The following is a 339,705-nucleotide window of genomic DNA, read 5'->3' as shown; positions in this document are numbered from 1 at the left end:
ATGCTTGACACCGGCGTGTCAACGGTGGTGCCGCAGCCCACCCACCGAAGCTGCTCACGAGGAGGAGCACCAGAGCCGCAGCCGAGCTGGTTCGCGGTGCCGCCGGCGCCGGCGCGGTGGCGCAGCGCGCCGCGGCGCGGGAGCACCGCGTCCGGCTGCTCCTTGCTGCCCGGGTGGCCTGGCCCCCTTGCTGCCCGGGTGGCCTGGCCCCCCGCCGGCAGTCGGTTGAGGTAGCCTTTCCCCCGTGCCTTCGGGTTCTTCAGGTGACGCATCGAAGCACGGCGCCACGCGGAGCGTCGCCGCACGGCGCCGTCGTGGCCGGAGCCCGGCAGCGCGTCGCGGCCTGGTCGGGGTGGCCGCCGGGCTGCGCTTACCGCGGGTGCTTGCCAGGGACGTGACCGTCGAGCAGCGGACGGTGCGGGTGTCTGTCAGGACCGTAGCCGTCGCGCAGCGGGCGAGCACAGCGGGGGACGGATGGTCGTGCATCTAGAACGGGTGCTCGGCGGGAGGTACCAGCTCGTTCGGCTGATCGGCATGGGCGGGATGGGGCAGGTCTGGGAGGCCCTCGACCTCCTCCTCGACCGGCGCGTCGCCGTGAAGATGCTGGCCTCCGGCCCGACCGCGGACCCTGCCGCGACTGCCCGATTCAAGCGGGAGGGCAGGGCCCTGGCGGTGCTCCAGAGCCCCCACATCGTCGAGGTCTACGACGTCGGCGACGAGCAGGACCTGCTGTATCTGGTCATGGAGCTGCTCGAGGGCGAGGACCTCGGCGGCATCCTGAACCGGCGCCGACGGCTCTCGCTCGCCGAGGCGCGCGCGCTCTTCACGCCGGTGCTCACGGCGCTGAAGGAAGCCCACCAGCGTGGGATCATCCACCGCGACCTGAAACCGTCCAACATCGTCGTCGCGCGCAGCGGCGACGGCGCGGCGGTGAAGCTCCTCGATTTCGGCATCGCGAAGCTGGAGAAGCCGTCGGACTTCGACCTCGTGCGGACCGCGACGCACCAGATGATGGGCTCGCCCGTCTTCATGAGCCCGGAGCAGACGAGGGGTCTGCGCAGCCTCGACCACCGGAGCGATCTCTTCTCGCTCGGCGCGGTGATCTACCTCGCGCTCACCGGCGTGCTGCCGTTCGCGCCGGAGAGCCAGGCCCTCGGCGAGGTGGTGTATGCGATCCTGACGACGGAGCCGCCGTTGCCCTCGACCTTCCCGGGTCTGGGCGCCGGCGCCGACACCTTCTTCGCCAGGGCCCTCGCGAAGGACCCGGCGCAGCGCTTCGGGGACGCGGACGAGATGCTCGCGGCGCTCCTCGCGCTCACCGACGGCGCGCCCCCGGTCGACCTCCGCACGCTGCTCGCCGCGCTGGAAGCAGCCCCCCAGGCCGGTCTGCCGCCGCAACCCCTCGCGTTCGCCGCGGACGGCGCGGACGCGAAGCGGATCGTGGTGCTCGCCGCGGGCGACAACGACGCACGGGACTCCGAGCGTGGCGAGGTCCTCTCGCGGACGCTCAACCCGGCCCTCTCGCGGACGCTCGGCCCAGGCGCCCCGTTCCCCGACGTCGGCGCCACCCGTCACAAGACCCTCGAGGCACTCCCCCCTTCGCCCCATCCATGGCTCGCCCTCGGCGGCGTGCTCCCCGGCACCTTGCGCCCGCACGCCGACCTCATCACGCGCTTCCTGCGCGCCCTCTTCGGCCGCTGCGCGCGGGAGTCGGCCCACGTGGCGCAGCTCTTCGAGCCCTCGTTTCCAGCCCCGAGCCATTACCGGTTCTTCGCCGTCTTCCTCGTCGGAGAGGCGCAGCCCGGGCGGCTCGCCACCCAGACCTTCATCCTCCAGTCGCGGTCGCTGGAGGAGCACCTCGACAGGCTCGACAAGGGGTCGCGCAAGGTGGTCCTCGCCATCGGCGACTCCTTCGAGCTCGGCGCCGGCGTGCGACAGCGGATCTTCGCGCTGTACCGCGCCCACAACGCGATGGTGGTGCCCGTCCACGTCGCGCGGCTGCGGGCGGTGGCGGACGACCGCAATCATGCGCTCGACCTCTTCCAGGAGGGGCTCTCGGACTTCAATGCCCTCCCCGACCCGTTCGCGGTCAACGCGCGCGCCGTGGATCCGACGAGCCTGTTCGGGATGCGCGCCCTCCTCGGCGACCTCCTGCGCGCGCTCGAGCGGCCGGCGCTCGTGTCGGTCCACGGGCCGCCAGGGTGCGGCAAGACGTCGCTCGTCGAGATGGCGCGCGGCGAGCTGCTCGACACCCGGGTCGCGCGCGTGCGGTGCGTCGAGCTCGCGAGCCCGTCGATCGACGCGGTCGCGGCCGAGATCGCGCGGGCGCTCGGCGAGCCTGACGGCGACAGGCCGGCCGGCGAGGGCGCCGGCGAGCGGATCGCGCGGGCGTCGCGAGGCGCCAGGGACCGGGCCGCCGGGCAGCGGGCGCTGCTCGTGCTCGAGGACGCCGACGTGATCCTGAAGCCGCTCGAGGGCGCCGACGAGGGCGAGCGGACGGCCGCGCAGCGGCTCTGGACCGCGCTCGGGCGGGCGTGCGACGACGGGCTGATCTCGGTCGTCGTGACCAGCCTGTCGGGCTTCACCCTCGGTGAGGCGAAGATCGCCGGCTGGGTGAACCCGCTGGCGAACAAGGTGCATATGCTGCCCATCCCGCCGCTGGCGCTCGCGGACGTCCAGCGGATGCTCACGGAGCTGGGGATGCAGATCAACGTGCGCTTCGACGCGCAGGCCGTCGCCCATGCGCACGAGATCACCGCCGGCAACGTCTACGCCTTGCGGAGGCTGTGCGGGTACGTGGTGAGCCGGCGGCGGCGCTCGACGCCGCAAGGGCCGCTCGGCGAGATCCGCATCGAGAAGCGCCATCTGGTCGAGGGCGCGCGCGATCTCGCGGCCATGGGCGAGACGTTCAACACGAGCGTGCTGCCCTGGCTCGACGGCACGGAAAAGCTGGTGCTCGAGGCGGTGGCGACGCGGCGGCCGAGGAACGTGCGCGGCGTGCAGCAGGCGCTCTCGGGGCACGACCCGGGCGCGGTGGCCGCGGCGCTCGACCGGCTCCGGCGCATCGGGCTCGTGGAGCGGCAGGGCGAGCGCGAGCAGGTCGCGATACCGCTCCTCGCCGACTGGACGCGGAACAACCTCCAGCCCACGCCGGGCGAGGCGACAGAGCGGCGGGAGCGGCAGATTCGCACGCTGGCGATCGGGTGCTCGATCACGCTGCTCCTCTTCGGCGGCTTCGCGCTCTGGTCGCGGCCGCGCGAGGCGGCGTGGGACGCGGGCGGCTGCCGCTACGAGATCGACTATCCAGGCCGCGCGGCGCCCGGGGTCGAGGTCAGCCTCTACGCGTTCCGCACCTGCGCCGGCCCCCCGGGCGACGGCGAGGTGCGGCTCCGCGCGCGGGCGGGGACCCTGGCGCAGCTCGGCGCGCAGAAGGCCCCTTCGCTCGTCCTGCACGACAAGGGCCTTCCGGACTGGCAACAACAGGAGATCCCCGCCGTGCTCAACGGGCTCGGGCGCAGCCGGTTCGAGCTCGACGTGATCGTCGGGGGCGAGGCGGGCGAGACGTTGACGGTGGACTACGACTGGCTGGCCGGCGTCCCCGAGCTGGCGAAGAAGCTCATCGCCGTCGCCAGCGCGATCCCGGCGGCGATCGCGGCGCTGCTCGCCTACGGCGAGGAGATCACCGCCCTCGTGCGGCGCCTGTTCGGGCGGCAGTAGCGCCGACTCAGAATTTGGCCCCCAGCGCGACACGCACCGTCGCGAGCTTGCCCTGCTCCAGACCGAACCCGAGCGGCTCGTCCAGCGCCACGAGCAGCCCGGCCCGGAAGTACATGCCCGACGTGGGCGGCTCCACCCCGACGAAGGGCTCGGCCGCGAGCTGGAGCTTGTCGGTCTCCGTGAGCGGGAACGCGGCCTGGAGCCGCGCGCCGACCCCGAACCCGCCCAGGCTGCGCAGCTCCGCCTCGTTGCCCTGCTCGATGAAGAACTCCGTGTCGCCGCCGTCCGTGGGGATGGCGAATACCGCCACGAGATCGCTCCGCACATGGAACGCCTCGATCAGGCGCAGCTCGATGCCGCCGCGGGCCCGCAGCGGGACGTGCTCCAGGAGCGCCCGCTGCGAGTCGAAGTACCCGCGCACGGCCAGCGCCGCCGCCGCGGCCGCCTTCGTGCCGTCGGACGGATCCTGCGTGATGGGGAGAGAGGCCGCGAGCCCGCCGACGAGCATCAGCATGGGGAGGACGCTCGCGGAGTAGTGGAGCCCTATCGAGGGGTTGCCGAAGAAGAACCCCTCGAGCTCCGGCGCGACGGTCGCCGCGCCGTCCTCCGCCGGGCCGGGAGCGCTCGCACGGCTGCTCCCGTACGCAAAAGGCAGCTCGGCGTCGAGGTGAAGCCCCGCGACGAGCTTGATCTGGGCGACCACCGCGAAGGACGCCGCGAAGGAGCTCCCCTCGGCGCCGCCGCTCGTCCAGTCGCCGTTCACGATTTCTGGGCCAGGGAGGTTCGCCTCGATGGTGCGGGTGAGCACGTCCGCCTCGACGCCGAGGCGGAAGCCCTGGGACTTCGCCCACCCGTCTGCCGTGACGGTCTCCTCGGCGAGCGCCGGCGCGGCGAACGAGAGCAGGAGAGAGAGGGCGGCGAGGGACGATGCAAGCTGGCGCATGCCGACAGGGTATCGCGTAAGACCCTGTGGCAACAGTGCTCGAACTACAACGCCCCGCCGCCTGCGACGTCGGGCATCACCGTGTACAAGAACGACGGCTTCGACGGCGGGGCGGTCCTGCTCGGCCTGGAGGCCGCCTGGAAGGATCATTCGCCTTCCTCGATTTCGAGCAGCGGCGGGCGAGGCTCACACGTCAGGCCTGCGGTCGAGCTCTCGATGACGTCAGCGTGGCAGGACGGTGTGGTCTGCGGAAAGGCAGAGCTTCTCGGCCGGGGCGAGGAAGTCGTCGAGCTCGCCGGGCTCGAAGCGGGCTAGGCCGATGATGTGCCAGACCGACCCGGCGGGTTCGCGGGTGGGGTCAAAGGGCCCCTCGAGGGGGCCGCCTGGGTGGACCTCAGGGACCAAGGCGCCCCAGCTCTCCGGGGTGGTGAGGAGCACGGCGAGGCGGCAGCCAGAGTCGACGACCCAGAGGCGAATGGTGCCGTCGTCGGAGGCAGAGGCGAGCGAAACGCCGTCTGGGCTGAACGTCACCCTGCTCACGCCCTCGATCCCGCGAAGGAGCTGGCCTGTCGCCACGTCCCACATCCGCACCGTTTCATCAGCGGAGCTGGACGAGAGCGACCGGCCATCGGGGTTGAACACCACGCTGCTCACGCCGGCAGCATGGCCCGCCAGCGCGTGCAGGACCTGACCCGTCGCCGCGTCCCACAGCCACACCGTCGTGTCGTCGGAGCCGGAGGCGAGCACGCGACCATCGGAGCTGAACGCCACGCTGCTCACGCCGGCAGCATGGCCCTCGAGCGCGTGCAGGACCTGGCCCGTCGCCACGTCCCACAGCCGCACCGTCCTGTCGTCGGAGCCGGACGCGAGCGAACGACCGTCGGCGCTGAACGCCACGCTGCTCACGCCGGCAGCATGGCCCTCGAGCGCGTGCAGGACCTGGCCCGTCGCCACGTCCCACAGCCGCACCGTCCTGTCGTCGGAGCCGGACGCGAGCGAACGACCGTCGGCGCTGAACGCCACGCCATTCACGCGCTCGGTGTGGCCCTCGAGCGCGTGCAGGACCTGGCCCGTCGCCACGTCCCACAGCCGCACCGTCCTGTCGTCGGAGCCGGACGCGAGCGAACGACCGTCGGCGCTGAACGCCACGCTACTCACGCGCTCGGCGTGCCCCGCTAGTGCGCGCAGGACCTTGCCCGTCGCGACATCCCACAGCCGGACCATCCTGTCGTTGGAGCCCGAGACGAGCATCCGGCCATCAGGGCTGAACGCCACGTTACTCACACGCTCGGTACAGCTTCCGAGCGCGTGCAGGACCTGGCCGCGAAGAAACGGGCGTAGTCGCCCCTCGTGGGGTGTCTCGGCATGACCTCTCAGCGCGCGCAGGAACTGGCCCGTCGCCACGTCCCAGAGCCGCACCGCCTGATCCCTGGAGCCGGAGGCGAGCGAGCGGCCATCAGGGCTGAATGCCACGCTCCACACGCTCGCCGTATGGCCCCCCAGCACGCGCAGGGCCTGGCCAGTCGCCACGTCCCAGAGCCGCACCGTTTGATCCATGGAGCCGGAGGCGAGCGAGCGGCCCTCAGGGCTGAATGCCACGCTCCACACGCTCGCCGCATGGCCCTCCAGCGCGCGCAGGACCTGACCCGTCGCCGCGTCCCAGAGCCGCACCGTCTCGTCGTCGGAGCCGGAGGCGAGCGAGCGGCCATCAGGGCTGAACGCCACGCTCCACACGCTCGCCGCATGGCCCTCCAGTACGCGCAGGACCTGACCTGTCGCCGCGTCCCAGAGCCGCACCGTCTTGTCGTCGGCACAGGAGGCGAGCGAGCGGCCATCCGAGCTGAACGCCACGCTCAACACGCGCTCGGTATGGCCCTCGAGCGCGCGCAGAGCTCGACCCGTCGCCACGTCCCACAGCCGTATCATGCCGGCGAAACGACGTCTGCCTTTGCTCCCGCTCGGCCCCTGCGCCGTCGCAGCGTCCCAGAGCCGTAACGTCTCATCCCTGGCACCGGAAGCGAGCGACTTGCCATCGGGGCTGAACGCGACGCACCATACGCCTGCAGTATGGCCCTCGAGCACGCGCACGACCTGGCCCGTTGCTACGTCCCATAGCCGCACCGTCTCATCGTGGGAGCCCGAGGCGAGCGAGCGACCATCGGGGCTGAACGCCACGCTCAACACGCTCCCGGCATGGCCGTCGAGCACCCGCAGGACCTGGCCCATCGCCGCGTCCCACAGCCGCACCGTTCCGTCGTCATGGCCGGTGGCGAGAAGGTGCCCTCCGGGATGGTAAGCAACCACCCAGCACCTGGATGATGGGGGGGCTCTCTCCCACGTGGCGGTCGCCGAGACCGCCGCGCCCTCACGCGCCGCGGAGACGCGCACCTCCTCTGCCAGACCGCGAACGCCGAGAAGATCGGCGCCGAGCAGCCGTGCTCCCGCCAGCTTGGCCCCGCTCAGATTTGCCCTGGAGAGCCGCACGAAGGTGAGGTCCGCGCCCGAGAGATCCGCGCCGGCAAGCACAGCGCCGCGCAGATCGGCGCGGGCCAGCCGAGCGCCCGAGAGATCGGCTCCGCTGAGATCCCGCCCTCCGAGCGCGACGCCCTCCAGGTTCGCACCGCGCAGGTTTGCGCCGCGCAGCTCGATACCCTTGAGGCTCTGCCCGCGCAGATCGCGCTCCTCCAGGTCCACACCCAGCGAGAGCCGCAGCTCCGCCGCCACCTGGTACGCATTGCGTTCAGGCGTCGCCCCCGTCCTCGCCGCGAACACCCGACGGGCCCACCCCTCCGCGGCCTCCCTGCCGGCGAGGTTCACGAAGAACCGCGCCATGAGCGGGCTCATCGTATCCACGTCGAGCACGGGTGCACTCTCCGTCGCGGTGAGCTCCTCGGCCGCCTCGACCACAACGAGCCACTCCATCACGGAGCGGTGGACGAACGAGAACATCCCTTCCGCGCTGCGCTTGAGCAGCGAGCGCGACCCCAGCACGAGACGCGCCTCCTCCTCGGAGAGCGCCTGCTTCGGTCCCTCCAGCCGCGGCACCAGCGCCTTGGGCAGGCTAGCGAGATCCACCACGTTCCCCGGGGTCTCCCAGAGCTTGCGGGCGAACGCGCGCACGGCGCGCCAGAGGCTTTCTTTCTTCACCTGAGTCCGCGCGCATTCCCCTTCCAGCCAGCGATCGATCAAGACTTCGTACAGCTTGGCCGGCGTGATCTCTCCCGCCGTCTTCCTCGCCAGCTCGAGACGCTCCGGCTCCAGTTCGGCGATGAAGCTCAGCATCCGCGGGTTGTGCGAGAGCCCGAGCAAATCCTTCACGTCGTCGATGAGCTGGTACCGCGCTGCGGCTTCGGCCTCGGTCTTCAGGCGATTGCGCAGGAACTGGCGAATCTGCGTCTCCTCGAAGGGGCAAAGCTCCACGAGCCGATAGCCCTGGAGCCGCTCGGCGTTCCGCGCCAGCTCGAGCTTCACCTGCCCATCGTCGAGGAAGTGCTGCCGCCGGCTTGACACGATCACCTTGGCCTTGCCCTCGACCGCGCTCGTGATCACCGCGAAGTGCTGGAGCACCTGGTCGTACGTCACGCGAACGGCCAGCTCGTCGAACCCATCGAAAAGCAGCACCACGCGCCCCTCGTGCAGCATGTAGAGGAACGCGTCGATGTCGACGGCCCCGACGTCGGCCGCCCCGAAGTGCTGGGCGAGGAGCGCCCGGAGGGAGGGCTGCTTCTCGAGGTAGCGCATCTCCACGAGCACCGGGACGAGCGAATCCCCGTCCACGATCAGCCGCCGCGAGAGCTCGCGGAGGAGGAAGGATTTCCCCGCGCCGAAGTCGCCCAAGATCAGCGAGAACCGTCGCTCCGACGTGGCGAGCTGGTCGCGCAGCGTCGCGAGCGCGCTCGGGACACGCTGCGGTCTCTGGCCGGCGAGGCTCACGTCGGCGGGCTGCTCGACGTACAGCCACGGAGGGTACTCGTCGTCGGCCGCGAGGCGCGCCGAGAGCCACGCGGTGTAGCGGCTGAAGTCGATGAGGCCCTGGTAGGCCTCGAACGTGGTGAGCTCGACGTCGAGCCGGTGTGCGCGCAGCGCGAGCTCGGGCGCCGCCGTGGGGGCGCGGTGGATGAGCCTGCACGGGAGCGGGCCTTCCCGGCGCATGAACGGAAGGACGTCGCGGGCGAGGAGCGCGAGGGCCGCATCGGTGACCGGTTGATCGAGCGCGACGAGCAGCTCGCGGTGCGTGATCGGCGTCCGTGAGACGAGGAGCTCGAGGGCGCCGTCGAAGGGGCGCGGCAGCTCGTGATGCAGGAATCGGGCGCTCGGCGCGCGAAGGCGGCTCACCTGCTCGATGCGTCCGAGGAAGCCAGCGTGGTGACCCTCGACGCGAGGGCGCTCGAGCTCACGGGGATCACGCGACGTCAGGGCGGCACGGAGAGGATCGAGATCGAGGTACCTTTGCAAGAACGCGAGCAGGAATGTCGCCGACGCCTTGCAGGCAAACGCCCGAAAGCGATCGTCCTTGGTGTGATCCGCGTGGTCGGAGACGGCCTTGACCACGAGGGAGCGCCGCCCGAGCCGCTCGGCCAGCTCTGCGACGGCCATCCCTTCCATGTCGACCGCGAGCGTGCTGCGAACGGCGCGCTCGAGGCGCTCGAAGAGCGTGGGATCCGCGCGCACCGTCTTGCCCGTCGCCATGGCGCCGACGTGTATCTGGAGGGGCGCTTCGAGCGCACGCCCGTCAGGGTAGAGCCGGCGCTGACGGCGCATCTCCTTGTGCCCGAGCTCCGTCAGCGCGAGCTCGTCCGCGTCGAGATCCACGAGCTTATCCGCGTCGAGCCGCTCGAGGATCGCCGCGTAGTCGGGGCACACTCGCCTACGCTCCGCGCGCTCGGCCGGCGCTGGCGCGCCCTCCTTCTCGTGTGCGTAGAGCGCCTGGAGCAGCCACAGGCGCTGCGCCTCCGGCGAGGGTGGGCGCTGCTCCGCGAGATCGCCCAGCGACAGCGCGCGAGCCAGGAACGAGGCGTCCATCTTCCACGCCTTTTCCAGGCTGAAGGTCTCGAGATCGTGGAACAGCTCCGCCGTGCCGTCCTTTGTCGCGGCGACGAGCTTGCCATGGTCATAGCTGTAGAGCCGATCGGCGACGACGATGTCCCCGAGGGCGACCTTCTTCCGCCACCCGGCGCAGATCCCACACATCGCGAGGCAAGTGGGGTTCAGCTCCTGCACGAGCTGCTGTCCCCGGCTGGTCGCGGCGCGCTCTCCCATCTCGCCGATCCAGGCCGCGGCGACGGCGAGCTCGCTGCCATCGTCGTGCCGGAAGCGGCGCCTGAAGTAGCGAAAGCGCTGCTGATCCCGATGTTCCTCCCATCCAGGCCGCCCTCCGTCGCCGAGCGCGAGCAGCGCCTCGAGCTCATCGTGTAGCGCTGTGAGGATTACGACGTCCGTGCGTTCTGCCGCGGTGTTCGGCGCGTGCGCTGGCTCACGCATGGTCAGCCAACGTTCGATGGGACGCACGGGAGGGGCAGCGCCCGCGCAGGAGCTCGACGCGATGCGCCGTGAGCCCGGCCGCGATCGCGGCCGAGCTCACGGTGTGGATGTGCCGCTCGTCGAGAGGCTCGGAGGGCATGGGGGGTAGATACTCTACTTCTTCGCCTTCTCGTCGAGGAAGCCGGTCACCCACGCGAACGGAGCGTTCCAGTTGATCGTGATCTCGTTCACGCTCCAGGCCTCGATGTGGTCGACGAAGCACCGCTGCGCGACGCACCCCTTGAGGCCGGCGCTCTGGACATGGGGATCCTGGAGCGAGGAGTTCGGGCCGCCGGACACGGCGCCGGGCGGCGCGCTCGGGTACTTGCTGTTCGCCTGGTGGGACCAGAAGCGGTGGTGCGGGTTCTGGAGCGGCTTGTCGCCGTAGCCGGTCACGTACGACTGCCCGAGCGGGTTGCGCCCGAGGAGGTAGTCCATGCCGAGCACCACGCCGTCGAGGTACTTCTGCTGCTTCGTGAAGTCGTGGGCGAGCGCCACCACGACCATGTTGTTCAGCACGAAGGAGTTCGAGCCCCACTCGTACTTGCCCGCGGGCGTCCGCTGGACGAGCGTCCGGTAGCCCTCCTTCTCGGCGATGGCGAGGTACTGGTCGGCGGCCTTCACGATGCGGTTCCTGAGCTGCTGCTGCCACGCCGCGTCGACGTTGCCGGGCACGATCGCCAGCGAGATCTGACCCAGCGCGTCCGTGACCTTCCAGTTCATCGACGAGGCCACCCCGTCGACCTCCGTCGGGAACCGCGCGTTGAGCGGCGAGGCCTGGAGGTACTGCTTGTACTCCGGCTTCCCCGTCGTCACGAAGAGCTCCGCCGCGGCCCAGTAGAAGTCGTCCTTGACGTCCGTGTCGTCGTAGGGCCCGCCGCCCTTGTCGCCGCCGGGGGGCGCATAGAGGGCCGGGTTCTGCTTGGCCGCCGCCCAGGCGCGCTCGGCGGACTTCAGGCACCTCGCCGAGAACGCCGCGTCCACCGTCTTCCAGACGCGCGCGCACTGCGCGGCCGTGGCGGCGACGTTGAGCGTCGCCGCCGTGCTCGGCTTGTGGAGCGAGCGCGTCATCTTGTCCTCGTGCGGCGCGGTGCCGAGGCCAGTCCACGCGTCGTCGTGCATCTTGTGGTGGACCATGCCGGCGAGCGGCTTGCCTTCAGGCACCTGCATGCCCATCAGGAACTCGAGCTCCCAGCGCGCCTCGTCGAGGATGTCGGGCACGCCGTTCTTGCCCTCGGGGATATTGAGCTTGCCGTCCGCGAAGTCGGCGCTCGAGGCGCCGAGGTGCTTCGTGCGCTCGTACCAGTCGAGCAGCGTCCACACCGAGATGCCGCCGTTGACGACGTACTTGCCGTGGTCGCCGGCGTCGTACCAGCCGCGGGACGCGTCGAGCGCATAGTCGCAGCCGCTGCCCTGCAGGCAGCGCGTGCTCTTGTCCTGGGGGTGCCCGGCCGGGCGCGCCAGCTCGGGCTTGCCCGCATACGGCATCTTGATCTCGATGCCGCTCCGGTTGTGGTAGAAGTACGCGAGCGCGTCGTACTTGAGCTTGTGGTAGATGCCGGCGCCGATGTCGAAGGGGAAGCTCTTCTCGTCTCCCACCTTGAGCACGTAGCCCTCGCCCGGCGCGTTGAACGCGGTGAAGTCGATCAGGTGGACGTTGTCGCCGGACGCGCCGTCCTTGCCGAAGACCCTGGTCTGGCCGCGCGAGACCGACTTGCCGGAGCCGTCGAGCAGCTCCCAGGCGAGCGGCGCGGTCGCCGCGTTGCTCACGCTGGCGATCTTGACCGCGCCCGGCAGATACCCGACCTGATTCACGGCGATCTTCGGCGCCGCCGCCGCCGTCTCGGCCGCGGCGCTCTTGAACTCCGGATCATCCAGGCGGATGTCGTCGATGCAGACCTCGAAAGGCTCCTTGGCCGACGCCATCTCGCCGCCGATGTGGAAGGCGAGCTCCGCCGTGGGATCGTCGGCCTTCGCCATCGAGAACTTGCCCGTGTAGGTCTTGGGCGAGGTCCCGAGCACCACGGTGTCCGACCAGTATTCCTCGTACGGCGGGCCCGACATGCCGACCTTCGGGCGCGCCTTCGTGGGCGAGGAAGCCCAGGCCTTGTACTGGACCGTGTAGCTGTGGCCCTTCTGGATCACCATCTCCCGGTGGCGGAACTGGGCGTCCCAGTTGTTGGCTCCCTTGTTCGTCACCGTCACGCAATAGGCGCCGTTCTTCACCTCGGCGCTGCCAGCGCCCGGCGCCGTGAACGAGGTGGTCCAGGGCAGGCTCTTGTTGTCGTCGAAGTCGGAGGCCTTGAGGAGGTTGGTCCGCGCGGGCTCGGCGGCCGCGCTTCCGCCTGCGCTCGCGCCCGCGCCGGCGGTGGGGGCGGCCTCGGCCCCGGGGCCCTGCGACGTCGCGCATCCAGCGCTCAGCGCCAGCGCGCCGAGCACGAGCGCGGACGCCCGGCCCGTTCGGCTGAGGATCGACTGCTTGAGATGGGGATCGTTCATGAGTCCTCGGTTCACGACTGGGGGCAATCGACGCATAAAAGCGCGACTTCCGTTCAGGATGTCAAGCGCAATCCTCGCTGGCGCGCGAAATCCGCGTCTGTCGCGGCGCCGCGGGCGGTGCCGGGCCGCCCGCGGCGCGCGGGGCCCCGGCAGACGCAATGGCCGGCGCGGGCCGGGCGGGCGGCGGCCCGGGGCGGCCCAGGCCCCGGCCGCGCCGGCCGCGCCGGCCGCGCGAGGTCCCGGCGCGGCTCTGGGACGATTCGCCTCACGTGCCTTCCGGCGCACCGCCGGCCGTCATGATGTCTCCACAGAGGACCACGCGAGCGCGCCGCCGCCAGCGCGTCGATTCGCGCTGGTGCCGGTGACGGAGTCGCACTAGGCTCTGCTCGGCCTCGCGTCGCACCAGGATCGCGGCGGAGCACACCAGGAGACGACATGGCAAAGCACAGCTTCTCAGTCCCCTTCAGCGGTTCCTCTCAAGACATCGTCGCGAAGGCCAAGAAAGCTATCGAGGGCGCCGGCGGCCAGTTCAGCGGCGACGAGAGCACGGGCAACTTCTCGGTGTCCACGCCGGCGGGGACCGTGAAGGGGAACTATGCCATCGCCGCGCAGAGCTTCTCCGTGAACATCACGGACAAGCCGTTCATCGTCCCCGGGAGCGCGATCGAGTCCCAGGTGCGCAAGTTCCTCGAGAAGGCCTGAGCGCCCCCGCCGAGACACGCCGGCCCGCCCGCCTGTCTCGGCGCAGTCCCCCGAGAACCCCGCCATTATCGCCTGTCCGAGGGGCCTCTCGCCGCGAGAGACCCCTCCCCCCGACGCGCGTCGAGCGCCGCTGAGAGCCGCGCGCCGCGATAGACCCCTCCCACGACTCCCATCGATCACGGCCGAGAGCCGCTCGCCGCGCGAGCCCCGCCCAACGATACGCCGCGAGCGCCGCGCTCGGCAGGCTCAGCCATCGATTCCGGAGGGGGCATATCGGCTCGAGCGCGTCGCGTCAGGCGCTCGACGCGCGCTCAGCCGTTGGCGGGAGATGGGGATAGAAGCGCAGAATCGACCGCTGCTGCACCTTGCGGATCGGAGCGCCGCCAGTACATATCAGTCTGGAACGTGAGGAAAACGCGCTCTGCTCGCAGCAGCCCGCGAAGAGCGTGGGTGTCGGCCGATGTTGTGCGGGGGGACACCTCCCCTCGAGGACGGGGAGGTACGCGTTGCTGAAGCTCCAAGAGGGGAATGTGTGGCTTGGACGGGCCGCGGCGAACAAGGCGGAGGCGATACGGACCGTCGGCCGGGCCATGGTCGAGTCCGGCTTCATCGAGCCTGGCTACATCGACAGCATGCTCCAGCGCGAGCAGGTCGCGGCGACCTACCTCGGCAGCGGGATCGCGATCCCCCACGGGCTGCCGGCCGCGCGGCACCTCGTGCGCGCCACGGGCATCGTCGTCGTGCAGTTCCCTGACGGCGTCGCGTGGGCGGACGGCGAGCGGGCGCGGGTCGCCGTCGGCATCGCCGCCCGGTCCGACGAGCACCTCCAGGTGCTGGCCAACCTCACCGGCGTGCTCGGCGACGCGAGCGCCGCCGCCCGGCTGGCGCGGACCAGCGACCCCGGCGAGGTGATCGCGGCCCTCAACGGCGGGGCGAGCGCCCCGGCGGCGCCCCACGCCGTCGCTCCGGCCGGCGGCACCTCCATCGAGGTGAGCTCTCCGTCGCCCCACGGCCTGCACGCGCGCCCCGCGACCGCGCTCGTCGAGGTCGCCAAGCGCTTCCGCGCCGAGATCGCGGTCCGCCACGGCGAGAAGACGGCCAACGGCAAGAGCCTCGTCGCCCTGCTCGGCCTCGGCGCCGTCGCCGGGGCCCGCCTCACCGTCTCCGCCGCCGGCGACGACGCGGCCGCCGCCCTGGAGGCGCTCGGCGCTGCGTTCGCCGGCGGGCTCGGCGAGGACGCGGCGCCCCGGCCTGCCCAGGCGCCGCCCGCGCCCCGCGACCGCGGCGGAGACGGTGGCGGAAACGGTGGCGGAAACGGTGGCGGAAACGGTGAACCGCGCGCCTCCCACGGCCGCGCGCTGGCCGCGCCGCTCGGCTACGAGGGGCGCGTCGTCGTGGGCATCTCCGCCTCGCCAGGCCTCGTCGAGGGGCCCGCGTGGGCCATCCAGCGCGAGCGCGTCACCGTCGCCGAGACGGCGGCCGACCCGGCCGTGCAGCACCGCCGGCTCGACCAGGCGCTGGCGGGCGCCGCCGCGAACCTGCGGCAGCTCCACGACGAGCTCAGCAAGAAGGCCGGCGCGGCGAAGGCCGCCATCTTCAAGGCGCACCTCGAGCTCCTGGAGGACCCGGACCTCGTGGCCGCAGCGCACGACCAGGTCGACGCCGGCCACAGCGCCGGGTGGGCCTGGCGCAAGGTCTACGAGGAGCGCGCGGAGGGCCTCGCCCGGCTCGACGACCCGCTGCTCGCCGCCCGCGCCGCCGACCTGCGCGACGTCGGCCGGCGGGTGCTCCGGCTCCTGGCCGACGCGATCGAGAGCGCCGCGTCGCTGCCGAGCCACCCGGTCGTGCTGCTCGCGGACGACCTGTCGCCGTCCGACACCGCGAAGCTCGATCCGAAGCAGGTGCTCGGCCTGTGCACCGCGGTCGGCGGGGCGACGTCGCACACGGCGATCATCGCCCGCTCGCTCGACATCCCGGCCGTCGTCGCCGCCGGCCCCGCGGCGCTCGACGTCGAGGACGGGCAGGCGTGCATCCTCGACGGCGACATGGGCGTGCTGGTGGTGCGCCCGACCGCGCGCGACCGCGCCCGCGCCGAGGTGAGGCGCGGGCAGGTGCTCGAGCGGCGCGAGGCCGAGCGGCTCGACCGCTACAAGCCGGCGATCACGCGCGACGGCCGGCGCGTCGAGGTGGTCGCCAACATCGGCGCGCCCGGCGAGGCGCAGCAGGCGGTCGACGCCGGGGGCGAGGGCGTCGGGCTGATGCGCACCGAGTTCCTGTTCCTGAAGCGCGAGTCCCCGCCGAGCGAGGACGAGCAGGCCGAGGCCTACACGACGATGGTGCGCGCGCTGAACGGGCTGCCGATCATCCTGCGCACGCTCGACATCGGCGGCGACAAGCACGTGCCTTACCTGTCGATGCCGGCCGAGGGCAACCCGTTCCTCGGCGTGCGCGGCGTCCGGCTGTGCCTCGAGCGGCTGGACCTGTTCCGCACGCAGCTCCGCGCGATCTTTCGCGCCTCGCGCGAAGGGCCGGTGCGGCTCATGTACCCGATGATCTCCACGGTGGAGGAGCTCGCGAAGGCGATGGCGTTCACCGAGGAGGTGCGGCGCGAGATCGGCGCCGATCCGATCGAGATCGGCATCATGATCGAGGTGCCGTCGGCGGTGATGATCGCCGACCGGCTGGCCCGCGAGGTCTCGTTCTTCTCGATCGGCACGAACGATCTCACGCAGTACGTGCTGGCGATGGACCGCCAGCACCCGACGCTGGCGTCGCAGGCCGACGGGCTGCACCCGGCGGTCCTGCGCATGATCGAGCGCACCGCGGCGGCGGCGCGCGAGGCGGGCATCTGGGTGGGGGCGTGCGGCGGCGTCGCCGGCGACCCGGCGGGCACGGTGGTGCTGGCGGGGCTCGGCCTGGTCGAGCTCAGCGTCAGCATCCCCAGCATCGCGGCGACCAAGGCGCTGCTGCGCGGCATCACCATGGAGGGCGCCGAGGACGTCGCCCGCCGCGCGCTCGCCTGCGGCACCGCCGCCGAGGTGCGCGCGCTCGTGCAGGGAGCCCAGGGGGGCGCGGCGTGAGCGGCGCGGGGGCCGCGGCGGCGGGTCGCGACGGGCTGGTGACGGTGACGCTCAACGCGGCGCTGGACCAGACGCTGGAGTGCCCGGGCTTCGCGGCCGGCGCGGTGAACCGGGTCGCGGCCCAGGCGCTCACCGCGGGCGGCAAGGGCGTCAACGTGGCCGCGCTCCTCGCGGGGCGCGCCGCGGGCCCGGTGACGGCGGCGGGGTTCCTCGGCCGCGACAACGCGGCCCCTTTCGAGGCGCTGTTCCGCGAGCGCGGCATCCAGGACCGCTGCCTGCGGCTGCCCGGCGGGAGCCGGGTCAACATCAAGGTGGTCGACCGGCTCGGCCCGGGCGGCCCGAAGGTCACCGACATCAACCTGCCGGGCCTCACCGTCCCGCCGGAGGCGCTCTCGCGGCTCGTGGACGACCTCGACGCGCTGGCCCGGGAGAACCGCTGGTTCGTGCTGGCGGGCAGCGTCCCGGCGGGGGTGCCCGACGACTTCTACGCGACGATGGTGCGGCGGCTCAAGGCGCGGGGCTGCTCCGTCGCCGTCGACGCCAGCGGCGCGCCGCTGCGCCACGCGGTGGCGGCGCGGCCCGACATGATCAAGCCGAACCAGCACGAGCTGGGGGAGCTGCTCGGCGCGCCGCTATCGGGGGGGCGCGCGGAGGTCCTCCGGGCGGCGCGCGAGCTCCAGCGGTCCGGCGTCGGGCTGGTGGTCGTCTCGCTGGGGGCCGACGGCGCCCTCCTCGTCGACGCGGGGCGGGCGCTCCTGGCGGTGCCGCCGCCGATCGAGGTCGCGAGCACCGTCGGCGCCGGCGACGCCATGGTGGCGGGCGTGCTCGCGGCGCGGCTCGGCGAGGGCGGCGACCTCGAGGCGTGCGCGCGCCTCGGCACCGCGTTCGCGGCCGGCAAGCTGGCCCAGGTCGGGCCGGTGCTGCCGCCCGACGAGCGCATCCGGCAGCTCCGCGCCGCCACGCGCATCGAGCGTCTCGACCTTGCCTGACCCAGTCCGGAAAGAGAGCCTGTCCATGGAGAAGCTGGTTGCGATCACGGCCTGTCCCACGGGAATAGCCCACACGATCATGGCCGCGGAGGCGCTGCGGCGGGTGGCCGCCATGAAGGGCCACGACCTCCGGGTGGAGACGCAGGGCTCCGAGGGCGTGAAGACGCCGCTGTCGGACGACGACATCGCCGCCGCGAGCGCGGTGATCCTGGCGGCCGACATCCAGGTCGACGAGTCGCGCTTCGAGGGCAAGCCGGTCACGCGCGTGTCGACCGCGAGGGCCATCCGCGACACCGAGGCGGTGCTGGACGCAGCGGTCGCGGCCGCGAGCGGCTCGGCCCATCGCGCGAGCGAATCGGCCCACGCCGCGAACGGCTCGGCCCACGCCGCGAACGGCTCGGCCGGCGCCGCGAACGGCTCGGCCGGCGCCGCGAACGGCTCGGCCCACGCCGCGGCGCCGGTCGCGAGCGTCCCCGCCGCGGCGGCCGGCGCGGTCGCCGCCGAGCCGGCCGCGTCGCCCGCCCGAAAAGGCCTGCTCGTCGCGGTGACCGCGTGTCCGACCGGGATCGCGCACACGTTCATGGCGGCCGAGGCGCTGACCCGCGCGGCGCGGGCGGCCGGCTACGAGATCCGGGTCGAGACCCAGGGCTCCGTCGGGGCGAAGAACGCCCTGACCGCCGAGGAGATCCAGAAGGCCGACGCCGTGATCGTCGGCGCCGACACGCACGTGGCGCTCGATCGCTTCGCGGGCAAGCGGCTGCTGCAGACGTCGGTCGGCGAGGCGCTGAAGAAAGCGGATCAGGTGGTCGCGAGGGCGCTCTCGCTGCCGGAGCCAGAGGGCGCGCCCGATCTCGGCCAGCAGGTAGCGCAGGCCAAGGCGCAGCTGAAGGAGAAGCAGTCGGGCCCCTACAAGCACCTGCTCACCGGCGTGTCGTTCATGCTGCCGCTCGTCGTGGCCGGCGGCCTGATCATCGCGCTTTCCTTCGTCTTCGGCATCGAGGCCTTCAAGGAGCCGGGCACGCTGCCGGCGGCGCTGATGCAGATCGGCGGTCAGGGCGCGTTCACGCTGATGGTGCCGGTGCTGGCGGGCTACATCGCCTACTCGATCGCCGACCGGCCCGGCCTCACGCCGGGCCTCGTCGGCGGCCTCCTGGCCTCGCAGCTCAACGCCGGCTTCCTCGGCGGCATCGTCGCCGGCTTCCTCGGCGGCTATGTCGCGCGGTGGATCCGCGACACCGTGCGGCTGCCGGCCAACCTGGAGGGCCTGAAGCCGGTCCTGGTCATCCCGCTCCTGTCGACGCTCGTGGTCGGTCTCCTGATGATCTACGTCGTCGGCAAGCCGGTCAGCGCCATCATGACCGGATTGACCGACTTCCTGAGGGGGATGGGCGGCACCAACGCGGTGGCGCTCGGCGCGCTGCTCGGCGCCATGATGGCGATCGACATGGGCGGGCCGGTCAACAAGGCGGCCTACACCTTCTCGGTCGGCCTGCTCGCCTCGAGCACCTTCACGCCGATGGCCGCGACGATGGCCGCTGGCATGGTGCCGCCGCTCGGGCTGGCGCTGGCGACCGTCATCGCCAGGAACCGCTTCACCGCGCAGGAGCGGGAGGCGGGCAAGGCCGCGGCCGTGCTCGGCGCCGCCTTCATCACCGAGGGCGCCATCCCGTTCGCCGCCCAGGACCCGGTGCGGGTCATCCCCGCGGCGGTCCTCGGGTCGGCCGTCACCGGCGCGCTGTCCATGGGGCTCGGCTGCGGCCTCCGGGCGCCGCACGGCGGCGTCTTCGTGCTGGCGATCCCGAACGCCGTGTCGCCGCTCGGCGTCTACCTGCTGTCGATCGTGGCCGGGACGGTGGTGACCGCGCTGGCCCTCATGGTCCTGAAGCGGCCGCTCGCGCAGCCCGTCGCGCCCCCGCCCGCGCGGCCGTAGCCGCGCGCCCTGGTCCGGCCGCGGCGGCCCTTGCCGCGCGCCCTGGTCCGGCCGCGGCGGCCCTTGCCGCGCGCCCTGGTCCGGCCGCGGCGGCCCTTGGTCCTCGACGCGCGCCGCGCGGCGGTCACCGCTCGACCAGGAGCACCGGGCTGCCCGAGAGGGCGAGCGTCGCCTTGCCGCCGCTCGCATCCAGGGGTGTCACCACGCCGTCCCACGCGTGGACGTCGAACCCCGTCTCGGTAGCGAGCTCGGCGCTCGCGCTCGCCTCCTCCGCGTCGCCCGGCGTCACGGCCCAGAGGGCGATCCGCCGCTTGCCGTCCTTCTGGAAAACGGCGCCCCGCGCGCCCGCCGGCAGCGCGAGCTCCCTCGTCGCGCCGTCATCGTACGACGCACCGGAGAGCACTTCGCCGAGGGTGGTGTACGCGATGCCGAGCTCGGTCTTGGTCGCCTCCTCCACGCGGGTGAGGGCGCCAAGGTCGTGGTAGAGCCCCATGAGCTCGAACACGTCCTCGCTCCTCACGTCGCCGTTGGAGAGGATGAACCAGTCGACGCCGCCGATGCCGTGCGCCTGCGCCATGGTCATCACCTTGAGGAGGTAGTTGCGCGCGTACGTCGGGTTCCCCAGGTCCGGGTACTCCGGCGTCGAGGCGAGGGGCGCGCCGGTCTCCGAGACGTTCCACCCCTGCACCTCCACGCCGGCGTCGGCGAGCACCGCGGCAAAGGCTTCCTTCGTTGCAAGGAACTCGTCGACGGACGCGTCCGAGCTCTTCCGGCTGAAGATGGGATAATAGTGGAAGTCGACGACGTCGAGGTAGGCGCCGCCCTTCTCCGGGTAATCCGGCGTGACGGCGCCGCCGTCAGGGTTGTCGGTGTAACGCAGGATCGCGGAGAGGAACGACGGATAGCCGATGCCCCCCGTCGCGATCCGCGCCTCCGGGTCGGCCCGGCGCGCGGCCTCCTTCGTGACGCGCAGCATCCGTATGTAATCGAAGATCGACCCGTTGAACCGGGGGAGATCGGCGGCCCTGGGCGGCTCGGTCTCCCACGCCTGGGTGACGCTCCAGTCGGCCACCCAGTCGGGCTCGTTCCACACGTGCCACAGGTGGATCCAGGGTTTGTAGGTGTCGACGGTCCGGTACACGTACGACGCCCACGCGTTGGCCGGGTTCACCGTACCGTCGGGCAAGAAGATCGGCTCGTAAAGGCTCTTTGGTATGTAGTGCTCGTTTTCCCAGTCGGCCGCGCCGGGCGGCGCCACGGTCATGTCCACCGACTCGGAGCCGATGAGGAACCCGATGTGGTCGGCCATGCCCAGGGACGCGTACGTCTCGATATCGCCGAGCTCGATCTCGTATCCCCACGTCGCGAGGTGGGCCGCCGGGAGCTTGACGCGGATGCTGCGGGCGCCCGCCCGCGCCGCGAGGGTCGCCTCGTTGTCGTCGCCCCAGGCCGCGTTGCGGTGGCCGAGGTTCACGCCGTGGCGAAACGCGAGAGGGAGCCCCGCGCCGCCGGCGCCGCTCCCGCCGCCGCCAGCGCCGCTTCCCCCTACACCGGGACCGCTCCCCCCTACGCCGGGACCGCTCCCCCCGCCGCCGGGCCCGTCATCGACGCCCGGCGTGCCTTCCCCCGAACCACACGCGATGAGCGCGGAAGCGCACAGCAGAACGAACCCTCGGCGCATGAACGATCCTCCTCCCGGCGGGAGGCCGGGTGGCCAGTATAAAGGGTTCTGTCCTCAAGCGCCGTCCGCGGCGAGGTGGACCTTGAGGACGCTCTCCTCGGCGGGCACGCCGAGCCGGAGGGGGAAGCCGTAATGGCCGGTCCCGCGGTGTACGTAGAGCCGGTCCGGGCCGCGGGCCCACAGGCCGTGATCGGGCATCGTCACGAAGAGCCGCATCGCGGTCCAGGTGCCGCCGAGGCTGACGATGCCGACCTGCCCGCCGTGGGTGTGGCCCGACAGCACGAGGTCTCCCTCCCCTTCCCCGAGGTGGCGGAACGCGCCCGGGTCGTGGAGCAGGATGAGCCGGAGCGCGCCGGGGACGCGCGGGTGCCGGGCGCAGACCTCGCCCATGCGCTCCGCGCGGTCGCGGTAGTGGAAGTCCATCCCGAGGATCTGCACCGGCCCCGCGGCGGTCTCGACGAGCGCCGCGTCGTCCACGAGCAGGCGCGCGCCCGCCCGGGCGAGCGCCGTCGCGACGTGCCGGGGCGACTCGTGATCATGGTTGCCGTGGCAGGCGAACACGCGGCCCTCGAGGGCGCGGAGCGGGGACAGCGCCTCGGCGAGGTGCTCCGCTGTGTCCTGCGACTCCATGGTCAGGTAGTCGCCGGTGAGCACGACCAGATCGGGATCGCGCTCGACCGCGCGCTCGCAGATGCCGCGGAGCCGCGCGACGGACATGAAAGGACCGAGGTGAGGGTCGGTGATCTGGACGATGCGCAGGGGGCGGCGCGCGCCGGGCGCCTGCTCGCGCGGCAGCGGGTGGCGGCGCAGCCCCTCGACGCGAGCGCGGTCGACGACGAGCTCGACCTCCTCGCGGCGGGTGGTGAGCGACTGGAGGATGCCGAGCCCGGCGAGGGCGAAGGGCACCCAGAGGCCGTACGGCGTCGCGCCGAGCCCGCCCGCGATGGCCCACGGGAACGACAGGAAGATCGCCGCGACGAAGTACGACGCGGGGATGCTCACCAGCGCGCGGTAGGCGACCGGGCGTATCCGCGGGCGCGAGAGCAGGAGGAAGTGCAGGTACACGGCGGCCTGGAGGTACGCGAACACCGGCGCGAGCGGGCCGACGTGCCGGAAGAGCGCGCACGAGATCAGGGTGTGGAGGCCGACGAGGACGCCGACGAACCGCGCGTAGAACCGGCCTCGGCGGCGCCTCGCCGCCGCGACGACGACGGCCCAGGCGAGGACCGAGGCCACCCAGAACAGGACGATGGGGGACGGGACATTCAAGCGACAGCTCCAGGCGACTCAGGCGTACAGCGCCACCGCGGCCTGTCCCGCCTGGTCGGAGCCCGAGTCTCCCGCGTCCAGCGCGCTCGCGCCAGGCGGCGCCGGCCGCGCGTCGCGGCGACCGTCGCCGCGACGCGCGTGAGGCGCGGCGGCCGTCGCCCGGCGGCGTTGCGGCACAGGGACCTCGCTGGTAGGCAGGCGCGATGCTCGTCCTGGTGAGGCACGCGCTGCGCGCGGTCGATCTCGGCCACGAAGGCGGCGATCCTGGCAAGGCGTTCCGGTGCTCCGAGGGGCATCGCCACGAGGGTTGCTCCCGATGATCCCGTACACGAGGCGCGATTGGCTTCATCTGCTGGTCTCCCCGCGCGGCTCCTTCTCGCCGGGCGTGATGCGGCGCGTGCTGGCCTTCGGGGTCATCGCCGCTGTGCTCTGGCTCGCGGACAGGTACATCCCCCGCGTCGGCCTCTCGATCGGCTTTTACGAGATCGCGGGCGCGGTGATCGCGCTCATCCTCGCGTTCCGCACGAACACTTCCTATAACCGCTTCTGGGAGGGTCGCACCCTCTGGGGCTCGATCGTGAATGCGAGCCGCAACATCACGCGCATCGTCAGCGCGCACGCCGCGGTGGATCCGGCCGTAGCGCGCGAGTTCGCCGTCTGGGTGGTGGTGTTCGTCCACGCGACGCGGCGCTCGCTCCGCGGGCAATCCGAGCGCCCTGAGATCGACCGGCTCCTCCCCGCGGCGCAGCTCGAGGCCCTGAAGGCGCACGCCCACCCGCCGCTGTACGCCGCGCAGCAGCTCTCCGAGCGCCTCGCGGCCTTCGGGCGGGCCGGGAGCCTCGAGCGCAACATGACGGCGTGCGCCGAGGAGGAGCTGAACATCCTGGTCAACTGCCTCGGGGGCTGCGAGCGCATCCTGAAGACACCGACGCCGCTCGGCTACGTGCTGCTCCTGCGGCGCGGCGTGGCGCTCTACCTGGCCACGCTGCCCCTCGCCCTCATCGACGCGCTCGGCTTCATGACGCCGATCGTGACGATGATGGTCGCCTATCCCGTCCTGACGATCGAGGCGCTCGGCGAGGAGCTCGACGACCCCTTCGGCCATGAGCCGAACGATCTGCCGCTCACGCGCGTCTGCGACACGATCGAGCGCAACCTCCTGGGCTCATCGCCGCTCGAGCTGGTGATGGCCTCGAAGGCCCAGAACTACGAGGACTGAGCGCCGCGCGCTTCACGCCGCTCACGTCGGGCTCCTCTGGCCAGGCGGGGAGACTGGAAAGGAGCATTTACATACTCTCCCTCATCTCCCTCACGCCCCCTGCCGAAGGATTCTCCTACCTTCATCCTCTCGAAGGGAGCTTGAACGGAACGAGTCTGCTGCGATTGTGTTCCTGGACGCAAGGCGAGCTCGCCTGGTTTGCATTATGGCGAGACGCACCGTTGCCACGGCGCGGCGCGGGCACCAGCTTCCGCGCATGACGCAGCCCGCGGTGCTCGGCAGCGAACCCATCCACTACCGGCGTTTGAACCTCGACCCCGGCCGCATCCAGCCCTGGGAGGACGGCCTGCGCACCGACCCGGGCGCGCGCAGCTTCGAGTGGTGGTACCACGACTGCCGTCTTGACGACGGCACCCGCGTCACGATCGAGCTGCACACCAAGCCCCCGGTGGTCTCGCCCTCCGCGCCGCTCACGCCCTTTGTCTCGCTGGTGATGCTCCGCCCCGACGGCTCGCTGCTGGTGAAGAACGCCGTCGCCTCGCCGGACGCGTTCTCGGCGTCGCGCGACGGCTGCGACGTGCGCATCGGCGAGCACTGGTGCCGCGGCGATCTACGGCGCCAGGAGGTCCACGTGGAGCTGGAGGGCACGGTGATCGACCTGGAGATGATCTCCGAGCTCGCGCCCTGGCGCCCTGCCACCGGCCACATGCTCCTCGGAGAGGATGAGTCGCGCTACATCGCCTGGCTCCCGGTGATGCCCCGCGCGCGGGTGACCGCGGAGATCGCCGCCGGCGGCCGGCGCGAGCGCCTCGGCGGGGTCGGATACCACGATCACAACTGGGGCAACGTCGCTCCCGCGTCGGCCATCGATCACTGGTACTGGGGGCATGCTCACATCGGCGAGTACACCGTGGTCACGCTGCGCGCGGTCAGCCATGCCAAGTATGGCAAGGCGGTGCTCGTCGCGTACCTGCTGGCGCGCGGCGACGAAGTGCTCGCGCAGGGCACCGAGGGGCTGGGGTTCTCGGCCGTCGACGAGGCGCGCGACCCGGGCACCGGGGTCCCGGTCGCCCGCCGGCTCATCTACGAGATCCCGGCCGGCGACGCGCGCTACCGGCTCGAGTTCGCGCGGCGCCGGGATGTGCTGGCGCTCGGCTTCGGCGACGCCGGCGGCTACCTGCGCTTCGTGGGCGACGCGCGCCTCGAGCGCGTCGGAGGGGCCGGGGCGCCCGAGGAAGCCAGCGGAGACGGCCTGTGGGAGGTCCTGTCGTTCGGCCCGCGCCAGGCCGCCGGCGCGCTGGCGCGCTCCCCGGGCTGAAGGCCGATCTCCAGCGCCTCCCACGGGCGCCCGCGGCGCCGGGTTCCCCATCCCTCACCGCCGACGTTGCGTATGCCGGGATCCTCGTTTTCGCACGAGCTCGTCGGCTCGTGGATCCGGAAGCGCCTGAGCGCCTTCCAGCGGGCCAGCACCGACTCCTGATCATCGGGTCCACGAACGAGGTCGGCGCGGATCAGCGTCCGTGGCGCCGTGCTCACCTCGCGGCTGAGGAGCCGCCAACCACGCACAGGGACCTCGATCTCCGGGGATGGATCCTGGCCACATGGCTTTCCACAGCTGCTTGGCGTCGTTCCCGATACAGTTCTGAACATTCTTCCTTGGACGCCGCTTGACAGGCCGCTCCTTGCTGTGGTGCCGTGTCAATCAGGTCGCGCATGTGCTCGATATAACCTGCCGTGTCGCATCGCTCCGTTGGATGCGGCACGAACGAGCGACAGCGTACCAGGAGGGGTCTCATGACGATGATCGGGCGAAGCTGGGCAGCGGCCATCGGGCTCATGCTGATGACGGCGGCATGCGGGGCGAGCGATACGGAACCGGCGAGGACCGCCACGCCCATCAAGCGGACACCGCTCGCTCAGAACGAGTTCATTCCGGTGGAGATCGAGGCCACGATCGACAAGCTCGTCGCCGAGATCAACAAGAGCCCGATCCAGACGATGCAGATGGCGGTGTTGTTGAAGTCCCTCAACGACTTCTTTGCCCCGGTCGCCACGGGCGCGAACCGAGCCATGGGTGAGCTCGGGGTCTCCGGGAGGGTCACGGGGAACGTGCTCGGGTCCACCAACACTTCGGGGGATCAAGAGCAATTGATGGAGCTCCAGACTGAACAGATAGAAGAGACGGTGGCGGAAGGCGCCGAGGGGATCGCCGTCACGCCCTTCGGCGAAGGCAACGCGGCCGCGCTCGACAAGGCCATCGCGAAGGGGATCCCCGTGGTGACGCTCGACACCGACCTGGCGAAATCGAAGCGCTCGATCTACGTCGGAATACTCAGCACGTCTGCCGGGGCCACGGCAGGGGATACCCTGCTCGCGAAGCTCCCCGGAGGGCCGGGCACGGTGCTCATCCACGGCTGGGCCGACCCGAGCTGGATGGACGGTGTCAATCGAACTCAGGGCGCCGCGGGCGTGTTCAAGAAAGCCGGTTACGACGTTATCGTACACCAGTCCATCTATGATGACGAGGCCAGGGACGTCGAGACGATGAAGGGCGAGATCGAGGCCGCGGACCCGCCCGTCGTGGGCCTGATCGGGATGTTCAGCGACTCGTATCGCTGCGTGCTGGCGGCGGACGCCGCGGGCGCGCCGAACCTCCCCATCGTCACCTTCGACTTCGCGCCGCAGACCGCCGACTACATGCGCCAGAAACGCATCATCGCCACGCACGTCCAGCGTCAGTACTACGAGGGGTACCTCGGGCCCTACATCGTCTACGGCATCAAGAGCGTCGGCCTCGACGCGACCAAGAAGATCCTCGCCCCGCAGCTCGAAGACAATCAGTTCGACCTCGGCGTCGACGTGGTCCCGGGCGACAAGGTCGACGCCTACATCGACTTCCTCGACGATATCGGCGCCGAGCAGTAGCGGTGTCACCTCCGACGGCGAGCACGAGCTTCGTTCGAGGAGGGAGCTGCAAGGGTGTCAGTCAGGGAACCAGAGCAGCTTCTCGGAGGACGGTTTGTAACAGCTGTCCCTCGCTGCCTCCTCGTCGTCCGAGCAGCTGGACGACGAGAGGCAGTCCGCGATGGCGTGCAGCGCGCCGGCGTTGTACGTCGTCGTGAGCACCACCCGCTGGGCGGTCTCCAGCCTCTCGACGGCCGTCTTGCAGTCGGCCGCCGACACCTTCTCGCAGCGCTCTGCCCGCTGGCACCGCGCCGCGATCACCTCCTCGCTGCCCGGCCCTTCCGCGCCCATCTCTACCGTGACCTCGTCGTTGCACTCGGTGACGAGCTGGCTGTTGTCGGGGGCGTCTTCACCAGCCGCCTCGTGCCGCGCCGTGAAGCACCTGGCCATCCCGCGCAGGTAGGCCGCCGACGCCGTCGGGTATGCGCCTTTGCACGCGTCGAGGTCCTCCCATGCATCACCCGAGCCGTTCAGCTTGGCGAGAGCCTGGCACCACGTTGCCTGGGCGGTCGTGACATCGGAGCTGTCGGGGTAGCTGGCCCCGCCGCCACCGCAGGCGGCGACCAGCAGCGCAGCGATCCCGAGGGCGGGGATGGCGAGAAGGGTCGGAGGTCGGAAGGCGTTCATGCCCGGATGTTTGCCAGGAACGCACGCAGACCGTCAAGGTTTGTGATGCGCCGGGAGCTCCGCTATCGCTGGCCTGGCCAGAGGTCACAGACGCAATGAGATGGACGCAACGCACTGCGCGTCTCCTTCAGTGCTAAAGGGAGGGCGCGCCGCGGCGACGATCATGAGGTGAGTGGGGGCATTGGTCCTCGCTCGACAGTGTCGGGCGCGATCCAGTGAAGTGGATGTTCGCGCAGACCTGGAAACTTCCGCCCGATGCAGCAACCCGACGACGAGCGCTCCTTCAAGCGGTTCGCCTCGCTTGATCAAAGCGTGCAGACCCTGGCATGCTCGCGCCATGAACGTTCACATTTCGTCCCGCTGGTCGCTGGAGATCCTCGCCGCTTGCCTGGCTGCCGCGGCCTTCACGGGCTGTTCCGGCTCAGGGGAGGCCAAGGACGATAGCGGGAGCGGCGGATCGATCGCAGGGACCACCGGCGTTGGCGGAAGCGGTGGTCAACCGGGCGCCGGGGGCGCCGGCGCTGCCACCGCCACCGGAGGCGTCACGGGGAGTGTCGACGCGAGCAGCAGCAGTGGGCTCCCGGGTACGGGCGGAATGGCGGGTGAAGGTGGCTCCACCGGCGAAGGCGGCGCGTCCACGGGCGGCGGCGCGGACACCTGCCCGCCGGCGACCCCCCTGACCGGAGGCATGGAGTATTGCTCGAACAGCCGGGGCAATGCGGGCAACGGTTACGGTTATGAGCTCTGGGCGGAGGGAGGCGGGACGGGCTGCATGACCGTGCACGGCGTCGACGCCACGTTCAGCGCGGAATGGAACGACGTCGAGGATTACCTGGCGCGCGTCGGGCTCGACTTCAACCAGACCCGCAAGCACGCCCAGATCGGCATCTTCTCGGCGGAGTTCGCGCATACCAAGACCGAGGAGGGCGGTGGCTTGACGTACATCGGCATCTACGGCTGGACCGTCAACCCGCTGCGCGAGTTCTACATCCTTGACGACTGGGGGAGCGTGAAGCCGGCAGGTTTCTCTTCCGACGGGACGCCGCGGGACGAGGTGGGCACGCTCACCGCAGATGGCGAGACCTACGACGTGTGGAAGAAAACCCGCGTGAACAAGCCGGCCATCACGGGTCCCAGTGAGACGTTCGATCAGTATTTCAGCATCCGGCGGACGGCTCGCACGTGCGGCACCATCTCCGTCTCCGAGCACTTCAACCAGTGGGAAGCGCTCGGCCTTCCCCTCGGGAACCTGCACGAGGTCAAGCTGTTGGTCGAGGCCCAGTCCAACAGCGGGACAGTCAAGTTCACGACGGCGAAGGTCGTCGTGAAGTGAGCCCGGAAGCTCGGTCGGCACCAGGCCGTCCGGCCGAGCGCGTGAAGGCTGGGTGAGCAGCGACGCTGGCGGCTGTACGCCTGTGTTTGCGCGCGTTTACCGACACGCCCTAACAGGATAGAGATGTCTTGCGGCTCGAGCCCGCCCTTCGACGCTCGAGCTCGAGGTGTTCTTCACGAGCGTTGCGCCGATGCCAGCGCTCGATCGCCTTGACGAGGGCCGCGCGGATCCAGCCCAGCGCTGCCCCGAGGCCAGGCGAAGGCTCGTCGCACAGCGTCGGTGCGACCGGGAGTCGCAGCCGGTCCTGGAGGATCTCCTGAGCGCGGCGAATGGATCGTGGGTCCCGGCGGTCGAACCAGATGGCTTCGCCGAACGACTCGCTGGCCTCGGGGCCTTGGTCCTCCGCGGGCCCGAGGTACAGGGTCACGGTGTGTCGTCCCAGTGTCGCTGGTGGATCGATCAGCATGTTCCCGGGAACCCAGCGTGCTCCGCGCGCGTGACGGATCGATGGCGCAAGCGAAGACTCTCCGTTACAGCGCGACGCTCACCCTTACAGCTACAGCGCGGCGCTCACCCGCAGGCTGTGGAGTGAGCGCGGCCCTCCGGATGGGTCGAGGCAGCCCGTGCGGCGCCTGGACCCATGACGCCGACCGCACCGACCCGAGCCTCGTCTCGCCGCGCTCGCGCGTCGGGGCGTGCGCGTGGGAACGCGCGTCCGGGGCGCCCGTCGGCAGCCGCGAGGAGCCCCCTCGCCGCGCGGACGTTGACAGGCGAGCTGGATCGGCATATTGGAAACCTATCGGTTACCTGACATGCACCGAGCCCGCGCCGACGCCGACGTCTTCCGAGCCATCGCCGATCCGACCCGGCGCGCGATCCTGGATCGCCTGCGCGCCGGGCCCGCGCCGGTGAACGCGCTCGCCGCCGACTTCGCGCTGAGCCGACCCGCAGTTTCCAAGCATCTCCGCGTGCTCCGCGAGGCGCGCCTCGTCACCGAGCACCGCGCGGGGCGCGAGCGCCTGTACCAGCTCCATCCGGCTCCGCTCCAGCGCGTGGCCGGGTGGATCGAAGGCTATCGTTCGTTCTGGCAGAGAAACCTCGACAGCTTGAAGCGTTACCTGGAGGAAACATGACGACCGCCACGAAGAAGCGCGCCGCCCGCGCCATCGCCGACGTCACGCAGGGCACCATCCTGGCGACCGTGGACATCGCCGCGACGCCGGAGCGCGTGTTCCGCGCCCTCACCTCGCCGGAAGAGGTGACGCGCTGGTGGGGCTCGGAAGAGACGTACCGCACCACCGGCTGGACGATGGATCTTCGCGTCGGCGGCAAGTGGCGGGCGGACGGGCGCGGCTCGGACGGCAGCCCGTTCTCGGTCGAGGGCGAGTTCCTCGAGATCGACCCGCCTCACAAGCTGGTGCAGACGTGGAAGCCGGCGTGGGACGGCGGTCACGCGACCACGCTCACGTACCGTCTGGAGCCCATCGCCGAGGGGACGCGCGTCACCGTTCGTCACGAAGGCTTCGCCGGGCGTCCCGAGTCATGCCGCACGCACGCCGAGGGCTGGGAGAGCGTGCTGGGGTGGCTCGACGGGCATGCCGGGAGCGAAGGGGCCAGCGCTCCGTCTCGTTTCTTCGTCTGCCGGCTGCTGCCCCCGCGACCCACGTTCGTGATGGACATGAGCGCCGAGGAGAGGGCGGTGATGCAGGAGCACGTCGCCTACTGGACGGGCCATCTGCGCGCGGGGACGGCGATCGTGTTCGGACCGGTGGCCGATCCGAGCGGGCCGTGGGGGCTCGGCGTGGTGCGCGTCGCGGACGAGGCCGCGGTGCGGGCGCTGGAGGCGGGCGATCCGGCGATCCGGTCGGAGCGCGGGTTCCGCTACGAGGTGCTGCCGATGCTGCAGGCGGTGACGCGCGGTTGACACTCGTTCGTCCCGCGAGATCCCTCGCGAGGAGCCCCGCGCCGTGGTGTCCGGGCACAGGCGCGCGTGCTCAACCGCCGGGTGCCGCCTCGCAGCAGAGGACGTAGCGCCCCTCGAGTTGCGGCTCGGCAACCTGGTCACCACCGGCCACCTCGCACGCGCCCTCTCGGTGCGTCACGGCCGTCGCGCTGACGCCTCCCACGGTGCCCTCGGCCGGCATCTCCAGACAGGTCCTCCCGTACATCGCCCAGTGGCCGCCCTCGTCGGGTTCGAAGACAGTGTCGGTGCTGATGAGATCATTGCATTCCGGATCCCGGTACCGGGACAGGCTCACGGTGCATTCGGGCGGCGTGACCGTCGTGCACGCGCAGGGATCGCAGCCGCTGATGTACCTGAAGACCTGCGACCGTTCGGGGTAGGACGGCGGACACTGCGTGGGTTCGTCGTAAGGCTCCCCCTCTGTCGAGAGCGTCAGGCAGTACCGGAAGCCCTCCGGCGCCGTGGGCATGCAACGCTCGACGCTGTCATCACACTCTCGTTCCAGCGAGAAGCTCTTCCCGCAAACGCGCCAGACGGTGTCGACGAGGGCGTCGAGCCCCGCGGGAGACGTGAAGGGTTCGCAGAGGGCGGCAGACGCCGACGGGAGCACGAACGCGGTGGCCAGGGGTGCGGCGGGTACGGCGTCGTGCCTCAGGCAGGTGCCATCCCAGGCGCCCGCCGTCTCGAAGCCGTCGAACGCTCCGAAGTACAGGTCCGCCTCGCACCGCTCGCCGGGGCGGTTCCGGGGATCGTCGAGCTCGAGCACTGTATAGGCGAGGTACTCGGGCATCGCGCACTGCGGGGGCGTGCATGCGCAGCCGGGGCAGGCGCCACCCGGCTTGAGATCACTGTAGAAGTCCCCCACAGCGTAGTACGTGACGCTGTCGTCCCCCCAGTGACTCAGCGAAGGCCACAGGCCGACCGACGAGCACGAAGGCGCCTCGGAAGGCTTGCCTCTCCAGATCAGCTCGGGGCCGTCCCACTTGGTCGGCGACAAGACGCCGCGAGGGAAGTAACGCTCCCTGCACACCCCGGGGCAGGGCAAATCTGGGAAGTCCGGCCATCTGTGGGTCTCCGGCTCGCTGGGCCTGGTGCCGCACGCCGCCACCAGCATCCCGCCCCCCAGCCCCAGACCCAGCGACGCACCCAGCAGGCGCCGCAGCCGGCTCGTCCTCCCGCCCCGGATCGGAGAAGGCATCACGACTCCTCCGGCAAGCAACAGACCGTCATGAGCTCTCGCAATGGCGGCAAGCCCGTCAGCGCGCCGCCATCCGGCGCGCAGCTCCCCGGCGAGTTCACCAGCCACTCCGCGCTCAGGCTGCCGAGCGTCATCACCGAGGGCGGATCGACGCATGCGCCCTCCCCGTCGACGGTGGTCGTGGCGATCGGTTGCCGGCAGGCGGCGTCCTCGTAGGTCGAGACGCGTGCCTCGCAGCTGCTCGGCGTCACCGGCGCGCAGGTGCAGGGGCTACACGAGCGGTTGTCGAGCACGTCCCGGTGGAAGACGAACCGATCGGAGTACCGCGGCGCCCCTCCGGGCGGGGCAGGCGGGCGGCACGACTCGCTGGCGCCCGTGTCGATGGGCGCCGACTTGACGACGCAGTGCCGAAAGCCGGGCGGCGGATGCTGCTGGTACTGCATGCACAGCGGCTCTCGGTCGCACAGATCCTCCTCTACGAACCCTGCGCACGCGAACGCGACGAGGCCATCGAGAGCGCGCGGCTGGGGCTCCTCGGTGTGCGGCATATCGACGGACACGGGCGCGCAAGGGCGCTCGGTCGCGGGCGGGATCGTGTAGGAGCCGAACCGCTCCGCCGGCAACCTGCCGGGCGAGACGCAGGCGCCGTCCCAGCCGGGCGGCGCCTCGAACGCCGTCTCGACACCGCCGGGCCCTTCCTGGCACAGGGCAAGCGAGCTCGCCGTGACGCCCGCTGGCAGCTCGCACACGGGCGCGCTGCAGGTGCACGCGGGGCACTGCGGGGCGTCGGGCGAGTCGGCATGACCCGTCCAGGAATCGCTGAGATCGATGGGCGCTCCGGGCAGAACGCCGGCACACGCGAGCGGCCGGAGCTGCTCGGGCCCGATCCACACGAGCATCGGCTCCTCCGCGAAGCCGTACGGCGCCAGGGGAACGCACTTGCCATCACAGGCGCCGTTGCTCGTGCCGTCCTCGTTGATCGCGTCACACTCGAGATACTCGGCGCAGTCGTACGGCTCGAAGGCCCCGCAACCGCTCACCGCCACGACCGCGCTGCCCAGCCCAGCCAACGTCGCGAGGATGCTTCCCGTGTTCATCGAGCTCTTGCCTTTCCGGTGCGATCCGCTTGATCAGATCGCGTTCTGACGAGCACGCCACGGCTTGTGGCGGAGCGCCGGGCGCCACCTGCGGACCGGCGGAGGCGTCCGCCTCAGCGAGAACAAGGTACCTGTTGTCGTACGCATTTTAGCAGCGCTTGCAGCGACCCTATCAGGCGAGAGCAGCCAGCACAACGGGCTGCGTTACGCATTTTTTGTGAGAATCTTTCGCACAAGATCGCAATGCATCAGGAGGATAGCTCGATGCGGTGCCGAGCATCGGATGCGCAACTGCATGAGCGTGCCTTGGCGAGTGCGGCGCGCACTGGATCGAGGTGTTAGGCGAGGCGACTCTTGCTGGAGACGCCGGCCAGCGTGGTGATGCGACGTGCGCGCTCCCAGCGGCCGCGTCGCCGGTCGCCCTCACGATGGTCAGCAACGAGCCTGTGTAATCGAGCAGCAGACATCGTGAGCGTCAACACGCCTCCCCGATCTCGACCGCCCGCCACCATGACCCGGCCCGCTAGGTCGCGGCGAATGGGCCGCAGCTGTCGTAGGCAAGCTCCAGCGCGAGACCGGGGGCGACGGGCAGGGCGAGGGTCTCGGCCTCCTCCGCGAGAACAGCTTCCTTGGTGGCGTCGAGTTCGTCAGGGTCGGTCATGCCCGAGGTGTCGACGGGACAGGGGCACCGGTTGCGTGGCGTCGGAGGGGGGCAGGCCTCCGTCGCCGATCCGAGCGCTCCGACACCAAGGGGGCGAGCCCGACGTGTTCTCGGCGAGCGGCCCCTGGATGTTCCGTTGCGAGCGTGAGCGGCTCCCGGGGCTCGCTCCCGCCTGCCGCATAGGCACGCGAGATACGCCCGCCGCGAGACACGTCTATAAGTTGCGAAGTTGTTCAGCGAGCTCAGATGCGCTTGCAGGTCGGTCGTCTGGATCATCAGATAGGGAGGTGATAAGCGCGTCCCAAAGCTTGCCTTCGAGAGGACACAATTTTCTCGCCGGAACACCCGCCAAAATGCGCCCTGTTCCGAGATACCAAATCACCTTGGCTAGCTGGAATAGGTCCGACCGATGGTCCACCGGATGCTGCTTATTCCGTGCATAGGCGATGAGCTCTGGAGAGGCAAAGAACACGGGCCCAACGAACTCCATTTGTTGAGTAAACTGATCCAACGGCCGCGTTGAGACGTCCTCGCCCACGTACTTGGCGATGCCAAAGTCGATCATGCGTACGCTCTGGCTGCCGCCGTCTAACCAAACGAAGTTGTCGGGCTTGATGTCTCTGTGTATGATTCTTTGTTCGTGTAGGTAGCCCAAGGCTTCGCAGAGCTCGATGGATACTGAAATGAGCGTTTTCGGTGGAAGCGGGCCTCCTGACTCGATGTGCTCACGCAGGTTCCGGTCTCCGAGTTCCATTGCGACCCATGGGACCTCATGGCGGTCGTCGAGGTGGAATGATCCGCTATCGTATGCCGGCGCGATGCGCGGGTGAGAAAGATTGGAGACGATTCGTACCTCGTTCATGAAGCGATCGTAGCGTGCGTCGTCCAGCCGTCGTAGTACCTTGACAGCACAGACCGAGGCACCTGGAACTGACGTGCGTGTGGCCTTGAAGACCACCCCGTTGCCGCCTTTCTTTATCGCATAGCCGATCCGGAACCTCTCTGACTTGCGGCCGATTAGCTCGTTTGGTACATCGAAATTTCCTAAGCGCTTGTTTCCGTCTAGTAGGTCAATCCAGGCCATTTATACTATCTCCAGGGATGTGATGTTTGGCTGCTTGTTCATTGTGGCTGTCTTGGCTTGCCGACGTCCGGATGTATCTCCCCGGTTATGATCCCCTCTGTGGCTACCTCCATGGCCACCCCGCCCTGCGAGGCCAGCGGAGATGCCGTCCCGTGCCAAGAGGATGGGCTTTCGGCACGGAGCCGCGGCCAGGGTCGGGAGGGTCGGCAAGTAGAGATTCTCGGTGTCCGGCTTCGGATGGATGTCCCGATGCGAGCATTGAGAAGACAAATCACCGCCATGCAGCACCGAGGCCTTGATCCGTTGTAGAATCTTGATTGATTCTACGCAGTCTATCGAGCAGAGACTGCCGGTCGTGGTCTCACACTGCGCCGCAGTGAGGACGAGAATCGCCTCCGGCTCGAATCTGGAGCCGTGCGTTCTCCCCGTCGCGGACCGACGAAGCTCTCCCGTCGAGAGCACCATAATCGCGCGACTCGCCAAGTCAAGGGAAACGGGCGCGGGGGCTCCGCCTATATTATACGCGCGCCTGTGGAGGGATCAATAAATTAAAAAAAACTTCTTGTGAGTTATTCTGATTAACTAATTTTATTTCGCGACGCGGCCGCGCGCTGGCACGCGCCGTGCTGCAGGTGAGCGGATCGCGACGCGCCGCCTCGGCGGGCGCAGTGTAGTTGAGCTCGCCGGCCGTTCTCGGCCGCGGGCACGGCCGAGCCATCCCTGACCGCCGCTGCAGGATTCGTGGAGGACCCGTCGGCGCTCTCGCGGAGCGTACGACAGCTTCATCGGCAGGGCAGGCCGGCGGATCTCGTTCACGGGTAGGACCAGGATTGCCGCTGCGTCGCCTTCAGCACGCCGGTTCGGACCCAGGGTTGGTCCCGCCGGCCTGGTGCCCGCCGTGGAGCTCCGCGGAGCCCCGTACCCTGGCGTCACCCGCCGCGCCCGCTTCCGGTGGTCCTGCTCACCGGGAGCGCCCCGGATCCACCCCTGCCAAAATTTGGCAGGTCACACGCAGGGCACACAAAAGAAAAAAGACACGGTTCTCGCCGTGTCTTCTCAGTGGAGGCGCCGGGAATCGAACCCGGAGCTGAATCTGGCGCCGCATGCTCGTGGCCCAAGGCGCACGACGTGCTCACCGTGCTTGAGACCCGCGGGCTCGATGTTCCCGCGGACGTCCGGGAGCGCGTCCTCGAGAGCACCGACCTGACCGAGCTCGATCGCTGGATCCGCCGCGCCGTGGTGGTCAGCGATGCCAGGGCACTCCTCGCCACCGGTTCCTGATCAACGCCTCGGTCCTCCAGAGGCAGCTACCGACCGCCCATCCCGCCCCCCGGTAGCTCTCTTTTCTCAGCGCGCCCCCCGGGCATCAGGCCCACCCCGCCTATCCCCCTCTCGCCCTCCCCTCCCCCGCCTCACGCCTGCAGCACCCGGAGCGACCCCCTCACCACTCCATAGCTCCCCTCGGCCCGCAGCCCCCGCGCGACCTCCGCGGGCGCGACGTCCCCGGCGAGCAGCCGCCGGTACGCCTCCACCACCCGCCGCGCCCCCTCGGCGTCCTCGCGCACGAGCTCGATCCGGAACCGCCGCACCCCGCTCTTCGCGAGCTTCGGCACGACGTGCGCCGCGCTCTGCGGCGCCGCGTGAAACACGGTGTTCCGACACCCCACGTCCGCCTCGAGCGGGTGATCCATCCCCGCCCGATCCCGCAGCGAGAGCGCGTGCTCCTCGCACGGCCGGCCGCAGGTGCGGTGATCCTTGCCCTCCGAGAGCGTCGCCGCGATCACGCAGTGTTCCATGTGGAAGAGCGGCATCGGGTGGTGCACCACCACCTCGGCGAACGGCGCGAACGGCGAGTCGAGCAGCGCCACGAGCTGCGCGGCGTCGAGGTCGAACGACGGCGTGAACGCGGCGAGCCCCCGCGACAGGACCTCGCGCGCGGCCAGCTTGTTCGTCACGTTCAGCGAGAAATCGCCGATCCGGGGCACGCCCGGCGGCGCGTCGAGCAGCGCGCCGAGGCTGCGCACCAGGATCGCCGCCGGCCCGAGCGACAGCAGGTACCTGTCGATCTTCTCCTCGCCCGGCTTGCGGATCCGCGGCGGCGCGACCGCCACCGAGGCCCCGGCCGCGATGAGCTCGCGCGCCGCCGCGCCGAGGCCGACCATCTCCAGGAAATCGAGGTAGACGCCGCTCGCGCCGGCCTCGAGCGCCGCGCGCGCCTGGACCACGTTGCGGCACAGCACGAAGAGCCCGGGCGCCGGCGGCTCGACCGCCGGGGGAACGGCCCCGGCGATGAGCTCCTCGGCCGGCGCGGGCGCGCACGCGTGAGGCCGGTGCGACGCCTCCAGCAGCGCCGCCACCAGCGCCCGGCGGGCGCGGTTGAGCGCCGACGGCGGCACGACCGCCGGCCCGTCGAGCGACAGCCCGACGCCGCGCAGCGCGAACGGCGTGTCCCCGAGGCGATCGAGCTGCTTCCGCAGCGTGGCCTCGTCGAGCGGCGACCGGTCGGCGCGGCCGAGCGGCGCGTCCACCTCGACCGCCGCCGACCCGCCGCCCTCGGCCACCGCCGACAGCCGCGGGCGCTCGCCGAGGCGGCCCTCCAGGCGGACGTCGATCGCGACGCGGCGCTGGGCGCGGTCGAGCGCGTCGCGGACCTCGCGCGCAGCAGCCGGATCGCTCGTCCGGAAGACGCGGCGCCCGCGCAGCGACCGCGCCCCGCGCAGCACGTCGTCCGGGAGGCGCCGGTCGGGGCCGAGCCAGACCTCGACGTCGCCGCCCGCCGGCGCGCGCTCGACCTCGCGGCCGTCCGCCCACAGGCCCCAGATGCGGCCGCCGATCTCGCCCTCGCCGGCGAAGCCGCCCTCCACGAGGATCCCCTCGCCGCGCGCGAGCGGCCGGGCCGCGCGCACGACGACGACCTCGTGCCCGCGCCGTCGGCCGGCGCCGCGCGCCTCGCCCACCTCGATGCCGCGGTGGTCGCACGTGCGGCCGTCGACGAGGCGCTGGTGGTCGACGCCGCGCAGGAAGCCAGGTCCCGAGCCGCGCGAGAACGCCTGGAGCGCCGCCTCCCGCTCCGCTTGCCGGGGGCCCGCCCCCTCCCCGAGCGCGGCGTCGATCGCGGCGCGGTAGAGCCGCGCGGTGGCGCCGACGTACTCGGGGCCCTTGAGGCGCCCCTCGATCTTCACCGAGGCGACCCCGAGGGCGACGAGGTCGGGGATGACGTCCGTGGCGTCGAGGTCCTCCGGCGAGAGGAGGTAGGCCGCGTCGCCGAGCTCGCGGAGCGCGCCGTCGACGACGAGCCGGTACGGCAGGCGGCACGCCTGGGCGCACGCGCCGCGGTTGGCGCTGCGGCCGCCGATCGCCTCGCTCGTGAGGCACTGCCCCGAGTACGCGATGCAGAGCGCCCCGTGCACGAAGACCTCGAGCTCGACGTCGGTCGCCCGGCGGATGGCCGCGATGTCGTCGAGCGAGAGCTCCCGGGCGAGGATGACGCGCGCCGCGCCGAGCGACCGAGCGAGCTCGACGCCGGCCGCGTCGGTGCAGGTCATCTGCGTGGAGGCGTGGATCGGGAGCTCGGGCGCGAGCGCCCGCGCGAGGCGCATCACCCCGAGGTCCTGCACGATGATCGCGTCGGCCCCCGCCGCGGCGCAGGCCTCGACCGCGGCGCGCACCGCCGGGAGCTCGTCGTCGAACACGAGCGTGTTCAGGGTGACGTAGCCCTTCACGCCGTGGGCGTGGAGGAAGCGCATCGTCTCCGCGAGCTCCGCCGCGTCGAAGTTCGCGGCCCGGGCGCGGGCGTTGAACGGCGAGGGCGCCGCCGCGCCGCTGCCCGCGGCGCCGCCCCGCAGCCCGAAGTAGACGGCATCCGCCCCGCCGCGCACGGCGGCTTCGAGGGCGGCGCGGTCGCCGGCCGGGGCGAGGACTTCAGGGCGTGCGGGCCGCATCATGCGGGCGGTTCTAGCAAGGGGCGCAGCGGTTGTCCCCCCTGGCAAGCGCGGCGCCCTGATGAGCCGGCCGGACCGCGGCCGCGCGCGCCGCGCGCCGTGCGCCGTGCGCCGTGTGCCGCGCGCCGCGCGCCGTGCACCGTGCGCCGTGCGCTGCATTGCGCACACCGCGCCCTGCGTGCCGCGATCGCCGGCGATTCGAGCAGTACGAGCGCGCCTCGCTGCGCCTCGGCTCGGCGCGCCTACACCGCTGCGCATCCTTGCGGCGGAAACGAGCAAGAAAGCGTCTCGACGCACACGCCGCGGCGCGCCCATGCGCCTTGACCTGGCTTCCTGACGTGGGGCACGATCCCGCAGGAGCCCACCCGACCGAAACGCCATCGGGTCCTCGCCGGCCGGCGCGGCCTCGGTGGCCGGGTCGGATGAGCGGAGCGACGACTTTCCCACAACAACCAGCGCGGAATTCGGGAGTTGAACGTCGGAGAGGCGCTTGCATTTCCCGCCCGCCCATGCGTCGCGACGGCGCATGCCGCAAAGGGATGGCGATGAAGAGAGACGGATTTCGCTTCAGGTACGCGCCCTCACCGGCCGTCGCCTGGCTGCCCGCCGCGGTCCTCGCGGCGACGTCCGCGTGCGGCAGCGACGAGGCGCCGGCGCAGATCTGCGACGTCCCCTATTTCGACTGCGACGGCGTGTGCGTGGCGCTGGGGTCCGATCGCGACAACTGCGGCGCGTGCGGCGACGAATGTCCGGCCGGGGCGTCGTGCGTCAACGGCGCGTGCCAGGACCGGTCGCAGGGCAGCGGCGGTGCGGGCGGCGCCGGCGGCACGGACGACGCCGCCGTCGGCGGCGGCGGCGGTGGCGACGGCGTCCCGGAGGACTGCGGCGGCGAGCGCACCATGCAGCGCTGCGACGGCGTCTGCGTCGACACGCGCACCGACCCGGACCATTGCGGCAAGTGCGACAAGCAGTGCGACCCGGGCCGCGCGTGCGCCGGCTCGCTCTGCCAGCGGACCTGCCTGGAGGGCTTGACCGAGTGCGCCGGCAGCTGCGTCGACCTCAGCGTGGATCCGCTGCACTGCGGCGGCTGCGACCGCGCCTGCGATCCCGGGCGCCCGTGCGAGGAGGGCTCCTGCGGGTGCAGCGTGGAGCCTTCCGAGGACATCGGCGCCGTCGCGCCCCAGCGGGTGACCGGCACCACCCGCGACGCCGCCGACACCCGCGCGCTGAGCTGCTCGGGGTCGGACGCGCCCGACCAGACGTTCCTGTTCACCGCGCCCTCCGCGGGGACGTACATCTTCGACACCTTCGAGACCCCGTTCGACACGGTGATCGGGGCGCTCTCGGCGGACACCTGCGCCGAGCTCGCCTGCAACGACGACGCCGAGGACGACGCCGGGGGCGTCCAGTCGCAGATCTTCCTCGATCTCGCCGAGGGCGAGCGCATCCTCGTGGTGGTGAGCGGCGCGAGCGGCGCGGACGGCGACTTCACCCTTCGCCTCACCCAGCCGGGCCCGGTCATGTGCACGCCGACCGCCCTGGAGCCCGTCGTCCCGCAGACGGTCACGGGCACGACCGTCGGGCTCGAAGACGCGGTGTCCTCCGACTGCGACTACACGTCGAGCGGCGACGCCACCTACACCTTCACCGCCCCCGAGGCGGGCGCCTACGTCTTCGGCGCGCGCGCCTCGGGGGAGGTGATCCTCGACGTCCTCGAGGACGGCACCTGCACCGGCGAGTCGCTCGGCTGCGACACCGCCTTCGGCGAGTCGAGCGTCACGGCGCAGCTCGAGGCCGAGCAGACGGTGCTCGTCGCCGTGTCGAGCCCGGGCCGCTCGCTCCGCAGCTTCACGCTGGACGTCTTCAAGGCCCCCCCGTGCCCGGGCCAGGATCTCGGCTCGACGGTCCCGCAGACGGTGACCGGGACCAACGAGGGCCTCCTCGACGTGCTCTCGACCTGCTTCGTCTCCACGACCGGCGGCGAGGCGACCTACAGCTTCACGGCGCCGAACGACGGCGTGTACCTGTTCGACACGCAGGGATCGAGCTTCCCCGTCCTGATGGATCTGCGCAGCGGCTCCTGCGACGGCGAGTTCATCACGTGCGCCGAGAACGACGGCACCCCTGCGCGGACGGCCGTCCCCCTCTCGGCCGACGAGACGGTGGTCATCGTGCTGGACACCTACGGCGAGACGGGCACCTACCAGCTCGAGATCAGCGAGGTGCCGTGCCCCCTCATCGATCTCGGCTCGACGGCGCCTCAGACGGTCACGGGCACGACGGCCGAGTTCCTCGACCTGCTCGAGCCGTCCTGCGGCTACAGCGGCGGCCCCGAGGCGACCTATCGCTTCACCGCCCCGGCCGACGGAATCTACACCTTCGACACGGAGGGCTCGACGTTCGACACGATCCTCGACGTGCGGAGCGGCTCGTGCGCCGGCCCCTCGCTCCGGTGCAACGACGACGTGGACCCGTCCGCGGAGATCACCACCTCGAGGGTGAGCGTGCTCCTCTCCGCCGATCAGACCGTGGTCGTCTCGCTGGACAGCAACTCCACGAGCGGCGAGTACATGCTCAACATCTCCCAGCAGGATGCGCCGCCGTGCCCCCTCATCGATCTCGCCAGCACGGTCCCGCAGACGGTCACGGGCAACAACGAGGGCTATCCCGATCTCCTGACCCCGGGGTGCGGCTCGGGCTCCGGCGGCGAGGCGACCTATGGCTTCACCGCGCCCGCCGACGGGTATTACACCATCGACACGGCAGGCTCCTCCATCGCGACGATCCTGTCCGTGCGCGAGGGCGGGTGCGGCGAGGTCGAGACGGAGTGCGTCGAAGGCGGCGCGGCCTCGCGGCTGGTCGTGTGGCTCGACGCCGGCGCGAGCATCGTGATCAGCGTCGACACCGACGGCGCGGGGGGCGAGTACACGCTCAACGTGGGCCAGTTCGACGGCACCGGCACGTGCGGCACGCCCGTCGAGCTGGAGCCCGTCCTCCCGGTGACCGCCACGGGGACGACCATGGGGAGCCTCGCCGCGAAGGGCGCGAGCTGCGGCGGCGCGTCCGCGCCCGAGGTCATCCATTCGTTCACCGCGCCCGAGACGGGGACTTACGTCATCGACACGTACGGCTCGGAGTACGACACGGTCCTCTCCGTGTTCGACGGCGATTGCTCCGGCGATGAGCTCGATTGCAACGACGACTCGCCCTGGGACAGCGGGGTCACGTCGGAGATCTCGGTGCCGCTCGAGGCGGGGCAGACGATCACCATCGTGGTCGACGGCTACGACCGGGAGTCGGGCCGCTACGAGCTCCACGTCGATCTCGAGCTTTGATCGTCGACGAGCGCCGCGCCCCCTCCCCGGACAGAACCGGAGCGGACCGCGCGGCGCTCGCGTACACTCCGGGGCTCGGCATGGATCAGCCCGTCCCCGGGGACAGCACGGCGCGGCAGGCGGACGTCGCGGGCGCGCTCGCGGGTCAGGTCTTCGACGCGCTCGGCGCCCTGCTCCGCGGCTTCGAGGACGCGGCCCGGCGCGACGGGCCGGAAGCGCTCGAGGAAGCGTTCGCGCGCGGCCCGGAGCACCTGCACGGCGGGCTCCTCACCGCGCTCCTCCGGCTCGTGTTCCTGCTCCACGCGGAGGACCGCGGGCTCCTGCCGGTCGATGACCCGCACTACGCGGCGCACCTCGGCGTGCTCTCGCTCTTCCGGGAGCTCGCGGCGGAGCGCGCCGCCCGCCCGGTCGCCCTGCGGCGGCGCTTCGGGGCGTGGGCGCGGCTCCTCGCGCTGTTCCGCGCCGTCTTCCACGGCGTGCGCCGCCCCGAGCTCACCCTGCCGGCGCGGCGAGGGCAGCTCTTCGACCCGGAGCGCTACCCGTTCCTGGAGCGCGCGGGCGCCGGCGCGCCCGGCCACGCCGCGCCCCCTCCGCGCGCCACGCTCCGGGCGCGCCTGGCCGCGCCGTCGTCCACCGGCGGCGCCCGCGAGGCGCCGCTGGCGCCGTCGGTGGACGACGGCACGGTGCACGCGGTGCTCGAGAAGCTCCTCGTGCTCGACGGGCGGCCGCTGTCGTACCGGACGATCGAGATCGAGCAGCTCGGCGGGCTCTACGAGGCGCTCATGGGCTACCGGGTCGAGCGCGCCGCCGGGCCGACGGTGTGCCTCAGGCCGGACAGGGTGTGGGTGAGCGCGGCCGAGGCGCTCGCGCAGCCCGCGGCGCGGCGGGCGGCGTGGCTCGCCGCGCGGGCGGGGCTCTCGCGGCGCGAGGCGGGCCAGCTCGAGCAGGCGCTCGCCGCCGCGCGGACCGAGGCCGACCTCCTCGAGGCGCTCGGGCCGCTGCGCGCGAGGGACGCCGAGGTGCTCGGCGCGGGGCGGCTGTTCCTCCAGCCGGTCGCCGAGCGGCGGCGGACGAGCTCTCATTACACCCCGAGGAGCCTCTCGGCCCCGATCGTCGCGCGGACGCTCGAGCCGCTCCTCCGGCAGCTCGGCGACGAGCCGCCCTCGGAGGCGCTCCTCGGGCTCACCGTCTGCGATCCCGCGATGGGGTCCGGCGCCTTTCTCATGGAGGCGTGCCGGTACCTGGCCGACCAGGTGGTGGCCGCCTGGACCCGCGAGGCGGCGCGCGGGGACGCCGGGGCGGCCGGGCGGCTCGCCGGCGCGGGCGACGGCGCGGTGAGCCTGGCGCGGCGGCTCGTGGCGCGGCGCTGCCTCTACGGCGCCGACAAGAACCCGTTCGCGGTGAGCCTGGCGCGGCTGTCGCTCTGGCTCGTGACGCTCGCGCGCGACGAGCCGTTCACGTTCGTCGATCACGCCCTCCGCCACGGCGACTCCCTGGTGGGGCTCGATCTCGCCGAGCTGCGCGCCTTCCACTGGGAGCCCGCCGCGCCTGTGTCGCCGTTCCGCGAGGCGGTCGACGCCGCGGTCGAGGCGGCGCTCCGCCTCCGGCGGCAGCTCGCGCCGGCCGAGGGCGCGAGCGAGGGCGCGAGCGAGGGCGCGCGCCATGATAACGCATCGCGTCATGGCGCTTCGCTGGTGCAGGTGGCCGAGGCGGCGGAGGAGGCCGAGGCGGCGATCGGCCGGGCGCGGCTCCTCGGCGACCTCGTGGTGGGGGCGTTCTTCGCGCACGCGAAGGACAGGGATCGGCAGCGGGAGCGTGGTCGCCGGGCGGAGCTCGCGGCCGCGTGGCTCCGCAGCGGGCAGCCGCCGCCGGAGGAGCTCCTGGCCATGCAGCGGGCGCTCCGGGGGGGCGCGCCGGGCGGCTCGCCGCCGCTGCCGGCGTTCCACTGGGCGCTGGAGTTCCCCGAGGTGTTCCAGGAGGCGCGCGCGGCGGACAGCCTGTCCGAGGGCGCGCGGGAGCCCCGCGCGGCGCGCGCGGCCGACCCCCTGTCCGCGGGCGCGCCGGAGCCCCGCGCGGCGCGGCTCGACGCGTTCGTGGGCAACCCCCCGTTCCTCGGGGGCAAGCGGATCTCGACGGATCACGGGGACGTCTACGCGGCGTGGCTCGAGCGGCTGCACGGCGCGACGAAGAACACCGACCTGGCGGCCCACTTCTTCCGCCGCGCGGCCGCGCTGCTCGGGCGCCGCGGGACGGTGGGGCTCATCGCCACGAACACCATCGCGCAGGGCGACACCCGGAGATCGGGGCTCCAGCCGCTCGTCGAGGGCGGGCGGGCGGTCATCTACCATGCGGTCCGCAGCGCCCCGTGGCCTGGGGACGCCGCCGTCCACGTCGCCGTCGTCCACCTCGCGGTGGGCATGTCGCCGGGCGACGGCGCGCCGCCGGCGCTGCTCGACGGCCGCCCGGTGCGCCACATCAACTCCCACCTGCGCGCGATGCCCGAGCGCCCCGACCCGCGCCCGCTGCGGGCGAGCCGGGATCTCTGCTTCATCGGCTGCTTCCTCCGCGGCGGCGGCTTCGTCCTCACCGAGGGCGAGGGGCGCGCCCTGCGCGCGGGCGATCCGGCGGCGGGCGAGGTGCTCCGCCCGTTCCTCGGCGGCGAGGAGGTCAACTCCTCCCCTTCGCACAGCCCGCATCGCTACGTGATCGACTTCGGCGAGCGAGGCCTGGACGAGGCCGGCCGCTGGCCCGCGCTCCTCGCGATCGTCCGGAGCCGGGTGAAGCCGGAGCGGGATCGCCTGAGGAGCACGGGGGTCGACGCCGGCCACAGGGCGCGGTGGTGGCAGTTCGCGAACCCGCGCCCGGAGCTCCGGCGCCGGATCGCGCCGCTCCGGCGGTGCCTGGTCGCGGCGCGGGTGACGAAGCACCTCTGCTTCGCGTTCCAGCCGGTCGACCGGACGTTCTCGGACCAGCTGTGCGTCTTCGCGATCGAGGATTGCGCGCGCTTCGCGGTGCTCCAGTCGCGGGCGCACGAGGCGTGGGCGCGCCTGCTCTCCTCGACGATGGGCGAGGGCCTCCGTTACGCGCCGTCGGACTGCGTGGAGACGTTCCCCTTCCCTCGCCCGGAGCACCTCGACCCGGGCGGCCTCCTCGACGCCGCCGGCGAGCGCCTCTACGCGGCGCGCGCCCATCTGATGGCCGAGCTGGGAGAGGGCCTGACCGCGATGTACAACCTCCTCAAGGACCCTGCCTGCGCGCGCCCGGGCGTCGTCGAGCTCCGCCGGCTCCACGAGGAGTTGGACCGCGCCGTCCTCGACGCGTACGGGTTCGACGACATCGAGGTTCCGCCGTACACCGCGCCTTCCTCGCCCGGCGAGGGCCGGGCGGCGGGCGCGTTCGAGGACCGGGTGATCGACCGGCTGTTCGCGCTCAACGAGGCGCGCGCCGCCGAGGAAGCGCGGCGCGGAGAGGCTTAGTTCCTGGTCTCGCGCGCCGCAACGGGGCACGACCGAGCACATCAGGGGCGCCTCCGGCGTCGTTAGCGCGAGGCGTCGCGGACGTCACGCGGCGCGCGCGGCGCGACGGACACCAGGGCAGCTCATCCAAAGAGCGCTCGTGTCGGGCCTGCGTGACGCGCGTGAGGCGACGGCCACGGCGCAGCGGCGAGAGTGACGCCCATGGCCGCAGATCACGGACGCGCGGCGTCCGACGAGGTCGGACTCCACAGCGTCGCCCAGGGCGCAGCGGTGCTCATGAGCGGACAACGAAAACGGAGATCACACCGACACTCTGGAAGCAACCGACTCCCCGAACCCGACACATCGCTGAGAAATCGACAACAATCCTAAAATAATGGCGCAGCGCGAGACCGCATGTCACGACTGAGCTACTTCGGGGGAACCGACGCTCCGCGGGCTGCATGGCCATGACGCGCGACGAGACGATCGCGCCGAGCCGAGCCGGCAAGACGTCGCCCCATGAGAAAGAGGTGTTACGAGCATGAGCTCCATCCTTGAGAAACGACTCCTGCCTTCGAGCATCCCCGACGCCATCTCTCGGCATTTATCCGGAGCGGAGCAGGCTGACAGCCTGTCACCTGATACCCTGGCCAGCTACTGTGACGAGTCGCTCAGGGCGATCGTGCGGCGAGCCTACGACAGGTCCCCCTTCTATCGAGCAAAGATGGACCAGGCCGGGATCGTTCCTGACCGCATCCAGCGGCGATCCGACCTCGGAAAGCTCCCGTTCCTGACGAAGGACGAGCTCCGGGGACAGCCCTTCCGGCTCCTGGCCTGCGAGAGGAAGGACATCGCCATCATCCAGGTCTCCACCGGGACCACCGGCGGCGAGGAGATCTACATGGCGTACACGTGGAACGACTACCTGCTCCACGATCTCGCGCCCCGGTACTCCAGGCTGTTCCCCGTCGGCCCCGGCGACGTCTGTCTGAACGCGCTCCCGTACGAGATGAGCACCGCCGGGCTCGCCTTCCACAAGAGCTTCATGGACGGCTACGGCGCGGCGGTCATCCCCGCCGGCAAGGGAGGGGCCTACTCCACGCCAGGCAAGACGATCAAGGTGATGAGGGACCTGCGCCCGACCGTCGTCGTCACGAGCCCCTCCTGGGCCGTCATGCTGGCCGAGGAGGCGGAGCGGAGCTCGTTCGACCTGAGCAGCCTGCGCCTGAAGAAGATGTGGCTGACGGGCGAGGGGTGCTCCCCGACCTTCCGCCGGCGCGTCGAGCAGCTCTGGGGCACCACGGCCAACTTCTTCTATGGGTCTCTCGAGTGCGGGGCGCTCGGCATCGAGTGCGACCGCCACGACGGCTACCACGTGCCTCAGGCCCACGTCCTGATGGAGATCGTCGACCCCGGGACCGGCAAGGCCCTCGGGCCGGGCGAGACCGGCGAGATCGTCGTGACCGGGCTGCTCCGGTACGACTGCCCGGTCCTCCGCTTCCGCACGGGAGACCTCGGCAGCCTGGAGACGGCCCCGTGCGCGTGCGGCGTCACGATGCCCCGGTTCACCATGAGGGGCCGCGTGCACGACCAGATCCGGTTCCGGGGCCAGGTGCTCTCGCCCATCTACCTGGAGGAGCTCCTGCTGCGGGCGCCCGAGGTGGGCAACTGGTTCCAGTTCGTCATGCCGGCCTCGGACCAGGCGCGCATCAAGGTCCGCTGCGAGCCCTCGCGCGGCGTCGCGCCCGACGCGGCGCTGGCCGAGGCGCTCGCCACGAGGATGCAGGCCGCGAGCGGCCTGCCCTTCACCGTCGAGCTCGTTCATCCGTTCCCGCGCACGGGCCAGAAGGCCGCGCGGGTCGTCAGGCACTGACACAAACCCACAGAGTCGAGGCTACCCATGATCATCGATGCACACGCGCACGTGTCTCCGACGAGCTACGGATCCTTCGAGAACTACCTGGCGCAGCTCAAGCAAGGCGACATCCAGGGGGGCGTCGTCTGCCCCGGCGGCATGCTGGACGTGCGGAAGTTCAACGCGTACATCAGCGGCAAGAGCAAGCCGGACGCGATCCCCAAGAACGACTACGTGGCCGAGGCCTTGAAGGAGAGCCCCGCGCTGCACGGGCTCGTCTGCGTCGACCCCTGCGAGCCGGGCGCGGCGGAGGTCGCCGAGCGGTACCTCACGAAGGGGTTCCGGGGGCTGATGCTGACGCCGCTCGTCCACAAATTCTCGTTCTGCGACGACGTCATGGCCCCTCTGGCCCGCCTCGCCGGCGAGCGCGAGGCGCCCATCTACTCCCACGTGGCGTTCAGGCCGGGGGCGAACACGTCCGACTACGTGGAGCTGGCGAGGCGGTTCCCGAGGACGAACTTCATCCTGGAGCACATGGGGGCCGGGCACGTCGACAACGACGCTTCCGCGGCCGCGGCCTCGCTCGACAACTTCTTCCTGGAGACCTCCCTCAGCAGCTACCTGCAGATCCTCCTGTCGGTGCAGCACGCCGGCGCGAGCAAGGTGATCTTCGGCTCGGAGTACCCGCTGTCCCACCCCGCCGCCGAGCTGGCGAAGGTGCTCCTCCTGCCGATCTCCGAGGGCGAGCGCGACAAGATCCTCGGCGGGAACATCCGCGAGCTGCTCCACCTGGGCGCCTGAGCGAGGGAGCGCAGCATGAGAGTCCTGGGTCAACTGGCCGCCGTCAACCTGGCGCTGGAGCACGCGCGGCGCTCCGAGTTCTACCGGCAGCGCCTGCCGGACGCGCCCCTCCGGTCGTGGGAGGAGTGGAGCCGAGTCCCGTTCACGACCAAGAGCGATGTGCTCCGGCAGTCGCCGCACGGCATGACGTGCGCCCCGAACCGCGACCTGATCCAGTACCACGAGTCCTCCGCCACGACTGGCGCTCCGGTGTCGGTGTGGTACAGCACCCGAGACCTCGCCGAGATCCGGGAGCGGTTCTCCCAGTGGGGGGTCAGGTTCACGGCCGAGGACCGGGTGCTGATCCGGTTCCCCTACGCGCTCTCGACCATCGGGCCCTTCGTCCAGATGGCCGTGCAGCAGAAGGGCGCGTGCGCGATCGCGGCCGACAGCCGGACCACGATCACGCCGCTGCCGCGCGTCGTGGACCTGATGCGGCGGCTCGAGGCCACCGTCCTCGCCACGATCTCGCTCTCGGCGCTGATGATCGCCGAGACGGCGGAGATGGCGGGCCTCGATCCGCGCCGCGACTTCCCGCGCCTGCGCGCGATCTGCTGCGCCGGAGAGCCGCTCAGCCCCTCGCGGCGGAGGCTCGTGGAGGGGATCTGGGGAGTCCCCGTGTTCGACAACTTCGGCATGACCGAGACAGGACCTCAGGCGATGGATTGCCCCGAGCGCAGGCTGCACCCGTGGCAGGACTGCTTCTTCATGGAGCTGCTCGACGACGCGCTGGAGAGGAGCGTCTCGCCGGGAGAGATAGGGCAGCTCGTCGTCACGTCGCTCACCCGGAGGGCCACCCCGATGATCCGGTACGTGACGGGAGACAGGGTGAGGCGCGTGGAGGAGCGCTGCGCGTGCGGCCAGACGGCGGCGCTGGAGGTCCGCGGCCGGGCCGCCGACACCCTGCGCGCGCCGGGCAAGCCGTTCGACCTCTGGGACCTCGAGGCGATCGTCTCCAGGCTGCCGAGCCGGCGGTTCTGGAGGGTGTCGCCGGAGGAAGACGGGCTCCGCTTCGTCGTGGAGCGGGAGCGGGAGGAGGACCGGATCGCGCCGGGCCTCCTCGACGACCTGTCGCGGGAGCACGGCGCCCGCGTGCGGGTGGAGCTCGTCCCCAAGGGGACGCTCTATGACAGGAACGAGCCGGTGTCCTTCGGGATGCCAGGCAAGCCGGTTTACATCGACAGATCCGGCGCGCGCGCCTGAGCGCTCGCTCCACAAAGAGAGCAATGGAGGAGATCCGATCATGAGCATGAGCTCCGTACATGGCACCAGCAACGGCGGCGGCGCCGTCACGAGCGGGAACGGCGTGGGCAGCGCCGCGAGCGCCCTCGGCAACAAGGGCTCCGCCGTCAACATGGAGAAGCGCGAGCGCATCCGGCTCGAGCGCGCCGAGGGAGGTCGGAACCGCGTGACGGAGTCCGACGCCCTCGTCGTCTGGTTCGACACGGCGAAGATCGCGACCCCGAGCGACTGCGAGGGCATGCTGGAGCGGGTCATCAACCTGGCCTACACCGGGGTCGTCCTGTATCCGGACAACCTGGCCGCGCTCGCGCCCGCCATCCCGCCGCGCATCCTCAGGATCTTCCACGCGGAGCGGGCCGAGGACCTCGATCGGCTCGCGTCGCTGTCGCACGGCAAGGACGTGGTGATCGCGAGCACGGACGTGCAGCTCCTCGGCAAGGCCGCGGAGAGGGGCCACAAGACCTGCTTCCGGGCGTACGTGGACGACGGCGACAGCCTCCACCAGTCCATCGCGGAGGGCCAGCGCCACGCCTACCTGATGATCCGCTTCCGCGACCCGACCAACATCCCGCTCGAGCTCGTGATCGCCACGCTGCAGGCCACGAACACGGTCCTGATCAAGGAGATCAACTCTCCCATGGACGTCGACGATGCCATCGTCACGTTGGGCGTGATGGAGGTCGGCGCGGATGGAGTCATGTTCTCGCCGCGCACCCACGGCGCGCTGAGCGAGTTCGTCTCGCGGCTCGGCCGGCTGGAGCAGACGGCGGTGAAGCTCGAGACGGCCACGATCGTGAAGAGCGCGCCGATCGGCATGGGCATCCGGAGCTGCATCGACACGACCACGCTCTTCTCGCCGACCGAGGGCATCATCGTGGGCTCGACCTCGCAGGGCGGGATCCTGTGCTGCCCCGAGGTCTTCTTCCTGCCCTACATGGACCTCCGCCCCTTCCGGGTGAACGCGGGCGCCGTCCACAGCTACGTCTACAACTTCGGGAACCGCACGGACTACATGAGCGAGCTCCGGGCGGGCTCCCCCGTCATGATCGTCGATCGCACCGGCGCCGCGCGCCGGGCCAGCGTCGGGCGCATGAAGACCGAGGTGCGCCCGCTGCGCCTCATCGAGGCGGAGTTCCCGGGCGGCGAGCGCATCAACACGATCATGCAGGACGACTGGCACGTTCGCGTCTTCTCGGACGACGCGAAGCCGCTCAACATCACCGAGCTCCGGCAGGGCGACAAGGTGCTCGGCCACCCGGCGCAGCCGGGCCGCCACGTGGGCATCAAGGTCGACGAGCACATCATCGAGACCTGAGCGTTCAGGATCACCCGGGGGGGTTTCATCATGGATGGCTTTCCGAAGAAGATTCGTTGGTCGCGCTTTCTGGATCGGAGGACCGGGCGGGGCATCATCGTCCCGATCGATCACGGGCTCACGATCGGGCCGGTGGAGGGGCTCGACAGCATGGCGCAGATGGCGCGCTGGATAGGGCACCCCGGCATCACGGGGATCATCGCGCACAAGGGGATGGTGGCGCGGCTCGCGAGCTACGGGCTCATCCGCGGGGTGGGCCTCATGATCCACCTCAACGGCATGACGTCGCTCGCCCCGCACCCGAACCACAAGGAGCGGCTGACGTCGGTGGAGGCGGCGCTGCGCCTCGGCGCTGACGCGGTGTCGGTGCAGCTCAACTTCGACGGGACAAACGACGCGCACAACTTGAGGCAGCTCGGAGCGGTGGTGGACGAGGCCCAGCAGTACGGGGTCCCCGTGCTCACGATGCTCTACGACAAGGTCCCGTGCGACGGAGATCAGCACCGCCTGTCGCGGCTGCGGCACCTGATGCGGGCCTGCGTGGAGCTCGGGACGGACGCCCTCAAGCTGGAGGCGCCCGCGCAGATCCCGCACGTGCACGCGCTGCTCTCGGGCATCGTGGAGCACACCTCCGTGTTCTTCGCGGGCGGCGCGGTGCGCTCGGAGGACGAGATGACCCGGCTGGCCCAGGAGGTCGTGACCCGCGGCGCGACCGGGCTGTGCGTCGGGCGCAACGTCTTCCAGCGCGAGTCGGCCGCCACCATCCTCACCCAGCTCCAGAGGGCGGTCTTCGGCGCCCCCGAGGCGCCGTCGTCCGAGCGCTCCCGGCCGTCGTCCGTCCCCAGCTCGAACGGCAAGCCGCCCCACTCGATGGAGGCGGCGGAGTGAGCCCATCGCCCGAGAGCATCCGGCCGAGCGGCGGGTATCGACCGCTGCTCGTCGCCAAGTTCGGCGGGACCTCGGTGGCGAACGTCGATCGCATGCGCAACGTGGCGCGCATCGCGCTCGAGAGCCAGCGCGCGGGCAACGACGTGGTGGTCGTGGTCAGCGCCATGAGCGGGGAGACAGACCGCCTCCTGTCGCTGGCGCACGAGGTCCTCGCGATCCCGGACGGCCGGGAGCTCGACGTGATCGTCTCGACGGGAGAGCAGGTGTCGGTCGCGCTGACGGCGCTCGCCATCCACGCCGAGGGAGGAAAGGCGTGCTCCTTCCTGGGGCACCAGCTGCCCGTGCTCACGGACAGCGCCTTCACCAAGGCGCGCATCCAGGGGGTGAACGACGGCCCGATCCGCAAGGCGCTCGCGCGCGGGCAGATCGCGGTCGTCGCCGGGTTCCAGGGGGTCGACGACTCCCGGAACATCACCACCCTGGGCCGCGGCGGCTCCGACACCACGGCGGTGGCCATGGCGGCGGCGCTCGGGGCGCAGGTCTGCGAGATATACACGGATGTGGACGGCATCTACACGGCCGACCCGCGCGTCTGCCCGGCCGGCCGGAAGCTTCACTCGATTCCTTATGAGGAGATGCTCGAGCTCGCGTCCCTCGGGGCGAAGGTCCTGCAGGTGCGCAGCGTGGAGATAGCCATGAAGTACCAGGTTCCAGTGCATTTGCGCAGCTCGTTCACGAACGAAGAAGGGACATGGGTGGTCGACCGCGAGCGGGCGCTGGAGGGCAAGGCGCTCATGGGGCTGGCGTGCACCACGGATCAGGTGCGGGTCGAGCTCGTCGGCGTGGCGTGCCGCCCGGACCTCATCACCGAGGTGACGGGGATACTGGCCGAGCTCAACGTCTGCGTGGACATGCTCTGCCACCCGGCCGAGACGTCGGAAGGGAGCCGCGTGGACATCGCGTTCACGCTCCCCGCGGTGGAGCTGCGTCGCGCCCGGCAGCTCCTGGAGCAGTTCGTGGCGAGCGCGGGCAATGGCAAGATGCGGACCTTGGGCGGCCTGGCCAAGGTGTCGCTGGTCGGTATCGGGATCCGCTCGCACCCGGGGATCGCCGCTCACCTGTGCCGCAGCTTGACCCAGCACGGCATCGCCGTGTCGGGCCTGGCGGTGAACGAGCTCAGGATCAGCTGCCTCGTGGACGAGGGCATGGCGGACAAGGCCATCAACGTCCTGCACGAGGCGTTCAAGCTCGCGCCGGCATCCGAGCGGCCGAGAGCGGCTGACGGGGAAGCGAGCCAGCCGCCCTCCGACGCGAGCACGACCCGCCGGGGCGGCTCGCGCGGACTGAACGGCGCGCACGTCGGCTTCGATACGCAGGAGTGACCGTCGCGCCTCGCTCTGGCCGGGGCCGCCGTGGCGTTGAATCCGCGGGGCGGAGGTGCGGCTGCCTCCGCCTCGCTCCGCGGCCGGGCGCGCCGACGACCGGGGCCGCTGTCGAGCGATCGCGCGCCGCGCCGGCAGAGGGCGCGGCTGCGCGACATCGCAGCGGCAGTGGCCTGACTCCTCTTTGCCTGACCCGGGCTGGCGCATCTACTCGGCCGACCCGCGCGTCTGCGTCTGCCCGGCCACCCGCCAGCAGGCCCCACCATGACCGAAGCACGGGCGCGCGTGCCTTCGGGAAAGCGGAGATCATCCATGGTTGCCTTCCAACGTCGATTCGTGCTGTTCCTGCTCGTCCTCGGGCTGTTCGTCGGTATCCCTGCCTGGATCCCTGCCACGCCGTCGACGTGCCCGGCCGGCCAGCACGATCTCGTCCAGCCCTTCCTCATCAGCTTCGATCGGCACGAGCACCACGTGATCGCCTTCTTCGCCGGTCACCCCGACTACGAGTCCGTCGAGGCCATGGTGACCCTGCGCGACGGCCAGCCGCCGCTGATCCGGGGGGTCCTCTACCAGCACGAAGGCCTCCAGATCGATCACTTCAACGACGCCGAGCTCGCCCGCGACTGGGAGGCGATCTTCGCCGGCCGACAGGCGGTGTACACCCCCATCGACTTCGCTGTCCGGACGGTGGGCGGGATCCCCAGTCTGCGGCTGCGCTTCACCACGTACCGGGGCGAGGACATCGATCTCCACTTCGAGGGGGCCGCGCCCCCGGCGCCCGAGCTAGGGGGCTTCATCAACCCCGGCGAGCACGCCGCGGGCGCCTCCCTGCCCCTCATGTGGGCCAGCGCGAGCGCTGCCGCCGGCGACGCGACGGCGCTGACCATCGATGGCGTGCTCTTCCCGCTGGCCGGACCGGCGCCGGGCGTCCCGGGGGGCTTCTACACGAGGGACTTCCGCATCGGTGTCTTTCGCGCCGGGCGCCTGGAGCTCGATCTGCTCAGCGCGCCGGGCCGCTTCGAGCCGGGAGAGTACTGGGTGTACCAGGACCACCTCGCCAATCTCCATCTCTACGAGATCCTCGCCGTCGATGGGCGCGAGCTCACGATCCGCAAGACCACCACGTCGCCTGCCCTGACCGAGGAGGTCCTGACGGCGGAGCGCGTGGGGCGGGGGATCGAGCTCCGCTCGGTCCGGGTCACCGGCCGCCGGGGTGATGACCACTCCGCGCCTCCCCCGCCCTCCGCGGGCCTCACGCTGGATCTATCCACCCCCGGTCGCTTCTCGGTGTCTCTCGACGAGCACGCAGACCTCGTGACGGGCACGGCCTCTCACGAGCGGCGGGGTGTCACGCAGGAATGGAAGCTGGAGCCCGTCGAGCCGTCCTGGGCGACGAACCGCACGGTGACCGGCGCCGTGCCCCGCCACGGCGGCGCCTACCTCGTCGACAACCAGGTCGGCGACCCCTGATCCGGTGGGCGCGCCGGCGCCCCCTCCGCTCGAGGCGCGGAGAGCGGCGCCGCCTCCGGATCGCCCTCGCCGGGCGCGCTCCACGACATCGGCTGTCGGTGACATAAAGCTCGTACCCAGGACGGCGCCGCCGCGACTCGAGCGGTGAGAAGCGCCGTTCGTGTCAGATCGGCGTATCCGGCCCAGCAGGACCAAGTCTTCTCACGTCGACACATCGATCTGCGCAGCGCACATTGCGTTTCCCCCGCACGGAGCGCACAATCCTCAATTGCCACTTTCAGCGCAATAGCAAGAACACGCGGGGGGAACATGACACACCACCGATCAACCAGGGTTCTGGAACGCAGCCGGCTGCTCGTGGCGCTCGGCCTCGGGCTGGGCGCCGTCACGGGCGGCTGTCTGGAGTCGACGGCGCCGGGAGACGCCGTGTCCTCGATCGCGGCGGAGCAGGGGGAAGCCGCCTCGCCGATCACCGGCGCGCACGAGGAGCGCTGCGCCCAGCCCGGATCGGGCCAGGAGAGATCCGCCAAGCTGGAGGCGCTCGCGGAGGACGGCCCGTACGGGTTCGCGACGCGCGACTTCGTCTTCGTGGACGACACGCGCCCGACGCCGCCCAACGACACCTTCCCCGGGGCGCCGAGCAGGACGCTGCCCGCGCGGGTCTGGTATCCCGCGCGCCGCCTCATGGCCGCATCTCCACCTCCGGGCGAACGCGCGCCGGTCGCATGCGGAGGGCCGTTTCCGCTGCTCGCGTACGCGCACGGGCTCACGAGCCTGGGCGACAACGCTCGCTTCTTCGCCGAGCACCTGGCCACGCACGGCTACATCACCGTGGAGCCGCTGCTCCCGCTCACGAACGGGAACGCACCGGGAGGGCCCACGATCGGGGACGTCCCCAATCAGCCCGCGGACCTCGCGTTCGTGATGCGTCAGGTGGCGGCGCTCGGCGGCGACGACGCGGATCTCGGGGAAGCCGTCGATCCGGAGCGCCGGGGCGTCATGGGCCTTTCCGCGGGAGGGCTCACCGCGCTGCTGGCCGCTTATCACCCCGTCCTGAAGATCGAGGGCATCCAGGCCGTCGTCGCCATGGCCCCCCTGTCGTGCTTCCTGGGAGCGGCGATCTACACCCGCCCGCTGCCGGCGCTGATCCTGTCGGGGACGTCGGACGAGCTGGTGCCCATCGCGGGGCCGAGGCGCGTCTTCGAGAACGCGCCGGCGCCAGTGACGCTGGTCGAGCTCACGGGCGGGACCCACAGCGGGTTCATGGACCGGGAGACGCCGTTCGTGGCGAACACCGATACGCTGGAGTGCGCGCGGCTGCTGAGCGCCGGCCCGGGGAGAGGCGGCGCGGCGCTCGCGGCGGGCATCATCAACGGCGTCGGGCCCGGCGCGTTCGACCCGACGGGCTGCACGCCCCTCTGCAGCCAGCGGTATACCCAGACCATGGGAGCGACACGGCAGCTCAAGCTGGCCCGGGCAGCGACCCTGGCGCACCTCGAGGCGAGCCTGAAGGGACGGGAAGCGGTGAATCGCCGCCTGATCCGCGAGCTCGCCGAGGAGGCGCAGGACGTACACGTCCAGACGAAGCGCTGAGCAGGCGGCCGGCCGCCGGCGCGCGACGCGCGCGGCCGGTCCGGCTCAGCGCTCCGCGGCGGCAGGGCGGCGCGCCGACATCCACAGCGCGAGCGCGAGGCCGGCGGCGTTGATGCAGGCGGCGGCGAAGAACGGCGCGCCGGGGAGGTGGGGGGCGGCCGTGGCGGGCGAGAAGCGCGCGAACAGGCTGCCGCCGAGCACCGGGCCGGCGACGGCGGTCAGGCTCGCCAGGCTGGCCAGCGAGCCCTGCAGCGCGCCCTGCCCGGACGGGCCGACCTCCCTGGAGATGAGCGCCTGCGTGGCCGGCGCCGCGATGCCCCCGAGCGCGTTCGGCAGGATGAGCGCGTACATGGCGAGCCCGCTCTCCGCCAGGCCGAAGCCCGCGAAGCTCACCACGCCGACCGCGAGCCCGAGCTCCAGGCATCGGCGCTCGCCGAGGCGCGGCATCACGAGGCGGACCAGCCCCCCCTGCACGACGGCCATGCCGAGGCCCGCGACCGCGAGCGACACCCCGATCTCGAACGGCCGCCAGCCGAAGCGGTCCTCCGTGAACAGCGCCCACACGCCCTGAAGGACCTGCTGCGCCAGGTAGCTGCACACCAGCGTCGCCGTGAGGCCGAGGACGACCGGAGACCGCCCGAGGCTCGCGAGCGACGCGAGCGGGTTGGCGCGACGCAGGGAGAAGGGGCGGCGGCTCTCGCGCGGGAGCGACTCGGGGAGCACGAGCGCGCCATAGGCGAAGTTGAGCAGGTTGAGCCCGGCCGCGACGGCGAACGGCAGGCGCAGGTGCACGTCGCCGAGCAGCCCGCCGAGCGCCGGCCCGATGACGAACCCGAGCCCGAACGCGGCGCCGACGAGCCCGAAGCCCTGCGCGCGCCGCCCCGGCGGCGTGATGTCGGCGATGTACGCGCTCGCCGCCGAGAAGCTCGCGCCGGTGATCCCCGCGACGATCCGCCCGAAATAGAGCCAGCCGAGCCCCGGCGCGACCGCGAGGAGCACGTAGTTGAGCGCGGCGCCGAGCAGCGAGCCCAGGATCACGACGCGGCGCCCGAAGCGGTCGCTCAGCCCGCCGAGGACGGGCGCGAAGAGGAACTGCATCGCGGCGTACACCGCCACGAAGGCGCCGTAATACCGCGACGCAGCGGCGAGATCGCTCCCGAAGAAGCTGCTCACGAGCTTCGGCAGCACCGGGAGCATCACGCCCACACCCAGTGTGTCGAGCAGGATGGTGACCAGGATGAAGGCGACGCTGGCGTTGCGATCTCGATGCATGGGGTGTGCTCACAGCGACGCCGAGGACCGCGTCCTCGGCCTTGTCTCGAGGAGAAAAAAAGACCTCGGCCCCGGAGAGGGCCCGAAAGGGCGCCGGGAGCGTCCAGGAGCTCACCGTCGCTCTCCCGGCGTCCCCGCCGGACGCGCCTCGCCGTCCGCAGAGCCGCGGCGAGGCGCCGGTCACCGCGCCAGACAGGAGATCTGGGCGGCAGCGCTAGAAGCCACCCGGATAGTCGCTCGCCTCCGGATACCTGAAGGTGCCGGACATGAAGCCGTTCGGGCACTTGTCGGTGCGCAGATCGATATAGTGTTTATCTGGCTCATACTTGACCTGTTGAGCCAGGGCTTTCAGGCTCATGGTGGCGGCCTCCGTCATGCTGTATCCGAAGCCTATCCGCCCGTCGCCTGCGGCGTCGGCGATGAAGGTCCCCGGCGGCTCCCCGACCGCCGGCCCGTCCGTCGCCTCGGAGAGCGAGCCGACGAGCAGCGGCGGCTCGCTGGTGTCGCCGGGCGCCCCCTTGCGGATGTCCCCCGTCGTGAACACGAGCCGCATGTTCGGCAGCACGTGGAGATCGTTGAGGGTGACCAGCTGGGCGAAGCTACGCCTCGCGGTGTCCGTGATGAACCGGAAGGTGGCTTTGCCGGTGGGCCGCGTCGCCCCCGGCCAGGTGGCCAGACATTCATCTGGCATCGTGAGATCCGCCTTGAGCTCTGACGTCCTGCGCACGGCGCCGTCCGCCGTTCCGAAGAGCTCTTCTTCTTCTCCCGGCTGCTCCGGCTGTCCCAGCCCGCACCCGCTCATCGTCGCGGCGACGCCGATACCCGCCAGCGCGACGAACATGCTGTAATGGACGCTGCTTCTGCGATCGCTCATGATGTCCTCCTGAACGGTCGGAGCGGGCACCGACGAGTTGCCATCTGCGCCGGCTCGACCTCTCTCCCACGACCAACCTGGCTCGAAGGAACACAGCCCGCACACGGGCGCGAGGCCGCGGGCGGACCACCGGCGAATACCGGAAACCAGCCCGGAAGCACGCGCCGCGCGATGGCCGAGCCGCGGCTCCCCGTGAGCTGAGCTCGACGCCCCTCTTGCCCTGCCCGCGTCGTGAGCCCGTGCGGCTCACTCCGGAGCCGTTGCCCAAGCGAAGGCAGATGAAGGTCTACCCGCGCGCACCGTGAAGTCAAGACGACGAACAGGAGGTCACCGCACCTACGGCCGGAGCGGACGCGCCGTCCGTGACTACGCGACTCCGCCACTACGCGCCTCCGCCACTACGCGCCTCGGCGCGCTCCCGTGCTGTCACGCACGCTGCCGTGCTGTCACGCACGCTGCCACGGGGCCGTCACGCACGCTGCCATGGGCTGTCCGTGAGAGCTCCGCCGGCGCGGAGAGACATCACGGGACAACGTCGATCCACGCCGACGCTCGCGCCACCGCGCCCGTCGCCGGATCCAGCTCGACGAGGCTCGCTCCGAGGACGCCGATCCGCCGGTTCCGGGCGAAGGTCACGGGCGGGGCCGGGCCGGCGTCGAAGTCGCGCAGCCGCTCGAGCGCCGCAATCAGCTCCTCCCGCGTCGCGTGGGTGCCGGTCCGCTTCAGCGCCTCGATCGCGATCTGCGCCGCGACGTAGGCGCTCGCCTGCGCCCCGAGCGGACCTGGCGCCACGCCAGCCCGGCGCAGGAAGACCCGCAGCGCGTCCCCCGACGCCCGGGCCCGCTCTCCCAGCGGGCCGGCGTACAGGAACAGCACGCGGCCGGGGAGGTGGCGGGGAAGCGCCCCGGTGTGCTCGGCGACCGACCCGAGCGACGCATAGATCGGCGCGGCGGAGCCAGCGTCGTCGAGCCCCGCGCGGGCGCCCGCGAGGTCCGCGCCGGGACCCCAGAAGAGGACCGCCCGCGCCCTGTGCGCCCGCGCCGCGACGGCGACCTCGCGCGGAGAGAGGCGCCCTGGCCCGAAGGAAAGCACCGCCGGCGCCGCGAGGCCGCGCCGCTCGGCTTCTCGGCGGGCGCCCGACGCCCAGGCCTCGCCGGCGCGGTCCCGCGTGTGCACCACCAGCACGACCGCCGCCGCGCTCGACGGCGCGTCAGCGAGGTGCGTGACCGCCACGCGGGCCAGCACGTCCGGCCCCGGCTGCACGTGGAACACCACGTCGTCGCCCGTCGTCACCCCCGCCCCGATCGGCCCCACGAGCGGCGCCCGCTCGTCCGAGAGCCGCGCTCTCACCGCCGGATCCGCGCTCCAGACGCTCCCCACCAGCGCCAGCACGCCCCGGTCCAGGAGGCGCGCCGTCGCGCCGGCCTCGCCCGCCGGCCCGCCGCTGTCCTCGACGCGGAGCGCGAGCCTCCGCCGGTAGACGCCGCCCTGCGCGTTCACCTCGGCGAACGCCGCCGAGAGCACGTCGCGCACGGCGACGCCCACGGGCGCGGCCGGCCCCGTCAGCGGCAGCGCGGCGCCCAGCGCCACCGAGCCCTCCGTGACGCCTGGATCCAGGTCGCGCCCGACGCAGGCGAGGTAGTCCGCGAGATCCGACAGCTCCGCGTCCGTCAGGCGGTAGCGCGGCATCACCGGGTGCAGCCGCCGGCCCGCGGGCGCGCGCCCCTCGCGGAGGACGCCCGCGAGCGCCTCGACGGTGTACGGGCCCCGCCCGCGGTCGGTCGCGAACAGCCGCTCGGGCGCGATCGCCGGCGCCTCGACGCCCCCCTCGGCCGTCCCCTGCCCGCTCGGCCCGTGGCAGCCGGCGCAGGCGGCCTCGCGGCCCGAGAGCGACGCGGCCCCGTCCGCGATCGCGCCCTCGATGGACTGGCCGTCGGCGGTCGCGCCTCGCTGGTAGATGCGCTTGCCGCGCAGGGCGCCCGGCGTGAGCTCGGCGCACGCGGCCCCGCCGGCTGCGCGCGCGCGCGGCGCAGCCGCGTGCGCGCGCGCGTCGACGGAGGCGCCGCCGGGCGCCCGCAGCGCGGCCGCGCACAGCCCCACGGCGAGCGGGAGGGCCAGGAGGCCGAGCCACGCCCTCGGGCTAGCCACCGCGGTCGCCCCGCGCAGCCGGCCGTAGCGAGAGGAAGGCCCGGACCTCCTCGGCCAGGCGGATGGTGGTGCAGGCCTCGCGGCCGCACGCGGCGGCGGCGAGCGCGCCGGCGAGGAGCAGGGTCCTGAGCGCAGGGAACGAGGGAGCGCGCATGCCGGCGTCACTGCGGGTCGTCGAGGTGCTGGGCGATGTACGCGAGGGTCTCCGGCCGCTCGGTGGCGAGCGTCTTCAGCCACATGCCGGTCGACGTGTCGCCGACGAGCAGCGTCATCGTGTGCTCGTCGGGTCGGCGCACCTCGCCGCCGAGGCGCCGCAGCACCGCGGCGACGTTCGCGGGCGTGCCGGTCAGGAAGTACCAGCCCTCCCCCGCCCTGAACTTCGCGGCGTACTCCTTCAGCGCGGCCGGCGTGTCGTTCTCCGGGTCGACCGTGATCGTCAGGATCGTCACCCGCTCTCCGCGGGCCCGGAGCAGCTCCTGCACGCGCGCGAGGTTGGCCGTCATCGTGGGGCAGGCGCCCTTGCACGAGGTGAAGGCGAAGTTGATGAGCACCTTCCGGCCCCGCAGCAGCCCCTCGTAGAACCGGTGCGAGCGGCCGTTCTGGTCGACGAGCTCGGTGTTGGTGAAGTACTTCTCCGCGGCGGCGTCGTCCTCGCGCGCGGTGCCGCCGAGCTTCATGCGCTCCACGCGAGGCGCCTTGTCCCCGGCGCCCGGCGCCTTGTCCCCGGCGGGCGCGGGCGACGCGAGCGAGAGCGCGAGGGCGACCGCGGCGAGGGCCGCGCCGGGCTTCATCGCGCGCCTCCGTCGGGAGCGCCCGCGCGGCGCGGGCGCACCCGCAGCGGGACGAACGGCACCGCGCCGAGGGTCACGCCGCGCCGCGGGGCGGCAGCGAGGACGCGGTACTCGCCCGGCTCGGGCGGGGTGAACGCGACCGAGAAGACGCCGTCCCCCTCGGGCCGAGGCGCGCCGCTCCAGCGGTATCCAGCAGGGAATCGAACGATCATGATCTCCATCTCCTTGGCGTCGATCGCGGGCGCCCCCGCCTTCGCGGTCGTGCGGAAGCGGAGCGTCGCCGGCGCGCCGGCCTCGAGGCGCAGGTCGGGCTCGAACAGCGGCTCCAGCGCGACGTCCGGCGCCGGGCCGCCGCCGCAGCCGTCCTCGCCAGCGTACGGCGCGCCCGCCGGGCAGCGCGCCGGCGCCACGGTCGCCTCGAGGCACACCGCCGCGCGGGGGCGGTCGAGGAGCAGCGCGACGTCGTGGAGGCCCTCCGCGCCGAGCCGCACCGTGGTCGCGTAGACGCCCGGCCGCACCTCCTTGAGCGAGCGATCCTCGACGAGGACCGCCGTCGGCTCGCGGCCGTAGTTCGAGAAGGTGCCGATCGGGGCCATCATGCCCTCCACGTAGAAGTAGAGGGCCCTGTCGGCCGGGCTCGCGACGACCGCGCCGTTGCCCTCGGGCATGGGGGCGATCGCCGCGACGAGCCCGCCCTGCCCTGGCGGCTCCGGGCGCGCCCGAGCGGGCGCCTCCTGGCCCACCGCGACGTGGACGACCGGGGGGACCGCCGGGCCGCCGAGCCCCGCCCGATCGATGAGCGAGACCCTGGCCGCGCCGCGGTTGCGGACGTAGGCGAAGGCGTCGGTGAACGTCACCGCGTCCGGCGCCGCGAACCCGGAGAGGGTGTGCGCCACGGCGCCCGTCGAGGCGTCGAGCAGGGAGACCTCGTTCGCGGCCGGGTTCAGCGCGAAGGCGAAGCGCCCCCGCGGATCGAACCGGACGGCGCCGAGCCCCGGCTTCAGCGGGACGCGCCCGGCCACGGTCCGGCGCGCCGGGTCGAGGATCGTCACCTCGGCGCGCTCCGCGTTCGCGACGTAGACCACGCCCGCTTCGTCGCTCGCCGCGATGGAGACGGCGCCCTCGCCGACGGCGACCTCCCCGAGCGGCTCGAGCGTGGCGACGTCCACCACGGCCACCGCCTCGCCGCGCTGGCTCGTGATCCAGGCGGCGCGACCGCCGTCGGCGAAGGCGATCTCGTGGTGGCCCGGGCCGACGCGGAGCGTCCGCAGCACGTCGGTCGAGCGCGCGTCGACCACGCTGACCGTGCCGTCGCCGTCGTTGCCCACCCAGACGGTGCGGCCATCCGGGGCGACGGCGACCCCTGTCGGCTCCTCCCCGACAGGGACGTTCGCCTTGACGAGGGCTCGCCGCGTATCGACGACGGCGAGGCCCCGCCCGCCCCGGAGCGTGACGTAGAGGCGGTCCCGATCGGGGTGGAGCGCCAGCGAGACGCCGGGGCCCGCGAGGCTGACGACGCTCCGGAGCTTCGTCCTGCCGAGGGCGACCTGCGGGTTGATGACCGAGAGGGTGCTGTCCCGGTTGAGGGTCCAGAGGAAGTAGGCGTTCATGTCCACCTCCGGACGCACGGACAGGAGGCCTGCCATGAAGGTCTTGATCTTCGCGCGGCAGCCCGCCTCGTCCGGCGCGGCGTCGAGCGCGCCCGCGGGGCCCCCGCCGGACGGGCCGGCCGCTCCCCCGGCCCCGCGGCGCGACATCCACCCGAGCGGCGACAGGCCGCGCACCGGGGCGCCGGTCGTCGCGTCGCGGAGGGTGAACTCGGCCACGGCGTCGGTGAACGCCGGGGCCGCGGCGGCCCCCGCGGCCGGGGCGGCGCCGACGCGGGGCGCGTCCCCCTCCAGGGCGCGCAGGGTGAACGCGATGGACACGCCATCCCGCTCGACCCGGCTCGCTGGCGAGGGCGCCGCCTCCGGCTGCGCCGCCCCCGGCCCGGCCGGCGACGCGGCCTCGGCGCGCGAGGGCGGGGGAGGCGCCCCCCGGCCGCAGCCGAGGAGCGCCGGGCAGATGCCCAGCGCGACGAGCGCGCGGCGTGCCCTCGTCGCGCTCACGGCGTGACCCGCACGATGCCCCAGAGCCCGCCGGAGAGCGGGACGCTCGGCTGATCGAGGTAGAGCCGGTCGCCGGGCTTCTCGAACTTCCCTCCTGCCCTGAAGAAGGGGTTCACGTTCCAGGCGGTCATGGGGCCGATGCCGCCCTGCGCGCCGATCACGAACGACGCCGGGTTCTGGCCCATCACGCGGGAGCCCGAGCCCTGCGCCCACGGGTTGTGCGCCCACTCCGCTCCCCAGAGGCTGAAGGAGTGCTGCCGCCGGTGCCCCGAAGGTTGCAGCACGCGGACGCGCAAGGTGTCGTAGACCCCCACCGTGAAGATCGGCGTCGCCGGATCGCCGTGCTCCGCCGAGCTGAAGATGGAGCTGAGATCGAGGCCGGCGATCTCGCCGAGCCGCTTCTCCGGGCGCACCCCGAGCCGCGCCCAGATCGGCTCGGTGCGGTAGTTGAACGCCTTGTGGCCGGTGCCGTCCGCGTCGACGTCGCCGACGATGTTCCGGAGGGCGGTCCCGCAGTTGAGGGACGGGTCCGCGCACTGGAACGCCGGATCATCGGAGTGCAGGGCGACCTCGTCCTGATAAAAGAGCACGATCTCGCGGAACCACCGCTCGGCGCCGGTCGCGTCCTTGTACTTCACCTGGGCGGCCGCGCGCGCGGCCGGCTTCGTGTACCAGACGGCGCCCTCCGGCTCGACGATCAGCGCGCCGATCGCGCCGTGCATGCCGTGGTTCACCACGTCCGCCATGTCCGTCAGGTTGATCGCGCCGAACTCGACGGGCTGCCACCGGACGTCGCCGTCGGGCGTCACGGAGACGTCGCCGGCGTACCACACGTATTTGCGCGACTTCCCCGGCGCGACCGTCTGGTCGCCGTTCTGGCCCACGTTCGCGCCGTCGCTCTGCGCGACGTCGGAGGCCACGAGCTGCGCGTGCAGCGAGACGTGGTTCGACGTCCTCACCTGGTTGACGTTGAACCCCTCGACGATGGGAGGGTTGTAGTTCCAGTGGGGCGTCTTCGGCGGGTCCTTGGGCAGCTCGTTGACGAGCGTGACCTCGACGCACTCGCCGGCCGCCGCGCGCAGGACGAGCGGCTCCGGCCCGCGCTCGCCTTTCCGGACGGCCTTCAGATCCTCCTTGAGGACGAACAGGATGGCGTCGGGGTCGTAGAGCCCGTATTCCGCGTTGTAGGTGAGGCGGTCGCCCGGCAGGTTGCCCTTCGCGGCGATCGCGTGGACGACGTACTTCCGCACCGTCGCGTTCGGCGGGCACACCCGCACGTCCTCGTCGCGGCCCCTCGACGGCGCGCCCGGGAGCGGCAGGAGGTCCGGGGTCGGCGCGCCGTGGACGCGAAGGATGCCCCACAGCCCCTCCCAGCGGTCGTCCGACGTCGCGATCTCGTACAGATAGTCCGCGTTGCCGGCCTTGTTCCTCCCGAAGAGGGGCGCCGCGTCGAGGGCGAGGTCCATCTGCTCCGAGGCGCCGATCGGCTGCCCGTTCGAGAAGCCGCTGTCGGGATCGGACGCCTCTTTGAGCCACTTCCACCCGTGCATGGAGAAGACGTGCTGCTCCGCGTGCGCGCCCTGGGTCAGGCGGAGCAGCGTGCGGTCCCCCGCGTAGGCGCGGAGCAGCGGCGTGAACGGGTCGCCGTGCTGCGCCGAGCTGAAGACGTGGTGCATGTCGCCGGCGGCGCCGCTCTTCTGGACCGCCTCGCCCGTCGCGCAGCTGCGCTCGGCGATCCGGAGCGGGATCGGCTCGTTCCTGTAATTGATGACCCCCCCGCCCGGATCGCGCCAGGAGATCGGCTCGCGGAGGAGCCCCCCATGGACGATCGCCGTCGGCAGCGGCGCCGCCTGGGTGGCCGGCGGGTTCACCGGCCTGCCGCACTCGTCGTAGACGATGGCGTAATCGGCGAAGCTCAGGTTGAACTCGCGGAAGGGCGGCCGGCCGTCGTCGCGCGGGAACAGGATGTCGGCGCGGTAGCTCGTCGGCCCGCCGTCGTCGCGCGCGCCAAAGAGGTGCCCCGTCTCCGGGTCGCGCCAGCTCGACCCGGCCGGCTCGACGACAAGCGCCGCATAGAGGCCGTGGTGCTGGTGCGAGGAGGCGGCGAAGTGGTCATGGGTGAAGGCCGTGCCGAGGGCGCGATCCTTCCCCGACGAGGTCACGATCGGATCGGCCCACCAGCGCTGCGTCGTGGTCTGCGCCCCGAGCGGCGCGCCGGACAGGCGCGGGTGCCGCGCCGCCGTGAGGGTGACGCGCGCGCCCGACTCGCCGAGGGTGCCGTCGGCGGCCAGGGCGCCGCCGAGGGCGTTGGCCGCGTTGATGCGCGCCACCACCTCCTGCGCGGCGAGCGTCCCGTCCTCGTAATTGAAGCCGTTGGCCGCGCCGTCCGACGAGGTGAGATCGAACTTCACGAGGTGGATGTGCTGGCCGATGACGTCGGTCGGCGTGAACATCTGGAAGTCGTCCGCCTCGAGCGCGTCCGGGATGGCGTTCGTGGCGTGGAAGACCACGCACTCGCCGGATTGGGCGCGGATGAAGAGCGGCTCCGGCGGCCGCGTGCCGTCGAGGGTGGACTCGTAATCTCCCTCGAGGACGATCGTGCGCGTCTGCGGGTCATGCCAGCCGGCGCGGTTCACGGTGGCGTCGATCTGGACGTAGGCGGCGCGGTAGGTGCGCACCGGCGCGCCCGGCGGGCAGGGGTCGGCGTAGGGCGCGCCCGGCGCCGGGGGCTGCCCGTTCACGAGGAAGAGCGCCGGGTCGCCTTCCGGGGTGAAGGCCGGATAGCCCTTCGCCGGGAAGCCGTAGCGCGTCGTGGCCGGCACGGCGCCCGGGAAGGCGCCCGCGTGGAACGCGCTGGCCGCGACCTCCGCCGGGGTGCCGTCGTTGGGCAGCAGCTTCACGTTGGCCTGGCTCAGCTGCACGTCGAAGTCGCCGCGCGCGCCGGTCTCCGCGCCGCCCGGCGGGACGCTGGTGATGAGGTGGCGCGGCAGCCCGCCGTCGTGCTCGATGTCGCGCGGCGGCTGCGGCGGCCGGTGCCCGCGGAGGCCGGCGATGTAGAAGGGGTATCCGGCCATCGGCGGGCGCGTCACCTTGCCTCCGCCGGGCAGCGTGACCGTCGTCGGCTCGTAGGTCGGCATCGGGGGCATCGCCGCGCCCGGGAGGGGCACGACGGCGGGCGTCGGCGTGCCCGCCGCGATCTCGCCGTCCGGGAGCGACCGGTCCGGCGTGCCCGACTCGAAGACGTCATGGCTGCGCCAGATACCCCACATGCCCTGCACGAAATGGGGATACAGGTGACAGTGGTAGATGGCGTCGCCCGCCGTGAGGTTTCGGTTGCCGCCGCCGCCGTACGTCATGTCGTAGGTGTACGCGGCCCTCGGGCCGATGGTCTGGGAGTCGATGTACGAGCTGTCCTCGTCGCCCGGCGATCGCAGCCACTGGTGGCCGTGGACGTGGAACACGTGCGTCTCGGTGGGGCCGGCGTGCAGGTTCCGGATGCGGACCGGATCGCCGACGTATCCGTGCGACACGTTGGAGGGGTCGTCCGGGTACAGGGCGCGGGCCGCCCTCCTGGTCCCGTCCTCCCCGATCTCGAACTCGACGTTGAGCGCCGGGTCCCCGTTGGTCCACGAGCTCAGGAAGAACTCCTCGAACTTGCACTCCGCGCAGTCCTTGCTCGGGCCGATCTTGTTCTTCTTGGCGAGGACGGCGGCGCCCAGGCTGGCCGCGCCGTAGTTGATGCCGAAGCCGCTGCGCACGCCATGGTAGAGCGGCGTGCGCAGCTCGGGGAAGGGCTGCACACCGCCAAGATCGTCGTGAAACAGGACCGTGAACTCGCGGAAATAGCCCTGATCCTCGGACACCGGGGTTCCGGCCTCGGTCTCGTGGAAGCCAGCGATGATCGCGTTGAGATCGCCGTGCACGATCTCTCCGTCGTCGTTGATGATCCTCAGGATCGGCTCGCCGGACGCGTCGACCGCGTCGTAGTCGATGCGCGGCGTGCCGTCCGGGTTCGGGGGGTCCAGGGACGCGGCCTGGAGCTCGGCGGCCGTGACCTGCGATCGGTACGCGACCGCGCCCCTCGGCTCGACGTGGACGGCGCCGAAAAGCCCCTGCGCGATCTGCCGGAGCGGCCGGCCGACGCCGTCCGCGCCGGCCATGGAGCCCGCGCTGTGCATGAGGAACGTGCCCTCGCGGCCGGCGAAGAGCCGGTAGGTGCGCGACTCGCCGGGCGCGGCCAGGGCGCTCTCGTCCTGCCCGACGTTCCCTCCGAGCGCGTCGAGGCTCTGCATCTGGAGCCCGACCACGTGAATCGAGGCGCGCCGCGTGGTCGGAGAGAGATCCGGCAGCGACGCGCCGTCGGGCTTGAGCCAGTTCGTGAAGGAGATGAACAGCGAGTCGCCGGCGCTCACCCGCAGGACGAGCGGCCTCGGGCGCTTGCCCGGCCGCAGCCTGGCGTTGCCGGGGCCGATGGGCTGCGCCGGATCGATGGCCGCGACGTCCCGCCGGAGAGCGTAGATCATGCCTCCAGGGGTGAACGCGCCGAACCGGTCATAAACGAGCATCTGATCGATCGCCACGACGTCGGCGAAGATGGTCTTCCCCGACGCGGGCGCGTCGGTGCCGTCAGTCACCGCCTCCTCGATCTGCGCCACGCCCTCCTCGGCGGGCGCCTTGTCGAGGTCCGAGCATCCAGCGGCGGCGATCGCCACCGCTGCCCCCCCGAGCAGCCGGAACAGCCTCATCACCACGAGTCTCTCCCTTCCCCCATCAGCGCTTCGAAGGGGGCATTCGCCTCGGACGACGGCCGTCCGAGCGTCATGATGAGATAAGCCGAAGGTCGGACGCCGCGCGCTCTGCCGGTATCCGCCAGCAGGATTGAAGATTTGTCTCTGCATTCCTCTTAGGTCAAGAATCTTCTCGAAAATACGCAGACTTCAGGACTCCGGTCATGCGCTGCCCGGAACAAACACGCGACCTGCGCGGCGCGCGCCCTCTGTCCGGGCCATCCCGTTCGTCCAGAGAGTGCGCTCTCGTCGACAGCACACCTGCCGCCCGGCGCAGGCGGCAGGGCGCGCCGCGCGGCCGGGCGGCGCGCCAGGGCGTTCGTCGAGGCGCCGTGGGCGCTACGCACGCCACCTCGGGCCCACGCCGCTCTGCCCGTGACGTCGGCTCTGCCCGTGACGTCGGCTCTGCCCGTGACGTCGGCGCGCGTACGGCGCGCTCGGGCTGTTCGGGTCCCCCATCACCTCGAGCGCGTCGTGGATCTCGACGCGGGCGAGCGCCATCAGCTTCTGCTGCACGTCGGCGCGCGTGTTCGAGAAACGGCTCACGAGCATGAGCCGTGCGTGGGCTCCGGCGCCGGCCCGCTCCCCTATGCAAGGGCCGAGGATATCGTCGTCGTGGCGTTCAGCCCCTGAGGCGCGCCGCGCGCAATGGCGGGCCAGCGCGGACGCGCAGCGCAGGCCGTCTCGGCGGCGAGCCCGGGCCGCGCCGCGCGATTCGCCGGGGCGCGGCGCGCGCTTCCATGGTATGCCGGAACACACGGCAGCGCCGTCCCCCTGGATATCCCGATGAAGCTTAACGAACGCCTCGCCGCGCTCGCCGAGTCCGGCATCGTCACTCTGGTGCTCGATCCGGAGCGCCTGCGCTTCCTCTGGGCCAACGCCTCGGGGCTGAAGCTCTGGAAGGTCGAGAGTCTCGAAGAGCTCGAGTCGCGCGACCTCTCGGACATGTCCGCGGCCGCCCGCGCGCGCCTCGCCGGGTACGTCGCGCGGCTTCGAGAAGGGCAGACAGCCGAGGAGACGTGGACCGTCTACCCGGGCGGGGAGCCGGTGCCCCTCCGCGCTTTCTTCTCGGGCGTCGAGCTCGACGACGGGCGCCTCGGCCTCTTGATCCAGGCGCTGCGCGTCGAGGACACGGCGCAGGTGGCGCTCGCCCGGAGCGTCGAGGCGCTGCGCCACGCATCGTCGATGGTGACCCTGCTCGACGCGCAGGGGAACGCGCTGCTCCACAACCCGGCGGCCCTGCGCGCGTTCGGCGAGGGCGCGCCGTTCGCCGGGCGCTTCGTCGACCCACAGGTGGCGGAGGCGCTCCTCGAGGCGGCTTCCCGGGGCGACGTGGCCTCGCGCGAGGCCGCGGTGCGGACGGCCGAGGGGGAGCGATGGCACCTCGTCGAGGCCCGGCAGGTGCCCGATCCGGTGACCGGCGAGCCGGCGATCCTGGTGCAGCACGTGGACGAGACCGGGCGGCGGGCGGCGGAGCAGACGGCCGAGGCGCAGGCCCGGTTCGCCGCGGAGCTCGCGGAGGCGCTCGAGACGGTGCAGCGACAGAAGCAGGAGATCCTGACGCTGTCGGCGCCCATCCTCGAGGTGGCGACGGGCACGCTGGCGCTGCCGTTGATCGGCGCGCTCGACGGCCCGCGCAGCGAGGAGATCGCGGCGCGCCTCCTCCACGCCGTCGTGGAGCGGACCGCGCGGTGCATCATCCTCGACCTGACCGGCGCCGCGACGGCGACGGCCGGGGCGGCCGAGCACATCGCGCAGCTCGTCCGCTCGCTCCGCCTGCTCGGCACGAGGCCGATCGTCACCGGCGTCCCTCCGGCGCTGGCGCAGGCCTTCGCGGAGATCGGCGCCGACCTGTCCGGGGTCATGATGCTGCGGAGCCTCCGCGACGGGATCAGGGCGTCGGCGCGGCGGGCCTTCAACTGAACGATCGCTCGGCGCGAGGCGCGCCTGGGCCGGTCAGAAAGCGTCGGTCTCGACGGTCACCACCGCTTCTTCGAAGGTCTCGGGGCTCGAGAAGAACGGGAAGGTCAGCGTCGGGCTGCCGAGGATCGCCTCGAGATCTTCGCCCACGGCCGTGAGCGTCACGCCGCTCCCCTCTCCCAGGCGGATGCCGGTGACGGCGTTCTCCTGGAGGATGTTGCCGTGCCACGCTGACTGATGCCAGTAGTTGAACGTGGTGAGCGGGTTCGGCGGCGCGGATGGATCGGGCAGGGTGACGGGGCCGTCGAGATCGAACGCGAGGCCCAGCGGGCGAGGCACGGAGATGGCCAGGTCGGCCTGGGCGCCCGAGGTGTTCGTGATCTCGTACGACATGAGAGGCGTGTAGCGCGCGTTCACGCCGAGGAGGCGAAGGCGAGCAGCGAGGATCGGGTGGGTGGTCGCGAATGCGATCTGGTAGAAGTTGCGATCTCCAGCGCCGGTCGGCGGGACGACGCCGACCCCGAGCTGCGCGAAGATGCCTGGCCGGGCGAGCCCGCCATTCACGCTGATCTCGGCGCAGTCCGCCGACTGCGCGACCACGATGGCCATTCCGGGGACAGCCTCGATCACGATGTAGTCGTCGGGCACGAGCGGCGCGACGGAGGCCAAGGGGGCGAGCCCCACACCGGCGAACTCGTCGCAGTCGTGGTACCGAGCGGCGAAGTCGGGCGAGAGGGAGCTCGCCTCCTGCGAAGCGGCGAGCTCGGGGGCGGCCTCCTGGTCGTCCTGCCCTCCTGTCGCACCGCAGGCTGTCGCGAGCATCAGCGGAAATGCCATCACGAAGGTGCTCTTCTTCATCGATCCAGTCGACTCCAGTCCGGGACTGCTCCCGTGCGGATGATTCCATCGCTCCGCCGCCGCGTCGATGGCCATCGACGGGCGAGAGCATGCCCGGTCCGCCGCGTCCTCACGAGCGCCGCTTCCGGGGCGCGGCGCCGCGGGCCTTCTTCGCAGGCGCGACCACGCGGGCCTTCTTCGCAGGCGCGACCACGCGGGCCTTCTTCGCTGGCGCGGCCACGCGGGCCTTCTTCGCTGGCGCGGCCACGCGGGCCTTCTTCGCAGGCGCGGCCACGCGGGCCTTCTTCGCAGGCGCAGCGCCGCGGACCTTCTTCGCAGGCGCGGCGACGGGCGTGCTCCAGGACCACCCGAAGCGCTCGAGGGAGACGTTGCCGCGCTCGTCGAACTCCACGCCTTCGGCCTCGAGCAGCTTGCGCTGGAGCGCGCCGCCCACCGGATCCTTGATGGTAACGGCCGCCCGATGACGCGGGCGGCTCCCGAGCACGCGTTGCCAGGGCACGCCCGCGCCCTCGCCCGTCTCCTTGAGGGCGGCGAGAGCATAGCCGACGTGACGCGCCGCGCGGGGGTGTCCAGCCATCGCGGCGACGGCGCCATACGTGCATACCCGCCCCGCCGGGATCCTCCGGATGACCCGGTAGAACGCGTCCCACCAGGAGATCGTCTCGGGGAGCGCGGCAGGCTCCCGGCGCCCACGGCGTGGCCCCGGGATCACCGTGAGGCGGCGGTCGCCCTCCGGAGCTTGTCTGCGCGCGCGGCGGTCCTTGGTCGTCACTCGGCCGACCTACCACGGATGGGCCGCGTCCGGGACTGCGGGCGCGCCTCGCCGTCGCCGCGCTGCCGTGCGCGGCGGATCGGGCCAGCGCGCTGGCCGATGAGCGGCCATGCTGCGCCACGAACATCGCGTCGCCAAGATCAGGCACAACGACTGCTTCGATACGGTGGATGAGGCGCTTGACGTTTCCGACACATTTGGATTTGCTGCTCCCCGGGCGAGGCAATGCCTCGCGTCCCAGCCCCGCGCCCCTCGGATGGTTCAAACTGACGGTTTCAACAACGAGAGATCCCGTATGATCGATCTGTCTGCCTTCCCCGTCACGCGCAAGTGGCCCGCGCAGCATCCCGACCGCATCCAGCTCTACTCGCTGCCCACGCCCAACGGCGTGAAGGTGTCGATCGCGCTGGAGGAGACCGGCCTGCCCTATGAGGTCCACCGCGTCGCATTCGACACCAACGACCAGCTCTCGCCCGAGTTCCTCTCGCTCAATCCGAACAACAAGATCCCGGCGATCCTCGACCCGCAGGGGCCGGGCGGCAAGCCGCTCGCGCTGTTCGAGTCCGGCGCGATCCTGCTCTACCTCGCGGAGAAGAGCGGCCAGCTGCTGCCGCAGGACGCCGCGCGCCGCTACGAGACGATCCAGTGGGTGATGTTCCAGATGGGCGGCATCGGCCCCATGTTCGGCCAGCTCGGCTTCTTCCACAAATTCGCCGGCAAGGACTACGAGGACAAGCGCCCGCGCGACCGCTACGTGGCGGAGTCGAAGCGGCTGCTGGGCGTCCTCGACGGCCACCTGCGCGGGCGCGCGTGGATGATGGGCGACGACTACACCATCGCCGACATCGCGATCTTCCCGTGGGTGCGCACGGTCGTGGCCTTCTACGGCGCGGGGGAGCTGGTGGGGTTCGACGACTTCAAGGAGGTGAATCGCGTACTCGACGCGTTCGCCGCGAGGCCGGCTGTGGTGCGCGGGCTGGACATTCCGTCGCGCAACGCCTGACCGCCGGCCTGCGGCGGCGCCGGGCACGGCGCCTCGGGTCCTGGCCGCCGGAGCTCGGCGACTGGGCCGGCTTCCCCTTCGGCCCCATCGGGCTGGTATTCACGTCGACGATGCGGCTCACACCCCAGGCCCAGCCGACCTGAGGCTGAGCGCCTCCAGCCAGACGTACGGCGCCCCACACTCCCTCGCCGCCTCGACGTTACCGCGCCAATACCGCGTCGCCTCCGCCCGCTCGGCCGCCTCTCTGCGCCGGAACGCCTCCAGCATGGCAGGCGCCGAGCTCAGCAGCGTTGCGGTCCGGCCCGCCTGCCATCGCTCGGACGCGGCCACCCCGGGTGCCGGACCGCCGCCCCGGCGAAGCGCCCCGCGCTCTTGCTTTCACGGCCATTCGCAGGCTCAGCTTGCCGCGGGCGGTGCGCGAGTTCGCCCGCGGCTTCGCCGGGCCGAGCCTGAGTTGGCTGGGTCCGGCTCGGCACCGGAGCGCCCCTCCGGATCGTTGTCGCCACCGATCACTGGTGGGAGCCGTGATCACAAGGCGCACTTCCGGGAATTAGTAAGGATAGCCAAGGAGGAGACGTGCGTTCAACTTCACTTCAAACTTTCGCTCTCATTTTAGGATTCGCTGCCGTGGCCTGCTCGGGATCGGACGATGGCTCCGGGGAAGCCGGGTCGGGTGGCAGCTCGGCGGGAACGGGCGGCGCGACCACGGGCGGCGCGACCACGGCTACGGGCACCGGCGGCGCGGGTGCCGTGAGCGGGTCGACCAGCGCGACCACGGGCAGCACGACCACGAGCAGCACGGCCGCGGGCGGACCGGCAACGACCGGCACCGGCGGCTCGGAGGGCCCCGCGACCACGACCACGACCGGCGGCTCGGAGGGCCCCGCGACCACGACCACGACCACGACCACGACCACGGCCACGACCGGCGGCATGCCTGCCGCGTGCACGGAAGCCGACAAGGAGGTCTGCAGCGATGACATCGGCACGCATTGCGGACTCACCTACGAGTACTGGAAGGACCGAGGCGAAGGATGCCTGGTCAACACGGCTGATGGTTTCAAGGTAGACTGGCGCAACATCAACAACCTGTTGGGCCGTAAAGGCGTGAGGCCGGGCGGCGTGGGCAATGTCGTCACCTACGAGGCCGACTACCGGCCGAACGGCAATTCATACCTGGGCGTCTACGGATGGACGACGAGCCCGCTCATCGAGTACTACATCATCGATAGCTGGGGCACCTGGCGTCCCCCGGGCGGAGAAGGGTTCGTGGGCACCGTCGAGAGCGATGGAGGCACCTACGACATCTACAAGACCCAGCGCGTCAACCAGCCTTCCATCGAAGGCAACGCGACGTTCTACCAGTTCTGGAGCGTCCGGAAGGAGAAGCGCACGAGCGGAACCATCACGGTCGCCAACCACTTCAACGCATGGGAGCGCCAGGGGCTGACCCTGGGGACCTTCTACGAGGTCTCGTTGGTCGTGGAAGGATACCAGAGCAGCGGCAGCGCTGACGTGAAGGTCTCGATCCAATGAGCGCTGGGGCTTGAGCATCGTCTCGTGAAATAACTCGAAATGTGAACGTTCACAATAACCAGAGGGTGTGAGCGTTCACGGGCTGGGAGGGGCTCTGTATCATCGGCGCCGGGACATATGAACGGCGCGTTCCCGTGATGTCAGGTGGCAGGTCGCGGTGTCGGGCGGCGCGTGGCGAGCAGCGGCGCGACCGTCGGCACCGGCGACCTGCGGGTTTTGGAGTGGGCGCTTTTCCTTTCCCCTCGGCTCATCCGCAGTCGGCGAAGTTCTTCTAACAACGAATTTCAGACCCGCTTATCTGCTCGGAAGCCTGGAGTCATGCTGTGCGATCAGCTGTTGGCTGATGCCCCCACCCGGGCTCGCCGAGCGGCTGCGCGGGAGCATGCGCCCGGCGTCCAGCCGTCACCAGGAGCACCATGCGAATCAACGATCAGGCAGGCCTGTCCACCGTGTCATTCGGCAAGATCTCGCAACGCACGTTCGGCTTCCTCTCATGCGTCACGGCCCTCCTGCTGGGAGCCTGCAGCAGCGGCGATCCCGACGCCGGGGGCACCGGCGGAGCCGCAGACGTGGGCCCCGCGGGATCAGGCGGAGCGGGCGCCACCCCCTCCGTCACCAGCGGCGGCAACCCGTCCACCTCCACCGCGACCGCGGGCTCCTCGTCCACCGGACAGGCCGCCGTCGGCAGCGGCGGCAGCGGCAGCGGCAGCGGCAGCGGCTCGAGCGGAACAGGTAGCACACACCCGAAGGATCATTGCCTGGACGGCTTCGATCCCCACCCCAGCGACGCGACGATCAAGGACGGTCCGGCGGAGTTCGCCAAGAACGGCCAGGTCGATCTCACGGTTCAGCCGGAAGTCATCGCCTGGATGGAGGAGAACGAATGGCAGGCCGCCCACTTCGAGTGGCACAGCATCCGGCGCTGTGGCGGCGGCGGGCTCGGCGGGATGAGCAGGGTCAACATCTGCAACTCGTCGGTGCCGGTCCCGTCGGACCAGGAGTGCAAGACCACGGGCGACGGCTTCCAGTTCCTCGCCATGCACCGGCACATGATCCAGTCGCTGAAGCAGCTGTGGCCGAATCACTCGGAGCAGTTCGAGGGGTTCAAGAAGTTCCCCACGACGGCGGAGGAGCTGCCCCAGCAGTGGAGATCGGACTTCAGGCCGTGGAGCGCCACGACGCTCGCCAACGCGAAGATCGCCGACGAGATCGACAAGCCGGAGAACCTGAGCCGCTTCCCGGACGAAGGCGCTTTCGGGATGTGGCTCCAGTGCTTCGCCGGTCAAGCCATCCCCGGCGCGAGCGTGTCGGCCAGCGGCCTGCACGGGGATCTCCACTTCAAGTGGGTGCGCAGTAACAACACCGACCACGGCCTCGGCAACCAGTTCACGAACATCGACAACTACATGTTCTGGAAGCTGCACGGCTGGATCGACAACGTCTGGGAGAAGTACCGCACCGCCAAGGGTCTGTCGCCCACCGACGAGGCGCTGAAGGACGCAGTAGCGGCCCAGTGCTACGAGATGGACGCGATCGCGCGTGTCATCAATCCTGAGCTGAACCCGGAGCCGGAAGAGCCCCTTCCCACCGAGTCCGGCGTGTTCCACAGCACGGTCCGTCCGATCTTCGAGAGCGCGATCCACAAGTGCAGCGGCTGCCACGCTGCGCCGTCGACCGGTCCACAAGCAGGTCTGTCGCTCGGCGGCGACATCAGCTCGACGGACATCGTCGCGGGCCTCGTCAACAAGCCCTCCACGCACGGCGGGCAGTTCAAGCTCGTGGTGCCGGGGAATCCGGACCAGAGCTGGCTCTACCTCAAGGTCGCAGGGACGGCTGGGAGCGCGGGGTGCAGGCCTTCAGGCGCTGCCACCTGCAACCCGGGCGTCATGCCGCAGGCCGCGGACGGGAGGCCGACCCTGACGAGCGCCGAGCTTGCGGCCCTCCGCCAGTGGATCCAGGACGGAGCGCCCGCGCCGACGAAGATGTAGACTCGCCCCGATCCGCCTCCCCCACGGTGTCGGCGAGGTGGGCGATGCTCATCGCGCCGTGGTGTCCTCCGCCGCCCCGCTTCCCTCGGCGCGGTGCTCGTCGATCACCTCGATCGTGCCCACGATGGCGTCGTTGAACGCCCCCAGCTCCTCCGCGGGGGCGAACGGGCGTCATGACCGGCAGCATACAGCCAGGAGCAACGCGCGTCTGTGATTCGATCCTGACCGCATGGTCCCCCGGCTTCGTGTCGGAGGCTGTGTCCTGGAGGCCCCGGCCTTCAGGCGTGGAGGCTCGCCCCTCCAGCGAGACGCCCCCGGTCGAGCACCTCTATCGGCTGCTCGGCGGGGAAGATCCACACTGTCGAGAGGAGCCCGCCGGTGCTCTCGTGGACCGCGAGGATGTCGACCGTGCCCTCGCCCGGCCCGCGGAAGCGCTCGTGATCGACGACCTTTTCTCCGACGCGCATGCGCGAGAGCAACGCCGCACGAGCCCGAGGCTCACGGTGGCCGACGAAGCCGAGGCGGCCGGTCCTTGTTCGCCGCGAGGTCGTCGGCACGCCCATTGCTAATTCCAAGAATGCGAATCAGCGGCTCGCGGTGCGCTGCCCCTGAATTGCGCCGCAGGATGGTCGATGCCTCCAGGCGGCCGACGCTCGGCGGACGCGCGTGTCGCGCGGCGCGCATCGATCGGGACCATGGGCATGGCTCATCGGCCGGGGCACGCCGCGCCTCGCCGAGAGAGTCTTTGAACAACAACGGAGATGAACATGTACGACCACGCTCGGAAGACCACGCTGTCCCTCCAATGGCTCGCCTTCCCCGTCATGACGGCGCTGCTGGCAGGATGCCTGACGGTCGATCAGGACACGGAGGCTTCACACGAAGACCCGGCCCTGGAAGGACAGCTGTCTCCCAGCGCATTTTCCTCTCCGTCGTCCGCCGCCCTGACCGAGACCGACGGGGAAGTGGAGGGGTTCGCCCGCGAGCGCGGCATCTCGTACTCCGAAGCGCAGCAGCGGCTCGGCTGGCAGACGCTCGCGCCGCAGCTCGACGAACAGCTCCGCGCCGATCTGGGTGACCGGCTCGGCGGCGTCTGGGTCGACGTCGCCGGCGGCGACCGGATCGTGGTCGGCGTCGTGCGCGAGGCCGTCACCGACGCAGCCGCTGTCGTGCGGGATGCGGCCCGGAAGATCGGCCTGACCGAGGGGTACGACATCGTCCCGGTGCGCCGCTCTCTGGCGGAGCTCGAGCGCGTCAATGAGTGGCTCGGCGGCGAGATCGAGAGGGTCAACGACGGCGCGGCCGCGACCCTGACCGCCGGCCTGCGCACGGACCTCAACGCGGTCGAGCTGCAGGTGCCGGGCGAGGGCCGGCTGACCGACGCCCAGCGCGAGCTGGTCGCCACCGCGAAGGCGCGGCTCAGCGACATGATCGTGGCCGGCTCGTACGCCGGCCGCCCCACGGCGCGCGCCTGCGTCTATCCTTATTGTGACTCGCCGCTGCGCGGCGGTGTCCGGATCACCAACTCCGGCACTGGCTGCACCGGGGCGTTCGTCGCCAAGAGCAAGGTGGACGGCGTGCTCTACCAGTTCACCGCCGGGCACTGCGCGTACGACAACTACGACGACTGGTCGACCCGCTTCACGGACACCTCCAGCCATGTGGTCGGTCCCGTGCATCACTGGGAGTGGCACAAGGGGGGTGACATGGCGATCTTGCGGCTCAAGAACGTGGCCGGGTGGGATCCGGAGCCGTGGGTCTACGTCACGAGCGGGCCGGACACGACGGCCAACACGGCGTACAAGATCACGTCCGACCACGCGAGCGTGCTGGGCATGCGCATCTGCACGACCGGCGCGTTCTACGGTCGCAGCGACTGCGGGTATGTCACCCAGCTCGGGGTCACGGCCACGTACGGCGGCGTGACGGTGCGCAACCTGGGTCGGGGGTCGTTCTGCGGGACCGGCGGCGACAGCGGCTCGCCGATGTACGCCTCGCACGTCGCCTACGGGCTCCAGGTCGCTGGCTACAGCGAGTGTGATAGCCTCTATCAGGGCATCCGAGCCGCCGAGTCGGTGCTGAACGTCAATGTCTTGCACGCCGCGCCATAGCAGACCGTTCGCCATCATGACGCGACGCGCACCTCGCGCCGGCTCGGGGCACGACCGGGCTCAGAGGTCGAAGCGACCTGACGCCTCGGGCTGGTAGGCGACGCGCTCGATCCGGAGGCGCCGCGTGCGGCTCGGCGTGGGCCACTCCACCTCGTCGGCCTCTCGACAGCCGAGCAGCGCGAGCCCCATCGGCGCGAGCACCGAGATCCGGCCGCTCTTCACGTCCGCGGTTCCGGGGAACACAACGGTCACGCAGAGCCGCTCCTGCGTATCGAGGTCGACGAGCTCGACCTTGGAGTTCATGGTGACCACGTTCGGCGGGATGTCCCCCGGCTTCACGACGTCCGCGCGCTCGATCTCGATCTCCAGCGCCTCCAGGTCGGGGGTATCGCCCCCGGGCCGCGCGCGGAGCGCTTCGAGCAGCCGCGCGAGCCGGTCGCGGTCGAATTCGGTGATGACAATGGGGTTCGAGTGAGGTGCCATGAGCTGGGATCTCCTTGTGTCGTCGACGTGATCCGGGCTCGGCCGAAGGTCTGCGCCGGGCGATCTGGCCGGCGCGAGCGCTCGCCCAGATCGCTCGCGCAGGCGCCCTCGACGCCAGCCCGCGTCATCCCGGGAGCGGCCGGCGGCGGGCGCCGGAGGACCGCTCCCCTACGAGCGTGCGGGCGACCTCGGGCAGAGCAGCCGGGTCCGCAGGGGGACGAGCGCGCCACGCGCGGCGCGGCAAGGCCACGAACGCGACGCGACGAGGTGCAGGCAGGCGCTCATCCCATGGGGACCGTAACACGACGGTCCCCCGCCGGCCACGACGAGAAGGGCGGCGCGCCCGGTCACGGGCGAGCTCAGGAGAACCGCGCCCGCGGCGAAAGGCCGAGCCCCGCTGATCGCGGATGGGCAAACGGTGGAGGGGTCCTGGATCACGAGAGGCTCGGGCGGCCAGGAGGCCAGGAGGACGACGCCGCCCGCCCGAGGGAGCGCCCGTGACGTGAGCGCGCTGCTACCGCGCAATCGCGCGGCAGCAGCGCCTTCTCGGCGCCGGTCGCCTCGGCTACCTTCGCCGCGTGGTCACGCGACGCGCTGGCGCTGACGATCTACCCGCCCTGACCGATGTCTTCGTCCGCTGCTTCAACGCGCCGCCGCTCTCCGACGGCTGGACGATGGAGACCGCCGCGCGCAAGCTCCGGGAGATCCACGATACGCCGGGGTTTCTCGGCGTGGTCGCCGAGGAGGACGGGCGGGTGATCGGCTTTGCCCTGGGCAACCTGGAGCAGTGGATCTCCTGCCCCCATTACTTCCTGCGGGAGATGTGCGTCGAGCCCGAGCGCCAGGGCGCGGGCGTCGGCACCTGCCTCCTCGAGGCGCTGCTCCGCGATCTGGAGCCCCTCGGCGTGCAGGCCGTCTACCTGCTCACGACGCGCGGAACCCCCGCGGTAGAGTTCTATCGGAAGCACGGCTTCGAGGTCCACGAGGGGACGCTCGTCTTCCTCAAGGCGCTCGACGGACCCGGAGCGTGAGAGCGCCTCGACGGCCGGCGGCGCGGACGCTCACCACTTGAGCTTCGAGTGGTCGAGGTTCACGTTGTCGAGCCACCAGCGGTACGTGCGTCCATCCCCGAGGGGGCCATGGATCCCTTGCAGCGTGCCCTTGTACTGGAGGCCGCCGGTGATCTTGATGATGTATCTATCGCCGATCACTCCGTCGCGCTGCGCGGCGGCGGTCTCGAAGGAGACGGAGGCGGTCCTGTCGATGAGGTCCACGTCGACGTTGTGAGCGTTCTCGAGGAAGACTTTTCCATTTTCGTCGTAAGCCGAGCCCGGGGTGGTGACCGGCCCTGTCTGCTCGTAGCGCTTCTCGTACTTGCGTAAGTGGCTCATCGTTCTCTCCTTGCAGTCGTGCGGCGGGCTGGTGGGCACACGATGTGCCACGCATCGGCAGGTGACCGGCGCGGCGCTGACGCACGAGGCGCCACCGGTTTCTGCGAGAACACGCGTGAACACGCGATCGCGTGTGCGGGCGGGGCAGATCCGGGGAGGTCGGCCGAGGGACGCACGCGCCCCAGGCGGCCGGCCAACGTCGGCCAGCGGCCGGCCAACGTCGGCCAGGGGTCGGTCCCATGGCTCGTCGCCGCGTACAGCCCGCTGGCGCCGCCGCGGCCGGCGCGGGGCTGATGAAGGCGCTGGCCGCTCCGCCGCCCCTCGGGGCGCTCTACCGGTCGGGGCCGCCGACCGCTCGCGCGATCAAGGCGACTGCCCTCCTGTCACCCACGCCGCGCCGCCCGGAAACTCGAACTGTTCGAGCGACTCGGGCTTCATCGTGATGCTGTACCCCGGGGCGCCGGGCGGCATGTAGCGGCCTGCCTGGATGACGACCGGATCGACGAAGTGCTCGTGGAGGTGGTCGACGTACTCGAGGAGGCGATCCTCCAGCGACGCGCTCACGCAGATGTAGTCGAAGAGCGAGATGTGCTGCATGTACTCCGAGAGGCCCACGCCTCCGGTGTGAGGGCAGACCGGGACGCCAAACTTGGCCGCCATGAGCAGCACGGCGAGCACCTCGTTGACGCCGCCCAGCCGCGCGCCGTCCACCTGACAGAACCGGACGGCGCCCGACTGGAACAGCTGCTTGAACATGACGCGATTGTGGGTGTGCTCCCCCGTCGCCACGCCGATCGGCGAGATCGCCCTCGCGATCGCGGCGTGGCCGAGGATGTCGTCGGGGCTCGTCGGCTCCTCGATCCACCACGGGTCGAACGCGGCGAGGCGCCCCATGCTGGCGATGGCCTGGTTCACGTCCCATACCTGGTTCGCATCCATCATGAGCTTGCGCTCAGCCCCGATCTCCTCGCGGATGATCTGCGCCCGGCGGACGTCGTCCTCGATGTTCGCGCCGACCTTGATCTTGAAGTGCGAGAAGCCGCGCGCGAGCCCCTCGCGGCACAGGCGGCGCAGCTTCTCGTCCGAGTAGCCGATCCACCCGGCCGAGGTCGTGTACGCGGGGAAGCCGCGCTCCCGCATCTCCTCTTCCCGCGCCCCGCGCGTCGGCGCGCGCCGGCGGAGGATCTCGAGCGCCTCCTCGGGGCTGAGGACATCCGTGATGTAGCGGAAGCTGACGCAGCGGACGAGCTCCTCCGGGCTCATGTCGACGAGCAGCTTCCAGAGCGGTTTGCCCGCCCTCTTCGCCCACAGATCCCAGGCGGCGTTGACGACGGCGGCCGTCGCCAGGTGGATGGTCCCTTTCTCCGGTCCGACCCAGCGGAGCTGGCTGTCGCCGGTGATCTCGTCCCAGAACGCGCCCATGTCGGCCGTCATGGCGTCGACGCGCCTGCCCACGAGCAAGGGGCGGAGCGCCTCGATCGCCGCGACGCAGAGCTCGTTGCCGCGGCCGATCGTGAACGTCATGCCATGGCCTTCGAGCCGCTCCGGGCCACCGGTCGAGCCATCGGTCGAGCCATTGGTCTTGAGCACGACGTAGGCCGCCGAATAGTCCGGCCTGCGGTTCATTGCGTCCGAGCCGGCGAGAGAGCGCGAGGTCGGAAAGCGGATGTCGCGGGCGATGACCTCGGTGATGCAAACGGACATGGATCCCCCTTTCATGGCCACGCCGGACAGCGCGCGTAGCCTCGCGGGTCCGATGCCGATCGAGGCCAGCGGATCACGTTGACGCGCAGCAGCCTCCGGGTCGCGGCGGAGGCGGGCCGGTCGTTGCCGCGTTGACGAGGCGGCTCGCCCGACAAGGTCGAGCCCTGGAGCCTGGCGTCCACGTCGCGCGCCCGGGGCGCGGCGCCCCTTGGTCGAGCTCGGCGGGCGCGACGCCGGCAGGACGCAGGCGGCGCGCCGGTGAGGGGCGCGCCGCACCTCGAGCACGTCGTCACGGGGTGCATCGTCGCCTGGCACACCACCGCCTGACATGCCATCAAGCAAGGATGCATATCCTACGAACGATTGCCTTATCCTCAGGTGGCCGACAGCGCAACGATTGCAATGTCTCTGGAATGTATCGGCGCTTGTCGCTCGGTCTTGTCTTGCTCACCTCTCTCCTGCTCTCGGCGGGCTGCGGCGACGCGGGGAACGACGGCGGATCGGACGGCGGGGGCGCGGGCGGCGCCGGCCCTGTCGCGGGCAGCGGCGCCGGCCCTGTCGCGGGCAGCGGCGGCGGCACGGTCGCGAGCAGCGGCACGGGCGGCGAAGCGCCGGACCGTTGTACGCTGCCGCAGGACCCCGGGCCCTGCGACGCGGCGATCCCGAGCTACTGGCACGACCGCAGCACCGGCGAGTGCGTGCCGTTCACCTATGGTGGATGCGACGGCAACGAGAACCGCTTCGAGTCGCTCGCGGCGTGCGAGGAGGCCTGTCCGGGCGCCGCCCCGGACATGGGCGCGTGCGCGGCGCCGGGCGATTGCGTCCTCGCGCCGCCGAGCTGCTGCGCGTCCTGCGACCCGGTCGACGCCAGTGCGTTCGTCGCCATCCACCGCGACTCGGTGGCGGATTTCTGGAATGCCAGCGGTTGCGGGGAGTCGGCGTGCACGCCGTGCCCGGACGTCGGCGAGGCCGAGCGCACCTCCCAGTACTTCGCCGCCGCGTGCGAGAGCGGGCGCTGCGTCGTCGTCGACGTGCGTGAATCCCCGCTGACGGAGTGTACGCAAGACGCGGACTGCGCCCTGCGCGACGGCGTCGGGTGCTGCGAGTCGTGCGACGGGAAAGGCATCGTCGCCCTGAACCAGAGCGCGGACCTCGGCGCCCTCGTTTGCCCCGAAGAGCCCGTCGCCTGCCCGCCCTGCGCGCCCGTGTATCCGGAAGGAATGACGACGGTGTGCTCGGAGGGCAGGTGCAAGCCACAGCCCTCCGAGACCCCCTGACCGACCGGCACTCCAGGAGCAGGCGGCTCGAGCGACCTGCTCACGACGCGGCAGGCGCGCGTGACGCGAGAGGGCTTTCCGCGCGGCGCACCTTCCTCGCGAAGGCGTACAGCAGGAAGTAACAGAAGCCGAGCATCGCCGCGGTGAGCAGCGTGTACCTGTCGTCGTTCCAGGAGGTCCACCTCCAGATCCCCTGGCTCAGCGCCGCGAGGCCGAGGAGGGGGATCTCGAGCTGCCGCTTCCGCCGGGTGAGCGGGGCGCTCAGGAGCATGAACGTGTAGTAGTAGCAGGTGATCTGGGACAGCAGAATGATGAATATCTGCCCCAGGCACCCGGCCACCCAGAGCGAGCGCACCCGCCTGCACACATGGACGAAGAACCCGAAGCTCGCGACGACGACTGCGTAGCCGAGCAACCGGTACTTCGCGTAGCGCTCGCTGCGCATCTCCTTCCACGTCTCGAAGGGATCGAGCCGCGAGGTATCCATCGTGTACTTCATCCTGCCGGACTCGACCCCCGTCCCGAACCTGTGGGACACGAGGACGCGAAGGCCCATGTGGTTCGTCACAGGGGTCTGGTCGTGGACGCGGAGCGTGTGCTCGTAGAACTGGCGATACGAGTCGCTGCCCGAGACCCCGACACTCACGGTGAGCAGCGCGGCCGCGGCGAGGACGCCGCCGACGAGCGCCTGCACGTGCGATCGCGCCATGCGCTTGTGCCGGAAGACATAGGTCCCCGCGACGACGAGCCACCCGATGACGACGAGGCCTGGGAAGATACGGAGCAGCCCCGCGTAGACCATGCTCGCGCCAGCGAGCCTGTAGTACCTCTTCCGCGCCAGGCACGCCGAAAGGACGACGAAGAAGAGCCAGTCATGCCGCAGGAATGCGCCGCCCGTCCAGAAGAAAGGCGCCGGAGACTGGCACCCCCAGAAGATCGCCGCCAGCGCGCACACGCGCCACCCGAAGGCCCAGTAGAGGACGGCGAAGACGCCGACCAGATAGGCACTGTCGAAGCAGGTCAGGAGCTGCATGTACCCTGTCGTCGCCGGGTGGAGCTCGGCGAGGATCCGCCCCATGACGGTCCAGACCGGCGGCGGGTTGTAGCCGTGGTCCCTCTGCATTGCCTCCCAGTAGCCCTTCTCCGAGGCCGTGCGGAAGAACTGCACATCCGCCTTGAAAGCGCTCCAGCGCGTCGAGGAGAAGTGCGCCTTGCACTCCTCCGGAGAGTCCAGGACCCCCGACACGTGGATGAGGAGGTTGTCTGCTCCGATGTTCCTGATCTTCCTGTCCGGGTGGCGCACCTCGGCGCTCATGTCGAGCGTGACCAGCTGCCCCGTGACGGCGTCCGTATAGGTGACGACCCCGATCTCGTCCTCGGCGATGACCGTGCACTTGTACAGGTTATCGTACCCCATCTCGGGGAAGTACTTGGCACCGAGGTAGTAGTGATAGTACTCCCAGCGGTGAAAGAACGAGGGGTAAGCGAAACGAAAGCCGTCGAAGTACGCGACGACGGCCATGATCGACAGCCCGGCGGCGACACGCTTCTTCCACCGTTCTGCGATCGGCCGACGCTGACGCGCGCGGTGGGCCTCGTAGAGGAGGCACAGGACAGCCGAGACAGCGATCGTGCCTTTCGTGATATCGATGGCGAGGGAGTAGTCCGAAACACCCCAGTAGAGCAGGGAGCAGAGCGCCACGGCGACGATGACGCTCGTGAGGCACCAGGCCATGGACCAGCGGCGCTCCATCGCCCGCGCGGCTGCTCGTGCTCGGTCCGGAGCCGCGGTGCTCACGGGAGCCCCGGTCTAGGCTGCGCGATTTGACGACCCCACGGGAGCTGCTCGGCGCGCTCTGACCGAGACGCGGCCAGCGCCGTGGAGCGCGGCTCGGGGCGCGCGGGAGTGGCCGCATCGCCCGTCATGCGGGTCGGGCCGCCCGCCGCGCCCGCCCACGGTCCGTCGCCCAGCTCTTTGCTACAAGCGGAAAGCAACAGCACCATCACGATCGACGATGCTCGGCGGACGTTGATCTGGGCCAGGTAGTTCATGAGTTCCTCTGAAGCTAGGTACGACAATCTCATCGATTTCATGCGCTCGACGATGGGCGAGCTGACGCTCTCGGGTCGATCCTCCGACCGAGCGTCGTCGTCCTGGTCATGCGCGACATATCCCGCGGGTGTGGGTGAACGTGCCCGCATCGAAGATCTGACCGCCGTCTCCGAGTTGCCCCCATCGGAGCGAAGACACCCACGGGACCGTCGAGGTGCTCATCGAGATGCGGCCATCGCGCGCCTGGTTCGATGGCCGTCGAAGCAAGGCAAGCGTCGATCGCTCACCTCCGACGATATAAATTAATACTATTTACTTGTCAACCGCCCGGGAGCGGAGGCTACTCAGAAGTCACCCTCCTTCACATAGGGATGACTCCACAGCGTCATCTGCAAGAGGCACGACTTGACCCAGGCCGCATACATCTTTTCAACGTCGTCGGCCGGATGCCCCTGCTTCGCGAGGAAGGGCCGAAGCGTGAACGTCACGGGAAAGACGAGCGCGAACAGGTCGCGGAAGGGGACGATCGCCGTGGACGGCGCATTGTCGGTCGCGTTCTTCCTGGAACGATGGTGTCGAAGGCCGATCTCATGCTGGTAATCGAGCCACGTCTGGTCGTACTGCGCGCGCGAAGTGTCGAGGATCCACTGACCGAAGCGCCTGCGCACGGCGCCGAGGTAGTCGCCGAGGGGCTTGCCGTCCGACCTGGCGGAGAACGAGGCCAGGAGGTGCGGCTGGCTCCCGACGAAGCCGTACCAGACGTCCAGGATCGCCTCGACGTGGTCCTTCACGACGTCGTGCGACATGCGCAGGTACTTCACGTCCTCCTCGCCGAAGAGGGCGCTCGCCTTCATCCGTTCGAAGTCGGCCAGCGTCACAGGGGACGTCGCGACCGCCGAGGTGCCATGGGTGTAGCCGGGGATGCTGCTCATGATGGTCGTCTCCTTCTCGGAGCAAAGCTCCGCTCTTGCCGCCGGCCGACATGGCCGCGGAAACTCGTGAATCGGTCTCTCTCGGGGCGTTCGCTCAGTCGCGCCGGATGAACTGCTCCCAGAGATCGCGTCGAGCCGTCTCGGCCGCGCGCTCGTGCTCAGGGCAGTCGAGCCGCAGCTGCTCGCTCGCGAGCGGCGCGTCCACGAAGGCGCAGTGGTGCGGCGACGCTCCCTCGCGGACGTTCGGGCGGAAGTGCGTGCACGTCACGCACATGCCGCTCACCGGGACGAGCCCCTGCTCTTGCAGAGTACGGATCATCTTCACCACACCCGAGAAGAACGCTCGCTGCTCGTCCGGCGCGAGATCGTTCAACGCGGTCGCCATGAACTCCGGCCACGAGCGCGCCCGCGCGCCGAGCGCCGCCCCCTTCTCGGTCGGCGTGAGCAGGCTCGCGCGAGGATGGCGCGGATCCGGGGACTTCGTGAGGAGCTTCTTCTCGACGAGCACGCGCACGGAGTCGCTGATCGTCGGCAAGGTCACGCCGAGGCGCTCACTCAGCTCCGAGCCCGTGAGCGGGCCGTGCGCCACGAGCGCCGCGAGGATCTGCCCTTGCGTGGCGGACAGCCCCTCCTCGTTCGCCTGCTGCCAGGCCTGCTGCTTCATCGCGAGCCCGATCTTGTGCAGGCCCGTGGCGATGCGCGACGAGAGCGGCTCGGTGTTCTCGTCGAAGTACGGAAGGCTCTTCGAAGGCATGACCAAGAGTAACTTAGGAGTCCTAAGTTGTCAAGCCGAGGCCGGTCGTCGAGACGTCGTGGACCACGAGGTCGCGCTGCGCGCTGCGCGCTGCCAGCCGATGTGCGCGGCGATCTGCGCCGAGAGCTCGCGACGGCCCGCGGCTTGACGAGATGCCCCGCGGCGACGAGGATGCCCTGGATGAGCAGGTCGATCGTATCGGGCAGGGGCAGCGGCTCCGGGCGTCTGCTCCCGGGTCAGGCGCGATGACGACGCGCGTGTTCCTCGTACGCCACGGGGCCACGGTGCTCACGGCGGAGGACCGGTTCGCCGGCGAGACCGACGTGGCCCTGTCCGACGAGGGGCGCGAGCAGGCCGGCAAGCTCGCCGCGCGGCTCGCGAGCCAGCCCATCGACGCGGTGTACGCGAGCCCGATGAGCCGCACCGTCGAGACCGCGCGGATCGTCGCGGGGCCTCACGGGCGCGAGGTGCACCGCCGCGAGGCGTTCCGGGAGATCTCGCACGGCAGGTGGGAGCAGCTCACGCGCGCCGAGGTCGAGGCGCAGTACCCCGACGAATACGGCAAGTGGGAGCACGACCCGTACACGTTCGCCCCCGCGGGGGGAGAGACCGGCCTCTGCGTCACGGCGCGCGCCCTGCCGGCGCTGCTCGAGATCGTCGCGGCGCACGCTGGCTCCCACGTGCTCGTCGTCTCGCACAAGGCCACGATCCGGCTGCTCATCAGCGCCCTGCTCGGCTTTGATCCGCGCACGTACCGCGACCGCCTCGACCAGAGCCCCGCGGCGCTGAACATCCTCGATTTCAAGGACCCCACGCGGCCGCGCCTCACCCTGTTCAACGACACCTCGCACTACGCGACCACGGCTGCCGAGATCCCGGGTATCCCGTCGAACCGGCTCTCGAAATGGTGGGACGCGCCGGCCGGCGGCAAGAAGCCCGGCCAGTAGCTGGCCCCGCGGCACGCATGGCAGATCGTCGACGAGCTTGTGCGCGTCGCGCGCGTCGCTCTGGCCTGTAATATTCCGATATCGCTGTTACGGCCGGCAGGTGCGGGAGCCAGCAGGACCGACGCCGCGGACGCCACGTTCCGCTGACGTCAGCTCCCAGTTTCGCCCAGGCGGCCCCCGCGAACCGCGGCTCCGCGATTTTTGCGCTTGAGTCGCCGTCATGGACGGAAGAGTGAGCCGGCGCTCGCTCCGCCCGGGGCGAGCGAGAGGACCATCACCCGTGGATGCACTGTCGTATCAGTCACTCTTGACGGGCGCCGTCGCGCTCGTGGTCGCACGCACCTTCTATGTGCGTGTCAAGAAGGCCCCCGAAGGCAATGAGACGATGGCGCGCATTGCGCGCTACGTCCGCGAGGGGGCGATGGCCTTCCTCGCGCGCGAGTACAAGGTGCTCGCCGTCTACGCCGCCGTCGTGTTCGCGCTCCTGGCCGCGACGCTCGGGCTCCTCGCCGCGGGCGCCTTCGCCGCCGGCGCGTTCCTGTCGCTCATCGCCGGCTTCTTCGGCATGAAGGCCGCGACGTACGCCAACGTTCGCACCGCCGAGGCCGCCCGCGCGCACGGCAAGCCCACCGCGCTCGTCACCGCGCTCGACGGCGGCGCCGTCATGGGCCTCTGCGTCGCGGGGCTCGGCCTCATCGGCCTGGGCGGCATCTACGCCCTGTTCCGGAACCACGAGCACCTCGCGACGATCGTCCACTCGTTCGCCGTCGGGGCGAGCTCGATCGCGCTCTTCGCCCGCATCGGCGGCGGCATCTACACGAAGGCGGCCGACGTCGGGGCCGACATCGTCGGCAAGGTCGAGGCGAACATCCCCGAGGACGACCCCCGCAACCCGGGCGTCATCGCCGACAACGTCGGCGACAACGTCGGTGACATCGCGGGCATGGGCGCCGACATCTACGAGAGCTACGTGGCCGCGGTCGTCGCCGCGATCGCGCTCGGCCTCACGATGCCGATCGCCAAGCTGCAGCAGCTCGCCCCGTCGGCGAGCGAGCAGGCGCTCCGCGCGATGGCCGTGTCGCTGCCGCTGCTCCTCGCGACGATCGGCCTCGCGGTCTCGGTCGTGGGCATCCTGATCACGCGCACGCTCAAGAACCTGCCGCCGGCCCGGGTGCTGCGCCTCGCGCTCATCGTCCCGCCGTTCCTGGTCGTGCTCGCGGCGGCCGTCATCCTCCCGAAGCTCGGCTTCAGCTCCGGCGCCGTCATCACCCTCGCGGCCGGCGCGGCGGGCGGCGGCATCGTCGGCCTCGTGACCGACTACTACACGTCGATGGGCCCCATCCACAAGGTGGCCCAGAGCTCGCTCACCGGCCCCGGCACCAACGTCATCCGCGGCATCGCGGTCGGCCTCGAGAGCGTCGCGATCCCGCTCGTGACCCTCTGCGCCGTGGGCTGGATCTCGAACCACTACCTCGGCCTCTATGGCATCGCGCTCGCCGCGGTCGGCATGCTCGCGGGCACCGCGATCGTCATGACCGTCGACGCGTACGGCCCGATCGCCGACAACGGCGGCGGCATCTCCGAGATGGCCGGCCTCGGCAAGGAGGTCCGCGACATCACCGACGAGCTCGACGCGGTCGGCAACACCACCGCGGCGGTCGGCAAGGGCTTCGCGATCGGCTCGGCGGTGCTCACCGTCGTCGCGCTGTTCGCCGCCTTCAACATGGAGGTCGACGCGGTCCGTCGCGCGAAGGGCCTCCCGGAGCTCGTGCTCTACCTGACGGACGCGAACGTCCTCATGGGGCTCCTCTTCGGCGCCCTCCTCCCCTGCCTCGTCGGCGCGCTCACGATGACCGCGGTAGGCCGCGCGGCCGGCTCGATCGTCGAGGAGATCCGCCGTCAGTTCCGCGAGATCCCCGGCCTGCTCGAGGGCAAGCCGGGCGTCGAGCCGCAGCCGAAGGTCATCGTCGATATCGCCACGTCGGCCGCCATCCGCGAGATGATCGCGCCCGGCGCCATCGCGGTGCTCGCGCCGGTCGTCGTCGGCTTCCTGGCCGGCCCCGAGGTCCTCGCGGGCACGCTGGCCGGCGCGCTCGTCGTCGGCGCGGTGCTCTCGCTGATGATGGCGAACGGCGGCGGCGCCTGGGACAACGCCAAGAAGCACATCGAGAAGGGCGGCCTCGACGGCCACGCGAAGGGCTCCGACGCCCACAAGGCCGCCGTCGTCGGCGACACCGTCGGCGATCCCTTCAAGGACACGTCGGGCCCTGGCATCTCGATCCTCATCAAGGTGATGGGCGTCGTGTCGCTCCTCATCGCCCCGCTCATCGCCTGAGCGGACGTGTCGTGTCGGCGTGACAGGAGGATGGCCGGATGAGGATCAGCCGCCGCGCGCAGGTGCCGCCGTTCGCGGTCATGGAGGTGCTCGCCGCGGCCAACGCGCGGCGGGCGGCGGGCGAGCCGGTCATCAGCCTGTGCGCGGGCCAGCCGGGCTCCGGGGCGCCCGCCGTCGTGCGCGCGCGGGCGGCCGCGCTCCTCGCGGAAGGCGACCTCGGGTACACCGAGGCGCTCGGCATCTCGGCGCTGCGCCGCGCGCTCGCGGAGCACTACGGCCGCTGGTACGGCGTGGACCTCGACCCGTCGCGCGTCGCCCTCACCACCGGGTCGTCGGGCGGGTTCCTGCTCGCGTTCCTCGCGGCGTTCGAGCCGGGTGACCGCGTGGCGCTCGCGCGCCCGGGCTACCCGGCGTACCGGAACATCCTCCGCTCCCTCGGGGTGGACGTGGTCGAGCTGCCTTGTGGCCCCGAGAGCCGCTTCCAGCCGACCACGGCGCAGCTCACGGCCGCGCACGACGGCGGAAAGCTCGACGGCCTGATCCTGGCGAGCCCGGCGAACCCGACGGGCACGATGGTCGACGCCGCGGAGCTCGACGCGCTCGCGCGCTGGTGCGCGGAGCACGGGGTCCGGCTGGTGAGCGACGAGATCTATCACGGCCTCGCGTACGGCGCGTGGGCCGGGCGCCAGGCGACGGCGGCGCGCTACGGCGATGCGGGTGCCATCGTCGTCTCGAGCTTCTCGAAGTACTGGGCCATGACGGGCTGGCGCCTGGGGTGGCTCGTGCTCCCGCCGGAGCTCGTCCCGCCGGTCGACGCGCTGGCGGGGAACCTCGCGCTGTGCCCGCCCGCCCTGGCGCAACACGCGGCGCTCGCGGCCCTGACCCCGGAGGCGTACGCCGAGGCGGACGGGCTGGTGGAGGGCTATGCGGCCGCGCGCGACCTGCTGCTGCGGCGGCTGCCCGAGCTCGGCTGGAAGGTCGCCCCGCCCGACGGCGCCTTCTACCTGTATGCCGATGTCGGCACGGACGACTCGGTCGCGTGGTGCGAGCGGCTGCTCGCCGACACGGGCGTGGCGCTCACGCCGGGCACGGACTTCGACGGCGTGGGCGGCGCGCGGTACGTCCGGCTGTCCTTCGCGGCCCCGGTCGCGCAGGTCGACGAGGCGGTGACGCGGATCGTCGCCTGGCAGCGCGCGCAGTGACCGACGGGTGATCGCCTCCCCATCGCCGCGGCGTGGAGGCTGATCCAGCAACATTCTTCTCCCCATGTCACACGAGCGAGACCCACCTCGTCCTGACGGTGAGCGCGGGGTCACCGGAGCAAGGCGCCGGTCCCTCGCGCGATGGACAAGGGAGAAAGACATGAAGATCGTGGTTATCGGTGGAACCGGGCTGATCGGGACGAAGCTCGTACGCAGGCTCCGCCAGCGCGGTCATGAGGTCGTCGCGGCGTCGCCTGGCACCGGCGTCAACAGCATCACGGGCGAAGGGCTCGCTGAAGCGCTCGCGGGAGCCGAGGTCGTCGTCGACGTGGCGAACTCGCCTTCGTTCGAGGACAAGGCGGTCCTCGACTTCTTCGAGATCTCGGGCCGCAACCTGCGCGCCGCCGAGACGGCCGCGGGCGTCAAACATCATGTTGCGCTCTCGGTGGTCGGCACCGACCGAATGCTCGGCAGCGGCTATTTTCGCGCGAAGATGGCGCAGGAGAGGATGATCGAGGCCTCCGGGATCCCCTACACGATCCTGCGGGCCACGCAGTTCTTCGAGTTCATGGGCGGCATCGCGCGCTCCAGCGCTGGCGCTGAGCAGGTCCGCCTCACGCCGGCGCTCGTGCAGCCGATCGCGTCCGAGGACGTCGCCGAGGCCCTGGCCGACGTCACGCTCGGGGCGCCCAGGAACGGCATGCTCGAGGTGGCCGGTCCCGAGAGGCGCCCGCTCGCCGAGCTCGTGCGCGAGTACCTCAGCGCGAACAAGGACCGCCGCGACGTGATCGTCGACGCAGAGGCGCCCTATTTCGGCGTCCGGATCGACGATGGGTCGCTCACCCCCGGCGACGGCGCGCGCGTCATGCCGACGCGCTTCGACGACTGGCTCGCCCTGTCGCTGGCTGGCGTGAAGTGAGGCATCCCGATGTGACGCACGTGGCGCCGCCGCCGCGTTCCTGCGGCGCGGCCATCGCCCGCTGAGGTGCGCCCTCGCGGGGCCGCGGGAGCACGGCCGGCGCAGGAGAGCCAGACGTCCGGCCACACCAGCGAGACATCGGGTGGTGGTCACGCTTTGCCAGCCCATCCGTCTGCCAGCCTGGCGTGTCGATCGAGCGCGCAACGAGCGTTAGTCGGCCATCCGAGCAACATCCAGCGCCAGCGGTCCGGCAGAGCTGGTAGCATCGGAGGGCCCTCATGCAGCTGGTCTGTTCCGATCCCCTCCGCGTCGCCTCGCGCGTGTGGCCCACGATGCTCAGCGGCTGGAACCTCACCGTCGTCTGCAAGGCGACGTTCCTGCTGCTCCCGGGCGAGTCGCCGCTTCATGAGCCGGCGGAGCCGCTGTACGACGACGACCGGTACTGGGAGGACACCCGAGCTCACAGCCTCGCGGTGGCGAGCGACATCGTGCCCTACAAGCCGCGCGCCGATATCGTCCTGGTCGGGAGCGCCTATGCGCCGGGCAAGGTGCCGGCGCGCTCGATCATGGCGCGGCTCGTCGTGGGCGAGGTCAACAAATCGATCGAGGCCTTCTGCGATCGATCCTTCAGCCAGGACGGTCAGCTGTGGGAAGGGTCGCCGATCAAGAAGGCCTCGCTGCGTTACGAGAAGGCGGCGGGCGGGTCTGACAGCTGGAATCCAGCGGGCTTGCAGCACGATGCTCCGCCCGATGCCTATGGACGGGTGCAGCTGCCGAGCCTCCAGCCGCCGGGGTTGCACGTCAGCCGGCGGGAGGACGTGATCGCGCCGATCGGGTTCGGTCCAATCGCTCCCCTCTGGCCCTGGCGCCGGGAGCGGCTCGGGCAGCATGCCGGGAGCTGGGCGCACGATCGGTGGTGGCGGCAGCCGCTGCCTCCGGGGTTCGATCCGGCGTTCTTCAACGTCGCGCCGAGGGATCAGCAGGTCGCGGAGCTGCACGATAACGAGCGGATTGTCCTGGAGAACCTGCACCCGGACCACCCGCGTCTCATCACCAGCCTGCCGGGAGCTCGGCCGCGCGCCGTGGTGGAGAGGGGCGGCCGTGGATGGGAGGAGGTGCCTTTTCTCTGCGACACGCTGTGGATCGACACGGATCGGGGGATATGCACGCTGGTGTGGCGCGGGAGGGTGGCGCTGTCGCGCGAGGAGGAGCCCGGGCGGGTGGTGGTGTCCCTGGAACGAGCGTCGGCGTCGGCGGGACCTCACTCGCGAAGGTCGGCGCCGGACTGGCGAGCCAGCACGGTCGCGGGCAGCCCGGTGGCCGACGTGGCCCGGACGACCGGAGAGGACTCCAGCGAGGATGCGGAGGAGAGCGACGGCACACGAACCGTCGCGGGCCCGGTGCCTTCGGTCCAGGGCGCCGTGTTGCCGTTCGCAAACGTACCTTCGAGCGCGGCGCGCGCGGGGGATGCATCGAGCTCGGCGCAGGGGCGGAGCCCGGCCGACGCGGGCAACGATGGATTGCCATTTGTGCGGCCGACCGCGGCGCCTGCGCCGGCCGGTGCGAGGATCGAGGTCAGCCCTCCCGCTTCGTCGAGGAATGCGCCACCTCCGCCCCCGATGGTCGCCATGCCGCCGCTGGTCGAGCCCATCGCGCCGCCGGTGTCGTCGACCCCATGGTCGAGGGTGGGGGCAGGCGAGGAGCCGGCACAGCGGGCCTCCATCGGACAGCTCGCGTCGGCGAAGATGCTGGCGTCGGTGCAAGAGCCGCCGGTGGCCACCAAGGCGGATGTGCCAGCCGAGCCTGCTGCGGCTGCGGTGGTTCGAATCGATGAGACCGCCGCGAAGCGCGGGTGGAAGCCGGCCGCCGCCGGCGACGGCAAGGGGGTCGGGGGCTCGCCCCCGCTCATGGCGCACGCAGCGACCGGCGGAGCTGCGGCCGGGTTGAGCCCTTCGCTGGGCGGCGCGCGGCTCTCCGAGCCAAATCCGGGGACGAGGAACCCGGCGCCGAGCCCGGGGGTCCCTCCGCCGAGCGCGGTGATCGAGCTACTGTGGCACGATCCGGCGGCCGTGGCGCGGATCCGCCGGCTGCCGCGGTGGAAGGAGATCATCGGCCAGCTGAAGGGAAAGGCGTTCGAGGACGAGCTGTCCGGGGATTCACCGCCGGAGAAGCGACAGGAGGCCAGGGACCGCCGCGACGTGGCGGGGCTGCTCGCGCGCGGCGAGGCCGTGGGCATGCCGGGGATCGAGGCCGCGCTCGCGGGCGCGGTGACGGAGGACCCTAAGCGATTCCTACCCGCCCGGCTTCAACGCACACGCCGGCGTTACGGTGCGTGCCGGCGACCGCGAAGGCTTCGAACGCCTCTTCCGCTACGGCGCGCGCCCGCCCTTCAGCCTCGAGCGCATGAGCACCAAGGCGCGCTCCAGGTCCACGCTCCAGAGCTGCCCTGCCGAGAGCGCCCCCTTCATCTTCTCCGCCTGCGCGAGCTCGGAGAAGCGCTCGAGCGCCACGGTGCCGTCGTCCCGGAGCGCGCAGCGCTTCTTCCCGGGGGTGAACGGGCAGCCGCACCGGAAGCTTTCGCGGACGGGGCATTTCCTCCAGCAAGACATCCTGCGGAAGTTCTTGGGATTTGTGCAAAGGCACTCGAGGAGTTTGCGGACAAATATCACGCAAGCTAACATCTGGACGCCCGTGGGTCGGGTGTGGAACTCCCGCGGGCAGGTGGAACCTCGGAGACGAGACGTATGAGCCTGAAGTCACATGGTACGACGCCCGCGAATCGGACCGATGGCGCCGCCGCGCGGGTGCTTGGAGGGAGGAACTTCGAGATCGAGGTCGGCTCGGGCGACAAGATCGAGTTGCGGCAGTTCTCGGTCCGCGAGCGCCTCTCGTCGTTGTTCCAGGTCAACCTGATCGCGGTATCGGAGAACCCGAGCATCGAGTTCGACGACGTGGTGGGCCAGCCGGCGAAGTTCTCGATGGCGGCCGGGATGCACGCCCGGTTCTGGTCGGGCGTATGCAACCATTTCGAGCAGGTGCGTGTCGAGCCGACGGGCCTCTCGACGTACCAGTTCTCGATCGTGCCCACCATGTGGCTGCTGACGCAGCGCAAGAATCATCGAATGTTCCAGCAGATCTCCGAACCGGACATCGTGCTGAAGCTCCTCGGGGAGTGGGGCATCGCGCCCGTCGTGCGCATCGACAAAGGCGCGTACAAGAAACGGAAGTACCGCGTGCAGTACGGCGAGAGCGATTTCACGTTCATAAGCCGAATGCTCGAGGACGCAGGGATCTCGTTCTTCTTCGAGCAAGCGGGGGACGAGACGAAGCTCGTTCTGTCCGACGCGCCGCAGGCGGACGCGGCCCGAGGCGCGACGCTCGCGTTCATGGACGACGCGAGCCTGATCAATAACGTGAGCCTCGAGTTCGTGACCGGCGTCCGGATAGGCCAGCGCGTGCGTCCGGGCAAGTACACGATGAGGGATCACGACTATCGAAAGCCGCCAGCGTACAAGCTGATGGCCACGGCGTCGAAGGGTTTGCCTGTCGAGGAGAGGCTCGAGCGATTCCAGTACACGCCCGGGGCATTCCTATTCGGGTCGAGTGCGGGCGAGGCGACGCCGAGCGCGGATGACAAGGGCAAGGCGCGCACGGACGAGAAAGAAGCGGCGTTGCTTGCGCAGAAGAGGCTCGACGCGAAGCGAGGAAGCGCGCGGGTGGCGACGTTCGACACGAATGCGCACGATCTGGCGCCGGGTGTGGTGATGACGATGAGCGGTCATCCCCATGCGGCGCTCGGGGAGGGGAAGAGCTTTCTGATCGTGGAGTCGTCCTTGAGCGGGACGACGCGTGGAGAATGGTCGCACCATTGCGAGGCGCGTGGGACGGAAGTGCCGTTCCGACCGGAGCTCTCGACGCCGAGGCCGAAAGTGAGCGGGGTGGAGAGCGCGACGGTGGTGGGGCCTCCGGGGGAGGAGATCCACACGGACGAGTTTGGCCGGGTGAGGGTCCATTTTCACTGGGATCGCGAGAGCAAGATGGACGACAACAGCTCTTGCTGGATCCACGTGAGCCAGGCATGGGGCGGGTCCGGGTACGGCGGGACGAACCTGCCGAGGATCGGGCAGGAGGTGCTGGTGGACTTCCTGGGCGGAGATCCAGATCGGCCGGTGATCGTCGGGCGGGTATACACGAACCTGCAGAAGACGCCATACAAGCTGCCGCAGAACAAGACGCAGAGCGGTTGGAAGAGCAATTCGACGGGTGGGGGGGGTGGATACAACGAGATCATGTTCGAGGACTCCGCCGGGAGAGAGCTCGTCCGGGTGCAGGCGGAGAAAGACCTGAACAAGCTCGTCAAACATGACGAGCAGGTGGCGATCGGGAACGACCGGACGAAGCAGGTCGGGCATGACGATGCGCTGACCGTGGGGCATGATCGGTCGCGGCAGGTGGGTAATGATGAGTTTGTCCAGGTGGGGAATGACCGGACGAGGATGGTGGGGAACAATGAGAGTGTGACGGTGGGGAATAATCGGAGCAAGGTGGTGGGCCAGAACGAAACGATGACCGTAGGGCTCAATCAGAGCCTGAACGTCGGCGCGGCGCAGAGCGTGAAGGTTGGAGCGTCGCAGACGGTCAACGTGGGGGGCGCACAGGCGGTCACAGTTGCGATGGCCGCAGCAGAGACGATCGGGCTGGCGAAGGCGCTGACGGTTGGGGCGGGCTATCAGGTGACCGTCGGCGGGGCGATGAACACGACGGTCGGGTTGATCCAGGCAGAGGAGGTAGGTCTGATCAAGACCGTCACGGTGGGGCAGAAGATCGAGATCACGTGCGGCGCCGCCAAGCTCATGCTCGAGAAGTCCGGGAAAGTCACGCTGGAAGGGACGGAGTTTGTGTTCAAATCGTCCGGCCCCGTCGGCGTCACGGGCAAGAAGATCACCGTTGACGGGACCGAGATCGGCCTCGGTGCTTCGGGGAAAGCGGAGCTGTCGGGTGCGTCGGTACAGATCACCGGCGATCCGATCGATCTGAATTGACGAGAATTCGCCCGTGAAGATTCGGAACCGAACTCCATTCCCACCCTACACGTTCCAGACGCTGGACCTGGACGATGATCCGTTTCAGGTGATCATCGTAAAGGGGACGTTCGATATCGTTCCTGGAGCCGTCCTGACGCTGTCGACGCAACAGGACCCCATCAGAACGCGCGATACATACTGGGAGGCAGACAAGCCCTCCAGCCTGCGCTGGGAGGACGATCTCGCTCCATTCAAGCCTGGAACCGACATCCTGTTGAATGCCACCGCGTATGCACCCCATGGCCGCCCGGCGCGCGAGTGGCTCGCCGGCATCGCGATTGACGGGCGAGCGAAGCGGGTGCTCGTGACGGGCCCGCGCGCGTGGACGTATGCTCCTCTTGTGGGTTGGTCTCTCGGACCGATCACGCCGATTGCGGACATGCCCATCCGTTATGAGCACGCATTTGGTGGCGCTATTGATCGAGATGGACACGTGGAGGTTTACCAGCAGAATCCTGTCGGCGTGGGCTTCGTGGATGCACACAGGCTGCGGACGTCCCAGCCAATCCCAGCACCCACGATTCTCTCGCCCGACGGTCGCGTTCCAGTGCTCGGCGAGCTCTATCCTGTCGAGGGGCTCTCGGCGATAGCGAAGCCCTGGTTACCGCGACGCAGATGTGCAGGCACGTTTGACGACGGATGGATTCAACGTCGGCATCCACGATTGCCACTCGACTTCGACCCTGCGTTCCACAACTGTGCCCATCCGGATCTCGTGCAGGAAGGCTTTCTTCGGGGTGATGAAGAGATCCGGCTCGAGCGACTCCATCGAGCGCACGAGATCCTCGTGTTTCGCCTACCTGCCCTCGTCGTTGGAACAGCCATCATCGATCGCGACGACTACAGGTATGGTGGCCCGATGCGCCTCGACACCGTCGCCATCGAACCCGAGCAGATGAAGGCTATACTGACGTGGCGGGCCATGCTGCCCCTCTACCAGCACGGCATCAAGCACATCGACATCGCGATGAGGGACTCCATTTCGGCAATGATCGCACGCGCCTCGGCGACGTCCTCCAGGTCCGGAGACGGCGAACATGCCTGAGCGCGCCGTCAACAAGGACGCAGAAGCCAAGGTCACCAGCTTGGCGCCCGATGTGTGTTTGACGCCTATGGGCTCGATCATGGTCCCGGTGCCGTATACAATAACGGCCCAGTTTGATGTGGCAAGGGACACGGCGCCCCAAGTAAAATATGGTGGGCTGCCTGCCTTCACGATGGCGAGTCGACTACCGCAGGTGGAGGGAGATGAGCAGGGAACCGGCGGCGGCATCCTATCCAAGGTGAATCGTGGCTATTGTCGGCCCGTCGAGCACAGTGGAACCGTCAAGGCGCACAAGCAATACGTGGTTCGTCAAGGCGACTTGATGTACATGAACTGCAATGGTCCAGACGGCCCCTGGAACACCTTCGGACGCATCGAGTACATCGGCTCCGGCAGTGCCGGGGAGGTCGGGCGGCAGACGCTGAGCAAAGACTACAAGGTCACTGTCGATCCGAAGACCGGGAAGACCGTGGTCGACGAGCGGATGGTCACGCGAGATCCGAAGACAGGGGCAATCACCGAGACGCGACAGCACACGGAGATTGATCCGAAGACAGGAGCGATCCAGACGCAAAGCGGCTCGATGACGACTCAGCCGAGCGGGACGCAGTCATACGAGACGACCACTGGCAATTTCGATCCTGCGAGTCGAAATTTCTCTGTCCAATCAAGCTGCGTCGAGGCACCTCCAAATACCGTTCATATATCCGACGCTGATTCAACATTGCTCTCAGACCCAGAATACCAGGCGGCACTGAAGGAAGAGTCCGATGCGCAAGCGGAGATAGACAAGATCAACAAGGAGCTTGCGTGGGAGGCCGCCAAGACGACGGCTGATCTTGCGGGGCTCGTCGATCCGACGCCGATCTCCGACACCGTCGCAGCCGGGATGGCGCTAAGTGACGGCGATATTGCGGGGGCTGGTTTGAACCTGCTCTCCTGGATTCCCTATCTTGGCGACGCTGTGGCCAAGCCAATCAAGGGAGGGCGGACGGCTGCGCGGGTTGCCAAGCTGATGCAGCGGCTCGAGAAGCTGAAGGATAAGCTGAAGAAGGCAAAAGACCTCATCGAGAAGGCGAAAGCCAGGATCGCGGACGCACTGAGGAGAAAAAAAGGGGGCGGTTCGCCTGAGCTGCCTGACCCGAAGAAACCGACGAATCCGGGGGATGGAGGAATTGTTCCGAGCAAGCCGAAGGCCAATAAACCCGATTTCGGCAAGCCCAATCGTCGTCACGACCCTTGCAAGACCAAGGGGAAGGATCCCACAAAAGAGCAGAATTCAATGCTCGATCCCGATGTGGACGTCAAGGCAGATTTCGACAAGATTGGCAAGGGTGATTTCGTTAAACAGGGCGACAACATCATCGTCAACGGTCGCACGTACGGCTACCATGCAGATACTGGAACCACCTATCCGATCTCGGGACCGGGCGTCGTCGACATGGACAGGGCTCAGCATCAGCTTCTAAAGCAGCTAAACTCCAAGTCACTCGATGATGCCATGAAGTTTGCCGCCAACTTCCCCGGACTGGACGAAGCCAAAATCAAGCAAGTGCTCGAGTTGTGGAAAAAGTGCAAATGATTTCTCGTTCGCTCTACATCGCAGGAACGGCGGATCCGATTTCGACGCTGTCGAAATTTCTATCAATCAACGAGAGTCATTGCTTCGCCGAGACTGATCAACCAGGCGACTACAGCTTCTTCGCAAGGGAGGAGAATTCCATGTTCTATTCGCCCGTCGCTGGAGACTTTCAATTTGCCGTCGACGTCAACATTTTTGGAATCGACTGGCCGGAGCTCGACTCGAAGCTGATCGACTTGTCCGTTCATGGTTTAACCGTGGCGCTACCCGACGAAGCCTCGATCGTTCCATTTGATTACATCTTGTACAAAAGCGGCTCAAAGGAGTCTGTTCAGATCATCGAGGACGACACGACCGACCGACTTCAGATAAGGAGTAGATCTTGATACCAGGACGCGGCACCTCCCCGTGTCACGCCGGTTTGAGGACGTGATACTGCACTCCTCGTTCCCGTGGACGAAGCCTGTTTCGTCACGAGAGTCGGAGCTCCTGCAGAGCCAGCGCCGCCGCTTTCCCAACCCGTACATCCGCCCCCATCCTCCCCGCCCAAACCCTCACCACGGGCATCATCGCCTTCTTCTGAACCCGTAACCCATCCAGAACCGCCTCCACATTCCCCCGCTCCATCCCGACCATTATCCTCGCATACTCCTCCACCGTAATCTCGCCCCGAAACCCCTCCACTCGCTTCACATACGCCGCATCATACCGCTTCCGCAGCGCATTCCTTCCGCGCCCTTGCTCCTCCTCCATCGCCGCATCCCACCGCGTCTCGTTTCTCCTCCACGCGCTGTCGCTCAACCCGTGCGCCTCGAGCACCTTCCTGCGCTCCTCCTTATCCTCCGCAATCTCCGCCGCGATCGCCGCCGTCTCCTCGATCGACAACTCGACGACCTCTTCCTCCACTGCCGCCGCCGCTGCGTCCTCCGCCTTCGCTGCCGGCGCCGCGTCCGTCTCCACCGGCTCATCCTGCGTTACCACCGCCATCGGCCCGATCATCGCCGGCGGCGCGACGACATCCACCTTGGACGCCTCTCGCTCCCGCGCTTCTTCCCGTGCTGGCTCCAGATACCCGAGGACCGGCACCTCCTCGAAGTGCGCCGGCTGAAGCAGCGGCACCACCACGGGCACGAACGGCGTCCCTCCCGACTCAACACTTGACAGCGGCGGAATCGTCTCCGCCAGATTCTCCTGCTCGTCCCGCTGCGCCCCGAATGGCAGGGGCGCCTTCATCGGCGCAGAGAGCGACGCGAACATCGTCCCGGATCCATCGCCGCTTGCACCGATCGGGATCGCCCAGCGCGAGCTATTCTCCGCAATCTGCTGATTCGACGGCGCCAGCTTCGACGCGCCCGCGACGAACGGCAGCACCGGCTCGGCCATCTTCACCATCGGACCGACCGTCGTCATCGTCGCCAGCCCGTCCTCTTCCTCCTCCTTGATCGGCGGGCTCACCAGAGCGTCCTCCGGCGCCACCACCGGCAACCCATCCACCCACACCGCGATCCGGCCCGCCTCCGCTGCGTGCCGCAAGCCGACCCGGCCCCGCCAAACCACGCAACATAATCCGCGGTCCGTGTCAATCCACAAGGTATCCGCCACGAGCTTCACCTCCTCCCGCTCGCCCGTCGCCCGATCGGCGATGGCCCTGGGCCGCAGGCCCGGCAACGCCGTCATGAGCCGCGGGTGCTCCGAGTGCAGGTTTTCAAGGAAGATCCGCTCGTCCGGGCGGATCTCCGCCACCTGCTGATCCGGCGGCGCTGCTTGGAAATAGCTCGCATCAAAATCCGCCGGCAGCGCCGACCTTTCCCAACCTGGTTCCTGGAAGCTGCCCGCATACCGACCGAGCTTCTGCACCCGGAGCGGCCACCGCCGACCGATCGGCCCGAAACCAGCGGGGGCGAACCTATCCGAGCGCTGGGTGACCGACGTTCCGAAGGGCTGCACGTTCGGGATCGCTACCATGCCAAACGTGTTTGGCGCGCCGTCGAAGGAGATCCCGACCGGGTTATTTGTCCCCGGTCCGCCGGCCGCCTTTTCCCATCCGATTGCAGCTTGCGCGAAGCGCGGCCCTTTAAGGAGCTGGCCGTCGTGCAGCCGAACTCCGCGGTCGCACCAGACCTCGATCGATTTATCGATCGAGCCGACGCCCATTCTTGCCACGAGCGAGCGCACGAGCTGCCGGCCCGGCGCATACGCGTGCCCGACGAGCACCACGTCTGCGCGTGGTTTGTACGGGGCGCGGTCGCTCGGGAAGTGGAGGCTGCGCCTCGAGTCGTCAGCTACGTATCGCTCCGTGTCGTTCACCGGATTCTGTTCGGGCGCGAGGACCGACTGGCCCGGCTTTAGGAGGAACGTCGCTTTGACGATGACCGTGAGGGCGTACGCGCCCGTATACGCTTGCCAAACGAAGCTGGCTGCACGGAGGGGACAAAGGCACACGATATCCATGCCGCGAGTGTATACGGCTCCACTTCCCTACGCCAAGCACATCTTGCGTCGCGGCTCGACGTCCTTCGCGGCGCGCTTGTCAACCAGGCTTCACAGCGGGTACAAGGATCGCAAGGAGCACGTGACGATGGCGATGATCCCACCCATACAATCGCTGAAGGCCAACTACCCGCTGAGATCGAAAAAGGCGCTGGCAGAGGAGATGGGGTTCGAAGGCACTGCTCTCGAAGAGATCCTCAAGCTGTGGGCTAACACCTGCGCCATTCGCATGAGCTATTGTTTGCTGAAGTGTGGCATCGAGCTCGGGGTCGAGCCAGGACGCGGCGAGGAGACGATGATTCGATCTGGAACCTTGAAGGGGCAGTACTTCTGGATGAGCAGGGCGAAATTGTCGGAGAGGCTTCGGAACTTCGTCTTCGGCAAGCCTACTTTTGCTGACAAGGCATCGACGGCCGAGGGGTATGATCAGTTGCTCGGGGCGATCGGCAAGACTGGCGGCGTGATCTCGTATGAAGCTCTTGGAGAAGACTGGATTTCGTCTACATATGGAGGTGGACATATTGACGTCGTCTACTACGACGGCAATTTCTTCACGGGAACCCTGGGGGAACAATACGATCTCATGATTGAAGAGGTCAACTGGTGGGGGACACGTGGATTCTATGCGCAGTGCAGGCGAGCCGTGACGCTTCAGTTCTGGAAGTCGAGCGGGTGAGCACACTGTTGCCTTCCGGGCTCGCGTCCCTCGGCGCGCGACCCGAACCTGGCTCAGGCGGAGCGGCTCGAACCCGTGCACGCCTCAGCATAACATGGGGGTCGCTCATCCGCTGAGCAAGATCCTTGATCACTTCCAGGTGCGATCGCCCCCCCTGCCTCGCGCGAAAGCTCGCGATCCGACCTGGGTGCAGGAGAGCTTCGAGTACGAGCACGCGGTGGCGTAGGTTCACGTCGCCGTCGCACCCGGTCGGGAGCGAGCGAATCGCGCCGCTCGTCGCGGCGGTGGTGCGCCCGCGCCTGCCCAGCGTGACGCGCACGGGCCCCTCGGGCGCGACGACCGGGCACGCGCAAGCCGGTCTCACCGGGGCTCCGCGACGGGTGACGCCGCTCGACCCACGCGGTGAGGGCGCGTTTTCGCCCCGAATTTCGACAACCGGCCGGGCTATCGCCCATGGCGGCGCCATGGCGGAGCGGCGGGCCGGGGGCCGGCGGGCCGCGACGCTCGCTGCCGCGGTGGCGCAGGCGCTCGCCGAGCACCCGGCTCGCGCTCGATATGTCGGCGCGCGAGAACGCGAGAGCGCGAGCGCGCAGCGTTGCAGGAGGAGATCATCCGGGTGCAGCAGAGCCGGCTAGCGGAGCTCGGCACGCAACCGCCGCGCGCGGGCGATCCCCGTGGAGCCTGCGGGCACTGGCGAGCGGCAAGGCTGATCGAGCGCTGCCGGCGGCGCGCCTTGACCGCGGCCTTCTTCATGCTTTGCGCCTGCTGCTCGATCGACTGTGCTTGCAGCCGCAGGCCCTTGGCCGAAGCCACCGCTGCGCTCTGCGCATCGTAGACCGTGCCGTCGCGCCACATGGTCCACAGCACCCCCGACAACCGCCGCGCCAGCGCCACGACGGCGACGTGGCGACCCCGGCGCTCGTCGATGGCCTTTGCCCATCGGCCCAGCGGGTCGTCGCCGCTCTTGTGCCGCAGGATCGTGTGCGCAGCCTGCGTCAGGAGCGCGCGCAGATAGGCGTTGCCTCGCTTGGTGATCGAGCCCAGCCGCTGCTTGCCGCGCCCCCCGGAGGTGTCCTCCAGGGGGACCAAGCCGAGATAGGAGGCGAGCTGGTGGGCGTGGTGAAAGCGCTTGGCTTCGTCCACCACCGAGACGAACGCGGCGGCGACGACCTGCCCCACGCTGGGTGCCGTGGTCAGCCGCACGATCACCGGCTCGTGGGTGCACAGCTGCTCGAGCGCGGCATCGGCCAGCGCGATCTGAGGGGTGAGCATCTTCAGCGCTGTCACCAGAGGTCCAACGAGCTGGCGAGTCTCGGCCGGCAAGGCTGCCGCGCTCAGCACCGTGAGGAATCCCTCGGTGGTGCACCTCGCGAGCTTGTGTCCGCAAGCGCGCAGGATGCCGCGCACGGTGGTGACGTACTGGGCCCGCGTCTCAACCAACGCGCGCCGGACAGCCAGCTGGTGGCGAATGGCTCGCTCGTGAGGCGACAGCACGTGAGCGAGTGGAATGCCTCCGCGCTCGACGGCGCGCGCTAACGCCTCGGCATCAAGGCGGTCATTCTTGCGGCCGTGCTGGCCGATGCCGAGCTGACGAGCTCGCGTGGTGTCGACGACCAGCACGTCATGACCCCAGTCGCGCAGCTTGTCGTGTACCGCCCACGCCTCGCGGAAGGCCTCGATCGCCACCCGGGCCGGCGAAGACGGCGGGCCGAGGAGATCCTGGAGCGAATCGAGCGAGCGGACCGTGCGTCGGATCACCACGGCCCCGCCCGCCACCTCGCAGAATGAGATCTCATGGACCCCCAGATCCAGCGCTACGCTTCGCATGGCTGACCTCTCCTGGGCCCCCGTCTTCTGCGTCGTCGAACGCGTGGGGGTGCCCGCAGGCAACCCTGCAGGCGAGAGGTCAGCCACATTGCTCGCTGCTCCGAGCGGCTCTTTCTTACTCGCTCCTCTCCGGAGCCTGGAGCCCCCGCCGGAGGCCTCGGTCCGCCCATCGCCCGCAGCTTTGTCCGGCTGGAGCGCGCAGGGGGCGTCAAGGGCGGCGGAGCCGGCGAGCTCCGCTCGCGAACCCTTGACGCCTCCGAGCACTCCAGCACGCTTTGCTGCTGCCGATGGGCCGACCTCCACGGTGCTGCGGGCTGTGTTCGCAGGCCCCGCCGCGCGAACGCGTCGAGCAGAGGCTCGGGTCGGTGCAGTCGGCATCATGGGTCCAGGCGCCCCGTGGGCTGCCTCATCCCATCTAGGGGAGTGCGATCCGTCGTCACGCTCTCCCGAAATCCCGCCGAAAGTAACGGATCGCGACGGTTCGGCGCCGCGGCGGAATCCTGGCGGGACTCTTCCGCGGGGTGAACCGTCGCGATCCGTCGCTTCCGCGGGGATTTCGGGAGAGCGTGGCGACGGATCGCACCCGTTCGGAGGGCCTGGACCCAACCCGGGCCCAGCGGCCAAGCCCCGGGCCTGGGGAGCTCGCCGTGACCGATCCGTCGCGTCGGGCTGCGGTGGTCGCCTCGCTCGCCAGCACCCTATGCCGCGCCGTCGCCCTCGGGGATGAGGTGGCGGCCCGGGTCGTTCACGAGGCGCTCGGTCGGCAGCTCGGGCTGCCGGTGGCACCGGAGGGGCGAGCACGCTTGGGCCGAACGTCGAGCCCGCCGCTCGCGTCGACTCGCTGCCGGAGCCTTGCCGCTCGCCAGTGCCCGCAGGCTCCACGGGGATCGCCCGCGCGCGGCGGTTGCGTGCCGAGCTCCGCTAGCCCTACTTTCGCAACGCGCGTTCCTGAGGTTTAGGAAGGCGCTTGCTTTCCAGATGCTGCGCTCTGTCGGCGTCTAGATGAAGAAAGACCTGGAAGCCAACGGTCGAGCTCGAAGATGCGCGCAGCGCGGCGCTGTTCTGCATTCAGTTCGGGCGCGAGCGGGATCGTGGGGCGCCGTCCCTGGGCGCCCGTTGCGGTCCGGACCAGCGTGGCGCGGATGTCGCCGAGGCTGTCCATCATGGCGCGGGCGGAGGCGTCGGTGCCAAGGGCGATGCGTGCCAGGCTGACGAGCATCAGCCCGAGCACCGTGGCGAAGGTGTGGAGCCGCAGCGAGCCGTCGGCCCACTGATGTGAGGGACCCCAGGGCACAACGCCTCCCTTCTTCGAGCGACGGAAGAGCTCTTCGACGTTCCACTGGCCGCGAAAGGCATGGACGATGCGTTCGGTGCTCCAGGTGTGGTGGTCGGTGCAGAGCACACGCTTGCCCAGACGCGTTGCCTCGAGCTCTCGCCGGCGAGCGGCGTCGACCCGCCAGCTCAGCGTCGGGGTCTGCTCTTGGCCGTCGATCTCGACCACGACGAAGCTGGCCAAGTGCTCGCGCGCGAGCGCCTTGCGTACGCGCTGCTCGAGCGACGCGCGTCGAATGCGGCCGGCCTCCACCAGCGCCTCAAGCCTGCCCAGCTCCTCCTTGGCCTTGGTCAGCCGCGCCTCGATGCCGCGCTTCTGCCCCTCGAGCAGCGTGATGCTCTCGATAACGACGAGCGTGCGGTCAAGGTCGCCGACCTGGGTCCGGACGCGGGCAGCGCGTACGTCCTCGTACTGTCCGGTCAGGTGCCGCATCGCGCCTTTCTGCGCAGCTTGCTGCAGCGCCCATTCGGCCGCGCTGTGTCCCAGAGGCAACGAGATGAGGCTGTAGTAGCCGGTGACTTCCAGATGAAGCTCCAGCTGAGGGCTCCAGAAGCCACCGTCGCGTACGAGTGTCCGATGACCTGGGCTGGTTCGTTGCTCCCCGGCGTCGAGCGCGCTGTGCAGCTCGCTCAGCCCTTGCAGGCACTCCTCGAGCACGGCTTGATCCGAGCTGTTGCCGCCGAAGGCCCGGTACAAGAGCGGCACGTGCCCGGTCTCGCTCACGAGCAGGCCGAGTCCCACCACCCGCAGGTCGCTTCGTTTGCTCTTGGCGTGTCCGCGACGCGCCAGCTCGCCGGGGGTCGTTGTGGCGATGTGCGTGTCGAAGTTGGTCGTGTCGAACGCCAGCACGTCGGCTGACAGAGCAAACCGACCGATCGCCGCCCGAGCGATCGCCACCTGGGCGGCCTCCAGCTCCTGATCGGTGACCTGCTGCGCGATGCGGTGAAAAGCCTGCCCCGTAAATGCTGACCCGGGCAGGCACGAGACCCGCGGCAATGCGCCGTCGAGGAAGTCCCCCAGGTCACACTTTGGGCCCGGCGCGCATGCGCGCTGAAGCGCGACGGCGACGGCCATCTCGCCCACGGACGGCCCGTTCTTCGAGCCGTAGTCACCGCACGCCTCGTTGATCAGCCTCACCAGGTCGAGCTGCTCGGCAACCCAAACGAGCGCGCCGACGTCCCCCACCGCCTTCGTTCCGACCGTCCGCGTTCGCCCGAGGTCGACCGTCGGCGGCGGGTCCGCCGGCCCGAGGACAACCTGCCTCGCGACCGAGCGCCCCGCTACCGCGTCCCACACCGACTGCGCCGCGATCCGGTAGCGGCGACCGTCCACCTCCCGCTCGAAGATGTGCATTTTTCGTTCATGTAGCGACGACAGGTCGCCGCATCCAGGGGACGTGCACGATTTTCGGTGCGCGCCGTGCGTCTACACATCCAACCCCTGTCGGCTTCGCGAAAGTAGGGCTAGCCGGCGCTGCTGCACCCGGATGATCTCCTCCTGCAACGCTGCGCGCTCGCGCTCTGCGTCCTCGCGCGCCGACCTACAAGCCGCTGTGCGCTGCGCTCGATGGCTTCACCTTGCACGCAGCGACGCGCGCCGGTGCGCACCATGCCGCGGCGAGGGAGGCGCTGCTGCGTCACGTGCTGCGACCCCCGATCGCAAAGGAGCGCGTCGAGCCGCAGCAGGACGGCCTGGTGCGGCTGTCGCGGAGGCGCGCCTTCGCTGACGGGACTGTCGCGGTGGACATCGATCCGCTCTCGCTCTTGTGCCGCCTCGCGGCCAGCGTCCCGCCGCCGCGCCTTCACACCGTCAAGTACGCGGGCGTGCTCGCCTCGGCGAGTCGCCCACGTTGGCGCGCAATCGCATCGGACCGCGCCCTGCGAAGCCAGAAGAGCCCACGAAGGCGGACGATGATGCCGCTCCGAAACGCAAGCGTGGCGGCTATCGGGCGGTCGACAAACCGCGCCGAGCTCTTGCGCCGCACATTTGCGATCGATGTCCTCGAGTGCCCAACTTGCAAGGGGCGAATAAAGCTCGTCGCCATGGTGGGTCGAAAGTGCGGGCACCTGCCGGGGCAGAGCGAGACAAGGGGCGCCTCGGCGTGCCGCGGGCACACGTCGCCCTCCGGGCGTTGATCTGGCCCAGGATGTTGTCGCGATACGTTACGCGGCGCCGCCGAGCGCCTTTTGGCGCAGGACGGTGCTCTTCCAGTACGGCGGTCCCCGGTTGGGTGAGCGACCAGGAACATCGGTCGGCTCGCCGAGCGCGGAGAGGATGCGGACGATGCTGCTTGGCTCGGTCACCATGGCGGCTCTCGCGCACCCCGCCGTGAATTACCAGCGGTAGTGCTGCCCCCACGGTGGAAAGATGCCGAGAGCCTGGAGCGATCTCCGGCGTGGGTTGGTTTAATTTCGAGGATCGGCGCTTGCCTTGTTGCAAGATCGACTTTTGTCGCCCTATTCTGCGACGATGATTCATTCAAGCCGACGCCACTTTGGTCGCCAAGCGTTCATGAGCATGCTGCTGCTCGCAATAGCCGGTGTCGAACAGAGCGCCCGGGCGGACGGGGTGGCACCCCTGGAATTGACGGCAAAGCTCGTTGAAATTCCGTCCAAGATGCCCCCCGATGACCTGTACGATTACGCCTACGTGATGCGCTACCAGGTCCAGGGCGGGGCGCTCGACCAGCAGTTCATCCTTGTCGCGCACTACAAGCCGCTCGTGCCGCGCTCCAAGATCAAGGACAAAATGAAGGAGCAGGTCGGCGGCAAGCTGCGCAGCTTCAACCAAGGCGACGTTCACAAGATGAAACTGACGGCTGATCTGAAAGCCATCTGGAAAGGTGCACTCGTAGACGAATATGCCGCTACGGATCGCGGGAGCGTCCGCTATTGGTGCCTCCAAGTCGACCCAGCTTGACCTTGCGCTCGGGAGAAACTCGCTTGAACTTCAGACGACTACGTGCCCCGGGCGCCTGGCTGGTAACATGTGGTCTGGCCGCGGTCGCCAGCTTTCCGTTCATTGCGGCCGAGCGCGCGGCTCGGCAAAATGATGTGCGCGTAGCCCGCCTGGAGGCGACTCTCGGCGAGCGAGGCAACGCGCTCGCCGAGCTCGGACCAGCGCTGTCTTTACGAGTTTCACGGTTGGAAGGCCTGCTCTCGAGCTGGGAGACGATCGGCGGCTGCGGAGCCGGTAGCTCCACGGGCGCGGGGGGCGGAATCAAGTGGATCGGCCGCAGCGTGACCGGTGGGCTATTCGAGCTGCAGACACTCGCCACGTACACGCATCTGGACGACGGCTACAACCTCAGCTTCAGCCCTCAAGTCTCGCGTAATCTGGGCGAGAAATGGAATGTGGGGCTCGTGGTTCCGCTGCTCTACAAGTACTACCGCGACTACTACGGCCTGCCCGTGGACGTCTCGAACTCCGGCGTGGGTGACGTCGCGGGGTTCGTCACGCGGCGCTTCGGCGAAATCAACTCCACCAGCCTGACGTTGCAGGTCGGTGTCCCGACCGGCGTGCACGACGCCCAGTACAAGAACGACTATCTCACGCAGGAAAAACAGCTTGGCCTTGGCAAGGTGAGCGGCAGCGTGACGCTCGACCATACGATCGACAAGACGTGGGGGCTGATCGTGCTGGGCGGCTCGTTCGGCTACCGCGGCGGGGAAAACGAGCTGGGCAACTACCGCGCACCGGCGGCCGCGCTCTACGGCTACTCGGGCTATTTTTGGGGGCCGTTGGTGCCGTCGCTCGGCCTGTCGTTGTCGCATTTCTTCGGTGCAGATCGTGACCGTGGGCTTGACCAGGAGGTGCAGCTGTGGGCAGTCACCGGCACGCTGGCCGTGGAGTGGTCGAACGCCTGGCTGGCGATCTTGGGGGGCGTGTCGCTGCCGCTCGGCTGGGACAGGCGCGGAGTCGTCGACGGCGCCGCCAACACCAGCCAGAGCGTGGGCCTGCAGCCGTGGACGGCAGGCATCGGCTTCACCGTCTCACCGTTCTGAGAAGTGGCCATGTTGCCGGTCGCCGCCCTGCTCCGCCATCGCACGCCGCTCGTCGCGGCGTTGCTCGGCCTGGGTGCGGCCTCGACGGGGCTCGCGCCTTCGGCCGACGGTGACATCTGGTGGCACCTCGCGGCAGGTCGCGAAATGGTCGCTCGGCGTGGGCTCCTGTTCACCGATCCCTTCTCGGTCAGCGCGCAAGGGCGTGCCTGGGTCGACGTGCACTGGCTTTTTCAGCTTGCGGTGTACGCGGTACATCAGGCGATCGGCCTCGTCGGGCTTGTTTTGGTCAAGTGCGCGCTGATCGGCCTGGGCGCGGGCTTCCTCTACTTCGCGCTCGAAGCGCGGCGCGGCTCGTGGGCGAGGGGGCTCCTCGTGACGTCGCTGGTCGGCGGGCTTCTGGCGGCTCGCTCGCTCTTGCTCGTCCGGCCCGTGATAGGCACGCTCGTCCTGCTCGCGTTCTTCTTGTTCGCGCTCGAGCGCTATCGGCGCGACGGCCGGGTCCGGCACCTCTTGTTCTTGCCCTTGGCGCAGCTGGTTTGGGCGAATTTCCAGGGCCTTTCGGCGCTTGGCCCCGCGGTGATCGCGGCGTACGCGGTGGCGGCGCTCGGCTGGGCGAGCTTCGGCCAGACGCGCGCGTGGCCATTTGCGCGCGAACACGCCGGTGCGCTGGCACCGTGGGCGCGGGTACAGCAGCTGTTCGCGACGCTAGCGGGGTGTTTGCTGGCGACGTGTCTCACGCCGTTTGGCTTGCGCGGCGCAGCGTTGCCGGCGCTGCTGCTCGGGCGCTTGTTGCCCGGCGAGCACCAAGTCTTCGCCCACGACGTGGCGGAGAACCTACCGCCCTTCGAGCTCGAGCGCCTGTCAGACGGCGAGTTCTGGCACTTCAAATGGTGTTTGGCGCTGCTCGCTCTGTCCGTGCTCCTGGCCGGGCGCCGCTTGAGACTGAGCCACGCGCTGCTGCTGCTCGGCTTCGCGGGGCTGGCCTTGATGAGCAATCGTAACGTGCTCCTGCTGTACTGGGTCGGGGCGCCGATCTTCGCGGTCAATCTGGCCCCGGCGCTCCGGCGGCTCTGTGTCTCGAGCTTTCGCCGCGCGGGCGTGCGCGTGGCGGTGGGCCTCAACGCGGTGCTCCTGAGCGCGCTGCTGCTCGTTTCGGCATCGGCGGCGGCGCGCGAGCCGCCGCTGGCGGATCCGAGCCCGTTTCGGGTGCCGGCCGAAAGCGCTGTTCGCCTCGACGCGCTGCCCGGGGGCGACGTCTTTGCGGCGGATCATTACGGAGGCTACCTGATCTGGCGGCTCTATCCGCGGTTTCGTCCGTACATTGACACTCGGCTCGTGTTGCGCACCGCCGACGAGTTTGCCGAATACCTGAGGCTTGCGGACGAGCCAGAGCGCTTCGAAGCTTTTCAGGCGCGTCATTCCTTCGCCTACGTGGTCTTGCCGGTGATGTTCCCCGAGCGCTACCAGCGCTTGATTGGCCACCTCTACGCGAGCGCCGACTGGAAGCTGCTCTACACGGACGGCTCGGAGGTGCTGTTTGCTCGCCGCGACCTTACGCCCGGCGTCGCGGAGCAGCCGTTCCGTGAAGCCAGCGAGACGGACCGCACCTTGGTCCAGCTGGGTCAGCGCTTCGCGGATTCCCCAAAGGTGCACGCCGCGGCACGTCTGAGCCTGGCCACGTTGCACGGCGTGCTCGGCCAGTTCGAGCAAGCGGAGCGTACGCTCGCAAGCCTCGACACGCCGCAAGCCCGAGCCCTCGAAGCGCGTCTTCGCTTTGCAGCGGGTGAGCTCGATGCCGCCGAGCGGCTCGCCCGGCAGAGCTTGGTTTCCCAGGACGACGACGTCGGGAGCCTGAATCTCATGGCGTTGATCGCCCTGCGAAGGGGCGAATCGGCGCAAGGCCTGGCCTTTTTGCGGCGTGCCTTGCGCGTCCGGCCTTTCGACCCCGAAGCGACGCGGATCTTGGTGAACTTGGAGGAGAGTCGACGATGAAAACACTTCTCAACGTGAGCCTGTCCAGGTCTCGGTGGGCGCTCGTTTCCTTGTTCGCGCTGGTCGGCGGGCTCGCCTGCGGGGTCGTCGAGCACCCGCACGACACGCAGGCCGTCGGGACGGGTGACGACTTCGGGCCTTCGAGCGGCACTGGAGCGGCGACCACCACGGGTGGAGCTTCGGTCGGCGGTGCCATGACCGCGACGAATGGGAGCGGTGGCGGCGGGAGCAGCGGGACCAGCGACGCGGGGTCCGGCGGTGGGTCGGCGCCTTCGGGCGTGACCATCAACCTTGGAGGCGTTGACGTTCCGAAGGAGCACGCGATCGCCTTCATTCACATCGGTCACTCCAACATGGCCGGTCGCGCCACGAGGCCCCAGAGCTCACGCCCGTTCCATTTCACGGAGACCCATCCGCACGCCTTCATGTACCACCCCGGCTCGGCGCCGGAGCTCGCGATCGAGCCGAAAACCGCGGGTGACACCGCCGCCGGCGGGCCGGGTACGGCGCTGGTCAAGGAAGCCGCGATGCTCGCGCCCGACTACTATTTCATCTCGCTCGGGTTTGGGTGGCCCTCGGCCTACTGCTCCCAGTTCGTTCCGGGCGGCCTCTACTACGACCAGCTGATCGCCGCACCGAAGGCTATCAAGGGGCGGGTGACCTTCGGCGGTATCTTCATCTATCTCGGGATCACCGAGCGACACGGCACTGCCGCCGATCGCTCCGGTTTTCCCGAATGCATCAATACTCTCGTGACCGCCATTCGCAACGACGTCGGCGAGCCCACGCTGCCTGCAATGATGAACGACTACGAGGTGGAAAGCTCGGGCGAGTTCGTGGTCGGCGGCGCCGTGGCGAACGCCATCCGTCCCGAGATCGAAAGGTGCCCGAGCGTGGTGTCGAACTTCGCGCTCGTCTCGGCCGAGGGCGTGGGCATGCAAGACGACCATCACTTCAATCTGGACGGTCATCGCACCTGGGTGCAACGAGCGCTCGCGACGATGAAGGACAAGGGCTGGCGCCCGTGGGCCCAGTGAGCCGCTGATATGGTCTTTTCCAGCCATATCTTCCTGTTCTACTTCTTGCCGCTGGTACTGGCCGCGTACTACGCCCTGCCGGGCCGGGCCCGCACGGCCCTCATCGCCGTGTCGAGCTACGTATTTTACGGCTGGGCGAACCCGAGCTGGGCCGTGCTCATGTTCTTCGGCTCGAGCGTTGACTACGTGTGCGGTATTTTGCTTCTGAAAATGTCACGGCTGCCCGATGTCGACGGCTTACCGCCCGTGATTGGTCCCGAGGTCGTGCGGACCCGCCAGATGAAGCTTGTGCTGGCGACGTCCATCGTCACCAACCTCGGGCTGCTCGCGGTGTTCAAATACACGGGTTTCGTCGCCGAGAACATCAACGCGCTTGGCGCGCTCTTCGGTAGCTCGACGCAGATCGTGCCGGTCTTGCACATCGTTTTACCGGTGGGCATCTCCTTTTACACGTTCAAGGCGATGAGCTACGCCATCGACGTGTACCGCGGTGATGCCCGACCGATGCGGCGCTTCACCGACTACATGTGTTTCGAGGCCTTTTTTCCCGACTTGGTGGCGGGCCCCATCATCCGCTATGCGGCGATCGAGGAACAAATGCGCGTGCGCCAGCACACGCTCGAGAAGTTTGCGCGCGGCGTCGCGTTCTTCTCGCTGGGAATGGGCAAGAAGATTCTGCTGGCCAACCCGATGGGGCACATCGCCGATACGGCGTTCGCCGGTGGCGCCAAGCACTTCTATGACGCGTGGTTCGGGCTGGTCGCTTACGCGTTCCAGATCTACTTCGATTTCTCCGGCTACTCAGACATGGCCGTGGGCTTGGCGCTGATGCTCGGCTTCGTGCTGATCCAGAACTTCGACTCACCCTACAAGTCGCGCAGCATCACGGAGTTCTGGCGGCGCTGGCATATCAGCCTGTCCACGTGGCTGCGCGACTATTTGTACATCCCGCTCGGTGGCAATCGCAAAGGCCCCCTGCGCACGTACGCCAACTTGATGGCTGTCATGTTGCTCGGTGGGCTCTGGCACGGTGCCAGCTGGAACTTCGTGATCTGGGGCGGTATTCACGGTGGCATGCTCGGGGTGGAGCGCAGGCTCGGTAAAGCTCATCCGCTGCGCCGCCTGCCACCTGCTGTCGGCGTCGCCTTCACCTTCTTGATCGTGTGCCTGTCGTGGGTGTTCTTCCGCGCCAAGACGCTCGAGCAGGCGGTGACCTACCTGGGCTCGCTGTTTGGGCTCGCCGCCGTTTCGCCGGCGGCGGACGTCGTGACGGGCGCACTCCACCCGCAGTACTACGTGGGGCTATTCGCCTTGGCCGCGGTCGTGACCTTCGGCATGCCCAACAGTTGGGAGCTCACGGGGCGCTTGTCCTTGCCCCGTACCGCCTTCGTGACGGCCACGATGGTGCTCGCGACGTTGATGATGTGGACTCAGACCATCAACCCATTTCTGTACTTTCAGTTCTGAGGCCGCGCGATGCAAAGCACCTTGCCTCCCTCGTCCTCCGCCATCGAACGCAGTGGCGGTCCGACCGACCCCACAGGCGACGAGCAGCTGCGCCGCGGTATCATCGCGACCGACGTGAGTCGCGGCGCGGCCTGGCTGCTCACGCTGCTGTTTCTAGGGGCGATCTACGCTGTGCCGCTCGCGCAGGCCTACCTCGAGAAGCGCGAGGGTGAGGAATCGCCTCTCGCGGATCTGGTGCGCCGCCCACCGACGGCCGAGAACCTGCGTCAGCTCGAGAAGGGCATCGAGGATGCTTCGTACGCCAAGTCCTGGGTCCAGCCCCGCGTGCAGCTGCTGCTCACTCGTCTAGCTCGTGTGGGCAACAAGCTCGCGGTCGTCGGACACGGCGGCTGGCTCTATTACACGCCCGGTGTGCTGCACGTCAGCGGGCCCGGATTCTTGGAGCCCGGGGTGCTTCGGGGCCGCGCCAGGGAAGCCCTCGACGCAGGCCAGGAGCCCATCCACCCGGATCCGCGACCCGCCATCTTGGCGTTCCAGCAGGCGCTCGCGCAACGCGGGATTCGCCTCGTGCTCCTGCCGATGCCGGACAAGGCTGGGATCGAGCCGGGTCCACTTGTTGGGCGTGACGGGCGCGTCGAAATGGCGCAGAACGTCGACTACGACCGCTTCTTGAGCGAGCTTCGAGCAGCCGGCGTGGCCGTGCTCGACGCGCGCCGCAGCGTGCCTGAGCCCCGTACCGAGCCGCTTTTCCTGGCTCAAGATACGCATTTTACGCCCGGCTACATGGAGCGCATCGCCCGCGACCTCGGCCATCTTGTGATCGGGCTTGGGGTATTGCCAGAGCTGGCAGAGAAGCCCGTGCTGCACGACGTTCCGCAGCCGGCTTCGCGCGTCGGTGATCTGGTCGATATGCTCAAGCTGCCCGACGATCAGAGCCTGTTTCAAGCGGAGAGCGTGGTCGTGCACCAAGTGCAGGACGCGGCCGGCACGCCCTGGGAGCCTGACCCTGGCGCCGACGTGCTCCTGCTCGGCGACAGCTTCACCAACATCTTCACGCTCGAGGGAATGGGCTGGGGCAATGCTTCCGGCCTGGCCCCGCACTTGGCCCTGGCGCTTGGTCGCCCCATCGACGTGATCGCGCAGAACGACTCCGGTGCCTTCGCTACGCGCCAAGCGCTCGCGCGCGAGCTGAACGCCGGCCAAGATCGCCTGGCGGGCAAGCGCGTGGTGATCTGGGAGTTCGCTTCGCGCGAGTTGTCGGTCGGAGATTGGATTCCGCTGGATTTCCCGGCTCCCAGGCCTGCGGGGGCTCCGTAGGATGCCGACAGCCCTGGTTACTGGCGCCGCCGGCGTGATGGGCGCCCGCTTGACGGCGCGGCTGCGCAAAGCGGGCTGGCAAGTGCGAGCGCTCGTGCTGCCCGGTGATCCGTTGCGAGCGCGCATGCATGCGCTGGGCTGCGACGTGCGCGAAGGCGATATCAGGGATCCGGCCACATTGGCCGGCGTGTGTCGCGGCGTCGACCTCGTCTACCACTTGGCCGCCATCATCATCACCCACGACCCCACGATGTTTCAGCGCGTCAACCGCGACGGCACGGCGCACCTTGTTGCGGAGGCGCGAAGAGCGGGGGTGCCGCACTTCGTGTACGTCTCGTCGGCCTCCGTCGTTTACCCCCGTCGCACGCGCTACGCCGAGTCCAAGCTCGAGGCCGAGCGTCTCGTCCAGGGCTCAGGGCTCGCCTACACGATCGTGCGGCCCACGCTGGTTTACGAGCAGGGCGGCGGTCAGGAGCTCCTGATGTTCCTCGACTACTTGCGGCGGTTTCCGGTGGTGCCGTTCATCGGCGCCGGGGGCGCGCTCAAAAGGCCCGTTTGGTCCGAGGATGTCGTCGACGGCCTCGTGCGGCTCGCCAACGCGCCGATCGCGCACGGCAAGACCTACAACTTCAGCGGCGCGGAGGTGATTTCGATGCGCGAGCTCGCGGAGCTGCTGCTGCTTCATCACGATCGGCCTCGGCCATTCTTGCACCTGCCGGTGTGGGCGTGCCGGGCGCTAGCAGCCGTGCTCCCCGTGTTCATGAAGCGGCCCCCGCTCACCTCGAGCGCGATAGCCGGCATCGTCAACAACGCCGATCTCGACCCGACCGAAGCCATGAACGACCTCGGCTACGCGCCGCTCGGCGTGCGCGCTGGGTTGCGTCACTGTTTTCCTTCACCCGCCGTCGAGGCGGCCACCCTCGCACCCCGCGCGAGTGAAGCTCGAGAAAGGACAAATTAGATGAGCCTGCGTTTCCCACTGCGGCAAATTGGTTATCTGTGCTGCTCGGCTGTGCTCGGATGTTCGGTCTTTTCGGGCGAGCCCCCGAAGGGTGCCGACGAAGCCCCGCCCGCGGAGGACGTCGCGCTGATGCGCGAGGTCGGCGGAAAGGCCAACGGCACCATCGTCTGGTCCAGCTCCCGCGTGGGCAATCACGACCTGTTCACGATGAAGACCGACGGCTCGGACGTCAAACAGATCACGAAGGGCGACGAGGTCGACTGGTTCCCGAAGTTCTCTCCGAGCGGCGCGCAAATCCTGTTCTCCCGCAGCAAACAAGGCTGGGTGAGCGAACGCGACGCCAACACCAGCGACAAATGGGACATCTACACGGTCAAGCCGGACGGCTCCGAGCCGAAGAAAGTCGTCGAGAGCGCGAGCTGGGGTAGCTGGATTTCGGAGGATGAGATCCTGTTCGTACGCGGCACGAAGGTCTTCCGCAGCAAGCTCGGCAGCGGCGAGGAGACGCAGTTGATGGACAGCGAGGGCGTATCCGATCTGGACGGCGCCTTGCTGCAGCAGCCGGAGCTTTCGAGTGACGGCAAGTACCTCGCCATCACGCTGCGCGGCTCGAAGCGCGAAACCGGCATCTGGAACATCGCCAAGAAGGCCTGGACCCAGACCGGGCTGGGCTGCCAGGTGAACTGGACGCCGGATCACACGGCCATCTACTGGGTTCACCCAACCGGGAACGGCGATAGCCGGGTGCTGCGCATGCCGATCGATGATGGCACGCCGCCGAAGGACGTCGACTTGGACGAGCTCCAGTTAATGGACTTGCCGGGTCGCCGCTCGCACGAGTACTTCCCGCAGCTGTCGCGCGACGGCAAATGGATGGTCTGGGGCATCACCCAGCGCGGTCACGACCACGACACCGCCGACTATGAGATCTACCTGTGGGAGGTGGGCACGCCGCCCGAGAAGGCCGCGCGCCTCACCTACAACTCGGCCAATGATCGCTGGCCCGACGTCTTCATTCCGTCCGCCGGGCGTGGCTCACCGTGAGGGAGACGCGCATCGCCGTGGTCGGCGCGGGCGGCTTCATCGGCTCGCACCTGGTGCCGGCTTTGCTCGAGCGCTTTGCCTGCCAGGTCGACGCCGTCGACGTGGATTTGACCAAGCTCGAGTGCTGGGACCCGCGCGTGCGGCGCATCGAGGCGCGCGTCGAGGCGCCGGGGCTCGTCGAGGACGTGACCGGGCGCTGTCAGGTCGTGATCTCGCTCACGGCGCTTTGCAACCCAGCCCAGTACTCGACCATACCGCTGGAGGTCATCGACGCCAGCTTCACGCACCTGTTGCCGCTCGTGAAACGCTGCGCGGAGCGCGCCGTGCGCTTGATTCATTTCTCGACCGCCGAGGTTTACGGGCGCACCGCGCTGGACGCGCAGGGGCTGCCGACAGCGCGTATGCACGAGGACGACTCGTGCTTCTTGCTCGGCCCGGTGGGGCGCGAGCGCTGGACGTATTCGTGCGCCAAGCAGCTGCTCGAGCGGGTGATCTGGGCGCACGGTCAGCACGGCGCGTTGCCGTTCACGATCATTCGGCCCTTCAACACCATCGGCGCGCGCATGGACTTCCTGCCCGGCATCGACGGGGAGGGAACACCCCGCGTGCTGGCCTGCTTCATGAGCGCGCTGCTGCGAGGGGAGCCTTTGCCGCTCGTGGGCGGCGGCGCGCAACGGCGGGCGTTCATGGACGTGAGCGACATGGTCGAAGCCGTGTGCCGCGTGCTCGAGCGGCCGAAGCAGAGTAGAGGTCAGATCTTCAACATCGGTAACCCGGACAACAACGTCAGTATCGCGGAGCTCGCTCGGCTGCTAGCCGACGCTTTCGCTGAGCGGTTACCCGAGCGCGCGCCTGCCCAGTTTCGCGCGGTGTCGGCCGCCGAGTTCTATGGCCCCGGCTACGACGACACGCAGGAACGCATCCCCGACGTTCAGAAAGCGCAGCAACTGCTCGGTTGGAAGCCCCAGCGACGCCTGGCCACCTCCTTGCCGCCGATCGTGCACGACTACGTCGAGCGCTACGGCGCTCGCGTCGCAGCGGCATCCTCGCTCTCCCAGCTCGCGAGCTCCGCATGAAGGTGACGGTCGTCATCCCTGCGTACAACGCTGCCCGGCACATCGAGTCGGTGCTGGAGCGCGTCGGCGGCTTGGCTTCGTCGGGGCCCACCCACGTGGTGGTCGTCGACGACGGCAGTCGCGACGACACGGCCCGTCGGGTCGAGCGCCACAGGTCGTCGGCGTTTCGCCTCAGCTTGCTCCGGCGGCGCAACAACGGCGGTTACGGTGCGGCGATGAAAGACGGTCTGGCCAAGGCTTGCGACGATGCGCCGGAGCTGGTCGCCTGTATCCACGCCGACGGTCAGTATGCGCCCGAGGCCTTGCCTGGGCTGATCGGGGAGCTTTCTCGTCGCGGGCTCGATCTGCTGCAGGGCTCGCGCATCGCTGCGGGCACGGCCTTGCAGGGTGGTATGCCCCTCTACAAGTACGTCGGCAATGCGCTGCTGAACCGCATCGAGAACCGGACGCTGTCGCTTTCGATGACTGACTACCACAGCGGCTACCTGCTCTATGGGCCGCGCGCGCTAGCGCTGCCGTTTCACGACTTGTCCGACAGCTTCGATTTCGATCTGGAAGTCATCGCATCGGCGCGGGCACGTGGGCTTTCGATCGGCGAGGCGCCGGTGCCCACGCACTACGGGGACGAGGTCTCGCACCTGAACCCGCTGACGTACGGGCTCCGGGTGCTTCGAGTGATGTGGAACTATCGTCGAGGTCGCTATGACGCAGCGTGAGCGCGCACTTGGGGTTTGGGGCTTGCTCGCCGTCGCATCGGCGCTTGGCACTGTTGCTTGTCACGCCGGGTCTGCGACATTTCCCTGGGGCGATGCGAGAGCGGGCACGCGCGTCGAGCACGCTCACGTCCGTACGCTGAACGAAGGCTATGCGCGAACGCGCTCCCAGGTCTGGGTGCGTGAGGTGGCACGCCCGACGCGCGCCGCGTTGGACTACGCGGCCTATCACAGCAACTTCATGATCGCCGACCCGGAGCCAGAGACGCCCATGTCGGCTGCGGGCACGCCCGATACCTCGCACGCGTTCGCGGGTCGGCTCGACCAGGGCAGCCTGACGAGCGATCTCGCGAAGACGCCGCTCTCGCCGGTCGAGCAGCAGCAAGCGTTGGCTTTCGCGCCGCTGTCGGAGTTCTTGCAAGCGCGCAAGGTAGCTGGGGCCGAAGCGCTGGCCGAGGTTGGCTCAGCCGTGCGCAGCGAGCGGTGGGGCCTGCAGTTGCCGCCCGGCACCTCCGGCCAGCTCCTGAGCGAGGTGTTCATTCATCAGGCCGCGTCGGGCGCAGTGGAGTTGTGGGCCAAGGTAGAGTTTCAGCCTTGGTTCAAGCCTTTTGCGGGCTCCGCCGATCAGGACGGGGACGGCTTTCCCGAGCTCTATGGCCGAGTGGCGCCTGGCGTCGTCACTCCCGTGCTTGTGGCTGCGATTCAGAAGGACTACGTGGCGCCAGTGCTGTCGCCGAGCGAGGTGAAGGCTTGGGCGAACCAACTCTCGTCGTACTGGTACCCGTCCTTCAACACCGATCTCATGCCGGTGGGACCGAGCTTTCCGGACGCGCAGACCGAGCCCTACATCAAGCAAGAGCTGGGCGGGCGCGCTTTTCCGGCGCCGACCATCGTGCTGCGCGGCAAGCCGCAAGGCAAAGCCACGTACAACGTCTTTCTGGTGCGTGGCGAAGGCGCGGCGCTCGCGGCCGCTGCGCCCGCGAAGCCGGCGCTTCGGCTCAGCAAGACACGTCCGTCGCCCAATCCCGCGCCGGGGCTCGAGACGGTGCAGCGCGAGCTGGCCCAGGCGGGCGGCTCTTGGCCGACGTGGATGGCCAAGCTCAGGCCGACCCATGACGCCCTGAAGAAACGGCTTAAAGGCATGCCGCCGAAGGTCAAGGCGCTGGCTGGGCGAGATGGCTTTTTGTTCTACCGCAACGACCTCGAGTACGTCAGCGGTGGTGATCTCGAGCAGCAACGCAAGGGGAAGAACCCGCTACCGGTGATCCTCGAATTCAAGAAGCTGCTTGACGAGCAGGGGGTCGACTTCTTGTTCGTGCCGGTCCCGACGAAGCTCGAGGTGTATCCGGAAAAGTTGGACCCCGCTTTCACAGCGCTCTCGGGCCAGGTCATCAATCCGGCTTTCCGCAAGCTGATCGAAAGGCTCAGCAAGGAAGGCGTGGAGATCGTGGACCTGCTGCCGGCGTTTCTGCAGGCAAAGGTCACGGGCGCAGCGGAGCCGTTTCTCTTCCAGCGCCAGGACACGCACTGGACCGACCGTGGGCTGCGCTTGGCCGCAGACCTCTTGGCCACCCGCGTGAAGAAGTACCCCTGGTACGCCGATCTCGCCAAGCAGAAGCGCGCTTACGACCTGCGCGAGACCAGCTTCACCCGTTTCGGCGATCTGCATTCGCGACTGCCGGAAGCTGAGCAGAAAAAATACGCGCCAGAGACGCTCGTGGCGCACCGGGTCGTTGCCGACGGCAAGCCGTACGACGACGACCCGGATAGCCCGGTCGTGCTCTTGGGCGACAGTTTCACCGCCGTCTATCAGCTGACGGACGCCGAGCACGCTGGCGTCTCGGCGCACCTCGCGCGTGGCATCGCGTATCCGCTCGACTTGGTCATGAGCTACGGCGGCGGCCCCAACGTGCGGCAAAAGCTACTGCGCCGCAGCGTCGAGGCGCTCGGCACGAAGAAGCTGGTCATCTGGATGATGACGGCGCGTGATCTCTACAACTACTGGGAAGACTGGGAGCCGCTGGAGAAGCCATGAAGCGCCGCTCGCTCCTGCTCTTGCTCGCGGGCAGCGGCTGCTTTCGCGTTCCGCGCCGAGAGCTTGCGTTCGGCCGCGCCCTGATCGGCCTGGCCCGTGACATCGCGTTTGTCGACGAGAGCCAGGTGAACTGGAGCCTGACGGAGCTTTCGCGTCTCGTCGACGAGGCGGAGAGCGCGCTCGCTTCGTCGCCCCAGCGCTCGCCTGCTACGGTGTTGAGTGAGCTCTTGTTCGGTCGTTGGAGCTTCGTGCGCGAAGTGGCCGACACGAATCTAGCCTTCGTGTGCCTGCCCGGCGTGCTGGAGCGCCGCCGCGGAAGCTGCGTTGGCCTTGGTACCTTGTTTCTCGCGCTGGCTGACGCGCTCGGCTATTCGGCGTCCGGGGTGATGATGCCTGGGCACTTCTACGTGCGGGTGCAGGAACAGGGCGGCGCGCGCAACGTGGAGCTGCTGCGCGCCGGTGAGGCGATGCCGGACGCGTGGTACGGCCAGCGCTTTCCGGTGCCGGGCGGCTCGGCGCGCGAATACGCGCGTCCACTCAGCCAATCCGAGGTGCTGGGCGTCGTCGAATACAACGTCGGCAACGAACGGCGCCGGCAGCTACGGCTGACCGAAGCGCGAGCAGCCTTCATCCGTGCCACCCGCGCCTTTCCGGAGCTGTCCGAGGCCCACGCCAGCCTTGGCGCCGTCGAACAGCTGCTCGGTGATCTCGAGAGCGCGGAGGCAAGCTACCGTCGCGCTTGCAACGCCAATCCGCACTTGCCCGGCATCGAGCAGAACCTTTCGCTCTTGGCAGCGGAGCGCAGGACCGCGACGACTCCGCGGGCGTGCCCACTGCCGCCGAGCTACTGATTGGCAAGGGGATCTCGCTAGAGCGGTAATCATATTGAAATTCGTGTAATGCCAATAGTTTACGCTGCCTCCTGAAACGGCCGATGGGTATCCGTTCGGTAGAGCCCATCCTGACGTCGAGCAGGCCAGGGACATAGGCTTGCCGTGTGATGCGAGAGCGACGGCAGGGCCACCGACCAGCCCGCAGCGGGCGCCCTGGCGGCAGCAGGCGGCCCGTTGGGCCCGCGTTGGGCCACGCCGGCGAGCGACCTGGCCGCGAATCAGACAGAACAGATTGAAATTATTGATGTTTTATCCGCCCCCACCCCTTCGTCGCAGAGATCCTGGCGGGACTCTTCCGCGGGGGTGAACCGTCGCGATCCGTCGCATCCCCGGGGATTTCGGCAGGGCGTGACGACGGATCGCACCCCCTCGGAGGGCGCGGGCCCAACCCGGGCCCAGCGGTCAAGCCCCGGGCCTGGGGAGCTCACCGTGACCGATCCGTCGCCTCGGGCGGCCGTGATCGCCTCGCTCGCCAGCGCCCTGAGCCGCGCCGTCGCCCTCGAGGATGAGGTTGCGACCCGAGTCGTTCACGAGACGATCGGTCGCCTGCTCGGGCTGCCGGTGGTACCGGAGGGGTGAGATAGCCCCAACGAGGACGAACTCATGGCGAGAACGATACTCCGCAGCACCAGCACGGCCGCGCTCGTCTCGGCGGCGCTCGTCGCCCTCTCCGCCTGCGGCGACGGGGGCCGCTCGAGCGGCTCCACCCTGGGCTCGGGCGCTGGCCGCGCCCCGGCGGGTGATGGCGGCGCGGGGGGGACCGACACGGGGGCGACGGTCAGCCTGCGCTACGCGGACTTCACCGGCGCGTGCGCGTACGACACGTCCGACTTCGCGAGGCTCGAGTCCCTCGGCGTCCGGCACGTCCGCATGGACCAGCCGAGCGCGGACAAGATCGAGCTCGCGCGGCAGTTCGGGATCGAGGTGCTCCCGATCGTGGACTATGGCATCCCGGAGCTGAGCGGGCAGGACGACGACAAGTACCCTCCGCTCCCGGAGCACCGGGACGCGTGGGCGAAGCGCATGGTCGACGTCTGGCGCGGCATGGAGGATCCGCCGCGCGTGTTCGAGGTGTGGAACGAGCCCTGGCACGAGAACTTCTGGAAGCCCGCGCCGGACGCGGCCGCGTACCTGGAGCTCGTGAAGGCGTTCGCGGAGGAGGCGTGGGCCGTGTGGCCCGAGGCGACGCTCCTCGTCTCCGCCGAGACCGAGAGCGCCCCGAGCGGCCTGTTCCGCGACGCGCTCCTCGCAGCCGACACGACCGGGTTCCTGAACGATCCGCGCATCCTCCCCACCACGCACAACTACGTCGAAGGCCGCTCGCCGACCCAGGTGACGAGCCAGCCCTGCTTCTGGGATTTCGACCGCTTCGCGTGCGCCTACGACGCGTTCAAGGCGCACGGCCACCCCGATCCCCAGGTCTGGGTCACCGAGTTCGGCTGGGAGTCGGACACGCCGAGCGGCTTTCATTACCTGGATACCGTCTCCCAGCAGACCCAGGCGGACTACACCCGGGAAGCGCTCCAGATCTTCCGTGACTCCGGCAAGGTCGCGCGCGCCTACTCGTTCATGTTCCGCATCGACGACCCCTGGAACTACAACTGGCTCCGGCCGCGGCGCACCGTCCGTGGGTGTTGACGTTTCCGTTCCCGTGGCGGCGCAGGCTCGCCCAGGACGGGGCGTTGTTCGGGGTGCTGACCCGCCTCTTCGTCGAGAGCGTGGAGCGGTTCTACGAAGAGCGCGCCGCGCGCCGAGGCCCGTGCGGCGCGGTCAAGAGCGGCGCGGTGACCGTCGTGCAACGCACGTCCGGCGACATGCGGCTCAATCCGCATGGGTCCGACCGAAGCCCTGACGGTCGCCATTGGGGAATTGGCGCCCGCAGCCGGATGCCGCCGATCGCCGACAAAGCGGGCCTTCGCGCCTGGCACGGTGCCTGCCGAGGGCGCCTTAAGGCCCTAGCCCTATCCCTGGCAAAGCGACAATCGGTTGGAACGCAAGCGTTGCGCGAGGATGAAGCCGTTGCGACTCGGTGGCCATTCTGCCCTATGGAACGGGCCGTTTCGTCGCATGGTATGGAGATAGCGTGGGCGTCCCAACGACCCCTGACTCTTCACCAAGAGGTACTATGCTCCGGCGATCGAAGTTCCGGCGTCGTCCCGGGCGCGGTCATCACACGCACTTGCGTGCCGGTCCGGCGGTGACCATCGATCCGGACATCTGGCCGCATTTGGGCAGTGCCGAAGCCGTCAACGAGGCGTTGCGTGCGCTCGTCGGAGCAACCAAACACATGCGGCGGACGGGCTCATGAGCGAGAGCTCGACGCCGTCGCACCACCTTCGGCTTCCACGGTGGCAGCCGAAGACAAGTCCACCATCCTTGAAGGGAGCCGGCGAGCCCGCCGATCCTGGCTCCACAGGGGCACCGCGGCCGGCGGCCTCCGGGCGCGCTGGAGGGGGCGAGAAACCTCGCAACGATGGAAGCGTAGCACGGCGGCTCGGGAATGCGAGGCGCGGGACCATCGCCATCGCGGGCCCCGTCATTGGCGCCCGATGGCCGTGGAGTCAGCTGCTGCTCGTCGGCTGCCGAGCTCCGGCGCCTGGCTGCATTTCGCGCAGAGGTCGCGACGGCGATGGGTAAGATCTTCATCGAGGAGATCGCGAGAGTCCAGCGACAAGCAGCGGCAACGAGCGGACCCAGCACGGGGGGCGGCTTGCCCACGATCGGCGTCATTTTACTCCCCCTGCCCGCGCGGCTCCAAGTTGTGTTACATTGGCGACGAGGCTCATGTTCGGTCGCATCAGAGACGTTCTTCGGTGTTTGCCCTTGCTCCCAGTAGTGTCGATCGCCGCATGCTGCAGCGTGGGCGAGGCCCCCGTCAGCACCGACAGCGGCGACGGTGGCGGCGGCGCCGCGGGCGGCGTTGATCTCGGGCCCTGCGGTGTGGACTGTGCGCAGCTCGAGACGCCGCAGTGCACGGTGGCGGTATGCAACACCGGGCAGGTGCTCGGTCCACTGAACACCTGCATCGTGGTCCCATCTCCAAGCGGAACCGCGTGCGACGACGGCAGATTCTGCACCACCGGCGAGGTCTGCGACAACGGCACCTGCGTTGGCGGGCACCGAAACGACTGCGGGGTCACGCCCTCTCCGTGTTCGGCCGTCATTTGCTACGAGGAATCGAAGTCCTGCGATGTTACGCCGGTGAACGACGGCACCCCATGCACCCCGACGGACCTTTGCCAGATCAACGGCGTATGCCGCATCGGTGAATGCGTGGGCGAGCGGAAGGACTGCACGTTCTCCCCGCTGAACGAGTGCAACACGGTGGCGTGCGATCCGGCCACGGGCCAGTGCGCGGGCACACCCGACCCCAGCAAGGACAACACGCCGTGCGTGCTCACGGGAGACCTCTGTAGAGTCAACAGGACATGCGCGGCCGGGCAATGCGTGGGCGGCGTGCCCAAAGATTGTTCGGCGCTTGACGTGAGGTGCGACATCGGCGTGTGCGACCCCGACACCGGCCTCTGTGGCCGGGCACACGCGCCGGTCGGTACCGCCTGTACCGAGGGCATCCCCGAGTGTCATGTGGGCGCATGCAGCGCGAAGGGCGAGTGCGAATCCGCATCGGCGGCCGATGGCAGCGCGTGCAACGACTACAATGCCTGCACCGATGCGGACAGATGCATGGCCGCCACTTGCGAGGCGGACACACCGGTCGCCGGCTGTGTACTTTACCTCCACGAGGACTTCGAAGCCTGCCCGAATGGCTGGACCCTCGGCGGCGATTGGGAATGCGGCGCGCCCGCGAACGTGGGGCCACCCGCGGCCCACCTCGGCAACGGGGTCATCGCCACGCAGCGCCGCGGTGTGTACCACGTAGACCAGAGCTTCAGCACCGCTGTCGCTGATTCGCCGCCCATCGACCTGGCTCAAGCAACCAACCCGATTCTTTCCTTCTGGGCGTGGGACCACACCGAGGGCGGCACCTTCGACGGCTGGAATCTGAAAGTCAGCACCAACGGCGGGCGGAGCTTCACCCAGGTTACGACGGTGACTCCGGCCTACAGCCTGACCATCGCCGGTCAACCCACGTGGGGCGGCGATCACTCGGCGCAAGGCTGGCAGAACTACACGGCGGATCTGACCGCCTACGCCGGGCAGTCGATCATCCTGCGCTTCGCCTTCCGCAGCGACGGCGCGACCGTCTTCCCGGGTGTCTACATCGATGACGTCGTCGTCGCGGAGCCGCTGCAGATCCCGCTCTTTGTGACCACGCCATCGTCGCTCGCGGACGTATATGCGGGGATGGCCTACTCGGCACAGATCGTCAAAGTCGGCGGCACGAGCAGCGCGGTGTGGAGCATCAAGCCAGGCGGCATGAACACGGCCTGGCTCACGATCGATCCTGTGACCGGGTTGCTCCAGGGCACGCCTTCGGCGGCAGAGGCAGGGCCGGTGAGCGTCACCGTGCACGTCGAGGAGCCGACGTTGCCCTCGAATTTTGCGGAGCAGACGTTCACTTTCACCGTCAAGCCCAATTCGTACTACACGAGCTTCGAGGGCGCGTGCCCGGACGGCTGGACGCTGACCGGCGATTGGCAGTGCGGTGTCCCCATCAACGTGGGCCCCGCGACGGCGTACGTGGGGACGCAGTGTGTCGCCACGCAGATCGCCGGCCCTTACACCAACCACCAAACGTTTGCGGGAACGACCGCCACCTCACCGCACATCGACCTCACCGCCGCGTCGAGCCCGACCCTCACGTTCCGGATGTGGGTCGATACCGAGGGCTCGACGTACGATGGCGCCAACCTGCAGATCAGCACCGACGGCGGGATGACCTACTCGGTCGTCAACAGCGTCCTGCCGGCGTACCCGCTGCTCATCGGCGGCCAGCCCGCGTGGGGTGGTCACCAGTCCGGGCTCGGCTGGCAGCTCGTGCAAGCCGATCTCGCGGCCTATGCCGGCCAGATCATCCGCCTGCGGTTCAGTTTCGAGAGCGATTCCTCCGGGACCTCCCCCGGCGTCTACATCGACGATATCTTCATCGATTGAGGCACAGTCCATGAGCCGCCTTGCAAGAAGCCACCGGCACCTTTTCGTATTACTCACCCTGTCCTGCATCGCCGCCGCGTGGTCGGGCTGCGCGACGGCATCCGACAGGCCCACGACGGGGACGAGCAGCACGAGCCAGAGCTCGTCCTCCGGGAATGGCGGCTCGGGAGGCGCCGGGGGGCAGTACGCCAGCGATGGTGGCGACGGCGGCGGAGGCGGTGAAACGGGCGCCTGCACCTCCACGAGCGCAGAAGCCCACCGCATCGCGCTCGACATCGTCTTCCTCATCGACCAGTCGGGCAGCATGACGGGCGAGAAGTGGACCGGGACCACCAGAGCCTTGAGAACGTTCTTCGACGATCCGGCATCGGGAGGCATCGGCGCCGGCATGGTCTACTTTCCGACCCAAGAGCCGAATGACTGCGATGTCACACACTATAAGGTCCTCGACGTGCCCATCGATTCGCTGCCGGGGCACGGATTTGCCTTGGCAAACTCGATGCCCGCCGACGCCACGGGGGTTGGTACACCCACCTACGGCGCGCTCAAGGGGGCGCTCATGGCGGCGACCGCCTACCAGGACGCGCACCCGACGCACAAGGTCATCCTCGTCCTCGCGACCGACGGCGATCCCAACGGCTGTGAGGGGCAGTCGATCGACGAGATTGCGAACCTCGCCAGGAACGCGCTCAACTACAACGGTGTTCTCACCTATGTCATCGGCGTGTCCGGCTCGACGATCGCGACCCTCGACAAGATCGCGGCGGCGGGCGGGACGACGGCGGCCTATGACATCACGCGGGACATCAGCGAGTTCTCCGCGAAGATGGCCGAGATTCGCACTGCGGAGCTCGGGTGCGATTTCGAGATCCCACCGCCGCCGAATGGCCAGGAGCTCGACCCGAACATCGTGAACTTCACCTATACGCCGAACGGCAAGGGTACGCCGAAGCTCTTGCCCCGCGCCGACGATCTCGCCGACTGCACTGACCAGCCTGGTTGGTATTACGACAGCAACATCGCTCCCAGACAGATCATCCTCTGCCCTGCGTCTTGCGCCACGGTGCAGGTCGACAGCAACGCGAAGGTCGCCGCCCTCTTCGGGTGCCAATCGGTGGTCAATTGAAGCACACGTGCTCTTATCGTATCGTCGCTGAGCAGCGCGAAGTCTGCGCCGGCCGTGCTTGAGCTCTAAAGTAAGGGTTACTCCGGGAAGTGCAGGACAATATGCTTGGGATCGATCGAGTCTTTTTCTCCCTCGCGCTCGTGACCACCGTGGCCGCGGGCTGTGGTGACGACGCGGATACAGCGGGCAGCGGCGGCAGCGGGCAGGGGGCGACTACCTCCTCCGTGAGCTCCACAAGCAGCAGCAGCAGCAGCAGCAGCAGCGGCGGCAGCGACGTGGAGACGAGCTGCCCGACGAGGGAGGGCACGGTGCTCGCCATCACGGCGCTCCATTTCGGCGAGGGCAACAGCGGGGAGTGGAAAAAGGTCGGCTTCAACCTCGACGACCGAGTGTCGATCGCGGCTTCGAACGACGTGTGCACTCCGAACGCGGACGGTCTGCCTGCTACGGCATACCCCGACGGCGACGACGGGATCGACAACTCGTTCGGGAAGAACCTCCTGCCCACGATCCTCTCACTGTACCCAACGTGGACGACCGATGCTAACAACGGCATCCTGAACGGCGTCTTCACCGCGCTGCTGAAGATGTATTGCCTGCCTCCGACGGGCGATGTCCCCGCGCTCGTCACCACGCTGGTCGGCGGGACATCGCTCGGCACGAAGCCGAAGCTCGACGGGACGGACAAGTGGCCGGTCGAGCCCGGACTCCTGAGTGATCCCATGGATCCGGAGTCATCGACGATCGCCTTCGAGAACAGCTCGGTGACGGGCACGACGTTCGACTCGGGAAAGAACGTGACGATCATCCTCACGATCCCGTTAAAGACGAGAACGGCGAGCACGTCGATCAAGCTGACCTTGCGTGCCGCGCGGATGACCATGACCCTCGCCGCGGATCGTAAGAGCGCGACGGGCGGCATGATTGGCGGCGTGCTCAACACCGAGGAGTTCGTGGCCGAGCTCAAGAAGGTCGGCTACCTGCTTAATCTCTGTGGTAGTGACGTGTTCGATAACATGGTGACCCAGATCCGGCAGGCATCGGACATCATGACCGACGGCAGTCAGGATCCGAACCAGACGTGCGACGGCATCACCATGGGCCTCGGGTTCGAGATGACAGAGGCGCAGCTCGGCGACGTTGGGGCGGCAAACCCGGTGGGGATGGTTTGCCCGTGATGGCGGAGTACCCCAAACGCAGGCTGATGTGGCCGCCCGCGCGGGGGGCGTGCCCCAGTCTTTTACAAGGTCATGGGTCCACCTTCCGAGGCTTTCAGCAGGGTCATGGGCAGCCTAGCAGACCCGACCCGCGTGAGCAGAAGCTCGGCGACGCGGCGCATGAAGTGATAATCGAGCGTGCCCGGCCGAGCGCGGAGAGGAAGTGGGCGATGTTCCTTGGCTCGGTCACCATGGCGACGAGCTTCATCCGCCCCTTGCAAGTTGGGCACTCCGGGGCGCTTCGGCACGCAACCGCCCCGCGCGGGCGATCCCAGTAGAGCCTGCGGGCCCTGGCCAGCGGCAAGGCTCCGGCAGCGAGTCGACGCGAGCGGCGGGCTCGACGCTCGGCCCAAGCTTGCTCACCCCCCCGGTGCCACCGGCAGCCCGAGCAGCTGACCGATCGCCTCGTGCACGACCCGGGCTGCCTCCGGGTCCCCGAGGGCGACGGCTCGGCTCAGGGTGCCGGCGAGCGACGCAACCACGGCGGCTCGAGGCGATGGATCGACCGTCGCGAGCTCCCCGGGCCCAGGGCTCGGCGGCTGGGCCCGGGTTGGGTCCATGCCACCCGAGGCGGTGCGATCCGTCGTCACGCCCCCCCGGATCCCGCCGAAAGTAACGGATCGCGACGGTTCGCCACCGCGGCGGAATCCTGGCGGGATTTCTGGGGCGCAGAGCTAGCGCGGCGCTCCGGCCGGTCTCCCGGCGGCTCCAGCCGGGTCCAGCGGTGAGCCGCCGCTCGCGCGCTGCGCCGCCGGGCCTCGCGACAGGAAGGCCCGGACCTCCTCGGCCAGGCGCGCGGGCGGCGCGATGCCGTCGACGCGCGTCCAGCGCCCCTCCGCCTCGCGGCCGATGAGCGTCACCGGGGTGTGCTGCTCCTTGATGGGCGCGCGCCCGCCCAGCGCGTCGAGCACCCGGCCCACGCGCTCGCGGCTGCCCGTCAGGAAGACCCAGCCCGGCCGCCGGCCGAACTGCTCCGCATAGCGCTTCAGCCGCTCCGGCGTGTCCGTCGCCGGATCGAGCGAGATGGAGACGAGCCGCACGTCGCGCTCCAGCGCGTCGCCGAGCTCGGCCTGGAGCCGGCCGAAGATGGCCGTCATCGGCGAGCAGATCGTCGTGCAGGTGGTGAAGATGAAGTTGACGGCGAGCACGCGCCCCTCCGCGAGCTCGCGCAGGCGGACCGGCGCGCCGTCCTGATCCACGAGCTCCTCGTCCGGCACCGCGACGCCCGGCGCCGGCGCCGAGCGCACCGCCGCGGCGGCGCCCGGCCCGCCGCCCACCGCCGGGGTCTCCGGGCGCCTTGTGGAGTCGACGTCGCCCGGAGGCTCGCCCCCGCGGCTGCACGAGGCGACCGCGAGCACGCCGGCGAGGACAACGGCGTTCGACACGGAAGACGAGAGAGAGCGCATATCGGCCTCACCGCGGATCGTTGCCCGGCCGCGCCGAGCGGCTGCCGTCCGAGCGCCACCCGCCGCCCGCCAGCCGCCACCCGAAGGGCGAGCGCCGCGCGCCGGCGGCGCCATTTGCCACGACTGGCCAGCAGGCCTTGAGCTTTGGCTGCTCGGTCCTTTCAGGTCAAGGACGTTTGCGGTGCGCTGGAGATCTGGAGATGCAGAGTCGAGGCAAGCAGGTGTCCCGGGCGCTTCGCCGTCAGAAATCGACGCAGACGGGCTCGTCGATCCGCAGCACGGACTCCTGGTTGAAGCGCCGCTTGTACTCCTCGCGGATGGCCTCGATGCCGTCCCAGGCGGCCTGCCCGCCGTCGTGGAGGAGCATGATCAGCCGGCTGTCCTCCCGGATCAGCTCACCGGTCGACGCCAGGTACTGGCCATCGACGTCGAACTGCGTCAGCCCGTCCCCGAAGCGCGGGGTCACGGCCGTATCGACGAAATCCTGCCACTCCTCCGCCGTGACGGAGGGCTCGTCGAACCGATCGAGGCCGAAGAAGAGCTCGGTCCGGATCATCAGATCCCCGCTGTCGCAGGCGACGTCGGCGCCGGGCGCGGGCCCCACGTCTTCCGCGGCGCTGTCGCACCCGGCGGTCGCGAGGATCAAGGCGAGGAGGGGACGCGCGAGCGAGCGGCTGGGCATGGAGGCTTCCTCCGAGGTGAAGGCTGTCGGGCACAGGCCCTGTGCGCCCGGCAGCCTATCACGGCGCGACCTGGCCCGGCCCGAGCTCCCGCCCCGCTCGCGACGGCGCCGACCCGCGTCCGGCGGGATCGGCGGCGCTCGGCGCACGGCGCCTGCTCTGCGGGGCCGTCGAGCCCGGCGCTCAGCCGCCAGCGCCGCCGGCGCGGGGGAGCGCCACGACGAACGTGGTCCCCTCGCCCTCCGCCGATCGAACGCTCACCCGGCCGCCGTGCGCGCTCGCGATCTCGCGCACGATGTAGAGGCCGAGCCCGACGCTGCGCGACCCCGGCCTCGCCTGCGCGCCGCCCCGCTGCATCGGCTCGAAGATCTTCGCCTGGAGCTCCGGCGGGATGGGCCGCCCCGCGTTGTGCACCTGGATCTCGAGCGCGCCCGGGAGCACGGAGGTCGCCACCGTGACCGGCTGGTCCGGCGTGCCGTACGTCAGCGCGTTGTTGACCAGGTTCGTGAGGATCTGCGCGATCCGGTCCGGATCGGCGAGGCCCAGCCCGTCCCCCGTGCGCCGGTGCTCCACCTGGCGCGCGGGCCAGGCGAGCATCACCTCGTCGAGGCAATCGGCCGCGACCTGGTGCAGGTGGATCTCGCGACGCGCCACGCGCAGACCGCCGCCGAGCCGCGCCTGCGTGAAGTCGAGCAGGTCCGTGATGAGCCGGTTGGCGCGGTGGGCGGCGGCCGCGATCCGGCTGGTGGTCACGCGCTGGAGCTCGGCGTCGGCGTCCTCCAGCAGCTGCGTCCCGAGGAGGACCGCGTTCAGCGGATTGCGAAGATCGTGGCTGACGATCCCGATGAGCTGCTCTGCCACGAGCGCGCGCTGCTGGGCCTCGCGCTCCTGCTGGCGCAGGACGGTCACGTCGCGCGTGAGCCCGAGGACGGTGACGATCTCGCCGCGCGAGTTGCGCTCGGGGACGAGGTGGGCCTGGAACTCGCGTGGATGGCCGCCTTGCACCTCGTAGGTGAACGCGAGCGTGGAGCGGCGCCCCGCGAACGCCTCGTCGATCGCCGCCACCCACGCGTCCGTGTCCGCGCTCGCCATGCCTGTCTGGTCGATCGGCTTGCCGATGAAATCCACCACCGGCTTCCCGGTGAGGCCCTCGGCGGCGGGGCTCAGGTACACGAAGCGGTGCGCCCGATCGAAGCGCGCGATCACGTCGGGCGAGTTCTCGGCCAGCGTCCGGAACTCGTTCTCCAGCTCCTCCGCGCGCCGCCTCGCGAACAGCAGCTCCCGCTCGTACTTGCGCCGGTCCGTCGCGATGAACACCGCCACGTCGACGGGCGGCCGGACGGCCGGGGCCGCGCCGGGCTTCGGCTCGCGGCGGGCGGCGTTCACGAGGACGGGGAGCACGCGGCCGTCGCGCCGCACCATCTCGAGCTGCACCTCGGCGACCGAGCCCTGCATCTGCAGGAGCGGCATCCAGTGCGTGTGGTGGAACAGCTTGCTGCCCATCGTGAGCAGGTCCTGGAAGCGCTTGCCGAGGAGCTCGGCCGCGTCGAACCCTGTCCACCCGCACATCGTGCGGTTGACGCGCTGGATGGTCCCGTCGGCGGCCGTCGTGAGGAGGCCGCACGCCGCCAGGTCATAGAGGTCGAGCGCGTCGCCGGAGCCGTCCTCGGGAGAGGTCATCGCCCGGTCCGGCTCACGCCTGCAGAAACTCTCGCATGGCGTCCACGACCGGCGCGGGCGCGCTGAGGTGAGGACAATGACCGATGTTGTCGACGACGCGGAGCGTGCTGCCCGGCAGCGCCCTGTGCAGGTAAACGCCCACGGAGCGCGGGGCGATGAGGTCGTCGGAGCACTGCAGGATGAGCGCGCGCGCGGTGAACCTGGGGAGGTCGGCCCGGTTGTCCGAGAGGAAGGTCACGCGCGCGAAGTGCTTGGCGATCTCCGGGTCGGTCCTGCAGAAGCTGTTGGTCAGCTCCTCGCCGAGCTCCGGCCGGTCCGGCGCGCCCATGATGGTGGGGGCCATGGCGCTCGCCCATCCGAGGTAGTTGCTGTCGAGCGTGTCGAGGAGAGACTCGATATCGGCGCGCGTGAACCCGCCGATGTAGTCGCCGTCGTTGATGTAGCAGGGCGACGGCCCGACCATGACGTGCTCGCGGAAGCGCTCCGGCGCCGCGATCCCGGCGAGCAGCCCGATCATCGCGCTCACCGAGTGTCCGACGAACACGGCAGGCCCCCTCGCGACCGCCTCCAGGATGTCGAGCACGTCGCGCGCGTGCCCCTCGAGCGAGTCGTACTTCTTGCGATCGTACGCGGACAGGTCCGACCCGCCGCAGCCGGCGAGATCGTACAGGATGACGCGGTAACGGTCCTCGAACGCGCCGGTGAGGTGCCGCCACATGTTCTGATCGCACCCGTAGCCGTGCGCGAAGATCATGTCGACGTCCCCCCGGCCGAGGACGTGGACGTTATGACGCCTCAGGATGCTCACGAGCGACGCTCCTCTTGCTGGGATTTTCATGGCATAACAGAGGGTCCCCCGCCCCGCCACCCGGAGGGGCGAGCTCAGCGGCCTCGCGCCGCCGGCGACCTTCCTCGAACGCGAGGGAGTCCGCCGCCCCGCGCCGCGATGCCCGCCGCCGGGCCGGCAGCCTGGTCCCGCTGCGCCACGCCGATAGCATCGCGGGGCCGTGCGGCCCGGCAACACCGCACGCCCGCCCACGCACGCTCTCGAGCGCCCGGTGACTAGGTCATGTTGTAAGCGACCATCGCGATGCCCGCCGCGATCATGACGATGCCGCCGATCTGCAGCGTCGTGAGGGTCTCGCGCAGGTAATAGACCGAGAAGACCGAGATGATCAGGAAGCCCCCCGACGACATGATCGGATAGGCGATCGACAGGTTGATGCGCTTCAGGGCCAGAACGTAGAAAAGGATGTTCGAGGCGAAGAGCAGGAGCCCGAGCACGAGGTAGTAGTTCGTCGCGAGCGCGAGCCCCTTCTGGACGAGCGACAGCCCTTCCATCGGCTCCACGCGCCGCGAAGCGAGCTTCATGAGGATGTTCGCGGTCGCGTTGAAGACGAGGGCGATGATGAGGAAGAGGTAACCTTGAGCCATGTCTCTTGTGCGGCGCGCTCCGGCGCGCCGCCATTCCCGGCAGACCTCTGGCGCAGCACGCGGCATGGATCAACCGTGAAGCGCGCAGGCCTTCATCGGCCGAGGTTCGGTGAACCTAGGGCGGCGCCTGACGGCGAATTGGCCGTGGTCGGCCGCCTGCCCTGGTGCGAGACTGCCGCCCGCCATGAGCTCCGACCGCCACGAAGCGCCGTTTGCCCCGACGATCGCCGCGGTGGGCACGGCGCTGCCGCCGCACTATGCAACGCAGGAAGAGACGTGCGCCGGGCTGCGCCGGCTCTGGGCTGGCAAGGGCGACGCGCTCGCGCTCGTCGAGCGGGTCCGGCGCTCGGTCGAGGTGCGGGGGCGGCACCTCGCGCTGCCGATCGACGAGTACTACGCGGCCTCGACGTTCGCCGAGCAGAACCGCCGCTGGAACGCGTGCGGGCTCGAGCTCGGCGAGCGCGCCTGTCGCGCCGCGCTCGAGCGGGCGGGCATCGGGCCCGAGGAGGTCGACCACATCGTCTTCGTCTCGGTCACCGGCATCTCGGCGCCCAGCCTGGACGCGCGGCTCGTCAACCGGCTCGGCTTCCGGCGCGACGTCAAGCGCACGCCCGTCTTCGGCCTCGGGTGCGTGGCCGGCGTGGCCGGCGTCGCGCGCATCACCGACACGCTGCGCGCCTTCCCGGCGCACACGTCGCTCCTCCTGTCGGTCGAGCTCTGCTCGCTCACGCTGCAGCGCGACGACACCTCGGCGGCGAACGTGATCGCCGCGCAGCTCTTCGCCGACGGCGCCGCGGCCGTCGTGGCGCGCGGCGCGCAGGCCGCCCGCAAGAGCGGCCGGACGGGCGGGGCCGCGGTGCTCGACTCGCAGGCCGTCTTCTACCCCGAGACCGAGCACATCATGGGGTGGGACGTCGTGGACAGCGGCTTCCGCGTCGTCCTCTCCGCGGGCGTGCCGACGCTCGTGCGGGAGCACGTGCGCCGCGACGTCGACGCGTTCCTCGCGCGGCACCGCCTGTCGCGGGGCGATGTCCGTCACTGGATCGTCCATACCGGCGGGCCGAAGGTGCTCGAGGCGATCACCGAGACGCTCGAGCTGCCCGAGGACGCGCTCGCCCGCTCGTGGCGCTCGCTGCGCGAGATCGGCAACGTGTCGTCCGCGTCGGTGCTGTTCGTGCTGCGCGACTTCATGGACGAGGCGAACGCCCGGCCCGGGGATTACGGCGTGATGATGGCGTTCGGCCCCGGCTTCTGCTCGGAGATCGCGCTGCTCCGATGGTGACCTCGGAGCAGCTCTACCTCGCCTTCCTCGGCGCCGTGTCGATCGAGCGGCTGGCCGAGCTCGTCATCTCGCGCCGCAACGCGCAGCGCGCCCTCGCGAGGGGCGGCGTCGAGGTCGGGCAGGGGCACTTCCGGGTGATGGCGCTGATGCACACCGCCTTCCTCGCCGCCTGCGCGCTCGAGGTCGACGCGCTCGACCGGCCGTTCCCCGGGCTCCTCGGGTTCGCGGCGCTCGCCGCCGCGCTGCTCGCGCAGGCGATGCGGTACTGGGTCATCGCCACGCTCGGGGAGCAGTGGAACGTGCGGATCATCGTGGTGCCGGGCGCGCGGCCGGTGTCCGGCGGGCCGTACCGTTACCTGCGCCACCCGAACTACGCGGCCGTGATCGTCGAGATGGTCGCCATCCCGCTCATCCACGGCGCCTGGCTGACCGCGCTCGTCTTCAGCGCGCTCAACGCGGCCGTGCTCCAGGTGCGCATCCGCGCCGAGGAGGCGGCGCTCGGGCCCGGGTACGCGGCGCAGATGGGCGACCTGCCGCGGCTCGTGCCGGGCCGCCGCGCGGCACCGGAGCGGTCTTCCCCGCCGTGAGCGCCGCCGTGAGCGCGCGGTGCGACATCGCCGTCGTCGGCGGCGGGCCGGCGGGCCTCGCCGTCGCGATCGGCTGCGCGCAGCGGGGCCATGACGTCGTCGTCCTCGACCAGGCGGCGTGGCCGATCGACAAGGCGTGCGGCGAGGGGGTGATGCCCGAGGGCTGCCGCGCGCTCGCGGAGCTCGGCGCGCTGTCCGAGCTCGACCCGGCCGAGCGGGCGCCCATCGAGGGCATCCGGTACATCCGCGCGGACGGCCTCCGCGTCGAGGCGCCGCTGCCGGCGCCCGGGGGGCTCGGCGTGCGCCGCACGGCGCTCTCCGCGGCCCTCGCGGCGCGGGCGCGGGCCGCCGGCGCGCGGCTCGCCGCGGGCGAGGCGCTCTTGCGCGTCGAGCGGGCGGACGGCGGCGCGCGGCTCGTCACGCGGCGGGGCGTCGTGGAGGCGCGCTACGTCGTCGGCGCGGACGGGCTCGGCTCCCGCGTGCGCCGCGCGCTCGGCTGGGACGCGCCGCCCTCGGGGCCGCGCCGGCTCGGCCTGCGCCAGCACTTCCGGCGCGCGCCCTGGTCGTCCTTCGTCGAGGTGCACGTCGCCGACGGCGTCGAGGCGTACGTGACGCCCGCCGGGCCCGAGCGCGTCGGGGTCGCGTTCCTGTGGGACGGCGACCGGCTCGAGGGCCGCGCGTCGGCCGAGCGCCTCGTGCGCTGCTTCCCGGCGCTGGCCGAGCGGGTGGCGGGCGTGCCGGCCGACTCGGCGGCGCGGGGCAGCGGCCCGCTCGAGCGCGCGTCGGCGCGGCTCCACGACGACCGCTTCGTGCTGGTCGGCGACGCGGCGGGCTACATCGACGCCATCACCGGCGAGGGGATCTCGCTCGCGCTCGTGAGCGCGGCGGCGCTGTCGACCGCCCTCGACGCGGCCCTGCGCGGCGGCGGCGCGGCCCCGCTCGCCGGCTACGAGCGCGTGTTCCGGCGGGCGTTCCGGCGCTACGCGGTGGCGACGCGCGCGGTGCTCTTCATCGCGCGGCGCCCGCGCCTCCGGGATGGAGTCCTGTCCGCGCTCGCGCTCGCGCCCGGGCTCTTCCGGCACGCGGTCGGCGCGGTCCTCGGCCCTCGCTGAGCCTACGTGCCCGATGAAGCCTACGTGCCCGATGAAGGCGAGCCATGGAGCATTGGCCTCGAAGTCCACCATCCCTCGGCCGTCCACCCGCCGCGCGTCGCCATGTCCATGCCGGTGACTGCGCGGCCACGGACGGACGTGATTCACGCTCTGTTCGTGTGCCCGCCACATATCCACTCAAAGGGACTTGCGTTCCAACATGTGCGTCGGTTGCGCGCAGCAGCTCCGGCTGATAGCCTTAAAATGGATCAAATACGACGCATACCATTTTAGCGAATCACGAGAACGAAGAGCGCCGTCCGTCGGGCGGCACGCATGCTCGGCCTTCGGCGCCACGCAGCAGCATCTCCCGCCGAGCAGCGACGGGCGGCCGACGGCGCATGCCCCATGAAGCCGCGCTCTCCTGCGCAGAGCGGCCGGCTTCGATCGGGTAGATACGGTTCTCGATCTCGCCCTGATGGGTTGCCCGTGCCTATCGGTGCTTGAGTGGCCGCCATCCCGACGACCATCGAAGCGGCATTGTCCGCGATGGCGGCCTCTGAGGACCCGTTCAAAGGAGCCTTGCATGCATTGTTCACCCGCGAGATGGGTGCCCATCGCCTTCGCTGTCGCTGCCACCTGTATGCTCGGAAGCCGAGCGTCCGCGCACGAGCCGGAATGTCCGGGGGATCCGCCGGACAGAGACGCGGTCCTCGACTGGAACGCCGTCGCTCTGGCCGCGGTCGCCAGAGACTACAGCGACCCCTCCAGGCGGCCGGAGCAGGACGGGCCCACGCGCACCTCACGGGCTCTCGCGATCGTCCACGCGGCGATCTACGACGCCGTGAACTCGATCGTGCCGGAGTACGAGCCGTACATCGTCTATACGCGCGCGCCGGATGCATCCGTGGATGCGGCGGTGGCCACGGCAGCCCACCGTACGCTGACGGCGCTCTACCCGGGTCAGAATGCCGCGTTCGACGCCGCGCTCCACGAGTACCTGGCGGAGATCCCGGCGAGCGACGCCAAGGAGGACGGCATTGTTCTTGGCAGCGACATCGCCGACGACATCCTCGCGGTGCGGGCACGCGACGGGGCAAACGCCCCGATGCCTTACACGCCACGCTATGCGCCCGGCCAGCATCGCGTCGATCCTCTCCACCCCGATCAAGGATTCCTGACCCCCGGTTGGGGGGATGTGACGCCGTTCGCCATCGAGAGCGGCGACCGGTTCCGGTCTCCGCCCCCACCGTCGCTGCGGAGCCGCTCGTATGCGTCGAGCTTCTACGAGCTCTTCGCGCTGGGCGGCGATGGCGCGAGCACCCCGACCCTGCGGACTCCCGAACAGACCGTCATCGGGGTCTTCTGGTCGTACGACGCGGCCCCGCGCATCGGGGTGGTGCCGCGGCTCTTCAACCAGATCGCGCGGGTCGTCGCGGTGCAGGAGCACAACTCGGAGATAGAGAACGCCCGTTACTTCGCGCTGATCAACTTCGCCCAAGCCGACGCCGCCATCGCCACATGGGACACGAAGTACCACTACAACTTCTGGCGGCCGATCATCGGGATCCGTCTGGCCAACATCGATGGAAACCCGCTCACGGTACGTGACGCCAACTGGACGCCCCTCGCATCCCCCGGCAGCAACGGGGGCCCGCTGCACGAGACGCCGAATTTCCCGTCGTACGGCTCCGGACACGCGAGCTTCGGGGCTGCCATGTTCGAGGTGCTGACCCGTTATTATGGCACGAATCACATACACTTCTGCTTCGTGTCCGACGAGTACAACGGAAGAACGACGGACGCGCGGGGCAACGTCCGCCCCAGGCTCAGGCGCTGCTACTCCGGCTTCCGCCAGGCGGCTGATGAGGTCGCGATCAGCCGCATCTACCTGGGCGTCCACTGGAGGTTCGATGCGGAGAACGGGATGCGTCAGGGCAGAGCCGTCGGAGACGCCGTCTTTGACGGGATCCTCCAGCCGCTCCCTTGACGTCTTCGTGCCGGACGGCGGCGGGCGCGACGCCCCGTCGCAGGCGGGCTCACCTGCGTGGTAGGCCGGCGCGACGCCTCGATCGGGTCTCGGCGGGCGCGTCCCCCGGTCCGGGCACCCGTTCGGCCTGCTTGCCCGCGCGCCGTGAACGCGGTGCGCCGCCGAGCTGAGCGGAACCGGATCTGTGCCGAGCGCGTCCGCCCCGCCCCGCGCTCGCGAGCGTCCCGGACCTGCCTCGGACCCGGCGCCCGCCTTGTGGGACCAGGACCGCTCGGATAGGCTCCCGCCGCTCAGCGCACCGGCGCGAGGAGGATGGATCCTGATGATCCGGCGAAAAAGAGCCTGCGAAGTGCAAATGCCTGCTTTGGGTGTCGCAGCGGAGAGCGTGAAGGGGAGCGCCCACGTCGCCCCTTCCCTCACCCGGGTCGCGGGCGTCGGGCGCCGCCTGGCCGCGCTGCTCGCGCCCGCGCTCCTCGTCGGGTGCGGTTACACCGAGTTCGAGTGGCAGGCCCAGCTCGACAGGTCCGAGCGCCTCCAGCGCGACCTGCAGACGAGCCAGCAGCGCATCCGCCAGCTCGAGGAGGAGGTCGCGCGCGGTGGCGCCGCGGCGCCGTCGAGGGAGGATCCGCTGGGCGCCGAGGGCCTGGACCTCGGCGCAGGGGTTCCGCGCGGCGAGGCGGCCGGGGCGCGCCCGCCGTCCGATCGCGACAGCGGCGTCCTGCGGGCGTTCCTCCCGGTCGCGGCCGGGGAGGTCACGGTCGCGCCGCGCGACGGGCGCGTGGTCATCTCGATCCCGACGCGCTTCCTGTTCAAGGGGAACCGCGACGCGTTCTCCCCGGCGGGAGAGAAGACCCTGCGGGACATCGCCGCGATCATCCGCGGCCAGGAGGCGTTCAAGGGCCTCGGCTACCAGATCGTCGGCCACACGACGAGCGGCGCGCCGGGCGTGGCGTGGCGCAACGGCTGGGACGTGACGGTCGCCCAGGCGCGCGCGGTGCTGCTCTTCCTGGCGCAGCCCAAGGAGGCGGGCTTGCCCATCGCGCGCCTGAGCCTCGCGGCCTTCGCCGACCTGGCGCCTGCCGACGCGGGCGGTGGTGCGCCCGCGCAGCCGGCAGATCCGCGCCTCGAGATCGTGGTGGAGGGGACGGCGCAGTTCGTGGAAGGCCCGACCGGCGAGGCGCGCCCCACTGGCGCGGCACCCCCGGCTGGCGCGGCACCCCCGGCTGGCGAAGCCCGCCCGACTGGCGCGGCACCTCCGGCGGGCACGGCATCTCCGGCCGGTGCGGCACGCCCGGCTGGCGCGGCACCTCCGGCTGGCGCGGCACGCCCGGCTGGCGCGGCACCCCCGGCGGCCGGCGCGAAGGGCGCGGACGACACGTACCCCTGAGAGGACGACCTGCGCGCCGCCGCGGCGCCCGCCGCGGCGCCCCGCCGCGGCGCGCCCGTCAGGCGCTGCGCAGCGCCTCGACCCTTCTCCTGAGCGCCGCGGCGTCCCCGAGCTCGCCCACGACAGCGCGCGCCGCCTCCGACGCGGCGCCCGCCGCGACGTCGTGGACGCGCGCCCGCAGCCGCCGCCCGCTCGCGACGAGGTAGGCCGCCGAGAGCGCCGCGGCCACCTCGCGGTCCGCGCCGCCTTCCTGGAGGAGCGACTCGGCCAGCGCGCAGAGCGCCTCGACCGCCTTGGCCACCTGGGCGCCATAGATCGGATGGGCCGAGTCGACGCCCTGCTCGTGGCACGTCGCGAGGCACAGCGCCGTGCTGGTGAGCCGCCCGAGGTCGGTCGGCTCCCCGCGCTCCCAGAGCCCGGATGCGAGCTGCTCCTCGAAGACACGCCCCAGGTCGTCCCCCTGGGTCCCCGCCGGAGCAGCGCCCGGAGCCGGGGCGGCGACCGACGCGGGCCCGGACCGGCGCGGCGGTCCCGCGGGTCCGCCCGGCGCCGCGGCGCCCACGGAGGCATCGTCGCGCGCCGAGCCGGCCGCGCCGCCCTCGAGCGGCGGCGCCGCGCTCGGCTGGAACAGCTGCTTGGCGCGCGACCAGAGGCCGCCGGAGGTCGACTGCGGCCTGAGCGCGGGCGCGGGCGCCGCCGCAGCGGGCGCCGCGGGCGCGGACGCGACGGGCGCCGCGGGCGCGGACGCGACGGGCGCCGCGGGGGCTCGGGCCATCACGGGCTGCACGATGCCCGTCAGCTTGGGCCCGCGGCCGCCCCTGAACGGCCCGGCGAACGCGGCCGCCGCCATCACCGGGCCGCGGTGGCTGGACATCCCCCACCCCGCCGGCGCGCTCACCGGCACGGGCCGCGCCTCGGGCTGCCCGTGGGCCCGCCGATCGCCCGTGCGCCGCTCGATCACCACGAACGACGCGTGCTTCGACGCGACCCGGTGCCGCACCGAGAGGTCCACGATGCGCTTCCGCATCGCCTCGGCGCGCTTGCCGGACAGCCCGCGCTCCGACTCCTCGAGCTCCCGGACCCGCGCGCCCGCCCACAGCGCCTCGAGCCCCGGCCGCGACGCCTCCGCCGCGAGCTCCACCGGCACCTCGAGGTAGAAGCGCTCCCCGCGCAGGCTCCCGCGCAGCTGGAGGCGCCCGGTCCCCGGCGCGCTGTAGCGGCCATGGAGCACCCACGGCTCGCCGTCAACGAGCGCGGGGAGCTCGGCCGGCGCGAGCTCGCCGACGTCGACCCCCTCGAAGCGCGCCTCGATCCCGGCGACCCGGACCGCCGTCGCCCGCGCGAACTGCGCCGTGACCTTCTCGTCGATGCGCTCGCCCGGGTGGATGAACTCCGCGGCGCCCTGCGTCCGGCGCGCGAGATCGCTCACGAGCAGGTCGCTCACGTTCGTCCCGATGCCGAACGTGTAGATCCGCACCCCCTTGCCCAGCCCGACGACCTCGTCGACGATCTGGGCCTCGTTGCCCACCTGACCGTCGGTCAGCAGCACGACCACGCGGTCCCGCTCCGCGTCGCCGAGCATGCCCACGGCCTCGAGCAGCGGCTTCAGCATCTCCGTGCCGCCCGACGCGACGAGGCCCTCGACGAACGCGTCCGCGCGCTCGAGGGTCCCCTGCGTGAAGGGCACGAGCCACTGCTCGAGCGCCCGGAAATGGTTGGAGAACGCGATCACCCCGAACCGGTCCCCCTCGGCGAGGTGCCTGAGGCAGAGTCGCAGCGCGCGCCGCGCCTGGTCGATGGACTCGCCCTGCATCGAGCCCGACACGTCGACGACGAAGACGACGTCGCGCCGGGCGGACGACCGCTTCGCGTCGAACAGGTCGGGCACCACGGTGAGCGCGAAGGTCCCTTCCTGGCCCGGGGTCCTGTCGCAGACGAGGCCGGCCTGCACGCCCGGCGCGCCCGCGGCGAGCAGCACGATGTCCCGGTCCAGCGCCGCCCTGTCGCTCCGGAGCGCGACGCGCCGGCGATACCCCTCCTCGCGCCGCACCTCGATGGCGTGCGACGGGCTCTCGATCGCCACCTCGCGCCCCAGATCGAAGGCGATATCGAGGGTGATGCCATAATCGACCCGCGCGATCTCCGGGGAGATCCGATCGGCGTCGGGGACGAGACCCGTGGGCGCCGCGCCGCCGTGCGCCGTGCGGTCCCCCTGCGGCGCGCCCGGGATGTACCGGGGCGCGACCAGGGTCGGGATCATGAGCCGCAGCGCCCCCTCGTCGGCCTGGAGCCGCTGCACGAAGGCGACCTCGACGACCGTCTCCTCCCCGGGCAGGAGGTTGCCGACGCTCGCCGTGAACACGTTGCGCCGCTCCTCGTCGAGCAGCGCCGCGCCGTGCCCCGTGGCGATCGCCTCGTCGTAGGCCTGGAACGCCGCCTCCCGCTCCTTGACCTCCCCCTCGAGCCTGCGGCCGGCGCACTCCATGGCGAAGCCCGCGATGGTCGCCTCGGCCGGCAGCGGGAAGGTGTAGATCGCCTCGATCGGCCGGCGCTCTTCGTTCCTGTAGCGCTGCCGCACGACCAGGCGCGCCGCGCCGCCCATGACCTCGCCCGAGAGCGAGACGCCGAGCAGCGGGACCGGGTGGCCCTCGGAGGAGCGGAGGCACGACATCGGCGCCGGGAGCGACGGATCGGTGGACGGGTTCATCGCGAGCCTTTCGGGGCAGGGGTTGCGTAACGGGACTCGATATCGAGGGCGATGCGGCGCGAGCGCTCCGGCGCGTCGCTCCGCACGTGGAGCTCCACGCCGTCGGCGATCTCGACCCGCTCCCAGCGCTCACCGCGCGGCGCTCCGGCGGCCTGAGGCGGCGGCGCGGGCGCGTCGCCCGGGCCGGCGCAGCGGTCGATCACCGTCTGAGGCACCGTCTGAGGCACCGTCTGAGGCACCGTCTGAGGCGCCGCGGGCGGGAGCGCCCCCGCCGCGATGCGCTCGACCTCGTCCACGCCCATGCCGGCGAGGCGCGCCTGGATCTCCTCGAGCGGCCAGTGCACCTGCTGGAGCGCCTTGATGGCGCGGAGCCGGGCGAGGTGCTCGCGCCCGTAAGCGGTGTCCTTCCCGCGGAACTCCGGGGCCGGCAGCAGGCCGCGCTGCACGTAGTACCGCACCGTGCGCGGCGCCACGCCCGCCTCGCCCGCGAGATCGTCGAGCTTGTACGTCGTCACGAGGAGCATCCTGCATCGTGACACTTGAACTGTCAAGTAGACAGTAGCAGCTATTGGACGCGTCTCAGCGATCGTGCCGAGAGGGGCACGCCATCGTCTCGGTCGCGTCGAGATCGTGCGAATCGTGCCAATCGTGCCAAGAGAAGCGCACGTCTCCGTCTCGATCGCGTCGAGATCGTGCCGAGGGGAGCTCGCGCCCCGCTCGCTCGTATTTCCTCGTCGAGGACACCAGCCGGCGTCCATGGACAGTCCCGGGGACATGTGATGTCCTGAGAAGTTCGGGCGTACCGACCTTTGCGCGAAGGAGCGGGTGCCGTGAAGGCATCAAGTGTTCTGAGGCGGAGGGACGAGGAGGATCGCGGATCGCATGAAGCTTACAAAATTTGCGCTCTTTGGGATGATCGCTCTCGCGGGGTGTGTGGGAGAAGAGGGGAAGGAGGAGGAGGAGGAGACCGGGCGGGTAGAGCTGAGCCTCATTGGCCAGGCGGCGTCGGGGAACACGTACCGGCTGCGCGACGGGATCGTGATGGTCCAGGGGCCTGAGGACACGATCTTCTTCAACACGGAAGACGATCCGAACCGGTTCCGCCTGAGCGCGCAGGTGCCGGTCGGCAGCTACTTCACCTTCCTCCAGGAGGGGTGGCGGCTCGAGCGCCTGAACCTCGACAGCACGGTCGAGCAGGTGCAGGCGCAGTTCCTCTCGCCGAACCCCCAGTGGTTCGACGTCTTCCCGGACCAGAACACGACCGTCGCCCTGCGGTTCCGCACCGGCGGGGACGACGTGGTCCTCGATCAGGGCTCGTTCGACATCGTGATCGACGTCGAGGAGCAGCCCGCCGAGGCCACGCTGTGCACGACCGACAGCGACTGCGCGTCGGGCCAGACGTGCTGCCTCGGCGGCTTCATGGGCACCTGCACGCGGCTCGAGCCGGGCGCGACGTGCCCGCTGCCCGACCTGACGGTCTCCGCGGACGTGGCGCAGTTCAGCCTGAGCATCGGCCACGAGGCCTTCCCGGTCGACAGCTGCGCGATCGTGGAGGGTTGCATCGGCGGGGCGGGCGATCGCCGGCTGATGCGCTTCTCGACGCAGACGCCCAACGTCGGCGAGGCGGACATGATCCTCGGCGACCCGACCTCCGTTCCGGGCTTCGAGTTCTCCTCGTGCCACGGCCACTACCACTTCGAGGGCTATGCCCGGTACGAGCTCGTCGACGGGACCGGCACGGTCGTCGCGACCGGCCACAAGCAGGCGTTCTGCCTGCTCGACAGCTCGCCCGTGGGCGTCCCGGGGGCGCCGACCACGCCCCGCTACCACTGCGGCTTCCAGGGCATCCAGCGCGGCTGGAGCGACGTCTACCACTCCAGCCTCGACTGCCAGTGGGTCGACATCACCGGCGTGAGCGCGGGGGACTACCTGCTCCGCATCTCGATCAACGCGGATCGCACGCTGCCGGAGAGCGACTACGACAACAACACGGTCGAGGTCCCGGTGACCATCCCCGACGACGGCCCGCAGGGCCCGGCGGACCCGCTCGCGGCGTGCCCCCTGCCCGACGCGGGCCAGTGGCGCGACTGCGGCTGGTCGATCGCGCCCGGGTTCGAGGGCGTCGCCTGCACCCCCGGCGAGTCGATCACCGTCGGCTGCGGCTGCGCGGGCGGCGCTTGCGCGTCCGATCCGATGATCCGGGTCTGCGACGGCGCCTCGGGCTGCACCCAGGCCACGGCGATCGTCTCGGTTGACGACACCTGCGGCCGGTGCCCGCAGACGCCGTTCGTTTGCCCGGAGAGCGGCGTCTACACGGTGCTCGTCGGCTCGTACGCCTCGGACGCGCCGTTCACGTGCGACGTCGCCGCGGTCCCCGCGGTCCCCGCGGTCACCCCGTAATCCGTCTCCCGGCTCACGGCCCGCCCGCGCGCGTGCTACGAGAGCGCCGCGCGGGCGGCGACGCGCTCGCGGGGTGACGGCGCGTCGTTCATCGAGCGCATCGAGCGCATCGCGCGCGTCGCCTGTCCGCCCGGAGGAGACGCGATGCATCCCATTCGAGAGAGCGACCTGCCGCCCGTCAAGGAGCTCACCCGAGCGTTCTTCCGGGCGGTGAATCCCCACGTCGAGCCGGCCGAGTTCGAGGAGAAGTGGGGGTCCGCGCTGCGCTCGCCGATGCGCTTCATGCGGAGCTTCCCGCAGGCGTGGCACGTGGATCTGCTCGACGTCCCGCGGAGCAAGGTGCCGGGCGGCCGCTGCCTGTGCTTCGGCGACGCGCACCCCGACAACTTCGGGCTCATCACGTTCACGGTGGGGCCGCGCTACGTGTTCAACGACCTCGACGACTCAGGCCCCGGGCTCGCCGCGCTGGACGCGCTGCGGTACTTCACCGTGCTCCGGCTCCTGCTCGACGACAGGAAGGCCCTCGGCGAGCTCATGGAGCTGTACGAGGACATGCTCCAGGGCAAGGAGCCGTTGCGCGAGCTGCCCGAGGCCCTGTACCCCGACGTGGCGGCCAGGGACGCGCGCCAGCTCGCGAAGTGGACCGAGGGCGAGGCGTTCCGGTTCGACGACGCTGCGCTGAAGCTGTCGCGCGCGGACTCCGCCACGGCGGGGCGGCTGCGCGAGGCGCTCGGTCAGCTCGACGCGCTGGCGGACGTCGAGGTGATCGAGCTCGCCCACCGCGACCGGGACTCGGGCGGCTCGGGCGGGCTCGAGCGGTACCTGGTCCTCGCGCGGGAGCGGGGCGAGGCGCGGCGGCTGCGCCTCCTCGAGCTCAAGGAGACGACGCACGCGGCGACGAGCTGGAGCTGCTTCCTGCACGAGGACGAGGACAGGCTCGCGCGGGCGAAGGCATCGGTATGGCAGGGCCTCGAGGTGCCTTTCTATGTCGAGGTGCAGGTGGGCCGGAGCGTCTACCTGCTCCGGGACCGCCTCGGGCGGGCCTCGGTCGACATCGAGAAGCTCGCGAAGCGCGATCTCCGCGCGGTGCTGGAGGCGCAGGTGAGCATCCTCGCGCGCCAGCACGCGGCGGCCTTCGCCGGGCTCGACCTGCGCAAGCTCGACGACTGGCTGAGCGAGAGCCTCCAGGTGCTGTCGAAGCGGTGGCTCAAGGCGTACGAGCGGGCGCGGAGGGGGTGACGGGAGGGCGCGGCGCCGGGCTCAGGGGACACCGGGACGTCGAGCGCTTCCGTGGCGCATGAGGAATGAGATCGCGGTCCGGCGCTACTCGCCCGGGCGCGAGCGCAGGATCTCCGCTGCCCGCGCGAGCCACGCCGCGGGATCGCTGGCGTGATAGGGGTGCTCCGAAGGCTCGATGTGGTCGAGGAACTTGCGGTAGATGACCGCCTGGCGGGCAGCGGCGACGGGCGCGAGCAATCCGGCGGCGCGCTCCGGGTCGGATCCGGGGATCGCGGCGCGCCACGCGCGGCTCCAGAGGCCCCGGATCGGGCCGACGGCGCCGGGCGGGATGGCGGCAAGGAACGCCGGCTGATCGAGCAGAGGGTGTCCGACGCCGCTGTCGCCCCAGTCCAGCAGCGCGGCCGACGTCGCGTCGCCGCGCGCGTTGCCGGGGTGAAAGTCGCCGTGAACGAGCGTGTCCGGCAATCCGGTCTCGGCCAGGCGACGGAAGCGCTCCGGCAGGTCGTCGACGAACCCGGCCAGGGTCGTCCGATCGAGGGCGGACAGCCCGGGCGTCCGCTCCAGCGCGTCCGCGATGAGCCGGGCGAGGGCCGGCGCGCGCCAGTCCGGCAGCCCGAGCGCCAGGAGGTCGTCGACCTGCCGGCTCATGTCGCGCTGCAGCCCGACGAGCAACGAGACGAGCCGCTCCAGGATCGGCAGCTCGGCCTCATAGAGGTCGTCTCCCGGGATCTCCCGCATGAGGATCCGCCGGCCGTCGTGGCCGAGGAGCGCCGGCACGCGCCGGCCCGAGAGCTTCGCGAGCACGGCCCCCTCGTGCCCGAAGAACGGCGGCACGTGCTTCAGCCAGAGCGTCTCGCCGCGAGCCTGGAGCCGCCACAGGCTCGACAGGTTCCACGACCGGATCTGCTCGGCGGGCGCCGTCCGCTCCAGGCCGCGAGCGCGAAGGACCGAATCCGCCCAGGCGAGGTCGCCTGAAGGCCCGCCCGGCCGGGCCCACGGCTGCCGGAGCGGGTGGTCGTCGAGGGCCGCGTGCCACGGAGCGAGGCCGGGCGGCGGCGCGCCGACCTCCGCGAGGTAGGTGACGGCGCCGCCGTGTGGACACGGGAGCTCGGCGCCGAGCATCCGGAGGACCGTCACCTCGATGCCGTGGTGCTCGCGGGCTCCCCGGACGACCGAGCTGGCGTCCTGCCACCAGGGCGTCGCCACGGGATAGGGCGGCAGCGCGCCCAGGAGCTCCCCCGCGGCGGTGACGAGGACGAGCCGGGCGAGGCGCGGAGGTCGGGGCGGCATCGGGCGATCATAACGAAAAGCCGTGCCGGGAGGCGCCGCCCGGCGCGCCGCGTCGCGGCTGAGCCATGGTCGGCGCGCCCCCGCGGCGGCGATCGACGCTCATCGGAGGCCGTAGCTCGACCCGCGTCGCTCATTCATGAGGGCACGCCAGCACCTCCGGCGCGCTCGTGCCGTGCGTGCCCACGCCCGAGATGAAGTTGTCCTCCGGGTGGAAGAGGACCGCCCCGCCCGTCGGACCCGACAGCCAGCATTGCTGCTGGATCGAGATCGATTGCCTCCCGCGCGAGGCGTCACAGCGCGCGATCTCGCCGCCATGGATCCTCACATCGCTGGCCTCGATCCTGATCCCGGGATAGGAGCCCGACGTCGGGCGCAGGACGTTGTTGAAGATGAGCGGGCTCTCCAGGGTAACGCTCCCGACCCGGGCCGAGCCCGCGGGCAGCGACGTCCGCGAGCTGAGGTACATGCCGTAAAAGCCGTTGCCCCAGGACCAGAGGTCCTGGAGCTCCACGCCGGTGCCCGCCTGGATATGGACACCATGGGTGCCGTTGTAAGCAGACCTGACCCGCTCCAGCCGGATCGACGTCGGTCGATACGCCTCGACAGGGCTCGCCATGACCACGCCGGCGCCGCCGTTGTGGTGGAAATAGCTGTCCCGGATCAGGACGTTGGCGGGCACCGGGCTGGGAATACCGGGGGGAACGCTGACCTGGGTGGCGATCCACAGGCCGTGCCCGTTATGAACAGCCGCGGATCCATCGCCTCGATGAACGAGGCTATGATGGACCTCGCAGTTCCGCACGGTCACATTGGCGGTGATGATCTTGATCGCGGCAGCCGAGACAGGGCCGTCGATGTTCTTGATCTCGCAGTTCTCCACGAGGATCGGGGGCGTGGGATGATACCCGGGGATCGAGGCCAGGTAGATGCCGCCCTTCGGTACGCCGTCCACGATCACGTTCCGGATCACGCCCCCGGATCCCATGGCGAAGGTGATCCCATCCAGGTTGGCCGGCTTGCAGGAAGGCAGCTGGGGCGCGAGGGGCGCGTACCGCATGATGACGTTCTCCACCTCGCAGTCCGAGCAGCGGTTGAGCTGGATGCCGCTGTTGGCCTTCTTTCGCGGCCCCTCCGTCAGCTCGATCTGCAGGTTGCGGATCCAGAGGCCCCAGACCTCCTCGACGCCGTCCCCGCTCCTCGAGGCCTTGTGGACCTGGATCGCCCCGGGGAGCTGCTCCGGGTTGCAGGGGATCGCCACGAGGGTCGCCGTGTCGGGATCGCCAGGGCCGGCGTCCGGCGACAGCTCCGGTCCTTCCAGGGTCAGCGCGTCGTGCTGGGGTCGGAGCGGCGTGCGCAGCACGTAACGCCCGGCGGGGAAGGCCACGGTGCGCCTGTAGGAAGGCAGCGACGCCGCGCACTCGATCGCCCGCGCAATACCCGGGCTGTCGTCGACGTTGGCGCTGTGGTCGACCGAGGTGTCGGCGGAGAACGGCCACTCCGCCGGCCTCGAGAGGTAGGGCAGGACATCGACGACGCCCCGGCCGACGGACCCCGGAAGGCAGCAGCCCTCCCCCTGGCAATCGTTCAGGTCCTCGTGCAGCGCTGCATCGCCCGCGCACACGCCGCTGGCAGGGCAAAAGGGTCCGGTGCAGGTCGGCGACTCGGTGGCGTAATCGGGACAGCTCGTGCCTGTATATTCATCTGCCGTGAACGGCGGTTCGTTGGTGGACGCATCGAGGCTGCAGACGTCCGGGTACTCGATGCGCCTCCCCATGGCCGGGTGATAGCCCCACTCGGCGCCGGAGCCGCTGAATCCAGGAGGGGGCGAGACCGCCCCGGCCGGGGCGGAGGCGAGGGCGAGCGAGGCTCCGATCCAGGCCCTCACGAGCCGCTGTGTCGACAGCATACTTTGCTCCGTTCTTTGCGTGGGGTCGTGCGGTTACCGTCCGACGGAATGAGCAAGTACAGAAGTCGAGCGAAGCCTTGCTGAGCAAACACGAGCGCGCTCTTGCGGGAGATCTCCGCGACGCGGGGCCGTAGCGCCGCGGCCTGCCTCCGGCATGAAGGATGTTCCCGGGCCGAACGACGTATCGCGGGCGCGATGCACCGTTCGGCCCACGAGGCGGCCCATCGTCGCCCCCATCGTCGCCAGAGGGCGTGTGGTCGTGGGGATGAGCGAGTCCCCCGTCTACCCGGCCGGCAACGGCAGAGGCCATGTGCGCCGGGCGCCGCGGCGTCAGCGGGGGGCGAGCCGTGGCGGAGCTAACAGTATCACGCCGGAGGGCCTGGTCGAGGCGGACTGGCGCCGTCAGCGCGCGCTCGACCTCGTACACCGGACATAACCGCTGCGCCGCTGCCGGCGCCCTGCGTGCGAGGCGATCCTCGGCGCGAGCAGCCTACTTCCTCGCATCCAGGAACAGGCCTCCGTCCAGCCGCCGGATGCTCGACGGCAGGGCGGACAGGAGACCCGCGAGGATCATCGTCACCCCCATCACGCGGAGGCTCCCGGCCCCCCGCAACACCTCCAGGACGGCGCCTGTCGCCGCCATTCCTATGGACTGGAAGGCCTGGGTCACCGTCTTGGCCGTACTTCCGACGCGACCGACGAGGTCGCGCGGCGTCGCGAGCGGGAGGAGCGTGTAGTACGAGACGGTCATCGTGCCGAACGCCGCGCCGCCAGCGACCGCGAGCAGCGCGAACAGGAGCATGCGTGCGTTGCTGCTGCCCGAAGCGCCGCTCACCGCGATGAGCACCGCGCCATAGACCACCACCCCGGTGAGGAGGACGACCCCGAGACGCTCCTTCGGGACGCGTGACACGGTGAACGCGCCGAGGATCGAGCCGGCGGCGAAGATCGACATGGCGAGCCCCACCCAGCGCATGTCGACGTGGAGGTCCTTGCTCACCCAGAACATCATGACCGGGATGATCCCCGCCGTGGCCACGGTGACCGCGCTCCAGAGGAGGATGATGGAGCGCAGCAGACGGTGGCTGGTGACGAACCGCACGCCCTCGGCGACCTCGCGACCGAGCGACTTCCTGGCGCCGCTCCGCGCTCCCGGGAGGCGCGGGAGCGCGCAGAGGGCGGCCGCGGAGACGAGGAACGAGCAGGCGTCGACGGCGAGCGTGCTGGCGGCGCCCATCCGGGCGACGAGCAGCCCGACCAGCGCCGGCCCGACGACGTGCGCCGCCGCCTCGATGATCTGCAGTAGCCCCATCGCGCGGGGCAGGTCCTCGCGACCGACGATCTCCGGGACCGCGGCCGTGTACGCCCCCGTGTAGAGCACGCGAAGCATCCCGAGCGGCAGCGCGACGGCCATCGTGACCGTGAAGACGTCGAAGCCGAGCACGTGCGCCAGGGGGATGAGCGCGGTGAGGAGCGCGCTGCCGACGTCCGCGGCGAACATCGTGATCCGCTTCTCGAGCCGATCGGCGAGCGCGCCCGCCACGAGGCCGAAGCAGAAGCTCGGCGCCGTCTGGAGGACGCCGACCACCCCGAGCTCGATGCCCGAGCCGGCTTGATCCAGGATGAGGAGCGGGACCGCGACGCGCGACACGACGTCGCCCACCATCGAGACGGCTCGGCCGGCGACGAACAACCGAAATGGCCATTGCTTCAGCGGCCTGACCCGCTCGTTCATCGAGCGGCAGCTCCGCGGAGCAGGCGCGAGAGCTCCGCCGTCTCCGTGTCGGGACGCTCCACCGCCACCTCCACGATCGTGTGAAGATCACGGGCCATCCGCTCGACGGTCGCGCGATCGAACAGGTCGGTGCTGTACTGCCAGAAGCCGCTCAGCGCCCCGTCGCGCTCGGTCCACTCTAGCGTCATGTCGCGCCTCGTGGTGCCGGGATCGAGGCTGATGGCCTCGACGTCGACACCTGAAAAACTCAGCCGAGCCGGAGGAGTGTTGTGGAGCAGGATGCTGATCTCGAAGAACGGGGTGCGGCTGTCGTCGTATGCGGGGCAGACAACGTCCAGCACCTTCTTGAACGGCAAGTCCTGATGAGCGAACGCGCCTAGCGTCACGTCGCGTACGTCCGCGAGCAGCGACCGGAAGGTACCTTGAACCCTCGCCCGGAGCGGCAGGTAGTTCAAGAAGAGCCCGACGACCGCCTCGATGTCCGGGTTCCCCCGGTTCGCGGTGACCGTGGTGACCACGAAATCGCGCTGCCCCGAACAGGTCGCCAGGAGGATCTCGAACGCCGCGAGGAGCCCCGTGAAGAGCGTGGTGCCTTGCTCGGCGCACAGCCCTTTCAGGGAGCGCGTGAGCGCTCCGGACAGCGCGACCGGAACCTTCGCCCCGCGAAAGGACGGAGCCGCCGGGCGGGGGCGATCGGTCGGCAGCTCGATGGCCGGGGGAGCGCCCGCGAGGTGGTCCCGCCAGTAGGCGAGGCCTCGCTCGAAGCCGCCCCGCCGCTCCCGCTCGCGCTGCCACACGGCGTAGTCTCCTTGATGGACAGGGAGCTCCGGCAGCGGCGGAGGCCTCCCCTCCGCGACGGCCTGGTACAGGACGCTGCACTCGCGCGCGAGGATCCCCATCGACCAGCCGTCGGTCACGATGTGATGCATCACGAGGAGCAGGACGTGCTCGCGCTCGCCGCACGCGAGCAGGCTCACCCGGAAGACGGGCCCTCGCTCCAGGTCGAACGGCCGTTCGATGAACCGCCGTGCAGCGGTCTTGATCGCGTCGATCGAGCGCTCGCTCGGGGGCAGCTCCGCTCGAACGAACTCGAAGTCGAGGTGCTCGTGCACCACCTGCGCGGGCACGCCGTCCTCCACGACGAAGGTCGTGCGGAGCGCCTCATGGCGGTCCACGAGGAGCCGGAGCGCCGCCTCCAGCACATCGGGGCGCAGCGGCCCGACGAGCCGGAGGGGCGCCGAGAGGTTCCGGGCGCACTTCGTCGGGTCGCGCTCGTGTTGCCGCCACATCCACTCCTGCGCGATCGAGAGCGGCAGCGGGCCGGTGCGCGGCGCGCGCGGGATGCGCTCCGCGCCGGCCTCGGCCCGGCGCCGCCGCTCGAGCTCGCGCTCGAAGAGGGCGCGCTTGGCCGGTGAGAGGCTGCGCAGCGCCTGCTCCAGCTTCTCGCGGCGAGCTTCATCCATGAGCGTCGCTCGCCGGCTGCTGACCCGCGCCGTCCCCGCGGCCCGCGATCTTCCGCACACGCTGGACGACGCCGCGAGAATAGAACTGCCGCGCGAGGTAACGGTTCAAGCCCCAGACGAGCAGGTGCGGCGCGATCGGGAGCGGGCGAATGACGTCCACGATCAAGACAGCGCGGCTCTCGTCGCTCTCGTTGATGACCTCGTGCTCCCAGCTGTCGTCGAAGAGCACCGACTCCCCTTCGGCCCACTGATAGTGGCGATCCTTGACGCGCATCGTCGGCGGCGATGTCTCGGGGACCATGAGCCCGAGGTGATAGCGGAGCATCGTCTTCGTCGGCCCGCGGTGCGGCTTGATGTGTTTGTGCGGGTCGAGGATCGAGAAGAACGCCTGAATGAGATCGGGTATGCCCGAGAGGAGCCGGGCCGTCTCGGGGCAGCGCGACGTGTTCTCCACGAGCTCCACCGGACCGGGCGCGTAGAGCATGAAGACCTTCCAATCGCGGCCGTCGTCGGACTCGGAGATCCGCTTGTTGACAGGATCGATCTCGTGGTATCTGGGGATGTTCTTCCTCGATGCGCCGAGGACGCCCGCGAGCTCCCGCCGGATGATCGGCCAGCTCTCATCGAGCCGCCGGAGGCTCGGGCATAAAGCATCGATGTCGTAAAACACAGGACGGCGATCACCCCCGATGTATCCATCGAGGTACGAGTCGATCTTCCTTCTCAGGTAAAGACCAACATCGCTATCCAGTCCGCTGAAGCGCGCCATCGTTTGGCTCCTTATACGTCCGCGGTCATTCACGTGCAAGCAAGTTCGACGCCACGAGATCTGTGGCATGTTCGCGAGATAGCCCGGTCAGGAGCGCCATCGCTTCTTCCTCGGAGAGGGCCTCGATCTCGCGCAAGATCGTCTCTTCCAAGCCCTCTTCGGCGGGCATGAGCTCGTCGACCAGCGCGCGCGCCAGCGCCAGCAAGGAAGACGACTGAAAGATGAGACGGAACGGGATGCTCATGGCGAGATCGCGACGCAGGCGGTTGACGAGCTGCGTGGCGATGATCGAGTCGACTCCGAACTCAGGGAGGCGCGCCTCTGCCGGTACGTCCGCCGGCGGCATCTTGAGCAGGGCTCCCAGCTCTCGTTGGAGATGCGCGAGGACGAGCGGCGCTCGCTGCGACGGCGGCGCCTCCGACAGCGCGGCGCGGAGGCCCGTCGCGCGCACGCCGGCGGCGACGGCGAGATCCAGGAGGAGCGGAGAGGAAGCGCGCCCGCCCTCGAGCGCCGAGAGGTTCACGTCGGCGGCGATCACCTGCGGCGGGCCGCCGAGCGCCATCTCGAAGAGCGCGAGCGCGTCCTCGACCGAGAGCGCGCGGACCGCCTGCGCGGCCAGGGCGTCCGCGACCTCGGGGCGCGCGGCCATTCCGACGTCGGCCCATCGACCCCAGTCAATCGAGACCCCCGGCAGCCCGGCGGCGCGGCGCGCGTGCGCCAGCGCGTCGAGGAACGCGTTCGCCGCGGCGTAATGCGCCTGGCCAGGAGCGCCGAAGACGCCCACCGCGGAGGAGTACATGACGAAGAGATCGAGAGGATCGCTCTTCGTCAAGCGATGCAGATTCCACGCGCCGAGCACCTTCGGAGCGAGCACCTTGAGGATCTGCGCCTCGGCCAGGTTCACGACGAGCGCGTCGTCGACGACGCCGGCTGTATGGATCACGCAGCGAAGCGGCGGACCCGCCTTGCGGAGCGCGTCGAGCGCGCGCGCCAGCGCCTCGGCGTCGGCGACGTCCGCCTGGACGAGCTGGATCCTCGCGCCCCGCGCCTCGAGCGCCGCGATCGACGCGCGCCCCGCCGCCGACGGCTCGCGCCGGCCGAGGAGGGCGATGTCGCGGGCGCCGCGATCCACGAGCCTTCCGGCGAGCGAAAGCCCCAGCCCGCCGAGACCGCCCGTGACGAGGACGGTCCCATCGAACCGCGGAGAAGGACGCAAAGGCGACGCGCCCGAGGCGCTCACGACCCGCTGACCGAGACGGCGGCCGCGCCGGAGCGCGATGCGGTCTTCGTCGCCGGCCTCGAGGAGCTCGTCGATCAGCAACGACACATCCGGGTCCGCCGGATCGGCGTCGATGAGGGTCGTGCGCAGCTCGGGCCACTCGTGCGCGAGGGCGGCGCCGAACCCCCACGAGAGCGACTGCGAGAGCCCCGACGCGGCCACCGGCTCCCCGGGTCCGGGCGGCGCGCCTTCGGCCGCGATCGGCTGCGCGCCGCGCGTCATCACGAAGAGCTGCGGGTAACGAGACGGGGTGAGGGACAGGAGCGCCCGCGCGAGGTGGGTGAAGCTCACGCACCCGAGGCGCGCCGCCGCCAGCAGGCCGTTGTCTTCGGCGGCCGTCTCCGGGACGACCCACGCGTGCACGACGCGGTCGAGAGCGAGGCCGCCGCCGACGCCCAGCTCCACGAGGAGCCTCCGGAGATGGTCGGCCTCGGCGGGGTGGATCTCGTAGCGGTCTGCGCCGACCTGGCGGTAGCTCGCGCCCGGGCTCACGCGCACGACACGACCACCGCGCGCCTCGAGCTCCGTCCCCACGCCGTCGCCGAGCGGATCGTTGGCGAAGAGCAGGCACGTCGAGCCTTCAACGCGGCGGTGCCCGCTCGCGCCGCGCCGCGAGGGCCCGAGTTCGCGCCAGGCGAGCGTATAGAGCAGCGATGTGAGCGGATCTCCGCGTTCGGCGCGCGAGGCCGGAGCGAGCCGCACGCCGCGCGCTTCCAGGAGCACGCGCCCTCCCCGATCGAGCAAGCGGACGTCACCAGACAGCGTTTGCCCCTCGGAGCCGGCACCGGTGACGTGGACCCAGGCGGCGCGCGCCGCCGCGTCCACCGACACGAGCTGCTCTATCGCTGTCGGCACGTACACTTCGGCGTCGTCCGGGCGGACAGCTAGCTTGATGACATCGAACGCTCTCTCGAGGACCACCGGGGGGACGCGGAACTTCCTGCCGACTTCCGCGCCGTCCAGATCCAGCTCGGCCAGCGCCTCGCCATCACGCTTCCGCACGCGCGGCGCGACGAGCTCCGGGCAGCGCTCGGCGGCGGCGGCGACGGACACGCGAGCGATGGCCGCGGCTGGCTCGACAGAGCCGGGCTCCGGTCGCATTCCCGCGAGGAGACGACCGGAGGCTCGCTCTCGCCACGCCGCCGCGTCGTCGGCGCGAGACGCGATCCGGAAGAGCGGCGGCGCGCCGTCGCTCTCGGGCGAGAGGACGAGCTGCAGGTCGGCGCCATCCGGCCCATCGTCGATGGAGCGGGCGAAGCGCATGTCCGTCAGCGTCGCGCCTTTGCCTCCGGACGCGCTCGCCGCGGCCTCGAGCACCATCTCGACCAGCGTGGCGGCGGTAGGTCGACGGTCGATACCCGACTGCCAGACGTGCAGCCCCGGTACGGAAGAGACCTCGATATGGGAGGCGAGCAGCGGCGCGAGCGCTCCGGTGGCCCTGCCCCGCTTCACCGTGTGCTTTTGCCGCTGCCAGGCGTAGGTCGGCGCCGGCACCGTCCGGCGCGTATAGGGGCGGTCGAAGCCGCGCCAGTCGAACTCGACGCCGGCCGCGTAGAGCTGCGCTATCGCATCCGCGATCGTGTCCCAGTCGTCATGGCCTCGCCGCAGCGACGCCACCGACAGCCCCTCGGCCAGCCCCGTCGCCAGCAGCGCCGGGTGCGGTCCGAGCTCCACGAACGTGTTCACCCCGCGCTCGCGCAGCGTCCTCATGCCCTCCGCGAAGCGCACCGCCTCCCGCGTGTGCCGACTCCAGTACTCCGCGCGCGTCACCTCCTCCCCCGCCTCGCGCCCCGTCACGTTCGACACGAGCACGCTCCGCGGCGCCGACATCCGCACCTGCGACGCCGCTCGCTCCAGCCCGCCCAGCATCGGCTCCATCAGCTCCGAGTGGAACGCGTGCGACACCTTCAGCGCCTTCGTCCTCAGACCGCGCGCCTCCAGCTTCGCGCACGCAGTCCGAAGCGCCGCCTCCCGCCCCGACAGCACCACCTGCGTCGGCCCGTTGTCCGCCGCTACCGACACACCGGGCTCATCTCCGAGCGCCTCCCTCACTCGCTCTATGGACGCCTGCACCGACGCCATCGCGCCCGCCTCGCGCAGCCCCGCCATCAGCCGCCCGCGCTCCACCACCAGCCGCAGGCCATCTTCCACGCTCATCACGCCCGCCACGCACGCGGCCACGTACTCGCCGACGCTATGGCCCATCACCGCCTCGGGCTCCACTCCCCACGACCGCCACAGCTCCGCCAGCGCGTACTCCACCGTGAACAGCGCAGCTTGCGTGTGCTCCGTTCGCCCCAGCGCCTCTTCGTCCTCCCAGGGGATCTCCACCACCTGCGCGCAACGCTCCACCGCCGCCCGGTACACCGGCTGCGTCGCGTACAGCCGGCGGCCCATCCCCGCGTACTGCGACCCCTGGCCCGTGAACAGGAACGCTATCCGCCTCGGCTCCGCCTTGCCCCGCGCCACCGACCCGGCCTCCAGCCGCTCGAGCAGCTGCGACCGCGTAGCCCCCACCACCGCAAGCCGCTCCTCGAAGTGGCTACGGCACGCTCCCGCCGTGTAGCAGAGGTCCCCTACTCCCTCGCTCTCCTGACTCCGCAGCTGCTCGACATAACGGACGCGCAGCGCCTCCAGCGCCCCCTCGCTCCGGCCGGACAGCGCCAGCACGTGCACCGGACGCTCGATATCGCCCGCGCTCGCAAGGGCCGGCGCCACATTGGCCCCATCGGACCGCGGGGCTTCCTCCACGATCACGTGCGCGTTCGTTCCCGACAGCCCGAACGAGCTCACCCCCGCGCGCCGAGGCCTCTCACCCCGCGGCCACGCCACATCCTCCGACGCCACCACGAACGGCGTCCCTTCCAGCGAGATCCGGGGGTTCAGCGCGCGAAAGTGGAGCTGACGCGGGATCCGCTCGTGGTGCAGCGACAGCACCGCCTTCATCAGCCCCGCAATCCCCGCCGCCGCTTCGAGGTGCCCGAAGTTCGTCTTCACCGACCCGAGCACGCACCGCGAACCGTCCGCGCGCCGCGCGCCCAGCACCTCCCGCAGCGCCTCGTATTCGATCGGGTCGCCCAGCGACGTCCCCGTTCCGTGCGCCTCCACATACCCGATGTCGCTCGCCACGAGCCCCGCGTCCTTCAGCGCATCCCGCAGCAACGCCTGCTGCGCCAGCACGTTCGGCTGCGTCAACCCCGTCGACCGCCCATCCTGGTTCACCGCAGAGCCGCGGATCACCCCCCAGACCCGATCGCCGGCGCTCTCCGCGTCCGAGAGCCGCTTCAACACGAGCGCCCCGCACCCCTCGCCACGAACGAATCCGTTCGCCCCCGCGTCGAACGTCCGGCATCGACCGTCCGGAGACAGCGCCTGCAGCGCATAGAGGATCTCCATGACGCGCTGAGAGGCGAGGTGGTTCACGCCGCCGACGATGGCCACGTCGCACTCGCCGCCGCGGAGGCTCCGGAGGGCGAGGTGGACGGCGACGAGCGAAGAGGAGCACGCGGTGTCCACCGACATGCAAGGCCCCTGCAATCCCAGCGAGTACGCCAGTCGACCGGCCGCGAACGCCAGGCCATTGCCCGTCCCGTCGTACGCTTCGGTCTCCGAAGAAGCTGCCAGGATGGCCTCTCCGTACTCGTTCGAGGCGACACCCACGAACACACCGGTCCTGGTGCCCGCGAGCCCGAGCGGCGGGATCCCGGCGTCCTCCAGCGCCTCCCATGCGACCTCGAGCAGCATGCGGTGCTGCGGGTCGATCTTTGCCGCCTCGCGCGGCGAGATGCCGAAGAAGGCGGCGTCGAAGGTGTCGGGCGCCTCGAGGAGGCCAGCCCAGCGGCCCTCGGGAGGGCGTTCGTCGGCGCCTTCGGGCCAGCGCGCGCGGGTCTCCACGACCGCATCGACCCCCTGGCTGAGGAGGTCCCAGTAAGCCGACATGTCATGCGTGCCGCCTGGATACCGGCAACCCATGCCGACGATGGCGATGGGACGCTGGCGCTCCTCCTTGAGAGAGGCGACCTCGCGACGGAGGCGCCTGAGCTCGACGGTCGCGTCCTCGAGCAGCTTGCGAACAGCGGGCGGTGTCGATGTCGTCAACTCACTCCGTCCTTCCTAGCGAGAGCTCCTCGGCGAGCGAGGCGACGAGCTGATCGTCCGAGAGGGCGCGCACGTCCGCGAGATCTCCGTCGACCTCCAGGTCGGTCACGACGACCGGAGCAGCCGTGTCGGCGGCGCCCGCGTCTCCCCACTTGTCCGCGAGGTGCCGCACGAGCTGAGCGACGGTCGGGGACGTCCAGACGAGCGTGGCAGAGAGCCGCAGGCCCAGCTTGCGCTCGAGCCGATTCCGGAGCTCCAGCCCCGTCATGGAGTCGAGCCCGAGGGTCTTGAACGGAGCCCCCTTGTCGATGCTCGCGCCATCCATCCGCAGGATCTGCCCGAGCTGCTCGCGAACGAACCGCTCGAGCAGCACGACGCGCTCGAGGGGGCCCGCCGCCGTGAGGGCCTCGTGCAGCCCGCGATCGACCTGCGCCCGACCTCGCCTCGCCTGGCCCGCGAGCTCGGACCAGGTCCGCGAGCCGGCGAGCTGCGGGTAGAACTCGATCCACTGCCGGACGTCGATCGGCAACACGCCCACCTGCGCGCGATCGTCCGCGAGGAGGGCGTGCAGGATCTCGGTCCCTTCCGCGGGCGTGAGGCCGCGCATGCCCCTGGCTTCGAGGCGCGCTCCTCGCCGCGCCTCCGCCGCGGCCTGCCCGACCTCCGAGAACGCGCCCCAGTCGATGCTCAGCGCCGGCAGGCCGAGGCCGCGACGGTGGTGGGCGAGCGCGTCGAGGAACGCGTTGGCGGCCGCGTAGTTCGCCTGTCCAGGCGATCCGATGAGCCCGGAGCCCGACGCATAGAGCACGAAGAAGTCGAGCGGCAGATCGCGCGTCAGCTCGTGAAGGTGCCATCCGCCGAGCACCTTCGGCCCCATCGCGCGCGCGAAGTGCTCGGGCGTCTGATCGGCCAGCATCGCGTCGTCGAGGACGCCGGCGGCGTGAATCACGCCGCGGAGCGGGGCGTGCTCCGCGCGCAGGCGCGCGAGGAGGGCCTCCATGCCGGCGCGCGAGGCGACGTCGGCGGCCACCACGGTCACGCGGGCGCCGGACGCCGAGAGCGCCTCGACCTTGTCGCGCTGGGCGCGCGTCGTCGCGCCGCTCCGGCCGAGGAGCACGAGATCGCGGGCGCCGTGCTCGACCATCCACGACGCCACCGTGAGGCCGAGGCCGCCGAGGCCCCCGGTCACGAGGTAGCTCGCGTCGGACCGCAGCTCGGCGCGCGCGCGATCGACCGGCGCCGGCGGCGGCGCCTGGCGCTCGAGCCGGCCGACGAACCGCGACGCCCCACGCAGCACGATCTCCTCCTCGTCGCCGTCCGCCAGGAGCTCGTCGGCGAGGCCCCTCATCTCGTCCGGCGAGAGGTCGCCCAGATCGACGAGCGTACAACCGAGCTCAGGGTGCTCGCCGCGGATCGTGCGGCCGAGCCCCCAGAGCATGCCTCCCGCCGGCGAGGTGACGGGCTGGCCGCCCGCGGGCTGCGTGCCGCGCGTCACGATCCATACGCGGGGCAGCTCGCGTTGCCGCGCGTTCGTGAGCGCGTGGACGGCGCGGAGCACCGCGCCGCACCCCGCGACGCGGACGCGCTCGAGCGCGGCGTCGCCCTCGTCCTGCCGGCTCGTCGCGACGACGTGCACGAGCCCCGCGACGCCTCTCTGTCCGGCGACGCGCTCCAGGTCCTCGGGGCGGACGTGCTCCGCAGTCGCGCCCGCCGCCTCGAGGTGCGCCTTCAGCCCGGCCGCCACGGCGCCCTCGTCGCCCACGAGGAGCCAGAGGCCGCTGCGATGACCTCGCTTTTCGAGCGGCGCGCTCTCCCATCGCGTGCCGAGGTAGAGATCGCTCCGCGGCGCTTCGAGGCGCTTGACGCTGAGCCCCAGCACCTCGACCTGCGTCCTCCCCGCGTCGTCGAGGAGGCGGATGTCTCCCGTGCCCTCGGCGCGCAGCCGCACGTGGCTCCACACGCTCGCGCGGAGGGACCCGTTCTTCATGCGGACCGCATCCATGCCGACCGGCACCATGGGCCCGTCCATCGTGCCGGGCGGCAGCGCGGCCATCAGCACGTGCAAGCAGGCGTCGAGTAGCGCGGGGTGCAGCACGTAGCCGTCGGCGGCGGGAGGCTCCACCTGGCCGAGCGCCTCCCGTTCGCCGGGCCACGCCCTCACGACGCCCTGGAAGGCGGGGCCGTACTCGAGCCCGTGCTCCGCCAGGCGGCCGTAGAACGCCTCGCGGGAGATCGCCTGTCCGAGCCGCGAGCGCACGGGATCGAGCGGCGCGTCCTCGACGTCCCAGGCGCCGGCCGCGCGCAGCGTACCCCGCGCGTGGCGCCTCCAGGTCGTGCCCTCCAGGCTCGAGACCTGCCAGGAGACCACGCCACCTTCCTCGATGGCGACCGTCTGAACGGTGCGCGGCGGGCCGTCGAGGACCAGCGCCTCCTCGAAGACGAGGTCGGCGACCGCCCATGGATGGCTCCCGCCGAGCTCTCGGCCGATGGCCAGCGCCATCTCGACGTACGCCGCGGCGGGGAGGAACGCGGCCCCGTCGACGCGGTGGTCATCGAGGTAAGCGAGGTCGTCGAGCCCGAGGACGGTCTCCCAGAGCCGGATCCCGCGCTGCGTCGACAGGCTCTGCCCGACGCCGAGGAGCGGGTGACCTCTCCGCGGCGCCCTCGCGCTCGGCGCAGCGTCGAGCCAGTAGCGCTCGCGCTGCCAGGGATAGCCCGGTAGCGATACGACGCGCCCTTCAGGGTAGAGGCGCCGGAAGTCCACGGCTGCGTGCGCTTCGTAGAGCCGCGCATAGCTCTCGAGCAGCCGCGCCTCGGCGCTCTCGTCGCGCCGCAGGGAGCCGACCACGAGCGCCTCGCCGCCGCGCGGTGCCAGCGCGCGGAGCCCATCCTCCACGGACGCGACGAGCACGGGGTGCGCGTTCACCTCGATGAAGGCGCCGTGGCCGTCCGCGCGCAGCCGCTGCAACGCATCCCAGAACCGCACCCGCTCGCGCAGGTTCTGCTCCCAGTACGCCGCGTCGAGCGGTCGCTCGATCCGCTCGCCCGTGACCGTCGAGTAGAACGGGACCTTCGGCGCGAGGCCGGCGAGCCCGCTCAGCTCCTTCAGGAGCGGCCCCCGGAGCTCTTCCATCTGCGGGCTGTGGGACGCGTAATCGACCTTCACGCGGCGGCAGAACACCCCTCGTTGCGTGAGGTGGCGAGTCACCTCCTCGATCGGCGCCGTCTCCCCCGACAGGACGACCGTCCGCGGCCCGTTGACCGCCCCGACGACCACGCGGCCCTCGTACCCCGCGAGAGCGGCCTCCGCCTCCTCCGGCGCGAGCTCCACGACCGCCATCGCTCCACGACCGCTCTGGCCTTTGACCAGGCGGCTGCGCACGGCCACCACGCGCGCCGCTTCCTCCAGGCGGAGCGCCCCCGAGACGTAGGCCGCGGCCGCCTCCCCCATGCTGTGACCGATGACCGCCGAGGGCTCGACGCCCCAGGACCGCCACAGCGCGGAAAGCCCCACCTGCATCGCGAACACGGAGGGCTGGATCACGTCCACCTCGGTCAGCTCGCCCGCCTCGCCCTCTCCGCGGAGCACCTCCGTGAGCGACCACGCGACGTGCTTCCGGAGCGCCGCCTCGCACGCCTCGATCGCCTCGCGGAACACGCGCTCGCGCGCCAGCAGCTCGCGCCCCATGCCGCGCCACTGCCCGCCCTGGCCGGGGAACACGAAGACGACCTTCCGGGTCGACTCTGCTTCCGTCTCGATCGACGCGTGGGTCGCGCGGCCTCGCGCCGCCGATTCCAGGAGGCGCGCGAGGTCCGCTCCCGTTTCGCCCACGACCGCGAGTCGATGGGCGTGGTGCGTCCGGCGCGACAACGCCGTGTAGCAGAGGTCGCCTATCTCGCTCGCAGCTGCTGATCGCAAGCGGGTCGCGTAGCGCTCCGCCAGCTCCGCCAGCGCCGACGCGCTGCGCGCCGACACGGCGAGGACGTGCGCCGACCGCGACGCGGAGACCTCCGGCGCCCGCTCCAGCGGCGCTTCCTCCAGGATCACGTGGGCGTTGGTGCCCGAGATCCCGAACGAGCTCACCCCTGCGAACCTCGGCGCCGACCCCCGCGCCCAGGGCACAGGCTCCGACGCCACGCGCAGCCCGAGCTCCTCCCAGCCCACCGTCCGGAGCGGCTCCTCGACGTGCAGGCTCTTCGGGATCTGCTCGTGCGCCAGCGCCAGCGCCGCCTTCAGCACCCCTCCCACCCCGGCCGCCGCCTGCGTGTGCCCGATGTTCGACTTCAGCGACCCTACCACCAGCCGCTGCTCGCCCCTCCGGCCCTCACCCAGCGTCGCTCCCAGCGATTGAAGCTCGATCGAGTCCCCCAGCGGCGTCCCCGTCCCGTGGCCCTCCACGTAACCCACCGCCGTCCCCGGTATCCCCGCCTGCTCCAGCGCTCGCCGGATCACCGTCTCTTGCGACGGGCCGTTCGGCGCCGTCAGCCCGTTCGACCTGCCGTCCTGGTTCACCGCGCTACCCCGGATCACCGCAAGGATCCGATCCCCGTCCCGCTGCGCGTCGCTCAGACGCTTCAGCACCACCATCGAGCATCCTTCGGCCCACCCGACGCCGTCCGCGGCGCTGTCGTACGCCTTGCACCGCCCGTCCGACGACAGCCCGCGCAGCCGGCTGAAGTCCACGAACACCCGCGGCGTCAACATCAGCGCCACACCGCCCGCAAGCGCCATGTCGCACTCCCCGGACCTCAGGCTCTGACACGCGAGGTGCAACGCCACCAGCGACGACGAGCACGCCGTGTCCACCGTCATCGACGGGCCCTTCAGACCGAGCAGATACGACAGCCGTCCCGACGCGACGCTGCCCGAGCTCCCCGTCGCCGCATACCCGTCCAGCTTCTCGAGCGACCCGCCGCCCAGCGTGCCGTACTCCGTGTACATCCACCCCACGAAGACGCCTGTCTCGCTCCCGCTCAGCTCTCCGGCGCGCTGGCCTCCGTGCTCCAGCGCTTCCCACGCCACCTCCAGCAGCAGCCGCTGCTGCGGATCCATGCTCCGCGCCTCGCGCGGCGCTATCCCGAAGAACCTCGCGTCGAACCCATCCACCTCGCCGAGGAAGCCGCCTCGGCGCGTCATCATCTTCCCCAGCGCTTCCGGATCCGGGTCGTACAGGGCTTCCACGTCCCACCGCGGCGGCATCTCCCCCGTGCCGTCTCGCCCCTCATCCACGAGCCGCCACAGCCCCTCGACGTCCTCCACGCCGCCCGGGTAACGGCAGCTCCCTCCCACGATCGCTATCGCCTCCTGCTTCGCAGGAGACGGCATCGCGGGCCGCGACTTCACCTTGGTCTTCGCCCTCGCCGTGAGGCGCTCCTCAAGGAAATCCGCCAGCCGTTCCGCGGTCGGATAATCGAACACCAGCGTGGCCGGCAGCGCTTGCCCGAGCTCCGATGCCAGCCGGTTGCGCAGCTCCACCGCCATCAGCGAGTCGAACCCGAGCTCCTGCAGCGGCCGTGCGACGTCCACGCTCGAGGACGAGAGGCCCAGCACCTGGGCGACGTGGCCCCTGACCCGCGCATCGATCTCGGTCCGCCGGATCTCCGCCGTTCCGGCCGCCCAGCGCGCTGCGAGCGAATCTGCCTCCGCGCGCGGGGCGGCGGGCAACAGGTCTCGCCATTTGGCGCCGAGCCGCGCCCCGCGCTGCGCGAGCGCCTTCGCGTCGAACCGCACCGCCGCCAGCTGCGCCTCAGGACGCGACAGCGCCTCTCCCAGCAGCGCGAGCGCCTCCGCCGTCGACAGGAATCCAAACCCCTGCTCGGCCAGCCTCGCCTTCTGCGACGCCTCCAGCCGCGACGCCATCCCGCTCTCGCCCCACGCTCCCCAGTTGACGCTCAGGCCCGGCAGGCCAGCCGCCCTCCTCGCTTGCGCAAGCCCGTCCAGGAACCCGTTCGCCGCCGCGTAGCTCCCCTGACCGGCCGGACCCACCAGCGATGAAACCGACGAGAACAGCACGAAGAATTCGAGCTGCTGCCCTTTCGTCTGCTCGTGCAGGTTCCAAGCGCCGCGGACCTTCGGCGAGAACACCCGCGCCACGTCCTCCGCGCCCACCTCGGACACTACCCCGTCCTGGAGCACGCCCGCCGCATGGACGACGCCTGTCAGCGACCGCTCCTCCGGGATACTCGACAGCACCCGACCCAGCGACTCCGCATCTCCCACGTCCCCCTGCGCGACATCGACCGTCGCGCCCGCCTCTCGCATCCACCCGATCGCAGACTCCGCCTCTGCACCGGGGGTACTCCGCCCCATCAGCACCAGGTGCTTCGCGCGACCCTCCCGCACAAGCCACTTCGACACCTCGAGCCCCAGCGCTCCGAGGCCACCCGTCACCAGCACCGTCCCTTCCGATGCCCCGCTCTCCCGCTCGGAAGGCCCCCGCGCGGTCTTCACCAGCCTCGACACGTACCGACGGCCACCGCGCCACGCCCGCTCCGGCTCCTCGTCCGCCGCGCGGAGCTCCGCCTCGACCCACGACGCGTCTTCGGCCCCACCCTCCACGTCCACGAGCGTGCACCCGAGCTCCGGGTGCTCTTCACGGATCACCCGACCGAGACCCCACAGCGCGGCGCCGGCGGCGCTCACCGCGTCGCTCTCACCGACCGCCTGCGCTCGCGCGGTCACCACGTACAGACGACTCGGCTCTTTCCTGCCGACCAGCGCTTGCAGCGCTGCCACCGTCGCCTTCGTCAGCTCCTCCGCCCCTGCCCCGACGTCCTCTCCTTCCCACTCCGCTCCGAGCACCGAGACAACCCCGGAGATCGCTCCTGACGTCGACGCGATCTCCGAAGCACCACGGACCGTCTCTCCACCGAGCCGCGACGCCACCTCTCGCCCCAGCGCCGAGCCCTTCGTCAGCACAAGCCACCGACCAGGCTCCACCTCCGCATGCGCCTCCGCGCTGACTTCCCGCCATGCGAGGCGCAGAAGCGGCACGCGCGCCGCGTCCGTTCCGAGAAAGGCATCGCGCGGCGCCCGCTTGCAGGTGAAACCGGCAATCTCGGCGACGATGGCGCCGCTCTCGCCGAAGATCTGGAGATCCGACGTGACGACCTCGGCCGATCCGCCCGAGCGCATGCGCGCGTGGCACGATCCCCCCTGGACGCGATCGCCATACCAGCGAAGCTCGGCGATGGCCCACGGAAGGACCGGCGCGCCGTCGCTCTCCGCCTGAGCGAAGGACGCAACGAAGCCGTTGTCGATGAGCGTCGGATGAATGGGCGCTTCGTCGAAGCTCGTGCCGGCCACCGGATCGAGGCGCACGAGCCCGACGCCGTCGCCGCTCCTGAGCTCCCGGATCCAGCGCCAGCGCGGGCCCCACTGGATGGCTCCCTTGTCGAACTGCCCCTCAAGGCTCCGCTCGTCGACGCACGCCGCCGCGAGCGCTTCCAGGGCGGGGCCGTCGGTCGGCGAAGCTGCGTCGATGAGCAGCTTCCCCTGCGCGTGCGTACGCCAGTCCGCCCCGCCGCCGTCGCGCGTCGCCACGGTGAACGCATGCCCTTCGTCGGCGGCCGGCGTGAGCACGACATGCAGGTCGATGTCTCGATCGAGCACGAGCGGCTTCACGAACTGCACGTCCCGCAGCGTCGCCGCCGTCGCGCCCAGCCGATCCGCGGCGACCGCGAGCAACGTCGACAGGTAGAACGCCCCGGGCACGACCGTGCGCCCATGGACGACGTGGTCCGCGAGATATCCTTGCCGGTTCGGTCCGATCGGCACCACCTGGTGGAGCGCCGGCCCCGGGACGTCGAGCGGCGCTCCCGAGAGCCGCCACGAGCCGCTCGCGCCCAGGCGAGGCGCGGCCGGCGCCTCGTCGATCCAGTAGCGCTGCCGCTGCCAGGCATAGGTAGGCGCCGACGCAGCCCGGCGCGGATAGGGACGGTCGAAGCCGCGCCAGTCGATATCGACCCCGGCCGCGTAGAGCTTCGCCACCGCCTCGGCGATCGTTTCCCACTCGTCCCGGCCTCGCCGCAGCGACGGGACCGACAGCCCCTCGGCCAGCCCCATCGCCAGCAGCGCCGGATGAGGTCCGATCTCCACGAACGTGTTCACTCCGCGGTCACGGAGCGTCTTCATCCCCTCCGCGAAGCGCACCGCCTCCCGCGTATGACGCCTCCAGTACTCCGCGCGCGTCACCTCCTCCCCCGCCTCGCGCCCCGTCACGTTCGACACGAGCACGCTCCGCGGCGCCGACATCGACACCTGCGACGCCGCTCGTTCGAGCCCACCGAGCATCGGCTCCATCAGCTCCGAGTGGAACGCGTGCGACACCTTCAGCGCCTTCGTCCTCAGACCGCGCGCCTCCAGCTTCGCGCACGCAGACCGCAGCGGTCCCTCTCGCCCCGACAGCACCACCTGCGTCGGGCCGTTGTCCGCCGCTATCGACACCCCGGGCTCAGCGCCAAGCTCCCGGATCACCTCTTCCACGGACGCCTGCACCGACGCCATCGCCCCAGCTTCGCGCAGCCCCGCCATCAGCCGCCCGCGCTCCACCACCAGCCGCAGGCCATCTTCCACGCTCATCACGCCCGCCACGCACGCGGCCACGTACTCGCCGACGCTATGGCCCATCACGGCCTCAGGCTCCACGCCCCATGACCGCCACAGCTCCGTCAGCGCGTACTCCACCGTGAACAGCGCAGCTTGCGTGTGCTCCGTTCGCCCCAGCGCCTCTTCGTCCTCCCAGGGGATCTCCACCACCTGCGCGCAACGCTCCACCGCCGCTCGATACACGGGCTGTGTCGCGTACAGCCGGCGACCCATGCCCGCATACTGCGAGCCCTGACCCGTGAACAGGAACGCTACCCGCCTCGGCTCCGCCTTGCCCCGCACCACCGCGCCCGCGTCGAGCCGCTCGAGCAGCTGCGACCGCGTCGACCCCACCACCGCCAGCCGCTCTTCAAAGTGGCTCCGGCACGCCCCCGCCGTGTAGCAGAGGTCCGCCACCCCCTCGCCCTGCTGCCGCCGCAGCTGCTCCGCATACCGGCCACGCAGCGCCTCCAGCGCCGACTCGCTCCTGCCGGACAGCGCCAGCACGTGCACCGGACGCTCGATATCGCCCGCGCCCGCGCCCGCGGCAGCCGGCACCACCGTCGGCCGCGGAGCCTCCTCCACGATCACGTGCGCGTTCGTCCCCGACATCCCGAACGAGCTCACCCCGGCACGCCGAGGGCCCTCGCTCTTCTCCCACCGCTCCAGCCGCCGCGGAATCGACAGCGGTAGCCGCTCCCAGTCCAGGTGCGGATTCAGCGTCTCCGCATGCAAATGCGCCGGGAGCGCCTCGTGCGACAGCGATAGTGCGACCTTCAGCACCCCCGCAATGCCAGACGCCGACTCGAGATGACCGAGGTTCGTCTTCACCGAGCCGAGCTTCAGCGGCCGCTCCTTCGTCCTGCCCGCGCCGTAGACCGCCGCCAGCGCCTCCACCTCGATCGGGTCACCGAGCTGTGTCCCCGTCCCGTGCGCCTCCACGTAGTCGACATCCCCGGGCGTCAGCCCCCCGCTCCGCAGCGCCTCCCGGATGACCGCTTCCTGCGCCGCCCCGTTCGGCGCCGTCAGACCGCTCGAGCGCCCGTCGTGGTTCACGGCGGACCCACGGATCACCGCGAGGATCCGGTCCCCGTCGCGCTCCGCGTCCCGGAGCCGCTTCAGCACCACCACCGCGCAGCCCTCGCCGCGACCGTAGCCGTCAGCGCCTGCCGAGAACGTCTTGCACCGACCGTCCGCAGACAGCGCGCGGAGCCGCGACGCGTAAACGAAGGGCTCCGGCGAGAGCATGAGCTGGACGCCACCCGCGAGCGCCACCTCGCACTCGCCCGCGCGCAGGCTCTGACACGCGAGGTGCAACGCCACCAGCGACGACGAGCACGCCGTGTCCACCGCCACCGACGGGCCGCGCACCCCGAGCACGTAGGAGAGCCGCCCCGACGCGAAGCTCGTCATGACCCCCGTCGCGACGTAACCATCCTTCGCGGCGCCGGCGCCGATCTTCGCGATCAACGACCCGTAGTCGCTCGGCCCGATCCCCACGAACGTCCCGACGGGCCGGTCCGACAGCGATCGAGGCGCCATCCCCGCGTCCTCGAGCGCCTCCCAGCTCGCCTCCAGCAGCAGGCGGTGCTGCGGATCCATCCGCGTCGCCTCGCGGGGCGAGATCCCGAAGAACGCCGCGTCGAACCCGTCCGGGCTCGCGAGGAACGCCCCATCGCGGACGTACATCTTGCCCTCGGCGTCGGGGTCCGGATCGTACCAGGCCGCCGTGTCCCAGCGCTCCGGCGGCATCGGGCCGACCGCATCCCGCCCCTCCGACAGGAACCTCCAGAACGCCTCCGGGCTCTCGATCCCGCCCGGCAGGCGGCACCCCACCCCCACGATCGCGATCGGTTCGTTCCGGAAGCGCTCGAGCTCGGCGACACGCGCCCGCAGGCGCTCGACAAGCCCGAGGACCCGCTTTGCGTCGATGCTGTTCATTCCAGGGCTCCATCGAGCTCGAGGTGCATCGCCAGACGGGCGGCGGCCTCCTCATCGGTCAAGCTGTCGATCTCCGAATCGATCGCAGTGATCTCGGGCGCGGGAATCACCACCGGCTCGCGCAACCCCAGGACGCCGAGGAGGTGCTCGGCGAGGTCTCGCACGCTCGGATGGTTGAACGTCACCGTCGCGGCGAGGGTGATCCCGAGGTCTCGGGCGATGGATTGACGGATCTGCACCGCCATCAGCGAGTCGAGCCCGAGATCGAAGAAGCCTTTCTGCACGTCGAGCCCCGCTGGATCGCTCATGCCCAGGGTCTCGGCCACGACACGCTGGAGCCAGGTCCGGAGCCGCACGACGCGAGCCGCCGCCGGCGTCCGCCGGAGCTCCGCCAGGAAGTCCCCATCCGCCGTGGCCGTCGCGCGCGCGCCCGCGCCCGCGCCGTCGAGCTCGTCGAGCAGGCGCCTTCCGCCGCCCTCGTAGAGGGGGCGGAAGCGCGTCCAGTCCATGTCCGCGACCACGCCGTGCGCCACGCCCGCGGCGAGGAGCAGCGCCATCCCCTCGAGAGCGGCAGGCGTGCCGAGGCCCCGGACGCCGAGCCGCGCGAGCTGCGCCGCCTCGTCTGCCGTGACCCCGCCGACGTCGCGCCACGGCCCGAAGCCCACGCTGAGCGCAAGCACCCCTTCCGCGCGGCGCGCCTGCGCCCAGCCGTCGAGGTACGCGTTCGCAGCCGCGTAGGCGCCCTGACTGGCTGATCCCCACACGGAGGCGATCGACGACACGCACACGAAGGCGTCGAGTCGACGGCCGCGCGTCAGGCTGCCGAGGACCTCGACCCCCCTCACCTTCGCCGCCATCGCTCGCTCCAGCGCCGCGCCGTCGAGCTCCGTCAGCCGGCTCCATCCCCGCACGCCCGCGGCGTGCACGACCACCCGAAGGGGCGAGGCGCCGACGTCGATCGCCTCGACGAGCTCCGCCACCGCGGCCGCGTCCGTCACGTCGACGGCCGCCACCGTCACCCTGGCTCCGAGCGCCTCGAGGCGCGCCACCGCGCCCGCCGCTCCTGCCGCCGCGCTGCCCTGCCGGCCGAGGAGCACCACGTGCTCGGCGCCGCGCCGCACGAGCCACGTCGCCATCTCGAGCCCCACGCCGCCGAGGCCGCCCGTGACGAGCGCCGTGCCCGACGTCGCGAAGGGCTCGCTCGCCTCGATCTCCTGTGGCGCGAGCCGCGCCACGTACCGGCGTCCCGACCGGAGCGCGACCTGGCCCTCGCCCGCGTCGGCGAGGAGCTCGGCGGCGAGTTCGGCCGACGCGTCTTCCGCGGTCGATAGATCGATCAGGCCTCCCCACGTCGCGGGATGCTCGAGCGAGGCGACCTTGCCGAGCCCCCAGAGCGACGCCTGGCCGGGGTCGATCGCCTCACCCGCGACCGACACGGCGCCCCGGGTGATCAGCCAGAGGCGAGACGGCGGGCGCGCCGCCGTGATCCACCGGCGCAGGTCGTCCAGACCGCGGATGCACGCGTCCCCCGCGCCCAGATCGAGGGCGCCGAAGTGGACGATCCCGCGGAAGTCCTTCCCGGCGTGAGCGGCGGCGTCTTCCGCGCGCGCCGTGGTGCAGGAGGCGCCCGCGGCCTCGAGCGCGCGCGCGACCGCCTCGCCCGCTCCGCGCTCGTCCATCACGATGAGCCACTTGCCGGCCGAAGGCGCGGGACTCGAGGCCTCGCGACGCTGGGGCCGCCAGGCGACGTGATAGAGCAGCTCATGCGCCGGGCGCGCCGGCCGCGCCTCGGCGATGCGCGCGCGAAGCGCCTCGAGCGTCCGCTTCGCGACCTGCTTTTCTTCTGGCGAGAGGGCCATCGACGCGGAAAGCGCCTCGAAGGCCTCCGCGGAGCCGAGCAGCTCGTCGAACGTCGACCGCGCTCCGCTCTCGGGCGCGGGATCCATCCAGTAGCGCTGCCGCTGCCAGGCGTAGGTCGGCGCCGGCACCGTCCGGCGCGTATAGGGGCGGTCGAAGCCGCGCCAGTCGATGTCGACGCCGGCCGCGTACAGCTTCGCCACCGCCTCGCCGAGCGTGTCCCAGTCGTCGCGCCCTCGCCGCAGCGACGCCACCCACTGCGCGCTCCCGACCGGCACGCACTCCATGCCCATGCCCAGGAGGGTCGGGTGCGGTCCGATCTCCACGAACGTGTTCACCCCGCGGTCACGGAGCGTCTTCATCCCCTCCGCGAAGCGCACCGCCTCCCGCGTGTGCCGACTCCAGTACTCCGCGCCCGTCACCTCCTCCCCCGCCTCGCGCCCCGTCACGTTCGACACGAGCACGCTCCGCGGCGCCGACATCCGCACCTGCGACGCCGCTCGCTCCAGCCCGCCCAGCATCGGCTCCATCAGCTCCGAGTGGAACGCGTGCGACACCTTCAGCGCCTTCGTCCTGAAACCGCGCCCTTCCAGCTTCGCGCACGCAGACCGAAGCGCTGCCTCCCGCCCCGACAGCACCACCTGCGTCGGCCCGTTGTCCGCCGCGATGCTCACGCCAGGCGCGTCGCCAAGCTCCCGGAGCACCTCTTCCACTGACGCCTGCACCGACGCCATCGCCCCAGCTTCGCGCAGCCCCGCCATCAGCCGCCCGCGCTCCACCACCAGCCGCAGGCCATCTTCCACGCTCATCACGCCCGCCACGCACGCGGCCACGTACTCGCCGACGCTATGGCCCATCACCGCCTCGGGCTCCACGCCCCATGACCGCCACAGCTCCGTCAGCGCGTACTCCACCGTGAACAGCGCAGCTTGCGTGTGCTCCGTTCGCCCCAGCGCATCTTCGTCCTCCCAGGGGATCTCCACCACCTTCGCGCAACGATCCACCGCCGCCCGATACACGGGCTGCGTCGCGTACAACCGGCGGCCCATCCCCGCGTACTGCGACCCCTGGCCCGTGAACAGGAACGCTATCCGCCTCGGCTCCGCCTTGCCCCGCGCCACCGACCCGGCCTCCAGCCGCTCGAGCAGCTGCGACCGCGTAGACCCCACCACCGCAAGCCGCTCCTCGAAGTGGCTACGGCACGCTCCCGCCGTGTAGCAGAGGTCCCCTGCTCCCTCGCCTTCCTGCTTCCGCAGCTGCTCGACATAACGGCCGCGCAGCGCCTCCAGCGCCCCCTCGCTCCGGCCCGACAGCGCCAGCACGTGCACCGGACGCTCGATATCGCCCGCGCTCGCGCTCGCGCTCGCGGCAGCCGGCACCACCGCCGGCCGCGGAGCCTCCTCCACGATCACGTGCGCGTTCGTCCCCGAGATCCCGAACGAGCTCACCCCCGCGCGCCGAGGCCTCTCGCCCTGCCGCCACGGGCGCGGATCGGCGGCGACCTCGACCGGTAGCTCGCTCCACGCGACATGCTCGTTCGGCCTTCGGAAGTGGAGGTTCGCCGGGATCTCGCCGTGCTGGAGCGCCAGCACCGTCTTGATGAGCCCAGCCACCCCGGCGGCCGCCTCGGTGTGACCGATGTTCGACTTCACCGATCCGACGACGACCGGACGACCGGCGGGCCTGCCCTCGGACAGCGCCGCGCCGATCGCCTGCAGCTCGATCGGGTCACCCAGCGGCGTGCCGGTGCCGTGCGCCTCGACGTAGTCGACGTGCTCCGCGCCCAGCCCCGCCTGCGCGAGCGCGCGGCGGATCACCGCCTCCTGGGAGGGGCCGTTCGGCGCCGTCAGCCCGTTCGAGCGGCCGTCCTGGTTGACGGCGCTGCCGCGGACGACGGCGAGGATCGGATCGTTCGCGCGCAGCGCGTCCGAGAGGCGCTTGAGCACAAGCACGCCGCACCCTTCGGAGCGGACGTATCCGTCGGCCGACGCGTCGAACGTCTTGCAGCGCCCCCCGGGCGACAGCGCCTTCAGCCGGCTGAAGTAGATGCTCGTCTGCGGTGAGAGCATGACGCTCACGCCGCCCGCGAGCGCGACGTCGCACTCGCCGGAGCGCAGCCCCTGACACGCCAGGTGCACCGCGACGAGCGACGACGAGCAGGCGGTGTCGATCGGCATCGACGGCCCCTGCAACCCGAGCACGTACGAGAGCCGGCCGGCCGCGACGCTGTAGGCGATCCCGGTGCCCGTGTAGGGATCGATCTCGGCCCCTGGCGCATGCATTCGCCGCGCGCCGTACTCGGCCGAGGAGATGCCGACGTACACGCCGGTCGAGGTGCCCGAGAGCGCGTCGGGAGCGTAGCCGGCGCGCTCGAGCGCCTCCCACGTCACCTCGAGCAAGAGGCGCTGCTGCGGATCCATCCCCCTGGCCTCTCGCGCCGAGATCCCGAAGAAGGCGGCGTCGAAGCGGTCGATTCCATTGAGGAATCCGCCATACCGCGTGGTCATCTTGCCGGGCGCGTCGGGATCCGGATCGTAGAACGCGTCGATGTCCCAGCGGTCCGACGGCACCTCGCCGATCGGGTCGCGGCCCTCGCGGAGCAGCCGCCAGAAGTCCTCCGGACCGCGCACCCCGCCGGGGAAGCGGCACCCGAGCCCGACGATCGCGATCGGCTCGTCCTTCGGCGCGCCGAGCGCCGGAGCGGGCGGAGGCGCCGAGGTGGAGGGGACCTCGGCGAAGCGACCGAGGAGGTACGCGGTGATCTGCTCGACGGTCGGGTAGTCGAAGACGAGCGTCGCCGGCAGCGACTGGCCGAGCTCCGCGGCGAGGGCGTTCCTGAACTCGACGACCATCAGCGAGTCGAAGCCGAGCTCCTTGAGCGGGCGCCCGCTCGGCACGTCGGAGGCCGACGGCAACCCGAGGATGCGCCCCACGTGCGCGCGGAGGCTGGCGTCGATCTCCGCCGCGCGCGCGTCGGCCGGCAGCTTCGAGAGCCGGGCCGAAAGGGAGCTCGCCGCCGGCCCGCGCGCGGGCATCGGCGCGAGCTCGCTCCAGCGGGGCCCGAGCGACGCCGCGCGACGCGCGAACGTCCTCGCGTCGAGCGAGATCGCGAGCAGGTGCGCCTCGGTTCGCGCGAGCGACTGCCCGAGGAGGGCGAGCGCGTCCTCGGTCGCGAGCAGATCGAACCCCCTGTCGGCGATGCGCGCGCGCAGCGCCGGGTCGAGGCTGGCCACCATGCCGACCTCGCCCCAGGGCCCCCACCCCACGCTGACCGCCGGCATCCCGAGCGCCTGGCGCGCGTGGGCGAGCGCGTCGAGGAACGCGTTCGCGGCGGCGTAGTTCGCCTGCGCGGCCGAGCCGACGAGCGCCGAGGCCGACGAGAAGAGGACGAAGAAGTCGAGCGCCGCGTCCTTCGTGAGCCGGTGGAGGTTCCAGGCGCCCTGGACCTTCGGCCGGAAGACCGCCGCGAAGCGCTCCGCGCTCTGCCGGGCGAGCGGCGCGTCGTCGAGGACCCCCGCCGCGTGGATGACCCCGCGGAGGGGGCGATCGGCGGGGATCGCGTCGAGCAGGACCCGGAGCTCGCGCTCGTCGGCGACGTCCGCCGAGGCGACCGCGACCTCGGCCCCGGCGGCGCGGAGCGCTTCGATCGCCGAGAGGACGTCGTCACGGTCCGACGGGCCGCGGCGGCCGACGAGGAGCAACCGCGACGCTCGCCCCTCCCGGACGAGCCAGCGCGCCACCGCGAGCCCGAGCCCGCCGAGCCCGCCGGTGACGAGGACGGTGCCGTCGCTCCGCGGCGGCTCGAGCGAGACCCCGTCCGCCAGCACGATCTTGCCGGTGTGCGCGCCGCGCGCCATGAGCCGGAAAGCCGCCTCGGCGTCGCCGACGTCGAAGGCGCGCACCGGGAGCGCGGTCAGGTGCCCCGCCCGGAACCCCTCGCCGATGACGTCGAGCATGCGGCGGATCCGCTCGGGCTCCGCTGCCATCATCTCGAGGAGATCGAACGCCTGGTAGCTCACCCCGGGATACGCCGCCGCCACGTCGCGCGGGTCGCGGACGTCGAGCTTGCCCATCTCGATGAAGCGTCCGCCTGCGCGCAGGAGCGAGAGCCCGGCGTCGACGAGCGGACCGGCGAGCGAGTCGAGGACGACGTCGACGCCCTCCCCCGCCGTCGCGCCGCGGAGCGCATCGGCGAACCCGGGCGCGCGCGAGCTCGCGATGTGCTCGATCCCCATCGCTCGCAGGACGCCCCACTTCGGCGGGCTCGCTGTCGCGAGCACCTCGGCGCCCAGCCAGCGCGCCACTTGAACCGCCGCCATCCCGACGCCCCCCGCGGCGGCGTGGATGAGGACGCGCTCGCCCGGCTTCACCTTCGCGAGCTCGACGAGCGCGTGGTAGGCGGTCAGGAACGCGATCGGCAGCGCCGCCGCCTCCCGGCTCGTGAGGCCCGCCGGCGCTCGCGCGACGAAGCGCGCATCCGCGGTGACCTCCCCGAAGCCGCCGCGGGCGAGCCCCATCACCAGGTCGCCCTTCGCGAGCCCTCTCACGCGATCGCCGACGGCGATGACCACGCCGGCGCACTCCGTCGCGATCGGCAGCGTCCCCAGGGGCATCATCCCGAGCGCGACGAGCACCTGCCGGAAGTTGAGGCCGGCTGCTTCCACCTGGATCGCGATGTCGTCGGGGCCGAGCGGAGGAGGCGCGCTCGGCACGAGGCGCATCGCGTCGAGCCGCCCCGCGTCGAGCGCGAGCTCGAACGAAGCCGCGGCGGGTCGCTCGAGCGCGGCGCGGACCTTCGCGAGCCGCGCCACGTACCGCCTGCCTCCGCGCAGCGCCCGCTCCGGCTCCCCGTCGAGCGTTCCGAGCTCGTCGACGAGCGTGGAGGCCACGGCGGCCGACGCCTCGTCGAGGTCGACGAGCACGCACCCGAGCTCCGGGTGCTCCTCTTGCGCCGTCCGCGCGAGCCCCCACAGCGTGGCCGCCACCGGGTCAACCGTATCGCCGGCCGAGACCGCCTGGGCGCGCGCCGTGGCGAGGACGAGGCGCGGGGTCGCTCCCCGCTTGCGGCCGAGCAGCCGCTGCGCGAGCTCCAGCGCCTCGATCGCGAGGGCCTCGGCGGCGGCAGGCTCGCACGCCGCCGTCTCCGTACCCCAGAGGCAGAGGACGCCCTCGAGGGCCTGGGCCCCGAGCTGCTCCCGCCAGGCGTCACGCGCGACAGCGTCGCCGGTCGCGCCGCGCGCGGCGAGCTCCCGGGCGACGGCCGCGCCGAGCAGCGCGTCTCCGGTGAGCACGAGCCAGCGGCCCGACATCGAGGTGGCGGGACGGGCGGGGGCCTCGCGCCACGCGAGGTGGTGGAGCGCCGCGCGGCGCGCCGGCTGCGCCCCGAGGAACGCGTCCCGCGGCGCGCGCTTGCACGTGAACCCGTCGATGCTGGCGACGACGGAGCCGGCCTCGTCGAAGAGGACGAGGTCCGCGACGACAGCGTCCTGGCCGATCGCCGCTCCCTGGCGCGTCCGCCCGTGGGACCAGCCGCCCCGCGCCGAGCTTCCGACCCAGCGGAGCTCGGCGAGCGCCCAGGGCAAGATCGGCGTACCGTCGCTGTCGGCCAGGAGGTTCAGGAATCCCGCCGCGAAGCCGTTGTCGATGTGCGTCGGGTGCAGCGGCGCTTCGTCGAAGCTCGTCCCCGCCGCCGGATCGAGCCGCAGGACGCCGGCGCCCTCGCCGACCTTCGCACCCCGGATCCAGCGCCATCGCGGACCCCACTCGATCGTCATCCCGGCGATCTTGGCGTGGAGATCATCGAGGTCGAGATCGCGCGGGCAGGCCGCGAGCGCCTCGTCGAGCCGTGGTGCTGCTTGCAACACCGCCTCGAGGAGGAGCTTTCCTTCGGCGTGCGTCCGCCAGCTCGCTCCGTCCGCTTCCCTCGTCGACAGGGTGAAGGCATATTCCCGCTCGGACACCGGCGAGAGGACCACGTGCAAGTCGGTCTCTCCCTCGACGACGAGCGGCCGCATGAACTGCACGTCGCGCAGCGTCGCCGCCGTCGCGCCCAGCCGATCCGCGGCGACCGCGAGCAACGTCGACAGGTAGAACGCACCCGGGACGACGACGCGGCCATGCACCGCGTGGTCGGCGAGGTATCCCTGCCGGCTCAAGCCGAGCGGCACCACCTGGTGGAGCGCCGGCCCCGGGACGTCGAGCGGCGCTCCCGAGAGCCGCCACGAGCCGGTCGCGCCCAGGCGCGCCGCGGCCGGCGCCTCGTCGATCCAGTAGCGCTGCCGCTGCCAGGCGTAGGTCGGCGCCGGCACCGTCCGGCGCGTATAGGGGCGGTCGAAGCCGCGCCAGTCGAACTCGACGCCAGCCGCGTACAGCTTCGCCGCCGCCTCGCCGATCGTTTCCCACTCGTCCCGGCCTCGCCGCAGCGACGCCACCGACAGCCCCTCGGTCAGCCCCATCGCGAGCAGCGCCGGGTGCGGTCCGATCTCCACGAACGTGTTCACCCCGCGCTCGCGCAGCGTCTTCATCCCCTCCGCGAAGCGCACCGCCTCCCGCGTGTGCCGACTCCAGTACTCCGCGCCCGTCACCTCCTCCCCCGCCTCGCGCCCCGTCACGTTCGACACGAGCACGCTCCGCGGCGCCGACATCCGCACCTGCGACGCCGCTCGCTCCAGCCCGCCCAGCATCGGCTCCATCAGCTCCGAGTGGAACGCGTGCGACACCTTCAGCGCCTTCGTCCTCAGACCGCGCGCCTCCAGCTTTGCGCACGCAGACCGAAGCGCGCTCTCCCGCCCCGACAGCACCACCTGCGTCGGCCCATTGTCCGCCGCGATGCTCACGCCAGGCGCGTCGCCGAGCTCCCGGAGCACCTCTTCCACTGACGCCTGCACCGACGCCATCGCGCCAGCTTCGCGCAGCCCCGCCATCAGCCGCCCGCGCTCCACCACCAGCCGCAGGCCCTCTTCTACGCTCATCACGCCCGCCACGCACGCGGCCACGTACTCGCCCACGCTGTGACCAAGCACCGCCTCGGGCTCCACTCCCCACGACCGCCACAGCTCCGTCAGCGCGTACTCCACCGTGAACAGCGCAGCTTGCGTGTGCTCCGTTCGCCCCAGCGCCTCTTCATCCTCCCAGGGGATCTCCACCACCTGCGCGCAACGATCCACCGCCGCCCGGTACACCGGCTGCGTCGCGTACAGCCGGCGGCCCATCCCCGCGTACTGCGACCCCTGGCCCGTGAACAGGAACGCTATCCGCCTCGGCTCCGCCTTGCCCCGCGCCACCGACCCGGCCTCCAGCCGCTCGAGCAGCTGCGACCGCGTAGACCCCACCACCGCAAGCCGCTCCTCGAAGTGGCTACGGCACGCTCCCGCCGTGTAGCAGAGGTCCCCGACTCCCTCGCTCTCCTGACTCCGCAACTGCTCGACATACCGGACGCGCAGCGCCTCCAGCGCCGCCTCGCTCCGGCCCGACAGCGCCAGAACGTGCACCGGACGCTCGATATCGCCCGCGCTCGCGCTCGCGGCAGCCGGCACCACCGTCGGCCGCGGAGCCTCCTCCACGATCACGTGCGCATTGGTGCCCGACAGCCCGAACGAGCTCACCCCCGCACGCCGGGGGCCCTCGCCCTTCTTCTCCCACCGCTCCAGCCGCCGCGGAATCGACAGCGGAAGCCGCTCCCAGTCCAGGTGCGGATTCAGCGTCTCGGCGTGCAGGTGCGCAGGCAGCGCCTCGTGCCACAGCGACAGCGCCACCTTGAGCACTCCCGCGATCCCCGACGCCGACTCGAGGTGTCCCAGGTTCGTCTTCACCGACCCGAGCTTCAGCGGCCTGTCCTTCGTCCGCCCCGCGCCGTAGACTGCCGCCAGCGCCTCCACCTCGATCGGATCCCCGAGCTGCGTCCCCGTCCCGTGCGCCTCCACGTAATCGACATCTCCGGGCGCGATACCCCCGCTCCGGAGCGCCTCCCGGATGACGGCCTCCTGCGCCGCCCCGTTCGGCGCCGTGAGATCGCTCGAACGCCCGTCGTGGTTCACGGCGGACCCACGGATCACCGCGAGGATCCGATCCCCGTCGCGCTCCGCGTCCCGGAGCCGCTTCAGCACCACCACCGCGCAGCCCTCGCCGCGACCGTAGCCATCAGCGCCTGCCGAGAACGTCTTGCACCGACCGTCCGCGGACAGCGCCCGCATCCGCGAGAGATAGACGAAGGGCTCCGGCGAGAGCATGAGCTGGACGCCGCCCGTGAGCGCCACCTCGCACTCGCCCGCGCGCAGGCTCTGACACGCGAGGTGCAGCGCCACCAGCGACGACGAGCACGCCGTGTCCACCGCCACCGACGGGCCGCGTACCCCGAGCACGTAGGAGAGCCGTCCCGACGCGAAATTGGTCGATACCCCCGTCGCGACGTAGCCATCCTTCGCGGCGCCAGCGCCGATCTTCGCGATCAACGACCCGTAGTCGCTCGGCCCGATCCCCACGAACGTCCCAACCAGCTGACCCGAGAGCGAGCGAGGCGCCATCCCCGCGTCCTCGAGCGCCTCCCAGCTCGCCTCCAGCAGCAGGCGGTGCTGCGGATCCATCCGCGTCGCCTCGCGGGGCGAGATCCCGAAGAACGCCGCGTCGAACCCGTCCGGGTTGCTCGCGAGGAACGCCCCATCGCGGACGTACATCTTGCCCTCGGCCACGGGGTCCGGGTCGTACCAGGCCGCCGTGTCCCAGCGATCCGGCGGCATCGGGCCGACCGCATCCCGCCCCTCCGACAGGAACCTCCAGAGCTCCTCCGGGCTCCCGATCCCGCCCGGCAGGCGGCACCCCACCCCCACGATCGCGATCGGCGACGCGTCCGCGCCCGAGAGCCTCGCCGCCGAGGCCGCCTTGTCTTCTGCGCCGTGAGGAACGGGCGCGTCGAAGGCGGGGATCGCCCCGCGCGCCGCCAGCTCTCCGAGCAGGTACCGCGCGAGCGCGACCACGTTCGGGTGGTTGAAGGTCGCCGAGGTCGAGATCCGGAGGCCGAGCCCCTCCTCGAGGCGCTTGCGAACCTGGACCGCCATCACGGAGTCCATGCCTTGCTCACGGAAGCCGGAACGCGGGTCGACGCGCTCGGACTCATCGAGTCCGAGGGTGTCGGCCACGATGCGACGCACCCACGCTTCGAGGCGCAGCGGACGGTCGTGCGAGGGCGCTCGCTGGATGGCGGCGAGGATCCCGCCATCTCCATCGCCGCGCGCTCTGGGCGACGTTTCGCTCTCGCCGACTCCATCGATCGCGGCCAGCAGCCGGCGCCCGTTGCTCTCGTACACCGGCCGGAAGAGGGTCCAGTCCACGTCGACCACGACGCCGTGCGCGACCGCCGCGCCGAGCAGAAGGGCCATGCCCTCGAGCGCACGCGCAGGGCTGAATCGACGGATGCCGACCCGCTCCAGCGCCTGCGCGTCCGCCTCGCCGAGCTGGCCCACCCCGGCCCAGGCGCCGAAGCCCGTGCTGAAGGCCGGAACCCCGGCGGCGCGGCGCGCCTGCGCCCAGCCGTCGAGGTATGCATTCGCGGCCGCGTAGGCGCCTTGCTCGACCCCGCCCCAGACCGACGCGATCGACGACACGCAGAAGAACGCGTCGAGCGACCTGGCGGCAGCGAGGCGCCCGAGCGCCTCCACGCCGGCGACCTTCGAGGCGAGCGTTCGCTCCAGGCCGGCGCGGTCGTAGGTCTCGACGCGGCCCCGGTCGGGGACACCGGCGGCGTGCACGATGACCTTCAGCGGCGATCCATCGGCGTCGATCCGCTCGCCGAGCGCTGACATCGCGGCTTCGTCGGCCACGTCCGCCGCGACGACCGTGACGCGCGCGCCGAGCCGCTCGATCGCGCTCGACGCCTCCGCCGCGCCGGGCGTCGCCGCCCCGCGCCGTCCGACGAGGACGACGTGCTGCGCGCCGCGCCCCGCGAGCCATTTCGCGATCTCGAGCCCGACGCCGCCGAGCCCGCCCGTCACGAGCGCCGTCCCCGACGTCGCGAACGGCCGCGACGCCCGCGCGTTCAGGCGCGCGAGCCGCGCCACGTACCGGATCCCATCGCGGAACGCGACATGCTCCTCGCCAGCGCCGGACAGGAGCTCCGCGGCCACCGCCGGGCTCGCATCCTCCGGCGCGGGCAGGTCGATGAGCCCGCCCCAGCGATCCGGCTGCTCGAGCGAGACCGCGCGCCCGAGGCCCCAGACCGCCGCCTGCCGCGGGTCCGGCGCCTCGCCAGAGACCGAGACCGCGCCGCGCGTGACGACCCAGATCCGGGCCCGGGTCCCGGCCAGCGCCCTCGTCCAGCCGAGGACGCCCTCGAGGCTCTGCACGCACGCCTCCACCGGGGCGGCGGCGAGGGGATCGACGGTCGCGCAATGCACGACGCCGTCGATGTCGCCGGGCGGCGCGCACGGGCGCTCGCCGGGGCGCAGCCGCGTGCAGGCCGCGCCCGCGCTCTCGAGGGCGCGCGCGACGGCTTCGCCCACGCCAGCCTCGTCGAGCACGATCCAGAAGCGCGCGCGCGTCGCGTCGACCGGGGCCACATCGGTCGCGAGGGGCCTCCATTCCACCGCATAGAGCAGGTCGCGCGCCGGGGAGGCCCGGTGTGCCGGCGAAGCGTGCTGGGCCGCCTCGGGGCCGGCCTCGAGCCAGAAGCGCTCGCGCTGCCACGGATAGCTCGGGAGGGTGGTGACGCGCCCGGCCGGGTAGAGGCGGCGAACGTCGAGCGCGCAGCGCGCCTCGTAGAGACGGCCGTAGCTCTCGAGCAGCCGCGCCTGCGCGCTCTCTTCCCGGCGGAGCGAGCTCACCACCACCGCCGGTCGCCCGCCCTCGCCGCGCAGGCCATCTTCCATCGACGCCACCAGCACGGGGTGCGCGTTCACCTCCACGAAGGCGTCGTGGCCGTCCGCCCGGAGCGCCTGCACCGCCTCCCAGAAGCGCACCTGCTCGCGCAAGTTCTGCTCCCAGTACGCGGCGTCCAGCGCTCGCTCGATCCGCTTCCCCGTGACCGTCGAATAGAACGGCACCTTCGGCGGCCCGCTCTCGATGCCGCTCAGCGCCTTCAACAGCGGCTCGCGCAGGCTCTCCATCTCCGGGCTGTGCGACGCGTAGTCCACCTTCACCTGTCGGCAGAAGACGCCCGAGCGCGTCAGACGCTCCAGCAGCTCCGCGACCGCGTCCTTCTGCCCGGAGACGACCACCGAGCGCGGGCCGTTCACCGCGCCGACGACGACCCGCCCCCCTTCGCCCGCGATGGCAGCCTCCGCCTCCTCGGGCGAAAGCTCGACCAGCGCCATCGCCCCGCGGCCGCTCTCACGCTTGACCAGCCGGCTCCGAACCGCCACCACGCGCGCCGCGGCCTCCAGGCTCAGCGCCCCCGAGACGTACGCCGCCGCGGCCTCCCCCATGCTGTGGCCCACCACCGCGGCAGGCTCGAGCCCCCACGACCGCCACAGCGCCGACAGGCCAACCTGCATCGCGAAGACCGCAGGCTGGATCACGTCCACGTCCTCGAGCGCGCCCTTCGGGCCTTCCCCCCGGAGCACCTCGAGCACCGACCAGTCCACCGTCGAACGGAGCGCCCGGTCGCACGCCTCCACCGCTTCGCGGAACGCTGCCTCTTTCTCCAGAAGCTCGCGCCCCATCCCCACCCACTGCCCACCCTGGCCGGGGAACACGAACACGACCTTCCGCTCCGCTTCCTCCTCCTCCGAGGCCGCTTCCCGGACCTTCGGCGCCTTCGCCTCCAGCTCCGACGCGAGCGAGAGCGTCGTCTCCCCCACCACCGCCAGCCGGTACCGGTGGTGCGTCCGGCGAGACGCCGCCGTGTAACCGATGTCGATCAGCGCGCGGCTCGCCGCGCTCTCCTCGCCCATCGCGCGGAGGTGCCGCGCGTACCGGCGCGCCAGCTCCGTCAGCGCCTCGGCGCTCTTCGCCGACACCGTCACGAGGTGCGGTCGGCTCCACGGCGAGGGCTCCTTCGCCTCTTCCGCCGGCGCTTCCTCCAGGATCACGTGGGCGTTGGTGCCCGAGATCCCGAACGAGCTCACCCCTGCGAACCGCGGCGCCGACCCCCGCGCCCAGGGCACGGGCTCCGACGCCACGCGCAGCCCGAGCTCCTCCCAGCCCACCGTCCTCAGCGGCTCCTCGACGTGCAGGCTCTTCGGGATCTGCTCGTTCGCCAGCGACAGCGCCGCCTTCAGCACCCCTCCCACCCCGGCCGCCGCCTGCGTGTGCCCGATGTTCGACTTCAGCGACCCCACCACCAGCCGCTGCTCGCCCCTCCGGCCCTCACCCAGCGTCGCTCCCAGCGACTGAAGCTCGATCGAGTCCCCCAGCGGCGTCCCCGTCCCGTGGCCCTCCACGTAACCCACCGCCGTCCCCGGTATCCCCGCCTGCTCCAGCGCTCGCCGGATCACCGTCTCTTGCGACGGGCCGTTCGGCGCCGTCAGCCCGTTCGACCTGCCGTCCTGGTTCACCGCGCTACCCCGGATCACCGCCAGGATCCGATCCCCGTCCCGCTGCGCGTCGCTCAGACGCTTCAGCACCACCATCGAGCACCCTTCGGCCCACCCGACGCCGTCCGCGGCGCTGTCGTACGCCTTGCACCGCCCGTCCGACGACAGCCCGCGCAGCCGGCTGAAGTCCACGAACACCCGCGGCGTCAACATCAGCGCCACACCGCCCGCAAGCGCCATGTCGCACTCCCCGGACCTCAGGCTCTGACACGCGAGGTGCAACGCCACCAGCGACGACGAGCACGCCGTGTCCACCGTCATCGACGGGCCCTTCAGACCGAGCAGATACGATAGCCGTCCCGACGCGACGCTCCCGGCGCTCCCCGTCGCCGCGTATCCATCCAGCCTCTCGAGCGACCCGCCGCCCAGCGTGCCGTACTCCGTGTACATCCACCCCACGAAGACGCCCGTCTCGCTCCCGCTCAGCTCTCCGACGCGCTGGCCTCCGTGCTCCAGCGCTTCCCACGCCACCTCCAGCAGCAGCCGCTGCTGCGGATCCATGCTCCGCGCCTCGCGCGGCGCTATCCCGAAGAACCTCGCGTCGAACCCATCCACCTCGCCGAGGAAGCCGCCCCGGCGCGTCGTCATCTTCCCCAGCGCTTCCGGATCCGGGTCGTACAGGGCTTCCACGTCCCACCGCGGCGGCATCTCCCCCGTGCCGTCGCGCCCCTCATCCACGAGCCGCCACAGCCCCTCGACGTCCTCCACGCCGCCCGGGTAACGGCAGCTCCCTCCCACGATCGCTATCGCCTCCTGCTTCGCGATCCTCCGTGCCTCCTCGCGCTTCCGCGGCGCCTTGGCGGCCAGACGCTCCACGAGATGGGCGGTCAGCTGCCGGACGGTCGGGTAGTCGTAGACGAGCGTCGTCGGCAGCGCTTGCCCGAGCTCCGATACCAGCCGATTGCGCAGCTCCACCGCCATCAGCGAGTCGAACCCGAGCTCCTGCAGCGGCTTCTCCGCATCTTCCTTCCAGGCCGGCGGCAGTCCGAGCACCCGTGCGACGTGGCCGCGCACCCACGCCTCGACGTCCTGCGCGCGCGCTTCAGCCGGCAGGTGCGCGAGGCGCCCCGCGAGCGCCGCGCCGTGCCCCTGCGGGGCGGACGGCGACACGAGCTCGCGCCATTTCGCGCCGAGCCGCGCCCCGCGCTGCGCGAGCGCCTTCGCGTCGAAGCGCACCGCCGCCAGCTGCGCCTCCGGCCGCGACATCGCCTCTCCCAGCAGCGCGAGCGCCTCCGCCGTCGACAGGAACCCGAACCCCTGCTCGGCCAGCCTCGCCTTCTGCGACGCGTCCAGCCGCGACGCCATCCCGCTCTCGCCCCACGCTCCCCAGTTCACGCTCAGGCCCGGCAAGCCAGCCGCCTTCCTCGCGTGCGCAAGCCCGTCCAGGAAGCCGTTCGCCGCCGCGTAGCTCCCCTGACCGGCCGGCCCCAGCAGCGACGACACCGACGAGAACATCACGAAGAATTCGAGCTGCTGCCCTTTCGTCTGCTCGTGCAGGTTCCAAGCGCCGCGGACCTTCGGCGAGAACACCCGCGCCACGTCCTCCGCGCCCACCTCGGACACTACCCCGTCCTGGAGCACTCCCGCCGCGTGCACGACGCCCCTCAGCGCCCGCTCCTCCGCGATCCTGGACAGCACACCGCGCAGCGACTCCGCGTCTCCCACGTCCCCCTGCGCGACATCGACCGTCGCGCCCGCCTCTCGCATCCACCCGATCGCAGACTCCGCCTCTGCCCCGGGGGCACTCCGCCCCATCAGCACCAGGTGCTTCGCGCGCCCCTCCCGCACAAGCCACTTCGACACCTCGAGCCCCAGCGCTCCGAGGCCGCCTGTCACCAGCACCGTCCCTGCCGATGCCCCGCTCTCCTTCTCCGACGGCCCCCGCTCCGACGGCCCCCGCTCCGACGGCCCCCGCGCGACCTTCACCAGCCGCGAGACGTACCGACGGCCGCCGCGCCACGCCCGCTCCGGCTCCCCCTCGCTCGCCCGGATCTCCGCCTCGACAAACGACGCGTCCTCGGCACCTCCCCCCACGTCCACCAGCGTGCACCCGAGCTCCGGATGCTCTTCACGCATCACCCGCCCGAGGCCCCACAGCGCGGCGCCGGCGGCGCTCACCGCCTCTCCCTCGTCCACCGCCTGCGCTCGCGCCGTCACGATGCACAGACGCCCGGATTCTTTCCTGCCGACCAGCGCCTGCAGCGCGGCAAGCGTCGCCTTCGTCAGCTCCTCCGCCCCCGCCCCCCCGTCCTCTCCCTCCCACTCCGCTCCGAGCACCGACACAACGCCAGAGATCGCTACTGCCGACGACGCGATCTCCGATGCGTCACCGATCGTCGCGCCACCGAGACGCGCCGCCACCTCTCGCCCCAGCGCCGAGCCCTTCGTCAGCACGAGCCACCGGCCCGCCTCCAACTCAGCCGGGGCTGGACGCTTTTCCTCTCTCCACGCCAGCTGCAGCAGCGGATCAGGCGTGGCGACGGTGGCGCGCTCGAACCGCTCCGCGTCGGCGCGCTTGAACCTTGCCCGCCGGACCTCGGCGAGCAGACGACCTTCGTCGTCGAAGAGCCTCACGCGCACGGAGACGACCTCGGCATTGCCGTCAGCAGGGCCGAGCCGTTCGGCATGCGCCCAGGCCACGCTGGCGCCGGACGCGTGAAGCGCGAAGTCGTCGATCTCGAAGGGCAAGTAGAGCGCGCCCGCCGGAGCGCCGATCACCCACGCGAACATCTGGAGCGCCGCATCGAGGAGCGCGGGGTGAAGCCCGTAGAGCGCGGCATCGACGCGCGCGCTGTCGGGCAGACGCAGGCGGGCGAGCGCCTCGCCTTCCCCTCGCCAGAGGGCGACGAGGGCCTCGAAGGTCGCGCCATAGGTCACGCCGACGGCGCGGGGCGCTTCCGCCAGCGCGGCCGCGCCGATCTCTTCCGCGCAGCGCGCGCGAAGCGCCGAGACGTCGATCGGCGCGAGATCCGCCGCGTCGTCGTCCTTCGCCCAGCCGGTCGCGTGCGTCGCCCAGCGCTCGTTCGGCGCGTCGATCGGCTGGCTGTAGACCGCGACCGGGACTCCTTGCTCTTCCCGCTCCGAGACGACGACCTGCACCCGCAGCGCGCCAGGCTCGGGCAGGACGAGCGGCTCTTGCAAGGCGAGGCCCGTGATCCGGAACGCCCCGGTGCCGAGCACGTCGCGAACGGCGGCAGAGGCGATCTCGACGAACGCCGCCGCCGGCAGCACGGGCCGATCGAAGACGCGGTGATGCGCGAGCTGGACCTGCTCCGTGACGTCGAGCGTCGCCTCGAAAACACGCCTGGCGCCCGCGATCGCGATCTTCGTCCCCAGGAGCGGATGAACCGGCTCGACGAGGCCAGCGCGGCCCGGCCGAGCGGCGATCCAGTACTTCTGTCGCTGCCAGGCGTAGGTCGGCGCCGAGCCTCTCCGCCGGGAATAAGGGCGGTCGAAGCCGCGCCAGTCGATGTCGACGCCGGCCGCGTACAGCTTCGCCACCGCCTCGCCGAGCGTGTCCCAGTCGTCGCGCCCTCGCCGCAGCGACGCCACCGACAGACCCTCGGTCAGCCCCATCGCCAGCAGCGCCGGGTGCGGTCCGATCTCCACGAACGTGTTCACCCCGCGCTCGCGCAGCGTCTTCATCCCCTCCGCGAAGCGCACCGCCTCCCGCGTGTGCCGACTCCAGTACTCCGCGCCCGTCACCTCCTCCCCCGCCTCACGCCCCGTCACGTTCGACACAAGCACGCTTCGCGGCGCCGACATCCGCACCTGCGACGCCGCTCGCTCCAGCCCGCCCAGCATCGGCTCCATCAGCTCCGAGTGGAACGCGTGCGACACCTTCAGCGTCTTCGTCCTCAGACCGCGCGCCTCCAGCTTCGCGCACGCAGACCGAAGCGCGCTCTCCCGCCCCGACAGCACCACCTGCGTCGGCCCGTTGTCCGCCGCGATGCTCACGCCAGGCGCGTCGCCGAGCTCCCGGAGCACCTCTTCCACCGACGCCTGCACCGACGCCATCGCGCCGGCTTCGCGCAGCCCCGCCATCAGCCGCCCGCGCTCCACCACCAGCCGCAGGCCATCTTCCACGCTCATCACGCCCGCCACGCACGCGGCCACGTACTCGCCCACGCTGTGGCCCATCACCGCCTCGGGCTCCACTCCCCACGACCGCCACAGCTCCGTCAGCGCGTACTCCACCGTGAACAGCGCAGCTTGCGTGTGCTCCGTCCGGCTCAGCGCATCTTCGTCCTCCCAGGGGATCTCCACCACCTGCGCGCAACGATCCACCGCCGCCTGATACACGGGCTGCGTCGCGTACAGCCGGCGGCCCATCCCCGCGTACTGCGACCCCTGGCCCGTGAACAGGAACGCTATCCGCCTCGGCTCCGCCTTGCCCCGCACCGCCGCGCCGGCCTCCAGCCGCTCGAGCAGCTGCGACCGCGTAGACCCCACCACCGCAAGCCGCTCCTCGAAGTGGCTACGGCACGCTCCCGCCGTGTAGCAGAGGTCCCCTGCTCCCTCGCTCTCCTGACTCCGCAGCTGCTCGACATACCCGACGCGCAGCGCCTCCAGCGCCCCCTCGCTCCGGCCGGACAGCGCCAGCACGTGCACCGGACGCTCGATATCGCCCGCGCTCGCGCTCGCAGCGGCCGGCGCCTTCCGTCGCGGCGCCTCCTCCACGATCACGTGCGCATTGGTGCCCGACAGCCCGAACGAGCTCACCCCCGCGCGCCGAGGCCTCTCACCCCGCGGCCACGCCACATCCTCCGACGCCACCACGAACGGCGTCCCTTCCAGCGAGATCCGGGGGTTCAGCGCGCGAAAGTGGAGCTGACGCGGGATCCGCTCGTGGTGCAGCGACAGCACCGCCTTCATCAGCCCCGCAATCCCCGCCGCCGCTTCGAGGTGCCCGAAGTTCGTCTTCACCGACCCGAGCACGCACCGCGAACCGTCCGCGCGCCGCGCGCCCAGCACCTCCCGCAGCGCCTCGTATTCGATCGGGTCGCCCAGCGACGTCCCCGTTCCGTGCGCCTCCACATACCCGATGTCGCTCGCCACGAGCCCCGCGTCCTTCAGCGCTTCTCGCAGCAACGCCTGCTGCGCCAGCACGTTCGGCTGCGTCAACCCCGTCGACCGCCCATCCTGGTTCACCGCAGAGCCGCGGATCACACCCCAGATCCGGTCTCCGTCCCGCTCGGCGTCACCAAGGCGCTTGAGGACCAGCGCTCCGCACCCTTCCCCCCGCACGAACCCGTTCGCGCTGACGTCGAACGTCTTGCACCGTCCGTCGGGAGAGAGCGCCTGGAGACGCGCGAGCCCGAGCATCGTCACGGGCGAGAGGATGACGTTCACGCCGCCGGCGATGGCGAGATCGCTCTCCCGGAGCGCCAGGCTCTTGCAGGCGAGGTGAACGCAGACGAGCGACGAGGAGCAGGCCGTGTCGATCGATACGCTCGGGCCGTTGAAGCCCATGAGATACGAGATCCTGCCGGCCGCCATGCTCGGCATGCTCCCCGTCTTGGCGTAGGCGTCGAACGAAGCCGCCCCTCGCTCGTAGACATGCTCCCAGTAGTCCTGGGTACACATCCCCACGAACATCCCCGCCCGCGACCCTCGCAGCGAGTCAGGCGGCAAACCGGCGTCTTCGAGCGCCTCCCAGACCACCTCGAGGAGCAGCCGCTGCTGCGGGTCGAGCTCGACGGCCTCGCGCGGAGCCATCCCGAAGAAGGAAGCGTCGAGGCCGTCGATCGGCTCGTCGAGGAGCGCCGCCCACCGCGTGGCGGGCGCGGATTGCTCGATGCCGGGCGCCCACCGGACGCCCGTGATGTCCCGGACCGCGTCGACACCTCGCTCGAGGACCCGAAAGAGCGCGTCCGGGCCGCTCGCCCCCGCCGGAAAGCGGCACCCCATGCCGACGATCGCGATCGGTTCGTCGAGCGCCCCGAGCCGGCTCTTCAGCTCGGTGATGGTCACGAGCGAGCGCTTGAGGAGCTCCCGGAAGTCCACCGCCGAATCGTCTTTTGCAGCCATGAAGTTCCTCGATCGATCAACTCAGGAGGTGTTCGGCGAGCGAGGCGAGCTCCTCGTCCGACAACTGACCAAGCGCGCCCTCGTCGCCCGTCGCGTCGCGCTCCTCCGAGGGCGCAAGGATCTGGACGAGATGGTCGGTGAGCCTCGCGAGATCCGGGTATGCCCAGACGAGGGTGGAGGGGAGAGTCCTGCCGATCCCCGTCTCGAGGCGATTGCGGAACTCGACCCCGGTCAGCGAGTCGAGGCCCAGGTCCTGGAAAGGTGCCTGTTTTCGGATGCTCGCAGGGTGGACGCGGAGGACCTTGCCGAGCTCTCCACGTACGAACTGCTCCACCAGCGCTGGACGCTCCCCCTTCGCCGCGCCCAGGAACGAGCCGAGGATGCCGTCCGACGGCCGCGGCAGCGGGCGGCTCCCGCGACCGACCAGCTCGGACCAGAAGGGCGAGACCGCGCGGTGCGGGTAGAACTCGATCCACTGGCGGACATCGAGCGGAACGACGCCCACCTGCGCCGCCGCCGTCTCGATGAGGCGGCCGAACAGCGTGTGCCCCTCGTCCGAGCTCATGGCGCGCAGGCCGCGCGCCTCGAGGTGCGCTCGGGCGCGCTCGGCCGAGGCTATCCCGACGTCCGCGAACGCTCCCCAGTCGATGCTGAGCGCCGGCAGCCCGAGCGCGCGCCGGTGGTGGGCGAGCGCGTCGAGGAACGTGTTGGCCGCGGCATAGCCCGCCTGCCCCGGCGTGCCGAGGAGGGCGGCCGCGGACGAGTAGAGGACGAAGAAGTCGAGCGGCAGCTCGCGCGTGAGCTCGTGCAAATGCCACGCGCCGAGCACCTTGGGCGCCATCACGCGGGCGAAGCGCTCGCGGCTCTGGCTCTCGACGAGGCCGTCGTCGAGGACCACCGCCGCGTGCACGACCCCGCGGAGCGGGGGAAAGCGGGCCGCGATGTCCTCGAAGAGGCGCTCGAGCTGCGGGCGCGCGGCGACGTCGACCGGCGCGACCTCCACCCGCGCCCCCGCTGCCTCGAGCCGGGCGACCGCGGCGCGCTGCGCATCGGTCGTCACGCCGCTGCGTCCGACGAGCACGAGGTGCCGCGCCCCGCGGGCCACCATCCACTCCGCCAGCGACAGCCCGAGCCCGCCGAGCCCTCCGGTCACGAGGTACGTCGCGTCCGCGCGCAGCGCGGCCGCCCGCTGCTCGACGTGGATCTCCGGGTCGCTCGCCGCGAGCACGACCTTTCCGATGTGGCGCCCCTGCGCCATCGTCTGGAACGCCTCGCGCGCGCGCGACATCGGCAGCGCGGTGAACGGGATCGGCCCGAGCACGCCGCGCTCCACCCAGGCCGCGATCTCGTCCAGCAACGCGCGCACCTGCGCCGGGCGCTTGCGGGCCATCGACGACGCATCGACGAGCGAGAAGGTCAGGTTGCGCAGGAACGGCCTCATGCCGAGCGGCGCGTCGGCGAGCTGATCGCGCTTCCCGAGCTCGATGAAGCGCCCGTGGTCCCGCAGGAGCGCGAAGCCTCTCGTCAGGAGCTCGCCCGCGAGCGAGTTCAGGACGACGTCGACCCCTTCGCCGTTGGTCCAGGCGAGGACATCCTCGACGAACCGCGCCGAGCGCGAGTCGCTGACATGCTCGATCCCCATCGCGCGGAGGTGCGCCGCCTTCTCGGGGCTCCCCGCGGTGGCGAAGATCTCGGCGCCGACGTGCCTGGCCCACTGGATCGCCGCGTGTCCGACGCCGCCCGTGGCCGCATGGATGAGGACGCGCTCTCCCGGGGCGAGGCGCGCCACGTGCGCGAGCGCGTAGTACGCGGTCAGGTGAGCGACCGCCAGGGTCGCCGCCGAAGGGGCGTCGAGCCCTCGCGGCCGCGGCACCGTCAGCGCCGCCGGTGCGGTCACCCGTGAGCCGAAGCTGCCCTCGACGAGCGCGACGACCTCCTGGCCCACGGCGAGCCCCGACACGCCCTCTCCCACCGCCGCGACCCGACCGGCGCACTCGCCGCCCATCGCGAGCGGAAGAGCCTCCCCGTCCGGCACGGGAATGGCGCCGAGCACGAGGAGGACGTCACGGAAGTTGAGCCCCGCGGCCTCGACATCGATCTGCACCTCGCCGGGGCCCGGCGGCCGCGGGTCCACGGCGCGGAACACCATTCCGTCGAACAGGCCGGGCCGCTCGAGCTCCAGCCGGTAGCTCCGATCGCCTACGGGGACCGCCGCGCGGCCGACCGGCGGCATCGCCGCGGGCGAGAGCCGCGCGACGAAGCGCTCGCCGGCCCGGTGCGCGATCTCCTCCTCGCGCACGTCGGCGCGCAGCTCCGCGGCGAGCGCGTCGATCGCCGCGGCGTCCCCCCGCGCCGCTCCGGCGTCGAGGTCCACCCTCGTGCACCCGAGGGCCGGATGCTCGGTCGAGACCGTCCGGGCGAATCCCCAGAGGAGCGCGGCTCCGGGCGACACGTCCTCGCCGTCCTTGACCGCCTGCGCTCCACGCGTGACGAGCCAGATCCGCGGGAGGTCGCGCTGCCCCGATTTCAGCGCCGCCTGCACCGCGTGGAGGGCGCCCCCCACGTCCCGGCTCTGCGCCTGCTCGAGCGCCGCGGCGCTCGCCTCGCTCGCCGCGGGCTGGTCGAGGCTCCAGAGGTGCACCACCCCGTTGACGTCGCGCTCCCGGACCAGCCGCGCGAGCCCGTCCGCCGACGCGTCCGGCGACGCCGCGCGCACGAGCGTCACCGCGGCTCCGCCCGCTTTCAGCGTCGCGCCGAGCGCCTCCGCCGCCCCGCCCTCGTCCGCGAGGAGCAGCCAACGCCGCGATCCGTCGCGCTTTTCAGCATCTCGCACGTCTCGCGCGTCTCGCGCGTCTCGCGCGCCCCGCTCGAGCGCCGACGGTCGCCACGCCACCGTCAAGAGCCCCTCCGGCTCCGGCTGCGCGGTCTCCTCCAGCCGCCGGACCTGGAAGCCCTTCACCTCGAGCAGGACATGCCCCGCTTCGTCGAGCAGCCGGATGTCCCCCTCGAGCCCCTCGCTCGCGGTGACGCGCGCGTGGCTCCACACCTTGTTGCCCACCGCGCCGCTCCGCTGAACGCTCCTCAGCGCGACCGGGACCATCGGCCCCTTGAGCTCCGCCGCCGGGAGCGCCGCGACGAACACTTGCAGGCACGCGTCCAGCAGCGCGGGGTGCACCACATACGCGGCGGAGCTCCCCGCCGCGTCCGGGAGCGCGATCTCGCCGAGCGCCTCGCCGCGGCCCCGCCAGACCTGCACGACCCCGCGGAACGCGGGGCCATAGCTGAGACCGTGCTCGGAGAGCGACCGGTAGTGAGGCTCCGCAGGCGTGCCCGCATCGCAGCGCGCCCGGATGACCGCGACCGGCGTCGGCGCCGCCTCGGGCGAGGCGGGGGCTCGAACGAGCCGAGCGGTCGCATGACGGCGCCAGGCGCCCGCCGGCTTGCTGGCGATGGTCAGCGCCGCACCGCTGTCCGTCGCGGCGACCACCTGGAACGGGCACGCCGGCTCGTCGAGGACCAGCGCTTCGCGCAGCTGCAGATCTTCCACCGCGACCGGCGCATCGCCGAAGACCTGCGCCGCCGCCGCGAGCGCGATCTCGACGTACGCCGACGCCGGGAGCACGACCGCCTCCTGGACCCGATGATCCCGGTAGAGCGGGAGCTCCTCGAGCCCGATGCTCGTCTCCCAGATCCGGGTCCCGCTCTGCGTGGACAGCTCGTGCGCGTCGCCCAGGAGCGGATGCCCTCGTCGCTTGCGTTGGCGCTCCTTCGGCGCGTGCGCGAGCCAGTAGCGCTGCCGCTGCCACGGATAGCCCGGGAGCGACACCACCCGGCCGCCCGGGTAGAGCGCCTTCCAGTCGACGCGGCACCCGGCGACGAACAGCTGCGCGAGCGCCTCGAGCAGACGAGCCTCGGACGGCTCGTTGCGACGCAGGGACCCGACCGCGAGCACGGCCGGAGCCACGTCGCGAAGGCCTTCGGAGAGCGTGGAGACCATCGTCGGATGGCCGTTCAGCTCGACGAGGAGGTCGTGGCCGTCGCGTGAGAGGGCGAGGGCAGCATCCCAGAAGCGCACGGGCTGCCGCAGGTTCCGCTCCCAGTACGAGGCCCCCAGCACCTCGTCGGTGCGCTCGCCCGTCACCGTCGAGTAGAACGGCAGCTTCGCCCTCCCACCCTGCACCGGCCCCAGCGCGCGCAGCAGGTCCGCTCGCAGCTCCTCCATGTGCGGGCTGTGCGACGCGTAATCCACCTTCACCCAGCGGCAGAACACTCCCTCCTCCGTCAGCCGCCCGAACACCTCTTCCAGCGCCGCCTTGTCACCCGACAGCACCACAAGACGCGGACCGTTCACCGCGCCCACCTCCACCCGACCCTCGTACCCGGACAGCCGCGACCACGCCTCCTCGGCAGACAGCTCCACCACCGCCATCGCCCCGCGGCCGCTCGCGCGCCGCACCAGCTGGCTGCGCAGCGCCACCACCGCAGCCGCCTCCTCCAGCGTCAGCGCTCCGGCCACGTACGCCGCTGCCACCTCCCCCATGCTGTGGCCTACAACCGCCTTCGGCTCCACGCCCCACGACCGCCACAGCGCCGCCAGCCCCACCTGCATCGCGAAGATCGCCGGCTGCACGACGTCCACCTCCGTCAGCTCAGCCTTCTCACCCTCCCCGCGCAGCACCTCGCTCAGCGACCAGTCCACGTGACGGCTCAGCGCCCTCTCGCACTCCCCTATCGCCTCCGCGAACACCGGCTCACGCTCCAGAAGCTCGCGCCCCATCCCCACCCACTGGCCCCCTTGCCCGGGGAACACGAACACCACCTTGCGCCCCGGCGCGGCCTCGCTGGCGAACGCGCCCGCCCCGCCGCCGCCCGCCGCGAGCGCGCTCAAGAGCTCCGCGAGCTCTTGCGGCGTCCCCCCCACGACGGCGGCGCGGTGATCGTGGTGCGTACGCCGCGCGCCCGCGGTGTACGCGAGGTCGCGCAGCGAGGCCTCCGGACGGGCCCGGACGTGCTCCGCCAGCCGCCCCGCCGCTTCCGCGACGGCGGCCGGGCTCTTGGCCGAGAGCGGAACCAGGTACGTCGCGCGCCGCGCGTCGCGCACCGCCTCGTCGGGCGCCGGGGCCTCCTCGACGACCACGTGGGCGTTCGTCCCCGAGAGACCGAACGAGCTCACCCCGGCGCGGCGGGGGTGCGCGCCTCGAGGCCAGGGCACCTCGGTCGTCGGGATGACGAACGGCGTACCGTCGAGCGCGATCCGTGGATTGACCGTCCGGAGGTGGAGGTGCCGCGGGATCTTCTCGTGCTCGAGCGCCAGGATCACCTTGATGAGGCCGGCCACGCCCGCGGCGGCCTCGGTGTGCGCGATGTTCGTCTTCACCGAGCCGATCGCGCACGACGAGCCGTCGCCGCGCGGCGCGCCGAGCACGGCCTTGATCGCCTCGTATTCGATCGGATCGCCGAGCGACGTGCCGGTGCCGTGCGCCTCGACGTACGAGATCTGCTCCGGCGTGACGCGGGCGTTCCGGAGCGCCTGGCGGATCAACGCCTCCTGCGCGAGCACGTTCGGCGCGGTCAACGCGGTCGATCGCCCGTCGTGGTTGACGGCGGATCCGCGCAGCAGGGCGAGGATGCGGTCCCCGTCGCGACGGGCGTCGGACAGGCGCTTCAAGATCACGACGCCGCACCCTTCGCCGCGCACGGTGCCGTTCGCCGCCGCGTCGAACGTCTTGCACCGCCCGTCCGGCGACAGCGCGAGGGTGTTCGCGACCCGGAGCATCGTGTCCGGGGAGAGCAGCAGCGTCACGCCCCCGGCGATCGCCAGATCGCTCTCGCCGACGCGCAGGCTCTGGCAGGCGAGGTGCACGCAGACGAGCGACGAGGAGCACGCGGTGTCGATCAGCGCGTTGGGGCCCTTGAGGTCGAGCGTGTAGGCGATGCGGCCCGCCTCCATGCTCGCCATGTTCCCGGTCGTGCTGTACACGTCGAGCGTGGTGGGGTCCTGCGCGCCCACCTTCGCCGAGTAGTCCTGGCTCCAGTTGCCGATGAAGACGCCGGTGGACGAGGAGCGGAGCGCCTCGGTCACGACGCCCGCGTGCTCGAGCGCCTCCCACGCCACCTCGAGCAAGAGCCGCTGCTGGGGATCGAGGCTCTCCGCTTCCCGCGGCGAGATGCCGAAGAACGCCGCGTCGAACCGGTCGACGCTGTCGAGCATCGCCGCGAAGCGGGTCGCCGGCCGATCCTCGAGCGCGGGCCCTGGGTCCCAGCGATCGGGGAGCACCGGGCGGACAGCGTCGATCCCCTCCGCGAGCACGCGCCAGTAGCCGTCGAGGTCATCGGCGCCGCCGGCGTAGCGGCAGCCCATCCCGATGACCGCGATCGGCTCGGTCTGCCGTCGCTCGCTGGCGTCGACCCTCTTCTTCAGCCTGTCGATCGCGATGAGCGCCCGATCCAGGGCCGTCGTGCTCTCCGTCGTCATCCATCGGTCCCTTGGTCAAGGACGGCCAGGGTCTCCTCGAGCAGCGCCGCCTTCTCCGCTTCGGAGAGGCCGGCGAGCTTGACGCGCATCGCGTCATCTCCCTGATCGTCGCCATCTTCATTCGAGGAAGCGGCTCGCGTGGCGCGCTCCGAGGGCTCCGGCGCGCTCCGCTCCTGCGCCTCCTGCGCGCGGCCGTCCGCGTCGGTGAGGCGGTAGAGCTCGCGGGAGAGGGCGGAGACGTCGGCGTACGTCCACACGAGGGTGGCGGGCAGGGAGAGACCGAGCTTGCTCTCGAGCCGGTTGCGCAGCTCGAGGCCCGAGAGAGAGTCGAGCCCGAGCGCGCGGAAGGGCGTCTCGACGTCGATCCGCGCCGGGTCCGACCGCAACACCTGCGCGATCTCCGATTTCACCAGGCGCTCGATGATGCCGCGCCGCTCGCCGGCGGACGCGCCGGCGAGCGACTCGCGCACCTCGCGACCCGGCCGGACGGCCCCGTCCTTCACGGCCCGGATGAGGTCGGACCAGAACGGCGAGCCGGCGAGGTGCGGGTAGAACTCGATCCACTGCCGCGCGTCGAGCGGCACGATCCCGACCTGCGCTGACGAGGAGGACGAGAGGAGCCGCCCGAGGACGTCGGTCCCCTGCTGCGGCCTGAGATTCCGGAGGCCGCGGCCTTCGAGGCGCGCGCCGCGCCCGCTCTCGGCCGCGGCGAGCCCGACCTCCGAGAACGGTCCCCAGTTGACGGACAGCGCCGGCAGCCCGCGGTGCTTCCGGTGGTGGGCGAGCGCGTCGAGGAACCCGTTCGCGGCCGCGTAGTTCGCCTGACCGGGCGAGCCGATGAGGGAGACGGCCGAGGAGAAGAGCACGAAGAAGTCGATCGGGAGATCGCGCGTGAGCTCGTGGAGGTGCCAGGCCGCGAGCGCCTTCGGCGCCATCACGCGATCGAAGCGGGCGAGCGTCTGCTGCGCGACGAGGCCGTCATCCAGGACGCCGGCGGCGTGAACGACGCCGCGCAACGGGGGCAGCCCGCTCGCGACGTTCGCGAAGAAGGCGTCGAGCTGTGCGCGCGAGGCCACGTCGACGGTCCCGATCGTGACCCGCGCGCCCGCGCTCTCGATCCTTCGTACCGCCTCCTGCTGCGCCGGCGTCGCCGCCCCGCTCCGGCCGAGGAGCACGAGGTGCCGCGCGCCTCTCGTCACCATCCACTCGGCGACGGCGAGCCCGAGGCCGCCGAGGCCGCCGGTGATGAGGTAGCTCGCGGCGGGGCGCAGGGTGACGGCCTTCGCGATCGCGGTCCGCTCCGGAGCCGGCCGCACGAGCCTCGCGACGAACCGCTCACCGGCCCGGTACGCGATCTCGTCCTCGCGACCATCCACCCGCAGCTCCGCAGCGAGCGCCTCCACCTCGGCGTCCAGGTCCGCCCGCGCCGCTCCGGCGCCGAGGTCCACCCGCGTGCACCCGAGCTCCGGGTGCTCGGTCGATGCCGTGCGCCCGAACCCCCAGAGGAGCGCCGCGGCCGGCGATGCTTCCTCCCCGTCCTCCACCGCCTGGGCTCCGCGCGTCACGAGCCAGACGCGAGGGACATCGCGCTGCCCGGATCTGAGCGCCGCCTGCACGGCATGGAGGGCGCCTCCCACGTCGCGCTCCTGCGCCCGCGCCACCGCCGAGGCGCTCGTCTCACCCGCCGCGGGCTGGTCGAGGCTCCAGAGGTGAACCACCCCGTTCACTTCGCCCTCCCGGACCAGCCGCGCGAGCCCCTCCGCCGACGCGTCCGGCGACGCCGCGGGCACGAGCGCCACCGTGGCTCCTCCGGCTCGCAGCCTCGCGCCCAGCGCCTCCGCCACCCCGCCCTCGTCCGCGAGGACCAGCCATCGCTTCGTTCCCTGGGCCTCCGGCGCACGGTCGAGCGACGACGGTCGCCAGCTGACACCCAGGAGCCACTCCGTCTCTGGCTGCTCGAGGCCCTCGAGCCGGTGGACCTTGAGGCCCTTCAGCTCGAGCAGCATCTGGCCCGCCTCGTCGAGGAGACGGACGTCGCCTTCGAGGCGCTCGCCTGACGCGACCCGCGCGTGGCTCCACGCCTTTTTGCCGATGGCGCCGCCTCGGCGAACGCTCTTCACCGCGACAGGCACCATCGGCCCCTTGACCTCCGACGCCGGGAGGGCCGCGAGGAACACCTGCAGGCACGCGTCCAGCAGCGCCGGATGCACCGCGTACTCCGCGGCGCTCCCCGCCCCGTCCGGGAGCTCGATCTCCCCGAGCGCCTCCCCACGCCCGATCCGCAGCCCGACGAGGCCGCGGTAGGCCTCGCCGTAACGGAGCCCCTCTCCGGCGAGGCGGTCGTAGAAGGCATCGACGCTCGTCGTCTCCTCCAGCCGTCGCGCGACGTCTGCGACCGGCGTGGCGGCGGCGAGCGCCGCCTTCGAGGGCCGCGCTCTCACCGTCGCGTGCCGCCGCCAGCTTCCGCCCTGGAAGCTCGATATCGTGAGGGAGGCCGCCCCCGGCTGCTCGGCCATGACCGTCTGCACGGTGCACCCCGCCTCGTCGAGGACGAGCGCCTCATGGATGGCGAGCCCCTCCAGCACGAACGGCTTCGCTCCGTACACGTGCGCGGCCGCCGCGAGCGCGACGTCGATGTACGCCGCCGCGGGCAGCACCACCACGTCCTCGACGCGGTGGTCCGCGAGGTGCGCCGGCTCCGCGCGGTACAGCGTCGTCTGCCAGAGGGTCGCGCCGCGCTGGGTCGACACGCTCGTCGGCGCTCCGAGGAGCGGATGGACGCCCGGGCGCCTCTGCTCGGCGCGCCTCTTCGCCTCGATCCAGTGACGTCGCCGCTGCCATGCGTACGCCGGCACGGAGACCACCCGCCCGGCGGGATAGAGCGCTCGCCAGCTCACGCCGCAGCCGGCCACGTGCAGCGCGCCGTAGCTCTCGAGCAGGCGCGCGTGCGCGTCCTCATCGCGCCGGAGCGACGACACGACCACGGCGTCCTTGCCGCTGGCGGCGAGCTCGCGAAGCCCGTCCTCGAGCGTGGTGCCCACCGTGGGATGGGGGCTCTGCTCGACGAAGGCGCTGAATCCGTCGGCGTGGAGCCGCTGGATGGCGTCCCAGAAGCGCACGGGCTGCCGCAGGTTCCGCTCCCAGTACGAGGCCCCCAGCACCTCGTCGGTGCGCTCGCCCGTCACCGTCGAGTAGAACGGCAGCTTCGCCCTCCCACCCTGCACCGGCCCCAGCGCCCGCAACAGGTCCGCTCGCAGCCCCTCCATGTGCGGGCTGTGCGACGCGTAGTCCACCTTCACCCAGCGGCAGAACACTCCCTCCTCCGCCAGCCGCCCGAACACCTCTTCCAGCGCCGCCTTGTCACCCGAGAGCACCACGAGACGCGGACCGTTCACCGCGCCCACCTCCACCCGACCCTCGTACCCGGACAGCCGCGACCACGCCTCCTCGGCAGACAGCTCCACCACCGCCATCGCCCCGCGGCCGCTCGCGCGCCGCACCAGCTGGCTGCGCAGCGCCACCACCGCAGCCGCCTCCTCCAGCGTCAGCGCTCCGGCCACGTACGCCGCTGCCACCTCCCCCATGCTGTGGCCCACCACCGCCTTCGGCTCCACTCCCCACGAACGCCACAGCGCCGCCAGCCCCACCTGCATCGCGAAGATCGCCGGCTGCACGACGTCCACCTCCGTCAGCTCAGCCTTCTCACCCTCCCCGCGCAGCACCTCGCTCAGCGACCAGTCCACGTGACGGCTCAGCGCCCTCTCGCACTCCCCTATCGCCTCCGCGAACACCGGCTCACGCACCAGAAGCTCGCGCCCCATCCCCACCCACTGGCCCCCTTGCCCGGGGAACACGAACACCGCCTTGCGTACGAACGCGGGCGCGCGGCCCACGACGACGCCGGGGGGCGCTCCACCCGCCGCGAACGAGGCGAGCCGCGCGGCGAGCTCCGCTCCCGAACCGCCGACGATCGCCGCGCGGTGCGGGTGATGTGTGCGGCGCGTGCTCGCCGTGTAGCAGACGTCCGCGACCCGCGACGCCGGCCGCCCATCGAGCGCGGCGGCGTAACGGCCGGCGAGCTCGCGCAGCGCCTCGCCGTTCTTCGCGGACACGGTGAGGAGCTGCGCCACGCGGCCGGTTTGCGCCCGGATCGCCACGCCAGCCTCATGGAGCGAAGCGAGCGCTTCGAGGATCGTCTCGGGCTCCGTCCGATCGCGGTTGCCGGAGGCGACGGCGAGGGCGCGCGCGCCGGCGCGTGCGGCGGTGTCCTCGATGGCACGTCCGAGGAGCGGGTGCGGGCCGAGCTCGACGAAGGCGGCCGGTCCATTCGCGAGCAGCGCCTCGATCGCCTGCTGGAGGCAAACTGGCTGCCTCAGGTTCCTGGCCCAGTACTCCGGCGAGCCCGTCTCCGGGGGAGGCGCCGCCGACCTCTCGCCTGCGAGAACCGTCGAGACCATCGGCACCTGTCCAGGGCGCGGGCGGATACCCTGCAAACGCTCCGGGAGCGCGCGCGCGACAGGATCCATCGCCGGGCAGTGCGAGGCGTAGTCGACATTGACCCGCGCCGTATGGATCCCTCCGGCCGAGAGGCGAACCAGCGCCCGTGCGACCGCGCCCTCGTCGCCGGCGAGCAGGGTAGAGCGCGGGCTGGTGAAGGAGGCGACCGCGAGCGCGTCCCCCTCGTCTGCTGCACGGAGCGCTTCACCGGCGGGGAGGCCGACGAGGAGCATCCCACCGCCGGGAGCCAGCGCGCGCAGGAGGGCGCTCCGCTCGCACACGACGCGCGCCGCGTCTTCGAGGGTGAGGATGCCGGCGATATGACAGGCGGCCACCTCGCCCTGGCTCGCGCCGACCACCGCGTCTGGCTCGATCCCGAGCGATCGCCAGAGCGCAGCGTAGGCGACCTGGATGGCGAAGAGCGCGGGCTGGACGCGGTCGACGCGGTCCATCGAGGGGTCGCTGCTGCAGAGCGCCTCGATCACGGACCAGCCCGCGAGCTCGCGGATCACCGCGTCGCACGCCTCGAGCTTGGCGCGAAACACCGGCTGGGCGCGCATGAGAGCGACGCCCATGCGCGGCGACTGCGCGCCTTGCCCGGGGCAGACGAAGACGACCCGAGGCGCCGCCGAGGCGGGCTCAGGCAGGCGGTCGAGCCGCTCCAGCAACCGCTCGCGGAGCGTCGCCGCGCTGTCTGCGACGACCGCGACCCGGTGCGCGCCGCTGCCCAGCCGCACGACCGGCTCGGTCGGAGCCAGGCCCGCAGCGTCGGGGCCCTGGTTCCCGTTGGCGGCGAGCTCGACGATGCTCCGCCGGAGCGCATCGGGGCTCTCCGCCGCGATGGCCCAGAGCCGCGCAGCGCTCTCGGGGTGCTCTTCGAGCACCATGTGACAATTCGTGCCGCCGAACCCGAACGAGCTGACGCCGGCGATGCGCCGCTTGCCCGGCGCGCCCGGCCACGGCTCGAGCTCGCGCTGGACACGCAGACGAAGCGCCTCGAACGCGATGTGGGGATTCGGGGTCTCGAAGTGGAGGTTCGGCGGCAGCGTCCGGTGATGGAGCGCGAGCGCGACCTTGATGAGCCCGGCGATCCCGGCGGCGGCCTCGGTGTGCCCGATGTTCGTCTTGACCGATCCGATCCGCAGCGGTCCGTCGGCGGGACGCGCGCCGCCGAGGACGGCGCCGAGCGCCCCGGCCTCGATCGGGTCGCCGAGCAGCGTCCCGGGACCGTGCGTCTCCACGTAGCCGACCTCGGCAGGGTCGACGCCCGCACGCTCGTACGCCTCGCGCAAGACGGCCTCCTGCGCGCTCGGGTTCGGGGCGGTGAGACCGTTGGAGAAACCGTCGTTGTTGACCGCGCCGTCGGCGACGACACAGTAGATGCGGTCGCCGTCGGCGAGCGCGCGCGACAGCCGCTTGAGGACGACGAGCCCCGCTCCTTCGCCGCGCCCGTAACCGTCCGCGCGCGCGTCGAACGCCTTGCAGCGGCCGTCCGCGGACAGCCCGCCGAACTTCGACATCGCTATGGTCGAGAGCGGGGAGAGCATCAGGCTGACGCCCCCCGCGAGCGCGAGCTCCGACTCTCCGGCTCGGAGGCTCTGACAGGCCAGGTGCAGCGCGACGAGCGATGAGGAGCACGCCGTGTTGACCGTCAGGCTGGGCCCCTGCAGGCCGAGCACGTACGAGATCCGGGCGGCGACGATGGAGGTGTCCTGCCCGGTCGCGGTCGGCTGTTGGATCTGGGACGGGTCGCCGTCGAGGAGGCGCGCGTAATCGGTCCACATCGCGCCGACGAACACGCCCGCCGCGCGACCGATCAAGGCCGCCGGAAAGATCGCTGCGTCCTCGAGCGCTTCCCACGCCAGCTCGAGGACGAGGCGCTGTTGCGGGTCCATGTGATCGGCCTCGCGCGGCGAGATGCCGAAGGCGGCTGCGTCAAAGCGATCGATCTCGTCGAGAAACCCACCGTACCGCGCGTGCGTCTTCCCCGGGCTGGCGAGGTTCGCGTCGTAGAATCGATCGATGTCCCAGCGATCGCGCGGGACCTCGCGGATCGCGTCGCCGCCCGTCCGCAGGAGATTCCAGAACGCGTCCGGGGTCGCCGCTCCACCCGGGAAGCGACACGCCATTCCGATCACGGCGATCGGCTCTTTCGGCCCGATGCTCCGCTTCGGCTCCGCCGCTCTGGCCATCGCGGAGGGCTCCGAGCCGAGGCGCTCTGCGAGTCGCTCGATCGTCGGACATTCCCAGAGGAGCGTCGCCGGCAGGGCACGCCCGAGCCAGATGCCGAGCCTCGCGATCAGGGCAGTCGCCCGCGCGGAGTCGACCCCGAGCTCGCGAAAACGCTCGCGCGTATCGAGCCCGCTGGCATCGACGTTCAGCGACGTCGCGAGATCGTCGACCAGCCAGCGCGCAATGGCGGACGCGTCCGGTCTGTTCACGGACGCCTCGCAAGGCCTGGCTCGCACCGCGCGCCGTCCTGCGCATCTCGGTGCAACGGTTCGAACGAAGGCGACTTTGATTGAAGTGAGGTGGGAGTCCCCCGCAGACGAGACGTCACGGACGATATTTAGCAGCTCTGTTGCGGAAGTCTATCGGTTTCACGACAACTGAGTGACATCTGGCTTGACAGCATTCGTGCGGCATTGCTGTCGATCGGTGCGCAGAACGAGCCATCGCGCGCGCGATCCGGACGCGACGAGACCAGTTCATCTCGGACACAGACGAGCGGAGCCGTTACAGGAACACGCGGTGTCCGCGACGCGCGACGGGGAGCATCGAGCACCTCCCTGCGGCTCGAGGCCCCTCAGCTCCGCAGATCTGTGAAATAGTCGAAGCTCGGGTTGGCTCCCTCGAAGATGACACCCAGCGAGCGCCGCAGGACCGAGGTGTCGTCCTCGTTCGCGTAGGTGGCGACGTAGTTCTCGCGGTGCTTCGAGCCCTCCTTCACCCAGGCCGTCGCGTGCTGCAGGTCGAGCTGCGGGAGGTGCTCGGGGTACTTCGCGGCGTGGTTCTGGAGGAAGGCCGACAGACGGTCGCGGCTCTGCTTGAAATCGGGCGCCGTGATGCACAGCGATCCGCCGACGCCGGGCTCCCCGAAGGTGTGTACCATTCCGTAGCTGATCTGTTCGTGCCAGCCGGTGATGATCTCGCGCAGGCGCGCCGCGCGCTCGAGCTCGTCGCCGCCCTCCTCCGACACGATCTCGTGCATCCGCGCCACGTCGCGGCGAAACGCCGGAATGGATCCGCCATAGAGCTGGATGCCGAGGGCATCTGGGTGAAGGAGCTTCGACGCCGCCTGCGCGAACGAGGCGTAGACCCAGGTCTTCCAGAACTGCTTGTGGACCTCGCGGTGGCGCGACGCCCGGATGCTGCCGCTGACGAGCCGATCCACCTGCTCGAGCTCGCCGAAGAAGTCGCGCTCGACGCCGCGGAACCGCTCGGGCGAGAAGTCGCCGTCCGCCAGCGCCTGCCGCGCGAGCGGGATGAAGCGCGCGATGAACGCGCAGGTGAGCAGGACGCCGCTCGAGTAGAGCGCGTCGACGAAGCCCGCGGCGTGCGGCGTGAGGATGAACCGCTCGCCGAGGATCGTCTTCGACGTGAACTGAACACGATCGGTGCGGTTGTACTCTCGAATTGCCTCGGCGCCCCTCAGGTGCTCCGCCACCGTGGGGAAGCGCTCGATGAAGCGCCAGAACTCGTCCTTTGGCGACGTGCTCGGGTCGAGCGGGTAGGCGTCCCGATCGAGCACCAGGCCGACGCTGGTCACGCCGTTGTCGAACGGGATGATCCACATCCAGGCACCATGGAAGACGTGGTGCTGGGTGCCGTTGAAGCGATTGAACCGGAAGTTCGCGTGGGGCCCGCCGAGCAGGTCGTTCGTGGGGCGAACATTGCGGAAATGGCTGAAGATGACCCGGGTGTTCGTCTTGAGGCGCGGGACCGGATCCCGGAGGTCGAACTTGTCGGCGAGGAACGAGGCATGGCCCGACGCATCGACGACATACTTCGCCCGCACGACGTGCTCGCCGTCCGCGCGCCGGAGCCTCAGCTCCACGCCGTCGGCGCGTGTGTCGAAGTCGACCACCTCCGTGTGGTCCGTGTAGTCGACCCCATAAGCGGGGAGGCGCGACGTGAGAAAGCCGTCGACGTCTGCGCGCATCCAGTGGCAATCAGGGCCCTGGGGCAAGAGGAGCGTCTCGAGCATCAGCTCCTCGTCCGGCGAGACGGGCCGCCCCTCGTGGTTGTACGCGAACCAGAAATGCTGCTTCGGCCACGCCGTGAGGCCATTCTCCTTGCAGCCGAGGTAATGGCAGACCTGCGCCAGCTCGGGGACGCCGTAGGCCCGGCCGAGGTGGCGCAGGAGGATGCTCGTCGTCGGAAGGGTCGACTCGCCGATCGCGAAGCGCGGATGGCTCTTGCGCTCCACGACCAGCGTGCGTGCGCCAACGCGGCCCAGGCAGAGCGCGACGGACGCGCCCGCGATGCCGCTACCGATTACGACGATATCGTATGAGTTTTCCATTCCGTTCCCCGATTGATGTGGTCGCCACGCCGAACGCGACACGGCAGGTCGCTCCTGCTCGTTGAACCTCGGTTCCGCGCTCTTCCGCTGAAGGTCATCGCCGGCCACCCAGGAAGGCGGGCAGCGTGTGGCGCACGTACAGGAGGTCGCGCAGCACGTCTTCGCCAGCCTCGACGATCGCCACGTACCGCATGTCGCGCACGAGCTTCCCGAGGAGGGACTCCTCCGTGTAACCGAGCCCGCCGAGCGCCTCCGCGCCTACACCCGCGACGCGCCCGCCGAGCTGGCCGCACATCATCTTGGCGACCAGCACGGACTTGAGCGACCCGATGTGCAGGAAGGCTTCCGGCGCGTCGGGGCGCCGCATGACCTCGTCGAAATCCCGCGCGGCGACGCGGCAGAGGCTCGCCATCGTCTCGAGCTCCGCCTGCATCTGGCCGATCTTGGCCCCGAAGACGTCGTTCTCGAGGAGCTGCTTGCCCTTGACTTCCTTGCCTCTCGCGTAGTCGAGGCAGACGTCTCGGATGCGACGGCCGATCCCCACGGCCGACGCCGCCATGAGCGTTCGGCTCGCGTTGAGGCCGACCTCCAGGATACGGAGGCCGTTTCCTGGCAGAGGGGGATCGGCGGAGCAGCCGCGCAGCGCGATCTCGTACGTGCCGGCTGCCCGGACGCCCACGGTGGGCCAGCGCCGCAAGATCTCGACCCCCTCCGAGCTGCCCGGGACGACGAAGGCGGCGAACCGAGCACTGTCACCGCTCATTGCGCCATAGATGATGAAGTAGTCGGCCAGCGCGGCGTTCGTCGAGAAGAACTTCTCGCCGTTCAGGCGAAAGCCGCCGTCGACCTTCTCCGCCACCGTCCCGAGGCGTATGAGCTCACTCCCGGCCACGCGCTCGCTCGCCATCGTGGCCCCGAAGGTGCCCGAGCGGGCCATTTCGGTGAGGTAGGTTCGCCGCTGCGGCTCCGTGCCGTAGAGCTGGATGGGAGTGGACGAGAGGATCGGCAAGAAAAACGCGAACGCCAGGCCGGCATCTGCGTACGCCAGGTCGATGACGACGTCGACGCTCTCTTCGAGCGAGAGCCCGTGCCCGCCGTACGCGCGCGGAATCCACCAGTTGGCGAGGTTCTTGGCGCGAAACGCCTCGTAGATGGCGTGCGGGATCTCGTCGGGGGCGTCGAGCTCCTGCTCGCGTCCGACGACCTGCTCGTCGATGAACGTCTGGACGTGCTCGCGGAACATCTCCGCCATCGATTTCACGAAGCCGCTCTCCCTGCTCGTCGTGGACGCTTTGTGTGTTACACCTTTCAGCCGTGAGGCTGTACCCCGCGCTTGCGGCCTCTCCTCGATGCCGCCGGGGACGACGCGTCGGCGGGAAGCACGGCGACCAGGTCCGTGTCTTCAGCGCCGGCCCTCCTCGCCGTCAGGCCGTGTAGGCGCTCCGATCCGGTGAATGCTTCTCCGTGTCAGTGGAGCTGCGCGACGCGGTCGCCTCGACCCGACGCTCCCGCGCGTCATAGTAGTTGCAAACCGACGCCACGACGTGGCGAGGCGGCACGAACGGCATCCGCGAGTGCCCGACCTTGATGTTGTCGATCATCAGGATGTCGCCGGGCTGCCATTCGAACACGGTGGTGTTCTTCCAGATCACGGCGTTGAGCTCGGTGTGCATCTCGAGGGAGACGTCCATGCGCTTGCCGTCTTTGAACAGGAAGTAACGATAATTCTTTCTGAAGAAAGGAACGCAATTTCGAAGGATGAAGTCGAAGGCCGACAGCGGCACGACACGACAGAGCATCGCCATCTTGCGATCGGCGCCGGGCACCCCGTGGTAGTTGCGGAAGAAGTAGTGTATCGACGGGACGGTCCAGAAGCACGAGAACGCGGTCTCTCCGGTCATCGGATGCGCGACCACGCAGGGGCCCTTCGTCACGAAGCTGAGCTTCCCGCCGTTCCAGGACCATTCGAGGTCGAATTTTTTGCAGATCTGATCGATCTCGGCGCGATCCAGCGTGTTGAAGTTGGACCGCACGGCATCCTCGCTCATCTGATCCGTGACCTTGCAGAAGAACGCTCCCTGAAGCATCTCCTTCGTCGCGGGCGTCAGCTCTCGGTAGGCGGCCACACAGTCGTGCAACGGCGTCTGTCCGCCCAGCGGCGCGCGCTGCAGACACATGAACCCCAGGACGCCGGGTCGCACGCTGCTGAAAGCCTGCTCGGTGTGGGGCGGCACGGGCAACGGGGCTTCCGTGCTCGAGGCATTCACGACCCCCTCGACGACGGGACGACGATAGTTGTCGGTGAGGTGCGGGTACGCACGGTAGTCCAGGCCGAGCGCGTTCATCACGTCGACAAAATGGGCGGCCTCCCGGTACGGCGTGCCGCGGAGGAGGATCGCGCCGTGGGTGGTGAGCTGGCCCAGGACCCACGCGCGCTGATCTCGCAGCAGCGAGGTCATGGACTCCGCCGACAGGGATTGTGCTGGCTCGATGACCAACGGCAGATGCTTCACCCCGGTTGGCCAGCTGCTTTCACCGGGCAGGAGCCCGCGAGAGGTCAATTCAACCATCGTCCGTTCCCTATGCCGCGTTGCCAGACTGCCGGATTGCCACAGGCATCATCCGTTCCGTGTCACATTGCCACAACGTAGTAGCATTGCTCACGCCGCGCAAGCGCTTTCACACTCGATACGGACCAGAGCATCCGCGTAAGCATCGGCATAAGCATCCGCGGAATAAGCATCCGCGGATCGCCGACGTGTCGCCCAGGTCTCGCCCGGTGTACTCGGCCGTGATTCTTCACGTTTCAGGCGCCGCAGCGGGCGCCTGAACCTGAGGTTGGGCGGCACAACCCTCGATGTGATCGGCAGATCTGGATCTTTCGCGTCGGAGCGAAATTTCAATGGCAAAGCAGAGAGGCGCGGCTGTGGGGATTGAAGGCTTGTGAGGCGCCCTGTCAAACCTGCAGATCGCATGATGACGAGCGCCGGCGGCGCGGGAACTCTACATCCACCTCGGCCCCCTCTCCCTGATCCGGACCGACTCCCATGGTGAGGGGCACCGGCCGCTCAGGAGATACCGACCACGAGCAGGGATCGAGCTCGAAGCGAACTCCATTTCTGAGAGGGAGCAGCGATCTCGACCGGGCGGACGGCCGCAGATCCTCGGCACCGGCGAGGTCATGCTCTAGCTGCCGTCGACGTACATTCGCAGTCGTATCGACGGACAGGCCGGCGCGGCGACGCGGCGACGCGGCGACGCGGCGACGCGGCGACCAGAGGAGTCGTGGCGCCTCGCTCGAGCACGTCAGCGTGTCGCTCGGGCACGGGAGCGTGCAGCCGAGCTACCGCGACATCCGCGCCTGCCTCATCGAGCCGAGCGCGCAACGCTGGCCAGGGATCTCGGGCCTAGTGTAAGCCCAAGAGATCATTCGCACCCCCGGCAAGAATTGAACTTGCGACCTTCGGTTTAGGAAACCGCTGCTCTATCCACTGAGCTACGGGGGCAGGGGCACAGCCGCTATGGGCGCCGGACCCTGGCACACCTCGCTTCTCGCATCAAGCCAGATCCACGGCCACCCCTCGACCAGCCCGCTCCTTCGCCGCCGCGCGCTCTCCGCCAGGCTCCGCGCGCCTCGATCATGTCCACGGCTCTCCCCAGAGCGCCGCCCCGATCGCCAGCGCGATCCCGCCCCGCGCCAGCGCCGCCCGCAGCACCGCCACGGCGCGCTCGCGGTTCCCCCGCACCACCCGGGCGATCTGCCGCGTGCCCCGGTAGGCGTGGTTTGGCCTCACCACCTCGACCTGCACCTCGTCCCCGAGGCCGAGGTCGATCCTCTCCCCCATCCCCCGCCCGCCGCGCGCAGCGCTCCTCCCCCGTGCGGCCTGCTCTTCCCCGGGTTCTCCCGGCTCCCCCGCCTCACCCTTCTCTTCGACCTCGACCTCTCCCGCGAAGTCACCCCCCTCGCCCGCCGCCATCGGCCCCCGCGGCAGCGTCAGCACCCTCGCCAGCGCCACCGCGTCGACCACGAACAGCGCCCCCACCGCCGCCAGCCCCATCGCCGCCACGGCGCGCCCCAGCTCGGGCGCCAGCGGCGCCCCGAAGACCGCCCGCGCCATCAGCACGGCCAGCGCGATCACCATCGAGGTCGCGGCCCACACGGCGCGCCGGTCGGCCCCAGCCACGATCGAGCCTGCCCGCGCCCTGCCGACGCGGTTCGCCGCGAGCAGCACCGCCGCGAGCGCCGGCACGAACGGCAGCGAGAACACGGCGCCGAACGCCGCGCCGATGATCATCCCCGCCGGACCGAGCACGAGCCCGATGGTCATGCCGTTCACGACGCCGGCCACGCCGATGGCCCACAGCGCGAGCAGGCTCGCCATGAGCGGCCCTCGTCGGGTCCACCGTCCCGGGCCATCCATCCACGCCGCGCCGTCCCCCCACCCCGCGCCGGCGCTCGACGTCACCGCCGCGCTGCCGGCCCCGACGCCTCCGATCCGCCTGGTCAGGTAGCTGCCCAGCAGCGCCGCGACCACGGGCGTCACGGCCGCGAGCAGGTAGCGGGGCGCGTTGTCGGCGATGTGGAAGCTGTCCGCCGTGAGCCAGCCGCCCACGAGCCCGATGGCCCCGAACGGGACCACGAGCGACACAGGAGCATCGGGCGACATGGACTCGGACGTTGAACGCGGCATCTCGAAACCTCCGGCTCGTTCGTTCCCCTTCGACGCGCTTGCCCCCGGGAAGCTTCCAGCGCCCTGGCTCGCCGCCCGACCTTCCATCCTCTCACCACAGCGCACCACGCGCGCTGCACGCGCGCCCCACGCTGCCCGCTCTGCGCGCCTCCCCGCGCCGTCGGCGCGCCCCGCATCGGCTCGCCCTGCACACCCTCAGCCCGCCCCCGCCTGCGCGTGCGGGTAATGGCTGAGCGCCACCAGGTTGCCCTCGGGATCGCGCGCGTACATCGAGTAAGCGCTCTCCCGCTCGATCGCCACGCCCGCCTCGACCAGCCGGCGGCGCCACGCCTCCCGCTCGGACGGGCCGATCCCCAGGGCGACGCAGTGCCAGCCTGGCGCCTCGTCGGCGCGCGTCGGCCCGGCGGCCGCCGCCCGTTCCACGGCCAGAAATGCGCCGCCCCCGAGCTCGAGCCACACCGACCGCGGCGCTCCGGCCTCGTCCGTCCAGCGCCGAACCACCGGCAACCCGAGGACGCCCGCGTAGAACCGCTCGGCCCGGTCCAGATCGCGCACGACCACGGCCAGGTGATGGACCGACAGCGACGGGAGCGGCTCGCTCATGCGGCCCCCTCATCTCAGCGCCTTTCGCGCGGCACCGCACCTGAAAAGCCGCACGTCCCTCGCCTCGCCGACGCCGGGCGCCCGATCGCCGCCGCGACCTCACCGCCGCGACCTCGACCCCGCGACCTGCCTTGCCCCGGCAGGGCGCCTCGTCTATGGTCCCGCTCGCGGACGCTCCGCCCGGGGAGTCGCACAGTCCGGTAGTGCACGAGCTTTGGGTGCTCGTTGTCGCGGGTTCAAATCCCGCCTCCCCGACCCTTTTCAGCGAACCCCTTCCCCTCGCGAGCCCGGCGGGCCTCGGCCCTGCCGCTCGCCTCTCATCGCCCTCGCCCCGCGTGCGTCTTACTTGGCCCCCTCGGGCTCGCCGCGCATAGTCCCCCCGATGTGGACGCACGGAAAGATCATGCTCGGCGCCTGCCTCTCCCTGTCCGTCCTCGCGGGGTGCGGCGGGCAGCAGGCGACGGGTCGAGCCGCGGCCCCGGCGCCGCGGGCGTCGAGCGCGGCCCCGGCCAGGCAGGCGGCGCCGGCTGGGCAGCTCGCCCGCGCCGACGTCGAGCGCGTCCTGGCGCAGGGGCCGCCCTGGATCCTGCGGCGCGTGCCGGTCGAGGAGGTCATCCGGGCTGGCGCGTTCATCGGCTGGAAGATCCTCGCGCTGCCCCCGGACTGGAGCGGCATCGAGCTCAAGCCGGGCGACGTCGTCACCCAGGTGAACGGCACCGCGCTCGAGCGCCCTGACGACCTGTTCGCGGCCTATCGCGCGCTGGCCAGCGCGAACGAGCTCAAGATCGCGTACGAGCGCGAGGGCGCCGCGCGCGAGCTCGTCATGCCCATCTTCGGGCCCCCCTCCAAGGAGACCCTCCAGGCCTTCGAGAGCGACAGCCCTCCGCGTCGCCCCACCACGGCCCGGCCGCGGGGAACGACGGTCATCGAAGAGGAGACGGACAGCGGCACGTCGTTCGAGAGCGACGAGCTGTGAAGCCAGCGCCGGTCGCGGCGTCCCCCGCCGCGCCGGCGCCGATCGCCACATCACATGTCGAGCGCCAGCCCCAGGACCCACGTCGACGTACCGACGTGCATCTGCGAGCTCGATCCGAGCCCGTCCAGGTTCGCGTACATCCACTCGCCAAACAGGTACGTATGGTTGATGCCCGTGGACTCGTCGAGCTGGGAGGCGGAGCGCCGGTCTAGCCAGTTCAGCGCCAGCGCCCCGCCGAGCGCGAGGTGCGTGCCCCAGCTGATGCCCTCTCCCCTCACGCCCTCGTGCTCCGCCGTGCCGGAGGCCTTCCCGGCGTACCACAACCCCATGCCGAGGCCTGCCTTCGCGTAGGGCACGAAGGGGATCCCTGTCTTTCGCATCAGCTCATCGAACCGGGCAACCGCGGACAGGTGCATGGGCATGACGGTGAGCGACGTATCCTCCGCCGACCGGTCGGCCGTGCCGGCGACGAACCCCTTGTCCGAGGCCGACGTGTACCCCCAGCCGAGCCCCGGCCCGATCGCGCCCACGTAGGGGATGCGAAGCGGCAGCCAGTCGAGCTCCAGGCCGAAGTAGAACAGGGGGCCATCTCCGAACGTCGTCGCGTAAGGGCCCGTCCCGCCCCCGGAGAACTCCTCGTCCACCTCGGGGGAGTAGGCGCCGAAGCGCAGCTCGAACGCGAAGCTCTGAGGCGAGCCGTACCGCTCGCTGTTGTGGATGCTCGACCGGTCGTGCCGCCGCCAGTCGGTGTCGGGAGCGCGCACCTGCGCCGAGGCGGCGCTGGCGACGAGCAGCGCGGCGCCACCGGCAAGGCACGCCGCGGTGATCCGAGTGAAATGGAGTTTCATCCATGCTCCTGCGTGGAGGGGCGCGCGCGCCGCCGCCGAGTTCTGCGCCACATTCCCAGGGCAGCGCCGGCCACCATCGCGCCGAGGGGCACCGGGAGCCACCGGCCTGCCCCTACCGGCCCCGCCACACTGCAGAAGCCCCCGCCCGCCTGGCCTCCGGCCTCCCGGTACAGCTCGAAGAAGCTGTCCACGTCCACCGGCACCCCGCACGCGAGTTGCGACATCACGCCTGGATTCCCGATGTTGTCGTAAGCGGCTACGCCGACGACATAAGAGATGCCATTCTCGAGGCCTGACGCCTCACCCGCGCTCGCCCTTCCCACCCGGCCGCATGGAACCAGCGAGGCATCCGGGATCTCTCCTGGAACGAGCACCGACGAGCCACAGCTGGAGTCGCCGTCCCCGCCGTCATCTCCTCCGTCGCCTGCACCGCCCCCACCGCCAGCGCCGCCGCCTGCACCACCCCCACCGCCAGCGCCGCCGCCTGCACCGCCAGCGCCGCCGCCCGGTGAGCTCACGACGTTGCTGTCGCAATAGAAGTAATGGCCGAACGTGTCATCGTCGGACGACAACGAGTACTCGACGATGAGCCGGGTATCGCCACTGCCCACCTTCACGTCCGACGGCGGCCTCGGGCCGAGCAGATCCATCCTGGTATCCGTCCAAACGGCAGAGTCGCCCTCACTCACGTCGTCCTGGAAGGACTCCTGGCGCAGGAAGTAGATCGACACAGGGCGCGCGCTGGTGCTCGGGCCGGGGTCCTTGCAGTCCGGCGCGCGGAGCGCGCTCGCGATCTTCTCGACAGGCACGCGGAACGTGAGCGTCGTGTCCAGATCGGACCGGGCCTCGATCTGCGTGCAGCCGCCGTCGCTGTCGCGCTCCGTGCGAAGCCTGCAATCCACCTTCTCGCTCACCCACACGGACAGCGTATCGCCGCGCGAGAAGCTCCCCTGGGACAGCGTGATCGTGAACAGGAGATCGTTGTCGGTGAGGCAGTCCTCGCGGCTGATCCACAGCGGAAACTTCGAGGTAGGGCGCCGGTCCCCGGTGCGCTCGACGTCGGTGCTGATCGCCACCGTCGCGCCGGCCCGGCTCGCGCCTCCGGCGAACGCCGCCGCCGCGAGGGCCCCCGCGCACAGCCGGGCCCGGAACCGCCGCCCTCGCGGCGGTGGCCCGATGAGAAAGCTTGTCTTATCCATGCGCGCGTCCTTTCAGCACAGCTCGTACCACGCCGCAAATACCTCGCACGGCCTTTCAAGTCAGGGGAAATCACGCGCACCGCCCGAGCCGGATGACGAGCTGGCCGGCGCAGCTCGCCGTTCCTGACAAGTTGTCAGCGGCACCTCCGCGCCGCAGCACGTCCGCACCTCCGCCCCGCGGCACCTCCGCGCCGCCCAGCAGCGAAGCGCCGGCGCCCCATCGCCCGCCACCGCCGGACGAGCCGCGTGGCCATCGATACACGCGCGTTCAGCGAAGCTCGGCTAGGTTGATCTCGGTGGATCCGACCGACGCCGCTCCCCTGGAGCCGAGCGCGAAGGAGCGCGCCTCTGCGCCGGAGGAGGTGCGCCCCGGGCAGCTCAACACCCGCAAGAGCAGCACGCCTGCGCCCGGGCCAGCCCCGTCGGTGCGCCCGACCTCGAACCGGCCCAGCCGGCTGCCGCCGAGCGTCGCCCCGCCCAGCACGGACACCGCCGTCCTCGGCGTCGCCCTCACCCGCGTCGAGCTGCACCGGACCGCGCTGCTCTTCTGCCTCCTCTTCCTCGCCGCCCTCATCTTCGTCGTCGGCCGCTCGGCGCGCGACGCGCTCTTCCTCACCAGGTTCCCCGTCACCTGGATCGCGCCGATGTGGCTCGTGTACGGCGCCGCCTCCGCGGTCGCCGCGCTCGCCTACGGCCGCGTCGCCCGCCGCCTGCCGCGCGCCCGCCTGTGCGTCGCCTTCGCCCTCTTCGGCGCGGTGACCTTCGCGGCGCTGCGCGTCCTCATCGGCCAGGAGGTCCGCGCCGCCTACCTCGTCTTCTACATCTGGTCCGAGATCATCGCGAACTTCACCGGCGTCCTCGTCTGGGCCGTCGCCCAGGACCTGCACGACCCCCGCAGCGCCAAGCGCCTCTTCGGGCTGATCGGCAGCGGGCGCGTGGTCGGCACGGTCGCCTGCGGCTTCGCGACCGGCGGCGCGGTCACCTGGATTGGCACCGAGAACCTGCTGTTCGTGCTCATCGCGGCGCTCCTCGGCATGGCCGCGCTCACGATGGTGCTCGAGCGGCGGCACCCGCTGGAGCGGCCCCCCTCCGGCGCCGAAGCGCTCCTCCAGGCCCGCCTCCCGCGCATGGAGCTGTGGCGATCGCGCTATGCGCTGGCGATCGCGCTCCTGACCCTCGTCCTCTTCGGCGTCCTCACGGTCGGCGACTACCAGTTCAAGGCGATCGCCCTCACCGCCTACCCGGACCGCGACGATCTCGCCCGGTTCATGGCGTTCCTCTACGGCGCCGTCGGCGTGCTCGGCCTCGTCGTGCAGCTCGGCGTGACGCCGTGGGTCCTCCGGCGCCACGGCGTGCTCGGCGGGCTGCTGGCGATGCCGGCCGCGTTCACCGCGAGCACCGTCGCGCTGATCGCGAGCCCCTCGCTCGCCTTCGCCGCCATCCTCAAGCTGAGCGACAACGCGCTCCAGTTCACGATCTACGACGCGACGACGCAGCTGCTCTTCTTTCCGTTCCCGCCGGCGCTCCGGGAGCGCGTGCGGACGCTCGTCTCCGCGATCGCCAAGCCCCTCGGCTACGGCCTCGGCGCGCTGGTCCTGCTCGCCCTCGCGCCCGCCGCCGCGAAGGGCCCCGCGCTCGTCGACGACGCCGCGCTGATCGGCCTGTACTCCCTCCCCCTCTGCGCCGCCACCATCGCCCTCATCCCGATCGTGCGGCGCGGCTACTTCGACGCCATGCGGCTCACCCTGATGCGCCGCCAGATCGACACCGACGGCGTCGCCTACGGCCCCCAGACGCGCGCGATCCTCACGGAGGCGCTCTACAGCCGCGCCATGACGCAGGTGCTCTTCGCGGTCGACCAGCTCCGGCAGCTCGACCCCGGCCTCGTGCGCGAGGCCGTCCCCGCGCTCGCGCGCCACGGATCGGCCAGGGTGCGCGCGCTCGCGGTGCGCCTCGCGGCCGAGCTCGGGCACGAGGCCGGCCCCGACATCGCGCGCGCGGCGATCCACGACCGCAACTCCGCCGTGCGCGTCGCCGCCGTCGATGCCCTCGCCGCGCAGCTGCGGGAGGACGCCCACGACGAGCTGCTCGCGCTGGCCGGCGAGAGCCCCGCGCGCGGGGTGGCGGCGCCCGCCGCCGCCGAGGCGCCCCGCGACGAGGAGCTCCGGATCGCCGCGATCGCCGCGCTCCTGCGCTACTGCGGCCTCGACGGCATGCTCGAGGGCGCGCCGCGGCTGCGCGCGCTCCTCGAGAGCCCGTCCCCCCGCGAGCGCGTCGCCGCCGCCCGCGTCCTGGGCCTCGCCGGCCGCGCGTCGCTCCAGCGCGCGCTCGCGCGCCTCCTCGGCGACCCCGACCCCGCGGTGCGCCGCGCGGCCGTGCGCGCCTCGTCGAGCGTCGCCGATCCGCGCCTGCTCCCCTTGCTGGCGGACGCGCTCGCCGAGCACGCCCTCGCGTCGGCCGCCGCCCGGGCCATCGAGGCGCTCGGCGACGCGGCGATCCCCGAGCTGGCGGCGCGCCTCAACGACGACAGCACCCCGCGCGCCGCGCGGCTCGCGATCCCGCGGGTGCTCGCGCGGCTCTGCAGCCAGGGCGCGCTCGACGCGCTGCTCGCCCAGATCGATCACCCGGACGAGGCCCTCCGCCAGAAGGTGCTCGCTTCCGCCTCGCGCCTGCGCCTCTCGCTGCGCGCGCCGCCGGCCCCCCTCCGGGTCATCCGGGCCTGCATCGACGACGAGACGGTCGAGCACGTCCGCACGCGCGAGGCGTACATCGCGGTGCGCCCCCGCGTCGCGTCCCCGCTGCTCGATCAGCACCTGCTCCGGCGGCTGCGGAAGGGGCTCATCCGCGTGCTCCGGCTGTGCGAGCTCGCCTACCCGCGCGAGGTCGTCGCCCTCGTGCGCACGCACGTCTTCGGCCCCGACCCGGCGCTGCGGGCCAACGCGTTCGAGGTGCTGGAGTCGCTGCTCGATCGCCCGCTGCGCGAGCGCCTCGTCTCCCTCGTCGACCGCCTGCTCGAGCTCTCCGCCGCCTTCCCCAGGCGGCCCATGCCGCCGGAGGCCGGCGTCGTCTCCTGGCTCCGCCGCGAGCTCGCCCGTGGCGAGCCCTACAGCGCCGCGCTCGCCCTCAACGCGGTCGCGCAGCACGCGATCGCCGGCGCCGCCGCGGACGCGCTCGCCGCCACCCACGATCCCGACCCGCTCGTCCGGGAGGCAGCCGCGATCGCGATCGCCGTGACGTCCCCGCCGGGCGCCCACGAGCGCCTGAGCGCCCTGCGGGCCGATGCCGATCCCGCGGTGGCGCGTTACGCACGATACTGGGCGGTCACCGGCGGCACCGGCATCGACCCCGAGGACGAGATGTACACAACGATCGAGAAGGTCCTGTTCCTCCAGCGTGTCCCGCTTTTCTCGCGCGTGGCCGGCGACGATCTCGTGGCGCTGGCGCGCGGCTCGCTCGTCGTCTCGCTGCTCCGGGACGACGTCGTCTTTCGCCAGGGAGAGCCTGGCGGCGCGCTCTACTCGATCATCTCGGGCGAGGTGCGCCTCACCCTCGACGGGCGCGAGATCGCCCGCCTCGGCGCGCACGATGTCTTCGGCGAGATGTCGCTGTTCGACAGCGAGCCGCGGGGCTCGACCGCGGTGGTCACCGAGGACACCGAGCTGCTCCGGGTGTCCGCCGAGGACTTCCACGAGGCGGTGCGGGAGACGGCCGAGATCGCCGACGCGGTGATCCGGGTGCTGAACCGGCGCCTGCGCGAGGCGGATCGCAAGCTGGCCGACGCGCACGCGCGGCTGTCGCTGCTGCCGAAGCCGCCGCCGACGCTGAAGCCGCCGCCCGCGCTGCTCGCGAAGGAGCCGTCCGCTGGCGGCGGGGAGACACCGGCGCTCGACGACAGCGACCTCGATTGAGCGCCGCGCGCCGCGCCGCGTAGCACACCGCACCGACGCGCAGGAACGTGGCTTGCATTGGATGCATTGGACAGGAGCATGGCTTGCGTTGGAATGACGTGGACGACGTCGATGGACCTCGAGGGCCATCCATGCGCGGCCCCGGGGGCACGTCTGAAGGACGAGCGAGAGATGTCCTCAGGCGCCCGAAGCTGCCCGACCTCTCCCTGGCATCCACCTCCAGAAGGACCCATCATGCTCCCGATGCCTCTTCCGCTGTCCTCTTCCCGCTTGCTCCCTGCGCCCGCGGCGGCGCCGGCCTCTGCCAGGGCCAAGCTCCGCCGCCTCGGAGGCGCGCTGCCGCTGCTCGCCGCGCTGATCGCCGCGCCGTCGAGCGCCGCGGCGCAGGGGCTGCCGCAGGGCTACACGAGCGACGCCCCCCGCACCGCCGGTGAGACCGCTGCTTCACAGGCGCCCGAGACCCAGCCGGTCCAGGTGGAGGTCGGCGTGAGCGCCGAGGTCGCGGTGGACGATTACGAGGACACCGACCCGAGCGCCCTGGTCGAGTTCCAGGAGCCGCTCGCCGCGTATGGCGCGTGGGTGGACGACCCGAGCTACGGCCGGGTCTGGGTGCCTTCCGCGGTCGTTGTCGGCCCCGATTTCGCGCCCTACCAGACCGCGGGTCACTGGTCGCTGACCGACGACGGCGAGTGGATGTGGGTCAGCGACTACGAGTGGGGCCACATTCCCTTTCACTATGGCCGCTGGGTCTGGATCTCCGCCCACGGCTGGGCCTGGATCCCGGGGCGCGTGTACGCCCCCGCGTGGGTCGTCTGGCGCGTCGGCGACTACGGCTATGTCGGCTGGGCCCCGATGCCGCCCACCTATTACTGGAGCGGCGGCGTCGCGGTCTCGCTGTGGACCGTTCCTCCGGCGGCGTACGTCTTCTGCCCGACGACGCACGTGTTCCACCGCCACGTGCACACGCACGTGATCCGCGATCGCGAGGTCGTCCGGCGCATCGCTTCGCACTCGCACCCGTACAGGCCGGCGCGGCCGACCGTGGGCAGCCCGGGGCGCGGCGACGCCCGCTCGGGCGGCGCGGGTCGCCCGAGCTCGCCGCACGGGATCCGCCCGGGCAGCTACCGCCCGGCGTCGCCCTCGCTCGCCGAGGCTGGCGTCCCCTCCTCGGCCGCGCCGAAGCTCCGCGGCAGGCCGGATCCGCGCGCCCTCGCCTACGCGCGCAAGAGCACGTCGCCTGGCGCGCGCCTCGGGCCTCCGTCGTCGCGCCGTCTGGCGGCGCCCCCGGCCCCCGCGGTGGGCGACCGGCGCGCGGCGCCCTCGCTGCGCACCCCGAGGTCAGTCGACGGCGATGCTCCGGCCCCTGTCGCCAGGCCTGCCATTCCGTCGCGGGGCCTGTCCGGCGCCCTGCCCCGCGCCGGCGCGAGCGAGCCGCACCGCTCCTCGAGGGCGACCGCCGCGCCCCCTTCGCCTTCCCCCGAGCCGCGGATGGCCCCGGAGCCGCGCGTCGTCGGCACGCCGCACGCCGCGCCCACGCCGCGCGTCGTCGGCACGCCGCACGCCGCGCCCACGCCGCGCGTCGTCGGCACGCCCCGCGCCACCCCGCACCGGTCGACGTCGGACCCGACGCCGGCGACCAGGCCGTCGCCGCAGGCCGCGCCGGCGCCGCAGATCAGCGCGCCGGCCGCGAGGCCGCGGGCGCTCCCGAGCGCGCCGTCTGCCCCGTCACGCCCCAGGATCCACATCCCCTCGGGCCCGGCCCCGGGGAGGGCGGCGCCGGGGCCGGGTCGCCCGCGATCGAGGTAGCGCTTGGCCCGCGTCTTGCGACGCCCACGAGCAGGAGCAGATCCGATGACGTTCTCCGCTGACTTTGTGAAGCATCGTTCACTCGGGCTGTGGTCGTTCCTCCTCGTCGCCGCCCCCCTCGCCATGGGCGGCTGCATCATCGTCGACGAGGACGGCCGCGATCACGGCCACCACCATGACGACTGGGACGATGAGGACGACGGGGACAACGACAGCCCGCCGCCTCCCACGAACGACCCGATGCTCGTCTCCATCGACACGGACGCTGTGCTGAACAGCGAGCCGGGCGAAGGTGTCGGCATCTTCGTCGAGTACACGGCCGGCGGGACGTGGAAGCTCTGGACGACCTGCGACACGAACCAGTCCAAGGTCGTCTGCAGCTTCGACCTCTACGCCTCCGTGGACACGTCGTCCGAGCTGTTCGACATCGTGGGGAGCGACCTCGAAAAGACGGACGCCACGCGCCTCGTCGACGAGGGCATCGCGTACTTCCACGCCGAGACCGGCGCGGACATCGACGCGATGACGTTCACCACGACGAAGGGCGCCGTCGTCCGGCTGGAGGCCTACCTCGACGGCGCCCAGGAGCCTCGCTTCGTCTACTGGTTCGGCGACGGCGTCCTGCACGAGGGCGCGCCCAGCAACCCGCTCGACTTCGAGCCGACCGAGCCCTGACGGCGCGACGGCGGCCGCTCCTCCCGCCGCCCGCGCGGCAGGAGGAGCGCCCGGCGCGGACGAGCGCCGCTCAGGGCGCCTTGCTCGGCTGGATCGGCTGCCCCTCGACGTCCCAGGCCTCCGGCTCGCCGAGGCCGATCGCCTGGAGCTGCGGCAAGATCTCCTGCCGCGGCCCGACGACCACGATGGTCGCCCCCTTCGGGTCGACCGCCCTCGCGAGCTCCGCGAGGCCTGCGAGCGTCGCCTTCTGTCGCGCCTGGCTCGCCGCGGCGTCGAACGTCTCCGGCAGCGCGAGCCGCGCCAGCGTCCCGAAGCGGAGGGCGGTGCGGTTCGCTGTCTCGTAGGCCGAGACGAGGTCCGCCCGGTCCTGCGCCTGCACCTTTGCCAGCTCGTCGCGGGTCAGGCCGGAGTCCGCCATCCTGGCGAGCTCGCCCAGCATCTCCTTCAAAGCGGGTCCGGTCGCCTCGGTGACCACGGACGCCCGCGCCACGAACGCGCCTGGCTGCCGCGTCTCGTTGAACGCCGACGCGGCGCCGTAGGACCACCCGTGGTCCTCGCGCAGGTTCTGGTTCAGGCGCGACGTGAACGAGCCGCCGAGCGCTGTGTTGATGAGCTGGAGCAGCGGCCGCCGCGGGTCGCTCGCGGCGACCCCCTCCCGCACGACCGCGATCACCGACTGCGGCGCGCCCGGGCGGTCGACGAGCACGAGCCGCGGCGGCCGCCAGGACGGCGCCGCGGGCGCGGCGCTTGCCGGCGCGCCCTTCGCGCCGGGCGCGCCGCTTGCCGGCGCGCCCTTCGCGGATGACGCGGCGCTCGCCGGCGCGCCCGTGGCCGACCATGCGCCGAGGTCGCGCGAGACCGCCTGCATCAGCTCGTCCCGGGTGATGTCGCCGACCACGGCGATCACCGCGCGGTCGGGGCGCCACGCCGACTTGTAGAACGCCTTCACGGCCGGCAGCCCGATCGACCTGGCGTCCGCGAGCAGGCCCTCGACCGGGTGCCCGTACGGCGTCCCCGGCCCGAAGAGCGCCGCCGACGAGACGAGCGACGAGACCCGCGTCGGATCGTCGCCGCGCTTCCTGAGGTCGTTCTGCCAGAGCGCGCTGACGCGCTGCCACTCCCTGGCCTCGAGCCGCGGGCGCGCGACGACGTCGGCCAGGATGGCGAACGCCTTCGCGAAGTTCTTCTTCAGCACGGAGAGCGACGCGACGCTCCCGTCGGCGCGCGCCCCCACCGAGAGCGTCGCGCCGAGGTCGTTGATCGCGCTGGACAGCTCCACCGCGTTCCGCTGCCCCGCGCCCTCGTCGAGCATGTCCGCCGTGATGTGGGCGAGCCCCGCCGCGCCCCGCGGATCGTCCGCCGATCCCGACGAGACGGCGATGGATACGGACACGATCGGGAGCGTGTGGCGCTCGAGCAGCCACACCTTCGCGCCGTTCGGCCCGTCGAGCACCACCGGCGCCGGCGGCGTGAACGGCCGCGGCTCGGGCAGCTCCGGCTTGGGCCCGATCGGATCCGCCGGCTGCGCGGCGGCCGCCTGGGCCGCGGGGCGCGGCGCCTCGGCCGGGGCGGGCGGCTGCGCCGGCGTCTTCGGCCCGCAGCCGAGCGCGCCGGCGAGCATCGCGATGATCGCACCTGCGTGCCTCGCTCTCATTTCATCACCGCCTTCTTCGTCTCGTCCTTCTTCGTCTCGCCGCTTCCCTTCGGCACGACGCGCAGGATCACCCGCGCGTCCGGGTCCAGCGTGCTCTTCGCCTGGGCCTGCAGCGACTCCGCGGTCACGTCGCGGTAGCGCTTCAGATCCTGCTCGACGAACCCGGGCTGGCCCGTCCACGTCTCGTACCGGTTGAGCATCGAGGCCCGCCCGGCGACCGACTCGAGGGCGGTCACGAAGGCGGTCTCGTACTGGTTCTTGGCCCGGTCGAGCTCCTCGCGGCTCACCCTGGCGTCGCGCAGCCTCGCCAGCTCGGCGTCGATGGCGGCCTCGAGCTTCTCGAGCGGCACGCCCGGCCGCGCGATCGCCTCGACGGTGAACGTCGAGGCGAGGTCGCCGGAGCCCTGCGCCGCGCTCACCTCCTGGGCGAGCTCCTTGTCGTAGACGAGCGCCTTGTAGAGGCGGCTGGCCTTGCCCTGCTCGAGCACGGTGGCGAGCAGATCGAGCTCGGCGTCGCCGGGCGCGAAGCGCGCGGGGCTGTGCCAGGCCATCACCACCTTGGGCAGGTTCACGTTGTCCTCGATCGTCTCCCGCACGACGCCCTTGAGCTTCACCGGCGCCGGAGCGGTCGCGGCGGGGACCGGCTGCCCCGGGATGCCGCCGAAGTACCGCTCGATGACGTCGCGCGCCCGCTGCGGATCGAAGTCGCCGGCGACGACGAGGGAGACGTTGTTCGGCACGTACCACCGCCGGAAGAACGCCGTCACGTCGCCGACCGTCGCGGCCTGGAGGTCCTCGTGCGAGCCGATGACCGGGTGATGGTACGGGTGTCCCTGCGGGTAGAGCAGCGAGGGCATGAGGAGCTCGACCTTGCCGTAGGGCTCGTTCTCGCTCGTCTGGCGGCGCTCGTTCCGCACGACGTCGCGCTGCGCGTTGAGCTTCGCGGCGTCCATGCTGTCCGCGAGCGACGCGAACCGATCGGCCTCGAGCCAGAGCAGGAGCGGCAGCGCGTGGGCCGGCGCCACCTCGTGGTACGCGGTGCGGTCCTCGCTCGTCCAGGCGTTGTTCCAGCCGCCCTCGGCCTCCATCCACGCGTCGAACTGCTTCGTGGGGACGCGGCGCGTGCCCATGAACATGAGGTGCTCGAAGAGGTGCGCGAAGCCGGTGCGCCCGGGCTCCTCGAACCGCGAGCCGACCTTGACCATGAGGTTCAAGGCGACGATCGGGAGGGCGTGGTCCTCGTGGAGGATCACGGTGAGGCCGTTCTTGAGGGCGTACTTGGTGAAGGGGACGTCGAGCTTCGGCGGGGGAGAGGCGGCGGGCGGCGCTTCCGGGGCGGCCTTCGGGGCCGCGGGCGAAGCGGGGGCGGCCTTCGGCGCTGCGGCCGCGGGCGACGCCGGCGCGGCCGCCGCGCGCGCGGCCTTCGGCGCTGCGGCTGCCGCCGGCGTGGACGCCGGCGGCGCGGTCTTCGGTGCCGCGGGCGTGGCCTCGGGCGGCGCTGCCGTCGCGGCCGCGGGGCCGGAAACAGAGAAGGCCGCCACCACGGCCGCCAGGATCGGTCGGGCGGAGCGCGGGAGCGGCGGGTGACTCGCGCGGGTTTGCATGGGCCGAGCGTTGCGCCCGCCGCGAGCGGGACGCAAGCGGGCTCGACCAAACGGGCGACACCGCGAAGATCCGCTTCAGCGGGGTCAGCGCCTCCCTGCTCGGCTGCCTCCGAGCCACCGGAAACGGTCTCCCCCGGGCTGCTCGGCTGCCCTCGAGCCACCGGAAACGGTCTCCGCTGGCATCCCTCGCGCCTCCCGGGCGCCCCAGCCTAGTCCCGCGGCACCCAGCGCGACAGGACGACCCCCGGCAGCGACGCCGCGAAGGCGATCGCGAAGAACGCGGTGAACCCCACGCGGGCGGCCAGGTACCCGCTCACGCTGCCGGCGAACGTCGCGGAGACCGACATGAGCGCGGACCCGATCGCGAAATGCGACGACTTGTACCCGTCCACGCAGCGCCGCATCAGGAACACGACGAGCACCGCCGTGCCCACCCCGGCGACGAGCTGCTCGAGCGTGACGAGCGCCACGATCCACGGCAGCGCCGGCTGCGACCACGCCAGCGCCACGTAGAGCAGGATCGCCAGGCTCTGCATGAGCGCGATGGGGAAGATGGTCCGCGCCAGGCCCCACCGCTTGATGAGCACGCCGCCGAGCGTCGAGCCGGCGATCGACGCCACCGTCCCGACCCCTCCCACGTTGCCTCGCGCCGCCGTGTCCAGGCCGAGGCTCTTGAGCAGCGGCGACGACATCGCGAACATGAGCGCGTCGCCCGCCCGGTAACAGAGGATGAACGCGAGGCTCGACGCGATCCCGGGCTGCCGGAGGAACGCGCGGAACGGCTCGGCGTAGCGCCGCAGCCCGGCGGCGGCGCCGGGCGCTGCCTCGGGCCGCGCGACGGCGGCCGGGCGCGGCAGCCCCACGCCGTGCGCGCCCGCGAGCAGCGCGAGCCCGATCGCCGCGACGGCGAAGGAAGCGCCGAAGGACGCCCACCCCGCGAACGCGACGAGCAGCGCGCCCGCGAGCAGCGCGAGCCGGTAGGCCCCGACGCGCAGCCCGGAGAAGGCCGCCTGCGCGTCCTTGTCGAGCGCCTGCAGATAGAAGCCGTCGACCGCGATGTCGTGCGTCGCCGCCGCGACGGCGACCAGCCCGAACAGCGCCGCGACGAGCCCGAGCGCGCCGCTGTCCGCCGCCGCGGCGAGCCCGAGGAGGATCACCGCGAGCGCGATCTCGGCCCCCACGAGCCAGCGCCGCGAGCTGCCGTGCAGGTCGACCAGCGGGCTCCACAGGAACTTGAGGTTCCACGGGAGCCCGTAGAGCGACACGAGCCCGATGATCTCCAGGCTCGCCCCCGCCGCCGTGAAGAACTCCCCCGCCACCTTGTGCGCGATCGCGTAGGGCAGCCCCTCGGCGAAGTAGGTGGACGAGATCCACAGACCCCGGCTCGCCCCGCGCGCGGCCGCGCCGGGCGCCCCCGCGGTGGCGGCGTCGCGCCCCGCGGCCTCCGCCCGCTGCTCGGGCAGCGCGGCGGGCGCCGGGACCGCAGGTTCGACGGACTTGTGGGATGTGACGGCAGCCTCCACGCCTTCTTCGCGCCCTCTTCGCGCTCTCTTCGCGCCCTCTTCGCACCTTTACACGCAGCGCCCCGGGGCAGAGCAAGTTCCAGGGAGCTGGAAAGCGCGGACCATGGCGCCCGACAGCGCGGACGTCGCGGCGAGGGCGCTGCGGACCCCATCGCGAGCGACGCTGTGGTATCGGTCCGCCATCTGGTTTAACGGTGAACTGCATGCGACGGGCTCGCGCTCCTTCGGTGTCCCCCTGCCGTAACGGTCGCGACGCCGATCGCGGTGCCCCGTGGCGGCTCGGCCGTGCGGCCGCGCTCGCGCGCGCCGCCCTCGCGCCGATCTGGCAGCCGCCCTGCCCATCTCCGGTCTTTCCGAGGGAGCGAGCGTGAACGAGTACACCCGGCGCGAGGAGGTCCGCGCCACCTTCATCGCCTCGGCCATCCTCGTCCTGTGCATCGCCGCGGCGGTCCTCCGGCTCGTCACCGTGGAGGGCAGGCTCGTCCCGGACCCGGGCGCGCGGCGCCAGGCGGAGGACTCCGAGGCCCGCATCACCCCCGCGCGCGCGTGCGCCCTCGCCGGCGAGAAGCTGATCTCCGAGATCGAGGTGTTCAAGAAGCTCGCGAAATCGGCGCGCATGCCCGATCCGGCCGAGAAGCCTGGCGCGATCAAGCAGCTCGACGCGGTCGACACGCGCGGCACGCGCGGCCCGGGCGAGACGCCCGTCACGAGGACGCGCACGCTGCGGAACACGCTCCCGCCGCCGAAGCCCAAGGAGCCTGACAAGCAGCTCGCGTGGGCCTCCGCCCAGCCGCTCTACAAGCAAGCCAAGATCCTGGCGGGCTGCCGCGAGGCGACGGACGCGGTCCTGGGGGCGCGGGTGAGCGCGATCCCCGCCTGGGACGCCATCGCCAAGGCGGCCGCGATCGCGCCGCCCGGCGCCGCCGAGGCCGAGCAGTTCGAGGCGGCGAAGCAGCTGCTCTCGCTGCTCGCCGAGATCCCCGCCGACAAGGTCGCGCAGGCGACGAAGGACGCCGAGGCCGCGTTCAAGGCCACCGCCGAGCGCGACCGGGAGCGCGCCAACACCGCGATGGTCCGCGAGCCGCTGCCGCAGGGGGTCTTCTCGCGGCGCGTGGCCGTGAGCGTCGGCGTCGGGCTGACCGTCTGCGCCCTGCTCATCAGCTACCTCGGCGTGCGCGCCGCCTCGATGCGCCGCCTCGCCACCCTGCTGCCGCTGCGCGACGCGGTGCGCAGCGGGCGCCCGGGGATGCAGGCCGCGGAGATCCTGAAGACCGCGGCCGCGCACAACAGCGGCGAGCCCGGCATCGTGATCGGCGCGGCCATCGGCGGGCTCTCCGCCGCGCTCCTCGCCCCGAAGGACGCCGATCTCTTCGTCGCCGGCGTCATGGCCGGCCTCCTCATCGGCCTCGGCGCGCAGTGGGCCTTCCGGCTCGCCATCGGCGCGAGCCGCTGGCGCGCCCGCGCCACGGAGCTCGCCGAGGTCGAGAAGCCCGCCATCCCGATCGTGCTCGCCCTGAGCGGCGTGAAGCCGGGCCTCGAGCCGGAGTTCATCCAGTTCCTCCGCTCGCTGCCCCCCGCCGACGCCGCCGCGGCGGTCGAGAAGCTCGCCTCGCAGGCCGAGGAGCGCATCCTCGCCGCCGCCGACGCGGGCACCGCCCTCACCCCGGGGAAGCCGCCGCCCGGGTGACACCGGCCGGCGCCGGGAGCCCCGCCAGCCCCCCGCGCCGCCGCCGAGCTCCCGCGCGGCGTCGCGGCGCCCCGCGCGGAGGCGCCCCCCTTGCACCCAGCGCTCGATCCGCACGCCGTTCCATGGAATGGAGGCCAACCCGACATGAGACATCCTCTGCAGGCCCGCCGGCCCTCCGGGCACTGGGCGCTCCTCTCGTTGCTTGCCGCCACCTGGTGGCTCGCCGCGCCCCCTGCAGCGGCGCAGGACAGCACCGCCCCGCCGGCGCCTCCGCCCGCAGCGCCTGCGGCCCCCCCGGCCGGCGCGCCGCAGGCCGATGGCCCCGCGCAGGCCGAGGGCCCTCAGCAGGCCGCCGGCGCGCCGGCGACGGACGGCGCCGCCGGCGCTGGCGCGGCGGCGACCGGCGCGGGCGGCGCGGGCGGCGCTGCCGCCGACGCGGCCGATCGCGCCGAGCGCGGCCCGGCGCGGCGCGACAGGCCGGGGGCGACGAGCAGCCGCGCCACCCCGTCGAAGAAGCGCCGCGGCGACATCAACCCGTGCATGACGCCCGACCCGGGCTGGGGCGTCTACGACCCGTGGTCCCGCGCGCCGTCGATCGGGCAGATGATCATGCCCCACCGGGGCGGGGTCACGAAGCGCGGCGGCTTCGACGTCATCATCCATTTCCACGGCCACGAGGCGCTCCGGAAGGAGTTCGTGAAGACGGCCGAGGGCGCCGTCCTCGTCGGCATCGACCTCGGGATCGGCTCGGGCGCCTACTCCAGCGCGTTCTCGGCGCCGTACGTCTTCGAGAACCTGCTCGACAGCATCGAGCGCGCGGTCGCGAAGAAGACCGGCAAGAAGAAGGCCTACATCCGCAAGCTCGGCCTCTCGTCGTGGAGCGCGGGGTACGGCGCCATCGAGCAGATCCTGCGGCAGCCGGCCGGCAAGCGCGTCGACGCGCTGGTGCTGCTCGACTCGCTCCACGCGGGGTACGCCGACGAGCAGCAGCACAAGCTCAAGGTCGCGCAGATCGAGCCGTTCATCGCGTTCGCCAAGCGCGCCGCGGCGGGCGAGGCGTTCATGTTCATGAGCCACTCCTCCATCCTGCCGCCCGGCTACGCGTCCACCGCGGAGACGGCGAACTACATCGTGCAGCAGCTGCGGGGCAAGCCGCGGGGCTCTTCCCGCCGCGACGTGCTCGGCCTCGACATGATCCAGCGCTACGACCGCGGCGGCTTCCACCTCCGCGGGTACACCGGCGACGACAAGCCCGACCACTGCGCCCACCTCGGCCTGATGGCGGACATCATGCGGGTCCACGTCAACCCGCGGTGGAAGACGCCGAAAGGGCGGCGCTAGATGGGCGGCATCGGCGTCATCATCAACCCCCGCTCGCGCCAGAACCTGAGCGACCCCCGCGCCGCCGTCCGGCTCGCGCGCACCCTCGGCGACCACGGCGTCGTCCGCACCGCGCGCACCCGGGAGGACCTCGCCCGGATCGCGGAGGACTTCAGGAAGCTCGACATCGACGTGCTCGGCATCTCGGGCGGCGACGGCACGAACCACGTCACCATCACCGGCTTCCTCGACGTCTACGAGGACGAGCCGCTGCCGCCGATCGCGTTCCTGCGCGGCGGGACGATGAACACCGTGGCCAACGCCGTCGGCGTCCCGCGCGGGCGCCCCGACGGCCTGCTCGCCGGGCTCATCGCCCGCTACACCGATCGCGGCCGGGACCCGCTGCGCTGGATCGAGCGCCACGTGATGCACATCGGCGCCCACTACGGCTTCATCTTCGGCACCGGCTGCGTCCACGGGTTCATCGCCGAGTACAACCGCAGCGAGGAGCGGAGCGCGATCTGGGCCGCGAAGGTCCTCGCCCGCGCGAGCGCCGCCGTGCTCCTCAAGACCGACACCCAGGTCGCCGCGCGCTGGGAGGGCCGCGTCCACTTCGAGGACGGATCGTCGTTCCCGGACCGCGACTACCTCGCCGTCGCGGCCGGCACCGTGGACCAGATCGGCCTCGGGTTCCGTCCGTTCCACCGCTACGACGAGCGCCCGGAGAGCTTCCACATGCTGGGCATCCACACCACCGCGCTCGGCTTCGTCAGGAAGCTGCGCGACATCTGGCGAGCGCAGCCGATGGGCGAGGCGCACACGTTCGAGAAGATCGCGCGGCGCGCCGTGCTCGAGGCCCGGTCAGGCGTGGTCCGCTACGTGTGCGACGGCGACGTCCATGAGCACGTGGGCCCCCTCACGGTGCGGATCGGCCCCCGCGTAAAGATCCTCGTGGAACACAAGTCCGGCCATCGCCCTGTCGGTGATCGTCGCACGCCGCACGACGTGTACGGTCCGGGCGAGGGCGCGCGTGGTCGCGCATTCATGCGCGGACGAGCGCGCTGACGAGCACGCTGGCCACACGGTGACCGCGCGGCTCCGCGTCGCTCGATGCCGCGCGAGACCATGGCTGTGGGGAGCGGGCAACGTTAGAATACGCTCGCTCCATGTCGCCGCGCTCAACCTCCGCGCCCGCCTCATCGACGGGCTCGACTCTGCGGGCTGAGGGCGTGAGCCGCTCCTCCCCTTCTTCTGCGGCGTTCCCGCGCTCGATCGCCCCCGACTCGAGCGCCGCGGAGTCGGACGAGCTGTCGTTCCTGTCGGTTCCTCCCGCGGCCATCGCGCCGTCGCTCGGCCCGAGCAGGTCGACGCGGCGCATCTACCGCGAAGGCGACGTCATCGGCGGCAAATACCGGCTGCGCTACGTCCTCGGCGAAGGCGGCATGGGCATGGTGTGGCTGGCCCGCAACGACGTCCTGCACATCGACGTCGCGATCAAGTTCATCCGGCGCGAGGTCAACTCGACCGAGGCGGGCCTGCGCCTCCAGCAGGAGGCGCGCGCCGCCGCGCGGATCGACCACCCCTCGATCGTCCGGGTGCTCGACTTCGGGGAGTCCGATCACTTCGACCCGTACATCGTGATGGAGGTCCTCCGCGGAGAGCAGCTGGTCGAGGCGATCGAGCGCAGGAAGCGCTTCTCGCCCGCGGCCGCGCTCCGCATCCTCCTGCCCATCGCGAGCGCCCTCGCCGCGGCGCACGATCGCAAGATCGTCCACCGCGATCTCAAGCCCGAGAACATCTTCCTCGTGAAGAACGACCGCGGCGACGTCACCCCCAAGATCGTCGACTTCGGCATCGCGAAGGTGTGGAGCGAGACCGCGGGCGGCGACGTGACCAAGGCGGGCACGGTGCTCGGCAGCCCCGACTACATGTCGCCCGAGCAGGCGCGCGGCATCACCGACGTCGACGGGCAGACCGACATCTGGGCCTTCTCCGTGGTGCTCTACGAGACGATCACGGGCCAGCGGCCGTTCCAGGGCGGCAACTACCACGACCTCGTGGCGGCGATCCTCGTCAAGGACGCGCCGCCGATCATGGAGCTCGGCGTCGGCGACGCGACGCTGTGGAGGATCATCGAGCGCGGGCTCGCGAAGGAGCGCTCCGATCGCTGGCGGACCATGCGCGACATGGGCGTGGCGCTCGCGCGGTGGGCGACCGAGAACGGCGTCGAGGAGGACGTGACCGGGACGTCGATCGCCACGCACTGGCTGAGCGACGGCGGGCAGCGGCCCCTCTCGGACAGGCCGGCCACACGGGCTTCGAGGAGCGGCGCCGACCACGAGACGCTCGTGCAAAAGGACGCCGCGCCAAGGGACGCCGCGCGCCCGGCCGCGAGGCGGTGGCTGCTCGCGCTCGTCGCGCTGGCGGCGATCGCGGTGATCGGCGCGCTCGGCCTCGCGCTCGTCTCCCTGCGCACCTCGGGCTCGCCGGACAGCGGCGCCGCGTCGTCGCCGGCGGCGCGGCCCGCGGAGCCGCGGGGCACGCCGCTCGATCAGGGCGCCGGGGGCGAGGGCCGCGCGGCCGGCGAGGACCGCACCGCCCGCGAGGGCCGCGCCGCCGGCGTGCAGCCCGACGGACAGCAGCCCGCGGCCAGCGATCCCCGCCGCGGCCCGGCGGACGGCGGCGCCGCGGGCGCCGGCCAGCAGCAGGCCGCGGCGCCTCCCCGGCCCGCCGGCGCGCGCCGGATCGCGCCGGCGCGGGCGAGCTCGAAGACTCCTGGCGCCGCCCTGCCGGTCCCGGCCCGGCCGAACTTCTGAAGGCGATGCCCCCGCAGCCGAGCTCCACGCGCGAGAGGCGACATCGCGAGGCCACGCTCGGCGGGCGCTGGCCGCTGCTGCTCGTGCTGGCCGTGCTCACCGGCGCCTGCTCGCTGCTCGCGGACAGCGCCCTCTCCGACAAGCCGTCCGAGGCCGGCGCGACGAGCTCCGGGGGCGGCTGCGCGCCGGATTGCCCGGCGGGCGCCTGCTGCGGCGGGACGTGCGTCGATCTGAGCCAGGACGCGCAGCACTGCGGCGCGTGCGGCGCCGCCTGCGGCGACGGGGAGTCGTGCTGCGGCGGGGCGTGCACCGACGTGCTGAACGACCCGTCGCACTGCGGCGCGTGCGGCGACGCGTGCCTGAACACGCTCTGCGTTGGCGGCCACTGCTCGTCCGAGTGCGTCTTCGGCTTCGACAACTGCGACGGGAACATCGTCACGAACGGCTGCGAGGTCGACCTCACCAGCGACCCCGAGCGCTGCGGCGGGTGCGCCCTCCGGTGCCCATCCGGCGCCGTCTGCGCCGCGGGGCGGTGCGCCTGCGCGCCGCCGCTCCTCGACTGCGACGACCTCGACGACACGGGGTGCGAGATCGACGGCTCCTCGAACCCGGCGCACTGCGGCGCCTGCGGCGTCACCTGCGGGCCGAACATGGAGTGCAGCGCGGGCGCGTGCGCGTGCAAGCCGGGGTACGCCGAGTGCAACGGCTCGCCCGACGACGGCTGCGAGGCCGCGCTCGGCACGATCGAGGACTGCAGGGGCTGCGGCGACGCCTGCGCCCCCGGCGCGACCTGCGACCCGGGCGGCGGCTGCGCGTGCGCGGCCGGGCTCCTCGACTGCGACGACGTGCCCGGCTGCGAGTCCGTCAACACCGACCCGGCGACCTGCGGCGCCTGCGGCGCGCGGTGCGCCCCGGCGACGCCGTACTGCGACGGGAGGACGTGCGCCGCCTCGTGCGCCCCGGGGCTCACCACGTGCGGCTTCTCGTGCGTCGACATGCAGACCAGCTCGAGCCACTGCGGCGCGTGCGGCGTCGCGGCGGGGCCGCACCAGCACTGCGCCGCGGGTGCGCTGGCCTGCGACGACGGCTTCGCCGACTGCGACCCGGCCGCCCCGGGCTGCGAGTCCGAGATCGCCCGGGATCCGCAGCACTGCGGCGCGTGCGGCGTCGCTTGCAAGCCGGGCGCCGCGTGCGTCGCCGGCGCGTGCGCTTGCGAGGGGTTCACGCCGCACGACTGCGGCGACGCGTGCCGCGCCTGCTGCTCGGACGATGACTGCTCGGACGGCGACGGCTGCACCACGGACGTGTGCGCCGAGGGCGGCACGATGTGCCGGAGCACGGGCTGCGCCGCCGGACAGCAGTGCTGCAGCCTCGTCGCGTGCAGCCAGTGCTGCACCAGCGCCGACTGCAACGGCGACGAGATCTGCTCCGGCGGCGCCTGCCTCCCGCCCTGCGCCACCGGCCTCGTGGCCTGCGACGGGGCGTGCGTCAGCCTGGGCTCGACCGATCACTGCGGCGCGTGCGGGAACGCGTGCCTGAGCGGGCGCGAGTGCCGCGACGGCGCGTGCACGCCCGCCTGGGTCGTCATGACGAAGACGGGCGCGCCCGCGTCGCGACAGATGGCCGCGGGGACCTGGATCGGGAGCGCGCTCTTCGTGTGGGGCGGCCGCACGGCGGTCGGGGACGTGGACGACGGGGCGCTCTACGATCCGGCGCGCGACGTGTGGTCGTCGCTCGGCCGCGAGGGCGCCCCCTCGCCGCGCGTGCTCGCCTCCGCGGTGTGGACCGGCTCCCGGGTGCTCGTGTGGGGCGGCGGCCCGTCCGGGGGCACGTCGGGCCTGTCGACCGGCGCCGCGTACGACCCCGCGGCGCGGACCTGGCGCGCCATGAGCGCCACGAACGCCCCCGCCGCGCGGCTGGCGCCGATCGCCGTCTGGACGGGGACGCGCCTGCTGATCTGGGGCGGCTCCGCGGCCGGCGCCCCGGTGGCCGGCGGCGCGCTGTACGACCCGCTCACGGACGCGTGGACGCCGGCCGCGAGCGCCGGCGCGGCTCCGGCGCGCGCCGGCGTCGCGTGGGCCTGGTCGGGCACGGAGCTCTACCTGTTCGGAGGGCAGGCCGACGGCGAGCCGACGAGCGAGGGGCACGCGTACAACCCCACGACCGACGCATGGCGGACGCTGCCCAGCGCGGGCGCGCCGAGCGCGCGGCAGGACGCCTTCGCGGTCTGGATGGGCAGCCAGCTGCTCGTCTGGGGTGGCCAGAACGCGGGCGGCGACGCCCTCGAGGACGGCGCGAGCTACGATCCGGCGACCGGCACGTGGCTCCGCATCGAGAACGCGGGCCACCCGTCGCGGCGCAGCCGCAGCGAGCGGCGCACCGGCTGGACTGGCTGGACCGGGACGCGCGCGCTCATCGCAGGCGGGCGGAGCGGCGCGATGTTCAGGAGAGACGGGCAGCTGTACGACCCGTCGGCCGGCTGGGCCGCGGAAATGTCGCCCGCCGCGAGGCAGCACGGCTACGGCGTGGGGGTCTGGACCGGGACCGAGCTCATCCTGTGGTCCGGGTTCGACGGGTTCGCGCTCACGCCCGACGGGGAGCGGTTCAGGCCATGACGCCGCGGCGATCGCGAGCGCTCGCGGGCCCCCTCGCGCTCCTCGTCGCGGCGGCGGCGCTGTTCTCCGCGCCGGCCGCCGCGCAGAGCGCGGCCGACGTCGCGGTGGCGCGCGAGATCTTCATCGAGGGCTCCGAGTTCGCCAAGCAGGGCCGCTGGGAGCAGGCGCGGGAGCGGTACGAGCGCTCCCTCGCGATCAAGCGCGCGCCGATCACGCTCTACAGCCTCGGGGTGGCGCAGCAGCAGACGGGGCAGCTCGTCGAGGCGCTGGAGAGCTTCCGCGCCTTCCTGGTCGAGCCGTCCGCGCCGGCGACGCGGGAGTACGAGCGGCTCGCGCGGCACGCAGTGGAGGACCTGGAGCGCCAGGTCTCGGCGCTCGAGCTCAGGCTGTCCCCGGGCGACGTGGCCGGGCTCGTGGTGAAGCTCGACGGCGGCGTCGTGCCCGCGGCGGCGCTCGATCGACCGCGGCCGCTCAACCCGGGCAACCACACGCTCTCCGTGAGCGCGCCGGGCTACCGCGAGGTGCGGCGGAGCGTCGCCGCGGCGCCGGGGAGCCGCGTGCTCGTCGTGCTGAGCCTGGAACGAGAGGCCGCCTCGGCGGCCGCCGGGCCGCGGGCGCTCACGGTGAGCGCTCCGGTGAGCGCCGCCTCGAGCCCCGCGCCCGACGACGCGCCGAGCCGCGTCGTGCCGATCGCGCTGATCGCCGGCGGGCTCACCACGGTCGCGGCCGGCGCGGCCATCGGGCTCCTCGGGGTCGCGAGCGCGTCGGACGCGCCGACGCGGGACGGCGAAGCGGCCGACGCCGCGCGCTCCCAGGCGCTCGCGGGCGACATCATCGCGGGCGCCGGCCTCGTCGCCGCCGGCGCCGGCGTGCTGGTGCTGCTCCTCGACCGCGGCGCCGCCAGCGCGCCGGACAGGCAAGCCCCGCCGCGCGCCGCCCTCGGCCCGCGCGGCCTGACGCTGCGCTTCTGACCTGCCGCGCGGGGCGCGCCGCTACGCCTTCGGCATCTCGCTGCGGTCGAGGCTCACCACGACGAAGGCGCCGTAGTTCAGGACCGTGAGCGAGTCCTCGTCGAGGATGAGCACGCGGACGCACTGGGGCGGAGACGGCGCGAGCAGGTCGGCGTAGGGGTCGAGCGGCGCCTCGTCCGCGGGCGGCAGCACGGTGTGAAGGAACTCGTGCAGCCGCGCTCGATGGCCGAGGATGATGCTCGCGCCCGGCGGATGCGCGCTGCCGGACGCGGCGCTGGCGAAGAGCAGGCGGCGCGCCGCCGGGGACACGACGAGGATCGCCGCGTCCGTCACCTCGACCGCGCTGCACGTGCACAGCTCTTCCACGCGGTCGCTCACGGCCCCCTCCACCGTCTGGAACAGCCGGAGCCGCCGCCGCTGTCCCTCGGTGAGCCCTGGCTCCTTGAGGTAAGCCTCGAGGCTGCACCCGCGCATGTTCCGCTCGCACCCGTACGTCATGCCGCCCGCACCGTGCCTCTGCCTGCTCGACCGCCGCTGTCAGCCCGGTCGGACAGCTGTCACGCCTCCCCGCACGGGCGCTCATGCACGGGATTAGCCAACGCCCGCTGCACCGCCGCGCCACCGCAGGGCGCGTCGCGGATCCCAGGGTCTCCCGGCTCGAGGGGCAGCGACCACGACGCACGCACGCGCCACGGAGCGCGCGGGCCAGCGCAGCAGCGCCGGCGCGCCGCGCGCACGGGGCTGCGCCGCCGCCGCGCCCGCCCGCCGCTCGCGCGGCCCCGGCGCTACTGCGCTGCGGGCGCGGCGAACTTCGCGGTGAGCTCCACCTGGGCCACGCTGCGCTGGGCGTTCTGCTGGCCCGCGGCGCCGGGCGGCACCAGCAGCGCCTGGAGCCGCTGCGAGGCGTCCGCGGTGCCCGGCGCGAAGCTCGAGGGCGACCAGGTGAGCGTGGCCTTGCCGGAGGACTCGAGCCGGTCGATCGTCAGCGTGACGTCCCCGTTCGGCCCGGGCAGCTTGAGGTCGGCCCCTTCCGCGTACTGACGCGTGTCCACGCTGAGCGAGACGAGATCGCCCTCCACCTTCTCGATCTTGAACACGCGGTACCGCAGCACCGGCAGCTGCGCGCCCGACGCCACGGCGCGGTCGGTGACCATCCAGTACGCCCCGGGGCCGAGCGGCTTGTCCGGGAGCGGCGGCGTGACGAGCGCGATCGCCTCCCCGAGCGCGCCAACCAGCGGCTGGAGCCCGGGATCCGCGTCCTTGGCCAGCTCGATCTTCTGATTGCTGACCACGTTCGCCGGCGAGAGGTCGTAGCGCAGCGAGCTCCCCTTCAGCTTCGCCAGCGCGTCCGCGAGCTCCTTCGGCGGGCCGCCGACCGACATCGACGCGAGGGTCGCCGACGTGACCTTCGCGAGCACCTTCGTCGGCGCCGCGCCCGCCGCGGGCGCTTCCGCGCCCTCCTTGGGCTTGTCGGCCGGCTTCTCCGCCTTGAGGCTCACGCCGAGCTCGAGGTTCGGCAGCCCCTGCGGCCCGCCCATGCGCAGCCCGAGCGTGATCGCGACCTTTTGCTCGGATTTCGGGTCGATCTTCGCCGCGAGCCTGGCCCTCGGCTCGCTGCCAGCGTCGACGACCTCGATCTTGTAAGGCATGTCCTTCGGGAGCGCGGCGGCCGCGGCGGCCGACGAGAACACGCCGTTCTCCGGCGGGCCGTCCGTCGCGCCGCCGGGCGCCGGCCGCGCCTCGGGGCTGCCCGACGCCGCCGCGGCGAGCTCCTCGCCGAGCTTGCCCCCGAGCACCGGCTGCGGCGGGCCGGCGTCGAGCGCGCCCGCGTCGACGGTGACCTGCGCCTTGCTCTTATCTCCGTCGCAGCCCGCGACGAGCCCCGTCAGGGCGACCGCCGCGAGCGTCGAAGCCATAACCCCGCGCCACCGAGTGTGCATGACGGCGGGGTGTAGCCAAAACCCGCGCCATGTTCCAGCGCCCTCTTGCGCCGGCCGGCCGCCCGCCCCCGCGGCGCTCCTGCCTCAGCCCCGCCGCGCTGGCTTGAGGCCGCCGATGAGCTCCAGGAGCTCGAGGGGCCGGAACGGCTTCGCGTAGTAGGCGGTCGCGCCGAGCCGCTCCGCGCGGGCGCGCGCATCGGGGTCGTCGAGGGCGCTGATCACGACGATCGGCAGGCTGGCGGTGCCGGGATCGGCGCGGAGGCGCGCGCAGACCTCGAAGCCGTCCATGCTCCCGGGGAGCATCAGGTCGAGCAGCAGCACGTCGAACGGCTCGGTCAAGGCGCGCTCCACCGCCTCGGGCCCGGTGCCGACGCCGACGACCTCATGGCCGCTCGCGCCGACCAGCGCCTCGATCATGCGGCGGATCGCGTCCTGATCTTCGCAGAGAAGGATTCGCATGGTCGCGAGCCCACGGAGGGTCGCACCCGCACCGTCAGGCGGTCAAGCGGGAACGCCCCCCGCGCAGCTCCTCCTCGCGACCGGTCGTCACGTCGTCACCTGGGGGCCCAGGCCCTAGGCGCGGCGAGGAGCGCCCTCGGGGCGCGCGTCGCCGGCCGGCGGGCGCAGCGCGAGCTCGATGCCCACGCGAGCCCCGCCGCCCTCGCGGCGCTCGGCGAACGCGCGGCCGCCGTGCGCCTCGGCGATGCGCTTGCACAGCGTCAGGCCGAGGCCGAGCGAGCCGCGCTCGGCGCCGCTCTCGCCCCCTTGCGCCCTCTCGCGCCGGAAGAACGGCTCGAAGATGCGCGTCTCTTCCCCATCAGCGAACCCGGGCCCGCGGTCCTCGACCTCGAAGACGATGCTGCGCTGACCGCCAGGACGGACCCGCAGCCGCTCGGCCCCACCCGCGTGCGCGCGCGCGTTCTCGATCAGGTTGGCGAGGGCGCGCGCGAGCAGCGTCGCGTCCGCCTCGAACGCCGGCGTCCCTTCGGCGACCTCGAGCAGCGTCGGATCCAGCCCGGCGCGCTCGAGCGCGCGGATCGCCGTCTCGGCCGGATCGAGGCGGGTCACGGTGAGGGCCGCGAAATCGAGGCGCGAGCTGGCCAAGAGGTCGCCGACGAGCGCGTCGATCTCCATGACCTCGCGGTCGAGGTCGTCGAGCACCGGCGCGCTCGGCGCGCCGTCCCCGCGGGCCATCTCGGTGAGCAGGCGGATCCGCGCGAGCGGCGTGCGGAGCTCGTGCGACACGGCGGCCAGGAGCTCCCGCTGATCGGCGATCTGGCGCTCGATGCGCGCGGCCATGTCGTTGACCGCCTCGGCGACCACGCTGACCTCGCCGTGGCCGTGGCGATCGAGCCGGACGCGGCTCGACAGCTTGCCGCTCCCGATCTCGTGCGCGACGTGGGCCAGATCGACGAGCGGGCGGGCGAGGCGGCGCGAGATGAGACCGGAGGCCGCCCACACGACGATGGCCACCGCGAGCAGGGGCAGGGCGAAGCGGAGCGACGCGCCCGAGCGGCCGCGCCCGGGGCAGAGGAGCACGGTGCCGAGCGGACCGGCATCGTCGCGAATCTGGGCGACCATGACCTGCGCCCGGCAGGGCTGGCCGTACCGCGCGAGCCGCCGCCCGGTCGCGTCGAGGAGCTCCAGGTCGGTGTCGAAGTCCTCGGCGATCACGCGGGCGAGGGCGTCGCGGGCCACGGGGTCGCCCCAGACCCGCTGGAACTGGTGGTCGACGAAGGACTGGGCGCGGGCGTGCTCGCGCCGCCAGCCGGAGTTGCCGACGCGGTTGATGGCCCCGGTCGTCGCGATCGCGGCGACCGCGGTGATCAGGATGGTCGCGCCGAACCACATGAAGATCCGGCGGTGCAGCCGCGCGTTCACGAAGCGGCCGAGCGAGACCTTCCTCCCGTTCTCGAAGAGCCAGGAGCGGTAGCGGTTCACGCGCGGTCCTTGGCCAGCACGTAGCCGACCCCGCGCACCGTCTTGATGAGCTTCGGCGACCGGGGGTCGTCGGCGAGCTTCTGCCGCAGGTGCGAGATGTGCACGTCGACCGTCCGCCCGCCGACGTTGACGTCGCCGCGGCCGGCCTCTTCGAGGAGCGCCTCGCGGGCGACGACGCGGCCGGCGCGCCGCGCGAGGGCGACGAGGATGTCGAACTCGATGCCGGTGAGATCCGCGGGCTTGCCGGCCACGGTGACCACGCGGCCGGGCACGTCGATCGCGATGTCGCCGGCCACGATCCGCTCGCCGGCGGCGTCGGGCGTGGCGCGCCGGAGCACGGCCCGGAGGCGCGCGAGCAGCTCGCGCGGGCTGAACGGCTTCGCGATGTAGTCGTCGGCGCCGATCTCGAGCCCGACCACGCGATCGGCCTCGTCGCCGCGCGCGGTGAGCATGAGGATCGGCATCGAGCTCTTCTGCCGGATGCGGCGCACGACCTCGATGCCGTCCATGCCGGGCATCATCACGTCGAGCAGGACGGCGTCGAAGGTGCCCGCGGCGAGGGCGGCGAGGCCGCGCGCGCCGTCGCTCGCGACGGTCACCGTGAACCCGTTCTGCTCGAGGTAGCTCGCGAGCAAGCCGTGGAGCCTGGTGTCGTCGTCGATGAGCAGGAGCCGCAGCGCCATGGGTTCACCCGGGTGGGCGGGGCGGCAGCGCGCTGCCGCCGCCTCGCCTGTCTCCATTTATACCTCAGCGATCCACGCCGATGTCAGCCTCTGGCGCTCCGGCCCGCGCGGGCGCGGCGCTCCGCGACGAGGGGCGCTCGGGGCGCTCGGAGCGCTCGGCCTGCCGCGCGGCGTCCACGCAAAGGGACGCGACGTGGCGCTGGAAGGCGTCGCGGCGGGCCTCGGCCCGGCAACGCATCGCGGAGAAGCCGTGGGCGTAACCGGCGACGGTGCCGACGGCGAGCAGGGCGATCGTGATCTGGCGTCGCATCATGGTCTCATCGCCTCCTTCACGCCCACTCGCCGTGGGTCCGGTACGGATCGGCGCGGTGGCCGCGCCACCCGCCCCTGCCCGACCACATGTCGCGGAACGCGGACGGCCCGATCTCGATCAGATCGGCGAGCTGCTCGCGCTGCCGGTCATCGAGCACGGCGTGGACCCTCCCGAGCGCGCCGACCGACGCCTTGCGCAGCGACTCGATGGCGGTGTCGTGCCGCGCGAAGAGCTCGCCGAGGCGCGTCTCGTCGAAGCTCGGGCTCCGCACGGCGGCCGCCACGTCCGCGCGCGTGCTGCGGATCTCGCTCCGCTGCGCCGCGGCGGCGTCGCGGAGCTCGTCGATGGCGGCGACGATCACCTTCTCTTGCGACGGCGTGGTGCCGAGCCGGTCGAAGAGGAACGACAGGAAGAAGCGCCGGCGGAAGCCGAACCCGCCGAAGCCGCCGAAACCGCGCCGGCCGTGGGAGCGCGGCCCAGCGCCCCAGGGCGCGCCGCCGCAATCGTACCGGTGACCGCGCCGCAGCGCTGCGATCAGCCCGATCAGACAGGCCGTTCCAACCACGAATCCCAACATGATGAGTACCCTCCGTGAGCGTCTCCGCTGTCGTTCCGTGCACGGGGCGTGTGCGCGCAGCCTCGGTTCCTCCGAACGCGAGCGCGACCCCGGCCGCAGGGACCGGAGCCGCAGACGCGCGGCCCCGGGCTGCAAGGCTCGAAGCCGCAGACGCGCGGCCTCGATCCACGTCGAAGCTGCGCAGGGCGTGTGAAGGGCGTGAGGGATCGCGCGTGAAGAAGTGTGTAGACCGCCGGGCGCGGCGTCACGATGGAGCGGCGCGCCGCGCCGCGACGGAGCGGCGCGCTACGTCCGGGTGGGCGGCTTTCCGTCTTCGGGCAGCTCCACCGGCCCGAGGTCGTCCAGGTCGGCTTCGAGCTTCTCGGGCCTCTCGGAGGCCGAGACCGCCCACGGGTTCGTGCGCTCGCTCGCCACTTCGCTGTCGTCGTCTACGTCGCCGTCCTCCGCCTCGAGGTCGTCGAGCGACTCGACCCCCGCCGCGGCCGGCGCGGCGCTTGGCGCTGGCGGCGTCGACGCGCGCGGCGCGGGGGGCGCGGGCGGCGTCGACGCGCGCGGCGCGGGGGGCGCGGGCGGCGTCGATGCGCGCGGCGCAGCAGGGGGCGGAGGCGGCGTCGACGCGCGCGCCGACGAGGCGCCGGGGTCGCTCGGCAGCCGGCCGCGCGGAGGCTCGACCCCAGGCGAGGCGCCCGCCGCAGGCGACGGCCTCGCGATGATCGCGCTCGACGGCGCGATGTTCCCGGCGGCCCTCAGCGCCGCGGGAGATCCCCCCGGCGGGCTGCTCACCGATGCCGGGAGGCCCCCCGGCGGCGAGCTCGTCGTCCCGGAGGGAACCCCGGCCGGAGCGGCGCTCGCGGCGGGCTTGCCGGCCTGGCCGAGATCGGTCGCGCCGCCCGGCGAGACGGGGGCCGGCGCCGACACAGGCGCGGCGCCCGGCGAGACGGGCGACGGCGTCGACACAGGCGAGGCGGGGAGCGATGTCGCCGGCTTCGAGGCGGGCGCGGCGCCGGACGAGGCGGGGGTCGACGCCGCCGGCGCCGACATGGGCGCGGGCGCTGCCGGCGCGGCCGCGGCGCCCGGCGGAGACGCGGCGCTGGCGCTCCCGGGCGGAGCGGCGGCGGCCGGCGGAGCGGCGGCGGTCGCGCCGCCGCGGCCGGTGGACACCTCCGCCGGCGCCGCGCGCGGCGTTTCGGCCTTCGCGGCGGCGCGCGACGCGTCGAAGCGCATCGCCTTCTGCGCGAGCTGCACGACGGGGAGGATCTCGCGCGGGGGGATGTTCGCGGCGATGACGTCCGGCCCCGCGATCGCGAGCTCGCCGTCGGCGTGGAACGGCACGCCCGGGCGCTCGCGCTCCTGCTTGAGCCGCGCGTTGTCGATGGCGACGCGGACCTCGAGCGGGATCCGCGTCTGCCACAGCCGGCCGTCGATCGCCGTGCGCACGTCCCACGGCGTCAGGATCGGCGTCCTCCCGATGCCCTCGAACGGGCTCCGGTCCGCGAGCAGCGCCTTCAGCAGCCAGGCGACGATCTCCTGGTGCTGCGGCGTGTCCTGGTCCCACGGCATCGACTCGCGGAAGAACTGCCAGTACCCGCCGGCCGGGCCGTACACGGCGATGTCGCGCGGATCGAAGGCGGCCTCGAACGCGCGCGGGGTGATGTCGCCCTCGTCGATGACGGAGTCGATGAGCGCGCCCTGGAAGTCCGGCGTCTTGCGGCGCGCGGCGCGCGGCGAGAGGCCGGTCAGGGACGTCGTGATCTGCTGGCGAACGTCGCTCCGCTCGCGGAACCAGCCCATCCGCTCGACCGCGCCGAAGCGCTCGCGCAGCTTGACCGGCGTCCACCACGGCAGGTCGAGCTCCCGCAGCCGCGCGATCAGCTCGGCCACGAGCTGCAGCGCCGGCTCGCTCGCGAGGTGCACGCGCGCCTCTCTCCTCAGCGTCTCGTCGTCCTTGCTGTCAGGATCTCGGTGCTGCAGCGATCGCTCCGCCATCGTTCCTCCGTGTCCCCCTGGCCGCTCTGCTGCATACCAGAACCGGATCCTCGGCGGGCAGCCCGCGCGCGGCGTCGCGAAGAGCGCTCCCGCCTGGCTCGATCCGGGCTCTCCGACGCGCCACGGCGAACCGCCAGCGTGTCGTTATGCAACGACGCGCGAACGTGTCGGATCCGGGCTAGGCTCTCGCGGCCATGCACGACGCGGTGGAGGGCGCGGGCGAGCGCGCTGCGGGAGGGATCGATCGGCTGGACCGCCCCGGGCGAGGGCTATCGCCGTGGGCGCGCCGCGTCGCGTGGGCCGCCGCCGAGGCGATGCTCTGCGACGAGGACGAGCGCGGGGAGCTCGTCCCGCCAGGCGCGGGCGCCTGCGAGCGCGCCGTCGCGGGGCTGGATCTCTCGCTCGGGCAGGCCAGCCCCGAGACCCGGCGCGGGTTCGCGCTGCTGGCCGCCTGCCTCGAGCTCCTGCCGCCGTTCGTGATCGGCGCCTTCGGCCGGATGAGCCGGCTCCCGCTCGGCAGGCGGCTCGCCTACCTCGAGGCGCTGGAGTCGAGCCGCGTCGGGCTCCTCGCCATGCTGCTCCTCGCGTTCAAGGTGCCGCTGTGCATCCCGGCCTTCGAGGAGGGCGCGGAGCTCGCGCTGACCGGCCTCGACCGCGAGAGCACCGCGGCGCGCCGCAGGTTGCCCGCGCTCCGCCCGGCCGCGGGCGCGCCGCCGGGCGACGCCGCGCGCGCGCAGCCCGCCGCGCCGGGCGCCGAGGGGGCGGCGTGAGCGGCGCCATCGCGTCGAGCGAGCCGATCGTCAGGGGGCGCGACCTGCCGGACGGGTTCGACGAGGCGTGCGACGTCGTCGTGGTCGGCTCCGGCGCCGGCGGCGCGGTCGTCGCGGCGCTGCTCGCCGAGGCGGGGCGCCGCGTGATCGTGCTGGAGGAGGGCCCCTACCACCGCCCTGACGACTACCAGCGCTGGAAGCCCAGCGAGTCGCTGCGGCGGCTGTTCCGCGAGGGCGGCATGCTCACCGCGCTCGGCGTGGGCCAGACGCCGATCATCTCCCTCACCCTCGGGCGCGCCGTCGGCGGCTCGTCGGTGGTGACCGGCGGCGTCTGCTTCCGCATCCCGGGCAGCGTGCACGCGCGGTGGGTGCGCGACCTCGGCCTCGACGAGCTGTCGGAGCGCGCGCTCGAGGCGGCGTACGAGAGCGTCGAGCAGCGGCTCCACGTGCGCGAGGTCCCCGAGGCGCTGCGCTCGGCTTCGACGGCGCGGTTCGTCGAGGGGGCGCGGCGGCTCGGCATCCCGATGCGCCCGCTCCGCCGCAACACGGGCGACGCGTGCGAGGGGAACGGCCGGTGCAACTTCACCTGCCCCGCCGGGGCGAAGCGCTCGGTCGACGTCGCCTACCTGCCGTCGGCCGTCGCGGGCGGCGCGCGCGTCGTCGCCGACGCGCTGGTCGAGCGGATCACCGTGGCGCGCGGGCGCGCCGCCGGCGTCGAGGGTCGGCTGCTCGGCGGCGAGCCGGGCGCGCCACCGCGCCGGTTCCGGGTGCGCGCGAAGGTCGTCGTCGCCGCGTGCGGCACGCTGCACACGCCGCTGCTCCTCGGCACCGCGGGCGCGTTCAGGGCGAGCGGCGCGCTCGGCAACGACGTGACGCTGCACCCCGCGGTGCGCGTCGTCGCGCGGTTCGACGACACCCTGAACGGCTGGGACGGCGCGCTCCAGAGCGTCTACTCCGACCACTTCGACGCCGAGGGGATCAAGCTCGTCGGGGTGTACTCGGCGGTGAACGTGCTCGCGGCCGGCCTGCCCGGCGTCGGGCCCGCGCTGCGGCGGCGCGTCCGCGCGCTCCCGCGCTGCGCCGTGTTCGGCGCCATGATCCACGACGAGGGCGGCGGACGCGTCCGCCGCGGCCCCGGCCGGGAGCCGCTCGTCTCGTACGCGATGGCGCCGCGGGATCTCGCGCGGCTCCGCCGCGCCATCACGATCCTCAGCGAGATGGCCCTCGCCGCCGGCGCGCGCGAGGTCTACACCGCGCTGCTCGGCGCCCCGCCGATCACGTCCATGGACGCCGCGCTCGCGGACGAGCGCGCCCCCGTGGACGCGCGCCGCATCGAGTGCATGGCGTTCCACCCGCTCGGGAGCGCGCGCGTGGCGAACGATCCGCGGCGCGGCATCGTCGACCAGAGCGGCGAGTGCTTCGAGCTGCCGGGGCTCTTCGTGGCCGACGGCTCCATCCTCCCCACGAGCATCGGCGTGAACTCGCAGGTGCCGATCATGGCGATGGCGACGCGCATCGCGTGGCGGATGGCCGAGCGGTTCCCGCGGCTCGCGGCGGCGAGCCCCGCGTAGGGGCGAGGGCGCGGTGCTAACGTGTCGGCCCCGACCTACAGCCGAGGTTTCAGCATGCAGGCGATGATCGATCTCCGCTCCGACACCGTGACCCGACCGACCGCGGCCATGCGCGCGGCCATGTCGGCGGCCGAGGTCGGCGACGACGTGTACCGGGAGGACCCGACCGTGCGCCGGCTCGAGGAGCGCGTCGCGGAGCTCACGGGCAAGGAGGCCGCGCTGTTCGTGCCGAGCGGGACGATGGGCAACCAGATCGCGCTCCTCTGCCACACGCAGCGCGGCGACGAGGTCATCGCGGGCGAGGGAGCGCACTGCGCCTTCTACGAGAGCGGCGCCGCGCCCGCGTGGAGCGGCGTGCAGTTCGCCTTCGCCGGCCGCGGCGGCCTGTTCACGGCGGCGGACGTGGAGGACGCGATCAAGCCGCCGCTCTACTACCTGCCGCGCACGCGCGTCGTCGCGATCGAGAACACCCACAACCGCGCCGGCGGCCGGGTCTTCCCGCAGGACGACGTGCTCGCGATCGCGAGCGTCGCGCGCGCGCACGGGCTCGCGCTCCACCTCGACGGGGCGCGCCTCTGGAACGCCTCGGTCGCCTCCGGTCGCCCGGTCGCCGAGCTCGCGGCGCCGTTCGACACGGTGAGCGTCTGCTTCTCGAAGGGGCTCGGCGCCCCGGTCGGCTCCGCGCTGTGCGGCAGCGCCAACGTGGTGCGCGCCGCGCTCCGCTTCCGGAAGATGCTCGGCGGCGGGATGAGGCAAGCCGGCGTGCTCGCGGCCGCCGCGCTGTACGCGCTCTCGCACCACCAGGACCGCATCGCCGAGGACCACGAGGCGGCGCGCGCGATCGCGCGCGCGCTGCGCGAGGTCGCGCGCCGCGCCGCCGCGAGGCCCTCCCCCGAGCCGCCGCCCGCGACCATCGAGGAGCCCGAGACGAACATCCTCTACATCGACACGCCCGGCATCCCGGCCGAGCGGCTCGTCGACGCCGCGCGGCGCCGCGGCGTGCTCGTCGGGGCGGCGGGCCGGAGCGCCGTCCGCGCCGTGACCCACCTCGACGTCGCGCCCGAGCAGGTCGCGCCCGCGGCGAGCGCCCTCGCCGAGGCGCTCGCCGAGGCGCTGGCGCAGCCGCGCGATCGCGACGGCGCGGGCGTGCGCGCATGAGCCGCCGCGCCGCGAACACCGCCGCTCCGGCGCTCGCCCTCGCGCTCGCCGCGCTGCTCGGCCCCGCGTGCGCGCCGGCGCGCGGCGACGCGTACCTCGCCGCGATGGCCGCCGGCGAGCGCGCCTACCACGCGGGGCGCTACCGCGAGGCGGCGAGCGCGTTCGACGGCGCGGCGTCGCGCGCGCTGCTCGTGAAGGATCGCGACGAGGCGCGGCTCATGCAGGCGCGCGCCTTCGAGCGGGCGGAGGCCTGGCGCGAGGCGCGCGCGTCGTACGAGCGGCTGCTCGCCGACTCGCCGGACGGGCCGCGCTCGGTGCGCGCGGAGTTCGAGCTCGCCGATCTCGCGATCGAGCACGGCGACGCGGACGCGGGCTTCGCGATGCTGCTCGCGGCGACGCGGCGCCACCCGTCGCACGGGCTCGCGCGCAACGCGCTGAAGCGGCTCATCCGGCGCGAGGAGGAGCGCGCCGGCGCGGGCGGCGCGCTCGCCTGGCTGCGGCAGCAGGCCCCCGCGCTCCGCGGGACGGAGCTCGATCAGGACGTCGCGTACCACGAGGCGCTCCTCCTCGAGCAGGTCGGCGATCGCGAGGGCGCGCTGCGCGCGCTCGTCGCCGCCGCGCGCGCGCACCCATACCCCGCCGGCAGCCTGACGGACGACGCGCTCTTCCACGCCGCGGAGCTCGCCGCCGCGCTGGGGCGCCCCGAGGAGGCCATCGGCTACCTGCGGGAGATGCTCGCGGCGCGCGAGTCCGCCCTCACCGGCAGCTACGACCGCGGGAAGTTCGATGACGCGCAGCTCGAGATCGCGCGCCTCTACCGCGAAGCGCTCGGCGACCGCGCGGCCGCGCGCCGCGAGCTGCACAAGCTCTACACGGACCACCCCGCGTCCATCCTGCGCGACGACGCGCTCTGGACCGAGGCGAAGCTGTGGCGCGAGGACGGCAAGGCCAAGGAGGCCTGCGCCACCGCGGCCCTGATCCTCCGGGATCTCCCCGAGTCGCGCTACGCGCGCTGCGCGCACGCGATCTGCCCGTCGCTCCCGGCCGCGAAGAGCCCGTGCGCGGACTACATCCTGCGCGAGCTCGACGGCAAGAAGGAACCTTGACGCCGGGGCGCCGCCGTGGCGGCGCGCCGCCAGCGCTCAGTCGTCCTCGTCGTCCGCGGGCTCCAGCTCGGCGTCGTCGTCCTCGCCCTCGTCATCGTCGTCGCCGAGGTCGTCGTCATCGGCCTCGTCGAGGTCGTCGTCGTCCTCGCGCGGCTCGTACTTGAGGTCGATGCCGATGTCCCCGAGCTGCGTCTCGAGGAGCTCGAAGAGCTCGTCCACGTCGTCGCCCCCCCACTCATCGAGCACGTCGGTCAAGAACTCAAAAAAATCACCGCTGTCCAGACGACGCTCGATCTCTTCGACCTGCTCTTCCGAGAACGCCTCGAGGACGTCCTCGCGCAGCGCTTCGGTGTCGCCTTCCTCAACGGCATCCGCCGCAGAGAGGCGGATCTGCTTTACGGCACGCTTGTCGAGGTGAATCTCCATGAAGGTGGCTTCGTTTAGGCGACCCTCGCAGCTGCCGTCAAGCGGCGTATGGTGCCGAGCTTCAAGAGACCGCTCGGCTCGCCTCCCCGCGCCGCCTTTTCGGGGGGCGCGCCCCGCGGCGCAGAGGGCCCCGGGCGGCCGCGTTCGCGCTCCGCCGTCCGCGCCGCGGAGGAGCGTTGCCCGCGGCAGATCTCTCGCGTATCCAAGCAACTCGTGCGTCTACGACCTCTGCCCGGCGCGCTCCCGGTCGCGATCATCGCGGCCGGCGCCCTGCTGTCCTCGACAGCCGCGGCCGCGCCTCCCGAAGGCAAGGTCGAGGGCGCGCTCCCTCGCGCCGCGCCGGCCCCTCCCACCGGCGCCCGGACGGCGGGAGCCGTGGACCAGGGCACCGGCGGCGACCCCGCCGCGCCCGAGGCGGACGACGCGATCGAGGCGCAGGAGGACGGAGCCGCGACCGCGCCGCCTCCTCCCGTCACGCCGCGCGTGCAGCTCGCGACCCGGCCGCCGCCGCTGCACGTCGAGTACGCGCAGTACGGCGTCGCGCTCGCGGCGGAGATCAGCCTCGACGCCGGCGCGGCGTGCCCGCGGTCGGGGCCTCTGTACTCGTGCATCCTGGGCAGCGGCGGCGGGCTCGCGATCCGCAGCGGCTACCGCTCGCCTGGCCCCTGGTACTTCGGCGGGGCGTACCAGTTCACCAAGATGGACTCGAGCAACCTCTACCGGCTCGGAATCTTCCAGCAGCTGCGCGCCGAGATGAGGTACATGCCGGACATCGGTTACCGCGCGGCGCCGTATTTTTCCGCCGGGATCGGCGGCGTCGTCTACGGCAACGAGTGGGGCGTCGAGACGGGCGGCGCGCTCATCTTCGGCGGCGTCGGCGTCGAGCTGGAGGTGTCGCGCAAGACGGTGCTCGGCGTGAGCTGCGTGTACCGGCCGGTCCTGCTCGCGGGCTGGAAGGACACCGCCAACTACGAGCGGGCCACCGCCATCGCGCAGTTCGTCGGCTTCGAGCTCCTGCTCGAGGTGCGGACCGAGCTCGGTCGGCGCTGAGCGGCTCCCCTGCCTGCTCGAGAGAACGCACCGTCTACTTGACTCGACCGTCGCTCCGCGGTCCCCTCGGCAGCGTGATCTGCGATGTGTGCGGTCGCGAGAATGCTGGCGATCTGACGTTCTGTCAGGATTGCGGCCGACGGCTCAAGGCGCGCGAGGCGCGGGTCGCTCCGCCGACGCCGCCGAGCGGCTTGCCGCAAGTGTCGCTCCCGGCCCTGTCGGCGCCCGCGCAGCCTGAGGAGGCGCCGGCGAACGACGCGCGCTCGGCCGGCCGGGCGCCGGGGGCGCGCCACGCCCCGGGACGACTTCGCCCGGAGGCGCCGGTGTTCTCGTTCAGCCCGATCGGCTCGGCGAGGACGGAGCCGGCGATGCAGGCGGTGCACGGCCGCGCGGAGGTGACCTCCCGCCCGGCGCGCGAGGGCGCCTCGACGGCGGCCTCCCGCCCGGCGCGCGAGGGCGCCTCGACGGCGGCTTCGGGCGCCCTGGGCAGCGCCATCCAGATGGCGCCGGCCCTGCAGGGACCGAGGGTCACGGACCGGATCGACGCGCACGTGCCGCCCGCGACGCCCACGATCACCGACGCGCTGCTGGGGCTCTCGTGCGCGAGCTGCGATGCGGACAACCCCCCGGGCTACCGCTACTGCGTGACGTGCGGCGCGCCGCTGCACAAGAAGGACGGCGCCGCCTTGGCGGTCCCCCCCGCAGCGGTCCCCCCGCCCTCGACGGACCCGGCGCCCCGGAAGGCGAGGGGCAGCGACCCGGGCGCGGGCGCCGCGCTCTCCCCTGAAGTGCCGTACGTGGCGCACCCGCCGCTCGAGAGGATCGAGACGACCGCGCGAGGGCTCCAGGACGCCGCGCTCCGGCCCCCGCCTTCGCCCGACGCCGCGCTCCGTCCCCCGCCTCTGCCCGACGCCGCGCCGCGCGAAGATCGCGCCGGTGGGTCCGAGGCGCAGCGGCAGGGCCCCGGGGGCTCGCTACCGGGCAAACCGGCCCCTCCGCCGCTGCCTCCCGTCGCCCTGCCGCCCCCGCGGCTGCCCGCTCCGCCAGCCGGCGGGGGCGCCCACGACAAGATCGTCGGCTCGCCGGTGCTCGAGATCGCGTCATCGCGCCAGGCGCCCACCCCGCCGGTCGAGTGCGCGCGCTGCCACGGCCAGTGCATGGCGGGCACCCGGTTCTGCAAGTACTGCGGGGCGCCGCTCGACGGCGAGCGGACCACCTCCGAGCGCCCCGCGAGGGCCCTCGCCGACCGACCATCCGCCCCGGAGGTCGGGCGCGACCCGCCGCGGCTGCCGCAGGGCGAGCCCGCCAAGCCGAGCTCGACCGATACGGGCAGCACACCGCCGCCCTCTCAGATCCCGCTCGCCCCGCTGCGGGCGTCCTACTCGGTTCGCCCGCCCGCGTGGGTCCCGGCTGACACCCGGCCCACCCGGGTGCCCGAGGGCAAGCTCATCGTGATCGTCGAAGACGGGACCGAGGGGAAGAGCTTTCCGCTCACGGGCACGCAGATCGACATCGGCCGCAGCGAGGGGGACATCCTCCTCGAGGACGACCTGTACGTCTCGCCACGGCACGCGCGGATCATTCCACAGAGCGGTTCCTGGGTTCTCCGTGACCTGGGCAGCGTGAACCGCATCTACCTGCGCATCAGGAAGACGCACGCCCTCCGAGATGGCGACTTGCTCCTCCTGGGGCTCGAGGTGTTACAGTTTCAGACCGTGAGCGACGGGGAGCGAGGCCTCGGCCATGCAATCCAGCATGGAACGTTGCTGTTTGGCTCGCCCGCCATCCACCGGCGGGCGAGACTCTGCCAGAAGACGGTGGAGGGCGTGACGCGGGACGTGTACCACCTCTACCGGGATGAGACGGTGATCGGACGGGAGACGGGAGACATCGTGTTCACGGCCGATCCGTTCCTCTCGCGACGCCACGCCGCCATCCGGAGGAACCCGGCCACGGGCGAGTTCACGCTCACCGACCTCGAGTCGTCGAACGGGACCTACGTCGCCATCCGCGAGGACGTCAGCCTCGTGGATCGCGATTTCGTGCGCATCGGGCAGCACCTGTTCCGCGTGGATCTCCCCCGATGAGCGACCAGACCGTCCGCGAGACGCCCACCGAGGCGCTGGAAGTCGATGGGCTCCCCGGCGCCGCGTCGGTAGGGGCCGACTCGAGCGGCAACGCGGGCAAGGCCCTTGGTGACTCCCCGCTCGGCGCCGCGTCGCTCGAGTCCGGCAAGGCGGGGTCTGTGGAAGCAGGCAAGCCCGTGAACTGGAAGCCGCCCCCGCCGCCCAAGATGCGTCCGGCCACGAGCGCCGCGCGCGAGCAGAAGGCTGGCATCGCCGTGAAGCCCGTGAAGGCGTCGAACACCCCGGTCCCCGACAAGGTCGGGAGGAAGCTCCCTCCGCCGCCGCGGGTGCGGCTCACCGCGGGCGGGTCGCGCGACGAGGACCTGGATGGCGGCGGCGGCGGCGCGACGAGGTCGGACGACCTCGCCGACGCTGCGACCCCCGACGCCCCCGCGGCCGCCGCCCGGGCAAAGGCCGCCCACGCGGCGCCGTCGATCGCGACCTCGTACGGCGACGGCGCGTTCGACGAGACCCCCGCCGCGGAGGCCGCGCATGGCGACGGCTCGGCGGTCGACGAGGGGGCCGAGGGCGCGGGGCGCCCCGAGGACATGGACAGCGAGGCTGCAGCGCCGGACGAGCCGCGTCGCCCCGAGGTCGTGCTGCGGCTATTCGGCCGGACCGACGTGGGCCAGGTCCGCGAGCACAACGAGGACAACTTCATCGTCGCGGACCTCACGAAGGCGAGCCGCGGCCTGATGGAGATGGACCGCTACCAGATCATCGGCGAGCGGGGGGCGCTGCTCGGCGTGTGCGACGGCATGGGCGGCGCCGCCGCCGGCGAGGTCGCGAGCCAGCTCGCGGTCGACATCATCTACCAGCGGATGAGCGCCGGCGGCCCCCCGCAGAACCACGACGAGCTCGCGGCGCGGCTGGTGCAGGCGATCGAGGCCGCCGGGCTCAGGATCTTCAGCGAGGCGAAGCTCGATCGGACCCGGCGGGGGATGGGGACCACGTCCACCATCGCCGCGCTCATGGACGATCACCTGTTCCTCGGCCAGGTCGGCGACAGCCGCGCGTACATCCTGCGCGGCGATCGGCTCGTGCAGGTGACGCGCGACCAGTCGCTCGTGAACCAGCTCATCGAGGCCGGCCAGCTCACGGAGGAGGAGGCCGAGACCTTCGAGCACAACAACATCATCCTCCAGGCGCTCGGCACGGCGGACTCGGTGCAGGTCGACCTCACCTACGTGGCGCTCAAGCGCGGCGACACGCTGATGCTCTGCTCCGACGGGCTCTCGGGCATGGTGCGCAACGAGGAGATCCGCGAGGTGCTGCGGACCGTCGACGACCCCATCGAGGCCTGCAAGGTGCTGACGGATCGGGCCAACCAGGCCGGCGGCCACGACAACATCACGGTGGTGGTCGCGAAGTTCGACGGCGACGGGCTCGCCGCGGCGGAGATCGAGGACATCGAGGAGCTCCGCTACCAGAAGTACCAGCTGCCCGAGCACCTCCTGGCCCAGAACTCGGTCGCATCCGAGCCGGCGCGCAAGGTGAAAGAGCTCGACGAGAAGAAGATCTCGCAGCGGCCTCCCTCGCCGAAGTCATGGCTGGGCAGCTCGGACGGCGACATGGGCGACGAAAGCGACGAGTACGATCGCGCCTTCTCCACCCTGGCGCCGGACGACGCCCTGGACGAGCGCAACGCCCGCGCGCCTGTCCAGGGCGACGAGCCGATCATGATCCCGACCGACGGCGCGCCGCAGTGGCTCGTGATCTTGATGATCGTGAGCGCCGTCGCGTGCGTTACCATCGCCGGCTACTACCTGCTTCGCTAGGCCGCGCGCGGCGCACGCGCGCGCGCCTCCACCGCCATGCTGCGCAGCAACGACAAGCGTGCCCGGCAGACCCCGGCCGCCCCGCAGGAAGGGTCGCCGCCGCGCCCCCCGGACGCGGACGGTCGCGTCGGCGTCGACGTGCAGACCGCGCAGCGCATCGTCAGGGATGCCGTCGTGCAGGCGATGCAGCGCGAGGACAAGGCGGTCGCGCTCGTGCGCGCGAAGGCGGACGAGGCGAGGCGCCGGGTGGCGCGCAACAACCTGCTCCTCGGGCTCGGCGTCGTCGCGGCGCTCGTGGCCGTGGCGGTGGCGGGCGTGGTCGCGTACAGGTCGCGGCGCGCGGCGGACGCGCTGGCGCGCGAGGTCGGCCTGGGCCGCGCGCCCGCGGCGCGACCGTCGGGCGCGATCCCGGAGCAGGTGCTCTCGGGTCGCGCCATCTTCGAGCAGAACCGGCTGGCGCTCTACGTGATGGGCTACATGGCGGATAACCGCATCGGCGGTTGCTGCTCGGCGTTCGCCATCGCGCCGAACCAGCTCGCCACGAACGCGCACTGCGTCCGCGACTGCCGCGCGCGCGGCGGCACGCCGATCGTCACGCAGAACGACTCGATGGGGAAGACGCGCTTCCGCATCGTCGCGATGTCGGCCCACCCGGCGTACAGGTCCGGGCAGGCGGGCGCCGGCTCGCCGGACGTCGCCCTGCTCCGCATCGACGGCAAGGCGCCGCGCGCGGTGACGCTCGCGAACGACGCCGAGCTGCGGGCCATCGGGCCGGGCGACGACGCCTACGTCATCGGCTTCCCCGGCCGCCTGATGGACCCGCTGAGCCCCTCGGCGACGTTCCTGGAGGGCCGCATCGGGCGGGTCACCGGCCTCGATGGAGAGGCGACGACGCCGGATCGCGCCGTGCTCATCCAGCACGACGCGGTGACGCGCGGGGGCAACAGCGGCAGCCCCATCTTCAACCAGTACGGCCACGTGATCGGCATCCACGCGGCGCACATCGACGACGAAGACGACGTGACGATCGACGGGCGCAAGACGAAGGTGACGCAGAGCTCGCCGTTCCGGATCGGGATGCGCATCGACCTACTGCAGGGGGTCCCCGCGCCGTGATGCTGCGCGTCGTGCACACCTTCGGGCGCAACGCCGGGTCGGTGGAGCTCCATGACAGGCGCGTGGTGCGCTTCGGCCGCGCGCCGGACAACGACGTCGTGTTCGACCCGAACCACGACCGCGACGCGAGCAGCCACCACGCGGAGGCGCGCCTCGAGGCGGCGGGCTGGGTGCTCTACGATCTCGACAGCCGCAACGGGACCTACGCGGGCGGGCAGCGGATCAAGCGGCACCCGATCGCCTCGGGCGACGAGATCACGTTCGGCGCGAAGGGGCCGCGGGTGCGGCTCGAGCTGGTGGAGCGCCGCGCGCCCGGTCCTCCTCAGACGCACGCGGCGCCGGCGCACCCCGCGCTCGCCGCGGCCCCTCCGGCGCCGCCCACGGGCTACCCCGCGCCCGCGGCGTACCCTGCGCCCGCGGGGTACCCTGCGCCCGCGGCGCCTGCCGCCGGTTACGCCGCGCCCGCCGCCGGCCACGCCGCGCCCGCGGCGTACCCCGCGCCGGCCGCCGGCCACGCCGCGCCCGCAGGCGCGCACCCGGGGCACGTGCCGGCCGCGCCGCCGGCTGGCTCGCGGCGGGTCGGCGAGCGGACGATCGCGATGATGATCTCCTCGGCGGTGTCCGCCGCCACGGGGCGCTCGAAGCCGCGCGGCACCGTCGAGATCAACGCCATGCTCCACAAGGAGGTGCACGCCGCGACCGCCGGCCAGCGCCGCACGACCTACGTCCTCGCCTCGCTGCTCGTCGTCGCGCTCGCGAGCCTCGCCGCGCTCATCGTCTACAACCGCTCCTCGCACGACGAGATCAGCCAGCTCCGCGCGGAGCTCGCGCGCCTCCCGCCGGAGGACCCGCGGCGCAAGGAGATCGAGCAGCGCCTCGGGACGCTTCACCCGTCGAACGCCAACTTCGGGCGCAACCTCCACGATCGATCCAGAAAGGGGATCTTCATGCTCGCGTCCGGGCGCGAGGGGTTCTGCACGGCGTTCGCCGTGCGTCTCTCGATCCTCGCGACGAACGCGCACTGCATCGCCGCGGCCAAGCGCCGCGGCGGCGCGATCGTGGCGCTCGAGAACGAGGGCCGAGGCCAGGTAAGCTTCGCCGTGACCAGCATGCGGACGCACCCGCAGTACCGCGACAGCGCGGACCAGCTCACCCCCGACATCGGCGTCGTGTCGATCGCGGGGCGCGCCGCCGCCTTGCTGGAGCTCGCGACCCGCGAGCAGCTCGCCTCGGCCGGCGCGGGCGACGACGTGTACCTCATCGGCTTCCCGGAGCGGCTCACGGACGCCGCGAACCCCGTCGCCACCTTCCTCGCCGCCAACATCGGGCGGATCACGGGCGCGAACGGCCGGCCCGCGCCCGCCGCCGAGGCCTGGCTGATCCAGCACGACGCACGGAGCACGAGCGGCATGAACGGGAGCCCCATCTTCAACGGCGAGGGCAAGGTCATCGGCATCAACGCCGGCGGGTACCTCGAGGGCAACGACGAGACGATCTCCGGCCAGAAGACGGAGGTGGTAAAGGCCTCCCCCTACAAGTTCGGGATGCGCATCGACCTGCTCGACGCCATCCTGCGCTGACCCCCGCGCGAGAGAGATGCTCCGCCACGCGCTCCGCCGGCTCCTCTGGACGCTGCCCACCCTCGTGGGCGTCTCGCTGCTGACCTTCTTCGTCCTCTCGTTCGTCCCGGACCCGACCGACGACCCGCTGCTCGCGAGCTCGCTGTCCAGCGCCGAGCTGGCGCGGCTCCGGCGGGAGCGCTTCCTCGACCTCCCGCGCTTCATCAACCTCGAGCCGCGCGACGTGCGCCTGCGCGCCCTCGACGCAGCGCGGGCGATCGCCGAGGACGGCGACGACGCGGCTGCCGCGGCCGACGAGCTGCGGCGCCTCGGCGGCGCCGCGCTGCCGCACATCCTTCCGCTCGACGCGCTCGCGCCCGAGCCGCGCACGCGCGTCGCCCTCGCGCTCGCGCCCGTCGCGGCGCGGATGGGCCTGCCGAGGGCCGAGGAGGCCGCGGACCCGGCGCACGCTGTCGCCTTCTGGACGCGCTTCTGGGACGACCGCGGCATCGAGTTCCGCAGCGCGTCGGTGCGGAGCGCGGTGCGCCGCCTGGTCCGCTACGGCTCCACGTCGCGCGCCGCCGAGCTGCTCGAGCTCGACACGTTCGCCCTGCAGCCGGTGATCGCCGCGCTCCAGCCGCCGCGCGACGAGGCGACGTTCGCGCAGGCGCAGGCGCTCGTCGACGTCGCGGCGCACATCGCCGAGATCGACGACCGGATCGCGCCGGGCGACGACCTCGCGGAGGCCCGCGCGTGCGTCACGCGGTGGAAGTCGTTCTGGAACGTGTACCGCAGCGACTTCGAGGTGTTCACCGGCCCGACGCGGCTCGCGGCGACGGTGCTCGAGACCCGCTACGGCAAGTGGGCGCTCGGCGCGGTCACCCACCGCCTCGGCGTCGCGGCGACCGGCGAGCCGGTGCTCGACGAGCTCGCGCGGCGCGCGCCGGTCACGCTCGCGCTCGTGTTCGGGGCGATCGCGCTCGCCTACGCGGTGGCCGTGCCGCTCGGCGCGCTGAGCGCGGCCTCGCGCGGCCGGCGGAGCGACTCCGCGGTCGCGGCCGCCGTGCTCACGCTCGCCGTCCTCCCGACCGCCGTCGTGGCCGTGGCCGCCGCGCTCCTCTCGGGCGGCGCGCAGTCGCTGCTCCTGCCGACGTGCCTCATCGCGCTGTCGCTCATCGCCGCGCCGACGCGGCAGCAGCGCGCCGCGCTCGTCGCGGTCCTCACGCAGGACTTCATCCGGGCCGCGCGCGCGCGGGGCGCCGGCACCGCGCGCGCCATCGCGGTCCACGGGCTGCGCAACGCCGTGCTCCCGGTCGTGACGCTCGCCGTCCTGGAGCCGCCGATGGCGCTCGGCGGCGCCTTCGTCGTGGAGCGCGTCTTCGAGCTCCACGGGCTCGGCGAGCTCACCCTGCTCGCCGTGCAGGCGCGCGACGTGAGCTGGCTCATGGCTATCTCCATCGGCGCCGCGGGCATCGCCGCGCTCGGCGTGATCGCGACCGATCTCGCGTACGTGCTCATCGATCCGCGGCTCGGCCCGGCGGTGCTCTCCCGGAGGGGCGGGGCGTGACCCACGCGGCGGCGTTCCTTCGCCGGATGGTCGGCAGCAAGCGCGTCACCGCCGGCGCCGCCCTGCTCGGCGTGCTCGCGCTGCTCGCCATCTTCGCCGAGCTGCTCGCCGCCCCCGCGCCGATCGCCCGCTTCGGGCCGGGCGGCGCCGAGATCCTCCCGGCGGTCACCGAGGCGGCGACGCTCGAGTCGCTCACCGAGGCCGAGCTCGGGGCGCGCTTCGAGGGCGGCCTCGCGATCTGGCCGCCGATCCGCTACGGCCCGGAGCAGCGCACCGACGCCGGCCCGAACGCGTCGCCTTCCCGCGCGCACCCGCTCGGCACGGACTTCGAGAGCCGCGATCTCGCCGCGCGCCTGATCTACGGCGCGCGCACCGCGCTCGGCCTGTCGCTGAGCGCGGTGCTCGTGGGCATGTTCCTCGGCGTCGTCCTCGGCGGGCTCGCCGGCACGCTGCGCGGCTTCTGGAACGACGGCCTCGTCCGCCTCGTCGAGACGGTCGACACGTTCCCGGCGATCCTCGTCGTGGCGATCGTGCGCGCCATCGAGCGCGAGCCCTCCGCGCTGTCGCTGGTGCTCGCGGTCGCCTTCGTCCGCTGGGCGGAGATCGCGCGCCTCGTGCGCGCCGAGGTGCTGCGCGCGTCGAGCGAGGAGTACGTGATGGCGGCGCACGCGCTCGGCAGCACCCGGCTGCGCGTCTTCTACCGCCATATCCTCCCGAACGCGCTCGGCCCCACGATCGTGAGCTCCGTGCTCGGGGTGGCGTCCGTGGTCCTGCTCGAGGCGGCGATCTCCTTCCTCGGGATGGGCGCGCCCACCCGCGTGGCGTCGTGGGGGGAGACGCTGGGCCAGGCGGCGCGCCACCCGAGCGAGATCCGGCTGCTCGTGTTCCCCTTCGTCCTGCTCCTGGCCACGGTCGGCGGCTCGTACCTCATCGCCGACGCGCTGCGCGACGCCGTCGACGCGCGCACCGTGCGCTCGCGGAAGGCGCGCTGAGGGCGGGGCGCGCGCGGCGAGGCGGCCGCGGGCGTCGCGGCGAGCATTTCAGGCCCGACGCACGCCCGGCGCACGCCCGGTTCAAGCACGACTTGCGCCCGGCTCGCTCCCGGCCAGCGGTTGGCCGATGCTCGGCCAACGTCCGGCCAACGTTCGGCCAACGTCCGATTTCGCCGAAATCGGCCTCATCTGCGCGATCTCCGCGGCGGGGGTCTCGCGCCACTCGATCTCGATGGAAAGGCCCGCTATGAATTCGCCCGCCATGGCTGTTCCCGAGATCAGCGAGCAGGAGTTCGAGCGCGAGGTGCTCCGCAGCGAGTTGCCCGTGCTCATTGATTTCACCTCCACCCGGAGCACGCAGTGCAGAGCGGTCGCGCCGGAGGTCGACGCCATCGCGCGCGAGCTCGAAGGCAAGGCCAAGGTGGTCAAGGTCGACATCGACCGGTCGAAGCGCATCGCCGCCACGCTGCGCATCCAGGCCGTCCCGACGTTCATGGTCTTTCACCGGGGCCGCCCGGTGGCCGCCGAGCAGGGCCCCATCGACCGCAAGCAGCTCCGCGAGCTGCTCGATCCGTTCCTGCCGCGCGCCGAGGGCGCCATCCGGGCGGCCGAGCTGGCGCAGCTGATCCGCGAGGGCCAGGTGGTCGCCGTCGACACGCGCGAGGGCCCCGCGTACGGCCGCGCCCACATCCCCGGCGCGGTGCACCTCCCGCTGGACGAGATCGAGGGGCGGCTGGCCGAGCTCCACATGCTCCCGGGCGCGCCGGTCCTCTACTGTCGCGCGGGCGACAGGTCGAAGGAGATGGCCTCGAAGCTCGCGGAGGAGGGCGTCCCGGTCGCGTTCCTCGAGGGCGGCTTTCTCTCGTGGGAAGCCGAGGCGCTGCCGATCGAGCGCCCCGACTGATCCCTCCCGCGCGCTCGGCGCCGCGCGTCGAGCGCGCGGCGCCGTGACGCGATCAGCGATGTCCGACGTCAGCTCTTGGCGGCCGAGAGCGCCGCCGAGACGACCTCGCGCACGGGCACGCCGTGCGTCCTCGCCGCCGCGGCGCAGTCGTCGAACTCCGGCTTGATCTGCGGCGGCCCGAACGGCCCCTCGCTGATCTTCACCCGGATCGCGCCGTACGCGGTCTTCACCGTCGTGATCCGCCGCGGGCGCTCCGTGCGCGCGACAGGGATCTTCCGGAGCCCGATGCTGGTCGTCTCGCGCAGGAGCGCCGTCGCGACGGCGTCCGCCTGCGGGGCGGCGGCGAGCGCCGCGATCGTCAGCGCGGGGCGGCCCTTCTTCATCGTGATCGGCGCCGCCCACGCGTCGAGCGCGCCTGCCGCGAGCAGCGCCTCGATCGCGTGCCCGGCCACCTCGCCCGTCAGGTCGTCGACGTTCGCCTCCACGATCACGTGCGAGGCGCTGCCGAGGCTCTCCTCCCCGCCCGAGCGCGTCCCGAGGACGACCCGCAGCAGGTTGGGGCGGTCGGGCAGCTCTCGCGTGCCGGCGCCGAAGCCGATCCGGTCGGGCGCGAACGTCGGCCAGCGCTCGAACCGGGTCGCCAGCGTCGCGATGATGGCCGCGCCGGTGGGGGTGACCAGCTCGGCGTCGAGCTCGACGCCGTAGGTAGGGACGCCGCGGAGGCACGCGACCGCGGCGGGCGGCGGCAGCGGGAGGATCCCGTGCCGCGCCTTCACGAACCCGCGCCCCATCGGCAGCGGCGAGCCGACGACCTCCGCCCCGATGTGCACGATGGCCGCGGCGGCGCCCACGATGTCGACGATCGCGTCGACGGCGCCGACCTCGTGGAAGTGCACGTCCTCCAGGCGGATCCGGTGGACGGCGGCCTCGGCCTCGCCGAGGCGCCGGAAGATCCGGCGCGCCAGCGCGGCGACGGGCGGGTCGAGCGGCGCCGCGGCGAGCATGGCGTCGATGGACCCGTAGGTGCGCTCCGGCTGGGGCGCCTCGACGTGCACGTCGAACGAGGTCGCCACGATGCCGCTCCGATGGGCGTGCCCGCGGTGGAGGTGGAAGCCGTCGAGGGGTAGCGCGGCGACGGCGCGCTCGATCACGAGGAGCGGCACCCCGAGGTCGAGCAGCGCCGCGATGGTCATGTCGCCCGCGATGCCGCTGAACGCATCGAAGAACAGGATCTTGCCTGCGCCCGCGCCTTCTTCGAGGAGCGGCGCGCGCGGGTGGTCGTGCGCCTGCGCATGCTCGTGCGGGTGGTCGTGGCCGTGCCCGTGCTCGTGCTCATGGCCGTGCCCGTGCTCATGGCCGTGCTCATGGCCGTGCTCGTGGCCGTGCCCGTGCTCGTGGCCGTGCCCGTGCTCGTGGCCGTGCCCGTGCTCGTGGCCGTGCCCGTGCCCGTGCTCGTGGCCGTGCCCGTGCTCGTGGCCGTGCCCGTGCGGGTGGTCGTGGCCGTGCTCGTGCTCGTGTCCCATGTCTCGCCTGCTCCGTTCAGCGGGCGTCGGCGCGTCGCGACGCTCCCGCGGTCGCGCTCGTCCTGCGCTCACTCCTTCGGCAACATGCGATGGACCACCATCGCCGCGCCGAAGCCGCTGTCGATGTTGACCACGGCGACGCCGGAAGCGCACGACGTGAGCATGCCGAAGAGCGCGGTGAAGCCGCCCAGCGCCGCGCCGTAGCCGATCGACGTCGGGACCGCGATGACCGGCGCCGCCACGAGCCCGCCGACCACGCTCGGCAGCGCGCCCTCCATGCCCGCGACGACGATCACGGCCGACGCCTTGCGCAGCTCCTCGACGCGATGGAGGAAGCGATGCAGCCCCGCGACCCCCACGTCGTACAGCCGCTTCGGCTCGAGCCCCACAGCCCGCAGCGTCTCGATGGCCTCCTCGGCGACCGGCAGATCGCTCGTGCCCGCGGTCACGACGGCGACCGGCCCCGCGGCGCGCTTCGGCGCCGGAGCGACCTCGATGGTGCCGGTCCGCGCGATGGGTACGTAACGAAACGCCGGCAAGAGCGACGCGACGGCCGCCCCCTTCGCGGCGTCGACCCGGGTCACGAGCACGTTCTGCCCGGCCCCCGAGATCTCCTGGGCGATCAGCGCGATCTGCTCGGGCGTCTTCCCTTCGCCGAAGATCACCTCGGGCACGCCTTGCCTCAGCGCGCGGTGGTGATCGACGGTCGCGACACCCAGGTCCCGGAAAGGCAGCCCCCGGAGCGCCTCGAGCGCCTCCTCGATGGCGAGCTCACCAGAACGAACGCGCTCAAGCATCTCCCGGACGAGGCGCGGCTCCATGTGCGCAGCCGCTTAGCGCGGCAGCGCCGCCACCGCAAACCTTCCGCCTCGTCCGCCCGCTGTGGCAGGCGGCGCGTCTCGTGCGCGCCCCGCGCCCGCCCCTCCTGGACGAGGAGACGCGCGCGGCGCAAAGCGCGCGCAAATCGCCCAGGCTCTTTGCGCAGGAGGGGGCGGCGGGGCTACTTTCCGCGCCGCGTGCCCGCCTTCGTCGCTCCCCTCGTCGGCTTTGCTCTCGGCGCGCTGCTCGCCTGGTTCAGCGCCGCAGCCCCTCACCGCCCGGGCGCGCTGCGCGCGGCGGAGCCTCGGCTCGCGCCGGACCCACGCGATCGGCCGCTCGCCCTCGTCATCCTGTTCGCCCTCCTCGTCTTCGCGCCGGTCTGCGCTTACTTCCTCGTCTTCGCGCCGGACTGGAGCTTCGCGTACCTCGTCGACACCCGGCGGATCCCGTCCGCCGTCGACCTCGTGCTGCTCCTCCTCGACGCCGCCTCGGTGCCCGCCGGGTTCGCCGCCGCGCAGCGCTTCGCCGCGAGCGCCGGCGGCAGGCCCACCGCGCAGCGCTCGGTCCGCGCGGTCGCCGTGTTCGCCGGTGCGCCCCTCGCGATCGCCCTCGTCGCCGTCGTCGCCCTGGCCCGGCGCCTCGCGCTCGACGGCACCTACCGCCAGGTCGAGGGCGACTTCGGCGTCCACCCGGTCGCGGGCGGCCCCCTCGGCTACGCGCTCCTCTGGATGCACACGATGCTCGCCGCCGGCTTCGCGGTCACCGTGAGCGCCCTCCTCCGGCGCGAGCCGCCGGTCGGCGGGCAGAAGGCCGAGCCCGCCCGCGCCCCGCGGTCCCGCGCCGTCCCGAGCGAGCCGGCGCCGGTGGTCGATCCGCCCCGGCCCGCCTCCACCCGCCCGCAGCGCCGGCTCGGCCTCGGCAAGGGGGGTCGCTCCAACCGGCCGGACTGAGAGGCCACCCCTCTCAAAGCGGGTCGCCTCACCGCGTTGCCCACCGCGTTTGCCTCACCGCGTTGACGGAGCCACCGCGCTCCAGCACCCTGTCGCCCCATGTCCGAACGAGCCCGCGTGGATCAGCAGATCGAAGAACTGATGGAGCTGGCCGATCAGGTCGTGACGCGCGCCAGGAAGGGCGGCGCCGATGTCGCGGAGGCGATCGCCCGCTCGGGATCCGAGCTCTCCACGAAGGTGCGCCTCGGCGAGCCTGAGCTCGTCGAGGAGGCCGTTCACAAGGGCCTCGGCATGCGGATCATCAAGAAGCAGCGCGTCGCGCTGACCTCGACCTCCGACCTCACGCCCCGCGGCATCGATCGTTTCGTGGCGGACGCGCTGGAGCTCGCTGACATCTCCCAGGAGGACGAGTTCGCCGGCCCCGCCGATCCCGAGCTCATCGCCAAGGGTCCCTTCCCCGCGCTCGACCTCTACGACCCTTCCGGCGGGGGCGTCACGGCCGCGCAGGCCATCGACATCGCGCGCCGCGGCGAGCAGGCCGCGCGCGACGCCGATCCTCGCATCACGAACAGCGACGGCGCGACGTTCTCGCGGACCGCGAGCGCCTTCGCCCTCGTCCTTTCCGGCGGCTTCCGCGGCGGATATGCCGGCTCGTACGCGTCGCTCGTGGTCTCGCCGGTCGCCGACGACACCGGCGACAAGAAGCGCCGCGGCTTCTACTTCAGCGCCCGGCGCTACCTCGCCGACCTCGACGCCCCGGACGCCGTGGGCCGCGAGGCAGCCCGCCGGACGCTGCGCAAGCTCGGCGCCCGCAAGGTCGCGACCTGCGAGGCGCCGGTCGTCTTCGACCCGGACGTCGCCCGCTCGATGCTGGGGCTGCTCGGTTCCTGCCTCATGGGCAGCTCGATCTGGCGCAAGTCGAGCTACCTCGTCGGCCGCGAGGGGACGCGCGTCGCCAGCGATCTCATCACGGTGGTCGACGATCCGCTGATCCCGCGCGCGCCCGGCTCGCGCCCGTTCGACGGCGAGGGCCTCCTGGCGCGGCGCAACGTCGTGGTCGAGCAGGGCATCCTGAAGACCTACCTGTGCGACAGCTACAGCGGCCGGAAGCTCAAGCGCCCGCCGACCGGCAGCGCCTCGCGCGGGGCGGGCGGCGGCGTGGGCCCGTCGACGTCCAACTTCATCCTCCAGCCCACCTCCACCCCCGCGGAGGAGATCGTGCGCTCGACGCCGCGCGGGCTGTACGTCACCGAGATGATGGGCTTCGGCTTCAACGCCGTGACCGGCGACTTCTCCCGGGGCGCGTCCGGCTTCTGGATCGAGAACGGCCAGCTGACGCACCCCGTCAGCGAGGTCACGATCTCGCTGAACCTCGACGAGCTCCTCCAGCGGATCGACGCCGTCGGCGACGATCTGGATCTCCGGACGGCAACGGCGGCCCCGACGTTCCGGGTCTCCGCCATGACCATCGCGGGAAGCTGAATCGCTTCCTTCCGAGGAGCCTGCGCCCCTCGATCTCACGCATTTCCAGGAAAATCAGATCCGGACTCGACAGCGGGCTGAGAGCGACCGGTGAACCGGCCCCAGGTTGCGCTGCGGGAGGGGGGGACTCCGTCCGCAGCCGGTCGCTCTGCAGTGCTGCGGCTCCTGGCGGGGCGCCGGACAGCCGCCCGCGGCCGCCCGGCGCCCGACCTCTCGGCCGGGCGCAGGACGGCCGCGGCCCTCGCTCAGCGCGAGGACCCGCCAGCGGCCAGGCTGCGCGGCGGCTCCTCCGAGGCCGCGCCGGCGGTCGCCTGGAGGGGCGTCCCTGTCTGCGCGGCCGCTTCAGGCACGAGGAAGGCCTTCAGCTGCTGCGCGTCGTTGCGCCCGATCCGGCCCACGAACGAGGGCAGGCTGATGGGCTCGTCCGACAGGGCGACGAACGTCCCCTGCGAGTTCGCTCGATGGAGCGCCTCGAAGAGGGAGGTGGCGTCCACGTCACCGGACACCGCCCGTACGTCGACGATGTACACATCCGCGGGGTCGGCCCCCGCGTAGATCAGCGCGTCATAGGGGTGGCTCGCGTGCCGTATGGGCACACCTTCCCCGAGCGACCGCGCCACGTGGGTCATCGAGTCCTTCGTGCCGATGACCATCATCGACTTGGAGGTCGCCTTCGCGAGCTCCCGGGGCACCGAATAGCCCCATGCGCGGAGGAACTCGGCCACGTCCGCCGCCTTGAAGCGCAAGTGTCTCCCTGGCGTACGGAAATGGGCAATCCTCCCCCGATCTACCCAGTTATGGATTGTCTTCAAGTCGACCTCGCACAAGGCCGCGAGGTCGGATGCCGTCAACAGCTTTTCACGAACACCAGCCATCGCCGAACTCCACGCGAAAGGCACCTGCCGCACAGCTCGCGTTCACAGCGCGGCAGCGTCTCCTCAGGTGGCGGCCCCCCCCACCCGTCTGTTTACTCGATTGAAACCTAGCTCTCACAGACGGGCCCGTCACCCGCTTTGCTCGAATTTTCTCGGCCCCTTAGAGAGAACGCCCCGCGCGGAGGCAGACTCCCCATGCTTCAGGGGATCTCCTGGTTCATTATGTTCACGCGTCCGGGTGTAGGCCAGAGGGTCACGAAGGAGCCAGCCGATCCATCGGGAGCGCGGGGCCTTACACGAGCCAGGCTCATCCCCGCTCTGGGCTCCGGCGAAGCGGGCGACCTGGACACGACTGCACCTCCTCCGTCCTTCAATTTGAGCGGTTCTCCCGAGTTCGACAGCCCATGGCTGCCAAGTTTTGGCACGCGGAGCAGCAGCGTCTCGGGAGGAGCCGGAGGATCGAGCTCATCCTCACTGACGTAGCCCTCGTTGACGACCAGCGCGTAAGCGCCGGCTTCCAGGGAAATGGAGGGCAATTCCGTCTCTCCGCCCACATCGGCGAGCACATACCCTGTAAGCTCAGCTGTGACCTCACCATCGTTGTAGAGCTCGACCCACTCCTGAGCCGGCTCGGCCCCTACCGGGTTTGCCAGCACCTCGTTGATGATGACGTGGGGCATGGGCGCGCGCGTCATGGCTGAGAGCGTCCGTCGCTCCACCCGTCCGGCGTTATCGATGATGGCCACGGTGAGCTCCACGGGCGTGAGGGGCGGCACGGGCGCGAGGACGAACGGCTCGCCGGGCGCCAGCGCGAGGACCTCATCGAGCCCCGCCCCCGCGACCGCCCAGAGCAGCGGCGCGGCCGCCGAACGGACGAGAATCCGATCGTCGGCGACCTGAGCGCAGCCCGGTCCCAGGGGCACTTCGTCCAGCGCGCACGTCACGGCGACGGCAGGGAGAGGACCCGATTCCAGCGCAAACGGTCGTGGATCGAGGCTCACGCTCTCCGGCTCACCCGCGAGGGCGACGGGCGGGCCGACGAGGCGCAGATCGTCCGCCTGCATCGGTACGGTGGGCGCCGGCTCGCCCTCGAAGCGCAGGCAGTGCGCGCCGATGCCATCGACGGCGCCGCGGCGCAGCTCGCCCGCCGGGCCGCCCGGGGCGAGCTGCGCCGGAGCGACCATCTCCGGGAGGGGCGCATCGCCGCACCAGACGCCGAACGTGAGGCTCGCCCCGGCGTCGAGCGGGGGCCAGAGCCGCGGGAGCACAGGCGGCGAGCCCTCCGCGGCGATCTGGATGTGGTGCGAGAAGGAGGGGCTGCCGCTCGCCACGGCGTAGGTCTCCCCGGGCGCGAGCGGGGCGAGCGGCGCCACGGTCAGCCAGAGGTCTCCCGAGGGTGTGTCGTTCAGCCAGGCGATCGAGGGGACCACGCGCTCCGAGAGCGCCTTCGACAGCTCGCCTTGCTCGATCTGCCGGACGTGCGCCGCGCCGATCTTCCCGTGGATGATCAGCGCGCGCGCTGGATCGACGCTCGCGGCAGAGGCGCCCGGGAGGCGCACCCGCAGCCGCAGCACCGGGGGCGCTGCGTCCGGGGGCGCGGCGGGCTCGATCTCGAGCTCGGGGGCTGCGTCCGTTTCGCCGGCGGTCTCGGTGACCTCGGCTTCATCGAGCTCATCGAGGTGAGCGGGAACCGCGAGCTCTGGCGCGCAGGAAAGGGGGCAGGCCACGAGCGGCGCGAGCGCGAGCGGCAGGGTGTAGCGGGCGCAGGGCGTGCACGAGGGGCGGGTCAGGCGACGATGGGTCATGACGCCGAGTTCGGCGGGAGCTCGCTGCCGGTTGCCCCGACGTCGCTTTTTTTTTCGAGGCCGCTACCCTCGCCTCGCATGGCCCCCGAGGACATCAAGAAGCTCCGGCAGGAGCTTGGCTGTACCGCCCGCGAGCTCGCCGGAGCGCTGGGTATCGAGCAGGAGACGGTGCTCGCATGGGAGCACGGCGACCTCTTCCCGACGAAGCGCTTCGTCGGGATGATGGAGGAGCTGCGGCGCAAAGGTCCGGAGGCGATCCCCCGGAAGAAGAGGCGGCAGGCGAACGTCTCGCCGCTCCAGGTGCTCGCCGACCCCGAGCTCTGGCGGCTCTTCCGCAAGCTCCTCTCCCACCCGGAGCTCAGGAGCGCGGCGCTGAAGCTGGCAGAGGCTTATCCGGATCCGGCGGACGCTCCACCGTCGTGAGCGGCGAGATGAGCGACGGGCCGACGCGCTCGAAGGTCAGAGGGAGGTGACGGCTCAGTCGTCTTCGTCTTCGTCTTCGTCGTCCTCGTCATCCTCATCGTCTTCGTCGTCTTCTTCGTCCTCGTCTTCGTCTTCGTCGTCGCCCTCTTCGTCCTCGTCCTCTTCGCCCTCCTCGTCGTCCTCGTCTTCGTCCTCGTCCTCTTCGCCCTCCTCGTCTTCGTCTTCGTCGTCGCCCTCTTCGTCCTCGTCTTCGTCGTCGCCCTCTTCGTCCTCGTCCTCGTCCTCTTCGTCGTCCTCGTCGTCCTCGTCCTCGTCGCTCTCTGCGTGACGCACTTCGTCGTACCCGAAATCGCTCTCGTGTCCGACGGCGACCTTCGCGCCAGGCTCAGCATCCACCCCAGAAACCGGACTCTCCACACGCACCTCGTCTTCCATGGCTTCCATCGCAGCATCTCCCTCCCGCGGCGCAATAGGCGACACGCCGACGTCTTCCGGTAGGCTCTCCCCCGCGCTGGCGACGCTCGTTCGGATCGCTCCCTCCGCGCCGGCGAAGCTCTCCTGTTCCGATGTCGCCGCCGCCCCCTCGGGCGGCTCCTCGCCGAGCTCGCGCTCGTAGGCGCGGCGCGACTCCTCGGTCAGCTCGGTGAACTCGCGCAGGGTCGGCAGCTCGCCGAGCGCCTTCAGGCCGAAGAACTCGAGGAACTGCGCCGTCGTGCCGTACAGCATCGGGCGCCCCGGCTCGTCCTTCTTGCCCAGGATCCTCACGAGATCGCGCTCCAGGAGCGACTTGAGCGCGGCGCCGGAGTCGACGCCGCGGATCTCGTCGATCTCGGGCCGCGTGATCGGCTGCCGGTAAGCCACGATCGCGAGCGTCTCGGTCTGGGCGCGGGACATCTTGACCGGCTTCTGATCGGTCACCTCGCGAACGAAGGGCGCGAACGCGGGGCTCGTTCGAAATACATACCCGCCGGCGATCTCGTCCAGGCGGAACCCTCGCCCATCGTACTCCGCGACGAGCTCGGCCAGCAGCTCTCGCACGACGCGGTGCTCTGCGTTCGCCGAGCGCGCGAGCTCGCGGGCCGGCACGGGTCGCTCCGCCACGAAGATGAGCGCCTCCAGGACGCCCTTCAGGTGCTTGCGCGCGACCGCGGAGAGCCCCGGCGCCGCGGTCGCGCTCCGGACCGGGCCAGCGGCGCGCCGCGCCGGGTCGCCGAGCTGGGCCCATGCGACGGCGCGGAAGCGCGCGGCCGGATCCTGCCGTGCCCCCTTCGGCGCACGCGGCTCCTTCTTCGCCGCCCGCCCCCGCTTCGCTCCGCCAAGCCATGCGTGCGCCGCCGCCCTCAGCCGCGCTGGCGTGCCTTGTCCTCTCGCCCTCGCCGGCGCGCCCTGCCCTGCCACCTTCGGCGCGCGCGGCTCCTTCTTCGCCTCTCGCGCCCGCTTCGCGCCGCCGAGCCACGCGTGCGCCGCCGCCCTCAGCCGCGCTGGCGTGCCCTGTCCTCTCGCCTTCGCCGGCGCGCCCTGCCCTGCCACCTTCGGCGCGCGCGGCTCCTTCTTCGCCGCCCGCGGCCGCTTCGCTCCGCCGAGCCACGCGTGCGCCGCCGCCCTCAGCCGCGCTGGCGTGCCCTGTCCTCTCGCCTTCGCCGGCGCGCCCTGTCCTGCCGTCTTCGGCGCGCGCGGCTCCTTCTTCGCCTCTCGCGCTCGCTTCGTTCCGCCCAGCCACGCGTGCGCCGCCGCCCTCAGCCGCGCCGGCGCGCCCTGTCCCGTTGTCTTCGATCCGCGCCGCCGCTTCCCCGCGGCATCAGCCACCGTCACGGCCACTCCCTGCGTCTACCTCATCCACGCCTGTCGGCGGCGCCGCGACGCCGTCCGAGTCCGGCGGGTCGCTCGCGTGCGCGACCGGATCGCGGCGCATCCCGTCCAGAGCGGCGCTGGCATCTGCCTCGACCGCTGGCTCGACGTCGGCGACGTCGCCCGCGTTGCTCGTCTCTTCCGCAGGCTCAGCGCGCTCCGGAGGCGCCGGTTCGTCGCTCGGCTCCTCGGCTGGCCAGGCAAGCTCCGGCTCCGCCGGCTCGACGCTCTCCTCCGCGGGGGACTCCAGCGCAGCGAGCGTCGCAGGCTCCTCGCTCGGCTCCTCGGCTGGCCAGGCAAGCTCCGGCTCCGCCGGCTCGACGCTCTCCTCCGCTGCGGCCTCCACGACCTCGAGTTCCGCAGGCTCCTCGCTCGGCTCCTCGGCTGGCCCGGCAACCTCCGGCTCCGCCAGCTCGACGCTCTCCTCCGCGGGGGACTCCAGCGCAGCGAGCGTCGCAGGCTCCTCGCTCGGTTTCTCGGCTGGCCAGGCAAGCTCCGGCTCCGCCGGCTCGACGCTCTCCTCCGCGGGGGACTCCAGCGCAGCGAGCGTCGCAGGCTCCTCGCTCGGTTTCTCGGCTGACCAGGCAAGCTCCGGCTCCGCCAGCTCGACGCTCTCCTCCGCGGGAGACTCCAGCGCAGCGAGCGTCGCAGGCTCCTCGCTCGGTTTCTCGGCTGGCCCGGCAACCTCCGGCTCCGCCGGCTCGACGCTCTCCTCCGCTGCGGCCTCCACGACCTCGAGTTCCGCAGGCTCCTCGGCTGGCCCGGCAAGCTCCGGCTCCGCCGGCTCGACGCTCTCCTCCGCTGCGGCCTCCACGACCTCGAGTTCCGCAGGCTCCTCGCTCGGCTCCTCGGCTGGCCCGGCAACCTCCGGCTCCGCCGGCCCGACGCTCTCCTCCGTGATGGCCTCCACGACCTCGGCGGGCTCCGCAGGCTCCTCGCTCGGCTCCTCGGCTGGCCCGGCAACCTCCGGCTCCGCCGGCCCGACGCTCTCCTCCGTGATGGCCTCCACGACCTCGGCGGGCTCCGCAGGCTCCTCGCTCGGTTTCTCGGCTGGCCCGGCAAGCTCCGGCTCCACCAGCTCGACGCCCTCCTCCGCTGCGGCCTCCACGATCTCGAGCTCCGCCGCCTCCGCAACCGAAAGCTCCACCGTCTCGAGCTCCGCCTCCTCCGCAACCTCCGCCCGCGCCGGCTCGCCGTCCTCCGCCTCCGGTGCCGCTCCCTCGCCGGCAGGCGGCGCTCCTGCCGCCTCGCTCCCGGCCGCCTCGATCCGCTCCGCCGCGGGCGCGCCGTCCTCGGTCTCGAAATCCGGCGGGGGCGCGCCGTCCGCCACCGAGAGCTGGATGTGGATCGGCGCCAGCGGGTCCGTCTGGTGGACCCGGATCAGCCTCAGCTTGCACATCTCGAGCACGGCCAGGAACGTGATCACGACCTCGAAGCGAGGGATGACGCCCCCCTTCGAGACGCTGTCCAGCAGCAGATCCTCGAAGCGCATCGCCCGCCGCGCCGAGAGCTTCTCCGTGAGCTCCACGATGCGATCCGTGATGCTGATGCGATCGAAGACGACCTCGTGATCGATCTGGACGTTCGTCCGCTTCAGCACCCGCTCGAACGCGTCCAGCAGACCGAAGATCGTCGTCGACGCGAACGGGGCCGGCCCCTTGGGCACCTCGCTCTCGCTCATGCCGCGCGTGAACACGTCGCGCCCCAGCGTGCCGCGCTCGGCCAGATCGGCCGCGGCGACCTTGTACTTCTGGTACTCCAGGAGCCGCCGGACGAGCTCCGCGCGCGGATCCTCTTCCTCGCCGGGCATCCCGTCGTCGTCCTGCCCCGCAGGCACGCTCGGCAGCAGCATCTTCGACTTGATGTGCGCCAGCGTCGCCGCCATCACGAGGTACTCGCTCGCGAGATCGATCGACAGCGAGCGCATGATCTTCAGGTACTCGAGGTACTTCTCCGTGACGAAGCTCACGGGGATGTCGAGGATGTCGAGCTCGTGCTGCTGGATGAGGTGCAGCAGCAGGTCGAGCGGCCCCTCGAACGTGGGGAGCGTGACGACGTACTCGCCCTCGCGCGGCCCCGCCTCCGCGCCCTCGCGGGCCGCCGGGGCGACCTCGCGGGCCGGGGAGGCCGCCTCGCGGGCCAGCGCGGCGGCCCCGCCGGACCGCGAGGCCGCGCCCCCGCGGGCGGCGGGCGCAGGAGCAGCGCCCGCGTTGCCGCGCCCTTTGCCGCCGCGCGCCCTTGCCGCGCCCGCCTTGGAACCGCTCACGCGGCGACCGTAATCGCAAGGCGCCGGTCGGTCCACGCCCGAGCGCCCCCCGGCGGCGCCACCGGCGGAAACGCCGCTCCACCCGACAATTTATGGCGAGAGCGGTGCTAGCATCAGCGCTGTCGATGAAGCCGTCCCCCGCGAAGAGCTGCCCCTCGTGCGGTGAGCGCTACGACGCGGGCGTGCTCTATTGCCCGCGCGACGGCACCCCGCTCGCGAGCTCGCGCAAGAGCCCCTCCTCCGCCGCCGTCGAGCGCGACCCCTACGTGGGCCTCACGCTCGGCGGGCAGATCCAGGTCCGCCACCTCATCGGCATCGGCTCGATGGGCCGCGTCTACCGCGCCTTCCAGGCGGGGATCGAGCGCGACGTCGCCGTCAAGATCCTCCACCGCGAGCTGAGCACCAACGCCGAGCTCGTGACCCGCTTCCACCGCGAGGCCAGGATCGCGAGCCGGCTCGTCCACCCGAACGTCGTCCAGGTGCTGATGACAGGGAGCGTCTCCTCCACGGACGACCCCCGGATCGGCGGCGAGCTCTACCTCGTCATGGAGCACCTCGACGGCCTCTCGCTCCTCTCCGCGCTCGCAGCGGCGGGCGCGGGCGGCGAGAGCGAGGCGCTCCCGCTGCCGCGGGCGCTCCACATCATCCTCCAGGTCTGCGACGCCGTGGGCGAGGCACACGCGCAGGGCATCGTCCACCGGGACCTCAAGCCCGAGAACATCATGCTCGTCCGCCGCGGCGAGGACCCGGACTACGTGAAGGTGCTGGACTTCGGCATCGCCCGCCTCGACTGGGCCGACAAGGCCATGACCACGCAGGCCGGGCTCATCTTCGGCACCGCCAAGTACATCTCGCCCGAGGGTGCCGAGGGGCAGCGCGTCGGCCCGCCGGCGGACGTCTACTCGATCGCGACGATGCTCTACCAGTGCCTCGCCGGGCGCGCGCCGTTCGAGGGCGACTCGCCGGTCGCGCTGCTCGTCCAGCACACGCACGCCCCGCCGGCGGAGCTGCGCAGCATCGCGCGCTCGAGCTACGTGCCCGCGCCCATCGCCCAGGTCGTGATGCAGAACCTCGCCAAGAGGCCCTGCGACCGGGCCCCCGACGCGCGCGCCCTCGGCCGCGACCTCGCCCTCGCCGTGCGCGCGAGCGGCCTCGACCCGGACGAGATCGCCGCTCAGCCCGGGCTCCTGCGCGCCAGCGCGGTCATGAAGCTGGCCTCGAAATCGCGCACCAAGTCGCTCGACCTCTCCCCCGCCCTCGCCGCCCAGATCGGCGGCATCCCCGCGCCCACGCTGGAGAGCGCGCACCTCAGCGATCTCGATCCGCTCCGGACGCCGGTCGAGGCAGAGCGGTACGGGACCCCGGCGCCGCACCGGCCCGACGAGGAGCGCGCCTCGTCCAGCGGCGCCGAGCGCTCGTCGAGGGCGAGCGGCGTGGAGCGCTCGTCGTTCGACAGCGCCGAGCGCTCGTCGAGAGCGAGCGGCGTGGAGCGCTCGTCGTTCAGCGGGATGGAACGCGCTTCCTTCGGCAGCGACGAGCGCTCGTCCTTCGGCAGCGCCGAGCGCGCCTCCCACAGCGGCGCCGAGCGCGCCTCCCACAGCGGCGCCGAGCGCGCCAGCGGCACCCAGCGCTCGTCCTTCAGCGGCGCGGCGTCGTCCTGGCCCACCCCCGCGGCGGAAGAGCCGGCGCGCACCGCGATCGGCCTCGGCATCGACCCCGCGCACGACGCTGCGCCCGCGCCCTCGACCATGCAGGGCGTCGAGTCCGCCGCGCGGCCGCTCCCCCGCCGCGCCGTGATCGCCCGCGCCGCCGCCCTCCTCGCGTGCGCCGGCGCGGTGGGGATCGTCGCGTTCGTCGGCGGGCGGCACCTCGGCGCCTTCGGGGGGCCGGCCGCGAGCGACTCCATCGAGGCGCACATCGAGCGCGCGCGCGACTGCATGGGCAGGCACGCGTGGGACGCTCCGCCCGGCGAGAACGTGAGGGACATCCTCTCGCTCGCGCTCGCGCGGTGGCCCGGGGACGCGCGGCTCACCGCGCTCCGCCGCGAGTCGTCCGAGCGCATCGTCACCGACGCCCTCGGGCGGAAGTACGCCGGCGACAGGGCCGGCGCGATCCGGCTGGCGAAGCTCGCGATCGAGCTGCACCCGGAGCTCACCACCGCCCAGCACCTCGTCGTCGAGCTCTCGGGCAGCCCGCCGGGCACCGCCCCGGAGCCGCCGCCCCAGGTCTCCCCCGAGAGCTCCGCGCCCCCGACCGCAGGCCCCGGCCGCAGGCCGCCGCGTCGCCCCGGGTCGCCCGAGGGCCGCGCCACGCCCACCGGCGAGCCGCCGGCGCCCGCGCCGCCCGCGCCGCCCGCGCCCAGAAACGCGCCAGCCTCGCCGGCGCTGGCCGGCGGCGGCGCGGGCGCGACCCCGAGGCCCGGCGCCGCTCCGCCGCCGGCCAGCGCCGGGCCCGCGCCGGCCTTGCCTCCCTCGCCGCCGCCGCTGCCTGCCGATTCCCTCTCGCCGCTCCCCTCTTCAACGGGTCCGTGGCTATAATCCATCGAAGGTGAATCCAGGCCGTTGGTACCCCACGTCGCGAGCGCCCACCAACGTCCGCGCTGGGGAGGGCCGTCGCGCGTCACCGCCGCACCGACGGCGAGCGCGCCCTGCGCGCGGCGCCGCGGTTGGCGCGTGCGGCGCCGCGCTCACCCTGCTCCTGCTCGCGGCCCCCGGCCGCGCCGACGAGAGCAGGGCCGCGCGCCGTGCCGCCGCCGCGCGCGAGCAGGACTTCCCCTACACCATGGTCGAGGTGAGCGGCGGCGTGATGACGCTCCCCGGCGCTGACGTCTGCCCCATCTCGGGGTCGCCAGAGACCTGCGAGCGCGGCGAGACCAGCGTCTCCTTGGGCATCCACAACCTCTACCGCTGGGGCGACATCGGCTTCGGCGCGGGCATCTTCTGGGCGGCGACGCTGAGCTCCGAGGCCGCGCGCGGCGCCGCCTCCCTCGAGCGCGATCACTCGCGCCGCTACTTCATGCTCGACGGGGTGTTCCGGTACTACGGCATCCGCACGGACACCTGGGAGGGGTGGGCGGGGGTGACGATCGGCGGCGTCGTCGTCAACGACTCCTGGTCGGTCGAGGAAGACCGCAACCCGTACTCGGACGCAGCTTACGTCGGGCCCAGGGCAGCGACGATCGGCACGGAGGGGGTCGCCGCGGGGCTCGCGGTCGGCGGCGAGTGGACCTTCGCCGACAACTGGAGCCTCGGGGGCCACCTCCGCTACTCGAGCTGGTTCCTCCCGGAGCAGCGCAAGGTCTCGCCGACAGGCGATCGCGCCTCGCTCTCCGAGCGCGTCGACATGTTCAACATCGGCGTCCTGATCGCTTACCGCGTCGCGCTCTGACGCCGCGGCCACGCGGCGACTGGGGACCAGCGCCGCGCTCGCGCGCGCCCCGCGCGGCAGTTGACGCGACATCGCCAGGTCTGTACGCCTCGTCGGCCGTACCCACCCCGCGAGGAGCCACGATGCCGCTGAATCTCTCGAAGGTCGGCCACACGACCCAGCCGAGCGCCTTCACCATCAACTGGAAGACCCTGGCCACCTACGCGCTCGGCATCGGCGCCAGGCGCGAGGAGCTCGAGTACCTCTACGAGGGCGCGCCGGGGGGCATGAAGGTCTACCCGACGTTCGGCGTCATCCCGACCCAGGGCACCGTGTTCGAGGCGCTCGAGGCCGTCGGGGCCGAGCTGCCGCTCATCGTGCACGGCGGCCAGACGCTCCGGGTCCACCGCCCGCTCCCGACGAGCGGGACGCTGTTCACGACCGCGACCCTGGCAGCCGTCTACGACCTCAAGAAGTTCGCGCAGGTGATCGTCGAGACGAAGACCACGCTCGAGGACCAGCCGCTCTTCGACACGGTGTGGTCGATCATCGTGCGCGGCGTGGGCGGGTTCGGCGGGCCGCGCCCCCCGCACAACGAGTCGGAGGCCCCGGTGCCCAAGGACCGCGAGCCCGACTGGGTGATCGAGCAGGCGACCACGTCGGAGCAGGCGCTGCTCTACCGGCTCTCGGGCGACGAGAACCCGCTCCACGCCGACCCCGAGGTCGCGGCCAAGGCGGGCTTCGCCCAGGGTCCCATCCTGCACGGCCTCTGCACGTACGGCTTCGCGGCGCGCGCGATCATCCAGGGCGCGGCCGGCGGCGACGCGAGCCGGCTGCGGGCCTACGGCGCGCAGTTCCGCAAGCCGGTGTGGCCCGGCGACACCCTCGTCACGCGCGGCTACGCGCTGGACGGCGGCAAGGTCGCGGTGGTCACGTCGGTCAAGGAGCGGCCGGACCCGGTGCTCACGAGCGCCTGGGCGGAGATCGGCTGACGGCCGGCGCGGGCGCGTGCTAAGGCCGAGGCCCGCATCAGGGAAGCGATATGAGCAAGACGACCGAGAAGGACAGGGCCAAGGACGACGAGGACCTCGACGAGGACGAGTCGCTCGACGAGGACAACGACGACGGGGAGGAGGAAGAGGCAAAGGCCACCGCGGTCCACGGCCGCGACGACGACGATGAGGACGACGGCACCGAGCCGGAGGATCCGTACTGGTGGACGCCGCACGCGGTGCTCAGCGCGCTCGTGTTCGTCGGGCTCCTCGGCTTCGTCGGCATGTTCAACAACACGCCGCTCGCTCGCCTCGCGGCCCCTGTCGCTCCGGAGCCCGAGGAGCACCACGCCGTCGCGTCCACGCCGCCCACGCCCGCTCCGACGCCTCGCCCGGCGCAGTCAGCGCAGGCGCCGCGGGAGATGTTCGGCGCGAAGCACCTGCTCGTCATGTACAAGGGGAGCCGCCGCGCCCCCCCGACCATCGAGCGCACGAAGGAAGAGGCCCAGGCCCGCGCGACCGAGGCCATGAAGAAGGCCAAGGCCGACCCGAGCAAGTTCGCCGACCTCGTGAAGGAGTACTCGGACGAGCCGGGCGCGGACAAGCGCGGCGGCGACCTCGGCAAGTTCCCGAAGGGCGCGATGGTCCCCGAGTTCCAGGCGGGCCTCGAGAAGATCAAGGTCGGCGAGGTGAGCGAGCTCGTCGAGACGCCGTTCGGTTTCCACGTCATCCTCCGCACGCAGTGATCCGGGCGCCGCGCGGGCGCCTGCAGCGCACAGGGAGCCCCGCGGCGCCGTGACGCCGCGGGCCCCCGCTCACCGCCCCGCGGCGCCGTGACGCCGCGGGCCCCCGCTCACCGCCTCGCGGCGCTCAGGGGGCCGGCGCGGTGACGAGCTTCTTCAGCCGCGCCGTCTTCTCTTCCTTGGTCAGCGTCATCTTGGCGTGCTCGTCGGCCGTCATGCCGCTGCGGAGCACGCGGGCCTCGTCGCCGACGCCGTAGACGGTCTTGTCGGCGCGGGCGAAGATCCACTCGGTGGCGGGGCTGTCGCCCTCCTTGTGCATCAGGCGCACCGCACCGTCGCCGATGCCCTTCTCCCGGGCCGCCCCCGGCAGCTTCGCCAGCGTCGACAGCACGTCCTTGGCCTGGTCGACGTCGCCGCGCACGACCGACAGCACCCGGTAGCGCTTGTCGGCTTCCTTGTAGTAGCCGAAGGCGCCGGGCCCCGCGCCGTCGATGCCGAGCACGTCCTTGGTCTCGTAGCGGATCCCGAGCGGGATCATGCTGTCCTTGGGCAGCGCCGCCGCGGCCGGGGGCAGCGCCGGCTCGCCCGGCAGCTTCGAGCCGAGCTCCTTCACGAGCCCGGGCAGGACCTTCTCGCTCGACGACTTGAGCGCCGCCTCGGCCAGCGCCTCGTCGTTGTACGTGATCTCGGCGAGGTACTGCCCGCGCCAGAGGTACGCGTTCCCGACCCCCATCGCGGCGGCGCCGCCGCCGTCGATGGAGCCCGGCGTCGCCTCGTCGGCGGGGTCGCCGTCGCCCACCGTGCGCTTCGTGAACATCCCGTAGGCGCCCTCGGTGGACCCGAACTTCGAGAGGTGCACGTCGACGGTCGCGGAGCCGCCGGTGCCGCTCACGTACCGCGCCTCGACCACGCGCCGCACGCCGAATCCCTTGTAGATCTCGCACTCCCCGTCGAACATGTCGCAGATGCTGTCGAGCGGCAGGGACGCCGATTCGCCGAACGTCTTCTCGGCGCCGTTCGGGTCGAGGCAGAAGCCGCCCGTCATGCGCGGGAAGAACGGCGCGCTCGCCGCGTCGCCGATCTTCCCCCCGCCGTCCGAGCAGGCGGCCGGCTTGGCGGCCGGCGGCGGCGGAGGCGGCGCGCCGAGGCGCTCCTCGTCCTTCTTGCTGCAGCCCGCGGACAGCGCGGCCGCGAGCGCCCCGGCGAGGAGCGCGCGGCACACGCGACGCGTGGCCGACGCGCTGTGGGCAAACGGGACTCTCGATGAACACCTTTCCGGCGGGAATCGCATGGCCCGTTCGCCTTGCACCTTTTTTCATAGCGCCGCAATCGTTAGCGCCCGCCGCGCGGTGTTTTGAGAGATTCACCATGGCATTCGATGACTTGGCGCGCGGCGAGCGGGGCATGCGGCTTGCCTTTGCCCGCCCTTCGGTGCGTTCTTCCTCCTGTTCGCGACCTCCTCTGCGAGATCCTCGTCGACCGCGGGCCTGCTCTCCGGGAGCGCGCGCGCGGCGCCGCGGCGGCGCGCGCGGCTTCACCCTCCCGGAGCTGCTCGCGGTGGTCGTGCTGATCGGCATCCTCGCCGCCACCGCGTCGCCGAGCTTCGTCAATGGCATGCGCGATCGCCGCGTGAACCGCACCGCCATGGAGATCAGCGGCCTCTACCGCCTCGCGCGCCACCAGGCGATCGGGCGCGGGACGGCGGTCCTCGTGCGGTGGTCGGAGACGGCGCGCGAGTTCGAGGTGCGACAGGCGCGCATCGAGGGCCTCGTGCCCGGCTCGCAGCTCTCGAAGAGCTGCCTCAACGTGGCCAACTGGATGGACCCGGCCCAGACCGAGCTGGTCACGAAGCTCAACGTCACCGACGTCGAGCTGGCCACCGTGGAGCTCCGCGATCCCACGCCGCCCGACGGCGTCGCGCACGGCGACGCCGACGTCTGCTTCACGGCGCGGGGGCGGACCTTCGTCCGCTACGACCCAGGCGCCGGGTTCGTGCCGCTGCTCGGCGCGATCCGCGTGAACGTGACCAACAGCGGGACCGGGCTCCTCCGCTCGGTCTTCGTCCCGCCGAACGGCGTCGCGAGGCTCGGCCTGTGAGCGCGGGGCGCGCTGGTCCCCACGGCCGGGCGGCGAGCGCCGGCTACACGCTCATCGAGGTGATGGCGGCGCTCGGCGTGCTCGCGATCGGCGCCACCGGCGTGCTCGCGCTGCAGAAGGCGACGCTCATCAGCAACACGAACGCGCGCAACATCGCGATCGCCAACAACATCGCCATGACCTGGGCAGAGCGGCTGCGGGTGGACGCGCTCCAGTGGAACGATCCCGGCGGGGTGCCCGACCGCGACAGCGACACCGACTGGATCAGGCTGATGACCACCGCCCCCTTCCCGGCGAAGGTGACGCCCACGCCGATCGCGGCGCTCGGCGCGCCGAGCGCCGACGTGTTCGGGACCGACATCTACACGGGCGACCCGTCGCAGTCCGCCTTCTGCACGCACGTCCGCTTCAGCCAGTTCACCGACGCCACGACGGGCGCGCGGCGCTGGGATACCCTCATCCGGGCCGAGATCCGCGTCACGTGGGAGCGCAGCGGGAACCCGATCGACTGCACGGTCGCCACGGCCACCGTCGACGCGGAGCCGGAGCGCTTCGGCGCTGTCTACGTCACGACCGCCGTCCGCCGGAACACGACCGAGAGATGACCGCGATGCGAGACCGACGCACCTCCCCCCGCGCGCGGGCGCGCGCTTCAAGACAGCGAGGCTTCACGCTCGTGGAGCTGCTCGTGGCGATGGCCGCCGGCCTCGTCGTGTCGCTCGCGGCGTTCCTCCTCTCGAAGAACGCGACCCGCTTCTTCCAGAACGAGGCGAGGGCATCGGCCTCGCACCTCGCGGCGACGATCGGGCTGAACCGGCTCGCCGCGGACCTGCAGCGCGCCGCCTACCTCTCCCCCCGCAACATCCAGACAGATGACAGCCAGCGCTGCGGAGGCGCCCCGGTCACGCCGAGCGGCCTGAGGCACCTCGCGGGCATCGCGATCCAGCGCCAGGGGTCGGTGTTCCTCCACCCTTCGGAGCTCGGCCAGAGCATCGTCAACGGGCTGTGGCCGGACGCGCTCGTCATCGGCGGCAGCTTGAACACCACCGAGGTGTTCGCGTCGCGCGTCGTCAACGACAGCGGCACCTGGTACGTCCACCTCCTCGACAGCGCCGCCTTGAGGCGCACGAACGATCGCGCGCTGGGCGGCGGGCTGAGCCTGGAAGACATCTTCCTGGAGGGCCGCATCCTGCGGATCAGCCGCCCGAGTCAGAAGCATATCTATGCTGTCATCGATCGTCTGGAGCCGGGAAACCTCGTCTACCTCAAGTCGCCTCCCGGCGTGACGACGCTGGCCACCGTCCCGGATTGCGGCCTGCCCCTCACCGGCGGCAACGCATGGGTGAGCGTCATCTCTCGCGTCCGCTACGACATCCGGAGCCTCGTCGGCAAACCGACGTCCTATGCCCCGCTCGTGGCGCCCATCACGCCGGCGCTCACCGGCGACAACGGGCGCACCGAGCTCGTGCGCGTCGAGCTCGACGACCAAGATCAGGAGATCCCGGGGACGCTCGAGGTGATTGCGGAGTACGCCGTCGACCTCAAGTTCGGGATCTCGGCCGTGCAGGCGGACCCCGTACTGCAGAAGAGCGATCCACAGATCACGCGGTATCCGATCGCCGCGACCGACAACGCGAACGTGTACACCATCGCCGCCGCCAATGACCAGCCGGGCGCCAGGCCGCAGGACGTACGTTCGGTCCAGATCCGGCTGTCGACCCGCACCCGGGCGCCCGACCGCGACGTCGGCTTCCCCGTCGGCCCCGATGGCCGCAGGCTCAGGTTCCTGATCCCCGGCATCGTCGCCGGCGTCAACACCCTGACAGACACGGTGCCTGCCGGAGCCTCTCCGGTGTTCGCCCGGATGCGCACGCTCTACGCCGATGTCGCGCTCCCGAACCAGGCAGAGCCAAGATGATGAAGAACGCAAGCATCGCCCGGTCCCGCCGTCGCTCCCGCGAGCGTGGCGCCGCCGTGTTCATCGTCGTGCTGGTCATCACGATGCTCACCGCCATCGGCCTGTTCGCGGCCCACGCCGCCACGCTGTCGACCATCGCGAGCGGCCATGAGCGCCGGATGACACAGACGCACTACCTCGCCGAGTATGCGATGCAGCTCTCGCTCGCCGAGATCGAGCAGAGGGGCGGCCTGGGTGGTTTGTCCACGGGTGTGGACTGCCTGGGCGCGCCCATCGATTGCCGAACGATCAACTCGCGCGAGCTCCAGAGCAGCGCGGCGGAAGGTCTCCTGGAGCTCGACGGGCCCGGCGCGCCAGGGAGCCTCGGTCGCACGGACGTCCGGTGGACCTTCGAGGTGGAGCTGAGCGACAGCATACGGCCTGCGCTCGGGAAGCACGACGGCACCTCCCAGACCGAACAGACCCAGGTGGGTATAGACTACTGCACGGTCGCCATGAACGGGCGGCTCATCGCCTGGCCTGACCCTGGCAGCACGCCCGACGAAGGCGAGGTGGTCGCCACGGCGGGCAGCCAGGAAGCCCTGTCCCTCGTAGCCCATGTCCTCTGCCCGTAGTGGAAGCGACGAACCGGAGCGCACGATGCGAAACCTGACGAAGGTGCTTGTCACGATGGGCTCCGCGGCGACGGTAGGCCTCCTCGCCCCGCGCGCGCGCGGGCAGGCCATCGATGTCGAGCCGCCGCTCCCCAACGTCCTCTTGCTCGTCGACACGTCGGGCTCGATGGAGCGGACCGTGGCGGGCGGGGAGCCGGACTGCAATCCGCTCAACGCCCCTGCCTCCGAGGACCTGAAGAGCCGCTGGGCGAAGCTCGTCGAGTCGCTCACGGGCCCGATCAACGACTTCTCGTGCTACGCGCAGCCCCGCACGAGCTCCGAGTTCGTCGACGAGTTCAGCCTCGGCGCGGAGCCGCCCTACGACAGGAACTATTATATCCCCTTCCATCGCCTGCTCTCCGCCGGCTGCACGAAGGGCCCTGGGGCGGACTACAACTCGCTGCGAGAGCACCCCTTCGACGACGCGGCCCAGGCCTGCACGACGGCGTGGAATCAGCAGCCGTCCGGCCTTCTCGACGTCTACCGCGACCGCATCCGGTTCTCGCTCATGACGTTCGACACGCTCCCCGACGCGAGCACCGGGCTCCTCTCCGGCTCGCCCGATCCCGCGGGCGGCATGGAGGGGATGTGGAGCTACTTCCTCGAGTTCCAGAGCGGCGCCGGGTACCCGGCGCGGGGCAACCCGCCCGACTGCGCGGTGCAGGACATGGAGGTCGGCGCCAAGAACCCGGCCGCGCCGCTCTGGGAAGGGCCGCTCGTCCCCTTGCCGTCGTACACGGCGGACATCACCGAGGTCCGCACGACGAACGAGCGCATCCAGGACGCGCTCATCGCGACGCGCCCCTACGGCGCGACGCCGCTCGCCGGGATGCTGACCGACGCGCGCGACTACATCCTCAACGAAGCCTCGATATGGCAAGGCCGGCCGCTCGGGCCGCGCGACGACCCGTACATCAGCGGCGGCTGCCGCAAGACCTCGATCGTGCTCATCTCCGACGGCGAGCCGAACCTCGACCTGCGCCCGACCTGCGCGCAGGCCCCGGGCGCGGGCCCTGAAGGGACGGGCTGCCCGTACGAGGAGCCGCACACCGTCGCCCACTCGCTCAACACCCACGTGAACCCGAACCGGCGCGTGCGGACCTATACCGTCGGGTTCGGCCTCTCCACCGAGGCGGGCACCGACTGCTCGACGATCGCCGAGTCCGACTTCCTGCCCGCCGGGCGCTGCGACGGCGCGACCGGCGCGCTCAAGGCGTGCTGCACGCTCGCGCGCATCGCCATCGAGGGCGGGACCGACCGCGGCTACTTCCCGGACGACGCCAACGAGCTCTCCTCGGTGATGTCGCAGATCTTCGCGCGCATCGCCGCGAACTCGACGAGCCGCACCCTCCCCGTCTTCGCCAACGCGGTCACGACCGCGGACACCGGCAGCGAGGCCGCGGGGGTCGCCTACCAGTTCGGCTCGTCGTTCAGCCCGCCGCCGGACGGCTCGCTCTGGAGCGGCAACCTCGAGCGCAAGCGCTTCGTCTGCGAGGCGGTGAACGGCGTGATGACGACCCAGATCGAGGACGTCGACCCGAACAAGGGCGACGACTTCGCGGCCAACGTCAACGCCAACGACCGGCCGCGGAGGTTCTTCAGCGTGATCGCCCAGGCCGACGCCGCGCTGAACGTCTGGTCGGAGCGGAGCATCCGCCCCTCGGCCGCGTCCGCGGACGGGCTCGGCAGCTACACGGGCACGGTGACCGGCGGCGGCTCCCCAGCAACGGGCTCGATGTTCGCGACCGAGCTCTCCAACGCGCCGCGCGCGCTCGGCTTCGATCCCAGCGTGGCCACCGTCGCCCCGCAGTGCTCGGGCGGGCTGCGGGCCAACACCGTCCCGCTCTGCGCCGAGCGCCTCGTCGCGTGGGAGACCGGCGAGCCGATGCCCGCGGATGTCGCCACGCGCGACGGGAACGAGCTCGGCAGCATCTACCACTCCACCCCGATCGTCGTGGGCCCGCCGCGCGAGGCCATCGCCGACGAGTCGTACCGCGCCTTCGCCGAGCACCCGGATCGGGCGAACCGGCCGCTCATGCTCTACACCGCCACGACCGACGGGCAGCTGCATGCCTTCCAGGTGACGGCGGCGAACGCGGCCGACCCGCTCAAGGTGGACCGCGTCGAGAACAACGAGCTCTGGTCCTTCCTGCCGCCCCACGTCCTCCCGCGGCTCCTCCAGACGTTCAACCAGCAGTCGATCCTGCTCGACGGCGCGCCCGTCGTGAAGAACGTCGTCTTCGAGCGCACGGGCGCGCAGGCGGCCGCCGGCAGCTCGACATGGAACACCGTGCTGCTCGCCTCCGGCGGCTCGGGCGGCGGCTTCTACTACGCGCTCGACGTGACGAACCCGCGGGAGCCGAGGTTCCTGTGGCAGCTCTCCAGGGACGACAACAACGGCGCGCTGTTCGGCGAGATGACGCCGACGCCGGCGATCGCCACGGTGGCGATCGAGACCAACGGCTCGCTCCGCGAGGTCGCGGTCGCCATCCTGCCCGGCGGCTCCGCCCCGCTCGACACGAACCAGAGCGCGTGCGCCCGGAAGAGCACGACGCACCCGTTCTTCCAGCCGACGGGCAGCCTGGCGGTGCGCGACTCGGTCCGGTGCTGGGGCCAGAGGAGCACCACCGGCGAGGTCGGCCCGGCGCGCTCGCTCACGATCGTCCGGCTCGACACAGGCGAGGTGATCCGCACGTTCCGGGGGCTCGCCGCCGAGGGGCCGGCCGGGCTCGCGCCGCGGACCACGGAGGTCGACTTCGACTCTCCGATCACCGGCATCCCCGTGCCGTTTCCGTCGGGGGTCGGCGAGGTCGCCGAGCGCATCTACATCGGCGACGCCGACGGGACGCTCTGGCACGTCCGCCTGGCGAGCACCGACCCGGCCAGCTGGACCGTGAACCTCGCCTGGGACGCGTACTCGTTCGAGACCGACACCGCGGCGAGCAGCCAGCCGATCGAGACGACGCCGGTCGTGAGCACCGACCCGCTCGGCAACACGGTCGTCCTGTTCTCCACCGGCGACCAGGAGGCGTTCACCGCGGGCGGCACCATCGAGACGCGCGCCTGGTCGATCACCGAGAAGCCGGTCAATAGCGGCCTCCGCTTCACCGAGAACTGGGTCGTCCCGTTCACGGACGGCAAGCGCGTGACCGGGCCGATCTCCCTCTTCAACGGCTGCGCGTACTTCGCGACGTTCACGCCCGCCGCGCCCGGGACCTACGCGTGCGCGGACGGGTTCGGCTCGATCTGGGGCGTCGACTACCTGCGCGGCGCGGCGGCGAACCCGGCCGCCTACCCGAACGCCTGCCTCGTGATCGATCCGCTGTCGCCCCCCCAGCACTTCGAGGATCAGACGCCGGGCACCGTCGTCTTCGGCGTGGCCGTGACGCAGAAGCCGACGTGCATCGAGACGGAGAGCTTCTCCGATCCGTACTTCGGCGCGCAGACCGTCGTCCGCCAGTCGACCCCGCCCGAGTACCAGCTCGTGTTCCACACCGGCGCCGCGGGCCAGGAGGACGCCCAGGGGGCCGAGACGCGCACGAGCACGAGGTCGCTGCAGGCGCCGCGCCGGATCGTCAAGGTCGACTCGTGGGCGACCCTCGTCGAATGAAGCGAGCCGGTCTTCTTCCGCGTGCCGCGGCGGCGCGCGCCGCCGCGGCGCTCGCCGCGTGCGTCGCGTGCGCGTGCGCCGCGCTCGCCTGCCGCAGCGACGCGGGCGCGCCGGCGCCGCCGCCGCCGAGCGACGCGTCGGCCCCGCGGCCGCCGGTCGACCAGGCGCTGCCGGGCGAGCTCGCCGAGGGCGTCGAGCAGGCGTTCGGCCTGCCCATCCCGCGGCGCATGAAGGTGCGCGCGCGCTTCTCCGACGCGGTCTTCGCGGTCGGGGAAATCCCGGCCGAGCGGGTGGCGAACTACGTGCGCACGCGCGTCCTCGCGGGCAACGTCGAGACAGGGCCGGCCAAGACGATCTTCTCGCGCGCGACCGTGAAGAGCGCGCCGCAGCGGATGATCCGGATCGAGGTGGTCTCGCGCGCGCACGTCTCGGAGCTCGTCGTCCGCGACGAGACCCGTCCGCCTCCGGAGCGGGGCCTGTCCGTCGAGGAGCGCTGGCGCCGCAACGGGCTGACGCCGGACGGCAAGGTGCTCGATCCCACCCGCCTCGAGTGAGCGCGGCCGGCGCCGGCCTCGACGTTGCGCGGCGCGACGGGCCGCCGCGCCAGTCGACATCCCCGACCTTTCGAAGTAGATCGCGCCCGTGTCGACCAAGCCGCTCCCCACCGCTCCGCTCCGCAGGACGCCGCTCTACGACGAGCACATCAAGCTCGGCGGCCGCATGGTCCCGTTCGCCGGCTGGGAAATGCCGGTCCAGTACAAAGGCGTGACCGAGGAGCACAGGGCGGTGCGCACCGCCGCCGGGCTCTTCGACGTCTCGCACATGGGCGAGATGATCCTGGGCGGCGAGCACGCCGGGCAGGTGGTCGACTACCTCGTCACGAACGACGTCAAGAAGCTGGAGGACGGTCAGGCGCTCTACACGTGCGCGTGCAACGACGCCGGCACGATCCTCGACGATCTCATCGTTTACCGGATCGACCCGCGGCAATGGCTCATCGTCTGCAACGCGTCGAACCGCGACAAGATCTCCGCCCAGTTCCGGAGCGCGGCGCAGAACCACTGCAGCTTCGAGGACGCGTCGGACCGCACCGCGATGATGGCGCTCCAGGGGCCGAAGGCGCTCGACATCGTCGCGCTCACGGGCGGCGACGGCGCGGCGCTGCGCGAGCTGCCGTCGTTCCACTTCCGCGACGCGACGCTCGCCAACGTCCGCTGCACCGTGGCCCGCACCGGCTACACCGGCGAGGACGGCATCGAGATCTTCTGCTCTCCGTCCGACGCGCAGCGGCTCTGGCGTGCGCTCGTCGAGCTCGGCAGCCCGCTCGGCCTCGAGGCGACGGGCCTCGGCGCGCGCGACACGCTCCGCCTGGAGGCGCGCCTGTCGCTCTACGGCAACGACATCGACGAGACGACGAACCCGATCGAGGCGGGCCTCGGCTGGGTGGTGAAGCTCGACAAGGGCGATTTCGTCGGGCGCGCCGCGCTCCAGCGCGTCAAGGAGGAGGGGCCCGTGCGCAGGCTGGTCGGCTTCGAGATGGTGGGGCGCGGCATCGCGCGCCACGGTTACCCGCTGCTCGACGCCAGCGGCGCGAAGGTCGGCGTCTGCACGAGCGGCAGCCCGGGGCCGACCGTCGGCAAGAACATCGGGCTCGGCTACCTGCCGGTGTCGATGGCCACCGTCGGGACCACGTTCCAGGTCGACTGCCGCGGGCGGTCGGTCGAGGCGGTCGTGGTCAAGACGCCATTCTACAAGCGGGCCTGAGCCGCGGCGCGCGGACGCGAGCGCGCGAGTCGCACGAGGAGCGGCGCGGGGCGACCATAGACCCAGGTTGGCAAAGGGAGAAGAAGTCACATGGCGAGCGATGATGTCCGAACGGACCGGCGGTACACCAAGGACCACGAGTGGGCGAAGCAGGAGAACGACCAGGTGGTCGTCGGGATCACCGCCTTCGCGGTCGATCAGCTCGGCGACATCACGCTGGTCAACCTCGACGTGAAGCCGGGCGACACGATCACCGCGGGCAAGGCCTTCGGCACGATCGAGAGCGTCAAGACGCTGAGCGATCTGTTCGCGCCGTTGAGCGGCAAGGTCGAGCGCGTGAACAGCGATCTCGAGAACCGCCCGGAGCTCGTCAACGAGGACTGCTACGGCAAGGCGTGGATGATCGTCGTCTCGCCCTCGGACCAGGGCGAGCTCGGCGGCCTCATGGAGCCCGCCGCGTACGCTGAGCTCCTGAAGACCGCGGCGCACTGAGCGCCGCGCGCCGTCGTCACCCTTCCCGCATCACCCTTCCCGCTGCACAAGACCATGCGCTACCTGCCCCATACGCCCGAGGAAATCAGCGAGATGCTGCAGGCCGTCGGCCTGTCGTCGCTCGAGGAGCTCTACAGCGCGATCCCGAAGGAGGCGCGGCTCACGCGCCCGCTCTCGATGGATCCTCCCCTCGATGAGGCCTCGCTCATGCGGCACCTCGAGGAGCTCGCGCAGAAGAACCGCGCCGGGCGCATGCTCTCGTTCCTGGGAGCCGGCGCTTACGAGCACCATTTCCCGCCGGCGGCCGACCAGCTGCTGCTCCGGAGCGAGTTCTACACCGCGTACACGCCGTACCAGCCCGAGGTCTCCCAGGGCACGCTCCAGGTGATCTTCGAGTTCCAGACGATCGTGAGCGAGATCCTCGGGCTGCCGGTCGCCAACGCGTCGATGTACGACGGCGCGAGCGCGCTGGCGGAGGCGGTGCTGATGGCGCGCCGGCTCACGGGGCGCGAGCGCACGGTGCTGTCCGAGGGCGTGCACCCCGACTACGCCGGCACGGTCGAGACGTACGTGCACGGCATCGGGACCGGCAAGGCGTCGCTGGTCCGCGTCGGCGTGGGCCGCGACGGCACGGCGGACGTCGACGCGCTGACGCGGGCGATCGACGAGACGACCGCCTGCGTGGTGGTCGGCTACCCGAACTTCTTCGGGGTGGTGGGCGACATCCGGAAGGTGGCCGAGGTGTGCCACCAGAAGGGCGCGCTGCTCATCACGGTCACGCTGGATCCGTACGCGCTCGCGCTGCTGGAGTCGCCGGGCGCGCTCGGGGCCGACATCGCGGTGGCGGAGGGCCAGCCGCTCGGGCTGCCGCCGCAGTACGGCGGGCCGAACGTCGGGCTCTTCGCGTGCAGGAACGACCGCAAGTACCTGCAGCAGGTGCCCGGCAGGCTGGTGGGCGAGACGGTCGACAAGCACGGGACGCGCGGCTACGTGCTGACGCTCGCGACGCGCGAGCAGCACATCCGCCGCGAGCGCGCGACGAGCAACATCTGCACGAACAGCGGGCTCTGCGCGACGGCGGTCACGATGCGGATGTGCATGCTGGGCAAGCGCGGGTTCGTCGACGCGGCGAGGCAGTGCCTCGCGAAGGCCGAGCACCTCAAGCGGGAGATCGCGCGGCTCGACGGGTACGCGCTGCCGCTGTCGGCGCCCACCTTCCACGAGTTCGTCGTGCGGGTCCGCGGGGGCGACGCGGGCAAGCTCACGCGGGCGCTGGCGGAGCAGGGGATCATCGCCGGGCTCGATCTCGGGCGGATCGACGCGCGGAGGCGGGACGAGCTGCTCGTCGCGGTGACCGAGCGGCACAGCCGCGCGGATCTCGATCGGCTCGTGCAGGGGCTCGCAGGGTTCGCGGGCTGAGGCGGCAGGCGCGGCGCGCTCAATGTCACGTGCGCCGTTGCCCCTTGCGGTGCAGCGTCGGAGACGCTGCACCGCAGCACCCGGGATCCCTGGCGATCCCGGGTATCCACCCTCCATCGAAGCGCGCCACGGATCGCTCGCACAGGCCCTGCTCGGGTCGCGACGCGCGGCTTCCGAGCTGCTGCGGCTCACCGTCCACCGCCCCTCTCTCCTGCCGCTGTGGCCGAACCCGCTCCCTGCGCAGCTGCGCAGGAGCGCCGGCAGGACGTCGCCGCGCGCTGACGAAGGCGGTGAGCGCTCCCCTGCGTTCGAATCGCTTCCCCGGCGCCCGAGCCACCCGTTTCAAGGCTTGAGATGCCTTCTCGGGCGCCGAGTGAGCGATTTCAAGCCTTGATCCGCTCCGCTGGCCCGCCGGGCCGGCGATCTCAAGCCTTGATCCGCTCCACCGGCCCGCCGAGTCGGCCGTCTCAAGGCTTGAAAGGGCCGACTCGGCGCCCGAGTCGCTCGCTGCAACGCTTGCATCAAGCGTTGCAGCGAGCCGCAGAGCCCACGCGTCCAGCGAGGGCTGCTTGGAGGCCACCCCCGCCGGTGGACGGGGTGTATCGCGGCCGGCGGGGGCCTGGAGCGGTGCGCTACGCTTGGTGCTCGCTGCGCTCACGAGCGGCAGCGCGGTCACGCTTGCGTTGATCGCGCTCGGCCGGTGCTTCATGGGGGTCAAGAGAAACGCGGAAGCGATCGCCTGCCTGGCCCGCACCGTCGCCAGGATTCTGGCAAGGAACCCCGATGCCCGGAGCCCGGCCCTGGGCGAGACCGCGGCGGCCCGTTACCGAGCCGTCCTCCCCGCCGACCGACCGCAGCCGCTCGCCCAGCGCGCCGCCGAGCTCCGTCGGGAACGGGCCCTCGCCCACCCGCGCGCAGTACGCCTTCGCCAGGCCGAGCCCCCGGCGGATGCGCGTCGGGCCGACCCCGGCGCCCACGCACGCGCCCCCGGCGATCACCGACGACGTGACGAACGGGAACGTGTCGTGATCGATGTCGAGGAGAGTCCCCTGCGCCCCTTCCGAGAGCACGCGCTCGCCGCGGCGGAGCGCCCCGTCGAAAAGCTGCGATGTGTCGGCGAGCAGCGGTGTGATGCGCTTTGCCAGCGAATCGCGGAGCTCATATTTTTGTTGAATGCGGAGCACCCCGAGCGCTATGTAAGCTGTCCTTCCTAAAGCGGTCGTCCTACTGCGCGCCTACTGGGGGCGCGCGAAAATAGTGACGAGGCACAGGGAGAGACGAAGCCTCGTTGGGGCTCTTCGGTTGAATGCGTCCGCTTTCCTGCGTGACGCTCTGCAGCGCTCTCTTTGCATAAGGAGCTCTTGGGTGAGACATCACGATCCATCATTCCTGCGCGCGTTGGGACTCTTCAGGCTCTCACGCGCGCCTCGGCGGAAATGCTTCCTGCTGATGGGGGGCACCCTCTTCAGCGCTATCGCCGCCGGCGCCTCCTGCAGCTTGAATGCTCCGGACGAGGAGCTGCACGGCAAGGCGAAGCTCGCCGTGGAGGGCGAAGGCCCGACCTGCGTCACCATCCAGCGCGGGACAGCCGGCGCGGTGGAGGACGCGACGATCTGGGAGACGTTCCCGACATGGAGCGACTCGACCGTGCTGATCCGGACGGGCACGCTGGCCGGCTTCGGCGTGCGGCACGCCGTCCTCCGCTTCGACCTCTCGCCGGTGCCCGCCGCGGCGCAGGTCGCCTCCGCGACGCTGCGCCTGAGGCAGATCTACCGGGACGATACGAGCACCAGCACCATCAACATCCACCGGATCCTCTCGCCGTGGACCGAGCCAACGGTGACCTGGCAGAGCCTGGCGAACGGTACCGATTTCGACCCGGCGATCGCGGCTTCATTTCAGTCGCTGCCCGGCGCCGGGATCCGCACGGCCGATCTGACCGCGCTCGCCGCGGCGTGGCTCGCGGGAACCACCCCGAATCACGGCGTGTTGCTGGAAGAGGCGCCGGTCCTCACCACCTCCTTCCGGAGCAGCGAGGATCCGAACGTGGCCGAGCGGCCGAGCCTCGAGGTCTGTTACACGACCGCGGCGACCTGCACGGGTACGCTCGACGACGGGGACGCGTGCACGACCGACACCTGCGACCCGGTGCTGGGCATTGTGCACACGCCCATCTCGACGGACGACGGCGATCCGAGCACGATCGACACGTGCGATCCGGCGACAGGCGCGGTGACGCACGTGTCCTGTCCGGCGCTGGATCCGACCGTGGCCACGCGGCTCATCGACGCCGTCGGCTGCATCTACCAGGGGCCCAACGCGCCGCAGACGGGCGTGACCGCGACGATCGCCCCGGTCTCAGTGGCAGTAGTCAAGGGCAAGGTCGCAACGCGCGCGGGCGCTCCCATCTCGGGCGTAAGGGTGAGCGTGCTGCACCACGGCGCGGGAGACGCGGAGAGCTACGGGCAGGTCCTCACGCGCGCGGACGGGGCCTTCGAGCTGGTCGTGCGGGGAGGCCAGCCACTCACGATGAAGTACGAGAAGGCCGGCTATCTGCCGGTGCAGCGGCAGGTAGGCACCCAGTGGCAGCGCTGGTCCGAGGCGCCCGACGTCGTGCTGATCGAGAGCGATCCGGTGGTGACGCCCGTCACGCTGGGCGGCGGGGCCGGGGCGCAGGTCGCGCGCGGGAGCGTCCAGACGGACGACAGCGGCACGCGCCAGGCGACGCTGCTCTTCCCCTCGGGCACGACGGGGACGATGACCGTGCCGGATCCGAGCGGCCCGCCGGGGGCGACGATGACCGTGGCGCTGCCGGCGGAGGTGCACGTGCGCGCGACCGAGTACACGGTCGGGCCGAACGGTCCCGAGGCGATGCCTGGGACCTTGCCGCCGACCAGCGGGTACACGTACGCGGTGGAGCTCGGGCTCGACGAGGCGGTCGCCGCCGGGGCGACGAAGGTCGAGTTCAACAACCCCATCCCGTTCTATGTCGAGAACTTCCTCGACTTCCCGGTCGGGATGCACGTGCCGCTCGGCTATTATGACACCGAGAAAGGGGCGTGGGTGCCGGCGGACGATGGGCGCGTCATCGAGATCCTCGCTGTGAGCGGCGGGGTAGCGTCCGTCGACATCGACGGCGACGGCGCGGCCGACAGCGCGAGCGAGCTCGACGCGCTTGGGATCAGCGCCGAGGAGCTCGGACAGCTCGGCGCGCAGTATGCGGCGGGGACGAGCCTCTGGCGATCCCAGGTCACGCACTTCACCCCGTGGGACTGCAACTGGCCGTTCGGCCCGGGCCCCGGCGCCACACCGCCGCCAATCGGTCCTGGCGGCGGCGGCGGCGGCGGCGGCGGCGGCGGCGGCGGCGGCGGCGGCGGGGATCCGGACGACCCCAGCCGCGAGTGTGGATCCATCATCGAGTGCGAGAGCCAGAGGCTCGGGGAGCGCTTCCCCGTCGTCGGGACGCCGTTCGGCCTTCACTACAAGAGCGATCGAGCCAAGGGACTCAATCGGGCGGCTTATCGGCTCGAGATCCCGCTGACGACGTCGGCCGTACCCTCCAACCTCGATCGCATCGCCTTCAAGGTGACCGTGGCGGGGGCGACGTTCGATCTGAGCGTCGACTGCCCCTGCTCGCCGGACCAGCAGTACACGTTCGAGTGGGACGGGAGAGACGCGTTCGGACGCGCGGTCCCCGGAGTGCAGCCGGTCACGGTGGACATCGAATACGTGTACGACGGCGTCTATTATGTGCCTGCCGCGCAGGGAACGATGTCGAGCGGCTCCGGCGGCGGCGGCGGCGGCTCCGGCGGCGGCGGTCCCCGGTCCTTCGGGGTTCCTTCCGACGTGGTCATCTCGGGCAGCCTCGCGCGGGAGGAGATCTCCCTGAGCCGACGCTGGGAGAGCACGCTTGGAGGCTGGACCAACGGCGCGGCCGCGCTCGCCGGCTATAGCTTGACCCCTCACCACGTCTTCGATCCGAACACGTCCACGCTCTACCGAGGCGACGGCGTTCGCCGCACGGGCCGCGACATGGTCTCCGTGCTCCGGCGCGTTGCCGGCGTTCGGCCTCTTACTGGAAGCAATTGGACCGACGATGGAATTCGCGCCGAATCGGCGTACATTCAGACTCCTCGTGGAATCGCGGTAGGACCGGACGGAAGCATCTACTACTCCGAGACATTTGCCAGCCGCATTCGAAAAATCACGCCCGAAGGGCTCGTGTTCACGATCGCCGGCACCCTCAATCAATCGGGATACAACGGTGAAAACCAGCCCGCCCCGCAGGCGCTCTTAAACTCTCCTGGCCAACTCGCGATCGGGCCCGATGGTAGCATCTACTTTCACGACATGAACATCCATCGTGTCCGCAAGATCGCGCCTAACGGGATCGTTACCACCGTTGCGGGCAATGGTATCGCGGCTAGCGCGACCACTCGCGCGGCTGATGGCGCGCTTGCCAATTCGGGTCGGCTCGATGGTGCCGTCAATGGCATGGCGGTGTCCGATGACGGTAGCCTGTACCTGGCTTTCTCGAAGAAGATCCGCAAGGTGGCACCCGACGGGATCATCACGACGGTTGCGGGCACATGGGACGGCTTACCCGCGAACAGCTCGGGCGACGGCGGGCCCGCTGTCCAGGCCCAGTTCGGTCAGATCAGCGGAGTAGCCCTCGGGCGGGATGGAAACATTTACATCTCTGATGCAACTGGCGGGAATACGGGCAACCGGATCCGGCGGATCGATCGCAACGGGATCATCACCACGATCGCGGGCAACGGCGCTACGAGCCTATCGGACGACGGCATGAGCGCGGTATCGGCCTCGATTGGCACTCCCGGTCCCTTGACCGTCGGACCGGACGGTAGCGTGTATTTCTACTCACGCGTCAATTTTGGTGCACAAAAGCTCATCAGGCTGATCACGCCCGCTGGGGTCCTCGCCACGGTTGCTGGCAACCGTGCCCCTCGTCCTGCAGCATGCTCCAGCTCGATTTGCGGTTTGGATGGCCCAGCGACCGCGGCATGGCTCCGGGAGCCGACAGCCTTGGCCTTAGCGCCGGATGCCGGCCTGGTGTTCGCCGATGAAGGCAGCGGCTCAGCGAAAGACGCGATTGCCCGCATCGACACTGCGCTCCCGGGCATCAAGGCGGCCGACGTCGCCATCGCGAGCGACAACGGGGCCGAGGTGTACATCTTCGACCAGCAGGGAAGGCACCTCGCCACCCGTGACGCGCTCCTCGGCACCGTGCGCTACGACTTCGGTTATGATGCCGCGGGGCGGTTGAGCACGATCACCGATGTCGACCAGCAGGTCACGACCATCCAGCGCGACGCAGACGGCTACCCGACGGCCATCCTGGCGCCGACTGGGCAGAGCACCTCGCTCACCCTCGACGCCGAGGGCTATCTCTGGAAGGTCACGAATCCGGCGAACGAGACGACGATGCTCTTGTATTACCCGAATAGCGGCCTGCTCCAGTCCCTGGAGGACCCGCTCGGCCGGCTGTACGAGTTCGAGTTCGACGTGAAAGGACGCCTCATCAGGGACGAGGATCCGGCGGGCGGCTACAAGCAGCTCACCCGGACCGAGACGCCCAACGGCCACCGTGTCACGATCACGACCGCGATGGGATTGACCCGCGAGTACGAGATTGCGACGCTGCCGGACGGCAGCAAGCAACGCATCCGCACCGGATCGGACGGGCTCTCCACCGTGGAGCAGACCCGCACGAGCGGAGCCAAGACGATCACGGCGCCGGACGGCACCGTGACCTCCGTCGAGGAGAAAGGAGAGCCGCGCTTCGGCATGCAGGCCCCCATTCTCAGCAGCGAGACGATCACGACGCCTCTAGGAAGGACGCGACTGGTCACCGGGGCGCGCTCCGTGACGCTGTCGGACCCCAGCGACTCGCTGAGCGTCACGTCGATGACCGATACGTTCACGATCAACGGGCGTCAGTTCACGAAGCTGTTCAACAAAGCCACGAACACCGTCGTCACTACGCTGCCGTCAGGGCGGAGCATGACGACTACCCTGACGCCACAAGGGCGGACGGCGCGCATCGCGCTCCCTGGAATCACCGCGGTCGATTTCGCGTACTATCCAGATGGCCGGCTGCACACCTTGTCCCAGGGGTCGAGGACCTGGACGTACACATACGAGGACGGATGGCTGGCGAGCACGACGGATCCGCTGCTTCACATCGAACACTTCACCCGTGATTCGGTCGGTCGGGTGACGCAGGTGACGAGAGCCGACGAGGAAATCATCGAGTCGAGCTATTACGCTGGCGGACGTGTTCATACGGTCACTCCGCCAGACCGGCCGGAGCACACCTTCAGCTACACCCCGGCAGATTTGCTGGAACAATACGTTGCCCCTGACGCCGGATCCATCCCCACGGCGACCTCCTGGTCCTACGATCTGGATCACCTGCTCACGGGCTCGACCCGCCCAGGTGAGCTCGCCAGCGTCTACACGAGGAATCCTGGGACCGGCCGGCTCAGCCAGGTCACGATGCCGCTCAGCATGGGGAACATCAGCCTGAGCTACCATCCAACAACTGGTCATGTCGAGAGCGTCACTGGGCCATCGGGCATCTCGCTCGGCTTCGGCTACGACGGTGCCTTGATGACCAGCCGGACATGGGCAGGCGCCGGGTTCGGGAGCGGCCAGGGCGCCGTGCACTGGACGTACGACAACGACTTCCGCGTCAACAGCGAGACCATCAACGGCGGCGCGGCAACGAGCTTCGGGTACGACAACGACGGGTTCCTCAACCAGGCTGGCGGCCTCACGCTGTTCCGGCACACGCAGAACGGGATGTACACGGGAAGCAGCGTTGGCGTCATCAGCGACACCGTGACCCCAAACGCCGATGGCGGCGTGCAGACCTACGTAGCACAGGCGGCCGGTTCTGTGCTCTACCAGGTGAGCTATACCCCGGATGCCCTGGGGCGCATCGGCCAGCAGACGGAGACGATCCTGGGAGAGACCCACTCGTACGAGTACGAGCGCGACCTTGCCGGGAGGCTTACCGACGTGTTCCGGGACGGCGTGCTCGTCGCGCACTACGACTATGACGCGAACGGCAACCGCCTCGCGAGGACCTCGCCGTCAGGGACCGAGGGAGGCACCTACGACGACCAGGATCGGCTCCTGACCTATGGGACCATGACGTACGGGATGAGCCCGGCGGGTGACCGAACGAGCGTGACCGACACGTCGACGGGAGGCACGACGAACTTCACGTACGACGCCCGCGGCAACCTGCGGCACGCCGAGCTGCCGGACGGAACCGAGATCGCCTACCTCGTCGACGGCGAAGGGCACCGCATCTGGAAGCAGCGGAGCGGCGTCAATGTCCAGGGGTTCCTGTACCGGAGCGAGCTTCAGCCGGCGACAGAGCTCGACGGCGCGGGCACCGTGGTGGCCCGCTTCGTCTACGGGCGAGGGCGTAACGTGCCGGAGCTCATGATCAGGGGCGGCGTGACGTACCGCATCCTCACTGACCACCTCGGTAGCCCGCGGCTCGTGGTGGACGCTGCGACCGGCGCGGTGGCGCAGAGGATGGACTTCGACGAGTTTGGGCGCGTCCTGGTCGACACGAACCCAGGCTTCACGCCGTTCGGCTTCGCGGGAGGGCTCTACGACCTCGACACGGGGCTTGTGCGCTTCGGGGCGCGAGACTATGACGCCGCAGCGGGGAGGTGGTTGACGAAAGATCCCAGCCGCTTTGCTGGGGGATTGAACCTCTACGCTTATGCACACGGCGACCCTCTCACCTATATCGATATCAATGGCAGGAACCCGTGGCTGGTGGCAGGAGCGATTGTCGCTGGCGGAGTAGTGCTTGCGACCTGGTTGGACACCTTCTTGCTCCCGGGTAAAGACGCCGAGAAAGAAAAGGATCTCCCCGGTACTTGGAACGGGCCAGAGGACGCCTATCGTCATTGCCTTGCATCATGTGTTGCCACGGGTCACTTTTCTTCCGGCTTCGCCGAGGCTTTGAGCTCACTCAATGAAGACGACACGAGTACGGAAGGCGAGAAGATGGATCTTCACAACAACGAGCGGGGCCGTGAGTGCGGAAAGCGGGTGAGCTCGGATACCATCGACGAGTGCAGGGACATGTGCAAGGATGAGCTCAATTCCGGCGGGTTGCGCTTCTTGCCCAAAGACAAATGGGTGGAAAATCGACATTGATAGAGCAAGCGGATGAGCCCCACATCGCGTTCTTTAATTTCCAGTCGAGCTGCCGTGCGCGCCCTGCTTGTGGCGACTGCAATCACGGCGATGTGGGCACATTTCTTCATGTTGAGGACGGTGAGTGTCCGCAGCCGCGCATCGGACGAGGCGCTCGTTGTGTGGCTAGCGATGGATGGCGCCGCGTCCAGACGACTGATGCTCAATCCTGAGCAACGCGACACCACGTTCGTCTGGGGGCGGCCATCGCGCGACACATCCCTTGATGTGTTCGCACTGCGGGGAGGCGAGCCGAACCCAATCGGCTCCTGCGGTTATCAGGGCCGGTGGTCACCAGCAGTAGATTATATCGTCCTCGTGACAGAGCGGGAGGAGGGAGAATTAAAAGCGTGGTGCGAGCGCACCTCTACGCTGGAGGCGGTGGTCGACGCGGTGGTCTTTAGCGAGAACTGGTGAGACGCCGAGGGCATGCGTCATCGAGGGATCCGCTGCATCGTTCACCGGACCACGAACGGCGGTCTCGTCCGGCTGACTCGGAGCATATCGATTGAAACAGTGCCCCGTCCGCGCGCGCCAGAGGACGCGCGGACGGGGCGGAGGGGCATCGCGCTCGGTCCGGTGAGCCGGGGGCCTGCCCCTCGTCACGCGAACGCGTTGCGCCGCACGATGGTCGCCTCGCGGTCCGCGCCGACCAACACCACGTCGACCGGCACGCCCGTCTCCTTCTCGACCAGCCCCACATACTGCCGCGCCGCCGCCGGCAGCTCCGTCATCGAGCGGGCGCCGTCGAGCGGCTCACTCCAACCGGCCACCTGCTCGAGCACCGGCTTCGCCGCCGCGATCTCGTCGATCGGGAACTCCCGCGTCCGCCCCGAGGGGCTGTCGCAGGCAACGCACACACTGAGCTCCGGCATGCTCGTCAGCACGTCGAGCTTCGTGAGCGCGATCCCGTCGAGGCCGTTCACGCGCGCCACGTAGCGCGGCGCCGGCAGGTCTAGCCACCCGGTCCGCCACGGCCGGCCCGTCACCGAGCCGTACTCGTTGCCGACCGACCGCAGCCGTTCGCCCAGCGGACCGCCGAGCTCCGTCGGGAACGGGCCCTCGCCCACCCGCGTGCAGTACGCCTTCGCCAGGCCGAGCACTCGGTGGATGCGCGTCGGGCCGACCCCGGCGCCCACGCACGCGCCCCCGGCGATCGCCGACGACGACGTGACGAACGGGAACGTACCGTGGTCGATGTCGAGCAGCATTCCCTGCGCCCCCTCCAGGAGCACGCGCTCGCCGCGGCGGAGCGCCTCGTCGATGAGCTGCGACGTGTCCGCGAGCAGCGGCGTGATGCGCTTCGCCAGCGGGGTGAGTTCCTCGATCATCGCGTCGAGCGACGGCGGCTCGCCGCCGAGCGCGCGCAAGGTCGGCGTCCACGCCTCGATCGAGCGCGAGGCGAGCTGCGCCGCCGCTTCATGTCGCGCAGGTCGCCGAGCCGCGCCCCGGGCCGCCTTATCCTCGTAGCACGGATTGATGCCGTGCTTCGTCGTCCCGGGCCGCGTCCCATCCGCCTCGCGGAGCGAGTCGACCAGCGGGTGATACGGCAGGATCAGGTGCGCGCGATCCGACTCGGCTTCCGGCAGCGACACGCATTACGCTTTTCCCGGATGCCTGAACGTACAGTGAGGTACCCCCCGCAGAGGAGCCTCTCGCGCGCACCCATCAGCGCCAGGCGACGTCGCGGCCGCGGTCCTGCGCCGGCAACGGGTTGGGCCACAGCGGCAGGAGCGACTGGCGGTAGACGGTGAGCCGCAGCAGGTCGATGCCGGCAACGGCGCCGAACGCCATGGCATCGTCGGTCCCGTAGCTCCCCTGCAGCGACAGGCTGATCCCGAGCGGCCCCCCCAGCGTGAGCGCGCCGGCGACGCCGGTGGAGCCAGGGCCCCAGAAGCGCTGGTAACCGCCCACGTCGAGGGCCAGGCCGAGCGGGCCGGCCTGGAAGCCGCGCGTCGCGACCCGCGCGAGCAACGCAAGATCGATCCCGCTGTCCAGGATCGGCGTCGCACGCAGCAGGCCGCCCACGATGATGGGCGCGTCGGGCGTGGTCCCGACGCCGATGTCGAACGACAGCGCGCCGTCAAAGACGAGATCGCTGTCGCCCTGCTTCCAGCCGACCGCGCCGGCGCCAAAGAAGGTCCACGCGGACGTGTCCGCGCGCGAAGGCGATGACCAGGCGAGCGGGGCAAGCAGGGCCCCCAGGGCGACGAGGCAGGCGATCGGCGAGCGCACGCGGAGCGAGCTACCACGAAGCGCCGAGCGGCGATAGGTCAGCGCGCACCGCCCCGCCGCTCGACGATCCGCCGCGCCACGAGGGTCGCCACCTCAGGGTCGAAGAGGAGCGTGTTGTGCCCCCGCGCCTCCATCACCCGCACCTCGCCGCCCGGCAACGCGTGCGCGATCGGCGAGCGAACCAGCGTGTCGGCACCGGCGACGATCGACAGGTGCGGGACGCTCGACCGCGCCGTCCCGAGGAGGACGCGCCGGAGGATCGGGCTCGACACGTCGAGGTCGCGCGCGCCCCCGAAGCCGAGCAGCCCGGCGCGCGGGATGCCGCCGAACGGGCTCGCCATCGAGATGGTCTGCACGATCCGAGGGTCGCCGACCTCCTGCGCAAAGAAGCGGCACACGACGCCGCCCATGCTGTGGCCGACGAGGTGCAGGCGCACCCCGCCCGGCAGCGCGGAGACGATGGTCGCCAGGCGCTCCGACAGCACCTCGACACCCGGCCCAGGCGCGTACGACATCGTCGCGGTGTGGACCGACCCCGCCGAGGGCTCGGCGCGCACCGAGCCCGGCCGGCCAGGCGCCCGCGACGTGGCAGCATGGCGCTCGATCGCCGTCCGCAACGGCCGGAGGACACCGGCGGACGCGAAGAGGCCGTGCAGGATGATCACCACGTCGTCACCGTCGCGCGTCCCGGCTGGGATCACCGGCGCGAGGGTGTCGTACGGCAAGAGGACCGCCTGCCTCGCAAACGAGGCCACTTCCCTGCCGGTCGCCGCGAGGGCCGCCGCACGGAGCCACTTCACCACGCGGTGGCTCTTACCATGGATCCGTCGCGCGACGTCCCCGTGGCCTCCCGCCGCGCTGTGTCGCGGGCGGCCGAGGCCGCGGAACGCCGGTCACGGCCGCAGCAGCCACACATGGAAGCTGCGGAAAGTCCCCTGGATCGACCGTATCCGGACGAGATCGCCCGGCGCTACATCGCGCAGCGGCACGCGGATCTCCGACCAGCGATCCGCCGGGCGCTCGGGCACCTCGACGCGCGCCTCGTCGCCAGCGCCGCCGACCGCCACGCCGAGCGCGATCGGGCCGCCCCCGTCGGTGCGCAGCGCGAGCACGGCAGGACCGCCGGCGACCGCGCCGATCGCGAACGACTGCTCGCGCCCCTCGGGGATGAGCCTGCCCGCGTCGAACCGCGGCGCGCCGCCGGCGCCGTCCCGCAGCACGGCGCCGACGACCCAGCCGCCGCGCGGCGACGGGAAGCCGTAGCCGTGCGCCCGCTCGTCGATCAGGTCCGCGATGTCGACCTCGTCGACGGCCTCGGCGCGGCGCTCCCCGGGCGGGGCGAGCGCCGACCAGTCGGCCTCGTAGATCACCTTCTCGTCCGCGGCGCACATCACGTTGTCCTCGATCTTCACCGCGTCGACGCGCCTGCCGAAGACGTCCGCGAGCCCGCCCCACCAGGAGGGGTACAGGGCGAAGACGTCGGGCCGCTCGGCGGCGTCGAGCCGCTCGATGAGCTCGACCACCGCAGGCACCCCGTGCACCGAGGCCCGCGCGAACGGCATGCCCCGGTAGCCGCCGAGCCCGAGGCCGTCGATGGCCGGGATCCCCGACAGGTACGGGATCGCGCCCGCGTCGCCGAGCAACACCCGCCGCGGCCGCGGCGCGCGCGCGGCCAGCCGCCGCGCCACCTCGACGTGCTGCCCGGCGATGTTCGCCGACGAGCGGGCGAAATGGTCGATCTGCCGCGCGAACCACGGCGAGGGCGCGGCGAGCGCCGCGAGCGCGAGCGCCGCGGCCACGCCCGCCGCGAGCCGCCCGCGCCGCGCGAGCGCCTCGGTCCCGAGCGCCGCGGCGACGAGCAGCATCGCGAGCGCCGGCGCGGCGTAACGGAGGTTCTGGTAGCGCGCCGTCGCGTTGAGCGCGACGAGCAGCAGCGACCCGTAGGCGCCGAGGAGCAGCGGCACGGCGAGGCGCCGCGAGCGCCGGTCGAGCGCCGCGACGACGCCGAGCAGCGGCAGGAGATACGCCCAGGAAGGGCCGCCGAGCGCGCTCTCCAGCGCCTGCACCCGCAGCGCGGCGAGGTTCTTGATCACCTCGACCGCCTTCTCGAGCGGCGCGGGATACGGGTTCGAGAGGATGAGCTTGCGCACCGCCCCCGCGGCGCCCCACTCGCCCGTGAACGCGCGGTTCGCGGCGGCTTGCGCGCCGAGGAGCAGCGCGGTGGGCAGCGACGCGCGCGCGAGCGCCGCCGCCGCGCTGCGCGAGCCCGCCGCATGGGCCACGGCGACCGCGAGCGGCGCCGCGAGCGCGATCGCCTCGGGCCGCGTCGCCACGAGCAGCGCGGCGAGCAGCCCCGCGCGCAGCTGCTCGGCCGGGCGCCGCGGCGGCGGGGCGAGCTCGGCGCGCCGCACCGCGACCAGCGCCCGGCCCAGCAAGGCGCCGAGCAGGGCGACCTCCATGCCGGAGAACCAGCTCCAGTCGAGCAGCGGCACCGCGACGACGAAGAGCGGCGCGACCCAGCCGACCCAGCGGGAGGAGGCGGCGCCGGGCCCGCGCGGCTCGAGGAGCAGCCGGAGCGAGCGGCAGAGGTCGAGGAGCGCGGCGCACGCGAGGAGCGCGGCGAAGAGGCCGAGCCAGGCGCCGCGGAAGCCGAGCAGGTACCCGGGCGCGAGGACGAGGGGGTACGTGAGGCTGGTGCCGCCCGACGAGTAGCCGTTGCCGGGGATCCACGAGAACGGGTGCCCCAGGGCCGCGGCGCGGGCGAACCCGAAGTGGATGTAGACGTCGTCGAGCGGCGCCGGCCACGCGCCGCCCGTCCTGGCCAGCGCGGGGCCGTAGAACGCCGCGGCCGCGCCGAGGACGGGGAGCGCGGCGCTCGCGTGCCACAAGAGCAGCCGGGTCCGCGGCGGGCGCCTCACGGCCCGGGCGGTACCACGACGGGGGCCGGGACGGCGCGCCGATTCTGGTTAGACTGCGGGCCATGGTGCTCAGAGCTGTGGTGGACGAATCGATCGACGCCGCTCACTGGGAGGCCGTCGAGGAGGCGGCCGAGCTCCTGCAAGAGGAGCAGTTCCAGGCGGCGCTCGTGGCGCTGCGCGACGTGATCAAGGCCTCGCCGTCGAACCCGTACGCGTACAACCTGCTCGGCCACGCGCTCTACGAGCTCGGCCAGATCGAGCCGGCGCGCGACGCCTACCGCGCCGCCGTGCGGCTCGCGCCGAGCTTCCTCGGCGCGCGCGTGGCGCTGTCGCACGCGCTGCGGCGGCTCGGCGACGTCGACGGCGCGCTCGCGCAGGCGAAGGAGGCGCTGCGCCGCTTCCCGAAGGACGGCGAGGCGATGCACGCGATGGGGCTCGCCTACGCGGCCCGCGGCAACCGCGGGCTCGCCAGGAAGCACCTGCAGGGCTTCCTCGACGCGGGCCCGGAGGTCGAGGCCGCCATGGAGGTGCGCCAGATCCTCGAGATGCTCGGCGTCGGTGACGACGACGAGCCGCTCCAGTTCGAGTAGCCTCTGCCGGCGCGCGCGACGCGCGCGGCGTTCCCCGGAGGAGAGACACGCGATGGCGACCACCCCGCACTTCGATCTCATCATCATCGGAACGGGGCCGGGCGGCGAAGGCGCCGCCATGACGGCCGCGAAGAACGGCAAATCGGTCGCGGCGATCGAGCGCTACACGCGGGTGGGCGGGGGCTGCACCCACTGGGGCACGATCCCGAGCAAGGCGCTCCGCCGCGCCATCTACCACATGAACCTGATCAACCAGAGCCCCATCTACAAGCGGATGGATGTGGTGCCGGAGTACCCGTTCGGCGAGCTGCTCGCGACCGCGAACCACGTCATCGACGAGCAGGTCGACCTGCGCGAGGGCTTCTACGATCACAACAACGTCCGGCTCATCCCGGGGCAGGCCAGGTTCGTCGACCCGCACACGATCGAGGTGGAGACCGACGGGACGCAGCACCGGCGCTTCACGGCCGACACCTTCGTCATCGCGACCGGCTCTCGTCCGTACCGGCCCGACGACGTGGACTTCAACCACCCGCGCATCTTCGACAGCGACACGCTGCTGCGGATGGATCACACCCCCCGGAGCATCACGATCTACGGCGCGGGCGTCATCGGCAGCGAGTACGCCTCGATGCTGCGCAACATGCAGGTCGCGGTGAACCTCGTGAACACGCGCGCCAAGCTGCTGGAGTTCCTCGACGACGAGATCACCGACGCGCTCGGGTATCACTTCTGCAACACCGGGATCCGCGTCCTGAACGGCGAGGAGTACGAGAAGGTCGAGGCCACGAAGGAGGGCGTCGTGGTCTCGCTGAAGAGCGGGAAGAAGCTCCGGAGCGAGGTCTTCCTCTGGGCGAACGGCAGGAGCGGCAACACGACCGACCTCGGCCTGGAGAGCGTCGGGATCACGGCGAACAAGCGCGGACAGCTCGAGGTGAACGAGAGCTTTCAGACCAGCCAGCCGCACATCTACGCGGTCGGCGACGTCGTGGGGTTCCCGGCGCTCGCCAGCGCGAGCTACGACCAGGGCCGGTTCGCGGCCAGCCACATCTGCGGCCAGGCCGATTACAAGCTGGTCCGGGACATCCCCACGGGCATCTACACGACGCCGGAGATCTCGTCGCTGGGCAAGAGCGAGCGGGAGCTCACGGCGGAGAAGGTGCCCTACGAGGTGGGGAAGTCGACGTTCAAGACGCTGGCCCGCGCGCAGATCACGGGCCAGCAGGTCGGGATGCTGAAGCTGATCTTCCACCGCGAGACGCTCGCGCTGCTCGGCATCCACTGCTTCGGCGACAACGCGGCGGAGATCATCCACATCGGGCAGGCGATCATGTCGCAGCCGGCGCCGAACAACACGATTCGCTACTTCGTGAACACGACGTTCAATTACCCCACGATGGCCGAGGCGTACCGGGTCGCGGCGCTCGACGGGCTCGGGCGCGTGTTCTGACGGGGAGGGCGCCGCCTCGATCGGCGTGTGGGGGATGAACACGTCGATCGGAGCTCCCGAGCCCCCCGGGACCAGCCCTACCGGAGCTCGCCAAGACGGCGCCGCTCGCCACGGACGTCCAGCGCGGGGCAGATCCGCGCGAGCGCTCGGGTCCGCGAGCGCTCGCGCGGCGGTTGCCAGCGCGCCGCACGGCGGTGATACTTCCTCCGAGGAGCACGCTGTCATGGCCGCCGCTGCACCGCTCATCGCCCCCCCAGCCGAACACGCCGGCACGGTCGCGCCAGAGGGCTCGGAAGACCAGCTCTTCATCGTGCATGACGTCTCGTGGGAGGAGTACGAGACCCTCCTGGCGGTCCTCGGCGATCGTCCCGGCGTGCGCGTGACCTACTGCGAGGGAGTGCTGGAGCTGATGAGCCCGGGCGGACCACACGAAGGGCGGAAGAAGCTCCTGGCCCGCCTCGTCGAGGCCTACGCCGAGGAGGCGGATCTGCCGCTCAGCGGGTACGGCAGCATGACCGTCCGCAGGCAACTCGCGAAGCGGGGCGTGGAGCCGGATGAGTGTTTCGTGCTCGGGACCGTGGAGGACGGGGGAATCCCGGAGCTCGCGATCGAGGTCATCGAGAAGAGCGGGACGATCGACAAGCTCTCCGTCTATGCCGGGCTCGGCGTACCCGAGGTCTGGTTTCTGAAGAAGGGGAAGCTCTCCGTCCACGTCCTCGGTCCGGATGGCTACGCCGAAGCGGGGCGGAGCCGGTTCCTGCCGGGCCTCGACGTCGCGGAGCTGATGCAGTTCGCGCAGCGCGCGGGGGACCAGACGACGGTGGTGCGCGCGTGGCGAGCGATGCTCAGGGAGCGGCGCGCCAGGTAGCTCGGTCCGGCCACAGCCACGACTCGCCACGCTGAGCTGGCCAGCGCGATGCGCCTCCACTAGGCTTTGCTGCATATGTCTGCCGTGGTCGCCAAGGTACAGCACGGTCGCATCCAGCTCGATGAATCGACCGATCTCCCCGACGGCACGATGGTCCACCTCTACATCGTCGACCAGGGCGACGAGCTCGACGATGAGGAGCGGCAGGCGCTGGATGACGCGCTCGAAGACGCCGCTCGAAGCGTCGCGCGCGGTGAAACGATCGCGGCGGAGGACGTGCTGCGCATGCTCGACGCCGACGGATGAGGGCGGCGATTCACTTTTCGCCACAGTCGCTCGCGCAGCTCCAGGCTGCCCACACATGGTGGAAGAACAATCGGCCCAGCTCACCGCGACTATTTCGTGAGGAGCTCGCCGAAGCGCTCGCGCTGCTCCGGACGGCACCGATGGCCGGCGCGCCGTATCCGCATCGCAAGCTGCGGGACGTGCGGCGCATCGTTCTCCAGAAGACCCGCTACTACCTGTATTACGTCGTCGGCGCTGACGGCGTGACGGTCCTCGCCGTGTGGAGCGCCCTGCGCGGCCGTGCCCCCAGGCTCCGCTGAGCGTCGAAACCTCGGGTGCACCGACGCAGCACCACTCCGAAAACGGGAGCGATGGAACCGGGATCGGCCGCGGGGATCTCGAGGCTCCAGCCGCCCCCCGGGCCGCGCAAGGCCTGCCCCTCGCCTATCCCCCGCCCCGCGCCCGCGCCGCGCACGCCGCCGCGATCGCCTCCGCCCCGGCCTCGCGCGCCGCGATCTCGCACGCGCGCCACGCCGCGAGCCGCTCCGGCCCGGCCGCGCCGCGCGGGGCGGCCGCGACGCGCGCCTCGACCGAGCGCGCGAAGGCGTCCATCGCCGCCTCGTCACCGCGCTCCGACAGGAGCGCGCCCAGCGTGAGCGCCGCGTGCGCGGCCTGCCGCTCCGCGCCCGGGTACATCGACTCCGCGAGCGCGTCGGCGAGCGCCGGGACGTCCCGTCGCGCCGCCGCCTCGCGCGCGCGCACCTCCGGCGACGCGGCCTCGGCCCCCGCGACGCCGAGGCGCCGCTCCAGGTAGCCGACCACCGAGCGGGCGACGCGCTGGAACGAGGCGAGCCCGTCGGTCGGCACCTCCAGCACCCCGCCCCCGGCGCGCGCGCCCTCCACGTCGAGGTCGAGCACGATCACGAGGTCTTCCCGCTCGCCGATGATCAGGAGGTCGGGCGCCCAGTCGAGCGAGCGCTCCTCGGCGAGCCACGCCGTCGCCCGCGCGATGTCGCCGCGCGGCAGGAGCAACGTGCCGTCCGGGAGCGCGAGGCCGTCCGCCGCCGCGTAGAGCGCCGCGACGTCCGGCGGCTCGGCGAGCCCGGCAGGCCACGCGCCCGCGCCCTCGCCCGTCGAGGCGGGCCGCGCCTCCACGCCGGCGCGCGCGAGCAGCGCCGCGACGCGCGACGCGAGATCGCCGCCCGCGCTCACGGCGCCGGCACCCGGCCGTGCGGCGCGGCCGCGAGGTTCTCGAGGAAGCCGTGGGCCTGCGCCGCCGCCGCGGGCACGTCGAAGACAACGAAGTGACCGTCGCTCCGCTCGGCGACGGGCCACTGCGCCAGCACCCCCGAGGCGCGGCCGCCGGCGAGGTTGCCAGCGAGCCCGCCGGGCGGCACCTCGACCGGCCGAGGGCCGCCGAAGCCGTACTCGCGGATCGGGCGCTGCGTGGGCGATTGCAGCGGCAGGCCCATCGCGAGCGCGTGCGCCTCGATGCCGCGCGGCGGCGCGTAGGTGTCGCCGGTGCCGTCCGGATTGATGCCCTCGGTCATGTAGATGCTCTTCGGCGCAAAGCCGTCGCGGGGCGCGACGAACAGCCGCGCAGCGTAGTGGATCGGATCGACCACGTCGACGATCGACTGGGCGAGCGAGATCGCCGGGTGGAACTCGTTCACCTCGCCCTCCTCCTCGCCCCGGAGCCCGAGGAAGACCGCCTTGACGAGCCCCGCGATGCTCGGCGGCGGGTTCGTCTTCTCGAGCAGGGTGACCGACATGACGGCCGACGCCCCGGAGAGCACCCCGCCCCGCGCCGAGTCGTCCGCCGCGAGGAAGAGCGGGCCGTTCAGGCCGCCCTGGGAGTGCCCGAAGAAGAGGATCTTCGACGGGTCGAACCGGATCTCCTCCCCCGTGCTGGACACGCCGGCGGGCACCTTCATGCGCGACTCGGTGAAGAGGCGCGCCCGCTGCACCTCGTCGAGCGCGGACTGGCGCGCGTTCGTGCGCGCCGCGGCCACGTTCTGCACGTTGTAGAAGAGGAGCCCGGCCTGCGCTGGATCCCGCGGCGCCTCCGGGCGCGCGCCGTGGAAGATCTGGTCGACGCCCATGACCGCGAGGCACCGCCGCGCGAGCTCCAGGCCGGTGTGACTGCGGACGTAGGACCGGTAATCGCCGCCCGTGCCGTGGGCGTAGAGCACGACGGGGTAGCCGGCCTCCGGCATGGGGCAGCGGCTCGCGGCCGGGACCGTGATCGAGAAGCGCAGGTCGAAGTAGCCGGCGATCACCGGCTCGCCGTCCTTGGTCCGGAAGCCGCCGCCGTCGGCGTGGCTCGCGTACGGGGCGCGGCCCACCTGGTAGCTCGGCGACGGCCCGTAGACGCCCGCGTACTCGTCCCACGTCCGCTGGTGGTTCACGAGCCGCCAGAGCGCGGGCCGCGCCTCCGGCGGCGGCACCTTCGCGAGCAGGTGATCGCGCAGCGCAAAGAGCTCCTCGGTGGGGTCGGAGGTGGTGAAGACCGCGAGGTGAACGACGCGCGTCCGGTCGACGCCCGCGGCCTCGATCTCGTCCACCGCCGGCGCGAGCGCCTCCCGGGCGGTCGCCACACCGGCGGTGGCCGGGTCGATCCCGAGCGCCTGGCGCAGCTCCGGGCTCGCCTCCACCGGGCCGCCGCCCTCGCCGCGCAGGGCGTCCGTGACGACGAGCGCGTACCGCGTCCGCGGCCGCAGCGGGAAGCCCATCACGGGCATGAAGGCGAGGGTATTGGACGGCCAGTAGACGCCCGCCTCGCGCCGGAAGTAGACCGCGATCGGGCGCCGCTCACCGCGCGCCGGCGAACCCGGATCGACGTCGATGAGCTGCACCGCGCCGAGGGGGCTCATGGCGAAGGCGGGCGTCGACGGCAGCGAGGAGACGTCGATCGGCCCGGCGAAGCGCAGGAACCCCGCCGCCGCAGGGGAGAAGCCGTCGAGGACCGAGTCCAGCTCGCGGACGTACTCGTCGAGGATCCGGAGCCGACGCGGGTTGTGGTAGCCGTCGAGCCGCACCGCGCCGCCCTCGCGGCGCAGGTCGCTCGGCCACGGCGCGTCGAAGAACCGCTCTCCGCGAAGCTCGCCCTGCGCAGGCGAGACCCAGATGGACGAGACGCTCGGGCCCGCGTCGGCGCAGCCCAGCGCGGCGACGAGCGACGGTGCCGCGATCATCGCCGTGGCGAACGAGGGACGCATGGCGAGATGGTGGCGCACGCGCTCGTCCAGATCGACCGGGAGCGCGCGCTCGAGCAACCGGCCAGGCGCGGCGCGGCGCGGCGCTATGCGCGGGACGGCCGAGCGCGCCCGCTATGCGCCCGCCCTCGACAACCGGACGCCGCGGCAGGCCGCGTCAAGGGTGACTTCGGCCTGTGCTTCATATATATATGATTTAGGTGCTCCGCATGTCCCTGGAAGGCAGGATCGCGCTCGTCACGGGCGGAGGTCGCGGCATCGGCCGCGCGATCGCCGAGCGGCTCGCGCGCGAGGGCGCGCGCGTCGCCGTCGCAGGCCGCACGCAGGCCGAGATCGATGAGGTGGCGGCGGCCGTCGGCGGCGTCGCCGTCCAGCTCGACGTGGGCGACCGCGAGGGCGCGCGGGCGGCGCTCGCCGCGCTCGAAGCCCAGCTCGGGCACGTCGACGTGCTCATCAACAACGCGGGGGCGGCCGAGAGCGCGCCGTTCGACCGGACCACCGACGCGCTCTGGGACCGCATGTTCGCGGTCAACGTGACCGGCGCCTTCGCGCTGTGCCGCGCCCTCATCCCGGGGATGATCGCGCGCGGGTTCGGGCGCGTCGTCAACGTCGCCTCCACCGCGGGGCTCGTGGGGTTCGCCTACTCGACCGCGTACTGCGCGTCGAAGCACGCCATGGTCGGGATGACCCGCACGATCGCGCTGGAGATCGCCCGGACGCCGGTGACCATCAACTGCGTCTGCCCCGGGTGGGTGAACACGCGGATGACCGACGAGGCGATCGCGCGCATCGCCGCGAAGACCGGCCGCGGCGAGGACGCGGCGCGGCGGTCGCTCGAGGCGATGTCGCCCCAGGGCCGGATGGTCGAGCCCGAGGAGGTCGCGCTCGTCGTGTCGATGCTCTGCAGCGACGAGGCGCGCGGCATCCACGGCCAGGCGATCCCGGTCGACGGGGGGCAGGTGATGCGGTGAAGGGCGGCCTCGCGATCGTCCAGCCCGCCGGGTGGCCGGCGCCGCGAGGCTACGCGAACGGCGTCGTGACGCGCGGCAGGACGCTGCACGTCGCGGGGCAGATCGGGTGGGACGCCGCGTCGGGGCAGTTCCAGAGCGACGACATGGCCGAGCAGTTCGCGCGGGCGCTCGACAACGTGCTCGCGGTCGTCGCGGCCGCCGGCGGCGGGCCGGGCGACGTCGCGCGGATGACCGTCTACGTGACCGACCTCGACGCGTACCGGAGCGCGCGCCGCGCCATCGGCGCCGCGTGGCGCGCGCGGTTCGGCAAGCACTTTCCGGCGATGGCCCTCGTCGGCGTCGCGGGGCTCGTCGAGCCCCGCGCGCTCGTCGAGATCGAGGCCGTCGCGGCGGTCGACGAGCCCGGCGAGGGCGCGGCGCGCCGCGAGGTCCACGCGCCCGGCGCGCCCGACCGGGACGAGGGCGGCCTGTGAGGCGCGGGGCGCCGGCGAGGCGGCCGCTCGCCGTGGTCCCCCCGCCCGAGAGCGCGCGCGGCGACCAGGCGGCCGTCCGCGCCTGGGTGCGCATCCTCGCGGTCCACAAGCGCGCGCTCGCCGCGATCCGCGAGGACCTGGAGCACGAGATGACCCTCCCGCGCTTCGACCTCCTGGCCAACCTCGTGCGCAGCGACGGGCAGACGCTCGCGTCGCTCTCCCGCAGCATGCTCGTCACGGCGGGCAACCTCACCGGGCTCGTCGACCGCGCGGCGCGCGACGGCATGGTCGAGCGGCGGGCCGATCCGAGCGACCGCCGCGCGTGGCGGGTGCACCTGACCGCCAAGGGGCAGCGCGCGTTCCGCGACGCCGAGCGGCGCCACGCCGCGCGCGTCGCCAGGGTGTTCTCCGGGCTGAGCCCGGCCGAGATCTCCACCCTGACGCGGCTGCTCGACAAGCTGCGCACCACGCTCCGCGAGCCGGACATGCCGGCCCCGTCCCGCCCCGGCAGCGCCGCCCGCGCGCACGCCGAGCGCGGCGCGCGCAGCCCGCCGCGGCGCACGCGGACGAAGCCCTGACCGCGCGAGACACGCTTCCCGAAGCGCATTGAACCGACCAAGAGAGGCCCCATGACCCTCAGCCCCCGCTCCTTCCAGCTCGAGGTAAGCCGCGGCGTCGCGGAGATCACGCTGAGCCGCCCCGACCGGCTGAACTCCCTCACCTTCGAGGTCTACGGCGAGCTCACGGCCACCTTCCGCTCGCTCGAGCGCTCGGCCGCGCGCGCGGTCGTGCTCACCGGCCAGGGGCGCGGCTTCTGCTCGGGCGGCGACGTCGAGGGGATCATCGCCGAGCTCTTCGCGCGCGACGCGCGGGGGCTGCTCGAGTTCACCCGCGTCACCGGCGCGCTGATCCAGAGCATCTGCGAGCTCCGGCGCCCGGTCGTCGCCGCGGTCAACGGGGTCGCCGTCGGCGCCGGCGCGGTGATCGCCGCCGCCTGCGACCTGCGCATCGCCGCGGCGAGCGCCCGCTTCGGGTTCATCTTCCCGAAGGTCGGCCTCTCCGGCGCCGACATGGGCGCCTCGTACCTCCTGCCGCGCATCGTCGGCCACGGCCGCGCCGCCGAGCTGCTGTTCTTCGGCGATCTCGTCGGCGCCGACGAGGCGCTCCGCATCGGCCTCGTGAACCGCGTCGTCCCCGACGGCGAGGCGCTGCTGGCGGCGCGCGACTGGGCCGAGCGCCTCGCGCGCGGGCCGGCGTTCGCGCACGCGATCACGAAGCAGATGCTGGAGAGCGAGCGCACGATGCCCCTCGCCGCCGCGATCGAGGCCGAGGCGCAGGCGCAGGCCCTCTGCATGGCGCACCCCGACTTCCGCGAGGCGTACGAGGCGAACAAGGCGAAGCGCCCGCCGCGCTTCGAGGGCGCCGACCCGGGCGACGCCGCGGCGCCTGCCGCCGTCGACTCGGACGCGGCCCCCACCCCGAGGTCCACCGGCCAGGCGACGCCCCGCTCATGACGAAGCTCGCGCTCTCCTCGGCCGATCTCCCGGTCTTCTTCGAGGAGCGCCACGCGGCGCTCGCGGCGCGGCTCACCCCCGAGGCGCTCGCGCCGCTCGCCGGGGCGCGCGACGCCGCCGACGTGGCGCGCCGCATGGGCGAGCCGCTCGGGCTCTACGCGCACCTCATCCCCGAGGCGCTCGGCGGCGCGCCCGCGGGCGCCGGCCGCGCCGCGGACAGGGCCGCCATCGACGTGCGGTCGCTCGTCCTCGTCCGCGAGGCGCTCGGCCAGGTCTCGCCGCTCGCCGACGCGATCTTCGCGGTGCAGGGGCTCGGCTCGTACCCGGTCGTGCTGGCCGGCAGCGACGCGCAGCGCCGCGAGATCCTGCCCGGCGTGCTCTCGGGGCGGCGGATCGGGGCCTTCGCGCTGACCGAGCCCGAGGCGGGCAGCGACGTCGCCTCGCTGCGGACGGAGGCCCGTCGCGAGGGCGACGGGTGGGTCCTCGACGGCGAGAAGGTGCTGATCTCGAACGTGCCGCTCGCGCACCACCTCGTGGTCTTCGCGCGCACGAGCGCGGCCGCTCCGCAGCGCGGCGGCGACGCCGGCGGGCGCGGCGCCGGGCGCGCCGCGATCACCGCGTTCCTCGTCGACAGCGGCGCGCCCGGCGTCTCCGCGGAGCCGCTGCCGATGTCGGTCCCGCACCCGATCGGCCGGCTCCGCTTCGAGGGCTGCCGCGTGCCGGACAGCGCGCGCCTCGGCGAGGTGGGCGGCGGCTTCAAGCTCGCGATGCAGACGCTCGACGCCTTCCGGATCTCGGTCGGCGCGGCGGCGAACGGGATGGCGGCGCGCGCGCTGCGCGAGGCGATCGCGCACGTCACGCGCCGCAGGCAGTTCGGCGCGCCGCTCTCCGATCAGCAGATGGTGCGCGCCTACCTCGCCGAGATGGCGACGGAGCTCGACGCGGCGCGCCTCCTCGTCGCCCGCGCGGCCCACAAGCGCGACACGGCGGGGGAGGCGGGCGGCGCGGCGGCGCGCGTCTCGACCGAGGCGGCCATGGCGAAGATGTTCGCCACCGAGGCGGCGCAGCGGATCATCGACCGCGCCGTCCAGCTCCACGGGGGCATGGGCGTCATCGAGGGGACCGAGGTGGAGCGGCTCTACCGCGAGATCCGGCCGCTGCGCATCTACGAGGGGACGACGGAGATCCAGAAGCTCATCATCGCGAAGGGCGTCCTCGAGCGCGCGGCCGCGGAGCTCCCGGCGGACGAGCCCCCTCCCGGCAGGGCGCCGTAGCGATGTGGAAGCCGCCGGAGAGGCTCCGCCACGCGCTGCCCCGCGACGAGCCCCCGACCGCGGACGAGGCGGCGCGCGCGCGCCTCTTCTCGCCGCTCCGCCTCGCCTCCGGCCTCGAGCTCGCCGAGCGCTCGTGGGTGCCGGCGATGGTGCCGTGGCGGGCGACGGAGGACGGCCTCGTCACGCAGGAAGTGCTCGACTGGTACGGCCGCTTCGCCGACGGCCAGCCCGGCGCCCTCGTGGTCGAGGCGACGGGCATCCGCGACGTGCCGAGCGGACCGCTGCTCCGCGCCGGCCACGATCGGTTCATCCCGGGGCTCCGGGAGCTCGTCCGGACGGTCCGCGCCCGGAGCGGCGGCCGGACGCGCGTGTTCCTCCAGCTCATCGACTTCCTGCGCATCCGCAGGCGCCCGCCGAAGGACAGGTTCCTCCGGCAGTTCCTGGAGGTAACCGGCGCGCACCGGGCCGCGCTCGCCGGGGCGCTCGGCGAGCCGGGGCTCCTCGACGCGCCGGAGCTCGAGGTGCGAGAGCGGCTGCTCGCGCTCGACGACGACCGGCTCGCGGCCGTGCTCGCGCCGCGCGAGCTCGAGGCGCTGCGCTTCGGCGAGCGGGAGCGCGTCACCGACGTCGCGCTCCCCCACATCCGCGACCTGCCGCGCGCGCTGCCCGGCCTGTTCGCCGACGCCGCGGCGAGGGCGCGCGAGGCGGGCTTCGACGGGGTCGAGCTCCACTACGCGCACGCCTACACCATGGCCTCATTCCTCTCGGCGCTGAACACCCGGGCGGACGGCTACGGCGGTGACCGCGAGCGCCGGGCGCGCCTCCCGCTCGAGGTCTACGCGGCCGTGCGCGCGGCGGTGTCGGCCCGCTTCACGGTGGGCTGCCGCTTCCTCTGCGACGACGTCATCGCGGGGGGCAACCGGGTCGACGACGCGGCCTTCTTCGCGCTCGCCTTCGCGCGCGCCGGGATGGACTTCCTGTCGCTCTCGACCGGCGGCAAGTTCGAGGACGCGAAGCAGCCGAAGGTCGGCGAGGCGGCGTACCCCTACACCGGCCCGAGCGGGTACGAGTGCATGCCGACCGCCCTCTCGGACGCGGTCGGGCCGTTCGGCCGGCAGATCCCGAAGCAGGCGCAGATCCGGCGCGCCGTGCGCGCGGCCGGCATGGAGACGCCGGTCGTCGTCGCGGGCGGGATCTGCACGTTCGCCCAGGCCGAGGCGATCCTCGCGCGCGGCGAGGCGGACCTCATCGGGGCCGCGCGGCAGACGCTGGCCGATCCGGACTGGTTCCTGAAGGTGCGCCTCGGGCGGGGCGGCGAGGTACGCCGGTGCATCTACTCGAACTACTGCGAGGCGCTCGACCAGCGCCATCGACCGGTGACGTGCCAGCTCTGGGACCGCGAGGGGCTCGACGAGCCGGGCGTCGCGACGACGGACGGAGGGAAGCGGCGGCTCACGGCGCCGCGCTGGGGGCGAGGGGCGGGCGGGCGCGCTTAGCGCGGGGACGGCGAGAACAACGGACACGCGCACGCGCACGCGCACGAACGACGGCAGACGGAGGACGGCAGACGGTAGACGGCGGACGGCGGACGGCGGACGGCAGACGAGGGACGGAGGAGGGAGGAGGGGGACGAGGGATGGGGGATGAGGGACGGAGGCTGGGGGCGAGTGAGCGAGAGGAGCCGTGACGATGGACGCACCGACATTCCCTGACGAGTTCAACCTCGCCGACTACTACCTGTTCGACCGGCTGCGCGAGGGGCTCGGCGACAAGGTCGCCCTGCTCTTCGGCGATCAGCGGCACACCTACGCCGACGTCGCCGAGAAGGTCCGCAGGCTCCGCGCGCATCTCGCCGTCGAGGACGTCGCGCCCGAGCAGCGGGTGCTCATCATCCTTCACGACTCGCCCGCGTTCGTGTGGGCCTTCTTCGCGGCGCTGAACCACGGCGCCGTCGTGGCGATGGGCAACCCCGAGGCGCCCGCTGCCGACCTCGCGTACCTCGTCGAGTACACGCGCGCCGCGGCGGTCGTCACGATCCCGCGCGTGGCCGAGTCGATCACGGGCGCGCTCGCCGCCGCGGACCTCCGGACGCTCGTGCTCGTGCCGGAGGTCCCGACCGGCGGCGACCTCGAGGCCGAGCTCGCCGTCTCGCCGGCGCTCGATCCGATGCGGGGGATCTCGCTGCGCGACGCCCTCGCGCAGGGGCGCGCCGCGCTCGTCCCGAAGACCGCCCTGCAAGGCCCCCGCCCCACGCGGCGCGACGACGTCGCCATCTGGCTGTTCACGTCGGGCTCGACCGGCAGGAGCAAGGCGGCGATCCACACGCACCGCGACTTCGCCTTCAACACCGAGTGTTACGCCAAGCGGACCGTGGGCTACCGGAAGGACGACATCACGGTCTCGGTGCCGCGCCTCTTCTTCGGCTACGCCACGGGCACGAACCTGATGTTCCCCCTCGCCGTCGGCGCCACGGCTGGCCTCTTCGTCGAGCGGCCGACGCCGGAGTCGCTCGCGCAGTACATCGAGCGCTACCGCCCGACCGTGGTCACGAACGTGCCGACCATGATGAGCAAGCTGCTCGACCACGACGACGCCCGCGCCGCGCGCGGCGAGGCGCGCCTCGACCTGTCCAGCGTCCGCTTCCACCTCTCCGCGGGCGAGGCGCTCCCGCCGGCGCTCCTCGAGCGCTTCCGCGCGCGGTTCCACGCGGACGTCTACGACGGCATCGGCTCCGCCGAGATGTTCCACATCTACTGCACGAACCGCCCCGGCGACGTGCGCCCCGGGTCGCTCGGACGCGTCGTCGAGGGGTACACGATCAAGATCCTCCCCTCGGACGCGGCCGGGCCGGGCGCACCCGAGCTCGCGCCCGGCGAGACCGGCGTGATGTGGGTGAAGGGCGACTCCGTCGCGATCGGCTACTTCCAGGATCGCGAGAAGAGCTGGGGCACCTTCCACGGCCACTGGTGCCGCACCGGGGACCTGTTCCGCATGGACGGCGACGGCTACCTCTGGTTCAGCGGGCGCGCCGACGAGCTGCTCAAGGTGGGGGGCGTCTGGGTCGCGCCGGTCGAGGTCGAGGAGTGCCTGGCCGAGCACCCGGCGGTCAGCCTCGCCGCGGTGATCGGCGCCGAGGAAGAAGGCCTCGTGAAGCCGAAGGCGTTCGTCGTCGTGCGCGACGACGCGCGCGGCCGCATCGCCACGGAGGAGGGGCGGGCCGCGCTCGCCGGGGAGCTCAAGGCGTTCGTGAAGGACCGGCTGAGCAAGCACAAGTACCCGCGGTGGGTCGTCTTCCTCGACGACGTCCCCAGGAACGACCGCGGCAAGGCCGACCGCAAGGTCCTCCGCCAGCGCGAGGCCGCCGGCGAGAACCCGGCGGGGTTGTAGAGGGCGCGGACGTGCCGGCCGCGCCCCGCCTCGCCGAGCTCACGACGGCAGAGCTCGCCGCGCTCCTGTCGGCCGGCGCGCCGTGCGTCGCGCTCGTGCCGGTCGGGTCGGTGGAGCCGCACGGCCCGCACCTGCCGCTCGGCACGGACACGCTCATCGGCGAGGCCGCGGCCGAGCTGGCCGGCCGGCGGCTGTGGGAGCGGGGCGTCGCCGCGCTCCTCGCGCCGCCCGTCGGCTATGGCGTGACCGACTTCGCCGCGGGCTTCGCGGGCGCGATCTCGATCCCGGCGCCCGCGCTCACCGCCTTCCTGCGCGCCGTCGCGGAGGCCTACCTGTCGGCGGGCCTGTCGCACGTCTGCTTCATCAACAACCACCTCGAGCCGGAGCACGACCGCGCGGTGCGCGCCGCCACGGTCGACCTGCCCCCGGGCCGCGCCTCCGTGGCCTGCCCGCTCGCGCGCCGCTGGGCGCGGACACTCTCCGCCGAGTTCCGGAGCGGCGCCTGCCACGCGGGCCGTTACGAGACCTCCCTCGTCCTCGCCGCGGCCTCCGCGCTCGTCCGCAAGGACATCGCCCTCGGCCTGCCGGACCTCGGCGTGAGCCTGTCGGAGGGCATCCGGGCGGGGGCGAAGAGCTTCCGCGCCCTCGGCATGGCCGACGCCTACACCGGCGCTCCGCGCGAGGCCTCCGAGGACGAGGGCCGCGCGCTGCTCGATCTCCTCGCGACGATGATCGTCACGGAGGTCGAAGAGGGCCTCTCCCGAGCGACGGTTCCGGATTCCCCTCCTGGACAGGCGACGCACAGGTAATTCAGCTGACCAAGTCGGACCCAAAAAGCCCCGCAGGCCGAGAAAACTGCGGTGGCTGGGCCGGCCGAGCCACGCTGAGCAGCCGAGTGGTCCGACAGGCAGTCAGGTAGGCGGAAGCAAGCGAGTCTGCTCCGTCGCCCCCGCTCACACGCAGCCAGTCGGCAAATATCCGCCAGCCCGCCACGCCGCGCTGCCGCATCGCGAGCGGCAGCGCAAACAGCGCTCGACAACCGCCGGCGAAGAGCGCAATACTAACTAGTTTGTGCCGAACCAGAAATCAGCACAACGAGACTTTTCACAACAAATCTCTGTTCGCGATTGACGTATTCCGATTGAAGACGTAAAACGGTATCGTTTTCCTCGCGTGCCGATCGAAGCCAAGACGATCCGACCGCTGACCTGTTGAGAGGTGAGGCGGCGCGCAGGTGGATGATGGGTTTGGCAGGAGCGCGCTTTTGTTCTCCTGCACAGGGGCATCACATGTGGCCTCGCGGGCGGAGCTCGCCTGGCGACGCGGATCGGAGAGTATCATGAGGAATCACACGGTCATTGGCGGGTCTCGGCATCTTCTCCTGGCCTCCCTCGTCGCCGCTTCCGGCGCGGCGCTCGCCGGGTGCGTCGCGTACGACGCGGGGGACGAGGAGATCGGTGATGCGCAGCAGGCGGTGACGGTGTGTGTGGACATCCAGGGGACCGCCGCCTTCAAGGATGCATTCCTGTTTCAAGGGAGCCCCACCACCAACTATGGCTGGGGACCGGACATGTATGCCGGCATCCACGCGTCGTCAGGCACCATGCAGTCTGCTGTGCTGGAAGCCAACCTCTCGCAGGTTCCCGCTGGCGCCACGATCGTCTCGGCGGACCTCTCCCTGTCCGTCAAATCATGGACTCCCGATACGGTCCGCATACGCCGGATCACGGCGCCCTGGGATCAGCACACGATCACCTGGAACTCGCATTCGGCGTCCAAGGGCGCCGCGGTCGAGGGCAGCTTCGCGGTTGGAAACACCACCCGGTACACGGTCAGCCTCACGGCGCTCGTGCAGAGCTGGGTGAACGGCAGCATCCCGAACTACGGGATCATGTTCGAGCAGGACGCGAATCGCACCCAGCTCAGAACAAGCGAGATCGACGCATCACAGCAGCCGATCCTCCGAGTCTGCTATGACAGCGCAACGGGCTCCAGCTCCGCGACGACCGGCACCACGGCCACGTCCAGCGTCAGCTCCTCCACCAGCAGCACCACAGCGACGTCCAGCGTCAGCTCCTCCACCAGCAGCACCACAGCGACGTCCAGCGTCAGCTCCTCCACCAGCAGCACCACAGCGACGTCCAGCGCCACCTCCTCCACGACCAGCGCCTCCACGTCGGGCTCCGGCGGCGCAGGCGGCGCGGGCGGCGCGGGCGGCGCGGGCGGCGCGGGCGGAGGCGGTGGCGGCGGCGTGCCTGGCCTGCCGATCAGCTGCAGCACCAACACGCCGGGCGCAGGCGCCAACTGCGGCGTGAACGGGAGCGATGACTGCTGCTCGACGCTCCCGGTTCCCGGGGGCACGTTCAACCGGCTCAACCTCACGAGCCTGCCGGCCACGGTCAGCGACTTCTATCTCGACAAGTACATGGTCACGGTGGGGCGCTTCCGGCAGTACATCGAGCGGACCGGCGGCCCGACGCAGGCCAACCCGCCGCCCGTCGGCGCCGGCGCCCACCCGAAGATCCCGAACAGCGGCTGGGACCCGTCGTGGAACTCGAAGCTCACGGCCGACACGAACGGGCTCAAGACAGCGCTCATCTGCGAGCAGTGGGACTGGCCGTCGTGGAGCAACGCCCCGGGAGCCGAGGAGAAGAAGCCGATCGTCTGCGCGACGTGGTACGAGCTGTTCGCGTTCTGCGCGTGGGACGGCGGCCGGCTGCCGACCCAGGCGGAGATCAACTACGTGTCTGCCGGCGGCAACCAGCAGCGCATCTACCCCTGGGGCGGCGCCAGCGTCGAGGACATCGAGCTCGACGACGCCTCCTGGTGCTGCCAGGGCGACGGCACCGTCGCGGGCTCCTGCAAGACGTCGTATCCCTCGCTCTACCCGTGCAGCCCGTCCGACCTGACCGAGGTCGGCAAATTCCCGAACGGCGCCGGGCGCTGGGGCCACCTGGACCTGGCCGGGAACGCGTACAAGGCCACCCGCGACGGCTCGGATATCTATCAGCTGCTGGTGCCCTGCAACGACTGCTCGCGGCTCGACAACAACTCCAACACGCGCTTCATGCACGGCGGCAGCTTCCTGGCCGCCGGGTACAAGCAGACGACGGACTTCCAGGCCTCCTACCGGAGCGACGATCGCCGCTACTACGTCACCGCCATGTGCGCGCGCGATCTGTGAGCTGAAGCGGGGAAAGCGCGCTGGACCGAGCTCTTCAGCTCGCGTCCGGCGCCGAAAGGCACGGCCATCGCCGGGCTGCACATCATGGTCAAGCCGAGATGCCGTGCTTCCTGAGCACCGCGCCGAGAAAGCTGCCCGCTGCGAGGCGCTGCTCCGGGCGCCGCCGTGAGCCAGCGGCCCGCGCCTGATTCCGCTGCCGCTCGAGGACGAGCTCGGGGCGGACGACGTCGGTGCGCCGGCGGGTTGCGCTGGAGCTCCGGCGATGCGGAGCCAGGCGCGCAGACGATCGTGTAGGCAAAAGCGTGCATATCTACTCGGGCGCCATCCATCCCTCCATCGATGATTGGACTGAGTGACAAAATGCACCACCGTCCCGCGCGCTCCGCGTGACCGCTGGACGCGAACGCGGAAACGTGGGCAACGTCGCCAAACAGGCCTCCGCGGCGCTCGGCAATGCTCGGCAATGCTCGGCAATGCTCGGCAAGGACGACGGGCTCGCGCAGCGCCATTAATTTTTTGCACCGGCACCACAAACAGCATCAACAGGTCTTCGACGGCGAATATCCATTCGTTGATTGACGCATTCCGATGAGAGCCGTACGCTGATATCGTTTTGCTCGCGCGCGGTCGCGCGGCTCTGACGACGAAACGATCCGACGGCTGACCGGATGAAGAAGACGATGCTTCACGGCGTGCAGGCAGATGTGGCTTCTTGCTGCGCGCACGCCGGCGCTCCGGCGCGACGGCATCATGAGCGGCCTGGAGGGCGGAGCTCGCCCGGCGACGCGGCTCGGAGAGCACCATGAGGAATCGATCGTTCGTGAGAGGGTCCCGGCATCTGCTTCTCGCCTCGCTCGCCGCCTCCGGCGCGGTGCTCGCGGGGTGCGTCGACGCGCAGGACGCTGGCGGCGAGCTCATCGGTGAGGCGGAGCAGGCGGCGACGGTCTGCGTGACCCTCAAGCGCACCGGGGACACGGGCGTGGTCAGGGATGCGCTCATCCATACCAGCCATGCTGACGCCACGCTCACCGGAGGCGACATGTACGCCGGCGAGAGCAACGGGGCGCACATGCATGCGCTGATCGCGTTCGATCTCTCGTCGATCCCGCGCGACGCCCTCATCGTCTCCGCTGACCTCTCTCTTCACATGGGCGCCGCGACACCCGAAGTGATGCGCGCGCACCGGGTCACGAGGGCGTGGGACGAGAGCAAGGTGACGTGGAACTTGCACTCGGAGGCCTGGGATCCCGAGGTCCTGGGGACCCTCAAGGCGAGCGCGTTGTACATCTACGGCTACCACACGCTCAGCCTCACGGGGATCGTGCAGAGCTGGGTGAGCGGCGCCGTGCCGAACAACGGGGTGCTTTTCGAGCAGACCGCGAATCGCACCCACGTCAGGACGAGCGAGAGCTCGCTGGATAAGCGGCCGTATCTCGAGGTTTGCTACGACAGCGCCACGGGGACCGGCTCGACCACCACGACGAGCAGCTCCACCTCGGCCTCCAGCACCAGCTCCACCTCGGCCTCCAGCACCAGCTCCACCTCGGCCTCCAGCACCAGCTCCACCTCGGCCTCCAGCACCAGCTCCACCTCGGCCTCCAGCACCAGCTCCACCACCACCACCACGACGTCGAGCTCTGGCGGAGAGGGGGGCGCCGGAGGAGAGGGGGGCGCCGGGGGCGCCGGAGGAGGAGGTGGCGGCGTGCCTGGCCTGCCGATCAGCTGCAGCAGCAACACGCCGGGCGCAGGCGCCAACTGCGGCGTCGACGGGAACGACGACTGCTGCTCGACCCTCCCGGTCCCCGGCGGCACGTTCAACCGGCTCAACAACCCGAGCCTGCCGGCCACGATCAGCGACTTCCACCTCGACAAGTACACGATCACCGTCGGGCGCTTCCGGCAGTACATCGAGCAGACCGGCGGCCCGACGCAGGCCAACCCGCCGCCGGCCGGGGCGGGCGCTCACCCCAAGATCCCCGACAGCGGCTGGGACCCGGCGTGGAACTCGCAGCTCACCGCCGACACAAGAGCGCTCCGGACTGCGCTCATCTGCGATCCCTACGGCTGGCCGACCTGGAGCGACACCCCGGGAGCCAAGGAGAAGAAGCCGATCGTCTGCGCCACGTGGTTCGAGCTGTTCGGCTTCTGCGCGTGGGACGGCGGCCGCCTGCCCACCCAGGCCGAGATGAACTACGCCTCCGCCGGCGGCGACGAGCAGCGCCTGTACCCCTGGGGCGGCGCCACCGTCTCGGATATCACGCTCCAGGACGGGTCCTGGTGCTGCCAGGGCGACGGCTCCGTGGCGGGCGACTGCATCACCTCGTATCCGTCGCTCTATCCCTGCGCGCACACGGACATCACGGACGTCGGCAGCTTCCCCCACGGCGCCGGGCGCTGGGGCCACCTGGACCTCGCTGGCAACGCCTACAAGTCCACCCGCGACGGCGCCGACATCTACCAGCTGCTGATGCCCTGCAACGACTGCTCGCGGCTCGACAACCGCTCCAGCATGCGCTTCATGCACGGCGGCAGCTTCCTCGCCGCCGCGTTCAAGCAGACCACCGACTACCAGGTTGCCTACGCGAACACCTCGCGGCGCTACTACGTCACCGCCATGTGCGCGCGCGACCTGTGAGCTGAAGCCGCGGACAGCGCGCCGGACCGAGCGCTCCAGCGCGCGTCCGGCGCCGCCAGCCATGGCCACCGCCAGGCCGCGTCACGGTCGTGCGCCGACGCAAGCGCAAGGCGAAGCGAACACAGGCGCTGTCAGCATGCCGACGCGCGCGAGGGAGCGCCGAACTTGGCCCTCGCTCGCGCCGCCTGATACGCGCGCTCCGTATGCGCGTGCGAGGCTTTCTCCTGCTGCCGACGATTGCGCTCTCCGCGCTCAGCGTGAGCTGCCCGCATCCCGCCTCCGAGCCAGCCGCGACGTCCACCGCCCCCGCCCCCGCCTCGGCGGTCACCGCGCCGATCAGCGCCACGGTGCCGCCCCTCGCGGCCCCGGCGCCCGCGCCCGCAGATCCGGCGACCGCCGCGGATCCGGCCGGGCACGCGGCCACGCCCGGCGCGAGCGCCGCGACCGATCCGGCCGCGAGCGCCCTCACCGATCCGGCGGCGGACCTGGCAGCGCCGGGCGTCGACCCGCTCGCCCTGGCGGCGCTGCCGCCGCAGCTCGTCGACGACGGCTCGGACGAGCTGCCCAGGCTCGATCCGCCCCCGGCCACCCCGCAGACGCCGGCAGAGGAGGTCGACGAGCTCGCGAGCATCGCCAGGGAGACATGGATCTTCGCCGAGCCGCGCTGGACCAGCCGGCGCATCGGCTACCTGCGCGCCGGCGCCGTTGTCGCGCGCCGGCCGGAGCCGTCCGGCAGGGCGTCGTGCGGCGGGGGCTGGTACCGCATCGAGCCGAGCGGCTACGTCTGCATCGGCGCCAGCGCCACGCTGAACATCCACGACCTCGCGGTCGAGGCCTCGTCGCGCCGCCCCATCCGTCGATTCGCCGCGGCCGCGCCGCCCGCGCCGCCGCAGCTCCCCGGTCAGGCCACGCCCAGCGCCCCGCACGCGGCGCTCGCCGCGCTGGATGTCCGCGGCGAGGCCGCGCCCACGGCGCCCACGGACGCCGACGCGCCCCTCGAGGCCCACCCCGGCGCGGCAGGCGCAGCGCCCGGGGCGCCCGCCGGCGTCCTGGACGCCACCCCCGTGGCCCACCCCCCCACGCCGGAGGCGGAGCTCGCCGCCTGGCTCAACGGGCTGCCCTACGCGTACGTGATGTCGCGCTCCCCCACCCCGCCGCTCTACGCGCGGCTGCCGAGCGAGGACGAGCAGCGCAGCGCCGAGCCCGACCTCGGCGCGCACCTGCGCCGCGCCGCGACCGCCCCGCGCGCGCCCGACTTCGTCGCGCCGCCGCCCGCCGACGCGACGCCCTCGGTCCTGCTCTACGGCCGGCCGGCGCCGGGGCTCGCCGGCGACCGCCGCTCGCCCGACGCGCTCGTCCTCGGCCACGCCCGCACGCGCTCCGGCTTCGCGCTGCTCTCGACCTTCGACCACGACGGGCGCCGCTTCGGCCTGACCACCGACCTCACCGTCCTGCCGCTCGACCGCACCCGCGTCATCCGGCCGAGCGCGTTCTCGGGGCTCCAGCTCCCCGAGGGTGCCGGGCTCCCCGTGGCCTTCGCGAAGCGCCGCCACGCCGCGCGCCTCGTCCCGGGCGAGCGCGGCGGCCTCACGCGCGCCCCGCTCCGCTTCCGCGAGGCAGTCCCGCTTTCCGGCGCCTCCCGGCGCGTCGGCGGCGTCGACTACCTCGAGGCCCGCGACGGCTCGCTCGTCCGCGCCGACGAGGTCGTGCGCGTCGATCCGCTCCCCAGCGCGCCCGCGTGGGCGGTGCGCGGGCGGAAGTGGATCGACGTCTCCATCAACCAGCAGAGCCTCGTCGCCTACGAGGGCTCTCGCCCCGTCTACGTGACCCTCGTCTCGACCGGCGCCGACGGGCTCGGCGACCCGAAGACGACGCGCTCGACCGTCCAGGGGCTGTTCCGGATCCACACGAAGCACGTCACGGTCACGATGGATGGTGACGAGGAGGACGAGGATCCGTTCGACTTCCGCGACGTGCCGTTCGTCCAGTACTTCACCGAAGGGTTCGCGTTCCACGCCGCCTACTGGCACGACGACTTCGGCACGGCGCGCAGCCATGGTTGCGTGAACCTCTCGCCGCTCGACGCCGCCTGGCTGTTCGAGTGGACGACCCCCGAGGTGCCGGCCGCCTGGCACGGCGCGCTCTCGCTACGGAAGGGCACGCTCGTCTCCATTCGCCCCTGAGCGGCGCCGCTCGCCGGTGCTGCCCCTTCCGTGCCGTGCGAAGGCACGCTACACGGTCTGCCCATGGCCGCCACGCAGGAGCCCGTCTCGCTCGATCAGCTCATGGCGATCGATCCGCTGCTCTCCGACGAGGAGCGCATGGTCCGCGACTCCGTCCGCCGCTTCGTGCGCGAGCGCTACCTGCCGCGCGCCGCGGACCTCTTCGCCCGGGAGGAGTTCGCGACCGACCTGATCCCGGAGATCGCCGCGCTCGGCCTGCTCGGGGGCTCGCTGACAGGGTATGGCTGCGCCGGGATGAACTCGGTCGCTTACGGCCTCGCGCTGCAGGAGCTCGAGTACGGCGACAGCGGCCTGCGCAGCTTCGTCAGCGTCCAGGGCTCGCTCGCGATGTTCCCGATCTGGAAATACGGCTCCGAGGCGCAGAAGGAGCGCTGGCTGCCGAGGATGGCCGCGGCCGAGCTGATCGGCTGCTTCGGGCTGACGGAGCCCGACAGCGGGTCGGATCCGAGCTCGATGAAGACGCGCGCCCGGAAGGACGGGAGCTCGTACGTGCTCACGGGGACGAAGATGTGGATCACGAGCGCGCCGCTCGCGCACCTCTGCGTCGTGTGGGCCAAGGTGGATGACGGAGGGCCCGAGTCGATCCGCGGCTTCGTGGTGGAGCGGGGGATGAAGGGCCTGGAGACGCCGCTCATCCACGGCAAGATGAGCCTGCGCGCGAGCCCGACCGGCGAGATCGTCCTGAACGAGGTGCGCGTGCCGGAGGAGAACGTGCTGCCGGGCGTGGTCGGGATGAAGGGCCCGCTGGGCTGCCTGACGCAGGCGCGCTTCGGCATCTCGTGGGGCGTGCTCGGCGCCGCGCGGGCCTGCTACGAGACAGCGCTCTCCTATGCGCGCGAGCGCGTCCAGTTCGGCCAGCCGATCGCGTCGCGGCAGCTCATCCAGGCCGAGCTCGTGGAGATGGCGACGGAGATCGCGAAGGGGCAGATCATGGCGCTGCACTTCGCGCGGCTGAAGGACGCGGGCGGCATCAGCCCGGTGCAGGTCTCGCTGTGCAAGCGGAACAACGTGGGCTCCGCGCTCCGGGCCGCGAGGACCGCGCGCAGCGTGCTCGGCGCGAACGGGATCCTGCTCGACTACCCGGTCATCCGGCACATGCTGAACCTGGAGACCGTCTACACGTACGAGGGCACCGACGAGGTGCACTGTCTCATCCTCGGGAACGCGCTCACGGGGCACAACGCGTTCTGAGGGGAATCGCCGGTCGGGCCGGCGAGACAGGCAGCGAGGGTCCGAGGAGGAGCGAGGAAGCACGGGAGAGGACCTTTCCCCTTCATCGGGAGGCGCCTCCCGGCGCTCCTGGCCGGCTGGCCCTTCGGTCAATCCGTCGCCCGGCGTCCGGCCGGGCGCGCGTCAGGTGTAGGATTGATCGCGCGCGCGAGCGCGAGGAACGCGCCGAGCGCCGCCGACACGGACGCGTCGCGCCGGCGGATGAACACGGTCGCCACACGTCCCTTGTTCGCCGGGAGGGGGTGAATCGCGAGGGCGGCGCCGAGGGCGCTGCGCGCGACCACGGCGCGCGGCAGCATCGTGATCCCGATGCCGGCGGCGACACAGCCGAGGATCCCGTCGAGCGTCCCGAACTCGAGCAGGCGGGTCGCCACGAGGCCCTTGCCGGCGAGCAGCCCCTCGAGCCGCTGGCGGTACGAGCACCCCGCCCGGAACACGACGAGCTTCGCCTCGCCCTCGCGCGGCACCCACGTGGGCCACGCGGCAGGCGCGACGACGACGAGCTCCTCCGCGAAGACCTTCTCCTCGACGAGCTCCTCGTGGCGCACGGGGCCGACGACGAGCGCCCCTTCTAGCCGCCGCCGGAGCACGTCCGCGGTCAGGCTCGCCGTCGTCCCCGTGCGCAGCGCGATGTCGACCCCCGGGTGCGCGCTGTGGTAGGCGGCGAGCACGGGCGCGAGGCGCAGCGCCGCCGTCGTCTCGAGCGAGCCCACCGAGAGCGTCCCCACGGGCCCGTCGCCCTGCCGGAGCGCCTGCTCCGCCTCGGCGAGCAGCCGTCCCACCTGGAGCGCGTACGGCAAGAGCTGCTTTCCCGAGCTCGTCAGCGTCACGCCGCGCCGGTGCCGCTCGAACAGCCGGACGCCGAGCTCCTCTTCCAGGTGGCGCACGCGCGCCGTCACGTTCGATTGCACTGTGTGCAGCTCGAGCGCGGCCTTGCCGATGCCGCCCGCGCGGGCGACCACCTCGAAGACGCGCAGATCGGAGGAGTTCACGGGAGCACCTCGGGCATCACTTTGAACGATGGCTAGCATCGGATCAAATCGCTGCACGTGATGCGTGGGCGGCGTCATACCTTTTCCTGTTCCTCGCAACACACGGAGAGGGTCATGCGTGAACTTTCGAGGCTCATCAGACTGCGTCATCCGATCGTGCAAGCGCCGATGGCGGGCGGGATCACGACCCCCGAGCTCGTGGCCGAGGTGTCGCGCGCCGGCGCGCTCGGCTCCATCGGCGCGGCGTACCTCGCGCCGCCGCAGATCGAGGCGCTCTGCGCGGCGGTCCGGGCGAGGACCACCGCGCCCTTCGCGGTGAACCTGTTCGCGCCCGGGGCTCCGGAGCCGTCCTCCCCCGAGCTCGCCGCGGGGGTGGCGCCGGTGCTCGACGCGTTCCGCGTGGAGCTCGGGCTGCCGCGCGGGGAGGAGCCTCCGGCGGTGGAGGGGCTCTTCGAGGCGCAGCTCGAGGCGGTGCTCAGGTGCCGGCCGGCCGTGTTCAGCTTCACCTTCGGCCTGCTCGCGCGGGAGCACCTGCGGGCGCTCCGCGCCTCGTCCATCGTGGTCATCGGGACCGCGACCACGGTGGAGGAGGCCGCGCTGCTCGAGGAAGCGGGGGTCGACGCGATCTCGGCGCAGGGGGCCGAGGCGGGGGCGCACCGGGGGACGTTCGCCGGCGCGTTCGAGGACGCGCTCGTCGGCACGATGGCGCTCGTGCCGCAGGTGGTGGCGCGGGTCCGGGTCCCGGTCCTCGCGGCCGGCGGCATCATGGACGGGCGCGGCGTCGCGGCGGCGCTCGCCCTCGGCGCGGCGGCGGCGCAGCTCGGGACCGCGTTCCTCGGCTGCCCCGAGGCGGGCGTCTCTCCCGCCTACCGCGCCGCGCTCCGCTCGGACGCCGCGCAGCGCACGGTCGTGACGCGCGCCTTCACGGGGCGGCCCGGGCGCGCGATCCGGAACCGCTTCACGGACGCGTTCGAGGGGAGGAGGCCGCCGCCCTTCCCGGAGCAACACCGGAGGACCCTCGATCTCCGCGCGGCGGCCGCCAGGCAGGGGCGCACGGATCTGATGCTGCTCTGGGCGGGCCAGGGGGCGCCGCTCGTGCGGGAGATGCCGGCGCGCGAGCTCGTCGAGACGCTGGCGCGGGAGATGCGAGATACGCGGGAGGCGCGGTCGGGCGGAGCCTGTTGAGGCAAGTCGCGGACGCGGCGGTGGGGAGCTGGGATGCGGGCGGAGCCGCGGATCGCGCCCCTACCCCGCCTTCGCCGGCGCCTTCCTCCGCAGCCCGACCAGGAACAGCTCCACGCTGTTCGCGCGCGTGCCCTCGGGCCGGATGCTCCGGACCTCCTCGCACAGGTTCCGCAGCGCGTCGCGGGCCTTCACGAAGTCCTCGCTCATGAAGATCTTGCCGACGAACGCGCCGCCCGGCGCGAGCAGCGCCTCGGCCACGGCCACGGCGCGCATGAACAGCTCGTAGCTCCGCGCCTGGTCGGCGATCTTGCTGCCGCTCGTCGCGGGCGCCATGTCCGACAGCACCACGTCGTACGGGGCGAACTGCGCGAGCGCCTCGTTCGTCAGCGAGAGCGCGTCGCCCTGCACCACCGTCGCCTGCGGGCCGAACGCCGCCGTGATCGGCGAGAGGTCGACAGCGAGCAGCTTGCCCGCCGCGCCGATCCGCTGCGCGGCGTACATCGACCACGAGCCGGGCGCCGCGCCCAGATCGAGCACGCGCTGGCCAGGGCGGAGCAGCCGCACCCGGCGATCGATCTCCTCGAGCTTGAAGACGCTGCGCGCCGGATAGCCCTGCGCCTTCGCCGCCTTCGTGAAGGCGTCCGGGCGCTTGTACGGGTTCCTGGGCTTCTGCGGCACGAGGTTACCGGAGGGCTCCGCCAGCGGGGCGCGCGCGCTCGCTCAGCGGCGCGCGCGCTCTCCGCCAGCGGCCGGGGATCAGCCGCCCTTCTTCTTGGTCGGCTGCTGCGCCGGCGTGGGGAGCCCCTTGCCGCCGCGCTTCTTCACGGCGCCGCGGATCGTGACCACCTGGTTCTTCGGGCCAGGGACCGGGCCCTCGATGAGGATGAGGTTGTCCTCGGGCAGGAGCTTCGCGATCTTGAGGTTGAGCGCGCTCACCGTCTCGTCGCCGTAGTGGCCGGGCATCTTCAGGCCGGGCAGCGTGCGACCGGGGGTCATGTTCGTACCGATCGAGCCGCCGTGGCGGAAGTACTCGTGGGTGCCGTGCGAGCTGACCGCGCCGGCGAAGCTCCACCGGCGGATGACGCCGCTGAAGCCGCGGCCGCGCGAGCGGCCCTGCGCGTCCACGCGCTGGCCGACCTCGAAGATCTCGTCGACCTTGAGGGCCTGCCCGAGCTCGTACTTCGCCGCGTGCTCGGGGCTGCAGCGCAGCTCGCGCACGACGCGCTTCGGCGTCTGCCCCGACTTCTTGAACGCGCCGGCGACCGGCTTCGTCGTGTGCCGCTCGGCGCGCTCGCCGAGGCCCAGGACGAGCGCGCTGTAGCCGTCCTTCTCGAGGGTGCGCTTGCCGATGACGACGCAGCCCGCCTGCACGACCGTGCAGCGCAGGACCTCGCCCGTCTCGCTGAAGATCTGCGTCATGCCGATCTTCTTGCCGATGATGCCGGGATGCTGATTCATGATGCGGTTGCCTTCTCGCTCCGTCTGGGGGTGGCTCTGACTGGCTCCGCGCGGCACGCCGCGAGAGCGATCCCCTCGGCGCGCCTCGATGCGAGCCGGTTCGGAGCGAAGAACCGGGGCGGTTACCCGCCGGGCGCGTTGGGGGCGCACAGAGTACTCACGGGACCTCCGAAGGGAAGCGAAAGTTGCCGCTTCATTTGTAGTTTATAACACAAATTCGCACCGTTCCGGCGAACCCGGCGCGCCGTCGGGCCGGCCGAGTCGGCCGGGAGCTCGACAGAAGGCCGAGCGCGGCAGCTCGAGCGCCGGTCCAGATGAGGTCCTCGCCCAGCGGCTCATTCTGGACCGGTCGTTCCAGAATGACGTCCTGCCGCCCGCCCTGCCCCGGACAGCTCCCTGCCCGCGACCCCCTCGAGATCCATGCCGCGCGCCCAGGCGGAGGCCGCCCGGACATTGTCCGTCTCGACGGACATTTCCTGACTCTCCCTGGCATCGCCGATCCCGGAAGCGGCCTCAAGCTATGTCGTCGGAGGTCATGGATGACAGACATCATCGCTCACGGTGAGCCGCGCGACGTCGAGCGCCTCATGGAACGTTACTGGTTCCTGCTGAGGGGCGGGGAATCCGGCGCCGGCGAGGACAGCTCGGTCGCGACGCAGGTGGTCCGTGACGGCGAGTTCGTCGTGGTGAGCATCGAGGCGGCGGCGCTCGGCTGGCCCGAGGGGACGCTGCTCTTCCGGTTCAGGTCCGAGACAGCGCCCTGCGTCGCGTGCGTCGATCGCGCGGCCGCGATCGCGCGCCACCGGACCCACGGCATGCTCACCTCGAGCGACGTGCGCGAGATGCTCCGCTTCGCCGTGGCCCGCTGCGCGGCCTCGGGCATCGACCTGGTCCACGCCAGCGCGCCGGCGGCGCGCCAGGCCAGCGCGCCGGGCAGCGCGGAGGTGCCCGCCTCGGGGACGCGCCGGGCGGCGCGAGACGCGGAGAGCGGTGCGAAGCGCTACGACGCCGAGCTCTGGCTCATCCTCTGACAGCGCCCGCGCCCCGGCGCAGGCGCTGAGCCCGCGCCCCGGCGCAGGCGCTGAGCCCGCGCCCCCCGACGAGGGCGAGGGCGCTGAGCCCGCGCGCCGGCGAGGGCGCGGCCGCGTCAGGCGCCGACCACGTTGAGGGTCGCCTTGACCATCCCCATCCAGCACTGAAGCACCATCTTCCCCTCCTTCTCCGGGGTGACGGCCACCTCGACGGGCGTGTTCAGCGGCAGGTCCTTCTCGACCTTCAGATCGGGAATCGCGATCGCCTTCAGACACTCGCTCTTCGTCGTCCGCGTGAAGCGGAGCACGACGGGCTCTCCCTTCTTCAGATCGACGGTCGACGGGGAGAAGCCGCCGTCCGTGACGGCGATGTCGACGCGCTTGACGTTCGCCGGCGCGGCGAGCTCGGCGGCCGCCACCGCCGGCGTCTCCTCGGCGGGCTTGCTGCAGGCGAGCGACGGCAGGGAGAGGACAAGCGCGGCGAGGAGCAGGCGACTCATGGTCAGCCCGTTCTTACCCGGCGGAAAAGGCGCGTCAAGCTGCCTCCGGGCCTCCGCCCGGGGCGAGCGAGGGCGCGTCGACATCGGTCGACTTCGGCCACATCGGCGACATCAGCGGCAGCAGAGCGCGCGCGGGCGGCCGGTCACCCGGTCAGCGGTCACCGGTCACCCGGTCACCCGGTCACCAATGCCGGCCCGAGAGGATCTGCAGAATCGACGAGAAGAGGTTGATGAAGTTGAGGTAGAGGTCGAGCGCGCCGCCGACCGGATCCTCCTCGTCCGAGTGGAGCAGTCGCGAGGTGTTGTAGAGGACGTATCCGCCGAACACGAGGACGGAGACGCTGGAGATCGCCAGTCCGAGGAGCGTGCTCCCGAGCAGGATGTTGAGGAGCATGGCGCCGAGGACGACCATCGCGCCCATCACCAGCCCGCTGGCCAGGAACGAAAGGTCCTCCTTCGAGAGGAGGACCCCCAGCGTGAGGCTGCCGAACGTGAGGACCGTCAGGATGAAGGCGTCGCGCACCGGGTCGGACGACAGGGTGCCGCCGAGGCCCGCGGCGACCTGGGCCATGTAGAGCGCGGGCGCCGTGGTGACGCCGAGGATGGCCGCCATCCCGAAGAGCGCGAGGACGTTGACCCCGGGGATGCGGCGCACGGCGCGGGCGCCGAACATCACCCCGAACACGATGGCCATCGAGATGATCGGGTGATTCGCGAAGAGCTCGACCACCGGCGGCATCGCGTTCTCGAGGGCCCCCTCCTCCACGTCCGGCGCCCCGATGTACAGCGCACACATGGCGCCCACGGAGGACACGAGCAGGCTCGCCGTGAAGAGCCCATATACCTTCTTGAGGAAGTGGATCCGAAGCGCCGCCTTCGGGTTGGCCGCGACGCTCGCCCCGAGGGGGCTGGCCTGGCGTGTCGTCATCTGCTGCGCTCCTCCTCCAGGGCGATCCGCCGCTGGGCGATCTCCTAGTCGTGTACCATTCACCAGGGCCGCGCAACACCCCCGCGACGAAGCTCACGGTCGTCCGCTGCCTGCGAAAAATCACACGCCAGCGGCACGGCGCGCCGCGGGCCGCCCACCCGGGAAGAGCCTCCGGCGGCGCGCGCCCCGGGTGAGGTGAGCGACGCGCCTGTCGAGCCCGCCCGTCCAGCAGGCTGGCGACCCGGAAAAGGGTGCTGCCCCGCGCCGCCAGACGAGGCAGCGCCGCCAGCCGGGATGCCTGTGCCGTCGAAAGGAGGAGAGAGGTCACCAGAGCTCTCGCCCGCGGACCGCAACGACCGAGCACGCCCCATCTCGTCGCCTGGAACAAAGCTCGTCGCCGGACATGGGAGAGCGATACGCCGTCCCCCCAGGAACGCTCCGCTCCATTCAGCGCCACCAGCGTTGGCGTCGCAATGCGGCAGGCTGTTGTGTCGCGCGGCACGCTCGTGTACGAAAGCACAGCGCCAGACCGCGAGGGCGCCGCGCCGGGCCAGGAGGACGAGGGATCATGCACGTGACGACGATCGCCGTTGCCCAGGTCGCGCCCGCGACGGCACCCTTGCCGGGCTTCGACAGCGAAGCGGCGGTGCAAAGCCTGCTGGTCTCGCCGATCGAGGCTTCCTACCGCCACCGCCTGCCGCTCGTGGGGCGCACAGACCTGCACCCGCTCGTCCAGGCAGCCTATACCGCCTTCACCCAGCGCTATCCGCTCGTGATCTCGCCCGACGTGATCTGGTTCTGCCTCGCGCGCGGCTTCACGCTCCACCTCGCCGCGAACGACGAGCAGCGCCGCCGCTTCCTCCCCGAAGATCACGAGTTCGAGCTCGTCGCCGAGCGGCCGGACTTCACCCTCGGCGCCGTGAACCCGTGGCCCGCATTGTTTCCGGACTTTTCCCGGCAGGTTGCCGCGCGGGTCGGCTCACTGCGAGATCTGGTGGCGGCCAATTTCTCCACCACGGGCCCTGTCGAGCGGGTGTCGTCCGAGTTCACGGTGGCGACCCCGCTCGCGCCTCACTACGACTGGGAGCCGCCGTTCCCCGGCGACCTCGTCTACCCGCAGCGCGGGATCCCGCGCGTGTACCTGCTCGGCACATCCGACGACTGGCGCTGGGTGCGCCAGCGCGTGGCGATGCTCGGCGCCGTCGGGCAGGAGCGCTGGATGCGCGCCGTCTTGCCCGTGCTCGACCAGATCGCCGCCTCGTCGGAGGGGCGCGCCGACCCGTCGTTCTGGCGCGCCTTCTTCAGGTACGAGAACCCGGCGGACGAGCTCACCGGGTGGATCCACGTGCTGTTTCCCTACCTGCGCGCCTGGCCCAACGACTACTTCACCCCGAACCCCTATATCGACTCATGGAACGACCGATGGCTGCGAGCGGAGGCCCGCAGCGACGCCCTCGGCGGGCTGGGGAACCCGCAGGGCCCCGGGCTCTCCGAGCTGCCTCCCGGCCTGACCAGCGCCCAGCTGCGCTTGATCGACGCGAGCCGCCGCGAGCGCCCGATGGAGTTCATCAGCGGCCTGATCGGCGTCACGCAGGACCCGCACTCCCTCGCGCTCATCCCCGAGTTCGCGTGGGCCGTCGCGCACCAAGCAGCCGAGTCGACCGTCCAGCGCGCCGCCGAGGCCTCCTGAGCCGCGCGTCGTCGCGGCCCGCGCGCTCGCGACGCGACCGCGACGACGCCACGGACCGCGGCCAGCGCTTCGGCATGGACGGCCGGCCCACCCTGGCCTAGGATAGGGAGTCCGCGACGGGGCGACGCCACGCGTCGTCCATCTCGCCCGACACGGAGGCTCCAGTGCCCGGAGGTAAATTCGCTCTCCTTGAAGTGCCGGATCTGAACGGCGGGCAGCCGTCGTACCTCCGCCTCGGGGCCGCCGCGCCGCTCGGCGAGAGCGCTGGCGACGACCTCGCCGAGCGGATTCAGACCTTCACCGACGACACGCGCAAGCGGGACGGCTCGCCGGGCTTCGTGCCCGAGGGCGAGCGCCAGGCCGAGACAGCGAAGCTGCACACGAAGGGCGGCTGGCGCGACCACTCGGACGGCAACCGGATCTCGACGACCAAGGGCGACAAGGTCGAGGTCATCGGCGGCAACTACCGCCTGCTCATCCTCGGCCACGGGGAGCACCAGGCCGGCTGGGACATCTCCGGCGGGCACATCACCGAGGTCAGCGAGACCTTCGGCGGCGGCACCACCATCGAGTGGGTGCAGAACTACGGCGGGACGTGGAAGGTGGTCGAGACGACCATCAAGGGCGAGGTGCACACGACCTACCACGGCGACGTCTACGACACCTATTACGGCAAGATCAAGCAGAGCCAGACGGGCACGGACACGTTCCCCACGCTCCAGGTCACCGACGACTACCTCGACGACACGAACCCGCCCTCGCCCCAGGCGATCCCCACCGAGAACCCCGAGATCATCGACAAGACGTGGGCGAAGAGCATCTCGTCCTACACCGGCTCGGAGAAGCTCCCGGTGCCAAAGATCACGAACGAGACCTGGGCCGAAGTGATGGTCTCGACGACGCACGCCACGTCGATGACCGACGAGACGACCGTCAAGGAAGCGTCGACCTCCACCATGAAGGCCGAGTCGATCACGTCCTCCACCACGGTCGACGGGACCATGGAGGACACGACCAAGGCGAAGACGATCAAGAACGACACCACGGCGGACAAGATCATCTCCGTGACGCACGCCGACACCAAGGACGAGATGTACGGCGACGCCGACTCCTACACGAAGGGCGACAGCAAGACCGTCGTCGACGGCATCGAGACGACCATCAACCTCGGCATGGTCAACGAGGTCGTCCTGGGCGCGATGGTCGAGACGACGCTCGGCGGAGAGGCGACCTTCACGGCCGGGGGCACCGTCGAGGTGACCCTCGGCGCCAAGGTGGAGCTCAGCATGACCGCGAGCGTGGACTTCTCGGTCGGCCCCAAGCTCGAGCTGGGAACGGCGGGGGTGGAGCTGCACCTCAGCAAGACCGAGGTCGCGCTCACGCACAAGGTCCTCTCGGCGTTCAACCTCTTCTTCTGAGGGCGCGGGCGGCGAGCCCCGCGCTCCGCCGCTGCCCACCGGATACGGAGCTCCCATGGCCGACGATGGCAAGTACGGTATCCTCTATGTGCCCGATTTCAGCGACGGTATGTCGTCGTACCTGCGCATCGGCGCGACCCCGGACGACGACCACACCTGGCGGGACGAGACCGACGGCAACCGGATCACGACCACCCGCGGCGACAAGATCGAGGTCATCGGGGGCACCTACAAGATGACGGTCCTCGGCCACCGCGAGTTCAAGGCCGGCACCGAGGTGGAGGCAGGGAGGATCAAGGAGGGCGGCATCACCTTCCAGGGCAAGAGCGAGATCGACTTCGTGCAGGGCCCCCGCGGCGCGCGGAGGATCCGCGAGGCGACCGTCAAGGGCGAGGTGCACACGACCTACCACGGCGACGCCGTGGAGTACCATTACGGGAGCAAGCTGGTGAGCCAGACCGGCGACCCGAACACGCCGACCCCGATCGAGCTTTACCCGGAGCAGATGACGGAGAACCCGACAGTCATCGACAGGACGTGGGCGAAGAGCATCTCGTCCTATACCGGCTCGGCGAAGCTGCCGGTACCCAAGATCCACGAGGAGACCTGGGCGGAGACGATGGAGTCGAAGACCCACGTCACGACGACGACCGACGAGACGACCGTCAAGGGACCGTCGCGAGAGACGATGAAGGCCGGGTCGATCACGTCCTCGACCACCGTCGAACAGACCATCTCGGATACGACGAAGGCCGGGACCATCAAGAACGACACCACGGCGGACAAGATCATCTCCGTGACCCACGCCGACACAAAAGACGAGATGTACGGCGACGCCGACTCCTACACGAGGGGCGACAGCAAGACCGTCGTCGACGGCATCGAGACCACCATCAACCTCGGCGTGGTCAACGAGGTCGTCCTGGGGGCGATGGTCGAGGCGACGCTCGGCGCGGAGGTGACGCTCTCGGTCGGGGCCACGGTCGACGCGACGGTCGGCCTGGAGGCGTCCCTCAGCGTCACCGCGACGCTCGAGGCCAGCGCCGGCCCGTCGCTCTCGATGGGGCCGGCGCGGGAGAAGCTCTCCCTGGACCGCAGCAAGGCCGCGCCCGTCCGCACGAACATCGCGGCGGCCCACCTCCTGGTGTGACGACCGAGGAGCGACGAGCCCACGGATGGCGAACAAGAACCTCACCCCCTTCCTCTTCGGCAGCAAGGTCACCTCGCGCCAGCCCCCCCAGCCCGAGATGACCCTGATCGTCCGGGCGAAGTTCACGCTCAGGCCCGGCGCGCCGCTGTCCTTGCCCGAGGGCCACCCGGTGCTCGCGCAGGAGACGCTGCGGGGCGACGTGTTCCACGACGACGATCACGACCAGACGGGCGAGTGCCTGTATCCGAGCGATCTCGCGGACTACAAGCCTCACGCCGACGTGCTCCTGCTCGGCTCGTGCCACACGCCGAACAAGGCGCGCATGACCGAGTGTCCGGTGCGGTTCGGCGTCGGGTCGTGGTCGAAGATCCTGCGCGTCGTCGGCGACCGCGTGTGGATGGACGGCCTCCTCGGGCCGGCCATGAGCGATCCCGTGCCGTTCGAGCGGATGCCGCTCGGCGATAGGTACAGCTTCGGGGGGCCCGGACACCCGCTGAACCCGGTGGGCAAGGGGCAAGGGACGCGCGAGCTCCCCAACGTCGAGGCCGCGGACGATCTCCTGCTGTCGCGCTCGGATCGGCCGGCGCCCGCGGGCTTCGGGCCCGTGTCCCCGAACCGACCCGACCGGCGCGCGAAGGTCGGAAAGAACTACGGCAAGGCGTACCGCGAGAAGCGCGCGCCGTACTACGCCGACGACCTCGACTGGACGTACTTCAACGCGGCCCGGCCCGACCAGCAGCTCCCCTACCTGCGCGGCGACGAGGAGCTCCTGTTCCAGAACCTCCACCCGGGCGCGGAGGTCTTCCGGTCGCGGCTGCCAGGGCTGCGGATCCGCGCCTTTGCGAACGACGCGGAGCGCGGGTTCCGCGAGGTGCCGATGCACCTCGATACGCTCCTCGCCGACCTCGACAAGGAGGCCCTTTTCCTCACCTGGCGGGGCCTCACGGAGGTGACGGACGACGACCTCTCGCGCGTCACGACGCTCGTCGCCTCCGAGCCGCTCGACGCGCCGCCGCTGCCCGAGGCGCACTACCGCGAGATCCTCGCGCGGTTCGAGGCCGACCCGCTCGAGATCGAGGAGCAGATCTCGCCGGAGCTCAAGGAGGAGTGGCGGGCGCTGCAGGCCCTGGAGCAGCGGAAGGGCGCCGACGCGCCGGACGCGTCGGGGCTCGACCCCCTGTCGGCGCTGCTCAAGGCGCGGCTCGGCGACGTCGCCCGGCCGCAGCAGGACAGGATCCGCCGGGCAATGGCGGCGCTCGCGGGCGTCGCGGTGCCGGGGGGGAAGGTCCTCGGCAGCGTCATCGCAGAGGCGCTGCGCAACCTGCCCAGGGCGTCCCCTGCCCTCCCGCCGCTGGTCGCCGGCGCGGCGCCCATGGTGACGGACGCGGCGCTCCGGACGGCGTTCCGGAGGGTCGCGCGGGCCGTGGAAGAGGCGAAGTCGCTGGCGGCCACGCGCGGGACGCAGGTCCCGGGGCTCGCGGCGTGGGACAAGCTCGTCGGCGACCCGAAGCTCTCGGCGATGGGCCTCTCCGCGGCCCCGCCGCGCGCGCCCGGGAAGCCGGGGCCGGGGAGCGACCTGTCGGACCAGGACCTCAGCGATCAGGACCTGAGCGGCGCCGACCTGACCGGCGCGAACCTCACCGGCGCCATCCTCACGGGGGCCAACCTCCGGGGCGCCAGGCTCACGCGCGCGACGCTGAAGCAGGCGGTGCTGTTCGGCGCCGACCTGAGGGAGGCGGACTTCACGGAGGCGGACCTGAGCCTCGCCACGCTCCAGAGCGCGTGGGCCGAGCGCGCCGTCTTCCGCGGCGCCACGCTCGAGGGCACCTCGTTCGACGGCGCGCGGCTCATGGAGGCCGACCTCTCGGGCACCCAGGGCACGCAGCTCGTCTTCTCGAGGGCGGACATGACCGGGGCCGCCGCGCGCGGGGCGACGTGGGCCGTGGCGTTCCTGGAGGGCACCGTGCTCGAGCGCGCGGACCTGTCCAAGGCCTCGCTCACGCGGTCGTTCGTGTCGAAGGTCAAGGCGGCGTCCGCCACGTTCGCGGGCGCCACCCTCACCGGGACGAGCTTCTCCGGCTCCGACCTGACCGGGGCGAGCTTCACGGGCGCGCGGGGCGACGGGAGCGTGTGGCTGGGCGCGACGCTCACCGGCGCCGATCTCAGCCATGCCGTGCTGACCAGCACCCACTTCACGGAGGCCACGGCTGGCGACGCGAGCTTCTTCGGCGCGAACGCGCGAGGCGCCCGGTTCGACAGGGCCGACCTCACGCGCGCCGACTTCACGCGGGCGAACCTCTTCGAGGCGGACCTGCTCAAGGCGCAGGTCCCGGAGGCGAAGTTCGTCGACGCGAACCTCTACGGCGCGAAATTCTACCAGACCACGGGCTCTGGCTGCGATTTCAGGGGGGCGAACCTGAAGAAGTCGACCCTGGAGCGGGATCGATGACCCCGGACGAGCTGAAGGCGCTGGTGCAGGCGGGGGAGCCGCTCGACGGCAGGGCGCTCGGCGACATGGATCTGCGGGGCGCCGACCTCCGCAAGGCCCGGCTGCGCGGCGCGAAGCTCGGCCGGCTGCAGCTCGGCGGCGCGGATCTCTCGGGCGCCGACCTCCGCGGCGCCGAGCTGGCCTGGTGCGCGCTCGGCGGCGCCGACCTGTCCGGCGCCGACCTGGAGGGGGCCGTCGTCGTCCAGAGCGACCTCTCCGGCGCGAACCTGTCCGGCGCGAACCTCACCGGGGTCAACCTGGTGCGGGGCCAGCTCGGCGGGGCCAACCTGAGCGGCGCGCGGATCGAGGGGGCGAACCTGGCCGAGTCGCGGCTCGCGGGGGCGGAGCTCGGCCGGGCGACGCTGTCGAACGCGCGGCTCGACCTCGCCGACCTGTCGGGCGCGGCGCTCGACGGCGCGACGCTGTCGAAGTCGTCGTTCACGCGCGCGGACCTCGAGGGCGCCTCGCTGGCGCAGGCGCGGATCGAGGGCTCGTCGTTCGCCGAGGCGAACCTGAGGCGGACCGACTTCACGGGCGCCGAGCTCGACACGGTGGTCTTCCTGAAGGCCGATCTGCGGGAGGCCGTGCTGCCGAAGAAGCTCACGAAGACGGTGTTCGACGGCGCGCGCCTCGGCCAGCTCGACCTCTCCGGGGCGGACCTCGCGGGCGCGGCGCTGGAGGGGATGGACTTCGCCGGGGTGAGCTTCGAGAACGCGGACCTCACGCTGTCGTCGCTCCAGGGCACGAACCTCCGGGGCGCGAGCTTCCGGGGCGCGACGCTCGACCAGACGATGCTCGCGAACTGCGATCTCACGGGCGCGGACTTCCGGGGCGCGACGGTGAGGTCGTGCATGCTGTTCAGGGCGCGGCTGCCGGGCGCGGACCTGTCGGGGAAGGACCTCGAGATGGTGGTCTTCACCGAGGCCGATCTCTCCGGCGCCAACCTGTCCGGCTCGCGGCTCGTGCGCTGCGTCCTGGAGGGGGCCGACCTGACGGGCGCCAATTTCACGCGCGCGCTCGTCTCGCAGACGACGCTCAGGTCCGCGCGCGCGGAGGGCATCACGTTCGAGAAGGCGATCTTCGATTGCGTGGACTTCTCCGGCGTGGACCTGCGGCGCACGGCGCTCGCCGGACTGACCATCTCACGGTGCTTCTTCGCGCACGGGGACCTCTCGGGGATGGACCTGTCGGGGTGCAACCTCGCGAACTGCGACTTCACCGCGTGCAACCTGGAGCGGACGCGCCTCGACGGCGCCATCCTGACGAACTCGAACTTCAGGGGGGCGAACCTGCGGCAGGCCTCGCTGTCGGGCGCGATGGCGAAGACCGCGTTCTTCGGCGACAGCGTGCTCGCCGGCGCCGGGCTGACGCAGGCGATGCTCCGCAACGCGCTGTTCATGAAGGCCGATCTCTCGGGGGCGAACCTCGCGGGGGCCGACCTCCGGGAGACGGTGATGCACGAGATCCGCGCGGCCGGGGCGCTCTTCGTGGGCGTCAAGCTGCACCATGCCGATCTGTCGCACGCGGACATCTCCGGCGCCGACTTCTCCGGCGCGGACCTGCACTGGGCGAACCTGCACCACGTCCGCGACGAGAAGACACGGTATCTCGATGCCAACCTCGCCACGGCGAGGCGCACGGACGTCGATCGGCTGGAAGCCGAGGCCTGGATGCCGCCCGAGCGGCGCTCGTAGAGGAGGAGCCATGTCGATGGGAGCGATGAAGGAGGGCGAGCGCGGGGCGGCGGTGCGGGTGGACGCGCCGGCGGGCGAGGATCTCGAGCGGCAGGCGCGCGGCGCGGACGTGCCCAGGATCGGCCTGGCGAGGGCCGGGGCCGCGGCGCCGGACG

215 protein-coding genes, 2 tRNA genes and 1 pseudogene (1 of these 218 cut by a window edge) are annotated in these 339,705 nt (G+C 71.6%); 129 read left to right on the top strand and 89 right to left on the bottom strand.

The features are described 5' to 3' along the window. The first annotated feature begins 480 nt into the window (after positions 1 to 480). Positions 481 to 3,717, top strand: coding sequence for a protein kinase domain-containing protein (locus WME85_RS13445; RefSeq protein WP_437838318.1), 3,237 nt, complete (start codon positions 481 to 483; stop codon positions 3,715 to 3,717). A gap of 7 nt (positions 3,718 to 3,724) precedes the next feature. Here the strand turns inward: WME85_RS13445 and WME85_RS13440 are convergent, their stop codons facing one another. The 3 genes from WME85_RS13440 to WME85_RS13430 all read right to left on the bottom strand — a co-directional run bounded on the left by WME85_RS13440 (position 3,725) and on the right by WME85_RS13430 (position 12,679). After that, a complete protein-coding gene (locus tag WME85_RS13440) occupies positions 3,725 to 4,660 on the bottom strand; it encodes a hypothetical protein (protein WP_437838315.1) in 936 nt (311 codons plus the stop codon). A gap of 222 nt (positions 4,661 to 4,882) precedes the next feature. Continuing rightward, positions 4,883 to 10,141, bottom strand: coding sequence for a pentapeptide repeat-containing protein (locus WME85_RS13435; protein ID WP_437838313.1), 5,259 nt, complete (start codon positions 10,139 to 10,141; stop codon positions 4,883 to 4,885). A 153-nt stretch (positions 10,142 to 10,294) separates the two neighbouring features. Beyond that, entirely contained in the window at positions 10,295 to 12,679 is a 2,385-nt protein-coding gene (locus tag WME85_RS13430) for a glycoside hydrolase family 9 protein (RefSeq protein WP_437838311.1), read from the bottom strand. A 435-nt stretch (positions 12,680 to 13,114) separates the two neighbouring features. Between WME85_RS13430 and WME85_RS13425 the strand changes: the two genes are divergently transcribed. The 4 genes from WME85_RS13425 (at position 13,115) to WME85_RS13410 (ending at position 19,380) form a co-directional block, all read left to right on the top strand. Further along, positions 13,115 to 13,381, top strand: coding sequence for a hypothetical protein (locus tag WME85_RS13425; RefSeq protein ID WP_437838310.1), 267 nt, complete (start codon positions 13,115 to 13,117; stop codon positions 13,379 to 13,381). A 506-nt stretch (positions 13,382 to 13,887) separates the two neighbouring features. Further along, the gene (ptsP, locus tag WME85_RS13420; protein WP_437838307.1) at positions 13,888 to 16,461 is read left to right on the top strand and encodes a phosphoenolpyruvate--protein phosphotransferase; all 2,574 of its coding nucleotides are present in this window, start codon (positions 13,888 to 13,890) and stop codon (positions 16,459 to 16,461) included. Continuing rightward, positions 16,458 to 17,450 (top strand): 1-phosphofructokinase, encoded by a 993-nt coding sequence (pfkB, locus tag WME85_RS13415; RefSeq protein ID WP_437838305.1) that lies wholly within the window; start codon positions 16,458 to 16,460, stop codon positions 17,448 to 17,450. Before ptsP ends, pfkB begins: the two co-directional genes overlap by 4 nt. Positions 17,451 to 17,475: 25 nt before the next feature. Further along, the gene (locus WME85_RS13410) at positions 17,476 to 19,380 is read left to right on the top strand and encodes a PTS fructose-like transporter subunit IIB (protein ID WP_437838303.1); all 1,905 of its coding nucleotides are present in this window, start codon (positions 17,476 to 17,478) and stop codon (positions 19,378 to 19,380) included. A gap of 124 nt (positions 19,381 to 19,504) precedes the next feature. Here the strand turns inward: WME85_RS13410 and WME85_RS13405 are convergent, their stop codons facing one another. Both WME85_RS13405 and WME85_RS13400 read right to left on the bottom strand, forming a co-directional pair. Continuing rightward, positions 19,505 to 21,061, bottom strand: coding sequence for a hypothetical protein (locus WME85_RS13405; protein ID WP_437838301.1), 1,557 nt, complete (start codon positions 21,059 to 21,061; stop codon positions 19,505 to 19,507). Positions 21,062 to 21,115: 54 nt separating this feature from the next. Beyond that, the gene (locus tag WME85_RS13400; protein ID WP_437838299.1) at positions 21,116 to 22,330 is read right to left on the bottom strand and encodes a metallophosphoesterase; all 1,215 of its coding nucleotides are present in this window, start codon (positions 22,328 to 22,330) and stop codon (positions 21,116 to 21,118) included. Positions 22,331 to 22,646: 316 nt separating this feature from the next. Here WME85_RS13400 and WME85_RS13395 point away from each other — a divergent pair, with 316 nt between their 5' ends. The 3 genes from WME85_RS13395 to WME85_RS13385 all read left to right on the top strand — a co-directional run bounded on the left by WME85_RS13395 (position 22,647) and on the right by WME85_RS13385 (position 26,474). Beyond that, entirely contained in the window at positions 22,647 to 23,549 is a 903-nt protein-coding gene (locus tag WME85_RS13395; protein ID WP_437838297.1) for a bestrophin family protein, read from the top strand. Positions 23,550 to 23,805: 256 nt separating this feature from the next. Next, positions 23,806 to 24,867 carry a hypothetical protein gene (locus WME85_RS13390; RefSeq protein WP_437838295.1) on the top strand — a complete coding sequence of 354 codons (1,062 nt, stop codon included), beginning with the start codon at positions 23,806 to 23,808 and terminating at the stop codon, positions 24,865 to 24,867. A gap of 476 nt (positions 24,868 to 25,343) precedes the next feature. Continuing rightward, on the top strand, positions 25,344 to 26,474 hold the full coding sequence (locus tag WME85_RS13385) for a sugar ABC transporter substrate-binding protein (RefSeq protein ID WP_437838293.1): 1,131 nt from the start codon (positions 25,344 to 25,346) through the stop codon (positions 26,472 to 26,474). A 57-nt stretch (positions 26,475 to 26,531) separates the two neighbouring features. On the opposite strand, the gene WME85_RS13380 is transcribed toward WME85_RS13385, so the two are convergent. Continuing rightward, a complete protein-coding gene (locus WME85_RS13380) occupies positions 26,532 to 27,140 on the bottom strand; it encodes a hypothetical protein (protein ID WP_437838291.1) in 609 nt (202 codons plus the stop codon). Between the two features lie 337 nt (positions 27,141 to 27,477). On the opposite strand from WME85_RS13380, the gene WME85_RS13375 reads away from it, so the two are divergent. The 3 genes from WME85_RS13375 (at position 27,478) to WME85_RS13365 (ending at position 30,397) form a co-directional block, all read left to right on the top strand. Further along, complete coding sequence (locus WME85_RS13375) at positions 27,478 to 28,473, top strand: glycoside hydrolase family 11 protein (protein WP_437838289.1); 996 nt, start codon at positions 27,478 to 27,480, stop codon at positions 28,471 to 28,473. Between the two features lie 812 nt (positions 28,474 to 29,285). Then, entirely contained in the window at positions 29,286 to 29,606 is a 321-nt protein-coding gene (locus tag WME85_RS13370; protein ID WP_437309499.1) for an ArsR/SmtB family transcription factor, read from the top strand. Then, positions 29,603 to 30,397: an SRPBCC domain-containing protein gene (locus WME85_RS13365; RefSeq protein ID WP_437838287.1), complete on the top strand. Its 795-nt coding sequence runs from the start codon at positions 29,603 to 29,605 to the stop codon at positions 30,395 to 30,397. Before WME85_RS13370 ends, WME85_RS13365 begins: the two co-directional genes overlap by 4 nt. A gap of 70 nt (positions 30,398 to 30,467) precedes the next feature. Here the strand turns inward: WME85_RS13365 and WME85_RS13360 are convergent, their stop codons facing one another. The 4 genes from WME85_RS13360 to WME85_RS13345 form a co-directional block, all read right to left on the bottom strand. After that, positions 30,468 to 31,634, bottom strand: coding sequence for a hypothetical protein (locus tag WME85_RS13360; RefSeq protein ID WP_437838285.1), 1,167 nt, complete (start codon positions 31,632 to 31,634; stop codon positions 30,468 to 30,470). Beyond that, the gene (locus WME85_RS13355) at positions 31,634 to 32,731 is read right to left on the bottom strand and encodes a hypothetical protein (RefSeq protein WP_437838283.1); all 1,098 of its coding nucleotides are present in this window, start codon (positions 32,729 to 32,731) and stop codon (positions 31,634 to 31,636) included. Before WME85_RS13355 ends, WME85_RS13360 begins: the two co-directional genes overlap by 1 nt. Before the next feature lie 523 nt (positions 32,732 to 33,254). Then, positions 33,255 to 33,392: a hypothetical protein gene (locus tag WME85_RS13350; RefSeq protein WP_437838281.1), complete on the bottom strand. Its 138-nt coding sequence runs from the start codon at positions 33,390 to 33,392 to the stop codon at positions 33,255 to 33,257. A gap of 214 nt (positions 33,393 to 33,606) precedes the next feature. Then, a complete protein-coding gene (locus WME85_RS13345; RefSeq protein ID WP_437838279.1) occupies positions 33,607 to 34,476 on the bottom strand; it encodes a serine/threonine protein kinase in 870 nt (289 codons plus the stop codon). A 1,128-nt stretch (positions 34,477 to 35,604) separates the two neighbouring features. Between WME85_RS13345 and WME85_RS13340 the strand changes: the two genes are divergently transcribed. After that, positions 35,605 to 35,757, top strand: a complete 153-nt coding sequence (locus WME85_RS13340; RefSeq protein WP_437838277.1) for a hypothetical protein — start codon at positions 35,605 to 35,607, stop codon at positions 35,755 to 35,757. A gap of 131 nt (positions 35,758 to 35,888) precedes the next feature. On the opposite strand, the gene WME85_RS13335 is transcribed toward WME85_RS13340, so the two are convergent. Then, positions 35,889 to 38,420 carry a DUF3656 domain-containing U32 family peptidase gene (locus WME85_RS13335; protein WP_437838275.1) on the bottom strand — a complete coding sequence of 844 codons (2,532 nt, stop codon included), beginning with the start codon at positions 38,418 to 38,420 and terminating at the stop codon, positions 35,889 to 35,891. Positions 38,421 to 38,962: 542 nt separating this feature from the next. On the opposite strand from WME85_RS13335, the gene WME85_RS13330 reads away from it, so the two are divergent. From WME85_RS13330 to WME85_RS13285, 10 genes are all read left to right on the top strand, one after another. Continuing rightward, a complete protein-coding gene (locus WME85_RS13330) occupies positions 38,963 to 41,752 on the top strand; it encodes an MXAN_6577-like cysteine-rich protein (RefSeq protein ID WP_437838272.1) in 2,790 nt (929 codons plus the stop codon). Between the two features lie 80 nt (positions 41,753 to 41,832). After that, complete coding sequence (locus WME85_RS13325; protein ID WP_437838270.1) at positions 41,833 to 45,228, top strand: DNA methyltransferase; 3,396 nt, start codon at positions 41,833 to 41,835, stop codon at positions 45,226 to 45,228. A gap of 706 nt (positions 45,229 to 45,934) precedes the next feature. Then, positions 45,935 to 47,083: a phenylacetate--CoA ligase family protein gene (locus tag WME85_RS13320; protein WP_437838268.1), complete on the top strand. Its 1,149-nt coding sequence runs from the start codon at positions 45,935 to 45,937 to the stop codon at positions 47,081 to 47,083. Between the two features lie 27 nt (positions 47,084 to 47,110). Beyond that, entirely contained in the window at positions 47,111 to 47,866 is a 756-nt protein-coding gene (locus tag WME85_RS13315; RefSeq protein WP_437838265.1) for an amidohydrolase family protein, read from the top strand. Between the two features lie 15 nt (positions 47,867 to 47,881). After that, complete coding sequence (locus WME85_RS13310) at positions 47,882 to 49,108, top strand: phenylacetate--CoA ligase family protein (protein ID WP_437838263.1); 1,227 nt, start codon at positions 47,882 to 47,884, stop codon at positions 49,106 to 49,108. Between the two features lie 40 nt (positions 49,109 to 49,148). After that, the gene (locus WME85_RS13305) at positions 49,149 to 50,462 is read left to right on the top strand and encodes a 3-dehydroquinate synthase II (RefSeq protein ID WP_437838261.1); all 1,314 of its coding nucleotides are present in this window, start codon (positions 49,149 to 49,151) and stop codon (positions 50,460 to 50,462) included. Between the two features lie 30 nt (positions 50,463 to 50,492). Further along, positions 50,493 to 51,350, top strand: coding sequence for a class I fructose-bisphosphate aldolase (locus tag WME85_RS13300; RefSeq protein ID WP_437838258.1), 858 nt, complete (start codon positions 50,493 to 50,495; stop codon positions 51,348 to 51,350). Then, positions 51,347 to 52,732, top strand: coding sequence for an aspartate kinase (locus WME85_RS13295; RefSeq protein WP_437838255.1), 1,386 nt, complete (start codon positions 51,347 to 51,349; stop codon positions 52,730 to 52,732). Before WME85_RS13300 ends, WME85_RS13295 begins: the two co-directional genes overlap by 4 nt. Before the next feature lie 312 nt (positions 52,733 to 53,044). Next, positions 53,045 to 54,202 (top strand): hypothetical protein, encoded by a 1,158-nt coding sequence (locus WME85_RS13290; RefSeq protein ID WP_437838252.1) that lies wholly within the window; start codon positions 53,045 to 53,047, stop codon positions 54,200 to 54,202. A gap of 309 nt (positions 54,203 to 54,511) precedes the next feature. Further along, on the top strand, positions 54,512 to 55,795 hold the full coding sequence (locus WME85_RS13285; protein ID WP_437838249.1) for an alpha/beta hydrolase family protein: 1,284 nt from the start codon (positions 54,512 to 54,514) through the stop codon (positions 55,793 to 55,795). A 45-nt stretch (positions 55,796 to 55,840) separates the two neighbouring features. On the opposite strand, the gene WME85_RS13280 is transcribed toward WME85_RS13285, so the two are convergent. From WME85_RS13280 to WME85_RS13245, 8 genes are all read right to left on the bottom strand, one after another. Continuing rightward, on the bottom strand, positions 55,841 to 57,067 hold the full coding sequence (locus WME85_RS13280) for a TCR/Tet family MFS transporter (protein WP_437838246.1): 1,227 nt from the start codon (positions 57,065 to 57,067) through the stop codon (positions 55,841 to 55,843). A gap of 214 nt (positions 57,068 to 57,281) precedes the next feature. Then, positions 57,282 to 57,941 (bottom strand): hypothetical protein, encoded by a 660-nt coding sequence (locus WME85_RS13275; protein ID WP_437838243.1) that lies wholly within the window; start codon positions 57,939 to 57,941, stop codon positions 57,282 to 57,284. Positions 57,942 to 58,463: 522 nt separating this feature from the next. Beyond that, positions 58,464 to 60,089: a cytochrome c/ABC transporter substrate-binding protein gene (locus WME85_RS13270; RefSeq protein ID WP_437838241.1), complete on the bottom strand. Its 1,626-nt coding sequence runs from the start codon at positions 60,087 to 60,089 to the stop codon at positions 58,464 to 58,466. Beyond that, entirely contained in the window at positions 60,082 to 60,243 is a 162-nt protein-coding gene (locus WME85_RS13265) for a hypothetical protein (RefSeq protein ID WP_437838238.1), read from the bottom strand. The genes WME85_RS13270 and WME85_RS13265 overlap by 8 nt, the downstream gene beginning before the upstream one ends. A gap of 7 nt (positions 60,244 to 60,250) precedes the next feature. Further along, the gene (locus WME85_RS13260; protein WP_437838236.1) at positions 60,251 to 60,880 is read right to left on the bottom strand and encodes an SCO family protein; all 630 of its coding nucleotides are present in this window, start codon (positions 60,878 to 60,880) and stop codon (positions 60,251 to 60,253) included. Beyond that, positions 60,877 to 62,988 (bottom strand): YncE family protein, encoded by a 2,112-nt coding sequence (locus WME85_RS13255; protein ID WP_437838234.1) that lies wholly within the window; start codon positions 62,986 to 62,988, stop codon positions 60,877 to 60,879. Before WME85_RS13255 ends, WME85_RS13260 begins: the two co-directional genes overlap by 4 nt. After that, positions 62,985 to 67,733 carry a copper oxidase gene (locus WME85_RS13250; RefSeq protein ID WP_437842286.1) on the bottom strand — a complete coding sequence of 1,583 codons (4,749 nt, stop codon included), beginning with the start codon at positions 67,731 to 67,733 and terminating at the stop codon, positions 62,985 to 62,987. Before WME85_RS13250 ends, WME85_RS13255 begins: the two co-directional genes overlap by 4 nt. Positions 67,734 to 68,114: 381 nt before the next feature. Beyond that, positions 68,115 to 68,327 carry a hypothetical protein gene (locus WME85_RS13245; protein WP_437838233.1) on the bottom strand — a complete coding sequence of 71 codons (213 nt, stop codon included), beginning with the start codon at positions 68,325 to 68,327 and terminating at the stop codon, positions 68,115 to 68,117. Between the two features lie 234 nt (positions 68,328 to 68,561). Here WME85_RS13245 and WME85_RS13240 point away from each other — a divergent pair, with 234 nt between their 5' ends. After that, complete coding sequence (locus WME85_RS13240) at positions 68,562 to 69,698, top strand: STAS domain-containing protein (protein WP_437838231.1); 1,137 nt, start codon at positions 68,562 to 68,564, stop codon at positions 69,696 to 69,698. A gap of 33 nt (positions 69,699 to 69,731) precedes the next feature. Here the strand turns inward: WME85_RS13240 and WME85_RS13235 are convergent, their stop codons facing one another. Beyond that, positions 69,732 to 70,553: a hypothetical protein gene (locus WME85_RS13235; RefSeq protein WP_437838229.1), complete on the bottom strand. Its 822-nt coding sequence runs from the start codon at positions 70,551 to 70,553 to the stop codon at positions 69,732 to 69,734. 109 nt (positions 70,554 to 70,662) lie between these two features. Beyond that, the gene (locus WME85_RS13230) at positions 70,663 to 71,325 is read right to left on the bottom strand and encodes an MGMT family protein (RefSeq protein WP_437838227.1); all 663 of its coding nucleotides are present in this window, start codon (positions 71,323 to 71,325) and stop codon (positions 70,663 to 70,665) included. 295 nt (positions 71,326 to 71,620) lie between these two features. Here WME85_RS13230 and WME85_RS13225 point away from each other — a divergent pair, with 295 nt between their 5' ends. The 3 genes from WME85_RS13225 to WME85_RS13215 all read left to right on the top strand — a co-directional run bounded on the left by WME85_RS13225 (position 71,621) and on the right by WME85_RS13215 (position 75,852). Beyond that, positions 71,621 to 72,328: a glutathione S-transferase N-terminal domain-containing protein gene (locus WME85_RS13225; protein ID WP_437842284.1), complete on the top strand. Its 708-nt coding sequence runs from the start codon at positions 71,621 to 71,623 to the stop codon at positions 72,326 to 72,328. Positions 72,329 to 72,955: 627 nt separating this feature from the next. After that, a complete protein-coding gene (locus tag WME85_RS13220) occupies positions 72,956 to 73,864 on the top strand; it encodes a glycoside hydrolase family 11 protein (RefSeq protein ID WP_437838225.1) in 909 nt (302 codons plus the stop codon). A 416-nt stretch (positions 73,865 to 74,280) separates the two neighbouring features. Next, positions 74,281 to 75,852, top strand: coding sequence for a hypothetical protein (locus tag WME85_RS13215; RefSeq protein ID WP_437838222.1), 1,572 nt, complete (start codon positions 74,281 to 74,283; stop codon positions 75,850 to 75,852). A 278-nt stretch (positions 75,853 to 76,130) separates the two neighbouring features. Here the strand turns inward: WME85_RS13215 and WME85_RS13210 are convergent, their stop codons facing one another. Next, entirely contained in the window at positions 76,131 to 76,319 is a 189-nt protein-coding gene (locus tag WME85_RS13210) for a hypothetical protein (RefSeq protein ID WP_437838220.1), read from the bottom strand. 300 nt (positions 76,320 to 76,619) lie between these two features. On the opposite strand from WME85_RS13210, the gene WME85_RS13205 reads away from it, so the two are divergent. Further along, positions 76,620 to 77,963, top strand: a complete 1,344-nt coding sequence (locus WME85_RS13205) for a S1 family peptidase (protein ID WP_437838218.1) — start codon at positions 76,620 to 76,622, stop codon at positions 77,961 to 77,963. 60 nt (positions 77,964 to 78,023) lie between these two features. Here WME85_RS13205 and rnk read toward each other — a convergent pair whose 3' ends face one another. After that, on the bottom strand, positions 78,024 to 78,446 hold the full coding sequence (rnk, locus tag WME85_RS13200) for a nucleoside diphosphate kinase regulator (RefSeq protein ID WP_437838216.1): 423 nt from the start codon (positions 78,444 to 78,446) through the stop codon (positions 78,024 to 78,026). Positions 78,447 to 79,024: 578 nt separating this feature from the next. Between rnk and WME85_RS13195 the strand changes: the two genes are divergently transcribed. Continuing rightward, the gene (locus WME85_RS13195) at positions 79,025 to 79,477 is read left to right on the top strand and encodes a GNAT family N-acetyltransferase (RefSeq protein WP_437838214.1); all 453 of its coding nucleotides are present in this window, start codon (positions 79,025 to 79,027) and stop codon (positions 79,475 to 79,477) included. Positions 79,478 to 79,507: 30 nt separating this feature from the next. Here the strand turns inward: WME85_RS13195 and WME85_RS13190 are convergent, their stop codons facing one another. Continuing rightward, a complete protein-coding gene (locus tag WME85_RS13190; protein WP_437838212.1) occupies positions 79,508 to 79,837 on the bottom strand; it encodes a hypothetical protein in 330 nt (109 codons plus the stop codon). A gap of 363 nt (positions 79,838 to 80,200) precedes the next feature. Next, entirely contained in the window at positions 80,201 to 81,541 is a 1,341-nt protein-coding gene (locus WME85_RS13185; protein ID WP_437838210.1) for an L-fuconate dehydratase, read from the bottom strand. Positions 81,542 to 81,966: 425 nt separating this feature from the next. On the opposite strand from WME85_RS13185, the gene WME85_RS13180 reads away from it, so the two are divergent. Then, positions 81,967 to 82,818 carry a BPTI/Kunitz domain-containing protein gene (locus WME85_RS13180; RefSeq protein WP_437838208.1) on the top strand — a complete coding sequence of 284 codons (852 nt, stop codon included), beginning with the start codon at positions 81,967 to 81,969 and terminating at the stop codon, positions 82,816 to 82,818. A gap of 40 nt (positions 82,819 to 82,858) precedes the next feature. Here WME85_RS13180 and WME85_RS13175 read toward each other — a convergent pair whose 3' ends face one another. The 4 genes from WME85_RS13175 to WME85_RS13160 all read right to left on the bottom strand — a co-directional run bounded on the left by WME85_RS13175 (position 82,859) and on the right by WME85_RS13160 (position 86,557). After that, complete coding sequence (locus WME85_RS13175; RefSeq protein WP_437838206.1) at positions 82,859 to 84,553, bottom strand: hypothetical protein; 1,695 nt, start codon at positions 84,551 to 84,553, stop codon at positions 82,859 to 82,861. A 59-nt stretch (positions 84,554 to 84,612) separates the two neighbouring features. Beyond that, positions 84,613 to 84,870 carry a hypothetical protein gene (locus WME85_RS13170; protein WP_437838204.1) on the bottom strand — a complete coding sequence of 86 codons (258 nt, stop codon included), beginning with the start codon at positions 84,868 to 84,870 and terminating at the stop codon, positions 84,613 to 84,615. A 345-nt stretch (positions 84,871 to 85,215) separates the two neighbouring features. Beyond that, positions 85,216 to 85,803 (bottom strand): protoglobin domain-containing protein, encoded by a 588-nt coding sequence (locus WME85_RS13165; RefSeq protein WP_437838202.1) that lies wholly within the window; start codon positions 85,801 to 85,803, stop codon positions 85,216 to 85,218. 94 nt (positions 85,804 to 85,897) lie between these two features. Continuing rightward, positions 85,898 to 86,557, bottom strand: coding sequence for a MarR family winged helix-turn-helix transcriptional regulator (locus WME85_RS13160; protein WP_437838200.1), 660 nt, complete (start codon positions 86,555 to 86,557; stop codon positions 85,898 to 85,900). Positions 86,558 to 86,802: 245 nt separating this feature from the next. Between WME85_RS13160 and WME85_RS13155 the strand changes: the two genes are divergently transcribed. The 9 genes from WME85_RS13155 (at position 86,803) to WME85_RS13115 (ending at position 100,057) form a co-directional block, all read left to right on the top strand. Continuing rightward, positions 86,803 to 87,504: a histidine phosphatase family protein gene (locus WME85_RS13155; RefSeq protein ID WP_437842283.1), complete on the top strand. Its 702-nt coding sequence runs from the start codon at positions 86,803 to 86,805 to the stop codon at positions 87,502 to 87,504. Positions 87,505 to 87,784: 280 nt separating this feature from the next. Then, on the top strand, positions 87,785 to 89,839 hold the full coding sequence (locus WME85_RS13150) for a sodium-translocating pyrophosphatase (RefSeq protein ID WP_437838198.1): 2,055 nt from the start codon (positions 87,785 to 87,787) through the stop codon (positions 89,837 to 89,839). A gap of 38 nt (positions 89,840 to 89,877) precedes the next feature. Beyond that, complete coding sequence (locus tag WME85_RS13145) at positions 89,878 to 91,041, top strand: pyridoxal phosphate-dependent aminotransferase (protein WP_437838197.1); 1,164 nt, start codon at positions 89,878 to 89,880, stop codon at positions 91,039 to 91,041. 160 nt (positions 91,042 to 91,201) lie between these two features. Beyond that, on the top strand, positions 91,202 to 91,960 hold the full coding sequence (locus tag WME85_RS13140; protein WP_437838194.1) for an SDR family oxidoreductase: 759 nt from the start codon (positions 91,202 to 91,204) through the stop codon (positions 91,958 to 91,960). A gap of 278 nt (positions 91,961 to 92,238) precedes the next feature. Next, positions 92,239 to 94,638: a DUF2169 domain-containing protein gene (locus WME85_RS13135; RefSeq protein ID WP_437838192.1), complete on the top strand. Its 2,400-nt coding sequence runs from the start codon at positions 92,239 to 92,241 to the stop codon at positions 94,636 to 94,638. A 66-nt stretch (positions 94,639 to 94,704) separates the two neighbouring features. After that, the gene (locus tag WME85_RS13130; protein WP_437838190.1) at positions 94,705 to 97,002 is read left to right on the top strand and encodes a type VI secretion system Vgr family protein; all 2,298 of its coding nucleotides are present in this window, start codon (positions 94,705 to 94,707) and stop codon (positions 97,000 to 97,002) included. Positions 97,003 to 97,015: 13 nt separating this feature from the next. Next, positions 97,016 to 98,089 carry a DUF2169 family type VI secretion system accessory protein gene (locus WME85_RS13125; RefSeq protein ID WP_437838188.1) on the top strand — a complete coding sequence of 358 codons (1,074 nt, stop codon included), beginning with the start codon at positions 97,016 to 97,018 and terminating at the stop codon, positions 98,087 to 98,089. After that, entirely contained in the window at positions 98,082 to 99,671 is a 1,590-nt protein-coding gene (locus WME85_RS13120; protein ID WP_437838186.1) for a PAAR-like domain-containing protein, read from the top strand. Before WME85_RS13125 ends, WME85_RS13120 begins: the two co-directional genes overlap by 8 nt. Next, positions 99,653 to 100,057, top strand: coding sequence for a hypothetical protein (locus tag WME85_RS13115; protein ID WP_437838183.1), 405 nt, complete (start codon positions 99,653 to 99,655; stop codon positions 100,055 to 100,057). Before WME85_RS13120 ends, WME85_RS13115 begins: the two co-directional genes overlap by 19 nt. A gap of 85 nt (positions 100,058 to 100,142) precedes the next feature. Here WME85_RS13115 and WME85_RS13110 read toward each other — a convergent pair whose 3' ends face one another. Continuing rightward, the gene (locus WME85_RS13110; protein ID WP_437838181.1) at positions 100,143 to 102,122 is read right to left on the bottom strand and encodes a DUF2169 family type VI secretion system accessory protein; all 1,980 of its coding nucleotides are present in this window, start codon (positions 102,120 to 102,122) and stop codon (positions 100,143 to 100,145) included. A 127-nt stretch (positions 102,123 to 102,249) separates the two neighbouring features. Between WME85_RS13110 and WME85_RS13105 the strand changes: the two genes are divergently transcribed. Beyond that, a complete protein-coding gene (locus tag WME85_RS13105; protein ID WP_437838178.1) occupies positions 102,250 to 102,837 on the top strand; it encodes a T6SS effector amidase Tae4 family protein in 588 nt (195 codons plus the stop codon). A gap of 444 nt (positions 102,838 to 103,281) precedes the next feature. Here WME85_RS13105 and WME85_RS13100 read toward each other — a convergent pair whose 3' ends face one another. Continuing rightward, positions 103,282 to 104,664, bottom strand: a complete 1,383-nt coding sequence (locus WME85_RS13100; protein ID WP_437838176.1) for an IS110 family transposase — start codon at positions 104,662 to 104,664, stop codon at positions 103,282 to 103,284. Between the two features lie 955 nt (positions 104,665 to 105,619). Beyond that, positions 105,620 to 107,350 carry an IS1634 family transposase gene (locus WME85_RS13095; RefSeq protein ID WP_437829155.1) on the bottom strand — a complete coding sequence of 577 codons (1,731 nt, stop codon included), beginning with the start codon at positions 107,348 to 107,350 and terminating at the stop codon, positions 105,620 to 105,622. Positions 107,351 to 107,502: 152 nt separating this feature from the next. On the opposite strand from WME85_RS13095, the gene WME85_RS13090 reads away from it, so the two are divergent. From WME85_RS13090 to WME85_RS13010, 17 genes are all read left to right on the top strand, one after another. Continuing rightward, positions 107,503 to 108,132: a transposase gene (locus WME85_RS13090; RefSeq protein ID WP_437842281.1), complete on the top strand. Its 630-nt coding sequence runs from the start codon at positions 107,503 to 107,505 to the stop codon at positions 108,130 to 108,132. 376 nt (positions 108,133 to 108,508) lie between these two features. Further along, a complete protein-coding gene (locus tag WME85_RS13085) occupies positions 108,509 to 108,916 on the top strand; it encodes a hypothetical protein (RefSeq protein ID WP_437838174.1) in 408 nt (135 codons plus the stop codon). 23 nt (positions 108,917 to 108,939) lie between these two features. Next, the gene (locus WME85_RS13080; RefSeq protein ID WP_437838172.1) at positions 108,940 to 110,001 is read left to right on the top strand and encodes a hypothetical protein; all 1,062 of its coding nucleotides are present in this window, start codon (positions 108,940 to 108,942) and stop codon (positions 109,999 to 110,001) included. 9 nt (positions 110,002 to 110,010) lie between these two features. Then, positions 110,011 to 111,993, top strand: coding sequence for a tetratricopeptide repeat protein (locus WME85_RS13075; protein ID WP_437838169.1), 1,983 nt, complete (start codon positions 110,011 to 110,013; stop codon positions 111,991 to 111,993). After that, positions 111,990 to 113,030: a sialate O-acetylesterase gene (locus WME85_RS13070; protein WP_437838166.1), complete on the top strand. Its 1,041-nt coding sequence runs from the start codon at positions 111,990 to 111,992 to the stop codon at positions 113,028 to 113,030. The genes WME85_RS13075 and WME85_RS13070 overlap by 4 nt, the downstream gene beginning before the upstream one ends. 9 nt (positions 113,031 to 113,039) lie before the next feature. Beyond that, positions 113,040 to 114,497 (top strand): MBOAT family O-acyltransferase, encoded by a 1,458-nt coding sequence (locus WME85_RS13065; RefSeq protein WP_437838164.1) that lies wholly within the window; start codon positions 113,040 to 113,042, stop codon positions 114,495 to 114,497. 9 nt (positions 114,498 to 114,506) lie between these two features. After that, positions 114,507 to 115,814 (top strand): alginate O-acetyltransferase AlgX-related protein, encoded by a 1,308-nt coding sequence (locus WME85_RS13060; protein ID WP_437838162.1) that lies wholly within the window; start codon positions 114,507 to 114,509, stop codon positions 115,812 to 115,814. Position 115,815: 1 nt separating this feature from the next. Then, positions 115,816 to 116,775, top strand: coding sequence for an NAD-dependent epimerase/dehydratase family protein (locus WME85_RS13055; protein ID WP_437838160.1), 960 nt, complete (start codon positions 115,816 to 115,818; stop codon positions 116,773 to 116,775). Next, positions 116,776 to 117,819 carry a TolB family protein gene (locus tag WME85_RS13050; protein WP_437838159.1) on the top strand — a complete coding sequence of 348 codons (1,044 nt, stop codon included), beginning with the start codon at positions 116,776 to 116,778 and terminating at the stop codon, positions 117,817 to 117,819. Then, on the top strand, positions 117,816 to 118,895 hold the full coding sequence (locus WME85_RS13045) for an NAD-dependent epimerase/dehydratase family protein (RefSeq protein WP_437838157.1): 1,080 nt from the start codon (positions 117,816 to 117,818) through the stop codon (positions 118,893 to 118,895). Before WME85_RS13050 ends, WME85_RS13045 begins: the two co-directional genes overlap by 4 nt. Then, positions 118,892 to 119,611, top strand: coding sequence for a glycosyltransferase family 2 protein (locus tag WME85_RS13040; RefSeq protein ID WP_437838155.1), 720 nt, complete (start codon positions 118,892 to 118,894; stop codon positions 119,609 to 119,611). Before WME85_RS13045 ends, WME85_RS13040 begins: the two co-directional genes overlap by 4 nt. Then, the gene (locus WME85_RS13035) at positions 119,598 to 121,643 is read left to right on the top strand and encodes an alginate O-acetyltransferase AlgX-related protein (RefSeq protein ID WP_437838154.1); all 2,046 of its coding nucleotides are present in this window, start codon (positions 119,598 to 119,600) and stop codon (positions 121,641 to 121,643) included. Before WME85_RS13040 ends, WME85_RS13035 begins: the two co-directional genes overlap by 14 nt. Beyond that, on the top strand, positions 121,640 to 122,494 hold the full coding sequence (locus WME85_RS13030) for a transglutaminase family protein (RefSeq protein WP_437838152.1): 855 nt from the start codon (positions 121,640 to 121,642) through the stop codon (positions 122,492 to 122,494). The genes WME85_RS13035 and WME85_RS13030 overlap by 4 nt, the downstream gene beginning before the upstream one ends. A 645-nt stretch (positions 122,495 to 123,139) precedes the next feature. Continuing rightward, positions 123,140 to 124,174 carry a hypothetical protein gene (locus tag WME85_RS13025; protein WP_437838150.1) on the top strand — a complete coding sequence of 345 codons (1,035 nt, stop codon included), beginning with the start codon at positions 123,140 to 123,142 and terminating at the stop codon, positions 124,172 to 124,174. A 1,146-nt stretch (positions 124,175 to 125,320) separates the two neighbouring features. After that, positions 125,321 to 127,591: a choice-of-anchor J domain-containing protein gene (locus tag WME85_RS13020; protein ID WP_437838149.1), complete on the top strand. Its 2,271-nt coding sequence runs from the start codon at positions 125,321 to 125,323 to the stop codon at positions 127,589 to 127,591. A gap of 10 nt (positions 127,592 to 127,601) precedes the next feature. Beyond that, the gene (locus tag WME85_RS13015; RefSeq protein ID WP_437838147.1) at positions 127,602 to 128,717 is read left to right on the top strand and encodes a vWA domain-containing protein; all 1,116 of its coding nucleotides are present in this window, start codon (positions 127,602 to 127,604) and stop codon (positions 128,715 to 128,717) included. 101 nt (positions 128,718 to 128,818) lie between these two features. Then, positions 128,819 to 129,895, top strand: a complete 1,077-nt coding sequence (locus tag WME85_RS13010) for a hypothetical protein (protein WP_437838145.1) — start codon at positions 128,819 to 128,821, stop codon at positions 129,893 to 129,895. A 398-nt stretch (positions 129,896 to 130,293) separates the two neighbouring features. Here the strand turns inward: WME85_RS13010 and WME85_RS13005 are convergent, their stop codons facing one another. The 6 genes from WME85_RS13005 to WME85_RS12980 all read right to left on the bottom strand — a co-directional run bounded on the left by WME85_RS13005 (position 130,294) and on the right by WME85_RS12980 (position 135,134). Beyond that, positions 130,294 to 130,524, bottom strand: coding sequence for a hypothetical protein (locus WME85_RS13005; RefSeq protein ID WP_437838143.1), 231 nt, complete (start codon positions 130,522 to 130,524; stop codon positions 130,294 to 130,296). Positions 130,525 to 130,608: 84 nt separating this feature from the next. Next, positions 130,609 to 131,340, bottom strand: coding sequence for an SCO family protein (locus WME85_RS13000; RefSeq protein ID WP_437838141.1), 732 nt, complete (start codon positions 131,338 to 131,340; stop codon positions 130,609 to 130,611). Between the two features lie 241 nt (positions 131,341 to 131,581). Next, the gene (locus tag WME85_RS12995) at positions 131,582 to 132,022 is read right to left on the bottom strand and encodes a DUF3574 domain-containing protein (RefSeq protein WP_437838139.1); all 441 of its coding nucleotides are present in this window, start codon (positions 132,020 to 132,022) and stop codon (positions 131,582 to 131,584) included. A 181-nt stretch (positions 132,023 to 132,203) separates the two neighbouring features. After that, positions 132,204 to 133,700 (bottom strand): PAS domain-containing sensor histidine kinase, encoded by a 1,497-nt coding sequence (locus WME85_RS12990; RefSeq protein WP_437838137.1) that lies wholly within the window; start codon positions 133,698 to 133,700, stop codon positions 132,204 to 132,206. A 13-nt stretch (positions 133,701 to 133,713) separates the two neighbouring features. Continuing rightward, positions 133,714 to 134,508, bottom strand: coding sequence for an alpha/beta fold hydrolase (locus WME85_RS12985; protein ID WP_437838135.1), 795 nt, complete (start codon positions 134,506 to 134,508; stop codon positions 133,714 to 133,716). A gap of 254 nt (positions 134,509 to 134,762) precedes the next feature. Continuing rightward, the gene (locus WME85_RS12980) at positions 134,763 to 135,134 is read right to left on the bottom strand and encodes a DMT family transporter (protein ID WP_437309444.1); all 372 of its coding nucleotides are present in this window, start codon (positions 135,132 to 135,134) and stop codon (positions 134,763 to 134,765) included. A gap of 184 nt (positions 135,135 to 135,318) precedes the next feature. Between WME85_RS12980 and WME85_RS12975 the strand changes: the two genes are divergently transcribed. From WME85_RS12975 to WME85_RS12955, 5 genes are all read left to right on the top strand, one after another. Continuing rightward, positions 135,319 to 136,416, top strand: a complete 1,098-nt coding sequence (locus WME85_RS12975; RefSeq protein ID WP_437838133.1) for a type III polyketide synthase — start codon at positions 135,319 to 135,321, stop codon at positions 136,414 to 136,416. Beyond that, positions 136,410 to 137,003 carry an isoprenylcysteine carboxyl methyltransferase family protein gene (locus WME85_RS12970; protein WP_437838131.1) on the top strand — a complete coding sequence of 198 codons (594 nt, stop codon included), beginning with the start codon at positions 136,410 to 136,412 and terminating at the stop codon, positions 137,001 to 137,003. Before WME85_RS12975 ends, WME85_RS12970 begins: the two co-directional genes overlap by 7 nt. Beyond that, the gene (locus tag WME85_RS12965) at positions 137,000 to 138,115 is read left to right on the top strand and encodes an NAD(P)/FAD-dependent oxidoreductase (RefSeq protein WP_437838129.1); all 1,116 of its coding nucleotides are present in this window, start codon (positions 137,000 to 137,002) and stop codon (positions 138,113 to 138,115) included. Before WME85_RS12970 ends, WME85_RS12965 begins: the two co-directional genes overlap by 4 nt. A gap of 622 nt (positions 138,116 to 138,737) precedes the next feature. Beyond that, positions 138,738 to 140,084 (top strand): phosphatase PAP2 family protein, encoded by a 1,347-nt coding sequence (locus tag WME85_RS12960; protein ID WP_437838127.1) that lies wholly within the window; start codon positions 138,738 to 138,740, stop codon positions 140,082 to 140,084. A 355-nt stretch (positions 140,085 to 140,439) separates the two neighbouring features. Continuing rightward, on the top strand, positions 140,440 to 141,471 hold the full coding sequence (locus tag WME85_RS12955; RefSeq protein ID WP_437838125.1) for an OmpA/MotB family protein: 1,032 nt from the start codon (positions 140,440 to 140,442) through the stop codon (positions 141,469 to 141,471). Positions 141,472 to 141,529: 58 nt separating this feature from the next. Here WME85_RS12955 and WME85_RS12950 read toward each other — a convergent pair whose 3' ends face one another. Together WME85_RS12950 and WME85_RS12945 are read right to left on the bottom strand one after the other, a co-directional pair. After that, entirely contained in the window at positions 141,530 to 144,178 is a 2,649-nt protein-coding gene (locus WME85_RS12950; RefSeq protein WP_437838123.1) for a VIT domain-containing protein, read from the bottom strand. Then, positions 144,175 to 144,702 carry a helix-turn-helix domain-containing protein gene (locus WME85_RS12945; protein ID WP_437838121.1) on the bottom strand — a complete coding sequence of 176 codons (528 nt, stop codon included), beginning with the start codon at positions 144,700 to 144,702 and terminating at the stop codon, positions 144,175 to 144,177. Before WME85_RS12945 ends, WME85_RS12950 begins: the two co-directional genes overlap by 4 nt. Positions 144,703 to 145,060: 358 nt before the next feature. Here WME85_RS12945 and WME85_RS12940 point away from each other — a divergent pair, with 358 nt between their 5' ends. After that, positions 145,061 to 146,578: a lysyl oxidase family protein gene (locus WME85_RS12940; protein WP_437838119.1), complete on the top strand. Its 1,518-nt coding sequence runs from the start codon at positions 145,061 to 145,063 to the stop codon at positions 146,576 to 146,578. A gap of 144 nt (positions 146,579 to 146,722) precedes the next feature. Then, complete coding sequence (locus WME85_RS12935) at positions 146,723 to 147,817, top strand: hypothetical protein (protein ID WP_437838117.1); 1,095 nt, start codon at positions 146,723 to 146,725, stop codon at positions 147,815 to 147,817. Positions 147,818 to 147,901: 84 nt separating this feature from the next. Here the strand turns inward: WME85_RS12935 and WME85_RS12930 are convergent, their stop codons facing one another. The 16 genes from WME85_RS12930 to WME85_RS12855 form a co-directional block, all read right to left on the bottom strand. After that, positions 147,902 to 149,107 (bottom strand): phosphotransferase family protein, encoded by a 1,206-nt coding sequence (locus WME85_RS12930; protein WP_437838115.1) that lies wholly within the window; start codon positions 149,105 to 149,107, stop codon positions 147,902 to 147,904. Positions 149,108 to 149,237: 130 nt separating this feature from the next. Next, entirely contained in the window at positions 149,238 to 151,013 is a 1,776-nt protein-coding gene (locus tag WME85_RS12925; RefSeq protein ID WP_437838113.1) for a right-handed parallel beta-helix repeat-containing protein, read from the bottom strand. 490 nt (positions 151,014 to 151,503) lie between these two features. Further along, positions 151,504 to 152,748: an MFS transporter gene (locus tag WME85_RS12920; protein ID WP_437838111.1), complete on the bottom strand. Its 1,245-nt coding sequence runs from the start codon at positions 152,746 to 152,748 to the stop codon at positions 151,504 to 151,506. Beyond that, positions 152,745 to 154,211, bottom strand: coding sequence for a condensation domain-containing protein (locus WME85_RS12915; RefSeq protein ID WP_437838109.1), 1,467 nt, complete (start codon positions 154,209 to 154,211; stop codon positions 152,745 to 152,747). Before WME85_RS12915 ends, WME85_RS12920 begins: the two co-directional genes overlap by 4 nt. Next, positions 154,204 to 154,980 (bottom strand): aspartyl/asparaginyl beta-hydroxylase domain-containing protein, encoded by a 777-nt coding sequence (locus tag WME85_RS12910; protein WP_437838107.1) that lies wholly within the window; start codon positions 154,978 to 154,980, stop codon positions 154,204 to 154,206. The genes WME85_RS12915 and WME85_RS12910 overlap by 8 nt, the downstream gene beginning before the upstream one ends. Before the next feature lie 25 nt (positions 154,981 to 155,005). Beyond that, the gene (locus WME85_RS12905; RefSeq protein ID WP_437838105.1) at positions 155,006 to 160,357 is read right to left on the bottom strand and encodes a type I polyketide synthase; all 5,352 of its coding nucleotides are present in this window, start codon (positions 160,355 to 160,357) and stop codon (positions 155,006 to 155,008) included. Position 160,358: 1 nt separating this feature from the next. Beyond that, positions 160,359 to 170,885: an SDR family NAD(P)-dependent oxidoreductase gene (locus WME85_RS12900; RefSeq protein ID WP_437838103.1), complete on the bottom strand. Its 10,527-nt coding sequence runs from the start codon at positions 170,883 to 170,885 to the stop codon at positions 160,359 to 160,361. Then, positions 170,882 to 191,296: an SDR family NAD(P)-dependent oxidoreductase gene (locus tag WME85_RS12895; protein ID WP_437838101.1), complete on the bottom strand. Its 20,415-nt coding sequence runs from the start codon at positions 191,294 to 191,296 to the stop codon at positions 170,882 to 170,884. The genes WME85_RS12900 and WME85_RS12895 overlap by 4 nt, the downstream gene beginning before the upstream one ends. Positions 191,297 to 191,312: 16 nt before the next feature. Further along, the gene (locus tag WME85_RS12890) at positions 191,313 to 197,771 is read right to left on the bottom strand and encodes an SDR family NAD(P)-dependent oxidoreductase (protein WP_437838099.1); all 6,459 of its coding nucleotides are present in this window, start codon (positions 197,769 to 197,771) and stop codon (positions 191,313 to 191,315) included. Continuing rightward, positions 197,768 to 204,709: an SDR family NAD(P)-dependent oxidoreductase gene (locus WME85_RS12885; RefSeq protein WP_437838097.1), complete on the bottom strand. Its 6,942-nt coding sequence runs from the start codon at positions 204,707 to 204,709 to the stop codon at positions 197,768 to 197,770. Before WME85_RS12885 ends, WME85_RS12890 begins: the two co-directional genes overlap by 4 nt. A 365-nt stretch (positions 204,710 to 205,074) precedes the next feature. Next, complete coding sequence (locus tag WME85_RS12880) at positions 205,075 to 206,793, bottom strand: NAD(P)/FAD-dependent oxidoreductase (protein ID WP_437838095.1); 1,719 nt, start codon at positions 206,791 to 206,793, stop codon at positions 205,075 to 205,077. A 94-nt stretch (positions 206,794 to 206,887) separates the two neighbouring features. Beyond that, positions 206,888 to 208,045 carry an acyl-CoA dehydrogenase family protein gene (locus WME85_RS12875; RefSeq protein ID WP_437842279.1) on the bottom strand — a complete coding sequence of 386 codons (1,158 nt, stop codon included), beginning with the start codon at positions 208,043 to 208,045 and terminating at the stop codon, positions 206,888 to 206,890. A gap of 172 nt (positions 208,046 to 208,217) precedes the next feature. Continuing rightward, entirely contained in the window at positions 208,218 to 209,363 is a 1,146-nt protein-coding gene (locus tag WME85_RS12870) for a TauD/TfdA family dioxygenase (protein WP_437838093.1), read from the bottom strand. Positions 209,364 to 210,226: 863 nt separating this feature from the next. Beyond that, positions 210,227 to 210,299, bottom strand: a tRNA-Arg gene (locus tag WME85_RS12865). 132 nt (positions 210,300 to 210,431) lie between these two features. Continuing rightward, entirely contained in the window at positions 210,432 to 211,484 is a 1,053-nt protein-coding gene (locus WME85_RS12860; protein WP_437838091.1) for a hypothetical protein, read from the bottom strand. Positions 211,485 to 211,679: 195 nt separating this feature from the next. Further along, positions 211,680 to 212,087: a VOC family protein gene (locus tag WME85_RS12855; RefSeq protein WP_437838089.1), complete on the bottom strand. Its 408-nt coding sequence runs from the start codon at positions 212,085 to 212,087 to the stop codon at positions 211,680 to 211,682. Positions 212,088 to 212,268: 181 nt separating this feature from the next. Between WME85_RS12855 and WME85_RS12850 the strand changes: the two genes are divergently transcribed. Together WME85_RS12850 and WME85_RS12845 are read left to right on the top strand one after the other, a co-directional pair. Next, positions 212,269 to 212,342, top strand: a tRNA-Pro gene (locus WME85_RS12850). 127 nt (positions 212,343 to 212,469) lie between these two features. Then, positions 212,470 to 213,063, top strand: coding sequence for a serine protease (locus WME85_RS12845; protein WP_437838087.1), 594 nt, complete (start codon positions 212,470 to 212,472; stop codon positions 213,061 to 213,063). A gap of 50 nt (positions 213,064 to 213,113) precedes the next feature. On the opposite strand, the gene WME85_RS12840 is transcribed toward WME85_RS12845, so the two are convergent. Together WME85_RS12840 and WME85_RS12835 are read right to left on the bottom strand one after the other, a co-directional pair. After that, a complete protein-coding gene (locus tag WME85_RS12840) occupies positions 213,114 to 213,911 on the bottom strand; it encodes an MXAN_2562 family outer membrane beta-barrel protein (protein ID WP_437838085.1) in 798 nt (265 codons plus the stop codon). After that, positions 213,908 to 215,110, bottom strand: a complete 1,203-nt coding sequence (locus WME85_RS12835; RefSeq protein WP_437838083.1) for a hypothetical protein — start codon at positions 215,108 to 215,110, stop codon at positions 213,908 to 213,910. Before WME85_RS12835 ends, WME85_RS12840 begins: the two co-directional genes overlap by 4 nt. A gap of 296 nt (positions 215,111 to 215,406) precedes the next feature. Between WME85_RS12835 and WME85_RS12830 the strand changes: the two genes are divergently transcribed. The 3 genes from WME85_RS12830 to WME85_RS12820 all read left to right on the top strand — a co-directional run bounded on the left by WME85_RS12830 (position 215,407) and on the right by WME85_RS12820 (position 221,499). Then, the gene (locus WME85_RS12830; RefSeq protein ID WP_437838081.1) at positions 215,407 to 219,018 is read left to right on the top strand and encodes an MFS transporter; all 3,612 of its coding nucleotides are present in this window, start codon (positions 215,407 to 215,409) and stop codon (positions 219,016 to 219,018) included. Between the two features lie 234 nt (positions 219,019 to 219,252). Next, complete coding sequence (locus WME85_RS12825) at positions 219,253 to 220,824, top strand: DUF6600 domain-containing protein (protein ID WP_437838079.1); 1,572 nt, start codon at positions 219,253 to 219,255, stop codon at positions 220,822 to 220,824. 45 nt (positions 220,825 to 220,869) lie between these two features. Further along, on the top strand, positions 220,870 to 221,499 hold the full coding sequence (locus WME85_RS12820) for a hypothetical protein (RefSeq protein ID WP_437838077.1): 630 nt from the start codon (positions 220,870 to 220,872) through the stop codon (positions 221,497 to 221,499). A gap of 70 nt (positions 221,500 to 221,569) precedes the next feature. On the opposite strand, the gene WME85_RS12815 is transcribed toward WME85_RS12820, so the two are convergent. The 3 genes from WME85_RS12815 to WME85_RS12805 form a co-directional block, all read right to left on the bottom strand. Next, complete coding sequence (locus tag WME85_RS12815) at positions 221,570 to 223,153, bottom strand: M16 family metallopeptidase (RefSeq protein ID WP_437838075.1); 1,584 nt, start codon at positions 223,151 to 223,153, stop codon at positions 221,570 to 221,572. Next, positions 223,150 to 224,757, bottom strand: a complete 1,608-nt coding sequence (locus WME85_RS12810) for a M16 family metallopeptidase (RefSeq protein WP_437838073.1) — start codon at positions 224,755 to 224,757, stop codon at positions 223,150 to 223,152. The genes WME85_RS12815 and WME85_RS12810 overlap by 4 nt, the downstream gene beginning before the upstream one ends. A gap of 209 nt (positions 224,758 to 224,966) precedes the next feature. Continuing rightward, a complete protein-coding gene (locus WME85_RS12805; RefSeq protein ID WP_437838071.1) occupies positions 224,967 to 226,280 on the bottom strand; it encodes an MFS transporter in 1,314 nt (437 codons plus the stop codon). Between the two features lie 367 nt (positions 226,281 to 226,647). Here WME85_RS12805 and WME85_RS12800 point away from each other — a divergent pair, with 367 nt between their 5' ends. The 6 genes from WME85_RS12800 (at position 226,648) to WME85_RS12775 (ending at position 235,689) form a co-directional block, all read left to right on the top strand. Continuing rightward, positions 226,648 to 227,967 carry a hypothetical protein gene (locus WME85_RS12800; RefSeq protein WP_437838069.1) on the top strand — a complete coding sequence of 440 codons (1,320 nt, stop codon included), beginning with the start codon at positions 226,648 to 226,650 and terminating at the stop codon, positions 227,965 to 227,967. Positions 227,968 to 228,111: 144 nt separating this feature from the next. Next, complete coding sequence (locus WME85_RS12795) at positions 228,112 to 229,308, top strand: hypothetical protein (protein WP_437838067.1); 1,197 nt, start codon at positions 228,112 to 228,114, stop codon at positions 229,306 to 229,308. Next, the gene (locus WME85_RS12790; protein ID WP_437838065.1) at positions 229,309 to 230,352 is read left to right on the top strand and encodes a diacylglycerol/lipid kinase family protein; all 1,044 of its coding nucleotides are present in this window, start codon (positions 229,309 to 229,311) and stop codon (positions 230,350 to 230,352) included. It begins immediately after the preceding gene. Between the two features lie 164 nt (positions 230,353 to 230,516). Next, positions 230,517 to 232,103 (top strand): serine/threonine-protein kinase, encoded by a 1,587-nt coding sequence (locus tag WME85_RS12785; protein WP_437838063.1) that lies wholly within the window; start codon positions 230,517 to 230,519, stop codon positions 232,101 to 232,103. A gap of 5 nt (positions 232,104 to 232,108) precedes the next feature. Next, positions 232,109 to 234,718: a Kelch repeat-containing protein gene (locus WME85_RS12780; RefSeq protein WP_437838061.1), complete on the top strand. Its 2,610-nt coding sequence runs from the start codon at positions 232,109 to 232,111 to the stop codon at positions 234,716 to 234,718. After that, the gene (locus WME85_RS12775; RefSeq protein ID WP_437838060.1) at positions 234,715 to 235,689 is read left to right on the top strand and encodes a hypothetical protein; all 975 of its coding nucleotides are present in this window, start codon (positions 234,715 to 234,717) and stop codon (positions 235,687 to 235,689) included. Before WME85_RS12780 ends, WME85_RS12775 begins: the two co-directional genes overlap by 4 nt. Before the next feature lie 21 nt (positions 235,690 to 235,710). Here the strand turns inward: WME85_RS12775 and WME85_RS12770 are convergent, their stop codons facing one another. The 8 genes from WME85_RS12770 to WME85_RS12735 form a co-directional block, all read right to left on the bottom strand. Then, positions 235,711 to 236,187, bottom strand: coding sequence for a hypothetical protein (locus WME85_RS12770; RefSeq protein WP_437838058.1), 477 nt, complete (start codon positions 236,185 to 236,187; stop codon positions 235,711 to 235,713). 287 nt (positions 236,188 to 236,474) lie between these two features. Further along, on the bottom strand, positions 236,475 to 237,605 hold the full coding sequence (locus tag WME85_RS12765) for a hypothetical protein (RefSeq protein ID WP_437838056.1): 1,131 nt from the start codon (positions 237,603 to 237,605) through the stop codon (positions 236,475 to 236,477). A gap of 108 nt (positions 237,606 to 237,713) precedes the next feature. Next, positions 237,714 to 238,088: a response regulator gene (locus WME85_RS12760; protein WP_437838054.1), complete on the bottom strand. Its 375-nt coding sequence runs from the start codon at positions 238,086 to 238,088 to the stop codon at positions 237,714 to 237,716. Between the two features lie 114 nt (positions 238,089 to 238,202). Further along, positions 238,203 to 239,570, bottom strand: coding sequence for an ATP-binding protein (locus tag WME85_RS12755; protein ID WP_437838052.1), 1,368 nt, complete (start codon positions 239,568 to 239,570; stop codon positions 238,203 to 238,205). Continuing rightward, positions 239,567 to 240,253, bottom strand: a complete 687-nt coding sequence (locus WME85_RS12750) for a response regulator transcription factor (protein WP_061619168.1) — start codon at positions 240,251 to 240,253, stop codon at positions 239,567 to 239,569. Before WME85_RS12750 ends, WME85_RS12755 begins: the two co-directional genes overlap by 4 nt. A gap of 64 nt (positions 240,254 to 240,317) precedes the next feature. Further along, positions 240,318 to 240,566, bottom strand: coding sequence for a hypothetical protein (locus WME85_RS12745; protein ID WP_437838051.1), 249 nt, complete (start codon positions 240,564 to 240,566; stop codon positions 240,318 to 240,320). A gap of 16 nt (positions 240,567 to 240,582) precedes the next feature. Then, positions 240,583 to 241,143, bottom strand: coding sequence for a Spy/CpxP family protein refolding chaperone (locus tag WME85_RS12740; RefSeq protein WP_437838049.1), 561 nt, complete (start codon positions 241,141 to 241,143; stop codon positions 240,583 to 240,585). A 285-nt stretch (positions 241,144 to 241,428) separates the two neighbouring features. Then, the gene (locus tag WME85_RS12735; protein WP_437838047.1) at positions 241,429 to 243,129 is read right to left on the bottom strand and encodes a hypothetical protein; all 1,701 of its coding nucleotides are present in this window, start codon (positions 243,127 to 243,129) and stop codon (positions 241,429 to 241,431) included. 194 nt (positions 243,130 to 243,323) lie between these two features. Here WME85_RS12735 and WME85_RS12730 point away from each other — a divergent pair, with 194 nt between their 5' ends. From WME85_RS12730 to WME85_RS12715, 4 genes are read left to right on the top strand one after another with little or no spacing between them, the layout of a single operon-like run. After that, the gene (locus WME85_RS12730; protein WP_437838045.1) at positions 243,324 to 243,899 is read left to right on the top strand and encodes a hypothetical protein; all 576 of its coding nucleotides are present in this window, start codon (positions 243,324 to 243,326) and stop codon (positions 243,897 to 243,899) included. Beyond that, on the top strand, positions 243,896 to 245,470 hold the full coding sequence (locus WME85_RS12725; protein ID WP_437838043.1) for a GMC family oxidoreductase N-terminal domain-containing protein: 1,575 nt from the start codon (positions 243,896 to 243,898) through the stop codon (positions 245,468 to 245,470). The genes WME85_RS12730 and WME85_RS12725 overlap by 4 nt, the downstream gene beginning before the upstream one ends. 54 nt (positions 245,471 to 245,524) lie before the next feature. Further along, on the top strand, positions 245,525 to 246,628 hold the full coding sequence (ltaE, locus tag WME85_RS12720) for a low-specificity L-threonine aldolase (protein ID WP_437838041.1): 1,104 nt from the start codon (positions 245,525 to 245,527) through the stop codon (positions 246,626 to 246,628). After that, positions 246,625 to 247,734 carry a tetratricopeptide repeat protein gene (locus WME85_RS12715; protein WP_437838040.1) on the top strand — a complete coding sequence of 370 codons (1,110 nt, stop codon included), beginning with the start codon at positions 246,625 to 246,627 and terminating at the stop codon, positions 247,732 to 247,734. Before ltaE ends, WME85_RS12715 begins: the two co-directional genes overlap by 4 nt. A gap of 36 nt (positions 247,735 to 247,770) precedes the next feature. Here the strand turns inward: WME85_RS12715 and WME85_RS12710 are convergent, their stop codons facing one another. Then, the gene (locus WME85_RS12710; RefSeq protein WP_437309395.1) at positions 247,771 to 248,160 is read right to left on the bottom strand and encodes a hypothetical protein; all 390 of its coding nucleotides are present in this window, start codon (positions 248,158 to 248,160) and stop codon (positions 247,771 to 247,773) included. A gap of 213 nt (positions 248,161 to 248,373) precedes the next feature. On the opposite strand from WME85_RS12710, the gene WME85_RS12705 reads away from it, so the two are divergent. From WME85_RS12705 to WME85_RS12670, 8 genes are all read left to right on the top strand, one after another. Beyond that, positions 248,374 to 249,210, top strand: a complete 837-nt coding sequence (locus WME85_RS12705; protein ID WP_437838038.1) for a hypothetical protein — start codon at positions 248,374 to 248,376, stop codon at positions 249,208 to 249,210. A gap of 200 nt (positions 249,211 to 249,410) precedes the next feature. Then, positions 249,411 to 251,297, top strand: a complete 1,887-nt coding sequence (locus WME85_RS12700) for an FHA domain-containing protein (protein ID WP_437838036.1) — start codon at positions 249,411 to 249,413, stop codon at positions 251,295 to 251,297. Continuing rightward, positions 251,294 to 253,114 carry a Stp1/IreP family PP2C-type Ser/Thr phosphatase gene (locus WME85_RS12695; RefSeq protein ID WP_437838034.1) on the top strand — a complete coding sequence of 607 codons (1,821 nt, stop codon included), beginning with the start codon at positions 251,294 to 251,296 and terminating at the stop codon, positions 253,112 to 253,114. The genes WME85_RS12700 and WME85_RS12695 overlap by 4 nt, the downstream gene beginning before the upstream one ends. A gap of 36 nt (positions 253,115 to 253,150) precedes the next feature. Continuing rightward, a complete protein-coding gene (locus WME85_RS12690) occupies positions 253,151 to 254,230 on the top strand; it encodes a S1 family peptidase (RefSeq protein ID WP_437838032.1) in 1,080 nt (359 codons plus the stop codon). An 11-nt stretch (positions 254,231 to 254,241) separates the two neighbouring features. Continuing rightward, complete coding sequence (locus tag WME85_RS12685) at positions 254,242 to 255,810, top strand: FHA domain-containing protein (protein ID WP_437838030.1); 1,569 nt, start codon at positions 254,242 to 254,244, stop codon at positions 255,808 to 255,810. A 16-nt stretch (positions 255,811 to 255,826) separates the two neighbouring features. Next, complete coding sequence (locus tag WME85_RS12680; RefSeq protein WP_437838028.1) at positions 255,827 to 257,356, top strand: ABC transporter permease; 1,530 nt, start codon at positions 255,827 to 255,829, stop codon at positions 257,354 to 257,356. Continuing rightward, the gene (locus WME85_RS12675) at positions 257,353 to 258,348 is read left to right on the top strand and encodes an ABC transporter permease (protein WP_437838026.1); all 996 of its coding nucleotides are present in this window, start codon (positions 257,353 to 257,355) and stop codon (positions 258,346 to 258,348) included. Before WME85_RS12680 ends, WME85_RS12675 begins: the two co-directional genes overlap by 4 nt. A gap of 262 nt (positions 258,349 to 258,610) precedes the next feature. Beyond that, entirely contained in the window at positions 258,611 to 259,252 is a 642-nt protein-coding gene (locus WME85_RS12670) for a thioredoxin domain-containing protein (RefSeq protein WP_437838024.1), read from the top strand. A 68-nt stretch (positions 259,253 to 259,320) separates the two neighbouring features. Here the strand turns inward: WME85_RS12670 and larC are convergent, their stop codons facing one another. Together larC and larB are read right to left on the bottom strand one after the other, a co-directional pair. Further along, the gene (gene larC / locus WME85_RS12665; protein ID WP_437838022.1) at positions 259,321 to 260,775 is read right to left on the bottom strand and encodes a nickel pincer cofactor biosynthesis protein LarC; all 1,455 of its coding nucleotides are present in this window, start codon (positions 260,773 to 260,775) and stop codon (positions 259,321 to 259,323) included. Between the two features lie 68 nt (positions 260,776 to 260,843). Beyond that, complete coding sequence (larB, locus tag WME85_RS12660) at positions 260,844 to 261,596, bottom strand: nickel pincer cofactor biosynthesis protein LarB (RefSeq protein ID WP_437625411.1); 753 nt, start codon at positions 261,594 to 261,596, stop codon at positions 260,844 to 260,846. Positions 261,597 to 261,791: 195 nt separating this feature from the next. Between larB and WME85_RS12655 the strand changes: the two genes are divergently transcribed. Together WME85_RS12655 and WME85_RS12650 are read left to right on the top strand one after the other, a co-directional pair. Then, positions 261,792 to 262,544: a hypothetical protein gene (locus WME85_RS12655; protein WP_437838020.1), complete on the top strand. Its 753-nt coding sequence runs from the start codon at positions 261,792 to 261,794 to the stop codon at positions 262,542 to 262,544. Between the two features lie 117 nt (positions 262,545 to 262,661). Next, positions 262,662 to 264,026, top strand: a complete 1,365-nt coding sequence (locus tag WME85_RS12650; protein ID WP_437838018.1) for a TldD/PmbA family protein — start codon at positions 262,662 to 262,664, stop codon at positions 264,024 to 264,026. Between the two features lie 245 nt (positions 264,027 to 264,271). Here the strand turns inward: WME85_RS12650 and WME85_RS12645 are convergent, their stop codons facing one another. Both WME85_RS12645 and WME85_RS12640 read right to left on the bottom strand, forming a co-directional pair. Then, on the bottom strand, positions 264,272 to 264,901 hold the full coding sequence (locus WME85_RS12645) for a helix-turn-helix domain-containing protein (RefSeq protein WP_437838016.1): 630 nt from the start codon (positions 264,899 to 264,901) through the stop codon (positions 264,272 to 264,274). 200 nt (positions 264,902 to 265,101) lie between these two features. Continuing rightward, positions 265,102 to 266,706, bottom strand: coding sequence for a lamin tail domain-containing protein (locus WME85_RS12640; protein ID WP_437838015.1), 1,605 nt, complete (start codon positions 266,704 to 266,706; stop codon positions 265,102 to 265,104). A gap of 78 nt (positions 266,707 to 266,784) precedes the next feature. On the opposite strand from WME85_RS12640, the gene WME85_RS12635 reads away from it, so the two are divergent. Continuing rightward, positions 266,785 to 267,129 (top strand): helix-turn-helix domain-containing protein, encoded by a 345-nt coding sequence (locus tag WME85_RS12635; protein ID WP_437838013.1) that lies wholly within the window; start codon positions 266,785 to 266,787, stop codon positions 267,127 to 267,129. A 54-nt stretch (positions 267,130 to 267,183) separates the two neighbouring features. Here the strand turns inward: WME85_RS12635 and scpB are convergent, their stop codons facing one another. Together scpB and WME85_RS12625 are read right to left on the bottom strand one after the other, a co-directional pair. Beyond that, positions 267,184 to 268,941 (bottom strand): SMC-Scp complex subunit ScpB, encoded by a 1,758-nt coding sequence (scpB, locus tag WME85_RS12630; RefSeq protein ID WP_437838011.1) that lies wholly within the window; start codon positions 268,939 to 268,941, stop codon positions 267,184 to 267,186. Next, complete coding sequence (locus tag WME85_RS12625; protein ID WP_437838009.1) at positions 268,928 to 271,243, bottom strand: segregation/condensation protein A; 2,316 nt, start codon at positions 271,241 to 271,243, stop codon at positions 268,928 to 268,930. The genes scpB and WME85_RS12625 overlap by 14 nt, the downstream gene beginning before the upstream one ends. Before the next feature lie 125 nt (positions 271,244 to 271,368). Between WME85_RS12625 and WME85_RS12620 the strand changes: the two genes are divergently transcribed. The 4 genes from WME85_RS12620 to WME85_RS12605 all read left to right on the top strand — a co-directional run bounded on the left by WME85_RS12620 (position 271,369) and on the right by WME85_RS12605 (position 276,347). Further along, positions 271,369 to 273,780: a serine/threonine protein kinase gene (locus tag WME85_RS12620; RefSeq protein WP_437838007.1), complete on the top strand. Its 2,412-nt coding sequence runs from the start codon at positions 271,369 to 271,371 to the stop codon at positions 273,778 to 273,780. 10 nt (positions 273,781 to 273,790) lie between these two features. Then, entirely contained in the window at positions 273,791 to 274,630 is an 840-nt protein-coding gene (locus tag WME85_RS12615) for a hypothetical protein (protein WP_437838005.1), read from the top strand. 122 nt (positions 274,631 to 274,752) lie between these two features. Next, a complete protein-coding gene (locus WME85_RS12610; RefSeq protein ID WP_437838003.1) occupies positions 274,753 to 275,601 on the top strand; it encodes a MaoC/PaaZ C-terminal domain-containing protein in 849 nt (282 codons plus the stop codon). A 50-nt stretch (positions 275,602 to 275,651) separates the two neighbouring features. Further along, on the top strand, positions 275,652 to 276,347 hold the full coding sequence (locus WME85_RS12605) for a peptidylprolyl isomerase (RefSeq protein WP_437838001.1): 696 nt from the start codon (positions 275,652 to 275,654) through the stop codon (positions 276,345 to 276,347). Positions 276,348 to 276,471: 124 nt separating this feature from the next. Here WME85_RS12605 and WME85_RS12600 read toward each other — a convergent pair whose 3' ends face one another. Then, the gene (locus tag WME85_RS12600) at positions 276,472 to 277,566 is read right to left on the bottom strand and encodes a DUF6599 family protein (RefSeq protein WP_437837999.1); all 1,095 of its coding nucleotides are present in this window, start codon (positions 277,564 to 277,566) and stop codon (positions 276,472 to 276,474) included. A gap of 41 nt (positions 277,567 to 277,607) precedes the next feature. Here WME85_RS12600 and WME85_RS12595 point away from each other — a divergent pair, with 41 nt between their 5' ends. The 9 genes from WME85_RS12595 to gcvPA all read left to right on the top strand — a co-directional run bounded on the left by WME85_RS12595 (position 277,608) and on the right by gcvPA (position 288,297). Continuing rightward, positions 277,608 to 278,441: a pilus assembly FimT family protein gene (locus tag WME85_RS12595; protein WP_437837997.1), complete on the top strand. Its 834-nt coding sequence runs from the start codon at positions 277,608 to 277,610 to the stop codon at positions 278,439 to 278,441. Beyond that, a complete protein-coding gene (locus WME85_RS12590; protein WP_437837995.1) occupies positions 278,438 to 279,046 on the top strand; it encodes a type IV pilus modification PilV family protein in 609 nt (202 codons plus the stop codon). Before WME85_RS12595 ends, WME85_RS12590 begins: the two co-directional genes overlap by 4 nt. Further along, positions 279,043 to 280,359 (top strand): PilW family protein, encoded by a 1,317-nt coding sequence (locus WME85_RS12585; protein ID WP_437837993.1) that lies wholly within the window; start codon positions 279,043 to 279,045, stop codon positions 280,357 to 280,359. Before WME85_RS12590 ends, WME85_RS12585 begins: the two co-directional genes overlap by 4 nt. Beyond that, positions 280,356 to 280,973, top strand: coding sequence for a hypothetical protein (locus tag WME85_RS12580; RefSeq protein WP_437309371.1), 618 nt, complete (start codon positions 280,356 to 280,358; stop codon positions 280,971 to 280,973). Before WME85_RS12585 ends, WME85_RS12580 begins: the two co-directional genes overlap by 4 nt. 25 nt (positions 280,974 to 280,998) lie before the next feature. Continuing rightward, positions 280,999 to 284,622, top strand: coding sequence for a hypothetical protein (locus WME85_RS12575; protein WP_437837991.1), 3,624 nt, complete (start codon positions 280,999 to 281,001; stop codon positions 284,620 to 284,622). Continuing rightward, on the top strand, positions 284,619 to 285,176 hold the full coding sequence (locus WME85_RS12570) for a hypothetical protein (protein ID WP_437837989.1): 558 nt from the start codon (positions 284,619 to 284,621) through the stop codon (positions 285,174 to 285,176). Before WME85_RS12575 ends, WME85_RS12570 begins: the two co-directional genes overlap by 4 nt. A gap of 88 nt (positions 285,177 to 285,264) precedes the next feature. After that, a complete protein-coding gene (gcvT, locus tag WME85_RS12565; protein ID WP_437837987.1) occupies positions 285,265 to 286,386 on the top strand; it encodes a glycine cleavage system aminomethyltransferase GcvT in 1,122 nt (373 codons plus the stop codon). 90 nt (positions 286,387 to 286,476) lie between these two features. Further along, positions 286,477 to 286,878, top strand: coding sequence for a glycine cleavage system protein GcvH (gcvH, locus tag WME85_RS12560; protein ID WP_437837985.1), 402 nt, complete (start codon positions 286,477 to 286,479; stop codon positions 286,876 to 286,878). Positions 286,879 to 286,932: 54 nt separating this feature from the next. Then, the gene (gene gcvPA / locus WME85_RS12555; protein ID WP_437837983.1) at positions 286,933 to 288,297 is read left to right on the top strand and encodes an aminomethyl-transferring glycine dehydrogenase subunit GcvPA; all 1,365 of its coding nucleotides are present in this window, start codon (positions 286,933 to 286,935) and stop codon (positions 288,295 to 288,297) included. Between the two features lie 815 nt (positions 288,298 to 289,112). Here gcvPA and WME85_RS12550 read toward each other — a convergent pair. Then, positions 289,113 to 289,478, bottom strand: a pseudogene (locus tag WME85_RS12550) (adenylosuccinate synthetase); the annotation flags it as partial. A gap of 184 nt (positions 289,479 to 289,662) precedes the next feature. On the opposite strand from WME85_RS12550, the gene WME85_RS12545 reads away from it, so the two are divergent. Together WME85_RS12545 and WME85_RS12540 are read left to right on the top strand one after the other, a co-directional pair. After that, on the top strand, positions 289,663 to 296,505 hold the full coding sequence (locus WME85_RS12545; protein WP_437837981.1) for a DNRLRE domain-containing protein: 6,843 nt from the start codon (positions 289,663 to 289,665) through the stop codon (positions 296,503 to 296,505). A gap of 12 nt (positions 296,506 to 296,517) precedes the next feature. Beyond that, on the top strand, positions 296,518 to 296,961 hold the full coding sequence (locus WME85_RS12540; protein WP_437837979.1) for a hypothetical protein: 444 nt from the start codon (positions 296,518 to 296,520) through the stop codon (positions 296,959 to 296,961). Positions 296,962 to 297,146: 185 nt separating this feature from the next. On the opposite strand, the gene WME85_RS12535 is transcribed toward WME85_RS12540, so the two are convergent. The 4 genes from WME85_RS12535 to WME85_RS12520 form a co-directional block, all read right to left on the bottom strand. Beyond that, on the bottom strand, positions 297,147 to 298,139 hold the full coding sequence (locus WME85_RS12535) for an adenylosuccinate synthetase (RefSeq protein ID WP_437837977.1): 993 nt from the start codon (positions 298,137 to 298,139) through the stop codon (positions 297,147 to 297,149). 73 nt (positions 298,140 to 298,212) lie between these two features. Then, positions 298,213 to 298,779 carry a hypothetical protein gene (locus WME85_RS12530; RefSeq protein ID WP_437837974.1) on the bottom strand — a complete coding sequence of 189 codons (567 nt, stop codon included), beginning with the start codon at positions 298,777 to 298,779 and terminating at the stop codon, positions 298,213 to 298,215. Positions 298,780 to 298,817: 38 nt separating this feature from the next. Beyond that, the gene (locus tag WME85_RS12525; RefSeq protein ID WP_437837972.1) at positions 298,818 to 299,582 is read right to left on the bottom strand and encodes an esterase/lipase family protein; all 765 of its coding nucleotides are present in this window, start codon (positions 299,580 to 299,582) and stop codon (positions 298,818 to 298,820) included. 90 nt (positions 299,583 to 299,672) lie between these two features. Beyond that, positions 299,673 to 301,697 carry a hypothetical protein gene (locus tag WME85_RS12520; protein ID WP_437837970.1) on the bottom strand — a complete coding sequence of 675 codons (2,025 nt, stop codon included), beginning with the start codon at positions 301,695 to 301,697 and terminating at the stop codon, positions 299,673 to 299,675. 62 nt (positions 301,698 to 301,759) lie between these two features. On the opposite strand from WME85_RS12520, the gene WME85_RS12515 reads away from it, so the two are divergent. The 5 genes from WME85_RS12515 to WME85_RS12495 all read left to right on the top strand — a co-directional run bounded on the left by WME85_RS12515 (position 301,760) and on the right by WME85_RS12495 (position 305,210). Next, positions 301,760 to 302,287: a tetratricopeptide repeat protein gene (locus WME85_RS12515; protein ID WP_437837968.1), complete on the top strand. Its 528-nt coding sequence runs from the start codon at positions 301,760 to 301,762 to the stop codon at positions 302,285 to 302,287. A 52-nt stretch (positions 302,288 to 302,339) separates the two neighbouring features. Further along, positions 302,340 to 303,737, top strand: coding sequence for an NAD(P)(+) transhydrogenase (Si-specific) (gene sthA, locus WME85_RS12510; protein ID WP_437309361.1), 1,398 nt, complete (start codon positions 302,340 to 302,342; stop codon positions 303,735 to 303,737). Positions 303,738 to 303,960: 223 nt separating this feature from the next. After that, entirely contained in the window at positions 303,961 to 304,605 is a 645-nt protein-coding gene (locus tag WME85_RS12505; RefSeq protein ID WP_437837966.1) for a Uma2 family endonuclease, read from the top strand. Between the two features lie 75 nt (positions 304,606 to 304,680). After that, positions 304,681 to 304,911 carry a hypothetical protein gene (locus WME85_RS12500; protein ID WP_437837964.1) on the top strand — a complete coding sequence of 77 codons (231 nt, stop codon included), beginning with the start codon at positions 304,681 to 304,683 and terminating at the stop codon, positions 304,909 to 304,911. Next, positions 304,908 to 305,210: a type II toxin-antitoxin system RelE/ParE family toxin gene (locus WME85_RS12495; protein ID WP_437837962.1), complete on the top strand. Its 303-nt coding sequence runs from the start codon at positions 304,908 to 304,910 to the stop codon at positions 305,208 to 305,210. The genes WME85_RS12500 and WME85_RS12495 overlap by 4 nt, the downstream gene beginning before the upstream one ends. A gap of 124 nt (positions 305,211 to 305,334) precedes the next feature. Here the strand turns inward: WME85_RS12495 and WME85_RS12490 are convergent, their stop codons facing one another. Continuing rightward, positions 305,335 to 306,102 (bottom strand): hypothetical protein, encoded by a 768-nt coding sequence (locus WME85_RS12490; protein WP_437837960.1) that lies wholly within the window; start codon positions 306,100 to 306,102, stop codon positions 305,335 to 305,337. Beyond that, the gene (locus tag WME85_RS12485) at positions 306,099 to 308,108 is read right to left on the bottom strand and encodes a hypothetical protein (RefSeq protein ID WP_437837959.1); all 2,010 of its coding nucleotides are present in this window, start codon (positions 308,106 to 308,108) and stop codon (positions 306,099 to 306,101) included. Before WME85_RS12485 ends, WME85_RS12490 begins: the two co-directional genes overlap by 4 nt. A 206-nt stretch (positions 308,109 to 308,314) precedes the next feature. Here WME85_RS12485 and WME85_RS12480 point away from each other — a divergent pair, with 206 nt between their 5' ends. The 12 genes from WME85_RS12480 (at position 308,315) to WME85_RS12425 (ending at position 324,977) form a co-directional block, all read left to right on the top strand. Continuing rightward, positions 308,315 to 309,076 (top strand): SDR family NAD(P)-dependent oxidoreductase, encoded by a 762-nt coding sequence (locus WME85_RS12480; protein WP_437837957.1) that lies wholly within the window; start codon positions 308,315 to 308,317, stop codon positions 309,074 to 309,076. After that, on the top strand, positions 309,073 to 309,549 hold the full coding sequence (locus WME85_RS12475) for a RidA family protein (RefSeq protein ID WP_437837955.1): 477 nt from the start codon (positions 309,073 to 309,075) through the stop codon (positions 309,547 to 309,549). Before WME85_RS12480 ends, WME85_RS12475 begins: the two co-directional genes overlap by 4 nt. Before the next feature lie 32 nt (positions 309,550 to 309,581). After that, complete coding sequence (locus tag WME85_RS12470) at positions 309,582 to 310,127, top strand: MarR family winged helix-turn-helix transcriptional regulator (RefSeq protein WP_436626749.1); 546 nt, start codon at positions 309,582 to 309,584, stop codon at positions 310,125 to 310,127. 51 nt (positions 310,128 to 310,178) lie between these two features. Further along, positions 310,179 to 311,063 carry an enoyl-CoA hydratase family protein gene (locus tag WME85_RS12465; protein WP_437837953.1) on the top strand — a complete coding sequence of 295 codons (885 nt, stop codon included), beginning with the start codon at positions 310,179 to 310,181 and terminating at the stop codon, positions 311,061 to 311,063. Continuing rightward, positions 311,060 to 312,337 carry an acyl-CoA dehydrogenase family protein gene (locus tag WME85_RS12460; RefSeq protein WP_437837951.1) on the top strand — a complete coding sequence of 426 codons (1,278 nt, stop codon included), beginning with the start codon at positions 311,060 to 311,062 and terminating at the stop codon, positions 312,335 to 312,337. The genes WME85_RS12465 and WME85_RS12460 overlap by 4 nt, the downstream gene beginning before the upstream one ends. A gap of 2 nt (positions 312,338 to 312,339) precedes the next feature. Further along, entirely contained in the window at positions 312,340 to 313,833 is a 1,494-nt protein-coding gene (locus WME85_RS12455) for an NADH:flavin oxidoreductase (RefSeq protein ID WP_437837949.1), read from the top strand. 193 nt (positions 313,834 to 314,026) lie between these two features. Beyond that, complete coding sequence (locus tag WME85_RS12450; RefSeq protein ID WP_437837947.1) at positions 314,027 to 315,724, top strand: benzoate-CoA ligase family protein; 1,698 nt, start codon at positions 314,027 to 314,029, stop codon at positions 315,722 to 315,724. An 11-nt stretch (positions 315,725 to 315,735) separates the two neighbouring features. After that, on the top strand, positions 315,736 to 316,533 hold the full coding sequence (locus WME85_RS12445) for a creatininase family protein (RefSeq protein WP_437837945.1): 798 nt from the start codon (positions 315,736 to 315,738) through the stop codon (positions 316,531 to 316,533). Between the two features lie 530 nt (positions 316,534 to 317,063). Then, complete coding sequence (locus WME85_RS12440; protein ID WP_437837943.1) at positions 317,064 to 318,908, top strand: DNRLRE domain-containing protein; 1,845 nt, start codon at positions 317,064 to 317,066, stop codon at positions 318,906 to 318,908. Between the two features lie 802 nt (positions 318,909 to 319,710). Next, complete coding sequence (locus tag WME85_RS12435) at positions 319,711 to 321,543, top strand: SUMF1/EgtB/PvdO family nonheme iron enzyme (protein WP_437837941.1); 1,833 nt, start codon at positions 319,711 to 319,713, stop codon at positions 321,541 to 321,543. A 203-nt stretch (positions 321,544 to 321,746) separates the two neighbouring features. After that, entirely contained in the window at positions 321,747 to 323,726 is a 1,980-nt protein-coding gene (locus WME85_RS12430; protein WP_437837939.1) for a L,D-transpeptidase family protein, read from the top strand. A 63-nt stretch (positions 323,727 to 323,789) separates the two neighbouring features. After that, positions 323,790 to 324,977 (top strand): acyl-CoA dehydrogenase family protein, encoded by a 1,188-nt coding sequence (locus WME85_RS12425; protein ID WP_437837937.1) that lies wholly within the window; start codon positions 323,790 to 323,792, stop codon positions 324,975 to 324,977. Between the two features lie 128 nt (positions 324,978 to 325,105). Here the strand turns inward: WME85_RS12425 and WME85_RS12420 are convergent, their stop codons facing one another. Beyond that, the gene (locus tag WME85_RS12420) at positions 325,106 to 326,008 is read right to left on the bottom strand and encodes a LysR substrate-binding domain-containing protein (protein WP_437837935.1); all 903 of its coding nucleotides are present in this window, start codon (positions 326,006 to 326,008) and stop codon (positions 325,106 to 325,108) included. Positions 326,009 to 326,122: 114 nt separating this feature from the next. On the opposite strand from WME85_RS12420, the gene WME85_RS12415 reads away from it, so the two are divergent. Next, entirely contained in the window at positions 326,123 to 327,193 is a 1,071-nt protein-coding gene (locus tag WME85_RS12415) for an NAD(P)H-dependent flavin oxidoreductase (RefSeq protein ID WP_437837934.1), read from the top strand. Between the two features lie 60 nt (positions 327,194 to 327,253). Here WME85_RS12415 and WME85_RS12410 read toward each other — a convergent pair whose 3' ends face one another. Then, positions 327,254 to 327,871 (bottom strand): SAM-dependent methyltransferase, encoded by a 618-nt coding sequence (locus WME85_RS12410; RefSeq protein ID WP_437309345.1) that lies wholly within the window; start codon positions 327,869 to 327,871, stop codon positions 327,254 to 327,256. Between the two features lie 78 nt (positions 327,872 to 327,949). Further along, positions 327,950 to 328,651 (bottom strand): large ribosomal subunit protein uL3, encoded by a 702-nt coding sequence (gene rplC / locus WME85_RS12405; RefSeq protein WP_437309344.1) that lies wholly within the window; start codon positions 328,649 to 328,651, stop codon positions 327,950 to 327,952. Positions 328,652 to 329,190: 539 nt separating this feature from the next. On the opposite strand from rplC, the gene WME85_RS12400 reads away from it, so the two are divergent. Beyond that, positions 329,191 to 329,682, top strand: coding sequence for a hypothetical protein (locus WME85_RS12400; protein ID WP_437837932.1), 492 nt, complete (start codon positions 329,191 to 329,193; stop codon positions 329,680 to 329,682). Between the two features lie 116 nt (positions 329,683 to 329,798). On the opposite strand, the gene WME85_RS12395 is transcribed toward WME85_RS12400, so the two are convergent. Then, on the bottom strand, positions 329,799 to 330,182 hold the full coding sequence (locus WME85_RS12395; protein WP_437837930.1) for a cupredoxin domain-containing protein: 384 nt from the start codon (positions 330,180 to 330,182) through the stop codon (positions 329,799 to 329,801). A gap of 181 nt (positions 330,183 to 330,363) precedes the next feature. After that, positions 330,364 to 331,110, bottom strand: coding sequence for a Bax inhibitor-1/YccA family protein (locus WME85_RS12390; RefSeq protein WP_437837928.1), 747 nt, complete (start codon positions 331,108 to 331,110; stop codon positions 330,364 to 330,366). Positions 331,111 to 331,678: 568 nt separating this feature from the next. Between WME85_RS12390 and WME85_RS12385 the strand changes: the two genes are divergently transcribed. The 6 genes from WME85_RS12385 to WME85_RS12360 all read left to right on the top strand — a co-directional run. Then, complete coding sequence (locus tag WME85_RS12385; protein ID WP_437837926.1) at positions 331,679 to 332,800, top strand: DUF4419 domain-containing protein; 1,122 nt, start codon at positions 331,679 to 331,681, stop codon at positions 332,798 to 332,800. Between the two features lie 164 nt (positions 332,801 to 332,964). Then, a complete protein-coding gene (locus WME85_RS12380; RefSeq protein WP_437837924.1) occupies positions 332,965 to 334,218 on the top strand; it encodes a hypothetical protein in 1,254 nt (417 codons plus the stop codon). 55 nt (positions 334,219 to 334,273) lie between these two features. Next, complete coding sequence (locus tag WME85_RS12375) at positions 334,274 to 335,368, top strand: hypothetical protein (RefSeq protein ID WP_437837922.1); 1,095 nt, start codon at positions 334,274 to 334,276, stop codon at positions 335,366 to 335,368. A 25-nt stretch (positions 335,369 to 335,393) separates the two neighbouring features. After that, on the top strand, positions 335,394 to 337,817 hold the full coding sequence (locus tag WME85_RS12370) for a DUF2169 family type VI secretion system accessory protein (RefSeq protein ID WP_437837920.1): 2,424 nt from the start codon (positions 335,394 to 335,396) through the stop codon (positions 337,815 to 337,817). Further along, positions 337,814 to 339,550: a pentapeptide repeat-containing protein gene (locus WME85_RS12365; protein ID WP_437837918.1), complete on the top strand. Its 1,737-nt coding sequence runs from the start codon at positions 337,814 to 337,816 to the stop codon at positions 339,548 to 339,550. Before WME85_RS12370 ends, WME85_RS12365 begins: the two co-directional genes overlap by 4 nt. A 10-nt stretch (positions 339,551 to 339,560) precedes the next feature. After that, on the top strand, positions 339,561 to 339,705 hold the 5' portion of the coding sequence (locus WME85_RS12360) for a DUF3540 domain-containing protein (protein ID WP_437837917.1). It continues 518 nt past the right edge of the window; only the first 145 of its 663 coding nucleotides appear in the window; the start codon lies at positions 339,561 to 339,563; its stop codon lies beyond the right edge, outside the window.

The organism is Sorangium sp. So ce1153, from assembly GCF_051521595.1.
Taxonomy (GTDB): Bacteria; Myxococcota_A; Polyangia; order Polyangiales; family Polyangiaceae; genus Sorangium.
This window is presented reverse-complemented; position numbering and strand designations above follow the sequence as displayed.

Bases quoted from the DNA above. Each gene is read 5' to 3' on its own strand.
- WME85_RS12450 (WP_437837947.1), top strand. From the start codon at position 314,027: ATGGACGCACCGACATTCCCTGACGAGTTCAACCTCGCCGACTACTAC.
- WME85_RS12645 (WP_437838016.1), bottom strand. From the start codon at position 264,901: ATGGCTGGTGTTCGTGAAAAGCTGTTGACGGCATCCGACCTCGCGGCC.
- WME85_RS12695 (WP_437838034.1), top strand. From the start codon at position 251,294: ATGAGCGACCAGACCGTCCGCGAGACGCCCACCGAGGCGCTGGAAGTC.
- WME85_RS13035 (WP_437838154.1), top strand. From the start codon at position 119,598: ATGACGCAGCGTGAGCGCGCACTTGGGGTTTGGGGCTTGCTCGCCGTC.
- WME85_RS12635 (WP_437838013.1), top strand. From the start codon at position 266,785: ATGGCCCCCGAGGACATCAAGAAGCTCCGGCAGGAGCTTGGCTGTACC.
- WME85_RS13350 (WP_437838281.1), bottom strand. From the start codon at position 33,392: ATGACCGACCCTGACGAACTCGACGCCACCAAGGAAGCTGTTCTCGCG.
- WME85_RS12815 (WP_437838075.1), bottom strand. From the start codon at position 223,153: ATGAGAGCGAGGCACGCAGGTGCGATCATCGCGATGCTCGCCGGCGCG.
- WME85_RS13100 (WP_437838176.1), bottom strand. From the start codon at position 104,664: ATGCGAAGCGTAGCGCTGGATCTGGGGGTCCATGAGATCTCATTCTGC.
- WME85_RS13110 (WP_437838181.1), bottom strand. From the start codon at position 102,122: ATGGATATCGTGTGCCTTTGTCCCCTCCGTGCAGCCAGCTTCGTTTGG.
- WME85_RS13030 (WP_437838152.1), top strand. From the start codon at position 121,640: ATGAAGCGCCGCTCGCTCCTGCTCTTGCTCGCGGGCAGCGGCTGCTTT.
- WME85_RS12620 (WP_437838007.1), top strand. From the start codon at position 271,369: ATGAAGCCGTCCCCCGCGAAGAGCTGCCCCTCGTGCGGTGAGCGCTAC.
- WME85_RS13205 (WP_437838218.1), top strand. From the start codon at position 76,620: ATGTACGACCACGCTCGGAAGACCACGCTGTCCCTCCAATGGCTCGCC.
- WME85_RS13020 (WP_437838149.1), top strand. From the start codon at position 125,321: ATGTTCGGTCGCATCAGAGACGTTCTTCGGTGTTTGCCCTTGCTCCCA.
- WME85_RS12400 (WP_437837932.1), top strand. From the start codon at position 329,191: ATGACAGACATCATCGCTCACGGTGAGCCGCGCGACGTCGAGCGCCTC.
- WME85_RS13235 (WP_437838229.1), bottom strand. From the start codon at position 70,553: ATGAAGAAGAGCACCTTCGTGATGGCATTTCCGCTGATGCTCGCGACA.
- WME85_RS12580 (WP_437309371.1), top strand. From the start codon at position 280,356: ATGATGAAGAACGCAAGCATCGCCCGGTCCCGCCGTCGCTCCCGCGAG.
- WME85_RS12960 (WP_437838127.1), top strand. From the start codon at position 138,738: ATGCTCGGAAGCCGAGCGTCCGCGCACGAGCCGGAATGTCCGGGGGAT.
- WME85_RS13330 (WP_437838272.1), top strand. From the start codon at position 38,963: ATGAAGAGAGACGGATTTCGCTTCAGGTACGCGCCCTCACCGGCCGTC.
- WME85_RS13345 (WP_437838279.1), bottom strand. From the start codon at position 34,476: ATGGCCTGGATTGACCTACTAGACGGAAACAAGCGCTTAGGAAATTTC.
- WME85_RS13210 (WP_437838220.1), bottom strand. From the start codon at position 76,319: ATGCGCGTCGGAGAAAAGGTCGTCGATCACGAGCGCTTCCGCGGGCCG.
- WME85_RS12385 (WP_437837926.1), top strand. From the start codon at position 331,679: ATGCACGTGACGACGATCGCCGTTGCCCAGGTCGCGCCCGCGACGGCA.
- WME85_RS12500 (WP_437837964.1), top strand. From the start codon at position 304,681: ATGTCTGCCGTGGTCGCCAAGGTACAGCACGGTCGCATCCAGCTCGAT.
- WME85_RS13430 (WP_437838311.1), bottom strand. From the start codon at position 12,679: ATGAACGATCCCCATCTCAAGCAGTCGATCCTCAGCCGAACGGGCCGG.
- WME85_RS13245 (WP_437838233.1), bottom strand. From the start codon at position 68,327: ATGCTCGTGAGCCGTTTCTCGAACACGCGCGCCGACGTGCAGCAGAAG.
- WME85_RS12365 (WP_437837918.1), top strand. From the start codon at position 337,814: ATGACCCCGGACGAGCTGAAGGCGCTGGTGCAGGCGGGGGAGCCGCTC.
- WME85_RS12570 (WP_437837989.1), top strand. From the start codon at position 284,619: ATGAAGCGAGCCGGTCTTCTTCCGCGTGCCGCGGCGGCGCGCGCCGCC.
- WME85_RS12465 (WP_437837953.1), top strand. From the start codon at position 310,179: ATGACCCTCAGCCCCCGCTCCTTCCAGCTCGAGGTAAGCCGCGGCGTC.
- WME85_RS13135 (WP_437838192.1), top strand. From the start codon at position 92,239: ATGCAGCTGGTCTGTTCCGATCCCCTCCGCGTCGCCTCGCGCGTGTGG.
- WME85_RS13050 (WP_437838159.1), top strand. From the start codon at position 116,776: ATGAGCCTGCGTTTCCCACTGCGGCAAATTGGTTATCTGTGCTGCTCG.
- WME85_RS12610 (WP_437838003.1), top strand. From the start codon at position 274,753: ATGCCGCTGAATCTCTCGAAGGTCGGCCACACGACCCAGCCGAGCGCC.
- WME85_RS12495 (WP_437837962.1), top strand. From the start codon at position 304,908: ATGAGGGCGGCGATTCACTTTTCGCCACAGTCGCTCGCGCAGCTCCAG.
- WME85_RS12895 (WP_437838101.1), bottom strand. From the start codon at position 191,296: ATGGCTGCAAAAGACGATTCGGCGGTGGACTTCCGGGAGCTCCTCAAG.
- WME85_RS13280 (WP_437838246.1), bottom strand. From the start codon at position 57,067: ATGCATCGAGATCGCAACGCCAGCGTCGCCTTCATCCTGGTCACCATC.
- WME85_RS13000 (WP_437838141.1), bottom strand. From the start codon at position 131,340: ATGCGCTCTCTCTCGTCTTCCGTGTCGAACGCCGTTGTCCTCGCCGGC.
- WME85_RS12940 (WP_437838119.1), top strand. From the start codon at position 145,061: ATGAAGCTTACAAAATTTGCGCTCTTTGGGATGATCGCTCTCGCGGGG.
- WME85_RS12970 (WP_437838131.1), top strand. From the start codon at position 136,410: ATGGTGACCTCGGAGCAGCTCTACCTCGCCTTCCTCGGCGCCGTGTCG.
- WME85_RS13320 (WP_437838268.1), top strand. From the start codon at position 45,935: ATGGACCAGGCCGGGATCGTTCCTGACCGCATCCAGCGGCGATCCGAC.
- WME85_RS13315 (WP_437838265.1), top strand. From the start codon at position 47,111: ATGATCATCGATGCACACGCGCACGTGTCTCCGACGAGCTACGGATCC.
- gcvPA (WP_437837983.1), top strand. From the start codon at position 286,933: ATGCGCTACCTGCCCCATACGCCCGAGGAAATCAGCGAGATGCTGCAG.
- WME85_RS12440 (WP_437837943.1), top strand. From the start codon at position 317,064: ATGAGGAATCACACGGTCATTGGCGGGTCTCGGCATCTTCTCCTGGCC.
- WME85_RS12430 (WP_437837939.1), top strand. From the start codon at position 321,747: ATGCGCGTGCGAGGCTTTCTCCTGCTGCCGACGATTGCGCTCTCCGCG.
- sthA (WP_437309361.1), top strand. From the start codon at position 302,340: ATGGCGACCACCCCGCACTTCGATCTCATCATCATCGGAACGGGGCCG.
- WME85_RS13225 (WP_437842284.1), top strand. From the start codon at position 71,621: ATGATCGATCTGTCTGCCTTCCCCGTCACGCGCAAGTGGCCCGCGCAG.
- gcvH (WP_437837985.1), top strand. From the start codon at position 286,477: ATGGCGAGCGATGATGTCCGAACGGACCGGCGGTACACCAAGGACCAC.
- WME85_RS13310 (WP_437838263.1), top strand. From the start codon at position 47,882: ATGAGAGTCCTGGGTCAACTGGCCGCCGTCAACCTGGCGCTGGAGCAC.
- WME85_RS13165 (WP_437838202.1), bottom strand. From the start codon at position 85,803: ATGAGCAGCATCCCCGGCTACACCCATGGCACCTCGGCGGTCGCGACG.
- WME85_RS13335 (WP_437838275.1), bottom strand. From the start codon at position 38,420: ATGATGCGGCCCGCACGCCCTGAAGTCCTCGCCCCGGCCGGCGACCGC.
- WME85_RS12670 (WP_437838024.1), top strand. From the start codon at position 258,611: ATGGCTGTTCCCGAGATCAGCGAGCAGGAGTTCGAGCGCGAGGTGCTC.
- WME85_RS13075 (WP_437838169.1), top strand. From the start codon at position 110,011: ATGTTGCCGGTCGCCGCCCTGCTCCGCCATCGCACGCCGCTCGTCGCG.
- WME85_RS12770 (WP_437838058.1), bottom strand. From the start codon at position 236,187: ATGACGTACGGGTGCGAGCGGAACATGCGCGGGTGCAGCCTCGAGGCT.
- WME85_RS13185 (WP_437838210.1), bottom strand. From the start codon at position 81,541: ATGTCCGTTTGCATCACCGAGGTCATCGCCCGCGACATCCGCTTTCCG.
- WME85_RS12955 (WP_437838125.1), top strand. From the start codon at position 140,440: ATGCCTGCTTTGGGTGTCGCAGCGGAGAGCGTGAAGGGGAGCGCCCAC.
- WME85_RS13025 (WP_437838150.1), top strand. From the start codon at position 123,140: ATGGCGAGAACGATACTCCGCAGCACCAGCACGGCCGCGCTCGTCTCG.
- WME85_RS13385 (WP_437838293.1), top strand. From the start codon at position 25,344: ATGACGATGATCGGGCGAAGCTGGGCAGCGGCCATCGGGCTCATGCTG.
- WME85_RS13395 (WP_437838297.1), top strand. From the start codon at position 22,647: ATGATCCCGTACACGAGGCGCGATTGGCTTCATCTGCTGGTCTCCCCG.
- WME85_RS12935 (WP_437838117.1), top strand. From the start codon at position 146,723: ATGCATCCCATTCGAGAGAGCGACCTGCCGCCCGTCAAGGAGCTCACC.
- WME85_RS12455 (WP_437837949.1), top strand. From the start codon at position 312,340: ATGTGGAAGCCGCCGGAGAGGCTCCGCCACGCGCTGCCCCGCGACGAG.
- WME85_RS12840 (WP_437838085.1), bottom strand. From the start codon at position 213,911: ATGAAACTCCATTTCACTCGGATCACCGCGGCGTGCCTTGCCGGTGGC.
- WME85_RS12435 (WP_437837941.1), top strand. From the start codon at position 319,711: ATGAGGAATCGATCGTTCGTGAGAGGGTCCCGGCATCTGCTTCTCGCC.
- WME85_RS12605 (WP_437838001.1), top strand. From the start codon at position 275,652: ATGAGCAAGACGACCGAGAAGGACAGGGCCAAGGACGACGAGGACCTC.
- WME85_RS12480 (WP_437837957.1), top strand. From the start codon at position 308,315: ATGTCCCTGGAAGGCAGGATCGCGCTCGTCACGGGCGGAGGTCGCGGC.
- WME85_RS13130 (WP_437838190.1), top strand. From the start codon at position 94,705: ATGAGCCTGAAGTCACATGGTACGACGCCCGCGAATCGGACCGATGGC.
- WME85_RS12890 (WP_437838099.1), bottom strand. From the start codon at position 197,771: ATGACGACGGAGAGCACGACGGCCCTGGATCGGGCGCTCATCGCGATC.
- WME85_RS13425 (WP_437838310.1), top strand. From the start codon at position 13,115: ATGGCAAAGCACAGCTTCTCAGTCCCCTTCAGCGGTTCCTCTCAAGAC.
- WME85_RS12415 (WP_437837934.1), top strand. From the start codon at position 326,123: ATGCGTGAACTTTCGAGGCTCATCAGACTGCGTCATCCGATCGTGCAA.
- WME85_RS12690 (WP_437838032.1), top strand. From the start codon at position 253,151: ATGCTGCGCAGCAACGACAAGCGTGCCCGGCAGACCCCGGCCGCCCCG.
- rnk (WP_437838216.1), bottom strand. From the start codon at position 78,446: ATGGCACCTCACTCGAACCCCATTGTCATCACCGAATTCGACCGCGAC.
- WME85_RS13380 (WP_437838291.1), bottom strand. From the start codon at position 27,140: ATGAACGCCTTCCGACCTCCGACCCTTCTCGCCATCCCCGCCCTCGGG.
- WME85_RS13300 (WP_437838258.1), top strand. From the start codon at position 50,493: ATGGATGGCTTTCCGAAGAAGATTCGTTGGTCGCGCTTTCTGGATCGG.
- WME85_RS12760 (WP_437838054.1), bottom strand. From the start codon at position 238,088: ATGCGAATCCTTCTCTGCGAAGATCAGGACGCGATCCGCCGCATGATC.
- WME85_RS13065 (WP_437838164.1), top strand. From the start codon at position 113,040: ATGGTCTTTTCCAGCCATATCTTCCTGTTCTACTTCTTGCCGCTGGTA.
- WME85_RS13010 (WP_437838145.1), top strand. From the start codon at position 128,819: ATGCTTGGGATCGATCGAGTCTTTTTCTCCCTCGCGCTCGTGACCACC.
- WME85_RS13145 (WP_437838197.1), top strand. From the start codon at position 89,878: ATGAGGATCAGCCGCCGCGCGCAGGTGCCGCCGTTCGCGGTCATGGAG.
- WME85_RS12390 (WP_437837928.1), bottom strand. From the start codon at position 331,110: ATGACGACACGCCAGGCCAGCCCCCTCGGGGCGAGCGTCGCGGCCAAC.
- WME85_RS12460 (WP_437837951.1), top strand. From the start codon at position 311,060: ATGACGAAGCTCGCGCTCTCCTCGGCCGATCTCCCGGTCTTCTTCGAG.
- WME85_RS12640 (WP_437838015.1), bottom strand. From the start codon at position 266,706: ATGACCCATCGTCGCCTGACCCGCCCCTCGTGCACGCCCTGCGCCCGC.
- rplC (WP_437309344.1), bottom strand. From the start codon at position 328,651: ATGAATCAGCATCCCGGCATCATCGGCAAGAAGATCGGCATGACGCAG.
- WME85_RS12950 (WP_437838123.1), bottom strand. From the start codon at position 144,178: ATGAACCCGTCCACCGATCCGTCGCTCCCGGCGCCGATGTCGTGCCTC.
- WME85_RS12975 (WP_437838133.1), top strand. From the start codon at position 135,319: ATGAGCTCCGACCGCCACGAAGCGCCGTTTGCCCCGACGATCGCCGCG.
- WME85_RS12795 (WP_437838067.1), top strand. From the start codon at position 228,112: ATGAGACATCCTCTGCAGGCCCGCCGGCCCTCCGGGCACTGGGCGCTC.
- WME85_RS12680 (WP_437838028.1), top strand. From the start codon at position 255,827: ATGCTCCGCCACGCGCTCCGCCGGCTCCTCTGGACGCTGCCCACCCTC.
- WME85_RS12505 (WP_437837966.1), top strand. From the start codon at position 303,961: ATGGCCGCCGCTGCACCGCTCATCGCCCCCCCAGCCGAACACGCCGGC.
- WME85_RS13305 (WP_437838261.1), top strand. From the start codon at position 49,149: ATGAGCATGAGCTCCGTACATGGCACCAGCAACGGCGGCGGCGCCGTC.
- WME85_RS12820 (WP_437838077.1), top strand. From the start codon at position 220,870: ATGACGTTCTCCGCTGACTTTGTGAAGCATCGTTCACTCGGGCTGTGG.
- WME85_RS13040 (WP_437838155.1), top strand. From the start codon at position 118,892: ATGAAGGTGACGGTCGTCATCCCTGCGTACAACGCTGCCCGGCACATC.
- WME85_RS12835 (WP_437838083.1), bottom strand. From the start codon at position 215,110: ATGGATAAGACAAGCTTTCTCATCGGGCCACCGCCGCGAGGGCGGCGG.
- WME85_RS13060 (WP_437838162.1), top strand. From the start codon at position 114,507: ATGCAAAGCACCTTGCCTCCCTCGTCCTCCGCCATCGAACGCAGTGGC.
- WME85_RS13170 (WP_437838204.1), bottom strand. From the start codon at position 84,870: ATGAACTACCTGGCCCAGATCAACGTCCGCCGAGCATCGTCGATCGTG.
- WME85_RS13085 (WP_437838174.1), top strand. From the start codon at position 108,509: ATGAGCATGCTGCTGCTCGCAATAGCCGGTGTCGAACAGAGCGCCCGG.
- WME85_RS13435 (WP_437838313.1), bottom strand. From the start codon at position 10,141: ATGCGTGAGCCAGCGCACGCGCCGAACACCGCGGCAGAACGCACGGAC.
- WME85_RS12980 (WP_437309444.1), bottom strand. From the start codon at position 135,134: ATGGCTCAAGGTTACCTCTTCCTCATCATCGCCCTCGTCTTCAACGCG.
- WME85_RS12930 (WP_437838115.1), bottom strand. From the start codon at position 149,107: ATGCCGCCCCGACCTCCGCGCCTCGCCCGGCTCGTCCTCGTCACCGCC.
- WME85_RS12740 (WP_437838049.1), bottom strand. From the start codon at position 241,143: ATGTTGGGATTCGTGGTTGGAACGGCCTGTCTGATCGGGCTGATCGCA.
- larC (WP_437838022.1), bottom strand. From the start codon at position 260,775: ATGGGACACGAGCACGAGCACGGCCACGACCACCCGCACGGGCACGGC.
- WME85_RS13355 (WP_437838283.1), bottom strand. From the start codon at position 32,731: ATGAACACGGGAAGCATCCTCGCGACGTTGGCTGGGCTGGGCAGCGCG.
- WME85_RS12595 (WP_437837997.1), top strand. From the start codon at position 277,608: ATGAACACCTTTCCGGCGGGAATCGCATGGCCCGTTCGCCTTGCACCT.
- WME85_RS13070 (WP_437838166.1), top strand. From the start codon at position 111,990: ATGAAAACACTTCTCAACGTGAGCCTGTCCAGGTCTCGGTGGGCGCTC.
- WME85_RS13325 (WP_437838270.1), top strand. From the start codon at position 41,833: ATGGATCAGCCCGTCCCCGGGGACAGCACGGCGCGGCAGGCGGACGTC.
- WME85_RS13440 (WP_437838315.1), bottom strand. From the start codon at position 4,660: ATGCGCCAGCTTGCATCGTCCCTCGCCGCCCTCTCTCTCCTGCTCTCG.
- WME85_RS12515 (WP_437837968.1), top strand. From the start codon at position 301,760: ATGGTGCTCAGAGCTGTGGTGGACGAATCGATCGACGCCGCTCACTGG.
- WME85_RS13155 (WP_437842283.1), top strand. From the start codon at position 86,803: ATGACGACGCGCGTGTTCCTCGTACGCCACGGGGCCACGGTGCTCACG.
- WME85_RS12715 (WP_437838040.1), top strand. From the start codon at position 246,625: ATGAGCCGCCGCGCCGCGAACACCGCCGCTCCGGCGCTCGCCCTCGCG.
- WME85_RS13190 (WP_437838212.1), bottom strand. From the start codon at position 79,837: ATGAGCCACTTACGCAAGTACGAGAAGCGCTACGAGCAGACAGGGCCG.
- WME85_RS12900 (WP_437838103.1), bottom strand. From the start codon at position 170,885: ATGAACAGCATCGACGCAAAGCGGGTCCTCGGGCTTGTCGAGCGCCTG.
- WME85_RS13250 (WP_437842286.1), bottom strand. From the start codon at position 67,733: ATGAGGCTGTTCCGGCTGCTCGGGGGGGCAGCGGTGGCGATCGCCGCC.
- WME85_RS13095 (WP_437829155.1), bottom strand. From the start codon at position 107,350: ATGCACATCTTCGAGCGGGAGGTGGACGGTCGCCGCTACCGGATCGCG.
- WME85_RS12860 (WP_437838091.1), bottom strand. From the start codon at position 211,484: ATGCCGCGTTCAACGTCCGAGTCCATGTCGCCCGATGCTCCTGTGTCG.
- WME85_RS13260 (WP_437838236.1), bottom strand. From the start codon at position 60,880: ATGAAGCCCGGCGCGGCCCTCGCCGCGGTCGCCCTCGCGCTCTCGCTC.
- WME85_RS13240 (WP_437838231.1), top strand. From the start codon at position 68,562: ATGAAGCTTAACGAACGCCTCGCCGCGCTCGCCGAGTCCGGCATCGTC.
- WME85_RS12945 (WP_437838121.1), bottom strand. From the start codon at position 144,702: ATGCTCCTCGTGACGACGTACAAGCTCGACGATCTCGCGGGCGAGGCG.
- WME85_RS12790 (WP_437838065.1), top strand. From the start codon at position 229,309: ATGGGCGGCATCGGCGTCATCATCAACCCCCGCTCGCGCCAGAACCTG.
- WME85_RS12775 (WP_437838060.1), top strand. From the start codon at position 234,715: ATGACGCCGCGGCGATCGCGAGCGCTCGCGGGCCCCCTCGCGCTCCTC.
- WME85_RS13105 (WP_437838178.1), top strand. From the start codon at position 102,250: ATGGCGATGATCCCACCCATACAATCGCTGAAGGCCAACTACCCGCTG.
- WME85_RS13405 (WP_437838301.1), bottom strand. From the start codon at position 21,061: ATGCGCCGAGGGTTCGTTCTGCTGTGCGCTTCCGCGCTCATCGCGTGT.
- WME85_RS13410 (WP_437838303.1), top strand. From the start codon at position 17,476: ATGGAGAAGCTGGTTGCGATCACGGCCTGTCCCACGGGAATAGCCCAC.
- WME85_RS12915 (WP_437838109.1), bottom strand. From the start codon at position 154,211: ATGGATGAAGCTCGCCGCGAGAAGCTGGAGCAGGCGCTGCGCAGCCTC.
- WME85_RS13360 (WP_437838285.1), bottom strand. From the start codon at position 31,634: ATGCCTTCTCCGATCCGGGGCGGGAGGACGAGCCGGCTGCGGCGCCTG.
- WME85_RS12375 (WP_437837922.1), top strand. From the start codon at position 334,274: ATGGCCGACGATGGCAAGTACGGTATCCTCTATGTGCCCGATTTCAGC.
- WME85_RS13290 (WP_437838252.1), top strand. From the start codon at position 53,045: ATGGTTGCCTTCCAACGTCGATTCGTGCTGTTCCTGCTCGTCCTCGGG.
- WME85_RS12370 (WP_437837920.1), top strand. From the start codon at position 335,394: ATGGCGAACAAGAACCTCACCCCCTTCCTCTTCGGCAGCAAGGTCACC.
- WME85_RS13175 (WP_437838206.1), bottom strand. From the start codon at position 84,553: ATGGCCTGGTGCCTCACGAGCGTCATCGTCGCCGTGGCGCTCTGCTCC.
- WME85_RS12990 (WP_437838137.1), bottom strand. From the start codon at position 133,700: ATGACCTCTCCCGAGGACGGCTCCGGCGACGCGCTCGACCTCTATGAC.
- WME85_RS13215 (WP_437838222.1), top strand. From the start codon at position 74,281: ATGCGAATCAACGATCAGGCAGGCCTGTCCACCGTGTCATTCGGCAAG.
- WME85_RS12735 (WP_437838047.1), bottom strand. From the start codon at position 243,129: ATGGCGGAGCGATCGCTGCAGCACCGAGATCCTGACAGCAAGGACGAC.
- WME85_RS12855 (WP_437838089.1), bottom strand. From the start codon at position 212,087: ATGAGCGAGCCGCTCCCGTCGCTGTCGGTCCATCACCTGGCCGTGGTC.
- WME85_RS12910 (WP_437838107.1), bottom strand. From the start codon at position 154,980: ATGGCGCGCTTCAGCGGACTGGATAGCGATGTTGGTCTTTACCTGAGA.
- WME85_RS13120 (WP_437838186.1), top strand. From the start codon at position 98,082: ATGCCTGAGCGCGCCGTCAACAAGGACGCAGAAGCCAAGGTCACCAGC.
- WME85_RS13275 (WP_437838243.1), bottom strand. From the start codon at position 57,941: ATGAGCGATCGCAGAAGCAGCGTCCATTACAGCATGTTCGTCGCGCTG.
- larB (WP_437625411.1), bottom strand. From the start codon at position 261,596: ATGGAGCCGCGCCTCGTCCGGGAGATGCTTGAGCGCGTTCGTTCTGGT.
- WME85_RS13370 (WP_437309499.1), top strand. From the start codon at position 29,286: ATGCACCGAGCCCGCGCCGACGCCGACGTCTTCCGAGCCATCGCCGAT.
- WME85_RS12750 (WP_061619168.1), bottom strand. From the start codon at position 240,253: ATGGCGCTGCGGCTCCTGCTCATCGACGACGACACCAGGCTCCACGGC.
- WME85_RS12765 (WP_437838056.1), bottom strand. From the start codon at position 237,605: ATGGCTTCGACGCTCGCGGCGGTCGCCCTGACGGGGCTCGTCGCGGGC.
- WME85_RS12585 (WP_437837993.1), top strand. From the start codon at position 279,043: ATGACCGCGATGCGAGACCGACGCACCTCCCCCCGCGCGCGGGCGCGC.
- WME85_RS13055 (WP_437838160.1), top strand. From the start codon at position 115,816: ATGCCGACAGCCCTGGTTACTGGCGCCGCCGGCGTGATGGGCGCCCGC.
- WME85_RS12485 (WP_437837959.1), bottom strand. From the start codon at position 308,108: ATGCGTCCCTCGTTCGCCACGGCGATGATCGCGGCACCGTCGCTCGTC.
- WME85_RS13365 (WP_437838287.1), top strand. From the start codon at position 29,603: ATGACGACCGCCACGAAGAAGCGCGCCGCCCGCGCCATCGCCGACGTC.
- WME85_RS13140 (WP_437838194.1), top strand. From the start codon at position 91,202: ATGAAGATCGTGGTTATCGGTGGAACCGGGCTGATCGGGACGAAGCTC.
- WME85_RS13160 (WP_437838200.1), bottom strand. From the start codon at position 86,557: ATGCCTTCGAAGAGCCTTCCGTACTTCGACGAGAACACCGAGCCGCTC.
- WME85_RS12425 (WP_437837937.1), top strand. From the start codon at position 323,790: ATGGCCGCCACGCAGGAGCCCGTCTCGCTCGATCAGCTCATGGCGATC.
- WME85_RS12575 (WP_437837991.1), top strand. From the start codon at position 280,999: ATGCGAAACCTGACGAAGGTGCTTGTCACGATGGGCTCCGCGGCGACG.
- WME85_RS13265 (WP_437838238.1), bottom strand. From the start codon at position 60,243: ATGCGCGCTCCCTCGTTCCCTGCGCTCAGGACCCTGCTCCTCGCCGGC.
- WME85_RS13375 (WP_437838289.1), top strand. From the start codon at position 27,478: ATGAACGTTCACATTTCGTCCCGCTGGTCGCTGGAGATCCTCGCCGCT.
- WME85_RS12710 (WP_437309395.1), bottom strand. From the start codon at position 248,160: ATGGAGATTCACCTCGACAAGCGTGCCGTAAAGCAGATCCGCCTCTCT.
- WME85_RS12875 (WP_437842279.1), bottom strand. From the start codon at position 208,045: ATGGCGGAGATGTTCCGCGAGCACGTCCAGACGTTCATCGACGAGCAG.
- WME85_RS13015 (WP_437838147.1), top strand. From the start codon at position 127,602: ATGAGCCGCCTTGCAAGAAGCCACCGGCACCTTTTCGTATTACTCACC.
- WME85_RS12730 (WP_437838045.1), top strand. From the start codon at position 243,324: ATGCACGACGCGGTGGAGGGCGCGGGCGAGCGCGCTGCGGGAGGGATC.
- WME85_RS12540 (WP_437837979.1), top strand. From the start codon at position 296,518: ATGAGCCCCACATCGCGTTCTTTAATTTCCAGTCGAGCTGCCGTGCGC.
- WME85_RS13285 (WP_437838249.1), top strand. From the start codon at position 54,512: ATGACACACCACCGATCAACCAGGGTTCTGGAACGCAGCCGGCTGCTC.
- WME85_RS12395 (WP_437837930.1), bottom strand. From the start codon at position 330,182: ATGAGTCGCCTGCTCCTCGCCGCGCTTGTCCTCTCCCTGCCGTCGCTC.
- WME85_RS12870 (WP_437838093.1), bottom strand. From the start codon at position 209,363: ATGGTTGAATTGACCTCTCGCGGGCTCCTGCCCGGTGAAAGCAGCTGG.
- WME85_RS12880 (WP_437838095.1), bottom strand. From the start codon at position 206,793: ATGGAAAACTCATACGATATCGTCGTAATCGGTAGCGGCATCGCGGGC.
- WME85_RS12780 (WP_437838061.1), top strand. From the start codon at position 232,109: ATGCCCCCGCAGCCGAGCTCCACGCGCGAGAGGCGACATCGCGAGGCC.
- WME85_RS12825 (WP_437838079.1), top strand. From the start codon at position 219,253: ATGCTCCCGATGCCTCTTCCGCTGTCCTCTTCCCGCTTGCTCCCTGCG.
- WME85_RS12925 (WP_437838113.1), bottom strand. From the start codon at position 151,013: ATGCTGTCGACACAGCGGCTCGTGAGGGCCTGGATCGGAGCCTCGCTC.
- WME85_RS13390 (WP_437838295.1), top strand. From the start codon at position 23,806: ATGACGCAGCCCGCGGTGCTCGGCAGCGAACCCATCCACTACCGGCGT.
- WME85_RS12745 (WP_437838051.1), bottom strand. From the start codon at position 240,566: ATGATGCGACGCCAGATCACGATCGCCCTGCTCGCCGTCGGCACCGTC.
- ltaE (WP_437838041.1), top strand. From the start codon at position 245,525: ATGCAGGCGATGATCGATCTCCGCTCCGACACCGTGACCCGACCGACC.
- WME85_RS12810 (WP_437838073.1), bottom strand. From the start codon at position 224,757: ATGCAAACCCGCGCGAGTCACCCGCCGCTCCCGCGCTCCGCCCGACCG.
- WME85_RS12920 (WP_437838111.1), bottom strand. From the start codon at position 152,748: ATGAACGAGCGGGTCAGGCCGCTGAAGCAATGGCCATTTCGGTTGTTC.
- WME85_RS12845 (WP_437838087.1), top strand. From the start codon at position 212,470: ATGTGGACGCACGGAAAGATCATGCTCGGCGCCTGCCTCTCCCTGTCC.
- WME85_RS12995 (WP_437838139.1), bottom strand. From the start codon at position 132,022: ATGCCCAGCCGCTCGCTCGCGCGTCCCCTCCTCGCCTTGATCCTCGCG.